Source organism: Kluyvera sp. CRP (assembly GCF_019930565.1).
Classification (GTDB): domain Bacteria; phylum Pseudomonadota; class Gammaproteobacteria; order Enterobacterales; family Enterobacteriaceae; genus Kluyvera; species Kluyvera georgiana_A.
The window spans coordinates 1,604,577-2,065,949 of sequence record NZ_CP082841.1 but is presented as its reverse complement, the minus strand read 5'-3'; the positions used below and the strand labels follow the sequence as shown (position 1 = coordinate 2,065,949).

At 55.1% G+C, this 461,373-nt stretch carries 423 protein-coding genes, 7 tRNA genes, 4 rRNA genes, 2 other RNA genes, 3 pseudogenes and 2 riboswitches (2 of these 441 running past the window's edge); of the genes and pseudogenes, 199 read left to right on the top strand and 240 right to left on the bottom strand.

Features of this window, described 5'->3' with window-relative positions; genetic code table 11:
* From ptrA to rppH, 10 genes are all read right to left on the bottom strand, one after another.
* Positions 1–779: the 5' portion of a pitrilysin gene (gene ptrA / locus K7B04_RS09720; protein ID WP_223803904.1), read on the bottom strand. Its footprint begins 2,107 nt before the window's first position; only the first 779 of its 2,886 coding nucleotides appear in the window; its start codon is at positions 777–779; its stop codon lies off the left edge, out of view.
* A gap of 156 nt (positions 780–935) precedes the next feature.
* Positions 936–4,304 carry an exodeoxyribonuclease V subunit gamma gene (gene recC, locus K7B04_RS09715; protein WP_223803903.1) on the bottom strand — a complete coding sequence of 1,123 codons (3,369 nt, stop codon included), beginning with the start codon at positions 4,302–4,304 and terminating at the stop codon, positions 936–938.
* Positions 4,305–4,316: 12 nt separating this feature from the next.
* A complete protein-coding gene (locus K7B04_RS09710; RefSeq protein WP_223803902.1) occupies positions 4,317–4,637 on the bottom strand; it encodes a prepilin-type N-terminal cleavage/methylation domain-containing protein in 321 nt (106 codons plus the stop codon).
* Positions 4,622–5,026: a DUF2509 family protein gene (locus tag K7B04_RS09705; protein ID WP_223803901.1), complete on the bottom strand. Its 405-nt coding sequence runs from the start codon at positions 5,024–5,026 to the stop codon at positions 4,622–4,624. Before K7B04_RS09705 ends, K7B04_RS09710 begins: the two co-directional genes overlap by 16 nt.
* Positions 5,023–5,577 carry a prepilin peptidase-dependent protein gene (locus K7B04_RS09700; protein WP_167575095.1) on the bottom strand — a complete coding sequence of 185 codons (555 nt, stop codon included), beginning with the start codon at positions 5,575–5,577 and terminating at the stop codon, positions 5,023–5,025. The genes K7B04_RS09705 and K7B04_RS09700 overlap by 4 nt, the downstream gene beginning before the upstream one ends.
* The gene (locus tag K7B04_RS09695) at positions 5,571–6,029 is read right to left on the bottom strand and encodes a prepilin peptidase-dependent protein (protein WP_167575094.1); all 459 of its coding nucleotides are present in this window, start codon (positions 6,027–6,029) and stop codon (positions 5,571–5,573) included. Before K7B04_RS09695 ends, K7B04_RS09700 begins: the two co-directional genes overlap by 7 nt.
* 168 nt (positions 6,030–6,197) lie before the next feature.
* On the bottom strand, positions 6,198–6,992 hold the full coding sequence (gene thyA, locus K7B04_RS09690; protein ID WP_064542985.1) for a thymidylate synthase: 795 nt from the start codon (positions 6,990–6,992) through the stop codon (positions 6,198–6,200).
* A gap of 6 nt (positions 6,993–6,998) precedes the next feature.
* Positions 6,999–7,871 (bottom strand): prolipoprotein diacylglyceryl transferase, encoded by an 873-nt coding sequence (gene lgt, locus K7B04_RS09685; RefSeq protein WP_064542984.1) that lies wholly within the window; start codon positions 7,869–7,871, stop codon positions 6,999–7,001.
* A gap of 225 nt (positions 7,872–8,096) precedes the next feature.
* The gene (gene ptsP, locus K7B04_RS09680; protein ID WP_163446350.1) at positions 8,097–10,343 is read right to left on the bottom strand and encodes a phosphoenolpyruvate--protein phosphotransferase; all 2,247 of its coding nucleotides are present in this window, start codon (positions 10,341–10,343) and stop codon (positions 8,097–8,099) included.
* Between the two features lie 12 nt (positions 10,344–10,355).
* Complete coding sequence (gene rppH, locus K7B04_RS09675) at positions 10,356–10,886, bottom strand: RNA pyrophosphohydrolase (RefSeq protein ID WP_035893962.1); 531 nt, start codon at positions 10,884–10,886, stop codon at positions 10,356–10,358.
* A gap of 683 nt (positions 10,887–11,569) precedes the next feature.
* On the opposite strand from rppH, the gene mutH reads away from it, so the two are divergent.
* From mutH to K7B04_RS09650, 4 genes are all read left to right on the top strand, one after another.
* Positions 11,570–12,265 (top strand): DNA mismatch repair endonuclease MutH, encoded by a 696-nt coding sequence (mutH, locus tag K7B04_RS09665; protein WP_167575093.1) that lies wholly within the window; start codon positions 11,570–11,572, stop codon positions 12,263–12,265.
* A 120-nt stretch (positions 12,266–12,385) separates the two neighbouring features.
* Positions 12,386–13,099 carry a TerC family protein gene (locus K7B04_RS09660; protein ID WP_065358153.1) on the top strand — a complete coding sequence of 238 codons (714 nt, stop codon included), beginning with the start codon at positions 12,386–12,388 and terminating at the stop codon, positions 13,097–13,099.
* 123 nt (positions 13,100–13,222) lie between these two features.
* Positions 13,223–13,441 carry a YgdI/YgdR family lipoprotein gene (locus K7B04_RS09655; protein ID WP_097162008.1) on the top strand — a complete coding sequence of 73 codons (219 nt, stop codon included), beginning with the start codon at positions 13,223–13,225 and terminating at the stop codon, positions 13,439–13,441.
* 128 nt (positions 13,442–13,569) lie between these two features.
* Complete coding sequence (locus K7B04_RS09650) at positions 13,570–14,610, top strand: NADP(H)-dependent aldo-keto reductase (RefSeq protein WP_163446352.1); 1,041 nt, start codon at positions 13,570–13,572, stop codon at positions 14,608–14,610.
* 39 nt (positions 14,611–14,649) lie between these two features.
* On the opposite strand, the gene lplT is transcribed toward K7B04_RS09650, so the two are convergent.
* Both lplT and aas read right to left on the bottom strand, forming a co-directional pair.
* Positions 14,650–15,843 carry a lysophospholipid transporter LplT gene (gene lplT / locus K7B04_RS09645; protein ID WP_223803900.1) on the bottom strand — a complete coding sequence of 398 codons (1,194 nt, stop codon included), beginning with the start codon at positions 15,841–15,843 and terminating at the stop codon, positions 14,650–14,652.
* Positions 15,836–17,995 (bottom strand): bifunctional acyl-ACP--phospholipid O-acyltransferase/long-chain-fatty-acid--ACP ligase, encoded by a 2,160-nt coding sequence (gene aas / locus K7B04_RS09640; protein ID WP_223803899.1) that lies wholly within the window; start codon positions 17,993–17,995, stop codon positions 15,836–15,838. Before aas ends, lplT begins: the two co-directional genes overlap by 8 nt.
* 617 nt (positions 17,996–18,612) lie before the next feature.
* Here aas and galR point away from each other — a divergent pair.
* Positions 18,613–19,629, top strand: a complete 1,017-nt coding sequence (gene galR, locus K7B04_RS09635; RefSeq protein ID WP_163449346.1) for an HTH-type transcriptional regulator GalR — start codon at positions 18,613–18,615, stop codon at positions 19,627–19,629.
* Here galR and K7B04_RS09630 read toward each other — a convergent pair.
* Genes K7B04_RS09630 through K7B04_RS09615 form a run of 4 tightly spaced genes read right to left on the bottom strand, consistent with a single transcriptional unit; the run spans position 19,590 to position 23,659 of the window.
* Positions 19,590–20,069, bottom strand: coding sequence for a GNAT family N-acetyltransferase (locus K7B04_RS09630; RefSeq protein ID WP_223803898.1), 480 nt, complete (start codon positions 20,067–20,069; stop codon positions 19,590–19,592). The genes galR and K7B04_RS09630 overlap by 40 nt on opposite strands.
* A complete protein-coding gene (locus K7B04_RS09625; protein ID WP_223803897.1) occupies positions 20,066–20,839 on the bottom strand; it encodes a GntR family transcriptional regulator in 774 nt (257 codons plus the stop codon). Before K7B04_RS09625 ends, K7B04_RS09630 begins: the two co-directional genes overlap by 4 nt.
* A gap of 47 nt (positions 20,840–20,886) precedes the next feature.
* Entirely contained in the window at positions 20,887–22,314 is a 1,428-nt protein-coding gene (locus K7B04_RS09620; protein WP_223803896.1) for a glycoside hydrolase family 1 protein, read from the bottom strand.
* Between the two features lie 7 nt (positions 22,315–22,321).
* Positions 22,322–23,659, bottom strand: a complete 1,338-nt coding sequence (locus K7B04_RS09615; RefSeq protein ID WP_064542950.1) for a PTS transporter subunit EIIC — start codon at positions 23,657–23,659, stop codon at positions 22,322–22,324.
* 301 nt (positions 23,660–23,960) lie between these two features.
* Here K7B04_RS09615 and K7B04_RS09610 point away from each other — a divergent pair, with 301 nt between their 5' ends.
* Positions 23,961–24,971 carry a LacI family DNA-binding transcriptional regulator gene (locus K7B04_RS09610; RefSeq protein WP_163449350.1) on the top strand — a complete coding sequence of 337 codons (1,011 nt, stop codon included), beginning with the start codon at positions 23,961–23,963 and terminating at the stop codon, positions 24,969–24,971.
* A gap of 80 nt (positions 24,972–25,051) precedes the next feature.
* On the opposite strand, the gene lysA is transcribed toward K7B04_RS09610, so the two are convergent.
* Positions 25,052–26,314, bottom strand: coding sequence for a diaminopimelate decarboxylase (lysA, locus tag K7B04_RS09605; RefSeq protein WP_223803895.1), 1,263 nt, complete (start codon positions 26,312–26,314; stop codon positions 25,052–25,054).
* A 120-nt stretch (positions 26,315–26,434) separates the two neighbouring features.
* Here lysA and K7B04_RS09600 point away from each other — a divergent pair, with 120 nt between their 5' ends.
* Positions 26,435–27,370 carry a LysR family transcriptional regulator gene (locus tag K7B04_RS09600; protein WP_064542938.1) on the top strand — a complete coding sequence of 312 codons (936 nt, stop codon included), beginning with the start codon at positions 26,435–26,437 and terminating at the stop codon, positions 27,368–27,370.
* On the opposite strand, the gene K7B04_RS09595 is transcribed toward K7B04_RS09600, so the two are convergent.
* The gene (locus K7B04_RS09595) at positions 27,357–28,049 is read right to left on the bottom strand and encodes an aspartate/glutamate racemase (protein WP_223803894.1); all 693 of its coding nucleotides are present in this window, start codon (positions 28,047–28,049) and stop codon (positions 27,357–27,359) included. The genes K7B04_RS09600 and K7B04_RS09595 overlap by 14 nt on opposite strands.
* 141 nt (positions 28,050–28,190) lie before the next feature.
* On the opposite strand from K7B04_RS09595, the gene K7B04_RS09590 reads away from it, so the two are divergent.
* The 7 genes from K7B04_RS09590 (at position 28,191) to K7B04_RS09560 (ending at position 35,601) form a co-directional block, all read left to right on the top strand.
* Positions 28,191–28,517, top strand: a complete 327-nt coding sequence (locus K7B04_RS09590; RefSeq protein WP_163449353.1) for a cupin domain-containing protein — start codon at positions 28,191–28,193, stop codon at positions 28,515–28,517.
* Between the two features lie 203 nt (positions 28,518–28,720).
* Complete coding sequence (locus K7B04_RS09585) at positions 28,721–29,641, top strand: hypothetical protein (protein WP_223803893.1); 921 nt, start codon at positions 28,721–28,723, stop codon at positions 29,639–29,641.
* Between the two features lie 536 nt (positions 29,642–30,177).
* Positions 30,178–31,068 carry a sugar ABC transporter permease gene (locus tag K7B04_RS09580; RefSeq protein ID WP_064542927.1) on the top strand — a complete coding sequence of 297 codons (891 nt, stop codon included), beginning with the start codon at positions 30,178–30,180 and terminating at the stop codon, positions 31,066–31,068.
* Positions 31,061–31,963 carry a carbohydrate ABC transporter permease gene (locus K7B04_RS09575; protein WP_064542924.1) on the top strand — a complete coding sequence of 301 codons (903 nt, stop codon included), beginning with the start codon at positions 31,061–31,063 and terminating at the stop codon, positions 31,961–31,963. Before K7B04_RS09580 ends, K7B04_RS09575 begins: the two co-directional genes overlap by 8 nt.
* A 12-nt stretch (positions 31,964–31,975) precedes the next feature.
* Entirely contained in the window at positions 31,976–33,103 is a 1,128-nt protein-coding gene (locus K7B04_RS09570) for an ABC transporter ATP-binding protein (protein ID WP_064542921.1), read from the top strand.
* Positions 33,104–33,117: 14 nt separating this feature from the next.
* Positions 33,118–34,404 (top strand): ABC transporter substrate-binding protein, encoded by a 1,287-nt coding sequence (locus K7B04_RS09565; protein WP_064542917.1) that lies wholly within the window; start codon positions 33,118–33,120, stop codon positions 34,402–34,404.
* 69 nt (positions 34,405–34,473) lie between these two features.
* Positions 34,474–35,601 carry an oligogalacturonate lyase family protein gene (locus K7B04_RS09560; RefSeq protein ID WP_163449355.1) on the top strand — a complete coding sequence of 376 codons (1,128 nt, stop codon included), beginning with the start codon at positions 34,474–34,476 and terminating at the stop codon, positions 35,599–35,601.
* An 87-nt stretch (positions 35,602–35,688) separates the two neighbouring features.
* Here K7B04_RS09560 and K7B04_RS09555 read toward each other — a convergent pair whose 3' ends face one another.
* From K7B04_RS09555 to kduI, 3 genes are all read right to left on the bottom strand, one after another.
* On the bottom strand, positions 35,689–37,107 hold the full coding sequence (locus K7B04_RS09555; RefSeq protein ID WP_163449356.1) for a sugar porter family MFS transporter: 1,419 nt from the start codon (positions 37,105–37,107) through the stop codon (positions 35,689–35,691).
* 318 nt (positions 37,108–37,425) lie between these two features.
* Positions 37,426–38,187, bottom strand: a complete 762-nt coding sequence (gene kduD / locus K7B04_RS09550) for a 2-dehydro-3-deoxy-D-gluconate 5-dehydrogenase KduD (protein WP_064542911.1) — start codon at positions 38,185–38,187, stop codon at positions 37,426–37,428.
* Between the two features lie 63 nt (positions 38,188–38,250).
* On the bottom strand, positions 38,251–39,087 hold the full coding sequence (gene kduI, locus K7B04_RS09545; protein ID WP_064542907.1) for a 5-dehydro-4-deoxy-D-glucuronate isomerase: 837 nt from the start codon (positions 39,085–39,087) through the stop codon (positions 38,251–38,253).
* A gap of 469 nt (positions 39,088–39,556) precedes the next feature.
* On the opposite strand from kduI, the gene K7B04_RS09540 reads away from it, so the two are divergent.
* Positions 39,557–40,732 (top strand): oligogalacturonate lyase family protein, encoded by a 1,176-nt coding sequence (locus K7B04_RS09540; RefSeq protein ID WP_064542904.1) that lies wholly within the window; start codon positions 39,557–39,559, stop codon positions 40,730–40,732.
* Positions 40,733–41,052: 320 nt separating this feature from the next.
* Here the strand turns inward: K7B04_RS09540 and K7B04_RS09535 are convergent, their stop codons facing one another.
* From K7B04_RS09535 to K7B04_RS09525, 3 genes are all read right to left on the bottom strand, one after another.
* Positions 41,053–41,769: an oligogalacturonate-specific porin KdgM family protein gene (locus tag K7B04_RS09535; protein ID WP_065358234.1), complete on the bottom strand. Its 717-nt coding sequence runs from the start codon at positions 41,767–41,769 to the stop codon at positions 41,053–41,055.
* A 479-nt stretch (positions 41,770–42,248) separates the two neighbouring features.
* Complete coding sequence (locus K7B04_RS09530) at positions 42,249–43,436, bottom strand: acetyl-CoA C-acetyltransferase (RefSeq protein WP_163446087.1); 1,188 nt, start codon at positions 43,434–43,436, stop codon at positions 42,249–42,251.
* A gap of 111 nt (positions 43,437–43,547) precedes the next feature.
* Positions 43,548–44,417, bottom strand: a complete 870-nt coding sequence (locus tag K7B04_RS09525) for a LysR family transcriptional regulator (protein WP_065358236.1) — start codon at positions 44,415–44,417, stop codon at positions 43,548–43,550.
* A 94-nt stretch (positions 44,418–44,511) separates the two neighbouring features.
* Between K7B04_RS09525 and K7B04_RS09520 the strand changes: the two genes are divergently transcribed.
* Both K7B04_RS09520 and K7B04_RS09515 read left to right on the top strand, forming a co-directional pair.
* Positions 44,512–44,973: a multidrug/biocide efflux PACE transporter gene (locus K7B04_RS09520; protein WP_065358237.1), complete on the top strand. Its 462-nt coding sequence runs from the start codon at positions 44,512–44,514 to the stop codon at positions 44,971–44,973.
* Positions 44,974–45,084: 111 nt separating this feature from the next.
* The gene (locus K7B04_RS09515; protein ID WP_167575085.1) at positions 45,085–46,314 is read left to right on the top strand and encodes an amino acid permease; all 1,230 of its coding nucleotides are present in this window, start codon (positions 45,085–45,087) and stop codon (positions 46,312–46,314) included.
* Between the two features lie 75 nt (positions 46,315–46,389).
* Here K7B04_RS09515 and mqo read toward each other — a convergent pair whose 3' ends face one another.
* The 7 genes from mqo to K7B04_RS09480 all read right to left on the bottom strand — a co-directional run bounded on the left by mqo (position 46,390) and on the right by K7B04_RS09480 (position 54,314).
* Complete coding sequence (gene mqo / locus K7B04_RS09510; RefSeq protein WP_223803892.1) at positions 46,390–48,048, bottom strand: malate dehydrogenase (quinone); 1,659 nt, start codon at positions 48,046–48,048, stop codon at positions 46,390–46,392.
* Positions 48,049–48,240: 192 nt separating this feature from the next.
* On the bottom strand, positions 48,241–49,011 hold the full coding sequence (locus K7B04_RS09505) for an ABC transporter ATP-binding protein (RefSeq protein WP_064542884.1): 771 nt from the start codon (positions 49,009–49,011) through the stop codon (positions 48,241–48,243).
* Positions 49,011–49,982 (bottom strand): ABC transporter substrate-binding protein, encoded by a 972-nt coding sequence (locus K7B04_RS09500; RefSeq protein WP_163446084.1) that lies wholly within the window; start codon positions 49,980–49,982, stop codon positions 49,011–49,013. Before K7B04_RS09500 ends, K7B04_RS09505 begins: the two co-directional genes overlap by 1 nt.
* A 51-nt stretch (positions 49,983–50,033) precedes the next feature.
* A complete protein-coding gene (locus K7B04_RS09495) occupies positions 50,034–50,864 on the bottom strand; it encodes an ABC transporter permease (RefSeq protein ID WP_223803891.1) in 831 nt (276 codons plus the stop codon).
* 9 nt (positions 50,865–50,873) lie between these two features.
* On the bottom strand, positions 50,874–52,220 hold the full coding sequence (locus K7B04_RS09490) for an LLM class flavin-dependent oxidoreductase (protein ID WP_163446082.1): 1,347 nt from the start codon (positions 52,218–52,220) through the stop codon (positions 50,874–50,876).
* A 143-nt stretch (positions 52,221–52,363) separates the two neighbouring features.
* Entirely contained in the window at positions 52,364–53,683 is a 1,320-nt protein-coding gene (locus K7B04_RS09485; protein WP_223803890.1) for a voltage-gated chloride channel family protein, read from the bottom strand.
* Positions 53,684–53,753: 70 nt separating this feature from the next.
* Positions 53,754–53,815: riboswitch (Fluoride riboswitch) on the bottom strand.
* A gap of 28 nt (positions 53,816–53,843) precedes the next feature.
* On the bottom strand, positions 53,844–54,314 hold the full coding sequence (locus tag K7B04_RS09480; RefSeq protein WP_065358244.1) for an Lrp/AsnC family transcriptional regulator: 471 nt from the start codon (positions 54,312–54,314) through the stop codon (positions 53,844–53,846).
* Positions 54,315–54,452: 138 nt separating this feature from the next.
* Here K7B04_RS09480 and K7B04_RS09475 point away from each other — a divergent pair, with 138 nt between their 5' ends.
* Positions 54,453–55,064, top strand: a complete 612-nt coding sequence (locus K7B04_RS09475; RefSeq protein ID WP_223803889.1) for a LysE family translocator — start codon at positions 54,453–54,455, stop codon at positions 55,062–55,064.
* Between the two features lie 40 nt (positions 55,065–55,104).
* Here the strand turns inward: K7B04_RS09475 and K7B04_RS09470 are convergent, their stop codons facing one another.
* The 4 genes from K7B04_RS09470 to K7B04_RS09455 form a co-directional block, all read right to left on the bottom strand.
* Complete coding sequence (locus tag K7B04_RS09470; protein WP_163446079.1) at positions 55,105–55,377, bottom strand: GNAT family N-acetyltransferase; 273 nt, start codon at positions 55,375–55,377, stop codon at positions 55,105–55,107.
* Positions 55,378–55,388: 11 nt separating this feature from the next.
* On the bottom strand, positions 55,389–55,622 hold the full coding sequence (gene yjdI / locus K7B04_RS09465) for a 4Fe-4S mono-cluster protein YjdI (protein ID WP_064542861.1): 234 nt from the start codon (positions 55,620–55,622) through the stop codon (positions 55,389–55,391).
* 67 nt (positions 55,623–55,689) lie between these two features.
* Entirely contained in the window at positions 55,690–56,223 is a 534-nt protein-coding gene (locus tag K7B04_RS09460; RefSeq protein ID WP_167575080.1) for a hypothetical protein, read from the bottom strand.
* Between the two features lie 176 nt (positions 56,224–56,399).
* The gene (locus K7B04_RS09455) at positions 56,400–57,095 is read right to left on the bottom strand and encodes a porin (protein ID WP_064542854.1); all 696 of its coding nucleotides are present in this window, start codon (positions 57,093–57,095) and stop codon (positions 56,400–56,402) included.
* Positions 57,096–57,702: 607 nt separating this feature from the next.
* On the opposite strand from K7B04_RS09455, the gene K7B04_RS09450 reads away from it, so the two are divergent.
* Both K7B04_RS09450 and K7B04_RS09445 read left to right on the top strand, forming a co-directional pair.
* Positions 57,703–58,560 carry an AraC family transcriptional regulator gene (locus K7B04_RS09450; RefSeq protein WP_167575079.1) on the top strand — a complete coding sequence of 286 codons (858 nt, stop codon included), beginning with the start codon at positions 57,703–57,705 and terminating at the stop codon, positions 58,558–58,560.
* 31 nt (positions 58,561–58,591) lie between these two features.
* The gene (locus tag K7B04_RS09445) at positions 58,592–58,954 is read left to right on the top strand and encodes a cupin domain-containing protein (protein ID WP_163446076.1); all 363 of its coding nucleotides are present in this window, start codon (positions 58,592–58,594) and stop codon (positions 58,952–58,954) included.
* A 21-nt stretch (positions 58,955–58,975) separates the two neighbouring features.
* On the opposite strand, the gene K7B04_RS09440 is transcribed toward K7B04_RS09445, so the two are convergent.
* A complete protein-coding gene (locus K7B04_RS09440) occupies positions 58,976–59,356 on the bottom strand; it encodes an NUDIX hydrolase (protein ID WP_167575078.1) in 381 nt (126 codons plus the stop codon).
* Positions 59,357–59,458: 102 nt separating this feature from the next.
* On the opposite strand from K7B04_RS09440, the gene K7B04_RS09435 reads away from it, so the two are divergent.
* Positions 59,459–60,211, top strand: coding sequence for a DeoR/GlpR family DNA-binding transcription regulator (locus K7B04_RS09435; RefSeq protein ID WP_167577244.1), 753 nt, complete (start codon positions 59,459–59,461; stop codon positions 60,209–60,211).
* A gap of 11 nt (positions 60,212–60,222) precedes the next feature.
* Positions 60,223–60,867, top strand: a complete 645-nt coding sequence (locus K7B04_RS09430; protein ID WP_223803888.1) for a LysE family translocator — start codon at positions 60,223–60,225, stop codon at positions 60,865–60,867.
* Between the two features lie 77 nt (positions 60,868–60,944).
* Here K7B04_RS09430 and K7B04_RS09425 read toward each other — a convergent pair whose 3' ends face one another.
* The 3 genes from K7B04_RS09425 to K7B04_RS09415 all read right to left on the bottom strand — a co-directional run bounded on the left by K7B04_RS09425 (position 60,945) and on the right by K7B04_RS09415 (position 65,907).
* Positions 60,945–62,333, bottom strand: a complete 1,389-nt coding sequence (locus K7B04_RS09425; protein ID WP_163446073.1) for a carbohydrate porin — start codon at positions 62,331–62,333, stop codon at positions 60,945–60,947.
* Between the two features lie 398 nt (positions 62,334–62,731).
* Positions 62,732–64,405, bottom strand: a complete 1,674-nt coding sequence (locus K7B04_RS09420) for a glycoside hydrolase family 43 protein (protein ID WP_223803887.1) — start codon at positions 64,403–64,405, stop codon at positions 62,732–62,734.
* Between the two features lie 62 nt (positions 64,406–64,467).
* Positions 64,468–65,907: an MFS transporter gene (locus K7B04_RS09415; RefSeq protein ID WP_223804141.1), complete on the bottom strand. Its 1,440-nt coding sequence runs from the start codon at positions 65,905–65,907 to the stop codon at positions 64,468–64,470.
* A 442-nt stretch (positions 65,908–66,349) separates the two neighbouring features.
* Between K7B04_RS09415 and xylA the strand changes: the two genes are divergently transcribed.
* Positions 66,350–67,669: a xylose isomerase gene (xylA, locus tag K7B04_RS09410; protein ID WP_163446071.1), complete on the top strand. Its 1,320-nt coding sequence runs from the start codon at positions 66,350–66,352 to the stop codon at positions 67,667–67,669.
* A 62-nt stretch (positions 67,670–67,731) separates the two neighbouring features.
* On the opposite strand, the gene K7B04_RS09405 is transcribed toward xylA, so the two are convergent.
* The 5 genes from K7B04_RS09405 to K7B04_RS09385 are packed head-to-tail and all read right to left on the bottom strand — an operon-like array spanning position 67,732 to position 72,044.
* Positions 67,732–68,508: an ABC transporter ATP-binding protein gene (locus K7B04_RS09405; RefSeq protein ID WP_163446070.1), complete on the bottom strand. Its 777-nt coding sequence runs from the start codon at positions 68,506–68,508 to the stop codon at positions 67,732–67,734.
* Positions 68,508–69,278, bottom strand: a complete 771-nt coding sequence (locus tag K7B04_RS09400; RefSeq protein ID WP_163446069.1) for an ABC transporter permease — start codon at positions 69,276–69,278, stop codon at positions 68,508–68,510. The genes K7B04_RS09405 and K7B04_RS09400 overlap by 1 nt, the downstream gene beginning before the upstream one ends.
* Positions 69,275–70,282, bottom strand: coding sequence for a glycine betaine ABC transporter substrate-binding protein (locus K7B04_RS09395; protein WP_163446068.1), 1,008 nt, complete (start codon positions 70,280–70,282; stop codon positions 69,275–69,277). Before K7B04_RS09395 ends, K7B04_RS09400 begins: the two co-directional genes overlap by 4 nt.
* 54 nt (positions 70,283–70,336) lie before the next feature.
* Positions 70,337–71,047: an amino acid racemase gene (locus K7B04_RS09390; protein ID WP_167575074.1), complete on the bottom strand. Its 711-nt coding sequence runs from the start codon at positions 71,045–71,047 to the stop codon at positions 70,337–70,339.
* Positions 71,040–72,044: a D-cysteine desulfhydrase gene (locus K7B04_RS09385; protein WP_223803886.1), complete on the bottom strand. Its 1,005-nt coding sequence runs from the start codon at positions 72,042–72,044 to the stop codon at positions 71,040–71,042. The genes K7B04_RS09390 and K7B04_RS09385 overlap by 8 nt, the downstream gene beginning before the upstream one ends.
* 449 nt (positions 72,045–72,493) lie before the next feature.
* Here K7B04_RS09385 and K7B04_RS09380 point away from each other — a divergent pair, with 449 nt between their 5' ends.
* The 5 genes and pseudogenes from K7B04_RS09380 to K7B04_RS09360 all read left to right on the top strand — a co-directional run bounded on the left by K7B04_RS09380 (position 72,494) and on the right by K7B04_RS09360 (position 77,254).
* Positions 72,494–73,201 (top strand): PadR family transcriptional regulator, encoded by a 708-nt coding sequence (locus K7B04_RS09380; RefSeq protein WP_223803885.1) that lies wholly within the window; start codon positions 72,494–72,496, stop codon positions 73,199–73,201.
* 387 nt (positions 73,202–73,588) lie between these two features.
* Positions 73,589–75,535 (top strand): annotated as a pseudogene (locus K7B04_RS09375) (VENN motif pre-toxin domain-containing protein); the annotation flags it as partial.
* Positions 75,536–75,558: 23 nt separating this feature from the next.
* Complete coding sequence (locus K7B04_RS09370; RefSeq protein ID WP_223803884.1) at positions 75,559–75,885, top strand: zinc ABC transporter substrate-binding protein; 327 nt, start codon at positions 75,559–75,561, stop codon at positions 75,883–75,885.
* 194 nt (positions 75,886–76,079) lie between these two features.
* Positions 76,080–76,706: a hemolysin/hemagglutinin-like protein HecA precursor gene (locus K7B04_RS09365; protein ID WP_223803883.1), complete on the top strand. Its 627-nt coding sequence runs from the start codon at positions 76,080–76,082 to the stop codon at positions 76,704–76,706.
* Between the two features lie 2 nt (positions 76,707–76,708).
* The gene (locus K7B04_RS09360; RefSeq protein ID WP_223803882.1) at positions 76,709–77,254 is read left to right on the top strand and encodes an immunity 42 family protein; all 546 of its coding nucleotides are present in this window, start codon (positions 76,709–76,711) and stop codon (positions 77,252–77,254) included.
* 48 nt (positions 77,255–77,302) lie between these two features.
* Here the strand turns inward: K7B04_RS09360 and K7B04_RS09355 are convergent, their stop codons facing one another.
* Positions 77,303–77,410, bottom strand: coding sequence for a SymE family type I addiction module toxin (locus tag K7B04_RS09355; protein ID WP_223803881.1), 108 nt, complete (start codon positions 77,408–77,410; stop codon positions 77,303–77,305).
* A 276-nt stretch (positions 77,411–77,686) separates the two neighbouring features.
* On the opposite strand from K7B04_RS09355, the gene K7B04_RS24520 reads away from it, so the two are divergent.
* Together K7B04_RS24520 and K7B04_RS09340 are read left to right on the top strand one after the other, a co-directional pair.
* Positions 77,687–78,877 carry a DNA/RNA non-specific endonuclease gene (locus tag K7B04_RS24520; protein WP_275957287.1) on the top strand — a complete coding sequence of 397 codons (1,191 nt, stop codon included), beginning with the start codon at positions 77,687–77,689 and terminating at the stop codon, positions 78,875–78,877.
* Positions 78,877–79,212, top strand: coding sequence for a hypothetical protein (locus K7B04_RS09340; protein WP_163446064.1), 336 nt, complete (start codon positions 78,877–78,879; stop codon positions 79,210–79,212). Before K7B04_RS24520 ends, K7B04_RS09340 begins: the two co-directional genes overlap by 1 nt.
* 684 nt (positions 79,213–79,896) lie before the next feature.
* On the opposite strand, the gene K7B04_RS09335 is transcribed toward K7B04_RS09340, so the two are convergent.
* Positions 79,897–79,970, bottom strand: a tRNA-Gly gene (locus K7B04_RS09335).
* Between the two features lie 80 nt (positions 79,971–80,050).
* Positions 80,051–80,746 carry an amidase activator ActS gene (gene actS / locus K7B04_RS09330; protein ID WP_223803880.1) on the bottom strand — a complete coding sequence of 232 codons (696 nt, stop codon included), beginning with the start codon at positions 80,744–80,746 and terminating at the stop codon, positions 80,051–80,053.
* A 288-nt stretch (positions 80,747–81,034) separates the two neighbouring features.
* Between actS and idi the strand changes: the two genes are divergently transcribed.
* Positions 81,035–81,580 carry an isopentenyl-diphosphate Delta-isomerase gene (gene idi, locus K7B04_RS09325; RefSeq protein WP_167575066.1) on the top strand — a complete coding sequence of 182 codons (546 nt, stop codon included), beginning with the start codon at positions 81,035–81,037 and terminating at the stop codon, positions 81,578–81,580.
* A 62-nt stretch (positions 81,581–81,642) separates the two neighbouring features.
* Here idi and lysS read toward each other — a convergent pair whose 3' ends face one another.
* The 5 genes from lysS to xerD all read right to left on the bottom strand — a co-directional run bounded on the left by lysS (position 81,643) and on the right by xerD (position 87,729).
* Positions 81,643–83,160: a lysine--tRNA ligase gene (gene lysS, locus K7B04_RS09320; protein ID WP_163446062.1), complete on the bottom strand. Its 1,518-nt coding sequence runs from the start codon at positions 83,158–83,160 to the stop codon at positions 81,643–81,645.
* A gap of 9 nt (positions 83,161–83,169) precedes the next feature.
* Positions 83,170–84,268 (bottom strand): peptide chain release factor 2 gene (gene prfB, locus K7B04_RS09315; RefSeq protein WP_100249904.1). Its coding sequence is split into 2 segments (ribosomal slippage): positions 83,170–84,192 and positions 84,194–84,268, totalling 1,098 coding nucleotides; the frame shifts between segments, so codons are not numbered across the junction.
* An 89-nt stretch (positions 84,269–84,357) separates the two neighbouring features.
* Positions 84,358–86,091, bottom strand: coding sequence for a single-stranded-DNA-specific exonuclease RecJ (gene recJ, locus K7B04_RS09310; RefSeq protein ID WP_223803879.1), 1,734 nt, complete (start codon positions 86,089–86,091; stop codon positions 84,358–84,360).
* 5 nt (positions 86,092–86,096) lie between these two features.
* Positions 86,097–86,810 carry a bifunctional protein-disulfide isomerase/oxidoreductase DsbC gene (dsbC, locus tag K7B04_RS09305; RefSeq protein ID WP_065355981.1) on the bottom strand — a complete coding sequence of 238 codons (714 nt, stop codon included), beginning with the start codon at positions 86,808–86,810 and terminating at the stop codon, positions 86,097–86,099.
* A 22-nt stretch (positions 86,811–86,832) separates the two neighbouring features.
* A complete protein-coding gene (xerD, locus tag K7B04_RS09300) occupies positions 86,833–87,729 on the bottom strand; it encodes a site-specific tyrosine recombinase XerD (RefSeq protein ID WP_064542785.1) in 897 nt (298 codons plus the stop codon).
* A gap of 102 nt (positions 87,730–87,831) precedes the next feature.
* Between xerD and fldB the strand changes: the two genes are divergently transcribed.
* Positions 87,832–88,353, top strand: a complete 522-nt coding sequence (gene fldB, locus K7B04_RS09295) for a flavodoxin FldB (RefSeq protein WP_064542782.1) — start codon at positions 87,832–87,834, stop codon at positions 88,351–88,353.
* On the opposite strand, the gene K7B04_RS09290 is transcribed toward fldB, so the two are convergent.
* Together K7B04_RS09290 and sdhE are read right to left on the bottom strand one after the other, a co-directional pair.
* The gene (locus tag K7B04_RS09290; protein ID WP_065355982.1) at positions 88,350–88,763 is read right to left on the bottom strand and encodes a protein YgfX; all 414 of its coding nucleotides are present in this window, start codon (positions 88,761–88,763) and stop codon (positions 88,350–88,352) included. The genes fldB and K7B04_RS09290 overlap by 4 nt on opposite strands.
* Positions 88,744–89,010 (bottom strand): FAD assembly factor SdhE, encoded by a 267-nt coding sequence (sdhE, locus tag K7B04_RS09285; protein WP_064542776.1) that lies wholly within the window; start codon positions 89,008–89,010, stop codon positions 88,744–88,746. The genes K7B04_RS09290 and sdhE overlap by 20 nt, the downstream gene beginning before the upstream one ends.
* 243 nt (positions 89,011–89,253) lie before the next feature.
* Between sdhE and ygfZ the strand changes: the two genes are divergently transcribed.
* Positions 89,254–90,237 carry a tRNA-modifying protein YgfZ gene (gene ygfZ / locus K7B04_RS09280; RefSeq protein ID WP_223803878.1) on the top strand — a complete coding sequence of 328 codons (984 nt, stop codon included), beginning with the start codon at positions 89,254–89,256 and terminating at the stop codon, positions 90,235–90,237.
* A gap of 57 nt (positions 90,238–90,294) precedes the next feature.
* On the opposite strand, the gene K7B04_RS09275 is transcribed toward ygfZ, so the two are convergent.
* The gene (locus tag K7B04_RS09275) at positions 90,295–90,957 is read right to left on the bottom strand and encodes a hemolysin III family protein (RefSeq protein ID WP_223803877.1); all 663 of its coding nucleotides are present in this window, start codon (positions 90,955–90,957) and stop codon (positions 90,295–90,297) included.
* A gap of 158 nt (positions 90,958–91,115) precedes the next feature.
* Positions 91,116–91,430 carry a N(4)-acetylcytidine aminohydrolase gene (yqfB, locus tag K7B04_RS09270; protein WP_065355986.1) on the bottom strand — a complete coding sequence of 105 codons (315 nt, stop codon included), beginning with the start codon at positions 91,428–91,430 and terminating at the stop codon, positions 91,116–91,118.
* Between the two features lie 51 nt (positions 91,431–91,481).
* Between yqfB and K7B04_RS09265 the strand changes: the two genes are divergently transcribed.
* Positions 91,482–92,210 (top strand): MurR/RpiR family transcriptional regulator, encoded by a 729-nt coding sequence (locus K7B04_RS09265; RefSeq protein ID WP_065355987.1) that lies wholly within the window; start codon positions 91,482–91,484, stop codon positions 92,208–92,210.
* Between the two features lie 121 nt (positions 92,211–92,331).
* Entirely contained in the window at positions 92,332–93,765 is a 1,434-nt protein-coding gene (gene bglA / locus K7B04_RS09260; protein ID WP_223803876.1) for a 6-phospho-beta-glucosidase BglA, read from the top strand.
* A gap of 67 nt (positions 93,766–93,832) precedes the next feature.
* On the opposite strand, the gene K7B04_RS09255 is transcribed toward bglA, so the two are convergent.
* From K7B04_RS09255 to K7B04_RS09220, 8 genes are all read right to left on the bottom strand, one after another.
* Positions 93,833–94,576 (bottom strand): SDR family oxidoreductase, encoded by a 744-nt coding sequence (locus K7B04_RS09255; protein WP_163446055.1) that lies wholly within the window; start codon positions 94,574–94,576, stop codon positions 93,833–93,835.
* A 60-nt stretch (positions 94,577–94,636) separates the two neighbouring features.
* A complete protein-coding gene (gene gcvP, locus K7B04_RS09250) occupies positions 94,637–97,510 on the bottom strand; it encodes an aminomethyl-transferring glycine dehydrogenase (RefSeq protein ID WP_163446054.1) in 2,874 nt (957 codons plus the stop codon).
* Between the two features lie 123 nt (positions 97,511–97,633).
* A complete protein-coding gene (gene gcvH / locus K7B04_RS09245) occupies positions 97,634–98,023 on the bottom strand; it encodes a glycine cleavage system protein GcvH (RefSeq protein ID WP_064542751.1) in 390 nt (129 codons plus the stop codon).
* A gap of 26 nt (positions 98,024–98,049) precedes the next feature.
* Positions 98,050–99,144: a glycine cleavage system aminomethyltransferase GcvT gene (gene gcvT, locus K7B04_RS09240; protein ID WP_223804139.1), complete on the bottom strand. Its 1,095-nt coding sequence runs from the start codon at positions 99,142–99,144 to the stop codon at positions 98,050–98,052.
* A 392-nt stretch (positions 99,145–99,536) separates the two neighbouring features.
* A complete protein-coding gene (gene ubiI / locus K7B04_RS09235) occupies positions 99,537–100,739 on the bottom strand; it encodes an FAD-dependent 2-octaprenylphenol hydroxylase (RefSeq protein ID WP_223803875.1) in 1,203 nt (400 codons plus the stop codon).
* 18 nt (positions 100,740–100,757) lie between these two features.
* Positions 100,758–101,936, bottom strand: a complete 1,179-nt coding sequence (ubiH, locus tag K7B04_RS09230; protein WP_167575056.1) for a 2-octaprenyl-6-methoxyphenyl hydroxylase — start codon at positions 101,934–101,936, stop codon at positions 100,758–100,760.
* Positions 101,933–103,249: a Xaa-Pro aminopeptidase gene (pepP, locus tag K7B04_RS09225; RefSeq protein ID WP_167575055.1), complete on the bottom strand. Its 1,317-nt coding sequence runs from the start codon at positions 103,247–103,249 to the stop codon at positions 101,933–101,935. Before pepP ends, ubiH begins: the two co-directional genes overlap by 4 nt.
* Positions 103,250–103,301: 52 nt before the next feature.
* Positions 103,302–103,880, bottom strand: coding sequence for a YecA family protein (locus tag K7B04_RS09220; protein WP_163446049.1), 579 nt, complete (start codon positions 103,878–103,880; stop codon positions 103,302–103,304).
* Positions 103,881–104,038: 158 nt separating this feature from the next.
* Here K7B04_RS09220 and zapA point away from each other — a divergent pair, with 158 nt between their 5' ends.
* The 3 genes from zapA (at position 104,039) to K7B04_RS09205 (ending at position 105,209) form a co-directional block, all read left to right on the top strand.
* On the top strand, positions 104,039–104,368 hold the full coding sequence (gene zapA / locus K7B04_RS09215; RefSeq protein WP_064542733.1) for a cell division protein ZapA: 330 nt from the start codon (positions 104,039–104,041) through the stop codon (positions 104,366–104,368).
* Between the two features lie 41 nt (positions 104,369–104,409).
* Positions 104,410–104,593: non-coding RNA, 6S RNA (gene ssrS / locus K7B04_RS09210), on the top strand.
* Positions 104,594–104,612: 19 nt separating this feature from the next.
* Positions 104,613–105,209 (top strand): 5-formyltetrahydrofolate cyclo-ligase, encoded by a 597-nt coding sequence (locus K7B04_RS09205; protein WP_223803874.1) that lies wholly within the window; start codon positions 104,613–104,615, stop codon positions 105,207–105,209.
* 368 nt (positions 105,210–105,577) lie between these two features.
* Here K7B04_RS09205 and serA read toward each other — a convergent pair whose 3' ends face one another.
* Together serA and rpiA are read right to left on the bottom strand one after the other, a co-directional pair.
* Positions 105,578–106,810, bottom strand: coding sequence for a phosphoglycerate dehydrogenase (serA, locus tag K7B04_RS09200; RefSeq protein WP_064542727.1), 1,233 nt, complete (start codon positions 106,808–106,810; stop codon positions 105,578–105,580).
* 264 nt (positions 106,811–107,074) lie between these two features.
* A complete protein-coding gene (rpiA, locus tag K7B04_RS09195) occupies positions 107,075–107,734 on the bottom strand; it encodes a ribose-5-phosphate isomerase RpiA (RefSeq protein ID WP_223803873.1) in 660 nt (219 codons plus the stop codon).
* 199 nt (positions 107,735–107,933) lie between these two features.
* Here rpiA and argP point away from each other — a divergent pair, with 199 nt between their 5' ends.
* Positions 107,934–108,827 carry a DNA-binding transcriptional regulator ArgP gene (argP, locus tag K7B04_RS09190; RefSeq protein WP_163446046.1) on the top strand — a complete coding sequence of 298 codons (894 nt, stop codon included), beginning with the start codon at positions 107,934–107,936 and terminating at the stop codon, positions 108,825–108,827.
* 40 nt (positions 108,828–108,867) lie between these two features.
* Here the strand turns inward: argP and K7B04_RS09185 are convergent, their stop codons facing one another.
* The 6 genes from K7B04_RS09185 to epd all read right to left on the bottom strand — a co-directional run bounded on the left by K7B04_RS09185 (position 108,868) and on the right by epd (position 114,942).
* Positions 108,868–109,611, bottom strand: coding sequence for an oxidative stress defense protein (locus K7B04_RS09185; protein WP_223803872.1), 744 nt, complete (start codon positions 109,609–109,611; stop codon positions 108,868–108,870).
* Between the two features lie 86 nt (positions 109,612–109,697).
* Entirely contained in the window at positions 109,698–110,333 is a 636-nt protein-coding gene (argO, locus tag K7B04_RS09180) for an arginine exporter ArgO (protein WP_163446044.1), read from the bottom strand.
* Positions 110,334–110,487: 154 nt separating this feature from the next.
* Positions 110,488–111,345, bottom strand: a complete 858-nt coding sequence (gene mscS / locus K7B04_RS09175; protein WP_163446043.1) for a small-conductance mechanosensitive channel MscS — start codon at positions 111,343–111,345, stop codon at positions 110,488–110,490.
* A gap of 188 nt (positions 111,346–111,533) precedes the next feature.
* The gene (fbaA, locus tag K7B04_RS09170) at positions 111,534–112,613 is read right to left on the bottom strand and encodes a class II fructose-bisphosphate aldolase (RefSeq protein WP_163446042.1); all 1,080 of its coding nucleotides are present in this window, start codon (positions 112,611–112,613) and stop codon (positions 111,534–111,536) included.
* 97 nt (positions 112,614–112,710) lie between these two features.
* Positions 112,711–113,874: a phosphoglycerate kinase gene (gene pgk / locus K7B04_RS09165; RefSeq protein WP_064542708.1), complete on the bottom strand. Its 1,164-nt coding sequence runs from the start codon at positions 113,872–113,874 to the stop codon at positions 112,711–112,713.
* Positions 113,875–113,913: 39 nt separating this feature from the next.
* On the bottom strand, positions 113,914–114,942 hold the full coding sequence (gene epd, locus K7B04_RS09160; RefSeq protein ID WP_163446041.1) for an erythrose-4-phosphate dehydrogenase: 1,029 nt from the start codon (positions 114,940–114,942) through the stop codon (positions 113,914–113,916).
* A 556-nt stretch (positions 114,943–115,498) separates the two neighbouring features.
* Between epd and K7B04_RS09155 the strand changes: the two genes are divergently transcribed.
* The 4 genes from K7B04_RS09155 to K7B04_RS09140 are packed head-to-tail and all read left to right on the top strand — an operon-like array spanning position 115,499 to position 122,929.
* Entirely contained in the window at positions 115,499–117,136 is a 1,638-nt protein-coding gene (locus K7B04_RS09155) for a PTS transporter subunit EIIC (protein WP_223803871.1), read from the top strand.
* Positions 117,136–118,350: a CehA/McbA family metallohydrolase gene (locus K7B04_RS09150; RefSeq protein ID WP_223803870.1), complete on the top strand. Its 1,215-nt coding sequence runs from the start codon at positions 117,136–117,138 to the stop codon at positions 118,348–118,350. The genes K7B04_RS09155 and K7B04_RS09150 overlap by 1 nt, the downstream gene beginning before the upstream one ends.
* 2 nt (positions 118,351–118,352) lie before the next feature.
* Positions 118,353–120,344, top strand: coding sequence for a DUF5054 domain-containing protein (locus K7B04_RS09145; RefSeq protein ID WP_223803869.1), 1,992 nt, complete (start codon positions 118,353–118,355; stop codon positions 120,342–120,344).
* A complete protein-coding gene (locus K7B04_RS09140) occupies positions 120,341–122,929 on the top strand; it encodes a hypothetical protein (protein WP_223803868.1) in 2,589 nt (862 codons plus the stop codon). Before K7B04_RS09145 ends, K7B04_RS09140 begins: the two co-directional genes overlap by 4 nt.
* A 55-nt stretch (positions 122,930–122,984) precedes the next feature.
* Here the strand turns inward: K7B04_RS09140 and tkt are convergent, their stop codons facing one another.
* Entirely contained in the window at positions 122,985–124,976 is a 1,992-nt protein-coding gene (tkt, locus tag K7B04_RS09135; protein ID WP_163446035.1) for a transketolase, read from the bottom strand.
* A 267-nt stretch (positions 124,977–125,243) separates the two neighbouring features.
* On the opposite strand from tkt, the gene K7B04_RS09130 reads away from it, so the two are divergent.
* Positions 125,244–126,002, top strand: a complete 759-nt coding sequence (locus K7B04_RS09130) for a M48 family metallopeptidase (protein WP_163446034.1) — start codon at positions 125,244–125,246, stop codon at positions 126,000–126,002.
* Positions 126,003–126,390: 388 nt separating this feature from the next.
* Positions 126,391–127,659: an OprD family porin gene (locus K7B04_RS09125; RefSeq protein WP_223803867.1), complete on the top strand. Its 1,269-nt coding sequence runs from the start codon at positions 126,391–126,393 to the stop codon at positions 127,657–127,659.
* Between the two features lie 58 nt (positions 127,660–127,717).
* Here K7B04_RS09125 and speB read toward each other — a convergent pair whose 3' ends face one another.
* The 4 genes from speB to K7B04_RS09105 form a co-directional block, all read right to left on the bottom strand.
* Positions 127,718–128,638, bottom strand: a complete 921-nt coding sequence (gene speB / locus K7B04_RS09120; protein ID WP_064542680.1) for an agmatinase — start codon at positions 128,636–128,638, stop codon at positions 127,718–127,720.
* A 170-nt stretch (positions 128,639–128,808) separates the two neighbouring features.
* Positions 128,809–129,624, bottom strand: a complete 816-nt coding sequence (locus tag K7B04_RS09115; RefSeq protein WP_223803866.1) for a sugar phosphate isomerase/epimerase family protein — start codon at positions 129,622–129,624, stop codon at positions 128,809–128,811.
* Positions 129,625–129,669: 45 nt separating this feature from the next.
* A complete protein-coding gene (locus K7B04_RS09110) occupies positions 129,670–130,953 on the bottom strand; it encodes an ABC transporter substrate-binding protein (protein WP_223803865.1) in 1,284 nt (427 codons plus the stop codon).
* Positions 130,954–130,967: 14 nt separating this feature from the next.
* A complete protein-coding gene (locus tag K7B04_RS09105) occupies positions 130,968–132,146 on the bottom strand; it encodes an oligogalacturonate lyase family protein (RefSeq protein ID WP_163446030.1) in 1,179 nt (392 codons plus the stop codon).
* A 150-nt stretch (positions 132,147–132,296) separates the two neighbouring features.
* Here K7B04_RS09105 and K7B04_RS09100 point away from each other — a divergent pair, with 150 nt between their 5' ends.
* Positions 132,297–133,871, top strand: a complete 1,575-nt coding sequence (locus K7B04_RS09100) for a hypothetical protein (protein WP_223803864.1) — start codon at positions 132,297–132,299, stop codon at positions 133,869–133,871.
* Positions 133,872–134,086: 215 nt separating this feature from the next.
* Here K7B04_RS09100 and speA read toward each other — a convergent pair whose 3' ends face one another.
* Together speA and yqgB are read right to left on the bottom strand one after the other, a co-directional pair.
* The gene (gene speA / locus K7B04_RS09095; protein ID WP_223803863.1) at positions 134,087–136,063 is read right to left on the bottom strand and encodes a biosynthetic arginine decarboxylase; all 1,977 of its coding nucleotides are present in this window, start codon (positions 136,061–136,063) and stop codon (positions 134,087–134,089) included.
* Between the two features lie 8 nt (positions 136,064–136,071).
* Positions 136,072–136,203, bottom strand: coding sequence for an acid stress response protein YqgB (gene yqgB, locus K7B04_RS09090; protein WP_163446027.1), 132 nt, complete (start codon positions 136,201–136,203; stop codon positions 136,072–136,074).
* Positions 136,204–136,376: 173 nt separating this feature from the next.
* Between yqgB and K7B04_RS24485 the strand changes: the two genes are divergently transcribed.
* The 9 genes from K7B04_RS24485 to ruvX all read left to right on the top strand — a co-directional run bounded on the left by K7B04_RS24485 (position 136,377) and on the right by ruvX (position 144,043).
* Positions 136,377–136,685 carry a hypothetical protein gene (locus K7B04_RS24485; protein ID WP_249221871.1) on the top strand — a complete coding sequence of 103 codons (309 nt, stop codon included), beginning with the start codon at positions 136,377–136,379 and terminating at the stop codon, positions 136,683–136,685.
* 166 nt (positions 136,686–136,851) lie between these two features.
* A complete protein-coding gene (gene metK / locus K7B04_RS09080) occupies positions 136,852–138,006 on the top strand; it encodes a methionine adenosyltransferase (RefSeq protein ID WP_064542672.1) in 1,155 nt (384 codons plus the stop codon).
* 378 nt (positions 138,007–138,384) lie between these two features.
* The gene (locus tag K7B04_RS09075) at positions 138,385–139,779 is read left to right on the top strand and encodes a sugar porter family MFS transporter (protein WP_064542669.1); all 1,395 of its coding nucleotides are present in this window, start codon (positions 138,385–138,387) and stop codon (positions 139,777–139,779) included.
* Between the two features lie 77 nt (positions 139,780–139,856).
* Positions 139,857–140,357 (top strand): SprT family zinc-dependent metalloprotease, encoded by a 501-nt coding sequence (locus K7B04_RS09070; protein ID WP_163446025.1) that lies wholly within the window; start codon positions 139,857–139,859, stop codon positions 140,355–140,357.
* Positions 140,358–140,451: 94 nt separating this feature from the next.
* Complete coding sequence (gene endA, locus K7B04_RS09065; RefSeq protein WP_167575044.1) at positions 140,452–141,159, top strand: deoxyribonuclease I; 708 nt, start codon at positions 140,452–140,454, stop codon at positions 141,157–141,159.
* A gap of 78 nt (positions 141,160–141,237) precedes the next feature.
* Positions 141,238–141,969: a 16S rRNA (uracil(1498)-N(3))-methyltransferase gene (gene rsmE / locus K7B04_RS09060; RefSeq protein WP_163446023.1), complete on the top strand. Its 732-nt coding sequence runs from the start codon at positions 141,238–141,240 to the stop codon at positions 141,967–141,969.
* A gap of 12 nt (positions 141,970–141,981) precedes the next feature.
* Positions 141,982–142,929 (top strand): glutathione synthase, encoded by a 948-nt coding sequence (gshB, locus tag K7B04_RS09055; RefSeq protein ID WP_035892023.1) that lies wholly within the window; start codon positions 141,982–141,984, stop codon positions 142,927–142,929.
* A 134-nt stretch (positions 142,930–143,063) separates the two neighbouring features.
* Positions 143,064–143,627, top strand: a complete 564-nt coding sequence (locus tag K7B04_RS09050; protein ID WP_163446022.1) for a YqgE/AlgH family protein — start codon at positions 143,064–143,066, stop codon at positions 143,625–143,627.
* On the top strand, positions 143,627–144,043 hold the full coding sequence (gene ruvX, locus K7B04_RS09045) for a Holliday junction resolvase RuvX (RefSeq protein WP_223803862.1): 417 nt from the start codon (positions 143,627–143,629) through the stop codon (positions 144,041–144,043). The genes K7B04_RS09050 and ruvX overlap by 1 nt, the downstream gene beginning before the upstream one ends.
* A 58-nt stretch (positions 144,044–144,101) precedes the next feature.
* Here the strand turns inward: ruvX and K7B04_RS09040 are convergent, their stop codons facing one another.
* Together K7B04_RS09040 and K7B04_RS09035 are read right to left on the bottom strand one after the other, a co-directional pair.
* Positions 144,102–144,755 carry a LuxR C-terminal-related transcriptional regulator gene (locus tag K7B04_RS09040; protein WP_163446020.1) on the bottom strand — a complete coding sequence of 218 codons (654 nt, stop codon included), beginning with the start codon at positions 144,753–144,755 and terminating at the stop codon, positions 144,102–144,104.
* Positions 144,756–145,276: 521 nt separating this feature from the next.
* Entirely contained in the window at positions 145,277–146,257 is a 981-nt protein-coding gene (locus tag K7B04_RS09035; protein ID WP_223803861.1) for a type IV pilus twitching motility protein PilT, read from the bottom strand.
* 16 nt (positions 146,258–146,273) lie between these two features.
* Here K7B04_RS09035 and K7B04_RS09030 point away from each other — a divergent pair, with 16 nt between their 5' ends.
* The 8 genes from K7B04_RS09030 to K7B04_RS08995 all read left to right on the top strand — a co-directional run bounded on the left by K7B04_RS09030 (position 146,274) and on the right by K7B04_RS08995 (position 152,725).
* The gene (locus tag K7B04_RS09030) at positions 146,274–146,978 is read left to right on the top strand and encodes a YggS family pyridoxal phosphate-dependent enzyme (protein ID WP_223803860.1); all 705 of its coding nucleotides are present in this window, start codon (positions 146,274–146,276) and stop codon (positions 146,976–146,978) included.
* Positions 146,979–146,996: 18 nt separating this feature from the next.
* Complete coding sequence (locus tag K7B04_RS09025; protein ID WP_163446017.1) at positions 146,997–147,563, top strand: YggT family protein; 567 nt, start codon at positions 146,997–146,999, stop codon at positions 147,561–147,563.
* Complete coding sequence (gene yggU / locus K7B04_RS09020) at positions 147,560–147,850, top strand: DUF167 family protein YggU (RefSeq protein WP_064542635.1); 291 nt, start codon at positions 147,560–147,562, stop codon at positions 147,848–147,850. Before K7B04_RS09025 ends, yggU begins: the two co-directional genes overlap by 4 nt.
* An 8-nt stretch (positions 147,851–147,858) precedes the next feature.
* Positions 147,859–148,452 (top strand): XTP/dITP diphosphatase, encoded by a 594-nt coding sequence (locus K7B04_RS09015; protein WP_167575042.1) that lies wholly within the window; start codon positions 147,859–147,861, stop codon positions 148,450–148,452.
* Positions 148,445–149,581, top strand: a complete 1,137-nt coding sequence (gene hemW, locus K7B04_RS09010) for a radical SAM family heme chaperone HemW (protein WP_223803859.1) — start codon at positions 148,445–148,447, stop codon at positions 149,579–149,581. Before K7B04_RS09015 ends, hemW begins: the two co-directional genes overlap by 8 nt.
* Before the next feature lie 304 nt (positions 149,582–149,885).
* On the top strand, positions 149,886–150,872 hold the full coding sequence (locus K7B04_RS09005; protein WP_167575040.1) for a TRAP transporter substrate-binding protein: 987 nt from the start codon (positions 149,886–149,888) through the stop codon (positions 150,870–150,872).
* 48 nt (positions 150,873–150,920) lie between these two features.
* On the top strand, positions 150,921–151,424 hold the full coding sequence (locus K7B04_RS09000) for a TRAP transporter small permease (RefSeq protein WP_163446013.1): 504 nt from the start codon (positions 150,921–150,923) through the stop codon (positions 151,422–151,424).
* The gene (locus K7B04_RS08995) at positions 151,424–152,725 is read left to right on the top strand and encodes a TRAP transporter large permease subunit (protein WP_163446012.1); all 1,302 of its coding nucleotides are present in this window, start codon (positions 151,424–151,426) and stop codon (positions 152,723–152,725) included. Before K7B04_RS09000 ends, K7B04_RS08995 begins: the two co-directional genes overlap by 1 nt.
* 68 nt (positions 152,726–152,793) lie before the next feature.
* Here K7B04_RS08995 and K7B04_RS08990 read toward each other — a convergent pair whose 3' ends face one another.
* From K7B04_RS08990 to trmB, 3 genes are read right to left on the bottom strand one after another with little or no spacing between them, the layout of a single operon-like run.
* Positions 152,794–153,513 (bottom strand): DUF2884 domain-containing protein, encoded by a 720-nt coding sequence (locus K7B04_RS08990; protein WP_163446011.1) that lies wholly within the window; start codon positions 153,511–153,513, stop codon positions 152,794–152,796.
* Between the two features lie 52 nt (positions 153,514–153,565).
* Positions 153,566–153,892, bottom strand: a complete 327-nt coding sequence (locus K7B04_RS08985) for a YggL family protein (RefSeq protein WP_064542613.1) — start codon at positions 153,890–153,892, stop codon at positions 153,566–153,568.
* Complete coding sequence (gene trmB / locus K7B04_RS08980) at positions 153,893–154,612, bottom strand: tRNA (guanosine(46)-N7)-methyltransferase TrmB (RefSeq protein ID WP_223803858.1); 720 nt, start codon at positions 154,610–154,612, stop codon at positions 153,893–153,895. It abuts the gene before it with no gap.
* 155 nt (positions 154,613–154,767) lie between these two features.
* On the opposite strand from trmB, the gene mutY reads away from it, so the two are divergent.
* The 4 genes from mutY to K7B04_RS08960 all read left to right on the top strand — a co-directional run bounded on the left by mutY (position 154,768) and on the right by K7B04_RS08960 (position 158,749).
* On the top strand, positions 154,768–155,820 hold the full coding sequence (mutY, locus tag K7B04_RS08975; protein WP_223803857.1) for an A/G-specific adenine glycosylase: 1,053 nt from the start codon (positions 154,768–154,770) through the stop codon (positions 155,818–155,820).
* A gap of 26 nt (positions 155,821–155,846) precedes the next feature.
* A complete protein-coding gene (locus K7B04_RS08970) occupies positions 155,847–156,122 on the top strand; it encodes an oxidative damage protection protein (protein WP_064542603.1) in 276 nt (91 codons plus the stop codon).
* A gap of 47 nt (positions 156,123–156,169) precedes the next feature.
* Positions 156,170–157,252 carry a membrane-bound lytic murein transglycosylase MltC gene (mltC, locus tag K7B04_RS08965; protein ID WP_163446088.1) on the top strand — a complete coding sequence of 361 codons (1,083 nt, stop codon included), beginning with the start codon at positions 156,170–156,172 and terminating at the stop codon, positions 157,250–157,252.
* A 240-nt stretch (positions 157,253–157,492) separates the two neighbouring features.
* On the top strand, positions 157,493–158,749 hold the full coding sequence (locus tag K7B04_RS08960; RefSeq protein ID WP_167575034.1) for a nucleoside permease: 1,257 nt from the start codon (positions 157,493–157,495) through the stop codon (positions 158,747–158,749).
* A 119-nt stretch (positions 158,750–158,868) separates the two neighbouring features.
* Here K7B04_RS08960 and K7B04_RS08955 read toward each other — a convergent pair whose 3' ends face one another.
* Positions 158,869–161,004 carry an ornithine decarboxylase gene (locus K7B04_RS08955; protein ID WP_223803856.1) on the bottom strand — a complete coding sequence of 712 codons (2,136 nt, stop codon included), beginning with the start codon at positions 161,002–161,004 and terminating at the stop codon, positions 158,869–158,871.
* 418 nt (positions 161,005–161,422) lie between these two features.
* On the opposite strand from K7B04_RS08955, the gene K7B04_RS08950 reads away from it, so the two are divergent.
* The gene (locus K7B04_RS08950; protein WP_223803855.1) at positions 161,423–162,130 is read left to right on the top strand and encodes a DUF554 domain-containing protein; all 708 of its coding nucleotides are present in this window, start codon (positions 161,423–161,425) and stop codon (positions 162,128–162,130) included.
* 105 nt (positions 162,131–162,235) lie between these two features.
* Positions 162,236–162,311: transfer RNA gene (locus K7B04_RS08945), tRNA-Phe, on the top strand.
* 75 nt (positions 162,312–162,386) lie between these two features.
* On the opposite strand, the gene K7B04_RS08940 is transcribed toward K7B04_RS08945, so the two are convergent.
* From K7B04_RS08940 to K7B04_RS08880, 13 genes are all read right to left on the bottom strand, one after another.
* Positions 162,387–163,358, bottom strand: coding sequence for a J domain-containing protein (locus tag K7B04_RS08940; protein WP_167575031.1), 972 nt, complete (start codon positions 163,356–163,358; stop codon positions 162,387–162,389).
* A gap of 163 nt (positions 163,359–163,521) precedes the next feature.
* Complete coding sequence (locus tag K7B04_RS08935) at positions 163,522–164,667, bottom strand: PLP-dependent aspartate aminotransferase family protein (RefSeq protein WP_163449229.1); 1,146 nt, start codon at positions 164,665–164,667, stop codon at positions 163,522–163,524.
* 10 nt (positions 164,668–164,677) lie between these two features.
* Complete coding sequence (locus K7B04_RS08930) at positions 164,678–166,048, bottom strand: cystathionine beta-synthase (protein ID WP_163449230.1); 1,371 nt, start codon at positions 166,046–166,048, stop codon at positions 164,678–164,680.
* Positions 166,049–166,377: 329 nt separating this feature from the next.
* Complete coding sequence (locus K7B04_RS08925) at positions 166,378–167,283, bottom strand: fimbrial protein (RefSeq protein WP_223803854.1); 906 nt, start codon at positions 167,281–167,283, stop codon at positions 166,378–166,380.
* A 16-nt stretch (positions 167,284–167,299) separates the two neighbouring features.
* Positions 167,300–167,803: a fimbrial protein gene (locus K7B04_RS08920; protein WP_223803853.1), complete on the bottom strand. Its 504-nt coding sequence runs from the start codon at positions 167,801–167,803 to the stop codon at positions 167,300–167,302.
* 12 nt (positions 167,804–167,815) lie between these two features.
* On the bottom strand, positions 167,816–168,346 hold the full coding sequence (locus K7B04_RS08915; protein ID WP_163449233.1) for a fimbrial protein: 531 nt from the start codon (positions 168,344–168,346) through the stop codon (positions 167,816–167,818).
* Between the two features lie 7 nt (positions 168,347–168,353).
* Positions 168,354–170,903: a fimbrial biogenesis usher protein gene (locus K7B04_RS08910; RefSeq protein ID WP_223804138.1), complete on the bottom strand. Its 2,550-nt coding sequence runs from the start codon at positions 170,901–170,903 to the stop codon at positions 168,354–168,356.
* Between the two features lie 116 nt (positions 170,904–171,019).
* Positions 171,020–171,745: a fimbria/pilus periplasmic chaperone gene (locus K7B04_RS08905; RefSeq protein ID WP_163449235.1), complete on the bottom strand. Its 726-nt coding sequence runs from the start codon at positions 171,743–171,745 to the stop codon at positions 171,020–171,022.
* 23 nt (positions 171,746–171,768) lie between these two features.
* Positions 171,769–172,308, bottom strand: a complete 540-nt coding sequence (locus K7B04_RS08900; RefSeq protein ID WP_167575028.1) for a fimbrial protein — start codon at positions 172,306–172,308, stop codon at positions 171,769–171,771.
* A gap of 67 nt (positions 172,309–172,375) precedes the next feature.
* Positions 172,376–172,924 (bottom strand): type 1 fimbrial major subunit FimA, encoded by a 549-nt coding sequence (gene fimA, locus K7B04_RS08895; RefSeq protein ID WP_163449236.1) that lies wholly within the window; start codon positions 172,922–172,924, stop codon positions 172,376–172,378.
* 156 nt (positions 172,925–173,080) lie between these two features.
* The gene (locus K7B04_RS08890) at positions 173,081–173,647 is read right to left on the bottom strand and encodes a hypothetical protein (RefSeq protein ID WP_163449237.1); all 567 of its coding nucleotides are present in this window, start codon (positions 173,645–173,647) and stop codon (positions 173,081–173,083) included.
* 563 nt (positions 173,648–174,210) lie between these two features.
* Complete coding sequence (locus K7B04_RS08885; protein ID WP_163448685.1) at positions 174,211–174,414, bottom strand: hypothetical protein; 204 nt, start codon at positions 174,412–174,414, stop codon at positions 174,211–174,213.
* Positions 174,415–174,471: 57 nt separating this feature from the next.
* A complete protein-coding gene (locus K7B04_RS08880; protein WP_163448686.1) occupies positions 174,472–174,813 on the bottom strand; it encodes a DUF1971 domain-containing protein in 342 nt (113 codons plus the stop codon).
* Between the two features lie 191 nt (positions 174,814–175,004).
* Between K7B04_RS08880 and murQ the strand changes: the two genes are divergently transcribed.
* From murQ to K7B04_RS08860, 4 genes are all read left to right on the top strand, one after another.
* On the top strand, positions 175,005–175,919 hold the full coding sequence (gene murQ / locus K7B04_RS08875; RefSeq protein WP_223803852.1) for an N-acetylmuramic acid 6-phosphate etherase: 915 nt from the start codon (positions 175,005–175,007) through the stop codon (positions 175,917–175,919).
* On the top strand, positions 175,909–177,267 hold the full coding sequence (locus K7B04_RS08870; RefSeq protein ID WP_223803851.1) for a PTS transporter subunit EIIC: 1,359 nt from the start codon (positions 175,909–175,911) through the stop codon (positions 177,265–177,267). Before murQ ends, K7B04_RS08870 begins: the two co-directional genes overlap by 11 nt.
* Before the next feature lie 58 nt (positions 177,268–177,325).
* Entirely contained in the window at positions 177,326–178,186 is an 861-nt protein-coding gene (locus K7B04_RS08865; RefSeq protein ID WP_163448689.1) for a MurR/RpiR family transcriptional regulator, read from the top strand.
* A gap of 139 nt (positions 178,187–178,325) precedes the next feature.
* Positions 178,326–178,700, top strand: a complete 375-nt coding sequence (locus K7B04_RS08860; RefSeq protein ID WP_223803850.1) for a DUF1090 domain-containing protein — start codon at positions 178,326–178,328, stop codon at positions 178,698–178,700.
* 65 nt (positions 178,701–178,765) lie between these two features.
* On the opposite strand, the gene K7B04_RS08855 is transcribed toward K7B04_RS08860, so the two are convergent.
* The 3 genes from K7B04_RS08855 to gss form a co-directional block, all read right to left on the bottom strand.
* A complete protein-coding gene (locus K7B04_RS08855; RefSeq protein ID WP_223803849.1) occupies positions 178,766–181,054 on the bottom strand; it encodes an FdhF/YdeP family oxidoreductase in 2,289 nt (762 codons plus the stop codon).
* Between the two features lie 445 nt (positions 181,055–181,499).
* The gene (locus tag K7B04_RS08850) at positions 181,500–182,681 is read right to left on the bottom strand and encodes a PLP-dependent aminotransferase family protein (RefSeq protein ID WP_167575020.1); all 1,182 of its coding nucleotides are present in this window, start codon (positions 182,679–182,681) and stop codon (positions 181,500–181,502) included.
* Positions 182,682–182,808: 127 nt separating this feature from the next.
* A complete protein-coding gene (gene gss / locus K7B04_RS08845; protein ID WP_167575019.1) occupies positions 182,809–184,674 on the bottom strand; it encodes a bifunctional glutathionylspermidine amidase/synthase in 1,866 nt (621 codons plus the stop codon).
* Between the two features lie 221 nt (positions 184,675–184,895).
* On the opposite strand from gss, the gene yghU reads away from it, so the two are divergent.
* Positions 184,896–185,762 (top strand): glutathione-dependent disulfide-bond oxidoreductase, encoded by an 867-nt coding sequence (yghU, locus tag K7B04_RS08840; protein WP_223803848.1) that lies wholly within the window; start codon positions 184,896–184,898, stop codon positions 185,760–185,762.
* Positions 185,763–185,795: 33 nt separating this feature from the next.
* On the opposite strand, the gene K7B04_RS08835 is transcribed toward yghU, so the two are convergent.
* The gene (locus tag K7B04_RS08835) at positions 185,796–186,086 is read right to left on the bottom strand and encodes a DUF2623 family protein (protein WP_163448695.1); all 291 of its coding nucleotides are present in this window, start codon (positions 186,084–186,086) and stop codon (positions 185,796–185,798) included.
* A 190-nt stretch (positions 186,087–186,276) separates the two neighbouring features.
* On the opposite strand from K7B04_RS08835, the gene K7B04_RS08830 reads away from it, so the two are divergent.
* The gene (locus K7B04_RS08830) at positions 186,277–187,317 is read left to right on the top strand and encodes an aldo/keto reductase (protein WP_223803847.1); all 1,041 of its coding nucleotides are present in this window, start codon (positions 186,277–186,279) and stop codon (positions 187,315–187,317) included.
* Positions 187,318–187,381: 64 nt separating this feature from the next.
* On the opposite strand, the gene K7B04_RS08825 is transcribed toward K7B04_RS08830, so the two are convergent.
* Together K7B04_RS08825 and K7B04_RS08820 are read right to left on the bottom strand one after the other, a co-directional pair.
* A complete protein-coding gene (locus K7B04_RS08825; RefSeq protein WP_064542423.1) occupies positions 187,382–187,876 on the bottom strand; it encodes a TIGR00645 family protein in 495 nt (164 codons plus the stop codon).
* 70 nt (positions 187,877–187,946) lie between these two features.
* Complete coding sequence (locus tag K7B04_RS08820) at positions 187,947–188,456, bottom strand: RNA helicase (RefSeq protein WP_223803846.1); 510 nt, start codon at positions 188,454–188,456, stop codon at positions 187,947–187,949.
* 103 nt (positions 188,457–188,559) lie between these two features.
* Between K7B04_RS08820 and K7B04_RS08815 the strand changes: the two genes are divergently transcribed.
* Entirely contained in the window at positions 188,560–188,955 is a 396-nt protein-coding gene (locus K7B04_RS08815; RefSeq protein ID WP_223803845.1) for a hypothetical protein, read from the top strand.
* Between the two features lie 2 nt (positions 188,956–188,957).
* Positions 188,958–189,401 (top strand): cytoplasmic protein, encoded by a 444-nt coding sequence (locus tag K7B04_RS08810; RefSeq protein ID WP_223803844.1) that lies wholly within the window; start codon positions 188,958–188,960, stop codon positions 189,399–189,401.
* Here K7B04_RS08810 and K7B04_RS08805 read toward each other — a convergent pair.
* From K7B04_RS08805 to exbB, 5 genes are all read right to left on the bottom strand, one after another.
* A complete protein-coding gene (locus tag K7B04_RS08805; RefSeq protein WP_223803843.1) occupies positions 189,374–190,906 on the bottom strand; it encodes a glycoside hydrolase 43 family protein in 1,533 nt (510 codons plus the stop codon). The two genes, K7B04_RS08810 and K7B04_RS08805, sit on opposite strands and share 28 nt — an antisense overlap.
* Before the next feature lie 10 nt (positions 190,907–190,916).
* Positions 190,917–192,335, bottom strand: a complete 1,419-nt coding sequence (locus tag K7B04_RS08800; RefSeq protein WP_167575013.1) for an MFS transporter — start codon at positions 192,333–192,335, stop codon at positions 190,917–190,919.
* A 154-nt stretch (positions 192,336–192,489) separates the two neighbouring features.
* Positions 192,490–193,941 carry a methyl-accepting chemotaxis protein gene (locus tag K7B04_RS08795; protein ID WP_223803842.1) on the bottom strand — a complete coding sequence of 484 codons (1,452 nt, stop codon included), beginning with the start codon at positions 193,939–193,941 and terminating at the stop codon, positions 192,490–192,492.
* Positions 193,942–194,173: 232 nt separating this feature from the next.
* Positions 194,174–194,599, bottom strand: coding sequence for a TonB system transport protein ExbD (exbD, locus tag K7B04_RS08790; protein ID WP_064542400.1), 426 nt, complete (start codon positions 194,597–194,599; stop codon positions 194,174–194,176).
* Positions 194,600–194,605: 6 nt separating this feature from the next.
* The gene (gene exbB, locus K7B04_RS08785; RefSeq protein ID WP_163448492.1) at positions 194,606–195,337 is read right to left on the bottom strand and encodes a tol-pal system-associated acyl-CoA thioesterase; all 732 of its coding nucleotides are present in this window, start codon (positions 195,335–195,337) and stop codon (positions 194,606–194,608) included.
* Between the two features lie 251 nt (positions 195,338–195,588).
* Between exbB and metC the strand changes: the two genes are divergently transcribed.
* Positions 195,589–196,776: a cystathionine beta-lyase gene (metC, locus tag K7B04_RS08780; RefSeq protein ID WP_223803841.1), complete on the top strand. Its 1,188-nt coding sequence runs from the start codon at positions 195,589–195,591 to the stop codon at positions 196,774–196,776.
* A 244-nt stretch (positions 196,777–197,020) separates the two neighbouring features.
* Complete coding sequence (yghB, locus tag K7B04_RS08775) at positions 197,021–197,680, top strand: DedA family general envelope maintenance protein YghB (RefSeq protein ID WP_163448488.1); 660 nt, start codon at positions 197,021–197,023, stop codon at positions 197,678–197,680.
* Positions 197,681–197,782: 102 nt separating this feature from the next.
* Here yghB and K7B04_RS08770 read toward each other — a convergent pair whose 3' ends face one another.
* Positions 197,783–198,673, bottom strand: coding sequence for an AraC family transcriptional regulator (locus K7B04_RS08770; RefSeq protein ID WP_163448486.1), 891 nt, complete (start codon positions 198,671–198,673; stop codon positions 197,783–197,785).
* Between the two features lie 196 nt (positions 198,674–198,869).
* On the opposite strand from K7B04_RS08770, the gene yqhD reads away from it, so the two are divergent.
* Both yqhD and dkgA read left to right on the top strand, forming a co-directional pair.
* Positions 198,870–200,033, top strand: coding sequence for an alcohol dehydrogenase (gene yqhD / locus K7B04_RS08765; protein WP_064542384.1), 1,164 nt, complete (start codon positions 198,870–198,872; stop codon positions 200,031–200,033).
* 204 nt (positions 200,034–200,237) lie between these two features.
* A complete protein-coding gene (gene dkgA, locus K7B04_RS08760; protein ID WP_163448484.1) occupies positions 200,238–201,065 on the top strand; it encodes a 2,5-didehydrogluconate reductase DkgA in 828 nt (275 codons plus the stop codon).
* Positions 201,066–201,130: 65 nt separating this feature from the next.
* Here dkgA and K7B04_RS08755 read toward each other — a convergent pair whose 3' ends face one another.
* The 6 genes from K7B04_RS08755 to K7B04_RS08730 all read right to left on the bottom strand — a co-directional run bounded on the left by K7B04_RS08755 (position 201,131) and on the right by K7B04_RS08730 (position 209,656).
* The gene (locus tag K7B04_RS08755; RefSeq protein ID WP_223803840.1) at positions 201,131–203,350 is read right to left on the bottom strand and encodes a YgiQ family radical SAM protein; all 2,220 of its coding nucleotides are present in this window, start codon (positions 203,348–203,350) and stop codon (positions 201,131–201,133) included.
* Positions 203,351–203,488: 138 nt separating this feature from the next.
* Positions 203,489–204,901 carry a cell division protein FtsP gene (gene ftsP, locus K7B04_RS08750; RefSeq protein WP_163448480.1) on the bottom strand — a complete coding sequence of 471 codons (1,413 nt, stop codon included), beginning with the start codon at positions 204,899–204,901 and terminating at the stop codon, positions 203,489–203,491.
* A gap of 100 nt (positions 204,902–205,001) precedes the next feature.
* The gene (locus tag K7B04_RS08745) at positions 205,002–205,739 is read right to left on the bottom strand and encodes a 1-acylglycerol-3-phosphate O-acyltransferase (protein WP_163448478.1); all 738 of its coding nucleotides are present in this window, start codon (positions 205,737–205,739) and stop codon (positions 205,002–205,004) included.
* A gap of 214 nt (positions 205,740–205,953) precedes the next feature.
* The gene (gene parC, locus K7B04_RS08740) at positions 205,954–208,212 is read right to left on the bottom strand and encodes a DNA topoisomerase IV subunit A (protein ID WP_167575008.1); all 2,259 of its coding nucleotides are present in this window, start codon (positions 208,210–208,212) and stop codon (positions 205,954–205,956) included.
* Between the two features lie 110 nt (positions 208,213–208,322).
* Complete coding sequence (locus K7B04_RS08735; RefSeq protein ID WP_223803839.1) at positions 208,323–209,189, bottom strand: AraC family transcriptional regulator; 867 nt, start codon at positions 209,187–209,189, stop codon at positions 208,323–208,325.
* Between the two features lie 71 nt (positions 209,190–209,260).
* Positions 209,261–209,656: a NirD/YgiW/YdeI family stress tolerance protein gene (locus K7B04_RS08730; RefSeq protein WP_064542358.1), complete on the bottom strand. Its 396-nt coding sequence runs from the start codon at positions 209,654–209,656 to the stop codon at positions 209,261–209,263.
* Positions 209,657–209,806: 150 nt separating this feature from the next.
* Between K7B04_RS08730 and qseB the strand changes: the two genes are divergently transcribed.
* The 4 genes from qseB (at position 209,807) to K7B04_RS08710 (ending at position 212,845) form a co-directional block, all read left to right on the top strand.
* Positions 209,807–210,466 carry a quorum sensing response regulator transcription factor QseB gene (gene qseB, locus K7B04_RS08725; RefSeq protein WP_223803838.1) on the top strand — a complete coding sequence of 220 codons (660 nt, stop codon included), beginning with the start codon at positions 209,807–209,809 and terminating at the stop codon, positions 210,464–210,466.
* Positions 210,463–211,812 carry a quorum sensing histidine kinase QseC gene (gene qseC, locus K7B04_RS08720; protein WP_223803837.1) on the top strand — a complete coding sequence of 450 codons (1,350 nt, stop codon included), beginning with the start codon at positions 210,463–210,465 and terminating at the stop codon, positions 211,810–211,812. The genes qseB and qseC overlap by 4 nt, the downstream gene beginning before the upstream one ends.
* A 106-nt stretch (positions 211,813–211,918) precedes the next feature.
* A complete protein-coding gene (locus tag K7B04_RS08715; RefSeq protein WP_223803836.1) occupies positions 211,919–212,500 on the top strand; it encodes an NAD(P)H-dependent oxidoreductase in 582 nt (193 codons plus the stop codon).
* 30 nt (positions 212,501–212,530) lie between these two features.
* Positions 212,531–212,845, top strand: a complete 315-nt coding sequence (locus K7B04_RS08710; RefSeq protein WP_065356059.1) for a putative quinol monooxygenase — start codon at positions 212,531–212,533, stop codon at positions 212,843–212,845.
* Between the two features lie 50 nt (positions 212,846–212,895).
* On the opposite strand, the gene K7B04_RS08705 is transcribed toward K7B04_RS08710, so the two are convergent.
* The 3 genes from K7B04_RS08705 to K7B04_RS08695 form a co-directional block, all read right to left on the bottom strand.
* Positions 212,896–214,086, bottom strand: coding sequence for a glycoside hydrolase family 88 protein (locus K7B04_RS08705; protein WP_223803835.1), 1,191 nt, complete (start codon positions 214,084–214,086; stop codon positions 212,896–212,898).
* 25 nt (positions 214,087–214,111) lie between these two features.
* Positions 214,112–215,380 carry an oligosaccharide MFS transporter gene (locus K7B04_RS08700; protein WP_163448465.1) on the bottom strand — a complete coding sequence of 423 codons (1,269 nt, stop codon included), beginning with the start codon at positions 215,378–215,380 and terminating at the stop codon, positions 214,112–214,114.
* A gap of 96 nt (positions 215,381–215,476) precedes the next feature.
* On the bottom strand, positions 215,477–217,237 hold the full coding sequence (locus K7B04_RS08695; RefSeq protein WP_249221875.1) for a DUF2264 domain-containing protein: 1,761 nt from the start codon (positions 217,235–217,237) through the stop codon (positions 215,477–215,479).
* Positions 217,238–217,467: 230 nt separating this feature from the next.
* Between K7B04_RS08695 and K7B04_RS08690 the strand changes: the two genes are divergently transcribed.
* Positions 217,468–218,376 (top strand): AraC family transcriptional regulator, encoded by a 909-nt coding sequence (locus K7B04_RS08690; RefSeq protein ID WP_167575001.1) that lies wholly within the window; start codon positions 217,468–217,470, stop codon positions 218,374–218,376.
* On the opposite strand, the gene K7B04_RS08685 is transcribed toward K7B04_RS08690, so the two are convergent.
* From K7B04_RS08685 to nudF, 8 genes are all read right to left on the bottom strand, one after another.
* The gene (locus K7B04_RS08685; RefSeq protein WP_167575000.1) at positions 218,327–219,616 is read right to left on the bottom strand and encodes a TRAP transporter large permease; all 1,290 of its coding nucleotides are present in this window, start codon (positions 219,614–219,616) and stop codon (positions 218,327–218,329) included. The genes K7B04_RS08690 and K7B04_RS08685 overlap by 50 nt on opposite strands.
* Before the next feature lie 12 nt (positions 219,617–219,628).
* Positions 219,629–220,177: a TRAP transporter small permease gene (locus tag K7B04_RS08680; protein ID WP_065356064.1), complete on the bottom strand. Its 549-nt coding sequence runs from the start codon at positions 220,175–220,177 to the stop codon at positions 219,629–219,631.
* A 57-nt stretch (positions 220,178–220,234) separates the two neighbouring features.
* Entirely contained in the window at positions 220,235–221,212 is a 978-nt protein-coding gene (locus K7B04_RS08675) for a TRAP transporter substrate-binding protein (protein WP_223803833.1), read from the bottom strand.
* A gap of 288 nt (positions 221,213–221,500) precedes the next feature.
* Positions 221,501–223,396, bottom strand: a complete 1,896-nt coding sequence (gene parE, locus K7B04_RS08670; protein ID WP_163447879.1) for a DNA topoisomerase IV subunit B — start codon at positions 223,394–223,396, stop codon at positions 221,501–221,503.
* A 27-nt stretch (positions 223,397–223,423) separates the two neighbouring features.
* Entirely contained in the window at positions 223,424–223,999 is a 576-nt protein-coding gene (gene yqiA, locus K7B04_RS08665) for an esterase YqiA (RefSeq protein ID WP_223803832.1), read from the bottom strand.
* Positions 223,999–224,826, bottom strand: a complete 828-nt coding sequence (cpdA, locus tag K7B04_RS08660) for a 3',5'-cyclic-AMP phosphodiesterase (protein ID WP_223803831.1) — start codon at positions 224,824–224,826, stop codon at positions 223,999–224,001. The genes yqiA and cpdA overlap by 1 nt, the downstream gene beginning before the upstream one ends.
* Positions 224,827–224,918: 92 nt before the next feature.
* Complete coding sequence (locus K7B04_RS08655; protein ID WP_064542314.1) at positions 224,919–225,344, bottom strand: DUF1249 family protein; 426 nt, start codon at positions 225,342–225,344, stop codon at positions 224,919–224,921.
* Positions 225,341–225,973, bottom strand: a complete 633-nt coding sequence (gene nudF, locus K7B04_RS08650; protein ID WP_065356069.1) for an ADP-ribose diphosphatase — start codon at positions 225,971–225,973, stop codon at positions 225,341–225,343. The genes K7B04_RS08655 and nudF overlap by 4 nt, the downstream gene beginning before the upstream one ends.
* Positions 225,974–226,183: 210 nt before the next feature.
* On the opposite strand from nudF, the gene tolC reads away from it, so the two are divergent.
* The 3 genes from tolC (at position 226,184) to K7B04_RS08635 (ending at position 229,624) form a co-directional block, all read left to right on the top strand.
* Positions 226,184–227,608 carry an outer membrane channel protein TolC gene (tolC, locus tag K7B04_RS08645; protein ID WP_163447877.1) on the top strand — a complete coding sequence of 475 codons (1,425 nt, stop codon included), beginning with the start codon at positions 226,184–226,186 and terminating at the stop codon, positions 227,606–227,608.
* Positions 227,609–227,780: 172 nt separating this feature from the next.
* Positions 227,781–228,458 carry a DUF1190 family protein gene (locus K7B04_RS08640; RefSeq protein ID WP_064542307.1) on the top strand — a complete coding sequence of 226 codons (678 nt, stop codon included), beginning with the start codon at positions 227,781–227,783 and terminating at the stop codon, positions 228,456–228,458.
* A gap of 5 nt (positions 228,459–228,463) precedes the next feature.
* Complete coding sequence (locus tag K7B04_RS08635; RefSeq protein WP_163447876.1) at positions 228,464–229,624, top strand: glutathionylspermidine synthase family protein; 1,161 nt, start codon at positions 228,464–228,466, stop codon at positions 229,622–229,624.
* A 3-nt stretch (positions 229,625–229,627) separates the two neighbouring features.
* Here K7B04_RS08635 and ygiD read toward each other — a convergent pair whose 3' ends face one another.
* Positions 229,628–230,416, bottom strand: a complete 789-nt coding sequence (gene ygiD, locus K7B04_RS08630; protein WP_223803830.1) for a 4,5-DOPA dioxygenase extradiol — start codon at positions 230,414–230,416, stop codon at positions 229,628–229,630.
* Between the two features lie 195 nt (positions 230,417–230,611).
* Between ygiD and zupT the strand changes: the two genes are divergently transcribed.
* The 5 genes from zupT to K7B04_RS08605 all read left to right on the top strand — a co-directional run bounded on the left by zupT (position 230,612) and on the right by K7B04_RS08605 (position 236,622).
* On the top strand, positions 230,612–231,385 hold the full coding sequence (gene zupT / locus K7B04_RS08625; RefSeq protein WP_163447874.1) for a zinc transporter ZupT: 774 nt from the start codon (positions 230,612–230,614) through the stop codon (positions 231,383–231,385).
* Positions 231,386–231,725: 340 nt separating this feature from the next.
* On the top strand, positions 231,726–232,304 hold the full coding sequence (locus K7B04_RS08620; RefSeq protein ID WP_163447873.1) for a fimbrial protein: 579 nt from the start codon (positions 231,726–231,728) through the stop codon (positions 232,302–232,304).
* 57 nt (positions 232,305–232,361) lie between these two features.
* Positions 232,362–234,806: a fimbria/pilus outer membrane usher protein gene (locus K7B04_RS08615; RefSeq protein WP_223803829.1), complete on the top strand. Its 2,445-nt coding sequence runs from the start codon at positions 232,362–232,364 to the stop codon at positions 234,804–234,806.
* A gap of 14 nt (positions 234,807–234,820) precedes the next feature.
* Complete coding sequence (locus tag K7B04_RS08610) at positions 234,821–235,552, top strand: molecular chaperone (protein WP_163447871.1); 732 nt, start codon at positions 234,821–234,823, stop codon at positions 235,550–235,552.
* Complete coding sequence (locus tag K7B04_RS08605) at positions 235,549–236,622, top strand: type 1 fimbrial protein (protein ID WP_223803828.1); 1,074 nt, start codon at positions 235,549–235,551, stop codon at positions 236,620–236,622. The genes K7B04_RS08610 and K7B04_RS08605 overlap by 4 nt, the downstream gene beginning before the upstream one ends.
* Positions 236,623–236,702: 80 nt before the next feature.
* On the opposite strand, the gene ribB is transcribed toward K7B04_RS08605, so the two are convergent.
* Complete coding sequence (gene ribB / locus K7B04_RS08600) at positions 236,703–237,356, bottom strand: 3,4-dihydroxy-2-butanone-4-phosphate synthase (RefSeq protein WP_163447869.1); 654 nt, start codon at positions 237,354–237,356, stop codon at positions 236,703–236,705.
* Between the two features lie 105 nt (positions 237,357–237,461).
* Positions 237,462–237,611, bottom strand: a riboswitch (FMN riboswitch).
* 121 nt (positions 237,612–237,732) lie between these two features.
* On the opposite strand from ribB, the gene K7B04_RS08595 reads away from it, so the two are divergent.
* Positions 237,733–238,002 carry an accessory factor UbiK family protein gene (locus tag K7B04_RS08595; RefSeq protein ID WP_064542293.1) on the top strand — a complete coding sequence of 90 codons (270 nt, stop codon included), beginning with the start codon at positions 237,733–237,735 and terminating at the stop codon, positions 238,000–238,002.
* Between the two features lie 110 nt (positions 238,003–238,112).
* Here the strand turns inward: K7B04_RS08595 and hldE are convergent, their stop codons facing one another.
* Genes hldE through K7B04_RS08580 form a run of 3 tightly spaced genes read right to left on the bottom strand, consistent with a single transcriptional unit; the run spans position 238,113 to position 243,757 of the window.
* Entirely contained in the window at positions 238,113–239,546 is a 1,434-nt protein-coding gene (gene hldE, locus K7B04_RS08590) for a bifunctional D-glycero-beta-D-manno-heptose-7-phosphate kinase/D-glycero-beta-D-manno-heptose 1-phosphate adenylyltransferase HldE (RefSeq protein ID WP_163447867.1), read from the bottom strand.
* A 47-nt stretch (positions 239,547–239,593) separates the two neighbouring features.
* Positions 239,594–242,434, bottom strand: coding sequence for a bifunctional [glutamate--ammonia ligase]-adenylyl-L-tyrosine phosphorylase/[glutamate--ammonia-ligase] adenylyltransferase (gene glnE / locus K7B04_RS08585; protein ID WP_223803827.1), 2,841 nt, complete (start codon positions 242,432–242,434; stop codon positions 239,594–239,596).
* 21 nt (positions 242,435–242,455) lie between these two features.
* The gene (locus K7B04_RS08580) at positions 242,456–243,757 is read right to left on the bottom strand and encodes an inorganic triphosphatase (RefSeq protein ID WP_223803826.1); all 1,302 of its coding nucleotides are present in this window, start codon (positions 243,755–243,757) and stop codon (positions 242,456–242,458) included.
* Between the two features lie 233 nt (positions 243,758–243,990).
* Between K7B04_RS08580 and K7B04_RS08575 the strand changes: the two genes are divergently transcribed.
* Positions 243,991–244,611 (top strand): TIGR04211 family SH3 domain-containing protein, encoded by a 621-nt coding sequence (locus K7B04_RS08575; protein WP_163447864.1) that lies wholly within the window; start codon positions 243,991–243,993, stop codon positions 244,609–244,611.
* 65 nt (positions 244,612–244,676) lie between these two features.
* Positions 244,677–245,918, top strand: a complete 1,242-nt coding sequence (locus K7B04_RS08570) for a multifunctional CCA addition/repair protein (RefSeq protein ID WP_223803825.1) — start codon at positions 244,677–244,679, stop codon at positions 245,916–245,918.
* Between the two features lie 10 nt (positions 245,919–245,928).
* Here the strand turns inward: K7B04_RS08570 and bacA are convergent, their stop codons facing one another.
* Both bacA and folB read right to left on the bottom strand, forming a co-directional pair.
* The gene (bacA, locus tag K7B04_RS08565; RefSeq protein WP_065356077.1) at positions 245,929–246,750 is read right to left on the bottom strand and encodes an undecaprenyl-diphosphate phosphatase; all 822 of its coding nucleotides are present in this window, start codon (positions 246,748–246,750) and stop codon (positions 245,929–245,931) included.
* A gap of 92 nt (positions 246,751–246,842) precedes the next feature.
* The gene (gene folB / locus K7B04_RS08560; protein ID WP_065356078.1) at positions 246,843–247,202 is read right to left on the bottom strand and encodes a bifunctional dihydroneopterin aldolase/7,8-dihydroneopterin epimerase; all 360 of its coding nucleotides are present in this window, start codon (positions 247,200–247,202) and stop codon (positions 246,843–246,845) included.
* A gap of 107 nt (positions 247,203–247,309) precedes the next feature.
* Here folB and plsY point away from each other — a divergent pair, with 107 nt between their 5' ends.
* Positions 247,310–247,927, top strand: coding sequence for a glycerol-3-phosphate 1-O-acyltransferase PlsY (plsY, locus tag K7B04_RS08555; RefSeq protein ID WP_223803824.1), 618 nt, complete (start codon positions 247,310–247,312; stop codon positions 247,925–247,927).
* Between the two features lie 57 nt (positions 247,928–247,984).
* On the opposite strand, the gene tsaD is transcribed toward plsY, so the two are convergent.
* The gene (tsaD, locus tag K7B04_RS08550; protein ID WP_223803823.1) at positions 247,985–248,998 is read right to left on the bottom strand and encodes a tRNA (adenosine(37)-N6)-threonylcarbamoyltransferase complex transferase subunit TsaD; all 1,014 of its coding nucleotides are present in this window, start codon (positions 248,996–248,998) and stop codon (positions 247,985–247,987) included.
* Between the two features lie 235 nt (positions 248,999–249,233).
* On the opposite strand from tsaD, the gene rpsU reads away from it, so the two are divergent.
* The 3 genes from rpsU to rpoD all read left to right on the top strand — a co-directional run bounded on the left by rpsU (position 249,234) and on the right by rpoD (position 253,305).
* Complete coding sequence (gene rpsU, locus K7B04_RS08545) at positions 249,234–249,449, top strand: 30S ribosomal protein S21 (RefSeq protein ID WP_001144069.1); 216 nt, start codon at positions 249,234–249,236, stop codon at positions 249,447–249,449.
* 115 nt (positions 249,450–249,564) lie between these two features.
* The gene (dnaG, locus tag K7B04_RS08540; protein ID WP_163447861.1) at positions 249,565–251,307 is read left to right on the top strand and encodes a DNA primase; all 1,743 of its coding nucleotides are present in this window, start codon (positions 249,565–249,567) and stop codon (positions 251,305–251,307) included.
* Between the two features lie 153 nt (positions 251,308–251,460).
* Positions 251,461–253,305 carry an RNA polymerase sigma factor RpoD gene (gene rpoD / locus K7B04_RS08535; protein WP_163447860.1) on the top strand — a complete coding sequence of 615 codons (1,845 nt, stop codon included), beginning with the start codon at positions 251,461–251,463 and terminating at the stop codon, positions 253,303–253,305.
* A 145-nt stretch (positions 253,306–253,450) separates the two neighbouring features.
* Here rpoD and mug read toward each other — a convergent pair whose 3' ends face one another.
* Entirely contained in the window at positions 253,451–253,957 is a 507-nt protein-coding gene (mug, locus tag K7B04_RS08530; protein ID WP_163447859.1) for a G/U mismatch-specific DNA glycosylase, read from the bottom strand.
* Positions 253,958–254,083: 126 nt separating this feature from the next.
* Here mug and K7B04_RS08525 point away from each other — a divergent pair.
* Positions 254,084–254,159: transfer RNA gene (locus K7B04_RS08525), tRNA-Ile, on the top strand.
* A gap of 71 nt (positions 254,160–254,230) precedes the next feature.
* On the opposite strand, the gene K7B04_RS08520 is transcribed toward K7B04_RS08525, so the two are convergent.
* The 4 genes from K7B04_RS08520 to K7B04_RS08505 form a co-directional block, all read right to left on the bottom strand.
* Complete coding sequence (locus K7B04_RS08520; protein WP_223803822.1) at positions 254,231–256,189, bottom strand: acyltransferase family protein; 1,959 nt, start codon at positions 256,187–256,189, stop codon at positions 254,231–254,233.
* 246 nt (positions 256,190–256,435) lie between these two features.
* On the bottom strand, positions 256,436–256,735 hold the full coding sequence (locus K7B04_RS08515) for a DUF1889 family protein (RefSeq protein ID WP_065356095.1): 300 nt from the start codon (positions 256,733–256,735) through the stop codon (positions 256,436–256,438).
* A 179-nt stretch (positions 256,736–256,914) separates the two neighbouring features.
* Positions 256,915–258,468, bottom strand: a complete 1,554-nt coding sequence (locus tag K7B04_RS08510; protein ID WP_163447857.1) for a peptide MFS transporter — start codon at positions 258,466–258,468, stop codon at positions 256,915–256,917.
* 480 nt (positions 258,469–258,948) lie between these two features.
* The gene (locus tag K7B04_RS08505) at positions 258,949–259,713 is read right to left on the bottom strand and encodes a siderophore-interacting protein (protein ID WP_223803821.1); all 765 of its coding nucleotides are present in this window, start codon (positions 259,711–259,713) and stop codon (positions 258,949–258,951) included.
* Positions 259,714–259,946: 233 nt separating this feature from the next.
* Here K7B04_RS08505 and K7B04_RS08500 point away from each other — a divergent pair, with 233 nt between their 5' ends.
* On the top strand, positions 259,947–260,465 hold the full coding sequence (locus K7B04_RS08500) for a PadR family transcriptional regulator (protein WP_223803820.1): 519 nt from the start codon (positions 259,947–259,949) through the stop codon (positions 260,463–260,465).
* Here K7B04_RS08500 and K7B04_RS08495 read toward each other — a convergent pair.
* On the bottom strand, positions 260,462–261,982 hold the full coding sequence (locus tag K7B04_RS08495) for a PAS domain-containing methyl-accepting chemotaxis protein (RefSeq protein WP_223803819.1): 1,521 nt from the start codon (positions 261,980–261,982) through the stop codon (positions 260,462–260,464). The two genes, K7B04_RS08500 and K7B04_RS08495, sit on opposite strands and share 4 nt — an antisense overlap.
* 345 nt (positions 261,983–262,327) lie before the next feature.
* On the opposite strand from K7B04_RS08495, the gene ygjG reads away from it, so the two are divergent.
* A complete protein-coding gene (gene ygjG, locus K7B04_RS08490; RefSeq protein ID WP_064542185.1) occupies positions 262,328–263,719 on the top strand; it encodes a putrescine aminotransferase in 1,392 nt (463 codons plus the stop codon).
* A 35-nt stretch (positions 263,720–263,754) separates the two neighbouring features.
* Here ygjG and K7B04_RS08485 read toward each other — a convergent pair whose 3' ends face one another.
* The 6 genes from K7B04_RS08485 to K7B04_RS08460 are packed head-to-tail and all read right to left on the bottom strand — an operon-like array spanning position 263,755 to position 270,299.
* On the bottom strand, positions 263,755–264,669 hold the full coding sequence (locus K7B04_RS08485; RefSeq protein WP_223803818.1) for a DUF1861 family protein: 915 nt from the start codon (positions 264,667–264,669) through the stop codon (positions 263,755–263,757).
* A complete protein-coding gene (locus K7B04_RS08480) occupies positions 264,669–265,727 on the bottom strand; it encodes a glycoside hydrolase family 130 protein (RefSeq protein ID WP_223803817.1) in 1,059 nt (352 codons plus the stop codon). Before K7B04_RS08480 ends, K7B04_RS08485 begins: the two co-directional genes overlap by 1 nt.
* On the bottom strand, positions 265,708–267,294 hold the full coding sequence (locus K7B04_RS08475; RefSeq protein ID WP_223803816.1) for an alpha-glucosidase: 1,587 nt from the start codon (positions 267,292–267,294) through the stop codon (positions 265,708–265,710). The genes K7B04_RS08480 and K7B04_RS08475 overlap by 20 nt, the downstream gene beginning before the upstream one ends.
* Positions 267,295–267,305: 11 nt before the next feature.
* On the bottom strand, positions 267,306–268,133 hold the full coding sequence (locus tag K7B04_RS08470) for a carbohydrate ABC transporter permease (protein ID WP_223803815.1): 828 nt from the start codon (positions 268,131–268,133) through the stop codon (positions 267,306–267,308).
* Positions 268,134–269,000: a sugar ABC transporter permease gene (locus tag K7B04_RS08465; protein WP_223803814.1), complete on the bottom strand. Its 867-nt coding sequence runs from the start codon at positions 268,998–269,000 to the stop codon at positions 268,134–268,136.
* Between the two features lie 9 nt (positions 269,001–269,009).
* Positions 269,010–270,299 (bottom strand): ABC transporter substrate-binding protein, encoded by a 1,290-nt coding sequence (locus K7B04_RS08460; protein ID WP_223803813.1) that lies wholly within the window; start codon positions 270,297–270,299, stop codon positions 269,010–269,012.
* A 264-nt stretch (positions 270,300–270,563) separates the two neighbouring features.
* Between K7B04_RS08460 and K7B04_RS08455 the strand changes: the two genes are divergently transcribed.
* From K7B04_RS08455 to K7B04_RS08440, 4 genes are all read left to right on the top strand, one after another.
* The gene (locus tag K7B04_RS08455) at positions 270,564–271,553 is read left to right on the top strand and encodes a LacI family DNA-binding transcriptional regulator (protein ID WP_249221870.1); all 990 of its coding nucleotides are present in this window, start codon (positions 270,564–270,566) and stop codon (positions 271,551–271,553) included.
* Between the two features lie 29 nt (positions 271,554–271,582).
* A complete protein-coding gene (locus K7B04_RS08450; RefSeq protein ID WP_223803811.1) occupies positions 271,583–272,971 on the top strand; it encodes a phosphomannomutase CpsG in 1,389 nt (462 codons plus the stop codon).
* Positions 272,968–274,038 (top strand): sn-glycerol-3-phosphate ABC transporter ATP-binding protein UgpC, encoded by a 1,071-nt coding sequence (gene ugpC / locus K7B04_RS08445; protein WP_223803810.1) that lies wholly within the window; start codon positions 272,968–272,970, stop codon positions 274,036–274,038. The genes K7B04_RS08450 and ugpC overlap by 4 nt, the downstream gene beginning before the upstream one ends.
* Positions 274,039–274,176: 138 nt before the next feature.
* The gene (locus K7B04_RS08440) at positions 274,177–276,195 is read left to right on the top strand and encodes an NADPH-dependent 2,4-dienoyl-CoA reductase (protein ID WP_163447852.1); all 2,019 of its coding nucleotides are present in this window, start codon (positions 274,177–274,179) and stop codon (positions 276,193–276,195) included.
* Positions 276,196–276,207: 12 nt separating this feature from the next.
* On the opposite strand, the gene K7B04_RS08435 is transcribed toward K7B04_RS08440, so the two are convergent.
* The 3 genes from K7B04_RS08435 to rlmG all read right to left on the bottom strand — a co-directional run bounded on the left by K7B04_RS08435 (position 276,208) and on the right by rlmG (position 278,298).
* Positions 276,208–276,624 (bottom strand): helix-turn-helix domain-containing protein, encoded by a 417-nt coding sequence (locus K7B04_RS08435; RefSeq protein WP_163447851.1) that lies wholly within the window; start codon positions 276,622–276,624, stop codon positions 276,208–276,210.
* A complete protein-coding gene (locus K7B04_RS08430; protein WP_163447850.1) occupies positions 276,621–276,935 on the bottom strand; it encodes a type II toxin-antitoxin system HigB family toxin in 315 nt (104 codons plus the stop codon). The genes K7B04_RS08435 and K7B04_RS08430 overlap by 4 nt, the downstream gene beginning before the upstream one ends.
* Positions 276,936–277,161: 226 nt before the next feature.
* The gene (gene rlmG / locus K7B04_RS08425) at positions 277,162–278,298 is read right to left on the bottom strand and encodes a 23S rRNA (guanine(1835)-N(2))-methyltransferase RlmG (protein WP_163447849.1); all 1,137 of its coding nucleotides are present in this window, start codon (positions 278,296–278,298) and stop codon (positions 277,162–277,164) included.
* Positions 278,299–278,381: 83 nt separating this feature from the next.
* Here rlmG and K7B04_RS08420 point away from each other — a divergent pair, with 83 nt between their 5' ends.
* The 4 genes from K7B04_RS08420 (at position 278,382) to sstT (ending at position 282,699) form a co-directional block, all read left to right on the top strand.
* Positions 278,382–278,882 carry a M48 family metallopeptidase gene (locus K7B04_RS08420; protein ID WP_064542149.1) on the top strand — a complete coding sequence of 167 codons (501 nt, stop codon included), beginning with the start codon at positions 278,382–278,384 and terminating at the stop codon, positions 278,880–278,882.
* Between the two features lie 72 nt (positions 278,883–278,954).
* Entirely contained in the window at positions 278,955–279,932 is a 978-nt protein-coding gene (locus K7B04_RS08415) for a Gfo/Idh/MocA family oxidoreductase (protein WP_163447848.1), read from the top strand.
* A 268-nt stretch (positions 279,933–280,200) separates the two neighbouring features.
* On the top strand, positions 280,201–281,169 hold the full coding sequence (locus tag K7B04_RS08410; protein WP_163447847.1) for a TerC family protein: 969 nt from the start codon (positions 280,201–280,203) through the stop codon (positions 281,167–281,169).
* Between the two features lie 279 nt (positions 281,170–281,448).
* On the top strand, positions 281,449–282,699 hold the full coding sequence (sstT, locus tag K7B04_RS08405; protein ID WP_163447846.1) for a serine/threonine transporter SstT: 1,251 nt from the start codon (positions 281,449–281,451) through the stop codon (positions 282,697–282,699).
* Positions 282,700–282,718: 19 nt separating this feature from the next.
* Here sstT and K7B04_RS08400 read toward each other — a convergent pair whose 3' ends face one another.
* From K7B04_RS08400 to uxaC, 3 genes are all read right to left on the bottom strand, one after another.
* Positions 282,719–283,270, bottom strand: coding sequence for a YgjV family protein (locus K7B04_RS08400; protein ID WP_163447845.1), 552 nt, complete (start codon positions 283,268–283,270; stop codon positions 282,719–282,721).
* 85 nt (positions 283,271–283,355) lie between these two features.
* Entirely contained in the window at positions 283,356–284,843 is a 1,488-nt protein-coding gene (locus K7B04_RS08395) for an altronate dehydratase family protein (RefSeq protein ID WP_064542134.1), read from the bottom strand.
* 15 nt (positions 284,844–284,858) lie between these two features.
* Positions 284,859–286,271: a glucuronate isomerase gene (uxaC, locus tag K7B04_RS08390; RefSeq protein WP_163447844.1), complete on the bottom strand. Its 1,413-nt coding sequence runs from the start codon at positions 286,269–286,271 to the stop codon at positions 284,859–284,861.
* Between the two features lie 475 nt (positions 286,272–286,746).
* On the opposite strand from uxaC, the gene K7B04_RS08385 reads away from it, so the two are divergent.
* The 11 genes from K7B04_RS08385 (at position 286,747) to K7B04_RS08335 (ending at position 294,101) form a co-directional block, all read left to right on the top strand.
* Positions 286,747–288,051, top strand: coding sequence for an MFS transporter (locus K7B04_RS08385; protein ID WP_064542128.1), 1,305 nt, complete (start codon positions 286,747–286,749; stop codon positions 288,049–288,051).
* Positions 288,052–288,180: 129 nt separating this feature from the next.
* Positions 288,181–288,957 carry a transcriptional regulator ExuR gene (gene exuR, locus K7B04_RS08380; RefSeq protein ID WP_163447842.1) on the top strand — a complete coding sequence of 259 codons (777 nt, stop codon included), beginning with the start codon at positions 288,181–288,183 and terminating at the stop codon, positions 288,955–288,957.
* Positions 288,958–289,260: 303 nt separating this feature from the next.
* A complete protein-coding gene (gene yqjA, locus K7B04_RS08375) occupies positions 289,261–289,923 on the top strand; it encodes a DedA family general envelope maintenance protein YqjA (RefSeq protein WP_064542121.1) in 663 nt (220 codons plus the stop codon).
* A gap of 2 nt (positions 289,924–289,925) precedes the next feature.
* On the top strand, positions 289,926–290,306 hold the full coding sequence (gene mzrA, locus K7B04_RS08370) for an EnvZ/OmpR regulon moderator MzrA (RefSeq protein WP_167574982.1): 381 nt from the start codon (positions 289,926–289,928) through the stop codon (positions 290,304–290,306).
* A gap of 145 nt (positions 290,307–290,451) precedes the next feature.
* Positions 290,452–290,820, top strand: coding sequence for a DUF1090 domain-containing protein (locus K7B04_RS08365; RefSeq protein ID WP_223803809.1), 369 nt, complete (start codon positions 290,452–290,454; stop codon positions 290,818–290,820).
* A 29-nt stretch (positions 290,821–290,849) separates the two neighbouring features.
* The gene (locus K7B04_RS08360; RefSeq protein WP_064542116.1) at positions 290,850–291,155 is read left to right on the top strand and encodes a YqjD family protein; all 306 of its coding nucleotides are present in this window, start codon (positions 290,850–290,852) and stop codon (positions 291,153–291,155) included.
* Between the two features lie 2 nt (positions 291,156–291,157).
* Entirely contained in the window at positions 291,158–291,556 is a 399-nt protein-coding gene (locus K7B04_RS08355; RefSeq protein ID WP_163447840.1) for a phage holin family protein, read from the top strand.
* The gene (locus K7B04_RS08350) at positions 291,556–291,846 is read left to right on the top strand and encodes a YqjK-like family protein (protein WP_064542524.1); all 291 of its coding nucleotides are present in this window, start codon (positions 291,556–291,558) and stop codon (positions 291,844–291,846) included. The genes K7B04_RS08355 and K7B04_RS08350 overlap by 1 nt, the downstream gene beginning before the upstream one ends.
* A gap of 311 nt (positions 291,847–292,157) precedes the next feature.
* Positions 292,158–292,550, top strand: coding sequence for a DoxX family protein (locus tag K7B04_RS08345; protein WP_064542109.1), 393 nt, complete (start codon positions 292,158–292,160; stop codon positions 292,548–292,550).
* A 69-nt stretch (positions 292,551–292,619) separates the two neighbouring features.
* Entirely contained in the window at positions 292,620–293,606 is a 987-nt protein-coding gene (locus K7B04_RS08340; protein WP_223804137.1) for a glutathione S-transferase family protein, read from the top strand.
* A 129-nt stretch (positions 293,607–293,735) separates the two neighbouring features.
* The gene (locus K7B04_RS08335; protein WP_064542103.1) at positions 293,736–294,101 is read left to right on the top strand and encodes a DUF805 domain-containing protein; all 366 of its coding nucleotides are present in this window, start codon (positions 293,736–293,738) and stop codon (positions 294,099–294,101) included.
* A 111-nt stretch (positions 294,102–294,212) separates the two neighbouring features.
* Here K7B04_RS08335 and K7B04_RS08330 read toward each other — a convergent pair whose 3' ends face one another.
* Positions 294,213–295,109, bottom strand: coding sequence for a LysR family transcriptional regulator (locus K7B04_RS08330; protein WP_065356113.1), 897 nt, complete (start codon positions 295,107–295,109; stop codon positions 294,213–294,215).
* A 104-nt stretch (positions 295,110–295,213) separates the two neighbouring features.
* Between K7B04_RS08330 and K7B04_RS08325 the strand changes: the two genes are divergently transcribed.
* Together K7B04_RS08325 and K7B04_RS08320 are read left to right on the top strand one after the other, a co-directional pair.
* The gene (locus K7B04_RS08325; protein WP_163447839.1) at positions 295,214–295,915 is read left to right on the top strand and encodes a pirin family protein; all 702 of its coding nucleotides are present in this window, start codon (positions 295,214–295,216) and stop codon (positions 295,913–295,915) included.
* A 24-nt stretch (positions 295,916–295,939) separates the two neighbouring features.
* On the top strand, positions 295,940–296,101 hold the full coding sequence (locus K7B04_RS08320) for a hypothetical protein (protein ID WP_163447838.1): 162 nt from the start codon (positions 295,940–295,942) through the stop codon (positions 296,099–296,101).
* A 32-nt stretch (positions 296,102–296,133) separates the two neighbouring features.
* Here the strand turns inward: K7B04_RS08320 and K7B04_RS08315 are convergent, their stop codons facing one another.
* The 7 genes from K7B04_RS08315 to K7B04_RS08285 form a co-directional block, all read right to left on the bottom strand.
* A complete protein-coding gene (locus tag K7B04_RS08315) occupies positions 296,134–297,441 on the bottom strand; it encodes a serine dehydratase subunit alpha family protein (protein ID WP_223803808.1) in 1,308 nt (435 codons plus the stop codon).
* A 15-nt stretch (positions 297,442–297,456) separates the two neighbouring features.
* Positions 297,457–298,782, bottom strand: coding sequence for an amino acid permease (locus tag K7B04_RS08310; protein ID WP_163447836.1), 1,326 nt, complete (start codon positions 298,780–298,782; stop codon positions 297,457–297,459).
* A gap of 554 nt (positions 298,783–299,336) precedes the next feature.
* Positions 299,337–299,717, bottom strand: an RNA gene (gene rnpB / locus K7B04_RS08305) — RNase P RNA component class A.
* Between the two features lie 32 nt (positions 299,718–299,749).
* Positions 299,750–300,895, bottom strand: a complete 1,146-nt coding sequence (gene garK / locus K7B04_RS08300) for a glycerate 2-kinase (protein WP_223803807.1) — start codon at positions 300,893–300,895, stop codon at positions 299,750–299,752.
* Between the two features lie 86 nt (positions 300,896–300,981).
* Entirely contained in the window at positions 300,982–301,872 is an 891-nt protein-coding gene (garR, locus tag K7B04_RS08295; protein ID WP_191091025.1) for a 2-hydroxy-3-oxopropionate reductase, read from the bottom strand.
* A 30-nt stretch (positions 301,873–301,902) separates the two neighbouring features.
* Positions 301,903–302,673: a 2-dehydro-3-deoxyglucarate aldolase gene (gene garL / locus K7B04_RS08290; RefSeq protein ID WP_163447833.1), complete on the bottom strand. Its 771-nt coding sequence runs from the start codon at positions 302,671–302,673 to the stop codon at positions 301,903–301,905.
* Between the two features lie 26 nt (positions 302,674–302,699).
* Positions 302,700–304,040 (bottom strand): MFS transporter, encoded by a 1,341-nt coding sequence (locus tag K7B04_RS08285; RefSeq protein ID WP_163447832.1) that lies wholly within the window; start codon positions 304,038–304,040, stop codon positions 302,700–302,702.
* A 413-nt stretch (positions 304,041–304,453) separates the two neighbouring features.
* On the opposite strand from K7B04_RS08285, the gene garD reads away from it, so the two are divergent.
* Positions 304,454–306,025, top strand: coding sequence for a galactarate dehydratase (garD, locus tag K7B04_RS08280; protein ID WP_167574978.1), 1,572 nt, complete (start codon positions 304,454–304,456; stop codon positions 306,023–306,025).
* Positions 306,026–306,075: 50 nt separating this feature from the next.
* Here garD and K7B04_RS08275 read toward each other — a convergent pair whose 3' ends face one another.
* On the bottom strand, positions 306,076–306,891 hold the full coding sequence (locus K7B04_RS08275) for a DeoR family transcriptional regulator (RefSeq protein WP_163447830.1): 816 nt from the start codon (positions 306,889–306,891) through the stop codon (positions 306,076–306,078).
* Between the two features lie 269 nt (positions 306,892–307,160).
* On the opposite strand from K7B04_RS08275, the gene kbaZ reads away from it, so the two are divergent.
* From kbaZ to K7B04_RS08220, 11 genes are all read left to right on the top strand, one after another.
* Positions 307,161–308,438, top strand: coding sequence for a tagatose-bisphosphate aldolase subunit KbaZ (gene kbaZ / locus K7B04_RS08270; protein WP_249023281.1), 1,278 nt, complete (start codon positions 307,161–307,163; stop codon positions 308,436–308,438).
* 19 nt (positions 308,439–308,457) lie between these two features.
* On the top strand, positions 308,458–308,931 hold the full coding sequence (agaV, locus tag K7B04_RS08265) for a PTS N-acetylgalactosamine transporter subunit IIB (protein ID WP_065356120.1): 474 nt from the start codon (positions 308,458–308,460) through the stop codon (positions 308,929–308,931).
* 10 nt (positions 308,932–308,941) lie between these two features.
* The gene (gene agaW, locus K7B04_RS08260; RefSeq protein ID WP_163447828.1) at positions 308,942–309,721 is read left to right on the top strand and encodes a PTS N-acetylgalactosamine transporter subunit IIC; all 780 of its coding nucleotides are present in this window, start codon (positions 308,942–308,944) and stop codon (positions 309,719–309,721) included.
* The gene (gene agaE, locus K7B04_RS08255) at positions 309,711–310,589 is read left to right on the top strand and encodes a PTS N-acetylgalactosamine transporter subunit IID (RefSeq protein ID WP_163447827.1); all 879 of its coding nucleotides are present in this window, start codon (positions 309,711–309,713) and stop codon (positions 310,587–310,589) included. The genes agaW and agaE overlap by 11 nt, the downstream gene beginning before the upstream one ends.
* Before the next feature lie 17 nt (positions 310,590–310,606).
* Positions 310,607–311,041 carry a PTS galactosamine/N-acetylgalactosamine transporter subunit IIA gene (gene agaF, locus K7B04_RS08250; protein WP_223803806.1) on the top strand — a complete coding sequence of 145 codons (435 nt, stop codon included), beginning with the start codon at positions 310,607–310,609 and terminating at the stop codon, positions 311,039–311,041.
* A complete protein-coding gene (gene nagA, locus K7B04_RS08245; RefSeq protein WP_223803805.1) occupies positions 311,038–312,171 on the top strand; it encodes an N-acetylglucosamine-6-phosphate deacetylase in 1,134 nt (377 codons plus the stop codon). Before agaF ends, nagA begins: the two co-directional genes overlap by 4 nt.
* A gap of 295 nt (positions 312,172–312,466) precedes the next feature.
* Positions 312,467–313,621: an AgaS family sugar isomerase gene (locus K7B04_RS08240; protein WP_163447824.1), complete on the top strand. Its 1,155-nt coding sequence runs from the start codon at positions 312,467–312,469 to the stop codon at positions 313,619–313,621.
* Positions 313,622–313,633: 12 nt separating this feature from the next.
* Positions 313,634–314,506, top strand: a complete 873-nt coding sequence (gene kbaY, locus K7B04_RS08235; RefSeq protein WP_106927162.1) for a tagatose-bisphosphate aldolase subunit KbaY — start codon at positions 313,634–313,636, stop codon at positions 314,504–314,506.
* A gap of 114 nt (positions 314,507–314,620) precedes the next feature.
* Entirely contained in the window at positions 314,621–316,192 is a 1,572-nt protein-coding gene (gene malX / locus K7B04_RS08230; protein WP_167574971.1) for a maltose/glucose-specific PTS transporter subunit IIBC, read from the top strand.
* Between the two features lie 11 nt (positions 316,193–316,203).
* On the top strand, positions 316,204–317,379 hold the full coding sequence (locus tag K7B04_RS08225; protein WP_167574970.1) for a PatB family C-S lyase: 1,176 nt from the start codon (positions 316,204–316,206) through the stop codon (positions 317,377–317,379).
* Between the two features lie 13 nt (positions 317,380–317,392).
* Positions 317,393–319,282 carry an enterotoxin gene (locus tag K7B04_RS08220; protein WP_223803804.1) on the top strand — a complete coding sequence of 630 codons (1,890 nt, stop codon included), beginning with the start codon at positions 317,393–317,395 and terminating at the stop codon, positions 319,280–319,282.
* Positions 319,283–319,347: 65 nt separating this feature from the next.
* Here the strand turns inward: K7B04_RS08220 and rsmI are convergent, their stop codons facing one another.
* Entirely contained in the window at positions 319,348–320,211 is an 864-nt protein-coding gene (gene rsmI, locus K7B04_RS08215; RefSeq protein ID WP_163447820.1) for a 16S rRNA (cytidine(1402)-2'-O)-methyltransferase, read from the bottom strand.
* 62 nt (positions 320,212–320,273) lie between these two features.
* Here rsmI and K7B04_RS08210 point away from each other — a divergent pair, with 62 nt between their 5' ends.
* From K7B04_RS08210 to dolP, 4 genes are read left to right on the top strand one after another with little or no spacing between them, the layout of a single operon-like run.
* A complete protein-coding gene (locus K7B04_RS08210) occupies positions 320,274–322,370 on the top strand; it encodes a penicillin-binding protein activator (RefSeq protein WP_223803803.1) in 2,097 nt (698 codons plus the stop codon).
* Positions 322,328–322,717 (top strand): YraN family protein, encoded by a 390-nt coding sequence (locus tag K7B04_RS08205; RefSeq protein ID WP_163447818.1) that lies wholly within the window; start codon positions 322,328–322,330, stop codon positions 322,715–322,717. The genes K7B04_RS08210 and K7B04_RS08205 overlap by 43 nt, the downstream gene beginning before the upstream one ends.
* A gap of 16 nt (positions 322,718–322,733) precedes the next feature.
* Positions 322,734–323,324 (top strand): DnaA initiator-associating protein DiaA, encoded by a 591-nt coding sequence (diaA, locus tag K7B04_RS08200; RefSeq protein ID WP_064542037.1) that lies wholly within the window; start codon positions 322,734–322,736, stop codon positions 323,322–323,324.
* Positions 323,325–323,333: 9 nt separating this feature from the next.
* Positions 323,334–323,909 carry a division/outer membrane stress-associated lipid-binding lipoprotein gene (gene dolP / locus K7B04_RS08195; protein WP_163447817.1) on the top strand — a complete coding sequence of 192 codons (576 nt, stop codon included), beginning with the start codon at positions 323,334–323,336 and terminating at the stop codon, positions 323,907–323,909.
* 22 nt (positions 323,910–323,931) lie between these two features.
* Here the strand turns inward: dolP and K7B04_RS08190 are convergent, their stop codons facing one another.
* The 5 genes from K7B04_RS08190 to K7B04_RS08170 form a co-directional block, all read right to left on the bottom strand.
* A complete protein-coding gene (locus K7B04_RS08190; protein ID WP_223803802.1) occupies positions 323,932–324,570 on the bottom strand; it encodes an NAD(P)H-binding protein in 639 nt (212 codons plus the stop codon).
* A gap of 140 nt (positions 324,571–324,710) precedes the next feature.
* Positions 324,711–327,854: a CusA/CzcA family heavy metal efflux RND transporter gene (locus tag K7B04_RS08185; protein ID WP_223803801.1), complete on the bottom strand. Its 3,144-nt coding sequence runs from the start codon at positions 327,852–327,854 to the stop codon at positions 324,711–324,713.
* Between the two features lie 10 nt (positions 327,855–327,864).
* The gene (locus K7B04_RS08180) at positions 327,865–329,106 is read right to left on the bottom strand and encodes an efflux RND transporter periplasmic adaptor subunit (RefSeq protein ID WP_223803800.1); all 1,242 of its coding nucleotides are present in this window, start codon (positions 329,104–329,106) and stop codon (positions 327,865–327,867) included.
* A 5-nt stretch (positions 329,107–329,111) separates the two neighbouring features.
* The gene (locus K7B04_RS08175; protein ID WP_163447813.1) at positions 329,112–329,456 is read right to left on the bottom strand and encodes a copper-binding protein; all 345 of its coding nucleotides are present in this window, start codon (positions 329,454–329,456) and stop codon (positions 329,112–329,114) included.
* A gap of 23 nt (positions 329,457–329,479) precedes the next feature.
* Positions 329,480–330,862, bottom strand: a complete 1,383-nt coding sequence (locus tag K7B04_RS08170; protein WP_223803799.1) for a Cu(I)/Ag(I) efflux RND transporter outer membrane protein — start codon at positions 330,860–330,862, stop codon at positions 329,480–329,482.
* A gap of 509 nt (positions 330,863–331,371) precedes the next feature.
* Between K7B04_RS08170 and K7B04_RS08165 the strand changes: the two genes are divergently transcribed.
* The 3 genes from K7B04_RS08165 (at position 331,372) to K7B04_RS08155 (ending at position 334,858) form a co-directional block, all read left to right on the top strand.
* On the top strand, positions 331,372–332,658 hold the full coding sequence (locus K7B04_RS08165) for a sugar ABC transporter substrate-binding protein (protein ID WP_223803798.1): 1,287 nt from the start codon (positions 331,372–331,374) through the stop codon (positions 332,656–332,658).
* 90 nt (positions 332,659–332,748) lie between these two features.
* Complete coding sequence (locus K7B04_RS08160; protein WP_163447810.1) at positions 332,749–333,432, top strand: copper/silver response regulator transcription factor; 684 nt, start codon at positions 332,749–332,751, stop codon at positions 333,430–333,432.
* A complete protein-coding gene (locus tag K7B04_RS08155) occupies positions 333,422–334,858 on the top strand; it encodes a Cu(+)/Ag(+) sensor histidine kinase (protein WP_223803797.1) in 1,437 nt (478 codons plus the stop codon). The genes K7B04_RS08160 and K7B04_RS08155 overlap by 11 nt, the downstream gene beginning before the upstream one ends.
* On the opposite strand, the gene K7B04_RS08150 is transcribed toward K7B04_RS08155, so the two are convergent.
* Entirely contained in the window at positions 334,855–335,280 is a 426-nt protein-coding gene (locus K7B04_RS08150) for a YhbP family protein (RefSeq protein WP_163447808.1), read from the bottom strand. The two genes, K7B04_RS08155 and K7B04_RS08150, sit on opposite strands and share 4 nt — an antisense overlap.
* Positions 335,281–335,334: 54 nt before the next feature.
* Between K7B04_RS08150 and K7B04_RS08145 the strand changes: the two genes are divergently transcribed.
* Positions 335,335–335,619 (top strand): GIY-YIG nuclease family protein, encoded by a 285-nt coding sequence (locus tag K7B04_RS08145; RefSeq protein ID WP_064542008.1) that lies wholly within the window; start codon positions 335,335–335,337, stop codon positions 335,617–335,619.
* Here the strand turns inward: K7B04_RS08145 and K7B04_RS08140 are convergent.
* Positions 335,606–336,109: an N-acetyltransferase gene (locus K7B04_RS08140; protein WP_065356140.1), complete on the bottom strand. Its 504-nt coding sequence runs from the start codon at positions 336,107–336,109 to the stop codon at positions 335,606–335,608. The genes K7B04_RS08145 and K7B04_RS08140 overlap by 14 nt on opposite strands.
* Positions 336,103–336,627, bottom strand: a complete 525-nt coding sequence (locus tag K7B04_RS08135; RefSeq protein WP_064542003.1) for an SCP2 domain-containing protein — start codon at positions 336,625–336,627, stop codon at positions 336,103–336,105. The genes K7B04_RS08140 and K7B04_RS08135 overlap by 7 nt, the downstream gene beginning before the upstream one ends.
* A gap of 219 nt (positions 336,628–336,846) precedes the next feature.
* Here K7B04_RS08135 and K7B04_RS08130 point away from each other — a divergent pair, with 219 nt between their 5' ends.
* The 3 genes from K7B04_RS08130 (at position 336,847) to K7B04_RS08120 (ending at position 339,871) form a co-directional block, all read left to right on the top strand.
* Entirely contained in the window at positions 336,847–337,842 is a 996-nt protein-coding gene (locus tag K7B04_RS08130; protein ID WP_065356142.1) for a peptidase U32 family protein, read from the top strand.
* 8 nt (positions 337,843–337,850) lie between these two features.
* Complete coding sequence (locus K7B04_RS08125; RefSeq protein ID WP_167574960.1) at positions 337,851–338,729, top strand: U32 family peptidase; 879 nt, start codon at positions 337,851–337,853, stop codon at positions 338,727–338,729.
* A 134-nt stretch (positions 338,730–338,863) separates the two neighbouring features.
* Positions 338,864–339,871, top strand: a complete 1,008-nt coding sequence (locus tag K7B04_RS08120) for a luciferase-like monooxygenase (RefSeq protein WP_163447799.1) — start codon at positions 338,864–338,866, stop codon at positions 339,869–339,871.
* Positions 339,872–339,983: 112 nt separating this feature from the next.
* Here the strand turns inward: K7B04_RS08120 and mtr are convergent, their stop codons facing one another.
* The 12 genes from mtr to K7B04_RS08060 form a co-directional block, all read right to left on the bottom strand.
* On the bottom strand, positions 339,984–341,228 hold the full coding sequence (gene mtr / locus K7B04_RS08115) for a tryptophan permease (RefSeq protein WP_223803796.1): 1,245 nt from the start codon (positions 341,226–341,228) through the stop codon (positions 339,984–339,986).
* A 145-nt stretch (positions 341,229–341,373) separates the two neighbouring features.
* Positions 341,374–343,320, bottom strand: coding sequence for a DEAD/DEAH family ATP-dependent RNA helicase (locus tag K7B04_RS08110; RefSeq protein WP_163447797.1), 1,947 nt, complete (start codon positions 343,318–343,320; stop codon positions 341,374–341,376).
* Positions 343,313–343,393 (bottom strand): protein YrbN, encoded by an 81-nt coding sequence (gene yrbN / locus K7B04_RS08105; RefSeq protein WP_100249910.1) that lies wholly within the window; start codon positions 343,391–343,393, stop codon positions 343,313–343,315. Before yrbN ends, K7B04_RS08110 begins: the two co-directional genes overlap by 8 nt.
* 105 nt (positions 343,394–343,498) lie before the next feature.
* Positions 343,499–344,383, bottom strand: coding sequence for a lipoprotein NlpI (gene nlpI / locus K7B04_RS08100; RefSeq protein WP_163447796.1), 885 nt, complete (start codon positions 344,381–344,383; stop codon positions 343,499–343,501).
* A gap of 111 nt (positions 344,384–344,494) precedes the next feature.
* Positions 344,495–346,630, bottom strand: a complete 2,136-nt coding sequence (gene pnp, locus K7B04_RS08095; protein ID WP_163447795.1) for a polyribonucleotide nucleotidyltransferase — start codon at positions 346,628–346,630, stop codon at positions 344,495–344,497.
* A gap of 357 nt (positions 346,631–346,987) precedes the next feature.
* The gene (gene rpsO / locus K7B04_RS08090; RefSeq protein WP_035891092.1) at positions 346,988–347,257 is read right to left on the bottom strand and encodes a 30S ribosomal protein S15; all 270 of its coding nucleotides are present in this window, start codon (positions 347,255–347,257) and stop codon (positions 346,988–346,990) included.
* Between the two features lie 151 nt (positions 347,258–347,408).
* Entirely contained in the window at positions 347,409–348,353 is a 945-nt protein-coding gene (gene truB / locus K7B04_RS08085) for a tRNA pseudouridine(55) synthase TruB (RefSeq protein ID WP_223803795.1), read from the bottom strand.
* Positions 348,353–348,754: a 30S ribosome-binding factor RbfA gene (gene rbfA, locus K7B04_RS08080; protein ID WP_049848849.1), complete on the bottom strand. Its 402-nt coding sequence runs from the start codon at positions 348,752–348,754 to the stop codon at positions 348,353–348,355. Before rbfA ends, truB begins: the two co-directional genes overlap by 1 nt.
* A 102-nt stretch (positions 348,755–348,856) precedes the next feature.
* Positions 348,857–351,547, bottom strand: coding sequence for a translation initiation factor IF-2 (infB, locus tag K7B04_RS08075; protein WP_163447793.1), 2,691 nt, complete (start codon positions 351,545–351,547; stop codon positions 348,857–348,859).
* A 24-nt stretch (positions 351,548–351,571) separates the two neighbouring features.
* Entirely contained in the window at positions 351,572–353,074 is a 1,503-nt protein-coding gene (nusA, locus tag K7B04_RS08070; RefSeq protein ID WP_106927222.1) for a transcription termination factor NusA, read from the bottom strand.
* 27 nt (positions 353,075–353,101) lie between these two features.
* On the bottom strand, positions 353,102–353,554 hold the full coding sequence (gene rimP / locus K7B04_RS08065; protein WP_064541967.1) for a ribosome maturation factor RimP: 453 nt from the start codon (positions 353,552–353,554) through the stop codon (positions 353,102–353,104).
* 208 nt (positions 353,555–353,762) lie between these two features.
* Positions 353,763–353,839 (bottom strand) — tRNA-Met (locus K7B04_RS08060).
* A gap of 335 nt (positions 353,840–354,174) precedes the next feature.
* Here K7B04_RS08060 and argG point away from each other — a divergent pair.
* Positions 354,175–355,518, top strand: a complete 1,344-nt coding sequence (argG, locus tag K7B04_RS08055; protein WP_000207646.1) for an argininosuccinate synthase — start codon at positions 354,175–354,177, stop codon at positions 355,516–355,518.
* Between the two features lie 63 nt (positions 355,519–355,581).
* Here argG and K7B04_RS08050 read toward each other — a convergent pair whose 3' ends face one another.
* Entirely contained in the window at positions 355,582–356,487 is a 906-nt protein-coding gene (locus K7B04_RS08050) for an AraC family transcriptional regulator (protein ID WP_223803794.1), read from the bottom strand.
* A 115-nt stretch (positions 356,488–356,602) separates the two neighbouring features.
* Between K7B04_RS08050 and K7B04_RS08045 the strand changes: the two genes are divergently transcribed.
* Positions 356,603–357,139 (top strand): peroxidase-related enzyme, encoded by a 537-nt coding sequence (locus K7B04_RS08045; protein WP_223803793.1) that lies wholly within the window; start codon positions 356,603–356,605, stop codon positions 357,137–357,139.
* Positions 357,140–357,196: 57 nt separating this feature from the next.
* Here the strand turns inward: K7B04_RS08045 and K7B04_RS08040 are convergent.
* The 6 genes from K7B04_RS08040 to rlmE form a co-directional block, all read right to left on the bottom strand.
* Positions 357,197–357,283, bottom strand: a tRNA-Leu gene (locus tag K7B04_RS08040).
* A 9-nt stretch (positions 357,284–357,292) separates the two neighbouring features.
* On the bottom strand, positions 357,293–357,625 hold the full coding sequence (gene secG, locus K7B04_RS08035) for a preprotein translocase subunit SecG (RefSeq protein WP_064541957.1): 333 nt from the start codon (positions 357,623–357,625) through the stop codon (positions 357,293–357,295).
* 226 nt (positions 357,626–357,851) lie between these two features.
* A complete protein-coding gene (gene glmM, locus K7B04_RS08030; RefSeq protein ID WP_163447790.1) occupies positions 357,852–359,189 on the bottom strand; it encodes a phosphoglucosamine mutase in 1,338 nt (445 codons plus the stop codon).
* Positions 359,182–360,030 (bottom strand): dihydropteroate synthase, encoded by an 849-nt coding sequence (gene folP, locus K7B04_RS08025; protein ID WP_163447789.1) that lies wholly within the window; start codon positions 360,028–360,030, stop codon positions 359,182–359,184. The genes glmM and folP overlap by 8 nt, the downstream gene beginning before the upstream one ends.
* A gap of 94 nt (positions 360,031–360,124) precedes the next feature.
* Positions 360,125–362,062 (bottom strand): ATP-dependent zinc metalloprotease FtsH, encoded by a 1,938-nt coding sequence (gene ftsH, locus K7B04_RS08020; RefSeq protein WP_163447788.1) that lies wholly within the window; start codon positions 362,060–362,062, stop codon positions 360,125–360,127.
* Between the two features lie 100 nt (positions 362,063–362,162).
* Positions 362,163–362,792: a 23S rRNA (uridine(2552)-2'-O)-methyltransferase RlmE gene (rlmE, locus tag K7B04_RS08015; protein ID WP_064541917.1), complete on the bottom strand. Its 630-nt coding sequence runs from the start codon at positions 362,790–362,792 to the stop codon at positions 362,163–362,165.
* Between the two features lie 126 nt (positions 362,793–362,918).
* Here rlmE and yhbY point away from each other — a divergent pair, with 126 nt between their 5' ends.
* Positions 362,919–363,212 (top strand): ribosome assembly RNA-binding protein YhbY, encoded by a 294-nt coding sequence (gene yhbY / locus K7B04_RS08010; protein WP_024133059.1) that lies wholly within the window; start codon positions 362,919–362,921, stop codon positions 363,210–363,212.
* A 154-nt stretch (positions 363,213–363,366) separates the two neighbouring features.
* Here the strand turns inward: yhbY and greA are convergent, their stop codons facing one another.
* Entirely contained in the window at positions 363,367–363,843 is a 477-nt protein-coding gene (gene greA / locus K7B04_RS08005) for a transcription elongation factor GreA (RefSeq protein WP_064541914.1), read from the bottom strand.
* A gap of 246 nt (positions 363,844–364,089) precedes the next feature.
* On the opposite strand from greA, the gene dacB reads away from it, so the two are divergent.
* A complete protein-coding gene (dacB, locus tag K7B04_RS08000) occupies positions 364,090–365,523 on the top strand; it encodes a serine-type D-Ala-D-Ala carboxypeptidase (RefSeq protein WP_223803792.1) in 1,434 nt (477 codons plus the stop codon).
* 131 nt (positions 365,524–365,654) lie between these two features.
* Here dacB and cgtA read toward each other — a convergent pair whose 3' ends face one another.
* The 4 genes from cgtA to rplU form a co-directional block, all read right to left on the bottom strand.
* Positions 365,655–366,830 carry an Obg family GTPase CgtA gene (cgtA, locus tag K7B04_RS07995; RefSeq protein ID WP_163447786.1) on the bottom strand — a complete coding sequence of 392 codons (1,176 nt, stop codon included), beginning with the start codon at positions 366,828–366,830 and terminating at the stop codon, positions 365,655–365,657.
* Positions 366,831–366,845: 15 nt separating this feature from the next.
* Positions 366,846–367,811: a DMT family transporter gene (locus K7B04_RS07990; protein WP_223803791.1), complete on the bottom strand. Its 966-nt coding sequence runs from the start codon at positions 367,809–367,811 to the stop codon at positions 366,846–366,848.
* A 113-nt stretch (positions 367,812–367,924) separates the two neighbouring features.
* On the bottom strand, positions 367,925–368,182 hold the full coding sequence (rpmA, locus tag K7B04_RS07985) for a 50S ribosomal protein L27 (RefSeq protein WP_064541895.1): 258 nt from the start codon (positions 368,180–368,182) through the stop codon (positions 367,925–367,927).
* 19 nt (positions 368,183–368,201) lie between these two features.
* Positions 368,202–368,513, bottom strand: a complete 312-nt coding sequence (gene rplU, locus K7B04_RS07980) for a 50S ribosomal protein L21 (RefSeq protein WP_003025032.1) — start codon at positions 368,511–368,513, stop codon at positions 368,202–368,204.
* Positions 368,514–368,769: 256 nt separating this feature from the next.
* Here rplU and ispB point away from each other — a divergent pair, with 256 nt between their 5' ends.
* Together ispB and sfsB are read left to right on the top strand one after the other, a co-directional pair.
* Positions 368,770–369,741 (top strand): octaprenyl diphosphate synthase, encoded by a 972-nt coding sequence (gene ispB, locus K7B04_RS07975; RefSeq protein ID WP_167574952.1) that lies wholly within the window; start codon positions 368,770–368,772, stop codon positions 369,739–369,741.
* 187 nt (positions 369,742–369,928) lie between these two features.
* On the top strand, positions 369,929–370,201 hold the full coding sequence (gene sfsB, locus K7B04_RS07970; protein ID WP_163447783.1) for a DNA-binding transcriptional regulator SfsB: 273 nt from the start codon (positions 369,929–369,931) through the stop codon (positions 370,199–370,201).
* 49 nt (positions 370,202–370,250) lie between these two features.
* On the opposite strand, the gene murA is transcribed toward sfsB, so the two are convergent.
* The 7 genes from murA to mlaF form a co-directional block, all read right to left on the bottom strand.
* Complete coding sequence (gene murA / locus K7B04_RS07965) at positions 370,251–371,510, bottom strand: UDP-N-acetylglucosamine 1-carboxyvinyltransferase (RefSeq protein WP_163447782.1); 1,260 nt, start codon at positions 371,508–371,510, stop codon at positions 370,251–370,253.
* A 65-nt stretch (positions 371,511–371,575) separates the two neighbouring features.
* Positions 371,576–371,830, bottom strand: coding sequence for a BolA family iron metabolism protein IbaG (gene ibaG, locus K7B04_RS07960; RefSeq protein ID WP_064541877.1), 255 nt, complete (start codon positions 371,828–371,830; stop codon positions 371,576–371,578).
* Between the two features lie 137 nt (positions 371,831–371,967).
* Positions 371,968–372,258, bottom strand: a complete 291-nt coding sequence (gene mlaB / locus K7B04_RS07955) for a lipid asymmetry maintenance protein MlaB (RefSeq protein WP_223803790.1) — start codon at positions 372,256–372,258, stop codon at positions 371,968–371,970.
* Positions 372,258–372,893: a phospholipid-binding protein MlaC gene (mlaC, locus tag K7B04_RS07950; RefSeq protein ID WP_223803789.1), complete on the bottom strand. Its 636-nt coding sequence runs from the start codon at positions 372,891–372,893 to the stop codon at positions 372,258–372,260. The genes mlaB and mlaC overlap by 1 nt, the downstream gene beginning before the upstream one ends.
* A gap of 18 nt (positions 372,894–372,911) precedes the next feature.
* Complete coding sequence (mlaD, locus tag K7B04_RS07945) at positions 372,912–373,466, bottom strand: outer membrane lipid asymmetry maintenance protein MlaD (protein ID WP_163447779.1); 555 nt, start codon at positions 373,464–373,466, stop codon at positions 372,912–372,914.
* 4 nt (positions 373,467–373,470) lie between these two features.
* The gene (mlaE, locus tag K7B04_RS07940; protein WP_163447778.1) at positions 373,471–374,253 is read right to left on the bottom strand and encodes a lipid asymmetry maintenance ABC transporter permease subunit MlaE; all 783 of its coding nucleotides are present in this window, start codon (positions 374,251–374,253) and stop codon (positions 373,471–373,473) included.
* A 7-nt stretch (positions 374,254–374,260) separates the two neighbouring features.
* Positions 374,261–375,073 (bottom strand): phospholipid ABC transporter ATP-binding protein MlaF, encoded by an 813-nt coding sequence (mlaF, locus tag K7B04_RS07935; protein WP_163447777.1) that lies wholly within the window; start codon positions 375,071–375,073, stop codon positions 374,261–374,263.
* 188 nt (positions 375,074–375,261) lie between these two features.
* Here mlaF and K7B04_RS07930 point away from each other — a divergent pair, with 188 nt between their 5' ends.
* From K7B04_RS07930 to npr, 11 genes are read left to right on the top strand one after another with little or no spacing between them, the layout of a single operon-like run.
* On the top strand, positions 375,262–376,236 hold the full coding sequence (locus K7B04_RS07930; RefSeq protein ID WP_167574951.1) for a calcium/sodium antiporter: 975 nt from the start codon (positions 375,262–375,264) through the stop codon (positions 376,234–376,236).
* Positions 376,237–376,250: 14 nt separating this feature from the next.
* Complete coding sequence (gene kdsD / locus K7B04_RS07925; RefSeq protein ID WP_163447775.1) at positions 376,251–377,237, top strand: arabinose-5-phosphate isomerase KdsD; 987 nt, start codon at positions 376,251–376,253, stop codon at positions 377,235–377,237.
* Between the two features lie 15 nt (positions 377,238–377,252).
* Positions 377,253–377,819 carry a 3-deoxy-manno-octulosonate-8-phosphatase KdsC gene (gene kdsC, locus K7B04_RS07920; RefSeq protein ID WP_167574950.1) on the top strand — a complete coding sequence of 189 codons (567 nt, stop codon included), beginning with the start codon at positions 377,253–377,255 and terminating at the stop codon, positions 377,817–377,819.
* Positions 377,816–378,391 (top strand): LPS export ABC transporter periplasmic protein LptC, encoded by a 576-nt coding sequence (gene lptC / locus K7B04_RS07915; RefSeq protein WP_163447773.1) that lies wholly within the window; start codon positions 377,816–377,818, stop codon positions 378,389–378,391. The genes kdsC and lptC overlap by 4 nt, the downstream gene beginning before the upstream one ends.
* Entirely contained in the window at positions 378,360–378,914 is a 555-nt protein-coding gene (lptA, locus tag K7B04_RS07910) for a lipopolysaccharide ABC transporter substrate-binding protein LptA (protein WP_064541847.1), read from the top strand. Before lptC ends, lptA begins: the two co-directional genes overlap by 32 nt.
* 6 nt (positions 378,915–378,920) lie before the next feature.
* A complete protein-coding gene (gene lptB / locus K7B04_RS07905; RefSeq protein ID WP_064541846.1) occupies positions 378,921–379,646 on the top strand; it encodes an LPS export ABC transporter ATP-binding protein in 726 nt (241 codons plus the stop codon).
* A gap of 45 nt (positions 379,647–379,691) precedes the next feature.
* Entirely contained in the window at positions 379,692–381,125 is a 1,434-nt protein-coding gene (gene rpoN / locus K7B04_RS07900; protein WP_223803788.1) for an RNA polymerase factor sigma-54, read from the top strand.
* Between the two features lie 22 nt (positions 381,126–381,147).
* Positions 381,148–381,435, top strand: coding sequence for a ribosome hibernation promoting factor (gene hpf, locus K7B04_RS07895; RefSeq protein ID WP_064541841.1), 288 nt, complete (start codon positions 381,148–381,150; stop codon positions 381,433–381,435).
* A gap of 55 nt (positions 381,436–381,490) precedes the next feature.
* Complete coding sequence (gene ptsN, locus K7B04_RS07890) at positions 381,491–381,979, top strand: PTS IIA-like nitrogen regulatory protein PtsN (protein WP_035891171.1); 489 nt, start codon at positions 381,491–381,493, stop codon at positions 381,977–381,979.
* A gap of 33 nt (positions 381,980–382,012) precedes the next feature.
* Positions 382,013–382,867: an RNase adapter RapZ gene (gene rapZ / locus K7B04_RS07885; protein ID WP_064541836.1), complete on the top strand. Its 855-nt coding sequence runs from the start codon at positions 382,013–382,015 to the stop codon at positions 382,865–382,867.
* Positions 382,864–383,136, top strand: a complete 273-nt coding sequence (gene npr / locus K7B04_RS07880; RefSeq protein ID WP_064541834.1) for a PTS phosphocarrier protein NPr — start codon at positions 382,864–382,866, stop codon at positions 383,134–383,136. The genes rapZ and npr overlap by 4 nt, the downstream gene beginning before the upstream one ends.
* 111 nt (positions 383,137–383,247) lie before the next feature.
* On the opposite strand, the gene mtgA is transcribed toward npr, so the two are convergent.
* The 3 genes from mtgA to K7B04_RS07865 all read right to left on the bottom strand — a co-directional run bounded on the left by mtgA (position 383,248) and on the right by K7B04_RS07865 (position 387,669).
* Entirely contained in the window at positions 383,248–383,967 is a 720-nt protein-coding gene (gene mtgA, locus K7B04_RS07875) for a monofunctional biosynthetic peptidoglycan transglycosylase (protein WP_223803787.1), read from the bottom strand.
* Between the two features lie 226 nt (positions 383,968–384,193).
* Entirely contained in the window at positions 384,194–386,533 is a 2,340-nt protein-coding gene (arcB, locus tag K7B04_RS07870) for an aerobic respiration two-component sensor histidine kinase ArcB (protein ID WP_167574947.1), read from the bottom strand.
* 212 nt (positions 386,534–386,745) lie between these two features.
* Positions 386,746–387,669 carry a TIGR01212 family radical SAM protein gene (locus tag K7B04_RS07865; protein WP_163447769.1) on the bottom strand — a complete coding sequence of 308 codons (924 nt, stop codon included), beginning with the start codon at positions 387,667–387,669 and terminating at the stop codon, positions 386,746–386,748.
* A gap of 683 nt (positions 387,670–388,352) precedes the next feature.
* On the opposite strand from K7B04_RS07865, the gene gltB reads away from it, so the two are divergent.
* The 5 genes from gltB (at position 388,353) to K7B04_RS07840 (ending at position 398,191) form a co-directional block, all read left to right on the top strand.
* Positions 388,353–392,813 (top strand): glutamate synthase large subunit, encoded by a 4,461-nt coding sequence (gene gltB / locus K7B04_RS07860; RefSeq protein WP_223803786.1) that lies wholly within the window; start codon positions 388,353–388,355, stop codon positions 392,811–392,813.
* A 9-nt stretch (positions 392,814–392,822) separates the two neighbouring features.
* Complete coding sequence (gene gltD, locus K7B04_RS07855) at positions 392,823–394,241, top strand: glutamate synthase subunit GltD (RefSeq protein ID WP_064541823.1); 1,419 nt, start codon at positions 392,823–392,825, stop codon at positions 394,239–394,241.
* Between the two features lie 209 nt (positions 394,242–394,450).
* The gene (locus K7B04_RS07850; protein ID WP_223803785.1) at positions 394,451–395,533 is read left to right on the top strand and encodes a PDDEXK nuclease domain-containing protein; all 1,083 of its coding nucleotides are present in this window, start codon (positions 394,451–394,453) and stop codon (positions 395,531–395,533) included.
* Between the two features lie 137 nt (positions 395,534–395,670).
* Positions 395,671–396,921, top strand: a complete 1,251-nt coding sequence (codB, locus tag K7B04_RS07845) for a cytosine permease (RefSeq protein WP_163447767.1) — start codon at positions 395,671–395,673, stop codon at positions 396,919–396,921.
* Complete coding sequence (locus tag K7B04_RS07840; protein WP_223803784.1) at positions 396,911–398,191, top strand: cytosine deaminase; 1,281 nt, start codon at positions 396,911–396,913, stop codon at positions 398,189–398,191. Before codB ends, K7B04_RS07840 begins: the two co-directional genes overlap by 11 nt.
* Before the next feature lie 33 nt (positions 398,192–398,224).
* Here K7B04_RS07840 and sspB read toward each other — a convergent pair whose 3' ends face one another.
* The 5 genes from sspB to zapE form a co-directional block, all read right to left on the bottom strand.
* Complete coding sequence (sspB, locus tag K7B04_RS07835) at positions 398,225–398,725, bottom strand: ClpXP protease specificity-enhancing factor (protein ID WP_163447765.1); 501 nt, start codon at positions 398,723–398,725, stop codon at positions 398,225–398,227.
* Between the two features lie 4 nt (positions 398,726–398,729).
* The gene (gene sspA, locus K7B04_RS07830; RefSeq protein WP_064541808.1) at positions 398,730–399,368 is read right to left on the bottom strand and encodes a stringent starvation protein SspA; all 639 of its coding nucleotides are present in this window, start codon (positions 399,366–399,368) and stop codon (positions 398,730–398,732) included.
* Positions 399,369–399,665: 297 nt separating this feature from the next.
* Complete coding sequence (gene rpsI, locus K7B04_RS07825; RefSeq protein WP_000829815.1) at positions 399,666–400,058, bottom strand: 30S ribosomal protein S9; 393 nt, start codon at positions 400,056–400,058, stop codon at positions 399,666–399,668.
* Positions 400,059–400,073: 15 nt separating this feature from the next.
* A complete protein-coding gene (rplM, locus tag K7B04_RS07820) occupies positions 400,074–400,502 on the bottom strand; it encodes a 50S ribosomal protein L13 (protein ID WP_064541805.1) in 429 nt (142 codons plus the stop codon).
* Positions 400,503–400,790: 288 nt separating this feature from the next.
* Positions 400,791–401,915 (bottom strand): cell division protein ZapE, encoded by a 1,125-nt coding sequence (gene zapE, locus K7B04_RS07815; protein WP_163447764.1) that lies wholly within the window; start codon positions 401,913–401,915, stop codon positions 400,791–400,793.
* A gap of 198 nt (positions 401,916–402,113) precedes the next feature.
* Here zapE and zapG point away from each other — a divergent pair, with 198 nt between their 5' ends.
* The 3 genes from zapG (at position 402,114) to degS (ending at position 405,185) form a co-directional block, all read left to right on the top strand.
* Positions 402,114–402,512 (top strand): Z-ring associated protein ZapG, encoded by a 399-nt coding sequence (gene zapG / locus K7B04_RS07810; protein WP_064541800.1) that lies wholly within the window; start codon positions 402,114–402,116, stop codon positions 402,510–402,512.
* Between the two features lie 138 nt (positions 402,513–402,650).
* Positions 402,651–404,027, top strand: a complete 1,377-nt coding sequence (gene degQ, locus K7B04_RS07805; protein ID WP_163447763.1) for a serine endoprotease DegQ — start codon at positions 402,651–402,653, stop codon at positions 404,025–404,027.
* Positions 404,028–404,117: 90 nt separating this feature from the next.
* Complete coding sequence (gene degS, locus K7B04_RS07800) at positions 404,118–405,185, top strand: outer membrane-stress sensor serine endopeptidase DegS (protein WP_223803783.1); 1,068 nt, start codon at positions 404,118–404,120, stop codon at positions 405,183–405,185.
* Between the two features lie 57 nt (positions 405,186–405,242).
* Here degS and mdh read toward each other — a convergent pair whose 3' ends face one another.
* On the bottom strand, positions 405,243–406,181 hold the full coding sequence (mdh, locus tag K7B04_RS07795; protein ID WP_163447761.1) for a malate dehydrogenase: 939 nt from the start codon (positions 406,179–406,181) through the stop codon (positions 405,243–405,245).
* A 444-nt stretch (positions 406,182–406,625) separates the two neighbouring features.
* Here mdh and argR point away from each other — a divergent pair, with 444 nt between their 5' ends.
* The 3 genes from argR (at position 406,626) to yhcN-B (ending at position 408,121) form a co-directional block, all read left to right on the top strand.
* Complete coding sequence (gene argR / locus K7B04_RS07790; RefSeq protein ID WP_035891195.1) at positions 406,626–407,096, top strand: transcriptional regulator ArgR; 471 nt, start codon at positions 406,626–406,628, stop codon at positions 407,094–407,096.
* 375 nt (positions 407,097–407,471) lie between these two features.
* The gene (gene yhcN, locus K7B04_RS07785; RefSeq protein WP_065356166.1) at positions 407,472–407,735 is read left to right on the top strand and encodes a peroxide/acid stress response protein YhcN; all 264 of its coding nucleotides are present in this window, start codon (positions 407,472–407,474) and stop codon (positions 407,733–407,735) included.
* A 119-nt stretch (positions 407,736–407,854) separates the two neighbouring features.
* Positions 407,855–408,121 (top strand): DUF1471 family stress response protein YhcN-B, encoded by a 267-nt coding sequence (gene yhcN-B / locus K7B04_RS07780; RefSeq protein ID WP_064541780.1) that lies wholly within the window; start codon positions 407,855–407,857, stop codon positions 408,119–408,121.
* Positions 408,122–408,173: 52 nt separating this feature from the next.
* On the opposite strand, the gene K7B04_RS07775 is transcribed toward yhcN-B, so the two are convergent.
* Together K7B04_RS07775 and K7B04_RS07770 are read right to left on the bottom strand one after the other, a co-directional pair.
* Complete coding sequence (locus K7B04_RS07775; protein WP_167574942.1) at positions 408,174–408,449, bottom strand: barstar family protein; 276 nt, start codon at positions 408,447–408,449, stop codon at positions 408,174–408,176.
* Positions 408,450–408,474: 25 nt separating this feature from the next.
* Entirely contained in the window at positions 408,475–409,929 is a 1,455-nt protein-coding gene (locus tag K7B04_RS07770; protein WP_223803782.1) for an NAD-dependent succinate-semialdehyde dehydrogenase, read from the bottom strand.
* A gap of 104 nt (positions 409,930–410,033) precedes the next feature.
* Here K7B04_RS07770 and K7B04_RS07765 point away from each other — a divergent pair, with 104 nt between their 5' ends.
* The gene (locus K7B04_RS07765) at positions 410,034–411,407 is read left to right on the top strand and encodes a CoA transferase (RefSeq protein ID WP_223803781.1); all 1,374 of its coding nucleotides are present in this window, start codon (positions 410,034–410,036) and stop codon (positions 411,405–411,407) included.
* 32 nt (positions 411,408–411,439) lie between these two features.
* On the opposite strand, the gene aaeB is transcribed toward K7B04_RS07765, so the two are convergent.
* From aaeB to aaeX, 3 genes are read right to left on the bottom strand one after another with little or no spacing between them, the layout of a single operon-like run.
* Positions 411,440–413,407: a p-hydroxybenzoic acid efflux pump subunit AaeB gene (aaeB, locus tag K7B04_RS07760; protein WP_163446525.1), complete on the bottom strand. Its 1,968-nt coding sequence runs from the start codon at positions 413,405–413,407 to the stop codon at positions 411,440–411,442.
* A gap of 5 nt (positions 413,408–413,412) precedes the next feature.
* Complete coding sequence (aaeA, locus tag K7B04_RS07755; RefSeq protein ID WP_163446526.1) at positions 413,413–414,345, bottom strand: p-hydroxybenzoic acid efflux pump subunit AaeA; 933 nt, start codon at positions 414,343–414,345, stop codon at positions 413,413–413,415.
* A 7-nt stretch (positions 414,346–414,352) separates the two neighbouring features.
* Positions 414,353–414,556, bottom strand: a complete 204-nt coding sequence (gene aaeX, locus K7B04_RS07750; protein ID WP_064541762.1) for a p-hydroxybenzoic acid efflux pump operon protein AaeX — start codon at positions 414,554–414,556, stop codon at positions 414,353–414,355.
* 129 nt (positions 414,557–414,685) lie between these two features.
* Here aaeX and aaeR point away from each other — a divergent pair, with 129 nt between their 5' ends.
* Positions 414,686–415,612 (top strand): HTH-type transcriptional activator AaeR, encoded by a 927-nt coding sequence (gene aaeR, locus K7B04_RS07745; RefSeq protein ID WP_167574939.1) that lies wholly within the window; start codon positions 414,686–414,688, stop codon positions 415,610–415,612.
* Positions 415,613–415,853: 241 nt separating this feature from the next.
* On the top strand, positions 415,854–416,468 hold the full coding sequence (locus tag K7B04_RS07740; protein WP_163446528.1) for a YagU family protein: 615 nt from the start codon (positions 415,854–415,856) through the stop codon (positions 416,466–416,468).
* 52 nt (positions 416,469–416,520) lie between these two features.
* Here the strand turns inward: K7B04_RS07740 and tldD are convergent, their stop codons facing one another.
* The 8 genes from tldD to csrD form a co-directional block, all read right to left on the bottom strand.
* A complete protein-coding gene (gene tldD / locus K7B04_RS07735) occupies positions 416,521–417,966 on the bottom strand; it encodes a metalloprotease TldD (protein WP_163446529.1) in 1,446 nt (481 codons plus the stop codon).
* Between the two features lie 106 nt (positions 417,967–418,072).
* Positions 418,073–421,870, bottom strand: a complete 3,798-nt coding sequence (gene yhdP / locus K7B04_RS07730; protein ID WP_223803780.1) for an AsmA2 domain-containing protein YhdP — start codon at positions 421,868–421,870, stop codon at positions 418,073–418,075.
* A 33-nt stretch (positions 421,871–421,903) separates the two neighbouring features.
* Positions 421,904–423,373 carry a ribonuclease G gene (rng, locus tag K7B04_RS07725; RefSeq protein WP_064541745.1) on the bottom strand — a complete coding sequence of 490 codons (1,470 nt, stop codon included), beginning with the start codon at positions 423,371–423,373 and terminating at the stop codon, positions 421,904–421,906.
* Positions 423,363–423,956, bottom strand: a complete 594-nt coding sequence (locus K7B04_RS07720; RefSeq protein WP_223803779.1) for a nucleoside triphosphate pyrophosphatase — start codon at positions 423,954–423,956, stop codon at positions 423,363–423,365. Before K7B04_RS07720 ends, rng begins: the two co-directional genes overlap by 11 nt.
* Positions 423,957–423,963: 7 nt before the next feature.
* Positions 423,964–424,452, bottom strand: a complete 489-nt coding sequence (gene mreD / locus K7B04_RS07715) for a rod shape-determining protein MreD (protein ID WP_064541739.1) — start codon at positions 424,450–424,452, stop codon at positions 423,964–423,966.
* On the bottom strand, positions 424,452–425,459 hold the full coding sequence (gene mreC / locus K7B04_RS07710; protein WP_163446532.1) for a rod shape-determining protein MreC: 1,008 nt from the start codon (positions 425,457–425,459) through the stop codon (positions 424,452–424,454). The genes mreD and mreC overlap by 1 nt, the downstream gene beginning before the upstream one ends.
* 68 nt (positions 425,460–425,527) lie before the next feature.
* Positions 425,528–426,571, bottom strand: a complete 1,044-nt coding sequence (gene mreB / locus K7B04_RS07705) for a rod shape-determining protein MreB (RefSeq protein WP_000913396.1) — start codon at positions 426,569–426,571, stop codon at positions 425,528–425,530.
* A gap of 304 nt (positions 426,572–426,875) precedes the next feature.
* Positions 426,876–428,816, bottom strand: a complete 1,941-nt coding sequence (gene csrD / locus K7B04_RS07700; RefSeq protein WP_163446533.1) for an RNase E specificity factor CsrD — start codon at positions 428,814–428,816, stop codon at positions 426,876–426,878.
* Between the two features lie 217 nt (positions 428,817–429,033).
* On the opposite strand from csrD, the gene K7B04_RS07695 reads away from it, so the two are divergent.
* From K7B04_RS07695 to fis, 11 genes and pseudogenes are all read left to right on the top strand, one after another.
* On the top strand, positions 429,034–430,008 hold the full coding sequence (locus tag K7B04_RS07695) for an MDR family oxidoreductase (RefSeq protein WP_223803778.1): 975 nt from the start codon (positions 429,034–429,036) through the stop codon (positions 430,006–430,008).
* Positions 430,009–430,085: 77 nt separating this feature from the next.
* A complete protein-coding gene (msrP, locus tag K7B04_RS07690; RefSeq protein ID WP_065356172.1) occupies positions 430,086–431,084 on the top strand; it encodes a protein-methionine-sulfoxide reductase catalytic subunit MsrP in 999 nt (332 codons plus the stop codon).
* Positions 431,084–431,683: a protein-methionine-sulfoxide reductase heme-binding subunit MsrQ gene (msrQ, locus tag K7B04_RS07685; RefSeq protein WP_223803777.1), complete on the top strand. Its 600-nt coding sequence runs from the start codon at positions 431,084–431,086 to the stop codon at positions 431,681–431,683. Before msrP ends, msrQ begins: the two co-directional genes overlap by 1 nt.
* Positions 431,684–431,917: 234 nt before the next feature.
* A complete protein-coding gene (gene aroQ / locus K7B04_RS07680; protein ID WP_064541720.1) occupies positions 431,918–432,370 on the top strand; it encodes a type II 3-dehydroquinate dehydratase in 453 nt (150 codons plus the stop codon).
* A gap of 22 nt (positions 432,371–432,392) precedes the next feature.
* Complete coding sequence (gene accB, locus K7B04_RS07675) at positions 432,393–432,854, top strand: acetyl-CoA carboxylase biotin carboxyl carrier protein (RefSeq protein WP_163446536.1); 462 nt, start codon at positions 432,393–432,395, stop codon at positions 432,852–432,854.
* A 10-nt stretch (positions 432,855–432,864) separates the two neighbouring features.
* Positions 432,865–434,214, top strand: coding sequence for an acetyl-CoA carboxylase biotin carboxylase subunit (gene accC / locus K7B04_RS07670; RefSeq protein ID WP_163446537.1), 1,350 nt, complete (start codon positions 432,865–432,867; stop codon positions 434,212–434,214).
* 110 nt (positions 434,215–434,324) lie between these two features.
* Positions 434,325–434,570, top strand: coding sequence for a YhdT family protein (locus K7B04_RS07665; RefSeq protein WP_223803776.1), 246 nt, complete (start codon positions 434,325–434,327; stop codon positions 434,568–434,570).
* Positions 434,560–436,011 carry a sodium/pantothenate symporter gene (gene panF / locus K7B04_RS07660; protein WP_163446539.1) on the top strand — a complete coding sequence of 484 codons (1,452 nt, stop codon included), beginning with the start codon at positions 434,560–434,562 and terminating at the stop codon, positions 436,009–436,011. Before K7B04_RS07665 ends, panF begins: the two co-directional genes overlap by 11 nt.
* 11 nt (positions 436,012–436,022) lie before the next feature.
* Entirely contained in the window at positions 436,023–436,904 is an 882-nt protein-coding gene (gene prmA, locus K7B04_RS07655; RefSeq protein ID WP_163446540.1) for a 50S ribosomal protein L11 methyltransferase, read from the top strand.
* A gap of 361 nt (positions 436,905–437,265) precedes the next feature.
* A pseudogene (gene dusB, locus K7B04_RS07650) lies at positions 437,266–438,274 on the top strand (tRNA dihydrouridine synthase DusB).
* The gene (gene fis / locus K7B04_RS07645; RefSeq protein ID WP_000462905.1) at positions 438,256–438,552 is read left to right on the top strand and encodes a DNA-binding transcriptional regulator Fis; all 297 of its coding nucleotides are present in this window, start codon (positions 438,256–438,258) and stop codon (positions 438,550–438,552) included. Before dusB ends, fis begins: the two are co-directional and overlap by 19 nt.
* Before the next feature lie 71 nt (positions 438,553–438,623).
* Here the strand turns inward: fis and K7B04_RS07640 are convergent, their stop codons facing one another.
* Entirely contained in the window at positions 438,624–439,457 is an 834-nt protein-coding gene (locus tag K7B04_RS07640) for an MBL fold metallo-hydrolase (RefSeq protein WP_223803775.1), read from the bottom strand.
* Positions 439,458–439,577: 120 nt separating this feature from the next.
* Positions 439,578–440,231: an acrEF/envCD operon transcriptional regulator gene (envR, locus tag K7B04_RS07635; RefSeq protein ID WP_167574933.1), complete on the bottom strand. Its 654-nt coding sequence runs from the start codon at positions 440,229–440,231 to the stop codon at positions 439,578–439,580.
* Positions 440,232–440,591: 360 nt separating this feature from the next.
* On the opposite strand from envR, the gene K7B04_RS07630 reads away from it, so the two are divergent.
* The 3 genes from K7B04_RS07630 (at position 440,592) to K7B04_RS07620 (ending at position 445,380) form a co-directional block, all read left to right on the top strand.
* Positions 440,592–441,731 (top strand): efflux RND transporter periplasmic adaptor subunit, encoded by a 1,140-nt coding sequence (locus K7B04_RS07630; protein WP_167574932.1) that lies wholly within the window; start codon positions 440,592–440,594, stop codon positions 441,729–441,731.
* Between the two features lie 12 nt (positions 441,732–441,743).
* Positions 441,744–444,854 carry an efflux RND transporter permease subunit gene (locus tag K7B04_RS07625; RefSeq protein WP_167574931.1) on the top strand — a complete coding sequence of 1,037 codons (3,111 nt, stop codon included), beginning with the start codon at positions 441,744–441,746 and terminating at the stop codon, positions 444,852–444,854.
* Positions 444,855–445,158: 304 nt separating this feature from the next.
* A complete protein-coding gene (locus K7B04_RS07620; RefSeq protein ID WP_035891258.1) occupies positions 445,159–445,380 on the top strand; it encodes a lipoprotein in 222 nt (73 codons plus the stop codon).
* A gap of 484 nt (positions 445,381–445,864) precedes the next feature.
* Here K7B04_RS07620 and rrf (K7B04_RS07615) read toward each other — a convergent pair.
* The 6 genes from rrf (K7B04_RS07615) to K7B04_RS07590 all read right to left on the bottom strand — a co-directional run bounded on the left by rrf (K7B04_RS07615) (position 445,865) and on the right by K7B04_RS07590 (position 451,136).
* Positions 445,865–445,980 (bottom strand): 5S ribosomal RNA (rrf, locus tag K7B04_RS07615).
* Between the two features lie 38 nt (positions 445,981–446,018).
* Positions 446,019–446,094: transfer RNA gene (locus K7B04_RS07610), tRNA-Thr, on the bottom strand.
* Positions 446,095–446,108: 14 nt separating this feature from the next.
* Positions 446,109–446,224 (bottom strand): 5S ribosomal RNA (rrf, locus tag K7B04_RS07605).
* 92 nt (positions 446,225–446,316) lie between these two features.
* Positions 446,317–449,224, bottom strand: a 23S ribosomal RNA gene (locus tag K7B04_RS07600).
* A 211-nt stretch (positions 449,225–449,435) separates the two neighbouring features.
* A tRNA-Glu gene (locus K7B04_RS07595) sits at positions 449,436–449,511 on the bottom strand.
* Positions 449,512–449,596: 85 nt separating this feature from the next.
* Positions 449,597–451,136, bottom strand: a 16S ribosomal RNA gene (locus tag K7B04_RS07590).
* The 16S, 23S and 5S rRNA genes sit together here with 2 tRNA genes alongside, the layout of an rRNA operon.
* 469 nt (positions 451,137–451,605) lie before the next feature.
* Here K7B04_RS07590 and K7B04_RS07585 point away from each other — a divergent pair.
* Positions 451,606–452,160 carry a gamma carbonic anhydrase family protein gene (locus K7B04_RS07585; protein WP_163446607.1) on the top strand — a complete coding sequence of 185 codons (555 nt, stop codon included), beginning with the start codon at positions 451,606–451,608 and terminating at the stop codon, positions 452,158–452,160.
* Here the strand turns inward: K7B04_RS07585 and K7B04_RS07580 are convergent.
* Genes K7B04_RS07580 through dprA form a run of 6 tightly spaced genes read right to left on the bottom strand, consistent with a single transcriptional unit; the run spans position 452,136 to position 455,927 of the window.
* On the bottom strand, positions 452,136–452,393 hold the full coding sequence (locus K7B04_RS07580; protein WP_163446609.1) for a DUF1488 domain-containing protein: 258 nt from the start codon (positions 452,391–452,393) through the stop codon (positions 452,136–452,138). The two genes, K7B04_RS07585 and K7B04_RS07580, sit on opposite strands and share 25 nt — an antisense overlap.
* Positions 452,390–453,208 (bottom strand): shikimate dehydrogenase, encoded by an 819-nt coding sequence (gene aroE / locus K7B04_RS07575; RefSeq protein WP_223803774.1) that lies wholly within the window; start codon positions 453,206–453,208, stop codon positions 452,390–452,392. The genes K7B04_RS07580 and aroE overlap by 4 nt, the downstream gene beginning before the upstream one ends.
* A 3-nt stretch (positions 453,209–453,211) precedes the next feature.
* Positions 453,212–453,784: an L-threonylcarbamoyladenylate synthase type 1 TsaC gene (gene tsaC / locus K7B04_RS07570; protein ID WP_163446613.1), complete on the bottom strand. Its 573-nt coding sequence runs from the start codon at positions 453,782–453,784 to the stop codon at positions 453,212–453,214.
* On the bottom strand, positions 453,777–454,331 hold the full coding sequence (locus K7B04_RS07565; RefSeq protein ID WP_163446615.1) for a type I DNA topoisomerase: 555 nt from the start codon (positions 454,329–454,331) through the stop codon (positions 453,777–453,779). The genes tsaC and K7B04_RS07565 overlap by 8 nt, the downstream gene beginning before the upstream one ends.
* Positions 454,332–454,357: 26 nt before the next feature.
* Positions 454,358–454,831 (bottom strand): DUF494 family protein Smg, encoded by a 474-nt coding sequence (gene smg, locus K7B04_RS07560; protein WP_223803773.1) that lies wholly within the window; start codon positions 454,829–454,831, stop codon positions 454,358–454,360.
* On the bottom strand, positions 454,803–455,927 hold the full coding sequence (gene dprA / locus K7B04_RS07555; protein WP_223803772.1) for a DNA-protecting protein DprA: 1,125 nt from the start codon (positions 455,925–455,927) through the stop codon (positions 454,803–454,805). The genes smg and dprA overlap by 29 nt, the downstream gene beginning before the upstream one ends.
* A gap of 129 nt (positions 455,928–456,056) precedes the next feature.
* On the opposite strand from dprA, the gene def reads away from it, so the two are divergent.
* The 5 genes from def to mscL all read left to right on the top strand — a co-directional run bounded on the left by def (position 456,057) and on the right by mscL (position 460,828).
* The gene (gene def / locus K7B04_RS07550; protein WP_064541669.1) at positions 456,057–456,566 is read left to right on the top strand and encodes a peptide deformylase; all 510 of its coding nucleotides are present in this window, start codon (positions 456,057–456,059) and stop codon (positions 456,564–456,566) included.
* Between the two features lie 14 nt (positions 456,567–456,580).
* Positions 456,581–457,528 (top strand): methionyl-tRNA formyltransferase, encoded by a 948-nt coding sequence (gene fmt, locus K7B04_RS07545; protein WP_223803771.1) that lies wholly within the window; start codon positions 456,581–456,583, stop codon positions 457,526–457,528.
* Between the two features lie 54 nt (positions 457,529–457,582).
* Complete coding sequence (gene rsmB / locus K7B04_RS07540) at positions 457,583–458,872, top strand: 16S rRNA (cytosine(967)-C(5))-methyltransferase RsmB (protein ID WP_163446623.1); 1,290 nt, start codon at positions 457,583–457,585, stop codon at positions 458,870–458,872.
* Positions 458,873–458,893: 21 nt separating this feature from the next.
* Positions 458,894–460,270 (top strand): Trk system potassium transporter TrkA, encoded by a 1,377-nt coding sequence (trkA, locus tag K7B04_RS07535; RefSeq protein ID WP_064541661.1) that lies wholly within the window; start codon positions 458,894–458,896, stop codon positions 460,268–460,270.
* 147 nt (positions 460,271–460,417) lie between these two features.
* The gene (mscL, locus tag K7B04_RS07530) at positions 460,418–460,828 is read left to right on the top strand and encodes a large-conductance mechanosensitive channel protein MscL (RefSeq protein ID WP_064541658.1); all 411 of its coding nucleotides are present in this window, start codon (positions 460,418–460,420) and stop codon (positions 460,826–460,828) included.
* Here mscL and K7B04_RS07525 read toward each other — a convergent pair.
* Together K7B04_RS07525 and zntR are read right to left on the bottom strand one after the other, a co-directional pair.
* Positions 460,722–461,044 (bottom strand): annotated as a pseudogene (locus tag K7B04_RS07525) (alternative ribosome-rescue factor A). The gene mscL and the pseudogene K7B04_RS07525 sit on opposite strands and share 107 nt — an antisense overlap.
* A gap of 71 nt (positions 461,045–461,115) precedes the next feature.
* Positions 461,116–461,373, bottom strand: partial view of a Zn(2+)-responsive transcriptional regulator gene (zntR, locus tag K7B04_RS07520; RefSeq protein ID WP_163446629.1) — the 3' portion only. It continues 156 nt past the right edge of the window; 258 of the gene's 414 nt are visible here — the last part of the coding sequence; its start codon lies beyond the right edge, outside the window — the gene reads right to left on this strand; the stop codon is at positions 461,116–461,118.

The window sequence follows — 461,373 nt, the reverse complement described above, 5'->3', positions numbered from 1 at the left end:
ATAGATTTATTCGGCACGCGGCCATAGGTTTGTGCCGCAATCTGCGCCAGCTCCGGCAGCGGTTTGTTACTGTAAATCACCGCCTTCATCAGGTTAGCGGAGTAGTATTTGTCGCGGAAGGCCAGCAGCGATTCATACACCGGGCTATTCGGCTTGTCGCTCAGCGTTTCCAGGTTGCCGCCAGAGAAGCGCGCGCCGGGGTGCGCCGGGTTGATGGTTTCAGCGCTAACCTGCGCCATACGCATACCGTCGCGGGAGCGCGCCATGGTCAGCTCAGCGTTTACCGCGTTACGTTCGCGGTCGGCGTATTTTTTATCCAGCAGCGGTTCAGCAATGGCATCCGCCAGACGGTCAACGGCCCCCTGCAAGGCATCGTTTTCCACTTCAAGGTAGAAGGCGGTGCGATACGGCGCGGTGCTGGCATTGTGACTACCGCCGTGCAGCTTGAGGAATTCCGAGAGGCTATCGGGCTGCGGGTAGTGCTTCGAGCCCATCAACGTCATATGTTCAAGGAAATGCGCAAGGCCCGGATGCGAATCAGGATCTTCCAGCGAACCAACCGGTACCACCAGCGCCGACAGTGATTTCACCGCCTGCGGATCGGATACCAACAGCACAACCATCTTGTTATCCAGCGTAATCGCCTGATACTGACGGGTATCTTTTTCGCTTTTACGGATGGTTTCCTGAATCGGTTGCCATCCGGTGTCTGCCTGACCTACGGTCGCCCAAAAGGCGGTGACAAAAACTACAATACTCAACCAGATACTGCGGGGCATTCACGGACCTCACCATTAACAAATACTGCTGAATCTTAATGCTTGTGCGGGCAGCTCTCGGCCAGACAAATGGATCTGGCAGCTGCCACTCATCGGTCCGTGACGCGTTGCGCATAGTAAATGAACAACTCAGATTGCGCAATTTTTATACAGCAACTATGACTGGTGAAAACGAAATAGCGGCAGCAGATACGGCGTCGTTTGCTCGATAATTGCCTCATACTGCGCGGGTTCCAGGGTACGCCACAGGCGCTGATACCAGACATCGTCCCCTTCGCCGCTCACCACCATATTGCCTTCATACACCTGCATAAACTTGCTGCGTGCTTTTTGCTGCGTTTCCTCGTCCCTTAAGATGGCATCATTTTGGGCATCGTAACAGGCTTTTATCCACGCACCTCCGCTTTCAGGTAAGAACAGCAGCGGTTGGCACATGCCCTCGCGGTACCCGGCGACCAGCTGCGACAGATACGCTTTCGCTTCATCCGCCGCCAGGGGTGGGAAGCACCACTCGCCCTCTTTGCGCAGCAACAGCCGGCTTTCGCCGCTGCCGCCGCTAGCACAGTAGACAAGGTGTTCCAGCCAAAGTTGCATTCCTTGTGCCACGCTAAGCAAAGATGGCCGCCAGCGCAACAGCCCATTCTCCTGAACCTGCGGTAACCATCCGGTTATGTTAACCCCGTCGCAATCAAGGTCTATTTCGAGACTCTTTCCTTCCCGGCGATATTCAATAACCCTGCTCGCCAGCGCGGCCATCTCCTGACGCTGCGCCTCCCAGGCAATTTCGCCAAACGGCCCGTAGGGGAGCTCTCCCGCCGCACGATAGCGGCGATACATCGCTTCCGGCGTCTGCTCTTCAATCAGGGTATTGAGCAACTGTTGGTTAAGCTGGTAGCGGGTCAGCCCCTCAAGGGTAAACGGCTCGGTGTCGGGAATGTCACTCTCTTCGCTACGGAAATTGACCTGTAAACGCATCTGGAAGAAGGCACGAACCGGATGACGCCAGAAGCGCTGTAGCTGCTCCAGCGGCAGCGTTGTCAGTTCAACAGGCTCCAGCGGCTGAATAAATTCGCCGTGCGCTTCCCCCTGACGGCTGGCGGCCGCCAGCCATTCCTGAGCATAGCTTTGGCGCTCATCGTGCTGGTAATTCTCCGCGTCGAACGGCATGCGGCTATGCAGGTGCATGATGTGACTCTTGACCCGTCGCTCGCTTTCATCGCAGTTCAGCGCCTCATCGCCTTCCAGGCAGTGGCTCTGGCCGATATAGTCCAGCAGTTCCTGCACCAGCACCGATGGGTAGCGCTCGCTGTTATCCTGAATAGAGCGACCGATGTAGCTGATATAAAGCGATTTTTCCGCCGACATCATGGCTTCGAGGAACAGGTAACGGTCATCGTCGCGACGGCTACGATCGCCGCGCAGCGGCTTCTGGCTCATCAGGTCAAAGCCCAGCGGCGCCAGCGCGCGCGGGTAGATACCATCGTTCATGCCCAGCAGGCACACCACTTTGAACGGAATAGAACGCATCGGCATCAGGGTACAAATATTGATAGGCCCCGCCAGGAAGCGCTGGCTGATACGCTCTTGGTCCAGACGCTGAGCCAGCTCATCGCGCAGCAGCGACAGCGGCACTTCACCGGCGTATTGCGACTGTACCCCCTGAGCGATAATCCCCTGCCACTGCTGCTCAATCAGCGTTAGCGCCGCTTCGGTATCCTGATCCGGCAGGAAGAAGTCGTTAAGCATTTCGCGGCACACCGGTAGCCACTCTTCGAGTGAACGCCCTTGCGTCAGCACCTGTCGCCAGCGGTTAAGCTGCATGAGCAGCGAAGCCAAATGCCCCACCAGCTCGGCGATAAGCCCGCTGGATTCATCATAGGGCAGCACGTCCTGCCACTCGCCCTGGCGGCTTTCCATGGCGTAACCCAGCAGCATGCGCGTTAGACCAAAGCGCCAGGTGTGCTGCCCGGTCGCCGGGAGATCGAGTTCGCGCACGTTGTCGTCGTCCATCCCCCAACGCACGCCAGATTCGCTGACCCATTGGCGCAGATGCTGCAAACCGGCTTCATCAATGTTGAAACGGGTGGCCAGCACCGGCACGTCGAGCAGCGCCAGCACGTCTTCGCTGGTGAAGCGGCTGTCCGGTAGGGAAAGCAGCGTAATAAATGCCTGCATCGCAGGATGCGCCTGACGGGCGCGGCGGTCGGAAATGGCATAAGGCAGATAGCGCTCGCCGGTGGCGCTGCCAAACACGGCCTGGATAAACGGGCTGTAGCTGTCGATGTCCGCCACCATCACGATGATATCGCGCGGCGTCAGCGTCGGGTCGGCCTCCAGCATCGCCAGCAGACGGTCGTGCAATACTTCCACCTCGCGCTGCGGGCTGTGGCAGACGTGGACGGTCAGGCTGCGGTCATCGTGGGCCAGGGTGCGTTTGTTGCCGCTCCAGGCAAACTCTTCAGCGGTGCGCCCGGCCACTGCGCTGTTTTTCAGCTCCAGCACGTCATATTGAAGATTGTGCAGCAGGTTATCCGGCTCGATATCGACGAACGCATCCAGCTCCTGATAGCGCTCCAGCCCTGCCAGGAGGTAGATATAGTCGCGCCCCAGTTTGCCCCAGGAGGCCAGCATCGGGTTACCAACGTCCTGTTCACCGTTATCGTTAAATAGCCCCGGCGCGCTGCTGGCGTCCTGGAATAACGGCAGTTCACGCTGCTCACGATAGTGTCGGCGCTGGCGCGCCATCAGCCGGGCGAGGAACGCCGGATCCTTAATGTCGCCCCAGTAATAGCGGCACGGGTTGGTGAACAGCACGTAGATATCCACATGCTTGCCCAGCGCCTGTAGCGCGTGCAGATACACCGGCGGCAGCGCTGAGATTCCGCAGATAAACACCCGCGACGGCAGCCCGTCAGGTTTCTCGCTGCTGTTTTCCAGCGTGTCGATAAAGCGTTGGTAGAGATTGGCGCGGTGCCACTGCGGCTGTCCCAGCGCTGCGGTGTGCTCCACCAGCGCTTTCCATAGCGGAGCCTGCCACTGCTGCGCCTCACCGACGTCATCCACTAACTCTCCGGCTTCCCACTTCGTGAGCCACTGCGGGCGATAGACCAGATACTGGTCGTACAGATCGGCCACCCGTGAGGCCAGCTGGAACAGCTTGCGTTTATCGGCATCGTCAGTCAGATAGTGGCGCAGCGGCGTAAAAGCCTCGTCGTCCAGCATGCCCGGCAGCAGCGTCATCAGCTTCCAGCTCATGCTTTGCTTATTAAAGGCGCTCTCGCCGGGAATCTCGGGCAAAACGCGGGTAAACATGTCCCAGATAAAGCTCGCGGGCAGCGGGAAATCGATGTTAGCGGCGATACCAAATCGCTGGGAGAGCGTCATCTGTAGCCATTGCGCCATCCCGGTACTCTGCACGAGGATCATTTCAGGCTCGAAGGGGTCAGCCAGCCGGTCCTGCTCCACGATAAATTCCATTAACGCTTCCAGCACGTCCAGACGGTTGGAGTGGTAGACCCTTAACATATTCGCTCCTGACTACTGACTGACCGGGCAATGCAGACGCGTTAAACGCCCTTGCCTGCCCATGGGGGTGGTAATAGTAGCATTGATGCTGACACAACGTTGTGACGATGTCTGTACTCGCTGGCTGTTCCAGCCTTCCGGCAGCGGCGCGGCCAGTTGCTGCGTTTGCGCCCATGCATAGCGCCACATCTGACGATACTGATTAAGCTGAGTGTTACCAGCGGCCAACGCGTGGTAGTATCCGCCCAGCGCCGTCACCACCATCACCATTAACAACATAGCCAGCATCACCTCCGGCAGGCTAAAACCGCGTGATTTCAGGGTATCTGGCATAGTAGCGCCTCCTTCAAGGGACAAAAATCACTCCAGCCATGGGCTGAAAACTGAAGGTTACCGGCGGCCCAACGCCCCGATTGCCATAGCGAGAAACCGTCGCTTTGTGCTATCAGCAACAACCTGCCGTCGATCAATAAGCGCAGGCAAATGCGGGTGTCTGCGGCATAGGTCATACACTGGGTTCCCGCTTCAGTTCCCCATGGTTGGAGCATCCCCCACTGCAACGCCGAATGCGCCTGCGCCGTGCGCTGTATCGCCAGGCTTTCGTCGTTCACCATCGCCAACCGCTGGCGCTGCGCCTGATTCAGCCCCTGTAGCATCAGGCTGCCGAGCACCAGCAGCATCAGCACCATGGCCAGCGACGAAACGCCGCGCTCGGCATTCACTGGTTGTATCCCGTCACGCCGTACTGCGCGGTGACCCTGCCGCCGCGCGTACCGGTTGCCGACAACGTAATAGCAAGCTCGGGCGGAAAACCGCTAAATGTGTGGCGCACCACCTGAAAGCTCGTCACCGTGAGCGCTGCGGGATCGGTCATTTTGTCCCAACCTTTTCCCTCGCAGGTGGTCGCGCCACGTAGCGTTTCCAGCACGCCGGACTGTAGCCGGAAGCCGATGCTGTCAGCCTCGTCGGCGGGCGATGTTTGCCAGAGACCATTGCTATCGCCATCCCAGCGGGCAATCACGCACTGCCCCTGCTGCGCAATCTGCAACGCTTCGCCGCCGCAGTCGTCATCCCCACAGTACCCAGCGCGCTGCAAATGCTTCGCGACCGTGAACACTCGCAGCCAGAGATCGTCTTCCAGCGTTTGCTGCTGAGTCTGCGCCAGTACGCCCCGCTGGAGCGCGGGGAGAAAGCGTGACGCGCCAAGCAGCAATACGCTGCTGATAGCCATGGCGATCAATACTTCCAGCAATGAGAAACCTCGCATCAGCATGTCGCCCCCTCACACAGGCGAATTCGCCCCCAACTGGAGATAACAATCGTCCAACTCCCCGCCTCGCTCGACACCATCAGGCTCCCCGCCCACGCGGTATTTCGCAGGCCAAAGAAAGTCAGGTTTGGCGTCATTTTGCTGAGTGAAACCTCGGTCCACGGCGGCTTGAAAATAGCCGGGTTTCCGGTAGGGCAGCCTTCCAGTACCGCATCGTCCGCGATGAGGCACCAGCCCTGCGCTTCGTGGTTAACCCGTAGCCGACGGTCTCGGTTATGCCAGTTGGCATCGTTACGCAGATAAAGCAGATAGTCCCGTAGCGCACTGGCGGTTTGCCACAAACGCTGTTCTTGCTGCCAGCTGCGCCAGCCATACAGGCCAGAAGCGCCAAGAATGAGCACCAGCGTCAAGGCGATTAAGGTTTCGATAAGGGTGTAGCCCTGTTCTCTGTTCATGGCGGCAGTTTCCTGCGATGAGCAACGAAGCGCGAGCGCGGATTACGCGTTTTACATGGGGCTTCGGAAAAAGGTGAACGAGTTGCAGCGGGTTACAAATAAACGGGAAGCGGCATTCAGAAAATAAAAAACGGCGCTGAGAGCTGCGCCGTTTTTCGGTCAGGAAGATTAAATCGCCACCGGCGCTTTGATACCCGGATGCGGGTCGTAGCCTTCGATTTCGAAGTCTTCAAAGCGGTAGTCGAAAATAGAATCAGGTTTGCGTTTAATCACCAGCTTCGGCAGCGCGCGCGGTTCGCGCGTCAGCTGCAGCGCGGTCTGTTCCATGTGGTTGCTGTAAAGGTGGGTATCCCCGCCAGTCCAGACGAAGTCGCCCACTTCCAGGTCGCACTGCTGCGCCATCATATGCACCAGCAGCGCATAGCTGGCAATGTTGAACGGCAGGCCGAGGAACACGTCGCAAGAGCGCTGGTAGAGCTGACAGGAGAGTTTGCCGTCTGCCACGTAGAACTGGAAGAAAGCGTGACACGGCGCCAGCGCCATCTTATCCAGCTCGCCGACGTTCCACGCCGAAACGATGATACGGCGCGAGTCCGGGTCGTTTTTCAGCTGGTTCATGACGGTGGTGATCTGGTCGATATGACGGCCATCCGGCGTCGGCCAGGCGCGCCACTGTTTGCCGTAGACCGGGCCAAGGTTGCCGTTCTCATCGGCCCACTCATCCCAGATGCTGACGTTATTTTCATGCAGGTAGGCAACATTGGTGTCGCCCTGCAGGAACCACAGCAGTTCGTGGATGATAGAGCGCAGATGGCAGCGTTTGGTGGTCACCAGCGGGAAACCTTCTTGCAGGTTAAAGCGCATCTGGTGGCCAAAAATGGAGAGCGTACCGGTGCCGGTGCGGTCATTTTTCTGGGTGCCCTCATCGAGCACCTTCTGCATCAGTTCGAGATACTGTTTCATGCTTCCTCAGGAGATCTGTTTCTGCGGACGGCGAAACGCCCAGACCATCATAATGATACCCGCAAGCACCATCGGAATCGAAAGAATCTGCCCCATGCTGATGTACTGTACCCATTCACCGGTGAACTGCGCGTCCGGCTGGCGGAAGAATTCAGAAATGATGCGGAACAGACCGTAGCCAATCAGGAACAGGCCGGAAACCGACCCCGCCGGACGCGGCTTACGGATAAACCAGTTCAGGATCAGGAACAGGACAACCCCTTCCAGCGCCAGTTCATACAGCTGCGACGCGTGGCGCGGCAGGGAACCGTAAGTATCAAACAGCGTTTGCCATTCCGGATGCGACGGCAACAGCGCCAGGTCTTCCGCACGGGAGCCCGGGAACAGCATAGTGTAGTGGAAGCTCGGATCAACGCGGCCCCACAGTTCGCCATTGATAAAGTTACCCAGACGACCACACCCCAGGCCGAACGGAATCAGCGGCGCAATGAAATCAGACACCTGGAAGAAGGTCCGCTTGGTGCGTTTGGCGAAGATAATCATCACCACGATCACGCCGATCAGGCCGCCGTGGAAGGACATCCCGCCGTCCCAGACGCGGAACAGATACAGCGGATCCTGCAGGAAAGAGTCGAAGTTGTAGAACATCACGTAGCCGATGCGCCCACCGAGGAAGACCCCGAGGAAGCCTGCATACAGCAGGTTTTCAACTTCGTTTTTCGTCCAGCCGCTGTTCGGGCGGTTCGCGCGACGCGTCGCCAGCCACATGGCAAAGATAAAGCCCACCAGGTACATCATGCCGTACCAATGCAGGGAGACCGGTCCGATGGAGAAAATTACCGGATCAAAGTCCGGGAAACGCAGATAACCACTATTCATCTGTCACCACAAATGCTTGTTATTCCGCCGAAAGTGGACAGCGGTAGAGATGCGCGCCGTAGGCTTCAGGCGCTCCAAAGGTGCGAATGATAGCATAAGGGGGCTGAGAGGTGATGCGGGGAAGATGTAAAAGATATGTATAAGCGAAGGTCGCCGGAGACTCCCGGCGACGCTGACATCCGGCAATGGGCATCGGGTTGCCTGATGACGCTGCGCTTATTCGGCCTACAGGCCGCCGCGAATCAGGCCGCCGAGACCGCGACGCTCCATAAAGGCCGCGACCTGATGGCGCACTTCGGTGGCCATCTGCGCCTCAAGGCTGCGCTGGGCGAGCGTTTGCGCGTCTTCAAGATCGATATTACGCAGCAGATACTTCACGCGCGGTACCGAACGACCGTTCATCGACAGATGTCGGAATCCCAGGCCAATCAGGATGGTGACGCACATCGGGTCGCCCGCCATTTCGCCACACAGACGTAAATCGATGCCATAGCGTTCCGCTTCCTGCACAATCATCGACAGCACGCGAATCATCCCCGGATGCAGGCTATCGTAGATGCTGGCAACGCGGGTATTGTTACGATCCACCGCCAGCACATATTGCGTGAGATCGTTGGTGCCCACGGAAATGAAGTCGATGCGGTTCGCCAGATGCGGCAGCATAAAGACCATCGACGGCACTTCCAGCATAATGCCAATGCGCGGTTTCGGAATGGCGTAGCCGATCATCTCTTCCACTTCGCGACCGGCGCGGTCGATGAGACGGCGCGCTTCGTCAACCTCTTCCAGACTGGTGACCATTGGCAGCAAAATGCTCAGATTGCCGGTCGCCGCGTTGGCGCGCAGCATCGCGCGCACCTGTATAAGGAAGATCTCCGGCTGATCGAGCGTGATGCGGATCCCGCGCCAGCCGAGGCAGGGGTTCTCTTCACTGATCGGCATATACGGCAGCTGTTTGTCTGCCCCGACGTCCAGCGTACGTAGAGTCACCGGCTTGTCGTTGAACATCTGTAGCATGCCCTGATACTGCGCCACCTGCTCCTCTTCGGAAGGGAAACCGCTTTGCAGCATAAACGGAATTTCAGTGCGATACAGGCCAATGCCGTCGATGCGCCGCCCCAGCTTCTGCTCATGCTCCGGACTAAGACCGGCATTGAGCATCACCTTCACGCGCTCGCCGCTTTTCAGCTCTGCCGGGCGCTCAACGTCTCCTTCCGCCAGGCGGCTGAGTTCGTTTTCTTCGCTGATAAGCCGTTGATATTCTTGTAGCAGGATCGGTTCAGGATCCACCAGCAGCTCGCCGCGGTAGCCATCCACCACCAGCGTACGCCCGTGGAGGATCGACGGCTGAATATCGGCGCCCATCACCGTAGGGATCCCCAACGCGCGTACCATGATCGCGGCATGAGAGTTGGCGGCACCGTCGCGTACCACCACGCCGGCTAAACGATCCTGCGGCACTTCCGCGAGCGTAGCGGCGGAGAGTTCATCCGCCACCAGCACAAAGCGCGGCGGCCAGGCATTGGCGCCTTGGGTGGTGTCATCAAGGTGGAACAGCAGACGTTGCCCCAACGCACGCAGATCGCCTGCGCGTTCTTTCAGGTAGCCATCGCTGAGCGCGGCAAACTGTTCGGCAAACTTCTCAATAACCGTTTTCACCGCCCATTCGGCCACCGAGCCATTATCCACCGCGGCAAACAGCGCGCGGCGCAGGCTGGCGTCAGAGAGCAAGTGCGAATAGAGGTCAAAAATCGCCGCCGTCTCTTTTTGCGCTCCGGCGGCATAGCGTTTGCTGTAACGACGAAATTCGTTCGCCGCCTCTTCCAGCGCGCCGGTTAAACGCTCGCGCTCCAGTTGCGTATCCAGCGATGATGCTTCATATACCTGCTCCATCAGCGGCAGGGTGGCGTCCATCCAGCCTTCGGCGATCGCCACGCCTGGCGAAGCCGGCAGCGCGCGGATACGCGTCTGACGATACTGCCCGAACAGCGCCGTCAACTGAGACTGCGAGAGGATAGCCGCCATCTGGGTGGCGAGCGTGACCAGGAATGACTCTTCGCTTTCGTCGTACTGTCTCAGCTCGCGCTGCTGCACCACCAGCACGCCCAGCAGTTGGCGGCGCTGAATGATCGGCACGCCAAGAAACGCGCGGAAGCGCTCTTCTTTCACTGAGGGAATGTATTTATAGCTGGGGTGTTTTTGCGCGTCGGCGAGGTTAATCGGTTCGGCCAGGCGGCCAACCAGCCCGACGATCCCTTCATCGAAGGCGAGCGTAATGGTACGACCGCGCGGTTTTTTCAGGCCGCGGGTCGCCATTAAATAGAAGCAGCGTCGATCGTTGTCGGCGAGATAGACGGAACAAACCTCGGTCTCCATAGCCAGGCAGACATCGGTGACCAGAATATCCAGCGCCTCGTTCAGACGAGGCGCACTCGCGACCTTCTCAACAATTTCGCGTAAGCGAGTGAGCATAATATGCGTGGCTTAACCTCTTTTACGTCGATAAGCAGGCGCGCTTTGCGGTTTTGGCGCGCTCTCCGCAAGCGCCATCACTACGCTGGCGAACTCTTTCATCACCCGGCGGTAGACGTCACGTTTAAACGACACGACCTGACGCACCGGATACCAGTAACTCACCCAGCGCCAGCCGTCGAACTCCGGCGTGCTGCTGGTTTGCATATTGATATCCGCGTCATTGCCGATCAACTGCAAGAGAAACCATTTTTGTTTCTGGCCGATACAAACCGGCTTTGTGTCCCAACGCACCAAACGTTTAGGCAATTTGTAACGCAACCAGTTTCGGGTCGAAGCGAGGATCCGTACGTCCTTACGGCTTAATCCAACTTCTTCGAACAGTTCCCGATACATCGCCTGTTCTGCTGTCTCACCGGGGTTTATGCCCCCTTGCGGGAATTGCCAGGAGTGCTGACCGTAGCGTCGGGCCCACATAACCTGGCCCTGACGATTGCAAATTACAATACCAACATTTGGGCGGTAGCCATCGTCATCAATCACCGGACTACCTCAAAATAAGCTTCAATGTGAATGATTGTTTCACACTCGCTGGAAACGGTAAACCACTCTATTACAGCACGACCATCGAATAACATTTGAATAACTCACAGTAATCATCAGAGTTATAAACAGAGAACCGCGTTCATCCGCGATTTTATTCACTTTTTCTGTGGATAGAGTTGTGAAGAAGTACGGAATTACCCAGGGAAAACCCAGAGTACTCTGAATAATCGCATGCAAGCCGTTCACAGTAAAATGATATTTTTCATTAAGTTATTATGGTTAATCCTCTTGCATTAGCGCATAACGTGATGATCATCACATAGGGGATCCTCCAACTGATGAAAGATCGAGCAATGCCGATTTTATCCACAGATTGTGCCAACATCTTAGACATCTTTTGTGCGAAAATTCGATTTTCGTCGCACGTCAAGGCTGTAAATTGAAACAGTAGTGGGGCTTTTCCCCAGTTATCCCATTTTTCTGTGGATAACATGGTGTAAGATCCTGTTCATTGTCAGTGACCAGATTTGGAAAACCTTTTTTCGCGGCGTTTTTACGCTGAAAAATAGCTTAAAAAATCCATTATAATCATCACGTTGATATATTTACTCAGAAAAAGTTAAACTCTATCCACACCCGGCAAAACAGTCGTTCATTTTTTCACCAAAAGGCGCTTTATCATGTCAATGCTCGCCCCGCTTCCCGAATCGCCCAAAACCCAGGCCGAGCTGCTTGCGCAGGCGCAGCGTCTGGCGGGCTATTCGCTGGGCGAACTGGCGGCGATGGCCGGTATCGTCCCGCCCAAAGATTTGAAGCGTGATAAAGGCTGGATTGGCGTGCTGCTGGAAATCTGGCTCGGCGCCAGCGCCGGCAGTAAGCCAGAGCAGGATTTCGCCGCGCTGGGGGTCGAGCTGAAAACGATTCCCATTGACCGCCAGGGACGCCCGCTGGAGACCACGTTCGTCTGCGTCGCCCCGCTGACCGGCAATTCCGGCGTCACCTGGGAAAACAGCCACGTTCGCCATAAGCTCAAGCGGGTATTGTGGATTCCGGTAGAGGGCGAAAGAACGATTCCGCTCGCCGAGCGCCGCGTCGGCGCGCCGCTGCTGTGGACGCCGAGCCCGGAAGAAGAGCATCAGCTGCAAATGGACTGGGAAGAGTTAATGGATCTGATTGTTCTGGGACAGGTCGAGCGCATTACCGCCCGACACGGCGAAGTGCTGCAGCTCCGCCCAAAGGCCGCCAACAGCAAAGCGCTCACCGAAGCCATCGGCGCGCACGGTGAACCGATTATGACGCTGCCGCGCGGTTTCTATCTCAAAAAGAACTTCACCGCCGCCTTGCTGGCGCGCCACTTTATGCTGCAAACGCATTAATTTTTTTGCCCTGCCGCCCGCCGGGATTATACTCCTCGTGCTGCTGGCGGCAGGATTGCCCTACAGCACCCACAAAGTACATCTATTGACGCTTTCGCTTTTTTTGGCAGGACTTATCTAATGTTATTTGCATGGATCACCGACCCCAACGCCTGGCTTGCGCTCGGTACGCTGACGCTGCTGGAGATCGTTCTGGGGATCGATAATATTATTTTTCTCTCTCTGGTCGTCGCTAAGCTTCCTACCGCGCAACGCGCCCATGCCCGTCGTTTAGGGCTGATGGGGGCGATGGTGATGCGTCTGGGGCTGCTGGCTTCTATCGCCTGGGTGGTGAAGCTCACCAACCCGCTGTTCACCGTGTTCGATCAGGCCATCTCGCTGCGCGATATTATCCTGCTGCTGGGCGGGCTGTTCCTTATCTGGAAGGCCAGTAAGGAAATTCACGAGTCGATTGAAGGTGATGAGGAAGGGCTGAAAACCAACGTGCATTCGTTCCTCGGCGCGATTGTGCAGATCATGCTGCTGGATATTATCTTCAGCCTCGACTCGGTCATTACTGCCGTTGGTCTCTCTGACCACCTGTTTATCATGATGGCGGCGGTGGTGATTGCGGTGGGCGTGATGATGTTTGCCGCACGTTCAATCGGCGAGTTTGTCGATCGCCACCCATCGGTGAAAATGCTGGCGCTGTCATTCCTGATTCTGGTCGGCTTTACGCTGATCCTCGAGAGTTTTGACGTCCACGTGCCGAAAGGTTACATCTACTTCGCCATGTTCTTCTCTATCGCGGTAGAAAGCCTCAATCTGCTGAGAAACAAAAAAAATCCTCTCTAATCTGTCGTTTTTGGCCCTCTTTTGAGGGCCATGTCTGATTTTTTTCAGATTTTACTGCTTTATGCTAACGCAAGAGTCGGTTATTACTAGACTATTAAGAGTGCGGCGATAAAGGGGATGACGATGACAAAATGGGCAGTATTGATTTCCGCAGTAGGTTTAGCCTTTGCAGTTTCCGGCTGTAGCAGCGATTACGTCATGGCGACCAAAGATGGCCGAATGATTCTTACCGACGGAAAACCAGAAGTCGACGACGACACCGGGCTTATCAGCTACGAAGATCAGCAGGGTAACAGAATGCAGATCAATCGCGACGACGTCTCACAGATTATCAAACGATAAAGACAGAGAGGTCAGCCGCTTGCTGGCCTTTTTTCATTTTCTGCTTTCCCTTTTTCTTCCCCTCTGCCATTTTTATATTCCTTTGTCGGGACTCTTTCCCGACGCTGTTGATAAAAGGAAGCCGGCTTATGCAGTACCACCGTATCCCCCACAGCTCTCTTGAGATAAGCACCCTCGGGCTTGGCACCATGACGTTTGGTGAACAGAACAGCGAAGCCGACGCCCATGCACAGCTTGATTACGCCGTGAGTCAGGGTATCAACCTGATCGACGTCGCGGAGATGTATCCTGTGCCGCCGCGCCCGGAAACCCAGGGTCTGACTGAAACCTACGTTGGCAACTGGCTGACGAAACGCGGCAACCGTGAAAAACTGGTGATTGCCTCTAAGGTTAGCGGCCCGTCACGCAATAACGACAGCGGCATCCGCCCCAATCAGGCGCTGGACCGCAAGAACATTCGCGACGCGCTGCACAACAGTCTGACGCGTCTGCAAACCGACTATCTCGACCTCTACCAGGTGCACTGGCCTCAGCGCCCAACCAACTGCTTCGGCAAGCTGGGCTACACCTGGGCTGATTCCGCACCGGTCGTATCCCTGCTGGAAACGCTGGAAGCGCTCACCGAGTATCAGCGCGCCGGGAAAATTCGCTATATCGGCGTCTCGAACGAAACCGCGTTTGGCGTAATGCGTTACCTGCATCTGGCCGATAAACACGATCTGCCGCGTATTGTGACCATTCAGAACCCGTATAGCCTGGTCAACCGCAGCTACGAAGTCGCGCTCTCAGAAGTGAGCCAGTTTGAAGGTGTTGAGCTGCTGGCCTATTCCTGCCTGGCGTTCGGCACCCTGACCGGTAAATACCTGAACGGTGCCAAACCGGCTGGCGCGCGCAATACGCTGTTTAGCCGCTTTACCCGCTACAGCGGTGAGCAGACGCAAAAAGCGGTCGCCGCCTACGTGGAGATTGCCAAACGCCATAACCTCGACCCGGCGCAGATGGCGCTGGCGTTCGTCCGCCGTCAGCCGTTCGTCGCCAGCACACTGCTGGGCGCGACGACGATGGAGCAGTTGAAAACTAACGTGGAAAGTCTGCACCTGGAATTGAGTGAAGAGGTATTAGCCGAAATTGAAGCGGTGCATCAGGTATATACTTACCCGGCACCTTAAGATTGTGCTCTTCCGGGGTCGCTTGCGACCCCGGGAAAATCAGCGCCGCTTACCCCACAGCCACAGCACGATAATCGCCAGCGCAAACAACACACCGAAGCCTACGCCCACGCCGACAACCGGAATATTCACCGCCACCGCCAGCGAGTACAGCCCCAGCATCAACAGCATCGCGCTATTTTCACCGAGATTTTGCACCGCAATCGCATTGCCCGAGCCAACGGTATGCTTGCTGCGATCCTGCAACAGCGCGTTCAGCGGCACGATAAAGAAGCCGCCACAGATGCCGATGATAAACAGCAGCACATAAGCCGGTAAAATCGCGTGCTGAAGGGCGAAAATCGCCACCACCACGCCAATCAGCACCCCCGCAGGCATGCAGCGTGCGACCGTTTCCAGCGTGACCAGCCTGGCGGCCGCCCCGGCCCCCACCACAATCCCCACCGCCACCATCGCATTCAGATAGGTTGGCGTGGCGTTATCGGTAATCCCTAACGCCACCGGAACCCACAACACCAACAGGAAGCGCAGCGTCACCCCCGCGCCCCAGAACAGGCTGGTGCCAAGCAGAGAAAAGCGCGTTTCACCGTTGTGCCACAGCACATTGCAGGCGTTAAAGAAATTGTGGGTCATGGGGCGAAAACGCCAGGACTGACCCGGACGCGCAGCTGGCAACCTGGGAATAAAAATGTTCGCCACCACCGCGCCGCCGTAGACGATCGCGCAAAGCGCCAGTGCGCCCACCACGCTCCAGTCAGCTACCACGCCGCCCGCCACCGAGCCGATCAGAATCGCCGCGATCGTCGAAGCTTCCATCAGACCGTTGGCTTTCACCAGTTTATCGCCGGTGGTCAGTTCCCCGAGAATGCCATACTTCGCCGGCGAGTAAGCCGCCGCGCCGATACCCACCAGCGTATAGCCGATAAACGGATTCAGCCCCACGCAAATCATCGCCGCGCCGAGCAGCTTCAGGCCGTTGGCGAACATCATCACCCGGCCCTTACCAAAGCTGTCCGCCACCTGGCCGACGAACGGCGCAAAGACGATGTAAGCGCCCACAAACACCATTTGCAGCACCGGCTGGCTCCAGTCCGGATAGTATTGCTGCTTCATCAGCGCCAGCGTGGCAAACAGCAGCGCGTTGTCGCCAAAAGCCGAGAGGAACTGGGCGGCGATAACCGCCATCATGCCTTTCGACCAGATAGAGGTGTTAGTGTGTACTGACTCACTCATGTGGGTGTTCCGTCTCTGCAACCATGCTCTTAAGGGTGACGAAATCCGGTTTACCGCTGCCCAGCAGCGGCAGCTGTTTCATCCAGCGAATGTCGCGAGGAACCGCCAGCTCCGGCACGCCGTGGGCCCGCGCATACTGCAACAGTTTGTCGCGGGTCAGTTCATTATCGGTGGTAAATAGCACCAGCGCCTCGCCTTTGCTGGCATCGGTTTTCACTGCCGTGGCGTGCATCTTCTCAGGCGATACGCCCAGCGCCAGCTGTTCGACCGTTTCCAGCGACACCATTTCGCCGGCAATTTTAGCAAACCGCTTTGCCCGTCCCTGAATCTGCACATAGCCCTGAGCGTCAAAAGCGACAATATCCCCGGTGTCGTACCAGCCGGTTTCCCGCTCACCGTGCTGATTCTCAGCCGTCGGCGCTTCCAGCACGCCAGGGTTCTCAACGCGCAGGTAGCCGCACATCACGTTCGGCCCTTTCACCTGCAGACGACCGCCCTGCTCAATGCCCGGTACTTCCAGCAATCTCGCGTCCATCCCCGGCAGAATGCGCCCTACCGTGCCCGGTTTCGCCGCCATTGGCACGTTAATCGAAACCACCGGCGCGCATTCGGTCACGCCATAGCCTTCCAGAATGCGCAGGCCGAACTTGTCCTGCCACAGCTCTTTGGTGCTCTGTTGCAGCTTTTCCGCCCCGGCCACGACATAGCGTAGACGATAGAAATCGTACGGGTTGGCGAATCGCGCGTAGTTGCCTAAAAACGTTGAGGTACCGAACAGGACGGTACAGTTACGGTCATACACCAGCTCCGGTACCATGCGGTAGTGCAACGGGCTGGGGTAGAGGAACACTTCCGCGCCGGTCAGAAGCGGCGTAAACAGCCCGACCGTCAGGCCAAACGAGTGGAACAGCGGCAACGCCGACATAAAGCGGTCATTGGCGGTAAAGTCGGCGATGGTTTTGATCTGCTCGACGTTCGCCAGAATGCTTTTGTGGCTGTGCACCACGCCTTTAGGGTGGCCTTCCGAACCGGAGGTAAAGAGGATGATTGCCGGATCTTCCGGCTGCTGCACCACCTGCGCCAGACGCGGCATCAGCACGCGTGAAAAGATCCACAGCTTATCGACGGTGGTCACATCGCCTTTTAAATCTTCGAGGAATACCCAGCGAACCTGGGTCAACTGCTCGGTCAGGTGCCAGAGTTTGCCTTTATCAAGAAACGTGCGCGAGGTAAAAATCGTGCCAATTTGCGCGGCGGTAATGGCGCTGGACAGCCCTTTGACCCCGGCAGTGTAGTTCATCATCGCCGGAATACGACCGCGGGCAATCGCACCGAAGATAACCGCGGCGCAGATACCGGCATTCGGGAGCATCAGGCCGATCTTTTCTCCCTTCTGGCTGTATTTTTCGAGGATACGCGCCACAAACAGCGTTTTGGTCAGCAGCTTGCGATAGCTGTCCGGCTGGAAATTGATATCTTCGACGCACGCTTTTTTCTCGCCGTATCGGTGCATCGCCGTCAGCAGCGATTCATACAGCGTTTCACGCGGACGCACCGCCATCCGGGCTTCCATCATAATCTGGTGCAGCATTTCGCCGGCAATGCGGCGACGGTCACGGGCACGCGGGGCTTCCGGCATTGGCAGCGTGGTTGGCGGCAACAGGTGCAGTTGAATACGCGGGAAAAGGCGGCGCTTCACCAGCCCTTTCAGGCGGCTAAAGTAGCTCAGTTCCGCGCCTTCAATACGCACCGGAATAATCGTCGCCCCGGACTTCGCCGCCACAAAGGCCGCGCCGTCGTAAATCTTCATCAGCGAACCGGAGACTGAAATGCGCCCTTCCGGGAAAATCACCACCGGGCGGCCCTGTTCGATCAGGCGCACCAGATGCTTGATTGACATCGGTTTTGTCGGGTCGAGCGGGACAAAATCGATGATCGGCGTCAGCCAGCGCATGAACCATTTTTGGGAAATCGAGGTGTAGACGGCAAAAACCGGGCGAACCGGGAGAAACAGCGCCAGCAAAATGCCGTCGATAAACGAGACGTGGTTGGGCGTAATCAGCACTTTAGGCTGGCTTAACGCCTCGGTGCTACCGGTCATCCGTACCCTGAATAACACCCTGAAAAGCTGTCGGAAGAAACAGAGAAGCATACCAACTCCTTTTGCCAAAGATTTATCTTTGCAAAGGGTACACGAGAACACTGAGGAAAAGCAGCAGACGGGAAGATGGAGGTAAAAAAAAACCTGCGCTTCTGCGCAGGTCGGTGTAAGTGATGCGTACGCAAAGCGTACTTTGAAACATTCACCAATCAATACCTCTGGGACCGCTATTGTCTCCCCCCTACCGCCTGGCAGCCAGTTTAAAACCGCAAGAGAATGAGCGGAAATGCAACGAGGTATTGCGATTATGGGGAACTGTAACAGCGTGAATTCAGGCAAAAAAAAACCTGCGCATCTGCGCAGGTTGGTGTAATTGAGTGGTCAACCTTGTGGGCGACTTCACCTATCAATACCTCTGGGACAATCAGATTAGCAACTCGCGTAACGCGTTCTCCAGCAGACATTCGCAACAGCATCTCGCAAAGTGTAAGCAAACGTTTGAATATTCCTGTTTAGTTGCAAAAGCGCGGTGTCACTCTTCCGCAAAGCATCGTGAACGCATCAATATTGTGCAATCCACCACAGACTCGGCCTTGAATAGCACCGGGATTTCCGTAAAACTGTTAGGGTGTAAACGTTTACCCATCGAATTTTGTTTAAGGCATATTATGGCGACAATTAAAGATGTGGCCCGGATGGCAGGCGTCTCCGTCGCCACCGTTTCCCGCGTCATCAACAACTCTCCAAAAGCCAGCGATGCCTCGCGTCAGGCGGTGAACTCCGCCATGGAGACCCTCAACTATCATCCCAACGCCAATGCCCGCGCGCTGGCGCAGCAGTCGACGGAAACCGTCGGCCTGGTGGTGGGCGACGTCTCCGACCCTTTTTTCGGCGCCATGGTTAAAGCCGTGGAGCAGGTCGCCTATCACACCGGCAATTTTTTGCTGATTGGCAACGGCTACCATAATGAGATGAAAGAACGTCAGGCCATTGAGCAACTCATCCGCCACCGCTGTGCGGCGCTGGTGGTGCATGCCAAGCTGATTCCCGACGCTGAACTGGCAGATTTAATGAAGCAAATGCCCGGCATGGTGTTGATCAACCGCATTCTGCCCGGTTTCGAAAAACGCTGCGTGGCGCTGGACGACCGTTACGGCGCCTGGCTGGCGACTCGCCATCTGATTCAACAAGGGCATACGCGCATTGGCTATATCTGTTCCAACCACGCGATTTCGGATGCGGAAGACCGACTGGCGGGCTACTACGACGCGCTAAAAGAGCACGGGCTACCGTGCAACGACCGGCTGGTGACCTTTGCCGAGCCGGATGAAAGCGGCGGCGAACAGGCCATGACCGAGCTGCTCGGTCGCGGCAAGCAGTTTACCGCCGTCGCCTGTTACAACGACTCGATGGCGGCGGGCGCGATGGGCGTACTGAATGATAACGGTATCGACGTACCGCAGGCGATTTCGCTGATTGGTTTCGATGACGTGCTGGTTTCCCGCTACGTGCGACCACGGCTGACCACCATCCGCTACCCGATTGTCACCATGGCCACCCAGGCCGCCGAGCTGGCGTTGGCGCTGGCAGAGAACAAGCCGCTACCGGATATCACCCACCTGTTCAGCCCGACGCTGGTTCGCCGTCACTCGGTGATAGCCCCGGCGGAAGAGGTTAAATCGTAGCGATAAAGATGGACGGTGGTGTCCGGGTAATCGAGGGCATCACCGAGGTACTGCCAGCCGAAGCGTTCGTAAAAATCCCGACATGCCGAATAGAGGTGCAGTTCCGTATATCCCAGCTGCGCGGCACAGGACATCACGTGCCGCTGTAGCTGGCCCGCCAGACCGCGGCCACGCGCCTCTGGCGCGACGTACAACGCCGCCATCCACGGCCACAGATCCTGACGGCTGATTAAATCGCAGCGCCACAGCCCCACCGTTCCTGACAGTTTATCGCCCTCAACGGCAATAAACGTCAGCGGCAGTGCGCCCGGACGCTGGCTGTGGTCAATGATGCTGGCAAAAAATGCCCGCGACAGACCTTCGCCGCCAAAGGCGTGCCATAGCCAGTCGGTCACCTGACCGGCGTACTGCGGACGGTCGTAGAGCGGCAGGATGGTCACATTAATTTTCCCTGGAAGATGGGAACCGATTCAAACAGATAGCCGTCGAAATCCGGCGCGTCTTCGTCAGACAGCTCCATCAGGCTATTTTTGACGTTCTCAAGATGCTGCCACATCGCCTGCCAGGCCCCCATGACGTCGCGGCGGCGTAGCGCGGCCAGAATAGTCTGCCGATCGCCGAGCCATTTCAGCCGGTAGGTGCGGCTGGCAATATGAGCGTTAAACTGCTGCCACAGCGGACTGCTGTCCATCTGGATCCAGACGCGCTCGATAGTCGCCAGCAGCATCTGGTTTTGCGTCGCCCCGGCCAGCACCAGGTGGAACAGGCGGCCGTTGTCCTGGCTGGTATCGTTGAGCGCAATCGCCCGCTGCTCTTGTTCGATAATCTGCTTGAGGTTGTCGATATCTGCGCGGGTGGCCATCTTCGCGGCGAAAGCGGCAATGTTACTCTCCAGCAGCTGGCGCGCCTGCAGGATTTCAAATGGCCCAACGTCGCTGCTCAGCATCTGCTCTTCCTCGCCGTCGCTTTCTTGCGGAATACGCATCACGTACACGCCGGAGCCCTGGCGAATATCAACCGAACCCTGTAGTTCCAGCATCAGCAGCGCCTCGCGCACGATGGTACGGCTGACGCCGTAAGTTTCAGCGATATTGCGTTCCGGCGGCAGGCGCGACCCGACGGGATAGCGGCCCTGCATAATCTGGGCGCGCAAATCATCGCCAATCTCCTGATAGGGTTTCTTTTCCGGCGGGACGGTAGCCTTCTCCACAATTTCACCTGTACGTTATGCCAATACCGGCGCTATCTTAGCAAAAATCAGCGCCATTCATCATCGATATCCACCGTCAGCTCGCGGCTGTCGCGCAGTTGACGGAACCAGCGGGCAGAGGCTTTTGGCCGCCGCGCGCGGTCGTTCTGGAGATCGATTTCAATCAGCCCGTAGCGGTTTTTAAAGGCGTTCATCGGCGAAACGTTGTCGGTAAAGGCCCATAGCATATAGCCGTGGCAGTTGGCGCCGTCTTCTTTCGCCCGCAGCGTTTGCCACAGATGCTCGCTGATAAAACGGATCCGATAGTCGTCGGCAATCACGCCATCGGCGTTGCGGAACTGGGCCTCATTTTCCACCCCCATACCGCTCTCGGCGACAAACCACGGAATATTGCGATAGTCATTTTTGATACGCATCGCCATGTCGTAGACAATCTGCGGGTAGATTTCCCAACCGCGCGAGTTGTTCATCTTTCTGCCCGGCAGCTCAAACGGTTCGTAGTACCAGGCCGGGTGGAACGGCGTCCCGGGATGCCAGGCGCGCAACGGCGCTTTTACCCGATGCGGGTAGTAGAGATTAATGCCCAGTTCATCGACCGTGTTGTCGCGGATGATCGCCAGTTCGTCGGCACTGTAGTCCCAGGCAACCGCATGCTTCTCCAGCAGCGTGAACAGCTCTGCCGGGTAAGCACCGTGTACCAGCGGGTCTAGGAATACGCGGTTGTAGAACAGATCGTACACCTCTGCCGCCCGCTGGTCGTGAGCGGCGGAGGAACGCGGATAGGTCACCTCCGGGTTGAGGATGCAGCCGACGGTCCCTTGATAGCCTTTCTCGCGGAATAGCTGCACCACCTTCGCCGTCGCCAGTACCTTGTGGTGATTCCACTGCATCCATTTGCCGGTGTTTTGCTCATACGGCCAGCGTAGCGCATCCAGATAGACGCGGGTCTGCACCACAATCGGCTCGTTAAAGGTAAACCAGCGCGTCACCTTGCGATGGTAGCGGGCAAACACCTGCTCCACGTAGCGCACATACAGCTCAACCACTTTTTTCGAGCCCCAACCGCCGTACTCTTCCAGCAGGTAGCCAGGCAGCTCGTAGTGCTCAAGGCAGATCATCGGCTCAATACCATTGGCCAGCAGCTCATCAAACAGCTGGTCATAATAAGCGGCATACTCTTCATCCACCGTAACCGCCTCATAATCGGTTAAAAAACGCGACCAGTTGATGGAGGTACGGTAATGAGTCAACCCCGCTAGCTTCATCAGTTGCACGTCTTCGCGAAAGCGGTTGATAAAATCGGTGGCAACTGCCGGGCCGTAGCCGTTATGCCAGACGTGACGGTCGTTCTTGTACCAGAGATCGGGCCAGGAATCCTGGCCTGGCTTTTTACCGCTCCAGCCTTCCGTTTGCCAGGCCGAAGCCGCGGCCCCGAGAATAAAATCATCGGGAATCGTTATCCGTTTTGTACTCATAGCGTCCTCAGAAGTTATCGGTAGCCGGGGATTTGGCCGCCAGGCGTTCGGAAATCTCGGCGCGGCGGGAGGCGATTTTGACGAACGGCAGGTAAATCAGCACCGCCACGACGATACAAATCAGCTGCGTCACTACCGCGCCCATCGAGCCTGCGGTCGACAGCCAGGCGTTGATCAGCGGCGGCGTGGTCCACGGCACCATCACCACGGCTTTACCGGCAAACCCGGTGACGGTGGCGAAATAGCCGATGCTGCCGGTCACCAGCGGGGTAATAATGAAGGGAATCGCCAGGATCGGGTTGAGCATGATCGGCATACCGAAGATTACCGGCTCGTTGATGTTGAAGATCCCCGGGCCAATCGACAGCTTGGCGATCTCTTTCATCTCTTTACGCTTGGTGGCAATCATCACCGCGATCAGCAGCCCGATGGTCAGTCCGGACCCGCCGATGCTCATATACACGTCCCAGAACGGCATCGTAATAATATTCGGCACCTCTTTACCCTGCTCGAAGGCGCTCATGTTGACGGTAATCGCCCCCAGCAGCAGCGGTTCGCGGATGGGTTTGATCATCTGGTTACCGTGAATGCCGATCACCCAGAAGATCTGCGCCACGAACATCAGCAGCAGGATCCCCGGCAGGCTCTGCATCACCCGTTCCAGCGGTTGCTGCACCACCTGATAAACCGCGTCGTAGAGGTACATGCCGGTCAGTTGATGGAAGATGAAGCCGAAGGTGGCGATCGCGGTGACGGTAATGATCGCCGGGATCAGCGCTGAAAACGACGCGGCGACGTTCGGCGGCACGGTGTCCGGCATTTTGATCTTCAGCCCGTTGCGCGTTTCCAGCCAGCAGTAGATCTCGACCGACAGAATGGCGATAAACATGCCGAGGAACAGGCTGCGGGTGTCAGAGAACTGACGCAGCAGCACATCTTTGACTTCATGCATCTGCCCGTCGACCATCATCTGTACGGTGGTCGGCGTGACGCAGATAAAGCAGATCACCGCCAGCAGGCCGGGGAACAGGGTCTTAATGCCGTTGATTCTTCCTAGCTCGATGCCGATCAGGAACACGGCGCCAATGTTGAGGAAGTTCAGCGTGGCGTAGTTGATGGCGCTGGTAATCGGTTTGAGAGACGCCAGAAACGACAGCGACTGGAAGCTGGCGAGACCGTTTTTCGGATCCAACACCATGTTGGAGATCAGTACGGAGAAGGCGCCAACGATGATCACCGGCATCAGCGTAATAAAGGCGTGTTTGATCGCCATGATATAGCGATAGCTATTGAATTTCGTGGCGAAACTCCCCAGCGAATCAATCAGTTTGTCCTGCAATGCCATAGAAAGTACCTCAAGTTTAAGGGCTTTATCGCGCATCCGGTGTACAGCCAAACACCTTTTGGCATACCAAAAATAGTCATCCTTAACGAAAAGTTCTGTGATTAAGCTCCCAACCTCTATTTTGGTATTCCAAACAGAAAGAAATACAATTATTGGTATACCACATGCTGAAGGAGCGGTTCTTAGCGCGATTAACTGCAAAAGCGTGATCGCGATAGGTTTTTTATCCGCTGTAGAGTTCGTATGAGTGGTGAATGTCTGTGATAAACTGCGGGTCATCACGGAGTTTCAGGGATTAACAATGGCAACAATGCTGGATGTCTCAATACGCGCTGGCGTGTCGAAAGCAACGGTCTCCCGTGTGCTGAATGGTACCGGTCAGGTCAAAGAGAGCACCCGTAAACAGGTGTTTAAAGCGATGGAGGAGTTAGGCTATCGGCCCAACTTTCTGGCGCGCTCGTTGGCCAATCGCACCAGCAACAGCATTGGCCTCGTTGTCTCAACCTTCGACGGCTTCTACTTTGGTCGTTTGTTACAGCAGGCCTCCCGTCAGACGGAAGCCTGGGGTAAACAGCTGATTGTGACCGATGGCCACGATACGCCCGAGCGTGAAGAGCAGGCGGTGCAGATGCTGGCCGATCGCCAGTGCGACGCCATCGTGCTCTACACCCGCCATATGAGCGAAAAAGCGATCATGTCGCTGGTGAACACGACTCCGATGCCGCTGGTCGTCATTAACCGCGACGTCAGCCAGGCGCGCGATCGCTGCGTGTTCTTCGAACAGCAGGATGCCGCATTCCAGGCGGTAGAGTATCTGATTTCTCAAGGGCATCGGGACATCGCCTGCATTACCGTTCCTATTCATACGCCAACCGGTAAAGCGCGTTTGCAGGGCTACCGTCGGGCGCTGGAACAGAACGGCATAAAATGGGATCCGGCAAAAGTGAAGCATGGCGATTCGACCATGAACTGCGGCTATGACATGTGCAACGCGCTGCTGGAAGAGAAAGTGAAGTTCAGCGCGCTGTTTGCCTGTAACGATGACATGGCGCTGGGCGCGTCGAAGGCGCTGCATCAGGCGGGGCTACATATTCCTCAGGATATTTCACTGTTTGGCTTTGATGATGCCCCGAGCGCCAAGTGGCTGGAGCCGGGGCTGTCGACGGTGTACCTGCCGATCGATAACATGATCGTCACCGCCATTGACCAGGCCATTAAGCTGGCCGCGGGCGAAGAGATTGAAACCATACCGCCGTTCACCGGCACGCTGGTATTGCGCGATTCGGTCACAACGGGACCGTATTACAAATAACGTGCCGGATGGCGGCGCAAGCGCCTTATCCGGCCTACATCCCCGTAGGCCCGATAAGCGCAGCGCCATCAGGCATTCCCTCAGATAAGTTCCAGCGCCAGCAGCTCTTCAATCGTCTGACGACGACGAATCAACCGCGCCACACCGTTATCAAACAGCACTTCCGGCAGCAGCGGTCGGCTGTTGTAGTTTGACGACATCGACGCCCCGTAAGCACCGGTATCGTGCAGCACCAGATAATCGCCCGGGACCACCGCAGGCAGCAGGCGAGTTTCCACTTTGCCCCCTTCCTGCTGGGTGAAGACATCGCCGGATTCACACAGCGGACCCGCCACCACGGTTTCAATCTGCGGGGCGTTTTCCAGCGCACGACCATCGCCCGCCATCGCGGAAATATGGTGATAGCTGCCGTACATCGCCGGACGCATCAGATCGTTGAAGCCCGCGTCAATCAGCACAAAGTGACGGCTGCCCATCGCTTTTACGCTGCGCACCTGCGCCACCAGCACGCCGGATTCCGCTACCAGGAAACGCCCCGGTTCGATCTCAAGCTTCACCGGGTGGCCCAGATGTTGCGCGATTTGCTGACGCGCGGCATTCCACAGACCAAAGTAGTGATCGGTGTTGATCGCCTCCTCGCCCTCGCGATACGGGATTGACAGCCCGCCGCCCGCGGAGATCGCCTCCAGATCCTGACCAAACTCCACCACCTGACGCACCATCGCGCCGCACACCTGCTCCAGATGGCCATAATCGACGCCGGATCCGATATGCATGTGAATGCCTACCAGCTTCAGCTGATAACGCTGGATCACCGCCAGCGCCGCCGGCAGATCGCTGTACCAGATGCCATGCTTGCTGTTTTCGCCGCCGGTGTTGGTTTTCTGACTGTGGCCGTGGCCGAACCCTGGGTTAACGCGCAGCCACACGCGATGCCCCGGAGAGATGCTGCCGAGCTGCTCCAGCATATCGACTGAGCCGGCGTTCACCGGAATGTGTAACTCACGCACGCGGGCCAGCGTCGCCTCATCAATCATATCAGCGGTAAAAACGATATCGTCACGCCCTTCGCCCGGCTCATAGCCTGCAGCCAGCGCGCGTTCAATCTCGCCGAGGGAGACGGAATCCACCTTCACGCCCTGCTCACGCATCAGACGCAGAATGTGAATATTCGAGCACGCCTTCTGGGCAAAACGCACCACGTCAAACTGATTCAGTTTGGCAATCTGCGCGCGAATAATCTGCGCATCGTACACCCACACCGGACAGCCAAATTCGGCAGGCAGGCGCAGCAGGTTGTCGGCGGTCAGGTCAGTGTCGGTATTGTTGAGCGGGCGTGGCATAGCGGACTCCGGTAATCATCTTTTTTATGATTACGCCACAGGCGAAAGAGAATAAAAAATATCGTTTTATCGCGAGTCTATGCAAAAATGATATGGTGTACAGACCTGTGAGGATCGCCGATGCCAGCCGTAAACCTGCGCCATATTGAAATCTTTCATGCCATTATGACGGCGGGAAACCTGACGGAAGCCGCGCGAATGCTGCACACCTCACAGCCAACCGTCAGCCGCGAGCTGGCGCGCTTCGAGCAGGTTCTCGGCTTAAAGCTGTTTGAACGCAGCCGAGGACGTTTGCACCCGACGGTGCAAGGACTGCGGCTGTTTGAAGAAGTGCAGCGATCCTGGTATGGGCTGGACCGCATCGTCAGCGCCGCCGAAAGCCTGCGTGAATTCCGTCAGGGCGAGCTGTCGATTGTCTGCCTGCCGGTGTTCTCGCAATCTTTTTTACCGCCGTTGCTCCAGCCGTTCCTCGCGCGCTACCCGCAGGTCAATATTCAAATCGTGCCGCAGGAGTCGCCGCTACTGGAAGAGTGGCTGTCGGCGCAGCGCCACGATCTGGGCCTGACGGAGACGCTGCACACGCCCGCAGGCACCGAGCGCACGCCGCTGCTCACGCTCAACGAAGTGTGCGTTCTGCCGCAGGCACACCCGCTGGCCGCGAAAGCAGTGCTGACGCCAGCCGATTTTCAGGGCGAGAACTACATCAGTCTGTCGCGCACTGACAGCTATCGCCAACTGCTGGATGCGCTGTTTAATGAACATCAGGTGAAGCGGCGCATGGTGGTCGAAACGCACAGCGCCGCCTCTATCTGCGCGATGGTCAAAGCCGGCGTCGGCCTTTCGGTGGTGAACCCGCTAACGGCGCTGGACTACGTCAACAGCGGCGTTGCCATTCGCCGCTTTAGCGTCGACGTGCCGTTCACCGTCAGTCTGATTCGCCCGCTACACCGCCCGGCCTCGGCGCTGCTGGAGACGTTTACGGCCCATCTTCAGGCGCACCTGTCACGCATTACCGACCCGCTGGAGGCGGTGCTTAGCGAGATCAAGAGAGCATAAACGCCACCGCGTCTTCGGCATGGATCGCCGCCGTATCAAACACCGGGAGCGGGCTCAGTTCAGCGGGCACCAACAGGCCAATTTCGGTGCAGCCAAAGATCACCCCTTGCGCGCCCTGCTTCGCCAGCGCCGCTATCACGCTCAGGTAATAGTCGCGGGAGGCGTCGCTGAATTCGCCGAGGCACAGCTCATCAAAGATGATCTGGTTAATCTTCTGTCGATCGTCCGCTTCGGGAATCAGCGTACTGATGCCAAATTCCGCCTGCAAACGTCCGCGGTAGAAATCCTGTTCCATGGTGTAACGCGTGCCGAGTAGCGCAACGTTGTTCATCCGTTGTTTTTGAATCGCACGGCCCGTGGCGTCGGCAATGTGCAGGAACGGCACCTCACAGGCGGTTTCAATCGCCTCAGCGACTTTGTGCATGGTGTTGGTGCACAACACGATACCTTCCGCCCCCGCCTGCTGAAGGCCCCGCGCGGCCTGAGCGAGGATCTCGCCCGCACGCTGCCAGTCGCCCTGTGACTGGCACAGTTCAATCTCGTGGAAATCCACGCTGTGCAGTAAGATCTGCGCCGAATGCAAACCGCCAAGTCGCTGCTTTACCCCTTCATTAATCAGGCGATAGTAGGGAATGGTCGACTCCCAGCTCATCCCGCCTAACAGACCAATCGTTTTCATCGTGGTTCCTTGTGCGTTGTCGTCCTGCCAGTGAAGCAAAGTTGTGATCAACTTTCCACATCTGCGGCTCGCGTTTTCTTTTTGATCGTTTCTGATATAAATTTAATGAAACACCGTTTCAACATAAAACAGGACAGCCGGATGTTTATTTTCCATAAAGAAACCACGCTTGAAGATCTGGGCAATGGCGTTACCCGCCGCATTCTCGCGCACGATGGCAAGATGATGGCGGTTGAAGTCAACTTCGAACAGGGCGCGATTGGCCCAATGCACAACCACCCGCACGAGCAGCTGACCTACGTGCTGTCCGGTGAGTTTGAATTCACCATTGGCGACGAAAAGCACGTAGTTTCCGCGGGCGATACGCTGTACAAACAGCCGAACATCATGCACGGCTGCGTGTGCCTGAAAGCCGGTACCCTGCTCGATACCTTCACCCCAGTGCGCCAGGATTTCCTGAAAGCATAAGCTTCGACGCTTCCGCCGCTTTTCATCGCGAAGGGCGGCGTTTCTCCGTTTATCCCGTTTGCCCTACCGTCTCAGATTCCCCGCAAATTTTCACGCATTCCGCTGAGATCTAACGTCGATTTCCATCACAGTCGCCGAAAAATAAGGCGCGTTATGCTAGCGCGTATCTGCCGTCACTGGTCAGGAAATGAAAAGGGAATTTTATGAAAGTACTCTCACTTAACGATCTTCACCCAGCGGATGTGCTGCTCTTCTCACCGGAAAAGAAAAGTTTTATTTCCTGGGCGATTACCTTTTTGACCGATGCCCCGGTCAGTCACGCCGCGATGTATTTTGAGACCTGCCCGCCCACCATCGTGGAAGAAATGCCGCCACAGGTAACCACCAACCCTGCTGAAAAGCGTTTTAAGGGCCGCACCATTCATGTTTATCGCCACACAACAGCATCGCCGCTCACGCCTGTCACTCAGGCGGCGCGCCAGCACCTGAATAATCAGGAACCCTATGACCATGCCGGGCTGTATATGGTTGGTTTGTTGTTGATGTATAAAAAATTCTCGATAACCAGCCCAAAACAGCAGGTGATTATTCGGATACTGAAAAAGCTGACCGCGACGATAACTCAGTTTATTCAGCAACAGCAGACGCCCGGTAAGCATCCGATGGTCTGTTCACAGTTCGTCGCCCAATGCTTTGACGATGCCGGAAGCGCCTTCCGCCTGCAGTTCCGTCATGCCACACAGTTGGATTCGGCCATTGGCGAAACGCTGCTCGATAAAGCCGCCGACTGGATGAAGCAGCGCCAGGTGACCTTTAATCAATATGATATGAACGCCGCGCCGGAAACCGCCAGCGATGAAGCGCTGTGCGAAGCTCTGCACCACGCCTTTATGGACAATAACACGCAACCGACACCCGCCATGACCGATGCGCTGGCGGAAGCCATTTTCTATTTTGCCCAGGCGCACGCGTCGCTGTTAGGCCTTGATACCACCGTCAGGCGCTTCGATGCGCTGGCTGCGCTGCGGACCAACCAAAATATGTTTGTCTCGCCGGGCGATTTGATGCGCCATTGCACAAATTTAACGCCAATCGGTATTGTGATGATTCCGACAAATAACTGACGGGTCATACAACGTATACATTCTGGATGTTTCCAGAATAAGCCTTTTATTGTGATCAAAGCCTCATCTTTTTCGCTGAGGCTTTATATTTTTCACCCTCAACAAAGATTAGCGCCTTAATCATTTTAACAATCAATTATATCACGCTTAATAGATATTTCGGCTGTCAACTTCCATACCAGAAGCCCCGAATGGTGCTGGCTGAGGGACAAAAACGCCATCGCCGTCACTATAATGAAACATCGTTTCGACTCCGATCACATTTTCACGATTAATCGAATGACGTAGAAACAAATCGCAATAAAATAAATTTAAAACGGTGTTTTATAAAATGATTGTCGCAAAGCATGAGATTTTGAAACGCAACAACACCGAACAATGGACGATGTTAATTTTTATTGTATTACATTCACTTACAGGGAAAGGCTGCATGACCGACACCAAGTTAACGCTTTAAACGCTCTGGCGCCAGCAGGCGCGAGGGATGTAACCAACACCCAATCCGTTTGACACACTTGTTCGCCAGGTAGGTATGTATGAATGAAAACAGAATGCTGGGTTTGGCGTGGATTTCACCCTATATAATCGGGTTGATAATCTTCACGGCCTTCCCGTTCGTTTCATCTTTCTTCCTCAGTTTTACTGAGTATGACTTGATGAGTCCGCCGGTGTTTAACGGCATCGAAAACTATCGCTACATGTTTACTGAAGATGCGCTCTTCTGGAAATCCATGGGCGTAACTTTTGCCTACGTATTTTTGACAATCCCATTAAAACTGGCATTTGCTTTAGGGATTGCGTTTGTTCTTAACTTTAAATTACGCGGAATTGGCTTCTTCCGTACCGCTTACTATATCCCGTCTATCCTCGGTAGCTCCGTGGCTATCGCGGTACTGTGGCGCGCGCTGTTCGCCATCGACGGCCTGCTGAATAGCTTTATCGGCGTATTCGGTTTCGATCCGGTCAACTGGCTGGGCGAACCGTCTCTGGCGCTGATGTCCGTAACTCTGCTGCGCGTATGGCAGTTCGGCTCCGCGATGGTTATCTTCCTGGCGGCCCTGCAAAACGTTCCGCAGTCTCAGTACGAAGCGGCGATGATCGATGGCGCCTCTAAATGGCAGATGTTTATGAAAGTGACCGTGCCGCTGATTACGCCGGTTATCTTCTTCAACTTCATCATGCAGACCACTCAGGCATTCCAGGAGTTTACCGGACCGTACGTCATCACCGGCGGTGGCCCAACCTACTCAACGTACCTGTTCTCGCTGTACATCTACGACACAGCGTTCAAGTACTTCGACATGGGTTACGGCGCGGCGCTGGCATGGGTTCTGTTCCTGGTTGTAGCAGTCTTCGCTGCCATTGCCTTTAAGTCTTCAAAATACTGGGTGTTCTACTCCGCCGATAAGGGAGGCAAAAATGGCTGATATTCAACAAATCTCCGACGCAAGAAGCATCGCTGAACGTGAGGTTGCCCGCACCCTTCGCCGTGAGAAGATCAACGCATGGGTTCGCTACACCATCCTGCTGATTGTCGGTCTGTTAATGCTCTACCCGCTGGCGTGGATGTTCTCGGCATCGTTCAAACCGAACCACGAGATCTTCACCACGCTGAGCCTGTGGCCGGCACACGCTACCTGGGACGGCTTTATTAACGGCTGGAAAACCGGTACCGAGTACACCTTCGGTCATTACATGCTGAACACCTTCAAGTATGTGATCCCGAAAGTGATTCTGACCATTATCTCCTCCACTATCGTGGCGTACGGCTTTGCCCGCTTCGAGATTCCATGGAAGAAATTCTGGTTCGCGACGCTCATCACCACCATGCTGCTGCCGAGCACCGTACTGCTGATTCCTCAGTACCTGATGTTCCGTGAAATGGGCATGCTGAACAGCTATATGCCGCTGTACCTGCCGCTGGCCTTCGCCACGCAAGGGTTCTTCGTCTTCATGCTGATTCAGTTCCTGCGCGGCGTACCGCGTGACATGGAAGAAGCAGCACAGATTGACGGCTGTAACTCCATCCAGGTGCTGTGGTATGTGGTGGTACCGATTCTGAAGCCGGCGATTATCTCCGTCGCCCTGTTCCAGTTCATGTGGTCCATGAACGACTTTATCGGCCCGCTGATCTACGTCTATAGCGTTGATAAGTACCCGATTGCACTGGCACTGAAAATGTCCATCGACGTCACCGAAGGGGCGCCGTGGAACGAAATTCTGGCAATGGCGAGCATCTCCATTCTGCCATCCATCATTGTGTTCTTCCTGGCGCAGCGCTACTTCGTACAGGGCGTTACCAGCAGCGGAATTAAAGGTTAAGAGGGATATATCATGGCTGAAGTTATTTTCAACAAACTGGAAAAAGTGTACTCCAACGGCTTCAAAGCGGTACATGGTATCGACCTGAAAATCGCAGAAGGTGAGTTTATGGTTATCGTCGGTCCGTCCGGCTGCGCCAAATCCACCACCCTGCGTATGCTGGCTGGCCTGGAAACCATCAGCGGCGGCGAAGTCCGCATCGGTGAGAAGATCGTCAACAACCTCGCGCCGAAAGAGCGCGGAATTGCGATGGTGTTCCAGAACTACGCGCTGTATCCGCACATGACCGTACGTGAGAACCTGGCGTTTGGCCTGAAGCTGAGCAAAATGCCGAAAGATCAGATCGACGCCCAGGTAAACGAAGCGGCGAAAATCCTCGAGCTGGAAGAGCTGCTGGATCGTCTGCCGCGTCAGCTCTCCGGTGGTCAGGCACAGCGTGTGGCCGTAGGCCGCGCGATTGTGAAAAAGCCGGACGTGTTCCTGTTCGATGAACCGCTGTCGAACCTCGACGCCAAGCTGCGTGCCTCCATGCGTATCCGTATTTCCGACCTGCACAAGCAGCTGAAGAAATCCGGCAAGCCGGCCACCACCGTTTACGTTACCCACGATCAGACCGAAGCGATGACCATGGGCGACCGTATCTGCGTGATGAAGCTTGGCCACATCATGCAGGTAGACACCCCGGACAACCTGTACCACAAACCGAAAAACATGTTCGTTGCGGGCTTTATCGGCGCGCCGGAAATGAACATTCGCGCCAGTAAACTGGTGAGCAAAGAGGGTCGACTGAACCTGAGCATCGGCGATGAGTTTATGCCGCTGAGCGAAGATCTGCACAACAAGCTGACGGCGCAAGAAAATCAGGAAGTGTTCTACGGTATTCGTCCGGAATTTGTCTCCCTGTCCGATGAGCCGTTCGCTGAAGGCGGCTGCAGCGGTGAGATGGTCCGCGTGGAAAACATGGGGCACGAGTTCTTCGTTTACCTGAAAGTCGCGAACTACGAGCTGACGGCACGCATCCCTTCAGATGAAGCTAAGCCAATGATTGATAAGGGGCTTCATCGCAAGGTGTACTTTAAGTTTGACATGAACAAATGTCATATTTTTGACGCTAAAACTGAACAGAACCTCTCCCTCTAATCTGGAGTATTAAAATGAAAAAAGTGCTTTTAAGCGCAGCAATCTCCGCCACTCTGGGCCTTACCGCCCTGCCGTCTATGGCTAAGGATGTTGACCTTCGTATGTCCTGGTGGGGCGGCAATGGCCGTCACCAGGTCACACTGAAGGCGCTGGAAGAGTTCCACAAGCAGAACCCGGACATTAACGTAAAAGCGGAATACACCGGCTGGGACGGCCACTTATCCCGTCTGACCACCCAGATCGCTGGCGGTACCGAGCCGGACGTGATGCAGACTAACTGGAACTGGCTGCCGATCTTCTCCAAAAACGGCGACGGCTTCTATGACCTGAACAAAATGAAGGACGTGATCGACTTAAGCCAGTTTGATGCCAAAGAGCTGCAGTCCACCACCGTCAACGGCAAGCTGAACGGGATCCCAATCTCCGTCACCGCGCGCGTGTTCTACTTCAACGACGAAACCTGGAAACAGGCTGGCGTTGAATACCCGAAAACCTGGGACGACCTGATGGCTGCGGGTAAAACCTTTGAAAGCAAGCTGGGTAAACAGTACTACCCGGTGGTACTGGAGCACCAGGATACCCTGGCGCTGCTGAACTCTTACATGATTCAGAAGTACAACATCCCGGCGATTGATGAAAAGGCGAAGAAATTCTCCTACACCAAAGAGCAGTGGGTTGAGTTCTTCCAGATGTATAAAAAGCTGGTCGATAGCCACGTGATGCCGGACACCAAATACTATGCGTCATTTGGTAAGAGCAACATGTATGAGATGAAGCCGTGGATTCAGGGTGAGTGGGGCGGTACCTACATGTGGAACTCCACCATTAACAAATACTCTGACAACCTGAAGCCGCCAGCGAAGCTGGAGCTGGGTAGCTACCCAATGCTGCCGGGCGCCACCGACGCGGGTCTGTTCTTCAAACCGGCGCAGATGCTGTCTATCGGTAAGTCGACTAAGAACCCGGAAGCGGCAGCGAAAGTGATCAACTTCCTGCTGAACAGCAAAGAAGGCGTGGATACGCTGGGCCTGGAGCGTGGCGTGCCGCTGAGCAAGGTTGCGGTGAAATACCTGACCGAAGACGGCATCCTGAAAGAGAGCGATCCGTCCGTTGCTGGCCTGCGTCTGGCACAGTCTCTGCCGGCGAAACTGAGCGTGTCTCCGTACTTCGACGATCCGCAGATCGTGGCCCAGTTCGGTACCACTCTGCAGTACATCGACTATGGTCAGAAATCAGTTGAAGACGCGGCAGCCGACTTCCAGCGCCAGGGTGAACGTATCCTGAAACGCGCAATGCGCTAATCGCGCCATCATGTGTTAATACCCTGCAACTTCGGTTGCGGGGTATTTTTTTATTCAAGGAGAAAGGACATGAAAGGCAAAATCATCCCGCTGAATTTCCGCCATCAGAAGGACAGCGAAACCGGTCACGAGGTGATCCGGATGACGCCACCACACATTATTTGCCACCGGAACTACTTCTACCAAAAATGCTTTACCCGCGATGGGAGCAAGCTGATTTTTGGCGGCGCGTTCGAGGGGCACTGGAACTATTACTTACTGGATATTGCCGCCCAACAGGCAACCCAGCTGACCGACGGTGCTGGCGATAACACCTTCGGCGGCTTTCTTTCCGATGACGACCAGTCATTATGGTACGTCAAAGATACCCGCCAACTGCGTCGCGTGGATCTCACGACGCTGGAAGAACATGTGGTGTACGAAGTGGATGACCAATGGGTGGCCTACGGCACCTGGGTCGCCAACTCCGACTGCACGCAGCTTGTCGGCATTGAGATTAAGAAAAGCGACTGGCAGCCACTCACCGACTGGTCGAAGTTCCGCGCCTTCTACTTTACCAACCCGGAATGCCGCCTGATTAACATTGACCTGAAAACCGGGGAACAGCGGACCATTTTGCAGGAAAAACGCTGGCTCGGTCATCCGATTTACCGCCCGTTCGACGACAATACCGTCGCGTTCTGCCATGAGGGGCCGCGCGATGCGATTGACGCTCGCATGTGGTTGATTAACAACGACGGCAGCAACGTTCGCTGCGTGCGCCAGCAGCAGCCAGGCGAGAGCTTTACGCATGAATTTTGGGTGCCGGACGGCTCGGCGCTCTATTACGTCGCCCATCAGGAAAACAGCCCGCACCGCTATCTGTACAGCGCGGATCCTGCAACGCTGGAAAACCGCCAGCTGATGGAGATTCCGCCCTGCTCTCACCTGATGAGTAACCACGACGGTTCACTGGTCGTCGGCGACGGCGCGCCGCATAAAACCGGGGATATCAACCTCAACGATCCGTTTATCTGGGTGTTTGATCTGAAAACTGGCGACAAAAAAGCGATCTGCCAGCACAACAGCAGCTGGAAGGTGCTGGACGGCGACCGCCAGGTGACGCATCCGCATCCGTCGTTCTCGCCGGACGGGAAGTGGGTGCTGTACACCTCGGACACAGAGGGGATGCCAGCGCTGTATTTAGCGAAGGTGTAAAAAAGCCGGGTGGCGGCTACGCCTTACCCGGCCTACGTTTGACGTACCTTGTAGGCCCGGTAAGGCGTAGCCGCCACCGGGCACTCATCACACGCCGATATCCCGCAATTTCTCGCCTTTCATCAGCTTGCGTTCAATATGCTCCAGCGTCACCCCTTTGGTCTCTGGAATCAGCCAGAAGGTCACACCGATAAAGGCCACGTTCAGCGCGGTATACAGCCAGAACGTGCCCGCCGCCCCAATGGCATCCAACAGCGTCAGGAAGGTCGCGCCGATAATCATATTCGACACCCAGTTGGTGGTGGTGGAACAGGTGATACCAAAATCGCGGCACTTCAGCGGCTGGATTTCCGAGCACAGGATCCACACCACCGGTGCGGCGCTCATGGCATAACCGGCGATGCACATCATTGTCATCCCCACCGACAGCCAGGAAAGCCCGTTTGATGCCGTGCCGTTATCAAACTGCATCAGACAGTAGCCCAGCACCAACGTCCCCACGGCCATCACGCTAAAGCCGATTTTCAGCGCCGGTTTGCGCCCAGCTTTATCCACGGTGAACACGGCGATAAAGGTGGCAAACATAAAGGTCAGGCCAACCACCAGCGTGGCGATCATCTGCTGTTCCGTGGTGGTGAATCCGGCCATTTTAAAGATGCGCGGCGCGTAGTACATGATGATATTCATACCGGTGAACTGCTGCATCGCTTGTAACAGCATGCCGAGGAACACCGCGCGGCGCACGTTGCGGTTGACCTTAAACAGCGCCCAGCCGCCCTGCTTCAGCTTCAGGCTTTCGCGGATTTCATTCAGTTCATCACGCGCCTTCTCCGAGGTATCGCGCAGCATGCGCAGCACCTCTTCGGCTTCAATATGACGGCCCTTTTCCGCCAGCCAGCGCGGGCTATTCGGCAGGAACACCACCAGCACAATCAGCACCACCGCTGGCAGCGCCAGCACGATAAGCATCGCGCGCCAGTTACCGCTGTAACTGAAGGCCGTATCGGACAAAAACGCCAGCACTATCCCCAACGTCACCATCAGCTGATACATGCTGATCATCTTGCCACGCACGTTTTCGCTGGCCATCTCGGAGAGATAAAGCGGTGCGGTATAAGAGGCAATACCGACGGCCACGCCGAGAATAACCCTGGCGATCAACAGCATTTCGACGTTCGTCGCCAGACCCGAGCCGAGCGACCCGGCAACAAACAGTACGGCCCCGACCATCAGGCTATATTTACGCCCCAGGCGGAATGACAGCCAGCCGTTGAACAGCGCGCCGATCGCCGCTCCCAGCATCATACTGCTCACCACCCACTCCTGGAGGCGGCTGGATAACACAAAGTGATCGGTGATAAACGGCAGCGCGCCGGCAATCACCCCGATATCGAGACCAAAAAGCAGCCCCGCGACCGCTGCGGCAACCGAGACAAACTGGTTCATACGTCGAGTGTCGCGCTGGGTGCGCGGCATGAGCGAAGGATCGTTACTGATTGAAGCCATATTTTCCTGCCAGACAGAGTAAGACATACAACGAAAGTAAGAGATTGATGAACAGGAGTGTCAGGCGGGAAAGGTTATTAACATGGACAATATTGCTGCGACACATCGTTTTGTGATGGACATTTGACTTTCAGATGGAAGCCAGCCGTGTTGCATAATGCCTGTAAGAGGCAATACACAATGGTGATAATTTCATTATCATCATTTAAGTATGGATTATTTGCACCTTCCTATATGGATAAATCTCATACAGCCCATGCTTTTCACAGGCATAAAAAAACCTGCCGCAGCAGGTTTTTTTATTGGGCAGGCTAAAAATTAGCGCGCCAGCCAGCCACCGTCTACGGCAACGGTATAGCCGTTGATGTAGTCAGATGCCGGGGAAGCCAGGAACACGATCGGCCCCATCAGGTCGCTCGGCAGACCCCAACGGCCAGCCGGGATACGGTCGAGGATAGCGGCGCTACGCTCTTCGTCAGCACGCAGCTGCTGGGTGTTGTTGGTCGCCATGTAGCCCGGAGCAATCGCGTTGACGTTGATACCGTGTTTCGCCCACTCGTTCGCCATCAGACGGGTTACGCCCATTACGCCGCTCTTGGAAGCGGTGTAAGACGGAACGCGGATGCCGCCCTGGAAGGAGAGCATGGAAGCGATGTTGATGATTTTGCCGCCTTTACCCTGCGCGATGAAGTGCTTAGCTGCCGCCTGAGACATAAAGAACACGCTCTTGATGTTCAGGTTCATGACATCGTCCCAGTCTTTTTCGCTGAAGTCGATCGCGTCTTCACGACGGATCAGGCCAGCGTTGTTGACCAGGATATCGATATGGCCGAATTCCGCCACCGCACGCTCCAGCAGCGCCGGGATGCCGTCGATCTGACGCAGGTCAGCGGTCAGGCTCAGGAAACGACGACCCATCGCGGTTACACGTTCGATGGTTTCAGTCGGTTCAACAATGTTGATACCCACAATGTCGCAGCCCGCTTCAGCCAGACCCAGCGCCATACCTTGACCCAGACCGGTATCACAACCAGTAACAACGGCAACTTTGCCCTGCAGAGAGAATGAATCCAAAATCATTTTATATTCCTTATCGTTAGCGCCTGTACCGGACAGGCATCATTGAACTAATGCTGTCCGCGACTAGCGCAGATCCTTCACTGCTACATGATCCATGTCATCAAAGACCTGGTTCTCACCCACCATCCCCCAGATGAAGGTATACGCTTTGGTACCTACGCCTGAATGGATCGACCAGCTCGGCGAAATCACCGCCTGTTCGTTGTGCATCACGATATGACGCGTTTCCTGCGGCTGCCCCATCATATGGAACACGCAGCTGTCTTCATCCATATTGAAATAGAAGTAGACTTCCATGCGGCGCTCGTGGGTATGGCACGGCATGGTATTCCACAGGTTGCCTGGCGCCAGTTCGGTCAGGCCCATGCTGAGCTGACAGGTTTCGAGTACGTCCGGCACAAAATATTTATTGATGGTACGGCGGTTACTGGTGAGGTTATCGCCCAGGGTCACCGGTGCTACATCGGCAGGGGTCACTTTTTTGGTCGGGTAAGTGGTGTGTGCCGGCGCGCAGTTGTAGTAGAACTTCGCCGGTTTCGCCGCGTCGACGCTGGCGAAAACCACTTCTTTAGCCCCTTTGCCCACGTATAACGCGTCGCGATGGCCAATTTCGTAGCACTGGCCATCAACGGTGATGGTACCCGCGCCGCCAATGTTGATGACGCCCAGCTCGCGGCGCTCCAGGAAGTAACTCACGCCAAGCTGCTTGCCCACTTCGCCGCCAACCGATACGGTTTTCGCCACCGGCATGATGCCACCAACGATAATGCGATCGATATGGCTGTACACCATGGTGTATTCGTCGGCGACAAATACCTGCTCAACTAAAAACTCTTCGCGAAGCCCCTGCGTATCCAGCGTTTTAGCATGAGCGCTATGAATGCTCTGTCTTACTTCCACCTGAACCTCCAGGAAAATGTGGTCTTATGTTCTATTACAGAACGAAACTTCGTTCCGTTTTGTTAATGCACGTATCTTATCCCTGATGAAATGGGTTTTCAATTGCAAATAAAACATCGTTTCATTTTTTCTGTGAATTAATATCAAAAATGCAAATGGGATCACGAATACGCCGTTACCCACCCTCAGCCAAAAATAAAAAACAATATTATTCATCTAGTTACATTTTCTTTGAAAAATACTCTGTATGAGGTAAATGATGTCGCAAAATCAAAGATACGCTTGACGGGAGGGGTAAAGGGTTATCAAAAAAGTCGCAGAAATGATGATTTTTCGTATAAAGTGCGTCTGCCATCACAAACATTGAAACGGTGTTTTGATAAATTAACACCTAATTTTTAAAATGACATCCACATCGGCCAGCGAAGTTGATAGCACCTCGCGACCGCATCAGTAAAAGGAGAGCACCATGGCTAAAGGCATGCGGGTAAAATTGAATTATGAGGTCAGCCGCGACCCGGACACCGGCGCGGAGGTCACCCGCTTAACACCACCAGAAGTCACCTGTCATCGTAACTACTTCTATCAGAAGTGCTTCTTTAACGATGGTAGCCATCTGCTGTTTGCTGGTGAGTTCGATGGCCATTGGAACTACTACTTACTGGATGTGGCGAACGCCGAAGCCGTACAGCTGACCGAAGGCGCTGGCGACAACACCTTTGGTGGTTTCCTGTCTCCGGACGACAAATCCCTTTACTACGTTAAGAACGACCGCACTCTGCTGGAAGTAAATCTTGAAACTCTGGCCGAGCGCGAAGTCTATCGCGTGCCGGACGACTGGGTTGGCTACGGTACCTGGGTGTCCAACAGCGACTGTACCAAGCTGGTCGGCATTGAAATCGCCAAAAGCGACTGGACGCCGCTGAACGACTGGAAACTGTTCCACGACTTCTTCCATAAAGGCCCGCACTGCCGCCTGCTGCGTGTCGATCTGCAAACCGGCGAAAGCGCGGTGATCCACGAAGAGAAAAACTGGCTCGGCCATCCGATCTACCGTCCGTTTGACGACAACACTGTCGCATTCTGCCACGAAGGCCCGCACGACCTGGTCGACGCGCGCATGTGGATGGTCAACGAAGACGGCAGCAACGTACGTAAAGTTAAAGAACATGCGGAAGGCGAAAGCTGCACCCACGAATTCTGGGTTCCGAATGGCTCCGCGCTGGTTTACGTTTCTTATCTGAAAGGCAAACAGGGTCGTACCATTTACCGTTTCAACCCGGACACCAACGTCAACGAAGCGTTGATGCAAATGCCGGCCTGTTCACACCTGATGAGTAATTTCGACGGCACCCTGCTGGTCGGCGACGGCTCCGGTACCCCGGTCGACGTGAAGGACACCAGCGGCTATACCATCGATAACGATCCGTATCTGTACGCGTTTGACGTAGCGAAGAAAGCCTACTTCCCGGTTGCCCGTCACGATACCTCGTGGGCAACGGTACAAAACAGCCGTCAGGTGACTCACCCGCATCCGTCCTTTACCCCGGACGACAGCGCGGTGCTGTTCAGCTCTGACAAAGACGGCAAGCCGGCGCTGTATATCGCCAAACTGCCAACCGAACGTAAGTTCATGCAAGCATAAGAATTTTAAGTTTAGTGTTTCTGTAACTGGCCTTGCCCTCCTCTGGAGGGCTTTTTTTTGCCTGCGGTTTGTGCGGACGTTGCTATTCCCTCGCCCCTTGGCACGGACGGCCCCCTCTCCCTTTTTAAGGGAGAGGGATGGGGTGAGGGTTTTACACCAAGCTCCCCCCCTCACCCTAACCCTCTCCCCAAAGGGGCGAGGGAATATCCGAGCCAGAGAAATAGATTGTGCGCGCTGTATATGCTTCTGCCCCCACAAAAACGAAAACCCCCGGCCAAATGCTCCGGGGGGAAAACGGATGAGGGTCCGGTTTTGTTTATTTAGAAGGAGTAAGCCACACCTACACGCAGACGGGTCTGACGTTCATCGGTAGATTTCACACCCACGTTGCCCACTTCAAAATACGGAGACCAGTTTTTGTCCCACTTGTAGGCCATCTTAGCGTTATATTCGGTGCTGTAAGGTTTATTATTGTTACGATACAAGCTCTTATGCTGATCGTCTGCCACGGTACTGCGTGCATAAACGTAGTTCAGTTCCACACGCCAGTCGCCCATCGCCCAGCCAACCCAGGTATCCACTTTATTGACCTTGTCATCTACGCCGCCGCCGTTGCTGGAAGTGGCCGGAACGCGGGTATATTCATAACGGTAACGCGCCGCCACATAAAAACCATTATCAAAGCTGTACTGCGCGTGCAGGTACGGTTTGTAGATGGAGTAGCTGTCTTTACTTTCAATATTAAAGCCTGGGTTCAGGGCAAAGTTATCTGTCGCCTTCCAGCGCCAGTTAATGGATTCTTCGTGACCATTACCCACCATTTCGTTAAACGGACGATCCTGTTTATCAGTATCACCACCCGTTTTCCATTTTGCTTCGACGCCAAAACCAAGACCGTTATCAAATCGATGAGAAACCGCAACACGGTCAGCGTTGGAACCGCTGTCAATATATTCATGACGCAGGTCAACGGTTACCGCAGATGCAGCGAAAGACATGCCAGATAATACGGCCAGGGCCAGAGTTTTCTTTAACATTTGCCATCCCTCAATTGAAATTATGTTTCTTTTTTATGAAATTGAATTTTATTTTTTCCAAATTTCTATTTTAGTGATCGAGATCGTAATTATTTGTTTCAGAAAATCTGGCACAAGGAGGACGTGATAAAGCTCAACAAAAAACAGACGCAACCCTTAAAAAATAAAACTTAGATCACAAAGATTTATTTTTCCTGAATTTAAAAATCAATAATTTACTTACTTTACATGAACTTACCGAAAAAGAAGTAACGTGAGTTATTCTTAGCAATAGTAATAATTTATGTTTAATCAATGATTCGGCTAAGCATTTACTCATTCATATCTCTTACAGATGACACAAATAAAAATAAATATATAAAGGAAGAAACTAGACACAATTCCTTTCCTGGTCTCTTAACCCAGCGTATATAAACAAAAAAAGACCTCGAATGAGGTCTTTCTGAAGAAAAAAATAGAATGGAGAAACTAAAGCAGATTTACTGAATGTCTCGCTCGACGGCAAGGGCAACCCCCTGACCACCACCGATGCACAGCGTCGCCAGGCCTTTGCGCGCATCGCGTTTAATCATCTCGTGAACCAGAGAAACCAGAATTCGGCAGCCCGATGCGCCTATCGGATGCCCCAGAGCGATCGCTCCGCCGTTGACGTTGACCTTCTGTTCGTTCCATTCCAGCATTTTACCCACCGAAATGGCCTGCGCGGCGAAAGCTTCGTTGGCCTCAATCAAATCCACCTCATTCAACTGCCAGCCTGCGCGCTCCAGGCACCGTCGCGTGGCATAAACCGGTGCAATCCCCATCAACGCCGGATCCACCCCCACGCTGGCAAACGCACGGATCCGCGCCAGGATAGGTAACCCCAGTTCAAGCGCTTTGCTTTCGCTCATCATCAACACTGCCGCCGCGCCGTCGTTAATGGATGAAGCGTTACCCGCCGTCACCGAGCCCGACAGATCGAACGACGGGCTCAGCCGCGCCAGTGCTTCCGCGCTGGCATCGGTTTGCGGCTGCTCATCGGTATCCACAATTTGCGGCTGACCGCCAGGCTGTGGGTTTATCACCGGAACGATTTCGTCGCGAAAGCGCCCCGAATCGATAGCCTTGCGGGCTTTATGCTGCGAGCTTAACGCCCAGGCATCCTGCTGCTCGCGGCTGATGCCATACTCACGCGCCAGATTCTCCGCCGTGACGCCCATGTGATAATCGTTGAAGGCGTCCCACAGGCCATCATGCACCAGGCTATCGATAAGTTGGCTATTGCCCAACTGCGCGCCGGTGCGGCTGTCGGTCAACACGTGCGGCGCGCGGCTCATATTTTCTTGCCCGCCGGCGATAACCACATCCGCTTCACCGCATTGAATCGCCTGGGTCGCCAGATGCAGCGCCTTCAGCCCCGACCCACAGACGTCGTTAATGGTGATGGCCGATACGGTATTTGGCAGACCGCCTTTTATCGCAGACTGCCGCGCCGGGTTTTGCCCGGTACCTGCGGTCAGAACCTGACCAATAATCACTTCGTCGATCGACGTCGCGGCAATGCCGCTGCGTTCGACCAACGCGTTGATCACCAGGCTACCCAGTTCGACGGCGGAATGACGCGCCAGCGCCCCCTGAAAACAGCCGATGGGCGTACGGACAGCACCTACGATAACGACATCTTTCATCTCAACCTCAGCGCAAAATAACCTGCGTATAGTAGATGATTGTTATCAACTTTTTTCGCAATTGTTTAAAAAAAGTGAGTCTTATCACAAAGGAATTGCTTATCGTCTGCGCTACGTCGACACCTGCTGGAGGTACTGACGTAGCCAGCTCCCCGCCGCCCCCAGGGGAGCCTCTTTATGCCAGAGCAAATCGATAGAAACCGACATGGGCCAGCCTGTAATATCCAGCATAGTCAGCTCCGCCGAACTGGCAAATTCATCCACCAGCGCACAGGGCAATACGCACCATCCCAGCCCCTGCGCCGCCATGCTCAGCAGCATCAGATAGTTGGGTGCCGACCATACTGGCCCGCGCGCGGGTGCGGTGCGATTCTCCAGATAGGTATTCAACCGAAGCTCGCGCCACGTGCGCAGTTGCTCCCACTCCACGCGTGTCTGCGCGGTCAGAGGATGATCGGGAGAGACATAGACCGCCATGCGCGTCTGCATCGGCAGACGGGTATGACCAATATCGGTAGGGTAGTCGTCGCGCGCCTCAATCAACCCCACCTGCGCGCGGCCTTTTTGCAACAGATCGACCACATCATCATCCTCCCCCACCAGACATTCAAACTCGGTATGCGGGAAACGACGATCGAACTGCGCCAGCAGATCTTCCAGCACGTCCGGATGCAGAGTATCCGACAGCACAAAGGTCAGCCGCGCTTCCGTTTCACCGCTCAATGAAACCGCCAGCTCATCAAGCCGTTCGCTGGCGGCGAGGATCGCCTGCACGTAGCTCAGCACCCGCTGACCTTCCGGGGTCAATACCGGCTGGCGCGCAGAGCGATCGAATAGCGTGACGCCGAGATCCACCTCCAGATGAGCGATGGCGGTGCTGATCGTCGACTGACTTTTGCGTAGACGGCGTGCCGCGGCGGAAAAGGATCCGCAGGAGACGGTTTCAACGAAGGCGGTCAGAGCTTCGGGGGAATAGCGCATGAAGTATCTACTTTATCGATGGATTCTATCTTTTACTTATCACATTTACCCATAAAATGCGCATAACAGTGTTCAATAAAACGAAGGTCATCAGATGCAACACGATTCATTACATCGCAGAAAGCTGCCGGAGCGTATTTTCCACGCCGTGTGCTTTGAAGGGATCGCCACCGCGATCCTCGCCCCTACCGCCGCCTGGCTGATGCAACGGTCCGTACTGGAAATGGGGGGACTCACGATTATTCTGGCCACCACCGCCATGGTGTGGAACATCATCTACAACGCCGTTTTTGACCGCCTGTGGCCGGTCACTCGCGTAAAGCGGACGGCAAAAGTGCGTGCCCTGCACGCCCTGGGATTTGAGTGTGGGTTTATCGTTATTGGCGTCAGCATCGTGTCGTTCGTGCTGGGCGTAACGCTGCTGCAGGCACTCACGCTGGAGATTGGTTTCTTCCTGTTTTTCCTGCCTTACACCATGCTCTACAACTGGGCGTACGATACGCTGCGCGATCGCATCATCAAACGCCGCCAACAGAATCTTTACGCACAAAATTAGTCTTCTTTTCAGGCCGATAACAAGCGGCCTGAAAATGTTCAGCCACACGAAAAGCTAATTATGGTAAATTGTCCGCCATTTTTTTGGTTTTATGGTTGATATATTCAGATAATGTCTAAAATTTGGTCTAAAGACGAAACTCTATGGAGCTTTGCCCTATATGGCACTGCCGTCGGAGCGGGAACCCTTTTCCTGCCCATCCAGCTAGGGGCCGCCGGTGCGGTAGTTCTGTTTATCACCGCACTGGTGGCATGGCCGTTAACCTACTGGCCACACCGCGCTTTATGTCAGTTCATCCTTTCCGCTAACACTCCGGCAAGCGTTGGCATTACTGGCGCCGTCACCCACTACTATGGCAAAAAGATCGGCAGTTTAATCACCGCGCTCTATTTCATTGCCTTCTTCGTGGTGGTGCTAATCTACGCCGTCGCTATCACCAATTCCCTGGCCGAGCAGATTGCCCGCTATACGCCCGTCGATTTACCTTTGCGTGCATTGATTAGCCTGGGCGTGGTGCTGTTGCTGAACCTGATCTTCCTGACCGGTCGCCAGACCACTATCCGCGTCATGGGCATGCTGGTGTTCCCGCTGATCGCCTACTTCCTGTTCTTATCGCTCTATTTGACCGGAAGCTGGCAGCCGTCGCTGCTGACCACGCAGATGGAGGTCAACACGCACACTTTGCATCAGGTGTGGTTATCCATTCCCGTGATGGTTTTCGCTTTTAGCCATACGCCGATTATTTCGACCTTCGCCATCGACCGTCGAGAGAAATACGGCGAGCAAGCCATGGGTAAATGCAAAAAAATCATGAAGGTAGCGTACTTGGTTATCTGCCTGAGTGTGCTGTTCTTTGTGTTCAGCTGCCTGCTTTCGATTCCGCCGTCGTACATCAATACGGCAAAAGAAGAAGGCGTCACCATCCTTTCTGCGCTATCGATGATGCCTGACTCACCAGGCTGGCTGTCGATTTCCGGCATTATTGTGGCGGTTGTGGCGATGTCAAAATCGTTCCTCGGCACCTATTTTGGCGTGATTGAAGGAGCGAGTGAGATGGTGAAAGCGTCGCTGAACCAGGTTGGCGTGCGTAAGAGCCGCTCGTTCAATCGCGGGCTGTCTATCATGCTGGTCTCCGCAGTAACGTTCATCGTCTGCTGCATCAACCCGAATGCCATTTCGATGATTTACGCTATCAGCGGCCCGCTGATCGCCATGATTCTGTTTATCATGCCGACGCTGTCGACTTACCTGATCCCGGCGCTGAAGCCCTACCGCTCTATCGGTAGCCTGATTACGCTGATTGTCGGGTTGATGTGCGTATCGGTGATGTTTTTAGGCTGAACAATATTTGATGCAAAAAAAAAGACCTGTCGGGTTCCCCCGTCAGGTCTTTTTTATCGCTGGAAAACGGTAAGTTTACAGCGCCATATCGTGCTGCGGCGACGCGCTGGCTGGCTGCTCTTCAGCCGGTTTAGCCTGCGCTACCGGGGCGGCTGGCATCTGGATCACCGGCGGTTTGGTCAGTTCCAGCGTCGCGGCGGTGTCGTTCCATACCTGTTGGGTCAGCGCGACGTTGCCGTTAAGGTTCTGGCCAAAGCTCGGGACGATACTGTGGATTTTGCTCTGCCACTCCGGTGAGTTGAACTGTTCCGGGAACAGTTTCTTAATCACGTTGAGGGTGATAGGCGCGGCGGTAGAGGCCCCCGGAGATGCGCCAAGCAGCGCCGAAATGGTACGCTGCTGATCCACCACCACTTCGGTACCCAGCTTCAACACGCCGCCTTTATCGGCATCTTTCTTGATGATCTGCACGCGCTGACCGGCCTGAATCAACTTCCAGTCTTCTTTACGCGCCTGCGGGTAATACTCTTTCAGCGCCGCAAAACGATCGTCATCGCTCAACATCACCTGGCTGATGAGGTATTTCACCAGGTCGAAATTATCCAGACCCACGTGGGTCATCGGCATGACGTTGCTGGTGGTGGTCGTGCTCAGCAGATCGAAGAACGAACCTTGTTTCAGGAACTTCGTGGAGAAGGTTGCGAACGGCCCGAACAGCACCACGCGTTTACCGTCGATAAAGCGCGCATCAATGTGCGGCACCGACATCGGCGGCGCGCCCACGGAAGCCTGACCGTAGACTTTCTCCATATGCTGACGGGTCACGTCCGGGTTTTCAGTCATCAGGAATGAACCGCCCACCGGGAAGCCCGCATAGTTATCCGCTTCCGGAATACCGGTTTTTTGCAGCAGCTTCAATGCGCCGCCGCCTGCACCGATGAAGACATACTTCGCGTCAATAGCATGCTGTTTGCCGCTGTTGACGTCTTCAATGGTCACGTGCCACGAGTTATCGCCGTTGCGCTTAAACTCGGTCACTTCAGAGGAGGTTTGCAGCGTAAAGTGTTCGTTCTTTTGCAGGCTACCAATCAGCTGGCGCGTAATTTCGCCATAGTTGACATCAGTACCCACCGGCGTCCAGGTGGCAGCCACTTTCTGCTGCGGATCGCGACCGGCCATGACCAGCGGCGCCCATTGAGCAATTTGCTGATGATCGGTAGAGAATTTCATGCCCTGGAACAGCGTGGTTTTTTGCAGCGCATCGTAGCGCTTGCCGAGATATTCCACATTTTTATCGCCCCACACAAAACTCATATGTGGAGTGGAATTAATAAAGGAGTGCGGATTATTCAATACGCCGCGCTTCACCTGCGCCGACCAGAACTGGCGGGAGATTATAAACTGTTCGTTAATTTCCAGCGCTTTAGTGACATCAATGCTGCCGTCCGGGCGCTGCGGCGTGTAGTTTAATTCCATGTTAGCCGAGTGGCCGGTGCCGGCGTTATTCCAGCCGTTAGATGATTCTAATGCGACTTTATCGAGTTTCTCGACCATCACCTGCTTCCAGTCCGGCTGCAGCTCCTGAAGCCAGGTGCCCAGAGAGGCGCTCATGATGCCGCCGCCGATGAGCAGAACATCGGTTTTTTGCGTGGTTTCAGTATTGGCGTAAGCAGCGGAATTGACCAGCAGGGCGATGGTGGCGAGAGAAAATAGTTTTTTATTAATAGCAGGCATAATGATGATATTCGCATAGCTAAATGTAATGAGTGCGACAATAGTAGCGCACTTTTACATTATTTTAAAATATCACCCATTATTTAACAAAAAACATTAACAAATAGACTTTGGCTGCTTTTTTTAATTAAAAAAAGCAGCCTTACAGTTTGCACGGAAATTAAATTAAGCCACGCATATTACAAACAATAATTAATGCAGACCAAACTCAGCCATTAATTGCTGACGCAGGACGACGAACTCTGTGCTGCTACGTTCGCGCGGGCGTGGCAGCGAAACTTCAATCGTGCGAATCGGGTCGCCCTTAATTTTCGGCAGAATCAGCACCCGGTCAGCGAGATAAATCGCCTCTTCCAGATCGTGCGTCACCAGCACCATCGTCATCTTTTCCGCATCACGAATACGGACCAGTTCTTCCTGCATGGTGATTTTAGTCATCGCATCCAGCGCGCCCAGCGGTTCATCCAGCAGCAGAATTTCTGGCTGAATGGTCAGGGCGCGGGCAATTCCCACACGCTGAGCCATGCCGCCGGAAAGCTGGTTCGGTAGCGCCTGCTCGCAGTGGCTGAGGCCCACCAGCTCAATCGCCTCTTTCGCCCGCGCTCTGGCCTGCTTGCGCGGCACGCCCTGTACGTCGAGGCTGAAGCTGACATTCTCCAGCACCGTCAGCCATGGCAGCAGGCGTGGCTCCTGGAAAATCACCGCGCGCTCGCGGCTCATGCCATGCACCGCCTGACCGTCAATCACCACGTCGCCCGCATCCGGCGTTTCCAGCCCCGCCAGAATACGCAGCAGCGTGGTTTTCCCGCAGCCGCTCGGCCCAACGATGGCAATGCTCTGCCCGCTCTCAATCTGTAAGTTCAGGTCGCGGAAAACGTCGAACGGTTTACCTTCCAGCGAGAACGTTTTGCGTAAGCTACGAATCGAAATATCGCCGCGTGGCGTCTGAAGTGTCGCAGTCATCACACACCTTCCGTTTTCAGCAAAATATTAGAGGCTTTGAGCTGACCTTTTTTCAGCACGCCATCACGCTCGAGGATATCCAGCCAGAACTGCACGTCGTGTGGTTCGGACTGGCCGCCTTTACGCACGCCGTAGCCGGTAAAGTATTTCGCGACCTCCGGGTTCTCACCGCGTTCCTTAAGGATTTTGGCCATAATTTCGCGCACTTTTTCCGGATTGTCGCGAGCGTAGTCCAGGGCACGCGCCGACTCCACCACGAAGATGCGCGCCGCATCAGGGTGCTGCTTAACGAAGTCAGCACGCAGCACCGTGAAGCCGCCGGCAATCGGCCCGAGTACGTCGGCATCGTTGAAGATTGGACGCAGGCCGCCGTGGCTGCGCGCCGACCCTTCAAAAGTGGTTTGCCAGTAGCCAAATGCCGCAACGTCGACCTGACCAGAGCGTAAAGTTTGTTCCAGCTGCGGGCCCGGCACGACCACCGGTTTCGCCGCGTTTTCCGGCAGATGGGCCTGACGCAGCGCCTCGCGCAACGTGTAATCCAGGTGCGCCCCCAGGGTATTCACCGCCACGCTTTTTCCGGCTAAATCTTTGATCGATTTAATCGGGCTATCTTCCTTCACGTAGAAGATAGATTTGGTGGTCTCGTTAATACCGTTGGTAGGGTAAGCAGCGACAAAATCGTTACCGTTAGCAATGGCGTTAATCACCGCCGGCGTGGCTGCCGATCCGATATCAATGCTGTTCGACGCCAGCGCAAATAAAGACTCCGGGCCACCGCTGGCATAACCAGCATTTTTGATCGACACCCCGGTATCCTTAAAATACCCCAGCGCGTCGGCTAATTCGTGGGCGGAAATACCGCCGTAGCTCGCCATATAGCGCATCGTGACCGCTTCCTGAGCCCGCACTGATGTGCTGATGCCAAAGAGGAAAAGTATCGCCACCCACACAAAAGAGATCTGTTTTTTCATTATTGAAATTCCCATCAGGCTTAATTTAAAAACGCAAAATAACGTGCAAAATTAATGGTTACGTGAGTTCCAGCGACACAGACGACGCTGCAACAGGACCAGAATGGCGTTCGCTAATAGCCCGGCAAACGCCAGCAGGAATATCGCCGCGAACATCATCGGTATTTGGAAGTTATATTGCGCATTCATCACCCGGAAACCGATCCCCTGATTCGCGCCAATCATTTCTGCGGCAATCAGCAGCAGCAGCGCGGTCGTCGCGGAAAGACGCAGCCCAACAAAGATGGACGGCACCGAGGCAGGAACAATCACCCGGTAAAACAGCGTCAGTCGTCCGGCGCCGAAGGTCCGCGCCATCTCCAGCAGCTTGCCATCCACCTCTTTCACACCGCTAATGGTCGACAGCAGAATCGGGAACAGCGCCGCCCAAAAGATAACGAACACTTTTGACGTTTCGCCCAGGCCCAGCAGCAGGATAAAGATGGGATACAGCGCCAGCGCCGAGGTCTGGCGGAAGAGCTGTAAGATAGGATCCAGCGCCTGCTCCAGCGGGCGTATTTGTCCCATAAACAGCCCCAGCGGAATCCCCACCACGATAGCGGCGGCAAAAGCTAACCCGGCGCGCTGTAAACTGATGGTGATGTCACCCAGCAGTGCGCCCTGAGAAATACCGTTCCACAGCGCGGCAAAGATTTTATCCAGCGGCGGGATCACCGCTGCGTTAAGCCAGCCTGCGGTGCTGGCGATTTGCCAGCCGGCAAAAAACAGCACCAGCAGGCCGTAGCGAGCAATCAGCGACAGGCTGCGCTGATACCATTGCCGATAGGCGGGCGCGGTTGTCTGGCGAGCCTTCAGGCGAATTCGGGTGGTGGAATAGAACATAGATCCTCCTCAAGCCACTTTGGCATTGCGCGCGGCGCTGTAGCGGTTATCGGCAAACGGCAGCCCCAGGTTTTCGCGCAGCGTTTTGCCTTCATACTGGGTACGGAACAGGCCGCGTTTTTGCAGAATAGGCACCACCAGCTCGATAAAGTCATCCAGCCCGCCCGGCAGCCACGGCGGCAGCACGTTGAAACCGTCTGCGGCCTCGTTCTCAAACCACGCCTGCAGCGTGTCGGCCACCTGCTCCGCGCTTCCCACCACGGTAAAGTGCCCGCGCGCGGTCGCAACCCACTGGTAGAGTTGGCGAATGGTGAAGTTGTTTTCATCGGCGATCTGGCGGATCAGTTCCGGACGCGATTTCATCCCTTCGGTTACCGGCAGCGGCGGCAGCGGGCCATCAGGATCGAATTTACCCAGGTCGATCCCCCCACCGGCCAGGCCGTTCAGCAGCGCAATGCCGTCGGCTTCGACGATAAGCGAAGTCAGCTTGTGGTATTTCTCTTTGGCCTCTTCTTCGGTACGGCCAATAAACGGCGCGACACCGGGCATGATCAGCACGTGATCCGGGTTGCGGCCTGCTGCTCTGGCGCGAGATTTAATATCGCGATAGAAGGCCTGCGCCGTCTCCAGATGCTGGTGTGAGGTGAAAATGACTTCGGCGGTGGCAGCTGCCAGCGCACGTCCGCTTTCAGATTGCCCGGCCTGCACGATCACCGGCTGGCCCTGAGGAGAACGCGGCACATTCAGTGGCCCGCGAACTTTAAAGAATTTGCCGACGTGATTCGTGTCGTGCACTTTATTGCGATCAAAGAACTGGCCGGAGGCTTTATCACGAAGGAACGCGTCATCCTCGAAGCTGTCCCACAGCTTTTTGACCACTTCAACGTGCTCTTTCGCCCGCTGATAGCGATATTCGTGCGGATGCTGAGTGTCGAGGTTGAAGTTATGCGCCGCAGCTTCCGTCGCCGTAGTCACAACGTTCCAGCCAGCACGGCCGCCGGAGATTAAATCCAGCGAGGCAAACTTGCGCGCCAGGTTGTACGGCTCTTCATAAGTGGTCGAGGCAGTCGCGATAAAGCCGATATTGTTGGTCAGCGGGGCCAGCGCGGAAAACAGCGTCACCGGTTCAAAACCGGCCACCTTGGCGGTGCCGCCATCGGTCACGCCAGAAGCAGGAATCGCCAGGCCATCGGCCAGGAAGTAAGCATCAAACAGCCCGCGTTCGGCGGTTTGCGCCAGCTGTTTGTGGAATTCAAAACTGGTTGCGCCGTCGGCAGGCTGATCCGGATGACGCCATGCCGCAATATGCTGGCCGCCGCCGGGAAGAAAAGCACCTAATTTGATTTGTCTGCTCATTCTGGTTTTCTCCTGATTCGATGCCGGATAGTTGGGCTGGAACCAAGATAGCCAGAATGCGCAGCCATTCTGAAATAACAAATATTGAGTTCGTTATTTACATTTTCGCAATAAGAATTCCACTCCGTTACAACAATACGTTATTAGCTATCCGCTTTCGCTTCATCCACTGGAGGCTGCGGGCGCGAATTTTTACGCTGCCAGGCCGGAAGTTCCGCCAGTGTGATCCCGACGGGCACCACCCGATGCTTCAGACAAGCAACCCGCTGAGAACGATAGATTCCGCTATAGCCGGAGACCAGCCAGGCGACCACGCAGGCCATCGCGGCATACACGCCAATCTCCGCGCCAAACAGCTCAATCGCCATCAACGTCGAGGCGATCGGCGTGTTGGCGGCCCCGGCAAAGACAGCAACAAAGCCCAGGCCGGCCAGGAAAGCGAACGGAAGATGTAGCAGCGGCGCCAACGCGTTACCCAGCGTGGCCCCGACATAGAATAAAGGCGTCACCTCACCGCCTTTAAAACCGCTGCCCAGCGACATGACGGTAAAAGCCAGCTTGCCGAGAAAGTCCCACGGTGCCAGAGGATGCTGAAAAGCATCAACAATCACCGGAATACCAAGACCAATATAACGATCCCCCAGCAACAGATAGACCGCCAATGCCACAATCACCCCGCCGATAAACGGACGTAGCGGCGCATACGCCACGTATTTTTTCATCACACCGCCAATCAGGTGCGTGGCATCAGCAAAGACGCGCGCCGCCAGGCCGAAACAGCAGCCAGCAGCCATCACCGCCCCCAGCGTCCACAAGGAGAGTGGCGGAATCAACGACATTGCGTAGTGGGTATGGTGTACACCCCACATCAGCCCCACCTGGTCAGCCACCACCGCCGCCAGCAGGCAGGGGAAAATGGCGGTGTAGTGCATGCGGCCAATCGCCATCACCTCAAGACCGAAAATAGCGCCGGCAAGCGGCGTGCCGAATACCGAGGAGAAGCCAGCGCTGACCCCCGCCATCAACACCATTCGGCGCGCGTCGTTATTGAGCTTGAGCAACGAGGTAAACTGGTCAGCGATAGAAGCGCCCATTTGCACCGCAGTGCCTTCACGCCCAACCGACGCGCCAAACAGATGCGAAACGACGGTACCGATATACACCAACGGCGCCATCCGCAGAGGAATGGTGTTCGCCGGGCGATGTACCTCTTCAAGGATCAGGTTATTCCCGCCCTCTACCGAGCGGCCAAAGCGCAGGTAGAGCCAGCCGACGGCAAAACCGGCAAACGGCAGTAGCCAGATCAGCCAATGCTGCGTGATGCGCGTCGCGGTTGCCCAATCGAGTGAAAAGAGGAAGAGCGCGGAGGCGGAACCGGCCAACACCGCAATCACTGTCGCCAGCAGCAGCCACTGCAAAAGAAAGAAAAGCGTATTTTTACGCGCGAAGTGTTCAGAAATCATGGACGCATCCTTAGATGAATTGATCATCCTGGACGCGGTAGAGGTGTGCCTGTTCATTCCCGGTCCAGGAATAAAAACAGGCATCATCAGCCACACGGCGGTTCAAGGGGGAATGCCATCCCCTGTCGCCCTACTTTAACACACGAAACGTTTCAGCCAACTATTTCTCTTTCAGCGTCTCCAGCGGGAAAGCGCGATCCTGCACGACGGTTTTCATCACCAGCGTCGAGCGCAGGTGCTGTACGCCCGGCATGGCCGAGAGCTTTTGGTCGTAGAGCTTCTGGAACGACGAGAGATCGCGCGTGACCACCTGCATTAAATAGTCGGGGTCGCCAAACAGCCGCTGGGCCAGTACGATCTGCGGGATCTCTTCCACCGCCTCCTCAAAAGCGCTAACCGCTTTGCGGTCACCCTCTTTAAGCGTCGCAAACACCAGCGCCACAAAATTGAAGCCCATCTTGCCTGGATCAAGGTTGGCGCGATAACCGGTAATCACCCCCTCCTGCTCCAGCGCCCGCAGGCGTCGATGGCACGGCGAGAGGCTCAGGTTTACCCGTTCAGCCAGCTCGGTGATAGATAAACGGCCATCCGCCTGTAGTTCAGCAAGAATTTTTCGATCAATGCTATCCATTTAGAAGATTCTCTCTCTGCGCGCGAAATTCCAGCATAACATTGAAAGCTCATTGCGCGGAAATAACGATATTCTTTCTCGATATCGGGTCAGGGTTTTCGGGGATAACGCAATGAAAAATAATGGAGAATGTGGGTCATGGAGATGAGCTTAGTGGCCGGTTTCTGGCTGGTGTCGTTTTTGCTGATCATGACGCCAGGGGCCGATTGGGCCTACACCATCAGCGCCGGAATCCACGGTCGGCGCATTGTTCCGGCGGTAGCCGGGCTGATGTCCGGGCATCTGCTGGCGACCATCGTGGTGGTCGCGGGCGTTGGCGTACTGATTGCCGGGCATCCGCTGGCGCTGTCGGCTATCACGCTACTGGGCGCGTTCTATTTATTGTGGTTAGGCATTTCCCTGCTGCGCCACCCGGCAACGGTCTCCAGCGCCAGCCTGCAGAGCGGCGGCTGGAATCGGTGGGTGCTGAAAGGGCTGTGCATCAGCGGCCTGAATCCCAAGGTTTTTCTGTTGTTTCTGGCGCTGCTGCCGCAATTTACCGATCCACACGGTCAGTGGCCGCTGGCACTGCAAATGTCGGCGCTGGGGCTGATGCATCTGCTGACCTGTACGCTCATCTATCTGCTGGTAGGTTACGGTTCACGTGCGCTACTCACCAGCCGTCCACAGGCCGCGCGGGTCGTCAGCCGGATATCCGGAGGATTGATGGTGGCAATCGCGGCGATGCTGATCATTGAACAGCTCCGCTAAAAGCGAGGAAATCGCGCCAGCCTGCGCTGGCGCAAAAAGGTCAGGCGCGAATATCGTCGTATTCGCGAGTCTTATCAAACTCATGCTTGGCAAACGGGCACAGAGGGATCACTTTTCGTTGTTCCTGGCGCATCTTTTCCACCACCTTCGCCACCAGCTGTTTCCCGACCCCCTGCCCTTTCAGGCTGGGGTCGACATCGGTGTGCTCAATAATGCTCAAATGCTCGCCGGTCGGCACAAAGACGATTTCCGCCACCTGGTTGCCGTTTGCATCATTCACATAAAACTTGTTATGCCCTTCCAGAATCTCCATCGCACCCTCGCTTAGTCATGATGACGGTATTTCAGCGCCCCGCTCGGGCAGGTATCGATCACCCGCACCACCGTGGCAACGTCCACTTCATCCGGGATAATCCACGGTTTCCGCTTCAGGTTAAACAGCTTGCTGCTGCCTCTGACGCAATTGCCGGAGTGCTGGCAGATGTCGGTGTTGAAATAGACATCAATCTTTTCCCCGGTATAGACGCGATAGCCCGCATCCTGTAGTTCCTTATCCATGACATTGCCTCTATTTTTTATATGGGTTCGAGGCTAAGCATAGACCTGGGGCGATGGAGACCGCCACTCATTTCACCGTGACCTCGTTACGGATTCGGTTCTGGAACTCGGTAGATTGGGCAGCGAACTTCTGCATTTTGTCGGACAGGTCGCGCAACACGCGAGTGCCGTCGTTTGAACGTCCGTACAGATAATCAAAATAGACCGTGCAATCGGCCAGCTTGCAAAGCTTGGCGTAATCATCCTGCAGATGCGGGAAGTAAATGAAGATCAGCGCCTTTATTTTCGAATGAAGCTGCGTGTTATCACCATTAATGCTGGGCTGCGTACTACGATATTCGGCATCCTGCTTTTTCTTTAATTTGGCAATAAAAAAACTGATGCTGGCCAGCCGCTGGGTGTGCCACTCAATTTCCATCGCCAGCAACTCCTCATATTTTTGTAGTATCTTTTGCTGTTTTTCCTCTTCTCTTTTTAACTCGAATTCAGTATGCATCTTTTTTTCTATTTTCATTTCTGTGCGCATGATGAGAAACCATCCGCCCCCCAGAATCAGGAAACAGACGATGAGAAGTAATACTACGACGATAGCGCTGTCCATACACGAACCTCTTCGATGATGTGAATACGAAAGACGTGGGGTAATAGCGACACAACTGCGCTTTAACATTAATTAAATTATTCAGGCGGAGTACAAATAAGGTGTGGCAAGGTTTGCAGGGAAAAGTAGAGAACCCCGGCCAGCTTCGCCGGGGGTTTCACTAAAGCAGGAGGCAATTAGAAGGAGTAAGCGACACCCACACGGAAACGGGTCTGGCGGTCATCACGATCGTTGACGCCTACGTTACCCACTTCGCCATACGGAGCCCAGTTTTTGTCGATTTTATATGCCACTTTCACGTTATATTCCTGAGAATATGGCTTGTTGTTGTTACGTGCATTGCCTTCTGAGCTACGTGCATAGACGTAGTTCAGCTCGGTACGCCAGTCACCGAACACGTAACCAGCCCATGCATCACCACGGTTAACTTTGTCATCGTCTTTATTGGCATTTGACGGATAACGGGTGTAGTCATAACGATAACGCGCGGCTACGTAGAAGCCGTTGTCGAAGCTATATTGAACGCGCAGGTTCGGCTTATAAATAGAACGGCTGTCGTTACTTTCAATATTAAAGCCAGGCTGAATGGAGAAGTTTTTATTAAATTTGTATTGGTAGCTAATAGATTCTTCATGACCGTTACCGACGAAGTCAGAGAACGGTTGATCGGTGTTGTTACCACCTGATTTCCATTTTGCTTCAACGGAGAAACCAAAGCCATTTGCAAAACGGTGAGAGACAGAAACGCGGTCAGCGTTCGTTTTATCAGTTTTACCGCCGTCAATAAATTCATGACGGAGATCGACAGTAACTGCGGATGCTGCGAAAGAGGCGCCACATAATGCCATCAGGACCAGAGATTTTTTAAACATGCAATAACCCTCAATTGGAATTGTGTTTCATTTTTATGGAATTGCATTTTATTTTTTTACGAAAGATATTTTAGTGATCGAGATCGTAAAGATTTATTTCATAAGCCTACGAAATGAAAGGACGTGACAGGGGTCAAGAAAACACCGCTTGACGAATGGGAAATACAGCTATGGATCACTCAAAAGAATAATTTACACTTAGCTGACATAACTTTATAAAACAAAATTATTTGTTAAATATCAATGCGATAAGAAAACATAATTACGCTTGTTACTTATTTTAAGGCAATAATTTACACCATCAACAATATAAAGACTAAGAATTAACCTAGTCAAAAATCGTATTTGATACATTTTCTTCACAATATTGGCGTGACTAACGGAACTTTTTTCGAGCGAATTTGCGCACAAAAATCCGCCTCCAGGAAATTCATTTTCACCGATCATTTGTATACATTCCGGACCAATGGGACTGTGTGACATGCAACAACGGGAGCACCATCATCAATGCTACGTTAGCCGCTGGACGGTGATATTCTGTCGATAAACAAGAGAGGCAGGTAAAACGAGAGCACTTCCGTCAGCCAGCCCAACTGCGGACTCCTGCATGAAAAACAACATCGCAACCCAGGACTGGCTTCGCCGGGCCACCGCGCCATCGCGCATTGAGATTATTGAAGCTTACTTCAGGGGGCATGGCTATCAGCCGCATCGACACGATACCTATGCCATTGGCCGCACGCTGTCTGGCGTGCAGAGCTTCCGTTATCGCGGCAGCATGCGACACGGCCTTCCCGGCTCAACCCTCGTGCTGCATCCTGATGAGCTTCACGACGGCGAAGCGGGAACCGAAGAGGGTTTCCGCTATCGCATGCTCTATGTTGAGCCGTCGCTGATACAGTCCATCCTGGGCGGCCAGTCATTACCCTATATCAAAGGGGGGATATCCGCCGATCCGCGACTGCTGGCCGCCGCCACGCCTTTACTCTGCGCCGTTGATGCTCCGCTACAGCCGTTGGAAGAAGATGAAGCGCTCTACGGTCTTGCGCACGCGCTGTCAGCGGTGGGGGGGCTGCGCTTTCATCGTCGCGCCTTCGATTATCCGGCCGCCGAACGGGCCAGAGACTATATCCACGAATTCTTTTACCGCAGCATCTCTTCTGAAGAACTCACCGCCGCCAGCGGTCGCGAGCGTTGGGCGCTGAGCCGTGACTTCCGCGCCCTGTACGGTACCAGCCCTCATCGCTACGTTATCCTGCGGCGCATCAGCTACTGCAAGCAGTTGCTCCTGGCCGGATTCAGCATGGCGGATAGCGCGATCCAGGCCGGTTTTACCGATCAAAGTCATATGATTCGCCACTTCAATGCGTGTATCGGGCTGTCTCCGGGGCGCTGGCTAAAGCTCCACGGCCTCTCGTCCCCTACCTGCACAAACGTACAATACGCGCCACCTGCCGCTTTATAAGCTGGGTTCTCTTGTTACAGGAGACTCACTCATGCAGAAGCCCGTTAATTTTGTGTCAAAACTTGCTCAGTTCAGCGAGCACTGGCAACCCAAAGTGGTCGCTGAAATGAACGACTATCAATTCAAGGTAGTAAAAATCCAGGGCGATTTTATCTGGCATGCGCACCCGGAAACCGACGAAACGATCGTCGTCCTCGCGGGCACGCTGGAAATAGCGTTCCGCGATCGTATTGTTGAAGTTCAGGCAGGCGAAATGTTCGTTGTTCCACGGGGTATTGAGCACAAAACGGCAGCCGTACACGAAGCGCATCTGCTGCTTATTGAGCCGCGCGGCGTACTCAATACCGGCCATGAGGGCGGCGCGCGCACCGCCGTCAACGACGTCTGGATCTAATCTTTTCGCCGTCAGGCGGAGTTACGCCTCCGCCTGCTTCGTCTTCACGGGGACCTCATCCAGTGAGTAATACACTGCCAGCCCAAGCTCATTCGCGACCCTGACATCATTATCCGCACCGTTAGACGCGCCTTCAATGCGCAGCACCGCATCACAACGCGTCAACAGTCGATGAGCCACAGGGTAAAGAAACGCTTCGCTGATGGCATCGCCAATTTTCTGCGACCCCGCCGCCGCCGAGAGCGGAAATGCCAGCCACTCGCCAATCACCGGGATATGCCCCCGCTGATACACCGCCAGCGCCGTCTGCTCCATGCGGGCCAGGTTTTCATGCATCAACCGTTCATCGCCGTTGGTGCCACTTCGCACTGGACCTGCAATCAATATGATCATACTTTGCATCTTATGCTCCACATAGGTTGTTGTTTTGGGTAACAGGTGACAGCGCACAACCTATCATGCATAATCGTGCACATTCAAGATCAAACACGCATAGAGAAAATGATGCTAGCCAGCCAGCGAAAACAGCACATCCTTGAGATTCTGGCTCGGGATAAACAGGTGCACTCTACCGAGTTAAGCCAGCACTTCAACGTCTCGGAAGACTCAATTCGCCGGGATTTACGCGAACTTGCGGCGGCGGGATTGCTCCAGCGCGTCCACGGCGGCGCGCTGCCGGTTTCAGCCGCTATCGCCCCGTTCGAAGCAAGAAAAAGCGTGCAAATTGACGCAAAGAAAACGATCGCGCAAAAAGCAGCGGCATTAATCTGCCCGGGCCAGGTGGTGATCGTTGACGGGGGGACAACCACCTCAGAGATGATCAAGCTGCTGCCAGTCGATATGCCGTTCACCGTGGTGACCCACAGCCCAAACATCGCCGTCGGTCTGGTCGACTATCCGTTAATTGATGTCATCCTGCTCGGCGGCACGCTGTTCAAGCACTCGGTGGTCACGACCGGGACGGCGATGACCGAAGCCGCCAGCCGAATCAACGCCGATCTGTACTTTATGGGCGTCACTGGAGTGCATCACAGCGCCGGGTTTACGACCGGAAATTTTGAAGAGGCAGGAGTAAAACGTCTGCTGAGCGAACGAGCCTCGGAAACCGTGGTCATGGCCTCTCATGAGAAAATTAACGCCGCCTCCGCTTTCGCCATCGGCGAGCTCAGCCTCGCCAGCACGCTGATCGTCGACGGTATACTGGATCAACCGCTCACCGATGCGCTTGCGCGCAGCGGCGTTACCCTTATCCACTAACCGAGGTCATCATGCTGGATATCACCCATTTTGGGCTGTTCATTCTCTCCGTGTTCCTGCTCTCCATCACGCCGGGGCCCGATATGGCCTATGTCGTCGGCCAGAGCGTGGCAAACGGTCGCCGCGCTGGGCTGATTTCCGCCGCAGGCGTTGCGCTCGGTAGCTGCACCCATGCGGTTGCCAGCGCCGTGGGTTTAACGGCGTTGATTATCGCCTCGCCGCTGCTGTTCACCGTGGTGAAGTACGTCGGCGCGGTATACCTGATGTATCTGGGTGGGAAAATGGTGCTGGGCACGTTTAGCCGGAAATCGGCACAGGGCGATGAACCGGTGGTGGAGCGAAACAGGGCCAATACCGGCGGCCTGCTGTCAAAAGGGTTTATTACCACCCTCACCAATCCGAAGGTGATTTTGTTCTTTATCTCCTTCTTCCCGCAGTTCGTGATGCCGAACGGCGAGCATCATGCCGTTTCGTTTCTGATCCTCGGTATGGCCTATGCGCTGGTTGGTTTTATGACCGACGCCACGTTTGCCATTCTGGCCGGTAGCGCCGCCGGCGCGGTCTCGCGTAACCAGACGCTGCAAAAGGTGTTGGATCGCGTGGTCGGCACGGCGTTTATTGGCCTGGGAATTCGGCTGGCGCTGACGCGACGCTAGTCGTGCCCGCGGCAACCCAATAAACAGAGCAGCCGGTTTCCCGGCTGCTCCAGGCAAAGCGATTTTTTCACGCTCGCTTAGAACCACGCCTCAAACATGCCGCCGAAGTTCAGTGAATCCAGCTGCTGGTCGTCGGTACCGTTCACCTTCGCCGTGCGCTTGTTGTCGACCTGACCGCCGGTCACGTAGAAGCGCAGCATCGGACGGAATTCCGGACCCATACCAATCGCGATGTTCTGCGACAGCGTCAGCTTCCAGCCGTGGTTATCTCCGCCCTGGTCGTAATCCACACGCTGGTAGCCCGCTTCCAGCCACGTCGAGTGCACGTCGTTCCAGAAGTACATCGGACGCACAATCGCGCCGTAGTTTTTACGGTTGTCGGTTTTGTCTTTGCTGTTGTCGTAGTCGTGGAACGCCAGCAGGTATTCCACCTGCGCCTGCTGGGTGAACTTGTAGTTACCCTCGAAGCTGGCGTAGATAGCCGTCAGACCGTCGGTTTTGTTGAACACGCTGTTATCCGAGTTATCGGAGTAGCGCAGGATAACCTTGTTCACGCCGCTGTCATCGCTGTTGGTGTGGCTTAACAGCAGGCCGCCCTGCCAGGCATCAAGCTGCTTGTCGTTATCCACCGCTTTGGAGTCGAAGCCGTAGTTGGCGTACACCTCAACATCGATTGGGCCCGCTTTGATGTTGTGGGTTTTGGTGGTCAGCGCGTAGTGGCCGTCATCACCGGTGTCGGAGTTACCGGTACAGGTGATGCGCGACGGGTTCGACTCATCGGCCATCACTTCCGGGCTACAGGATTTCACCTGAGCCACCGTGGCCACGTCGAACTGCACGCCGCCAATATCAAAGTTTTTCACCCCGGCGCCCTGGCCGTCGTGGTTCATCCAGAAGTAGTCGTTGATACCCTGTTGCGGACGCTGGTGGAAGTCACGACCGGCCCAGATATAGGCGTTCGGGTTGGATTCCAGCACGTTGGTCACGCCGACGTAGGCCTTTTTCAGGTTCACTTCGTCGCTCCAGTGGTCGAACATTACGTTGATATCCCATATCGCGCCTTTTTCGCTCTTAAAGGCCTTGGTGAGCTGGAATTCGCCGCCGTTGCCTTCGTTACCCAGACGACCGATCGCCGAGGCGCCGTTATAAGAGCCATCCACGCCGACGTATTTCTGATCGCCCGCCTGGAAATGCGCGCCGTAGCGGGCGTAGCCGCTGAACTTCAGGCCGAACGGTACCGCCATATCCGGCGTCGCTGCTGCGGTCTGTGGGTTGGTCTCCAGATCCACTTTCTTCGCGGCGGCGGCGTCCATTTTGGCCTGACGATCCGCCAGTGCTTTATCGACGGCTTTGGCCACAATGGCGTCGATTTGTTCCTGAGTAAATTCTTGTGCCATTACAGAGGAAAGAGGGCAAAGTGCGGCAATAACCGCCATAGCTAAAGGAAGTTTTTTTACAGTTTTCATGGTTATCTCAAATTAATTAATTATATTCTCAGACAATAACCATCCCGTTCTGGTGTAAATATAAAAAGACGCCACCAAAACAAGCTGATTTTATATTTTTGTTTATGCAGAGGTAAGTTTAAATAAATGACGTAATGAATCCTCCATATTCTGGATAATTAAAATTTAGTCATAGACAAACAATCTATTATGACACTACGCGTATTAACCAAATGACTGATGTCATTTCGATATTTCGACCATAAGGGAAAATACAACTTGCGGTATTTCATCGTCACGCCTGGCAATGTGCTGGCGCTATCTATCGCATCCTGATGCGAGGCGGTCGCTGTATCAGCTACCGCCTCTTACACAAGACTATCAGTGAACAATTTACATTCACTAATCTGCCGTTAAGCTCAGCGTCGTTCGCTAGCCTCCCAGCTATAAATCCCCGCGGAGGTTAACGTGTCACCCAGTTCCTGATAGGAGAAATCATAAAAATCGGCACTGACTTCATAACCAGAATAGTCGACGGCTGCCAGGCCAACGAAGGCTCCGGTAAAGAACCCGCCATAGCTTTGCAGGACGTAATCGTCTGACAGTATTGCAGCATCTAATGTGACAGGAATTTCAGTGAAATGAGTACCGTCAAAGCTATATTCATAGCTATAGGTTTGTTTCCGAACTTTCGTGCGGAACCAGACATACTCAGTACCTTCCGGAATTTTGATCGCATCATCTTTTAAATAAGATGTATATTTTCCACGGTTATTCTCACCAACTTCAATGACCGAACCATTAATTTCATTCCAGGTGATGAAAACAAAACTCCAATGACGATCGTTGTAGTAGTTTGTTAACCCGGCCATCTGTTGATAGCTAAATGGATTAAATTTAACCTTAACTTGCGCATCAAAATAGAAGGCTTGCCAGCGTCGGGCAATGAGCGACAGGTCATGGGTATTGGCTAACGAGCCCTGACCTATTAATGTCAATTTACCCTCGCCGGTCGTGCCCATCTTTTCGTTAAACGGAACGCGAAGCGTATTCCAGTTGTGATCGAGCGTCGATGAGGTAAAGGCATCATACTGGCTATGATCTTTGGCGCTTTCGGTGTAAATGGCATCCTTTGGCCCTTCAACGAAGGTTTTTCCACCGTGCCCCCCTTCGACACGCGGCCAGCCTTCTTCATCCCAGTACACTTTTTGAATCGATGTCTCTCTGCCCAGCGTTGACCAGCCGCGCGGGTCGTAAATCGACTCACCAGGGCGATTCCACGGACGGGCGCAGAGCGAGGCGTAGTACCATTCACCACCAGGCGTTGAAACCAAAGCGCCATGCCCTTGCTTTTGAATGTAACTGTCTGGTGTATCGACGTTAGTGATGAACACCTCGCCAGGCGCAGTTTCAAAACTGTGGGCATCCAGCGTTTTTGAACGGGCAACCACTTCCTGATGGGTAAACACCGTCCCACCCTGAGCGGCGAAAAGATAGTAATAGCCGTCTCGCTTATAGAGATGCGGTCCTTCAACCAGTGCCACAGCGGTACCGCGATAGAGCGTTCGCGCGGTTTCTGGTTTTAATTTTAAGGTCCTGGTGTCAAGCTCCGTTAACGTAATGCCATTGAATGGATGGTGATATTCACGGTGATCCCAGGTTTGTTGAACAATATATTTGCGCCCATCATCATCATGGAACAGTGAAGCATCAAAACCAACGCCATTCAGTTTAATGGGGTCTGACCATGGGCCACGAATATCTGTCGCGGTGGTCAGGTAGTTGGTCATGTCTTTAAAGGCGCCTTCTGTGATTTTCACATCCGTATACACTAGCCAGAATTTGCCGTCAGCATAAGAGAGCGCCGGAGCCCAAATCCCACCGGATGAAGGGTTGCCCTTCATATCCAAAAGCGTGGTTGTCGATAACGGACTGGGGAGCAGATTCCAGTTTTGCAGATCCTTTGACTCGTGTAAGCGAACGCCAGGGAACCACTCAAATGTAGAGTTGGCAATATAGTAGGTTTCACCAACGCGGATAATGCTGGGATCCGCATTGAATCCAGGTAATACAGGGTTTTGAATAATGGCCATATCATTCTACCTTTCTATAATTATTTATTTTAAATCTTTCACAAATCGAATAATTTTTTAGACTATACCCGTATCTCATCAAGCTGACGGTTGATCTCGGTGACATTTTTGTCTGAGATAGGGTAAAGCTGAATAATGATCATCGACACAATCGCCAAAATAATAGGGATCCACACGGCTGTCATAATAATGCCATCGATAGCACTGGCACTTTGTTGGGCACCGGTTTCGCTAAAGCCATATGCCGCCAGTATCCACAATGGAATCGCGCCGCCAATCGTAAAACCAATCTTGAAGAACAGGCCCATAATCGCATTAATAATTGCGGCGTTGCGCTTCCCTGATTTTAATTCGCCATACGCAATCACTTCAGGAACCAGTGCCCACATGAAACCCGTGGCCGAAGTTAAGCCCCATTGTTTGATAAATGTCGCGATGTAAGCCAGCCAAAGCGCATCATGCATTCCTTCACGTGACCAAACGTAGGTCAATAATTCACCGACGATAAACATGCCAAGGAAAAGATGGAAGAACCCTTTTTTACCAAAAATGCGCTTCAGTCTGGACCAGAAAATAGGGAAGATAATACCGGGAATTGAGGCGACAAGACCAATTGCGCCCATCCATTCTGAATGACCAACAACAAACTGATTAAAGAAACCATTGACCGTGTTCATAAAGAACATAAAGGTAAAGGCCAGCATGAAGAACAGACCGAGAATGACCAGAGGTCGGTTATTTTTCAGCTCAAGGAAGAGATCGGTTGTTTTCACGTTAGCGGTTTGTTCCGCCGTCGCGACAACACGCTCTTTAGTGAATTTGTAGCAGACGAAAAGTGCCACTGCGCCAATTATCATATAAATGGAGTATACGCCAAACCATGCATAATTCGCGGATGGATCGGTATAGTTACCCATATTAAGTTCAAGACCAAAAAAACCCGTGTCTTTGAGGTTTCTGTCTTTGGGTGACGCCATTTGTACAAACATCGGAAACAGCGTATAGACAAGCAGGTTAGCGCTGTTTGCCAGCATCATGCGGGTACTGGTGAGTTTATCAATAGACTCCGGATCTCGCGTCAACGAGGCGTTAAGAGAACCATAAGGAATATTAACCACTGAATACACCAGGTCCAGCGCTAAATAAATAATAAACGCAAAGGGAACAGAACCCCGAACCCCAGGGATAGGGGCGAACAGCAATGCGGAAAGAATAACAAGCGGAATACCGGCTCTTAAAAGCCATGGGCGATATTTACCCGCTGCTGAACTTCTTTTATCAACGTAGGTTCCGACCATCGGATCCCAAAAAACGTTAACGATACGAACAAAAAGAAATATAAATCCAGCCGTTGCCGTACTAATGGTATTTACCGTCAACATGTGTAGCGCGAGAAAACCGCCAATCGTACCGAATACAAGGTTCTGCGCAAAGTCACCCATCCCATAACCAATACGCTCACCCCGTGTTAATTTGTGATATTCGTCATGCCGATTTTGAATTATATTTTTACGCATTCCAATCAGGTCTCCGATTTCATTTGTGAATGTGAAACACTTTTTGGCACAGGTCACCGCCGACAATCTATTGCGTTTTTATATTAACTGGTTACGTTTTTTTACTTTTGTGATCATTAAAACACATATTTCTTACGTACACGTAGCAACAATATGGCCTTTTCAACCCCCGCAATGCCTGCGCAAGGCGCATAGAGCCTACAAAGTCATCGTTTTCTTCCAACGTTTGTCAGCGGAAGCTCTCCCCAAAATAGGCTTTCATATACACATCATCGCCATGAATATATAACAATACTTTTGTGATATTTATCACGTTTGGGCAATCTCCTAATCTGCGAATGAAATTCCGTAATTGATCAAGGCGCGATGGAAAATACAGGATAGCCACAGTGATTGACTTTTCGCTTTCTGAATTACGGAGTTCATTATGCAAAATTATTTCGATCAGCTCGATCGTGTACGTTTTGAAGGACCTAAAACAACCAATCCACTCGCTTTTCGTCATTACAATCCGGATGAAATCGTGCTGGGTAAACGAATGGAAGAACATCTGCGCTTTGCCGCCTGTTATTGGCATAACTTCTGCTGGAATGGCGCGGATATGTTTGGCAAGGGCTCTTTTGAACAACCCTGGCAGCAGGCTGGCGATGCGCTCGCGCTGGCAAAAATGAAAGCCGACGTTGCTTTTGAATTCTTCCACAAACTCAATGTGCCGTATTACTGCTTCCATGATGTCGACGTCTCGCCAGAAGGCGCATCGTTGAAGGAATATCTGAATAACTTTGCCGTAATGACCGATGTACTGGCGCAAAAACAGCAAGAAACCGGAATGAAATTACTGTGGGGAACCGCCAACTGCTTTACCCACCCCCGTTACGGCGCCGGTGCGGCAACCAACCCGGATCCTGAAGTGTTCTCCTGGGCAGCAACCCAGGTCGTTACCGCCATGAACGCAACCCAGAAACTGGGCGGTGAAAACTATGTTCTGTGGGGCGGCCGCGAAGGTTATGAATCGCTTCTGAATACGGATTTGCGCCAGGAGCGCGAGCAAATTGGCCGTTTCCTGCAGATGGTCGTTGAACACAAACATAAAATCGGTTTCCGTGGCGCGCTGCTGATCGAACCGAAACCGCAGGAGCCGACTAAGCATCAATACGACTATGATGTCGCCACGGTATATGGATTCCTGAAGCAGTTTGGTCTGGAAAAAGAGATTAAAGTCAACATCGAAGCCAACCACGCGACCCTTGCAGGGCATACCTTCCAGCATGAAATTGCCAGTGCGATTGCCCTGGATATCTTCGGTTCCGTGGATGCCAACCGCGGCGATGCGCAGCTCGGCTGGGATACCGACCAGTTCCCGAACAGCGTTGAAGAGAACACGCTGGTGATGTATGAGATCCTCAAAGCTGGCGGGTTTACGACTGGCGGTCTGAACTTTGATGCCAAAGTGCGTCGTCAAAGCACCGATAAATACGATATGTTCTATGGCCACATTGGCGCAATGGATGTGATGGCGCTGTCGCTGAAGAAAGCCGCTCGTATGCTTGAAGATGGCGCGCTCAATAAGCGCCTTGAAAAACGCTATGCAGGCTGGAATGGCGAACTGGGCCAACAAATTATGCAAGGACGACTGTCGCTAGCGCAGCTTGCCCACTATGCCGAGCAGCATAATCTTAACCCTCAGCATCAAAGTGGGCATCAGGAACAGCTCGAAAACCTCGTTAACGCTTACCTCTTTGACTAAATCTTGTTTTAAATGCCCCTGCGGGGGCATTTGCTCAAAAGGAGTTGATTCATTCCCGACGTTTAGCCCAAGTGCCGCTTTGCCTCGAGCCGTACCCGATGCAGAACATGGTGTTTGATCTCGCTGTAGGCAGGGTGTTCGGCTAACGTTTCAATATCCCGCTCCCGCCCAAAGGGCAGAACGATCTCATCGACGATCTTTCCTGGTTTTGCCGACATGATCAGAATGCGATCGGCAAGAAACAACGCCTCTTCCACATCGTGGGTGACGAAAAGCAGCGTGGTGCCGGTGGATAACCAGGCCTCACGCAGCAACTCTTGCATCATCAGCCGGGTTTGCGCGTCCAGCGCGCCAAACGGCTCATCAAGCAGCAGCACTTCCGGGCCGGGAAGCCAGGCGCGTGCCAGCGCCACGCGCTGTTTCATACCACCGGAAAGCTGCCAGGGCGCGTGATTCTCGAACCCTTTCAGCCCCACGCGTTCCAGCCACGCCTTCGCCTGAGCGTTGGTTTCATCCTTGCGATGTTTTCCCAGCCGCGGGCCAAAGGTGACGTTGTCCAGCACCGACAGCCAGGGAAACAGATTGGGCTGCTGGAAAATCATCCCGCGATCCGGCCCTGGCTGCCGCACCGTTTTGCCCCCTGCCGCCACCCGTCCGCTATCCGGTTTATTGAACCCGGCGACCAGGTTCAGAATGGTCGATTTTCCGCAGCCGGACGGCCCGAGTAGCACAACAAACTCGCCGCGCGTCAGGGTCAGACTGATATCTTCCAGCACCGTAAACGGCTGTGGTTTCGCCGCAAAAGCGAGCGACACATTTTCGAGAGTGATTGCACTCATTATTCTTTCCCCGCCCAGGGCACCGTCAGACGTTGTAGCCCCAGCAGTAAGAGATCCAGCAAATAACCGATGCCACCCAGCAGCAAAATACCGAGCATGACGATATCGGTGCGCAGATAAGAGCTGGCGTTAATAACCATCCAGCCCAGCCCCGAACTGGCCGCGACCATTTCCGCCGCAATCAACGACGTCCAGCCAATACCAATCGAAAGCCTGACGGTGGTGAAAAGATCCGGTAGCGCATCCGGCAGCACCACGCGCAGAAAAATCTGCCAGCGAGAGGCGCCGAGAGTCTGCGCCACACGAATACGCGAGCGGCCAATGCGCTCAACGGCCGCCGACGCGCCCACCACGACGCTCAAAAACGTGGCAATAAAAATCAGGAAAAATTTGGATGCTTCGCCAATGCCCAACCAGACCACCGCCAGCGGGATAAGCGCGATTTTGGGCAGCGGACGCAGAAACTGAACAAAAGGGTTAAGCACTGCCGATAAACCCTCCGACAAACCCATCAGGAGACCCAGCGGTATCCCGATAATAATGGCCACCGAAAACGCGCTGAGGGCGCGCGCCAGGCTCACCGCGATATGCTCCCACAGCGGCACCTGACGGTAGCCGTCTGCCAGCAGCTCTTCGGTGGTCAGCCCGATGTCGGTGAGCGACGGCAGCAGCAAGGGATCAACCCACTGTCGCGTCGCCGCCACCTGCCAGACGATAAAGAAAACCGCCACCGACAGCACGCTGATGGCGATATGCTGACTCAATCTCATTGTGCCGCCACCGCCGCATCACGAATGTAGCGAGACTGGATCGCGTTATCCCAGTTGGCGGGAATATCACGCTGGCGAATCTCGCCGATGCCCGCGAGAAAACTGGAGGTTTTACTCAACGCTTTGCCAATGCCGCTGTCGGAGGTGTGTGTACCGTTACCCAGCCAGTCGGCGGTGCCCTGCTGGGCAAGCGTCGGGTATTCCAGCCCGCCGAGCGTATTTGCTGCGGTAGTGACAGGCGCGCCAACCTCTTTAGCCACAATCGCCGCGGCGCGTTCCGGATCTTTCCTGAACTCATCGACTTTCTGCTGGTGCACGCGCAGGAAGGCGGTGACCGCTTCTGGATATTGTTCCGCAAAGGCTTTGCGTACGACGTAGTTGTTGTAGATCAGATAGCCGTCTTTCTGCAGATCTTTGGTCGCAAAGACCTGATGCCCGCCCGATGCCTCCAGCTCCTGGGCAAATGGCGCCCAGACGTAGCCAGCATCAATATCGCCACGTTTCCAGGCCGCCACCATCTCAGCCGGACGCAGCGGCAGCAGCGTAATTTTGCTGCGATCCAGCTTGTTCACGCTAATTGCGGCTTCAAGGGCGTACTGTGCCGTTGAGTTTGGCGGATAAGCCACACGCTTACCTTCGATATCATTGATTTTCACAATGCCATCTTTGCCAATCAGTCGCTCGTAGCTGGCAATCACGCCCGACACGCCAATAATCTCGACCGGTAATTTACGCACGATACCCGCCGTGGCAGGACTGGACCCGAAATTAGCAATATCAATGGCATTGCTGGCAAAATAATTCAACGCATCGGCGCCCGATGCAAATTGCACCCATTTAACTTTGCTGTTTAGCGCTTTATCCAGAGAGCCGTCGGCTTTTGCCAACATTAATACCTGCGAACCGCCGCTATAAGCGACACGGACCTCAGCCGGCGTCTCGGCAAAACTCATATTTGCCCATAAACCACCCGCTGCGATTAATAAGCAGAGACTTTTTTTCATTTTATTTTTCCTTTGATGAAACCGATTATTTCGCCCGAAACTGCGCCGGACGGTTTATCTCTTTATTTGCCATAACTGCGAACATCGCTCGGCAAGCGCTTGTGCCGGGTCGAAGGTAAGATGACGGAACGGGGCATTGACCGCCTCAAACGCAACGGGTACTTCAGTACAGGCCAGCACCAGTTTTTGTGCCCCGCGCGCAAACAGCGCGTTTGCCTGCAGTGACAGCCACTCCCCCCCTTCCTTTAGCGCACCGCGTTTAACCGCGTAGCAGCCAGGCACAAACCACTGCGTCAGTTCCTCTTCCGTTGGCACAACCACTTCGATGTCCTGCTGCGCCAGGCGGTTCTGATACCAGCCCGCTTCCAGCGTGCCTTTGGTGGCAATCACCCCTACCCGCCGTGGCTTTGGCGCTGACAGTGACAGCGCATCCAACGTGGCATCAACGATATGCAGAATCGGCGCCTCACTCGCTTCACTGAGCGCATCGTACCAGTGGTGCGCGGTGTTGCAGGGAATGGCGATATGGCTTGCGCCCGCCTGATTCAGCTTTTCAATACCGTAGAGTAACTGTGGCAGAGGCGACGGTCCGGTGCCCGCCAGCGCTTTCTGGCGATCGACAATTTGCGGTACGTTCCAGACCACCGATGGGATCTGCTGCTGATCGCTTTGCGCAGGAGTGGCATCCAGCAAGCGGCGCTGAAAATCCAGCGTCGCCAGCGGCCCCATGCCGCCCAGCACGCCAAGCAAAAAAGGCTTAGCCATGCTCTAACACCTGGCGATAACCAAACAAACCTGCCGCGCCGCCGGTGTGGATAAACACGACGTTTTCATCTGAGCGGAAATGGCCTTTACGAATAAGGTCGATTAGCCCGGCCATGCCTTTTGCGGAGTAGACCGGGTCAAGCAAGATGCCTTCATGACGGGCAAGCAGCGTTAACGCTTCGAGGGTCCCTTCCGTCGGCAAACCGTACCCGTCGCCGACATAGTCGCTATTCGCGACCACCGCATGCCGCGACAGTTCTCCCGGCACACCAAGCAGCTCCCGCGTCCGTGAGGCCAGATTCCAGACATTCTCTTCCTGCTGCGCTTTTGGCGCTCGCACGCTAATACCCAGTACCGGAATATGACTATTGGTGGCCGTAAAACCCGCCACCAGCCCGGCCTGCGTACCGGTACTGCCCGTGGCGTGAACCACATGATCGATATGCAGACGGCGTTCAGATGACTGATACAACAGTTCTTCCGCGCAGGCCACATAGCCCAGCGCACCAATCGGATTCGAGCCGCCGCCGGGAATGATATACGGCGTGTGCCCCTGCTCGCGCAGCGTCACGGCGTATTCTTCCATCGCCTGCTGCATATTTGTGCCAGCCGGCAGATGAGCGACGATGTCGCCACCCAGCAGAGTATCCAGCAGCACGTTACCTGAACGCTGATAATCCTCGCCAAAATCAGTCACGCGTTTTTCCAGCAGTGCCTTTGCTTTTAGCCCCAGACGCGCAGCACCTGCAATGGTCTGGCGCACATGGTTCGACTGTGTCGCCCCTTGGGTAATGACCACATCGGCTTTTTTCTCCAGCGCATCCGCCAGCAGGAATTCCAGTTTACGGGTTTTATTTCCCCCCATTGCCAGACCGGTGGCGTCGTCACGTTTAATCCATATTTTAGGTCCGCCTAATAATTGACTTAAATTATTTAGCGGCTCCAGTGGCGTGGGGAAATGACCAAGTGAAATTCGGGGGAACCGGGCCAGATGCATAAATGCTCCTTGCTAATAAAAATCGCTTTATAAAAGTGAAATTCACTATACACATCTGCAAGATGGGACCAATCAACAATAATAAATAACGATTACTGAAAAACGGATAAGCTGAGAAATAGCGAACAGCTTGCGCAGAGATATTCTTCTGTGGAATAGCTTACGCTGAAAAAGAATATTGTTTGCGGGATGAGCGCGCGACACAAGGGAAAAAACCATCCCGATTGTTAATGGCGAATACGATATCCGGCCCCGGATATCGTTTTGCCTGCCTGCAGATCCATCCCGTTAAGCTGAAATGTTGGCTACAGCCAGTCATCCTGCCACTCCGGACAATTTTTTACCACTGCGCTTGATCTTTTGTATCGTAAGATATAGCCTTTAACTATCTTAAGATACAGTCTTACGATACATATAGAGATTCACGTACGCTATAAAAGGAGTACCCTATGTTTTTTGATCGATTCCATCGCCACGCCTGTGGTCACCATGAACACGGCCTCCATGGCCATCATCATCACCACGATCCTCGTATGGCGATGTTCAACCCGTTCGATGACGAAGATGAGACATGCTTCCATATGGCTGGACGCCATCACGGCGGGCCCTTCGGCGCTGGACGCGGCGGCCGGGGTGACTTCTTTGGCAACGGTGGACGCCCGCCGTTCTTACGCGGGCGTAAGTTCAGCGCCGATGAACTGCAATTATTGCTGTTGGCCCTCCTGGAGGAGAATGCCAGCTATGGTTATGAGCTGATCAAACGGCTCGACGAAAAAAGCGCCGGGTTCTACAAACCGAGCCCGGGGGTCGTTTACCCGGCACTGACCTGGCTTGAGGATGTCGGCTATGTCACCGTCACTCAGGAAGGTACCCGCAAGCGCTATGCGCTGGCGGCAGAAGGCACGGCATGGCTGGCGGAAAACAGAGCTATGGCTGACGCTATAATGGCGCGGCTGGACCACTTCGCTCAGCAGATGAACACCATGACTGAGGCGATGCGCGAAGCCCCTACCGATTTTGATCCTGCGTTACGCGACGCCGTGGCTGAGCTGCGCCACCAGATTCACGCCCGCCATCAGAGCGACCCGGAGGTACAGCGCCAGATGGTGACTGTGCTACAAACCGCCATTGACGCACTCAAAAAACTCCCTCTTTAACCACTGACCGCTTCAGTGCCTGCGGTGCATTACCCTGCACCCAGGCGCTGGGGAAACGCGTCGTCATAGAGATAGCCTCACGTTGCTGATGAAGGCATGAGGAATATGGTGGTGTATTCAACAAGAAGACATCCCATACTATTCTTTCCGACAATAACGCTACCGTTCAGGCCGGCAAACAATATGGATATTGTGGCGGGCACCAACACAGACACCTACTGGCCTATAAAGAAACCCAAAAAAGTGGTCTGATGGGCACGGGGGTCTTGGTTTTACCATTGGCAGCAGCAAAAACACCCATGCCTTACGTGAAAAAGGGCACCCAAAGCCAGAGCTTCAGCACCGTGGGCTCGACGGGCGGTAGCGTGGCGATTTCTGCCGGGAACCAGCTTCACCTTCGGCAGCATGACAGGCTCCGGTTACATCGCCGCCTCCCGCGACAAGATGAAGAGCCGCTTTGACTCAGTCGCAGAACAAACCGGGATCTTTGCTGGTGATGGCGGCTTCGATATCACCGTCGGCAACCATACTCAGCTTGATGGTGCGGTTATTGCTTCCACTGCCACGGCAGATAAAAACAGTCTGGATACCGGGACCCTGGGCTTCAGCGATATCCACAATCAAGCGGATTTCAAAACCCAGCACTCGGGCATCAACCTGAGCGGTGGCGGTGAATTTGGCGGTGACCAGTTCAAGGGCAACATGCCGGGCGGGATGATTTCTGCAGCGGGCAAAAATGGGCATGCAGAAGGAACCACGCAGGTGGCGGTGGCTGACAGTACCATCACCATCCGGGACAAGAAAAATCAGCAGCAGGACGTGACGAACCTGAGCCGTGATACGGAACATGCCAATGACAGTATCAGCCCGATTTTTGACAAGGAGAAAGAACAGAACCGTCTGCAGGCTATCGGGCTTATCAGTGAAATTGGCGGCCAGGCGGCGGATATCGCGAGGACGCAAGGTGAGCTGAATGCGATTAAAAACGCCAAAGATCGCATGAGCACGGCTGAATCTACAGAATTCGATGCAGCGAGAGCGCAATGGCAAAAAGAAAATCCGGATAAAACAGCCACAGCAGAAGATATCAGTAATCAGCTTTACCAGAACTACTACAATGAAGCGTTTGCCGCGACGGGTATGGGAACCGGTGGCACGGTGCAGAGGGGTATCCAGGCAGCGACAGCGGCGCTGACAGCTCTGGCCGGTAGCGGCAACCTGACCGGTGCTCTGGCTGGCGCATCCGCCCCGGAACTGGCGCGTCTGGTGAAGGAAACGACGGAGAGTAATCCAGCAGTCAACGCCGTGGCGCACGCCGTTCTGGGCGGTGTGGTTGCTGCTTTGCAGGGTAACAGCGCGGCATCAGGCGCTGTGGGCGCTGCAACAGGCGAGCTGGTTGCACGCGCTATTGCGGATATTTATTACCCTGGCGTGAAAATGTCAGACCTGACGGAGTTGCAAAAGCAGACCATCAGCTCACTGGCGAGTGTATCGGCGGGAATTGCAGGTGGGATTGCCGGAGACAGTACATCGGCGGCGGCAACGGGGGCGAGTGCCGGGAAGAATGCGGTTGAGAATAACTATCTCAGTGCAAACCAAGCTCTGACCTTTGATAAAGAGCTGTCGGACTGCCGGAAATCAGGTGGTGATTGTCAGGCTGTGATCGATAAATGGAAACAGGTCAGCGATAAGCAAAGCGCGGAAAGCGATAAGAAGCTGAAAGACGATCCGGTTGGAGCACAGGTCTGGGATAAAGAAGTTGCTCAGGGTGGTTCTGATATGGCAAGTCGTCCAAGCTGGCTTGGTGGCATGGGCGCGGAAGTGATGACCAGTGACGAAGCCAAAGCCTATGTCCAGCAATGGAATAGTCAGGATCTTGCGAACATTGATGTAAACAGCCCGACCTGGACGAAGTTTGCGGTATTTGCCTCAGATCCGGAAAATCAGGCTATGTTAGTTTCGGGCGGGTTACTGGCAAAGGATTTAGTACAACTAGCACAAGCTACCATAACCAACTTATCCCAAGGCGGTGCTCCATTTGCAATAAAAAGTATGCAAGTTGGATTACGTAATCCACAACAGGTGGATCAACTCAAAAACGATATGTTGAGTGGCAATTATAAGTTTACAGCACCTGAGGGGCGTATTGCCGGATATGTTGATAGTAAGGGAAATTATTATATATCTGAAGGTAATCACCGGATGGTTGCAGCTCAGGAAATATATAAGAAAACAGGAGATGCTTCGTACATAGAAAAGCTTATACAAAATGGCTCATGGACTCAGACTAAAAATGCTCCGGCTGGAGCCTCTTCTATGCCGACAAGAAAGTGATAAATAATCATAAGGATGGTTACATGTATAAAAATGAAATATACGTGAAAATGTTAGGGCTTGCACTGCCTTATATAAGAAACCTACAGAGACCGGAAAATAAAGAAAAAAACTTGAATTTATCTTGCTATCTCGAAGCTGAACTTGTTCATAATTTGACTGTTACTATCTTGGATAAGAACTTTACAGAGCACGATATATGGTTTTTAAATAACCAAGCAAAATATTATGTTAAAAAATGCAATGAGAATATATCACCAAATTATAACCAACATCTTATTTATATAAAAGAGTTATTTAATATAGTTCCTGGCGATTTGAAGTCTCAATTAACGTGGGGTGGTCCGTAATATAAGAAATTCCAACTCCCTCGGTTGCGGTTGAGAATAATCACCTGAGCCAGCAACAACAAAAAAGTCGTAGCGAAGAACTTGCGGCCTGTGGTGCTGACAACGGCTGCAAAGCTGGCATTCGCGAAAACTATGCCAAAGAATATGACAATGTTCAGGAGCGGATAAATACCTGTTCAACGGCTGAGGAGTGTGTGGCTGTTGCGAAGGAAATGAAGCAATGGCAGGCTGAAAGCAGCGCCAGAAGTGATGAACTGGCAGCCAAAGCCCAAAATGAAGGCATGGACTCGCTGACTCCGGCAGAGAAACAGGAATGGGTTAATCTGCGTGGAGCACAATCAAACTTTGATGGTTCGATTAATACGCTGATTTATCGTGCGCAAATGTTTGGTGGTTCAGAAGAAACCACGACTGAGTTGGCGAATATTTTTGGTCATGCGGCAATAGCTAATGCCGCGGGTGCTGCTGCTGGAATTAGTAAGGCTGGGAAAGGTAGTGCATTACCTGTGCCAACGGCTACGAAAACCCAAAATGGGCTTAGTTATCAATCGAATCCAAAACATACGCCAGGACAGGCAGGATATAACCGTAATGCAGGCACTGAGCCAAGTAACTCTATGAACTTATTAGAAAGTTCGATAGTTTCTGGTAAGAAAAGGTACGCTACTGACAGCGAGGGAAATATTCACCAATTCACTAATACTAATGATGGTACATGGCATTGGTCAGGAAGTACTGGCGATGCTAGCGTCCCTATCAGAAAGAGTGATATACCTAATAGTGTACGTAAAGAGTTTGGCTTGCCTGGGAAATGGAGGTAATTATGATTTTTGGAGATCCATATCGTTTTGCCATTTGGGTTGATCCTGTACCTGAATGGAGTGAGTCATTTTTAAACGGCTTTGTATATATTTTTATAAAAGGAAAAATGTTCCCAGATGACATCAGGACGTCTACGTTATCGGTTGATGTTTTTGAGATTATTGATGAGTCTAGCCCGTTGGTATCATTTCCGGTCAATGAAGACATCTTCAATCTAAAAGCGGATGTGGCATTTTCCTCATTGATGTCTTTGGCATATCCAGAATCATCAAGTGAAGATGAATATCCAGATCAAAAATTTAATTTCTGCATTAACATACCAAATGTTAATGCATCTGGTATGCAGCTATTTGCAGTATCCAATGGCATTGATATAAAAATTCTAGGTGCAAAAACAGAGCAGCTTGTTGAAAATTTAGCGACTGGTAAAAATGAATGGGAAGAAATTGATGATGTCTTGGCTGAAAGTGTTGTTATTCCCAATGTTGAAATTGATAATATCTTGAGCTCATTAAAAGAGTACATCCTTCCAAAGCTAAAAAGATAGAATAGTAAAATGATCCCGGCCATTGCGCCGGGATCTTATTTTTAGCCGTCAGCCCTCAACCGGCTCGATCACCAGCCGTCCCTGTTCCACGCTGACAATAATCGGCGTGTCGGTGCTGAATCCCGCCTCTTCCTGCCAGTTGCCGTTCAGGCGCAAGCCAGGGCTGATGGGATAACAAGTGGTTATGCGGAGGCATGCTCTTTAATAGCACCGGGAAAATGGAAAACGGGGAGCAAAACCACGTATCGGTGCACTGGTGCCTTTCCATCAAAATACAGTGGGGAAAGTACTTCTAACTGCTGAGTGTGTTGGAAAAACTCTGCATAGGCTGCTGAATCCTCGTCGGAAAGAGTTGTTGTTGAGAATAACTCGCTCAGCTTGGACCTGACCGGAGCTCTGGCTGGCGCATCCGCCCCGGAACTGGCGCGTCTGGTGAAGGAAACGACGGAGAGTAATCCAGCAGTCAACGCCGTGGCGCACGCCGTTCTGGGCGGTGTGGTTGCTGCTTTGCAGGATAACAGCGCGGCATCAGGCGCTGTGGGCGCTGCAACAGGCGAGCTGGTTGCACGCGCTATTGCGGATATTTATTACCCTGGCGTGAAAATGTCAGACCTGACGGAGTTGCAAAAGCAGACCATCAGCTCACTGGCGAGTGTATCGGCGGGAATTGCGGGGGGGATTGCCGGAGACAGTACATCGGCGGCGGCAACGGGGGCGAGTGCCGGGAAGAATGCGGTTGAGAATAACTCGCTCAGTGAGGCCGCTGATTATCTGGCAACGGGTAAAAAGCCGGAAGACAGATACCGTGACGCTCAGCAACAACTGAAAGAAGCGGTTGATGAGTTTAAAGCGAAGAACTGCGCGGGACTCAGCAGTGAGGCGTGTGGTGCGAAGATGGATGCGCACCGGGATGAACTTCTTGCCGGGGCTATGGAATTTGGCAGCGATTTTATCCCTGTCTACAGTGACATCAAGAGTTTTGCTGAAGCGCAGTCAGCGTATGATTATCTGATTGCAGTAATCGGGGTTTTCCCGCCTGCGAAAGGGGCTAAGACATTACTCAACGGGGTTGAAGCAGCCCTGAAAAAAGGTGATGTAGCGGAAGCATCGAAGCTGCTCAATAAAGCCAGCGATGAAATTGCTGCTATTTCAGGCAGTAAAGGAAGCTGGAGTAAAGAGCTTAATAATCCAAAACCAAATACAATTTACAAAGTTGATGACAATAAAATATTTAAGACTGACTCTCAAGGACGGACAGCTAGTGTTGAGAGTACGTTATCTTGGCCTAAAAGTGATCGAAATACCTATCAACAATGTAAGGCAGGTAAATGTGGAATCGAAGGTGATGAGGGTGGTCATTTAATTGCCAGTATCTTTAATGGCCCGGGCGAAAAGCTCAATCTTGTTCCTATGGATGGCAACCTGAATAAAGGTACATGGAAACAGATGGAAAATACATGGGCCAGTGCTTTGAAAGACGGTAAACAGGTTAATGTGAAGATAGAACCTTCTTATAGTAGTAGTAGTAGTAGCAAAAGACCCGATAGTTTTACTGTCACTTACCAGATAAATGATGAACGTCCGATTAGAGAGATTTTTAATAATGCTCCAGGAGGCAAGTAATGTTTGCTCGTGATGATGAGTTATATTCAGACATAGGTCGAATATTGTATGAATCAGCACCTGAAGATGCTCGAAAAATTTTCTTGGATGCAGAGCTGTCATACGAAAACGATCACGCTAAATTTTTATACGATTATATTAATAAAGATGGACAAAAAAAGTGGTTTTTACCTGAAACTCCAGCAACAGATAGTCTGCTTCTTGAGAAGATAGTAGAACTAAAATATTATTATTTAGAACATGGGCTCACTAATGGACGTCCCGCATGGCATGGTTGCCTTGTTACAGTTGACCTTGAAGAAATGAAAGTTAACTTAGATTATCGGTATGATTAAAATAAATCCCGCCCAGCGTTGGCGGGATTTTTGCTTCGCAAATTTACTCACTAATTACTGAATCCTTCCCGGCAGGCTATTTCACAATGGCCTGCTTCTTACCTCAAAATCCCCACACCCGTTGCAAGATTTCATCTTGCATGATTCTCCTTTTATTTTAATAAGTTACCGTGAGTATGAAGTTGCATTTTTAACGCAGTGCGAAAATACAGAGTCGTAGACGACTCTAGCGTCTGCGGGGCCAAAAACGCTTAACAGCGAAAAAAGTTGCCGCGTCGGAAGTACAGCAGGGAAAAACTGCTTTAACTAACTGAAAGTACAGGAAAAACCCCTCTTCGTCGCCGGACTTCGCAACGGACAAAGTTGTTGTTGAGAATAACTGGCTGAGCAAGAAAGACAAAATTAACATCTTTGATATCAATCCAATGCTGAAAATCGGGATTGAGGATGTCGATGGAGAGTTACTGAAAGGCGGCGGTGGAATTGCTAAAAATGATAAAGCCAGCCTCACTGCGAAAGATAGTCCTATTTCATCAGCAAACAAATCAATTAACGGGCAAGGTATGTCTGCAGCAGCAAGAGTCTGGGAAAAGCATGCTGACAGAGAGGGTGAAACGTTTGAACCTTTAAAAGGAAATGTGGCTCAAAGAATGAATCTGCGATTTAGTGAACTTCAGAAGAGTTTGGAGCGGGCGAAGGGAATCGAACCCTCGTATAGAGCTTGGGAAGCTCTCGTTCTACCATTGAACTACGCCCGCAAAGGTGTGCGAGGAGCATTATAAACCTTACTCCTCGCCTGGCAAGCACTCTGGGTGCTAAGTGACGATAAAATAACCGGTTAGCACTTCGGCTTACTGCCCTGCGGCGGTAAATAGCGCAGTGGATCGATAGCCGTTGCCCGGTAACGAATCTGGAAATGCAGCCGCACCGAATCCGCATCCGAACTGCCCATGGTGGCTATCTGCTGGCCAATCTTCACGCTCTGCCCGTTGTTGACCAGCAGTTTATCGTTGTGAGCATAAGCGGTAATGTAATCTTCGTTATGTTTAATCATCACCAGATTACCGTAACCGCGCAGCTGGTTGCCGACGTAAACCACCTTACCTGCCCCGGCTGCGTACACCGGCTGTCCACGGCTGCCCGCGATATCGATCCCTTTGTTGCCGCCCTCTGAGGTTGAATACTTCATCACCACTTTACCGCTGGCGGGCCAGCGCCAGCAGCGTTGCCCTACCGGCGGCCATGATGACTGCGGTACCGCAGAAGACGGCACCACTTTTGCTGTTTTGCTGGTTGTCGATTTTTTCGCACTGGATGAGGACGCGCCGCTCACCTTCAGCTTTTGTCCAACTTCGATAGTATACGGCGGAGAAATCCCGTTCATCCGCGCCAAATCTCGCACGCTGGTGCCCGTCATACGCGAAATTCGCGACAACGTATCACCACGCTTAACGGTGTAAACCGAACCGCTATAGCTGCCTTCTGATGAGTTACCCGCACAGCCAGACAGCGCCAGACCAATCGTCAGGCACATTAACAGTCGTCGTAGGGAAGAGATTTGGCTTCCTGCTCGCAAAACGAATCCTCAGGTCAAAAGCGTTCGAAGAATCTATGATAGCAGGGTAGCACGAGATGCTAAACCATCAGGGCTGTGGATTGGCATGAGAATGCGGCGCACAGAGAACATGAGCCATCCCGGTGGCTAAAAGGAGGCAGGGCTTGTTTTGGTAATGCCTTTTTCCCACTTATGGGCTACGCTGGTTGCCTGAGTATATGGCCCGGTGGGTTTATGCCGGGTCATCTTTCATTTTCAGGAGTTGCCATGGCAGGGGAACACGTCATTTTGCTCGATGAGCACGATCAACCGTGCGGATTACTGGATAAGTATGCCGCGCACACTCTCTCTACCCCGCTGCATCTCGCCTTCTCTTGTTGGTTATTTAACGATCGCGGCCAGTTTCTGGTCACCCGCCGCTCTCTCAGTAAAGTGGCCTGGCCCGGCGTATGGACTAACTCAGTCTGCGGGCATCCACAGCAGGGCGAGACCTTCGAACAGGCGATTGCCCGCCGCTGTCGCTTTGAGCTAGGTGTCGAAATCAGCCACATTACCCCGGTCGCGCCCGACTTCCGCTATCGCGCCGTAGCGCCTAACGGTATCGTCGAAAACGAAGTATGTCCGGTGTATGCGGCTCGCATCACCAGCGCCGTACAGCCGAATGCCGACGAGGTCATTGAGTACCAGTGGTGCGAACTCGACGACGCGCTGCATGCGCTCGCGCTGACGCCGTGGGCGTTTAGCCCGTGGATGGTGATGGAGGCGGCAGACGCGAAGGCGCGTCAGGCGTTGATCGATTTCGCCCACATCTAGCCCCAATCGCAGACATAAAAAAACCCGGCCATGGCCGGGTTTTTTACCTTTCGCTTTCGCGATTATTTCACCGGACGCATCGCCGGGAACAGAATCACGTCGCGGATGGTGTGGCTGTTGGTGAACAGCATGACCATACGGTCGATACCAATACCCAGACCCGCAGTCGGCGGCAGACCGTGTTCCAGCGCGGTAACGTAGTCTTCGTCGTAGAACATCGCTTCGTCATCGCCCGCTTCTTTAGCGTTAACCTGATCCTGGAAGCGCTGCGCCTGATCTTCTGCGTCGTTCAGCTCGCTGAAACCGTTACCGATTTCGCGGCCGCCGATGAAGAATTCAAAGCGGTCAGTGATTTCCGGGTTCACGTCGTTGCGGCGCGCCAGCGGAGAAACCTCGGCCGGGTACTCGGTGATGAAGGTCGGCTGAATCAGGTGCGCTTCCGCCACTTCTTCGAAGATCTCGGTCACGATACGGCCCAGACCCCAGCTCTTCTCAACGTGAATACCGATGCTTTCAGCAATGGCCTTCGCGGAGTCGAAGTTATCCAGATCCGCCATGTCAGTTTCCGGACGGTATTTCTTGATAGCTTCACGCATGGTCAGTTTTTCGAACGGCTTGCCGAAGTCGAAAGTCTGGTCGCCGTAAGGCACCGCGGTGTGGCCCAGAATATCCTGCGCCAGGGTACGGAACAGGGATTCGGTCAGCTCGATCAGATCTTTGTAGTCTGCGTACGCCATGTAGAGTTCCATCATGGTGAACTCAGGGTTGTGGCGAACGGAGATACCTTCGTTACGGAAGTTACGGTTGATTTCGAACACACGCTCGAAGCCGCCAACCACCAGACGTTTCAGGTACAGTTCCGGCGCGATACGCAGGTACATGTCCAGATCCAGCGCGTTGTGATGGGTGATGAACGGACGAGCGGACGCGCCGCCTGGGATCACCTGCATCATCGGTGTTTCCACTTCCATAAAGCCGCGGCCCACCATGAACTGACGGATACCCGCCAGAATCTGAGAACGCACTTTGAAAGTCTTGCGGGATTCATCGTTAGAGATGAGATCCAGGTAACGCTGACGGTAGCGCGCTTCCTGATCCTGCAGGCCGTGGAATTTGTCCGGCAGCGGACGCAGTGCTTTGGTCAGCAGACGCAGTTCGGTGCAGTGGATAGACAGCTCACCGGTTTTGGTTTTGAACAGCTTACCTTTCGCGCCCAGAATATCGCCGAGGTCCCATTTCTTGAACTGCTCGTTGTAGATGCCTTCCGGCAGATCGTCACGCGCGACGTACAGCTGAATACGGCCGCCAACGTCCTGCAGCGTAACGAAGGACGCTTTACCCATAATACGGCGGGTCATCATACGGCCCGCAACGGAGACCTCGATATTCAGCGCTTCGAGTTCTTCGCCTTCCTTATCATCATATTTCGCATGCAGAAGGTCTGAGGTGCTGTCGCGACGGAAATCGTTCGGGAACGGGATGCCCTGCTCACGCAGTGCAGCCAGCTTCTCGCGGCGTGCCTTCATTTCATTGTTAAGATCGACTACCTCGTCAGCGCCTTGTGCGTTTTGTTCAGACATGTTGGTTCCTCATAGCCCTGCTTTCAAACTTGCTTCGATAAATTGATCCAGACTTCCGTCCAGTACCGCCTGCGTATTGCGGGTTTCCACCCCAGTGCGCAGGTCTTTAATACGGGAATCGTCCAGGACATACGAACGAATCTGACTACCCCAGCCGATATCAGACTTGTTGTCTTCCATCGCCTGTTTTTCCGCGTTCTTTTTCTGCATTTCCAGTTCATAAAGCTTCGCTTTCATCTGCTTCATGGCCTGGTCTTTGTTCTTGTGCTGGGAACGGTCGTTCTGGCACTGCGTCACAATCCCGGTCGGGATGTGGGTGATACGCACCGCCGATTCCGTACGGTTAACGTGCTGGCCGCCCGCGCCGGAGGCACGGTAAACGTCGATACGCAGATCTGCCGGGTTGATGTCGATATCGATATCGTCATCCACTTCCGGGTACACGAACGCGGAGCTAAAGGAGGTGTGGCGACGGCCGCCGGAGTCGAACGGGCTCTTACGCACCAGGCGGTGAACGCCGGTTTCGGTACGCAGCCAGCCGTAGGCGTAATCGCCGGAGATTTTAATGGTCACGGATTTAATCCCGGCCACTTCCCCTTCGGACTCTTCGATGATTTCAGTTTTAAAGCCGCGCGCTTCTGCCCAACGCAGATACATACGCTCGAGCATGCTTGCCCAGTCCTGCGCTTCAGTACCGCCGGAACCGGCCTGGATATCAAGGTAGCAATCGGCGTTGTCATACTCGCCGGAGAACATACGACGGAACTCGAGCTGCGCCAGCTTCTCTTCCAGCGTGTCCAGCTCGGCAACGGCTTCGTTGAAGGTGTCTTCGTCGTCGGCTTCTACAGCCAGTTCCAGCAGGCCGGAGACATCTTCCAGGCCCTGGGCCATTTGGTCGAGGGTATCGACGATCGCTTCAAGGGAAGAACGCTCTTTGCCCAGCGCCTGCGCGCGTTCGGGTTCGTTCCAGACATCCGGCTGTTCCAGCTCGGCGTTTACTTCTTCCAGACGCTCTTTCTTAGCATCATAGTCAAAGATACCCCCTAAGAACGTCGGAACGCTCCGTGAGGTCCTGAATGCGATTATTTACCGGGTTTATTTCAAACATGGTCTATTTTCTTTTAATGGACGAGAAAAATGCAGTTATAAGAGCGGAATCTTAGCGGATTCCCGCCCTTATTTACAGTGTAAGAGATGCTAAATCGGCCACAGATGCTCGATGATCAACTGTAAGCTCCGGTTGCCGCGAAACTCGTTAATGTCCAGCCGGTAGGCCAGAGTCACTTCGCGCACGCCGTTATCCGGCCAGGCGGTGGTGTCAACATTGAAAGCGATGCCGTCCAGCAGCGGGCCGCCGCCAACCGGTTCAACCATCACTTTCAGGTGACGTTCGCCCACCAGCCGCTGCTGCAACAGGCGAAAACGCCCGTCAAACAACGGTTCCGGGAACATCTGCCCCCATGGGCCTGCGTCACGCAGCATCTGCGCCATTTCCAGCGTCATCTCCTGCGGGCCTAGCTCACCGTCGGAAAGGATCTCCCCTTGCAGCAGCGCCGGGTCCAGCCATTCGGTCACCAGCTCGCCAAAGTGGCGCTGGAACTCTTCAAAGCGCTCTTCTTCCAGCGAAAGCCCCGCCGCCATCGCGTGGCCGCCAAACTTCAGCATTAACCCCGGATGCAGCGTGTCCAGACGCTCCAGCGCATCGCGCATATGCAGCCCCTGAATAGAACGCCCGGAACCTTTCAGTTGGCCGTTCCCCGCGGGGGCAAAAGCAATCACCGGGCGGTGGAAGCGCTCTTTGATGCGCGAAGCGAGAATACCCACCACGCCCTGATGCCACTCCGGATGATACATCGCCAGCCCGCCGGGCAGCTCCGCGCGGCTGCGCTCAAGCTGCTCGCACAGCGTCAGCGCTTCCGCCTGCATCCCCTGCTCGATTTCTTTACGGGTTTGGTTTAACGCGTCCAGTTCATTTGCCAGCACGCGCGCTTCACCGAGGTTGTCGCACAACAGCAGCGCCACGCCGACGGACATGTCGTCCAGCCGCCCGGCGGCGTTCAGACGCGGCCCGAGCGCAAAGCCCAGATCGCTGGCTACCAGCTTCGCGGCGTCACGGTTGGCAATCTCCAGCAACGCCTTGATGCCAGGACGGCAGACGCCCGCACGAATGCGGCTCAGCCCCTGGAAGGTCAAAATACGGTTGTTAACGTCCAGCGGCACCACGTCGGCCACGGTGCCCAGCGCCACCAGATCGAGGAATTCGACAATCTTCGGCGCCGCAATGCCGCGAGACTCAAACCAACCTTTCTCTTTCAGATGGTTACACAGCACCAGCATCAGATAGAATGCCACGCCGACGCCCGCCAGCGACTTCGACGGGAAGGGGCAATCCACGAGATTCGGGTTCACCATCGCATCGGCGTTGGGCAACGTTTCGCCCGGCAGGTGGTGATCGGTCACCAGCACGCGGATCCCGAGACTGTGCGCGTGATCGACACCGGCATGGGACGAGATCCCATTGTCCACCGTCATGATCAGTTGTGCGCCGCGCGCGTGAGCCTGATCGACCACTTCCGGACTTAAGCCGTAACCATCTTCAAAACGGTTCGGCACCAGATATTCCACGCTGCGACAGCCCATCGCCCGCAGCGACAGTACGCTCAGCGCGGTGCTGGTTGCACCATCGGCGTCGAAGTCGCCCACCACCATAATGCGCAGGTTATTCTCAAAGGCATCGTGCAGCATCTCGACGGCTTTCTCGACGCCGGTCAAGGTACGCCAGTGCAGCATACCTTTCAGGCCGCGTTCAAGATCGTCCGGCGACTTCACGCCACGGCTGGCGTACAGGCGACGCAGCAGCGGCGAAAGCTCTGCGGGCAAGGTGATGGATTCATCCACCTCTCGGCGGCGAAGTTGTGTCTGTTGTTTCACGCGAATTATTTACCGCTGGTCTGTTTCTGATGTTCGTCGAGGAACGCTTTCATCTCTTTCGGGCCCTGATAGCCCGGCACCATAAAGCCATCGCTCAGCACGATAGCCGGCGTGCCGGTGACGCCAAACTGCACGCCCAGCGCATAGTGGTTCGCGATGTCGATATCGCAGGTTGCCGCCTGCACGCCCTTGCCGTTCATCGCGTCGTCGAACGCTTTATTGCGGTCTTTCGCGCACCAGATAGATTTCATATCCTGCTCGGCCTGGCTTTGCACGCCCTGACGCGGGAAGGCCAGGTAGCGCACGGTGATGCCCAGTGCATTGTAGTCTTTCATCTCTTCATGCAGCTTGTGGCAGTAGCCGCAGGTGATGTCGGTAAAGACGGTAATAACGTGTTTTTCCTGCGGCGCTTTGTAAACGATCATCTCTTTTTCCAGCGCCTTCAGGTGGGTCATCAGCAGCGCGTTGGTCACGTTAACCGGCTGCGCGCCGCTAACATCGTACATCGGCCCCTGGATGATGTGCTTGCCGTCGTCGGTGACGTACAGCACACCGCTGTTGGTCAGCACGGTCTTCATACCGGCGACCGGGGCGGGCTGAATGTCAGTGCTCTGTACGCCAAGTTTAGCGAGCGACTGCTTGATCGCGGCATCGTCTGCGTGCGCCAGGCCGGAGAACGCGGCGGCCAGCAGAGTAAACATCATTAAACCTTTTTTCATAATCAGTCCTTTTAAATCAACATCATGCGCGTGGATGATGCTGTTGGTGAAGTTGTCGCAGCCGCTCGGTCGCAACGTGCGTATAAATTTGGGTCGTCGACAAATCGCTGTGCCCCAGCAGCATTTGCACCACGCGCAGGTCTGCGCCGTGGTTGAGCAGATGGGTGGCAAACGCGTGTCGTAATACGTGCGGCGACAGCTTTTCGCTGTCGATTCCCGCTAGCTGGGCATAATGTTTAATACGGTGCCAGAAGGTCTGTCGGGTCATCTGCTGCGCGCGCTGGCTGGGGAACAGCACATCAATCGCCACACCGTTCAGCAGCCACGGGCGGCCATGTTCCAGCCAGTTTTCCACCCAGTAGACCGCCTCTTCGCCCAGCGGCACCAGGCGTTCTTTATTACCCTTACCGATCACCCGCACCACGCCCTGACGCAGGCTGATGTCGCTCATCGTCAGGCCGACCAGTTCCGACACGCGCAGTCCGGTCGCGTAGAGTACCTCAAGCATAGCTTTATCGCGCAGCTCCAGCGGCTGATCCACCAGCGGCGCCTGCAACAGGCGTTCAACCTGTGCTTCGCTGAGATCTTTCGGCAGCCGCTGCGGCAGTTTCGGCGAAGCCAGCAGCGCGCTGGGATCGTCCTGACGTATTTTTTCGCGGTACAGATGCTGGAAAAAGCGCCGCATGGCGCTCAGCAGGCGTGCAGAACTGGTCGCCTTATAGCCGCCCTGCTGACGCTCGGCGAGTAAGTTTTGCAGATCGTCGCTCTGAACGCTTTCCAGCGTCAGGTTTCGATGCGCCAGCCATTCGACCACCATGGTCAGATCCCGACGATAGGCGCTGAGGGTATTTTCCGCCAGATTACGCTCCAGCCACAGCGCATCAAGAAACTGTTCAATTCGCGCAAGATCCTTTTCCACTTCGAGCCCTCTGCGTGTTAAATCAGCACCATTATGCCTGAATCAGGCCCCTTTCTGGTACACTAGCCGCATCGTCATCGCAAGAATCGAGAGCAGTACGTCATGAATATCGGCCTTTTTTACGGTTCCAGCACCTGCTACACCGAGATGGCAGCGGAGAAAATTCGCGACATTATCGGCCCGGAACTGATCACATTACATAACCTGAAAGATGATTCCCCGGCCTTAATGGAGCAATACGACGTGCTCATTCTGGGGATTCCAACCTGGGATTTCGGTGAGATTCAGGAAGATTGGGAAGCGGTCTGGGAACAACTGGATACGTTGAACCTCGAAGGTAAAATCGTCGCGCTGTACGGCATGGGCGACCAGCTCGGCTACGGCGAGTGGTTCCTCGATGCGCTCGGCATGTTGCACGACAAACTGGCGACCAAAGGCGTGAAATTTGTCGGCTACTGGCCGACTGAAGGCTATGAGTTCACCAGCCCGAAACCCGTCATCGCCGATGGACAGCTGTTTGTTGGCCTCGCGCTGGACGAAACCAATCAGTATGACCTCAGCGACGAACGCATTCAGAGCTGGTGCGAACAGATTCTCGGCGAAATGGCCGAACAGTTCTCTTAATGCTTAGTGGGCGCGGGCTGCTGCAGGAGAATCCGCCGCAGATCGCGCCACTCTTCCGGGTTCATGCTATCCGCTGCCAGCCAGAGATGTTGGCGACGACCGCCCGGACGGCGAATCCGCAGCATCATGCCCGAGTTCAGCATCCACGGTGCCCCCAGAATTTCCCACTCCTGATTACGCCAGCGCAACCGGGAATCCATCAGCAGCTTAATTTCCCCCTGGTGCGAGTGAATACGTCGTTGGCTGCGCACGCAGTCAAACACCACCAGCGACAATAAAATCAGCCAGAGCGGAGTGTAGCTCAGCGGCCACGGCATCAGCAGCACAAACGCTGCCACCAGCCCGTGGAGCAGGAGAGAAAGCCACTGTGAGCGCCAGGAGACGCGTAAATCAGATTGCCACAGGACCACGTTCCCGATTCCGTGTCTGAATAAGTTGCACCATGCGCTGAAGGCTAGCATCGGCCGGTTCGCCGTGATTCATCAACCAGTTGAAAAGGTCCGGATCGTCACACTCCAGCAGACGAATAAAGAGGGCCTTGTCTTCATCGCTCAGCGTGTCGTACTCATATTCAAAGAACGGCATGATGGAGATGTCGAGTTCGCGCATACCGCGGCGGCATGCCCAATGGATACGGGCTTTATTATTGATGTCCATAATTTCCTTCCAGCATTACGTTGCTACTAGTTTAACGTGTTTTTTGCAGTTACTTTACTGGAATATCACGTTGCACGCGTCATATTCCAAAAAAAGCCATACAAAATGAAGGGTATTCATCTGATTACGAGCCGCTTCGCAGAACGCGCGAACGGCACAAAACGGCCATCGAAAGCGCTTGCAATGGCGGGCATCTCTTTTACCATGAACAAATAAGCGCGTTACTCAATTCAGGATATCAATATGGCTTTTACTCCTTTTCCTCCGCGTCAGCCCTCCGCCTCCGCGCGTTTACCGCTGACGTTAATGACGCTTGATGATTGGGCGCTGGCGACCATTTCCGGTGCCGACAGTGAAAAGTACCTGCAGGGCCAGGTGACCGCAGATGTGGCGCAGCTTGATGAGCATCAACATCTTCTGGTCGCTCACTGCGATGCCAAGGGTAAAATGTGGAGCAACCTGCGTCTGTTCCGTCGCCAGGACGGTTTCGCGTGGATTGAGCGTCGCAGCGTGCGTGAAGCGCAGCTGACCCAGTTGAAGAAATACGCCGTATTCTCGAAGGTTACCATCGCCGCTGATGATTCACTGGTGTTGCTGGGCGTTGCCGGATTCCAGGCTCGCGCCGCGCTGGCGAATCTCTTTACCGAGCTGCCGGGGGCCGAGAAACCTTGCCTGCAGGAAGGTGAAACGTCTCTGCTGTGGTTTGCTCATCCGGAAGAACGTTTCCTGCTGGTAACCGACGAAGCAACCGCCGAACGCGTCACCGAGGCATTACGCGGCGAAGCGCAACTTAACAACAGCCAGCAGTGGCTGGCGCTGAACATCGAAGCGGGCCTGCCGGTGATTGATGAAGTCAACAGCGCGCAGTTTATCCCGCAGGCCACCAACCTACAGGCGCTGGACGGCATCAGCTTTAAGAAAGGCTGCTACACCGGTCAGGAGATGGTGGCACGCGCAAAATTCCGCGGCGCCAACAAGCGCGCGCTGTGGACGCTGGCAGGCAAAGCCAGCCGCGTACCACAAGCCGGTGAAGATTTAGAGCTGCAAATGGGCGACAACTGGCGTCGTACCGGCACCGTATTGGCCGCAGTACAGCTCGATGACGGTCAACTGCTGGTGCAGGTTGTGATGAACAACGATATGGAAGCCGACAGCGTATTCCGCGTGCGCGACGATGCCAACACCTTAAGCATCAAGCCGCTGCCGTATTCGTTAGACGAAGAGTAAGTTGTTTTGTGCAATCCCGGCGTTTACGCCGGGATTGGAGACTGGGCCACAGAATGGTTACGCCACCTGCCCCACGTACAGATAAATCGCCAGAAAATGACAAGCGCTGCCGCCCAGCACAAACGCGTGCCAGATAGCGTGGTTGTAAGGGATCCGCTTACAGACGTAGAAAATAACCCCCAGCGAATACACCACCCCGCCGACCGCCAGCAGCGTCACGCCGCCAATCGCCAGCTTCACCGCCAACTGATACACCACAATCAGCGATAGCCAGCCCATCGTCAGATAGGTCACCAGCGACAGCACCTTAAAGCGATGCGCGATGGTTAACTTAAACAGGATCCCCAGCAGCGCCAGGCTCCAGATAACAATCATCAACCCGCGGGCGAGCGGAGAGTCAAGACCCACCAGCAGAAACGGCGTGTAGGTACCGGCAATCAGCAGGTAGATGGCGCAGTGGTCGAATTTCTTCAGCCAGACTTTGGCCCGCTGCGAAGGAATGGCGTGGTACAGCGTCGAGGCGAGAAACAGCAGGATCATGCTGCCGCCATACAGGCTATAGCTGGTGATAGCAGTCGCGCTGGCGTTAGCGTCAACGGCCTGCACCAGCAACAAAACTAGCCCGACGATGCCGAGCACAAAACCGACACCGTGACTAATGCTATTGGCAACTTCCTCTGCCAGAGAGTATCCCTGATGAATGAGTGGTTTCTTATCCATTACGCGCTCCGGGCGAACGACAAATCAAGCAACGGCACTAGCGTAACTGAGAATGGTTCCAGTGAACACATGTAAGCTAAAATAAAAAGATGATTTTTTGTAAAATAAGAATAATCAATAAGTTAACAAGCTCATTCAACTAACAGGTGTACGCAATTTTATTTAATGCATTTAAATTCAATAACATAAAAGGTGCTCTCACCAGGGTAGATATCGGTAATCACCTGTTTAAGCTGCGGAAGCGTCATGTTTTCCTGTTCAGCGTGACGTTCGGTGAGGGTATCCAGGGTTACGGTTGAGGTGGCAAGGACTTCAATCGTGCAGAAGTACCCGTCATCTTCATAGCGCCCGACACGTAAAATATCGCCGGTTTTGAAATGGGATTCTGCCGCATCACGCAGCGTAATAGTCTTGCGACCGGCAACAATGTCATCCTGAAAGCGCTGAAAAAAAGTGATGTCGTTAGGCTGCATGGTATTATTCCCTTTAGGTTTTCAAATTAACGAGTATCCACCACCGTGAGCATGTTCTCCCACGCCGCTATCGCCAGCCTCAATAATCTTGAGATGATGGTCTATCACTATGTCATCAAAAATCGCGACACGGTAATGTACATGACCATTCGTGAACTGGCCGACGCGGCGGGCGTCTCCACCACCACGGTGATGCGCTTCTGCCGCAAGCTCAACTGCGATGGCTACTCGGAGTTTCGCGTTCGCTTCAAATTATATCTGGAGCAGGAAGAACCGCAGCAGACTAATTTCGGCGCCAGTGAAATTATCAGCTTTTTCAAAAGCGTCAATAATGATGAGTTTGATAAACTGCTCGACCGCGCAGTCGACGTTATTCTCGCCTCTGAGCGTATTATTTTTGTCGGTGCGGGAACTTCGGGGTCATTAGCAAAATATGGCGCCAGGTTCTTTTCTAATATTGGGAAATTCAGCAACCATATCGATGATCCTTATTTTCCGGTCACCAATGATATGGCCAAAAATGCGCTGGCGATCGTTCTCTCCGTCTCTGGCGAAACCGAAGAGATCCTGCGTTTCGCCAGCCAGTTTAGTCTGCACCACTGCAAAGTCATGTCGATCACCAGCCATGAACACTCGCGCCTGGCGAAGCTGGCGGATTTCAATCTCTCCTGGCACGTATCACAAACGCGTATTGCAGGCGTTTACGATATTACGACGCAGATTCCGGTTATCTATATTCTGGAATCCTTAGGCCGCAAACTGGCGAAGAAATTAGCATAAAAATACAGGGTGTTTTTTCGATGTAACATATGCCCTGTGGGGTAATTTGTTATATCGTGACATTTAATATTCCTTTGTTAGACTCAGATTTATTAAGCCTAATCGATGAGCCATAGCAAAGATGAAAAAACTGACCTTACCGAAAGATTTTTTATGGGGTGGCGCAGTTGCCGCGCACCAGGTTGAAGGCGGCTGGAATAAAGGCGGCAAAGGCCCCAGCATCTGTGACGTCCTCACCGGTGGCGCGCACGGCGTACCACGCGAAATTACTCAGGAAGTAGTGCCGGGTAAATACTATCCCAACCACGAAGCCATCGACTTCCACGGCCACTATAAAGAAGACATCAAACTGTTCGCCGAGATGGGCTTCAAATGCTTCCGCACGTCGATTGCGTGGACCCGTATCTTCCCGAACGGCGATGAAAGCCAGCCCAACGAAGAAGGGCTGAAATTCTACGACGATATGTTCGATGAGCTGCTCAAATACAACATTGAGCCGGTGATTACCCTCTCCCACTTTGAAATGCCGCTGCACCTGGTGCAGCAGTACGGCGGCTGGACTAACCGTAAAGTTGTTGATTTCTTTGTGCGTTTCTCGGAAGTGGTGTTTGAACGCTACAAGAGCAAGGTCAAATACTGGATGACCTTCAATGAAATTAACAACCAGCGCAACTGGCGCGCGCCGCTGTTCGGCTACTGCTGCTCCGGCGTGGTCTACACCGAACATGAAAACCCAGAAGAGACCATGTACCAGGTGCTGCACCATCAGTTCGTGGCCAGCGCCCTCGCCGTGAAAGTCGCGCGTCGCATCAACCCGGAGATGAAAGTCGGCTGCATGCTGGCGATGGTGGCGCTCTATCCATTCTCCTGCAAGCCGGAAGATGTGATGTTCGCCCAGGAATCGATGCGTGAACGCTATGTGTTTACCGACGTGCAGCTGCGCGGCTACTACCCGAGCTACGTGCTCAACGAATGGGAACGCCGTGGCTTCAACATCAAGATGGAAGCCGGCGATGAGGCCATTCTGCGTGAAGGCACCTGCGACTACCTCGGCTTTAGCTACTACATGACCAACGCCGTGAAGGCAGAAGGCGGCAGCGGCGATGCCATTTCCGGCTTTGAAGGCAGCGTGCCGAACCCGCACGTAAAAGCCTCCGACTGGGGCTGGCAGATTGACCCGGTCGGCTTGCGCTATTCACTGTGCGAGCTGTACGAGCGTTATCAGAAGCCGCTGTTTATCGTGGAAAACGGCTTCGGCGCCTATGATAAAGTGGAAGAAGACGGCAGTATCAATGATGACTACCGTATCGATTATCTGCGCGCGCACGTTGAAGAGATGATGAAAGCGGTAACCTATGACGGCGTCGACCTGATGGGCTACACGCCATGGGGCTGCATCGACTGCGTGTCGTTCACCACCGGGCAGTACAGCAAGCGCTATGGCTTCATCTATGTGAACAAGCACGACGATGGTACGGGCGATATGTCGCGTTCACGTAAGAAGAGTTTTGAGTGGTATAAAGCGGTGATTGCCAGCAACGGCGAGAATCTGTAAGCGGTTTTCCCCTCACCCTAACCCTCTCCCCATGGGGAGAGGGCCGGGGTGAAGGGAGCAAACCGCACTACTTCCCGCCCGCCAGCTCAATAAAACTTCCTGTCACGTAAGACGCCTTGTCGCTCAGCAACCAGACAATCGCCTGCGCCACCTCTTCCGGCTGCCCGCCGCGCTGCATCGGCAGAACGGATTTTACCCGGTCAACGCGCCCCGGCTCTCCGCCGTCGGCATGCATTTCGGTATAGATAAAGCCCGGCCTGACGCCGTTCACGCGGATCCCCTGCGCCGCCACTTCAATCGACAGCCCGGTGGTTAGCGTATCAATCGCTCCTTTCGACGCGGCATAGTCGACGTACTCGCCCGGCGATCCAAGCCGCGCGGCAGCCGAAGAGACGTTGACAATCGCTCCGCCCTTCCCGCCGTGCGGTATCGCCATGCGCTTTACCGCTTCCCGACAGCACAGGAAATAGCCGGTCACGTTGGTAGTTAACACTCGATTAATCCGCTCTGCGGTTAACGCCTCTACGCGGCTTTGGGTGAACAACACTCCGGCATTATTTACCAACGCCATCAACGGTTCCGGTTGCTTGTCGAGCAGGGCAAACATCGCTTCCACCTGTGCTTCATCGCCAATATCCGCCTGCACCGCAAAGGCGTTACCGCCTGCCGCTGTAATGGCATTGACGACCTCTCCCGCCGCCTGCGCGTTCTGGTGGTAATTCACCGCCACCGTATACCCTTCCTGTGCCAGCTGTAGCGCGGTAGCCCGGCCAATTCCCCGGCTGGCGCCGGTCACTAATGCAAGAGCCATGCATTTCTCCCAAAAAATAAAGGCGCCGTAGCGCCTTTAAAAGATAGTGCAATCAGTTGATTACTGGTATTCGCTCATCGGTACGCAGGAGCAGAACAGGTTACGGTCGCCGTACACGTCATCGAGACGTTTTACGGTCGGCCAGTATTTGTTCGCCATGCCCGCCGGGAAGACGGCCAGCTCGCGGCTATAGCCGTGATTCCACTCGGCCACCAGCTCATTCTGGGTGTGCGGAGAGTTCACCAGCGGGTTATCTTCCAGCGTCCACTCGCCCGCTTTCACGCGGTCGATTTCACTGCGAATCGCCAGCATCGCGTCGATAAAGCGGTCCAGTTCAGCTTTGCCTTCAGATTCCGTCGGCTCAACCATCAGGGTACCCGCCACCGGGAAGGACATGGTTGGCGCGTGGAAACCGTAATCAATCAGGCGCTTAGCAATATCCAGCTCACTGATGCCGGTCTCTTCTTTCAGCGGACGAATATCCAGAATACATTCATGCGCCACGTGCCCCTGGCTGCCGGTATACAGCACCGGATAAGCGTCTTTCAGGCGGGTCGCAATGTAGTTGGCGTTGAGGATCGCCACCTGGCTTGCCTGCTTCAGACCTTCCGCGCCCATCATGCGGATATACATCCAGCTGATTGGCAGAATCGACGCGCTACCGAACGGCGCCGCGGACACCGCGCCCTGACGGGTCAGCATGCCTTCAATGTGCACCACGCTGTGGCCCGGCACGAACGGTGCCAGATGCGATTTCACGCCGATAGGGCCCATGCCCGGGCCGCCGCCGCCGTGCGGAATGCAGAAGGTTTTGTGCAGGTTGAGGTGCGAAACGTCCGCGCCGATAAAGCCCGGAGAAGTAATCCCCACCTGAGCGTTCATATTCGCGCCATCGAGGTAAACCTGGCCGCCGAACTGGTGCACGATTTCGCACACTTCACGGATGGTCTCTTCGTACACGCCGTGGGTGGACGGATAGGTAACCATGATGCAGGAAAGATTGTCTGCGTGCTGCTCCGCTTTCGCGCGCAGATCCGCCAGATCGATGTTGCCGTTCTTATCGCAGGCTACCACTACCACCTGCATACCCGCCATCTGTGCAGAAGCCGGGTTAGTACCGTGGGCAGAACTTGGGATCAGGCAGATATCACGATGACCGTCGTTGCGGCTTTCATGATAGTGACGAATCGCCAGAAGACCGGCGTATTCGCCCTGTGCGCCCGAGTTCGGCTGCATGCACAGCGCGTCGTAGCCGGTCAGTTTCACCAGCCACTCGGAAAGCTGACCGATCATCTGATGATAGCCCTCGGCCTGCTCAACCGGGCAGAACGGGTGCAGTTCGGCAAATTCCGGCCAGGTGATGGGGATCATCTCCGCTGCGGCGTTCAGCTTCATGGTGCAGGAACCCAGCGGAATCATCGCCTGGTTCAGTGCCAGATCTTTACGCTCCAGCGAGTGCATATAGCGCATCATCTCGGTTTCGCTGTGGTAGCGATTAAAGACCGGATGCGCGAGGATCGCATCATCACGCAGCATGCTGCTCTGAATGGAACGGCTGTCGAGCGCCACGTCTTTATCGAGCGTGTCGATATCCAGGCCGTGGTTTTCGCCGAGGATCACGTTAAACAGCGCCAGCACGTCTTCACGGGTGGTGGTTTCGTTCAGAGTCACGCCGACGGCATTAATAATGTCGCTACGCAGGTTAATTTCGGCAGCCTGCGCGCGTGCCAGCACCGCCGCTTTATCCGCCACTTCCACGCACAGGGTATCGAAGAAGTGCGCATGGCGCAGTTTCAGCCCTTTCTGCTGCAGGCCGGTCGCCAGAATATCGGTCAGGCGATGAATGCGGTTCGCGATACGTTTCAGGCCAACCGGGCCGTGGAAGACCGCGTACAGGCTGGCAATGTTGGCCAGCAGCACCTGCGAAGTACAGATGTTGGAGTTGGCTTTCTCGCGGCGAATGTGCTGCTCGCGAGTCTGCATCGCCATGCGCAGCGCGGTATTGCCCGCCGCATCTTTCGATACGCCGATAATACGGCCCGGCATGGCGCGTTTGAATTCATCTTTAGCGGCAAAGAATGCCGCGTGCGGGCCACCGTAGCCCATCGGAACGCCGAAGCGTTGGGCAGAGCCGAAGACAATGTCCGCGCCCTGTTTGCCCGGTGCGGTTAACAGCACCAGTGCCATAAAGTCGGCGGCAACGCTCACCACCACTTTGCGGGATTTCAGTTCAGCAATCAGTTTGCTGTAATCATGCACTTCGCCGGTAGTGCCCACCTGCTGCAGCAGCACGCCAAAAACATCCTGGTGTTCCAGCGCTTTGTCGGCATCATCGACGATAACGTCAAAACCAAAGGTTTCCGCACGAGTACGAACGACGTCCAGCGTTTGCGGATGCACGTCAGCCGCCACAAAGAAGCGGTTCGCGTTTTTCAGCTTACTCACACGCTTGGCCATCGCCATCGCTTCCGCGGCGGCGGTCGCTTCATCCAGCAGGGAAGCGGAAGCCATATCAAGACCGGTCAGATCCAGCGTGACCTGCTGGAAGTTAAGCAGCGCTTCAAGGCGGCCCTGAGACACTTCCGGTTGATACGGAGTATAAGCGGTGTACCAGCCCGGGTTTTCCAGCATATTGCGCAGGATAACCGGCGGCAGCTGCACCGGGGTGTAACCCATGCCAATATACGACTTAAAGCGCTTGTTGCGACCCGCAATCGCCTTCAGCTCCGCCAGCGCGGCGAATTCTGTGGTGGCCTCGCCTACCTGAGGCGGCGTGGCAAGCTGGATATCTTTCGGCACGATCTGTTCAATCAGTGCGTTGAGTGAATCCGCGCCAACCGTTTTGAGCATCTCTTGCTGTTGCTGGGCATCCGGCCCGATGTGACGTTCAATAAACGCGCCACGGTTTTCAAGCTGGCTTAAAGTCTGTGTCATGAGCGATGGTTCCTGAAACGTGCGGTGATTTTAAGATTTCATCTTCCAGAGGAAGAGGTTTGGGGTGACAGTGCGAACATACCCTCACCCCGGCCCTCTCCCGGAGGGAGAGGGGGAAAACCGTTATTCGTCTTCTAACAGGGCTTCGTATGCGGTCGCGTCCAGCAGTGCGGCGACTTCCGCTTCATCGCTGGCCTTGATCTTGAAGATCCAGCCGCCGGCGTACGGTTCGCTGTTTACCAGCTCCGGTGAATCACCCAGCTCTTCGTTAACCGCAACGATTTCGCCGCTGATTGGCGCGTAGATATCGGAAGCTGCTTTCACAGACTCCGCCACCGCGCAGTCGTCACCCGCACTGACGGTCGCGCCGACTTCCGGCAGGTCAACAAACACCATGTCGCCCAGTAATTCCTGCGCGTGCTCGGTGATACCCACGGTGTAGCTGCCGTCGGCTTCTTTGCGCAGCCATTCGTGTTCTTTACTGTATTTCAGTTCTGCTGGTACGTTGCTCATCAAAAAATCTCCAGAATAATAATCGGTTACGCCACGGCCTTGCCGTTACGTACAAAAACAGGTTTGGTGACCTTCACCGGCATTTCACGGTTACGGATTTGCACAATCGCCGTCTCGCCAATGCCCTGAGGGACGCGAGCCAGCGCAATACTATGGCCTAAGGTCGGCGAGAAAGTCCCGCTGGTGATCACACCTTCACGCGCATTGCCGTTCGCATCGGTAAAACGTACCGGCAGTTCGCCACGCAGCACGCCTTTTTCGGTCATCACCAGGCCCACTAATTGGTCGGTGCCTTTTTCACGTTCCAGCTCCAGCACGTCGCGACCGATAAAGTTGCGGTCAGCCGGTTCCCAGGCGATGGTCCAGCCCATGTTGGCCGCCAGCGGAGAGACGCTTTCGTCCATCTCCTGTCCGTACAGGTTCATGCCGGCTTCTAAACGCAGCGTATCGCGCGCGCCCAGGCCGCAAGGCTTCACGCCCGCCTGGACCAGCTGCTGCCAGAAATCCGCCGCCTGCGCTTTCGGCAGGGCAATTTCATAGCCCGCTTCGCCGGTATAGCCGGTGGTGGCGATAAAGAAGTCACCCGCCTGCACGCCGAAGAACGGCTTCATGCCTTCTACCGCGTGGCGCTGTTCATCGCTAAACAGCGTGCCCGCTTTCGCCTGCGCGTTTGGCCCCTGCACCGCAATCAGCGACAGGTCGTCACGAACGGTGATATCAATGGCATAAGGTTCAGCGTGTTGGGTAATCCAGGAGAGGTCTTTTTCGCGGGTAGCGGAGTTAACGACGAGGCGGAAGAAATCTTCGGTGAGGTAGTAAACGATCAGGTCATCAATCACGCCGCCCGATGCATTCAACATCCCGCTATAAAGCGCTTTGCCGGGCTTGGTGAGCTTCGCCACGTCGTTGGCCAGCAGATAGCGCAGAAACTCACGGGTGCGCGGGCCATGCAAATCGACGATCGTCATGTGCGACACATCGAACATCCCGGCGTCGGTACGCACCGCATGGTGCTCATCAATCTGCGACCCATAGTGCAGCGGCATCATCCAGCCGTGGAAATCTACCATACGCGCGCCACATAACACGTGCTGGTCATACAAAGGCGTTTGTTGAGCCATCATGTCCTCGTTGAATATATCGCACCACAAAAACACGCGCCGACGCCCGTCCAGGCACCGACGCAAACGTTCTCTTTTCCCTGAACTTACCACCGAACACCGTGCTAAACCATCAGGAAAAAAGGGACATCACATTAGCTTATGACCAAAAGTCGCCAAAAAGCATACAGAGGAATCAACTGGAAAAAAGCGAATTACACCACATTTAATTAACAATAATGGTCAACAATTCAGCATAAGATAATATTTCCTGCGAAAAACAGGGCGACTTTCCCGTAACATAAAATTTGATGGATTAATAAAACTAATGCGAAAAAATGGGTGAAATTAGAATTTTTCAAATGAGGGGGAAGACTCCCGGTGGAACCACCGGGAGTAAAAGTGTGAGCGACTTAACGAAGCCACTCCGGCAGGTCATTGAGGCCCATTGCCTGACGGATCAACTGTGGTTTTACGCCGGGCAGCGTATCGGCGAGTTTAAGACCAATATCGCGCAGCAGTTTTTTCGCCGGGTTCTCACCGGCAAACAGTTCGCGGAAGCCCTGCATTCCCGCCAGCATCAGCGCGGCGCTGTGTTTGCGGCTGCGTTCGTAGCGACGCAGATAAAAATGCTGGCCGATATCTTTCCCCTGCGCGTGCAGACGTTTCAGCTCTTCAATCAACTCGGCGGCATCCATAAAGCCCAGGTTAACCCCCTGCCCCGCCAACGGATGAATGGTGTGCGCCGCGTCGCCAACCAGCGCCAGACGGTGCGCGGCAAACTGACGCGCGTAACGCCCGGTCAGCGGGTAAACCTGCCGCTCGCTCTCCACCCGACACAGGCCCAGGCGGTTATCAAAAGCAATGCTCAGCGCTTTGTTGAACTCGCTTTCCTCCGCCTGCTGCATCCGCTGCGCCTCTTCCGGCGACAGCGACCAGACGATAGAACACAAATGCGGATCGCTGAGCGGCAGGAAAGCCAGGATGCCTTCGCCGTGGAAACTCTGACGCGCTACCGCCTCGTGCGGCTCTTCCGTCCGCACGGTCGCCACCAGCGCGTGATGGCGATAGTCCCAGAACGTCAGCGGAATATCGGCTTTGTTACGCAGCCAGGAGTTGGCGCCATCGGCCCCTACCACCAGACGTGCGGTCAGCATGCCGCCGTCTTTCAGCGTCAGAAACGCTTCGTTTTCGCCCCAGGCGACCTGCTGCAATTCCGCAGGCGCCATCAGGGTGATATCCGCGCTACGCTCGGCTTTCTGCCACAGTGCATGATGAATAACCGCATTTTCAACGATATGCCCCAGATGGCTGTAACCCATGCTGCGATCGTCAAACGCAATGCGGCCAAAACTGTCTTTATCCCACACTTCCATGCCGTGGTAGCGGCTGGCGCGCTGGGCGACAATCGCCTGCCAGACATCCAGCTTTGACAGCAGCTTCTCGCTGCCAGCATTAATGGCGGATACGCGCAGCGCAGGCGGCGCATCGGCGGCCAACGCTTGCGGTAACGATTGTTCCAGCACGGCAACCCGCAGGCCGCTGCCCTGTAAACCGCAGGCCACCGCCAGCCCGACCATACCACCGCCTACGATGGCAACATCAACACTTTGCACATTCACTCCTTACAGCTCTTAACGGGCAACCCAGCCCAGCGTCCGCTGCGCCAGCACATCACGGGCAGGGGTAAATAATTCCATCGCCATCAGCCCCACGTTGCGCCCGACAACCAGCGGGGCCCAACGGTTAGCAAACAGATGCACCAGCCCATCGGTAACACCGATGGTGGCGGCTTTATCCTCCGCCCGCTGACGCTGGTACTGGCAGAGCAACGCATAGTCGCCGATATCCTGACGCGCGGCATGCGCTTGCGCCAGGTTTTCTGCCAGCGTCATCACATCGCGCAAGCCAAGGTTAAACCCCTGTCCGGCGATAGGATGCAGCGTTTGCGCGGCATTACCTACCAGCGCCAGACGGTGCGAAACCGTACGTGTCGCGGTGGTCAGGGAGAGAGGGTATACGTTTCGCGCACCGGCCTGAGTGATACGACCTAAACGCCAGCCGAACGCACGTTGTAATTCGTCACAGAAACGTGAATCGGACCAGCCGAGCACTTCATCATGGCGTTCCCGCGGATGGCACCACACCAGTGAACAGCGGTTCTGCGACATCGGCAGCATCGCCAGCGGGCCATGTTCGGTAAAGCGTTCAAACGCGCGCCCCTGATGCGGGATAGCGGTAGTGACGTTCGCAATCACCGCCAGCTGGTTATACGGCTCCTGCTGCCAGTGAATTCCGCACCGTTCACCTAGCGTTGATCGCGAGCCATCGGCCGCCACCAGCAGCTTGCCGTGCAGCGTTTCGCCGTTATCCAACGTGACGCTGACGCCGTCAGTCTGCCGCTCAACCTGCGCAACGCGCGATGGGCAGTGTAGCGTCACACCGGGAGCGCGGCGCAGCAGGCCGAACAATCGCTGACCAACGTCGTGGAGTTCAACCACGTTGCCCAGCGCCGCCAGACGATAGTCCTGCGCCTCCAGCGTAACAAACCCGGCGTGGCCGCGATCGCTCACGTGAACGGTGGTTATCGGCGTGGCGCAGTCGGCAATGGCCTGCCACAGGTTAATCTTCGTCAGCTGTTGGCAGGTGCCCGCAGCCAGCGCGATCGCCCTGGCATCAAAGCCCGGATGCTGTGCGGCGTCGATATCCGCTGCTTCAACCAGATGCACCGGCAGACGACCCGCCGTCAGCTGCGATACCGCCAGCGCCAGCGTGGCGCCGGTCATCCCGCCGCCGACAATAATCAGGCTCATAGCTGGCGTGCCGCCGCCATCAGCGCCTCAATGTCGTCCGCATTCTTCACGACGCTCGCCGTCAGGTTTTCATTACCGTCTTCGGTAATCAGGATGTCGTCTTCAATACGAACACCGATGCCGCGGTACTCCGCCGGTACGTCCGCGTCCGGCGCAATATACAAGCCCGGTTCAACGGTCAGCACCATGCCTGGCTCCAGTACGCGAGAGCGGTCAGCGCCGTATACGCCCACATCGTGAACGTCCAGCCCCAGCCAGTGGCTCAGGCCATGCATAAAGTACGGGCGGTGCGCGTTATCGGCGATCAACTGATCAATCTCGCCTTTGAGGATCCCCAGACCGTGCAGCCCGGTCACCATGATACGCACCACTTCGCCGGTAACTTCCTGAATGGAAGTGCCCGGACGGTACAGCTCGAGCGCCTTGTACAGCGACGCCAGCACGATGTCGTAAATAGCGCGCTGCGCCGGGGTGAATTTGCCATTTACCGGGAAGGTACGGGTGATGTCACCGGCGTAGCCTTTGTATTCGCAGCCCGCGTCAATCAGCACCAGCTCGCCATCGCGCAGTTCCGATTCATTTTCGGTGTAGTGCAGAATGCAGCCGTTTTCACCGCCGCCGACGATGGTGTTGTAAGACGGGTAGCGCGCGCCGTGGCGAGTAAATTCGTGCAGAATCTCGCCTTCCAGCTGATATTCAAACATCCCCGGACGGCATTTTTCCATGGCGCGAGTATGCGCCAGCGCGCTGATTTCACCGGCGCGGCGCAGGATATCAATCTCTTCGCTGTCCTTGAACAGGCGCATTTCGTGCACCATCGGACGCCAGTCGATCATCGCGTCCGGCGCGGTCAGATTCTGGCGCGAACCTTTGCGCAGTTTATCCAGCGCGGTGAAGACAATCTCATCAGCCCAGGCATATTCCCCCTGCGCGTGATAAATCACGTCGAGGCCGTTCAGCAACTGGAACAACTGCTGGTTGATTTCACTGAATGCCAGCGCGCGGTCAACGCCCAGTTTTTCCGGCGCCGCGTCCTGCCCTAAGCGGCGGCCAAACCAGATTTCCGCCGTCAGGTCGCGAACGCGGTTGAACAGCACGCTGTGATTGTGGGTGTCATCGCTTTTAATCAGCACCAGCAAGGCTTCCGGCTCGTTAAAGCCGGTGAAGTACCAGAAATCGCTGTTCTGGCGATAGGGATACTCAGAATCCGCGCTGCGCGTCACCTCTGGCGCGGCAAAAATCAGCGCCGCGCTGCCTGGCTTCATTTGCGCCAGCAGTGCCTGGCGGCGGCGGAGAAACGCTTGCTGTGTCATGACATCTCCTTTCAATCCCTTCGCGCTGCGACGAGCAGAGCAGGTATTATGTTTAGTGTAAGGTTGGTTTCCGGACTTCCGGTGCCGTCGGCTGCGGGTGGGTGAAAGTATCGTGGCACAGCAGCGCCGCTACGCGAACGTATTCGATAATTTCTTCCAGCGACATCTCCAGCTCTTCCTGATCTTCATCTTCTTCATAGCCAAGTTGCGCAATATTTCGAAGATCGTCAATGGCTTCGCCCGCTTCTCCCTTCACTTTATCCAGCTTCGGCTGAACCATACCCAAGCCAAGCAGGAAGTGATTCACCCAGCCGGAGAGCGCATCGGCGCGGTCAAACACGCTGACGTCGTCGCCTTCAGGCAGATAAAGCTGAAAAAGGAAGCCGTCATCTTCCAGCGCGTCGCTGGTGGCCGAATGCATGGAGCGCAGTGATTCAGCAAGCTCGTGGCCAAACGCCAGACCTTCGTTAGTCAGGTCGTGAACCAGCGGCTGCCATGAGCTGTCGTTGTTTCCGCCGCAAAGCAGACCGCTGAGCAGGCCGTGCATTTCCGCAGGCGTCAGGCCTACCCCTTGTTGGTTTAACAGCTGGTTCAGCAGGGTGTAACCAGGCATTTCGTTCTGTATAGACATGCGCATTCGTCATTGTTGGGTGGAATTCATGGTATGCTACCACTTTGGACCCTGGAGATACCAGAAAAGGGCTTGTAAGTTCATACCAGGGTAGCTATAGTGTCGCCCCTTCACATCCTGAGAGTGAAGGACGCGCAGTCAATCAGCAGGAAGGTGGCATGTCTGCACAACCCGTCGATATCCAAATTTTTGGCCGTTCACTGCGAGTGAATTGCCCGCCTGAACAAAGAGATGCTTTGAATCAGGCCGCGGACGATCTGAATCAGCGGTTGCAAGATCTGAAAGAACGCACTAGAGTCACAAATACTGAGCAGCTGGTTTTCATCGCCGCGTTGAACATCAGCTACGAGTTAACTCAGGAAAGGGCGAAAACGCGTGACTATGCTTCAAGCATGGAACAGCGCATTCGGATGCTACAACAGACCATTGAACAGGCATTGCTTGACCAGGGTCGCATATCCGATAAATCAGCACCAAACTTTGAATAACACTTTGCAGTTTACTATGGTAGAGTGACTGTGAAGAAAAAATTTCTCTGAGATGTTCGCAAGCGGGCCAGTCCCCTGAGCCGATATTTCATACCACAAGAATGTGGCGCTCCATGGTTGGTGAGCATGCTCGGTCCGTCCGAGAAGCCTTAAAACTGTGACGACGCATTCACCTTGAACCAAGGGTTCAAGGGTTACAGCCTGCGGCGGCATCTCGGAGATTCCCTTCTACCTACCCGGTCTTATGACGCACTCATCTGAGCAACAAAACTCCCGACAAAACATTCGCCAGATTATCCGGCAACGTCGTCGTGCGCTCACACTCCAGCAGCAAATTCTCTACGGCGAACAGGCCGCAGATCGCATGATGGCCTGGCCTCCGGTGGTGATGGCAAAAACCGTTGCGCTGTTTTTATCATTTGACGGCGAGCTCGACACCCAGCCCTTAATTGAACAGCTCTGGCGCGCGGGCAAACGCGTATACCTGCCTGTGCTTCACCCGTTCAGCCCCGGCAACCTGCTGTTTCTTCACTACCACCCGCACAGTGAGCTGGTCGTTAACCGCTTGAAAATCCACGAGCCGAGGCTTGATGTGCGTGACGTTCTGCCGCTCGCTAATCTCGACGTGCTGATAACGCCGCTGGTCGCCTTTGATGCACAAGGGCAGCGGTTAGGCATGGGCGGCGGTTTTTATGACCGTACACTGCAAAACTGGCAGCAGCACGGCATCCAGCCCGTCGGCTACGCCCACGATTGCCAGCAGGTTGACACGCTGCCGGTCGAGCAGTGGGATATCCCTCTTCCCGCGGTGATCACACCGTCAAAAGTCTGGCAGTGGTAGGCCATTTCAGGCAATTGACAGCGTCGTTTTTTTGACCTACATTCCTCGGTAAAGGGTGAGGGAGGCGAACCTCCCTCCTGCATTCATACTGTTAATATGCTGGCAGAGCGATGATTAACAGAATCAGCAGTATGATGAAGAGTCTCATCATTGTCCCTTTCCTTTCAGGGCCCCTGCTTCGGTAGGGGCTTTGCCGTTTCAGCCCCCTGCTGAGCCCCCATCGTAAATCCCTTTGGCTAAGACACAATGCGCGGCAATGCCTTTAATCACCGTTTGCGGCGAGGTGCGTAAAGTGAATGTACGCGTTGCAAAAAAGCGAAAAAAAACGGGCAGACCTATAGCCTGCCCGTTTCATCAGTACGGGAAAATCAGTACAGCAGGCGGGCGCGAACGGTGCCAGGAATCGCCTTCATGCTCTGCAGCGCTTTCTGCGCCACATCCTCTTCGGCTTCAATATCGATAACCACGTAGCCCATCTGCGGCGTAGTTTGCAGATACTGCGCGGCGATGTTAACGCCCTGCTCGGCGAAAATCTGGTTCAGCGCGGTCAGCACGCCAGGACGGTTTTCGTGGATATGCAGCAGACGACGACCGCCGTGCAGCGGCAGCGATACTTCCGGGAAGTTCACGGCAGACAGCGTAGAGCCGTTGTCAGAGTACTTAATCAGTTTACCCGCTACTTCCAGGCCGATATTCTCCTGCGCTTCCTGAGTTGAACCGCCGATGTGCGGCGTCAGGATCACGTTGTCGAATTCGCACAGCGGCGAGGTGAACGGGTCGCTGTTGGTCGCCGGCTCGGTTGGGAAGACGTCGATGGCAGCCCCCGCCAGATGCTTACGCGCCAGCGCGTCGCACAGCGCCGGAATGTCCACCACCGTACCACGCGCGGCGTTAATCAACAGCGAACCAGGCTTCATCAGCGCCAGCTCTTCCGCGCCCATCATGTTTTTGGTGGAGGCGTTCTCCGGTACGTGCAGACTCACCACATCGCTCATGTTCAACAGGTCGGATAGATGCTGCACCTGAGTCGCGTTACCTAGCGGCAATTTGCTTTCAATATCATAGAAGTAGACATGCATCCCCAGCGATTCCGCCAGAATGCCAAGCTGGGTACCGATGTGGCCGTAGCCGATAATGCCCAACTTTTTACCACGCGCTTCATAGGAGCCCGCGGCCAGTTTGTTCCACACACCGCGGTGTGCTTTGGCGTTGGCTTCCGGAATGCCGCGCAGCAGCAGCAGCAGTTCGCCAATCACCAGCTCAGCAACGGAACGCGTATTGGAGAACGGCGCGTTGAACACCGGTACGCCGCGTTTAGCCGCGGCTTTCAGATCCACCTGGTTGGTGCCGATGCAGAAGCAGCCTACGGCAACCAGTTTCTCAGCAACAGCGAAGATCTCTTCCGTCAGTTGAGTACGGGAACGCAGGCCGATGAAGTGGGCATCACGGGCAGACTCTTTCAGCTGTTCGCTATCCAGCGCACCCTTGTGAAATTCGATATTGGTGTAACCTGCTGCGCGAAGGCTATCCAGCGCCTTCTGGTGCACGCCTTCAACCAGCAGAAATTTAATTTTGTCTTTTTCCAGTGATACCTTAGCCATTTCCCCGTCCCGTCTTTGTTTTACTGATGTTGTGGTGAACGAAAGTTCACCTAAGCAACATATCAAAAAAAATTATTGCGGCAATATGAACGTTTGCGTCGGCAACATGAGGAAGCCTCACGCAGAGGGAAATGCCAGCATAAAATGCTAAACGGGAAGATAAATGTGGGATGTTAATCAGGCGGAAGATTGAAATGTGACACAAGTCACCAAATTCAGCCTCAATAAAAAAAACAGGGGAATTTGTCATTCCCCTGAGTCAGATCATTTAGTAATGGTTTTCACGCCGTCGGCGGTACCAATCAACGCGACGTCGGCGCCGCGGTTGGCGAACAGGCCCACGGTCACAACGCCAGGAATGCCGTTGATCGCATTTTCCAGCGCGATGGCATCGAGAATCTCCAGGCCATGCACGTCGAGGATCACGTTGCCGTTATCGGTCACCACGCCCTGACGATATTCTGGACGACCGCCAAGCTTCACCAGCTCGCGCGCCACGGCGCTGCGCGCCATCGGGATCACTTCTACCGGCAGCGGGAATTGGCCCAGGATATCCACCTGCTTGGAGGCATCGGCGATGCAGATAAACTTATCGGCCACCGAGGCGATGATTTTCTCACGCGTCAGCGCCGCGCCGCCGCCTTTAATCATCTGCATGTGACCGTTAATTTCATCCGCACCGTCCACGTAGATGCCCAGACGGTCAACTTCGTTCAGGTCGAAAACGGTGATGCCGAGGCTTTTCAGCTTCTCGGTTGAGGCATCAGAGCTTGAGACCGCTCCCTCGATTTGTCCTTTCATCGTGCCCAGCGCATCAATAAAGTGCGCCGCGGTAGAGCCCGTGCCTACGCCGACAATCGTACCCGGCTGTACGTATTGAAGGGCCGCCCAGCCTACTGCTTTTTTCAGTTCATCCTGCGTCATGATCGTTATCGCCTGTGGTGTCATCAACTGCCGCGCATTATAGAACAGAACCCCGGCATAATTCGACCCATGGACCAGGCGAATAAAAGATGTAACTCGTGAAGAACTTCACAGTAAATGGCAAATTAATTTCGTCTGTATCCAGGGTAAATTTATGTCATAGTGCTTGATAACACCTACAGGGGAGTATTTCAGAGCAATGAAACGTCCGGACTACAGAACACTACAGGCGCTGGATGCCGTTATCAGGGAACGTGGGTTTGAGCGCGCCGCGCAGAAACTGTGCATCACTCAGTCCGCCGTTTCTCAGCGCATTAAGCAGCTTGAGAATATGTTCGGGCAGCCGCTGCTGGTTCGCACCGTCCCACCGCGCCCAACGGAACAAGGACAAAAGCTGCTGGCGTTGTTGCGTCAGGTTGAGCTGCTGGAAGAAGAGTGGTTGGGCGACGAGCAAACCGGCTCCACGCCGCTGCTGCTGTCGCTGGCGGTCAACGCCGACAGTCTGGCAACCTGGCTGCTGCCTGCCCTCGCAGACGTGCTGGCAAACTCCCCTATTCGCCTGAACCTTCAGGTTGAGGACGAAACGCGTACCCAGGAACGTCTGCGTCGCGGTGAAGTGGTTGGCGCGGTGAGTATTCAGCCGCAGGCGCTGCCAAGCTGCCTGGTCGATCAGCTCGGTGCGCTGGACTATCTGTTTGTCGGCTCCAAAGCGTTCGCCGAGCGCTACTTCCCGAACGGCGTAACTCGCTCTGCGCTGCTGAAAGCGCCCGCCGTGGCCTTTGACCATCTGGACGATATGCATCAGGCGTTTTTACAGCAAAACTTTGACCTGCCGCCGGGCAGCGTGCCGTGCCATATCGTTAACTCATCGGAAGCCTTCGTACAGCTGGCGCGTCAAGGCACCACCTGCTGCATGATTCCACATCTGCAAATTGAGAAAGAGTTAGCCAACGGTGAGCTTATCGACCTTACGCCAGGACTGTTCCAGCGCCGGATGCTGTACTGGCACCGCTTTGCGCCGGAAAGCCGTATGATGCGCAAAGTCACCGACGCGCTGTTGGCTTATGGACATAAAGTGTTGCGTCAGGACTAAAACAAAGAAAAACCCCTCGCGTCGCGAGGGGTTGGCAGGATTACTTCGCAGCAGCTGGCGCTGCTGGTGCCGCAGCCTGTTCTGGCTGCAACTGGAAGACGACATCCACCTGGTCATCAAACTGAATAGTCGGCTGCTCGTAAGTTTCCTGTGCCGAAACCGGCGCCGCATCGGCCTTCATCATGCGAACCATCGGGCTTGGCTGGTAGTTAGAGACATGGTAACGCACGCTGTAAACCGGCCCCAGTTTGCTGTGGAAGCCTGCTGCCAGAGATTGCGCCTGATGAATAGCATCATCAATTGCCGCTTTACGCGCTTTGTCTTTGTAAGCATCCGGTTTCGCCACGCCCAGCGATACAGAACGAATCTCGTTTAACCCAGCTTTTAACGCGCCATCCAGCAGCGAGTTCAGCTTATCCAATTGGCGCAGCGTGACTTCGACCGTGCGCACCGCGCGGTACCCCTTCAGCACGCTTTTGCCATTCTGGTAATCATAGTCTGGCTGGGTACGCAGGTTGGCGGAGCTGATATCGTTTTTCGCCACGCCGTTTTGCTCAAGGAAAGAGAGATATTGCGCAACGCGCTGGTCGGCCTGTTTCTTGGCGCTCGCCGCATCTTTCGCGGCAATATTCACTTCGATGGCCAGCGTCGCGATATCCGGCACCGCCGCTACGCTCGCCGTCCCCGACGTCACAATATGCGGGCCATCAGGCAACTCGTTTGCCTGTACGGACATTGCGCTAAACCCGATTGCTGCGGCCAAAGCCATCACTTTAAACTTCACTGTTGTATCTCCTTGGTTATCACCCGACAACGGGGGTCTTGCCTGCAAGCTTAGCCGCTGCCAGGAGAAAGTCCATCAGATGAGGACTAGTTAAGGAGCGCGTGCAGATGCCCAACGCCTTCTTTCGCCAGTTGAAAAGCGATAAACCACATCACGATGCCTACCACGAGGTTAATAATGCGCTGCGCTTTCGCCGTGCGCAAACGCGGCGCCAGCCAGGCCGCCAGCAGCGCAAGCGCGAAGAACCACAAGAATGAGGCGCTGATGGTCCCCAGCGCAAACCAGCGTTTCGGCACCGCATCCAACTGGCCGCCTAAGCTGCCCAGCACCACAAAGGTGTCGAGATAAACGTGCGGGTTGAGCCACGTGACCGCCAGCATCGTGGCGATAATTTTCCAGCGCCCCTGCTTCATCACCTCGGCGGTCGCCAGTTCAATATTGCTCCCCATCGCGGTTTTCAGCGCCCCGAAGCCATACCACAGCAGAAACGCCACACCGCCCCAGGTGACCAGGGCCAGCAGCCACGGCGAAGACATCAACAGCGCGCTGCCGCCGAAGACACCTGCGCAGATAAGCAGCAGATCGCTCACCGCGCAGAGAAGCGCAATCATCAGATGGTACTGGCGACGAATGCCCTGATTCATCACGAACGCATTCTGTGGCCCGAGCGGAAGTATCATGGCCGCGCCAAGTACAAGACCTTGAAAATAATAAGATATCACGATAGTTTTCTTTATGTTGTTCAGGAATGGCGCTGACTATAACGCGATAAAATTATTAGAGGAAATTGATAATTTTAATAGGATATAAATATCTCTAATGTCGTTACGCATAAAAATGCCGAACATCAGTCCGGCATTTTTGAACAGCAAGACGTTACTCTGCGGAAGGGGTTCCCGGCTTCATATTCACATCGAGCTGCGGGTAAGGAAAACTGATGCCGTTGGCGTCAAACTCGCGTTTGATGCGCTCAAGCACGTCCCAGTAGACATTTTGCAGATCGCCGCTGAGGCTCCACGCGCGTACGACAAAGTTAACCGATGACGGCGCCAGCTCATTCAGACGCACGGTGATTTCGCGATCTTTCAGCACGCGCTTATCCGACTCCAGAATCGTCGTCAGAATCTGCTTAACCTTATCGATATCCGCATCGTAAGAGACGCCGATAATAAATTCATTACGGCGCGCAGGCTCACGCGAGAAGTTAATAATATTGCCGGCGATAATTTTGCCGTTCGGGATCACCACAATTTTACCGTCGACGGTACGCATGGTGGTGGAGAAAATCTGCACATTCAGCACGGTACCGGCCACGCCGCCCAGATCGACATACTCGCCCGCGCGGAACGGGCGGAACATCACCAGCAGCACGCCCGCCGCCAGGTTAGACAGCGAACCTTGCAGCGCCAGACCCACGGCCAAACCGGCGGCACCGAGTACGGCGATGACCGAAGCAGTCTGCACGCCCACGCGCCCCAGCGCGGCAATCAGCGTGAAGGCAATCACCGCATAGCGCACCAGCGCGGAGAGAAAATCGGCGACGGTGGCGTCAATTTTACGCGCCAGCATCAGGCGGTTGACGGTGTTGGAGATAACGCGCGCGGCGATCATCCCCACAATGATTATCGCGATTGCCGCAACGATATTGACCGCATAGCTCAGCAGTAATTCCTGGTTGCGCACCAGCCATGAACCGGCGTCGTTTATGCTATCGACAACGTTTAAATCTTCCATTCAATATTCCTTATGGATACCCGGATGGGAAACTAAAAACGGCCTGCAAAAGTGCAGGCAGGTATAAAGGGTAAACAAAAAATGAGATTTTTGCCAAGTTGATCACGTTTTAATGCCCATCCATCGTATTGAAAAGGCAATAAAAAAGCCCGCCATACGGCGGGCTTTCGGCAAAAATAAGGCTTTTCTTACAGAACGTCTTTCGCGTTCAGTTCAGTGAAAGCCTGCTCCAGACGAGCGATCATGGAAGTCTGGCCGGCACGCAGCCATACGCGCGGATCGTAGTATTTCTTGTTCGGCTGGTCTTCGCCTTTCGGGTTGCCCAGCTGGCCCTGCAGGTAAGCTTCGTTCTCTTTGTAGTAGTTCAGGATACCTTCCCAGGTTGCCCACTGGGTGTCGGTATCGATGTTCATTTTCACTACGCCGTAGCTTACGGAATCTTTGATTTCCTGGGCAGTAGAACCGGAACCGCCGTGGAAGACGAAGTTCAGGCTGTTGTGCGGCAGGTTGTGTTTCTTGGACACGTATTCCTGAGAATCACGCAGGATGGTCGGGGTCAGAACCACGTTACCCGGCTTGTAAACGCCGTGTACGTTACCGAAGGAAGCGGCGATGGTGAAACGCGGGCTGATTTTGCTCAGCTCGGTGTACGCGTAATCAACGTCTTCCGGCTGGGTGTACAGGGCAGAAGCGTCCATGTGGCTGTTGTCCACGCCGTCTTCTTCACCACCGGTGCAACCCAGTTCGATTTCCAGGGTCATGCCCATTTTGGACATACGCGCCAGGTATTTGGAGCAGATTTCGATGTTCTCGTGCAGAGACTCTTCGGACAGGTCGATCATGTGGGAAGAGAACAGCGGCTTACCGGTTGCAGCGAAGTGTTTTTCGCCAGCGTCCAGCAGACCGTCGATCCACGGCAGCAGTTTCTTCGCGCAGTGGTCAGTGTGCAGGATAACCGGAACACCGTAGTGCTCAGCCATCTGGTGAACGTGATGCGCACCGGAGATAGCGCCCAGGATTGCAGCACCCTGAGGAACGTCGGTTTTCACGCCTTTACCTGCGATGAACGCAGCGCCGCCGTTGGAGAACTGTACGATAACCGGCGCTTTAACTTTTGCAGCGGTTTCCAGTACGGCGTTGATGGAGTCGGTGCCCACGCAGTTAACTGCCGGCAGAGCAAAGTTGTTTTCTTTTGCTACCTGGAACACTTTCTGAACGTCGTCGCCAGTGATGACGCCCGGTTTTACGAAATCAAAAATTTTAGACATGTTACGTAGTCCTGTATCTGTATCTTCGGCCGTTGAAGAAGGTTCGCGAGCTGTTACGCGCGCTGAAAAACAGGCGGGTTTCCCCGCCTGAACTGAATTACTTCTTAGCGCGCTCTTCGAGCATCGCTACTGCCGGCAGTACTTTGCCTTCCACGAATTCGAGGAATGCGCCGCCGCCAGTGGAGATGTAGGAGATTTTGTCAGCAATACCGAACAGGTCGATTGCTGCCAGAGTGTCGCCGCCGCCTGCGATAGAGAATGCTTCGCTGTCTGCGATCGCGTTAGCAACGATTTCAGTGCCTTTACGGAAGTTCGGGAATTCGAACACGCCGACCGGGCCGTTCCACAGGATAGTTTTGGCGTTTTTCAGGATTTCAGCCAGTTTCTCTGCGGAAGCGTCGCCCAGATCCAGAATCTGCTCGTCATCTTTGATGTCGTTTACAGATTTCAGGGTCGCGGTTGCGGTTTCTGAGAACTCGGTCGCTACGCGAACGTCGGTCGGAACCGGGATATCACAGGTGGTCAGCAGACGCTTAGCTTCGTCAACCAGGTCAGCTTCGTACAAGGATTTACCCACGTTGTGGCCTTGAGCGGCAACGAAGGTGTTCGCGATACCACCGCCAACGATCAGCTGGTCAGCGATTTTAGACAGCGAGTCCAGAACGGTCAGTTTGGTAGAAACTTTAGAACCACCAACGATAGCAACCATCGGGCGAGCCGGCTCTTTCAGCGCTTTACCCAGTGCGTCCAGTTCAGCCGCCAGCAGCGGGCCTGCGCACGCAACGTCAGCAAACTTGCCGATACCGTGAGTAGAAGCCTGTGCACGGTGTGCAGTACCGAAGGCGTCCATCACGAATACGTCGCACAGTGCAGCGTATTTTTTGGACAGCGCTTCGTCGTCTTTCTTCTCGCCTTTGTTGAAGCGAACGTTTTCCAGAACAACCAGCTCACCGGCAGCAACTTCAACGCCGTCCAGGTAATCTTTAACCAGACGAACCGGAGCAGACAGTTTGTCTTTCAGGTAATTAACAACCGGCAGCAGAGAGAATTCTTCGTTGTACTCGCCTTCGGTCGGACGACCCAGGTGAGAAGTCACCATCACTTTCGCACCCTGTTTCAGCGCCAGCTCAATGGTCGGCAGAGAAGCACGGATACGCGCGTCGCTGGTTACTTTCCCTTCTTTAACCGGTACGTTCAGATCCGCACGGATGAAAACGCGTTTACCAGCCAGATCCAGATCGGTCATCTTAATTACAGACATGGTGAATCCTCTCGTTGATACTTAAAGTTTTGTCGACGCTCAAGCGTCGAGCCTGAAACCAATAGCGGCCATTGCTAACGTGGTGTCGAGCATTCGGTTAGCAAAGCCCCATTCGTTATCACACCAGACCAGCGTTTTGATCAGGTGAGCACCGCTGACCCGCGTCTGCGTGCCATCGACAATGGCACTGTGCGGATCGTGGTTAAAATCAGTTGAGACCAACGGTAATTCCGTATAGTCAACTATACCATGAAATGCACCCTGTGCTGCTTTTTGCAGCAACTGGTTGACTTCATTCGCTTTTACAGGTTTTTTCACCGTCACGCTCAGGTCAATTGCCGTCACGTTGATGGTCGGCACACGCACCGCAATCGCCTCAAAACGGTCACCAAACTGCGGGAAAATACGGGCAATCCCCGCAGCAAGTTTAGTATCAACCGGAATAATCGACTGGCTTGCCGCGCGCGTCCGGCGTAAATCCGGATGATAGGCGTCTATCACCTGCTGGTCATGCATCGCAGAGTGAATGGTTGTAACCGTACCGGACTCAATGCCATAAGCATCATCCAACAATTTAATGACGGGAATTATGCAATTCGTGGTACAGGAGGCGTTGGAAACGATACGGTGTTCCGCACGCAATTCGTGTTGATTGACCCCATAGACGACGGTGGCGTCGAGATCGTTGCTGCCAGGATGTGAAAAGAGCACCTTCTTCGCGCCAGCGGCGATATGCGCTTCGCCGTCTTCACGGTTGCCATATACGCCGGTACAGTCGAGCACCACATCCACCGACAGTTCACGCCAGGGCAGTGCTTCTATAGACCGTTCGTGCAGAAGACGGATGGCGTCGTCGCCGACAAACAGCTGCTCGCGCTCCTGGCGAACATCCCAGGCAAAACGCCCGTGGCTGGTGTCATATTTCAACAAATGGGCGATGCCGGCGGCATCAGCCAGTTCGTTAATGGCAACCACGGTGATCTCCGCACGACGTCCGGATTCATACAAAGCACGAACCACATTACGGCCAATGCGACCGAAGCCATTAATCGCTACGCGTACGCTCATAGGTCTCCTGCAAGGTTATCCCGAAGCAAAGTGGCAAACAGAGTAATGCAGCCGCTCGTTCAGGGAAACCTTACCCGCCACAAACCGTGACTGATTGGTTAAATGTCGAACAATCTATCGACTGAAACGCTTCAGCTAGAATAAGCGAAATGTGGAATAAAAGGAATGGTTGTCCAGACAAACGCGCCAGTAATCTGACGCGCATCACATTTTTACAGGAATAATCGCCGAAGAAATTCCATCGACTCCTCACCGCCTTAACTGGCGGTCCCCATTGCCGGGCAAAGCCAACAACGGGCCAGCATGGCGCTAATATTATTAGCTAAAGATTAGCTTATCGCTGCGCGAGTCACAGAATCCTCTTTTCGTAATGATAAACTCACCAGCCATTATAAAAATGCCTGAAAAAAGCACACGCTCTAATTAATCAATATCGAGCAGGAAATATAAATCTGCAAAATATATTCATTGAAACAAAATATTTTAACGCGAATCACGACGTGCATTAGAAAAAATTCACTGGCGTCACCCATTAAAATATTCACAAGGATGATTTATGAAGCAGCAAATGCAAATGATCGGGCAAGCGATGCTGGTCCCGATATCCATTATAACCATTGGTTCAATGTTTATGGGATTCGGCAGCGCATTTACAAATAAAGAAACGCTGGAGGCGTTACATCTTGGCGTGCTATTTGATAAAGAGTCGCTGTTCTTTATTACGTTCAGCGTAATGAAAGCAACGGGCGATGTGGTATTCAGAAACCTTCCGCTGTTCTTCTCCATCGGCGTGGCTTTCGGCCTGGCCAAAAAAGAGAAAGGCTGGGCGGCATTCTCAGGTGCCGTGTGCTTTATGTCGATGCATTTCATCCTCAGCACGCTACTGACGCTGCACGGGCTGAACGAACAAACCACTACGGCAAACTGGTTTATCAGCCAGCGCCACCTTGACCCCGTTGCTGCGGTACAGGAAGCCTCCATTTATACCACCGAATTAGGGATGTTCACCTATCGGATGAGCGTTTTCGGCGGCATGGCAGTCGGTCTCGCGACCTCCTGGCTGCACAACCGTCTGTATAACGTTAAGCTGCCGATGGTGCTGTCATTTTTCGCCGGCACTCGTACCGTGCCTATTGTGACGCTGGTCGTCGGCGCGCTGATGGGCTCTGCGCTTTATCTTATCTGGCCCCCCATAGGCTGGATGCTGGCGCAGTTCAGTAAGCTTATCGGCGATTCCGGATTATTTGGCACCTTTATCTGGGCGGTCGCCGACAAATCGCTGCTGCCGGTTGGTCTGCATCACCTGATCACGACGCCCATTCGTTTGACCGAACTCGGCGGTTCGATGGAAGTGTGCGGCAAGCTGGTCAGCGGAACCACCAACATTTATATGGCGCAATTGGGGTGCAACGAAACCCAGGAGCTGCTGGTCCGCGGTTTCCAGTCGGGGCGCGTCGTGACCCACTTCGGCGCGCTGCCCGGCGCGGCGCTGGCAATGTATCACTGCTCCCGTTCCCAGCATAAAAAGGTCGTCGCCGGTCTCTTGCTGCCCGTGGTGGCAACCATGATCCTTTTTGGCGTAACTGAGCCCATCGAATATACCTTTCTGTTCGTCGCCCCCTGGCTTTTTTATCTGGTTCACGTGCCACTCACCGGTTTACTCTTTGTTTTAACCGAAATGGCTAACGTTTCTATTTATGGCGGCTGCCTGAAAGATATTCTCCCTGTATTACTCCAACCGGGAAAATTAAATCTATGGGGATACCTATGGTTAATCCCGCTGTTTTTTATCATCTATTACGTTTTATTCCGCTATTTAATCATCCGCTTTAACGTGATGACGCCAGGCCGAGAGGAGGAAGACGCTGGAGAAGATGACGTTAAGCTTTTCAGTAAGCAAGATTTTAAAAATAAAACCACCCCGGTCTCAGAACAACCACAGGCCGATGCATTTGCGATGCAAATTATTGCGGCGTTCGGCGGCAAGGAAAATATCGCGCAGTTTGATAACTGTATTTCCCGCCTGCGCGTTGAAGTGCGCGATCCCGCTCGCGTCGCAGGCGATGACGTATGGAAGAAGACTCTGCGCGCAAAAGGCGTGGTGCGCGTCGGTGAAAAAGGCTGGCAAATCATCTACGGCGCCGAAGTGGTGATGATTGCTGGCGACTGCAAAGAATGGCTTGAGGAGGCGTAATGGATAGCATGACCACGGAGCGCATCGAATACCTGGCTCATCCCTACGAACAAAAACGACTCCTGACGCTGCCGTTCGAACTGACGCCTGATGTCGAACGCCTGGAAATCAGCTACCGCTTTGCCGATGGCAACGCGGTAGATTTGGGCCTGAAAGTAGGTGAAGAACTCCTCGGCTGGAGCGGCGGCGCGCGTCGGCAGATCGTCGTCAGCGAAACCTTCGCCACGCCCGGCTATCGGCGTGGCGCACTGCCGCATGGGAGAGGATACGTACTGCTGGGGCTGCATAAAATCACCACCGTATGCCATATTCACGTCGAGATCGTTCGCTATCACAAAACAGAGCGCTGGCTGCGCGGAGACACCCACCTGCACTCCGAGCACAGTGACGGCAAGCTGAGCATCAGCGAATTGATTGCCAGAGCCCGCACGCACAACCACGATTTCCTCTGTTTTACCGATCACAACACCGTGACGCAAAACCGGGAAATCGACGGTATCAACACAGCGCTGAGTCTGATTCCCGGCATGGAGTTGACCACCCAACTCGGGCACGTCAATTTTGTAGGCGTCGCCCAGCCGGTATTCAGCTTTCTGCCCTGCGCGACGGAAGTGGACATCACGCTGAAGATAGCGGAGGCGCGCAGCAACGGTGCCTGGATCGGTATTAATCATCCCTTCTGTCAACACTGTCCGTGGCTGCTGCCGTTTATCAACTACGACTGGCTGGAGCTATGGAACGGCCCGTGGGAGGCCACAACCCACAACGAAGCCACCTTTCAGTACTGGCTCCAGAAACTGCGCGAGGGGCAAAACATTGCGGTCACCTCCGGCAGCGACTTTCACAAAGAAAAGCAATTTACGCTCCCCACGCTCAACGTCCGCAGCCGTAGCCACGAACGCGACGATATTCTACGGGCGATAGCCAACGGCCAAAGCTATATGCAGAGCCACGATGGTATCCAACTGCGCCAGTTTACCGCCGGAGAGGCCGGGCCGGGCGAAACCAGCGCCAGCTTGACGCTGCATCTCGATCTCAATGTCCCCACTCATCACCAGGTTCTGCTCTATACCCAGCATCAGGTTTATGAATTGCCGCACCGCGGCGGCGTGGTGAAACAAGACATACGCTGGGCCGACAGCCGTTTTGCCTTCCTGCGGGTAAACGATGGCCACAGTGCCCAGTTGATTACCAACCCCATTTTCAGGGAGTGAACATGCAGCGGGTTCATATCATCTACAAAACCCATCTCGACATTGGCTTCACCGATTACGCCCAGTCGATTGAAGATAAATATTTGACGGAGTTTATTCCCGCCGTGGTGAATCTCGCCCGGGAGGTTAACACCGGAGGAGAGAAAAACTTTATCTGGACCTGCGGGGCATGGCTTATCCACCGCTATTTCCAGCGCGCAGAGCCCGAAGATAAGGCCCGACTGTGCAATGCTATCGAGGCCGGGGACATCGTCTGGCATGGTCTGCCGTTTACCGTCCATAGCGAGCTACTGACGCCAACGTTGATGCGCCACGCCCTCTCTTATCGCCAGGCGCTGGACGAACGCTTCCATCGCCAGACGATTGCCGCAAAGATGACAGACGTACCGGGCCATACTCAGGCCATCGTACCGTGGCTGGCCGATGCCGGGATGCGTTACCTGCATCTGGGCGTCAATGCCGCCTCCTGCCCGCCGGATGTTCCGCCGCTGTTTATCTGGAAATATGGTCAGCGCGATATCATCGTCAACTACTCTTTCGGCGGCTACGGCAACGAAACCTGGTGTGAAGCGCTGGACGAACTGCTGGTGTTCTGTCATGCCGAAGATAACTGTTCGCCGCCTACGGCCAGTGAAGTCATGCAGTTGATCGCACGCTACCGGCAGCGCTATCCCGAGGCACTGGTTAGCGCCTCGACGCTGGACGCCTTCGCCGCTCGTGTTGAAACCATCCGCCATACGCTGCCGGTCGTCGATGCCGAAATTGGCGACACGTGGAATCACGGTCTGGCAACCGACCCAGGAAAAGTCAGCCGCTATCGTCGGTTAAACTGCCGTCTACAGCAGGAAATAGCCTGCCCGCCCGAGGCGCTTGACGCGCTGCTGATGGTGCCGGAGCATACTTGGGGGATGGATCTTAAGCTGCATCTCCCTGACTACTGCCATTATCTGCCGGAGGCGTTCAGCGCCGCGCGAGAGGAGGACAGCGTTAACGCCCCCGTGCCAGAAAAATATCATGCGCTTGGGCAATTTATTACACACTCGCCCCACAAGGGCACCCGCAGCTATCATCACTTCAGCCAATCATGGGCAGAACAGCGACGCTATATTGATAGCGCCTGCGCCCATCTGTCGGCGCCGCTCTGTGAGATGACCGGCGCGGGTCCCGTCACCGTTAAGGGGATGGCGACAGGCCTACGTCAGTTCTCCTTTGGCGACTATGACTTTGCCCTCGCCAACGACGGCAGCCTGTCGACGCTCAACATCGACGGCAGGCCGATGCTGGATGCGCCTCTTGCCCGTCTGATCTATCGGCAGGTCGGGCCACAGGAATATGACCATTTTCGCGACCGCTATCTGCAGAACCTGGATATCACCGCGCCGTGGGCGCTCTCAGACTTTACCAAACCCGGCCTGGAACTCACCCCACGCCCCGTGAGTACGCAGCAGGTGGGTTTCTCGCTTAAACAGGTCCGCTTTCGCGGCGAGCTGGACGCCTGGTATGTACAGGCCATTATCCAACCCAACAAGGCCGCGGGCATTGAATTAAAGCTGCCCGATGAAATCATCCTGGAGTACGGTTTTAGCAAGATTCGCCACGCGATCTCGCTACGCCTGAGCATTCTCGGCAAACAGGCCAACCGGCTGCCAGAAGAAATCTGGCTCCAGTTGGGGTTGATCAACATCGGCCAGAGCACGTGCCAGAAACTCGGCTATCCCATCGACTGGTTTAACGTGGTCAGAAATGGTAACGCCAACCTGCACGCAGTAGAGCTTGCGCATACAGAACAGTGGACGCTGGAGCCGCTGGATGCGCCGCTGCTGGCGCTCTACCAGCCGCGAATTCTCTGCTTTGGCGAACCGTCTCCCCCGCGAGTCAGCCTCTATAGCCAACTCTATAACAACATCTGGGGCACCAACTTCCCGATGTGGTACGCAGAGGATATTCACGCAGAGTATCGCATCTATTTTAAAGAGAGAGGGAAGCCGCAATGAGCGACACCCGAACGATTCACGCCGTATCGCACACCCATTGGGATCGCGAATGGTATTTCTCCACGCTCGACACGCAGCTTTTTGCGCTGAAAGCCTTTAGCGAACTGATTATCGCACTGGAGAACAATCCCCGCTTTGTCTTTCATCTTGACGGCCAGAGCTCGATTTTTGACGATTTTATCCGTCTTAAACCGAACATGGCCGAACGGGCGCGCCGGCTCGTGCGGGATAAACGGCTGCTTATCGGCCCGTGGTACACCCAGCCGGACCTGTTTAACATCGCCACGGAATCACTGTTCCGTAACTTGCGCATCGGCATCCATCACGCGCAGCAGGCGGGCTACTGCATGTCGGTGCTTTATCTACCAGACACCTTTGGCAGCCACGCGCAGCTACCGCAGATTGCCCGTGCGTTTGGGCTACGGCACATACTGTTGCGCCGTGGCTACGATCCACAGATTATGGGGCCGACAGAGCTGTGCTGGGAGGCGTTGAACGGCGATAGCGCCATCACCGTGATTACGCCCTTTGGCTACTCGCTCGCCCATCCCGAGCGCGGCGGCCGCTGGCGCAACTTCCGGCCCGCGCATTTTGATGAAGAGACGTTCCCTCTCATTGCTCGCATGAAGGCGCTCTCGCCCGCATCGGACCTTCTCTGCCCCATCGGCGGCGATCAGGTTAGCTGCGATGCCGATTTCGATCGGCTGATCGCCGCGGTCAACGCCCTCAGCGACGATCGCTGGGAAATCAGCAGCTATGAACGCTACTTCGCCACGCTGGCCGATAAACCGCTGCCGCGCTGGCGCGGTGAGTTTCGCATTCCTCGTCTTGCTCGTGTGCACAAGAGCATTGGTTCTTCGCGCTACGATATCAAGAAAGCCAATAACGATGCGGAACTGTGTCTGACCCGGCTAGCGGAACCGATGCTGGCTCTGGCGCGACGCAACGGTTTTGAGGAAGGCGAAGAGATGCTGGAACAGGCGTGGCGCTGGCTGTTGGAATCACACGCTCATGACAGTATGGGCGGCTGCAACAGTGACGAAACCAACCGCGACGTGCTCCACCGCTGTCGCCAGGCACAACAAATCGGCGAGGCAATATTCAGTCTGCACGCCCGTCAGTTGCTGGCTAACCTTGCCGCGAAAACACCCTATCGATTTCTGGTGGTCAACGGCACCAGCAGCCCGAATGTGGACGTTCGCCGCCAGATGCTGATCACCCCAGCGGCCCATTTTGCGCTGATGGGCGAAAACGGTGAACCGCTCCGCGTGGTCGTACACCAGCAGCGACAAGTGCAGCTACCGCGTCACGTGCTGCTGACGCCGGACGGTGAAGTGGAGACGGAACAACAGTGCTGGTATTACGAAAACGTCGTCGATCTGCTCAACGTACCGGTGCCGCCGCTGGGTTTTGCGCTCTTTTACGTCACTCCCGGCCAGCAGCCGATAACGCTTCCTGCCGTCAGTCAGGAAATACAGACAATCGAAAACGCGTACTATCGCCTGAGCCTGCAGGACAATCAGCTGCACTGGCAGGAGAAAGCCAGCGGCCGCACGCTGTCGCCACTGCTACAGTTACGCGATATCAGCGACGACGGCGATCTCTACGACTTTTCGCCCTTGCCCGGCGATAGCGGCCTGACCTTCTCGCACTTCACCCTGGATAACGCTCAGCAGCATCCGTGGCAACAAAGCCTGCACCTGCATGCCGCGCTACTACTGCCGGAAGGCATTAACGACGATCGTCTGGCGCGCAGTGAACGCCAGCGCGTTGTAAACGTCAAGCTCACGCTGACCCTTGAAGACGATATGCTGCTTGGCGACCTGACGATTGAGAATACCGCGCGCGATCACCGTATGCAGCTGCTGTTCAATACCGGGAAGACCATCGATGCGGTGTGCGCCGACGTGCCATTTGGAACCCTGACGCGCGCTAATCAACACATTGCCGATAGCGCGGGCTATGCGGAAAAGCCGGTTGATACGGAGCCTTTTATGCACCGGCTCAGCCCTCACGCCGACTTTCACGTTTTCGCCCGTGGTATGAAAGAGTATGCCTATCAAGGGCAGCAGCTTCGCCTGACGCTGTTTCGCAGCGTCGGCCAGCTTGGCAAAGACGATCTGCTGTACCGTCCTGGACGCGCTTCCGGCCAGCGTCAGGCCACACCGGAAGGCAATCTGTCCGGCGAACTGAGTTTTCACTTTGCTCTGTGTGCTGGCGAATATTCTCCGGCGCAGTTAGCCATCCGTGAACAGCGCTACAGCGCACCGGTACGGCTATGGCAATGGCAGAACGATCGGTCGGGTCTTCAGCGCCTGGACAATTTTGATATGTTTATTGCAGAACGGAAAATCAACCATCGCCAGTTGTTGAGCCAACTGCCGCAAGGCTGGGTCGTCAGCGGCGTTGACGTGCTATACGGCAAAATGCTGGTGCGGCTGTATAACCCCTCCCCCAACGCGCTTGAGGTACCGGAAGCCTGGCGCGACTACACCTGCAACGCGCTGGGGGAAAAGATGGAAAAAACCGTCCTTCGGGGCCATGACCACCTGACGCTCAATCTCAGCATCCCCGCCGCAAGTTAACGCCACGCCATAAAAAAAGGCCGCATTCGCGGCCTTTTGACTTCCCAATAACGGATTACAGCAGGCCTTTCGCCTTCGCAACCACGTTTTCTACGGTAAAGCCGAACTCTTTGAACAGCAGATCCGCTGGCGCAGACTCACCGAAGGTGGTCATGCCAACGATCGCGCCGTTCAGGCCCACGTATTTGAACCAGTAGTCAGCAATGCCCGCTTCGATAGCGACGCGTGCAGAGACGGCTTTCGGCAGCACGGATTCACGGTAAGCCGCATCCTGCTTGTCGAATGCATCGGTAGACGGCATGGAAACCACGCGCGCCTTCACGCCTTCAGCGGTCAGTTTCTCGTAAGCGGCAACCGCCAGCTCAACTTCAGAACCGGTCGCAATCAGGATCACCTGCGGCTGGCCGTCGCTGTCTTTCAGCACGTAACCACCACGAGCCACGTTCGCCAGCTGCGCTTCGGTACGTTCCTGCTGCGCCAGGTTCTGACGGGAGAGGATCAGCGCGGTCGGGCCGTCCTGACGCTCTACGCCGTATTTCCACGCAATCGCGGATTCAACCTGGTCACACGGACGCCAGGTGCTCATGTTCGGCGTCACACGCAGGGAGGCAATCTGCTCTACCGGCTGGTGAGTCGGACCATCTTCGCCCAGACCGATGGAGTCGTGGGTGTAGACCATCACCTGACGTTTCTTCATCAGCGCTGCCATACGCACCGCGTTACGGGCATATTCAACGAACATCAGGAAGGTAGAGGTGTACGGCAGGAAACCACCGTGCAGCGAGATACCGTTAGCAATCGCGGTCATACCGAATTCACGCACGCCGTAATGGATGTAGTTACCTGCGGTGTCTTCGTTAATCGCTTTAGAGCCAGACCAGATGGTCAGGTTAGACGGCGCCAGGTCAGCGGAACCACCGAGGAATTCCGGCAGCAGAGGTCCAAAGGCTTCAATCGCGTTCTGGGAAGCTTTACGGCTGGCGATTTTCGCCGGGTTAGCCTGCAGTTTCGCGATGAATTCGTTCGCTTTCGCGTCGAAGTCAGACGGCATATCGCCTTTCATACGACGGGTAAATTCTGCGGCTTCCTGCGGGAAGGCTTTCGCGTAAGCGGCGAACTTGTCGTTCCACGCGGCTTCTTTCGCCTGGCCTGCGGCTTTCGCATCCCACTGAGCGTAGATGTCAGCCGGGATTTCAAATGGACCGTAGTTCCAGCCCAGTTGCTTGCGGGTCAGCGCAATTTCGTCTGCGCCCAGCGGTGCACCGTGAGAGTCGTGGGTACCGGCTTTGTTCGGGGAACCGAAACCAATGATGGTTTTGCACATCAGCAGAGACGGCTTGTCGGTGACCGCACGCGCTTCTTCAACAGCACGTTTAATCGCGTCTGCGTCGTGGCCGTCGATACCGCGGATCACGTGCCAGTTATAGGCTTCGAAACGCTTGGCGGTGTCATCGGTGAACCAGCCCTCAACGTGACCGTCAATGGAGATGCCGTTGTCATCATAGAAAGCAATCAGTTTGCCCAGTTTCAGGGTACCGGCCAGGGAGCACACTTCGTGAGAAATGCCTTCCATCATGCAGCCATCGCCCATGAACGCGTAAGTGAAGTGGTCAACAATGTCGTGACCCGGGCGGTTGAACTGCGCCGCCAGCGTTTTTTCAGCAATCGCCATACCTACGGCGTTCGCAATACCCTGACCCAGCGGACCGGTGGTGGTTTCAACGCCAGCGGTGTAACCCACTTCCGGGTGACCCGGCGTTTTAGAGTGCAGCTGACGGAAGTTTTTCAGTTCTTCCATCGGCAGATCGTAACCGGTGAGGTGCAGCAGGCTATAGATCAGCATGGAGCCGTGGCCGTTAGACAGCACAAAGCGGTCACGGTCAGCCCAGGACGGATTTTGTGGGTTATGGTTCAGAAAATCACGCCACAGGACTTCGGCAATGTCAGCCATACCCATCGGGGCACCCGGGTGACCGGAATTGGCTTTCTGTACTGCGTCCATGCTCAGCGCACGAATAGCATTAGCAAGCTCTTTACGTGAGGACATTTTGACTCCAGTTCGGACTGTTGAAGGCTACCCTAACGCCACGAAGCGCGCACGTTACGGGCTATGCCAGAAAAAAGTGTCAACAATGTAACCTATGCGACAAAGCATGTACATGGAGCATCCTTTTGCCTCTTCAGAAATCTCTGGAACAGGGGTTAACAAGTTGTAATCCTCTCGCCCGTAAGCCGCGATATTCTTTATACTTAGCTCAACTCTGGCGGCGCAGTTCCAGGGCATTTTCAGATAAACGACTTTGGAAGCAATCTCATGAAGAAACGGGCGATGGTTCTGGCTTTTGGCGCTACTTTGTTGCTCAGTGGCTGTCAGAATATGGATTCAAATGGCTTATTAAGTTCAGGCACCGGCGCTTTGCAGGCCTTCTCCCTGAGCGATCAGCAGGTACAAGCATTGAGCGATCAGGCCTGTAAGGATATGGACAGCAAGGCTACCATCGCGCCGTCCAACAGCGCCTATACGCAGCGATTGAACAAAATCGCCGCCGCGCTTGGCGACAACATCAACGGCCAGCCGGTTAACTACAAAGTCTACGAGGCGAAGGATGTGAACGCTTTCGCCATGGCCAACGGCTGCATTCGCGTGTATAGCGGCCTGATGGACCTGATGAACGACAACGAAGTGGAAGCGGTTATCGGCCACGAGATGGGCCACGTTGCGCTGGGCCACGTGAAGAAAGGCATGCAGGTAGCCATTGGGACCAACGCCCTGCGCGCAGCAGCAGCCTCCGCGGGCGGTATCGTCGGCAGCCTGTCGCAGTCGCAGCTTGGCGATTTGGGCGAGAAGCTGGTGAACTCGCAGTTCTCCCAACGCCAGGAGTCAGAGGCGGATGACTACTCCTATGACCTGCTGCGAAAACGCGGCATCAATCCAACCGGTCTCGCCACCAGCTTCGAGAAGCTATCGAAACTGGAAGATGGCCGTCAAAGCTCCATGTTTGACGATCACCCGGCGTCCCAGGAACGCGCACAGCATATCCGCGAGCGCCTACAGGCCGACGGAATTAAATAAAGATTCACCGGGGGGCAATATTGCCCCCTTGCGCGAATAAGAAAAAAATATTAAAACCAGTAAACGGCACTAATTGATAATTTAAGCGCACGAACCGTTAAATATACAACACCGACAGCTGCGAAGAATATATCTCCGTCAACCGCAAAAGCCGGACAATTACTCTAAAAAAGGAAATAAGATTATATTATTTACCTTTCATCAAGCTCATTATCCGTATTTTCAAATAGTCTATAGCCAATCCACAAATGCACGCATGGCGGGCCTTGCCGCGGGATTCCTGGCGAAACATCTCTTCATACAATGATTGCTTTTGATACTTATTCAGGCGACTATCCAAATTGTAACAACACAATTTGACAGTTTTATAAACAGAGAAGTTCCCTCCGTGAAAAAGAAATTAACGTTAGTTGCCTTAAGTATTATTGCCTCTGCGCCGGCTTTTGCGAGCCAGCAGTCTGATAGCCAGGGTTTTATTGATGACAGTCATCTGGATCTGTTCCTGCGTAACGCGTATATCAAACGCGACTATCGCGATGGGCTGCATGATAAAAGTGAATGGGGCCAGGGCATTATTGCCACTTTTGAATCCGGCTTTACTCAGGGCCCCATCGGCTTTGGTGTCGACGGTATCGCCCAGTACGGCGTGCGTCTGGACGGCGGCCGCGGAAACAGCGGCGCGGGCGGAATCGACTTCTTCGCGCAGGACAACGATGGCCGCGCCAAGTCTGACCTCGCCAAGTTTGGCGCAACCGCCAAAATGCGCTTCTCTAACACCGTGCTGAGCTACGGCACCCAGCGCCCGACGCTGCCTATTCTGTACGCCGACGACTCCCGTCTGCTGTATGAAACCTACACTGGGACAATGCTGACCTCGAAGGAGATCGCCGGTCTGGAAGTGAACGCCGGTTACTTCACCGACGAGCAGCGTAAGAGCGATGACAGCCACAACAGCGGCCTGAAAAGCATCACCTTCGGCGGCGCGAGCTACCAGTTTAACGATCAACTGAGCGGCGCGCTGTATGCCTCTCACGTGGAAGATGTATTGAACAAGCAGTACCTCGGCCTGAACTACGCTCAGCCGCTGGCCGAAAACCAGAAGCTGGTATTCGACTTCAACGGCTATAACTCCCGTCTGGAGCAGGAATATGCGGACTCGCTGGATACCGGGCGCAGCAACAGCATCTGGAGCCTGGCGACCAGCTATATCTGGGATATTCACACCTTCAAAATCGCCTACCAGCAGAGCAGCGGCAGCACCGGCTATAACTATGGCGGCTACCAGAATCAGGGCGGCGTGGGTGACGGCGGCAATACCATCTGGCTGGCGAACTCCTACTGGTCTGATTTTAACGGTGAAGACGAACGTTCATGGCAGGCGTCTTATGCGCTGGACTTTGGCGGACTGGGCTTACCGGGCCTGAGCTGGACCACTGCGTACGTTCGCGGCGATAACATCAAGACGGCGGAAACCAACAACGGTAAAGAGCACGAGTGGTTTAACCAGGTGCAATACCAGGTCCAGGACGGCCCGGCAAAAGATCTGAAATTCAAAGTTCGCTACTCGGTGCTGCGCGTTTCCAGCAACGCCAGCGACTATAACGTCAGCGGTAACGAAGTCCGCGTTTACGTGGAGTACCCGTTCAACGCGTTTTAATCGGTAAGATGACGGTTCCCGGCCTGGCTCGGCCGCGCCGGGAACCGCCAACAAACACTTATTCGCCTTTCTTCGCCGCCTGGATGTAGAGCATTTCCAGCGCCAGGGTCGCCGCGGCCAGCGCGGTGATTTCAGACTGGTCGTACGCCGGAGCCACTTCTACCACGTCCATCCCAACGATGTTCAGATCCTTCAGGCCACGCACCAGCTTAATGGCGCGATCGGAGGTCAGGCCGCCAATGACAGGCGTGCCGGTACCCGGCGCAAACGCTGGATCCAGGCAGTCGATGTCGAAGGTCAGGTAGACCGGCATATCACCGACGATCTGCTTAACCTGAGCAATGATGTCGTCCACGCTGCGGTCGTTCACCTGACCGGCGTCCAGCACGGTGAAACCGTTGTCTTTATCGAACTCGGTACGAATACCAATCTGCACAGAGTGATTCGGATCGATCAGCCCTTCATTCGGCGCGGTGTAGAACATGGTGCCGTGATCGAACTCGCAGCCGTTGGCATAGGTGTCGGTGTGGGCGTCAAAGTGGACCAGCGCCATCTTACCGAAGTGTTTGGCGTGCGCGCGCAGCAGCGGCAGCGTGACAAAGTGGTCGCCGCCGAAGGAGAGCATGCGTTTGCCCGCCGCCAGCAGTTTTTCCGCGTGCGCCTGCAGCTTCTCGCTCATTTCACGCGCGTCGCCGAAAGCATAAACCAGGTCGCCGCAGTCGACGACGTTCAGACGCTCACGCATGTCGAAGTTCCACGGGAAACGGTTGTGCTCCCAGGCCAGGTTGGTGGAAACCTGACGAATCGCCGCCGGGCCGTGGCGACCACCGGCACGACCAGAGGTCGCCATATCAAACGGTACGCCGGTAATGACCCAGTCTGCGTCGCTGTCGTACGGCATAAAGTTCATCGGCAGACGCAAGAAACCAAACGCGTTGGAAACCAGGGAGTTATCGTATTGATGACCTAAGGTGCTCATGGGCTGTGACCTCTTTTACGTCGATATAAAAAAACCCTTCCGCGTCGTTAGGCCCGACGAGGAAGGGTTTGAATGGGGGTACTGCTTGTATGGGGGCGATTATCGCCGTTAATCTGTACGGGTTCAAGTACGTTCAAAACAATCGGCCCCCTCCTTGCTCCTGATAAGAATTATAGCCGACGTAAACGGGCAATGAGCGGCCCGGCCTCCTCCAGCAGGGTGTCCACCGACGGCGCGCACAGGCACTCCAGCGAAACGGCATGATGATAGCCCGCCTGCTTCAGCGCCCGGTAAATGTCGTCAATCGGCAGGTGACCGTAGCCAGGAAAGGCGCGGTTGGAGTCGGCAAAATGGACGTGTTTGAGGCGATGCCCCAGCAACGCAATCGCCGCAGAAAAATCGCGATCCTCAATGTTGGCGTGGAAGATATCCCACAGCACGCCGACGTTATCGGGCGCATCGCTGAGGGTAAGAAATTCCAGCATATCCGCCGCGCTGTGCAGATGGCTGATTTCGTAGCGGTTGAGCGCTTCCAGCACCAGCGTTACGCCGCAGCGCTGAGCCAGCTCCACGCAGGGGCGCATCGCTTCCGCCAGTTCATGCATATACGCTGTTTTACTCATCTCTCTGTCCGGCGCGCGCAACGACCCAATAGTGACGTGACTTCCCAGGAGCGCAGCGACTTCAATATGTTCCGCCAACCGTGCGCGGGTGCGCGCTACCACTGCGTTATCGCCAGACAACAGCGACAGGCCATCTCGCCTGCGGGCCTGCCCGGTAGCGATCGTCGTACAGCCTAATCCATAGCTGTCCAGCCGCCGTTTCAGCCTGGCGACATCTATCCCCTGATAATCATTGATACAGAGCTCGGCCGCATCAAAACCGCTTTGCGCCAACCACGCCAGCCCCTGTTCAAGCTCTTCTGGCGGAAACGGCGAAAAAAGCGTGTCATAACGGCACGTTAACGTTGCGCTAAACTTGATCATTCGCTCACCTTTTGTGGGCCAGCGCCTCAACGCTGGCCCAGACTGTTATCGCATGGCTTTGGTTAAAATACGGCTGGCGCCACGGGAGAAGTGCTCCGCCGCCTCCTGAACGGTGAATTTGCCGTGGTCGATGTTCTCAATCGTGTTGCGCCACAGTTCCACCAGCTGCGGGTTATCGAAGTATGGCGAGGTCGGAATATCGTGCGGCAGCGCCAGCGAGGAGTTGATACCGGCGACGGTAATGTTGTCCTCCTGAATCAGACCGTCCGCTTTGAGTTGGTCCCAGGCGGCCTTGCTGAGCGGCGTGCCGCGCTCGAGCCCCATCGCTTTCACGCCTTGTGGATCGTTCATCAGGAAGTTAATCAGCTTCGCCGCCTCCTGCGGATGCCTGGTGGTTTTACCGATGCTGAACATCATGGTCGGCTTAAAGAACAAGCCGGCGTCTTTCGCCCCCGGCAGCATAAAGAACGGCCCCAGCTCCAGCTTGTTGTACGGCGCGGTAAGGTTGTTTTCGTACATCACCGCGTTGGTGTTCCACATATACACCCCGCCCCACTTGCCCTGAATCCAAGGCTTCATCTCCCAGGTATTGCTCTTGCCGTAGGAGGCCAGCACGCGCATTGACGGGAAAACGTGGTTATCCACCAGATCTTTGTAGATCTGGAAGAAGTCCTGCCACTGCTGCGGCGTGTAGGTAAATTTGCCTTTGCTCTCGTCGATAGCCGGAATGTTGTATTTCTGCACCATCCACGACTGCACCAGCGTCAGCGACTCCATATAGTCGAGCACCAGCGGATATTTCTCTTCATCCTTCGCTTTAAAGGCGCGCCCTGCCGCCATCAGCTCGTCCCAGCTTTGCGGATAGCTGACGCCCATCTCCTGCCACAGTTTGCTGTTGTAGTAGAAGCTGCGCGCGGTCACCGCCACCGGCAGCCCGTTCAGTTTGCCGTTGACGGTGGTGGTGCTCAACGACTGCGGATCGTACTGCTGAAGATCGAGCACCGCCTTTTGCTGATAGAGATCGTAAAAGCCCTTACCGTCGCGCGAGAACAGCGGCAGCCAGTTCCAGTTAGTCTGAATCACATCCGGCTCGTTGCCGCCCGCAATCTGTACCGTCAAACGGGAGAGATAGCCCTCCCAACCGGCGTATTCCGCTTTCACTTTGATATCCGGATATTTCTCCTCAAACAGCTTGATGGCATTGAGCGTCGCCTGATGGCGGCTGTTGCCGCCCCACCAGGAGATGCGAATTTCGGTCGCCTGCGCGGCGGACAGACAGGAACACGCAAGCATCAATGACCCCGCCACCGGGGCGATAAGCTTATGCATCGGGAACTCCTTGTTTAAGCGTGAATTTGCTGTAAAACGTCGTCGGGTATTTCGGCGAGATACAGCGCCGGTTTCCCGTCTTTGTCGCTACTGAACAGCACGGCTTTTTCATCAGGGGTAAAGGACGGGTGTGGATGGGTGACCTGACGGTCGCCGTCGAGCACCTGCCATGACGAGCTGTGGCAGGCGATTTTGTGCGCCTTCTTATGACGCAGATCGAACAGCCACAGCCACGGATCGCGGGTATCGCCATAGCCCGCGTTATCGGCGATATCAATAGGGATACCGGAGCCATCGCCCACCGCCAGCGAACCGTCGTCGTTGCTCATCACGTGCGAGCACGGCGGCATTGCCATCAGGCGTTCATCCTGGCCGGTTTCGCCGTCGATGCGGCACAAATAGCGCACCGGGCTGTTTTTAACATAGGTGACGTACATCAGCGCCGAGCCGTCCGGTACCCAGAACTCATGGGTATAGCTCTCTCCCGGCGCGGGTTCGCGGGCTTTGCGAATATTGCCGCCCTGCTCATCCATCAGCCACATGCGCGCGTCGACGCGATCCAGCGGCCCCTCATGGCAGAACGCCACGGTGTTATCGTCATTCGGGCGGTAAATCGGGTGGCCCAGCCACTGGTTCTCTTCCAGCAGCGTCTCCCGCTCGCCGGTGCGCAGATCGATGCGGATAACCCGGCAGCGCGGCTGCTCGTCGAAGAATTCCTGAAACACCTTCCAGTCGCTGATCGGTCGCCAGCTATCTCGATGGATTTCCACCCCCACCAGCTTGTCGCAAGCCGAGTTCGCCACCCAGGTACCGTAGCCCACCCACTCGTCCGGCACGCGATACACCACCGTCTCCTGAAGCGTGGCTAAATCAACGCGCATTAAATTCCGTTCGGCCTTCACATAATAAAGCCCGGTTTCATCTGGCGATAAAAAGCCGCCGAAGGTATTATCGCCGGGCCCTTCGGTTAATTGCGTCGCGAGGCCGCTGGCGATGTCCAGTAAATAGTAATTACGATGCCCATCAAATTCTCCGGCAAAAATTAATTTACGACCGCCGTCGATAAAGCACTTTTGATAAAAATAATTTCGATGACAAATAACGTCGACCGGCGTAAAACGAGTCACTTTTGCCCCGGTATCACTATCAATATAATGTTCAAAATCCAGTTGCAGCGTCGAACCTTTAGCCATAATAAATCCTCGAATTTAACGTGATAAGCGCAATCAGGGTGAGCGGGTCGAGCAGGCTCACATTTTAGTGTTTACAGTCGCCGCGGCGTTTGACCTTTCAGCGCGGCGGATTTAGCATCCCAGCTCCCATCGGGCACAGGAGCGTGAACCATGACAGCCACAACGCCTTTACTGTTCATGGAGATTAATTCTCCGGATATCTGGCGCTGGTCTTTTGTGGAATACACCGTCGGCCAGGCGCTACGCTATGAATTTCAGGGTATCGTTATTCATCAGCAATCTTTATTAGCCCGATTAGCGCCCCCCTCCAGGTGTTGTAAAGGCAGTGAATTAATTAATCTGACGCTAGCCCAGGAGCATGCCATTATTTATTTACGGCGGGTGGGCGATTATTGCCAGAAGCATCATTTACAGCTTTGGTTACAGGGCGAAGCCACGCCCGATAGCCAGGAATTAAAAGCTAAATTCCCTGAGTTCTTTCTTTCAGAAAATAATCACGACGCATTTATTCAGCATTTTTTCCAGCACACCATTCCACATATTCTCGCCGCGCTTCCGGCGGTGCGGGGCCTGCGTCTTTCGTTATCCACCCCGGACATCAGCAATGAACACTGGAAGACGTCGTTAAAAACTCTCTATCAAGGCATTCGTCAGCTTGGCCGCCTGCTGATCCTGCGCGATTATCAGGACAAAACCTGGCCCCGGCAGATGCTGCGTACGGCGCTGGAAACCCTTCCTGACGATGTGCGCGCCTCGATTAAGGCGACCGAACTCGATTACCGTCCGGGCTTTGCCAGCAACCCCAACCTGCTTAATATCCAGAGCAACCGCAAATGGCTCGAGCTGGACCTCTGGGGCCTGGAATACGGCTGGACGCTGCTCCCGTGCTATCTGCTTGAGGAGATTCAGCAGCGTCTCGCCTGGCTTAACCAGCATAGCGGCGGCGCACCCGAAGCGATCACCGTACGCATCGACTGGGAATGGATGCCCGACCTGACGCTCAACGGCAGCCAGAATGAACTTAACCTGTTCGGCCTTGCCCCACTCATCCACGAGCCGGAGGTCAATCCGCGGCATATCGTTCACCGCTGGTTACAGCAACAGGCACCCACTGCGCCACAGCACACGCTCAACGCACTCGGCGATATCGTCATCGCCAGCCATGAGTGGAGCTGCAAAACGCCGACGCTATTGGGCCGCGTGCTGCAATGCCACAGCCGCCCGCCAACTGATTTAGAACATACCCTGCACCTGCTGCATCTCGATACCCGCGGCGCAAACTGGACGCAGTCTTTTCAGCCGCTGATGCCCAGCGACGATCGCGAACTGGGCGCTCAGCAATGCCAGCTTATCGAGCTGGAAAACCAGCGCAGCCGCTTTCTCGCCGACTATCTCTACAGCCGTTCGCTGAAGCTGCTGCCCGACAGCGGCCTGGCCGAGCCCACCCGGCGCGCTATCGCCGACGGCGCGATTCGCGCCCTCAAATATACCCATATCTACAGCGCCTTTACCCAGGCGCTTAGCCTCAAACTGTGGCTGCGTAAGTACGGTGAACAGGCCGATATCCGTACGCAGCTTGCCGTCGCCTTACGCGACTTCCGGCAGCAAAATAACGAGCTGGAGGCCTGGTTTAGCCAGCATGGGGACGCGCATCCCAGCGCCTTTGCTACCCTGCTCAATCCGCAACGCATCGCCAAGTTGATTGCCAGCCTTGATAATGATTAAGCATGAAGTCGACGCGTCGGTAAGTAAATCCGCCAGGCCGGTGCAAATCGCGGCTGAACCTATTCGCGGGCGTAAAGAGTGAAAACCATCACGGTTGTGGAAAAAATCGAGTGATAGACATCACATTCTGACCGAACGATTTTGTGATCGTTATCGATGAAGGAAGAAACACAGGTGGGAAAACCCGGCGGACAGACGCCGCCGGGCGAGCGAGATTACTCGTCTTCGAGGTAGGTATAACCGTACAGACCGGCTTCAAACTCTTCCAGGAACTGCTGCTGCAGCTCGGGATCCAGATCGGTGTTTTTCACCTGATCGCGGAACTGGGTAAGCAGCTTATTGGGATCCAGTTGAACGTACTGCAACATATCCGCCACGGTATCACCTTCATCGGAAAGCTCAACCTCGACGCTGCCGTCAGGGAAAACGAACACATCAACCGCTTCAGTATCACCGAACAGGTTATGCATGTTGCCGAGGATCTCCTGATACGCGCCGACCATAAAGAAGCCGAGCATCGGCGGATTCTCCGGGTCGTATTCCGGCATTGGCATGGTGGTGGCAATACCGTCACCGTCAACGTAATGGTCAATCGCGCCATCAGAGTCACAGGTAATGTCCAGCAGCACCGCACGGCGCTCCGGCGCCTGGTTCAGCCCTTCGAGCGGCAGCACCGGGAACAGTTGGTCGATACCCCACGCATCCGGCATTGACTGGAACAGCGAGAAGTTGACGTAAATTTTATCCGCCATACGTTCCTGCAGCTCGTCGATAATCGGACGGTGCGCGCGGTTGCTTGGGTCGAGCTGTTTCTGCACTTCGTGGCACATGTTCAGATACAGCTGCTCTGCCCACGCGCGCTCCTGAAGACTAAAGGTGCCTGAAGAGTAGCCGACGTGAACATCGTGCAGGTCCATCTGGCTGTCATGCAGCCATTCGCGCAGCGAGCGGCGGTTATCCGGCTCGTGCATCTCCTGCCAGGTTTCCCACATGCTTTGCAGCGCGCGCGGCGCATCGTCAGCCGGCGGCGTCGCTTCGGTATGTTCGCTACGCTCAACGCCGATAATGTTCGACACCAGCACCGTGTGGTGCGCGGTCACCGCACGGCCGGACTCGGTAATCACCGTCGGGTGCGGCAGGCCATGCTCTTCGCAGGCGTCGCCAATCGCCCAAATGATATTGTTGGCGTATTCGTTCAGGCCATAGTTCACGGAGCAGTCGGACTGCGAACGGGTACCTTCATAGTCCACGCCCAGGCCGCCGCCGACGTCGAAGCACTGAATATTGACGCCCAGCTTGTGCAGTTCAACGTAGAAACGCGCCGATTCGCGCACGCCGGTGGCGATATCGCGAATGTTTGCCATCTGCGAACCGAGGTGGAAGTGCAGCAGTTGAATGCTGTCCAGACGGCCACGTTCGCGCAGGATTTCCACCAGTTGCAGAACCTGGTTGGCCGCCAGACCAAACTTAGATTTTTCACCGCCGGAGGACTGCCATTTACCGGAGCCCTGAGAAGCCAGACGCGCACGCACGCCAAGGCGCGGCACCACGTTCAGACGTTCCGCCTCCTCCAGCACGATAGCGATTTCAGACATCTTCTCGATGACCAGATAGACCTTGTGGCCCATCTTCTCGCCCACCAGCGCCAGACGAATGTATTCACGGTCTTTATAGCCGTTACAGACGATCACGCTACGAGTCATGCCCGCATGCGCCAGCACCGCCATCAGCTCAGCTTTAGAACCGGCTTCCAGACCCAGCGGCTCGCCGGAGTGGATCAGCGACTCAATGACGCGACGATGCTGGTTAACCTTGATCGGGTAAACCAGGAAGTAGTCGCCGTTGTAACCGTAGGATTCACGCGCGCGTTTGAACGCCGCGTTAATCGAGCGCAGACGATGCTGCAGAATCTGCGGGAAGCAGAACAGCGCAGGCAGGCGCTGACCCTGTGCTTCACGGGCTTTAACCAGCTCGGCGAGATCGACACGCGCTTGCGGAACGTCAGGATCCGGGCAGACGCTGATGTGGCCCAGTTCGTTGACGTCGTAGTAGTTATTGCCCCACCAGGCAATGTTGTATGTGCGTAGCATTTTGCTGGCTTCCTGGGAGCTCATCGCAACCTCCTGCATGGAACGTAGTACACCGCGTTCGCCTGCTGACGAAGGCGAATCCAATGAAATGTCGTCAGACATAGCGAACCTCAATTATTTATAACAAGTGTAAAACAGTTAACTACTATCGCAGCGTGACGTTGCGATAACAACCCATAAACAGCCCGATGAGGCAGCAGAACATGCTGACGCATCGACTGTGCGACCGGTTTCTTTTTCATATCATTGTAAAACACGCACCTGAACCGGGTATGACGGTTCAGCGAAACCACGAGAAAACCCTTGCCGTAACAAGAGCGCCCTTGTTCAGTGTTCCGTTACCTACCGGCTCGGGAGTCCTGAGAAGCGCCGAAATGGGTATAACATCGGCTGGTATGCAAAGCAGAATGGCGGGTTGCGGGGAACATATTCGCGCCAGAACGGCACGGTAGAATCAGCAGAATACAACGGTTCATTATCTCGTATCACCTCCACGGCCGCCCCGAAAGACGTACCTCAAGCCAAAGCAAAAGTCTTAGCCCGGCTGGAAGTGGCAACACGAAAAATGACGTGTGCTTTTTTGTATGAGCCGCGCGCGGCGTTTTATACCGATAACCCACCTAAAATGCAAAATATAAATGTGCAGCTTGCCGCCGGTGTCAGGAAAAATTTCCAATCTCAGTTGCAACAGAATGCGAGCTATCTCAAAAAAAACTGGCATTGAGGTGAAGATGTGACCTAAAATAGCCGTCCAGATGTTAATCCATCTATACCGATTAACACTCAGACTGCCAGTGACGGCAACCCTTAAGTCCGTGGTATAATCTTCCATCGTGATTATTCAATACAACAGTTTGAGCTAACCAAATTCTCATTGGGTGATATTAAATATGGCAAAACACCTTTTTACGTCCGAGTCTGTATCCGAAGGGCATCCTGACAAAATCGCAGACCAAATTTCCGACGCCGTGCTGGACGCCATCCTCGAGCAGGATCCGAAAGCCCGCGTAGCGTGTGAAACTTACGTCAAAACCGGTATGGTGCTGGTCGGCGGTGAAATCACCACCAGCGCATGGGTTGATATCGAAGAGATCACCCGTAACACCGTTCGCGAAATTGGCTATGTGCATTCTGATATGGGCTTTGATGCCAATTCTTGTGCCGTACTGAGCGCGATTGGTAAACAATCCCCGGACATCAACCAGGGCGTTGACCGTGCCGATCCGCTGGAACAGGGCGCGGGCGACCAGGGCCTGATGTTTGGCTATGCCACCAACGAAACCGACGTGCTGATGCCAGCGCCAATCACCTACGCCCACCGTCTGGTGCAGCGTCAGGCTGAAGTACGTAAAAACGGCACCCTGCCGTGGCTGCGTCCGGACGCGAAAAGCCAGGTCACCTTCCAGTACGACGATGGCAAAATTGTCGGTATTGATGCTGTCGTTCTGTCTACTCAGCATTCAGAAAGCATCGATCAAAAATCGCTGCAGGAAGCGGTGATGGAAGAGATCATCAAGCCGGTTCTGCCGACCGAATGGCTGAATGCCTCCACCAAATTCTTTATTAACCCAACCGGTCGTTTCGTTATCGGCGGCCCAATGGGCGACTGTGGCCTGACCGGTCGTAAGATCATCGTGGATACCTACGGCGGCATGGCTCGTCACGGCGGCGGTGCGTTCTCCGGTAAAGATCCATCAAAAGTTGACCGTTCTGCGGCGTATGCTGCGCGTTATGTAGCGAAAAACATCGTTGCCGCAGGCCTGGCTGATCGTTGCGAAATTCAGGTTTCCTACGCTATCGGCGTAGCTGAACCGACCTCCATCATGGTGGAAACTTTCGGGACTGAGAAAGTACCTGCTGAGCAGCTGATTGGTCTGGTTCGCGAGTTCTTCGACCTGCGTCCTTACGGCCTGATCCAGATGCTGGATCTGCTGCACCCGATCTACAAAGAGACGGCAGCTTACGGTCACTTCGGTCGCGAAACTTTCCCATGGGAAAAAACCGACAAAGCAGCTCAGCTGCGCGAAGCGGCTGGCCTGAAATAAGCGCCCCTCCCTTCGATAAAAGCCAGCCTCGCGCTGGCTTTTTTATGCCTGCTATTCAGCCTCTCTACGTATCAATTTACATTTCAAAACACTTTCATGAAAGCGATTACACATTGGTGTGTTCCATTCAACAAGCCTTTCATAGCGTGATTGAAACAGCATTTCACCTTACTGCGTTATGTTTCAGTAAAATCTCATTATCGTTTTTTTATCACCGACTAAAATAAACACATCTATATGATTTAATTGTTATTTAACTCATACATAACATGAATGTCAGTGTAACCGATTACACAGTCGTGATTGTTATCACATTTTTTTACTACGTAGTCTCCTACCCTAAGCATCGATAGAATCAATGACTCAATGGAGAGCATCATGCCTAACAATAAAAAACAGGGTCGCTCGAACAAGACAATGACCTTCTTTGTCTGTTTTCTGGCGGCACTGGCCGGACTGCTGTTCGGCCTTGATATCGGCGTTATTGCCGGTGCCCTACCGTTTATTACGACCGATTTCCAACTCAGTGCCCATACGCAGGAATGGGTGGTTAGCTCGATGATGTTCGGTGCCGCCGTCGGTGCCGTCGGCAGCGGCTGGCTCTCCTTCAAGCTGGGCCGTAAGAAAAGCCTGATGATCGGTGCGATCCTGTTTGTCGCCGGTTCCCTGTTCTCCGCCGCGGCGCCGAACGTTGAAGTACTGCTGATTTCCCGCGTACTGCTCGGTCTGGCAGTGGGTGTGGCCTCCTACACCGCCCCGCTGTATCTGTCTGAAATTGCGCCGGAAAAAATCCGCGGCAGCATGATTTCTATGTACCAGCTGATGATTACTATCGGTATTCTCGGCGCGTACCTGTCCGATACCGCCTTCAGCTACAGCGGCGCATGGCGCTGGATGCTGGGTGTCATCATCATCCCTGCAGTGCTGCTGCTGATTGGCGTTATCTTCCTGCCGGACAGCCCACGCTGGTTCGCGGCGAAACGTCGCTTTAACGATGCCGAACGCGTACTGATGCGTCTGCGTGATACCAGCGCCGAAGCCAAACGTGAGCTGGATGAAATCCGCGAAAGCCTGAAGGTGAAGCAGAGCGGCTGGGCGCTGTTTAAAGAGAACAGCAACTTCCGTCGCGCGGTGTTCCTCGGCGTACTGCTGCAGGTGATGCAACAGTTCACCGGTATGAACGTCATCATGTACTACGCGCCGAAAATCTTTGAACTGGCCGGCTACACCAACACCACCGAGCAGATGTGGGGTACCGTTATCGTTGGCCTGACCAACGTGCTGGCGACCTTTATCGCGATTGGACTGGTTGACCGCTGGGGTCGTAAACCTACCCTTATCCTCGGCTTTATCGTGATGGCCGTGGGCATGGGCGTGCTGGGCTCCATGATGCACATCGGTATCCACTCCGCCGTTGCCCAGTACTTCGCCGTGCTGATGCTGCTGATGTTTATCGTTGGTTTCGCCATGAGCGCCGGTCCGCTGATTTGGGTGCTGTGCTCTGAAATCCAGCCGCTGAAAGGCCGCGATTTCGGTATCACCTGCTCTACCGCCACCAACTGGATTGCGAACATGATCGTCGGCGCAACCTTCCTGACCATGCTGAACTCGCTGGGTAGCGCCAACACCTTCTGGGTTTACGGTGGTCTGAACGTACTGTTCATCTTCCTGACCCTGTGGCTGATTCCGGAAACCAAAAACGTCTCTCTGGAACATATTGAACGTAACCTGATGCAAGGCCGTCCACTGCGTGAAATTGGCGCTCGCGACTAACCTTCACCCGGCTTCCTCCCGCCAGGGAGGAAGCTTCTTCTTGCACCTCCCCGCGTCACGTTTTATTCTCAGCCGTTATGAAAACCCCTCGAATTCCTATCGCCATCCAGCAAAACGTCATGCGCAGCCTGCGGGAAAAACTCGCTCAGGCTAACCTGGCGCTGGGGCGTAACTACCCTGAACCGAAGCTGGTCTATCAGCAGCGCGGCACTTCTGCGGGAACCGCCTGGCTACAGCAGTATGAAATTCGGCTCAATCCCGTGTTGTTACAGGAAAACCAGCAGGCGTTTATTGATGAAGTGGTGCCGCACGAACTGGCGCATCTGCTGGTGTGGAAACACTTTGGCCGCGTCGCGCCGCACGGTAAAGAGTGGAAATGGATGATGGAAAGCGTGCTCGGCGTACCCGCGCGGCGCACCCATCAGTTCGAGCTGGAATCGGTACGTAAAAATACCTTCCCCTATCGCTGCCGCTGCCAGCAGCATCAGCTCACCGTCCGCCGCCATAATCGCGTGGTGCGTGGTGAAGCCACCTACCGCTGCGTCCACTGCGGTGAACCATTAGTTGCCGAAATGTAACTAACGGAAATATCTGGAAGTTTTCTGACCTGACTGATTGCATCTGACAACCACATTCGCTACGTTGCGGGCTCGTTTTGAGATGGAGTTCGTGATGTACCGTAATTTGTCTTTTGCCGTGGCGTTTGTGGCGGCAGCACTCTCCGGGCAGGCCTTAGCCGAGGGTATTAACAGCTTTTCCCAGGCGAAAAGCGCGGGCGTAAAAGTAAATAGCGACGTTCCCGGCGATTTCTACTGCGGCTGTAAAATTAACTGGCAGGGTAAGAAGGGCGTTATCGATCTGGAATCCTGCGGTTATAAAGTGCGTAAAAATGAAAACCGCGCCAGCCGCGTCGAGTGGGAACACGTCGTTCCGGCGTGGCAGTTCGGCCATCAGCGCCAGTGCTGGCAGGATGGTGGGCGGAAAAACTGCGCCAAAGATCCGGAATACCGCAAGATGGAGAGCGATATGCATAACCTGCAGCCCGCCGTCGGCGAGGTGAACGGCGATCGCGGCAACTTTATGTACGGGCAGTGGAACGGCGGTGAAGGTCAGTATGGCCAGTGCGCGATGAAGGTCGACTTTAAAGAGAAAGTCGCCGAGCCGCCAGAACGTTCACGCGGCGCCATCGCGCGCATCTACTTCTATATGCGCGACCGTTATCAGCTGACCCTTTCCCGCCAGCAAACTCAGCTGTTCAACGCCTGGAACAAAATGTATCCCGTTAGCCAATGGGAGTGCGAACGCGACCAGCGCATCGCCAAAATTCAGGGCAACCATAATCCATATGTGCTGCAGGCTTGCCAGGCGCAAAAGAGCTAACCTACACTAGCGGCAATTGTTATTTTGCCCTGCCCTCTCCCCGGCGGAGAGGGCTTAGCCACAGATGGAATTCAGACTATGCGCATCCCTCGCATCTATCACCCAGAATCACTCACCGTCGGCACGCAGGTTGCCCTATGCGAAGATGCGGCGAATCACGTCGGGCGCGTTTTGCGCATGGGTAAAGGCCAGGCCATCCAGCTATTTGATGGCAGCAACCACGTCTTTGATGCCGTGATCACCGACGCCGGTAAAAAGAACGTGACGGTTGAAATCCAGAGCAGCGCCCTCGACGACCGAGAATCCCCCATCCATATTCACCTCGGTCAGGTGATGTCGCGCGGCGATAAAATGGAATTCACCATCCAGAAATCGATAGAACTGGGTGTAAGCCTCATTACGCCACTTTTTTCCGAGCGCTGCGGGGTTAAACTGGATGCCGAGCGTCTGAATAAGAAGATTCAGCAGTGGCAAAAAATCGCGATTGCCGCCTGCGAGCAGTGCGGTCGCAATCAGGTTCCGGAGATTCGCCCGGCAATGGACGTAGAAGACTGGTGCGCCGAGCAGGACGATGCGCTAAAGCTCAACCTGCACCCGCGCGCCAGCGCCAGCATCAACACGCTGCCGCTGCCGGTGGAACGCGTGCGTCTGCTGATTGGCCCGGAAGGCGGCCTGTCAGCGGATGAAATTGCCATGACCGCACGCTACCAGTTTACTGATATTCTGTTGGGGCCTCGCGTTTTGCGCACAGAGACTACCGCACTCACCGCCATCACCGCACTGCAGGTGCGCTTTGGTGACTTGGGTTAAAGGAGAACAATAATGATCAAGCTCGGCATCGTGATGGATCCCATCGCAAGCATCAACATCAAGAAAGACACCAGCTTCGCTATGCTGCTGGAAGCACAGCGTCGCGGCTATGAACTCCACTATATGGAGATGAACGATCTTTACCTGATCAACGGTGAATCCCACGCCCGTACACGTCTGCTGAGCGTTGAGCAGAACTACGACAAATGGTATGAGTTCGGCAGCGAGCAGGATATTAAACTCGCCGACCTCGACGTTATCCTGATGCGTAAAGATCCGCCGTTCGACACCGAATTTATCTACGCCACCTACATTCTGGAACGCGCAGAAGAGAAAGGGACGCTTATCGTCAACAAACCGCAGAGCCTGCGTGACTGTAACGAGAAGCTGTTCACCGCGTGGTTCTCCGACCTGACCCCGGAAACGCTGGTCACCCGCAACAAAGCGCAGCTGAAAGCCTTCTGGGAAAAACACGGCGACATCATCATGAAGCCTCTGGACGGCATGGGCGGCGCGTCGATCTTCCGCGTGAAGGAAGGCGATCCGAACATCGGCGTTATCGCCGAGACCCTGACCGAACTGGGCAGCCGCTACTGCATGGCGCAGAACTACCTGCCGGCCATCAAAGATGGCGATAAGCGTGTGCTGGTCATCGACGGCGAGCCGGTGCCTTACTGCCTGGCCCGTATTCCGCAGGGTGGTGAAACGCGCGGCAACCTGGCCGCCGGTGGTCGTGGCGAACCGCGTCCGCTCAGCGAAAGCGACTGGGCCATCGCCCGTAAAGTCGGCCCGACGCTGAAAGCCAAAGGCCTTATCTTCGTTGGCCTGGACATCATTGGCGATCGCCTGACGGAAATTAACGTCACCAGCCCGACCTGCGTGCGGGAAATCGAAGCGGAATATCCGATTTCCATCACCGGCATGCTGATGGATGCGATCGAAAAACGTCTGCAAAAATAGTACGTTGCTTTAATACGGCGGGAGGGAACCCGCCGCCAACCTGGCGTTCAGCAAGGCAAGCCAGGTGACAGCCGTGCACTTTCCCCTCATACTGGGCATTGCTGCTTTTTGAAACAGGACAAGAACCTCTGATAATGAATTTACAGCATCATTTTCTTATTGCTATGCCAACCCTCCAGGATCCCATCTTCCGCCGTTCCGTGGTTTACATCTGCGAATACAACGACGACGGAGCAATGGGCATTATTATTAATAAACCTCTGGAAAATTTGCAGGTTGAAGGGATCCTCGAAAAACTGAAGATCGCCCCGGAACCTCGCGATCCGTCGATTCGCCTGGATAAGCCCGTCATGCTGGGCGGCCCACTGGCAGAAGATCGCGGGTTTATCCTGCACACGCCGCCGGCGTCGTTCTCTTCCAGCATCCGCATCTCCGACAATACGATCGTCACCACCTCACGTGATGTGCTGGAAACCCTCGGTACCGAGCGCCAACCGTCTGAAGTGCTGGTCGCGCTGGGCTATGCTTCCTGGGAAAAGGGGCAGCTGGAGCAGGAGATCCTCGATAACGCCTGGCTCACAGCGCCAGCCGATTTCAATATCCTGTTTAAAACCCCGATTGGTGAACGCTGGAAAGAAGCGGCAAAGCTGATTGGCATTAATATCCTGACCATGTCAGGCGCTGCGGGGCACGCATAATGAGTGGAACACTGCTGGCTTTCGATTTTGGCACGCGCAGCATCGGCGTGGCGATTGGCCAACGTATTACCGGCACTGCCCGGCCACTGGCCGCCATCAAGGCGCAGGGCGGTACCCCTGACTGGAACGTCATTGCCCGTCTGCTTAAAGAGTGGCAGCCTGAAACGGTCATCGTCGGTCTCCCGCTGAATATGGACGGTACCGAGCAACCGTTGACCGCACGCGCGCGTAATTTTGCCAATAAAATTCACGGCCGTTTTGGCGTGCCGATTACGCTGCATGATGAACGTCTGAGCACCGTTGAGGCTCGCGCCGGGCTGTTTGAACATGGGGGATTCAGAGCGTTGAACAAAGGCAGCGTCGACTCCGCCTCAGCCGTGGTGATTCTGGAAAGTTATTTCGAGCAGGGTTACTAGCCATAGGCAGCCCCGGGAATCATTTCCCGGGAACACGCCAGAAGAGATCGCTCGCCGATTAGTGGCGCAGATTCTCGTTCGCCCAGCTTACCGCCTGCGTTCTATTCTTCACGCTCAGTTTGCGGAATACGTTATACAGGTGCGTGCGAACGGTATTTTCACTGATGAACAACGCACGGGCAATATCCATATTGGTCGCGCCGTGACGTAATTCATTCAGAATTTCACATTCACGTTCCGTCAACGGCACGCTATCGTGATTTTCCGGAGTATGTTCAACGGCATACATTGCTGGGTGCATCACGCTCAATTCAGCCGTCTGCTCGCCGTTTAAGACCGCTTTGACGCCCTCAATTAAGCGCGATTCTTCGTCGTCATGACGGAACACGCCATACAGTGCTGGCCACTGCGCCATTTCGTATAATTCATACTTCTGCGCACTGTTAATAATTAACAAGCGAGGGGAATCAAACTGCGTGCGGATAATATCACGCCAGATGCCGTTCAGTTTTTTGTTGGAAACAGCAATATCGAACAATACCACAGTGCCCTTGCTAAGGCGCTGCATCAGCGGTTTGTTGATATTATGTACATCGACGGAAACTGAAAGTAATTCAGTAAGATAGTTTGCAAACGCGTTTGCTTGTACTGACGGGTGGGTGATTAAGATAATCTTCCGGGAATTAGATACACTCTCAGTTACTTCAAACATTTTGAAACTCTCCATAGTCTATATCCACCATCATGGTGATTTAATAAGTCAAAGCAAAGGCAAACCTAATACCATTAATAATAAGAACCAACCGACAAGTGAAACTTTATTTCATAAGATTAGTCCTAATTACATAAATAGGATAGAACGAAGACCTTGGAAGTGTCAAAAGAATATCAACCTTTTTTTGTAAGCCTACGCAACACAATGTAATTAACTAATTACAAAGCTCTCATACCTATGGCGTAATGACTCATACCATATTAGAATAAACGTCGTAGGAAGTTTTGTTTCCGCCCTTTGAAAATCACTCAGAAATTACAAATAAGTACATCCCCGCAACAGCGACAATAATTAAATTTACAAAACAAAAAGAGAAATTGATTATTATCCCAGCGATGAATATTAAAATAAAACGGCCATCACATTTTTGCCTTCAATTATGTGATAGCCGAATTCATTGTTTCTCAATGGCGCTCGCCAGACGATCATGCTGGCGAATAACTATACGTTTTTCCTTTTTATAGCATCCCGGCGTTCACTCGCTGCTGGTAGCTCTGGCTGAAGGTCTGCATTCCGCTTTGCAGCCCAGTCTGCATCACTCCGGCAATCTGATGCGTTTTACCCTCGCGAATCAGGTTACTGACGGCAGGCGTGTTGATCAGCATTTCAAACAGCGCCACTCGCCCACCCCGACTGTCAGGCTGTAGCTTCTGCGCCAGCACCGCGCAGAGACTGCTGGCAAGCTGGTTGCGAACCGGCTCTTTTTCCTGAGCAGGAAACACATCAACCAAACGTTCGATCGCCTGTGCGGCGCCGCGCGTATGCAGCGTCGCCAGTACCAGATGGCCGGTCTCTGCCGCCGTCAGCGCCAGGCGAATCGTCTCGCTATCGCGCAGCTCGCCAAGCAGAATGACATCCGGATCCTGACGTAACGCCACCCGCAGCGCCTCCGCGAAAGAGGCTGTATGCTGCCCGACTTCCCGTTGCTGAATCAGGCAGCCTTCGCTGGCATGCAGAAACTCAACCGGATCTTCCAGCGTCAGAATATGCCCCGCCAGATGATGATTGAGGTGGTCGACCATCGCCGCCAGCGTGGTCGATTTACCGCTACCCGTTGCCCCGGTCACCAGAATCAATCCGCTTTCTTCGTTTAACATCTCAGCCAGCGCAACCGGCGTATGCAGTTCAGCAAGCGTCGGACACTGTGTGGGCAGAATGCGTAGTACCAACGATGACCCCTGGCTGTGGGCAAACGCACTGGCACGTAATCGTGGACAGCCGGGAAGCGAGACGGAAAAATCAAGCTGCCGATGTCGTTGCCACGCCTGCTGCTGACTCTCACTCAGCCAACTGGCCATCAATACTTCGGGATCCGGGGCAGTAAACGGCGCAATTTCCAGCTTACCCTCCCTGCGCCAGCGCGCGTTTGCGCTGCTACACAGGTGTAGATCCGAGACATTATGCTTTACACTAAGCGCCACGATTTCTTGTATATCCATAGACCCACCAGCCCATATGAACGATATTGCGCATAACCTGGCACAGGTCAGGGAGAAAATCTCAGCGGCAGCAGCGCGTTGCGGCCGGGATTCAGAAGAAGTAACGCTGCTTGCAGTGAGTAAAACAAAACCTGCGAGCGCTGTCGAAGAAGCCGTTGCTGCGGGCCAGACCGCATTTGGTGAAAACTACGTTCAGGAAGGGGTAGAGAAAATTCTCCACTTTCGCGCGCAGGGAATCACCTCGTTGCAATGGCACTTTATTGGCCCACTGCAGTCCAATAAAAGTCGTCTGGTTGCCGAGCACTTCGACTGGTGCCACACCGTAGACCGGCTGAAAATTGCCGTTCGCTTAAGCGAGCAGCGTCCGGCCAACTTGCCGCCGCTCAACGTGCTGATTCAAATCAACATCAGCGATGAGCAGAGCAAATCAGGCATTCCGTTGGCGGAGCTTGACGCGCTGGCGGCCGACATTGCCGCCCTGCCGAATGTCTGCCTGCGCGGCCTGATGGCGATTCCCGCGCCGGAAAAAGAGTACGACCGGCAGTTTGCCGTTGCCCGCGAAATGGCTGTAGCATTCGCGCGACTGAAAGCAGACTACCCGACCGTAGACACGCTATCTCTGGGCATGTCTGACGACATGGAAGCCGCTGTTGCGGCAGGTAGTACAATGGTACGCATTGGCACCGCGATTTTTGGTGCGCGTGATTACACAAAAAAATAAGGAACCCCAAGGAACGCCATGAAGACGTTGACCTTCCTGCTCTCTACAGTGATTGAACTGTATACAATGGTGCTACTGCTGCGCGTCTGGATGCAGTGGGCGCGCTGCGATTTTTACAACCCGTTCTCACAGTTCGTGGTGAAGATCACGCAACCGATCGTCGGCCCGCTGCGTCGCGTCATTCCGCCGATGGGCCCGCTGGACAGCGCTTCGCTGCTGCTGGCCTTTATTCTGTGCGTGGTGAAAGCCATCGTGCTGTTTATGGTCATCACCTTCCAGCCGATTATCTGGATCTCTGCGGTGCTGATTCTGCTTAAGACCATCGGCCTGCTAATCTTCTGGGTACTGCTGCTGATGGCGATCATGAGCTGGGTCAGCCAGGGTCGTAGCCCGGTTGAGTTCGTGCTGATGCAGCTCGCCGAGCCGCTGCTGCGCCCTATCCGCCGGCTGCTGCCGTCCATGGGGGGAATCGATTTTTCTCCGATGGTGCTGGTGCTGCTGCTGTATGTCATCAATATGGGCATCGCCGAAGTGCTGCAAGCCACCGGTAACATGCTGCTGCCAGGACTGTGGATGGCGCTATGAGTGCCGTCACTCCCTGCGATGACGGGCTGGTACTGCGGCTGTATATTCAGCCAAAGGCCAGCCGGGATGCGATTGTTGGGGTACATGGCGACGAACTAAAAGTCGCCATCACCGCCCCGCCCGTTGATGGGCAGGCAAATGCCCATCTGGTGAAATATCTCGCCAAGCAGTTTAAGGTCGCCAAAAGCCAGGTCATCATCGAGAAAGGTGAACTGGGGCGGCATAAACAGGTTAAAATCATTCATCCGCAACAGATCCCATCGGGCGTCGACGCCCTGAAACTTTAGGATATCCCATGCAAAAAGTTGTCCTCGCGACCGGTAACGCCGGTAAAGTGCGCGAGCTTGCTTCGCTGCTCGGCGATTTTGGTCTTGATATCGTCGCCCAGACCGAGCTTGGCGTAGAGTCAGCCGAGGAGACCGGGCTGACCTTTATTGAAAACGCGATTCTCAAAGCGCGCCACGCCGCACAGGTGACCGGCTTACCGGCCATCGCCGATGATTCCGGTCTGGCGGTTGACGTTCTCGGCGGCGCGCCGGGGATCTACTCCGCGCGCTACTCCGGCCTCGACGCCAGCGACCAACAGAACCTGGAAAAGCTGCTGGAAACCTTAAAAGACGTGCCGGACGACCAGCGTCAGGCGCAGTTCCACTGCGTGCTGGTGTATATGCGCCACGCCGAAGATCCCACGCCGCTGGTGTGCCACGGCACCTGGCCGGGGGTGATTACCCGCGCGCCGGCAGGCCAGGGCGGCTTCGGCTACGATCCTATCTTCTTTGTGCCGTCGGAAGGCAAGACCGCCGCTGAGCTGAGCCGCGAAGAGAAGATTGCCATCTCCCACCGCGGTCAGGCGCTGAAGCTGTTACTGGAAGCCATGCGTCATGGTTAAGCTGCCCCCGCTGAGTCTCTACATTCATATCCCGTGGTGCGTGCAGAAGTGCCCGTACTGCGACTTCAACTCGCACGCGCTGAAAGGTGAAGTGCCGCACGACGACTATGTACAGCATCTGCTGAGCGACTTAGACGCCGACGTTGCTTACGCGCAGGGACGTGAAGTGAAGACTATTTTCATCGGTGGCGGTACACCGAGCCTGCTGTCAGGCCCGGCTATGCAGGCTCTGCTGGACGGCGTTCGCGCGCGTCTGACGCTGGCCTCTGATGCAGAAATCACCATGGAAGCCAACCCGGGGACAGTCGAAGCTGACCGTTTCGTCGAGTACCAGAGGGCGGGCGTTAATCGCATTTCTATCGGGGTACAGAGCTTTAGCGACAGCAAGCTCCAGCGTCTTGGGCGCATCCACGGGCCGGAAGAGGCCAAACGCGCCGCGCGCCTGGCGAGCGGTCTGGGGCTGCGCAGCTTCAACCTCGACCTGATGCACGGCCTGCCCGATCAGTCGCTGGAAGAGGCGCTGAGCGACCTGCGCCAGGCGATTGAACTGTCGCCGCCGCATCTCTCCTGGTATCAGCTAACTATCGAACCCAATACTCTGTTTGGTTCGCGCCCGCCGGTGCTGCCGGACGACGACTCGCTGTGGGATATCTTCGAGCAGGGTCATCAATTGCTGACCGCCGCAGGTTATCAGCAGTATGAAACCTCGGCCTATGCCAAACCGGGCTATCAGTGCCAGCACAACCTCAACTACTGGCGCTTTGGCGATTATCTGGGCATCGGCTGCGGTGCGCATGGCAAGGTGACGTTCCCGGACGGCCGCATTCTGCGTACGGCGAAAACGCGTCATCCGCGCGGCTATATGGAAGGGCGCTATCTGGAGCGCCAGCACGACGTTGAGAACGCCGACAAGCCGTTTGAATTCTTTATGAACCGCTTCCGTTTACTGGAAGCCGCGCCGCGCGCCGAATTCAGCGCCTATACCGGCCTGGACGAAAGTATCATCCGCCCACAGTTGGATGAAGCGCTGGCCCAGGGCTACCTGACCGAGTGCGAGCAATACTGGCAGATAACCGAGCACGGTAAACTGTTTTTGAACTCACTGCTTGAACTGTTTCTTAGCGAATAAATAATAAATATATTTCGCCATTATAAATAATGGCGAAATATATCATTCAGCTTTACCGAGTGGTTACCCCAATACTTACCGAATAATTTCACCATCAATATTTAAATAAGATATTAATAGCCAATAACGAATATGTAATAAATATAACCCAGCGCACAAAAACCGCATTTAATGCACAGATAACTGAAAATTGTGAGAGTGGTAGCTTAAAGCTGTCTGACAACCAGGATAATATGTCATACAGAAATTCAACGCTGTCCCTCTAGATATAGACCACAATAATGAATGTGCATGGAGCCTATTAATGAAATCTCTCTTTTTTCGCAAAACGCTAATCTGTGCGTCGCTTTTCGCGTTGTTTTCCGCTGGGGCCGCTGCGGCTGAAAAAGTGACGCTGAAACTGGCGCACAACCTTGAGCGTAGCCACGTGGTACACCAGGCTTTTGAAGAAATGGCCAAAGAGGTCAAGCAGCTGTCTGACGGCAAGATGACCATCCGTATTTACCCAAGCAGCCAGATGGGCAGCGCACGTGAAACCATGGAGCTATTACAGAACGGCGCGCTGGATATGACCAAAGGTTCCGCCAGCGATCTGGAATCTTTCGACAACGTTTATGCCATTTATAATTTGCCGTTCTTATTTAAAGACCAGGCGCATTTTAATAAAGTGGTATTCGGTGACGTCGGCAAAGAAATTATGGACTCAACGAAAGAAAAAGGATTCTTCGCCCTTTCCGCTTATGTTGCCGGTACCCGTAGTTTTTATGCCAAAAAACCGATTACTAAACCAGAAGATTTAAAAGGGCTGAAAATTCGCGTTCAGGCCAGCCCGACCACCATAAAAATGATTGAATTAATGGGTGGTTCACCCACACCTATTTCATTCGGTGAAGTTTATACCGCAATGCAGCAGGGCGTGGTGGACGGTGCGGAAAATAATGTCCCATCGTGGGTGCAAACACGTCATATTGAAATTGCCAAAGTCTTCTCTGAAGATGAGCACGCCTCTATTCCAGACTTCCTGGTGATCTCCACCAAAACCTGGGACAAGCTAACGCCGGAGCAGCAGCAAATTCTGGCGAAAGCGGCCACCGACTCGCAGGTTTACCAACAGAAGCTGTGGGACAAAATTGACGCTGATACGCGCGCTCAGGCGAAGGCCATGGGCGGCGAGATCGTCAAAGTCGACAAAGCGCCGTTCCGCGCTGCGGTGCAACCGCTGTTTGACGACTTCAACAAAGATCCGAAACAGGCCGCGCTGCTGGCCAAATTTGAAGCCGCCGCAGAGTAATTCCCTTGCGGGCCAGCATCTGGCCCGCCTTCACCAGGATAACAAACGATGATTTTTACCCGCACTAAACAGGCGGTGGACCGCGCGATCGCCGCGTTCTCCGTCGCGGTCATGGTGGCGCTGGTCGTCTGCGTCGTCTGGCAGGTATTCAGTCGCTATGTGTTAAACCAACCCAGCACGCTGACGGACGAGCTGGCGCGCTTTCTGATGATTTGGGTTGGCCTGCTCGGCGCAGCCTATACCGTTGGTGCACAGCGCCATCTGGCGATCGACCTGCTGGCCATGACGCTCAAACCACGTAAGCAAACGCTGCTGGGCGTGGTGATTAACCTGCTGATTTTTCTCTTCTCCGGCTCGGTGATCGTCACCGGTGGCCTGAAGCTGATAGCCAAAACGCTGGCCACCGCACAGGTCTCCGCCGCGATGCAGATCCCGATGGGCTACGTCTATCTGATCCTGCCGTTGTCCGGCCTCATCATGATGTTCTACGCGCTGTGGTTTATCGCCAACGGCCTGATTAGCCTGAAACAGTCTGCAGAAGGAGCGCGCTAATGGACGGGTATATTGCTTTAACACTGTTTGGCGCTTTCTTCGTGCTGGTATTTATCGGCGTGCCGATTTCGTTCTCTATCGGCATCGCGACCGTTGCCTCAATGCTGCTGATGTTCCCGTGGGATATCGCCGTCATTACCGTCTCTCAGCGTCTGGCCAACGGTCTGGACAACTTTGCCCTGCTGGCGATTCCGTTCTTTATCTTCGCCGGGACGCTGATGAACAGCGGCGGTATCGCCATCCGCTTGATTAACCTCGCGCAGGTGATGGTGGGTCGCGTTCCCGGCTCGCTGGGCCACGTCAACGTCCTCGCCAACATGATGTTCGGTTCCATCTCCGGTTCGGCGGTAGCCGCGGCGGCGGCGGTGGGCGGCACCCTGCACCCGATTCAGACCAAAAAGGGTTATGACCCCGCGTTTTCCACGGCGGTTAACGTCTCGTCGTGCATTACCGGGCTGCTGATTCCGCCGTCTAACGTGCTGATCGTCTTCTCGCTGACCGCGGGCGGCGTGTCGGTGGCCTCGCTGTTTATGGCGGGCTATCTGCCAGGGATTCTGATGGGCCTGGCGATAATGGTGGTCTGCGCGATTATCGCGAAGCGCCGCGGCTACCCGGTTTCCGAGCGCCCAACCTGCGCCCAGGCGGCGAAAGCCTTCTTCGACGCCCTGCCGAGCCTGCTGCTGGTGATTATCGTGATGGGCGGGATTCTGGGCGGTATTTTCACCGCCACCGAAGCGTCGGCCATCGCGGTGGTTTATACCTTTATCCTGTCGGTGATTATCTATCGCGAAGTGAAGTGGCGCGATCTGCCGAAACTGATCCTCGAGTCGGTGGTCACAACCTCCATCGTACTGCTGTTGATTGGCTTTTCCGTCGGTATGTCGTGGGCGATGACCAATGCGGATATTCCCTACATGATCAGCGACACGCTGATGGGGATCTCGGAGAATCCGCTGGTGATCCTGCTACTGATTAACATTGTGTTGTTGATCGTCGGCATCTTTATGGATATGACGCCTGCGGTACTGATCTTCACGCCGATCTTCCTGCCGATCGCCCAGGACCTGGGCATGGATCCGGTACACTTCGGCATCATGATGGTCGCCAACCTGTGCATCGGCCTGCTGACGCCGCCGGTGGGCAGCGCGCTGTTTGTCGGCTGCTCTATCTCCGGGGTGAAGATCCAGCAGTTAATCAAGCCGCTGCTGCCCTTCTACGCCGCGTTGCTGATCGCGCTGATGATGATCGCCTACATCCCGCAGATCTCGCTGTTTATTCCGCAGCTGCTGGGGCTGATGTAACACCCTATCTTGCGCAAAAAAAAGCCGCCAGTTCACTGACTGGCGGCTTTTTCAATGATGGTTTATGACTACTTCAACGTACCGACCAGCGCTTTGCGGCTGTCTTCCAGCGACACCACGCGGCTGCATACGTCTTTACCAAACGCCTGGAAATCCGCTTCCTGGTTTTTCCACTCGTTCTGAATCGCGGTTTGCAGGCCGCCAAGGCTGCCCAGCACGCCCTGTAGCGGGTTACCGCCGCCTTTCAGCACCGCTTTGGCGCCCATCTCGTTAATGCTGTCTTGCAGAATACCGCCCATCGCCTGATTGACCAGCTGCTGCCCGTCGGCGCGTACTTGATCGATGGCTTTATAGTGGAAGGTTAAGCCATCGCTACGATGCTCAATAATGCGGTTCATCTGTTCTTTGAGCTGCGCATCGAGCTTGGTCAGGCGACCACGCATATTGCTGCTCTCGCCCACTTCTTTGGCGATAATTTTATCCAGCGCCACGCGGCCTTTTTCTACCCGGCTGCGTGCGCCATCGTCGATCCACGGCAGCGCGCTGCGCAGCTCGGTCTGATAATCTTTGGCCTGTTCACGCTGGGCCGGCGTTAACGTATACGCCTTGCCGTTGTAGGTGACATCGCCGTTGGGGGTAATAATAAGATTGCCGTTTTCACCTTGCACCTGCACGGTTTGCGGCTTAAGCACCACGTCATCGCGTGGCGTAACGCTGCACTGGTAGTCAGCGTGGGCAGTCATCGCCGTGAACGAGAGTACTGCCGTCAGCAGCGTTTTGCGCATCATAACTTTCCCTCAGTACAAATCGGGCCAGCAAATGCTGGCCCCGTATGCTTATTTAGTCCCACCAAACGTCAAAAAGTTCGCTGGTGCGCACTTCTTCAAACTTGCGGTCTTCCAGCCACTTGCGGACCAGCGCCTGATGTTCTTCGGTGCACTTGCCCACTTCCTGGGTGCAAATCAGACCTTCCCAGGCCAGATAGCCGCTGCCGTCAAACGCCAGCTTGTTCGGCTCGATCACTTCATCGATAAACTGATCAACAACCTGATCGATCTGTTCTTCGCTGGTGCCTTCCGGGAAACGCCACGCTACAGAGAAGCCAATTTCCTGAAATTCATCGATGTGCATTTTTTTACGCAAACGACGGCTACGATTCTTTGCCATTTATTTCACCCTCTCGAACATTAAGTCCCATACGCCGTGGCCAAGACGATGACCACGCTGTTCAAATTTGGTTACCGGGCGCGAATCCGGGCGCGGTACGTAATCCTGAGTCTCAGACAGGTTCTGATACCCTTCAATGGAGGACATCACTTCCAGCATATGTTCCGCATAGGGTTCCCAGTCGGTTGCCATGTGGAAGACGCCGCCCAGCTTGAGCTTACTTTTCACGAACTGGGCAAACGGCACCTGAACGATACGGCGTTTATTATGACGCGCTTTATGCCACGGGTCAGGGAAAAAGAGCTGCACCATGTTCAGGGAGTTGTCCGGGATCATCTTGTGCAGGACTTCTACCGCATCGTGACACATCACGCGCAGGTTATCGACACCCTCTTCGTGCGCCGAGGCCAGGCACGCGCCCACACCCGGTGAGTGCACTTCAATCCCGAGGAAGTTCTGCTCCGGGCGCGCTTTGGCCATCGCCACCAGCGAAGCCCCCATACCAAAACCAATCTCCAGAGTGACCGGCGCATCGCGGCCAAACAGCGCGGCGAAATCGACAGGCTCTTCGCTGAACTCAACGCCCATCACCGGCCAGTAGTTTTCCAGCGCGTGTTCCTGCCCTTTGGTCAGTCGCCCCTGGCGACGAACAAAACTACGAATGCGGCGCAGCGGGCGGCCGTTTTCATCAAAATCCGGTGAAATGACGTCGTTCTTCATAAAAATAAGTCTGCTTGTGAGAGTGTTCGGGAAACGGGCATTATCCAAAGTTAGTTGCCGGATGCAAGCACCGGAAAGTTCCTGTTTACAGCATAGTACCGCTGTGCTGCAATCTGGCACCCTAATCGCACGATATCGGAAGCACGGTTTTGACTATGCAAGCGTCTCAATTTTCAGCCCAGGTGCTGGACTGGTACGACAAATACGGGCGTAAAACCCTGCCCTGGCAAATTGAAAAGACGCCCTACAAAGTATGGCTGTCTGAGGTGATGCTGCAACAGACTCAGGTTGCCACAGTTATCCCTTATTTTGAGCGGTTTATGTCACGCTTTCCCACCGTCACCGACCTCGCTAACGCGCCGCTGGACGACGTCCTGCATCTGTGGACCGGCCTGGGCTACTACGCCCGCGCGCGTAACCTGCACAAGGCCGCACAGCAGGTCGCCACGCTGCACCATGGCCGTTTTCCGGAAACGTTTGACGAAGTGGCGGCGCTGCCCGGCGTAGGCCGTTCTACCGCCGGGGCGATTTTATCGCTGTCGCTCGGTAAACACTTTCCCATTCTCGACGGCAACGTAAAGCGCGTGCTGGCGCGTTGTTATGCCGTGGAGGGCTGGCCGGGGAAAAAAGAGGTCGAAAAACGGCTGTGGGAGATCAGCGAACAGGTCACTCCTGCCAATGGCGTTTCGCGTTTTAATCAGGCGATGATGGATCTGGGCGCGATGGTGTGTACCCGCTCAAAACCAAAGTGCTCGCTCTGCCCGCTGGAAAAAGGCTGCATCGCCGCCGCCAACGGCAGTTGGGCGCAGTATCCAGGTAAAAAACCGAAGCAGACCATCCCCGAGCGTACCGGCTATTTTCTGATGATGCAGCACGACCGCGAGGTGTTTTTACAGCAGCGCCCGCCTAGCGGCCTGTGGGGCGGTCTATACTGTTTCCCGCAGTTTGCCGATGAAGCGGCGCTGCGCGACTGGCTGGCCGAGCGGCAGATTCCGGCAGACAAGCTGACCCAGCTTACCGCTTTCCGCCACACTTTCAGTCATTTCCATCTGGACATTGTGCCTATGTGGCTTAGTGTGTCCTCATTCGCCTCATGCATGGATGAAGGCAGCGCTCTCTGGTATAACTTAGCCCAGCCGCCCGTCGTTGGGTTGGCCGCACCGGTTGAGCGCCTGTTGCAGCAGTTACGCGCCGATTCACTCGTTTAACGAGCGGCGAAATAAGAGGATTGATTATGAGCAGAACCATTTTTTGTACTTTCCTGCAGCGCGACGCCGAAGGACAGGATTTCCAGCTCTACCCCGGCGAGCTGGGAAAGCGCATCTATAACGAGATTTCGAAAGAAGCCTGGAAGCAGTGGCAGCACAAGCAGACCATGCTCATCAATGAAAAGAAACTCAATATGATGAATGTGGAGCACCGTAAGCTTCTGGAAGAGGAAATGGTTAACTTCCTGTTTGAAGGCAAAGATGTGCACATTGAAGGCTACACGCCGCCAGAAAAACAGTAAGGGCCCGACGGCCCTTTAAGACAACAACAACACGCGCTCCCGGAATGATGAAAAAAAGAATATTTGCACTGGCATTGATAGCGCCGTTGCTGGTTTCCTGCTCGGGTTCAAAAAAGGGCGATGCCTACAATGAAGCCTGGGTAAAAGACACCAACGGTTTTGACATTCTGATGGGTCAGTTCGCCCATAATATTGAAAACATCTGGGGGTTTAACGAAGTTCTGATCGCCGGGCCGAAAGACTACGTTAAATACACCGATGGCTACCAGACGCGTAGCCATATCAACTTCGATGACGGTACCATTACCGTCGAGACCATCGCCGGTACCGACCCCGCTGCGCGCCTGCGCCAGGCCATCATTACCACGCTGCTGATGGGTGACGACCCCAGCTCGGTCGACCTTTACTCCGACGCCGACGACATTCAGATTTCCAAAGAGCCGTTCCTGTACGGCCAGGTGGTCGATAACACCGGCGAGGCTATTCGCTGGGAGTGGCGCGCCGCGCGCTTCGCCGACTATCTGCTGCAAACGCGGATGAAAAAACGCAGCAATGGCCTGCACATTATTTATAGCGTGACCATTAATCTGGTGCCGAACCACCTTGATAAACGTGCGCACAAATATCTGGGTATGGTGCGGCAGGCTTCACGCAAATACGGCATCGACGAATCGTTGATTCTGGCAATTATGCAGACTGAATCGTCCTTCAACCCGTATGCGGTCAGCCGTTCCGACGCGATGGGGCTGATGCAGGTGGTGCAGCATACCGCCGGGAAAGACGTCTTCCGCTCGCAGGGGAAATCCGGCACGCCAAGCCGTAGCTTCCTGTTCGATCCGGCCAGCAACATCGATACCGGCACCGCCTATCTGGCGATCCTCAACAATATCTACCTTGGCGGTATCGACAACCCAACGTCACGCCGCTATGCGGTGATTACCGCCTATAACGGCGGCGCGGGCAGCGTGCTGCGCGTCTTCTCTAACGATAAGGTGCAGGCGGCGAACATCATTAACAGCATGTCGCCAGGGGACGTCTATCAGACGCTGACCACCCGCCATCCGTCGGCGGAATCGCGTCGCTATCTCTACAAGGTGAATACGGCGCAGAAAAGCTATCGCCGTAAGTAACAATTCTCACAAACGCAGCCGCTTCCTCCCGATATTCCCAGGGTGAAGCGGCTTCCCCACCTGAACTTCCTACAGAAATGTTAGTTTTGTCACTATTTCGTTGTGCAAAGTAAAAATAATTGCAATTTTTTGCGGCGCTTAACAATGTCTCATCACAGCCATTGATAGAATCAGCACAAATAATGCCTTCGGATGTTATTACGCGAACGGCTGTCCGGTCCTATTTGTGAGGAAATTAACATGAATTTAAAGCTGCAGCTTAAGATACTGTCCTTCCTGCAGTTCTGCCTGTGGGGGAGCTGGCTAACCACGCTGGGCTCGTACATGTTTGTAACGCTGAAGTTCGATGGTGCATCCATCGGCGCGGTGTACAGCTCACTGGGTATCGCCGCCGTCTTTATGCCAACGCTGCTGGGCATCGTGGCGGATAAATGGATTAGCGCCAAGTGGGTCTATGCTTTTTGTCACCTGGTGGGGGCAGGAACGTTATTTATGGCCGCCGAGGTCACCACGCCGGGGGCGATGTTCTTCGTTATTCTGCTTAACTCGCTGGCCTATATGCCAACGCTGGGCCTGATTAACACCATCTCCTACTACCGCCTGAAATCGGCGGGCATGGACATCGTTACCGACTTCCCGCCAATCCGCATCTGGGGCACCATCGGCTTTATTCTGGCGATGTGGGCGGTGAGCTTCTCCGGCTTCGAGCTGAGCCATATGCAGCTGTACATTGGCGCTGCGCTGTCGGTCGTGCTGGTGCTGTTCACTCTGACACTGCCGCACATTCCCGTTTCTAACCAGCAGCAGAAACAAAGCTGGAGCAGCATGCTGGGGCTGGACGCCTTTGCGCTGTTTAAAAACAAACGCATGGCGATCTTCTTTATCTTTTCCATGATGCTGGGCGCGGAACTGCAGATCACCAACATGTTCGGCAACACCTTCCTGCACAGCTTTGATAAAGATCCGCTGTTTGCCACCAGCTTTATCGTGCAGCACGCCTCGGTGATGATGTCGATTTCACAAATCTCCGAGACGCTTTTCATCCTCACCATTCCGTTCTTCTTAAGCCGTTACGGTATCAAGAATGTGATGCTGATTAGTATCTTCGCGTGGATGCTGCGCTTCGGCCTGTTCGCCTACGGAGACCCGACGCCGTTCGGCACCGTACTGCTGGTACTGTCGATGATTGTTTACGGCTGCGCCTTCGACTTCTTCAACATCTCCGGTTCGGTATTCGTTGAGAAAGAAGTCCGCCCGGAAATTCGCGCCAGCGCGCAGGGTATGTTCCTGATGATGACCAACGGCTTCGGCTGCATTCTCGGCGGCATGGCGAGCGGGAAAGTGGTGGAGATGTACACCGTAGACGGTATTACCGACTGGCAAAGCGTATGGCTGATTTTCGCCGGCTACTCGCTGGTGCTGGCGGTGGCGTTTGTTGGGCTGTTTAAATACAAACACGAGCGTATTGCCCCGGGAGCACAGCCAGTTGTGCATTAAGGCTTCGTCCCTCTCTTCCCACGGAGGAGAGGGAACCCGGTTCTATTGTTAATCACCGCACCTGGCGGTCCCCTCTCCCCCACGGGGAGAGGGTTAGGGTGAGGGGACGTCCCCGCACCTTACTTCAAAACATACCCATACAGCCGACTAATCCCGTCAGCATCCTTCTCGCTGTAAACCCCCTGAAGCTCCGGCGAAAAGCCCGGCAGCAGGTTCACGCCCTCTTCCAGCGCCAGGAAATAACGCTGTACCGCACCGCCCCACACTTCCCCCGGCACCACGCACAGCACGCCCGGTGGATACGGCAGCGCGCCTTCAGCGGCAATGCGCCCTTCCGCTTCGCTGATGCGCACCAGCTCAACATTACCGCGAATAAACTCGCTGTTGGCGTCCTGCGGGTTCATCACCACTTGCGGCAAACTCTCTTTGCGGAACATCGCCTTTTGCAGGTCCTTGACGTCAAAGCTGACGTAAAGATTGTGCATCTCCTGACACAGCTCGCGTAGCGTATAGTCACGGTAACGTACAGGATACTTGTTGTAGATAGTCGGCAGCACGTCGGCCAGTGGCGTATCGTCCTCGATATGCTGTTCAAACTGGCCGAGCATTGCCACCAGCTGCGCCATTTTTTCCGGCGTTTCCGCAGGGGTTAGCAGGAACAGGATCGAATTCAGATCGCATTTCTCCGGCACGATACCGTTCTCACGCAGATAGTGGGCAAGAATCGTCGCCGGAATGCCAAACTCGGTATATTGCCCGGTTTCCGCATCGATCCCCGGCGTGGTCAGCAGCAATTTGCACGGGTCCACGAAGTACTGATCCTGCGCATAGCCCTCGAAACCGTGCCAACGCGCGCCAGGCGCAAAGCTAAAGAAGCGACGCTCGCTGGCAATCGCTTTGGTTGGGTGATCCTGCCACGGGCGACCATCAACCATGGGCGGGATAAACGGCTGGATCATCTTACAGTTCGCCACAATCGCCTTACGCGCTTCAATCCCCAGCTCGACGCACTCTGCCCACAGACGGCGCCCGCTCTCCCCTTCGTGGATTTTGGCGTTGATATCCAGCGCCGCAAACAGCGGATAAAACGGGCTGGTTGAGGCGTGCAGCATAAAGGCGTTGTTCAGCCGTTTGTGCGGGCAAAAGCGCGCCTGGCCGCGAATATGGTTATCTTTTTTGTGGATCTGCGAGGTCTGCGAGAAACCCGCCTGCTGTTTGTGCACCGATTGGGTAACGAAAATGCCCGGATCGTTTTCGTTGAGATCCAGCAGCAACGGCGAGGTATCGGACATCATATCGATAAACTGCTCGTAGCCGACCCATGCGGAGTCAAACAGAATGTAGTCGCAAAGGTGGCCGATTTTATCCACCACCTGACGCGCATTGTAGATAGTGCCGTCATAGGTGCCCAACTGAATGATCGCCAGGCGGAACGGACGCATATCATCGGCTTTCTCCGGCGCGGCTTCACGAATCTGCTCACGCAAATAGCGCTCGTCAAAGCAGTGTTCATCAATGCCACCGATAAAACCGAACGGATTACGTGCCGCTTCCAGATAAACCGGAGTCGCGCCAGCCTGAATCAACGCACCATGGTGATTCGATTTGTGGTTATTGCGGTCGAACAGCACCAGGTCGCCGCGGGCCAGCAGAGCATTGGTCACCACCTTATTGGCGGCGGAGGTGCCGTTCAGCACAAAGTAGGTTTTATCGGCGTGGAACACCTTCGCGGCAAACTTCTGCGCGTGCTTGGCAGAGCCTTCATGAATCAGCAGGTCGCCGAGCTTCACGTCGGCGTTGCACATGTCGGCACGAAAGACGTTCTCACCGAAGAAGTCATAAAACTGGCGGCCCGCCGGATGTTTTTTAAAGAACGCGCCGTGCTGATGCCCCGGACAGGCAAAGGTGCTGTTACCCATTTCAACGTACTGAGTCAGGGTATTAAAAAACGGCGGCAGCAGCTCTTCTTCATAGCGACAGGCGGCGGTTTCCAGCTCCAGCCACTCCTGATCTTTACCGCTAATGACCGCCTCTACGCCGTTTGGCACGCTGATATCATCGCTTGTCAGCACGAATACCGGCAGCTTAAATCCGGTGCGTTTGAGTAATGCAAGAATGCCGCTGTGGCTGTCGGCCACGGTAATGACGACTGCTGCCACATCGGTAAAGTCGGTACTATCCAGCGCCACCACGTCACGATGGGTGGAAAGGCGAGAGACCAGTTCACGACTGGCAGCAATGTTCATTGATTTCATAAGCGCAACGACCCACTCAGGGAGAGTAAAAGTCCTGGGCAGAGCATCTGGCTCTGCCCCACGAAGCGTCTGGGTGCAACTGGGTTACAGCTCCGACCGCCAGACATCAGTAAAAGCAGACATGGTCTAATCTTACTGTTGTCCTGCAGTGAGCGTGCGTTGGCGTCACCGCATGGTGAGCAAAGAGAATGGGGCAGACCTTCGCGAGTAGGCGAAGCGGCATTGGCGATGTAATGGCAAAGATGTCATTGCAGGCGGCCCCGATTCAGGAAAGGAGAAATTTCGCGCAATCATGGCACCATTCACCAGAGGGTGCAAGACGAAATTTTTATGCACTAATACCACGGAGAAACAAGCACTGAACCGATTAATCAGTCCATAATAATGCAGGACTTATCGATAAGTAACAGGAGTTAACGTGGTAATTGGCCCATTTATTAATGCCGGGGCAGTGCTCGTCGGCGGTTTGATCGGCGCGCTGTTAAGCCAGCGTCTTCCGGAGCGTATTCGCGTCTCCATGACCTCGATCTTCGGCCTCGCCTCGCTGGGTATTGGCCTGCTGCTGGTAATCAAGTGCGCCAATATGCCGGTGATGGTGCTGGCCACACTGATGGGGGCGCTGATCGGTGAGTTTTGCTATCTGGAAAAAGGGATCAACAACGGCGTTTCCTGGATGCAGAAGCGGCTACTCAAGTCGGGCAAAAGCCGGGAGCATGAAAACGTCATCCAGAGCTTCGTGGCGATTATCGTCTTGTTCTGCGCGAGCGGTACCGGGATTTTTGGCTCAATGCACGAGGGGATGACCGGCGACCCGACCATACTCATCGCCAAGTCGTTTCTCGATTTCTTTACCGCGATGATTTTCGCCTGCTCGCTCGGCTTTGCCGTCTGCGCCATCAGCGTGCCGATGCTAATCATCCAGCTAACGCTGGCCTTCTGCGCCTTTATGATTCTGCCGCTGACAACCCCGGCAATGATGGCCGATTTCACCGCCGTCGGCGGCCTGTTGCTTTTGGCCACCGGCCTGCGCATCTGCGGAATCAAGATGTTCGCCGTGGTGAATATGCTGCCAGCGCTGCTGCTGGCAATGCCCATTTCTGCCGCCTGGACCGCCTTTTTTGCCTGACGTCGCGTGCAAAATACGCAAGGTGATGATAGATTGTGCAACTCGCCGCAAAATTTATAATTTTCGTTGACGAGGCGAGGCGATTACGGTTTAATGCGCCCCGTTGCCCGGATAGCTCAGTCGGTAGAGCAGGGGATTGAAAATCCCCGTGTCCTTGGTTCGATTCCGAGTCCGGGCACCACTTATTCAGAAAACCCAGCCTATGGCTGGGTTTTTGCTTTCTGGCGTTCCGATAAATTTCCGCTTCCAGAAATAGCTACGCCACCTCATCCAACCCTGACTCAAAGATGCGCTTGCGCAGAGTGGCGATCGTGTTCGACAGCGCTTTTTCCTGCTGGCGAAAATAGGCCTGTGGGTCGGCAAGCGTTGACACCAGCAGCCAGGATTTCTCTTTCTCAAGCGCGAGCATTTCGTCCTGCAGGCTGGCAATTTGCTGCTGCGTGGCGCTGATTTTACGCAGCAGTAGCGTGAGATCGTTCAGCCTTTCGCTCGCCATCATTGGCTCATGCTCGCGCATGAGTCGGGCTAGCAGATTACGAATAGTCGGCAGATCGCCACGTTGTCGGGCCTGATTGAGCTGGGCCATCATCTCGTTAGCTTCCGCCTTCAGCGCATCGTCGACCAGATCCGGGTGACAAAGCTTACTCGCCTGGCGCCACAATCGTTTGAGTTCCTGACGATCCTCCTGCGCCATATTTTCATGATGCTCGCGGCGTTTTTGCGCTTTTTGCTGCTGATCGCGCCAGGTGTCATACTGTTCGCGCGCTTCGTCACGCGCACGTTGTTCGCGGGAATCGTCGTCATGACACATTTCGGCTCGCTTGCGCAGCGAGGCTTCCGCCAGGATCTTTCGCAGCCTCAGCACCTCGGCCATCAGCGGCCCCAGATGCTGCATATAAAGATCGTTAAACTCATCAAGCTGGGTCAGCCTTGCGTTCCTGGCATCAAGCAGCGCCTGTAGCTGGGTTTCCAGCGCTTTTAGCTCCAGTTTGCTGGCCGCAATGCGCGGATCCTGCCAGTGAGTCATCGAGCGCTGGCTTTGCAGCCAGCTGACGATGGCGTTCATCGCCTCGCCATAGCGCCGGGACTCCAGCGCCTGAATGATGGCGTCAATCGCCGGATCGTCAATGTCGCCTTTCAGGTGCGAAATCTGACTGGCAATGATCTCATCATCTTCCAGTTCAATGGCATTTTTGATGATTTCCAGCCGCTTGATGGGTTTACTCATGGGGCGTTTGCTCGGCGTCCTGACCTTGGGAATGGATCGCAGAGTAGCACTCGTTCCGGTGCGCCGTCAGCCGCTATGTCATATTATAAGTGACGTTATTTCAGTCGCTTAGATTTTCGATATGAAGTATAGACTTAAGTCGAACTGACGGCGGTTAATATCGTTACTCTGCCAGAGCCTGCCGCAAATCGTCGCGCAAATCATCAACCCCTTCAATGCCCACTGAGAGGCGAATCAGCTGTGGCGTAATGCCGTTGGCGAGTCGCTGCTCCAGAGGGATAGACGCATGGGTCATGCTGAACGGCTGGCTGACCAGGCTTTCCACGCCGCCCAGGCTCTCAGCGAGCGTAAACAGGCGCAACTTTTTGATCGCCGCTTCTGCCCGTTCGGCATCGCCTTTTACCACGATCGAGATCATCCCTCCCGGCTGCGCCATCTGGCGGCGGGCGAGCGCATAGTCGGGGTGCGATTCCAGCCATGGGAACCAGACCTTTTCCACCTGCGGCTGCTGCTCAAGCCACTGAGCAAGCGCCAGCGCATTGCTGCTGTGGCGTTCCATGCGCAGCGACAGCGTGCGGATCCCGCGCAGGGTCAGGAAGCTACTGAACGGATCGAGCACCCCGCCAACGGCGTTTTGCAGATAGCCAAGCTGCTCCGCCAGCGTCGGGTTATCGCCCACCACCGCAAGACCGGCGACAACGTCCGAGTGGCCGTTGAGGTATTTGGTGGCGGAATGCACCACAATATCAAAGCCGAAAGCCAGCGGGCGCTGAATAACCGGCGAGGCAAAGGTGTTATCTGCCACGCTGATGAGCTTATGGCGGCGGGCGATGCTGGCGATTGCCTCCAGATCGGCCAGTTTCAGCAAGGGGTTGGTCGGCGTCTCGACCCAAATCATGCGCGTTTCCGGGCGGATAGCCGCTTCCAGCGCCGGGAGCGAACCGGGTTTGACCCAGCTCACCTGCAGCCCTGCGCTGCGCCGACGCACGTTTTCAATCAGCCGGTAGGTTCCCCCATAAACATCATCGACGGCGACGATATGGCTGTCTTTATCCAGCAGTTCCAGTACCGTTGAGATGGCCGCCAGGCCAGAAGCAAAGGCGTAGCCGCGGCTACCGCCTTCCAGCTCAGCAATCGCGGTCTCCAGCGCAGCGCGCGTCGGGTTGCCACTTCGCGAATATTCATAGCCGCTGTGCTGGCCCGGTGCCGGTTGGGCATAGGTTGATGTTGCGTAAATCGGCGGCATCACCGCGCCGTGGCTATCGGTAAAAGTGCCGCTGTGTACGCTTAGAGTGTCGAAAGTTTTCATTATTCATTCCTTATTGTTCAAGACGATTGCGCCAGCTCGTGAGGAGATCGCTGCGGGTAATAAGGCCGAGAAAGCGCTCGTTATCCACCACCACGGCCACCTGGCCACGATCAAAAATCGGTTTCAGCGCGCTCTCAGGCGCGGTGATGTCGAGGGTTTCAACCTCCTGCGTCATGGCTTCGCGCACCGGCAAACCAAAGCGTTGGCTGTCGCCCTGCACGTGGCTCAGCAAATCCCACTCATCGACGATTCCCACCACCCTTCCCTCTTCCAGCACCGGGAGCTGTGAGATGTCATACAGGCGCATACGAGCCAGCACGGCGGCCAGGGTATCGTCGGGAGCGGCGGTGACGGTGGCGCCTTCATCATGGCGTAAGGCAATAAAATCACTCAGATCACCACGCTGTGTGCGGGCCAGCAGGCCCTGCTGGCGCATCCAGTCGTCGTTGAACATTTTCGACAGGTACTTATTGCCGCTGTCGCAGGCAAAGGTCACCACCCGTTTAGGCGTGGTTTGCGCGCGACAGTAGCGCAGCGCCGCCGCCAGCAGCGTGCCGCTTGAAGAGCCCGCCAGAATCCCTTCCACCTGCAGGAGTTCGCGGGCGGTAGTGAAGGCTTCACGATCGCTGATGCGTAATGCCTTACGTACGTTATTGATGTGCGCTAATGGCGGGATAAAATCTTCGCCAATTCCTTCAACCAGCCAGGATCCCGCTTCCTGATAACGGCCGCTTTCGACCTGATCGGCAAGGATCGAACCGGCCGGATCGGCCAGCACAAACTCGGTGTGCGGCGAGTGTTCGGCGAACCATGCCTGCAGGCCACCCAGCGTACCGCCCGATCCCACGCCAACGACGATGGCATCAATCTGCCCGTCGAGTTGCTGATACAGCTCCGGCGCGGTGGTTGTGGTGTGAGCCAACGGATTGGCGGCGTTATTAAACTGGTCAATGTAAAAAGCACCGGGGAGCGTTTTCGCCAGCCGCTGCGCGTAGTCCTGATAGTACGCCGGATGCCCCTTGCCAACGTCAGAGCGGGTCAACACCACCTGAGCGCCAAGGGCGCGGAGGTGGAAAATCTTCTCGCGGCTCATTTTGTCCGGTACGACAAGGATAAGTTTGTACCCGCGCTGGGCGGCAATCAGCGCCAGCCCAAGCCCGGTATTGCCTGCGGTCGCTTCAACAATGGTACCGCCAGGCTGCAGCAGCCCCTGCTTTTGCGCCTCGTCGATCATCGACAGCGCCACCCGGTCCTTGATTGAACCGCCGGGATTCTGGTTTTCCAGTTTCAGAAACAGGCTGCACGGTCCGGTATCCAGCTTATGCAGCTGCAGTACCGGCGTCTGGCCGATAAGTTCGGTGACGGAATGGTAAACGGTCATACGCTTTAATCCTGATATATGAGCAACGACCAGAGTGTAGGACTGTAAAAAATGGATGATAAAGAACCTTTATCTGCTCGTTAGCGCAAATTGGAATATGACCTGCTATTTAGACATGTGGATAGAGAGACGTTTAGTCGTACAGAGGGATTGATGGCTAAAAATGGGGGAATTTGCCGTATTTTCAGCCACCAAAGCGGCTTCAGAATGCGCCTTTTGCCGCATCACAGCTTTCTATTGTTGAACTTTATCTAAGGAGTTCTCGCCGCCGGTTTGGGGATGCTAGCGAGATGACGCGTTGAGGAACCCGCCGCAAAGGCGGGTTCCTGTCACTGATAAACAAACGTCACGCCAATAATCGACTGTACGTTGCCCGCCGTTACCTGGCCGTGGGTTCGCGCATAGTTGGCGGTCAAGCCAAGGCTCACGGCCGAGGTGCTTACCGTGCCAAGCGATACCGTGCTGTTGGCAGGCACAATGCTACCGTTGCGGGTAAGCTGAACGCCAACCCCACTCGCGGGCGAAGCCGATGCGGTGTTGGTGAAAATGGAGTTCGCCGAATCCTCCGTCGTCCCCGACAGGTAGTAACTGAGCTTTTGACTCTGTGCACAGTAAACCGTCAGCGGAATGGATGTTGAACCGGGGTAATCCGGCAGCGTCACCGTGACGTCTCGCGCAGAGACGTCACAGCCTCCAGTGGGCACCACCACATTGTTGTTGGCGTAGATATTCCAGACAAACTGGAAATCGTCGTTATTTTTATTGTTGGTCTGGCGAAGGATCAGAACGGCAATAAGCGTTCCGGCGCTAATTGCCACGCCGCCGGCGGAGCTAATCGGCGTCAGATAGAGCATCGTGGGCCAGGGTTTATCGGTTTTCGAGTTGTAAATTAGCCGCGCGGTCTCCGTGGTGGTGGGAAACGGATAGCTGGAACCATTGTATTTGACGGTACCGGAGAAACTGGACAACACGCCACCGTATGCCGAACCCCGTTGCAGCGTAACGTAGTCAGTCATGGTCTCCGGGTAATCGTTATGACAAAAAATCTGCGTCGAAAGATCGACAACCAGGTTTTGCCCCACATTCACCTCAGGCGCCAGATCCACATACACGTTCGCGCTGCCGCCACCGATAGGGATCGTCGTTCCGCTGGCGGTCCGGCAGGCAAATGACCAGGCATTAAACGACCAACCGGCCATCAGCAGCACCGTCAACAGGGTTATCACTCTCTTCATCACGATCGTCTCCTGGTCAGGCGTAGGTATAGGTGACGTTGATCACCGCCTGAATGGTTCCCTGGGTAGCGCCGCCGTTAACCGACAGCGCCCTCACCTGCAGCGGAAAGCGTGCGGACTGCGATGCCTCATCCACCGTCACCGTTGTCTTCGCGCCGGTATTGAGCGTGTTGCCCGCCGCGTCCTGCAGCTCAAGCTGAATATTTCTGGCCGTTCCCTGATTCTGGTAATAGCCAGTGGCATCTGCCGTGCCGCTAAAGCTGGCGGTGACGCGCGATGTGCCAACCGGACAGTTGCTGAGATCCAGCGCGACGTCATGCCAGGGCGAGGTTGAGCCAGCGGAAAGTAGGTTGAAGGTGTAGAGATCGCCAAGATCAACGTCGGCATTGCGGGTTGATACCGTACACGGCTTCGCCACCACTTTACCGTTGACCGTAATCGTCACATCGGCGGCCCATAGCGCCGAAGAGAAGGCGATCAGCGCGATTGCCGATAGCACACCGCAATAAGCCCATTTCATTGATGCCTCCACTTACTGAAATTCAAGAGTGAACGTCGCCGTGGCGTTAACGTGGCCCGGCGTGACCGGAACCTGCGTGGCCATCAGGCGAGCATAAAAGTTCAGCGTATTGCTCTGACCGGGCTTCAGCGTCGTCCACGGAATAGCGGATGACGTGGCATTCAGCGGCAGCATTGTCTGCTGATCGTTAAGGATCTGCACCCCCATGCCAGCGGCGGCAGCGCTGCCGCCGTCAAGCTTCAACAGGCGGGTATTGTCATTATCCGCCACGCCAGTAAACCCAACCTTCACGGCGCTAACCGCACTGCCGCAAGGCGAGAGAACAATACGAAACGGTATCGCGGGGGTCGTTGCGCCAACGGTACTGAACTGCTTAGCCGCGTTATCCATCAGGTCGACGATAAAGTCCTTCGACTCGCCCGCCACCGCGCAGCCGTTATCTCGTACGTAACCGCTGATGGTGATGGTGCTATCTGCGGCCAGGGCGCTGGCGGCGGATAGCGACAGTAACGCGCTGAGCAGGTAAAAAGGTTTTGTCATCATCATGTCCTTAGCGGCAGGTCGCCGACAGCTGAATCAGCGACTGCTGCTGGCTCTCATCAGGTAACCGATATTCCGCTTCACAGCGCGCATTGGCGCCTTGCCCCCATGCCACCTGCACCTTTCCGGCCAGCGGCATGCCGCTGAGATAAACGAGGCCATTATCAGCCACGATGCTGCCGTTCTGGTTACCGTCCGAGGTGACCATCGCGCCAAACGGCACAGGTTTACCGTTGTGGATTAACGTCATCAGCAACTTCATGCCGACGTGCGCCTTAAACTCCGCGCGGACAATCGCGCCGTGAGTCGGTACGACGTTCACTACCGCATCGTCCAGGTCGACGTTATCCGCCAGCGAGTTGGTGTCCAGCGCCACACGGTTTTCCCGGTATTCAGTGGCGTAGGGCAGCACGGCATAGCCGCGCCAGTCGGTACGTATCCCGGTCTGATTTTCCACTTTTGTCCCTTTCGCCCCCGGCGCGCTGACCAGCACCACCGTGTCATTGAGAGGCTGGCTCAGCGTGACGCCGTTGGCGTGAGCCAGCACGCCGCCGCTCATGCCGTAGTAAAGCTGCTTAATCCCGTCGCTACGGCTGTAGCCAACGTTGGCATTGCCGTAGCCACCGCGATAGTTCAGCGCGGCATAGCCGGTGCTCCCGCTGCTGCCCTCGCCGCCGCTGGCATAGCCGGTCTGCACGTTGTAACTCAGGTTGTTATCCTCCAGCAGCGTGCCGTACAGCCCTGCGAGGTTGCTCATCCGACCGTTGAGATCGTTGGACATGCTGTAGCTGGCGCTGGCGTGCCGCCAGACGGATTTGCTGTCCGAGCGCAGCCAGTGGCTGAACGGAATGTTGACGTTCACCGCCAGCATCTGGTCACGGGCATCCTGCCAGGCGTTTTTGGTCAGGCTATAGCTCAACGTCCAGTTAATATCGTCCACGGCCATATTCAGCCCGGCCTGGAATTGCTCATCCGCGTTATGAGTGCCCCAGTAGGTTTGCTGGCTGCCGCTCACATAAAGCGTGGCGGTACGCCCCAACTGCTGGGTTACGCTGACCTGCACTTTGCCCCGTTTGCTGTAGGCGAGGTTGTAGTAGTCGGTGAATTTCGGCTTCACGTAGACTGGCCCATCTTCCGTCACCACGGAGTACCCGCTCATACGCTGATAGGTGGTATCGGCAAAGCTGAAATATCCGCGCGTAGAGTAGCGGTAGCCCACCAGCTGAATATTGGTACCTAATTCATTAAGCGATTTGTTATAGAGGAAGCGCACCGACTGCCCCTGCTGCCGACTGTCGTCGGGTAGCGTGGCGTTGGCCTGGGTAATGTCCACCGACATCGCGCCCAGGTTGCCCATGTTCTTGCCGACCCCGAAGTTAAACGCGCGATAGCGATCCGCCAGTTGGCTTCCACCATACAGCGTCCATCCCGCCGCCAGCCCGTGCATAAGGGTGCCCTGAAAGAACGTCGGGTCGTCCTGCTGCTCGTTGCCGCTACGGTATTTTCCGGCAGTGAGCGCATAGCGAGTGTGCCCTTCCCTCTGCAGCACCGGGACGGAAGAATACGGTACGGTAAAGGTTTGATTGCTGCCGTCCGCCTCCTTGATCGTGACCTGCAGGTCGCCGCCGTTGCCCGCGGCATAGAGGTCGTTAATGGTGAAGGGGCCAGGCGGCACCGTGCTGTGGTAAATCTCATAGCCGTTTTGCTTGATAGAGACCTGCGCGGTACCGCGCGCTATACCGTGAATAACCGGCGCGAAGCCTTTCTGGCTGTCCGGCAGCATGTTGTCATCGGAAGCCAATTGCGCGCCGCGGAAGTTAATCCCGTCAAAGATATCGCCGTTGGTATAGCTATCACCCAGCGTCAGCCGCGAGCGTAACGCCGTGATATCGCGCTCCAGCCAGGTATTGATATGCTGCCATTTGTTCTCGTTTTGCGAGCCGCTGCTGTGGCTCCAGGTACTGTTGTCACGCAACCGCCATGGGCCGACGTTCAGCCCGCTTTGCAGGTTTAAATAGGCATACTGGCTGCTACCGCCAACCGTGTTCTGCACGCGATTACCGGTGAAGTTGTAGTTCAGCAATCCGGCAGTGATACCGTTATCCCACAGCTCCGGCGGAATATAGCCGCGCGCCTGGTTCCCCATAAAGGCCTGAGGAATGGTCAGGTACAGTCGCTGCTGACCGACATCCAGACGGATGGTCGCCTCTTTAATCATCTCGGTTAAGGGTACGCAGGTGTCAGCGGCAAGCGCATGCAGCCCGTCGACGGCGGCGACATTCAGCCCCATGCTGGCCAGCTGCCCGCGCGTCAGGCACGGCATCAGCCCATGGCCATCCTCAGGAGCGTTGAAGGTGACATCGCGAGTGGTCATATACCCGTCGTTAAGGTAGATATCTACGCGATAGGTCCCCGGCGGCAGCTCCTGCCCCTTCTCAAAACCGGAAAGATCCGCCACAGCGGCAGGATCGTCGGCCAGAAAGCGCGGGTTAAAGTAGAGTTCCGCCTGAACGAAAAAGGTCGGTGACGCGAGCAAAATGGCAACCGGAAGCTGCCGCATACGCCAGACCCGCAAACAGGCGAGGTCAAATTTCAGATATGGCATAGTCCCTCCGGTTTCACATCACCCGGCGATCATTTCTTATTCTGTTCAAGGGATAGGGGCAGCCCTGTGGCTTAACGCATCGCGCCTATCATGCGCGGCGTCAGCGCGCCATAGTCATTAATGGTTCTGAAGGTAATTTCACCGCCCGCATCATCCGGTATTTTCACCCGGGCCTCGCCCATCGGCGGCACCAGCGCGTTTTCCAGCACGCGGGTACCGGCGTTAAGCTCGGTAACCGTCAGGTAGTACGGCGTGGGATTGATCAGCGTAAGCGTGCCGGCACTGCGACGGAACGTCAGTTTTTCGACGGCCTGCTCCGGCGGCATCGCCAGTTTTGCCGGGCGATAGTAAAGCTTGATACGGCTGATAATCGCCAGTTGCAGGGTATTGTCGTTGAGCTTAGATTTATCCATCGCCGGAATCGCCTTCACGTTCATCCAGAACAAGCTTTCCCGATCCTGCGGCAGCTGGTTATTGGACGCGTCAAGAATACGCAGCGTGTTCTCTTTTTTCCCCTGCATCGCGAACAGCGGCGGCGTCACCACAAAACGACCATCTTTAACGCCGTCGGCGTTTTCCACCCAAGACTGAATCAGATAAGTGCCGCTCTCGTCGGTATTGGTGACCGCCAGAGGGACCTGCTTTTGCCCTGCCGGATAAATGACCCGGGTCGCCCCCAGCGCCACACCCGCGTGCGCATAATGGCTTACCCCGCTCGCCGCTATCAGCAGCAGCATCGCCAGCGCACCGCGCATCATCATCAACGTTCTTTTCATGTTTACCCTTGTTGTACTCACCGTCATTTCCTGCGTCCGGTTAATTACTGGTAGGTCAAGGCGAACCAGGCCTGCGCATTGGCCGTACCGCCGGTGACCTGACGTGCGGTCGAACGGTATTTCGCCACAAAATGCAGCGTGGTTGGCCCATCGTAGAGTCGCGCCCAGCGCACGGGCGCCTGGTTGAGTGGAATTAATCCGCCCTGGTCATCAAACAGCGCAATGCCAATACCGGTAGCGATGCCCGCCCCCTCTCCCACCGAGAGAACGTTAGGATCTTTACCGTCAGCGACGCCCTGAAACGACACGCCAACGTGCTGGCTGACTGCCGTACTGCAATCTTCAAGATGAATAGCAAAAGCGATCGGATTAGATTCTTCGCCCACCGCATGGAAACGATGGCTGGCGACCTGGCCCATTTTTACCGTCATCAGGCGGTCTTCCGCCGCCACGCTGCAGGCTTCGGCGATAACAACGCCCTGAAAACGTAAACCACCACCGGGTAACGTGACGTTCCAGTGGTTGCCAGCATGCGCGACGATCGGCAGCAAAAACATCAGCAGTAACCCTGTCATCCAACGCATGACTATCACCTCCATTCCCTCGTGATGACGGGCCTTCCTGGCCCTCGTGGCGTCCCTGCCGGTTGGATTACTCGTACTGAACTTTGAAGGTCGCGTCGGCGTTCGCGGTACCCGCCGTGGCCGCGCCGGTCGCGTAGTAACGCGCCTGGAACGGAAGCACGTTAGGACCATCGTTCAGAGTGGTCGCGGAGCTAAAGGTCGCGCCATCGAGTGCCAGCGGTTTGCCTTTGTTATCAAGGATCTGGATACCCACGTTGGTGGCGCCGCCCGATGCTGACCCTTGCAGCGCCAGAACGGTGTTGTTGGTGGTATCAACCGCCGTGCCGGAGAAGGCCACAGATGCCTTCGTCGAAACGCTGGTATCGCAGTCGTTCAGTTGGATGTTAAAGCCGACGGCGGAACTGGTGCTGCCCGCAGTCGCCAGTTTTGCCGAACGAACCTGACCCATCTGTACCGTCTGGTCGATAGAACCGGCATCCACGGCGCAGGCCGCGTTAACCACATCGCCTTTAAAATGCACGGTGCCGCCGTTTACCGTCGTCGTGTCCGCCAGCGCTGCCGCAGAGGTGAAGGAAAGCGCAGAGATAATTACCAGCGCAACTTTATTAATGCCCATAAATGTACTCCTGATTAATGGAGAATATTATTCTCACTTTGTTAAAAACAGCGCTAAAGGCAGGCAATGAAGGTTCTGCCTGACACGCATCGATTATTTATGTGAAGACAACCACATCCCAACAACAGCACCGTTATCTGGATATCAGAAATAACGTCACCAGCGTCGATTCAGCTTAGAGATATCCAGATAAAACGACATTGTCGCGGCATTATTCCCACGCAACCCAAACATTCGTTTAGTTTTCTGCCGCAAATAATAAATATGTTTTTCGCTGAGTCCTGCTAATTTATTAATTTGTGAAACGGAGTAGCCTTCGCATAGATAGCGAAAGACAATCAACTCTTGTTCAGAGAAATCCCGCCGGTCAAACATAGATTTACCGGCTTCATACAGACACAAGTAAAGCTCGGAAAAACCTATCTTTTCAGAGATGAGCCAAGGGAATGGCCCCTGAAAGGCGCATCCGGGAGCCCCCTCCATCTTGTATAACAGTACAATTCGGCAATGAGAGCATAATGAAGCAATTAAACTCAGTATCCGGTGTCGCTCGGCAATATCAGAAATATATACCACGAAGATATCACTGACCGATGGACGTAAGTAACAGTTAGATTTTAATTGTCTGGAGTGGATTGCTGCGACATTCCCTCTCCGAATGACTTCATCATCTTGCAATGCCAAAAGGAAAAAACTGTTATCCGAGATAATACATTTCCTCATATATTACCCCAACATCCAGATCCGATTTATTCTATTTAATGTCCATAATTCCTGTTTCCAGAAAGTCGTAAGCCAAACTTCGATTTAATTATATACACAGCGAATATACATCGTCAAAAACGATCAATTAATTATTATTGATAGATATGAACAATTGATTTTATGGATATAGATCGCCCTGATCGATCAATGAATAAAGAAAAATAAGAAGATCAAGCAAATAGATAATTTAATTTTAGGATTTTTCTATTAATAAGAAATTGTTCGTATTGATATGTATCTCGAACCAATTGTAATTTTATGTAAAGAGCATATCTGAATGCGCAATTTAACTTATTTTTCACAATCATATAAATTGATCTAAATCAATTTACACCATTTAAACAAAAATAAATTTATTGATCTCACCCCATTACACACCGCTAAACCTAACTCATCAGAGGGAATAAATGCGCTAAATCGCTACCCGATAGTGAGTATAGAATCAATTTGACGTTTTAATGGGGTTGAGGCGGGAGATTTAAGACGGGAACATAACAAACAACGCCAGGCGCAGACCGTGCTCAGGAACGCTGCGCCTTACCATGATACAACCCCGTTGAATAGGTGGAGTCAGCCCTCTTTTCCTGGCTCAGATCCGGGCACAAAGAAGCGCTGGATGAAAGATAATGCTGGTATTCCGCAACGTGCAACAGGGCCTGCTCGCCGCAAAGCTCCTGCTCACCATAATCGACATACATCAACGATTGTCGGAAGAATTTGAACATAACGTTTTCCAGCCATTGGACCTGGCACCTCCACTCATTGATGGAGGTGCATCATGATTATGATTTTTTCGCGCTGTAGACTTCTTCACCGGAGAATGTCGGCTCGGCCCAGAAATTAATATTGAACTGCGCGTCGTCGGTCATTTCGATACGATGCCAGTACTGCGGCGGGCTGGTCGCGAAGCTACCGGCATTGATAACCACCTTCACTTCCGGTTCCGTGGCCTGCTCATCAGCGAAACCGTAGTAGGTCACCGTACCTTCCATCACACACAGCTGGCCAAAGATGCCGGCGGCGGTATTGTGATGGCTCAGCAGCGCGGCCGGGACATTGTCTTTTGTGAAGAATGGGGTTGAACGTTTGATAGTCCAGTTTTTAGGGATTCTGTGATGGCTCATATTAACCTCCGGCTCTAAAACATGCATTTAAAATACAACTTCAAAATCGAGCTGTAAAGTATTTTTGATAATGAATCTCATTATCGTGTATGCACCGTTCTTCGCCCGGCATCACATTTCTGCATGTTGCTCATTGTCGAATTTCGACATTTATTTATATTAAAAATGTCGAATATCAACAGAGGTAATGCATGAACCCGCTCGCTTTCACCATTGCGCAAGAACAGAATGTCGATACCCGCTACCTGGCAGACCTGCCGCTTCCGGACATACTGGCGTTGCTCAACGAGCACGACGCCCGCGTTCCGCTCGCCATTCGCGGCGTTCTTCCGCAGGTGGAAGAGGCCGTGCGTCTGATTGTCGGGCAGATGAAAAGCGGTGGTCGGCTGTTTTATGTTGGCGCAGGCACCAGCGGACGGCTTGGCGTGCTGGACTCCGCCGAGTGCCCACCGACCTTTGGCACCGACCCAAACCTGGTTCAATCAGTCATTGCCGGTGGGCTGGACGCCATGCTGCGCGCCGTAGAGAACGTAGAAGATGACGGTGCCGCCGCGGTTGCCGAACTCCGCGCTCGTGGTCTGAGTCAACGGGATGTGGTGCTGGGTATCGCCGCCAGCGGACGCACGCCGTTCGTGATGTCGGCGCTCGACTTTGCGCGCCAGACTGGCGCAAAGACCATCGCGCTCACCACCCGCGGCCCTGGCCTTATCTCAGAAAAAGCGGACGTGGCGGTAGCGCCGGACGTCGGTGCCGAAGCGCTGGCCGGTTCCACGCGGATGAAAAGCGGCTCCGCGCAGAAGATGCTGCTGGGGATGATCAGTACCGCCACCATGATTCAACTGGGGCGCGTGCACGGCAACCTGATGATTGACGTAAAGGCCTCGAACGAAAAGCTGTTGCGCCGCGCCGAGCACATGGTGGCGCAGATCTGCGAAGTGGATAACGCCACGGCGCAAATGCAGCTCCAACAGGTGAACTACAACGTGCGCGCGGCGGTGCTGAGCAACCTGCTGGGCCTCTCTCCCGATGCGGCGCTTGCGATGGCCGCGCAACCCTTTGTCGCCCTAAAAGATCAGCTATTATCAGGAGCCACTCATGGCCAATAAAATAGAACATCTGGAGCTTATCGCTGACGCCATCGAACACCATATTGGCGGCTTCGGCAACGTCGCCACGCTGACCAACTGCATGACCCGCGTACGCGTGGTCCTGCGCGATCGCAGCCTGTTTAACGCCGAAGCGCTGCGTAAAGTGGACGGAGTCAAAGGCACCGTCGACGCCGGAGAGCAGTTTCAAATTATCGTCGGCGCGGGTACGGCATCAAAGGTGACGGGGATTCTGACTAAACGCATGAATCGCGCGGGAATCGCCCCAGCCGACGCCGCCGATGCAGAACGTAAACCTTTCTCCATCCGCCGCTGCCTGAATATTCTGGCGGCCATTTTTGTCCCTACCATCCCGGCGCTGATCGGCTGCGGTTTGATTCTTGGATTAGTCAACGTCTGCCGCCTGATCGGCCCCGAGTTTGTCGCCAGCCATCAGGATCTCTTCGCCCTGCTGACGGTCATGGGGAAGGCGGTCTTTACGGTGCTGGCGGTGATGATCGGCATGAATACCGCCAAAGAGCTGCAAGCGTCTCCCGCCATCGGCGCGGTGATGGCGGCCGTGCTGGCCGCGCCGGATCTCGCCAACATCAAGCTATTTGGCAGCGCATTAACGCCGGGCGGCGGCGGGATTTTCGCCGTGCTGCTGGTCTGCGTCTTTGCCGCGAAATTTGAGCTGTGGTTCCGCCGCTACTGCAAAGAGAGCCTGGATCTGATTTTAACGCCCATGGTGACGATTCTGGTCTCCTCGCTGGCCGCGCTGCTGATTCTGCAACCGCTGGCGCATGCGGTTAATCAGTGGCTGGGCGACCTGGTGGCGCTCTCCCTGCTCAACAATTCTGCAGGTTCTGTTGTGGTTGGCGCGCTGCTTGGCGGCGGCTTCCTGTTCCTGCTGCTGACCGGTTTACATCAGGGGCTTATTCCCATTCACGCGCAGATCCTCGATACTTTTGGCCTGAACTATCTGTTCCCGATCCTCGCGATGGGCGGGATGGGTCAGGTGGGCGCGGCGGCCTATGTCTACCTGAAGACGAAGAATTCGCGCCTGAAGAAAACCATTTCCGGCGCGCTGCCGGTGGGTATCATCGGCGTCGGTGAACCGCTGCTGTTCGGCGTCTCCTTGCCGCTGGGTAAACCGTTTATCGCAGGCTGCATCGGCGGTGCGGCAGGCGGTGCGGTGATTGCCGCCTGTAAGGTAGGCATTATCATTCCGTTTGGCACTGCTGGACTATCGCTGTTGCCGTTAGTCGGCGCCGGGCAGATTCTGCCGTTCCTGCTGGCGGTCGTCAGCGCATGGGTGGTTGGATTTGTCGCCGCCATGATCCTGGGCTTTACCGATCCGCAGGAATAGTCATAATCAGGCACAGGGCGCAACGCGCCCTTCCCCATGACGAGAAAAAAGGTACGTAATGGAATCCATCATCAGCAAAATTCAGGCTCTGGCGCACGCCAAAAACGGCGGCGATCGACGTATCTCGACGTATCTGATTGAGCGGAATTTTGATATCTCCGATTTAAGCGCCACCCGCATGGGGCAGGAACTGGGTATCAGCGATTCCTCCGTCATCCGCTATGCCAAAGCGCTTGGCTGTAGCGGTTTTCCGGAGCTGAAGCTGTGGCTCGCCGCGGCCAGCCATCCGCAAAAAGCGCGCGCACGCGAGGAGATCTACGAAGGTATTGAAGCCAGCGACTCTACTGAGCAGATGGTGGAGAAATCCCGCGTCCTGTTTGCCAGCAAAATTGACCAGTCGCTGGATCTGCTCGACCCGCAAACTATCGACATCTGCGCGCGGTTACTGATCGACAGCCGCAAAATCGTCCTCGTCGGCATCGGGACCTCGGCGCTGATCGCGCTGGATATCAACCACAAGCTGATTCGCTGTGGGTTAAACGTGCAGTTCAACTACGATTACCACACGCAAATTGTGCAGGCATCTTTACTACAGCCCGGCGACGTACTGCTCGCGGTCTCCGCGCGCGGTGAAACGGCGGAGGTGGTAGAAGCGCTGGAGCTGGCCCGTGAACGCGGGGCACACACGATAGCCATCACCCGCTATGGCAAAAACAAAGTCAGCCAAATTGCCAAACACGTCATCCCCTATAGCTATACCGAAGCGCACGAGAAGCTTGGCATGGTGACGCCACAAATCCTACAGATGATCGCCTTTGATATTCTTTTCTTCCGCATTAACAGCCTTGTGTCGCCGGACAGCATGTCCACCGCGCTGCACACCATCAATAAACGCCAGCACAACGGAAACACGCCATAAATATCAATTAGCTGAATATCCACACGAATAACATTGCCTTTTAACATTCATTAACAGATAGTGTATAAGATTTAACTTAAAGCTCTGTTTTTATTACCGTCAGGATATCTGTTAAATGTTATTAATTAAAAAGACAATAATGAGCACTCTGGTTATTGCACCGGCCCTTTTCAGCTTCAGCACTGGCGTCAGTGCCTCGGAATTAACCGGCTGCGCCGCTAAAAAACAAGAGATCACCCGCCAGATTGAATATGCCCGCGCGCACAACAATCAGCATCGGGTCAACGGGCTGACCACCGCGCTGCAAGAGGTTGAGGCCAACTGTACCGATGCCTCTTTGCAAAAGGAACGTCAGCAGAAGGTCGCCGAAAAACAAGAGAAGGTGAACGAACGCCAGGCGGAATTAAAAGAGGCTCAGGCCTCAGGGCGCTCGGATAAAGTCGCTAAAAAACAGCAGAAACTGGATGAAGCCCAGGAAGAGCTGGCGGCGGCTCAGGCGGAATTACAGCGCTGATAGCCCAATCGTTCCAGGCCACAACCCGGCCGCTAAACCGGGTTGTGGATGCGTTATCCCTCTCGCTACGCTTTGCGAATGATGACCGGCACGCTCTTATAGGCAGGCGTCAGGCTCTGGGTATCCACCGCATCAAGTGACAGCAGCACGTTCGCCTCCGGCAAATAGGCGCCAATCGAACCGCCAGCCATGCTGTAAACCACCACCGTCAAGCCATACATCGCACGATCGATGCTCGGCTCGCCGTTGTCCTCCAGCGCTTGAATGTTAATGACGTCGCCTGCCGCCAGCCCCCGCGCCTCGGCTTCCGTCTGGCTTAAAAATGCCACATCGCGACGGCCGGTAATCCCGCGGTAGCGATCGTTCATGCCGTATATCGTGGTGTTGTACTGGTCATGGCTACGTAACGTCGCCAGCACCAGCGCATCATCCGGCTGATTCTGACGATCCACCGCTCGCTGGCGGCTAACCACAAAGTTCGCTTTACCGCTCTCCGTGTGCCATTCGCGTCGCGACGCGGGCGTATCCATACGGAAGCCGCCCGGTTCGGCGATGCGCGCGTTATAGTTGGCGAACGCCGGAATCACGCTGCCGATGGCCTCACGAATCAACGCATAGTTATCGGTCATCGCTTCCCAGTTCACCGGCGAGTCAGGTAACGTCGCGCGCGCCAGCCCGGCGACAATCGCCGGCTCCGACTTCAGCCAACGCGATGCCGGTTTCAGCGCGCCGCAGGAGGCGTGCACCATCGACATGGAATCTTCGACGGTGACCGACTGGATGCCGCTCGCCTGTATATCACGCTCGGTGCGACCCAGCGCCGGGAACAGGTAGTTATGTTTCGCCATCAACAGATGCGAGCGATTGAGTTTGGTCGCCACGTGGACCTGCAAATCCAGCTTTTTCATCGCTTCAAAGGTGCGCTGTGGTTGTGGCATCGCCACCGCCAGATTGCCGCCCATGCAGATCAAAGCCTGTGCGTCACCGCTCTCGATGGCGCGAATGCTCTCAACGCTGGAGCGACCATGCTTGCGAGGTACGCGAATGCCAAAGTGCCCTTCCAGGCGCGACAAAAAGGCTTCCGGCGCCGCCTCGTTAATGCCGACCGAACGGTCGCCCTGCACGTTGGAATGGCCGCGCAGTGGGCAGATACCGGCGCCCGGTTTGCCGATATTGCCCTTCAACAGCAGCAGGTTCACCAGTTGCTGGACGTTTTCGGTGCCGTTTTTATGCTGGGTAATCCCCAGACCATAGCAGATGATGGTGGCTTTTGAGCGGTCGTAACGGTAGGCCAAGTCTTCCATCTGGCTACGACTCAAACCAGAGTCCTGTTCCAGATCCGCCCAGTGACAGCGATGCAGATCGTCATATAGCGCCTGATAGCCGTGGGTATGCTCAGCCAGGAACGCGCGGTCGAGGCACGGTTCCTGGCCAAGCAATGTTCTGGCTTCGTCCATCTCAATCAGCGCCTTCATGACACCTTTCAGCAGCGAGGCGTCGCCGCCCATTTTGACCTGGTAGTAGTCGTTACTGAGCGTCGTGGCATGGCCTTTCAGCATGTCCGTCGGGCTTTGCGGGAAGCTAAAACGTTCAAGACCGCGCTCCGCCAACGGATTGATAGAGATAATACGCCCGCCGCGCTGCGCCACTTCACGCAGAGTGGTCAGCATCCGTGGGTGGTTAGTACCCGGATTGTGGCCGATGCAGATAACCAAATCACAGTGCTCGAAATCATCCAGTTCGACGGTGCCCTTCCCCAGCCCGATAGCGCTGGTCAGCCCGGCGCTGGTTGGCCCGTGGCACATGTTGGAGCAGTCCGGGAAGTTGTTGCTGCCGTATTCGCGGGCAAATAGCTGGTAAAGAAACGCGGCTTCGTTGGAGGTACGCCCGGAGGTATAGAACTCAACACGTTCCGGGGAGTCGTAGCTGCGCAGGCGTTCGCCGATTTCGGCAAATGCCACCTGCCATTCGACGGCCTGCCAGGTATCGGTGACGGCGTCGTACTTCATCGGATGCGTCAGACGGCCAACGTTCTCCAGCTCGTAATCGCTGTATTTCCACAGCTCGGCCACGGTATGCTGGCGGAAGAATTCCGGGGAGGCTTTCTTGCTGGTGGTTTCCCAGGAAACGGCTTTCACGCCATTTTCACACAGCTCCATCGGCGAACGATGGCTGGGGTCCGGCCACGCGCAGCCAGGACAGTCGAAGCCCTTTATCTGATTCATACGGAACATCGCAATGACATCGCGCGCCACTGCCTTTTGCGAAAATACCGATGCGGTAACCGCTTTTACCGCTCCCCATCCACCTGCGGGCCCTTGATAGTCGCTTACACCTGGAACGCCATTACTCATTTTTACCGCTTATTCTGTACGCAATTTCAATGGCGAATACGGTAGCAATTTCTCTTCAGCAAAGATTTCCTCTTCACGAGGTACAGCGGCTCTACGCTGTACGGATTAGTCTGCGGCTCCCTCAGGGAGCATAGCGATTCCCTCTCATGCGTCACCGCCACACGAAAAATAGGGTTGATCTGATACGAACAACCTCTTATTTTTCACCTTTGTTTTTTTAATCGGACCCTGCGATGTCAGCTATGAATCAAGCGAAAGCGGTAGTGAACAGCAGAATAATAAGAACAATAAGCTGAGGTAGTTCTGATGTGGTTATTTATTGGCACCGTCACCGTCGCCTTTTTAGCATCGCTGATGCTGATTTGGCTTGACGACAGAATTGCGGAAACGGAATAAATCCGTGGAGGACGTTCCGCGCCAGCAGGCGGCGCGGAACGAAAAAGCATTACAGCGACTTCGCCAGACGCTCAACGGCGGTTTGCAGACCTTCCAGCGACACCGTCGAGTAGGATAAACGCAGCGTGCGGGTATCCGGATTGTCGTTATAGAACGCTTCACCCGGCACGTACACCACGCCATTTTCCAGCGTTTTCTCCAGCCACTTCATGGTATCGAACGGATAACGGAAACGCGCCCACAGGAACATCCCCCCTTTCGGACGGCTGAACTCAAGATGCTCGCCCAGACGGCTTTCCAGCGCGTCGGCCAGCGCCTCGCACTTCTTACGGTAGTCTTCGCGGATGAGCGCAATCTGGTTTTCCAGACGGCCCAGACTCAGGTATTCAGCGGTAATCACCTGCGACAGCATATTGGTGTGCAGATCGGCGGCCTGCTTGACGATCACCGTCTGTTGCGCCAGCCAGTCCGGCATCACGATCCAGCCAATACGCATGCCCGGCGCCAGAATTTTGGAGAAGGTCGAGGTATAGACCACCTGATCTTCACAGCCTAATTCCACCGCATGCTGATACAGCGGACGCTGCACTTCATCGGTAAAGCTGATTTCACCGTAAGGATCGTCTTCAATAATCACCACGTCATGCTGCTTCGCCAGCTCCACCAGACGGCGGCGACGATCGTCGCTCAACGTTTTACCGCCAGGATTACCGAAGGTTGGCACCAGATAAACGGCTTTAACACGCGTGGTGGTCAGCAGCTCGGCGAGCTGTTCTACCAGCATGCCATTGTCGTCGGTATCGACGCTCAGGATGTTGGCCTGCGCCAGTTGAAACACCTGCAACGCCGCGAGGTAGGTTGGGCGCTCAACGACAATGGTATCACCCGGATCGAGCAGCGTGCGGGCAACGATATCCAGCGACTGCTGCGAGCCTGAGGTGATATACACATGGCTTGCCTGACAGGCCACGCCGCGCGCCTGACACAGTTCGCTCACGGCCTGGCGCAGCGGCGGGTAGCCTTCAGTCAGCCCGTACTGGAACGCATCGTTAAAGCGTTCGCTCATCACCTTCTGCACCGCCAGCTCCAGCCCTTCGGTATCAAAAAGCTCCGGCGCCGGAATGCCGCCGCCGAGAGAAATCACGCCGGGCAGTTTACTGTGCTTGAGGAGTTCGCGGACGGCGGAGGGCTTGAGTTCCCCCGCGCGCGCGGCGAGTCGCCGATCGTGCATATTCTTTTCCTTTTCTGTCTTGTTGTTGTGTTTGTTGCAGACTTTCTTTACATAGGCCTGATTAGCGAAGCACCATCAGGCAACCCGACACAGATTGCCGGACGGCGGCTCCGTCTTATCCGGCCTACTATTTTTTATCTTTAATCACCACCAGCGGTTCGATATCGCTCTCTTTTTTAATCACCAGAGAAGCATCGCCGCGCAGGCAGGTGCCGCCGTAGTTACCACCGACGGTAAAGGTACATACCTGAATATATTTTCCCGCCACGTTTGGCAAGCACCAAAGCTGCTGGTAAATATTTTTCCGGTCATTAAATTTACCGCTGGTTTGATCCAGTAGCTGATCGTGGCCGCTGACCAGATCGATATTGCTACCGCAACGCCCGGAAATCGGCTTGATGGCATAGCCGGTTTTGGCCAGATGCTCGCTCACCTCAAAGTCGGTATCCAGCAGATACGGATGGTTCGGGAACAGCGACCACAGCACCGGGAGAATGGCTTTGTTGCCGGGAATCACCGTCCACAGCGGCTCGAAGACCATCACTTCCGGGCGCAGCAGCACGTCAATCAGGCGCACTTCGTTATCCGGGTGACCGGTACGAATCGGCACGGCGGCGTATTCGTCTTCGTCCACCTCGCGCACCTGCTCAATCGCCGTTTCCCACGCCCAGGTTTTCCACACGCAATTCACCAGACGACCGTCGCCATCAATCAGCTGACCGGCAGCATCCCAGCGTAGCTCGTCGAGGCCGTAGAGAATTTTGCTCTCGAAGCCCGCCTGCTCAAGGGCGCGCTGCATAAACTGGGCGTGGTAATTTTCTTCCAGATCGTTGTCCTGCATGATGTGCACGAACGGCCTTGCCTGGCTGTGTTTCCACGCGCCCACCAGCTCGCCCAGCAGGTCTTCCGCCGGGTTGTGGCCGTTGCCGCGATAGCCGGTTTTCAGCCACTGTTCAAGAATCAGGCCGCCTTCGGTGTGGCAGGAAGCGGAGTCAGCGTTGTACTCGTAGACCTTCAGGCCGCGCTCATCCATACAAAAATCCATGCGCCCGGTGATCATATCGTGGCGACGACGCTGCCAGGAGAGGCGCAGACGCGGCCAGAGGATTTTAGGAATATCAAACAGCGCCAGCAGGTTGTCATCACGCATCACTTTGTCGGTGGCGTGGAGATACATCAGGTGCATCTCGTTGGTCGCTTTAATCAGCTCCTGCTCTGCGCTCTCGGTCATGGTGAAATACTGATACGGATCGCCGTTAATCACATGGCCGTTGGCGGCGATATACGCCTGCTGGAGTGAATCTTTTTCGTCGAGCCATTTGCCCTCAAACTGACCGTTATTCTCCAGACGCGCTCCGCCCAGCTTCAGCGCTTCACCGGCAATCGCCGGCTGCGGCAGGCTGTAACGCGCATCGTCAGTCTGGATCATCCAGCCAAGAATGGTGGTGTCATCGAAGGTATCATGTAGCGTGTAGTGGCCGTCTTTCACCTCTAACGTAAGCTCGCGGGTCCACTGCTGGCCCGCCGGCAACGCCGAGTGCAGCACGTTCTGCTCGGCGATACGCACCTTGTTGCCCAGCAGTTGGGTAATCACCGCCACGTGGCCGGTTTCATTAAACTCGCCGCCCTTCTGCCAGATAAGCAAAGAGCCGACAAGCGGCGCGCGACGGGAACCATTAGCAAAAGCCTGCAGCGGGAGAATGGCGTCGTTCACCACCTGACGCAGATAGCGCAGAGAGAAGATCTCGTAGGCCATACTCACATCGGTGAAGACAAATCCGTAGTTGATGAACAGAAAGCGGCGGGCAAACTCGACGCACTGCCACTTGTGGCCCATATATTCGTTATCGATGTAGCTACGAAACGAAGCGTCGTCAGGCATATCACCTGGTTTTAAGCTGCTGTAATTTGAAGAGTAAATCGCTACGCCGCCCGGCGCATACCCCAACAACGTGCCAAATGGGGCGTCACTATTGGTACTTCCCTTGCTCATGAACCGTCCTCAAACATACCGTGCGGTTTTGTCACCCGTACGTTGAAATTAATCCAACAAAAGTGGATTAATCATACACCCGTGTATACGAGGATGACCCATTATCAGGAAAAATATTCATCTGAAAAATGGGCAACATGTGCGCGAGAGAGGCCCGGGTTTTTGCCTGAAGCTGCTAAACTTCACTACCTCAACACATCATCAAAATAAGGCGAGCGATTATGTCAGAGAACACCTATCAGCCCCCCAAAGTCTGGGAATGGAAGCAAAACAACGGCGGCGCATTTGCCAATATCAACCGCCCGATTTCCGGTGCCACTCATGAACAAGCGCTGCCGGTAGGCCAGCATCCCCTCCAGCTTTACTCTCTTGGCACGCCAAACGGCCAGAAAGTCACGATTATGCTCGAAGAACTGCTGGCGGCAGGCGTCACGGAAGCGGAGTACGACGCGTGGCTTATTCGCATTGGCGAAGGCGATCAGTTCTCCAGCGGCTTTGTGGAAGTGAACCCAAACTCGAAGATTCCGGCATTGAGCGACCACGCCACCACGCCGCCAACCCGCGTGTTTGAGTCTGGCAACATCCTGCTCTATCTGGCGGAAAAATTTGGCCATTTCCTGCCCAAAGATCCGGCCGGGCGCACCGAAACGCTGAACTGGCTATTCTGGCTACAGGGCTCAGCCCCGTTCCTCGGCGGCGGTTTTGGTCACTTTTATAACTACGCGCCGGTGAAGATTGAGTACGCGATTGACCGCTTCACCATGGAAGCCAAACGTCAACTGGACGTGCTGGACAAACAGCTGGCGCGCGGGCGCTACGTGGCTGGGGAAGAGTACACCATCGCCGATATCGCCATCTGGCCATGGTATGGCAACGTGGTGCTCGGCAACGTCTACGGCGCGGCGGAATTCCTTGATGCGGGAAGCTACAAGAACGTGCTGCGCTGGGCGCAGGATATCGCCAGCCGCCCGGGCGTGAAGCGCGGCCGTATTGTCAACCGTACCAATGGACCGTTGAATGAGCAGCTGCACGAACGTCATGCCGCCAGCGATTTTGACACCAATACGGAAGATAAGCGTCAGCAGTAATGGCTTGATTGACCGGGTGCCTGGCGCCCGGTTTTATTGCCCTTCCAGCCGGTATCCCGCCATAAAGTAGCGAACGGTCGTGCTGGAGTCATGCTCTTTAAAGAAGTCCATCACCATTTCTTTATCCAGCCCGTAGCGCCGCGTCAGAATCCCCGCTTCCCAGGCGCTGAGCTGCCGGTCGCCGGTCCTCTCAAACATTCGGTGCGAAAAGCCCAGCACAAAGCCGCGTTTATAGTCGGCGCAAAAACCAATCACCTTTTGCGCGCTATCGGCATAAGACGCCTGCAGCCCCGCCATCAGCCCTTTGCCAAAATGGTTATCCATTTGTGTTCCCTCAATCGTTATATATAAAATTATATATCGATTATTTGAGCGCTGGCTAGCGCTATTTAAACGCGAATCCTGAAGAGGAAGCCTTCAGCCAATTCCCGGCACTGTGATCGCGCCGACGGGCATTCATACGCAAAGCAAGTATTCTGGAAACAGCGTTTCAAAAATAAGAGAAGGAGATGTTATGGCCTGGCAAGCAAACCCAGCCCGTTATGAACAGATGCAGTATCGCTACTGCGGCCGCAGCGGTTTACAGCTTCCTGCGCTGTCCCTCGGCCTATGGCACAGCTTTGGTCATATTCACGCGCTAGACGACCAGCGCGCCCTGCTGCGCAAAGCCTTTGACTGCGGCATTACCCACTTCGATCTGGCGAATAACTACGGCCCGCCGCCGGGCAGCGCCGAGGAGAACTTTGGCCGCCTGTTACGGGAAGATTTTGCCGGTTATCGCGATGAGCTCATCATCTCAACCAAAGCGGGTTATGACATGTGGCCAGGGCCATACGGGTCCGGCGGCTCGCGTAAATATCTGCTGGCCAGTCTCGACCAAAGCCTACAGCGTATGGGGCTGGAATACGTCGATATCTTTTATTCGCACCGCGTCGATGAGCGCACTCCGATGGAAGAGACCGCCAGCGCGTTAGCTCAGGCGGTGCAAAGCGGTAAAGCGCTGTACGTTGGTATCTCGTCCTACTCTTCCGAACGCACTCAAGCGATGGTAGAACTGCTGCGCGAGTGGAAAATTCCGCTGCTGATTCATCAACCTTCTTATAATCTGCTCAACCGCTGGGTCGACAAGAGCGGTCTGCTGGATACGCTTGAGCGCAACGGCGTGGGCTGTATTGCCTTTACCCCGCTGGCGCAAGGGCTGCTAACCGGAAAATACCTGAACGGCATTCCGGAAGGTTCGCGGATGCAGGTGGAAGGCAAAAAGGCGCGCGGTCTGACGGAAAATATGCTGAGTGAGAGCAACCTGAGCAGTCTGCGCTTACTCAACGATATGGCGCAACAGCGCGGGCAATCAATGGCGCAAATGGCCTTGAGCTGGCTGTTGAAAGACAGCCGCGTGACGTCGGTGCTGATTGGCGCCAGTCGACCAGAGCAAATTGAAGAGAACGTGAAGGCGCTGGAAAACCTGCACTTCTCCCACGAGGAGCTGACGCAAATTGATAAGCATGTGGCGGATGGTCAGCTAAATCTGTGGCAGGCGTCGTCGGATAAGTAGGACCGTACCGAAAACGTGAATGGGTAGGCCAGACAAGCGTAGCGCCACCGTCCGGCCTACATCGCTATTTTTTCGCGCGGGTCAGACTATCGAGGTAACCCATCACAAACGCTGAAAGTACAAAAGTCAGGTGAATAATCACGTACCACATCAGCTTGTTATCCGGGACGTTTTTGGCATCCATAAACACCCGTAACAGGTGAATAGACGAGATAGCCACAATCGAAGCCGCCACTTTGTTTTTCAGCGAGGTGGCGTCCATTTTGCCCAGCCAGTTCAGTTTCTCTTTGTGTTCACTGATATCGAGCTGCGAGACAAAATTTTCATAGCCGGAGAACATCACCATCACCAGCAGGCCGCCGACCAGCGTCATATCCACCAGCGACAACAGGGTCAGGATTAAATCGGCTTCCGCCATGCTGAAGATATTCGGCAGCACATGCAGGATCTCCTGAAAGAACTTCAGGGTTAAGGCCAGCAGCGCCAGTGAGAGGCCAAAATAAACCGGGGCGAGGATCCAGCGCGATGCATACATCGCATTTTCCAGAAAGCGTTCCATAGTGTCCTGTTTTCGAGTCAAATTCGCCCTAGTATATCGCAATCACATAACATCATATCAACACTTCGGCTTACACATCGTGGGGACGAATAAAGGGACGCTGGAAGTCCGGCCAAACCAACGCCACCAGTTCGGGATAGGCTTCCTGAGCAAATTCCTCGTAGCACCGCTGCAGGCTGAGCACCACCGGGTCGACGTCGGTCACCCGCTCGCCTTTCAGGCAGCGGCGTTTAATCTCATCGTAATACTCATAGACGGCGCCATTGAGATTCCGGCAACGTTCCTGCGCTTCAAACAGGCCCGCTTTTTCTTTTAGCTGCTCTGTCGACATACGCTTAATTGTCGATTGAACAAAATCGATATACTCGTGGTTAATACGCCAGTACCAGGAAGGGGTAATCCGGCTCATGAGCCCGGCAAAATGATTTTCGCCTTCGTCTTTGTTCAGCGGCGCGGGGGCCGGAGCGGGAACGGTTTCATTATTGGTATCAGACGGTGCGTTATTTTGACCATACATAAAAAATAAAATAATGACGGTAAGTAACAGCAACACCATCACAAAATAAATAATACCGCTCATGGTTTTCTCCACTTTTTTTGATTTTAAAAGTGCGTCATGTTAATGTCAACGAACCTCACTATAATAAAAAACATTCTCCAGCCATTCGACAGACGACGCCTATATGATAGCTGAAACCCTTATCCCAGCCCGTTTCTGCATCGCCGCTATAGATGCGGAAAACAAGGATACGCCGCCAGGCCAGCAGGCTGAGCAGGAGAAAGCCTCGCTCGCCACATGGCAGGACGAGATATTGATTGGCGGCGGTCAATCGCGTACCCCATTGGTTGAGGAACGCGATCGTCATATTAAAGACAGATTATATCGCATCGCTAAAATTGAAGCTTTTGCACTTATGCTAAATAACCTGGTGGTTCAGGGGGAGATCTCCGCGCTGGAGTTAAGTCAAATTATGGAGTTAAAAACTCAGGAGATAAATGAGGACGGTAATAAAATCTGGCTTAATTTAATGACCCAGGAAAGAACCGCGCCAATGTTTTATAATCTAACGGATAAGTGAGCATGAAACTTGTCGATGTTAGCGCGACTAATATAGCGTTAAGCCCACAACTCAGTGATGAGACCATTCTTCAGCGTAATTTGCAGACGCTGCGTGAGGAAAAAAACGCCGAGGGGCGTCGCATTTCCGGCCTTTCCGAACCCATTCCCGCAGCGCTGGTGAAAATGAAGTGGCAGCATCGCCGCGAAATCTATGGTTATCAAATTAAAGAAGAGATCTTCGGCGCCGCGCTATGTGAAGTGATGGCGCGTTACCCCCATCTGCGCGACAAAATTCTGGCGCATACGGAATCCTGCTATCAGCACGTCCTGAATCGGGAGGCCGCAACGCTTGAGATTAGCCGCGGCCTCGCCGATGGTCATTACCGCACGTCTAACGTCATCCTGAAAATTGAAAAGAACGACGAAAAACGCCCGGATCAGCCGATAATGTCGATGGCAAAGTGATCAAACGAGCAGCTTCCGCGCTGCGCCTGGCTTTCTAACGACACTGCTACCAGTCCCACTTTTGCCCCAACCCACTTCCCTTTGCCTGCGGCGAAAGGCTGAGTCACCCGCTGCCAGTTCACCTCACCGCTACGCCAGGCAAAGCGGCAGATGCCGCCGTGAGAGACCTCGACCTGCATTGCGCAGGTGGCGCTATCCAGCGTCGCAATGACCTCGCGGCGTTCGCGTACCACGCCCGCATCGCTCATCCAGCCGGTCAGCCACAGCAGTCGATGCTGCCCGTCACGTTTTTCCAGCAGCAGCGCGGCATAACGTTCACCGTAAATAACCAGACCACCCGCATCGCCGTTAGCTTCAGCGTTCAGCGTCAGCGTGGTTTCGGCGCTAAACTGCCAGGCCGGAAATTTCTGCAGCAGCAGGTTGGGCAGCCAATAGAAATATTGTTTCTCTTCACCGCAAGGGAGTTCGCAGCAGCGGAGATTCAACTGGCCATCGCCCGGCAGCAGCCACTGGGGATCCGGATTAGCCTGCCACTGCCACTGTAGACCCGGCACGCCTGAGGCAAAATCATCGCTGGTTTGCGGCTGTGATGGCACCGCCGGCGCTAAGCTCGCCGGACGCGGCCAGTGCATCACCGGTTGCCCGGCGCCGTCATCCCCCAGCGGCTCGCCGATACGCGGCCAACCGTCCTGCTCCCAGCGCATTGGCTGGAGGTGAACGATGCGTCCATACAGATGCGCATCCTGGAAATGGACAAACCAGCATTCGCCGTCGTCCAGCTCAACCCAGCCACCCTGATGTGGACCATTAACCGGGGTTTCCCCCTGAAACAGAACGTTTTTCGCCTCCCAGGGGCCACTCATGCTGCGGGCGCGCAGCACCGTTTCCCAGCCGGTTTCGACACTGCCCGCAGGGGCAAAAATGTAGTACCAGCCGCCGCGCTTGTAGACTTTTGGCCCTTCGAGCGTCGGCTGGTCGCAGCTACCATCATAAATAATCTGCCCTTCCCCGCGCAGCGAAGTGCCGTCCGGCGACATGGCGAACAGTTGAAGCTGGTGTTTAATTCCGCTACGACTATGGGCAAAGGCGTGGACCAGCCAGGCGTCACCATTGTCATCCCAGAACGGGCAGGGGTCGATCCAGCCTTTCGCGGGCTGAACGCAGTGTGGCGGGCTCCATTCGCCCCACGGATCGTCGGTCCGACACATGAAAATACCTTCATCCGGAGTGCTGAAAAAGACCCACAGGTGATTGTCGTGCCAACGAATCGACGGCGCCCATACGCCTTTTCCCGGCTGGTACTGGTCGTAACCCGCCAGGGGTAACGACTGAAAAACATGGTTGATGATCTGCCAGTTCACCAGATCGGTCGAATGCAGGATCGGCAGCGCGGGCATATGGTTGAAGCTCGACGAAACCATAAAGAAGTCGCCGCCGACGCGAACAATATCGGGATCCGAATAGTCGGCGCAGAGGATCGGGTTATGATAATCATGTGATGTCATCGTCGTTTCCTCAGGCTTTATGTAATACGCCGCTGACGGCTTGCGGCTCAGCTTGCACCGCCGCCTGTTGCCGTGCGGAAAGGTCGCGTTGAATGGTCGCCATGGCGCGGTCATCCAGCTTATAGAAGCGCGACAGCCACCATAACACCAGATACGAAAGCGATGGCCCCAGCGTCAGCAGGCCAACGATGCCCATCGTCGCCATCGGTGTTTGTTCGGTAACGCCTGCCTGATAGCCAAACAGCCCCAGCGAGAAACCGACTACCGCTCCAGCGACCGCCATCCCCATTTTCAGCGCAAACAGGTTGCCGGAGTAGGACAGGCCAGTAATACGGCGGCCAAACTTCCACTCACCATAGTCGGCGGCGTTCGCCATCATGTTCCATTTAAACGGTTGATACATCTGATGGAAGAATCCCACAAGGAAGTACAAAGGGAACACGACCGGTAGCCAGGTTGGAGGCACGAAGAACATCACCACACCTACTGCGACCAGCAGCAGGTTAATGTTTTTAAACAGCGAAACCGCACGGTAACGCTTCGCCAGCCAGCCCGCCGCGATGCTGCCGATAATGGTACCGACCACGCTAGTCGAGACAAATGCCGACTTCATCGCCGTCCCGGCCGCAGACTCAACGCCGCCCATCATCAAATAAGTGGCGTAATACAGCGTTGCCGCGCTGCGCATCACCCCAGCCATGCTGGAGAAGAAGGTAATGATCGCCACAATGCGCCACTGATCGTTTGCCAGCAGCGAGCGCAGATCTTCGCGAATGCTGCCCTGCTGCTCCACCGCGGGCGCCACGCGCTCTTTGGTGGAGAAGAAGCAGAAGGCCAGCATCACAATGGCGATGGCCCCCATAATGCCCATGGTGGCCTGGAAGCCGAACTGCTTATCTTCTTTACCCAGGTAGTCGACCAGAAACAGTGTGGCGACGGAGACCATCAAACCGGCCACGGAAGAGATCGTAAAACGATAAGATTGTGCCGACAGGCGATCTTTCTCATCGCGGGTGATCACACCACCCAACGCACAGTAGGGAATATTGATAAAGGTGTAACACAACATCAGCAAGGTGTATGTCAGGTAGGCATAAACCAGCTTACCGGAAGCGCCAAAATCGGGCGTGGTGAAGGTCATCACCGCCAGCACGGCGTAGGGAATCGCAAACCAGATCAGCCATGGTCGGAAGTGGCCCCAGCGGGTTTTTACCCGGTCGGCCACGATACCGGTGAGCGGGTCGGTTATCGCATCCAGCACGCGCGTCACCAGGAACATCACCCCTACCGCCGCCGCGGAAAGACCGTAAATATCGGTGTAAAACCAAGTCAAAAACATCGTGACCGAAGAGTAGACAATACCGCAGGCGGCATCGCCCATGCCGTATCCCAGCTTTTCGGTAATAGACAACTTCGTATCGTTTGCCACACGTATATCCTCCTGAATTGAAGTGGTTTCACTGTAGGAGGATGGGGTGGGCAATTATATTGTCATTTTTCGTACCGGTATTATGTTTTCTGGCAACTGCGAAAGTTGTCACATAACTGGATTATTTGTCATACACCTTTCATTTTTTGTGACCTTACACCAACCGGAACACCGAAATAGCCGACTTCAGTTCACCGGTATGCTGCTGTTGCTGATGCGCGACCTGTATAGTTTGCGCCACGTGTTGCACGTTCTCCTGCACGCTGGCATCGATATGCGCAATACTGCCTTTCATCTGTAATACGCTGGCGCGCTGCTGGTCGCTCATCGATGACAACACATCAACACAGGCCTGTAGACTGTCGATGTTATTGATGATTGCCGCCATGGTTTTCCCCGCTCTTTCAACCTGCTCTGTGCCCTGATGGGTGCTCTCGACGGAAGCGGCCACCAGCTGGCGAATGTCCCGCGCCGCACCTTCACAGCGCAGCGCCAGGGTACGGACTTCAGCTGCCACCACCGCAAACCCTTTCCCATGAGCACCGGCCCGCGCAGCTTCGACGGAAGCATTGAGCGACAGAATATTGGTCTGGAAGGCAATGCCGTCGATAAGTTCAAGGATGCCGCCGATCTTCAGCGACTCATCACGAATGTGCGACATGGACGCCATGGCTGAACGGATATTCTCCCCCCCTTCCCGCGCCACTGCGCTGGCCTGCCCGGCGAGTTCGCGCGCTTCGCTGGCCTTCTCACTGGTTAACGATGCCGCACTGGCAAGCTGCTCCATGGCGCTGGCAGTGACCGCCAACGACCGCGCCTGGCTGTCGGTGCGTTCGGAGAGCGCGGTGTTACGTTGCAGCAGCGTCTGCGAGGCATCCAGCAGTTGCGATACATTACCGCTGACCTGCTCAAGCGTATTGCGCATGGCGTCCAGCGTCAGGCTAAAGGTTTTCGCAAAAGGTGAGCGGCTGGTTTTGGTGTCACGCTCCAGCGTCAGGTAGCCCGACTCACGGTTAATGACCGCCGCCAGCTTCGCGACCTCGCTGGCCGACCGTGCGTCCTGCTCCATCCGCACCGCCAGGAAGACCAGGAATACCGTCTGCGCCACCACATACACCGCGTGCATAATCACCATGTGTAAACCAGCGTGCATAAACACGGTGATATTAAACAACCCATATTCCTGTAAATAATTAAATACCAGGTGGTGAGCGGCAATCACCCCTGCGCCCATAATCAATGGCCGCCAGTCGCGCCAGGCGAGCAGCGCTGACAGCAAAACAAATACCGAGAAATGATATTCGGTCTCGCCGCCGCCAAGCTGAATCAGCAGTGCGGAATAGGCCATTAGAATAAACGCATAAACTAAGCGTGTGATGAGTTTGCCCGCAAAAAGCAGCGTCATCAGGGTGGCAAGCCCCGCCAGAATCGTCGCCACCAGCAGCGCCAGACTGGTGTTATCATTCATCCAGCCCACGCCCAGCGAAACGGCCCACATCACCCAGGCCAGCACCAATAATAGCCGGTCTGCTCTTTGACGAATCGAGGATAACGAGATCAAGTCGCGATGCGAGCTATCAGCTTGTCGCAAAGTTATTATGCCCATGATATTTTCCGTCCGCTGTAGATATATATTATTGTTAGCGTTCAGAATTAAGCGTAGGAAGGTTATTTAAGACTAGCCACTCTGATATTTAAAATATATTGCAACACTTAAGCACTGCTAAATATTATTTAAATAATTTCAGATATGACTCGCTGAAATTAGACTTAAGATAAATATTATATTACTAAGAGAAGAATAACGGATGGCGCTGAATGCGCCATCCGGGATGAGATTATTTTTTCGCGACGGTCTCTTCGCCAACCAGTCCAATCTTCAGATAGCCGGCCTGATGCAGGGTATCCATGACCTTCATCATCGTTTCATAGTCTACCGTTTTATCGGCGCGGAAGAAGATCGTGGTGTCTTTCTTGCCTTCCGTCAGCGCATCCAGCGCCGGCACCATGCTGTCATCGGTAATGGGGTCGTTACCGAGGAACATCGATTTATCCGCTTTCACCGACAGGTAGACCGGTTTTTCCGGGCGCGGCTGCGGCTGGCTGGAGGAGGCCGGCAGATTGACTTTGACATCAACCGTCGCCAACGGCGCGGCGACCATAAAGATAATCAACAGAACCAACATGACGTCGATAAACGGCGTCACGTTGATTTCATGCATTTCGCCGGTATCGTCCAGATTTTCATTAAGACGCATTGCCATAGGGCATTAACCTACTCGTAATTTCTGGGCGGTACGAACCGGATGCACGCCGCTGGCGCTCAGATCCAGATCGCGACTCTGCAGCAGCAGAACCTGCGCAGCCACATCGCTCAGGTTAGCTTTGAAGCCACCGATGAGGCGCGCGAAGACGTTATAGATAACCACCGCCGGAATCGCGGCGAACAGGCCAATAGCCGTTGCCAGCAGCGCTTCTGCGATACCTGGCGCCACAACGGCCAGATTCGTGGTTTGCGTCTGGGCGATACCGATAAAGCTGTTCATGATGCCCCACACGGTACCGAACAGGCCGACGAACGGAGAGATAGCGCCGATAGTCGCCAGGAAACCGTTACCGCGTCCCATATGACGGCCTACCGCCGCCACACGACGCTCCAGGCGGAAACCGGTACGTTCTTTAATCCCTTCGTTATCTTCCGAACCCGCAGAGAGCTCCAGCTCGTTCTGCGCTTCGTTGATTAACTGGCTACTCAGGCTCTGCGCGTCAAACGCGGCGGCCGTTTCGTGCGCCTGATTGAGGGAACGCACATCCGCTAACAGTTTCTGCTCGCGCTTGAGGCGGCGCTTGTGAGAAAGGAGCTCTGCACCTTTACTGAAGAAAATTGCCCAGGTGACGACGGATGCCAGTATCAAGCCAATCATGACCACTTTAACCACGATGTCGGCATGATGATACATACCCCAAACGGAGAGATCCGCCTGCATCAAATTATTACCCACTGTGTATCTCCAGGACGTAAATCACAAAATCTGAGCACAATAATATCAAAACAACGCCGAATTGATAGTAGTTCTCATTAGTATTTACATATTGACTCAAATCACACTTACTTTCCTTGCGCTTACGCAGTAAAAAAGTTTTCTGCACGGTTTTTGGCAAAATTTTCTGCTGTATGCACGAGGAACGCTACATCGCCGAGGCAATCGTGATAATTTAGACGTCCAGACGTATAAAAACAGGTATACCCAACATGGCAGACAAGCACCTCGATACCGCGCTGGTTAACGCCGGACGCAGCAAAAAGTACACCCAGGGATCGGTGAACAGCGTGATTCAACGCGCCTCGTCGCTGGTTTTTGACACGGTCGCCGCCAAGAAGCATGCGACCCACAACCGCGCTAACGGCGAGCTGTTTTATGGCCGTCGCGGCACGCTCACCCATTTCTCGCTACAGGAAGCCATGTGTGAGCTTGAAGGCGGCGCCGGCTGCGCCCTCTTCCCCTGCGGCGCGGCGGCGGTGGCGAATACTATCCTGGCCTTCGTTGAACAGGGCGACCACGTGCTGATGACCAACACCGCCTATGAACCGAGCCAGGATTTTTGCACCAAAATTCTCCGTAAGCTCGGCGTCACCACCAGTTGGTTCGACCCCATGATTGGCGCAGAGATTGCAAATCTGATTCAGCCGAACACCAGAATCGTGTTCCTCGAATCTCCGGGTTCCATCACCATGGAAGTTCACGACATCCCGGCGATCGTTTCCGCCGTTCGCAGCGTCGCCCCTGAAGCCATCATCATGATCGACAACACCTGGGCGGCAGGCGTGCTGTTTAAGGCGCTCGATTTTGGCATCGATATTTCGATTCAGGCGGGCACCAAGTATCTGATTGGTCACTCAGATGCCATGGTCGGCACGGCGGTATCGAACGAGCGCTGCTGGGCACAACTGCGTGAGAATGCCTATTTGATGGGGCAGATGCTCGACGCCGACACGGCCTATATGACCAGCCGCGGCCTGCGCACGCTCGGCGTGCGTCTGCGTCAGCACCATGAAAGCAGCCTGAAAGTCGCCGAATGGCTGGCGCAACAGCCGCAGGTGGCGCGCGTCAATCATCCGGCGTTACCGGGCAGCAAAGGGCATGAATTCTGGAAACGCGACTTCACCGGCAGCAGCGGCCTGTTCTCCTTCGTACTGAACAAGCGCCTGAATAATGAAGAGTTGGCAAACTATCTCGACCACTTCTCGCTGTTCAGCATGGCCTATTCCTGGGGCGGCTTCGAATCGCTGATTCTGGCTAATCAGCCGGAAGAGCTGGCCAGCATTCGTCCGGACGGGGTGATTGATTTTGAAGGTACGCTCATTCGCCTGCACATTGGTTTGGAAAACGTTGACGATCTGATTGCGGATTTAGCGGCAGGATTCGCCCGCATCGTGTAACATAGCCTGAGCCCGGTACGGTCAGTGCCGGGTGGGTTAGCAATATTTTTGGCGCGTCCAGCGGAGGCGCCACCGATGTTGAGAACAGTCGGTTCCCGAGTTCACATCACCGCCAGGCGTAAACCTATGTACCCGGTTGTCAGCCAGACTGAACAATGCGGCTTCATTTGTTGCGTCCGGGATCAAGGTGTTCTTCAGAATTCGGGCGTACAATAGGCGAAAACGCTGTTCCACAGGAATGTCCATGGTCGTTATTCAAGATATTGTCGCCGCGCTTTGGCAGCACGATTTTGCTGCACTGGCGAATCCGCACGTCGTGGGAGTCGTTTATCTGGTCATGTTTGCCACGTTGTTTCTGGAAAACGGCCTGCTCCCCGCATCATTTTTACCCGGTGATAGCCTGTTGCTATTGGCGGGAGCGCTCATTGCCAAGGGCGTCATGGGCTACGTCCCTACCCTCGTCATTCTGACGACGGCCGCCAGCCTTGGCTGCTGGTTGAGTTACATCCAGGGGCGCTGGTTGGGCAACACTAACGTCGTGAAAGGTTGGCTGGCGCAACTGCCGGACAAATACCACCAGCGCGCGACCTGCATGTTTGACCGTCACGGTCTGCTGGCGCTGCTCGCGGGTCGCTTCCTGGCGTTCGTGCGCACACTGCTGCCAACGATGGCGGGAATTTCCGGTCTGCCTAACCGCCGCTTCCAGTTGTTTAACTGGCTGAGCGCGCTGCTGTGGGTTGGCGTGGTCACAGGCTTTGGCTATGCCATCAGTATGATTCCGTTTGTGAAGCGTCATGAAGATCAGGTGATGACGTTCCTGATGGTGCTGCCGATCTTCCTGCTGGTTGCCGGGCTGCTCGGCACGGTGATCGTGGTTATCAAGAAAAAATACTGCGACGCCTGATCGCGGCGCCGTACAATCTGTAGGCCGGATAAGGCGTTTACGCCGCATCCGGCAATGTGCAGCAGCGTAGCCTGATGGTGCTACGCTTATCAGGCCTAACCGTTACATTCCGCGCAGTCTTGCCGCATCCTCGCCCGGCGTCAGGCCGAAAAACCGTTTAAACTCTCGACTGAACTGCGACGCGCTCTCGTAGCCCACCTGCATCGCCGCCGCGCTGGCCTTCAGGCCGTCGTGCGCCATCATCATCCGAGCTTTATGCAGCCGATAGGCTTTCAGATATTGCAGCGGCGAAGTACTGGTTACCGACTTAAAATTATGGTGAAACGCCGACAGGCTCATATTGGCCTCGGCGGCCAGCTGATCGACGCTCAGCGTTTCGGTGTACTGGCTCTCAATCCGCTTAAGCACGCGGCTGATCTGGCTGAAGTGAGTCTGGCGGCTCACCAGCGCCATCAGCGCGCCGCCGCGCGGCCCGGTGAGCACGTGGTAGAGCATTTCGCGGATAATTTGCTTGCCGAGAATACGGGCGTCCAACGGACGTTCCATCACGTCCAGCAGGCGCTCGGCTGCGCAAAGAATCTCTTCGGACAACGTCGCCGAGTTAATCCCGCTCTCTGCCATCGCCGGGCGGAACAGCGGGTCTTCACCGATATCCATGAGCAATTCCTGGAGCTGGAAAATATCGACATCGAGGCGTAACCCGGCCAACGGCGCTTCAGCGGTGGCAAAAGTTTCACATTCGAAGGGTAAAGGTACGGTGAGCAGCAGATATTCATTGGCGTCGTAGCGAAAGGTACGATCGTTGATATAGCCAATTTTATAGCCGGAAAAGAGAAACACGATGCCCGGCCGGTACATAACCGGCGTGCGTCCACTGGGCTGACTGCCGTAGATCAGCTGAATGTCAGGCAGCAGGGTACGCAGGTTTTGTTCGTTATTTTTCAGCTGCTTAATTTTTTCTGTCAGCAGTGCACAGATCGCTTCACGGTTCATCAACGAAGGCTCCAGATACCTTTTTTCACGCTCTCATTGTGGCCGTGATTGACGTGATTCTCCAGCCTTATGGAGAAATGGGCAAGACAAACGCAGAAATGTGCATTGAGAGGTACGGCAACGAGGACCACAATGATGTCATTCGGCGACGACCTTCGCCGCCTTGTTTTTCCATCCACCAAGAAGGGAACGAGCAATGTTTAATTTTGATCTTCACACCCCGACCCGCATTCTGTTCGGTAAAGGCGCTATCGAAAATCTGCGCGCTCAGATCCCCGCTGACGCTCGCGTGCTGATCACCTACGGCGGCGGCAGCGTGAAAAAAACCGGCGTGCTGGACCAGGTACTGACCGCACTGAAGGGACTGGACGTGCTGGAATTTGGCGGTATTGAGCCAAACCCGTCCTATGAAACGCTGATGAACGCGGTGAAAATTGCCCGCGAACAGAAAGTGACCTTCCTGCTGGCGGTCGGCGGCGGTTCCGTTCTGGACGGCACCAAATTTATCGCCGCGGCAGCGCACTATGATGCAAGCATCGACCCGTGGGAAATCCTCGAAACCTACGGCAGCAACGTTAACAGCGCCATCCCGATGGGTTCCGTTCTGACCCTGCCAGCGACCGGCTCCGAGTCGAACAAAGGCGCGGTTATCTCCCGTAAAACTACCGGCGACAAGCGTGCCTTTATGTCTTCGCACGTCCAGCCGCAGTTTGCCATTCTTGACCCGGTTTACACCTACACTCTGCCGCCGCGTCAGGTCGCGAACGGCGTGGTTGATGCCTTCGTGCACACCGTTGAGCAGTACGTCACCTATCCGGTTGACGGCAAAATTCAGGACCGTTTCGCCGAAGGCATTCTGCTGACGCTGGTTGAAGAAGGCCCGAAAGCGCTGAAAGATCCGGAAAACTACGACGTGCGCGCCAACATTATGTGGGCAGCGACTCAGGCGCTGAATGGCCTGATTGGCGCAGGCGTACCGCAGGATTGGGCAACCCATATGCTGGGCCACGAACTGACCGCCATGCACGGGCTGGATCACGCCCAAACGCTGGCTATCGTTCTGCCTGCGCTGTGGAATGAAAAACGTGAAACCAAGCGCGCCAAACTGCTGCAATATGCTGAACGCGTCTGGAACATTACCGAAGGTTCTGACGATGCGCGTATTGACGCCGCTATCGCCGCAACCCGCAGCTTCTTCGAACAAATGGGCGTGCCGACTCGCCTGTCCGACTACGGTCTGGACGGCAGTTCCATTCCGGCGCTGCTGAAAAAACTCGAAGAGCACGGTATGACCAAACTGGGTGAAAATCAGGATATTACCCTTGAAGTGAGCCGCCGTATTTACGAAGCAGCCCGTTAAGCCCTTCCTCACTTTTTGCTCTAAGCATGTCGAGCTCACTCCAGAAGCTTACACCCGTAAGTGACTGGGGTGAGCAGACTCAGACAACGCATCTGCTGCTTGAAAGGCGACGAACAAGCTTTCGTTTTTGCATATTTCGACCAGACTTAATCATACAAATCTTATCGGGGCATGCCCCGATAAGCTGATGAAAAGGAGAAATGCATGACACATCCAACCGTGATTAAACTGCACGATGGCAATGTAATGCCGCAGCTGGGCCTCGGCGTATGGCAGGCCAGTAATGAAGAAGTGGTTACCGCAATCCACAAAGCGATTGAGGTCGGCTACCGTTCTATTGATACTGCCGCCGCCTACAAGAACGAGTCGGGCGTGGGCAAAGCCATTCACAGCGCGGGCGTGGCGCGTGAGGATCTGTTCATCACCAGCAAACTGTGGAATGACTCCCATCTGCGCGCCGCCGACGCGCTGCAGGAGAGCCTGGAACATTTACAGCTGGACTACCTCGATCTGTATCTGATCCACTGGCCGGTCCCCGCATCTGACCACTATATCCAGGCCTGGAAAGCGCTGATTGACCTGCAAAAGCAGGGGCTGGTGAAGAGCATCGGCGTGTGTAACTTCCAGGTTCCACATCTGCAACGGCTGATTGATGAGACCGGCGTCGCACCGGTGATTAACCAGATTGAACTGCATCCGCTAATGCAACAACGTCAGTTGAACGCGTGGAACGCTACCCACAAGATTCAGACCGAATCCTGGAGCCCGCTGGCGCAGGGCGGCGAAGGCGTTTTCGATCAGAAAGTCATCCGTCATCTTGCCGACAAATACGGCAAAAGCCCGGCGCAGATTGTCATTCGCTGGCACCTCGACAGTGGTCTGGTGGTCATTCCGAAATCGGTCACGCCATCACGCATCGCCGAGAACTTCGACGTCTGGGATTTCCGCCTGGATAAAGACGAACTAGGCGACATCGCAACCCTGGATAAAGGCAAGCGGTTAGGCCCGGATCCAGACCAGTTCGGCGGTTAACCGCAAAAGCCCGGCAATCGCCGGGCTTTTTTAAGGCATCATCTCACTGCCGGGATGACCTGTTCTTAACGGCCAGCCGCCGTTTTACTGTGCTTCTTCGCACCGGCTTTGACTGGACGAGATGGCGCTGATGGCGCTTTCTTTGCTCCCGCAGGCGTCTGGCGTTGATGCGCCACCGGCGTGTGCTTGGTCAGCGCCGGACGGGTATTGCGGTTCTGGCGACGCGCTTCGCGCATTTCATCGATTGTCGGCGCAGGCACCAGACAATCGCGACGGCTGCCGATCAGGTGCTTTTTGCCCATCGCTTCCAGCGCGGTGCGAATCAGCGGCCAGTTAGCCGGATCGTGGTAGCGCAGCAGCGCTTTGTGCAGACGGCGCTGCTTATCGCCCTTCGGAATCACCACGTCCTCACTCTTATAACCAATCTTACCCAGCGGGTTCTTGCCGGTGTAATACATGGTGGTTGAGTTCGCCAGCGGCGACGGATAGAAGTTCTGCACCTGATCCAGGCGGAAGCGGTGCTGCTTGAGCCACAGCGCCAGGTTCACCATATCTTCGTCGCGCGTCCCCGGGTGGGCGGAGATAAAATACGGAATCAGATACTGCTCTTTCCCGGCCTGTTTCGAATAGGTGTCGAACAGCTCTTTGAAGCGGTGATAGCTGCCCATCCCCGGCTTCATCATTTTCGACAGCGGCCCTTCTTCGGTGTGCTCCGGCGCAATCTTCAGGTAGCCGCCGACGTGGTGCGTCGCCAGCTCTTTGATATAGCGCGGATCTTCCACCGCCAGATCGTAACGCACGCCGGAGGCAATCAGGATCTTCTTCACCCCTTTCAGCTCGCGGGCGCGACGGTACAGGTTGATGGTCGGCGTGTGGTCGGTATCCATATGCGGACAGATTTCCGGATACACGCAGGAGAGACGACGGCAGGTTTGCTCGGCGCGCGGCGATTTACAGCGCAGCATGTACATGTTAGCGGTTGGTCCGCCCAGATCCGAAATAATGCCGGTAAAGCCGGGAACAGTGTCGCGAATGGCTTCGATCTCATTGATGATCGAATCTTCCGAACGACTCTGAATAATGCGCCCTTCGTGCTCGGTAATCGAGCAGAAGGAACAGCCGCCAAAGCAGCCGCGCATGATGTTGATCGAGAAGCGGATCATCTCATACGCCGGAATGCGCGCTTTGCCGTATGACGGATGCGGCACGCGCTGGTATGGCAGGGCAAACACGCTGTCCATCTCTTCGGTAGAGAGCGGAATGGCGGGTGGGTTGATCCAGATATAGCGATCGCCCTGCTTCTGCATCAGCGCGCGGGCGCTGCCCGGGTTGGTTTCATGATGCAGAATACGCGACGCGTGAGCGTACAGCACTTTGTCGCCCTTCACTTTCTCGAAGGACGGCAGCAGCACATAGGTTTTTTCCCACGGCTTCGGGCGCGGCGGCTGTACGGTGATGGCCTTGGCTTCCTGCTTTTTCGGCGCGACGGGTTTGTTGTCGGCGCACGGCAGGTCGTCGCCATACGGGTGCGGAATCGGGTCGATTTTCCCCGGGGTGTCGATGCGGGTGGAGTCGACGCCAGACCAGCCCGGCAGCGCCTCTTTGACGATAATCGCCGTATTACGCACGTCGTGGATTTCAGTAATCTTTTCACCCTGCGCCAGACGGTGCGCCACTTCCACCAGCGGACGTTCGCCGTTGCCGAACATCAACATGTCTGCTTTGGCGTCAATCAGCACTGAACGACGGACGGTATCCGACCAGTAGTCATAGTGCGCGGTACGACGCAGGCTGGCTTCGATGCCGCCGAGAATCACCGGCACATCTTTCCACGCTTCTTTACAGCGCTGGGTATAGACCAGCGTCGCGCGATCCGGGCGCTTGCCCGCGACGTTGTCCGGGGTGTAGGCGTCGTCATGGCGCAGCTTACGGTCGGCGGTGTAGCGGTTGATCATCGAGTCCATATTGCCGGCGGTCACGCCGAAGAACAGGTTCGGTTTACCCAGACGCATAAAGTCGTCTTTGCTGTTCCAGTCAGGCTGGGCGATGATCCCCACGCGGAAGCCCTGCGCTTCCAGCATACGGCCACAAATTGCCATGCCGAAGCTCGGATGGTCGACATAGGCGTCGCCGGTTACCAGAATGATGTCGCAGCTATCCCAGCCAAGTTGATCCATCTCTTCACGTGACATCGGCAAAAACGGAGCCGGCCCAAAGCAGGCGGCCCAGTACTGCGGCCAGGAGAAAAGGTCGCGATCCGGTTGGATCAGGGAGATAGCGCTCATAATGCTTCCAAAAAATTGGCAAAAAAATAATCAAAGGTCGGGGATTATAAGCCCGATTGTCCTATGAATGAAGCGGGAATTTTTAGGTTCGTGTAAGTCCCGGCGTCGCTGCGCTCGGCCGGGCTACGGAGGGGGAACTTACGGCGCCGGGTTCACCAGAATCTGTCCAATAGAACCGCGGTCTGCCAGCTCCAGCGTTTGGCTGGCGTACTGGAACGGGAAGTGGGGCCACGACGGCTGGCCATAATAGACCAGCAGCTCGACCTGACCATCAACCCAGACGGTGTCTTTCCAGCCCCGGTCCTCCGGCAACGCCATCGCGCCGTTAACGTTGCGGATCTGGAACATCACCCCTTCAATATGGAACGACTGCGGCGCGTCGGCGCGAACCGTCCAGCGCTCCCACGTCCCCTGCTGCGCGGTAATATCGATTCGCTGCGGGTCCCACAGCTGACCGTTGATGCCAGGATCGTCGCTCAACTGGATATCGCGGCTGCGAATCGGCGTACCGCTGAGGATTTCCGTCGGCAGGATGCGCATCGGTAAGTTATCGGTCACTAACGGCAGCAGCCCCGTCGGACGAAGGGTCAGTACCAGCGTAGAAACCAGAATGCTCGATGGCTCGAAGAAGCCGCGGATACGATCCATGATGCTGGCGGATTCACCGCAGGTGATAGACACTTCATCACCGTTGGTCATGTCCACCAACACTTCCCGACGTTCACCCGGGGCAAGCGACAGCTGAGTGGTGGAGACCGGCGCGGGTAAGAAACCCTGATCGCTGGAGATGACGTGCAACGCGCGGCCATCGCTCATGCGCAGCATATAGCGGCGCGAGTTAGAGGCATTGAGCAGGCGCAGGCGTACCCAGCCGCGGGAAACCTCCACATAGGGCCCCTGCACGCCGTTCACCAGCAGCGTGTCGCCGACGAAACCACCGCTGCCCGGCTCTTCGTAGACTGGCGTACCAAAATTATCCAGACGCTTGTCCTGAATAATGATCGGGAAGTCGTCCACACCGTAATGGTTGGGGAAAGGTAAGGACTTACTAACTTCATCTTCGATCAGCCACATCCCCGCGAGGCCGTTATAGACCTGCTGAGCCATGTGATTCGGCGTATTGGCCTGATACCACAGCGTGGCGGCACTCTGACGAATTGGCAACACTGGCGCCCAGTCGGCATTCGGCGTCATCATTCGCGCCGCGCCGCCGATCAGCGGCCCCGGCACCTGCAGACCGCGTACGGTCATCGCGACGTTTTCGGTGAGCCGGTTACTGTAGATAAGCTTAACGTCATCGCCGCTCCAGACACGGATCGTCGGCCCCAGATAGCGACCGTTGACGCCCCACACCGGCGCCCGGGTGCCCTGAGTGAACGACCAGTGCGCGCGCTGTAGCGTTAAGAACAGCGGCTGTCCGCGACGCGACTCCAGCAGCGGAGGCACCGGCAGCACGGGTTGTTTCCCCGCGGCCTGCGCCCTCAGCGGCACCGCGCCTGCACAAAGCGCAACGCCCGAAGCCTGAATAAACTGACGCCGACTGAGTGACATATAAGCTCCATCAAAACTGACAAATCAAAAGTGGGAAATCACTTTCCCGACAGCAAAACAATCTACGGCGCGAGCGTTTGCTCACGCCGTCAACAGGGCATTACTTTTTCGCGGCGGCTTCGCGCTGGGCCACTTCCTGGTCCAGCTCATCGATTTTAGCCTTCATCACTTCGCGGCAGTGCTTCGCCAGATCGCGCACCTGATCTTTGCCCCACGCGCTGGTGTCGATAGGATCCAGCATTTCCACAATCACCTGGCCGTTGTTCCAACGGTTGAGTTTGATTTTGTTGGAGGTATTCGATACGCACACCGGAATGATCGGCACGCCTGAAGCGATAGCGGCGTGGAACGCGCCGGTTTTGAACGGCAGCAGGCCGCGACCGCGGCTGCGGGTCCCTTCCGGAAACATCCAGAAGGAGATTTTGCGTTTCTGGAAAGTATTAACCACTTCGGCAATGGTGCCGTGCGCTTTCGCACGGTTGTTGCGGTCGATCAGCAGGTTACCCGTTAGCCAGTACAGCTGGCCGAAGAACGGGATCCACACCAGACTCTTTTTCCCTACCGTGACGGTGGGCGGCAGCACGATGTTCGCTGCGGTAACCATGTCATAGTTATTCTGATGGTTAGCAATATAGATGGCGTTGCCGAAGTTTTCCGCGCCGGCAGGCAGGCGGGTTTCAACCTTGAGACCAAAAACGGGCGCCAGGCGGCCAAACATATGGCCGAAGGTGGCGACGTGTTTTGGGTTACGCGGGCTGAACAGACAATAGATGCAGCCAAAAATGCATACCAGGATGCAGTAAATGACAACAATAATGACACGTAAAATAAATAGCATAGCGTCCTCTGAACCCTGAACCGCTTAGAATTATACCGTCGGTGCACGGCTGGCATGTACGTCAGGCGCACATTTCCAGCCAGGCATTACGGGCACGTATACCGGACAGGGCTTTGTTACTTGCAGACCCCTGCAAAAGGGTATTGTTAATCGCAACGGCTGAATTAACAACGGTTTTACAGCAAATTTTCCCCGCCCATCGGCGGGGAAAAACTTACTCTTCGCTATCGTCAACCTGCGCGCGTTGTGGCGAATCAATTTCCACGCGGTCGATTTTTTGCAGGCCGCGCATCAGCGTCCCACGGCGACCACGTTCGCCGGTCACTTTTTGCAGCTCTTCCGGACGCAGTTTGATCTTACGTTTGCCCACGTGGAAGGTCAGCGTGCTCTGCGGCGGCAGGATATACAGGTGCGCAAGGCTATCGGTGCCGTTGGCCGCTTCCGCCGACGGGATATTGATAATCTTGTTGCCCTTACCTTTCGACAGCTGCGGCAGGTCGCTCAATGGGAACATGAGCATACGGCCCGCGGCGGTGATCGCCAGCAGCATATCCGACTCGTCCTCAACAACCAGCGGCGGCATCACATGCGCATTTTCTGGCAGAGAGATCAGCGCCTTACCAGCACGGTTTCGCGCCACCAGATCGTTAAAGGTACACAGGAAACCATAACCCGCATCAGAGGCCATCAGCAGCTTGGTTTCATCGCCTTCCATCAGCATATGCTCGACGGTCGCGCCTGGCGGCAGCGTCAGTTTACCGGTGAGCGGCTCGCCCTGCCCGCGCGCGGACGGCAGCGTAATGGGGTCGATGGCGTAGCTGCGACCGGTGGTATCGACAAACACCACCGGCTGGTTGCTCTTGCCTTTCACCGACGCTTTCCAGCTGTCGCCCGATTTATAGCTCAGCCCCTGCGCATCGATGTCGTGGCCTTTGGCGCTACGCACCCAGCCCATCTGCGACAGCACAATGGTCACCGGCTCAGACGGCAGCATGTCGTGCTCGCTCATCGCTTTCGCTTCTTCACGCTCGTGCAGCGGCGAACGGCGGTCGTCACCGAAAGTATCAGCATCGGCCTGCAGTTCTTTCTTCAGCAGGTTGCTCATCTTGCGCTCAGAGGCAAGAATCGCCTGCAGCTGATCGCGTTCTTTCGCTAAATCATCCTGCTCGCCGCGAATCTTCATCTCTTCAAGTTTGGCGAGATGGCGCAGTTTCAGCTCAAGGATCGCTTCCGCCTGGGTTTCGCTGATGCCAAAGCGCGACATCAGTGCGGGTTTCGGCTCATCCTCGTTACGGATGATCTCAATCACTTCATCGATGTTGAGAAACGCCACCAGCAAACCTTCGAGGATATGCAGGCGCTTAAGCACTTTCTCCAGACGATAGTTCAGACGACGGCGCACCGTGTCGCGGCGGAACGCCAGCCACTCGGTGAGGATCTCCAGCAGATTTTTCACCGCCGGACGGCCGTCGAGGCCAATCATGTTCAGGTTGATGCGGTAGCTTTTTTCCAGATCGGTGGTCGCGAACAGGTGATGCATCACCGGCTCCATATCCACGCGGTTGGAACGCGGCACAATCACCAGGCGGGTCGGGTTCTCGTGGTCAGATTCATCACGCAGGTCGTCGACCATCGGCAGCTTTTTGTTGCGCATCTGGGCGGCAATCTGTTCCAGCACCTTGGCGCCGGAAACCTGATGCGGCAGCGCGGTAATCACCACCGCGCCGTCTTCTTTGGTCCACACCGCGCGCATGCGTACGGAGCCGCGACCGTTCTGGTAAATTTTGCGAATTTCCGCACGGGAAGTGATGATTTCCGCTTCGGTCGGGTAGTCCGGCCCCTGGACAATATCCAGCACTTCGTCGAGGGTGGTCTGCGGTTTTTCAATCAGCGTAATCGCCGCTTTCGCCACTTCGCGCAGGTTGTGCGGCGGGATATCCGTCGCCATGCCCACGGCAATACCGGTGGTGCCGTTCAGCAGGATGTTCGGCACGCGCGCAGGCAGCATTTTCGGCTCCTGCATCGTGCCGTCGAAGTTTGGCACCCAGTCAGCCGTCCCCTGCCCCAGCTCGCTTAACAGCAGCTCGGAGTATTTGGACAGGCGGGATTCGGTATAACGCATCGCCGCAAATGACTTGGGATCATCCGGCGCCCCCCAGTTCCCCTGGCCATCGACCAGCGGGTAACGGTAAGAGAACGGCTGCGCCATCAGCACCATAGCTTCATAGCAGGCGCTGTCGCCGTGCGGGTGATACTTACCCAGTACGTCACCAACGGTACGGGCGGATTTTTTAAATTTAGCGGTGGCGTTCAGCCCCAGCTCTGACATCGCGTAGACGATGCGGCGCTGTACCGGCTTCAGGCCGTCGCCAATAAACGGCAACGCACGATCCATGATCACGTACATGGAGTAGTTTAAGTAGGCGTTTTCCGTAAATTCATGTAGCGCAAGGCGCTCTGCCATATCGCTCATTAACAGGGGATCCTCAATCTGCATGCTGACCGTTCGGACGGCAATATTGCCGCAGATAATACCCTATCTCACGGTCTGAGTCACAAACCGTGAGACAGGTTGCGAGGAAGTTAACGAAGCGGCAGATAGATATCCGTCAGCAGCTCATGCTCCGCCACCTCATTGACGAAATTCAGGTACTGGAAGAAGACCGGAAAATCGCGCGGCGTCTCGCCGCTGACGGGTAGCCATTCACGGAATAAATACCACACGCTCTCCGGGAGGCTGTCGAGCGATCCCTGATGGCGCACTACCGCGCAGCGCCCGCCAGGAATCTCGCTATTCACCACGCCAACGTCATTTTCGGCTATCGGCTGGCGGACGCTGCCGCAGATATCAAAGCGGAATTGATCCGGCGGCGTCGTCTGCGGGTCGTGCCAGGCAATACCAAAGGTTTGACTGCTGGCAATCGGCGACTGGCCCGTTTCGCGCCGCCATGCGATAAATTTCGCCGCGCTGGCGTTGACCTTATCCGGATGCCCCAGATGCGTCAGCATCGCGACGCGGGTAGGTGGAAATTCAACGATTTTTACGTCCATTACATGCTGCTCCTGTAACGCAAGTTTAGGAACGCGTTGGTGCCAGGCCAGCCAGTCCGGCGATTGCCGAAACCGGCGCGGGCTTTGACCAAACGCGGTTTTGAAAGCACGTGTGAACGACTCCGGATTCTGGAACCCGGCATCCAGCGCGATATCGATAACTTTATCCTGCGGGTTAAACGCCAGCCGCCATGACGCACGGCGCAAACGCAACCACTGGATATAGCGATAGAGCGGAAGCCCGCTCCAGGCGGTAAACTGCCGGTGAAAATGAAACGGCGAGCTGTGCGCCATCCGGCTTAACGCCTCAATCGACAGAGGCTCATCCAGATGACGCTCAATGTGGTCGCAAACGCGCCGCAGGCGTTCGGAATAAGCCGCGCTTATCAGGTCATTCATCACTGCCTCCTTGTGGCCTATTCTGCCCACCGGGCGACGGTGAATCCTGACCGATCTTGCGCTGTGTGGGATTACGGATTCACTTTACGAATCTGCTTCACGTCGACTTCGACAGAGTTCCAGTCTTTATCCACTTCACCCTGAATTTCCACCAGATCTTGTGGGGAGATGGTCTGGCCGTTCCAGCGTTTGTGGTCAATATCGACATTGATGGTGCCGCTGGAATCTTTAAAGATATACAGATCGTCGGAAACACGCTCGGTGATATTACCGCGCAGCGTCACCCAGGTATCGTCACGCATTGATTTCGCGTTTGCCGCGGTGGTTACCGTTCCGCTAGGGCCGGTAAAGCCGCCGGTTTGCGTCGTCGTGGTGCTGGAAGGGCCGGAAAAACCGCCCTGGTTAGCGGCGAAGGCCGGTGCGGATGCCAGTGCCAGAATAGCGGCGAAAGCAGCAAGTTTCTTCATGATAATGTCTCCTTGTTATTGGCTATGCCACCTATTACACAGACCAATTCTTAACAACTTCTTAAGCGGAAAAAAGATTTTTTTTCGCTGTACAGCGGCGGTAAAGGCGCGGTTTACTTGGCATGTCAGAGGGTCGGCAAGGAGCAAAAGATGCGTATTTTATTGGTGGAAGATGACAAGCTTATCGGCGATGGCATCAAAACCGGGTTGGGGAAAATGGGCTTCACCATTGATTGGTTCACTCGCGGAGAAGAAGGGAAAACCGCGCTCTATACGGCGCCTTACGATGCCGTGATCCTCGATCTGACGCTGCCGGGTATTGATGGGCTGGATATTTTGCGCGAATGGCGTGAAAAATCACGCCGCGAACCGGTACTGATCCTCACCGCTCGCGATGCGCTTAGCCAGCGCGTGGAAGGGTTGCGCCTCGGCGCCGACGATTATCTCTGTAAGCCCTTTGCCCTGATTGAAGTCGCCGCCAGGCTGGAGGCGCTGATTCGTCGCGCCCATGGGCAGCCCAGCAGCGCATTACGTCACGGCGACGTCGAGTTGGATCCCGGCAGCCTGACCGCCACCTTAAAGGGCGAAGCGCTGGTGCTCAAACCCAAAGAGTTCGCGCTGCTGGAACTGCTGCTGCGTAACGCCGGGCGTGTGCTGCCGCGCAAGTTGATTGAGGAGAAGCTCTACAGCTGGGATGAAGAGGTCACCAGCAACGCCGTTGAGGTTCATGTTCACCATCTGCGACGCAAACTCGGCAGCCACTTTATCCGCACCGTTCACGGTATCGGCTACACCCTGGGTGACCAATGAATCTGATCCGCCACCTTAGCCTGCGCGTCCGTCTGACGCTGCTGTTTATGCTGCTTGCCGCCATCACCTGGTGTTTCGCCAGCGCCATCGCCTGGAAGCAAACCACCAAAAAGCTGGATGAGCTTTTCGACACCCAGCAGATGTTATTTGCCAAACGCATCAGCGCCATGGATTTTACCGACCTGTCGACTTCACGTCAGTGGATCCGCACGCCGAAAAAGGTGAAACACGGTCACCTGGATGACGATGTGCTGGCCTTCGCCATCTACACCGCTGACGGCAAAATGGTGCTGCACGACGGCGAAAATGGCCCGGACATTCCCTATCACTATCGGCGGGATGGTTTCGATGACGGGCAACTCAACAATGACGATGACCCCTGGCGCTTTCTTTGGCTGACCACCGCCGATAAAAAATATCGCATCGTTGTCGGCCAGGAGTGGGATTACCGCCGCGAGATGGCGCTGGATATCATTACCAGCCAGTTGACGCCGTGGCTAATCGCGCTGCCGGTGATGTTTTTACTGCTGATTGTGCTGCTGAGCCGCGAGCTGGCGCCGTTGAAAAAGCTGACCCGCACGCTGCGCCAGCGTGACCCGGATGCCAGTGAGCCGTTGAACACCGATAGCGTACCGACGGAAGTGCGCCCGCTGCTGGACGCCCTCAACCAGTTGTTCCGTCGAACCCACGATATGGTGACCCGCGAGCGGCGCTTTACCTCTGACGCCGCCCACGAGCTGCGCAGCCCCTTAACGGCGCTGCGGGTGCAGGCCGAAGTGGCGCAAATGTCGCAAGACGACCCCGAAAGCCAGCGCAAAGCGCTGTTGCAGCTGCACGAGGGTATTGACCGCGCCACCCGCCTGGTGGAACAGCTGCTTACCCTCTCGCGCCTGGATTCGCTTGAACAGCTGGCGGACGTGCAGAGCGTCGCGTTGGACGAGCTGCTGCAATCTTCAGTCATGGACATCTACCACACGGCGCAAAAAGCAGGAATCGAAGTGCGGCTGCATCTCAATGCCCAGCCGGTCACCCGGACGGCGCAACCGCTGCTGCTGGGGCTGCTGGTGCGTAACCTGCTGGATAATGCCGTGCGCTACAGCCCGGCAGGCAGCGTGGTCGACGTGACGCTGACTCATGACGGGTTTAGCGTGCGCGACAACGGGCCGGGGATCAGCCCGGAGGCGCTGGCGCGCATCGGTGAACGTTTCTATCGCCCACCGGGCCAGGATGCCACCGGCAGCGGCCTGGGGCTGTCTATCGTGCAGCGCATCGCGGCGTTACATCATATGTCGGTTACTTTCAGCAATGTGTCCGATGGCGGTTTCCAGGTCGATATTCGCGGGTGAAGCAATTATTGCTATTTCAGCAAAAGACTTTGCACATTTTGCACATTTAACCGCAGCAAGTTGCCGGGTATCATGACTGACAAAGGCATTTTATTGAGGACATATAATGAGCAACATCCTGATTGTTAACGGCGCGAAAAAATTCGGCCACTCTAACGGCCAACTGAATGACACCCTGACCGAAGTCGCGGAAACCTTCCTGCGCGACCTCGGGCATGATGTTAAAGTGGTTCGCGCCGACGGCGACTACGATGTGAAAGCTGAAGTGCAGAACTTCCTGTGGGCGGACTCCGTCATCTGGCAGATGCCGGGCTGGTGGATGGGCGCACCGTGGACCGTGAAAAAATACATCGATGACGTCTTCACCGAAGGTCACGGCTCCCTGTACGCCAGCGATGGCCGCACCCGCTCCGACGCGAGCAAAAAATACGGCTCTGGCGGCCTGATTCAGGGCAAAACCTACATGCTGTCCCTGACCTGGAACGCACCGATGGAAGCCTTTACCGATAAAGATCAGTTCTTCCACGGCGTGGGCGTTGACGGCGTGTATCTGCCGTTCCACAAAGCCAACCAGTTCCTGGGAATGGAAGCACTGCCAACCTTTATCGCCAACGACGTGATTAAAATGCCGGACATTCCGCGCTACGTTGCAGAATATCGCGAGCATCTTGGGAAAATTTTTGGTTAACTGTTAGTCAGGAATTAGAAGGAGTTAATCATGTTGACAGTTATTGCTGAAATCCGTACCCGTCCCGGCCAACACCACCGTCAGGCGGTACTGGATCAGTTCGCGAAAATTATCCCGACCGTCCTGAAAGAAGACGGCTGCCACGGCTATGCGCCAATGGTAGACCACGCGGCAGGCGTCAGCTTCCAGACGACCGCGCCGGACTCGATCGTGATGGTCGAAATGTGGGAAAGCGTGGCGCACCTTGAAGCACACCTGCAAACCCCGCACATGAAAGCCTGGGGTGAAGCGGTGAAAGGCGACGTGCTGGATACCAGCATTCGTATTCTGCAGGCGGGCGTTTAAGCCTGTATTTCCCTGGAGTCGGCGTACTTACGCCGACTCCAGGGGATATATTACCAGTACAACTTCCAGCTCTGCGTCATACGCACCAGCGCTTCCACATAGAAGTAATCCCCCCAGCTACAGCACTCATCCACGCCTTTATCGCTGGCGAAGTGATACACCGAATGCTTCAACACGCCGGTACCCGGCTCATCCAGCCCCATCAGATAGTTTTTTGACAGCGACGACATGATGCCCATCGCCCACTGCTGATAGCGCTCACGATCCGGATCGGTGGTCGGCAGATGCTTCACCAGCTCCAGCAGGCCACATACCGCAATCGCCGCCGACGATGAATCACGCAGCGCATCGGTGCCGACAAGCGCCAGATCCCAGTGACAGATCGCATCTTCCGGTAAACGGTTAAGGAAGTAGTTCGCCAGCTTTTTCGACAAGCTAATCAGTTCCTTATCGCCAGTGTAGAGGAAACTCAGCATAAAGCCGTAGATACCCCACGCCTGACCGCGCGACCAGCAGGAGTCGTCGGCGTAACCCTGCTGCGTTTTGCCAAAGCGCGGTTCGCCAGTCTGCACGTTCATGTAGTAAGTGTGGTAGGTCGAAGCATCTTCACGCACCAGATACTTCGCCGACTGACGCACATGCGCGCGGGCCGCATCGGCAAAGCGCGGGTCTCCGGTCTGCTCCGTCGCCCAGTACAGCAGCGGCAGGTTCATGGTGCAGTCGATGATCATGCGCCCGGCCTGCTCCGGATCGGTCAACACGCCCCAGGCCTGAATGATTTCCGCTTTGCGGTGGAAACGTTCAAGCAGCGCTTCCGCCGCCAGCAGAGAAAAACCGCGCGCGTCGCGATTGCCGGTCAGACGCCATGCCGATACGCAGGAGAGCGTGTACAGAAAGCCCAGATCGTGGGTATTGGTGTCATGACGCCCGGCAATGCGCAGGCCGAATGAACGCACGTGTTTTTCCGCCAGCGCCCGATACTTCTCATCACCGGTCATTTCCCACGCCAGCCAGAGCTGGCCAGTCCAGAAGCTGGTGGTCCATTCAACGTTTTCGGTTAACGGGTAATAACCTTTAACGCAGGCCTCGCCAGGGAATTTATCACCGAAATCCGTTAAATGACGGCTAATCAGCTTAAGGACATGGCTACGCGCCGAGCACAGCTCATCGTTAAACGTTTGCAGATTAACGGGAGCACCCGGGAATTCGCGTAATTTTTCCTCAACGATTTGGTTTAACATATTCGGTTCCTTCAATCAGTAAGGCTTATTTAGAAATACCATTTTCAGCCACATCAAGGGCTGGCTGGCGATGATTCTGACGTTTACAGGCGGATAAGGTGAATGCGGAGATAAGCGTAAATAACAGCGCAATGCCACCCATGATCATATAGGTCTTTTCAAAACCAATACGGTCGTACAATAATCCTGCCGGGGAAGAGACCACGACGTTACCGATATACAGCATCGCCTGATAGCCTAATAAATACATGGTGGCATTAACGCGTTTATCGAAATGCTCAGCAATATATTTAAAGACCGATACCAGCAGCAGACAAATTTCCAGACCGTACAGCGGCTTAATAACGGAAATCAGCAGATGAGAATCACACAGGCCTGAAATCACCAGTCGTGCGCCAACTAATGCGCCAACAATCAACAGACCGCGTTTCGCACCGATATAGTTAACGAACATCGGCATAAAGATATACATGACGAATTCGGTGCCGGACTGTACCGTCCCGAGCAGGCCAAAAATTGTATTTCCTTCATGGACATCGCTAAAGAAGGTCACGAAATAGCGCGAGAATTGCTGCTCAGCAACAAACATCATCCACGCCACGCCGGCGACATACAGGCAGAATGCCCAGAATTTGCTGCTTTTCAGCAGGTCATAAACGTCTTTCAGGACAATCTTATCCTTCGAAATTACCGCGCTGGCGTTACTGCTTTCGGTATCCACTTTCAGGCTAATCAGCACCGCCAGCATGACCAGCGACGCCACGCTGCCAAGAATAAAGTTGTAGGCCGGAGAGATATTAAACAGCAACCCGGAGAACGAGGATGCCACCGCCCAACCGAGCGAGCCCCACATACGAATTTGACCGAATTCCATGCTGTTCAGACGGCTGTAACGATCGGCATAGGATTCACAAGCCGCCACACCGGCATACCATGCGAAGCTCAGATAAATCGCCCCAACAATAATCCCGAGGGTGGTGTAAGACAGCAGCAGTGGCTGATAAACATAAATAAAAAACGGCGCCATCAGGGCGGACATCACCACCACAAAATAGAGCAGATATTTACTCATACCGATCTTATCGAGAATATAGCCGTAGATCGGTTTAAGAATTACCGAGAATATTCCGTTAACGGCAAAAACGGTGCCAATGACTGCGCCGCTGAGCTCGGCTTTTTGCCCAAGCCAAATGGCAAAGAGGCCAATGCTGGCAGACCAGGTAAAGAAATATAAAAAGATAAACGAACTTATTTTGTAATATTCAAGCCTGTTTGGAGACGCTATTTTTTCCATACGGTCCTCGACAAAACTTTGTAGGGTGCCAGCTCTGAATCATGACAATTCAAAGCTGGCGAGGGGATATTCCGGTTTATTGTGTTTTCCGGAGGGTTATAAACTTAAATTTGTTATTTTTCCGCTCACGTTATCCCTGACGCTTAGCGCATTGTTTTCAATATGCAGCATCGGCAGTGCCGGCAACGGCGCATGGGTGTCACCGCTAGCGACGACGGCACAGCACAACCAGTGTTCGCCGGGGGCGATATCGCCAGAGAGCATTGGGATAGCCGCGCATTCCGGGAACATCACGCTGCTGTTTGGCGGCGTAATCACGCAGTCGGCCTGGCGCACCGCGTGCGGGGAGAGATCGACCACCACGCTGGTACCATTAGCGGCACGAACGCGGCTTTGGCCCCCAGTGATTTCCGCATCGGCCTTCATCACCGCGAAACCGCCCTCCACCGTCTGCAGACGGCGCGCGGTATTAACACGGTGAACACGCACATGCCATTCGCCGCAAGGAATCAGCCAGGTATCGACCTGCACGTCATGCCACGGTAGCCAGCGGGAGTAGATGGCGCCGTCCAGCATCTCCACGCTGGCGCACTCTCGACGCCCACGCCAGTAGTTGTCGTTATCCGACAGCAGCAGCATGGAGTCGCAGGCCGCGTGCTTGATACCGTAGCGCCCGCGCTCAATGGTGAAACCAAAACGGGTGGAGTAGGCAAATTTGGTGTATTTCGCTTCGGTATTAACGTAGTTGTTCAGCTCCAGTTGCCCGGAGGTCAGCATCACCACGTGCTGCGAACCTTCATCGTGTTGCAAAATCTGCTGTGCGGGGACAATGGCGTGAACCGGGTCTAACGTCGGCAGCGGCAGCTCTTGAGCCTGCCAGAACGCGTGATTAGCGGGCAGCGCCAGAATCAGGAACACTTTCAGCGCCCAGTACGGCGAGCCCGGTGAGTTGTAGTCTTCGCACATCGCCAGATTCGGGTACGCGAAGCCAAGCGTTAAAATACCGTCGCGATCGAAAATCGGCTGCGCCAACCACCAGCGCAGGTGACGCAGGATAATGCCTTTCACGACGCCCGGCGAGAACACATCAAGTTCAGCAAACGCCACGCCGCTCCAGAAAGCCACCATGGCAAAACGGTAGGTCAGGCTGCGGCCAAACGGCACCGATGCGCCGTCGGCGGCGGACATGTAGATAAAATCCTTCGCAAACAGGCTGGCGCGCTCACGCAAGGTAGCCGCGCGGGTAGGGTCATCGCTGGCGTTAAGAGTGGCGTAAATCAGGCCATAGAAATGGAACGCCATCGAAATATAGTAGTCCTTCGGGCGGCCGGGACCATCAGAGTACCAGCCGTCGCCAAGATAGTAGGCTTCCATCATATTGAAGCGACGGTCAATCGCCGCCTGATCGTAAGGCAGCCCGGCGCGCTTAAAGCCCAACTGAACAATCACCGCGAAGTAGTTCCAGTTGCTGTCCGGCATCTGGGCATCGGTGATTTGATTCAACCAGCGATGCAGATTCGCCAGTTCTGCGTCGCTGAAATGCGCGGTCAGCTTGTCCTGCAACAGCGCCAGCCCCAGGCCGTAGGCGGCCATTTCGACCAGTCGCTGATCGTAGGGCCCGGTTTCCCCCCAGTAAGACAGGCTTTGCGGGTCGGTGCCTAACTTAATGGCAGTGATGTACTTGTCGCTGAACGGCACGTCCGCCCCGCCCGCCAGCAGCGGGAACAGGCCCCAAAGCGCTCTCGATAAGCCCTCCATCTCCGCGATATCCGTGCTGTAGTGCGCACAGGTGTTACCCAGCGAGAACTGCGCGACGTCAGCGGGAAATTGTTTATCGAGAGCGCTCAGCATCGTCATCAACGTTGCTGTAACGTCTTCACGTGATGACAATATTTTTGATATTTCAGCCACTGTCCTGACTCCTGATTTAACCATCCTCGAAAGTGGCTAAAGCATAGAGAATCCAGGCAGCGAAGAAATGTTAACCCGGTCACAACTGATAGTATTGTGTGAACCGGTGCTTGATAAAATTTAAAACAGTGGTTTAGTAGTAAGATTAAACCGGTAAAAGTTTAAATATATTGCACATGACTTCGTCCTGGAATGCCGAACATCTGGAGCTGATCACGCTGAATGACGCCGTCGCGTCATTCAGCCGTCTTTTTGCCAACACCGTGCGCTACCATCACTGGCACCAGTGTCTGGAAATTCTCTACGTTGAAGAGGGTTTTGGCGTGGTGATCGTCGACAATCGCCAGTACACCATGCGTCCCGGGCGACTGTTTTTCTTCCCGCCATTTACGTTGCATAAAATCATGGTGGATGAGAAAGCGCAGGACAGCTATCGCCGTACCATTATTCACGTCGATCAGCACGCGATTGCCAAACTTCTCCGTCATTTTCCCGATAATCACCGCCGTTTGCAGATGCTTTCCACACGGGGCCGCCCGGCATTTGTCGCCGATTTAGCCGAGATGCATCCCCATATCGATCATCTGTTCGGGCTTTACGCGCGCGCCGCCAGCCTCTCCGCGCTGAGCACTGAACAGATAGCCTGTATGTTAATGACATTATTCAATATGCTGCCGCCGGTGCAGGAAAAAATGATCGACACCTCAAGCGGTATTGCCAGCCCGGTCATGTTCTGGATTGAAGAGAACTATCAGAAGAAATTCAGCCTTGATGCCCTGGCAGCAGAGCTGGGCAAATCGCGCAGCTATCTGTCACGCCGCTTTCACGCCGAGACCGGGGAGCATATTCACGATTACCTCAATACGTTACGCCTGCGCCGCGCCTGCGAGCTGCTGCTGCACAGCGCGCTGCCGGTGAGCGAGATTGCCGGGCAGGTGGGGTTTGCCGAAGTGACCTACTTTATTAGCTCATTTAAAAAGGGGATCGGTGAGACCCCCTTGCAGTACCGAAAAAATCACGTATCGCGCCAGCGGGTTAGTGGAAGCGCCCCGGGAGCCACAGTGACAGAATCGGGATATAGGTAATGGCAATCAGCACCAGGAACAGCACGCAGTAGAACGGAATCATCGCTTTCACGACGGTTTCAATCTTCTGCCCGCTGACGGCGCTGGCCACGAACAGTACCGACCCTACCGGCGGCGTGATCAGCCCAATGCCTAAGTTCATCATCATAATAATGCCAAAGTGCACCGGATCGATCCCCAGCTCTACCACCACCGGCAGCAGGATCGGCGTCAGAATCAGAATCAGCGGCGCCATGTCCATCAAACAGCCCAACAGCAGCAGCATGATGTTGATGATTAACAGGATGACGTACTTGTTATCTGACAGCGACAACAATGCGGCGGAGATCTCCTGCGGCAGCCCTACCAGCGTCATAACCGAGCCAAAAGCGGCGGCAAAAGCGATCAGCACCATCACCATGGTGACGGTTTTGATCGTGCGGTGGATAAGCTTCGGGAAATCCTTCAGCTTATATTCGCGGTAGACAAAGAAGGTGACAAACATCGCCCAGATACAGGCAATTGCCCCTGATTCCGTTGGCGTAAAGAAGCCGGATAGGATGCCGCCGGAGATGATCACAATGGTCACGAGTCCCCAGATGGCGTCGGAGGCAATCTTGATCTTGCGCTTCAGCTCAACGCGCGCTTCTTTCGGATAGTTGTTTTTACGTGCCGCAATTAAACACATAACGATAAGCGTCACGCACAGCACCAAGGTCGGAATGATCCCGGCGAGGAACATCGCCGGAATGGTCACCGCCGCGGTGTTCGCCACGATAGCAAACAGCACCGAGTTATGGCTCGGCGGCACCAGGATCGCCTGCACCGAGGCGCTGGCGGTCAGCACCGCGCCAAAAGAACGCGGGTAGCCTTTACGCTCCATTTCCGGGATCAGCACCGATCCGATCGAGGCGGTATCCGCCACCGACGATCCCGAAATCGCGCCAAACAGCGTGGAGGCCAGAATGTTAACCAGCGACAGCCCTCCGCGGATCCAGCCGACGAACAGCCCGGCAAAATCCACCAGCCGTCGCGCCATCCCCCCTTCTGCCATGATCGCCCCCGCGAACACAAAGAAGGGAATGGTCAACAGGTTGACGTTATCGGTACTGTGGAAAATGGTGATTACCAGCCCATCGAGCGAGAAGTCCGCGAAGGCGGTCACCACCACGGCGGTCAACCCCACGGCGTAGGCCACCGGCATCCCCACGGCCATCAACACCACGAAGGTCACGACAAATATAATCAGCGTTAAGTCCATTGCTTGTGCCCCTTAGTGACCGACTTTCGGCGAGCCAAACTGCACCAGTTCGCGGTGCGTTTGCGGGCCGCACAGCAGTTTTTCAACCACAAACAGCAGCGTGAAGAACGAACCCAGCGGAATTGGCAAATGGGTGATCCCCGAGGTCAGGAACGGCAGCGATGGCACCACGTCCTCCCAGGCATCCATACAACCGATAATCCCCCAGTGAATGATAAACAGGCAGGTGGCCAGCATCGCCAGATCGACGAACACCGCCAGCGCTTTTTTCATCGCCGGGTTAATGTGATCCACCAGCATGGTAATCGCGATGTGGCTGCCGGCCCGATAGGCCGCGGCCGCCCCTACGAAGGAGAAGGTGATCATGCAAATCTGCGATAACGGTTCCGGCCAGCTGGTTGAGGCATGCGGGAGAAAATCGAGCCATGCCGGAAAATCAGGACGAAAACGGGCGTAAATCCCCACCAGATAAATAAACGTCATAAATAACAGGCTGATCCCTGACAGCCAGATACAGATCCGATACACGCCATCCATGACCAGGACATAGATATTTTTCATTGTTATCTCCAGATCAAAACGGGCAGGACAGCACGCGCCGTCCTGCCGCCACGGGGATTATTTGGTGTCCTGAATTTCTTGCATTAAGTCGCTGAACTGCTTGCCATATTTTTCGCGAACCGGCGCAGTGGCATCGACAAAGGGTTTTTTATCCACCGGCAGGAATTTCACGCCCTGGCTTTGCAGACGCTGTTTGGATTTCTCGACGTATTCAGCCCATAGCACGCGTTCTTCCGCCTGCGCTTCTTTTGCCAGCTTCATGATCAGCGCCTGATCTTCCGCCGATAGTTTGCTCCATTTACGCTTCGAGAAGGCGAGCACTTCCGGGATCATAAAGTGTTCGGTGAGGTCAAAATATTTGGTGCCGGCCACCACATAGTTTTCGGTATCAAAGGTCGGCTCGTTGTTTTCTGCTGCGTCAATCACCCCGGTTTGCAGGCTAGCGAAGACATCGCCAACCGGCAGAACGATCGGGTTAGCGCCCAGTGCTTTAAAGGTATCGAGACCAATCGGGTTGTTTTGCAGACGGATCTTCACGCCTTTCAGATCGTCGAGGGTGGTGATCGGTTTTTTGGTGATCAAGCTGCGCGAGCCCGCGTCCATCCAGCCAAGGAAAACCAGCCCAAGGTTGCTGTCGGAGATCTCTTTCGCCAGTTTGCTGCCCACGTCGCCATCCAGCACTTTGTGCTGATGATTGGTATCGCGGAACACAAACGGCATGTTGAAGACGCTCACCTGCGGCAGGATGCCGCCAACCGGCGCCATAGAAACGCGCAGAATATCAATCGCCCCGGCGCGGGTCTTTTCCAGCGTGGTGCTTTCATCTCCCATCTGCCCGCTTGGGAACATCCTGATGGAGAGACGCCCGTCGGTTTGTTGACTGAGCTTCTCCCCCATATGAATCACCGCAGCAGTCGTCGGATAATCAGCGGGATGCACATCTGAGGCGATAAAAACCGTTTTCGCCATCGCCGCCGCAGACCCCATCAGTAACGAGAAAGATAAAACGCTTAAAACCAGTTTTCTTCTTAACATAGACGATTCTCTTGTAAGGAAAGATAAAATTCACTATGCGAATCACTTGGCTGCATAGATTGACGTCCATGTTCAAAAGTATGTTTTATGTCCAGCGGAAGAATATGGTAGAAGTCATACAACTAAAGTGTGACCTGTCATACCAAATTTTAAAATGGCATTTCATAAAGCGCAGAAATTAGAAATGAATCGATTCATTAGCCTCGGAGGTTGGCGATTGAGCCGGCACTCGGGCAATAAAAAAGGAGACGCATGCGTCTCCTTTTAGGCTCAATTTGAGATTGGAAATCAGGCTTCGATATCGGCCATATCGCCTTTTTCCTGCAGCCAGTTGCGGCGATCTTCCGAGCGCTTTTTGGCGAGGAGCATGTCCATGGTGGCATCGGTCTGCTGTTCATCTTCATCGTTGATGACAAGCTGCACCAGGCGGCGAGTGTTCGGATCAAGCGTGGTTTCGCGCAGCTGCATCGGGTTCATTTCACCCAGACCTTTAAAACGCTGCACGTTCGGTTTTCCTTTCTTACGCTTGAGCTGTTCCAGCACGCCCGCTTTTTCTTCTTCGGTCAGAGCGTAGTAAACCTCTTTGCCCAGATCGATACGATACAGAGGCGGCAGCGCCACGTAGACGTGACCTTCTTTCACCAGCGCGCGGAAGTGCTTCACAAACAGCGCGCACAGCAGCGTGGCGATGTGCAGACCATCGGAGTCGGCATCCGCAAGGATACAGATTTTGCCGTAGCGCAACTGGCTGAGATCCGAACTGTCCGGATCGATGCCGATCGCCACGGAAATATCGTGCACTTCCTGTGAGGCCAGCACTTCGTCAGACGAGACTTCCCAGGTGTTAAGGATCTTACCTTTGAGCGGCATGATCGCCTGATATTCACGATCGCGCGCCTGTTTGGCGGAGCCGCCCGCCGAGTCGCCTTCCACAAGGAACAGCTCGGTGCGAGCGAGATCTTGCGCGGTGCAGTCGGCCAGTTTGCCCGGCAGCGCCGGTCCGCTGGTGAGTTTTTTACGCACCACTTTTTTCGCCGCGCGCAGACGACGCTGAGCGCTGGAAATCGCCATTTCGGCCAGCAGCTCGGCCGCCTGCACGTTCTGGTTCAGCCACAGGCTAAAGGCGTCTTTCACCACGCCGGAGACAAAGGCCGCGCACTGACGGGAAGAGAGACGCTCTTTAGTCTGCCCGGCAAACTGCGGATCCTGCATCTTCACCGACAGCACGTAGGCGCAGCGATCCCAGATATCTTCCGCCGACAGCTTCACGCCGCGCGGCAGGATGTTGCGGTATTCGCAGAACTCGCGCATCGCGTCGAGCAGGCCCTGACGCAGACCGTTAACGTGCGTACCACCCTGCATGGTCGGGATCAGGTTGACGTAGCTTTCGGTCAGCAGTTCGCCGCCTTCCGGCAGCCACAATAGCGCCCAGTCCACCGCTTCGGTGTCGCCGGAGAAGTTGCCGACAAACGGCTTTTCCGGCAGCAGCGGCAGGCCGTTCACCGCTTCACTGAGATAGTCGTTCAGACCGTCAGCGTAGCACCAGGTCTGTTCGGTATCGTTGACTTTGTCTTTAAAGACGATTTCAACGCCCGGGCAAAGCACCGCTTTCGCTTTCAGCAGGTGGCTTAAGCGGGATACGGAAAAACGCGGGCTGTCGAAGAAGCTTTCGTCCGGCCAGAAGTGCACGCTGGTGCCGGTATTGCGCTTCCCGCAGGTACCGGAAACGTGTAAATCTTCGACTTTTTCGCCGTTCTCAAACGCGATGCTGTAGATTTGGCCGTCGCGACGAACGTTGACTTCAACGCGTTTGGATAAGGCGTTCACCACCGAAATCCCCACGCCGTGCAGGCCGCCGGAGAACTGGTAGTTTTTGTTGGAGAACTTACCGCCCGCGTGCAGACGGCACAGGATCAGCTCAACCGCCGGTACGCCCTCTTCCGGATGGATGTCGACGGGCATGCCACGGCCGTCATCGATAACTTCCAGCGACTGATCGGCATGGAGGATGACTTCGACACGCTTCGCGTGCCCGGCCAGCGCTTCATCCACGCTGTTATCAATCACTTCCTGACCAAGGTGGTTAGGGCGAGTGGTATCTGTGTACATTCCCGGACGGCGGCGAACCGGCTCAAGCCCGGTGAGTACCTCAATGGCATCAGCGTTATAAGAAGATTGCGTCATGATCTATTCGTAGGTAGTTGGCGCTGCTTAATGCAACCCCAGGAAATCGATAATCTGTGTGAAGTGATCTTCAAAGCCGGTAAATGCGTGATTGCCGCCCTCCTCTACCGTTTGTCGGCAGGAGGCGAAATAGTCCACGGCCTGGCGGTAATCAAGCACTTCATCGCCGGTCTGTTGAAGCAACCAGATGAGATCCGGTGCCTCAAGCGGGTCAATTTGCATCACTTTGAGATCGTAAATATGGCGTGACTCTAGCACATATTGCTGCCCGGTGTAGGGATTCTCGTTCGGTCCGAGGAAATTCACCAGCAGCTCAAACGGCCGTATCGCCGGGTTTACCACCACCGCAGGCAGCATAAAACACTGCGACAGCCAGGTGGCGTAATAGCCGCCCAGCGACGATCCGACGATCCCGAACGGCTCACCGCCGTGCTTGAGCACTAACGCTTCAAGCATTTCCGCCGCTTCCGCCGGATAGACGGGCAACTGCGGGATCAGCATTTTCACATCAGGATAGTGCTCCGCCAGCCACTGCTTAAGCGCCGTGGCCTTGGCCGAACACGGAGAGCTGTTAAAGCCATGCAGATAAAGAAGCGTCGACATTAATAGCCTTCAGATGCGGTATCAGGATGGAATTTTGACCCGGCAAGGCGGCAGACTTCGGTGGTTAACGAACCATCGGCATGCAGCTCCAGCCAACGCCAGCCAGGCGAAACGGTATCCAGCGTAAAGTTGGCGCAGTGCGGCTTAAACTGCACGCAGGTTGACGGCGTCGCCATGATACGGCGCCCGTTCCACTCGACGTCCAACTCCTGGTGAATATGGCCGCACAGTAAATGCTTCACGCGCGGATAGTGCACCAGCACGTTATCCAGGGCACCAGCGTTGCGCAGACTGTGCTGATCGAGCCAGCTACAGCCTGAAGGCAGAGGATGATGGTGCAGCAGCAGCAAGGTATGTCGTTCCGGCATTTCCGCCAGCCGTTTCTCTAACCACTCAAGCTGGAAGTCGCTCAGTTCGCCGTGCGGCACGCCGAAAACCTGACTGTCGAGCAGCAGGATCTGCCAGTGTTCGCCAACCAGCACGCGCTTGGCCGGAGAGATGCCTGCATCCTGTAATGTGCTGTACATGGACGGCTGAAAATCGTGATTTCCCGGAAGCCAAACGCAAGGCGCAGTAAAGCTCGCGATGCCTTCAGCAAAGTGCTGATAGGCCGCGGATGAGTGATCCTGCGCTAAATCGCCTGTCGCTACCACCAGGTCAACTTCACGCGCCGAGGCATGTATCGCCTGCAAGACGGCGTGGTAGCTTTCCCAGGTATTCACCCCTAACAGCGTTTCATCTTTTTCAGCAAACAGGTGAGTATCAGTAATTTGCAGTACCCTGACACTGGCCCCACCAGCCAGAGGAAGGTTTAAAAGGCTTTCCAAATGGTGTCCTTAGGTTTCACGATGCAAACATACACATCATCCTTTCAGGCAGCGTCGTCGCTGGCAGCGCCCCAGAGGCAGCCCGAACGGTTCTATGTACAAACCGGAATCGCCATCGCTCCATGTGCTAAACAGAATCGAAGCCAGTCGGCCAGAAACTGATTAATTTGATGCTTTTCGTCGCGTTGATGCAACTTTTTATTTGGATAATCATACCGCGCTTTGAAGCGAAAGATCTGCTGACTTGAACACACTTCAGCCACCATCGCGTCATGATACAACCGCACGGTCATCGACGGCAGGCTCCAGTAGCTCACCGCCGGGTGCGTTTGTTCAATCGTCACAAGCGTAGTGTAACGAGTTGATTCGACTATCGTTAAGCGATATTGCGCATTAGCCACCTGATAGCTCACCGTTTCGCCGGCTTCATCAATGCGCGGCAGTAAGCGGCGTAATTGCGCGAAGTTGGTTTCGCACAAACGCATCATTTCAGGGAAGTCAGGTGTATAGCGCTTCATTTTGCCCACTCTTTTCGTAAGTCCTGATAATGCAGCTGCAGCCATTGCAAAGCGATGACAGACGCTGCGTTGTCAATTTTTCCCTCTTCCACACATTGATAAGCATACTCCCGGCTTACCACATGAACGCGAATGTCTTCGTGTTCTTCCGCCAGGCCATGGATGCCCTTGGCCGTTGTCGCATCCACTTCCCCCACCAGAATGCTCAGACGCTCGCTGGTGCCGCCGGGGCTGGCCAGATAGCTGAGGCACGGTTTCATACGACCAACGGTTAACCCCGCTTCCTCCAGCGATTCGCGCCGGGCGACGTCTTCAACGGTTTCGCCCTCTTCAATCATGCCCGCGACCATCTCCAGCAGATAAGGGGTTTCACTGGTGTCATAAGCGGCAATACGCACCTGCTCAATCAGCACCACTTCGTCACGCACTGGGTCAAAGGGTAGCAAGACTGCGGCGTGACCGCGCTCAAAAATTTCGCGACGAACTTCTCCGCTCATCTCCCCATTGAACAAACGGTGGCGAAAACGGTACACATCAAGCGAAAAAAAACCGCGATAAACAGTTTCTCGTGCAATAATTTCTACATCGTTTTTCGCGAGGGTGACCACCGGGTTACGTGATTTAGTCATGGACTGGCCTATGCAGTAATTGTGTTGAAATTGTGGATTTAAACTCTGTTTGTCTTAGGATCCACTCACTCTATGGTAGATTGGTGCAAATTAACGCCAGATGGCACGTTACGCCAACTTTTTAACACGGCGGACTCTGGTACAATCGGCAAATATTTTTTCTGTGAATTAGATCAGCGCTAAGCTTCACAACAAGGAATGCAAATGCAAATGAAGAAATTGCTCCCTATCTTAATTGGCCTGAGCCTGACGGGCTTCAGTACAATGAGCCAGGCAGAGAACCTGTTACAGGTCTATCAGCAGGCACGTACCAGTAACCCGGATCTCCGTAAATCTGCAGCAGATCGTGATGCGGCATTCGAAAAGATCAACGAAGCGCGTAGCCCACTGTTACCGCAGTTAGGTCTGGGTGCCGATTATACCTACACCAACGGCTTCCGCGACAGCAACGGCGTGAACTCCAACGTCACCAGCGGCTCGCTGCAGTTGACGCAGACGCTGTTTGATATGTCCAAATGGCGTGCGCTGAGCCTGCAAGAAAAAGCGGCGGGCATCCAGGATGTGACCTATCAGACCGATCAACAGACGCTGATCCTCAATACCGCAACCGCGTACTTCAACGTGCTGAGCGCCATTGACTCGCTCTCCTACACCGAAGCGCAGAAACAGGCGATTTACCGTCAGTTAGACCAAACCACCCAGCGCTTCAATGTGGGCCTGGTCGCCATCACCGACGTGCAGAACGCCCGTTCACAGTACGATACCGTGCTGGCGAACGAAGTCACCGCGCGTAACAACCTCGACAACGCGGTAGAAGCGCTGCGTCAGGTCACCGGTAACTACTATCCGGAGCTGGCGTCACTGAACGTCGACAGCTTCAAAACCGATAAGCCGCAGGCCGTGAACTCTCTGCTGAAAGAAGCGGAAAACCGCAACCTCTCCCTGTTGCAGGCTCGTCTGAGCCAGGACCTGGCGCGTGAGCAGATTCGCCAGGCGCAGGACGGCCATCTGCCGACGCTGGATTTAACCGCCTCTACCGGGGTGTCTAACACCTCTTACAGCGGTTCCAAAACCAATAACGGTCAATACAACGATAACGACGCCGGTCAGAATAAAGTGGGTCTGAGCTTCTCCCTGCCGCTGTATCAGGGCGGGATGGTCAACTCGCAGGTGAAACAGGCGCAGTACAACTTCGTCGGCGCCAGCGAGCAGCTTGAAAGCGCGCACCGCTCCGTGGTGCAAACCGTGCGTTCTTCCTTCAATAACGTCAACGCCTCTATCAGCAGCATCAACGCCTACAAACAGGCGGTGGTTTCTGCGCAGAGCTCTTTAGACGCCATGGAAGCGGGCTACTCCGTCGGTACCCGTACCATCGTTGACGTGCTGGATGCGACCACCACGCTGTACAACGCGAAGCAACAGCTCTCCAGCGCGCGTTACAACTATCTGATCAACCAGTTGAATATCAAAAATGCACTGGGCACGCTGAACGAGCAGGATCTGCTGGCGCTGAACAACACCCTGGGCAAACCGGTTTCGACCGCCAATGCCACCATTGCGCCTGAGAATGCGCAGCAGGATGCCACCGCCGACGGCTACACCTCTCCGGCCACCAGCAAAGCGCGTCTCCGCTAAGGCAGACGTTTGCAGGCAACAAGGTCCGCCCCGTGCGGACCTTTTTTTTGCGCCAACGTAAGGCAACGTAAAGATCCCCCGCTTTCGCCGCTTCTTCGCTTCATTTTCGACCACTCATCCACTATCCTGAGCGCTATTGCAATACCATTCCACTGGGTCCAGGAAGAATAAAATGAAACGGACAAACAACATTCAGCACGCCGCTTTCCGTAAAAGCTGGGGCGCGCGCCATCTCACACCGGTTGCACTGGCCGTTACCGCCGTCTTTATGCTCGCAGGCTGTGAGAAAACCGACGAAACCGTCACGCTATATCAGAATGCGGACGACTGCTCCGCGGCCAACCCGGGCAAAAGCGCGGAGTGTACAACAACGTTCAACAACGCGCTGAAAGAAGCCGAACGCACCGCGCCGAAATACGCCAGCCGTGAAGACTGCGTAGCGGAATTCGGCGAAGGCCAGTGTCAGCAGGCGCCTGCACAGGCGGGCATGGCCCCAACCGGTGAAAACCAGGCGCAGGCGCAAAGCAGCGGCAGCTTCTGGATGCCGCTGATGGCAGGTTACATGATGGGCCGCATGATGAGCGGCGGCATGGGTGGCTACCAGCAGCAGCCGGTCTTCACCTCGAAGAACCCGTCCAGCCCGGCCTACGGTAAATACACCGACGCCAGCGGTAAAAACTACGGCGCAGCCCAACCGGGCCGTTCGATGAACGTGCCGAAAACCGCGATGGCGCCGAAACCGGCAACCACCAGCACCGTTACCCGCGGCGGCTTTGGTGAGTCGGTGGCGAAACAGTCCACCATGCAGCGTAGCGCCACCGGCACCACCTCCCGCTCAATGGGTGGCTGATCGCCATGGAAAGAATCAGTATTGTTGAACGCCCGGACTGGCGTGAAAAAGCGACCGAATACGGTTTTAACTTCCACACCATGTACGGTGAGCCGTACTGGAGCGAGGAAGCGTACTACAAGCTCACCCTCGCGCAGGTGGAAAAACTGGAAGACGTCACCGCAGAGATTCACCAGATGTGCCTGAAGGTGGTCGAGCGCGTCATCGCCAGCGATGAGCTGATGACCAAATTCCGTATTCCAAAGCACACCTGGGGCTTTGTCCGCCAGTCCTGGCAGACCAACCAGCCGTCTCTCTATTCACGCCTGGACCTGGCGTGGGATGGCAAAGGTGAGCCGAAGCTGCTGGAGAATAACGCCGACACGCCAACCTCGCTGTATGAAGCGGCATTTTTCCAATGGATCTGGCTGGAAGATCAGCTGAACGCCGGCAATCTGCCAGCCGGCAGCGACCAGTTCAACAGCCTGCAGGAAAAGCTGATCGATCGCTTCAACGAACTGCGCGAACAGCACGGATTCCAGCTGCTGCACATGACCTGCTGCCGCGATACCGTAGAAGATCGCGGCACCGTTCAGTATCTACAGGACTGCGCGGCGGAAGCGGGTGTCGCAACCGAATTCCTCTACATAGAAGATATCGGCCTGGGTGAGAAAGGCCAGTTTACCGATCTGCAGGATCAGGTGATCGGCAATCTGTTCAAGCTCTATCCGTGGGAATATATGCTGCGCGAGATGTTCTCCACCAAGCTGGAAGACGCTGGCGTGCGCTGGCTGGAGCCGGCGTGGAAGAGCATCATCTCTAACAAAGCGCTGCTGCCGCTACTGTGGGAGATGTTCCCGGATCACCCGAACCTGCTCCCGGCCTACTTCGCCGAAGACGATCATCCGCAGATGGACAAATTTGTGGTGAAACCGATCTTCTCTCGCGAAGGCGCGAACATTTCGATCGTTGAGAACGGCAAAACCATCGAGCAGGTCGAAGGCCCGTACGGCGAAGAAGGGATGATCGTCCAGCAGTTCCATCCGCTGCCGAAGTTTGGCGACAGCTATATGCTGATCGGCAGCTGGCTGATTAACGATCAGCCAGCCGGAATCGGTATTCGTGAGGACAGAGCGCTGATCACTCAGGATCTTTCACGCTTCTATCCGCACATCTTCGTCGAGTAATCGTCAGCCAATCACCACCGACAGCATACTCAGCGAGCCCATTTCGATACCGTCTACCGGGATCGTGATGGGCTCTTCGCCATCCCATGCGCCCAGCACGTACAGCAGCGGCAAGAAGTGATCTGCCGTCGGGTTAGAGAGCGACCCACCTTCATGCGACAGGTAGTTCACCAACGGATGCTGCTCCACCGGTCCTTTCCAGTCCAGATTCGCCTTCACATAATCGTTAAAGGAGCTGGCCCACGGGTATGGCGTAGAGTCACCGTGCCATTTCGCAGTGCGCAGGTTGTGCACTACGTTACCGCTCGCCACCAGCATAATGCCTTCGTCGCGCAGGCTGGCCAGCTTACGGCCCATCTCAAAATGCCACGCCGCTGGTTTGGTGCTGTCGATGCTCAGCTGCACCATCGGGATATCCGCATTCGGGTACATTTTGATCAGCACGCCCCAGGAACCGTGGTCAAAGCCCCAGGCTTCTTTATCCAGCGCCACCGGGACCGGAGCCAGCAACTCAACCAACCGCTGCGCGAGTTCAGGGGAACCTGGCGCCGGGTAATGGGTATCGTACAGCGCCTGCGGGAAGCCGCCAAAGTCATGAATCGTCTTCGGTGTTTCCATCGCCGTCACCCCTGTGCCGCGGGTAAACCAGTGCGCGGAGACCACGACAATCGCTTTCGGACGCGGCAGCGTCTCGCCCAGGTGCTGCCAGGTACGGGTATAGAGGTTATCTTCCAGTACGTTCATGGGGCTACCGTGACCTAAAAACAGTGCTGGCATTCGGCTATGAGACATGGTGTTATCCTTCCAGAGGCATTGATTTGATAACACCACATTAACCTGTTTTCAGTGAGGATAAACTCAGATAAGCGTGATGATGATCTTCAGAAAATTTGAATGTAAGGATGACGTAAAGAGTGCGTTCAGCTCTCGCAAGGGAAAACGATTTTCAATATTATGAATGATAATCATTATCATAAGGAGTAAACCATGTCGGTTCCGCTGATTCTGACATTATTGGCCGGGGCGGCGACGTTCATCGGCGCTTTTCTTGGGGTGATTGGTCAGAAACCTTCTAACCGCGTGCTGGCGTTTTCCCTCGGCTTCGCCGCCGGGATTATGCTGCTCATCTCCCTGATGGAGATGCTGCCGGCTGCGCTTGATGCCCCAGGCATGTCGCCGGTGCTCGGTTACGGCATGTTTGTCGTTGGCCTGCTTGGCTACTTCGCCCTCGACAGGATGCTGCCGCATGCCCATCCGCAGGATCTGATGCAAAAGAACACGCAGCCGCTGCCGCGCAATATTCGTCGCACCGCCGTGCTGCTCACGTTGGGTATCAGCCTGCATAACTTCCCGGAAGGGATCGCCACTTTCGTCACCGCCAGCAATAATCTTGAGCTGGGCTTTGGCATTGCGCTGGCCGTGGCGCTGCACAATATCCCGGAAGGGCTGGCGGTCGCCGGGCCGGTGTACGCCGCCACGGGTTCAAAGCGTAAAGCGGTATTCTGGGCGGGCATTTCCGGTATGGCCGAAATTCTCGGCGGCGTGCTGGCCTGGGCCATTCTGGGCAGTATGGTGTCGCCGGTAGTTATGGCGGCAATTATGGCGGCGGTCGCCGGCATCATGGTCGCCCTTTCCGTCGATGAGTTGATGCCGCTGGCGAAAGAGATAGATCCTAACAATAATCCCAGCTACGGCGTGCTGTGCGGCATGTCGGTGATGGGAATGAGCCTGGTGGTGCTGCAATCGGTAGGGATTGGATAAAACACGGCCAGATAACTAAAAATACCTTCAAGGGAGCGCAAATCGCGCTCCCATTTATTATAGAAATATAATCCACGACACACACTTTAAACCGCCTTGAAATAAATATCTGGAATATAAATTTATTCTTATTTCTCATCTCTCCCATCAAAAAAAAGTGCCGAGTGTCTTATTATCCCATATAAGATTAAATAACTTACTTTGTGTTAGTGGTTATATTAAAAAGAACAGCCCATAAATGATAAAAATTCATTATCAATGATAATGTTTTTATTTATCAGCAACGAAATATGAGAAGTAAATATAATTAACCAGCAATGCTACAATCAAGGACCTTGATATGAAAATGGGAAAAACTGTGCTGTTCGCGATGGTTGCGGCAGCGTTAACCTCTTCTTCCGCTTTCGCCGCAGTCGACGGTGGCTCGGGCAAAATTACCTTTACCGGTGATGTCATCAGCGCGCCTTGCGCTATCAAAGCGGAAGACGTTGACAAGCAGGTCGATCTCGGTGAAGTGCCGGCCAGCTACATCAATTCAAAGGGCCACTCTGATGCCGTTGATGCCAGTATTCATCTGGTCGATTGCGATCTACCGAACTCCGACAATGGCGAAGGCACCGAAACGAAAGTCACCAAAGTGGATGTGACCTTTACCAGTACTGCGGTGACTACTGAAGGTGAGAACCTGCTCTCCAACACCATGACCGGTGGCGCGACGGGCGTCGGCGTCCGCCTGCTGGATGGCGAGGGTCAGAATATTACTCTCGGCACCGCGAAAACAGTGACGCTGGTGCAGGCATCCTCCGAACAAACCCTGCCATTCCAGGCCTATATGGAACTGGTCGATAGCACAAAAGCCACGCCAGCTACACCGGGCGCAGTGGCTTCAAATGCCACTTACGTACTGTCATATAAGTAATCTATCCAGGGTGGCGGCGACCGCCACCCTTTATTAGATAAATCAGGTAGGGATGCCGTGAATACCGCTAAAATTGCTGTATCTTGCTGCGGCTTATTATTTATATTTTCCGCAAGCGCCACTGAATTCAACCTTAACGTACTGGATAAATCCATGCGTGACAGCGTTGATATATCCCTGCTTAAAGATAAACCGACCACGCTGCCAGGAAATTATTTTGTGGCCGTGACCGTCAATAAAAATCAAATTTCCTCCGGCCGTTTACTCCGCTGGAGAAAACAGGACGCAGACGTTTTGCCCTGTATTCCTGTCGATCTGGCAGAAGGCATGGGGTTGAAAGAAGATTTTTATCATTCATTGCCCGTCGAAAACGGTTGTGTGGATTTTCGCGCCCACCCGGAGATCACCTTCACGCTGGATATGGCGCAACAACAGTTGAATATCGCCATTCCCCAGGCATGGATCGCGTGGAAAACCAATGGCTGGATGCCTCCCGCCACCTGGAATGATGGCGTGGCTGGTTTTCTGCTGGACTACAATCTTTTCGCCAGCACCTATCGTCCCCATGACGGCGAGCATAGTGAAAACCTGAACGCCTACGGCACGGGCGGTGTGAACCTCGGCGCATGGCGTTTACGCAGTGACTATCAGCTGAGCCAAACCCGCGACGACGAAGACACCACTACGTCGCGCACGATTTCCCGTACCTATTTGTTTCGCCCGCTGAGCACGCTCGGTGCAAAGCTGACGCTCGGTGAAACGGATTTTAGTTCGGATATTTTCGACGGTTTTTCCTATACCGGCGCATCGCTGATTAGCGATGACCGTATGCTGCCCTGGGAATTACGCGGCTATGCGCCACAAATCAGCGGTGTGGCGCAAACTAACGCCACCGTCACAGTGAGGCACCAGGGCAGGATCCTTTACCAGACCAAAGTCGCACCGGGCCCCTTTATGATTAGCGACCTGAATCAATCGGTGCAGGGAACGCTTGACGTCGAGGTAACCGAAGAAGATGGCCGGGTTAACACCTTTCAGGTGTCAGCGGCCTCCACCCCATTCTTAACCCGCAAGGGGCAGATTCGCTATAAAGTTACCTCAGGCCGCATGCGTCCGGACCTGTCGCACAGCGTCATCAACGATACGTTTATCAGCAGCGAAGCCTCGTGGGGCGTATTGTCAAACACTTCGCTGTACGGCGGCATCCTCACCGCGGGCAACGACTACCGCTCCGCCGCGCTCGGTATCGGGCAAAACATGCTGTGGCTGGGAGCCATCTCGTTTGATGTCACCCACGCCGTCAGCCATTTTGATAACGGGGAAGAAGATAAGGGTTCCAGCTACCGGTTGAACTACAGCAAACGCTTTGACGCTACCGACAGCCAGGTATCGCTTGCAGCCTATCGTTTTTCCGAACGCACGTTCCATAGCTACGCCAATTTTATCGACCACCAGCTCAACGACGGCGATACCCAGGACGAAAAACAGACCATCAGCATTTCCGCCAGTCAGCCCATTGAGCCGTTGAATATGAATCTGTACGTCACCGCGCTGCGCCAGCTGTGGTGGGATGGCGATTCATCGACCTCGGCGAGCATCACCGCCGGGTTTAACTTCGACGTCGGGAGCTGGAAAAACATTTCGCTGGCGACCTCCTTCAGCACGACGCACTACGAAGAGAGTGATAACGACAACCAGATTTACGTCTCCGTCTCCGTTCCTTTCGGCTTCGCCCAGCGCTTAAGCTATGACATGCGTAACAGCGACAACACCACGCACACCGTCTCCTGGTACGACTCCTCAGATGCGCGTAACACCTGGGGCGTATCGGCCGGCGCGGCCAGCGATAAACCGGATAATGGCGCTCAGTTCCGCGGCAACTATCAGCACCTCTCCAGTATCGGCGATCTCCAACTCGCCGGTAGCTACGCCGCCAGCGATTACACCTCGGCGAGCGCCAGCTGGAGCGGCTCCTTTACGGCGACCCGCTACGGGGCGGCGCTGCACAGACGCAGTATGGGCAACGAACCGCGGCTGATGGTCAGCACCGATGGCATTGCCGATATCCCGGTTCAGGGGAACTTTAACACCACCAATCGCTTTGGTTACGCGGTGGTGCCAATGATCTCCAGCTATCAGCCCACCACTGTCGCCGTTAACCTCGAGGCCCTGCCTGATGGCGTAACGGTCGCGGAAAATACGCTGCGGGAAACCTGGACGGAAGGCGCAATTGGCTATAAACCGCTGGCTTCGCGCGCGGGTCTGGATATCAACGCCATCATTCGCACCGCCGAGGGCAAATATCCGCCGCTGGGCGCGGTGGTGTACGACGATGATGGCAAAACCGATGTTGGCATGGTCAGCGAAGAAGGACACGTTTGGCTGAGCGGCGTTAATGAAGGAAAAACTTTCCGTGTGCAATGGGGCAGTATCACCTGTCACATCACCTTACCCGATTCTCTCTCTCAACTTCCCCGGCAGTTAATCCTGCCTTGTCATTGATTAAGGATGAAGAAATGACACCTATGAAAGGACTTCTCTGGCTGTTACTCACGCTATCTTTCACCAGTCAGGCCGCCGTTTCACCGGATCGCACCCGGGTGATTTTCAACGGCGACAACAAAGCGGCAAGCCTGAAATTAACCAATGCCAGTAAAGATCTCCCCTATCTGGCCTACTCGTGGATCGAAGATGAAAAGGGCAATAAGAGCGATGCCTTTTTTGCCGCCCTGCCGCCAATGCAGCGCCTGGAGCCCGGCGCGATGACTCAGGTTCGTATCATCAAACAGAGCGGCGTATCAACGCTCCCCACAGATCGGGAGTCATTGTTTTATTACAATGTTCGGGAAATTCCGCCTGCGCCGGATACCGCTGAAAATCACGCGGTGGTGCAGGTAGCCATGCAGTCAAAAATCAAAATGTTCTGGCGCCCCGCCTCTCTGAAGAAAAAGCCGGGAGACCAAAAAGAACACGCTATGACCTTTCGCCTGAACGGTAAAACGTTAGAGGTACAGAACCCCACGCCCTACTACATTACACTGGCCTATTTCGGCAAAGATTTGCGCGGCGTGACGGCCGGTTTTAAAACCACCATGCTGCCGCCATTTGGATCCGCCAGTTTGAATACCGGCCCGAACGACGGCCCGAGTTTCTACATTGGCTATATGGATGATTACGGTGCGCTCCGGATGCTGCAGCTAAGCTGCCGCAGCAGCTGCACAGCCACCGCATCGGAGGAGAAAAAATGATCCGCCGTCTGTCATCACTGCTCCTGCTGGCGCTGTTACTCAGCCCATTTCAGGCCGCATGGGCGGTGCATTGCTATCTTGGCGCATCGGGCGGCCCAACGGATAAGTATCAAACGATAGGAGAATTTGCGGTTCCTGATAACGCCCAGGTCGGCGATAAAATCTGGGAAAGCGGTGATATTAAAGTCCCGGTATACTGCGACAACGGCGATAAAATGGATGGCAACGGGCGAGTCGGCGAAAACGTTTATGCGTGGGTAAACCCCTACTCTTCAACGGACGATCCTTACTATCAGCTCGGAGTGACCTATGCGGGCGTCGATTACGACACGACACAGGGTGCGGTAGGGATTGATACCAACACCTGTATTGATAATGCCTATTACGAAAAATTTACGGCGGCGCAAATTCGGGCTTCCGGCTGGGAAGAGCGATTATGCAGTAAAAATGCCGATGACGTTCACTACTCGCGAACATTTATCGCGCGTATGCGGCTGTACGTGAAAATCAAAGCAATGCCGGCACACGACTACCAGAGTACGCTCGGCAGCTTTACCCTCGTGCAGTTTGACGGCGCCGATGGCTGGAACCAGAGTCCGGATGCCGCCAACCTGAAATACCACGTCAGCGGACTGGAAAACATTCGCGTCCTTGACTGTAACGTGACGTTCAATATTGAACCTGCCAACCAGATCATTGATTTTGGGTCATTTAATCCCTACGAGATCGCCAGTGGTGCGATAACTCGCACCTTCTCCGTCACCACGAATAAAAGTCAGGACGGAACCTGTGCCGATGGTTTTAAGGTCAACTCATCGTTTTACACCACAGAGACCCTGTCAGCAGACGATACCTCGTTGCTGATTGGCAACGGCCTGCAGCTAAAAATCCTTAACAGCGATAACCACAGGCCCTACACATTTAACCAGTATGAAGAATACGCCGACTTTACCGGATCGCTATTAACGATGACGCAGAACTACACGGCTGAGCTGTCTAAAATGGCGGAAGAAGAAGTCAAGGTGGGGCACTTCGAATCGGTCGTACTGTTTAAGATCAACTACAACTAGCGACAAAAAGGCCGGGATAACCCGGCCTTTAAGATTGGCAAGCGCTGCGACGCCGGGCTTTCCGGCATCAGCAGTGGAGCTTAGCTCGCTTTACGTTCGTGCTCACGACGGTAAGCCACGAGATCTTCAATGGTCACCAGCGCCATGTTATGTTTCTTCGCAAACTCGATGCACTCTGGCGCACGCGCCATGGTACCGTCGTCGTTGGTCAGTTCACACAGAACACCCGCCGGTTTGAAGCCAGCCAGGCTCACCAGATCGATAGTCGCTTCGGTGTGGCCACCACGGGTCAGAACGCCGCCAGGCTGCGCGCGCAGCGGGAATACGTGGCCCGGACGGTTGAGGTCGGACGGTTTCGCGTTATCGGCAATCGCCGCGCGAACGGTAGTCAGGCGGTCAGCGGCGGAAACGCCGGTGGTGACGCCGTGTGCCGCTTCGATAGTGACGGTAAAACCGGTGCCGTAGGCGCTGGTGTTATTTTCCACCATCATCGGCAGCTCCAGCTGTTTACGACGTTCGTCGGTCAGACACAGACAAACGATGCCGCTACCGTGACGGATAGTCAGCGCCATTTGTTCAACGGTCATGTTTTCGGCGGCAAAAACCATGTCGCCTTCGTTCTCGCGATCTTCATCGTCCAGCACCATCGCGCCGCGGCCTTCGCGCAGGGCAATCAGTGCGTTTTCAACGCGTTCGAACGGAGTACCAAAAGAGGAAAGTAGCGTCTGATTCATGGTAAAAAAAACCTCATTAAAATTATGGTTACCAGAATCAGGGCAGTCTTAGGAGTGCCGACAAGCGGCAAATAGATAACGCGAGCGGGTTAAACCCAACTGAATCGTTACTCTCTCCCATCCGGACTTTAACCGTCGGCCCCGGAATTACACCGGATCTGCTGACCTTCCTGAATTCACAAGAAGCGCTCGCGGGCTTTCAGCCGTAGCTGATTTACCGCCGGTGGGGAATTTCGCCCCGCCCTGAGAATAAGCGTACTCACTATAACGCTAATGACTATCTTCGGCAATGCATAAGCTTCGAACAATTCTGGTTTATCGTATGGGGAGAAGACACTACAATAGCAGTAATGCCGACAGAATCAGGGAAACAGAGATGATCGACCCGAAGAAAATTGAACAAATCGCCCGCCAGGTCCACGAATCCATGCCGAAAGGTCTGCGAGAGTTCGGGGATGACATTGAGAAGAAAGTTCGCCAGGTGATCCAGTCTCAGCTGACGCGCCTTGACGTCGTGAGTCGTGAAGAGTTTGACGTACAAACGCAGGTATTGCTGCGCACGCGTGAAAAGCTGGCGCTGCTGGAACAGCGGATTAGCGAGCTGGAAAACCGCGACGCGGCGCCAGTTGCTGAAGAAAAAGAGTAATCAGAACTGCCCCCTCACCCTAACCCTCTCCCCAAAAGGGAGAGGGGAACGTTCGGTTTTCTCCCTCGCCCCTTTGGGGAGAGGGGCGGGGTGAGGGGAAGCGCGAAGCGTTACTTCCCGCTATCCTTCTGAATCTTCTTAATAATATTGGTCGTTGAGCAACCATCTTCAAAGTTCAGCACCAGCACTTCACCACCGTTCGCCCACACTTCTTCGCTACCGGCAATTTGTTCTGGCTTATAGTCGCCGCCCTTCACCAGGCGATCCGGCAGGATCCCGGCAATCAGGCGCTGCGGCGTATCTTCTTCAAACGAGACCACCCAGTCTACCGACTCCAGCGCACCCAGCACGATCATCCGCTGATCCAGCGGGTTTACCGGGCGAGACTCGCCCTTCAGACGCTTGGTTGACGCATCGCTGTTGACCGCCACGATCAGACGATCGCCCAGCTTGCGCGCGTTCGCCAGATAAGAAACATGGCCCGCGTGCAGAATATCGAACACGCCATTGGTCATCACCACTTTCTCACCGCGACGACGCGCGGCGGCCACCGCGTGCTTAAGCTCTTCTTCACTCATCACGCCAAAACCGGTATCCGCACGACCGCGCACGGCGTTTTCCAGCTCGATAGGCGAAACGGTTGACGTCCCGAGTTTACCCACCACGACACCCGCGGCGGCGTTAGCGAAGAAACAGGCCTCTTCCAGTGTCTTACCGGAGGCCAGCGTCGCCGCCAGCACGCCAATCACCGTATCACCCGCGCCGGTCACGTCGTACACTTCCTGCGCCTGAGTTGGCTGATGCAGCGGCGCTTTGCCTGGCTGCAACAGCGTCATGCCCTGTTCGGAGCGAGTCACTAATAACGCGGCAAGATCGAAATCGGCAATCAGCTTCATGCCGCGCTCAACCAGCTCTTCTTCGCTTTTACATTTCCCCACTACCGCTTCGAACTCGGACAGGTTCGGCGTCAGCAGCGTCGCGCCGCGATAGCGTTCAAAATCAGTCCCTTTCGGGTCGATCAATACCGGTACTTTCGCCTGACGCGCCAGCTTAATCATCTGCTGCACGCTTTCCAGCGCGCCTTTGGCGTAGTCGGAAAGCACCAGCGCACCGACATTAGGCAGGCTGCTCTGAATACGGTCATGCAGCGGCTGCGGATCCACGCCGGCAAACCCTTCTTCAAAATCCAGACGAATGAGCTGCTGGTTACGTGACAGCACGCGCAGCTTGGTGATCGTCGGGTGCGTCGGCACCGAGACGAAATCACATTTGACGTTCACGTCGGCCAGCGCTTTGTTCAGCGCGCGCGCCGCGTCGTCAATGCCGGTCAGGCCCACGAGACGAGAATTTGCGCCCAGGGAAGCAATGTTCATTGCCACGTTCGCCGCGCCGCCAGGGCGTTCTTCGATAGTCTCCACCTTGACCACCGGCACCGGGGCTTCCGGGGAAATACGGCTGGTTGGGCCATACCAGTAGCGATCCAGCATCACATCGCCAACCACCATTACTCCTGCACGTTCAAATTCCGGCAGCGTCACTTTCATTCGTGTCTCCTGAGAGAATCAAAATTTTCGCGCGATAATAGCATATTTCACGGTTGAACCAGCCACTTCTGCCAGCTGGCGCTCACCAGTTCGCGCTCTTTTACGAAGCTCGCCAGGTCCACATTGCCCGGCAGCTCCTGAAGCGCCAGATGATGCAATGCATCGCGAAGCGTAGTGTAAGCGCGGGTCAGCGCCTGCGCTTCGTGCTCGTCCATAATGTCGTTTTGCGCCAGCAGCTCGAGGATGCGCACATTATCCGACCAACGGGTCAGCTTCGGTTTCTCGTGAGCGTAGCGCAGCACCAGATACTGGGTGATAAACTCAATATCGGTGATACCGCCAGCATCGGTTTTAATGTCGAAACGGTCGCGCTGCTTGCCGCCGAGATGAGCGCGCATTTTTTCCCGCATCTCGCGGACTTCGGTTTGCAGCGCCGCGCCGTCGCGCGTATTGGTCAGGATCTGACGACGGATCGCGTCAAACTGCTGCTGAAGCTGCGGATCGCCATACACCACGCGGGCGCGCACCAGGGCCTGGTGCTCCCAGGTCCACGCTTCGTTCTGCTGATAATCGGCAAAAGATTCGGCGGTGGTCACCAGCATCCCGGCCGCCCCGGATGGGCGCAGACGGGCATCCACTTCATACAGAATACCGGACGAGGTGCGAGTGCTGAACAGGTGCATAATGCGCTGCGCCAGACGTAGGTAGAACTGACGACCGTCAATTTCACGTTCACCGTCGGTCATCGCATCCATCGGGCAATCGTGCAGGAACACCAGATCGAGATCCGAACTGTACCCCAGTTCCCAGCCGCCCAGCTTGCCATAGCCAATCACCGCAAAACCGCGACCGGAGCGTTCACGCAGGTGGGTCGGCTGGCCGTAGCGCGCCACCATTTGCACCCACGCCTGTTGAACCACAGCGTCAATCATCGCCTCAGCCAGCCAGGTTAAGTGGTCACTGACCTTCATGACCGGCAGCGTGCCAGCGATATCGGCCGCCGCAATGTGCAGCAGCTGCGCCTGTTTAAACTGACGCAGCGCTTCCAGCTGTTGCTCTTCGTCTTCTTCCGGCACGCGCAGCAGATACTGGCGCAGTTCGTCGCGATAGGCGTCGGTAGCCGTCGGCTGGTACAGCGTGTTCGGGTCGAGCAGTTCGTCCAGCAGCAGCGGATAGCGCGCCAGCTGGCTGGCCACCATCGGCGAAGCCGCACACAGGCGAATCAGATGCTTCAGCGTACCGGGGTACTCGCTCAGCAGCTCCAGATAGGTCGTTCGGGTGACGATGCCGCTCAGCAGCGGCGTAATGCGCGACAGCAGCACCAGCGCGTCCTCTCGGGCGCACACTTCGCTGAGCAGATGCGGCATCAGTGAATCCAGCACCTGACGCCCACGCGGGCCGATGGTGCGCTTATCCAGCTCTTTGCGGAAATCGGCAATCTGCGACAACACGCGATGACGATCGTCGTCGCTAAGGTGAATCAGCACAGCCGGTGAATCATCCTCCTGCAGCGTGTCCTGCCACAGTTCACGCCAGGACTCCGACAACTGCTCTTCCTGCGAACTTTCTTCATCATCGCCGATAAGCTCGTTAAACACCCGTCGCACCTGCGCCATCAGCGCATCCAGCCGTTCCGTGAGTGTCTCCCAGTCGGCAAAATGCATGCCCCACGCCAGACGCGCACGGTTAAGATCGTCGCCGGGCAGCGTTTGCGTCTGCTCGTCGTTAATACTTTGCAGCAGGTTTTCCAGGCGACGCAGGAACAGATACGCTTCACGCAGCACCTGCGCATCGTTTTCTGACAGCAGATTGAGCGCCTCAATGGCGGTCAACGTCGGTAGCAGCGAACGGCTTTGCAGCGTCGGCTCGCGGCCACCGCGAATCAACTGGAAGACCTGAACGATAAACTCGATTTCGCGAATGCCGCCCGCGCCCAGCTTGATGTTGTCCTTCAAGCCACGACGACGCACTTCGCGGGTGATCATCCCTTTCATGTTGCGCAGAGACTGAATCACGCTGAAGTCGATATAGCGACGGAAGACAAAGGGCCGCAGCATCGCGCGCAGCTCGCTGGTGTAAACCCCGTCGTCATCGCCCATGATCCGCGCTTTGACCATCGCATAGCGCTCCCAATCGCGCCCCTGCTCCTGGTAATAATCTTCCAGCGCCGCAAAGCTCAGCACCAGCGGGCCGCTGTCGCCGAACGGACGCAGCCGCATATCGACGCGGTAGACAAAACCGTCCTGGGTGGGCTGGTCGAGCACTTTGATCAGGCGCTGCCCCAGGCGGGTAAAGAACTGGGCGTTATCCAGTTCACGACGCCCCCCCTGGGTGCTGCCGTGCTCCGGCCAGGCAAAAATGAGATCGATATCAGAGGAGAAATTCAGCTCGCCGCCGCCCAGCTTACCCATACCCAGGATCAGCAGCGGCTGCGGAACGCCATCAGCGCTGCACGGCGTGCCCCACTCGCGACAGCAGGCGTCATACAGCCAGTTACGGGCGCTGACGATCAGCGTTTCCGCCAGGTGGCTAAGCTGTTGAAGCGTATCTTCTTCGGAAACCTGCGACAGCGCCTGTGACCAGGCGATGCGCACCATTATCCGCCGACGGAACAGACGCAGCGCGCGCATTAGCGCCGCTTCATCGTAAACCTCCGCCAGTTCGGCCTGTAGCCAGCCCGCGTATTGCCGCCATTCGTCCGCCTGCGGCGGCTCGCTTTCCAGCGACGCCAGCCACTCGGGGTGCGCCGTTAAACTTTGCTGAACAAAATCACTAAAGGTGAAAACAGCCTGCGCTTCGGTACTCAGCGCCCCAAGGGGAAAATCTTCCGGGGCGCGGTCCAGGAGCGTTTGCCAGTGCTGCTGTAACTGCGAAGAAAGCGGCGTCATACACGGGTTCCCTGAAGTTAATTAACGTTTGCCGCTGTGTAACCAGAACGGCTCAACCGACAGTGCCTCATTGCGGTAATGTTCAATTTCAATGTGCTGGCGCGTCTCGATGGCGTGACGCAGGCCCTGCCAGTTGGACAACCACTGCGCCGCCCGTTCGTAGTCGTAGTAACCCGACAGCAGTTGAACGGTATTGATGTCGCGCGTCAGACGCGGCAACTGGTCGCTATAGCTATCCCCCAACGGATAGGCGAACGTCTTACGCAGCTCGGCGGCCTGACGGGAGAGGTGAATATCGGCAAAGCGTTTAAACGAATCGGCCAGTTTGGCTTCGGCTTTAGCATCGAGGAACGCCTGCCAGCCGCGCGTTACCAGCCACTCGGTGTAGGCCAGTTTGGTCAGCGCGGTTTCGCGGCTGAAGACCGCATCATGCGCAGAGGCATCGCTTGCCATCAGCGCATCAACCTGGGTTAGCCCATCGCGCAGGCTGGCGCTGGCTTTACGCGGCACAATGCCGCCGAACAGCGTCAGAATATGACGTACCAGGCCCAGCGCGTTAACCACTTCGGTTTTCGCCTTTTTATTACCGCGCAGCCACAGTTCTTCGTGGTACTGCCAGTGCGCCAGCGCTTTTTCCAGCGCCGCCTCCATCGCCTGCCCTACCGTTGCCTTTGGCGGCAGCGTTAAAATCGTCAGCGGCTGCAGCTCTCGCGCTGGGTTACCCTGCGCCAGATGGTAGCCGCGCGCGGCTTTACTCAGGCTGCCCTGACGCAGCAGGCCGGTCTCGGCCAGCTGCTTCGCCAGCGCCAGCACGTCAGCGGTTTCACCGCTCAGCAACTCCAGTTCCAGTTCGCAAATGGCTTCCTGATACTCGCCCGCTTTGACCTCGCCCTGATCCAGCGCGATTTCAATCTGGCTTTTGCCGTGCTTCACCACCCATTTTTCGCGGTAGAAATCGGTGCTAAACAGCGGTTTGACCTGCTCCGCCAGCCCTTGGGGCATTTCACCGTTCGGCCACACTTCGGCAGGCAGTTTGTCGAGCGCCAGTTCGGGCGTACTGATGTCGATATTGTATTCCGGGCGCTGATGCAGGCCGCCCACGGTGCGACCGGCGATTTTCATGGTCATCTCGTAACGACCGTTATCGCCGCGAATGCGCAGCCCCATATCGTGGCGGCGCAGCCAATTATCGGCGGTTTCGTAATAGATATTCAGCAACTGCCCCGGCGGGGTGTGCTCTGCGTTCAGTGTGTGAAGGTGGTTGCGCAGCGTCTCAACGCCAGCGCCATCGACGATAAATTTGAGTTCGATTTCTTGAGCCATGACTGAATTCTTATGGTTTCGTTGCCGGGAAATACCTTTACGGCGAACTTACAGGTATTCTTTTTGTCAGTAGATAGTATTTTGCGACAAATTGCCATGCAATGCGCAATTTGTCAGGCCAACAGCTGATGCAATTTTTCCTCCTGGAGGATTCCGATTGCCGCAGAATGCTTTGCGTCGTCAGACTGTTGCCACTACTATCGTTCCACTTTTATGACAAAAACGATGATCTGATGCCAAAATTACGCTTAATTGCCATTACTTTACTTGCACTTACTGCTTCTACCGTCGCTCACGCCGATGAAAAGCGGTATGTCTCCGATGAACTGAACACCTGGGTACGCAGCGGCCCGGGCGATAACTATCGCCTGGCAGGCACCGTCAACGCGGGTGAAGAAGTCACCCTGCTGCAGACCAACGAAAATACCCAATACGGCCAGGTGCGTGACAGCAACGGCCGTACCGCGTGGATCCCGCTCAAAGAGCTGACCGCGACGCCAAGCCTGCGCACCCGCGTGCCGGATCTCGAAAATCAGGTCAAAACCCTGACCGACAAACTGAACAACATCGACACCACCTGGAACCAGCGCACCGCAGAAATGCAGAAAAAGGTTGCTGAGAGCGATACGGTGATCAACGGTTTGAAAAACGAGAACCAGAAGCTGAAAAACGAGCTTATCGTGGCGCAGAAAAAGGTGAACGCCGCGAATCTGCAGCTCGATGATAAACAGCGCACCATCATCATGCAGTGGTTTATGTACGGCGGCGGCGTGCTCGGTATTGGCCTGATCCTCGGTCTGGTGCTGCCGCACATCATTCCAAGCCGCAAACGCAAAGATCGCTGGATGAACTAAGCCAACTCGCCTTAAGTCGACTTCTTTCGTATTATCAGAAAGAAAATGATGAGGAGAAGCGTGGCGTGAAGAGTTATCTGGTCGGCGGAGCAGTTCGGGACAGGCTATTGGGCCTACCGTTCAAAGATAAAGATTGGGTCGTGGTCGGCGCCACGCCGCAGCAGATGCTTGATGCGGGCTACCAGCAGGTAGGCCGCGATTTTCCGGTATTTTTACATCCGGACAGCCACGAAGAGTACGCGCTGGCGCGCACCGAGCGAAAATCGGGTTCCGGGTATACCGGCTTTACCTGCTACGCCGCGCCGGACGTCACGCTGGAGCAAGATCTGTTGCGCCGCGACCTCACCGTTAACGCGCTTGCCGAGGACAGCGACGGGACGATTATCGACCCGTACGGCGGCCAGCGCGATCTCCAGCAGCGCATTCTGCGCCATGTCTCCCCCGCTTTCGCGGAAGACCCGCTGCGCGTGCTACGCGTCGCGCGTTTTGCCGCGCGTTACGCCCATCTCAGCTTCCGTATTGCCGACGAAACCCTGGCCTTGATGCGCGAAATGGCCGACGCTGGCGAGCTGGCGCATCTGACGCCTGAGCGTGTCTGGAAAGAGACGGAAAGCGCACTCGGCACCCGTAACCCGCAAGTCTTCTTCCAGACGTTACGCGACTGCGGCGCGCTAAAGGTGCTGTTCCCGGAAATCGACGCGCTGTTTGGCGTGCCGGCCCCGGAGAAATGGCACCCGGAAATTGATACCGGCGTGCATACGCTGATGACCGTATCGATGGCCGCGATGCTCAGCCCGGATATTGACGTCCGTTTCGCTACGCTGTGCCACGACTTAGGCAAGGGGCTGACGCCAAAAGAGTTCTGGCCTCGTCACCACGGCCACGGCCCGGCGGGGGTTAAGCTGGTCGAGCAGCTGTGCCAGCGTCTGAAAGTGCCGAACGACATGCGCGAGCTGGCAAAACTGGTCGCCGAATTCCATGACCTGATTCATACCCTGCCCATTCTGCAGCCGAAAACGCTGGTGAAACTGTTCGACTCCATCGACGCCTGGCGCAAGCCGCAGCGTGTAGAACAGATTGCGCTTACCAGCGAAGCCGACGTGCGCGGGCGTACTCGCTTCGAAGCCTGTGATTACCCACAGGGACGCCTGCTACGGGAAGCGTGGGCCGTTGCCAGAAGCGTGGGCAACAAAGAGGTGATTGAGGCCGGATTTAAAGGGCCGGAAATTCGCGAAGAACTGACACGACGCCGAATTCAGGCGGTGGCCAACTGGAAGGAAAAACGTTGCCCCCAGCCAAAAGACTGAGGGCACGGCATCAGAAGAAGACCACGTAGACCGCGGCCGCGACGATGAAGCGGTAGATAGCGAACGGAATAAACGAAATACGTTTAATCAGCTGCAGGAAGGTTTTGATGGCCACCAGCGCCACCAGGAAGGCCATCACAAACCCGACGGCAAACATCGGGATATCACCGGCAGTCAGGAAGTGCCAGCTCTTGTAGAGATCCAGCACCGTCGCGCCCATCATCATCGGCACCGCCAGCAGGAAAGAGAACTCCGACGCCGCATAGCGGCTCACGCCGACCAGCATACCGCCGGAAATAGTGGCTCCTGAGCGGGAGAAACCCGGCCACAGCGCCAGACACTGGAAGCAGCCAATCATAAACGCCTGACGATACGTCATATCATCCACGCCGACCGCGCGCGGCACCTTCGGCTTCAGGCATTCCGCGGCAATCAGCAGGACACCGCCCACCACCAGCGCGTACATCACGTTAATCGGGTTAAATAACGATTTGATGGCGTCGTGGAACACCAGCCCCAGCACCACCGCCGGAATCATCCCGAGCAGAATATGAATGAGCGACAAACGGCCTGAGCCTTCACCTTCGTGCACCGGAGGACGGCCAAAGTGGATGCCAATCAGGCCAAAAAGCCGACGCCAGAACATCACCACCACCGCGAGGATCGAACCCAGTTGGATCACCACCTCAAACGTCTTCGCCGTATCTCCTTCAAAGCCCAGCAGGTGGCCGACGATAATCATATGGCCAGTGCTGGAGACGGGCAGAAACTCAGTCAATCCTTCGACCACACCCAGAATAGCCGCCACCAGCAGCGAGTGCATATCGCTCATTAAATAAACCCTTAAAAGTAAACAATAAAATAAACCCGGCACTAAGACCGGTATAAATCATTTTGGTTTAAGTTATATGACGAATAATGAGATTAATTAGGATTATGGCCACGCTGAATGATCACGCCCACGTTGGCGGCTCGCGCCACGGCGCCCGGTTTACTGACCTTAATGCGCACCCACGGGGTGTTAAAGCGCGACATCAGCAGGTCGGCAACCTCTTCCGCAACACGCTCCACCAGCGCGAAACGGCTGCCTTCCACGTGTTTTACTACCGCTTCGCTGATATCCGCATAGCTCAGGCAGTCTTCCACGTTGTCGCTGGCGGCGGCTTTGCGGTTGTCCCAGGCTAATTCGATATCGAACACCAGCTTCTGTTCAATGGTTTGTTCCCAGTCATAAACACCGATAGTGGTGATTACCGAAAGTTGCTCTATAAATACAATATCCATCACGACCTGCTTGGTTTTAGGCTAAACCGGATACCACTTCCGGCGAATTATGCGTATTATCCACAGATGCAGAGAATACTTCGACATTTTCAAAATGGAACAGCGTTATGAGTGCAATCGAGCCTGGAATGATCCTCCTTGCCTACCTTTGCGGCTCAATTTCCAGCGCCATTCTGGTCTGCCGCCTCGCGGGGTTACCTGACCCTCGCACCAGTGGTTCCGGTAATCCCGGCGCCACCAATGTCTTACGCATCGGCGGCAAGGGTGCTGCCGTAGCCGTCCTGGTTTTCGACATCCTGAAAGGGATGCTGCCCGTCTGGGGTGCCTATGCCCTTGGCTTTACTCCATTCTGGCTTGGGCTGGTCGCGATCGCCGCCTGCCTGGGCCATATCTGGCCGATTTTCTTCCATTTTCAGGGCGGAAAAGGCGTGGCGACCGCGTTTGGCGCGATTGCCCCTATCGGCTGGGATCTAACCGGAGTAATGGCCGGAACCTGGCTGCTGACAATTCTGCTGAGCGGATATTCGTCACTGGGCGCCATCGTCAGCGCGCTGGTCGCGCCGTTCTACGTCTGGTGGTTCAAGCCCCAGTACACCTTCCCGGTATCGATGCTGTCGTGCCTCATTCTGCTGCGTCATCATGACAACATTCAGCGTTTGTGGCGACGGCAGGAGACAAAAATTTGGGCGCGCCTGAAAAAGCGCAAGCCCAAAGACGCCGAATAACACGCACAAAAAAGCCCTCCTGAAGAGGGCTTTTTATCACGAGTCTCGGCCAGAACGTCAGGCGGCTGGCAGCTCCGCCAGCGGCCAACGTGGACGTACGGCCACGCCCAGCGATTCATTGACGCCCGTTTTCAGACGCACCATGCCCGCATAGGCAATCATCGCGCCGTTATCGGTACAGAACTCCGGACGCGCGTAGAATACTTCACCGCCGCGTTTTTGCATCATCGTCGCCAGCTTCGCGCGCAGCGTACGGTTAGCGCTTACGCCGCCCGCCATCACCAGGCGCTTAAAGCCGGTTTGATCCAGCGCGCGTTTGCACTTGATCATCAGCGTATCCACCACCGCATCTTCAAAGGCGCGGGCGATATCAGCACGCGTTTGATCGTCATCGCCGTTATTGCGGATAGTGTTCGCGGCAAAGGTTTTCAGGCCGGAGAAGCTAAAATCCAGCCCCGGACGATCGGTCATCGGACGCGGGAACACAAAGCGCCCTTCCGTCCCCTGCGAAGCCAGCTTCGACAGCATTGGGCCGCCGGGATAATCCAGACCGAGCAGCTTGGCGGTTTTATCAAAAGCTTCCCCCGCCGCATCGTCAATGGACTCGCCCAACAGGGTGTACTCACCGATACCGGTGACGCTAATCAGCTGCGTATGGCCGCCGGATACCAGCAGCGCCACAAACGGATATTCCGGCGGATTATCTTCCAGCATCGGCGCCAGCAGATGGCCTTCCATATGGTGGACCGGAATAGCCGGCACATTCCAGGCAAACGCCAGCGAGCGTCCTACGGTTGCGCCGACCAGCAGAGCGCCAACCAGACCTGGACCGGCGGTGTAGGCCACCGCGTCGATATCTTTGGCCGTCAGGTTCGCTTCTTGTAAGGCCGCCTGAATCAGGGGAACCGTTTTACGCACGTGGTCACGCGACGCCAGCTCAGGCACCACACCGCCGTAGTCAGCGTGTAATTTCACCTGACTATACAACTGGTTGGCTAACAGACCTTTTTCGTCGTCATAAATTGCGATGCCGGTTTCATCGCAGGATGTTTCAATACCCAGTACACGCATGGCTAGATTTACCTCGTTTTAATACCGCGCAGTGTAGGTTTTCTGTCCCGGCTTGTAAAACATTGTTCGCCCCAGCAGGCAGCCTCGTGTATACTCCTCACCCTTAAAAAGTCCCGTTCAAAAACGCGTCGGTGCTTTACAAAGCAACAGCAATTGCAGTAAAATTCCGCACCATTTTGAAATAAGCTGGCGTTGATGCCAGCGGCAAACCGAATTTATTAAAGGTGAGAGTTACATGCCGGTAATTAAAGTACGTGAAAACGAGCCGTTCGACGTAGCACTGCGTCGCTTCAAGCGTTCCTGTGAAAAAGCGGGTGTTCTGGCGGAAGTTCGTCGTCGTGAGTTCTATGAAAAACCGACTACCGAACGTAAGCGCGCTAAAGCTTCTGCAGTGAAACGTCACGCGAAGAAACTGGCTCGCGAAAACGCACGCCGTACTCGTCTGTACTAATCTCTTGAGAGCATCGGCTCTCAGGTTACAGACCGAGTTGTAGTTGCAAGGCCGTGCTTCCGAAAGGAATGCGCGGCTTGTTTTCGTTTATAAGTCTTCAAAATAAACGGGGCCTATGGCTGGACGAATCCCACGCGTATTTATTAATGATCTGCTGGCGCGCACCGACATCATCGATCTGATCGATGCACGGGTGAAGCTGAAAAAGCAGGGCAAAAATTACCATGCGTGCTGTCCGTTCCATAACGAGAAAACCCCCTCTTTCACCGTGAACGGTGATAAGCAGTTTTACCACTGCTTCGGCTGCGGCGCGCACGGCAATGCCATCGACTTTTTAATGAACTACGACAAGCTCGAGTTCGTTGAAACCGTTGAAGAACTGGCGGCTATGCACAACCTTGAAGTGCCGTACGAAGCCGGAACAGGTCTTAGCCAGATAGAGCGTCACCAGCGTCAGAATCTCTATCAGCTAATGGAAGGGTTAAATGATTTTTATCAGCAATCCTTCGCCCAACCCATCGCCGAGCCAGCACGCCAGTATCTGGAGCAACGCGGTCTGAGTGCCGAGATTGTCCAGCAGTTTGCTATTGGTTTTGCGCCGCCGGGCTGGGATAACGCCTTAAAACGTTTCGGTGGAAATGTCGACAACAGGAAGCTGCTGCTCGATGCCGGAATGCTGGTCAATAACGACCAGGGAAGAACATACGACCGTTTCCGCAATCGCGTGATGTTCCCGATTCGCGATAAACGAGGCCGGGTGATTGGTTTTGGTGGCCGCGTACTCGGTAACGATACGCCAAAATACCTCAACTCCCCGGAAACCGATATTTTCCATAAAGGCCGTCAGCTGTATGGCCTTTATGAAGCCCAGCAGCACAACGCTGAACCACCGCGTCTGCTGGTTGTCGAAGGGTATATGGATGTTGTCGCGCTGGCGCAATACGGTATCAACTACGCCGTCGCCTCGCTGGGTACGTCGACCACGGCGGACCACATTCATATGTTATTCCGTGCGACAAACAACGTGATTTGCTGTTACGACGGTGACCGCGCCGGCCGCGACGCCGCATGGCGTGCGCTGGAAACCGCGATGCCGTACATGACCGACGGTCGTCAGCTACGCTTTATGTTCCTGCCCGAGGGTGAAGACCCGGATACGCTGGTGCGTAAAGAGGGTAAAGAGGCCTTTGAAGCACGGATGGAGCACGCACAACCGCTCTCCGTCTTCTTATTTAACAGTCTCTTACCACAGGTTGATCTCAGTTCACCGGACGGCAGCACGCAGCTCGCCGCGCTGGCCCTGCCGCTGATAAGCCAGGTGCCGGGTGACGCGCACCGGATTCAGCTGCGCCAGACGCTGGGGCTGAAGCTGGGTATCTTTGACGATGCGGCGCTTGATCGTTTAATGCCAAAACAGGCAGAAAGTGGCGTGGTACGCCCGCCTCAGCAGATAAAACAGACGCCTATGCGTATACTGATAGGACTACTGGTGCAAAACCCAAATCTGGCACCACTTGTACCTCCTATGCATGGGCTGGCTCAGGCAAAGCTACCGGGGCTCAACCTGTTCAGCGAACTGGTCAACCTGTGTGTGGCGCAACCCGGCCTGACAACGGGCCAACTGTTAGAGAATTATCGCGGAGCAAGTGAATACGCAACACTTGAAAAACTCTCAACCTGGAACGATATAAAGGATGAGAATGTTGAAAAAATGTTCACCGACACGCTAAACCGAATTTTTGATTCAATGCTTGAACAGCGACAGGAAGAGTTGATAGCTCGCGATCGCACGCACGGTTTGAGCAGTGAAGAGCGCAGGGAGTTCTGGGAAATCAGACAGGCCCTGGAAAAAAAATGAATTTAACGGCTTAACTGCCGAATACCTATCGGGAAGCCCCCGACAGCCGCCCGAGGCGCAGCGGCACTAATATAAGTACGCCCTCGCTTTAAATGTCGGCGGTTCGTTCGCCGACCGACACCAATCAAATGAATTAAGTGTGGATACCGTCTTATGGAGCAAAACCCGCAGTCACAGCTCAAGCTTCTTGTCCAACGTGGTAAGGAGCAAGGCTATCTGACCTATGCCGAGGTCAATGACCATCTGCCGGAAGATATCGTCGATTCAGATCAAATCGAAGACATCATCCAAATGATCAACGACATGGGTATTCAGGTGATGGAAGAAGCACCGGATGCCGATGATCTGTTGCTGGCTGAAACCTCCAACAACACTGATGAAGACGCAGAAGAAGCGGCTGCACAGGTTCTGTCCAGCGTGGAATCTGAAATCGGGCGTACAACCGACCCGGTGCGCATGTACATGCGCGAAATGGGTACCGTAGAACTGCTGACCCGCGAAGGCGAAATCGACATCGCCAAACGTATTGAAGACGGGATCAACCAGGTACAGTGCTCCGTTGCCGAATACCCGGAAGCCATCACCTATCTGCTGGAACAATACGATCGCGTTGAAGCGGAAGAAGCCCGTCTGTCCGACCTGATCACCGGTTTCGTCGACCCGAACGCCGAAGAAGATATGGCGCCAACCGCCACTCACGTCGGTTCCGAACTGTCTCAGGAAGAGATGGATGACGACGATGAAGATGAAGACGACGATAGCGACGACAGCAGCGACGATGACAACAGCATCGACCCTGAACTGGCGCGTGAGAAATTCGCCGAACTGCGTACGCAGTACGAAGTGACTCGCGACACCATCAAAGCCAAAGGCCGTAGCCACGCTGCCGCTCAGGAAGAGATTCTGAAGCTGTCTGAAGTGTTCAAACAGTTCCGTCTGGTGCCGAAACAGTTCGACTACCTGGTGAACAGCATGCGTGTCATGATGGATCGCGTGCGTACCCAGGAACGTATCATCATGAAGATGTGCGTTGAACAGTGCAAAATGCCGAAGAAGAACTTCATCACCCTCTTCACCGGCAACGAAACCAGCGAAACCTGGTTCAACGCGGCTATCGCGATGAACAAGCCGTGGTCTGAAAAGCTGCACGACGTGAAAGAAGACGTTCTTCGCAGCCTGCAGAAACTGCAGCAGATTGAAGAAGAAACCGGCCTGACCATCGAGCAGGTAAAAGACATCAACCGTCGCATGTCCATCGGTGAAGCGAAAGCCCGCCGTGCGAAAAAAGAGATGGTTGAAGCGAACTTACGTCTGGTTATCTCTATCGCTAAAAAATACACCAACCGTGGTCTGCAGTTCCTCGATCTGATTCAGGAAGGCAACATCGGTCTGATGAAAGCGGTTGATAAGTTTGAATACCGTCGTGGTTACAAGTTCTCCACCTACGCTACCTGGTGGATTCGTCAGGCAATCACCCGTTCCATCGCCGACCAGGCGCGTACCATCCGTATCCCGGTACATATGATTGAGACCATCAACAAGCTCAACCGTATCTCCCGTCAGATGCTGCAAGAGATGGGCCGCGAGCCGACGCCGGAAGAGCTGGCTGAGCGCATGCTGATGCCGGAAGACAAGATCCGTAAAGTGCTGAAGATCGCTAAAGAGCCTATCTCCATGGAAACGCCGATCGGCGACGATGAAGATTCGCATCTGGGTGATTTCATCGAGGATACCACCCTCGAGCTGCCGCTGGACTCTGCGACCACCGAGAGCCTGCGTGCCGCCACCCACGACGTTCTGGCTGGCCTGACCGCCCGTGAAGCGAAAGTGCTGCGTATGCGTTTCGGTATCGATATGAACACCGACCACACGCTGGAAGAAGTGGGTAAACAGTTCGATGTTACCCGCGAACGTATCCGTCAGATCGAAGCGAAGGCGCTGCGTAAACTGCGCCACCCGAGCCGCTCTGAAGTGCTGCGTAGCTTCCTGGACGATTAATCGCCCTGCCCAATGTGAAAAAGCTCCCTTTTGGGAGCTTTTTTTTGCCTGTTATCCGCGCGGGAGCGGTAGGCCGGATAAGGCGTTTACGCCGCCATCCGGCAATCTGCGCGGGTTCTGCCGGATGGCGCTTCGCTTACCCTGCCTACAGGCCACGTGCCTTCAACGCCGAGTCCAGCGCCTGATACGCTTCCACCAGCTTATCCAGCGTTATTCGGCTCAATCCGCTCGGATTCGGTAACACCCACACTTCGGTGTCGCCAATTCTGTAGGTCTGCTTCCCCCACGTCGCGCCGCGCTGCCCTAAGCCGCGTTCAAAGGCTTGCTTGCCCAGCACCGCCAGCGCAGCAGGTTTATAGTGCTCAACCTTCTCAATCAGCGCCTGGCCGCCGCTGCGCAGCTCCTGCAAGGTCACCTCCGTGGCCTGCACCGTCGGGCGCTCAACCAGCTTGGTCACGCCGCAGCGAAATTTCAGCATCTGCGCCGCCTCTTCCGGCTTCAGCTGGCGATCGGTAAACCCCGCCAGATGCAGCACCTTCCAGAAGCGGTTTGCTGGATGGGCAAAAGGATAGCCCAGTGAAGACGATGACAGTCCCGGGTTGATACCACAAAACAGTACCCGCAACTCTGAATCGATAATGTCCTTAACCATAATATCCTCGACCTATACATCGTGAGACGAGTATAACGAATTGAAAATGCATTGTTTATAAAAACAGCATGTGCACGCTTAGCGCTGGATTGGCGGCCATTGTTACATTATAATCGTCGGCTAATTGGCCCCTTAGCTCAGTGGTTAGAGCAGGCGACTCATAATCGCTTGGTCGTTGGTTCAAACCCAACAGGGGCCACCAAATTTAAGCAGAAAATACATACAGTTAGGCCACTCTCACGAGTGGCCTTTTTTATTGCATGACCCCGCGCCTTAGCGCGCAATCAGCGGCATCACCACGCTTTTCAGCACCTTATCCGCACCGTATCGCGTCAGATGCTGTGGGTCTTTGTAGTAAATATGCGCGCTTTCCGCAAAACGGCAGGTCGCCGTGTCACACAACGCATCTTTCAGGCTGGCGAATTCAGCGTTCAGCTTCGTCGATACCTTGCCAATCAGCGCCGCGCTGGCATCAGGCTCAACGCTATCGTGACCCACCACCTCGCACATTCCGGCGCTTTGTGGGTTCGCATAGGCAAACGCCCGGCTAAAGCAGCGCATTACGCGTTTGGGCGGGGAAAAATTCATCATCGGCACATCGCCCAGCACAATGACCCGCTTACCCATTTTCTGCAAACGCGTGATGGTCTCTGCCAGCCCCTGCTGCAGCGCCTGAGCAGGGCCTAATGACGGCGTCGTTTCCGACTGCCAGGGGGCTTTTCCTGCCATCAAACCGGACTGCCAGAAGCCCGTAAGAATCACCGTCGAGATCTGCTTATCCTGAGCCAGATAGTTGTCGACATCGAGCTTGAATGCCCGACACTGCGCGTCATGCAGCGGCCAGCCGTCGGCAAGGCGATACACGCCGAACAGCGGCGGACAGGACGATTTCGCAAAAATCACCGGCGTCAGATGACGGTCGTGCGCCAGTTGACGAAACGCCGCGGCCAGCGCCCCGGCATGGCTATCGCCAATCAGGGCAATTTTCTCCTGCGCCTCGCCACCGGTGCAGCGCGGGGTTCCGGTCAGCAGAATATTGCCGTATGAGGTCATGCAACTATCTTCCGCCTCTTCTATCTCCGACTGCATCCGGGCAAAGTCCTCAGGCCAACGGGCGGGAAAACCTTTTTGCAGCCAGGTGGTGGCGAAGACCAGCGTCAGCAGCCCCATCGCCATCCCGTAGCGCCAGAATACGCGAGATGCCGGCAACTGCGCCGCCCGAAAAGGTTTCTCGATGAGGTAATAGCTGATCGTCGCCAGCAAAAACGAGAGCGCAATCAGCAATACGCGCATCCCGTTCCCCGGCTCCGCTTCGCAAAGATAGTGGTAAAGGCTGATAACCGGCCAATGCCACAGGTAGAGTGAATAGGAGATGAGCCCAATAAAGCGCAGCGGTTTCCAGGTTAGCAAACGGCGGTTGATAAGCGCCGTTTGCCCGTCCAGCAGCAACACGGCGCCCATCACCACCGGCAGCGCCCCCAGCCCAGGGAAAGAGGTCTGCGCGTCGTAAAAAAGCGCACACCAGGCAATGAGTAAAACACCCACGACAGATTTCAGGTTATCAACCTTTGTCGAGAATGCCGCGGGAAAGTGGGTATGGGCCATTCCCAGTAGCGCCCCGGCAAACAGCTCCCAGGCGCGAAACGGCGTCAAAAACCATGCGCTATGCGGAATCTGCAGGGTTCCGGCGGCGGCAATGGCAAAACAGAGCAGCGTGACGCTCCCCATCAGTAAAAAAGAGAGTTTTTTATCAAAACGCGTCAGCACCAGAATCAGCAGTGGCGCGAGAAAATAGAACTGTTCTTCCACGCCCAATGACCAGGTCATCAATAAAGGATTATGCTCGGCGCTGGGGCTGAAATAGTCGATGGAATTCCAGAGCGTTACGTTAGAGACCGACAACAGCGTCGCCGCGGCATCACGGCCTAATTTCCTGAAATCGGCTGGCGTAGAGATAAAGAACATCACCAGCCAGACGGCAATCACAACGGCAATCAGCGCGGGAAGAATTCGCTTTATTCGGCGAACATAAAACTGCCCCCACGAAAAATGGCCCGCAAGCTTACTTTGATAAATATGGCCGCCAATCAGATATCCCGAAATGACAAAGAAAACATCAACGCCCACAAATCCACCGGGGAATCCCAGCCCAAAGTGAAAGAGCACCACAAGGAGTACGGCGAGCGCGCGCAGCCCATCGATATCGGCACGATATTTAACGGTTGAGTTCATATTTATCTCTGGATGCAGGGGAGTAAAATCTAAAAGCATCATTATATGATGATGTTTTTAATTATATTTTTATTGAATTCGGTCTTTCTTAGCGAAATTATAAAAGCGGGAAGATGATGGCTCAAGGCAGGCCAACGGTTTTCAGATTAATTGCAACCAGGCCGAAATCGCTTATTGAGAGAAAATATGCAGATAAACATCGGACTTTGCGCTCTCACCGTCAAAGCGAGAGCGCCGACTTAGGGTTTATACCAGCGCACGGAGCTCTTCGCGCATATAATCGGAGAAGTATTCCGGGTTTTTAATCAGCATGTGTTCACCAGAGTCAACCTTGTCGGCCCAGCCAGCAACCTTCTGAGTGAATCCAGCATTCCAGCCTTCGCGATCGCCACGCGCCGTAATGTCGGCCGCACTCGCGGGCACGCCCAGCTCTTTCAAATATTTCAGAATTCCCTTCGCTGTACTTTCGTCCATAGACTGTGGCACCGGCTCAGACGTATTCATACCACCAATAAAATCCAACGCTTTATCAATGACTGCTGGCATATTCTTGTCCTTAAATTAACCACGTAGTAAACAAGTCTATACTATGGACTGGAATCGAGCGGGATTTCAAAGAAACCGCTCACGTTCTTGCATTTTTTCGTGAGCTGTCACCCTTTTGGCCGCCGTTTGCGCAAAAAAAAGCCGGCGCATCGGCGCCGGCAGGTGATGTTGAATGGCAATCAGACGTTAGTCGCCGGGTTCTGCTCCGCGCTGGATTTGCTGTTTTCCAGCATCCGGCGTACCGGAACAATCAGCACGCACAATACGGCAGCACAGATCAGCAGCGCGATAGAACAGCGGGCGAACAGATCCGGCAGCATATCCAGTTGGTCGGCCTTCACGTGGCCGCCAATCAGGCCAGCGGCCAGGTTACCCAACGCGCTGGCGCAGAACCACAGCCCCATCATCTGGCCGCGCATTCTTTCCGGTGCCAGCAGCGTCATGGTCGCCAGCCCAATCGGGCTCAGACACAGCTCGCCGAGCGTCAGCATCAGAATGCTCCCCACCAGCCACATTGGGGAAACGCCCGCGCCGCCGTTGCTCAGCACGTTCTGCGCCGCCATCATCATCAGGCCAAAGCCTGCTGCCGCGCACAGAATACCGATCACGAACTTGGTGATACTGCCCGGGCGCACGTTCTTACGCGCCAGCGCAGGCCACGCCCAGCTGAAGACCGGAGCGAGCAGGATGATAAACAGGGCGTTAATTGACTGGAACCATACCGCCGGGATCTCAAAATCACCGATCATGCGGTTGGTATAGTCGTTGGCGAACAGGTTGAAGGAAGTGGGTTTCTGCTCAAAGGCGGACCAGAAGAACGCGGCGGAAACCAGCAGAATAAAGCACACCAGCAGACGCGCGCGTTCTTTACGGCTCAGGCCCGCAAAGGCAAACAGGTAAATAAAGTACAGTGCTACCGATGCCGCGATCACGTACACCAACACGCTCGCCACGGCCACCGGGTTAATCACGATCACGCCCTGAGCAATCAGGGTGATAACCACCGCGACGCCCACCGCCAGCGCCAGCAGCCATGCGCCTACGCCGTTCTTTTTCACCACCGGGCTGTTCCAGGTGGAGTCCAGCCCCACTTCGCTGTCGTAGCGCTTCATCGCCGGTACGGCGAACACACGGAAGATAACCAGCGCGACCAGCATCCCGATACCACCGATACCAAAGCCCCAGTGCCACCCGTGGGATTTAATCAGCCAGCCGGAAATCAGCGGCGCGATAAACGACCCCATGTTGATACCCATATAAAACAGGGAGAAGCCGCCATCGCGACGGGCATCGCCTTTTTTATACAGAGTGCCGACCATCACCGAGATACAGGTTTTAAACAGACCCGACCCCAGTACGATAAACATCAGGCCGATAAAGAACAGGTTGTCGCCCATAAACGCCGACAGCGCGATAGACAGATGTCCCAGCGCAATCAGGATGGAACCGTACCACACCGCTTTTTGCTGGCCGAGCCAGTTATCCGCCAGCCAACCGCCCGGCAGCGCCGCCAGGTACATGGTGCCCGCGAAGATACCAACAATCGCCGACGCGTTTTCACGCGCTAATCCCATACCGCCGTCATACACGGTAGCGGCCATAAACAGGATCAGTAACGGGCGAATGCCGTAAAACGAGAAGCGCTCCCACATTTCGGTAAAGAACAGCGACCCCAGCGGATAAGGGTGACCGAAAAAGGTTCGGCTTTCGTTTTTATTAACAGTGGAATGCATAGTTTCTCCAGAGAAGGTGCGTTGTCACGCAGGTAAGTCGTGTAAGCAGGCTAACCATTTTCTAATTTTGTCGATTTTTTACATTCGACTCTGAGTTTTTAACCATTTGATAACCATAAGATGGTCGTGTCTAGTCCCTTCACCGCTATTTTTAGATGAAAACTCGACAAACATCTAGTTTTATAGATTTTGTATTGGCAAAAGGCATAAGGTGATTGACATCACAATATCATACAGATATTGATTAAATAACCATATAAAACAATTAATTATAAAAACAAAACAACAAATAACTCACGTCGGAAAGGCGCAAAATAAAAGTATAAAAATTAGGGAAAAGACGTCCTTCAGACGATTGTTTACGGCAAGCGGCAATAAATATGGCCGAGGTGTAGCGGCGGGGAGCGAAAAGAGAGAATGGCGCTGACAAGCGCCACAGGAAGTCATCCTGGCCGCAGGAGAAACTGCGGCAGAATCACGTTATTTGGCGTGCCAGTAGGCGCTGGAGCGGACCAGCTGCGGGTCAATGGCATCGGTCACAAATCCATCGGTCAGGTTTTTAACCACCTTCCCTTCACCGGTCAGCCAGATAAAGTAATCGGACGGCGGCACCGTGAGCTGCGCCAGACGCGCGGCAACGGCGGCGGCGTCATACTCGCTAATCCATTCAATATTGAACTCATCAAAACCGGCCAGATAGGCTTTATCCGCCACGTCACGCACCATCACCAGCGCGGTAACCTGCGGACGCTGCGCCAGCGTGCGTAACGCCTCCAGGCGGCGACGTAGCGCCGGCATACCGGTTTCATCGCAGACATAAAGCTGCCAGGCATAATCTTCCGGTACCACCAGCGAACCGCGCGGACCACCGATCGTCAGCGTATCACCCGCTTTAGCCTCCATCGCCCATTGACTTGCGACGCCGCCATCATGAATGAAGAAGTCATAGGCCAGCTCATGGCGTTCAGCATTATACAGCGGGGTATAGTCACGCGATTGTGGACGGACGCCCTCAGCCCAGACGATACCGTCATCGGTTACCGTTGGCGGCGTGATTTTGCTCCCTGCTTGTGGGAAGAATAATTTGGTGTGATCGTCAAATCCACGCGAACTAAAGCCTTCCAGCGCCTCGCCGCCCAGCACTACGCGCTGAAAAGCCTCGCCGATGCGCTCAACACGCAGTACGGTCAGTTCACGAAAACGAAGTTCATTGCGCACGCGCTGTGGGTACTTTTTCTCTTTCATTGAGCGTCTCTCTGGCAAATAGATATATCTAAACATTTTGCAAATGATAATGATTGCCAATTAAGAAGAAAGCAAGCAATTTTTATGATATAGACGAAAACAGCAATAAAAATGCCCCCACAAAATTAAACTAATTAAAATCAATGGCATATAGAAATATTCATTTCCATATTGATAAAGATATAAATTTAGATATAAATTAGATATATCTAAATATTAGTAAGGCGTGAACAATGAGCTCTCTTTCTGATACCGAACATCGCGGACGTGGTCATCATGGCGGACGCCGTCAGCGTTTCTTTGGCCACGGCGAATTGCGTCTGGTGCTCCTCAACATTCTGAAAGACAACGCCAGCCACGGTTATGAATTGATTAAAGCCATTGAAGCTCTGACGCTGGGGAACTACACCCCAAGCCCCGGAGTGATCTACCCGTCGCTTGATCTGCTCCAGGACCAGGGCCTGATTACGGTTCAGGAAGAGGACGGTGGGCGCAAAAAAATCGCTATCACCATCGACGGCGCACGTACGCTGGAAGAGAACCGGGAGCAGTTGGAACAGATCCAGGCGCGGATAAAGGCCAGAATGGTAGGGCATGAGCTGCGCAAAAATCCGCAGATGAAACGGGCGATCGATAACTTTAAGGCCGTGCTGGACCTGAAGGTGAATCACGGAGAAATCAGCGACGCGCAGCTAAAACAGATTATCGGCGTTATTGACCGCGCGGCGCTGGAGATCTCACAGCTCGATTAATGCAGGACGGTCACCGCATCCTGTAAACGGCTGGCGCGGTGTTTCACCATCGCCGACACGTTGGCGCTTTCCGCCACCAGCCCGGCATTTTTCTGGGTGATCTCATCCAGCTTTGCCACGGCACGAGTTAAATCAGACAGCCCCGTGGCCTGTTCGGACGTCGATTGGCTAATCTGCGCAATCAATTGGGTGACATTCTGCACCTGCGAGACAATATCATCCATTGTGCGTCCCGCGGTGTGCACCTGCTCTGAGCCGGACTGCACTTTACTGGCGCTGGCCTCAATCAACTGGCGAATTTCATTGGCCGCCGTCGCGCTTCGACTGGCTAAATGGCGCACCTCTCCCGCCACCACCGCAAACCCTTTCCCCTGTTCGCCCGCCCTCGCCGCTTCAACCGCCGCATTCAGCGCCAGGATATTAGTCTGGAAGGCAATATCGTTAATCAACGTGGTAATCGAGCCAATGCGCTGTGTGCTGTCGGCAATCTCTTCCATCGTCTGCACGACCCGGTGCATCGCCTGCCCCCCCTGAGAGGCCGCGCCGCTGGCGGCCAGCGACAGCTTGTCGGCCTCGGCGGCGGTTTGGGAATTATTCTGTACGGAAACCGCCATCTGACTCATGGTAGCGACGGTTTGTTGGACGTTGACCACCGTTTCCTGGGTGCGCTGGTTCAGCTCTTCGTTACCGCGCGCCAGCACATCGCTGCCGTCGCTCACGCTGTTCACCTGACTTGAGACATCGTTAATCAGCCAACGGCACATCAGGCCCAGCTGGCCGACGGAACGCAGCATCAATCCCAGCTCATCACCGCGTTTTAAATGCTCTACGCTGTTGCGCTCGCCGGTGGCCACGCTCAACGCCTGACGGGCGACGTTCTCAATAGGGCGAATAATCTGCCACTCCAGCACTGCGGTGGCCAGCAACACGATCAGCGCTGATGTCAGTACTGCCGATATGGGCGCCCCCAGCGTCAGCAGACTTGCGGCCAGCAGCAGGTAACATCCCAGCGTGACGCTACGCATACGCCAGCGCAGCGGTATGGTCGCCAGTTTGCCCCACCAGCGTTTGCTGACGACAAGACCTTTATGCAGGCGCTTGTTGCTGCGATTTTCCCGTAGCGCCTGATATAGCGGCTCGACGGCGGCAATCTCTTCAGCCGAAGCCATCGTGCGGATGGACATATAGCCTATCGTTTTACCATTACGCACCTGCGGGATGGCGTTTGCGCGCACCCAGTAATGGCCGCCGCTTTTAGGCTGGTTTTTGACGATCCCGCTCCACGGTTCTCCCTGCTTGAGCGTACGCCACATATCGGCAAACGCCGCTTTTGGCATATCGGGATGACGCACCAGATTGTGCGGTTTGCCAAGCATCTCTTCGCGGCCGTAGCCGCTCACTTTCACAAAGGCATCATTAACATGGGTGATGTAGCTATCGAGGTCGGTGGTGGACATCAGCGTAGTACGCTCGTCCAGCGGTGATGTGGACAAGTTTGGGTCGGACAGGGTAGACATACAGACATCCTTTTCAGGTGCAGAAAGAAAATGTATTACAATTGTTATATCGGAGGGATTTTAATTAACCTTAATTGTTAATTTTGCGTTAGATCGCAAAATGGACAAAAGCCCTACTTTTTTTATGCTGCGCGATGGCGGCGCAAAACCTGCCCCATCCTGGCGCAACCTGCCCTCTTGCGCTTCTCCCCTCAACCCCATCCTTGAGCCGCTGGACGATTAAATATTGTACACAACCGGTTTCTCCTGGCATTTATCCCGATTTTCACCGTTGCCGCTGAAGTGGCGTAATCCCTGCAATACTTAATTCAGTATCGTGTGATACGTGACCCCCAGGAGCACATTTTGAACAGGTTACCTTCCAGCGCCTCGGCTTTGGCCTGCAGCGCGCACGCACTGAATCTCATTGAAAAGCGAACGCTTGACCATGAGGAGATGAAAGCACTGAACCAGGAGGTCAGGGAATACTTTAAAGAGCATGTGAATCCAGGGTTTTTAGAGTATCGAAAATCTGTAACTGCCGGTGGGGATTACGGAGCCGTAGAGTGGCAGGCGGGAGGGTTAAATACGCTTGTCGACACCCAGGGCCAGGAGTTTCTGGATTGCCTGGGCGGTTTTGGTATTTTCAACGTGGGGCACCGTAATCCAGTGGTGGTTTCCGCCGTACAGAATCAGCTCGCCAAACAACCCCTTCACAGCCAGGAATTGCTTGATCCTCTGCGCGCTATGCTGGCCAAAACGCTGGCCGCGCTGGCGCCGGGCAAGCTGAAATACAGCTTCTTTAGCAACAGCGGGACCGAGTCCGTCGAAGCAGCGCTGAAGCTGGCGAAAGCTTATCAATCATCGCGCGGCAAATTTACCTTTATCGCTACCAGCGGCGCCTTCCACGGTAAATCGCTTGGTGCGCTGTCCGCGACCGCGAAATCGACGTTCCGCAAGCCGTTTATGCCGCTGCTGCCGGGCTTCCGCCACGTGCCGTTCGGTAATATCGATGCCATGCGCACAATGCTGAGCGAGTGCCAGAAAACCGGCGACGATGTGGCGGCGGTGATCCTCGAACCGATTCAGGGTGAAGGTGGCGTGATTCTGCCACCACAGGGCTACCTGCCCGCGGTGCGTAAGCTGTGTGATGAATTCGGCGCGCTGCTGATCTTTGATGAAGTGCAAACCGGCATGGGCCGTACCGGCAAAATGTTCGCCTGCGAGCATGAGAACGTGCAGCCAGACATTCTGTGTCTGGCGAAAGCGCTCGGCGGCGGCGTGATGCCTATTGGCGCGACGATTGCCACCGAAGAGGTGTTTTCGGTGCTGTTCGACAACCCGTTCCTGCACACCACCACTTTTGGTGGCAACCCGCTGGCCTGTGCGGCAGCGTTGGCTACCATCAACGTCTTGCTGACCGAGAACCTACCCGCTCAGGCGGAACAGAAAGGCGATATGCTGCTGGACGGCTTCCGCTGTATGGCGCGCGAATATCCGGATCTGGTCCGCGAAGCGCGCGGCAGAGGGATGCTGATGGCTATCGAGTTTGTCGATAACGAAATCGGCTATAGCTTTGCCAGCGAAATGTTCCGCCAGCACGTGCTGGTGGCCGGCACGCTGAACAACGCAAAGACCATCCGCATCGAACCGCCGTTAACGCTGACGATGGAACAGTGCGATCAGGTGCTGAAAGCCGCACGTAAAGCGCTGGCGGCCCTGCGCGTTAGCCAGAATCAGGTGGCAACCGAGCAGTAAACTCACGCCCCCTACGGTTTCGTGGGGGGGCGTTCTTACGCTTCTTCGGTAAACGGATCCGCGATATCCAGCCACTGCACTTCGCAATCACTGGTGCCGCAAAACAACCGCCTACCGCTTTTACCTGCCAGAAGCCCGGCGGGAAAAACGACATCCTGTAAATCGCTACGTTTGCTCTCTCCGGCGAGAAAATCCTCCCGGCAGGCGATGATCGCCATCGGGCTGCTGATACCGCGCTGATAGTCGAAAAGAAAACGAGCAGCGTGATAGTGCCGGTTTCCAAACTCATCAAACCGCGCGACGTGCGCCAGCACTCCTACCAGCCCCGAAGAGAGCACGCACGCTTCGTTCACGCCACACCAGTACTGCTCCTCCACATGGGAGAGCAGCGTGGCGCTGGCGATCGACTCCTCGTTGAGATCGGCAAGCCGGGAAACGATCGTCCAGCCGATGGTGCCGTGTCCGCCGGGTTCCCCCTGTGGACGGGTAAACACGAGGATACGCTTATCGGGTAGCTCGACCAGACGAATATCCTTCATTCCCCATGGCCCGGTCGTCAGGGGACGCAGCGCGGAAACCGACGGCCCGGCAAAAAATTGCGTACGCCAGCGAACCGCTCCCCTTTTCGTTGAGAAGTCGACTTCAACGCCGCCAAACAACAGCTGCCCGCTAACCCGGCTGACGAACGGATCCTGTAGCGCGAAATCCGGCATTCCGTCCAACAGTTCAGCGTGGCAGTCGCCATCCCAAAGGAAAAAACGCACCCGGGAATCTTCGCTATCGCGCCTCTCAACGCGGGCGGCAATACACCACCGTCCTTCATCCATAAAGGGTGCGGTTGGGTTGTAAACGTCCAGCCCGTCGACGCCGCGGAAGATGATTTTTCCACGGCTGCCATTTTGCGGCCGCGAGCGATAACGCTGATAAAGCGCCTCAACGTCGTCGCGCATTACACCAGCCCCAGATGCTGCCAGAGCTGATCCATCGGCAGCGTCGCCAGAGCGGTACACTCATCCGCCGCGCCGTACCAGACGTGCAGCACGTCATCACGCACCAGCGCGCCGCAGGTAAAGACCACGTTGCCAAAGAAGCCTTCGCGTTCGTACTGCGCGGTCGGCTCCAGCAGCGGTACCGGCGATTTGGCGAGAATTTTCAGCGGATCGTGGAGATCGAGCAGCAGCGCGCCCAGGCAGTAGCGCTGATCGGCATCGACGCCGTGGTAGATCTCCAGCCAGCCGCGATCGGTTTTGATCAATGGCGCGCCGCCGCCGGATTTACGCGAATCCCATTCATAGCCCGATCGGCCCAGCAGATGGCGATGGTTACCCCAGTGCAGCATATCAGGAGACTCGCAGATCCAGATCTCCGGGTGGCCAAAGTGGCAAGGCGCGGGGCGGGTTAGCGCCATATAGCGACCGCCGACCTTTTCCGGGAAGAAGCAGACATCGCGATTATCCGGACACAGGATCAGCCCCTGTTTTTCTACCGTGACAAAGTCGCGAGTGGTCGCCAGCGCGGTGGTGATCCCCAACGACGAAACGGCGGAGTAGTTGATATAAAAGAGATCGTCGATCCGGGTGATACGCGCATCTTCGCAACCGAACTCTTCATAGCGGCTATCGGCGATGATAAAGGGCTGTGAATCGATGGTGTAATGCACGCCGTCCTTGCTGCGCGCCAGGCGCAGATGGGACATCGAGGTCAGCCAGACCTGCGCGGGATCGCTTTTTAGCACGATGGTACGCGGATCGCTAAAATCAAAACGCTCATCGTCACGGTCGAAGGTTTTCGTGGCTTGTTGCCAGCCGCTTTCCTGCTGTTGCAGCAGCGGCACGACGATCTGTCGCGGGTTATCGTTAATCACGCTTTCCGCCACGCGCAGCAGCAGCACGATCTCGCCGTTGCACTCGGTCACGCCGGTATTGAACACGCACTCTACTTTGCGCCCCGGCAATGAGGGCGACACGTCTTTTGGGGTGATTAGCGGGTTACTGCGGTGTCTGTTCATGAACGCTCCTTTTCATCAGAATTTGATTTTTGCCCAGCCATTGGGCGTCTTCGCCATACAGAACGTCGGCGGAAATATCCCGCCAGGGGTTCAGCACCGGCGAGCCAAAGTTAATCGCGATCCAGACGCGCTCGGTGACCGTCTCGCGTATAAACCACACGCATTCATTTGTCAGCGATAACGAGCTACCGTCGCCCTCGCGCAGCGCGGACGTCGAGGAACGAAGCGCGATAAGGGTTTGGTACTGTCGCCAAAGGGACCCTGGCGTGCTCTGTTGATATTGCGCATTAAGCTGACGGTAGTCCGCGCAAACGGGCATCCAGGGCGAGACGGGCGAAAAGCCTGCGTTCGCCGCATCGGTCCACAGCAGCGGCGCCCGCGAAGCATCACGGGAATGCGCAATCGCCAACGCCAGCGCCTCGCTTTCATCGGCGCCCTGCCGTAACGCCGTTTGATAATGGGTCTTGCCCTGAATGTCGAAGATCTGCGCCACGGTCTGCGGGCAATAGCTCGGCATCCCCAACTCTTCGCCCTGATAAATAAACGGCACGCCGCGAACAGTCAGTTGCAGAGCCAGCACCGCCAGCGCGCGCTCGGTATCGCGCGGGCTCTCGCCGAAACGGCTAATCATGCGTGGCATATCGTGACTGGAGAAAAACAGCGTTGGCAGGCCTGACTGCCGCGCCTGGGTGGCGTTAATCGCCTGGCTCAGACGCGCAATATCGAAGCGTTTCTGGCTGCCGATATTGAAATTAAACACCACATCCATCAAATCAGGGCTCTGATAACGCGCCAGAATATCCAGCTCTTCGCTGCCGATTTCGCCAATCAGAAACGCCTCACCCTGCTGGCGCACGTAGCGACACAGCCGGTTTAGCGTGGCGATAATGCCCGGCTGGTTGATATCAAACTCATGGCGCTGCTCGCCGTTCTCTTGCGGGTTGTCCGGGCCAATACCGTTGGTGGTCAGAAAGTTGATCACGTCAAAGCGGAAGCCATCGACGCCCTGCGCCTTCCAGAAATCAACCACCCGGTAGATCTCCTGCTCCACCTCGGGGTTAGCCCAGTTGAGATCGACCTGCTCGGGGGCAAATTTGTGATAGTAGTACTCGCCGGTATCCGGCTCTGCGCTCCAGGCGCTGCCGGAGAAAAAAGATTGCCAGTTGTTCGGCTGACGGCTAAACAGGAAATAGTCCCGGTAGCGGCTGGCGGGATTATTCCAGGCGTCGCGAAACCAGGGGTGCGCCGAGGAGACGTGGTTCACCACCAGGTCAATAATCACCCGGATGCCGCACGCATGACAGCGCTCGACCACCTCGCGAAAGTCTTCCAGCGTGCCAAAACGCGCGTCAACGGCGCAGTAGTCACTGATGTCATAGCCGTTATCCACCAGCGGCGACGGGTAAAACGGCGTTATCCAGATAGCGCCGACGCCCAGTTCATGCAGATAGTCCACCTTCGATAGCAGACCGGGAAAATCGCCCAGCCCATCGCCGTTGCCATCGCAAAACGAAGGCAGATAAATTTGGTAGCAGGTGCATGCCTGCCACCAGGGTTGGTTGCTCACCGCGCAATTCCTTATTTCAGTGATAACGACATGCCCTGCAGGAAATATTTGCGGAAGAGGATAAACAGCACCACTACCGGCAACATCTGCACCACCGCGCCCGCCATCACCGGGCCAAGATAGACGCCGTAAGATTTACTGAACGTCGCCAGCAGTACCGAGAACGGCATTTTGTCGACGTCACGCATGACAATCAGGGGCCAGAGGAAGTTGTCCCACGAGCTGGAGAAGGTAAATAACGCGACGATGGCCAGAATCGATTTGTTCAGCGGCATCATCACATGACGCAGAATCCCCCACAGACTGGCGTGATCGAGGCGCGCGGCATACAGATAGTCGTTCGGCGTTCCCTTGAAGCTCTGCGATACCATAAAGATCCCCCATGCGCTCATGGCGTAGGGCAGGATCATCGCACTATAACCGTTCACCAGCCCCAGCTCGCGCATCAGCACAAACTGCGGAATGATGAACATAAATACCGGAAAAACCATCTGTACAATCAGTAAGTTGCGGAAGGCATTTTTACCACGAAACTCGGTTTTCGCCAGCGCGTACCCCACCAGCATCGACGTCACGGTGACGCACAATGTTATGGTTATCGAGACAAACAGTGAGTTAAATAGCGTGCGCAGAAAAGGTTTGTCCGCACGATTGCTGTTATCAAACAGGAACGTGTAGTTTTCCAGCGTCAGATGGCCGGAAAACAGGCTCGTGGTATAGATCTCCGCCGTCGGCTTCAACGAAGAGATCGTCATCCAGATAAAGGGATACAGCCAGCTCAGCGCCAGTAAAAACATCACGGCATGAACTAACAGGCTCAGGGGAGTGAGTTTTTTCATTCACACAATCTCGATATTTTTTTCAAACAGTTTGCGGAAGACCCAGATAGCCAGGAAACTGCAGCCCGCCACAATAATCGACATCGTTGCCGCCCAGGTCGGTTTCATATTCTGGAACGCCGCTTCATACATCACCACCATCGGACTCGTGGTGCTATTCAGGGGACCACCGCCCGTAATTAAATAAGGCTCAGTGAAAATACTGAACGCGACAGTTATCGCCAGCACCATCACCATGACGATTTGCGGATTCATCATCGGCAGCGTAATAGCCCACCCCTGTTTAAACCGCCCGGTTTTATCCAGCATGGCCGCGCTGTAAATATCATTGGGAATAGCCTGCATCCCGGAAAAAAGAATAAGCCCGTAATAGCCGACAAATTTCCAGGTCACAATCAGTGCAATAGATAACATCGCACAGTCCGGATTCGTAAACCAGGGAACCGATACGCCGATACTTTCCCGTAAAAACTGATTTACCGGGCCATATTCGCTAAACAACTTAGAAAAAACGATGGAATAGGCCACTCCGGAAGAGATATTGGCTAATAAGAAACTCAGCGCAATAAAGCTTTTACCGTATTTAATTCGCCGCAGCCCGGCGGCAAACAGCAGCGAGGCGATAAAAACAATCGGAATATACCACATCAAAAAGCGACAGATATTCCACATTGAGGTCCAGAATAGAGCATCGTTAACGACGCCAAGCAGATTTTGTAGCCCCGAAAACCGGGGCGTACCAATAAACTGCCACTGCGTCACGCTAAGTACAATCAACCAGGCCAGCGGATAAAACCAAAACAACAAGGAATAACCGATCCAGGTGGAGGCCAACAGGCCTCCGGTGCGGGAATCATATCCAGCCATTATTCCCCCTTATTTCGCCAGCAAGGTGTTGATTTCCTGCTGAGACTGTTCAAGCGCTTTTGTCGGGGCCTCATTGTTGAAAATGACCCGCTCCAGCATCTGCGTCATGCTGCGCTGAATTTCTGTCGTTTGCGTCGTAGCGACCGGCGGCAGCGCGACGTCGACGTAAGAGGCAATGTCTTTCTCTAAAGGATTGTTAGCGAAATAGTCGGTAAACAGAGGGTTAGTCATCAGATCCGCGCGCGCTGGCGGCATTCCGGTCAGTTCAAGCCAGGCACGGTCATGCTCGGCGCTGCTGAACACCCACTGCATAAAGGCCCAGGCCTGCGTTTTGTGTTTGCTGGAGCTGAACATCACCATCCCTTTACTGTCGCCAAAGGTGTGCGGATGAGCGTCACCGTTTTCAGTCAGCATCGGGCCGATCTGGATAGTTTTCAACACATCAGGATACTGCTTACGATAGCGGGCAAGGTCCCACGGGCCGCGCGCGGAAGCCAGCACCTGGCCAGTTGCTAACGGATCGTCTGCGGAGGTGAAGTCGTAGCTGCTCCACTTGCTGTTAAACACTTTCCCCATAAACGTCAGCACCGCCTGACCCGCTGGATTGCCGAAGTCGGCTTTTTTATCCGCGATGTAGGATTTACCGCCGCTCTGCGCATAGTACAGCGGGATGAAGTCGAACCAACGCTCCCACCAGTTTTTCCCCGCCGTTAGCTGCATTACGTAACCGTGATTGTCCGCCGCACGACGCTCCGCCAGTTGATACAGTTCGTTATAGGTTGTCGGTACATGGTCAAATCCGTATTTCTTTAGCAGGTCGCCGCGCCACCACCAGACGATCGGATTCACATAGATAGGCAGTACGTTTTGCTGGCGGTTTAGTTTCCAGGCCGGAAGAATCGTCGACATCTGGCGCGTTTTAACCAGTTCATTAAAGCCGGGCATTTTCGACAAATCTTCAATTTGCCCTACGTCGACCAACTGACTGGCAAAGCCAATAAATATATTACTGGAAATATCAGGTTCCGTTCCGGAGGCGAGGGCATTCATGATTGCTTCTTCGGAACTATTCGCCGCAGGAATCGAGGTAAACTCGACGGGAGTATGGGCAGGGTCTTTATTCCACTCCGTAACCATTTTATTCCAGAAGGCTTCTTCATTTTCATTCGGCGCCACCCACATTTTAATGGGGGTTTTGGCATCGGCTTGCTCGTCCTTTTTATCATCAGGACCACAACCGGAAATACATAAGCTAAGTAATATTGACGCCGTTAATTTAGCAACCGCTGCAACTTTCACGATATTTCTCCCTAACTCTCAATAAGTGTTATTGGTTTACCGCTACCCTGCTTTGAATGGTGCGTAAGCTAACACCCCTTATTTATGTTTAACGTTAAACAAATCACAAAACTATTTTTGTTTAACGATAAACTCTGCCATCAACATTCAGCGGTAAAAAACAAATACATACATAATATGAATACAAAAAATAAAAAACCGGCAACAGACAAATATAAAAAAGAAAAAACAGCGGCAATAACAATAAAATCATTGGCCAAAGAAATGGGTATATCCCATACCACCATCTCAAATGCATGGAATAATCCCGAAAAACTGTCTATTGAATTGCGTGAGCGCATTTTACGTTATGCGCAGAAAGTCGGATTTCAGGGGCCGGATAAGCTGGCGCGAGCGTTGAGGACAGGAAAATCAGACACCATCGGCGTAATTTTCAATGATTCGATGAGCTATGTGTTTATCGACCCACATGATATTAAGCTGATGCGCGGAATCGCCGTACGCTGTGAAGCGCAAAATATCAATCTGGTACTCATCCCTCTGCGTAAAGGCGCTTCCCACAAAACGCCGTCGCTGACCACGCTGGTTGACGGCTATATTCTCAACGCCACGCATAATAGCGCCGCGGTGATTCAGCAAACGCTCACACGTCGCCTTCCGGTTGTCACACTCGACTTCCAGCTTCCGCAGTACAGCAGCGTATCGATCGATAACGCCAGCGCGATGCGCGATATCGCCGCCTATTTACTCAACAAAGGGCATCAGCGCTTCGGCATCATCGCCTTCTCTTCACACCCCGGCGCACAGGGAATGCGGCATCTTGAACACGCCATTTCAGGCGATAACACGCTGATGCTGACACGCGTTAACGCCTGCCGCGAGGTCTTTCGCCAGCATGCCATTCCGCTCTCCGACTGCTGGCTGTACGAAACGCAGCACGATGAGCAACACGGCGAGCTGGCTGCAGAAGCGCTGCTCACCGCACACCCGGAAATTAGCGCGCTAATTTGCCTCTCAGACCGCTTTGCGCTCGGCGCGGTGAACTACTGCCAGCGCCACCGCCTTGCTATCCCACAGCGGGTGGCGATTACCGGCTTCGACAATATCATCCCCGAAGTGAACGGTATTGGCCTTACCACCATTGCGCAGGATGCGGAACGCAAAGGCGAAATTGCCGTGGAATTACTCCTCACTAACGGGCCTGTTACCCACCATGCGCTGGAATACCAGCTCATCGCGCGGGAGAGCGCCTGAATGCACATTGCTTAACAGAAGAGTGGATTATGGATGAACTAACCTGTTTTAAAGCCTACGACATTCGCGGTGAAGTCGGCGTCTCTCTCACGCCGGACATCGCCTTTCGCATTGGTCGCGCTTACGCCGCATGGCTGCACCCCAGGCGCGTAGTTGTCGGTGCCGACGTTCGCCTGAGTTCAGAAGCGCTGAAAACAGCGCTGTCCGAAGGGCTTATCGCCAGCGGCGTTGACGTCATTGATATCGGTCTGTGCGGCACCGAAGAGATCTATTTCGCCACCCGTGAGCTGCGGGCAGACGGCGGTATCCAGGTCACCGCCAGCCATAATCCCGCCCAGTACAACGGTATGAAACTGGTGCGCGAAGAGGCTCGCCCCATCAGTAATGACAATGGCCTGCTGGAGATAAAATCGCTGGCCGAAAAAAACAACTTTGCTCCCGTCGTTCATCGCGGTCACCTTCTGCCGTTTGATAACCGACCGGCCTGGGTAAACTGCCTGCTGCGTTTCCTTAAGCACCCGCTCACGCGCCCCCTACGCATTGTGACCAATGCCGGGCATGGTAACGCGGGGCCTGCGCTTGACGCGCTCGCCGACGGGCTGGCGCGTACGGGCGTACAGATTGAACTTATTCGCCTGTACCATGAGCCAGACGGCCGTTTTCCCGCGGGAGTCCCCAACCCGATGCTGACGGAAAACCGCCTCGTCACCCAGCAGGCGGTTATCGATAATAAGGCCGATTTCGGCATCGCCTGGGACGGCGATTTCGACCGCTGCTTTTTCTTCGATGAATGTGGCTGCTTTATTGAGAGCTACTACCTGGTTGGCCTGTTTGCCGAACACTTCCTGCGGCGATCCGCTGGCAGTCGCATCATTCTGGACCCGCGTCTGACATGGAATACGCTGGACGTTGTGGCTCGCGGCGGAGGAATCCCGGTCATCAGTAAAACCGGCCATGCATTTATCAAAGCACGCATGCGTAAAGAGGATGCCATTTACGGCGGTGAAATGAGTGGCCATCACTATTTTCGCGATTTTGGCTACTGCGATAGCGGGATGATTCCACTGGTCTTGATGCTGCAAATTATTAGCAACGGTAGTCTGCCGCTTTCACAGCGTATTGCCCATGCCCAGGCTCGTTATCCGGTCTCCGGCGAAATCAATTTATCCGTCGAGGATCCTGCAGCCATCTTAGAGCGCATGGCTGAACACTATCAATCAGCATCGCCGCTGCGTGATGATTGCGATGGCATAAGCCTGGCTTTCGCCGACTGGCGCTTTAATCTTCGCGCCTCCAACACCGAACCGCTGTTGCGGCTGAACGTAGAAACCCGTGGCGATGCCACTCTGCTCGCCGAAAAAACCGATGAACTATTAACGCTTATTGCCGCCCAACGCAGCGCGAAGGAGACGCTATGACAGCCCTTTCACTCAGCAATATTCATAAGCAATATGACAAATCCACCATCATTGAGAACCTCTCGCTGGAAATCGCCTCTGGTGAATTTATCGTGCTGGTTGGGCCCTCCGGTTGTGGTAAATCCACGCTGTTGCGCATGATTGCCGGGTTGGAAATGCCCGATGGCGGCAAACTGATGATGGGTGAGAAAGAGGTCACCCATCTGCCCGCCGGGAAGCGCAGCCTATCGATGGTGTTCCAGTCCTATGCGCTCTATCCGCATATGACGGTGCGGGAGAACCTCTCTTTTGGCCTGCGCAATATTCATACCCCGCCTGCGGAAATCGCGCGGCGTATTGCTCACGCCGCATCGATGCTAAAGCTGGATGAGATGCTTGACCGACTGCCGCAAAACCTCTCTGGCGGCCAGCGCCAGCGCGTAGCGATTGGCCGCTCTATCGTTCAGCAGCCGGACCTGTTTCTGTTCGACGAACCGCTGTCAAACCTTGACGCCGCCCTGCGCGTGGAGATGCGCCAGGAAATTCAACAGCTGCATAATACGCTGAAAAACACCATGATTTATGTCACTCACGATCAGGTGGAAGCGATGACGCTCGCCGATCGTATCGTGGTGCTGTATAAGGGCAAAATTGAGCAGGTTGGCACGCCTCTCGAACTGTACAACACGCCGGCAAACCTGTTTGTCGCCGAATTTATCGGCACGCCAAAGATTAACGTTCTGCCTGCCGTCTGGCATCAGGGTGCTCTGCACATAGCCGATGACATCATCTTTCCGCTCTCCCGTCAGCCGCTCGGCGTTCGTGAAAACGACAAGATGTTCGTCGCCATTCGTCCGGAGCATATGCAGTACCAGCAGCCAGGCGATTTCAGCCTGAGTGGGCGAACCCGGTTGTGCGAACTGCAGGGCGACTCCACGCTGGTATGGCTCGATGTCGGCGGACATTCAATGTGTCTGAAATCGTTCCAGCAATTGAGTTTCCCGGTACAAAGCCCGCTAACCCTAACGGTACAGGAATCAAATCTTCACCTGTTTGATTCCATTGGAAAACGCGTCACTTTTGCCTGAATGGCGCCCTCGCGCTGCGGGGGCGTTCTTTGAATCCCATCACAATCATTGCATTCCCCTTTTCCCTTTTCGGCGCCGACGGCTAAATTAGTAACTCATCCGACCACATAACAATAATTTCACATACTGGACATCCTTATGAGCTATCCGTCGCTGTTCGCCCCGCTCGATCTGGGTTTTACCCAGCTGAAAAACCGTGTGCTGATGGGTTCGATGCATACCGGGCTGGAGGAGTACCCTGACGGCGCTGAGCGCCTGGCGGCCTTCTACGCCGAACGCGCACGTCACGGCGTGGCGCTGATCGTCAGCGGCGGGATAGCGCCGGATCCCACCGGTGTGGGGATGGCGGGCGGCGCAATGCTGAATGACGTCAGCCAACTGCCGCACCACCGCACGATTACCGATGCCGTACATCAGGAAGGTGGCAAAATTGCGCTGCAAATTCTGCACACTGGCCGCTACAGCTATCAACCAAACCTCGTCGCCCCTTCGGCGCTTCAGGCGCCGATCAATCGCTTTACGCCGCGCGAACTGACGCATGAGGGTATTCTGGGGCTGATCGACGACTTCGCACGCTGCGCCCAGCTGGCGCGGGAGGCGGGCTATGACGGTGTGGAAGTGATGGGCTCAGAAGGCTATCTGATTAACGAATTTCTCGCCGCACGCACCAACCTGCGCGACGATCAATGGGGCGGCGACTACGACAACCGCATGCGCTTTGCCGTCGAAGTGGTGCGAGCCGTACGTCAGCGCGTCGGGAAAGATTTTATTATTATCTACCGTCTGTCGATGCTGGATCTCGTGGACAATGGCGGCACCTTTGATGAAACCGTCCGCCTCGCCCAGGCGATCGAAGCTGCGGGCGCGACAATCATCAATACCGGGATCGGCTGGCACGAAGCGCGGATCCCGACCATTGCCACGCCGGTACCGCGCGGCGCCTTTAGCTGGGTCACGCGCAAATTAAAAGGACGGGTGACTATTCCACTGGTTACCACCAACCGTATTAACGATCCGCAGGTTGCCGACGATATTCTGGCGCGCGGCGATGCCGATATGGTGTCGATGGCCCGTCCGTTCCTCGCCGATGCCGAGCTGCTCTCCAAAGCGCAGTCGGGACGCGCCGATGAGATCAACACCTGTATTGGCTGCAACCAGGCCTGCCTCGATCAGATCTTTGTCGGCAAGGTGACGTCTTGCCTGGTTAACCCTCGCGCTTGTCACGAAACCAAAATGCCGATCCTTCCGGCGACTACGCGTAAAAATCTGGCGGTTGTCGGCGCTGGCCCTGCGGGGCTGGCGTTTGCCATCAACGCCGCCGCGCGCGGTCATCAGGTAACGCTGTTCGACGGTAGCGCAGAGATCGGCGGGCAATTTAATGTCGCCAAACAGATCCCCGGCAAAGAAGAGTTTTACGAAACGCTGCGCTATTACCGCCGGATGATCGACGTCACCGGTGTGACGTTGAGGTTGAATCATCGCGTCACCGCAGACGATCTGCTCAACTTTGATGAAACGATCCTTGCCACCGGGATCACCCCACGCACACCGCCTATTGAAGGCATTGATCATCCAAAAGTTCTGACCTATCTGGACGTGCTGCGCGATAAAGCGCCGGTAGGCCAGCGGGTGGCGATTATCGGCTGCGGCGGTATTGGTTTTGATACAGCGATGTATCTCAGCCAGCCGGGTGACCCAACCAGCCAGAATATTGCCGAGTTCTGCGTGGAATGGGGTATTGATACCAGCCTGCAGCAGGCAGGCGGCCTGCGTCCTGAGGGGCCGCATCTGGCCCGCAGCCCGCGGCAGATTGTGATGCTGCAGCGTAAGGCCAGCAAGCCGGGCGAAGGGTTAGGTAAAACCACCGGCTGGATCCATCGCACTACCCTACTTTCTCGCGGCGTGAAGATGATCCCGGCGGTCAGCTATCAGAAGATCGATGATGCGGGGCTGCATGTTGAGATCGGCGGCGAGCCGCAGCTGCTGGCGGTCGATAACGTGATTATCTGCGCCGGTCAGGAGCCAAACCGCACGCTGCAAGCACCCCTGCTGGCGGCGGGCAAGACGGTGCACTTAATTGGCGGCAGTGACGTAGCGGGCGAACTGGATGCCCGACGGGCGATTGCGCAGGGGACGAAGCTGGCGCTGAAAATTTAATGCCTTTCATTATTAATCAATAAATAACGCTGGTGAAATACCAAATCGGGCAGCCAACTTTTTGGCATGATCCAGCGTGAGTTTGCGTTGCCCATTTAACACGCGCGACACCATCGACTTGCTGCCAATCTCTGGCAAATCAGACAGTGTAAGACCGTATTGATCCATAAGAGTACGGATCACAGAGAGCCCTGCCGGCATGACATCACGTTGCGCATTAAACTCCGCAAACTCTGGTGACGCGTTCTCCCAAGCGCTGATTTTGGCACAAACCAAATCCAGTAAGGGATTATCAGGATCGTTTAACAGCAGATGATCGACAAACGCCAGCGCCTCTGCGTACTGCTCATCATTCTGAATACCCGCCAAAAAAGGCGCAACTGCCGTTAACTTTTCACCCGCTTTCAGGATATCTGCAATCACCATCATTTTTTCCCCTTAGTTCGATGCGCCGCCGTGAAGATGTCATATTCCTTATGGGTAAACACATGGCGTATGTAGCATTTTTGCGTTTCAAAAAAGAGCATTGCGACCACACGCAGTTCGTTTCGCCCAATGTTAATGACATAGTGTTTATCCAGATATTTAAAATTATCCAGAGAGGGAAACACCGCTTTTAGTGCTGTGGGCGTTCTGAAATACCCTTTTGCTAACACATTTCCCAGAGCCACGAGTTCCGTTTTATGTTGCGGAAATTTATCCCCCGCATCTTTCAGTGCTTTCAGTGTTATGAGGTGCATTCTTCATCAGGTCCGTTGACAAATTGGCAATATCATAGCAGGGGTTGCCATTTTGGCAACATTATCTGCCCTAGTGAGTGGCAACGACATTACGTCAAAAACCACCAGGCACAATGGGGGAAGCCTATTTAGAGAGGGGGAAATGTATGATTTGCGAGCACGATTCCAACAGAATGCCGGATAAAGCGGCTACGCCACTATCCGGCATTTTACGCCGTTAACCGTATTAACGACGACGACCTAACTTCACCGCTTTCAGAATCACAAACTTATTATTCGTCGCGATAGTCTCGCAGTTGCCAAAAATCTTCTTCAGCTTGTGGAAGTAGTCGAGGTGACGGTTGGCCACGATATACAGTTCGCCGTTGATCTTCAGGCAGCGGCGGGCGTGGTGGAACATCTCCCAGGCGATATTATCGGTCAGCGCGTGCTTCTGGTGGAACGGCGGGTTGCAGAACACTGCGTTGAAGCGGAACGGCTCGACGCCGGAGAGCGCGTTGTTAATCATAAACTCACTGCGATCCAGCGCATCCGGCAGGTTCGTCTCCACGTTCAGGCGGCTGGAGGCCACCGCCATCGGCGACTCATCAACAAACACCACCTGCGCCTGCGGGTTTTTCGCCAGCAGGGTCATGCCCAGTACGCCGTTGCCGCAGCCGAGATCCACAATCTCCCCTTCCAGGTTTTCCGGCAGGTACTGCATAAAGAAGCGCGCGCCGATATCCAGCCCGGTACGGGAGAAGACGTTCGCGTGGTTGTGGATGGTCCAGTCGGTGCCTTCCAGCTTCCAGCTCAGGGTTTGTGCGGCGTCGGCCAGCGCCGGTTTGGTAAAGGTGCCGTTAATCAGACGCGCCTTTTTCCATGCCAGCGTGGTGGTGGTTGGGCCCAGAACCTTCTCGAACAGTTCCAGCGTCGAGGTGTGGATGTCGCGCGCTTTCGCCCCGGCGATAATGCGCGTTTCTGGCGTTACCACTTCGCGCAACGCGCGCAGCTGCTGCTCCAGCAGCGCCATGGTTTTGGGGATTTTAATCAGCACGACGCCGGGCGCCTGCGGGTATTCCGCGGTGCTGTCGAGGAACTTCACGCTCGACTCGGCAATGTCGTTGTGGCGCAGGTTTTCACGGGTCGCCAGCTCGCTTAAATAGGAGTCGCCAATGCTGTACGGCGTATGCTCAGCCAGCGCACAGGCCAGCGCGCCAAAGGTATCATTCAGGATCAGCACCGGGCCGCTAATCTCGGTATCGTCCAGCTGTTGCAGCAGATATTCATCCGCCGCTTCCCACGCCAGCAGCGGGTTAACGTCGTCCGTCTCCGGGAAACGTTTAAGTGTCAGTGAACGGAAACCGTTGTCTGTGTGGCTCATCGGCCCTCCTGAATGGTAAAATTTCGGCTTATCCCTGAAAAGGGTGCGTGAGTATACACTTTTTATGATTGGCATGGGTGAAGATGAACCAACTAACTTACCTCCAGGGCTACCCGGAACACCTGCTTTCTCAGGTGCGCACGCTGATTGCTGAACAGCGTCTGGGGGCTGTGCTGGAAAAACGCTATCCGGGCGCGCACGATTTCGCCACCGATAAAGCGCTCTGGCAGTACACCCAGGATCTGAAAAGCCAGTATCTGCGCAACGCGCCGCCGATCAATAAAGTCATGTACGACAACAAGATCCACGTATTGAAAAACGCGCTGGGGCTACACACCGCCGTGTCGCGCGTTCAGGGCGGCAAGCTGAAAGCGAAAGCCGAGATCCGCGTCGCGACCGTTTTCCGTACTGCGCCGGAACCCTTTCTGAAGATGATCGTGGTGCATGAGCTGGCGCATCTGAAAGAAAAAGATCACAACAAAGCGTTCTACCAGCTGTGCTGCCATATGGAGCCGCAGTACCACCAACTGGAGTTTGATACCCGCCTTTGGCTGACGCACCTTTCGTTAAAGGAAACTGCGTAGTCGGGCACTGGCAATGTCATAAAGGCGTGTTACATTGACGACAGAATCCCTTTATGGAGCCTGAAGGCGTTTATGATACGTTTCGCTGTGATTGGAACAAACTGGATCACCCGCCAGTTTGTCGATGCCGCCCATGAGACCGGCAAGTACAAGTTGACCGCCGTCTATTCCCGCAGCCTTGAACAGGCGCAAAGCTTCGCCAATGACTATCCCGTTGAGCACCTCTTCACCTCGTTAGAGGCGATGGCGCAAAGCGACGTTATTGATGCGGTATATATTGCCAGCCCAAACTCGCTGCACGCGCCGCAAACCGAGCTGTTCCTGCGCCATAAAAAGCACGTCATCTGCGAGAAGCCGCTGGCTTCTAATATTGACGAAGCCGAGCGGGTGATCGCCGCGGCCCGCGAAAATCAGGTGGTGCTGTTCGAAGCGTTCAAAACCGCCAGCCTGCCGAACTTCCAGCAGCTCCAGCAGGCGCTGCCGAAACTCGGGCAGATTCGTAAGGCGTTTATCAACTACTGCCAGTACTCCTCGCGCTACCAGCGCTATCTCGATGGCGAAAACCCAAATACCTTTAACCCGGCCTTCTCCAATGGCTCGATTATGGATATCGGTTTTTACTGCCTGGCCTCCGCCATCGCGCTGTGGGGAGAGCCGCAGCAGATTCAGGCTTCAGCCAGCCTGCTGGAGAGCGGCGTGGATGCCCACGGCGTTGTGATGCTGGACTACGGTGACTTCAGCGTAACGCTGCAACACTCGAAAGTCAGCGACTCTACCCTGCCAAGCGAAATTCAGGGAGAAGCGGGCGCGCTGGTGATTGAAAAAATCTCCGAATGCCAGAAAGTCTCCTTCGTGCCGCGCGGCAGTAAAGCGCAGGATCTCAGTCAGCCGCAGCATATTAATACTATGCTGTATGAAGCCGAGGAGTTTGCACGCCTGGTCGAAAACAACGAAGTTGACCACCCGGGGCTGGAAGTCAGCCGCATCACCGCCAAAGTTCAGACCGAGATTCGTCGCCAGACTGGCGTCGTCTTCCCGGCGGATGCGTAAAGCAACGTAAACGGATATTGTCGGCCATTGACGAAATCAATGGCCTGTCATATTTTGTTACCTGCAAAGGGGAGTAACTTCCTTGTCGGTGGATCGTCATTACGATACGTGAAAACGTATCCGGTCGCCGGGCAACGAAAAAGGAATGCGTCAGCGCATTCTTTTTTTGTTGTAAGTGAGACCTTGCCGGAAGGCGAGGTCTATGCATAAAAAGCAACGGCTATCGTCTTCTGACGTTAGCCGTTTTTTTATGCGTAAGGAAATTTCTATGAATACTGTCGGCACACCGTTGCTCTGGGGCGGATTCGCTGTCGTCGTGGTTATCATGCTGGCCATCGACCTGTTTTTACAGGGACGTCGCGGCGCTCACACCATGTCCATGAAGCAGGCAGCAAGCTGGTCGCTGGTCTGGGTCACCCTCTCATTACTGTTTAACGCCGCATTCTGGTGGTATCTGGTGCAGACTCAAGGCCGCGCGGTGGCCGACCCTCAGGCGCTGGCGTTCCTCACTGGCTACCTGATCGAGAAATCGCTGGCGGTAGATAACGTCTTCGTCTGGCTGATGCTTTTCAGCTACTTCTCGGTGCCTGCCGCGTTGCAGCGTCGAGTGCTGGTGTACGGCGTTCTGGGCGCGATCGTACTGCGTACCATCATGATCTTCGCCGGTAGCTGGCTGATCTCCCAGTTTGAATGGCTGCTGTACGTTTTCGGCGCGTTTCTGCTGTTTACCGGCATCAAGATGGCGCTGGCGAAAGAAGATGAAGGCGGGATCGGCGATAAACCGCTGGTACGCTGGCTGCGCAGCCACCTACGCATGACCGACAAGATCGAGAACGAGCACTTCTTCACGCGTAAAAATGGCGTACTGTTCGCCACGCCGCTGCTGCTGGTGCTGATTCTGGTAGAACTGAGCGATGTGATCTTCGCGGTCGACAGTATCCCGGCTATCTTTGCGGTCACTACCGACCCGTTTATCGTACTGACATCTAACCTGTTCGCCATCCTCGGCCTGCGCGCGATGTACTTCCTGCTGGCAGGCGTGGCGGAGCGCTTCTCGATGCTGAAATACGGCCTGTCGGTGATTCTGGTGTTTATCGGCATTAAGATGTTGATCGTCGATTTCTACCATATCCCTATCTCGGTCTCGCTGGGCGTCGTCGGTGGGATTCTGACATTGACGCTGCTCATCAACGCCTGGGTAAATCACCGTCACGATCTAAAAGAAAAGAAAATGTAAATTCTTTCCCGGCCGAGGAAGCAACGCCGGGACTCGCCCCTTACCGCCCGGGGCTGGCGTAAACGCCTTACCCGGGCCGCTCCATCTTTTGATTGTCGTCACACGTTGTAAATTATTAGTTAAATAATATGACGCGTGGCGTAAATTTCAGCATTTTATGCTTCCCCAAACGAAGACTTTCCTTATACTCGATCGAGCAAACATATTTTTACATCCAGACATAAACGTAACAAATAATACGTCACTGGAAAGACACAACTCATCACTTTAAGGAATGCAATGATGACGAAACCTTCCGCATCATCCGGTTTTCTCCGTATTCTGACTCAGGGAAGTCTGGTGAAACAGATCCTGGTTGGGCTGATCCTGGGCATTATCCTGGCCCTCGTCTCTAAACCGGCCGCCATTGCCGCTGGCCTGCTTGGCACGCTATTCGTTGGCGCGCTGAAGGCCGTCGCGCCGGTACTGGTCTTGATGCTGGTGATGGCCTCCATCGCCAACCATCAACAGGGCCAAAAAACCAATATTCGCCCCATCCTGTTCCTCTATCTGCTGGGCACATTTGCCGCGGCATTAACCGCCGTGCTGTTTAGCTTCCTGTTCCCGTCCACGCTGCATTTAAGCGCGGCAGCAGAAGATATTGCGCCACCTTCCGGTATCGTCGAGGTGCTACGCGGCCTTCTGATGAGCATGGTTTCCAACCCGGTGAATGCGCTGCTGAACGCCAACTATATCGGTATTCTGGTGTGGGCGGTTGGCCTGGGCTTTGCGCTGCGCCACGGCAATGAGACCACTAAGAATCTGATCAACGACATCTCTAATGCCGTTACCTTTATGGTGAAACTGGTGATCCGCTTCGCGCCGCTGGGTATCTTCGGCCTGGTCTCTTCCACGCTGGCGACCACCGGCTTTAGCACCCTGTGGGGCTATGCGCAGCTGCTGCTGGTGTTGATTGGCTGTATGCTGCTGGTGGCGCTGGTGATCAACCCGCTGCTGGTGTACTGGAAAATTCGCCGTAACCCGTACCCGCTGGTGATGGCCTGCCTGCGCGAAAGCGGCGTCTACGCTTTCTTCACCCGCAGTTCAGCGGCCAACATTCCGGTGAACATGGCGCTGTGTGAAAAGCTGAATCTGGACAAAGATACCTACTCGGTCTCTATTCCGCTGGGGGCGACCATCAACATGGCCGGTGCGGCGATCACCATCACCGTGCTGACGCTGGCGGCGGTCAACACGCTGGGTATTCCGGTCGATTTACCAACCGCACTGTTGTTAAGCGTGGTGGCTTCTCTGTGTGCCTGCGGGGCTTCCGGCGTGGCGGGCGGCTCACTGCTGCTGATCCCACTGGCCTGCAACATGTTCGGTATCCCTAACGATGTCGCCATGCAGGTCGTGGCCGTGGGCTTTATTATCGGCGTATTGCAGGATTCATGCGAAACCGCGCTGAACTCGTCGACCGACGTTCTGTTCACCGCGGCAGCCTGCCAGGCAGAAGATGCTCGCCTGGAGAAAAACGCGCTCCGTAGCTAATCCCATCTCCCCTCCGCCGTCAGGTGGAGGGGTTTTCTTCCTGTACTTTCTTTTCCACCTTGAACGGGTCGATACCTTTACGCTGCATGCGCCAGAAACGAATGATATTCAGGCCGTTCATCACCAGAAAACTCCCCTCAATCAACGTGCCGCCAATCGAGCCAAGCCAGAAGTTGTGAATCACCCAGCAGGCGGTTGAACACCACATCACGCAGCGTACCGTCAGCCCTTTACAGCGAAACAGCGCCCAGGTACTGGCGACGGTCCCGGCAATCGGCAGCAGCTCCATCGCATGCTGCAATTTGCTGAGGCCGAGGATAAGGGTCAGCGCGATAAACACAAACATCACCCAAATACGGCGCGTATAGACCGAAATGAGGGTACGGATGACGTTGAGTTCAGCGCTCATCCCCGCGGGAAACGCGCCCATCAGAAAGAAGTGCACGCCGATAGTGGCGCTGTAGAGTGAAAGCTGAAACTTGAAGCGTCGTTCGTCGCGGTTGATAAAGGTGGTGATACCGATTAAAAACGCCAGAACGCCCACGCCCTGGGCAAGCCAATACGCAGTCATGGAAGGGGATCCCTGTTAAGCATGCATAAAAAAACGGCGCTTCAGAAGATGAAACGCCGTTTTATCGTATCAGATCACATTTTTATTACAACGTGACGCCGCTCTTAAAGATAGCCAGTTCGCGGAAGTCATTACGCTCGTTGCAGGTCTGCTTGCCGTTAGCGAAGTCGACGATGACGTCAACAAACTCTTCCAGCAGTTGCGGCATCGCTTTACCGTGAATCAGTTGGCCCGCGTTGAAGTCGATCCAGTGTTTCTTCTTCTCCGCCAGTTCGCTGTTAGTGGCAATTTTCACCGTCGGCACAAAACCGCCGTAAGGCGTACCGCGACCGGTACTGAACAGCACCATATGACAGCCCGCGCCCGCTAAGGCACTGGTCGCCACCGCGTCGTTACCCGGCGCGCTCAGCAGGTTCAGACCCGGCGTTTTCAGGCGTTCGCCGTAACGCAGAACATCAACCACCTTGCTGGAACCCGCTTTCTGAGTACAGCCGAGCGATTTGTCTTCCAGCGTGGTAATACCGCCCGCTTTGTTGCCTGGCGATGGGTTCTCGTAGATCGGCTGGTCGTGGGCAATGAAGTACTGCTTGAAGTCATTGACCATGGTCACCAGCTTGCCGAACGTTTCTTCATCGCGGCAGTGATCCATCAGCAATTGCTCTGCGCCAAACATTTCCGGCACTTCGGTCAGTACCGTGGTACCGCCATTGGCAATCACGTAGTCGGAGAAACGTCCCAGCATCGGGTTGGCGGTAATGCCGGACAGGCCGTCGGACCCGCCGCACTCCAGACCAAACTTCAGCTCGCTCAGTTTGCCCGGCTCGCGTTTGTCGTTACGCATCACGTTGTACAGCTGATGGAGATGTTCGATCCCCGCTTCCACTTCGTCTTCCTGGTGTTGGCAGACCATAAAGTGAACGCGTTCAGGATCGAACTCGCCAAGGGTTTCACGGAACGCATCAACCTGGTTGTTTTCGCAGCCCAGGCCCACCACCAGCACGGCACCCGCATTAGGATGGCGCACCATGTTTTGCAGCATGGTGCGGGTGTTGATGTGGTCATCACCCAGCTGTGAGCAGCCGTAGGTGTGGCTGAAGAGATGCACGCCGTCGATACCTTCGGCGTCATTCGTCTCTTTCAGAAAACGATTCTGCATCTGGCGTGCCATCGCGTTGACGCAGCCAACGGTCGGCAGGATCCACAGTTCGTTACGCACCCCTACATCACCGTTCGCGCGGCGGTAAATCTGCACGTCGCGATCGGCCGCTTGGGCAACTTCCGCCTGGAAATCAGGGTGGTAGCTATACGTGTCCAGGTCGCTCAGATTCGTGCGCGTGTTGTGAGCGTGAATATGCTCACCCGCCGCCACGTCCACCAGCGTATGACCGATTGGCAAACCGTATTTAATGACGTTTTCACCTTTCGCGATATCGCGTAAAGCGAATTTATGGCCACGAGAGACCGCCTGGCGCAGGGTTACTGTCTGCCCATCAACGGTGACTTCGGTTCCTTCAGCCAAATCAGCGAGCGCTACCGCGACGTTATCCAGCGCATGGATCTTGATGTATTGCATACCTTCACCCAGACCTTAGTTCAGTTCAATGCCGAAGTAGTCACGCGCATTGTTAAAGCAAATGTTTTTCACCATCTCACCCAGCAGCTGGATGTCAGCAGGCGCTTCGCCCGCGGCAACCCAACGGCCAATCATCTGGCACAGAATACGGCGGAAGTATTCGTGACGGGTGTAAGACAGGAAGCTACGGCTGTCGGTCAGCATACCGACGAAGCGGCTCAGCAGGCCCAGCTGTGCCAGCTGAGTCATCTGACGTTCCATGCCGTCTTTCTGATCGTTGAACCACCAGCCGGAACCGAACTGCATCTTGCCCGGCATACCTTCGCCCTGGAAGTTACCGATCATGGTGCCCAACACTTCGTTATCGCGCGGGTTCAGGCAGTACAGGATGGTTTTCGGCAGCAGATTCTGTTCGTTCTGTTTGCTCAGCAGTTTGGACAGCTCTTCCGCCATCGGACGGTCGTTGATGGAGTCGAAGCCGACATCCGCGCCCAGCAGTTTGAACTGACGCAGGTTGTTATTACGCAGCGCGCCGATGTGGTACTGCTGTACCCATTCGCGACGTGCGTATTCAGCGCCGAGGAACACCAGCACGGCGGTTTTGAACTGCGCAACTTCGTGCTCGCTCAGGGTTTCACCCGCCAGGCGACGCGCCAGGATGCTGTCCAGCTCCGCTTCGTTGGATTCCGCAAACAGGACAACGTCCAGCGCGTGGTCGGACACTTTACAGCCGTGCGCGGCGAAGTGATCCAGACGCTTGGTCAGCGCGGTTTGCAGGTCGGCGAAACGACGGATTTCAGTGTCAGACACTTCGCCCAGTTTAGCCATATAGTCAGCGAAAGTGGCCTGCTCAATGTTGAAGGCTTTATCCGGGCGCCAGCTCGGCAGTACCTTCACGTCGAAAGAACCGTCTTTCGCAATGGTGGCGTGATGTTCGAGAGAATCGATCGGATCATCGGTGGTGCCGGCCATTTTCACGTTCATCTGCTTCATGATGCCGCGCGCGGAGAATTTGTCCTGCGCCAACAGCTCATTGCACTGATCCCAGATTTCATCTGCGGTAGTCGGAGACAGCAGTTTCCCTGTGATACCGAACGGGCGACGCAGTTCCAGGTGGGTCCAGTGGTATAACGGGTTCCCGATAGTGTGCGGTACGGTCGCCGCCCACGCGTCAAACTTCTCGCGATCGGACGCGTCGCCGGTACACAGGCGTTCCGCGACACCGTTGGTACGCATCGCGCGCCACTTGTAGTGGTCGCCTTTCAGCCAGATGTCATACAGGTTTTTAAAACGGTAATCTTCCGCAACCTGCTGCGGCGGCAGGTGGCAGTGATAGTCGAAAATCGGCTGGTCTTTTGCGTAGTCGTGGTACAAACGGCGAGCAAATTCGGTGTCTAACAGGAAATCTTCAGTCATAAACGGGGTCATTATCGTCTTCCTCTCAACGAGTGGGTCAGATGTTTATCTGTAATGCCGACAAAGTTATCACACCAATTTCGCCGAACCGAAGATTTTTTCGTGAGTTAGATCAATAAACCTTGACAAAAAATGACAGAAAAATCGCGAAAACGCCCCTGCAAGCCGCGCCACGCCTGGCCTGGCCTATCTACCCCTTAAACTCTATGGAAAATACCTCTTTTGTGACGGTATTCACCTTTTAAAGTTGTATGACAAGTTATCTTGCCCCCCGTCGAAACACATTGAACGACGGAATGTATTTGCGATGGTCGATACTGACACCTGATTGAGCGGTACGGATACCGAATTCAGCACACGTACTTACTGGCAAGTTCGGGCCGTACCGGGGAGCACTTCCACGGTAAGCCCTTCGAGAATGACATCCCCCGGCATAACGGGAAGATGGCTGCAGGACTCGCATTTATAACAACACGATGAGGTTTACATGCGTAAAATTAAAGGATTACGTTGGTACATGATTGCACTGGTGACGATGGGCACCGTGCTGGGTTACCTGACACGTAATACCGTGGCGGCAGCCGCGCCAACGCTGATGGCTGAGCTGCACATTTCCACACAACAATATTCATACATCATCGCTGCTTACTCCGCAGCTTACACCGTGATGCAGCCGGTTGCCGGCTATGTTCTGGATATCCTGGGTACCAAAATCGGTTACGCCTTCTTCGCCGTCGCATGGGCTATCTTCTGTGGCGCAACCGCGCTGGCAGGTAGCTGGGGCGGTCTGGCCGTGGCGCGTGGTGCGGTCGGTGCCGCAGAAGCTGCCATGATTCCTGCGGGCCTGAAGGCCAGCTCTGAGTGGTTCCCGGCGAAAGAGCGCTCTATCGCAGTAGGCTATTTCAACGTCGGTTCTTCTATCGGCGGCATGATTGCTCCGCCGCTGGTGGTATGGGCTATCGTGATGCACAGCTGGCAGATGGCGTTCATCATCTCCGGTGCGCTGAGCTTCATCTGGGCCATGTGCTGGCTGGTGTTCTACAAACACCCGCGCGATCAGAAAAAATTAACTGATGAAGAGCGCGAGTACATCATTGGCGGTCAGGAAGCGGCACACCAGACCAACAACGCGAAGAAAATGTCTCCGTGGCAGATCATTCAGACCCGTCGTTTCTGGGGTATCGCCCTGCCGCGTTTCCTGGCTGAACCAGCATGGGGTACCTTCAACGCCTGGATCCCGCTGTTCATGTTTAAAGTGTACGGCTTCGACCTGAAAGAAATCGCCATGTTTGCGTGGATGCCGATGCTGTTTGCTGACCTCGGCTGCGTTATCGGTGGTTACCTGCCGCCGCTGTTCCAGCGCTGGTTCGGCGTGAACCTGATTGTGTCCCGTAAAATGGTGGTTACCATGGGCGCACTGCTGATGATTGGCCCTGGCATGATCGGCCTGTTCACCAGCCCATATATTGCGATTGCTCTGCTGTGCCTCGGCGGCTTCGCTCACCAGTCTCTGTCCGGCGCGCTGATTACGCTCTCTTCTGACGTCTTCGGTCGTAACGAAGTGGCGACCGCGAACGGTCTGACCGGTATGGCGGCGTGGATGGCAAGCACCATGTTTGCCCTGGTGGTGGGTGCGCTGGCTGATACCATCGGCTTCAGCCCGCTGTTCGCCGTACTGGCAATCTTTGACCTGTTAGGCGCGCTGGTTATCTGGACCGTCCTGCAGAACAAGCAGGCTGACGATGGCCAATCCGGCCAGAATCGTCCGGCCCAGCAGGCCACGCAAAACTAATCTGCGACCGAAGTTTGTTTTCGCTCAAGCCGCCTTGATCCAGGCGGCTTTTTTCATGCCAAATTGTGGTGAGTGGCTCGCAAAAGTGGTATAACAAATTCAATCTGCCGTACCCTGCCTGGAGAGTATATGGAAATCGCCGACGCACGTCGCTTATATCAGCAACTTGCCGCTGAGCTGAAAGAACGCATTGAGCAAGGCGTTTATCTTGTGGGCGATAAACTGCCTGCTGAGCGCTTTATTGCCGATGAAAAAAGCGTCAGCCGCACCGTGGTGCGCGAAGCCATCATTATGCTCGAAGTTGAAGGGTACGTTGAAGTTCGCAAAGGTTCCGGCATCCACGTTATCTCCAATCAGCCGAAGCATCATCAGGCGCCGGACGAAAACCTGGAGTTCGCCAACTACGGGCCGTTCGAGCTGCTGCAAGCGCGCCAGCTCATTGAGAGCAACATCGCTGAATTTGCCGCCACCCAGGTCACCAAGCAGGACATCATGAAGCTGATGGAGATCCAGGAAAAAGCGCGCAAAGAGAAATGCTTCCGCGACTCCGAGTGGGATCTCCAGTTCCACGTGCAGGTCGCCCTGGCGACGCAGAACACCGCGCTGGCCGCGATCGTTGAAAAAATGTGGACCCAGCGTGTGCATAACCCGTACTGGAAGAAACTCCACGACCATATCGACGCCCGAACCGTCGATAACTGGTGCGACGATCACGACCAAATCCTCAAGGCGCTCATCCGCAAAGATCCGCACGCGGCGAAGATCGCCATGTGGCAGCATCTGGAAAACACCAAGCTGATGCTGTTCAACGAAACCAGCGATGATTTCGAGTTCAACGCCGACCGTTACCTGTTCGCCGAAAACCCGGTCGTTCACCTCGATACCGTCGCCATCGGCGGTAAATAAATCGTTCTTTTTTTCGACAAGGCTTGCCTGACTTTCTGTGTGGGTAAGCCTTTGTAAATCCCCTAGCCTCTCTCCGCACGAAACCGCAAAATCAATCTGCAACAAATTGCAATTTCTATGACGTGAAACCACGCCGTTTGTTACAATTGCGTGCATTTTGTCGTTTCGACATTGAGTAAAAGATTATTTCGCCAAAACAGGGACTGTTCAGCGCGTATTTACCGCGATGCTATTAAAATAGAAACAGAGAAGACGTCGCAGCGCGTTCAGGCATTACGTTAATCGATGTACCAGGAATCATGAATGGAACTACTAACCCAACTGTTAAATGCCTTATGGAGCCAGGATTTCGAGACGCTCGCAAATCCCTCGATGATCGGCATGCTCTATTTTGTCTTGTTTATGATCCTGTTTCTGGAAAACGGGCTTCTGCCTGCCGCCTTCCTGCCGGGCGATAGCCTGCTGGTGCTGGTTGGCGTACTCATTGCCAAAGGCGCGATGGGCTTCCCGCAAACGATATTTCTCCTGACGGTCGCCGCCAGCCTCGGCAGCTGGATTGGCTATATCCAGGGCAACTGGCTAGGCAATACGCGTATCGTCCAGAACTGGCTATCGCATCTTCCCGCCCATTATCACCAGCGTGCGCACCACCTGTTCCATAAGCATGGTCTGTCTGCCCTGCTGGTTGGCCGCTTTATCGCTTTTGTCCGCACCCTGCTGCCGACCATCGCCGGGCTGTCCGGGCTCAACAACGCGCGCTTCCAGTTCTTTAACTGGATGAGCGGCCTGCTGTGGGTTTTGATTCTGGTCTCGCTGGGTTTCCTGCTCGGTAAAACGCCGGTCTTCCAGAAATATGAAGACGCGCTGATGTCCTGTCTGATGCTGCTACCGGTAGTACTGCTGGTCTTTGGACTGTGCGGTTCGTTAATCGTGATGTGGAAGAAAAAATACGGTAATCGAGGATAATCATGGCGTCGAACCGCATTCAGCTTCGTCGGTTTGCATTGAGCCTGAGTATCATGCTGATGTTGTGCATGCTGCTCTGGATGTGGGCCGCGCTGCAGCGTGAAGAGTCCACGCTCGCGATTCGTCCTATTAGCCAGGCCAGCATGCCTGATGGTTTCTCCATCTCGCACCACCTGGATGCCAACGGCATTCGTTTTAAAAGCATTACCCCGCAGAATGACTCGCTGTTGATTACCTTTGAATCCAGCGAGCAAAGCGCGGCGGCGAAGCGCGTGCTGGATAGCACCCTACCGCACGTCTACGTTGTCGCTCTACAGGATGAAGACAACGATCCGCAAAGCTGGCTGTCACGACTGCGTGACACCTCACATCGATTTGGCTAAAAACTTCCAGGAATCTGAATAATTTCACTTACTTTGGTGATTTAGTCTTTTACTTACTATGCTTAGTATTGTGGGTGCCGTCTCGGTACTCACCTACTGGGAAAAGTACATTCCAGATGTACTGTGCAAAATGGAAGATGAATACATGAAATACCGCATCGTACTTGCGCTTACTCTCGCTTGTCTTAGCGCGAGCGCAGCAGCAACATCACTCTGCCAGGAAAAAGAGCAGGACATTCAGCGTGAGATTGGTTATGCCGAGAAGCATAACAATCAGAACCGTATCAACGGCCTTAAAAAGGCGCTGAGCGAGGTGAAAGCCAACTGTACTGATAGCAAGCTTCGCGCCGATCATCAGGAAAAGATCGCTGAGCAGAAGGACGAAATTCGCGAGCGCGAGCAGGATCTGCGAGACGCGAAGCAGAGCGGCGATGCGGAAAAAGTGGCTAAACGCGAGCATAAGCTGCAGGAAGCCCAAAAAGAACTTAACGCGCTGGAATCACGCGCATATTGAGTGTGTGGAACCCCAACAGGAGAGAGACGATGGCTAAAGATTCAACCTCAGATCAGTTACGTGCAGAGCTGAAAGCCCTGTCAGATACTCTGGAAGAAGTCCTGAACGCTTCCACCGATAAATCCAAAGAAGAGTTGAGCAAACTGCGCAGCAAAGCGGAAAGCGCGCTGAAAGAGAGCCGCGACCGTCTGGGCGAAACGGGCGATGCCATTGCGAAGCAGACCCGCGAAGCGGCGGCGAAAGCCGACGGCTACGTCCGCGAAAACCCGTGGACCGGTGTTGGCATTGGCGCCGCCGTCGGCCTGGTGCTGGGCGTACTGCTGACGCGCCGTTAAGCATGAGTGATTCTCAGCACGCGCAGGGCCCCGGGAAAAACGTCCTCGGCATTGGTCAGCGCATTCTCACCTTGCTGGTTCAGATGGTTGAAACGCGACTCCGCCTGGTGGTCGTCGAGCTGGAAGAGGAGAAAGCCAACCTCATCCAGCTGCTGTTAATGGCAGGGTTAACCCTGCTGTTTACCGCTTTCGGCCTGATGAGCCTGCTGGTGTTGATTATGTGGGCGGTCGACCCGCAGTATCGTTTACACGTGATGATTGCCACCACCGGCACGCTGCTACTGTTGGCGCTGATTGGCGGCATCTGGACCCTTCGCAAGGCCCGACGTACCACGTTACTGCGACATACGCGCCACGAGCTGGCCAACGACCGCGCCCTTCTTGAGGATGAAGAGCCATGATGAGCCCACGTCAGGAACGGGAACAGCGCAAAGCGTTTCTGCTGCGCCAGATTCAGCAGCAGCGGCTGGATCTCAGCGCAGGTCGCCGCGACTGGCTGGATGTCACACAGGTTTACGATCGCGGCTGGAGCCGTCTCGTCAGTCTGCGCTCGTGGGTGATGGTCGCCAGCAGCGCCATGGCCGTGGTGTCGCTGCGCCACCCTCGCTTCCTGGTGCGCTGGGCGCGACGCGGTATTGGCGTCTGGAGCACCTGGCGAATGGCAAAGAGCCTGCTGCGCAAAGCAGGCTAATTCGGCAGCTTTCTCACAACATAAAGCCCCGTAGACAGCACGCAGATACGGGCTTTTTCTGCTGTTCATACTTTCCATCCTGTCAGCGTTTGCTGTCACAGGACAGGCATTCCTGCTCCCCTCTGTCCGTCACCGCCTCCACCGCCAGACCTCATTGCTCAGATTCTTTGAAGAAGTTCAACAGTTTTCCTTGCTAACAATTGCCATACGTCGCAGTTATATTTCTCTCCATCGACAGCAGCAACGCGCTATCGACGTGTAAATGCTGAATAAATTGGTTTAACTACCCGCAAGGTTCTCTGGAGAGAAAGATGAAAAAATTAGAAGATATCGGTTTCCTGGTTGCTCGTATTCTGATGCCAATTCTGTTTATCACAGCTGGCTGGGGCAAAATCACCGGGTATGCGGGTACACAGCAGTACATGGAAGCGATGGGCGTCCCAGGGTTCCTGCTGCCGCTGACCATCCTGCTTGAGTTTGGCGGCGGTCTGGCAATCCTGTTCGGTTTCCTGACCCGTACCACCGCGCTGTTCACCGCAGGCTTCACCCTGCTGACCGCGTTCATCTTCCACAGCAACTTTGCTGAAGGCATGAACTCGCTGATGTTTATGAAAAACCTGACCATCGCTGGCGGCTACCTGCTGCTGGGTATCACCGGTCCGGGCGCATTCAGCATCGACCGTGTACTGAATAAAAAGTGGTAAGCGCACTATACTGAATGAACAAAAAGCGAGGAGATATCTCCTCGCTTTTGCTATCTGAAGGAGAACATGATGGGACAATTAATCGACGGCGTCTGGCAGGATACCTGGTATGACACCAAATCCACCGGCGGGCGTTTCCAGCGTTCAGTCTCCGCCTTTCGCAACTGGCTAACCGCCGATGGCGAACCGGGCCCGACCGGCAGCGGCGGCTTTGCAGCCGAAAAAGATCGCTATCATCTGTACGTTTCTCTCGCCTGCCCATGGGCGCACCGCACGCTGATTCTGCGTAAACTGAAAGGGCTGGAGCCGTTTATCTCCGTTTCGGTCGTTCACCCGCTGATGCTGGAAAACGGCTGGACTTTCGACGCTGATTTTCCGGCTGCAACCGGCGATACGCTCTATCAGCATCAGTTTCTGTACCAGCTCTATCAGCATGCCGATCCGACCTATTCCGGCCGCGTGACCGTTCCCGTACTGTGGGACAAGAAAAACCAGACCATCGTCAGCAATGAATCCGCTGAAATCATCCGCATGTTTAATACCGCGTTCGATGCGCTCGGCGCGAAAGCGGGCGACTATTATCCTCCCGCGCTGCGTGAGCAAATCGACGAGTTGAACGGCTGGATCTACGACACCGTGAATAACGGCGTCTACAAAGCGGGCTTTGCCACCAGCCAGGCAGCCTATGACGAAGCCGTAGAAAACGTATTTGTCTCGCTCGACCGTCTGGAGAAAATCCTCGGCCAGCAGCGCTACCTGACAGGCAACCAGCTCACTGAAGCTGATATCCGCCTGTGGACCACGCTTATCCGCTTCGATCCGGTGTACGTCACCCACTTCAAGTGCGACAAGCATCGCATCAGCGATTATCTGAACCTGCACGGCTTCCTGCGCGATATCTATCAGATGCCGGGCATCGCGGAAACCGTGGATTTTAGCCATATTCGCAACCACTATTTCCGTAGCCACAAAACCATCAACCCGACCGGTATTATTTCGGTAGGCCCGTGGCAGGATCTGGATGAACCGCACGGCCGCGACGAGCGTTTCCGTTAAGCACACCGGGCATCGGTCCTCGATGCCCAATTAATTCACGCCATCAATATTTACCATGTTTTCATTCACGTCTATCCTTAGCTTGATCGCTTTAAAAACAAGTGATTAATGGTCAACTGAGGCAAAAAAATGGATTGGTATCTCAAGGTTCTACGTAATTACATTGGGTTTGGCGGCCGCGCCCGTCGCAAAGAGTATTGGATGTTCGTGCTGGTGAACGTCATTTTCACGCTGGTGTTGGGCGTGGTGGATAAGATGCTTGGCTGGCAGCGTGCTGGCGGTGAAGGGATCCTCACCACCATTTATGGTGTTCTGGTCTTCCTGCCCTGGTGGGCAGTACAGTTCCGCCGTCTGCATGACACCGATCGGTCGGCGTGGTGGCTGTTACTGCTGATCATTCCGGTGATCGGCTGGATCGTCATTCTGATCTTCAACTGTCAGAACGGGACGCCTGGCGACAACCGTTTTGGACCGGATCCGAAACGCTTCTCCTGATCCCGGCCAGGCATAATTCGGGGTTTTGTAGGCCTGATAAGCGCAGCGCCATCAGGCTATTCGGCGTCGATCGCCGGATGGCGGCGTAAACGTCTTATCCGGCCTACAACTCTATTTCGCGGTTAGCAGCTTTTGGATCTCACGCAGGCACCAGGACTTCGCTTCGCCCATGCTGTCGCGCCGCCAGGCCATAATGATGTCAATCTCGCTGGTGTACTCCGGGCTAACCACCCGCAAACGCCCTTCGGCAATATCCTGTTCAACCAGTGGATATGGCATGGTCGCCACGCCCAATCCGGCAAGCAACGCCTGACGTTTTTCTTCCATCGAGGTCACCGTCAGACGTGGCTGCTTATCCAGCAGCTGTACCGTCAGCACCGGGCGCTCGCGCGCGGTATCGGCAATCGCGACGCCGCGATACTTCACGCGCGTTACCTCAGACAGCGGCTCGGCCTCCTGGTGAATCGGATGGTCCGGCGCCGCAACGTAAACGTTCATCACCGAATAGAGCTTGCGCGAGTTGATCTCCGTCGAAGAGCGGAAGTGCATATCCGGCGCGATGACAATATCCGCCCTTCCCTGCTCCAGACGCTCCCAGGCGCCCGCCAGCACTTCGGTAATTATCGACAGCTGAGTGTTCGACTTGGTCGCCAGTTTCTCCACCAGCGGGAACAGCGTTGGCGTAGGGATCAACGCTTCCGCCACAATGGTGAGGTGCGTTTCCCAGCCGCGCGCCAGCGCTTCGGCATCGGTGGTCAACTTATCCGCCGCTTCCAGCAGCACGCGACCGCGTTCCAGCAACATGCGCCCAACGTTGGTGAATTTTGTTCGATGACCTGAGCGGTCAAATAACACCACGTCCAGCTCTTCTTCCAGCTTTTGCATGGTGTAGCTTAATGCCGAAGGCACGCGGCCCAGCTCGTCTGCCGCGGCAGCAAAGCTGCCACGCCGGTCGATGGCGTCCATTACTCGTAGTGCTTCCAGCGTCAGTGCTCTTTCTTTAGCCATGGCGTGCTCATTCAGGAAATTTGAACATACCGGGCAGAATATCTGGCTAACAATGCAGCGTCCATACCTTTACCATTGATTTAGTGTAAAGGAGGGTCAAGAAGATGATTACCACAAGAACAGCGAAACAGTGCGGACAAGCAGACTTCGGTTGGCTACAGGCCCGCTATACCTTCTCTTTTGGGCACTACTTCGATCCGAAACTGCTGGGCTATGCCTCTTTGCGCGTGCTGAATCAGGAAGTGCTCGCCCCCGGCGCGGCTTTCCAGCCACGCACCTATCCGAAAGTCGATATTCTGAACCTGATTCTGGAAGGCGAAGCCGAATACCGCGACAACGAAGGCCACCATATTCAGGCCAAAGCCGGTGAGGCGCTGCTGATCGCCACCCAGCCCGGCGTGAGCTATAGCGAACATAATCTGAGTAAAGATAAGTCGTTAACCCGGATGCAAATCTGGCTGGACGCCTGCCCGGAACGGGAAAACGCGCGGGTGCAGAAACTGAAGTTAAAAGAGGCGACGCACCAGCTGTTAGCCTCTCCTGACGGCAGCCAGCACAGCTTACAGCTGCGTCAGCAGGTGTGGCTACACCATATCGAACTAGCAAAAGGCGAGCAGGTGAATCTACAACTGCACGGGCCGCGCGCCTATCTGCAGTCGATTCACGGTACGGTTCACGCACTGGCGCATGACGCGGAGAAACAGGCGTTAACCTGTGGCGATGGCGCCTTTATTCGGGATGAAGCGAATATCACACTTGTTGCCGATACCCCTCTGCGCGCTTTGCTGATAGATTTACCGGTGTAGTTTTTTCAGGATAGCGGAAGTCAAATGAGTAAGCGAAACCATAAAAAGCAGCAAACGGTGAAAGCCGTCGTCATGTCTCAACCGGTTAGCGCGCCAAAAGAGTTTGGCGTTGAAGAGATGCTGAGCGAGTTAGAAGCCATCGTCGCCGAGGCGGAAAACCGCCAGGCAGAAGAACGAGCGGCCTGAGAAAACGCCCCGGCCTGAACCGGGGCAAACGGCTAGTTCAGCTTGCTGGCCATAATTTGAATCACCTGCCGATCGGTTTGCTGCATCGACTGACAGGCCAGCGCGCAGAGGTTGGAAATCGACTGCTCGACGTCGTGCGCCACAATCCCCTCATTGCCGGTGACCGCGGTTTCATCCAGCGCCATCAGCACCGCTTTCCACGCCGACGATACGCTGGTCGATACCTTCATCGCACAGCTGTTTGACGCGCCATCGCAGATAATCCCGCTGACATCGCCAATCATGCTGCTGATCGCCATTGAAATAGTGCGATAGCTCCCGTCGATCAACCAGCAAATCCCCGCGGCCGCGCCCATCGATGCCGTCGTGGCGGCGCAGAGCGCGGACAACATCGGCAGCTGATGGTGGATGTAGATGGCCGTCAGGTGCGAGAGAATCAACCCGCGCGCCATTTTTTCCTGCGAACTGCCCAAATGTTCAGCGACCACCACCACCGGCATGGTGGCGGCGATGCCCTGGTTACCGGAGCCTGAATTACTCATAGCCGGCAGGCAGGCTCCGCCCATACGCGCGTCAGATGCGGCCGAGGTGCGGATCATAATGTCGGACAGCAGATCCTTAGCCAGCAGTCCGCGTTCGCGCTGGCGCTGGAGCGTCGCGCCAATATGCAGGCCATACTGCGCACGCAGCCCTTCATGGGAGAGCGCGCTATTGAGCAGCGCCGCGTCGAGAATAAAACTGATATTTTCAAACGGGACCTGCTCAGCAAACTCAACCACCTGCGCCAACGTGACCTCCGCCAGCGACGAGGTGGATTCCTCTTCCCCGGCGCTGGCGCAGCCGCGGGCATCCAGCAGCGTGACGCCGTTTTTCACGATCCGTACCACTCGGGTATGACCGCCTGCAATCGTCACCGTGGCCGACTCCGCGTCGGTATACACCGTGGCGCTGGCATACAGCACATCCTCGCACGGTTCCTGAATCGAGACCGACACCCTACCGCTCGCCAGCAGCGTCTTCCCGGCCGCGATGGCCTCAACGGAGGCGCTTTTTAATACCTCCAGTCCCGCCTGCGGATCGCCGCCTAACGCGCCTACCGCCGCGGCAATCGGTAGCCCCACCATGCCGGTTCCCGGCACGGTAACGCCCATGCCGTTTTTCATCAGGTTGGGAGAGACTTTGGCGTCAATATGAGTCACCCTTCCCGCCAGATGCGAGGCGGCAATCGCGCTGGCCAGAGCCAGCGACACCGGCTCGGTACAGCCCATCGCAGGCTTCACATTTTGTTTAACCGCTTGAATCAGGGTATCCCACAGCGGATTCATCGTTACTTCAACCATCTTAACCATCCAAAATCAGGAGAATGCCAGGAACGGAGAGACGCAGAGCAGCAGGCCAGTGATGATAATGATCACCAGCGAGGCCCCTTTGTATTTATGCAGCGCCGGAACTTTGTAAACCAGCCAGGCAGGAATCAGACAACCCACCATGCCGAAGATAGGGCTGCAAATGGAAGTGAAGCTCAGCACTGGCGCATTCAGCACGATCGCGCTCCAGGCCAGCAGGATGGCGAAGATCATGATCCCACGCTGTACCAGCTTCTCATTGATCTTTTCCATCGGCATTTTACGACGCAGCAGGTTAATCACGATCCCTTGCGTCGCCTCGCGAAAGCCGAGGTAGACGCCAAAGAACGCGGTCATCACCGCAAAAATGTTGAGAATCACGCTCACCACGGTGACCCAGGCACCGGTGCTACCGTTGATGAACTGCGCGGCAATCGCCAGCGCGGAGATATTTTGCTCGTAGGCTTTAACCGCTTCGTCGTGTCCCATTGCCAGCGTGAAGGACACGGCATAGAAAAAGACCACAACAAACAGAATGCCGAAGGCAATGTTCATCGCCCGCAGCGCTTTATGACGCGCCACTTCGCGGGATTTTTCCTTTGAGCGGTAAGAGATAACCATCGGGCTGAGCGTCTGAATAAACAGGATAGATGTCAGCGTAAACGGCAGCGTGATGATCGCGTTTTTCACCAGCAGGCCCATCGGCGGTAAAGTACCGGCGTTGTACAGGTGCCACATCCCCACCATCGATACGCCCAGCGCCGCCACCACTAACAGCTTGGTTAGCACCATAAAGCTGGAAACTTTAAACAGCAGCTTCTCACCACGCGAAGAGATCGCCACCAGCACGCAGATCAGCACCAGGCCATAGAACGGGTTTTCCGACAGCAGACCATCGGTGACGCCGAAGGTATGCAGATAAGAGGCGCTGTCGTTGGTGATGGCCGTGGAGTAAACAAACATCCAGATCACCAACATAATGAAGTAGAGCGCGCCGAGTAAAATCCCCCAGTTTTTTCCCAAGTAACCGCTGATCACGCTCGGGTAGTCTTTACACTCCGGCGACTCGGCCAGGGTGTTGATAAACAGTCGCTGAAACAGGTACATAGCCGGATAGCCGACGATAGAGGAGAGCAGGAAGACCCACAGCCCCATCAGCCCTACCTGCACGGGCAAAAAGACAATACCCGCGCCGATAGCCATCCCAATGCTCATGATGACCCAACCCACGTCGGTACTGTCGAACTTTATTGCTGCCTGCCATTCACTTTCTGACATGCCCGCTCGTGCGGCCGCCGCCGAGGTGTGCGTCGGTGAAACTGAGATTGTTTCCATAACAAATTCTCACTCTTGGTGTGTAGGGTTTATTGTTCTGATACAGATTGATATTTCAAAAAAACAAATCATCACAGGCTTATTCACTGCTTTTTCCTAGAGTGTGAAGATCATAGCGCGGGTTAAGGAGAAAAAACTTGCAACTCTTTGCCCGGAAAAAAGCGATAAGGAGAAATTCATGCCATGAATAGCGAGAAATCAGCCAGCTTATTTCTCTTTTTACGAACAATGGAGGAGAAAACATATTTTTCCATGCCGCAGAATTTTATAACAGACTGTTTTTTAATGATATTTTTAGAATTCTCTATTCCCTTAACCCAACAACGTAAAGGGATTTTGTGAACCCGGACAACAAAGAATGTTAATGAAATGTGATGCCGGGTTAAGACAAAAAATGAGGCCTATCACAACATCAGGCCATTTCAGTTAATAACTCTATTTTTTGTATGGATATAGTAAACAATCAGAAGATTTCGCTAACAAAATGGGGAAGTTACTGGAGCGATCGCTGAGGGATAAAAAAGCAAAACCCCGCCGAAGCGGGGTTTTTTAAGAGGTGAAACTGACCGATAAGCCGGGTTCTGTCGTGGACAGTCATTCATCTAGGCCAGCAATCGCTCACTGGCTCAAGCAGCCTACCCGGGTTCAGTACGGGCCGTACCTTATGAACCCCTATTTGGCCTTGCTCCGGGTGGAGTTTACCGTGCCACGGACTGTTACCAGCCGCGCGGTGCGCTCTTACCGCACCCTTTCACCCTTACCTGATCCCGCTTGCGCGGGCCATCGGCGGTTTGCTCTCTGTTGCACTGGTCGTGGGCTGTTACACCCCCCAGGCGTTACCTGGCACCTTGCCCTATGGAGCCCGGACTTTCCTCCCCTCCGCCCGTCTCCCCCGAAGAGGACGACGACGAAGCGGCGACTGTCTGGTCAGCTTCGGCGCGCAGTATAGAGGGTTTGCGCGCCGATGTCACCTTTCCGTCAGCATTCCCACCCGCAGGGTGGCGGCAATGTTACGGGAGGTGAGATAAATATTGTCCGCCGCATCGCGGAACGCCTCTTCCAGCGAGCCAATGCGGTTCAGTACGCTGAAGACCGAATCAATGCCGTACTGATGTACCACGCCAACGTCGCGAGTCAGGCTACCGGCAATGCCGATCACCGGCTTATGGTATTTTTTTGCCACGCTGGCCACGCCCACCGGCACTTTGCCGTGAATGCTCTGACTATCGAGTCGCCCTTCGCCGGTCACCACCAGCGTGCAGTCATGAATATGTTCTTCCAGATTCAGCGCCTGGGTGACGATCTCAATTCCGCTGCGCAACTCCGCGCCAAGAAATGCCATCAGCGCCGCGCCCATGCCGCCTGCGGCCCCGGAGCCAGGCACGTCTTTCACATCAACGCGTAGCGATTTTTGAATCACCTCGGCGAAGTGCGCCAGGTTACGGTCCAGTTCGGCAATCATCTCTGCCGTCGCCCCTTTCTGCGGCCCAAAAATGCAGGACGCGCCAAACGGCCCGGTCAGCGGGTTAGTCACATCGCAGGCCACGCGGATTGTGCAGGTCTGTAGACGCGCATCCAGCCCGGCAATATCAATATGATTGAGGCTCATCAGACTGCCGCCGCCAAAGCCTATCGCCTTCCCGTTGGCATCGCACAGCTTTGCTCCCAGCGCCTGAACCATGCCGGCGCCGCCGTCGTTGGTCGCGCTGCCGCCAATGCCGATAATGATGTTCTTCACCCCGCTTTCCAACGCCTGGAGAATCAGCTCCCCGGTACCGTAAGAGGTGGTAATCAAAGGGTTGCGTCGTTCCGCGGGCACCAGCGCGAGGCCGCTGGCAGCAGCCATTTCGATAAACGCCGTACCGCCGTCGCCCGAAATTCCCCACTGTGCCGTAACGACATCGCCAAGGGGGCCGGTGACGGTCGATGTCATCGCGCGCCCCTGCGTCGCCGCAATCATCGCCTCAACCGTTCCTTCTCCACCGTCGGCGACCGGGACGGACACAAACTGCGCTTCCGGAAAGATTTCCCGAAATCCTTTTTCTATCGCCAGTGCTACCTCGGTGGCAGAAAGGCTTTCTTTATAAGAGTCTGGGGCGATTACGATTTTCATATCTGAGCCTATTAGCGCGCGACGCCGGATGACGCATCACCGTTCCGGCCTACCTTGTGAGCCCGACGCCGTCGGGCCCAACGTCCTTAGCGAGTCACTTCCACTTTCGCCAGTTTTTCGTAGTAGCAGGCCAGCGCGCTATGGTCGGCAGTCCCCAGACCATCGGCACGCAGCGCCTGCATCATTTCCATCACCGCCGCCGTCAACGGGAGCTGCGCGCCCACGCCGTGGGAGGTGTCCAGCGCGTTGGCCAGATCTTTAATGTGCAGGTCGATACGAAAACCCGGCTTGAAGTTTCTGTCCATGACCATCGGCGCTTTGGCATCCAGCACGGTGCTGCCCGCCAGGCCGCCGCGAATCGCCTGATAGACCAGATCCGGGTTCACGCCCGCTTTGGTCGCCAGCGTCAGCGCTTCCGACATCGCCGCGATATTCAGCGCGACAATCACCTGGTTTGCCAGCTTGGTGACGTTGCCCGCACCGATTTCACCGGTGTGAACCACTGAACCCGCCATCGCTTTCATCAGGTCGTAGTACTTGTCGAAAATCGCTTTATCACCGCCCACCATCACCGACAGCGTGCCATCAATCGCCTTCGGCTCGCCGCCGCTGACCGGCGCATCCAACATATCAATCCCCTTCGCCTTCAGCGCATCGCTGATTTCACGGCTTGCCAGCGGCGCAATAGAACTCATATCAATCAATACGGTGCCCGGCTTCGCGCCTTCGATAATGCCGTTTTCACCCAGCGCCACTTCTTTGACGTGCGGCGAGTTTGGCAGCATGGTGATGATCACGTCGCACTGCTCGGCAATCGCTTTTGGCGTGGTCGCGGTTTCCGCGCCCGCCGCAATCACTTCGGCAATCGTTTCAGAATTACGGTCAGCAACCACCAGTGAGTAGCCCGCTTTCAGCAGGTTTTTGCTCATCGGTTTGCCCATGATACCCAGACCAATAAAACCAACTTTCATCGTTATTTCCTCAATTTTGCGTTAATTCGGTAGGGGTTACTTTTTGAAGGCATCCGCCAGTTTCTGCGTCCCGGCGCGGAACACGCCCAGATCGCTGCCCACGGCCACAAAGGTGGCGCCCCACTCCAGATAGCGGCGCGCATCGGCTTCCACCGGCGCCAGAATGCCGCTGGGTTTACCGTGCGCTTTCGCACGGGCAAAAATATGCTGGATAGCCTGCTGCACTTCCGGATGCGAGGCGTTGCCGAGATGCCCCAGCGCGGCAGCAAGGTCACTTGGGCCAACGAAGATCCCATCCACACCGTCGGTTGCGGCAATCGCATCGACGTTATCGACACCCAGTTGGCTTTCAATCTGCACCAGGATGGTGATGTTCTTGTTGGACTGCGCGAAGTAGTCCGCTACGGTGCCGAACATATTGCCGCGATGCGAAACGGATACGCCGCGAATCCCTTCCGGCGGGTAACGCGTGGAGGAAACCGCCTGCGCCGCCTGCTCCTGCGTTTCAACGAATGGAATCAGGAAGTTGTAGAAACCGATGTCCAGCATACGTTTGATAATCACCGGCTCGTTGGTCGGCACGCGCACCACCGGTGCGCTCTGGCTGCCCTTAAGCGCCATCAGCTGCGGGATTAATGTCGTCACATCGTTCGGCGCATGTTCACCGTCCAGTACCAGCCAGTCGAACCCGGCCAGGCCTAACACTTCGGTGCTGATTGGGCTGGAAAGTGCGGACCAGCAGCCAATCTGAACCTGTTTTGCAGCCAGCGCCGCTTTGAATTTGTTAGGGAAAATCGCGTTATCCATGTTCATTACCTTAAGTTAGTCGCAGCTTACTTCCGCAGCTCGAGACGTTTGATGTCGCCCACCACGAACAGGTAGCAAACCATCATCATCAGTGCGGAACAGCCTACAAAAATCAGTGCGCCATTGAAGGAGTGCAGTTCACTCACGATATAACCAATCACCAGCGGGGTGACGATGGAGGCCACGTTGCCAAACACGTTAAACAGACCGCCGCACAGGCCGACAATTTCTTTCGGCGCGACGTCGGAGATGACCGGCCAGCCGAGTGCGCCAAAGCCTTTTCCGAAGAACGCCAATGCCATCAGCGTGACGACCAGCGCAGTGTTGTCGGTGTAGTTGCACAGAATAATCGTCGAGGCCAACAGCATGCCCAGTACGATAGGCAGCTTACGCGCAAAAGTCAGCGTACAGCCACGGCGAATCAGGTAGTCAGAGAACAATCCACCCAACACGCCGCCGGCAAAGCCGCACAGTGCAGGGATGGACGCCACCAGACCCACTTTCAGAATCGACATGCCTTTATCCTGCACCAGATAAATCGGGAACCAGGTGAGGAAGAACCAGGTGATGGTGTTTAAGAAATACTGGCCGAAGAAGATACCTAACATCATACGGCTACTGAGCAACTGTTTGATGTAATCCAGCTTCGGACCTTTCACTGCGTCGCTACCCGGCTTTTTGTGGTCCATATCGACCACCGCGCCATTGTCGGCAATGAATTTCAGCTCTTCTTTAGACATCCGCGGATGGTCGGTCGGGTTATGCACAAACTTCACCCACATCCCGGTCAACAGGAAGCCAATCACGCCCATCACGGTAAAGACGTGCTCCCAGCCCCACGCAAAGGTCAACCAGCCCAGCAACGGGGAGAACAGCGCCAGCGAGAAATATTGCGCGGAGTTAAAAATAGCCGACGCGGTGCCACGCTCTTTGGTGGGGAACCAGGCCGCCACAATACGCGCGTTCGCCGGGAAAGACGGCGCTTCAGAGAAGCCGAGCATAAAGCGCATGAAGAACATGGAGACGCCAGCCCACGCCAGCGGGAAGAAACCGACAAAGCCCTGTAAGAAGGTAAACAGCGACCAGAAGAACAGGCTGTAGGTATACACCTTTTTGGAGCCAAATTTATCCAGTAGCCACCCTCCCGGAATCTGCATCAGCAGATAGGCCCAGCCGAATGCCGAGAAGATATACCCCATGGACACCGCGCTCAGCTCCAACTCTTTCGCCACGGAGGTACCGGCGATGGAGAGCGTTGCGCGGTCAGCGTAGTTAACGGCCGTAACAATAAAAATAATTAACAGAATTAAATAGCGGGTATGCATTCCCTTTTTTGCTTCAACAGCGTCAGCAGTATCGTGTATCATTTTATTATCCTCGGGTACAGGATGCTTTAATCTTCTTATTTTTATTAAAGCGAATTTCGCTGATTATTTAATTGATGACGGGTAATCTCAATAAATAATCAGACGCCATGAAATCGAGAATCAGTATAATCAGGATACCTTCGCCACGCATTATGCAAATCACCAGGTTAATCGCTTCATAAACTAATTTTATTGTTCATGTGCACACGGCACTGGGCGCTGATGCACAATTTCACGTATTGATACCCTTGCCCCATGAGGGATGAGGAGGATGAGTGATCTGTATCACATTTTTATATTCAAACTCCTGACATTCTTTATTCCATTACTCAGGTGTTTTTATTTTTCATTATCTGAAAAGAAACACTTATACACTTAATTCATTTTACCCCCTGGCTGGAGAATGCTGGACAATGGCTAACATTGAAATCAGACAAGAATCGCCGACTGCCTTTTATATAAAAGTTCACGCTACCGATAATGTCGCGATCATTGTCAATGATAATGGATTAAAAGCAGGAACGCGTTTTCCTGACGGTCTGGAATTAATTGAACATATCCCCCAGGGGCATAAAGTTGCGCTGGTGGATATTCCTCAGAATGGTGAAATCATTCGCTACGGTGAAGTTATCGGTTACGCGGTACGCGATGTCGCCAAAGGCAGCTGGATCGACGAATCCACGGTCACGCTGCCGAAAGCGCCGCCGCTTAACACCCTGCCGCTGGCGACCAAAGTGCCAGAACCGCTGCCGCCGCTGGAAGGTTACACCTTTGAAGGTTACCGTAACGCCGACGGCAGCGTGGGCACCAAAAACCTGTTGGGCATTACCACCAGCGTGCACTGCGTGGCAGGCGTTGTGGACTACGTGGTTAAAATCATCGAACGCGACCTGCTGCCGAAATACCCGAACGTTGACGGCGTGGTCGGTCTGAACCACCTTTACGGCTGCGGCGTGGCGATTAACGCGCCGGCTGCCGTGGTGCCGATTCGCACCATTCATAATATCGCGCTGAACCCAAACTTCGGTGGCGAAGTGATGGTGGTGGGCCTCGGTTGCGAAAAGCTACAGCCAGAGCGTCTGCTGGAAGGCACGGAAGATGTGCAGAGCATCCCGGTCGACAGCGCCAGCATCGTACGCCTACAGGACGAGCAGCACGTGGGCTTTAAATCGATGGTCGACGATATCCTGCAGGTTGCCGTGCGCCATCTGGAAAAACTCAACCAGCGCCAGCGCGTCACCTGCCCGGCCTCCGAGCTGGTGGTGGGTATGCAGTGCGGTGGCAGCGACGCTTTCTCCGGTGTGACCGCTAACCCCGCTGTCGGCTACGCCTCCGACCTGCTGGTGCGCTGCGGCGCAACCGTGATGTTCTCGGAAGTCACGGAAGTACGCGACGCCATTCATCTGTTAACCCCGCGCGCCATCAATGAAGAAGTGGGCAAGCGTCTGCTCGAAGAGATGGCCTGGTACGATAACTATCTCGATATGGGCAAAACCGACCGTAGCGCCAACCCCTCTCCGGGCAACAAAAAAGGCGGCCTCGCCAACGTGGTGGAAAAAGCGCTGGGTTCGATCGCTAAATCAGGTAAAAGCGCCATCGTGGAAGTCTTGTCGCCCGGCCAGCGCCCGACCAAACGCGGACTGATTTACGCCGCCACCCCGGCCAGCGACTTCGTCTGCGGCACTCAGCAGGTGGCCTCCGGCATTACCGTGCAGGTATTTACCACTGGCCGCGGTACGCCGTATGGTCTGATGGCGGTACCGGTCATCAAGATGGCCACCCGCACCGAACTGGCTAACCGTTGGTATGACTTAATGGATATCAATGCCGGCACCATCGCCACAGGCGAAGAGACCATTGAAGACGTGGGCACCAAGCTGTTCCACTTCATTCTTGATGTGGCGAGCGGGCGTAAGAAAACCTTCTCGGATCAATGGGGATTGCACAACCAGCTGGCAGTATTTAACCCGGCCCCGGTGACCTAATCACCCTCGCCAGCTTATACGGGGGTATGCCTTTGCATACCCCCTTTTTTTTATTCCGACAGCGGCACCAGAATCACGTCGACGCCGATTTTCCGCAGCCCTTCCAGACTCTCCTGCGGGATCCCTTCATCAACGATAATCATATCGACACGTTGCATATCAATAATTTTATGCAGGCTTGAACGGTTGAACTTGGTGGAGTCCGTGACCACGATGATCTTCTCCGCCACTTCGCTCATCCGCCGGTTCAACCGCGCTTCGTCCTCATTATGAGTACTGATACCGCGCTCCAGATCGATAGCATCAACACCCAGAAACAGCATGTCGAAATGGTAGTTTTGCAGCGAATGCTCCGCCTGATCGCCATAGAATGACTGGGACTGACGGCGCAGGTGTCCGCCGGTCATCAGCAGTTCCACGCCTTCCGCTTCCAGCAGCGCGTTGGCGACGTTCATCCCGTTGGTCATCGCAATCACGTCACTATGCTGGCGCATCAGACGGGCGATTTCATAGGTTGTGGTACCGGAATCGAGGATCACGCGGTGACCCGGCTTGATAAACTCGACGGCAGCCCGCGCAATACGCCGCTTGACCGCCGTGTTCAGCGAGCTTTTATCTTCAACAGAGGGTTCCACGCCCGGCGTGTTGCCGTCGCAAATCAATGCGCCGCCATAGGCGCGCACGGCAATGCCTTGTTTTTCCAGAAACGCCAGATCGTTACGAATGGTCACTGTGGAAACGCCGAACAATCCGGAAAGATCGTTCACCTGCACGCTGCCCTGCTGTCGCAACCGCTGGATGATCTGCTCGCGCCTTTCGCTGGTCCCTGAAACCCGCTTATCTGCAGAAGACTCGCTGTTACTCATAAGAAATCCTTTGGTCAAATTCTTTCGTTTCATTTCGTTTTGTCTATTAACGCCTTTCTTTTTCCGAAAAGCAAGTCTTATAAAGTCCCTCTTCAGGCCGAAATCCAGCTTCACGGCCTTTCATTACGTTTCTTTTGTGAAACAGATCGGAAAACTATTATCTTTCGTTTTATTTTTATAACACCATGATGCAGTATCAAATGAAACAAAACGAAAGATTGATTCCGAAGTCATCCTATCTGGAGAGGAAAGTGAAACATCTTACTGAAATCGTGGAGCAGCATAAACGGGGGAAGGCAAACGGGATTTATGCCGTTTGTTCCGCGCATCCACTGGTACTGGAATCCGCAATACGCTACGCGCACGCCAACCAGACGCCGCTGCTGATCGAAGCCACATCTAACCAGGTTGATCAGTTCGGCGGCTATACGGGCATGACCCCGGCCGATTTTCGCCGTTTCGTCTGTCAACTCGCCGATTCACTCCATTTTCCGCAGTCGCAGCTGATTCTCGGCGGCGATCATCTGGGGCCAAATCGCTGGCAGGATCAACCCGCAGCCGTCGCCATGGGGCATGCCGACGATCTGATCAAAAGCTACGTTGCCGCAGGCTTTAAAAAGATCCATCTGGATTGCAGCATGTCCTGCCAGGACGATCCGGTTCCTTTAACTGATGAGATTGTCGCCGCGCGCGCCGCACGTCTGGCGAAGGTCGCCGAAGAGACCTGCATTGCCCAGTTTGGCGAAGCGGATCTGGTTTATGTTATTGGCACTGAAGTCCCGGTGCCGGGCGGCGCGCATGAAACATTAACCGAACTGGCAGTGACAACACCCGAGGCCGCACGCGCCACGCTGGAGGCTCACCACCACGCCTTTGAACAACAGGGGCTGAGCGACATCTGGCCGCGAATTATCGCGCTGGTGGTGCAACCTGGCGTCGAATTCGACCACACCCACATCATTGATTACCAACCGCAAAAAGCCATTGCGTTGAGCAAGATGGTAGAGGCCTATGACACGCTGGTGTTCGAAGCACACTCTACCGACTACCAGACGCCGCAGTCGCTGCGCCAGCTGGTGGTCGATCACTTCGCCATTCTGAAAGTCGGCCCAGCGCTCACCTTCGCCCTACGCGAAGCGCTATTTTCGCTGGCCGCCATTGAGGAAGAATTGCTGCCCGCCAAAGCCTGTTCCGGCCTGCGCCACGTGTTGGAAACCGTCATGCTCGATCGCCCGGAATACTGGCAGAGTCATTACCACGGCGACGGCAACGCGCGTCGTCTGGCACGAGGCTACAGCTATTCCGATCGCGTTCGTTACTACTGGCCGGACGAGCAGATTGATGACGCTTTCGAACGTCTGGTGCGCAACCTGGCGGACGAACCGATCCCGCTGCCGCTCATCAGCCAGTATTTACCGTTGCAGTACGTCAAGGTTCGCGAGGGGGATCTCATCGCCACGCCGCGAGAACTTATCATCAGCCACATTCAGGACATACTGCAGCAGTACCACGCTGCCTGTCAGGGCATGACATCCCATAACGGATAACAACAAAGAGGAAAACGCGATGCCAAATATTGTTTTAAGCCGTATTGATGAACGCTTGATTCACGGTCAGGTTGGCGTGCAGTGGGTCGGATTTGCGGGGGCAAATCTGGTGCTGGTCGCCAACGATGAAGTGGCGGAAGACACCGTACAGCAGAATTTAATGGAAATGGTGTTGGCTGAAGGGATTGCCGTGCGCTTCTGGACGCTGCAAAAAGTCATCGACAACATCCACCGCGCCGCCGACCGACAGAAAATTTTGCTGGTGTGCAGAACACCGGCCGATTTCCTCAAACTGGTTGAAGGCGGCGTTCCCGTCACGCGTATCAACGTAGGAAACATGCACTACGCCGAAGGTAAACAACAAATTGCCAAAACGGTTTCTGTCGACGCCAACGACATCAACGCTTTTAACGGCCTGAAGGCCGCTGGCGTGGAATGTTTCGTTCAGGGGGTTCCGACAGAACCGGCTTTGGATCTCTTTAAACTGCTTTGAGGGATTCACAATGGAAATCAGTCTGTTGCAGGCTTTTGCCTTAGGTATCCTCGCCTTTATCGCCGGCCTGGATATGTTCAACGGTTTAACGCACATGCACCGCCCGGTTGTCCTTGGGCCGCTGGTCGGCCTGATCCTTGGCGATCTGCATACCGGTATTTTAACCGGCGGTACGCTGGAATTGGTATGGATGGGTCTGGCGCCGCTGGCAGGCGCCCAGCCGCCCAACGTCATTATCGGTACGATCGTGGGGACCACGTTTGCTATCACCACCGGCGTCAAACCTGATGTGGCGGTCGGCGTCGCTGTACCGTTCGCCGTGGCGGTACAAATGGGTATTACCTTCCTGTTCTCCGTGATGTCCGGCGTGATGTCTCGCTGTGACCGTATGGCGGCAAATGCCGACACCGACGGCATTGAACGGGTTAACTATCTGGCGCTGCTGGCGTTAGGCATTTTCTACTTCCTGTGCGCGTTTCTGCCCATTTATTTCGGCGCGGAGCACGCGAAAACCGCCATTGATGTCCTGCCAGCGCGTCTGATTGACGGCCTGGGCGTTGCGGGCGGCATCATGCCAGCCATCGGCTTTGCCGTACTGCTGAAAATTATGATGAAGAACGTCTACATCCCGTACTTCATTATTGGTTTTGTTGCCGCGGCCTGGCTCAAGCTTCCGGTGCTGGCTATCGCCGCCGCCGCACTGGCCATGGCGCTGATTGATCTCTTACGTAAATCCCCGGAACCGACCCAACCTGCGGCACAGAAAGAGGAATTCGAAGATGGCATCTAACCAACACACCCTGCCGACTGTTTCCGATAATGAAGAGACGCTGCTGACCGGCGTGAACGAAAACGTCTATGAAGATCAGAGCATTGGCGCTGAACTGAGCAAAAAAGACATTAACCGCGTGGCCTGGCGCTCTATGCTGTTGCAGGCATCATTTAACTACGAACGTATGCAGGCTTCCGGCTGGCTGTACGGACTGCTGCCCGCGCTGAAAAAGATTCACACCAACAAACGCGACCTGGCACGCGCCATGAAAGGCCATATGGGCTTCTTCAACACCCACCCTTTCCTGGTGACGTTTGTTATCGGCATCATTCTGGCGATGGAGCGCTCGAAGCAGGACGTTAACAGTATTCAGAGTACCAAAATTGCCGTTGGCGCACCGCTGGGCGGGATTGGCGATGCCATGTTCTGGCTAACGCTGCTGCCTATCTGCGGCGGGATTGGCGCGAGCCTGGCGCTGCAGGGATCAATCCTAGGCGCCGTGGTGTTTATCGTGCTGTTTAACGTGGTGCATCTCGGCCTGCGTTTCGGCCTGGCGCACTATGCGTATCGCATGGGGGTTGCCGCCATTCCGCTTATCAAGGCAAACACCAAAAAAGTGGGTCACGCGGCCTCAATTGTGGGGATGACGGTGATTGGCGCGCTGGTCGCCACCTACGTTCGTCTCAACACGACGCTGGAAATCAAAGCCGGTGACGCGGTCGTCAAACTGCAGGCCGATGTTATTGATAAGCTGATGCCTGCCTTCTTACCGCTGGTGTATACCCTGATCATGTACTGGCTGGTGCGTCGCGGCTGGAGCCCACTGCGTCTTATCGCCATTACCGTCGTGCTCGGCGTGGTCGGCAAATTCTGTCACTTCCTGTAAAGCAAAAGAGGTTTGAGATGCTAGGTATTATTTTGACGGGGCATGGCGGTTTTGCCAGCGGAATGGAAAAAGCGATGAAGCAAATTCTGGGCGAGCAGCCGCAGTTTATCGCCATCGATTTTCCTGAAACCTCAACCACCGCGCTGCTCACTTCACAGCTTGAGCAGGCGGTGGCAGAGCTGGATGCCCAGGGCGATATCGTTTTTCTGACCGACCTGCTCGGCGGTACGCCGTTCCGCGTGGCCTCGACGCTCGCCATGCAAAAAGCGGGAAGAGAAGTGATTACCGGCACCAACTTGCAGCTGTTGCTGGAGATGGCGCTGGAACGCGATGGGTTGAGCAGCGAGACGTTCCGTCTGCAGGCCCTTGAGTGCGGACACCGCGGTTTGACCAGCCTGGTCGATGAGCTGGACCGCTGCCGCGAGGAGAGTCCCGTCGAGGAAGGGATATGACGCACATTCTCCGCGCCCGACGCGTGCTGACGGAGCAAGGCTGGCTCGACGACCATCAGCTGCGCGTTGAAGAAGGCGTCATTACCGCAATCGAACCGATACCGGCAGGCATCGCCAGCCGCAACGCCGAGCTGCTCTGTCCGGCGTATATCGATATCCACGTCCACGGCGGTGCGGGCGTTGATGTCATGGACGACGCACCGGACGCCCTCGATAAACTGGCCCGGCATAAGGCACGCGAAGGGGTAGCCAGCTGGCTACCCACCACCGTCACCGCGCCGCTGGAGATGATTCACCAGGCGCTGGCGCGTATCGCCCAACGCTGTTACTCCGGTGGGCCAGGGGCGCAGGTACTGGGGAGCTACCTCGAAGGCCCGTATTTTACGCCGCAGAATAAAGGGGCACATCCTCCGGAGCTGTTTCGGGAACTGAACCCGGCGGAGCTGGATGAGCTGATTGCCATTTCCCGGCAAACCCTGCGCGTCGTGGCGCTGGCACCGGAAAAGCCCGGCGCGCTACAGGCGATTATCCATCTGAAAAAACGGGGCATTCGGGTGATGTTAGGGCATAGCGCCGCCAGCTATGCACAAACCCGCGCCGCTTTCGACGCGGGCGCCGACGGGCTGGTTCACTGCTATAACGGTATGACCGGTTTACATCACCGCGAACCCGGGATGGTCGGCGCCGGGTTAACCGACCCACGAGCCTGGCTGGAGCTTATCGCCGATGGACACCACGTTCACCCCGCCGCCATGAAGCTTTGCGGCTGCTGCGCCAGGGAGAGAGTGGTGCTGATTACCGACGCCATGCAGGCCGCCGGTATGCCCGATGGCCGATACACGCTGTGCGGCGAGCAGGTGGAGATGCGTGCCGGAATCGTAAGGACCGCCTCCGGGGGGCTGGCGGGCAGCACGTTATCGATCGATGCGGCGGTACGCAATATGGTCGAACTAACCGGCCTACTCCCCGAAGAGGCGATTCATATGGCATCGCTGCATCCCGCCCGTTTGCTGGGCATCGATGGCCAGCTGGGATCGCTCAAGGTCGGCAAACGCGCCAGCATCATTGCGCTCGATGGTGGGCTGCACCTGCAGCACATCTGGATTCAGGGTCAATCTTTCTCTTTGTAGCACGTTCGTTTTCCTCAGGCCTTCGGTTTGTTACCGCAAGGCCTTTCTTTTCCTTTCTACAAAAAAGTATCCTCCTAACCGACAAATCCTTTAATCATTTAAATATCAACGTCATAAATAAAACACACCTCTTAAGATCATAATTTTCGTTTTATTTCTCATTCGATCATTGAACTTTCGATTTCTTTTCTATAGATTTTAATCAACCGATAAAGTGAACAAGTGAAACGAAACGAAAGATAGCGACCTATTGCCAGCGTCTGATGTGGAATTTACAAGACTAAGGACTTACGTTATGCCAGAAACCTATATCTCCGCCGCCTCGACAACCGGTACCTGGACAGAGGAAGAGATCCGCCAGCAGCCCGCGAGTTGGATCCGTTCACTGAAAAATATTGATGCGATCCGATCGACCATTGATGCTTTTCTGACACCGCTGTTACGCAAAACCGATCTGCGAATCGTACTGACCGGGGCCGGAACGTCGGCATTTATTGGCGAAACCATCGCCCCATGGCTTTCCCGCCACACGGGGAAAAATATCAGCGCCGTACCCACCACCGATCTCGTCACCAATCCAATGGACTATCTGAACCCGGCGCATCCGCTGCTGCTGGTTTCATTTGCCCGCTCGGGCAACAGCCCGGAGAGCGTGGCTGCCGTTGAGCTGGCCAACCAGTTCGTTCCTGAGTGCTACCACCTGTCAATAACCTGTAACGAAGCGGGCAGCCTGTACCAAAATCTGGTCGACAGCGATAACGCTTTCGCCCTGCTGATGCCGGCCGAAACGCACGATCGCGGCTTTGCCATGACCAGCAGCATTACCACCATGATGGCAAGCTGCCTGGCGGTATTCGCGCCGGAGATCATCAACAGCCAGACCTTCCGGGACGTGGCCGATCGCAGCCAGGCGATCCTCGACTCACTCGGCGATTTTAGCCAGGGTGTCTTTGGCGATGGCGCCTGGAAACGCGTCGTCTATCTGGGCAGCGGCGGATTACAAGGTATCGCGCGTGAGTCTGCGCTGAAGGTGCTGGAGCTAACCGCCGGCAAACTGGCGGCCTTCTACGACTCGCCAACCGGTTTCCGCCACGGACCAAAATCGCTGGTCGATAACGAAACGCTTATCGTGGTGTTCATCTCCAGCCACCCTTACACGCGCCAGTACGACCTGGATCTGCTGGCGGAACTGCGCCGCGATCGTCAGGCAATGCGCGTGGTCGCCATTGCGGCAGAAACGGATCCCATCATCGAAGCAGGCCCGCATATCCTGCTGCCTCCTTCCCGTTCGTTTATCGACATGGAGCAGGCGTTCTGCTTCCTGATGTACGCCCAGGTCTTTGCGCTGACTCAGTCGATTCGTGTTGGCAATACCCCAGATACCCCCTCTGCCAGCGGCACGGTCAATCGTGTTGTGCAAGGCGTGATTATTCATCCGTGGCAGGCTTAAGAGGATCTTCTTATGAGCATTATCTCAACGAAATACCTTCTGCAGGATGCGCAGGCCAACGGCTACGCCGTACCGGCGTTTAACATCCACAACGCCGAAACGATCCAGGCGATCCTCGAGGTGTGCAGCGAAATGCGCTCGCCGGTGATCCTCGCGGGGACTCCCGGCACGTTTAAACACATTGCCCTGGAAGAGATCTACGCCCTGTGCAGCGCGTATTCGCTCACTTACGACATGCCGCTGGCGCTGCATCTCGATCATCACGAATCGTTGGATGACATTCGCCGTAAGGTTCACGCCGGCGTACGCAGCGCGATGATCGATGGCAGCCACTATCCGTTTGAACAAAACGTGAAGCTGGTGAAATCGGTGGTCGATTTCTGCCACCTCAACGATTGCAGCGTTGAGGCGGAACTGGGCCGTCTGGGCGGGGTAGAAGACGACATGAGCGTCGACGCGGAAAGCGCCTTTCTCACCGACCCGCAGGAGGCGAAACGCTTTGTTGAGTTGACCGGTGTTGACAGCCTTGCCGTGGCTATCGGCACGGCACATGGTCTCTATACCAAACGGCCAAAAATCGACTTCCAGCGGCTGGCGGAAATCCGGGAAGTGGTGACGGTGCCGCTGGTGCTGCATGGCGCAAGCGATGTGCCGGATGAATATGTTCGCCGCACCATCGAGCTGGGCATCTGCAAAGTCAACGTCGCAACCGAGTTGAAGATCGCCTTCTCTGACGCCGTCAAAGCCTGGTTTGCTGAAAATCCGCAGGGCAATGACCCGCGCTTTTACATGCGGGTTGGCATGGACGCCATGAAAGAAGTGGTCAGAAGCAAAATCGCCGTCTGCGGCTCAGCGAATCGGTTACGGCTACCGGCGGAGGCCTGATCCGACAGCGTATTACAACAATATCTCAAAATAACTATAAGCCTCGCAAATATGAAGGCGCGTCCTTAAACCGGGTAGCGCCTTCCATTATCCTAAAAATCCGAGGGTCCCTACATGACACAAAAAAAATCTTTTAAGTCAAAATCATGGGAGTTTTTCCAAAGTCTGGGAAAAACCTTTATGTTCCCGGTTTCACTTCTTGCCTTTATGGGATTGCTGCTGGGTATCGGTAGTTCAGTGACCAGCCCTTCCACCATTACGAGTTTTCCCTTTCTGGGCGGCGAATTTACGCAGTTGACCTTTGGCTTTATCGCCATGGTCGGTGGCTTTGCATTTACCTATCTGCCGCTGATGTTTGCCATGGCGATCCCCATGGGGCTTGCCAAACGCAACAAGGCGGTCGCCGCCTTTGCCGGGTTCGTTGGCTACATGCTGATGAATATGAGCATTAACTATTACCTGACGGCCACCCACCAGCTTGCCGACCCCGCCACCATGAAACAGGTGGGACAATCGATCGTGCTAGGCATTCAGACCCTGGAGATGGGGGTACTGGGCGGCATTGTGGTTGGGGTTATCACCTATTTTCTGCACGAGCGTTTTCAGGACACGGTTCTGCATGACGCCTTCGCGTTCTTTAGCGGCATTCGTTTTGTGCCGATTATAACCGCTCTTACCCTGTCGCTGGTGGGTCTGTTCATTCCTCTTCTGTGGGAATACGTCGCGCTGGGCATCGCGGGTATTGGTCATATCATCCAGAGCACCAGCGTTTTCGGCCCCTTCCTCTACGGCGTGGGTGTGCTGCTGCTGAAACCTTTTGGTCTGCACCACATCCTGCTGGCGATGGTGCGTTTTACCCCAGCAGGCGGTATTGAAATGGTGAATGGCCATGAGGTCGCCGGGGCGCTGAATATCTTCTACGCAGAGCTTAAAGCCGGCCTGCCGTTTAGCCCGCACGTTACCGCGTTTCTGTCACAAGGGTTTATGCCGACCTTTATCTTCGGTTTACCCGCCGTGGCTTACGCCATCTACCGCACCGCGCGTCCGGAAAATCGGCCGGTCATTAAGGGGTTGCTGCTTTCCGGCGTGCTGGTTTCCGTCGTCACCGGTATTTCAGAGCCGATTGAGTTCCTGTTCCTGTTTATCGCCCCCGCGCTTTACGCCTTCCATATCGTCATGTCTGGCCTGGCGCTGATGGTTATGGCTCTGTTGGGGGTGACCATTGGCAATACCGATGGCGGCATTCTGGATCTGCTGATCTTCGGCGTGATGCAGGGAATGTCGACCAAATGGTATCTGCTGTTCCCGGTCGGTATTGCCTGGTTTGCCATCTACTTCTTTGTCTTCCGCTGGTACATCCTCAAACACGACATCAAAACGCCGGGCCGCGAGGTGGATGCTCAAGGGGCGCAGCAAGCCGTCGAGGCTAACACCCGCGCGCGTGGAAAATCAAAATACGATCATGGGCTTATCCTGCGTGCACTCGGCGGTAAAGAGAACATTGAGTCGCTTGATAACTGTATTACCCGCTTGCGTCTGGTGGTGAAAGATATGGGCCTTATCGATCAACAGGCGCTGAAAGCGGCCGGCGCGTTGTCGGTGGTGGTGCTTGATGCTCACAGCGTACAGGTGATCATCGGCCCGCAGGTACAGAGCGTCAAAACCGGCATTGAAGCCTTAATCTAACAGGGGGAGTGATGTTTGATTTCGACAAAATCATCGAGCGCCAAAGTGATAAGTGCCGTAAATGGGACCATGCCTTTGTGTGCTCGCGTTTCGGTGACGTCCCGCAGTCCTTTATCCCCCTGTGGATAGCCGATATGGATTTCACCTCGCCGCCTGCGGTGATTGACGGCTTCCGGCGCATCGTGGAGCACGGCACCTTTGGCTATACCTGGTGCTTTGACGAATTCTACGACGCGGTTATCGGCTTCCAGCGTAAACGTCATCAGGTTGAGGTAGAAAAGTCGTGGATCACGCTAACCTACGGCACCGTCTCCACGCTGCACTACACGGTTCAGGCGTTCTGCAAACCGGGTGACAGCGTGATGATGAACACGCCGGTCTACGATCCTTTTGCGATGGCGGCACAGCGCCAGGGCGTGCAAGTACTTGCTAACCCGCTACGCGTGGAGGACAACCGCTATCAGCTTGATTTTAATCTGATAGAAGAACAGCTCAAAACCCACCGTCCAACGCTGTGGTTCTTCTGCTCGCCGCATAACCCGTCCGGCAGGATCTGGCGCGCGGAAGAGATACGTCAGGTGTCCGATCTCTGTCAACGCTACGGCACAATTCTGGTGGTCGATGAGGTTCACGCCGAGCACATTCTGGATGGCAAATTCGTCAGTTGCCTCACTTCTGGCTGTGCCGCACAGGACAACCTGATCGTGCTCACGTCCCCCAACAAGGCGTTCAATCTGGGCGGGCTGAAAACCTCCTACTCCATGATTCCGAACGACTCGCTGCGCCAGCGCTTCCGCCAGCAGCTTGAGAAGAACTCGATTACCTCGCCCAATATGTTCGGGGTATGGGGGATCATTCTGGCCTATCAACACGGTCTGCCATGGCTCGACGCGCTGAACGGTTATCTGCAAGGCAACGCCCGCTATCTGGCGGATGCCATCCAGACCCACTTCCCGGCGTGGAAGATGATGAATCCGGAATCGTCGTATCTGGCGTGGATAGACGTGAGCGCGGATGACCGTAGCGCAACGCAGCTAACCCAACATTTCGCACAACAGGCGGGCGTGGTCATAGAAGACGGCAGCCACTATGTACAAAACGGCGAAAACTACCTGCGGATTAATTTTGGCACCCAGCGCTACTGGCTGGAGCAGTCCATTAACCGAATGCTGAAAAATAACAAATAAGGACCTTACCCCAATGAAGAAAGCGCTCACTCTCTCACTGCTGGCTCTCTGTGTTTCTCATGGCGCAGTGGCGGCAAACTACGCCCTCAATAACGACAATATTGCTCTCTCATTCGATGATACCAACTCAACGGTCGTGGTGAAGGACAACAGGGCTAACCATCCGCTCACGCCGCAGGAGTTGTTCTTTCTGACGCTACCGGATGAGAGCAAAATCCACACCGCCGATTTCAAAATCAAGCACGTTGAAAAGCAGGACAACGCGATTGTCATCGACTTTACGCGCCCGGATTTTAACGTCACGGTGAAGCTGAACCTGGTGAAGGGAAAATACGCCAACATCGGCTACACCATTGCCGCCGTTGGGCAGCCGCGCGAGGTGGCTAAAATCACCTTCTTCCCAACCAAAAAGCAGTCCCAGGCTCCTTACGTAGATGGCGCAATCAATAGCTCACCGATCGTTGCCGACTCGTTCTTTATCCTGCCGGATAAACCGATCGTCAATACCTACGCCTATGAAGCTACAACCAATCTCAACGTAGAACTGAAAACGCCGATTCAACCAGAGGCCCCGGTCAGCTTTACCACCTGGTTCGGCACGTTCCCGGAGACCAGCCAGCTGCGCCGCAGCGTGAACCAGTTTATTAATGACGTACGTCCACGGCCCTACAAGCCTTATCTGCACTACAACAGCTGGATGGATATCGGCTTTTTCACTCCGTACACCGAACAGGATGTGCTGGGGCGTATGGGCGAGTGGAACAAGGAGTTCATTACGGGCCGCGGCGTGACCTTAGACGCTTTCCTGCTGGACGATGGCTGGGACGATCTGACCGGACGCTGGCTATTTGGCCCGGCATTCAGCAACGGTTTTAGCAAAGTCCGCGAGAAAGCCGACAGCCTGCACAGCTCCGTTGGGCTATGGCTTTCTCCGTGGGGCGGCTACAACAAACCGCGCGACGTTCGCGTTTCGCATGCAAAAGAGTATGGGTTCGAAACCGTGGACGGCAAGCTGGCGCTGTCGGGAGCGAACTACTTTAAAAACTTCAATGAGCAGATCATCAAGCTTATCAAAAACGAGCACATTACCTCGTTTAAGCTCGACGGAATGGGTAACGCCAGTTCGCATATCAAGGGCAGCCCGTTTGCCTCGGATTTTGATGCGTCAATCGCCCTGCTGCACAATATGCGCAGCGCAAACCCAAATCTGTTTATCAACCTGACCACCGGCACCGACGCCAGCCCGTCCTGGCTGTTCTACGCCGATTCAATCTGGCGTCAGGGAGATGACATCAACCTGTATGGTCCTGGCACGCCGGTACAGCAGTGGATGACCTACCGCGATGCCGAGACGTACCGTTCCATTGTCCGTAAAGGCCCGCTATTCCCGCTGAACTCGCTGATGTACCACGGGATAGTCAGCGCCGCGAATGCCTATTACGGGCTAGAGAAGGTGCAAACGGACAGCGATTTTGCCGATCAGGTCTGGAGCTACTTCGCGACCGGCACCCAGCTGCAAGAGCTGTATATTACCCCGTCGATGCTGAACAAGGTGAAGTGGGACACGCTGGCGAAGGCAGCAAAATGGTCTAAGGAAAACGCCAGCGTGCTGGTTGATACCCACTGGATTGGCGGCGACCCGACGGCGCTTGCGGTGTACGGCTGGGCCTCCTGGAGCAAAGACAAAGCCATTCTCGGTTTGCGCAACCCGTCGGATAAGCCACAAACCTACTATCTGGATTTGGCGAAGGATTTCGAAATACCGGCAGGAGACGCGGCGCAGTTTAGTCTGAAAGCGGTATACGGCAGTAACAAAACCGTGCCCGTTGAGTATAAAAACGCGACGGTGATTACCTTGCAACCGCTGGAAACACTGGTGTTTGAGGCGATGCCCGTTAACTAAAGGCCTGTACCAATGAGTCGCCGGGTAAAGCGCAAGCTCCACCCGGCAAAACCGGCAGCAGGGGCTTACTCCCCCTGCTGCTCCAGCGCATACTTATACAGCGCATTCTTCTTCACGCCGTGGATCTCCGCCGCCAGCGCCGCCGCTTTCTTCAACGGCAGCTCCGCCTGCAACAGCGCCAGCGTACGCAGCGCATCGGCGGGCAGTTCGTCGTCCTGAGCTTTATGGCCTTCAACAATCAGCACCATCTCGCCTTTGCGACGGTTTTCATCTTCTTTGACCCACGCCAGCAGTTCGCCGACCGGCGCGCCGTGGATGGTTTCCCAGGTTTTGGTCAGCTCGCGCGCCAGCACCACGTAGCGGGCTTCCCCCCATACGGCCACCATATCTTCAAGGCTGTCGAGCAGACGGTGGGTGGATTCGTAGAAAATTAGCGTGCGCGGCTCGGCTTCAATCGCCTTCAGCGCGTCACGACGGCCTTTGGATTTCGCCGGTAAGAAACCTTCATAGCAAAAACGATCGGACGGCAGACCGGCGGCGCTAAGCGCGGCAATCGCAGCGCATGGGCCAGGCAGCGGCACGACGCGAATCCCTGCTTCACGGCAGGTACGCACCAGGTGATAGCCAGGATCGTTGATCAGCGGCGTACCCGCGTCAGAAACCAGCGCGATGTTCTGGCCCTCTTTGAGCTTCGCCACCAGCGTCTCGGCTTTTTGTTGCTCATTGTGATCGTGTAAAGCAAACAAACGGGCGTTAATCGCGAAGTGTTGCAGCAATAAACCGGTGTGCCGCGTGTCTTCAGCCGCAATTAAATCAACAGCTTGCAATACTTCGAGCGCTCGTTGGGTAATATCAGCCAAATTTCCGATAGGAGTAGGTACAATAAAGAGTTGGCCTTGAGAATTATCCGCCGATTCGTGTTGTTTCATTGTTTCGTCCGTATTGCCGATTTAATATTGAGCATTGCGTAAAAAATATCACTGGATACAGAATGGTACCCTCAACATTTTCTCGTATGAAAGCCGCGCGTTGTCTGCCGGTTATCCTGGCCGCGCTGATTTTCGCAGGCTGCGGAATCCAGCAACCTGCCGACCAGAGTGCCGCCCAGCTTCAGGGCGCGACGCAGGCTGATTCCGGCTTTTACCTGCAGCAGATGCAGCAAAGCTCGAATGATAGCAAGACCAACTGGCAATTACTCGCCATTCGTGCACTGCTGAAAGAAGGTAAAAGCCAGCAGGCGCTGGAACTGTATAACCAACTGCCGAAAGAACTGAATGCCGTTCAGCGCCAGGAACAGTCTCTGCTGGCCGTTGAAATCAAGCTTGCGCAGAAAGATTACGCCGGCGCTCAGGCGCTGCTGCAGCCGCTGAAGGCCGATGATTTCGACAGCGTTCGCCAGGCCCGCTTCTGGCAGGATACCATCACCGCCGAGCAGGGTAAGCCCTCTCTGACGCTGCTGCGCGCCCTGATTGCCCAGGCGCCGCTGTTAACTACCCAGCAGGAAAAGCAACAGAACAGCGACGCCACCTGGCAAGCGCTCTCCGCCATGACCCAGCAGCAAGCCAACGCGCTGGTGATCAACGCCGATGAAAACGATCTGCAAGGCTGGCTGGATCTGCAACGCATGTGGTTTGATAACCGTAACGATCCGGACATGCTGAAGGCTGGCATCAAAGACTGGCAGACGCGCTATCCGCAGAACCCGGGGGCGAAGGTCCTGCCGTCGCAACTGGCCAACGTGCAAAACTTTAAACCCGCGTCGGTCAATAAAATCGCCCTGCTGCTGCCGTTAAGCGGCCAGGCATCGGTCTTTGGCCGCACCATTCAGCAAGGGTTTGAAGCCGCGAAAAACGGTGCCACGCCGGTTAACGGCAGCGCCGTCCCCGAGCAGGTAGCCCAGGCGGCCTCCACGCCCGTCGTTAGCCCGTCACAGGCTGAAATCAGCGATCTGACCAGCCCGCAAACCCAGGCACCGGTACAGGCACCGGCCACCGCTGCGCCGGTGCAGGCCGCAGCACAGCCGGAAACGACCGCTGTACAGGCCACTGCTGCACCAACGGCAGCGCCAGCGCCTGCTGCACAGCCGCAGGCCGTTGCCAGCGTGGCGGCGAATCCCTCAGCAGAGCTGAAAATCTACGATACCTCTTCTCAGCCGTTAAACCAGATTCTGGCGCAGGCGCAGCAGGATGGCGTCAGCCTGGTGGTCGGCCCGCTGCTGAAAAACAACGTCGACGAGATGCTGAAAAGCAACACGACACTCAACGTGCTGGCGCTGAATCAGCCGGAGTCGGTGACGAGCCGCGCCAACATCTGCTACTTCGCCCTGTCGCCGGAAGATGAAGCCCGCGACGCCGCGCGCCACATTCACGACCAGGGGAAACAGTCGCCGCTGCTGCTGATGCCACGTAACGCGCTCGGTGAACGCGTCACTCAGGCCTTTGCCGATGAATGGCGTAAACTGGGCGGCGGTACCGTACTGCAACAGAAATTTGGTTCGCTCTCTGAACTGCGCGGCGGCGTCAACGGCGGCTCCGGCATCTCGCTGTCGGGTACACCAGTGGCCTCCACTCAGCCGCAGCCGCAGAGCGTCACCATCGGCGGGCTGACTATTCCGGCCGCGCCAACCGATGCGCAAATCACCGGCAGCAGCAAAGTCGATGCCGCCTATATCCTGGCGACACCGGAAGAGATTGCGTTTATCAAGCCGATGATCGCAATGCGTAACGGTAGCCAGAGCGGTGCGATGCTGTACGCCAGTTCGCGCAGCGCGCAGGGCACCGCTGGCCCGGATTTCCGTCTGGAGATGGAAGGTTTACAGTACAGCGAGATCCCGATGCTGGCTGGCAGCAACCCGGCGCTGATGCAGCAGGCGCTGCGTGCGGTCAACAACGACTACTCGCTGGCTCGCCTGTACGCAATGGGCGTTGATGCCTGGGCGCTGGCCAATCATTTCTCTCAGATGCGCGGCGTGCCGGGCTTTGAGCTGAACGGCAACACTGGCGATCTGAGCGCCAACCAGGACTGCGTGATTAACAGGAAGTTATCATGGCTCAAATACCAGCAGGGGCAAATCGTCCCGGCAAGCTAACCACGAAACAGACCGGTGACGCCGCGGAACTGCGCGCCCGTCGCTGGCTGGAGCGTCAGGGACTAAGCTTTATCGCCGCCAACGTGCATGAGCGCGGCGGCGAGATCGATCTGATTATGCATGATGGCGCGGTAACGGTATTTGTTGAAGTGCGTTACCGCGCATCCAGCGCGTTTGGCGGCGCGGCCGCCAGCGTGACCCGAAGCAAACAGAACAAACTGTTGCAGACTGCCCGTTTGTGGCTCGCCCGCCACAATGGGAGTTTTGACACTGTGGATTGCCGTTTCGATGTGATAGCCTTCACGGGCAATGAGATCGAATGGCTTCAAAACGCTTTTAGCTTATAGAATGTAAAGGGATATCGTGCTCGAAAGAATCAAAGTGTGCTTCACCGAAAGCATCCAGACCCAAATTGCCGCGGCGGAAGCGCTCCCGGACGCTATCTCCCGAGCCGCGATGACCCTGGTACAGTCGCTGCTGAACGGCAACAAAATTCTCTGTTGTGGTAACGGTTCATCCGCGGCCAACGCACAGCATTTTGCGGCCTGCATGATTAACCGTTATGAAACTGAGCGTCCCGGTTTACCTGCGATTGCACTTAATACTGATAACGTGGTCTTAACGGCAATCGCCAACGATCGCCTGCATGATGAAATCTATGCCAAGCAGGTGCGCGCGTTGGGTCATGCTGGCGATGTGCTGCTGGCCATCTCCACGCGCGGCAACAGCCGCGATATCGTGAAAGCGGTTGAAGCCGCCGTGACCCGCGACATGACCATCGTGGCCCTGACGGGCTACGACGGCGGCGAGCTGGCCGGTTTGCTGGGCCAGCAGGATGTGGAAATTCGCATCCCGTCGCACCGCAGCGCGCGCATTCAGGAAATGCACATGCTTACGGTGAACTGTCTGTGCGATTTAATTGATAACACCCTTTTCCCACACCAGGACGACTAAGGAGAACACATGAAGGTAATTTCGACCCTCGCGGTCCTTATTTCCGCACTGCTGCTCCAGGGATGCATTGCCGCCGCCGTTGTTGGCACCGCGGCAGTGGGGACCAAAGCCGCAACTGACCCGCGCACGGTGGGAACTCAGGTGGACGACAGCACGCTGGAAGTTCGCGTGAACAGCGCACTGTCAAAAGATGCACAAATTAAGAAAGAAGCGCGTATCAACGTGACCGCATATCAGGGCAAAGTGCTGCTGACCGGTCAGGCGCCGGACCTCAGCCTCGCGACCCGTGCGAAGCAGATTGCCGTTGGCGTTGATGGGGCTACCGAAGTGTTTAATGAAGTGCGTCAGGGCCAGCCGATTAGCCTGGGCACCTCTTCGTCAGACACCTGGATAACCACCAAAGTACGCTCGCAGCTGTTGACCAGCGATCAGGTGAAATCCTCGAACGTGAAGGCCACTACCGAGAACGGTGAAGTGTTCCTGATGGGCCTGGTGACCGACCGTGAAGGCAAAGCCGCGGCCGATATCGCCAGCCGCGTGAGCGGCGTGAAGCGCGTCACCACCGCGTTTACCTACATTCAGTAATCCGCACGACGGCCCGGCTAATTCACTGCCGGGCCATTTCTCTTAGCTGACGCGACGATAAAATCGTCACCGGGGACGCCCCCGGATTCTTCGCCATTCTCAGCATGGCTTTCGCCACATCCTGCGCAGCAATCGACTTCCAGTTTCCCGGCAGCAAACTAAACAGCGGCGCCAGCAGACGCTCGTTTAAGCGCGGCGTTCTGCGTTCACCCAGCAGCATCGAGGGGCGAGCCAGAGTGAGACGCGGCCAATCTTGTTCAATCAGCGCCGATTCCATCTGACCTTTCACGCGGTTGTAGAAAAACGGCGAATTCGCGTTTGCCCCCATCGCGCTCACCACCAGCAGCTGCTGCGCGCCAAGGCGTAAACCAGTCTGTGCCGTTTCCAGCACCAGGTCGTAGTCAACATGGGTGAACGCGGCCTTTGAGCCCGCATCGCGTATCGTGGTGCCAAGGCAGCAAAATACGGTATCGATGGGTGAGGTGACCTGCGCGAGCGCGGCGCTGAGATCCGGGTCATGCGGGTTCTCTATGCCGAAGGCGTGCTCCAGCGGATGGCGCGTAGGCGCAATAATCGATTCCACCTGCGCCTCGCGGCGCAGCAGATTAAGTAAGTGCCCACCAACAAGGCCAGTGGCACCGGTAATGAGGACGTGATGCATAAGGGTCTCCCTATTCCCTGGTATCGAATGGTTTACCGCTCGTAGGCCGGATAAGGCGTTTACGCCGCCATCCGGCAATGTACTCCGTGACTGCCGGATAGCGATGCGCTTATCGGGCCTACGCGCGTCAATCGCACACTTTATTGGCTACGTTTGTGGCGATATAACCATATCAATTTATAGGCAGCCGGAATGATAAACAACGACAGCAGCGGCGCGGTAATCATCCCGCCAATCATCGGCGCGGCAATACGGCTCATCACTTCTGAACCTGCGCCCGTCCCCCACAGTATGGGCAATAACCCGGCAATAATCACGGCGACGGTCATTGCTTTTGGCCGCACGCGCAGCACCGCGCCGTGGTAAAGCGCGTCGTCCAGGCCTTGCTCGGTGAAGGTTTCCGCGCGCCGGAGCTTAGGATCGGCTTCCACCGCGTGGCGCAAATACATCAGCATTACCACGCCAAACTCCGCCGCGACCCCGGCCAGAGCGATAAACCCGGTGCCGGTCGCCACCGACATATGGAATGCCTGCCAGTAGAGGAACCAGATCCCGCCCACCAGCGCAAACGGCAGACTCATCAGAATCAACACCGCTTCTTCCACCCGACGGAAAGCCAGATAGAGCAGAATGAAAATAATCATGACTGTCATTGGCACCATCAACTTGAGCTTCTTATTGGCGTGCTCCAGCAGTTCAAACTGCCCGGAGAACGCCACGCTGGTGCCCGGCTTCAGGGTCACATTCTGGCTAATGGCCGTTTGCAGGTCATGCACCACCGAAACCATATCGCGGTCGCGCGCGTCGATGTAAATCCAGCTCGCCGGGCGGGCGTTTTCCGTTTTCAGCATCGTCGGCCCGGATACCACCTGTACTTTCGCCACGTCGCCCAGCGTAATCTGTTGCTTTGTGGGCGTCAGAATCGGCAACTGGCGTAAGGCCGTCGGGCTGTCGCGGAAACCTTGCGGATAGCGAATGTTGATCGGGTAACGCGCGACTCCCTCAACGGTTTCCCCCACCATCGCTCCGCCGATCGCCGACGAAACGAACAGCTGCACATCGCCAACGGTCATGCCGTAACGTGCGGCTTTCTGCCGGTCAATATCGACATCGATATAGCGCCCGCCTTCCAGCCGCTCCGCCAGCGCGGAGACGACGCCAGGCACCGTTTTCGCCACGGTTTCAATGCGCTGCGCCGCGTCGTCGATATCCGCCAGCGAAGTGCCCGAAACTTTAATACCAATCGGGCTTTTGATACCGGTCGAGAGCATATCAATGCGGTTACGAATCGGCGGCACCCACAGGTTCGCCAGCCCCGGCAGACGCACGGTGGCATCCAGCTCATCGATGATTTTGTCGAGCGTCATCCCTGGCCGCCACTGGTCCTGCGGCTTGAGCTGGATGGTGGTTTCAATCATCTCCAGTGGCGCGGAGTCGGTCGCGGTTTCCGCTTTCCCGGCTTTGCCAAACACCGACGCCACCTCCGGCACCGTTTTAATCAACTTGTCGGTTTGCTGTAGCAACACCGCCGCCTGCCCCGGCGAGATACCCGGCAGCGTCGAGGGCATATACAGCAGATCGCCTTCGTTGATCTTCGGCAGAAACTCGCCGCCCACCTTGCTCAGCGGCCAGATAACGGTAAACATCGACAGCACGGCGACCAGCAGCGTCAGCTTCGGCCACTTCAGCACCTTCAGCAGCAGCGGGTGATAAAGGGCAATCAGAAAACGGTTTAACGGGTTGCGCGATTCTGCCGGAATTTTCCCCTTAATCCAGAACCCCATCAGGATCGGAATCACCACAATCGCCAGCGCCGCCGCCCCGGCCATGGCGTAGGTTTTGGTAAACGCCAGCGGGCCAAACAGTCGCCCTTCCTGGCCTTCCAGCGTAAAGATGGGAATAAACGACAGGGTGATAATCAGCAGGCTGATAAACAGCGCTGGCCCCACCTCTACCGCCGCATCGGTAATTTCTTTCCAGCGCGTGGCGTTGTCCATTGGTTCATCGGGATTCGCTTCCTGCCAGTGCTCCAGCCGCTTGTGGGCGTTTTCAATCATGACGATTGCCGCGTCCACCATCGCCCCGACTGCGATAGCGATGCCGCCAAGGGACATGATGTTGGCGTTCAGCCCCTGGAAGTGCATGACGATAAAAGCAATGCACAGCCCCAGCGGCAGCGAGACGATCGCCACCAGCGCCGAGCGCACGTGCCAGAGAAACAGCGCGCAAACCACCGCCACCACGATAAATTCTTCAATCAGCTTTGAACGCAGGTTATCGATCGCGCGGTCAATCAGCTGGCTGCGGTCGTAGGTCGTGACGACCTCAACGCCTTCCGGCAGGCTTTTTTGCAGCGTGGTGAGCTTCTCTTTCACCGCCGTAATCACTTCACGAGCGTTCTTACCAGAACGCAGCAGCACCACGCCGCCCGCCACTTCCCCCTCGCCGTTCAGTTCGGCGATGCCACGGCGCATTTCCGGGCCAATCTGCACCCGCGCCACATCCTTCAGGTAGACCGGTACGCCATTCTCACCCGCTTTCAGGACGATATGATTAAAGTCATCCAGGCTTTTGAGATAGCCGGTGGCGCGCACCATATATTCCGCTTCGGCGATTTCAACCGATGAACCGCCCGCTTCCTGATTCGAGGTGCTGAGCGCCTGCTTAACCTCTCCAAGACTGATGCCGTATTGGGCGAGCTTCATCGGGTCGACCTGCACCTGATACTGCTTCACCACGCCGCCCACCGACGCCACTTCGGCAACGTTAGGGATGGTTTTCAGCTCGTACTTCAGGAACCAGTCCTGCAACGAACGCAGCTCGGCGAGATCGTGCTTGCCGCTTTTGTCCACCAGCGCGTACTCAAAGATCCAGCCGACGCCGGTGGCATCCGGGCCAATCTCCGAACTGACGCCCTGCGGCAGTTTGCCCTGTACCTGATTGAGGTACTCCAGCACGCGCGAGCGCGCCCAGTACAGATCGGTGCCGTCTTCAAAAATGACGTAAACGTAGGAGTCGCCGAACTGCGAGAAGCCGCGCACGGTCTTCGCCCCCGGCACGGACAGCATGGTGGTGGTGAGCGGATAGGTGACCTGATTTTCTACAATCTGCGGCGCCTGCCCCGGATAGCTGGTTTTGACAATCACCTGCACGTCAGAGAGATCCGGCAGCGCATCCACCGGCGTATTGACGATCGTCCAGCCGCCCCAGGCGCTGAGAAACAGTACCCCCATCATCACCAGAAAACGGTTGGCGACCGAACGCCGGATAATCCATTCAATCATCACCGTCTCCTTAATGCCCGGCATGAGGGTCAGCGGTATGGCGCATACGATCCAACGCGCCGCTGATATTGGCTTCGGAGTCAATCAGGAACAGGCCGTTCAGCACCACCGACTCTCCTTCCGCCAGCCCGCTGGCCACGCCCGTCTGCTGCTGCGACGCATGCAGCACCTGAATTTTCTTCGGTACAAATTCACCGTTGCTGGCCATGGTAATCACCCGCTGTTCATCGCCGGTATCAATCACCGCCTGCGACGGAATCAGCAGCATTTCGTCACTTTGCGTGTTGAGCTTCAGGTAAGCGTTCATCCCCGGTTTCAGCAGTTCGTCCCGGTTGTTAACCTGCAAACGCACCTGCACGGTACGGGTGGTTGGATCGACGCTGGGCAAAATGGACCATTTCTGGATCGGGAAGGTTTTATCGGGATAGGCCGGGATCGCCACCCTGAACTGCGTCGAATCCTTCAGCAGCCAGGCCGTGGATTCCGGTACTGCGGCGCTGATCCACACCGGATCCATACCCTGTATCTGCGCCACGACGTTATCTTTGGCGATGTTCATGCCGCTTTTCAGACTAAAGGCGGTAAGCACACCGTCAATCGGCGCGTTGAGAGTAAAGCGCGTCTGTACCCGACGGGTCGTGCGCATCCGCTGGATGTCCGTCTCCGGCATCCCCGCCAGACGCAGCCGTTCCAGCACGCCCTCCAGCTGCGTTGCCGTGCCGCCGGAGCTGGCCAGCAGCAGATATTCGCTCTGCGCCTCTACCCACGACGGAATCGTCACTTCCACCAGCGGTGCGCCTTTGCGTACCTTGTCACCGACCGTAAGCGGATACACCTTCTCGATAAAGCCTTCGGCGCGCGCTTGTACAATCACGAACTGGTATTCGTTATAGCTGACGTTCGCCGGCAGCGTCTGGCTGTAGGTCAGCCGCCCTTTCGTCACCGTCGCGGTACGCATGCCCAGATTGTGCACCTGAGTGGGATCGATTCGTACGCCATTCGTGGAGGTCTCGCCTCCTTCATCGGCGTACTTGGCCACCAGGTCCATATCCATAAACGGCGATTTGCCCGGTTTATCAAAGCGCACATCTGGCTTCATCGGATCGTACCAGTAGAGCACTTTACGCTCGGCTGGCTCGGCTTTAACCTGTGCGTCAGGGGCCGTCAGGCGGCTTATCGCCGCCGTTGCCAGCCCACCAATCACCAGGCTACAGACGATCGCCGCGGTATATTTTAATTGAGCTTTTGTCATGGCCATCAGCGCGTTTTAATGTCCTGAAGAAGGGAGATATTCCCCTGCTGGATGAAGCTGAAATCCACGCGGCTGCCCTCTTTGAGCTGCTCAATCGCTGGCGTCGGTTCGCTGTAGGTAAAACGCATGGTCATCGCAGGCCAGTTAACTTCCGCGATCGCCTCATGTTCAATGGTGATTTTCTTCGCCTGGGTATCAATCAACTTCACGATGCCGGTGCCTTTAATCACCGCCGGTTTCGCGCTCATGTCCATCATTTGTCCATGCCCGTCATGCTGCATTTCCGCCGCCTGAACGTTCATCGCCATGACCATAAAAATACCGCCGAGCAGAGTAGTGAATTGACGCATAATTGAAGACTCCTGAATAAGGGTTAAGCTTTCCAGCCGCCACCAAGGGCGGTGAATAAATTGATTTCGTTGACCTGTTGGGAATAAATCAAATCGAGAATGGCCTGCTGCGTGGCGAATATTGAACGCTCGGCATCGAGCACTTCGATATAACTCACCGCACCGCTGGCATATAACGCACGTGCGCGTTGTAAGGTAATTTGCAGCGAAGCTAAATAACGCTGCTGGGCCACAAATTGCCCCTGAAGGCTGTCGCGCAGCGAGAGCGCATCCGCCACCTCTTTAAAGGCCGCCTGAATTTTCTGCTCGTAGGTCACCACCGCCTGGCGCTGCTTCACGTTTGCCAGCGCCAGATTGGCTTCATTACGCCCGGCGTTGAAAATCGGCAGGTCAACCTTCGGCACAAAGCTCCACATGCCGCTCGCCGCGTTAAACAGGCTGGAGAGCGCCGAGCTGCTGGTCGAGACGCCGCTGGTCAGGGTGATGGAGGGGAAGAATGCCGCGCGGGCGACGCCGATATTGGCGTCGGCGGCGCGCAGCTGGTGCTCGGCCTCCATAATATCCGGGCGCTGTAGCAGAATGGTCGACGGTAGATTGGCCGGCAGCGGTAGCGGGCTCAGCGCGTCACTCTGCACGCTGTCGCTCAGCGGCGTGCTGTAGGTACCCAGCAGCTGCTGTAATAAATGGTTAGCCTGCGCCAGTTCGCCTTCCCGTTTAGCGATATCGGCGCGGGTGCTTTCAATCACGCCGCGCGCCTGCTCCAGAGCCAGCACGTTGGTGCTGCCGGTCACCAGCTGTTGCTCGACGAAGCCGTAGGACTGCTGATAATTACGCAGCGTCTCTTTGGCAATGGCCAACTGCGCGGCCAGGCGGCGCTGATTAAAATAGGCCTGCGAAACGTTGGTCACCACCACAATCTGCGCGGCGCGCTGGGCCGCCTGGCTGGCGAATACGTTCTGCCTGTCGGCTTCGCTCATGTTTTTCAGCTTGCCGAAAAAGTCCAGCTCGTAGCTCAGATTCAGCCCAACCTCATAGCTTTTGTCCGTAGCGTCGCGGCCCTGCAGGTCGCCTTTATAGCTCGCGGTGGAGGCGCTATCCAACTGAGGGTAGCGCCCGGCATCGGTCACGTTGTACTGCGCGCGCGCGGCTTCAACGTTGAGCATCGCCATCCGCAGATCGCGGTTGTTACGGAGCGCTACGTCGATTAATCGCTTTGCCTGCGGATCGACAAAAAAGGTTTGCCAGCCGGTCTCCTGCCAGCTGCCGCCGGTCGCCACCAGCGTGCCCGCAGACAGCGAAAATTGTTGGGGAACGATATTTTCAGGCTGGTGGTAATCCGGCGCCAGCGAGGTACATCCGGCCAGCATAAACGCCATCAGCAGCGTTAAAGGTTTTGCTTTCAACATGTCACGTCCTGTTTGGCCGAATCAGAAGGGCTGGCCTGGTGACTACCTTACGGGAGTGACTCTGTTGGTAACCTGACAGGATAATGACAAAGTTGTCATTTAAGGCAGGGAATAACGTGATCCGCCCGGCGAAAATCCGCGCGGAAAAGCTGCATCGGTTTTTACGAACGTTAAAAAAGCGAATATCGGCGGGGAGAAATTAACCGCGATCACATTTAATCCATAATATGCCAGAACGCTCACAAATTAATGGCCGGGTTAAGGCTAAGCGCTATTTGCCGAAAAACAGCAATATCAACATTTTCACCGGGTTATATTTTCCCGCGAATATTTTCGTTTATTTTCCCTGTGAGATGCCCCGCATAACCACGCGATATTGACCGGTTAGCCATAATAGAACGTTGTTTCATACAAATAGCACTCCTATCATCGTTTCGTTTTCCTTTTCACCAATCCTTACCTCTGTTCAGGGATGAAAATAATACCTATCGCAAAACCGGAGTCTCTCTATGAAATTCAGAACAAAAGCGCTTGGTTTAGCCTTGTTATGTGCCCTTTCACAAAATGCCTTCAGCGAACAGCTCGACGTCTGGATACGTGCCAGCAATGATTCAAAAGTGATTTATCAAAAGCTCGCCGACCAGTTCCAGAAAGAGACCGGGATTTCCATCAAGTACTTCAACGCCGTGACCGACTTTGACCAGCGTCTGGCGCGCGCGGCAACCGGCAACGCGCTGCCGGACGTAGTCTTCAACGACGCGATTATCGTGGGTCAGATGGTGCAGTTGGGGATTGTCGATGAAATTAAACCGAGCGAGCTGAAAGGCGGTGGCGATATTTACGACGCGGCCTGGAAATCGGCTCAGCAACCGGACGGTAAATACTACGGCGTCCCCACTTCAGCGCACACTTACGCGCTGTTTATTCGCCAGGACTGGCTCAACAAGCTTAACCTGAAAGCGCCAGGCAACTGGGATGAACTGAAAAAAGTGGCCCAGGCCTTTACTCATGACGACCCGGACGGCAACGGTAAAAACGATACCTACGGTTTCACCATGCCGCTGGCCACCACCCGCGGCTATGCCAGCTCGTTCTCTTCTTCTTATCTCTGGCAGGCGGGCGCGAACTATTTAGTCGCCACTCAACCGGGGAAATTTAAAGCCGCGCTCGATAGCAAAGAGATGGTCACCGCCATGGAATTTATGCGCGGCATGGTGTGCGAGGGGCTGGCGCAGCCGGGCGCGATCAACCACACCACCGCCGATGCCAACACCGCCTTCCGTTCCGGGCAAACCGGTATGTACTCCTCCGGCCCGTACCATATTGCGCTGTTTGATAAAGATCCGGGTAAAGAGACCTATACCGTGGTGCCGCCACCGGCAGGCCCTGGCGGCGCGATCTCCATGGCGGAAGGGACCACCGCGTTCCTGATGAAAACCAGCCAGCACAAAGCGGCGGCGAAGAAATTCCTTGAGTTTCTGATCTCGCCGGAAGGCCAGAAGATCGGTATGGCAACCGACAGCACCTCAATGCCGATCGTCCGCCTGCCGGTAAACAAAACGCTGAATATCAAAGATTATCATGACGATCCGCGTTGGGAAGTGTTCGCCGACACTTACGCGAAGAACGGTCGTTACATGCCGCAGATCCCCAACTGGATCCCGGTACGGCAAATTACCGCCGATGGCTTTAACAAAATTTACGCCAGCTGCGACGGTGATATTCCAGCGATGCTCAAAGAGATCAACGGCAAGGTTAACGCGGAGCTGAAGCGGCAAAACGCGTGGGCGGAGTAACCCGGACAAGGCGTATTTCGCTCGTGGTTCTTCCGTCATCCCCCACTCCTCATTAGAATGGCCCCATCACACAGCGGCGACGGAGGGCGCGTGAAAATTCTGGTGGTGGAAGACGAGGTCAAAACCGGGGAGTACCTGTGTAAGGGGCTGACGGAGGCGGGCTTTGTGGTGGATCGCGCCGACAACGGCCTCAACGGTTATCACCTGGCGATGACCGGCGATTACGATCTGCTGGTGCTGGATATCATGCTGCCGGACGTCAACGGCTGGGACATCGTGCGCATGCTGCGCTCCGCTGGCAAAGGTATGCCGATCCTGCTGCTGACCGCGCTGGGCACCATTGAGCACCGGGTGAAAGGGCTGGAGCTGGGCGCCGACGATTATCTGGTGAAACCGTTCGCTTTCGCCGAGCTGCTGGCGCGCGTGCGTACCCTGCTGCGTCGTGGAGCGGCAACGATTGTCGAGAGCCAGTTTCAGATGGCCGATCTCACGCTCGATCTGGTTTCGCGTAAAGTCACCCGCGGCAATACGCGCATCACTTTGACCAGTAAGGAATTTACTCTGCTGGAATTTTTCCTGCGCCACCCGGGAGAAGTGCTGCCGCGCTCGCTGATCGCTTCGCAGGTGTGGGACATGAATTTCGACAGCGACACCAACGTGATCGACGTCGCCGTCAAACGCCTGCGCGCCAGAATCGATAACGACTTTACGCCTAAGCTGATTCATACCGTGCGCGGCGTCGGCTACGTGCTTGAGGTTCGCGATGAAGGCTAGCCTGCGCCGCCCGTTCTCGCTGGCGACCCGTCTGACCTTTTTTATCAGCCTGGCGACGATCGTCGCTTTTGCCGCCTTTACCGGCATTATGCTGCACTCGGTGGAAAAACATTTCGCCGAGCAGGACGTCAGCGACCTGAAGCAGGTCAACGCTACGCTCAACGCGCTGCTGACCGAGCCGGAAACCTCCGATGCGGAAAAAATGGCCAATATCGGCAGCGTGCTGGCGGGCTACCGTAATACCGCCGTGCTGGTGAGCACGCGCGATAACCCACAGCTTTACCGCTCCCCTGGAGGGCCGGATCTGTCGCCGATCCTCTCCAGCGCACATTTCGCCGACGAGCTTAAGAGCGAACAGATGTTCCGCTGGACCGGCAGCGGTATGCGTCAAATGGCAGAGCACGGCGGTGACACCAGCCATGCCACCACTTATCGGGTGATTGCGTCCACGGTCCGCGCGCACGACCAGACCTACACGCTGCTGACCGCGCTGTCGATCGACTTTCACCTTCACTATCTCGATCAACTCAAGCGCAATCTGATGATGATCGCGACCGTCATCAGCCTGCTGATTATTGTGATCGTGCTGATCGCCGTGCGTAAAGGCCACCAGCCGCTGCGCGACGTCAGCATGGCGATCAAAAATATTACGTCGGAAAATCTCGACGTGCGGCTGGATCCTAATCGCGTACCGATCGAGCTGGAACAGCTGGTGATCTCGTTTAACCAGATGATCGGCCGGATCGAGGACGTGTTCCGCCGCCAGGCCAATTTCTCCGCCGATATCGCCCATGAGATGCGCACACCGATCACCAACCTGGTCACCCAGACCGAGATCGCGCTGAGCCAGCCGCGTACGGTGAAGGAGCTGGAAGACGTGCTCTACTCCAGCCTGGAAGAGTACAACCGGATGGCGAAAATGGTCAGCGATATGCTGTTTCTGGCGCAGGCGGATGAAAACCTGCTGATCCCCGAGCGCGTGCCGCTGGATCTGCAAAGCGAAACGCTCAAAGTGTTTGAGTTCTTTGAAGCGTGGGCCGAAGAACGCGAAGTGAAGCTCTGTTTCGTCGGGCAGTCGTCGCTGATATCAGGCGATCCGCTGATGATTCGTCGGGCGATCAACAACCTGTTGTCTAACGCGATCCGCTATACCCCGCGAGGGATGTCGGTCACCGTGCAGGTTGGCGAGATTGACGAACGCGTGGAGTATCGCGTTGAGAATCCGGGTACGCCGATCGCGGCGGAGCATCTGCCGCGCCTGTTCGATCGTTTCTATCGGGTCGATCCGTCACGGCAGCGTAAAGGTGAAAACAGCGGGATCGGGCTGGCGATCGTGAAGTCGATCGTGCGGGCGCATGGCGGGAAAATCAGCGTGACATCTGACTCCGTTGCCACGCGCTTTATCATTGAGCTACCGCGGCTTTAGTCGCGGAGCCAGTGTAGCTTCTTGCCGAAACCCAGGGTGTTGTCGGTAAACTTCAGCTCGTCGAGACGAATCTCCCACACCGGAGCGGGAAGCATGCGGGCCACCGGGAAACGGCGGACATACAGCGCGCGCTTTTCATCGGCCTCTTCACCTTCCAGCAGACGGATTTCGCCTTTGAACTGCACGCCGCGGATCAGCGCCACCGTTTTGGGCTGGCCGTTTACCGTTCCCGCCACCGGGGCCTGCTTGCCGGTCATCTGCCCGTGGCGCGTGGTCTCTTCGCTCAACAGGTAGAACGCCACGCGCTGCGGGTCATAGACGTAGAACGCGTTGGCGCACCACAGCTCGCCTTCACTCGCCACGCACCAGCCAACAACGTGTTGTTTCGCCAGCCAGCGGCTAATGGTTGCCAGGGTTTCCATCTGTTCTCTCCGTTATGCTATGGTGCGTGCACCTACACAGACAGGTTGGCACACGTGCGTTGGTTTCTTTATCTCGTCCGCACTGAGGACGACAAATTGTACACCGGTATCACCACCGATGTTGAACGGCGATTTCACCAGCATCAGAGCGGCAAAGGGGCGAAAGCGCTGCGCGGCAAAGGCGCGCTGCAGCTAGCGTTTTCCGGTGAAGTGGGCGAGCACTCGCTGGCGCTACGCCTGGAGTACCGCATCAAGCAGCTAACGAAGCGCCAGAAAGAGCGCCTCGTCGCAGGTGACGGTTCATTTGAAACGTTACGGGACAGCCTTAAACACGATTAAAGTGGTCGGAATACTCCACCAGACCGTGTACGCCGTTTAACGCATCGTCAGCCAGACGATGGACCATAAACGCCTCTTCGGTGCCCGGCCAGCGACAGCGCAGATCGTATTGTGCCGCACGTTCAAAGCCGAAACGGCCATACAGCGCCGGTTCGCCCAGCGTCACAACCGCCGCATAGCCAAACTCGTTCAGCGAATCCAGACCTTCGTAGACCATCTGACGCGCCAATCCCTGACCGCGGTAGGCTTCGTCAACCGCCAGCGGCGCCAGCCCCACCCACTGTAGCTCTTCGCCTTCGATGCTCACCGGGCTAAATGCCACATAGCCCACAACGTGGCCTTCATCGTCAGTGGCCACCAACCCGAGCGTAATCAGGCCGTCTTCACGCAGCTCGCGCACCAGATTGGCTTCGCTATCACGGTTGAAGGTCCGACGCAGCAGCGCGTCAATGCCCGGGGCATCAATTCCAATTTCTACTCGAATCAGCATGGCTCACCTACCGATGTATGTTTGGTTTCTGATGGTGATTTTAGGCCAGCCTCAACGAAATCAGCCAGCTGCATCAGCATCACGCGCAGCGCTTTTGGCATCTGCTCAAGCTCGATGGCATCCATCAGATTTTTGACATAGAGACCCAGCTCCGTATCCCCTTCAATCACCAGTCGACGCTGGAAGAAGAGGGTATCCGGGTCCTGTTTGCGCGCAGCGATCATCAGCAGGTCGCTGGCATCCGCGCTGAAGCTCACGTCGGCCTGGGCCGCGTCGCTCACAATAAGCCGTTCATTCTCAACGGAAGTGAACCACTTCAGGCCAATGTCGCGCACTTCAATACTCAACCAACGGCCTTCCAGAAAATCCAGTTCGCCGTCATTCAGCGCCTGACGGAACTGCCAGCTTAATACCTGCTGCAACACCTGGCGTTTAAGGGCGAACGGCGTCAATTTTACCGGAACGCTCATTAAACTCGGAGCAACATGAACCAGACGTGAACGCAGTTTATCCAACACAAGCTTTACTCCCTGAATGCAATAGTTCCGTTATTTTGCCATATCAGATAAACGACATAGCGGCGTAAATCAACAATTATGTCGTGAGGCCGAGGGATTATTGGCGCAATCAATACGCTTTTGTCTGCCTCAAATCAAAAATGATTAGCGTTAGGTTAACTAAAATTCCCATTCATTAACAATAATGCGCCCTGCTGGGCCGCTAACTCAGGAAGAATTATGGAGTTGCTCTGCCCTGCCGGAAACCTCCCGGCGCTTAAGGCGGCTATCGAAAACGGTGCCGATGCGGTGTATATCGGGCTGAAGGACGATACCAACGCCCGCCACTTCGCTGGCCTGAACTTTACCGAAAAGAAACTGCAGGAAGCCGTGAGCTTCGTGCATCAGCATGGCCGTAAATTGCATATCGCGATTAACACCTTCGCTCACCCGGATGGCTACGTACGCTGGCAGCGCGCCGTAGACATGGCCGCGCAACTGGGCGCCGACGCGCTGATTCTCGCCGACCTCGCTATGCTTGAGTATGCCGCAGAACGTTATCCGCATATTGAGCGCCATGTCTCCGTTCAGGCATCCGCAACCAACGAAGAAGCGATTAATTTTTATCATCGCAACTTTGACGTCGCCCGCGTGGTGTTGCCGCGCGTGCTTTCTATTCATCAGGTGAAGCAGCTAGCCCGCGTCACCCCGGTGCCGCTGGAAGTGTTCGCCTTTGGTAGCCTGTGCATTATGGCTGAAGGTCGCTGCTATCTCTCTTCTTACCTGACCGGCGAGTCGCCGAATACCGTGGGTGCCTGCTCACCGGCGCGCTACGTGCGCTGGCAGCAAACGCCACAGGGGCTGGAATCTCGCCTTAACGAAGTGCTGATCGACCGCTATCAGGACGGTGAAAACGCGGGCTACCCGACGCTGTGCAAAGGCCGCTATATGGTCGACGGCGAGCGCTATCACGCGCTGGAAGAACCCACCAGCCTCAATACGCTGGAGCTGCTGCCGGAACTGCTGGCGGCAAACATCGCCTCCGTGAAAATCGAAGGCCGTCAGCGCAGCCCGGCATACGTCAGCCAGGTCGCGAAAGTCTGGCGTCAGGCTATCGACCGCTGCATGGCTGACCCGCAAAACTTCGTCCCGCAGGCCGCGTGGATGGACACTCTCGGTTCGATGTCCGAAGGCACCCAAACCACCCTCGGCGCGTATCACCGTAAATGGCAGTAGGAATTCCCATGAAATATTCATTAGGGCCAGTGCTTTACTACTGGTCAAAAGAGACGCTGGAAGATTTCTACCAGCAGGCCGCCACCAGCAGCGCCGACACCATTTATCTGGGCGAAGCGGTGTGCAGCAAGCGCCGCGCCACCAAAGTCGGCGACTGGCTGGATATGGCGAAAACGCTGGCCGCTAGCGGCAAGCAGGTGGTGCTCTCCACCCTCGCGCTGGTGCAGGCGTCGTCCGAGCTAGGTGAACTCAAGCGCTACGTTGAGAACGGTGATTTTCTGGTGGAAGCCAGCGATCTTGGGGTCGTGAATCTGTGTGCCGAACGTAAGCTGCCGTTCGTGGCGGGCCATGCGCTGAACTGCTATAACGCCGTGACGCTGCGCCTGCTGCAAAAGCAGGGCATGATGCGCTGGTGTATGCCGGTGGAACTGTCCCGCGACTGGCTGGTCAATCTGCTCAACCAGTGTGAAGAGCTGGGTATCCGCGATAAGTTTGAAGTTGAGGTGCTAAGCTACGGCCATCTGCCGCTCGCCTACTCCGCCCGCTGCTTTACCGCGCGCTCGGAAGACAAACCCAAAGACGAGTGCGAAACCTGCTGCATCAAGTACCCGAACGGGCGCAGCATGCTGTCGCAGGAGAATCAGCAGGTGTTCGTGCTTAACGGCATTCAGACCATGAGCGGCTACGTTTACAACCTTGGCAACGAGCTAACGTCCATGCACGGACTGGTGGATATGGTGCGCTTGTCGCCGATGGGTAACGAGACGTTTGCCATGCTCGAGGCCTTCCGCGCCAACGAGAACGGCGGCGCACCGCTGCCGTTAACCGCCAACAGCGACTGTAACGGCTACTGGAAGCGTCTGGCCGGGCTGGAATTGCAGGCCTGATAAAACCGCTCACTTTGTTAACAACAGTGGTCAGATTTTAATGCATTATTAAAGATGCAGCTTTTCTGGCCGGGTGCGCCCGGTTGGAACAAGACCTTCAATCTGATGACTATGCTGTAGCAAAGTGAGCCTTTATGACTGACAAAACCGTTGCTTTCTCGGTGCTCGATCTGGCGCCGATCCCCCAGGGTTCCTCAGCGCGAGAAGCCTTCTCCCATTCGCTCGACCTCGCCCAGCTCGCTGAAAAGCGCGGCTACCACCGCTATTGGCTGGCCGAACACCACAACATGGTGGGCATCGCCAGCGCGGCGACTTCGGTGCTGATTGGCTATCTGGCCGCCAACACTACCACCCTGCACCTCGGTTCCGGCGGCGTCATGCTGCCCAACCACTCGCCGCTGGTGATCGCTGAGCAGTTCGGCACGCTCAATACGCTGTATCCCGGACGTATCGATCTCGGCCTTGGCCGCGCGCCGGGCAGCGATCAGCCCACTATGCGAGCGCTGCGCCGTCATATGAGTGGCGATATCGATAACTTCCCGCGCGATGTGGCGGAACTGGTGGACTGGTTCGACGCGGTCGACCCTAACCCGCAGGTGCGCCCGGTTCCTGGCTACGGCGAGAAAATTCCGGTGTGGCTGCTTGGCTCCAGCCTGTATGGCGCGCAGCTCGCCGCACAGCTCGGCCTGCCGTTTGCCTTCGCCTCGCACTTCGCGCCGGATATGCTGTTCCAGGCGCTGCATCTCTACCGCACGAACTTCAAGCCATCGGCGCGGCTGGAAAAACCGTACGCAATGGTGTGCATCAACATTATTGCCGCCGACAGTAACCGCGACGCGGAATTCCTCTTCACCTCCATGCAGCAGGCATTCACCAGGCTGCGTCGCGGGGAGACCGGACAGTTGCCAGCACCGATTCAGCAGATGGAACATTTCTGGTCACCGTCGGAGAAATACGGCGTCGACCAGGCGTTACGGATGTCACTGGTGGGCGATAAGGCGAAGGTGCGCCACGGGCTGGAGTCCATTCTGCGCGAAACGCAGGCGGATGAGATTATGGTCAACGGGCAGATTTTCGATCATCAGGCGCGGCTGCATTCGTTTGACCTGGCGATGGATGTGAAGCAGGAATTGTTGGGGTAGTGCGGTTTATTCCCCTCACCCCGCCCTCTCCCCAAAGGGGATAGGGGGGAAACCGCACCGAGCAGTCCCCTCTCCCCCATGGGGAGAGGGTTAGGGTGAGGGGACAAACGCCTTACTGATAAACCGGCAGCAGGTTAAAGCTCGACAGCACATGCACCAGCGCGTTACCCACGCCAAACACCAGAATCAGCGCAATCATCGGCTTGCCGCCCCAGACGCGGAATTTCGGGCTACCGAAGCGTTTACGGGATTTACGTGCCAGCAACGCCGGTACAATCGCCGCCCAAATCGTTGCCGCCAGACCCGCATAACCGATGGCATACAGGAAACCGTTCGGCCACAGCAGGCCACCGATAATCGGCGGCAGGAAGGTCAGTAGCGCGGTCTTGAAACGCCCCAGCGCGGAATCGTCGAAGCCGAACAGGTCTGCCAGGTAATCAAACAGGCCGAGCGTTACGCCGAGGAAGGAGCTGGCCACCGCAAAGTTAGAGAACACCACCAGCAACAGCTCCAGACCACGGCTGTTCAGTACGCCGCTTAACGCCTGCACCAGCACATCAATGTTACCGCCCTTCTGGGCAATGCCGATAAATTCCGGACGCGGGATGTTACCCATCGTGCCCAGTAACCAAACGGTATAGAGCACCAGCGCCAGCAACGTTCCGTACACCAGACACTTCACGATGGTGCGCGGATCTTTACCGTAATACTTCATCAGGCTCGGTACGTTACCGTGATAACCGAACGACGCCAGGCAGAATGGCAACGTCATCAGCAGGTAAGGCGTATAGCTGGCGTGGCTTTCGGCAACGTTTAACAGCGTGGCGGGCGTTACGTGGCCCATCAGGCTACCGAAGGTCAAGAAGAAGGTAATCACCTTCGCACCCAGTACGATGGCCGTCATACGGCTCACCGCTTTAGTACTCAACCATACAACAAACGCCACCAGCAGCGCGAAGCCAAAGCCTGCTGCTCGTGCCGGCACGTTCAGCGACATCTCGGCAAAGGTGTGGTGCAGAATCGAGCCGCTCGCCGAAATATAGGCGTAGGTCAGGATGTAGAGCACAAAGGCAATAGAGATGCCGTTTACCACGTTCCAGCCTTTGCCCAGCAGGTCTTTGGTGATGGTGTCAAAACTGGAACCAATACGGTAGTTCAGGTTCGCTTCAAGGATCATCAGCCCGGAGTGCAGCATGCAGAACCAGGTAAACACCAGCGCCGCCATCGACCAGAAGAACCACGCACCGGACATAACCACCGGCAGGGAGAACATGCCCGCGCCAATGATGGTGCCGCCGATGATCACCACACCGCCAAGCAGCGAGGGTGACGTTTGGGTGGTGGTTAGTGTCGCCATACAGCCTTTTCTCCAGTGAATAATTTTGCTACTGCATTTTAATGTGTTGCACTGTACCAGTACACGAGTACAAAAGAAATAAAAAAAGCCCCAATCATGACGATCGGGGCTGTATATTTTACTTTACGCTTTTAAGCCGTCTGGCTTATGCGTCACCGCCGAAACGGCGACGACCTGCGGAGTCGTCACGACGCGGCGCAGCATCATCACGGCGCGGGCCACGGCTGCCTTCACGACGTTCGCCGCTGAAACGACGACCATCGCCACGGCCACCTTCGCGACGCTCGCCACCGAAGCTACGGCCGCCTTCACGACGCTCACCGCCGAAGCTACGACCACCTTCACGACGTTCGCCGCCGAAGCTGCGACCGCTACGCTCTGGGCGCGGCTGAGCATCACCGATCAGCTGCATGTTCATCGGCTTGTTCAGGATGCGAGTACGAGTAAAGTGCTGCAGTACTTCGCCCGGCATGCCTTTCGGCAGTTCGATGGTGGAGTGGGTACCGAACAGTTTGATGTTACCGATGTAACGGCTGCTGATATCGCCTTCGTTAGCAATCGCGCCCACGATATGACGAACTTCAACGCCGTCATCACGGCCCACTTCAATGCGGTACAGCTCCATATCGCCAACGTCACGACGTTCGCGCTTCGGACGATCTTCACGGTCGCCACGGTCACGCGGACCACGATCGTTGCGATCGCCACGACGCTCAAAGCGATCGTCACGGTCACGGAACTCACGTTTCGGACGCATCGGCGCATCTGGCGGAACGATCAGAGAACGTTCGCCCTGTGCCATTTTCAGCAGCGCAGCGGCCAGCGTTTCCATATCCAGCTCTTCGCCTTCTGCGGTCGGCTGAATTTTAGCCAGCAGGCCACGGTACAGATCCAGATCGCTGCTTTCCAGCTGCTGCTGTACTTTCGCCGCGAATTTTTCCAGACGGCGTTTGCCCAGCAGTTCTGCGTTCGGCAGTTCCACTTCCGGAATGGTCAGCTTCATGGTGCGTTCGATGTTACGCAGCAGACGACGCTCGCGGTTCTCAACGAACAGCAGCGCACGACCCGCACGGCCCGCACGACCGGTACGGCCGATACGGTGAACGTAAGACTCGGAGTCCATCGGGATGTCATAGTTCACAACCAGGCTGATACGTTCTACGTCCAGACCACGTGCTGCCACGTCGGTTGCAATCAGGATATCCAGACGACCATCTTTCAGACGCTCCAGAGTCTGCTCACGCAGGGCCTGGTTCATATCACCGTTCAGCGCAGCGCTGTTGTAGCCATTGCGCTCCAGCGCTTCTGCTACTTCCAGGGTCGCGTTTTTGGTACGTACGAAGATAATCGCCGCATCAAAGTCTTCCGCTTCCAGGAAACGCACCAGCGCTTCATTCTTACGCATGCCGTACACAGACCAGTAGCTCTGGCTGATGTCCGGGCGAGTGGTGACGCTGGACTGAATGCGTACTTCCTGCGGCTCTTTCATAAAGCGACGGGTAATACGACGAATCGCTTCCGGCATGGTGGCGGAGAACAGCGCGGTCTGATGACCTTCCGGGATCTGCGCCATGATAGTTTCAACGTCTTCGATAAAGCCCATGCGCAGCATTTCATCTGCTTCATCCAGCACCAGGCCGCTCAGCTTAGAGAGGTCCAGGGTGCCGCGCTTCAGGTGGTCCAGTAGACGACCCGGGGTACCGACAACGATTTGCGGCCCTTGACGCAGGGCGCGCAGCTGCACGTCATAACGCTGGCCGCCGTACAGGGCAACCACGTTTACGCCGCGCATATGTTTAGAGAAATCCGTCATTGCTTCAGCCACCTGAACCGCCAGTTCGCGGGTCGGTGCCAGCACCAGAATCTGTGGCGCTTTCAGCTCAGGATCAAGATTGTTCAGCAGCGGCAGAGAGAACGCCGCCGTTTTACCGCTACCAGTCTGGGCCATGCCCAGCACGTCACGACCAGAAAGCAGGTGTGGGATACACTCAGCCTGGATCGGAGATGGTTTTTCGTAACCCAGATCGTTAAGGGCTTCAAGGATAGGAGCCTTCAGGCCCAGATCTGCAAAAGTGGTTTCGAATTCAGCCATGTAGTACAAGTGCCTCGATATTAATGGCGGCCAGTCTACATAACTCATCATGAAATTGATCTGCAATTTTCATTGAAAAGTGTGAACCGGCTCAAAGTAGGTGTATTAACGAACAACAACGCCCTCACCCGCGAAGGTGATGGCAATCAAAAAGATTACGGGCTGATGTAGTCGTCAGCTATTGCTGGTCCGATTCTGCCAGGTCATCTTGGTCCTGGCCCAGGAGCGATAATTCCAACAATGCGTATCGGTGCTCAACGTAGTTATGTACGTTGTTCGCAACCGCCAGTTTGAACAGTGCCGTAGCGCTGTCCTTGTCCCCAAGACTTAGGTAATACTTACCTAAATAGAAGTTGGTTTCACTGAGATGCTCAGCGAGCGAGGTGTTATCCGTTGCGTCCGCCTTCAGGCGCTCCATTAACGTTTTTTCGTCAATGTTGCCTAAGTAGAACTCGACAATGTTCCATCCCCATTGTTCTTTATCCGATTTCTCGAAGCGTTGCTTCAACGCATCTTTTGCCTGCTTCTCGTCGAGCTTCTGCTCGGCAAGATAAAGCCACAGGCTGCGGAAAGGATCATTGGGATCGTCTTGATAAAACGCCAGCAGATCATCTTGCGCTAACTTCGCACGGCCACCGTAATAAAGCGCGATGCCGCGGTTCAAGTGCGCATAATTGTAAGTTGGATCAAGCTCAAGTACAGAATCAAACGCTTCATAGGCAGCATCAAAATTGCCTGCCTGCGTTAAATAAATGCCTAAGTAATTGAATACTTCAGGCATATCAGGTCGGATAGCCAGCGCTTGTGAAAAATCATTTCGCGCTAATGCCCTCAGACCGAGACTATCATACAACACTCCGCGCTCATATAAAAGCTGTGCGCGTTCGTCATCGGTTAAAGCCCGACTGGCAAGAATTTGTTCCATGCGTGCCAGGATTACTTCCTGCTGTAACGTCGGTTGCAATGGCACCGCGAGGACTTCACTTTTACGCCAGGCAGAGTTGCTACATCCTGCCAGCGTGAGTGCTGTCGCCACGAAACACCAGCGCAAAAAAGGCTTCATTTCCCACTCCCGAAGACAACAATTGGATGAACGTCCTGTCCCCCGCATGCAAACAAGGCATCCAGCCAGCGAAATGTGCCCTCCGCAAACGCGGAGGGCAAAAGGCAAACCTTACTCGCCTTGTTCCGCTGCCGGAGCTTCCGGTGCGGCGGCAGGCTGAGACTGCTCGGTTGCTTCTTTAATGCTCAGACGGATACGGCCCTGACGGTCAACTTCCAGAACCTTAACCGGTACTTCCTGGTTCATCTGCAGGTAGTCGGTCACTTTCTCAACGCGCTTGTCAGCGATCTGAGAGATGTGTACCAGACCTTCTTTACCGCCGCCGATAGCCACGAAGGCACCGAAATCAACGATACGGGTCACTTTACCATTGTAGATACGACCCACTTCGATTTCTGCGGTGATCTCTTCGATACGACGGATAGCGTGTTTCGCTTTCTCGCCGTCAGTCGCTGCGATCTTCACAGTACCGTCATCTTCGATTTCAATGGTGGTGCCGGTTTCTTCGGTCAGGGCACGGATAACAGAACCGCCTTTACCGATAACGTCTTTGATCTTGTCCGGATTGATCTTGATGGTGTGGATACGCGGAGCGAACTGAGAAATATCACCGCGCGGCGCGTTAATCGCCTGTTCCATCACGCCCAGGATGTGCAGACGGGCACCTTTAGCCTGGTTCAGCGCAACCTGCATGATCTCTTTGGTGATACCTTCAATTTTGATATCCATCTGCAGTGCAGAGATACCGTCGCGGGAACCCGCCACTTTGAAGTCCATATCGCCCAGGTGGTCTTCGTCGCCCAGGATGTCAGACAGAACAACAAAGTTGTCGCCTTCTTTCACCAGACCCATCGCGATGCCCGCAACGGCTGCTTTGATCGGCACGCCTGCGTCCATCAGCGCCAGAGAAGCGCCACATACGGAAGCCATAGAGGAAGAACCGTTAGATTCGGTGATTTCAGAAACCACACGAACGGTGTACGGGAACTTGTCGCCTTCCGGCATCACTGCCAGCACGCCGCGCTTCGCCAGACGACCGTGACCAATTTCACGACGCTTCGGAGAACCGACCATGCCGGTTTCGCCTACGGAGTACGGAGGGAAGTTGTAGTGGAACAGGAAGTTGTCAGTACGCTCGCCCATCAGTTCATCAAGAACCTGCGCGTCACGTGCGGTACCCAGGGTCGCGGTAACCAGCGCCTGCGTTTCACCACGGGTGAACAACGCAGAACCGTGAGTACGCGGCAGAACGCCGGTGCGTACGTCCAGACCACGGATCATGTCTTTTTCACGGCCATCGATACGCGGCTCGCCTGCCAGTACGCGGCTACGAACAACGTTTTTCTCGATAGCGTGCAGGATTTCGCCCAGCTCGTTAGCGTCCAGGGTTTCGTCTTCCGCCACCAGAGTCGCGATGGTTTCAGATTTGATCACGTCAACCTGAGCATAACGCTCTTGTTTGTCGGTGATGCGGTAAGCGTCGCTCAGGCGAGATTCTGCCAGCGCAGCCACGCGCGCGTTCAGCGCTTCGTTAACGGCTTCCGGCTGCCAATCCCAACGCGGTTTACCCGCTTGTTTAACCAGCTCGTTGATCTCTTTGATAACGATCTGCTGCTGTTCGTGACCGAATACGACAGCGCCCAGCATGGTGTCTTCGCTCAGCAGTTCTGCTTCAGATTCAACCATCAGTACGGCAGCTTCGGTACCGGCAACCACCAGATCCAGCTTGCTTTCTTTCAGCTCGTCTTGAGTCGGGTTCAGCACGTACTGGTCATTGATGTAACCTACGCGCGCAGCACCGATTGGGCCGTTGAACGGAATACCGGACAGGGACAGCGCAGCAGATGCGCCAATCATGGCAACGATGTCTGGGTTAACCTGCGGGTTAACGGAAACAACGGTCGCGATAACCTGAACTTCGTTAACGAAGCCTTCCGGGAACAGCGGACGAACCGGGCGGTCAATCAGACGCGCGATCAGGGTTTCGCCTTCGCTTGGACGGCCTTCACGACGGAAGAAGCTACCCGGGATGCGGCCAGCAGCGTAGGTACGCTCCTGATAGTTAACGGTCAGCGGGAAGAAGTCCTGGCCTGGTTTCGCTTTTTTCTGACCCACAACGGTAACGAATACCGCGGTGTCATCCATGCTAACCATCACGGCGGCAGTTGCCTGGCGCGCCATCATGCCGGTTTCCAGCGTTACGGTGTGTTGGCCGTACTGGAACTTACGAACGATCGGATTAAGCAAAATTCTATCCTTTCTTAATGAGTGGCGGCACACCCTTTGGCGTGCCGACCGATGAAACCGATCTTCTTTGCATCCTCGCGACTAATGACAACCCTAACCCGACGCCGGGTAAAGCCTCTCATTAGCCGCGCGAACCTCTGCAACGAAGAATATGTACAACAACAATACATTATACCCGTTATCTTTCAAAATACTGCTGTGTTGGTAATTTCAGCTCAATTTTGTCTCAACAAGATGCAGACAAGCAGGATTACCAGAACGCCAGACAGCGTCTTACGGGCAAACTTTCTTATAAATGACGGTTGTCCGGTGGAAAAAAGGGGCCATAAAGGCCCCTCTTTCTGAAACTCGCTAGAATTAGCGACGCAGACCCAGACGCTCGATCAGCGCGGTGTAGCGTGCAACATCTTTACGTTTCAGGTAGTCGAGCAGTTTACGACGCTGAGAAACCATGCGCAGCAGACCACGACGGCTGTGGTGATCTTTTTTGTGCTCTGCAAAGTGACCCTGCAGGTGGTTGATCTGTGCAGTCAGCAGTGCAACCTGAACTTCGGTAGAACCGCTGTCGTTCGCGCCACGACCGAACTCAGAAACGATTTGTGCTTTAGCTTCAACGCTTAGAGACATTTTGAACTCCAAATTTAAAAGAAAGAAAGGGTGCCGATCTCTAATTCAGCAGCCCTGAGATAACGCTTGCCAATTGTTAAACAATTAAGCAGACGTTAAGCCGCGATATTCTACTCGCAGCGCTCGGTTATCGCAAGCCACAGAACCTGGCTTACTCAGTGTACTCGACCACCAGACGGCGTGGAGCCACGCGGCCTTCGTCATCGATTTCACCCATACCGAGGAATTTACCTTCGTCACCTTCCGTCACGCGCACCAGGCCTTCCAGCGGCGCGCCTGACGTCCGTACCGGATTACCATTTTTAAAGTAAACCGCTGACGTTACAGGGATATTCACCACCGGATAGTCCGAAGCGGGACTGTCCATCGGCATCAATAACGGATCGAGTAATTCCGCCGCCGGAATGCCCTGCTGTTCGGCCTGTTCAACCAGTTCGCGCAGATGCTCCAGCGTGACCATACGCTCGACCGGGTATTTGCTGACCGCCAGGCGACGCAGGAAAATCACGTGCGCACCACAGCCGAGCTTCTCGCCCAGATCGTCAATGATGGTACGAATATAGGTGCCTTTGGAGCAGTGAATTTCCAGCTCCAGCTCGTTCCCTTCATGACGAATAAACAGCAGTTCGTAGACGGTAATCGGGCGCGCTTCACGCGGCACTTCAATGCCCTGACGAGCATATTCGTAGAGCTTTTTGCCCTGGTACTTCAGCGCGGAATACATGGACGGCACCTGCTGGGTGTCGCCACGGAAGCTCTCAAGCGCCTCTGCCAGCTGCGCATCGCTGAAAGTCACCGGACGCTCTTCGACGATCTGCCCGTCGGCATCCGACGTATCGGTACGCTGACCTAAGCGCGCAATCACGCGATAGCGTTTGTCGGAGTCCAGCAGATACTGGGAAAACTTGGTCGCTTCACCGAGGCAAATCGGCAGCATACCGGTCGCCAGCGGATCCAACGCGCCGGTATGTCCGGCGCGATTGGCATTGTAGATGCGCTTCACTTTCTGCAGTACATCATTGCTGGATGCGCCCTGCGGCTTATCCAGCAACAGCACGCCGTGAATATCACGGCCGCGACGACGAGGACGACTCATCAGTCCTCCTTGCTGTCGTCCGGGTTCACACGACGTTCTTCGTCATGCTTCACCACGTTAGTCACCAGGTTGGACATGCGCATCCCTTCGACCAGCGAGTTATCGTAGAAGAAGGTCAGTTCCGGCACGATACGCAGGCGCATGGCTTTACCCAGCAGCGAGCGGATGAAACCAGAGGCTTCCTGCAGCGCTTTGATGCCGGCTTTGACGGCCGCTTCATCTTTGTCGTTCAGGAAGGTCACAAACACTTTGGCATAGGCCAGATCGCGGGACATTTCAACACCGGAAACGGTGGTCATCATGCCCAGACGCGGATCTTTAATTTCACGCTGCAGGATGATTGCGATCTCTTTTTGCATCTCCTGGGCCACGCGCTGCGGGCGACCAAATTCTTTCGCCATAATAAATTCTCCAGACAAAAAAGGGGCTTATCAGCCCCTTTTGAAATAGTTGCCGGGTGGCGCTTCGCTTCCCCGGCCTACAATCGGCAATCTAAACGAAGATTAAGCGATGGTACGTTGGATCTCGATGATTTCGAACACTTCGATCATATCGCCAACGCGAACGTCGTTGTAGTTCTTCACGCCGATACCACATTCCATGCCGTTACGGACTTCGTTAACGTCATCTTTGAAGCGACGCAGGGATTCCAGCTCGCCTTCGTAGATAACCACGTTGTCACGCAGAACGCGGATCGGGTTGTGGCGCTTGATGGTACCTTCGGTAACCATACAGCCCGCGACCGCACCGAATTTCGGTGATTTGAACACGTCACGTACTTCAGCCAGACCAATGATCTGCTGTTTCAGTTCCGGAGACAGCATGCCGCTCATTGCCGCTTTCACTTCGTCGATCAGGTTATAGATGACGGAGTAGTAGCGCAGATCCAGGCTTTCTGCTTCGATAACTTTACGCGCAGAAGCGTCAGCACGAACGTTGAAGCCAACCAGAATCGCGTTGGATGCCGCAGCCAGGGTCGCGTCGGTTTCGGTGATACCACCTACGCCAGAACCGATGATCTTCACTTTCACTTCGTCGGTAGACAGTTTCAGCAAGGAGTCGGAAATCGCTTCCACAGAACCCTGTACGTCGGCCTTCAGTACGATGTTCACTTCGTGAACTTCGCCTTCGGTCATGTTGGCGAACATGTTCTCAAGTTTAGATTTCTGCTGACGAGCCAGTTTAACTTCACGGAATTTACCCTGACGATACAGAGCAACTTCACGCGCCTTCTTCTCGTCACGAACGACGGTCACTTCGTCACCGGCAGCCGGAACACCGGACAGACCGAGGATTTCCACCGGAATGGACGGACCGGCTTCCAGCACTTCCTGACCCAGTTCGTTACGCATCGCACGAACGCGACCGTATTCGAAGCCACACAGAACGATGTCGCCCTTGTGCAGAGTACCTTCACGAACCAGAACGGTTGCAACCGGACCACGACCTTTATCCAGGAAGGATTCGATTACCGCGCCGCTTGCCATACCATTACGTACCGCTTTCAGCTCAAGAACTTCAGCCTGCAGCAGGATAGCGTCCAGCAGTTCGTCAATACCGGTACCCGCTTTGGCGGATACGTGAACGAACTGGCTCTCGCCGCCCCACTCTTCCGGCAGGATGCCGTACTGGGACAGTTCGTTTTTAACGCGATCCGGATCCGCTTCTGGCTTATCGATTTTGTTCACTGCAACCACAACCGGCACACCCGCCGCTTTCGCGTGCTGGATTGCTTCGATAGTCTGCGGCATCACGCCATCGTCTGCTGCGACAACCAGAACAACGATATCCGTTGCCTGCGCACCACGAGCACGCATTGAGGTAAACGCGGCGTGACCCGGGGTGTCGAGGAAGGTGATCATACCGTTGTCGGTTTCAACGTGGTATGCACCGATGTGCTGGGTAATGCCGCCCGCTTCGCCAGAGGCCACTTTCGTGGAACGAATGTAATCCAGCAGAGAGGTTTTACCGTGGTCAACGTGACCCATGATGGTCACAACCGGTGCGCGCGGTTCAGCCGCAGCGCCGGTGTCACGGTCGCTCATTACCGCTTCTTCCAGCTCGTTTTCACGACGCAGGATAACTTTGTGGCCCATCTCTTCGGCAACCAGCTGTGCGGTTTCCTGGTCGATGACCTGGTTGATGGTGGCCATGGCGCCCAGCTTCATCATCGCTTTGATGACCTGAGAACCTTTCACCGCCATCTTGTTAGCCAGTTCGCCAACGGTGATGGTTTCGCCAATCACAACGTCACGGTTAACGGCCTGAGCCGGCTTCTGGAAGCCCTGCTGCAGTGCGGAACCTTTACGCTGCTTGCCGCCTTTACCCCCGCGAACAGCGGCGCGCGCTTCTTCACGATCGGCTTTAGATTCCGCGTGCTTGTTGCCTTTTTTCGCCGGACGCGCAGCTTTCGCATTGCGGCCACGGCCACGGCCGCCTTCTACTTCACGGTCGTTTTCGTCTTCTGCCTGACGGGCATGCTGAGAAGTGGTGACGTGATAGTCGCTGGTGTCCTCAGTAGGCTCAGCGGCATCCACACCGTTCTTCTCGTTTTCTTCTGCCATGCGGCGCGCTTCTTCCGCAACGCGACGGGCTTCTTCTTCAAGCTTGCGACGCGCTTCTTCTTCCGCTTTGCGCTTCAGCTCGGCAGCTTCATTTTCACGGCGGGCTTTTTCAGCCTGGGCGGTTTTGGTCATATCGTCGGTCTGTTGATTGCTCACTTTGTCTTTTTCCGCAGCTTCACGTTTCGCTTTATCAGCGGCTTCACGATTAGCTTTTTCTGCGGCCTCACGTTCAGCTTTTTGTTGCGCCTCGCGTTTAGCTGCTTCTTCAGCTTCACGACGGGCTTGCTCTTCCGCTTCACGCTGCGCCTGCTCTTCCGCGGCCAGGCGTTCAGCCTCTTGCGGATCGCGTTTCACAAAGGTGCGTGTCTTGCGGACTTCGATTTGTACCGATTTGCTTTTCCCACCGGTACCTGGAATGTTGAGAGTACTGCGCGTTTTGCGCTGCAAAGTCAACTTATCCGGCGCAGAACCATTTTCACGGTTCAGGTGCGCCAGTAAGGTTTGTTTCTCTTGTGCGGACACAGAGTCGTCAGCAGACTTCGGGATGCCAGCGTCAGCAAATTGCTGTACCAGGCGATCTACCGAGGTCTCAATCTCTGCGGCCAGCTTTTTTACGGTTACATCTGTCATGCTGTTCCTTCCTGCTACAGTTTATTACGCTTCGTCGCCGAACCAGCAAATGTTACGCGCAGCCATAATCAGCTCACCCGCTTTCTCGTCGGTTAACCCTTCGATATCAGACAGGTCGTCAACGCCTTGTTCAGCGAGGTCTTCCAGCGTACAAACACCACGAGCGGCCAGTTTGAAAGCCAGTGCGCGATCTAACCCTTCCAGGTTCAGCAGATCGTCAGCCGGTTTGTTGTCACCGAGGCTTTCTTCCTGGGCAAGTGCCAGAGTGGTCAGGGCGTTTTTCGCGCGTTCACGCAGCGCCTCAACGGTCGCTTCGTCCAGACCATCAATTTCCAGCAGTTCTTTCATCGGCACATAGGCCAGTTCTTCAAGCGTGGAGAAGCCTTCTTCTACCAGCACAGTGGCGAACTCTTCATCAATATCAAGATATTTGGTGAAGGTATCGATAGCCGCGTGCGCTTCAGCCTGGTGCTTCGCCTGCAGGTCATCAACGGTCATCACGTTGAGTTCCCAACCGCTCAGCTGAGAAGCCAGACGGACGTTCTGACCGTTACGGCCAATCGCCTGCGCCAGGTTACCCGCTTCTACCGCGATATCCATGGTGTGCTTGTCTTCGTCAACCACAATGGATGCCACGTCAGCCGGAGCCATCGCGTTAATCACGAACTGCGCCGGGTTGTCGTCCCACAGCACGATATCGATACGCTCGCCGCCCAGTTCGGTCGAAACCGCCTGCACGCGCGCGCCACGCATACCGACGCAAGCACCGACCGGGTCGATACGCTTGTCGTTGGTTTTCACCGCGATTTTGGCACGAGATCCAGGATCGCGAGCGGCGGCTTTAATTTCGATAACTTCTTCACCGATTTCCGGCACTTCGATGCGGAACAGTTCGATCAGCATTTCCGGCTTGGAACGGGTGACGAACAGCTGCGCACCGCGCGCTTCTGGACGTACAGCGTACAGAACGCCGCGGATACGGTCGCCCGGACGGAAATTTTCACGCGGCAGCATGTCTTCACGCAGGATCACAGCTTCAGCGTTACCGGCCATCCCTTCGGATTTCACTTCCAGAGAGATGTTGTCGCGGTTCACTTTCTTCACCACGCCAGTGACGATTTCGCCTTCCTGGTCGCGGAACTGATCGACAACCATCGCGCGTTCAGCTTCACGCACTTTCTGCACGATAACCTGTTTCGCGGTCTGCGTGGTGATACGGTCGAAGGTCACAGATTCGATCTGGTCTTCAACGTAGTCGCCGACGTTCAGGCTTTCATCTTCGAAGCGTGCCGCTTCAAGGGTAATTTCTTTGGTTGGCTGGGTCACTTCTTCAACAATGACCCAGCGACGGAAAGTATCGAAGTCGCCGCTGCGACGATCGATTTCAACGCGTACGTCGATTTCCTGTTCGTATTTTTTCTTTGTCGCCGTTGCCAGCGCACTTTCCAGCGCTTCGAAAATCTTCTCACGCGGCAGCGCTTTCTCGTTGGAGACGGCTTCAACAACAGCCAAAATTTCTTTGTTCATCGGGGCCTTTCACCTCAATCCAGACTGTTAAAAGTGGGGAACCAGGTTCGCCTTCTGGATGTTACTCAGCGCGAACACTTCATCTTTGCCTTCGACTGTCACAGTGATCATCTCACCGTCTACCGCTTTGATAATGCCCTGCCACTTACGACGGTTCTGTACCGCCATGCGCAGGACCAGCGTCACCTCTTCACCCAGGAAACGCACATAGTGTTCAGCGGTGAACATAGGACGGTCGAGGCCCGGAGAGGAAACTTCCAGGTTGTAAGCCACAGTAATAGGATCTTCGACGTCCATCACCGCGCTTACCTGGTGGCTCACATCAGCACAATCATCAACATTGATGCCATCTTCACTATCAATATAGATGCGCAGTGTGGATGTGCGACCGCGAATAAATTCGATGCCGACCAGTTCGTAGCCCAGGGCTTCAACCGGCGCTGTAATCATCTCTGTTAATTTTTGCTCTAATGTGGACAAACCCACCCCCAAGACATAAAAAAAGGGCCTAAAGCCCAGTTATTCTGTAGTCAGATAACAAAAAACCCCGATAAATCGGGGCTTTAGATAACTGAACCCTATAGCCGCAACTGCGGCCTGGAGAACCTTCCGAAAGAATTTTTTTTCAAATCCAGCTACGAAGGCCTAAGTCTTCACAGTATATTTGAAAATGAACTCTAAGGGAAAGTGGTTGCGGGGGCCGGATTTGAACCGACGACCTTCGGGTTATGAGCCCGACGAGCTACCAGGCTGCTCCACCCCGCGCCTGAAACGTGGCAAATTTTACGCGTTTTGAGTAAAAAATGCAAATAATGCTGGGATTTGGTACCGAGGACGGGACGTAAAATCGACCTGTAGTATAGTGATGTGGCTCACAGCTTGTCAACCTCACATTCTATGCAGAAGAAATGCGCTGCAGATCGCGGTAGGGTAATGCTGGTAACCTTCGCTGCCGACGCGGATTTTTTGAATAAAAATGCATGAATCCCTTCCGGTCCATGACAAAACATGATTAAATGAAAACTCATTTATTTTGCATAAAAATTCACTGACAGCGAAACGCGATTTCTCCTTCAGTCAATCACGCAGGGTTTTACTTTATGACGACGATTCTCAAGCATCTTCCGGCAGGTCAACGTATTGGTATCGCCTTCTCTGGCGGTCTCGACACCAGCGCAGCGCTGCTGTGGATGCGACAAAAAGGCGCTGTCCCTTATGCATATACTGCAAACCTGGGCCAGCCAGACGAAGATGATTATGATGCGATTCCTCGTCGTGCAATGGAATATGGCGCAGAGAACGCTCGTTTGATCGACTGCCGTAAACAGCTGGTTGCCGAAGGCATCGCGGCTATTCAGTGTGGCGCCTTCCACAACACCACCGGCGGCCTGACCTATTTTAATACCACCCCGTTGGGCCGCGCTGTGACTGGCACCATGCTGGTTGCCGCCATGAAAGAAGACGGCGTGAACATCTGGGGCGACGGCAGCACCTATAAAGGCAACGATATTGAACGTTTCTATCGTTATGGCCTGCTGACCAACGCCGAGCTGCAGATTTACAAACCATGGCTCGATACCGACTTTATCGATGAGCTGGGCGGCCGTCATGAGATGTCTGAATTTATGATCGCCTGCGGCTTCGACTACAAAATGTCCGTCGAAAAAGCCTACTCCACCGACTCCAACATGTTGGGCGCGACGCACGAAGCGAAAGACCTCGAGTTCCTGAACTCCAGCGTCAAGATCGTCAACCCGATTATGGGCGTGAAGTTCTGGGACGAGAGCGTGAAGATCCCGGCGGAAGAAGTGACCGTCCGCTTCGAGCAGGGCCACCCTGTAGCCCTGAACGGTAAAACCTTCAGCGATGATGTTGAGATGATGCTGGAAGCGAACCGCATCGGCGGCCGTCACGGTCTGGGCATGAGCGACCAGATCGAAAACCGTATCATTGAAGCGAAAAGCCGCGGCATCTATGAAGCCCCGGGGATGGCGCTGCTGCACATCGCTTACGAGCGTCTGCTGACCGGTATTCACAACGAAGACACCATCGAACAGTATCATTCTCATGGTCGTCAGCTGGGTAAACTGCTGTATCAGGGCCGCTGGTTCGACTCGCAGGCGCTGATGCTGCGTGACGGCCTGCAACGTTGGGTCGCCAGCCAGATCACCGGTGAAGTGACGCTGGAACTGCGTCGCGGCAACGACTACTCCATCCTGAACACCGTGTCTGACAACCTGACCTATAAGGCTGAGCGTCTGACTATGGAGAAAGGCGAGTCCGTGTTCTCACCGGACGATCGTATTGGCCAATTGACCATGCGTAATCTGGACATTACCGATACCCGTGAGAAGCTGTTCGGCTACGCGAAAGCGGGTCTACTGACCGCCTCTTCTGCGACCGGTCTGCCGCAGGTTGAGAATCTGGAAAACAAAGGCAAATAAGCCCGCATCGTTGATGCAAAAGGCCGCGTAAGCGGCCTTTTTTGTGCCTTGAGTTGGCGACCATTAACGGCGCCGCCATTCGCCCGGCGTCAGGCCGTAGTGCTTTTTAAAACTTTTCGAGAATGAGGCCAGCGACTGGAAACCACAGCGCTCAGCAATCACCTCCAGGCGAGCCTGGCGGTCCTGATGCAGTAATCGAGCTGCCAACGCCATACGTAGCTGCGTTAGCCAGGCCTGCGGCGTCAAATGATAGGCGCGGGCAAAATGACGGGCGAAAGTCGCGCGGGATAAAAACGCTCTGGCCGCCATACTCTCCAGCGTCCACGGCTGCTCCGGCGTCGCCAGCACGGCGAGCACCGCGGGCATCAGCCGCTCATCGCTCATCAGACGCAGTAAACCGGCTGGCGGTTCTTCCGCCCCCAGCAGCGTGCGCAGCATCAGCACCAACAGCGTATCCCCAAGGCTACGGACAATAGCGCTGCCACCGGGATGTTCTGCCAGGCTTTCACGAACTAACACGTTCAACAGCGTTTCCAGTTCCGGGCAATCCTCGCGTTCATCGGTATGCAGATGAACCAGTTCGGTTTCCTCCGTAAACAGCCAGCTCACGTGGGGGCCGAAATAGAATTCACCGCACAGCATTTCCAGCGCATCGCCATCAGAGCCGGTACGCATCTCGGTCAGCGTGCCGTTAAAGCGATGAGCGACCGGCAATACCTGCCCCCACTCCACCAGACTTTCCATCAGATGCGGCGAGCCGTGCGGCAGCATAATCACATCGCCCGCACGCATTTGTCGCGTCTCTTTGCCGACGGTTAACCGCCCTTCGCCGCTGAGCACAAAGTGCCAGGGAACCACGCCCGCCCGCATCTGATTGTGTCCCGCCTGCCAGCGGCCGCCAAAGCGGCAGTGCAAGTTCACTTCACAGCGCGGCGCCAGCAACATTAAGAGATGGCTAAGACTGTCCATACGACTCCTGAGACGATAAGACAAAAAGATGAGACGAAGAGGGCCAGTCTACCACGCCGTCGTGACCTAAGATGTCCCCATGCCACAACAAACCCTCGAACAACAGGAGTAGACCATGAGCCGTTTAGCAGAGATTCGTGAACAAGACGCCACCGGAAAAGCCGCTGAGATTTTTAGTGGGATCAAAAAAGCGATGGGCAAAGTGCCAAATGCCTACCTGACCATCGGCGGACACTCCCCGGCAGCGTTACAGCAGGCACTGGCACACAATGCGATGCTGCATAAAGGCAGCCTGAGCGCCCGGGAACTGGAGGCGATTAATCTCTCGGTCAGTGAAGCCACCGGCTGTGATTACTGCCTGGCAGCCCACACGCTGATGGCGAAAAAAGCGGGCTTCAGCGGCGAGCAGATCCACGCGCTGCGCCGAGGAGATTATAAGGAAGACGCGCAACTTGATGCGCTGGTGAAATTCGCGCAAACGCTGGTGAGCACCACCGGCACGCTGCCGGAAGCGGACGTCACCGCGCTGAAGCAGGCCGGTTTTAACGACCAGCAGGTGATTGAGATTATCAGCGCCGTCAGCGCGATTCTGTTCACCAATATGGTGAACCGGGTAAATGATACGGTCGTTGATTTCCCGAAAGCCGACTAGGCCCGTTTTCTACAGACGAAAAAAAAGACGCTTTTCAGCGTCTTTTTTTCGGAATATTGGTACCGAGGATGGGACTCGAACCCACAAGCCCGTTAGGGCACTACCACCTCAAGGTAGCGTGTCTACCAATTCCACCACCTCGGTACAGAATACTTAGTGTGGGATATCGCTGGTCGGCTGAGCCGGAGCCGCTGGCTGAGTGGTTTGCTCAGTCTTCGGTGCAGTCAGGTTATCCCACTCGCTTCCTTTATTGGTCTTGTTGCTGTTGATGTTGCCCAGAACCAGACTGATGATGAAGAACAGCGTCGCGAACACAGCAGTCATACGGGTCATGAAGTTACCAGAACCGTTAGAACCAAACAGTGTAGCGGAAGCGCCTGCTCCAAAGGAGGCTCCCATATCAGCGCCTTTACCTTGCTGCAGCATAACGAGGACCACAAGGCCAATCGCTACAATAAGGAAAACAACTAAAAGAGCTTCGTACATAATCAACCTGTTCCTTGCGGGGACACCGCGTACCAAGTGCTTCGACCAATTAAGCGGGACATTTAAGTTTCCCACTGAAGCGGGTGTGAATACTAACCAAAGCGAATGACCTTCGCAAGGGCAATTTCCACACATTGTATCAACTGCGGAAAAAAACAGCAAAACAACGCATTGTCTGCAATAAAAAGGCGGCAAGCGCCGCCTTTTTAGTCACTTAGGTCACGGCTTAAGCCGCTTTTACCGCATCAGCAATACGATGGGCAAGCTCGGTGACCTGCGCTTCGTCTTCGCCTTCCACCATCACACGAATCAGCGGCTCGGTGCCGGATTTACGCAGCAGCACGCGGCCTCGGTTACCCATCGCGGCTTCCGCTTCAAGGGCCGCCGTCTTCACCGCATCGCTTTCCAGCGGGTTAGATTTACCATCGGTGTAGCGCACGTTGACCAGCACCTGCGGGAACATTTTCATGCCGCTGCACAGATCGTGCAGGCTCATGTGGTTACGCACCATGGCGGCGACCACCTGCAGGCCGGCAACAATGCCGTCACCGGTGGTGGTTTTGTCCAGCAGAATCACGTGGCCAGAGTTTTCCGCGCCAATGCGCCAGCCTTTCTCCTGCATTTTTTCCAGCACGTAGCGATCGCCCACTTTCGCCCGGGCAAACGGAATACCCAGCTGCTTAAGCGCCACTTCCAGCCCCATGTTGCTCATCAGAGTGCCGACCACGCCGCCGCGCAGTTGGCCCTGGCGCAGGGCTTCACGGGCGATGATATACATGATCTGGTCGCCATCGACCTTGTGACCCTGGTGGTCAACCATGATGACACGGTCACCGTCGCCGTCGAGCGCGATGCCAACATCGGCTTTTTCTGCCAGTACGCGAGCCTGTAACGCACGTACGTCAGTGGCGCCCACTTCTTCGTTAATGTTCACGCCGTTCGGCTCGCAGCCAATGGCAATAACGGTCGCGCCCAGCTCACGCAGCACGTTCGGCGCGATATGGTAGGTCGCGCCGTTGGCGCAGTCGACCACCACTTTCAGGCCATTCAGGCTCAGTTCGTTCGGGAAGGTGCCTTTGCAGAACTCAATGTAGCGACCCGCTGCGTCGACGATACGGCTGGCTTTGCCCAGCTCGGCGGAGTCCACGCAGGTGATTTCTTTTTCCATTTCGGCTTCAATCGCTTCTTCAACTTCGTCCGGCAGCTTGGTGCCGTCGATAGAGAAGAACTTGATGCCGTTGTCATAAAACGGGTTATGCGATGCTGAGATAACGATGCCAGCTTCGGCGCGGAAGGTGCGAGTCAGATAAGCGACCGCAGGCGTAGGCATTGGGCCGGTGAACGAGGCCGACAACCCCGCCGCCGCCAGACCCGCTTCCAGCGCGGATTCCAACATATAGCCAGAGATACGGGTGTCTTTACCGATGATGATTTTGCGTGAGCCGTGGCTTGCCAGCACCTTGCCTGCCGCCCAACCCAGCTTCAGGACGAAATCAGGGGTGATCGGCGCATCGCCTACGCGACCACGGATCCCATCGGTACCAAAATATTTGCGATTACTCATAACGTTTATTTCCCTTCGCAGACAGGGTGGCCTCAACCACACGCATCGCTTCAACAGTTTCTTTGACGTCGTGGACGCGAACAATATGCGCGCCCTGCATGGCAGCAATCACCGCGCACGCCAGGCTGCCGCTAAGGCGCTCCGACGGCCCCACGTTTAGCAGCTGACCAATCATCGATTTGCGCGACATTCCCACGAACAGCGGCAGGCCGAAATGATGGAATTCTGACAAACGCGCCAGTAATGCATAGTTATGAGAGAGATTTTTACCGAAACCGAACCCCGGGTCGAGCAACAATTTATCTTTTGAGATTCCCGCCCGCTCGCAGCGAGCAATTTGTTCGACGAAATAACGGTTCACTTCAGCAAAGACATCGTCGTATTTCGGCGCGTCCTGCATGGTTTTCGGATTGCCCTGCATGTGCATCAGCGAAACGGGAAGTCCGGTTTCGGCCGCCGCCTCCAGCGCGCCCGGTTCACTCAGTGAACGGATATCATTGATGATATGCGCGCCGGCGCGGGCGGACTCTCGGATCACTTCCGGTTTGGAGGTATCGACGGAGATCCACACTTCAAAACGCTGAGCGATGGCTTCCACTACCGGGATCACACGGTCGAGTTCTTCTTCAACGCTGACGTCCAGTGCGCCCGGACGGGTAGACTCCCCCCCCACGTCGACGATCGTCGCCCCGGCGTTAATCATCAGATTTGCATGTTTCACCGCCTCAACCAGCGTGTTGTGCGTGCCGCCGTCGGAAAAGGAGTCCGGCGTGACGTTGAGGATCCCCATCACGTGCGGATGAGAGAGATCCAGGATAGAGCCCTGGGCGGTGAGTTTCATAGCGAATCCTTTTGTTATCTATTTCTTCAATATAAAAAACCCCGGGGCAAGCCCCAGGGTTTCAGATGATGCACAGTCTTCCACGAGGGAGAGCTTATTTGTCACCCAGCTGCTCTGACATGGTGCCAGAGTCCGGCGCGCGCGGTTCATCAACCGGACGCGGTGCACTCGGCTTGCCGGTGCTGCCAGAGTTGTTGCTGTTGGACGAACCCGGTTCTTCCCAACCCGCTGGCGGACGCACGTCGCGGCGAGCCATCAGGTCGTCAATCTGCGGCGCATCGATGGTCTCATATTTCATGAGCGCATCTTTCATTGCGTGCAGAATGTCCATGTTGTCGTTCAGCAACTGACGCGCACGACCGTAGTTACGTTCGATCAGCGCCTTCACTTCCTGGTCGATGATACGCGCGGTTTCATCGGACATATGCTTCGCTTTGGCTACAGAGCGGCCCAGGAATACTTCGCCCTCTTCTTCCGCATACAGCAGCGGACCGAGTTTGTCGGAGAAGCCCCACTGAGTCACCATGTTACGCGCCAGGTTAGTCGCGACTTTAATATCGTTCGACGCCCCGGTAGAAACATGTTCGGCACCGTAGATGATCTCTTCCGCCAGACGACCGCCGTACAGGGTGGAGATCTGGCTTTCCAGTTTCTGACGGCTGGCGCTGATTGCGTCGCCTTCAGGCAGGAAGAAGGTCACACCCAGCGCACGACCGCGCGGAATGATGGTCACTTTATGTACCGGATCGTGTTCCGGCACCAGGCGACCGATAATCGCGTGGCCCGCTTCGTGGTACGCGGTGGATTCTTTCTGCGCTTCCGTCATCACCATGGAGCGACGTTCCGCACCCATCATGATTTTGTCTTTCGCTTTTTCGAACTCAACCATCGACACAACGCGTTTGTTACCACGAGCAGCAAACAGCGCCGCTTCGTTCACCAGGTTCGCCAGGTCTGCACCGGAGAAGCCAGGGGTACCACGAGCAATGATTGCCGCGTCGATATCCGGCGCCAGCGGTACGCGACGCATGTGTACTTTCAGGATCTGTTCACGACCGCGAACGTCCGGCAGACCAACCACAACCTGACGGTCGAAACGGCCAGGACGCAGCAGCGCCGGGTCAAGTACGTCCGGACGGTTAGTTGCCGCAATAACGATGATACCTTCGTTACCTTCGAAGCCGTCCATCTCAACCAGCATCTGGTTCAGGGTCTGCTCACGTTCATCGTGACCACCGCCCAGACCAGCGCCACGCTGGCGGCCGACGGCGTCGATTTCATCGATGAAGATGATGCACGGTGCCGCTTTCTTAGCTTGTTCGAACATGTCACGCACACGAGATGCGCCGACACCGACGAACATTTCCACGAAGTCAGAACCGGAAATCGTAAAGAACGGCACCTTCGCTTCGCCAGCGATCGCTTTCGCCAGCAGCGTTTTACCGGTACCCGGAGGGCCGACCATCAGGACGCCTTTCGGGATTTTACCGCCCAGCTTCTGGAAGCGGCTCGGTTCGCGCAGATACTCAACCAGCTCACCCACCTCTTCTTTCGCTTCGTCGCAGCCTGCAACGTCGGCAAAGGTGGTTTTAATCTGGTCTTCCGTCAGCATGCGCGCTTTGCTCTTGCCGAACGACATGGCGCCTTTGCCACCGCCGCCCTGCATCTGACGCATGAAGAAGATCCAGACGCCGATCAGCAGCAGCATCGGGAACCAGGAAATGAAGATCGAAGCCAGCAGGCTCGGCTCTTCTGGCGGCTCGCCAACCACTTTGACGTTTTTCGTCAGCAGGTTGTCAAGCAGCTTCGGATCGTTAACCGGGATGTAAGTCGTGTAACGGTTACTATCTTTCTTGGTAACGTTGATCTCACGTCCGTTGATACGCGCTTCGCGAACCTGGTCGTTATTGACCTCTTGCAGGAAGGTAGAATAATCCACCTTATGGCTGTTCGATTCGCTGGGCCCAAAGCTCTGGAATACTGACATCAGCACAACGGCAATGACCAGCCAGAGTATTAGGTTTTTCGCCATGTCACTCAAGGGATTAACCTCTTATTACAACTGTGTTAAAAACAGCGTCAGGATACTCTATATCCAGTTTCTTTCAAACTTTCGTTTGAAAAACCACCGTCTATGATTTTCGCCCGGTCGCTACAATGTACACTTCACGTGAACGCGCACGCGAAGAGTCCGGCTTACGAACTTTAACCTTCGTAAACAGGGAGCGAATTTCCCTTAGATACTCATCGAAGCCTTCGCCCTGGAACACCTTCACTACAAAACTTCCGCCTGGCGCTAGCACATCACGAGCCATTTCAAGCGCCAGTTCCACCAGATACATGGCCCGGGGGATATCAACCGCCGGCGTTCCGCTCATGTTTGGTGCCATATCTGACATGACAACCTGTACTTTACTGTCACCTACGCGTTCCAGTAATGCCTGCATGACGAGTTCATCACGAAAATCGCCCTGAAGGAAGTCCACACCAACGATTGGATCCATAGGTAAAAGATCGCAAGCAATAATGCGGCCTTTACCACCAATCTGCGTGACCACGTACTGTGACCAGCCACCCGGTGCAGCACCGAGGTCGACAACCGTCATCCCCGGCTTAAAAAGTTTGTCACTTTGCTGTATTTCATCAAGTTTAAACCAGGCACGGGAACGTAACCCCTTTTTCTGTGCCTCTTGAACATATTTATCGCTAAAGTGTTCCTGAAGCCAGCGGCTTGAGCTGGCAGAACGCTTTTTACCTGTCATTTAACATTCCCATCGGGACAGTTCATCGTAGCCTTTTGGCGTAAATTTCTACGCGCCATTTGGCGATATATGGGAGATGGCGGTAGAATGACCCGTTTTCAATCCCAACGTAAGCAAAAATATACGATGAATCTGAGTACTAAACAAAAACAGCACCTGAAAGGTCTGGCACATCCGCTCAAGCCGGTAGTTATGCTTGGCAACAATGGTTTGACCGAAGGGGTACTGGCCGAGATTGAACAAGCGTTAGAGCACCATGAACTTATCAAGGTGAAAATCGCCTCGGAAGATCGCGAGACCAAAACCTTGATCGTGGACGCTATCGTGCGCGAAACCGGCGCCTGTAACGTACAGGTCATCGGTAAAATGCTGGTGCTTTATCGCCCTGGTAAAGAACGCAAAATCTCGCTGCCACGTTAAGAATATCCTAATTTCTGACACAACATTGTGTTAAATGAGGGTTTTTCTTTACGAGGGCTAGCAACATGCCACGCTCTTATGCTTGATAAAAGGCCGCTATGCGGCCTTTTTCTTATCTTTACACTCAGTCAACATTTTCAGTGTTGAACAAAATTTACAGATAATCCACTGCGATGATTTCGAACTCAACTTCACCGCCCGGTGTACGGATGGTGACTACGTCGTCCTGCTCCTTACCGATAAGGCCACGGGCGATCGGCGAGTTCACAGAAATCAGGTTCTGTTTGAAGTCCGCTTCATCATCGCCCACGATGCGGTAGGTCTGTTCTTCATCGTTATCCAGATTCAACACCTTCACAGTCGCACCAAAGATAACGCGGCCATTATTCGGGATCTTGGTGATGTCGATAACCTGCGCATTAGACAGTTTCGCTTCGATATCTTTGATACGGCCTTCGCAGAATCCCTGCTGTTCGCGAGCAGCATGGTACTCCGCGTTCTCTTTCAGGTCGCCGTGCTCGCGTGCTTCGGCGATGGCCGCAATGATTTCTGGGCGACGTACAGACTTGAGAAAGTCCAGTTCTTCACGCAGTTTTTCTGCACCACGAAGGGTCATCGGAATAGCTTGCATTGTTATACCTCTTAAACATTCCTGTAGGGAGCGGTTCGCCCCGCTCCGGCCGCTAAGCCCGCCTGGGTCGCTATCAACACCAGGCCAGAAGCAAAAGAAAACCGACCCGGGTGCGAAGCCCCAGGTCAGCAGTAATTTTTAATTTGATACGCATTTTACCCCGAAGTTCACTACGGGTCATCGTTTACTTTACAGGGCGTTGGGCCGTAGTATGACGGCTTGTTTCCAGGTTGTTAGCGCGAGATTATGCGATTTTCCAGATTTATCATCGGATTGACCACCAGTATAGCGTTTAGCGTTCAGGCCGCGAATGTTGATGAGTATATCAATCAGCTTCCCGCCGGGGCCAACCTCGCGCTTTTGGTGCAGAAAGTGGGCGCACCCGCGCCGTTGATTGATTACCACGGCCAGCAGATGGCGCTACCGGCCAGTACCCAGAAGGTGCTCACCGCGCTGGCGGCCCTGCTGCAACTTGGCCCTGATTTCCGTTTTACCACCACGCTTGAGACCAAAGGCAGCGTCGATAACGGTACGCTAAAAGGCGACCTGATTGCGCGATTTGGCGGCGATCCGACGCTAAGACGCCAGGATATTCGTAATATGGTGGCGACGCTGAAAAAATCCGGCGTACAAACTATCGACGGCAACGTCCTGATCGATACCTCGATCTTTGCCAGCCACGATAAAGCGCCGGGCTGGCCATGGAACGACATGACCCAGTGCTTTAGCGCACCGCCGGCGGCAGCGATCGTCGACCGTAACTGCTTCTCCATTTCGCTCTACAGCGCGCAGAAGGCAAACGATCTGGCGTTTATTCGTATCGCCTCCTACTACCCAGTAGTTATGTTCAGCCAGGTGCGGACGCTGGCGAAAGGCTCGCCGGATGCACAGTACTGTGAGCTGGACGTCGTCCCCGGCGATCTCAACCGCTACACGCTCACCGGCTGTCTGCCGCAGCGTGCTGACCCGCTACCGCTGGCATTTGCCATTCAGGACGGCGCCAGCTATGCCGGGGCGATCATCAAAGACGAGCTGAAGCAGGCAGGCATAACCTACACCGGTACGCTGCTACGCCAGACGCTGGTCAACGAGCCGGGTACGGTAATCGCCAGTAAGCAGTCGGCACCTTTGCACGACCTGCTGAAGATCATGCTGAAAAAATCGGACAACATGATTGCCGATACCGTGTTCCGCATGATTGGCCATGCGCGCTTTGGCGTCCCGGGCACCTGGCGCGCGGGATCCGATGCGGTGCGGCAGATCCTGCGCCAGCAGGCAGGCGTCGATCTTGGCAACACGATTATCGCCGACGGCTCCGGCCTGTCGCGCCACAATCTGATCTCGCCAGCCACGATGATGCAAGCGCTACAGTACATCGCCCAGCATGATAACGAGCTGAACTTTATCTCGATGCTGCCGCTTGCCGGCCATGATGGTTCGCTCCAGTACCGTGCGGGCCTGCATCAGGCGGGCGTCGATGGCAAAGTCTCGGCAAAAACCGGCTCACTGCAGGGTGTGTATAACCTGGCAGGCTTCATCACCACCGCCAGCGGGCAGCGTATGGCCTTTGTGCAGTATCTGTCGGGCTACGCGGTGCCGCCAGCCGATCAGCGTAACCGCCGTATTCCGCTGGTGCGATTTGAGAGTCGGTTGTACAAAGACATCTATCAGAACAACTGATAGTGATGCTGCCGGATGACGCTTGCGCTTATCCGGCCTACGTCACATATAAACAAAACGGGCCGCATTTGCGGCCCGTTGAATATTCCTGTCCGGATGAGACGCGTCAGCGTCGCCATCCGGCACGAGGATTAACGCTTGTAGATGAACTCAACGCCTTCTTCGTCGTCTTCATCCCAATCGTCGTCCCACTCTTCGTCTTCAGCTTCTGCGGCGACTTCGTCAAGCTGCTGACGGTGGTAATCGTCCCACATGAACTCAACTTTCTCTGGCTGTTTCGCTTCTTCCTCCTGAGCAATTGGGTTCTCAATGATGAAGTTCATCACGTCCCAGCACAGGTCTTTGACACCCACCTGGCTTGCCGCGGAAATCAGATAGTACTTGTCTTCCCAGCCCATCGCTTCCGCAATCGCTTTAGCTTTAGCTTCGGCTTCCGCTTTGTCCATGGTGTCAATCTTGTTGAACAGCAGCCAGCGTGGCTTATTCGCCAGTTTCTCGCTGTATTTCTCCAGCTCACCAATGATGATTTTCGCGTTCTCAGCCGGATCGGAGCCGTCGATCGGATCGATATCGATGATGTGCAGCAGCACGCGGCAGCGCTCAAGGTGCTTCAGGAAGCGAATACCGAGGCCCGCGCCTTCGGATGCGCCTTCAATCAGCCCCGGGATATCGGCAATGACGAAGCTCTTCTCGTTATCGACGCGGACCACGCCAAGGCTCGGCACCAGCGTGGTAAACGGATAGTCCGCCACTTTCGGCTTCGCTGCGGAGACGGCGCGGATAAAGGTCGATTTACCGGCGTTCGGCATCCCCAGCATCCCCACGTCCGCCAGAAGCATCAGCTCCAGCTGCAGATCGCGCTTGTCGCCCGGGGTACCCATGGTTTTCTGACGCGGGGTACGGTTTACGGACGATTTAAAACGGGTGTTGCCCAGACCATGCCAACCGCCCTTAGCCACCATCAGACGCTGACCGTGTTTGGTCATGTCGCCCATGGTTTCACCGGTGCCCTGATCGATAACACGCGTACCGACCGGTACCTTGATGGTCACGTCTTTACCGCGTTTACCGGTGCAGTCGCGGCTTGCGCCGTTCTGACCACGCTCAGCGCGGAAGGATTTTTCAAAACGGTAGTCGATCAGGGTGTTCAGGTTCTCGTCGGCTTCCATCCATACGTCGCCGCCGTCACCGCCGTCACCGCCGTCCGGGCCGCCTTTCGGAATATATTTTTCACGGCGGAAGCTCACGCAACCATTACCGCCATCACCTGCTACGACCAGGATCGTTGCTTCATCAACAAACTTCATTTTACTCTCCGTAAATCATTCGCCTGCGCGGGGTAACGGAACAACCGCTTCACGCTTACGCCACCGCCCCCAAAGACGATGACCAATGGCGGAATACATCGCGCCCGCAACCACGACAAACGCACCGAGGTAACCTAAAAGGTTCAACATCGGTCTGGCGAAGAAATCGGGCCAGGCCATTGATAATAAATCTGAAAATAACAGAGTGAACAGCGGAGTCAGTGTGACTAACGCGCTCACCTGTGCCGCCTGCCAGCGCGCCATGGCTTCCGCCAGCGCCCCATAGCCGACCAGTGTGTTCAGACCACAAAAGATCAGACAGGCTAACTGCCAGTCGCTCAGTTGCCCGATAACCTCAGGCTTCGCTAACGGCAGTAGTGCAATCGTACATAAAGTGTACAATAAAAAGAGGATCTGCTGTGACGCCATCCGCCGCAATAACACCTTTTGCGCGACGCCGTAACTCACCCAGACCATCGCCGCACCGACACCAAAGATAACGCCCCAGGTGTAATCGGTCAGGCGGGTAAAAATTTCGATCAGGCTGGTGTTAAAGAACATCACCAGCCCGCAAATCAGCATGGTCGCGCCAATAATCTGCGTACCGCGCATCTTCTCTTTGAGGATAAAGACGCTTGCTACCATCATACCAACGGGAGAAAGCTGGCCAATCACCTGTGACGCCGTTGGGCTAACATACTGAAGCGATGAGCTAAACAGCACGAAGTTGCCAAACAGCCCGCCGGTGGCGATCAGCAGCAGTACCAGCCAACGCGGGTCACGGAAGAGCCGCAGGGACGGCAGCTTGCGCTTCCAGGTCAGGATGAGCCCCAGACCACAGCTCGCCATCAGAAAGCGGTAGAAAACGACGGTAGGCGGTTCCATGACTTCCAGAACCTGCTTCATCGCAATTGGCAATGCTCCCCAACAAACCGCCGTGGTGAGCGCCAACACAATACCTATGCCCGCCTGTTGCTTCATACCGGATTTCCTACCCTGAAACAGCGCTACAGACCATCATTTACCTGGCGTCGAATGTAAAAAGCCCCGCAACGTGTTGCGGGGCTTTTATCCGTTACCGGGACGCGAATAACTTATTCAGCAACGATGCTGATATATTTACGGTTATTCGGACCTTTAACTTCAAATTTCACTTTACCGTCTGCTTTAGCAAACAGAGTGTGGTCTTTGCCGCAACCAACGTTGGAGCCAGCGTGGAATTTGGTACCACGTTGACGAACGATGATGCTACCAGCCAGAACTGTTTCACCGCCGAAGCGTTTTACGCCCAGACGTTTAGCTTCTGAATCGCGACCGTTACGAGTCGAGCCGCCAGCCTTTTTATGTGCCATTTAATCTGCTCCCCTTAACTTAAGCGCTGATGCCAGTGATTTTCACATCAGTGAACCACTGACGATGGCCCTGCTGCTTACGGTAGTGTTTACGACGACGAAACTTAACGATTTTAACTTTCTCGCCACGACCATGAGCAACAACTTCAGCTTTGATAACGCCGCCATCAACGAAAGGAACGCCGATTTTGACTTCTTCACCGTTTGCGATCATCAGAACTTCAGCGAATTCAACAGATTCGCCAGTTGCGATGTCCAGCTTTTCCAGGCGAACGGTCTGACCTTCGCTTACTCGGTGTTGTTTACCACCACTTTGGAAAACCGCGTACATATAAACTCCGCTTCCGCGCACATCTTCGTGTGATTCAGAGTGCGCTATAAATATTCACAATAGGGCGCGAATATTACGCAAAACGCGAGCCTTTGACAAGTGCTACCATCAATAGATGCAGAAAAAAAACACAACGCGCACGGCAACGTTTATCTGTCGCGTTTTTTCAGTACAATCGTAGCTACAACTCTAACGTAAAACCTTCGTTATCCCGTATGGATAAGTGGTAAACAGGACATTAAGCCCGGCTTTTGCGATGAATTTACAAAAAATCAATGAGTTAACCGCGCAGGATATGGCGGGAGTCAATGCGACGATTCTTGAGCAGCTCAACTCGGACGTCCAGTTGATCAACCAGCTAGGCTATTACATCGTTAGCGGTGGCGGAAAACGGATTCGTCCTATGATCGCCGTGCTGGCCGCCCGTGCCGTTGGCTATCAGGGGAACGCCCACGTCAAGATTGCCGCGTTAATCGAATTTATTCATACCGCGACGCTCCTGCATGACGACGTCGTTGATGAGTCCGACATGCGCCGCGGCAAGGCCACAGCCAACGCCGCCTTTGGCAACGCGGCCAGCGTGCTGGTTGGCGACTTTATCTATACCCGCGCCTTCCAGATGATGACCAGCCTCGGTTCGCTGAAGGTGCTGGAAGTCATGTCTGAAGCGGTCAACGTCATTGCAGAAGGTGAAGTCCTTCAGCTCATGAACGTCAACGATCCGGACATCACCGAAGAGAACTACATGCGTGTGATCTACAGCAAGACCGCGCGTCTGTTCGAAGCCGCCGCCCAATGTTCCGGTCTGCTGGCTGGCTGTACGCCGGAGCAGGAAAAAGGTTTACAGGATTATGGCCGCTACCTGGGTACCGCCTTCCAACTGATCGACGACCTGCTCGACTACAGCGCCGATGGCGAAACGCTGGGGAAAAACGTTGGCGATGACCTCAACGAAGGCAAACCAACGCTGCCGCTGCTGCATGCCATGCGCAACGGCACGCCGGAACAAGCGCAGCTGATTCGTGGCGCTATCGAACAAGGTAATGGCCGACATCTGCTGGAACCGGTGCTGGAAGCGATGGCCGCCTGCGGCTCGCTGGAATGGACACGCCAGCGTGCCGAAGAAGAAGCCGATAAAGCGATTGCCGCCCTGGCGCCGCTGCCTGATACCCAATGGCGCGATGCGCTTATTGGTCTCGCTCATATGGCTGTCCAACGCGATCGCTAATCCCTCTCCCGCGCAATGCGCGGGAAAGCTCCCAAAAACTCCAGATAACGTTATTAAGCGCCTGTAAATTGACGTTTTCCTAATTTATCATAACTTATACGAACTTTTTAGAATCTTCCTGGAAAGAACGTTACAGTACATTCCTCATCCAACATGACGATTTAAACTGCGCTCTCAGGGAGGAAGTATGGATAAATTAATCGACTGGCACCCGGCGGATATCATTGCCGGGCTGCGCAAAAAAGGCACTTCAATGGCCGCAGAATCACGCAAAAACGGCCTGAGTTCATCAACACTCGCCAATGTACTCTCACGCCCCTGGCCTAAGGGTGAAGTGATTATTGCGAAAGTGCTGGAGACGGAGCCATGGGTAATTTGGCCGTCACGATATCACGATCCGGTCACCCATGAGTTTATCGATAGAACGCAGGCGATGCGCCAGCCAAAGAAAGATGAATAGCGAGGGAGAACGCCCCCCTGGCCCGGAGGGCGTTTAACAACGGCGGCGATTACTCGCCTTTTACGCGTTCGATATTGGCGCCGAGCGCGCGCAGCTTATCTTCAATGCGTTCGTAGCCGCGGTCAATGTGATAGATGCGGTCAACGATAGTGGTGCCCTGAGCAATACAGCCCGCCAACACGAGGCTTGCGGATGCGCGCAGGTCGGTTGCCATCACCTGCGCGCCAGAGAGCTGCTCAACGCCGTGACAAATCGCGGTGTTGCTTTCGATTTCCGCACGCGCGCCCATACGGATCAGTTCCGGAATGTGCATGAAACGGTTTTCGAAGACCGTTTCCGTGATCACGCCGGTTCCTTCCGCTACCATGTTCAGCAGGGTGAACTGCGCCTGCATGTCGGTCGGGAACGCCGGATGCGGCGCAGTACGCACGTTCACCGCTTTCGGACGTTTGCCGTGCATATCAAGGCTAATCCAGTCTTCGCCGACTTCGATATCCGCACCGGCTTCGCGCAGCTTGGCCAGCACCGCATCCAGCGTATCCGGCTGGGCGTTGCGGCAGACAATTTTGCCGCCGGAGATCGCCGCCGCCACCAGGAAGGTGCCGGTTTCAATACGGTCAGGCAGGACGCGATACACGCCGCCGCCCAGGCGTTTCACGCCTTCGATGGTGATGCGATCGGTACCCTGCCCGGTCACTTTCGCGCCCATCGCGTTCAGGAAGTTCGCCGTATCGACGATTTCCGGCTCGCGCGCGGCGTTTTCAATGACAGTGGTCCCTTCCGCCAGCGTTGCCGCTGTCATAATGGTGACGGTCGCGCCGACGCTGACCATATCCATAACGATATGCGCGCCTTTCAGACGACCATTGACGGACGCCTTGACGTAACCTTCTTCCAGCTTAATTTCCGCGCCTAACTGCTCAAGACCAGAGATGTGCAGGTCGACCGGACGCGCACCGATAGTGCAACCACCCGGCAGAGAAACCTGACCCTGGCCAAAACGCGCCACCAGCGGCCCCAGCGCCCAGATAGAGGCGCGCATGGTTTTCACCAGGTCGTAAGGTGCACAGAATACGTTGACCGAGCCGGCATCAATCCATACAGAACCGTTACGCTCAACCTTCGCACCCAGCTGCGTCAGAAGCTTCATGGAGGTGTCGACATCTTTCAGCTTCGGTACGTTCTGGATCTCTACCGGGTCTTCTGCCAGCAAAGCGGCAAAAAGAATCGGCAGGGCAGCATTTTTGGCGCCGCTAATGGTGACCTCGCCCTGAAGGCGGGTTGGCCCCTGCACACGAAATTTATCCATCAAATCTAATCTCTGTTAAGTATTCACGTTCGCCACCGGGAAAGCGTTACCGCTTTCCCCATGGCTCAAAAACCGTTGAGTTTGCGATCGCGCGCCCACTCTTGCGGGGTATACGCTTTGATCGACAGGGCATGAATGCGGTTGTCCGCAAGATACTCCATCAGCGGGCCATAGATAGTCTGCTGCTTCTTAACCCGGCTCATGCCCTCAAACATCTCACCCACGGCAATCACCTGGAAGTGGCTACCGTCGCCAGAAACGAGAACTTCCTGAAGGGAGAGTGCATTCATCAGCACGGTCTGAATTTCATTATTTTCCATAGGTTCACATTTCATTTGAGAGTGAAAACAGCCCCACATCTTAGAGGAAAGTGGCGCAGTCTTAAACAAGCAAAAAGCCCCATCGTTAAGATTGATGGGGCTTTAGGAACATTAGCAGCAATAACGTGCTGAAATTTTTAAGGGATCATACCTTCAGGCAGATTATACAACCGTTTCAGCGTCGCCACTTTTTCACTCACGCCTTCCAGGCGTACCTTGCGGCCCTTGGCATGAATCAGGTCAACCAGGTGCACTAACAGCGCCAGGCCTGCCGTATCGACGCGGCTAAGGCCATTGAGGTCGATTACCGAAACGCCCTGCGTGGCTTCATTTCTGGCGTCCCACAGGGGCACCAGAAAGTCCTGATCCAGTTCGCCAAGCAGCGTCAGGCGTTCGCCATCGCGCGTCCAGCTAAGCTCTTCAGCCATTATTTTTTCTGTTCCAGGGTGATCGGCTGCGCAGAGATGGATTTCAGCTGTGCGGTCAGGCCATCAATACCTTTGGTACGCAGCAGGTCGCTCCACTCGTTCTGTTTGGTGGTGATCATGCTCACCCCTTCAGCGATCATATCGTACGCCTGCCAGTTACCCGTCTGGGTGTTTTTACGCCACTGGAAGTCCAGGCGCACCGGCGGACGACCGTTCGGGTCGAGGATGGTCACGCGAATAGGCACGATAGTCGCGTCGCCCAGCGGCTGTTCCGGGGCAATCTGGTAGGTCTGGCCGTGGTACATCGCCAGCGCCTGGCCGTATGCCTGCTTCAGGTATTCACGGAAAGCGGCGAAGTAAGCTTCACGCTGTGCCGGAGTCGCATCTTTGTAGTAACGGCCCAGCACCAGCGCGCCGGCGTATTTCACCTGCACGTACGGCAGCAGTTCCTGGTCGACCACGTCGCGCAGGTAGTTCGGGTTAGAACGAATCTTAGGTTGTTCATTCTTCAGACGATCGAACGTTTTCTGCGCCGCTTCGTTCATCAGCTTGTAAGGGTTAGATTGGTCTGCTGCCGTTGCGGCCGTTAGCGGGGCAATCACCAGCATGGCGACCATCAGTAAGCGTTTAAACATGTCGAGTATCTCCTGAGATTAATTCGTCGTGCCAGTTGCAGGCGTCGCCGTATCAGTATGTCCATCTGTGGATTCCTGCGCATCGCCTGAAGTCTTATTGTCGCTGCCTTTGCTGTTATAAAGGAATTGGCCAATAAGATCTTCCAGCACCATCGCCGATTTGGTGTCCTGAATGGTGCCGCCGTCTTTAAGAATAGACGTTCCCAGCTCAGGGTCTTCAAAACCGACGTTCAGCGCCAGATACTGTTCCCCCAGCAGACCGGAAGTGCGAATCGCCAGCGAGCTGGTATCCGGAATGTGGTTGTAGCGATCTTCAATGTCGAGGGCCACGCGAGGTAAATAGGTTTTTGGATCGAGGGTAATGTCCGCCACGCGGCCAATCACCACGCCGCCAATGCGCACCGGCGAGCGCGCCTTCAGGCCGCCGATGTTATCGAAGGTGGCGTAAATGCGGTAGGTTGGCTCTGATTTCATCGACGAAACGTCCGCCGCCTTCAGGCAGACAAACAGTGCCGCCAGCAGGGCCACCAGCAGGAAAATACCGACCCAGATTTCACTCTTTTTCGTTTGCATTCACTCAATTCCCAAACATCAGTGCCGTCAGCACAAAGTCCAGCCCAAGAACCGCCAGCGACGAGTGCACCACGGTACGGGTGGTCGCCCGGCTGATTCCGGCAGAAGTGGGGATTGCATCGTAACCGTTAAATAACGCAATCCATGTCACCGTAATGGCGAAAACCAGGCTCTTAATCAGGCAGTTCACCAGATCGAGACGCCAGTCCACCGCATTTTGCATTGCCGACCAGAAGAACCCGGCATCAATGCCTTTCCAGCTTACGCCAACCAGCGAACCGCCCCAGATGCCCACCGCCACGAAGATAATCGTCAGCAGCGGCAACGAGATGACGCCGGCCCAGAAGCGCGGAGAAATGACCCGGCGCAGCGGATCCACCGCCATCATCTCCAGACTGGAGAGCTGCTCAGTCGCGCGCATCAGGCCAATTTCCGCCGTCAGCGCCGAACCGGCGCGCCCGGCAAACAGCAGCGCGGCCACCACCGGCCCCAGTTCGCGCAGCAGCGACAGCGCCACCAGCATACCGAGACTGGTCTCAGCGCTATAGGTGGTCAGTACCAGGTAACCTTGCAGGCCCAGCACCATACCGATAAACACGCCTGAGACAATGATGATAACCATCGAGAGCACGCCGACGTTGTAGAGCTGACGCACCAGTAAAGGCGCATGCTTACGAAATTCCGGCTTGCCGACAACGGCATTGAATAACATTAACCCAGCTCGCCCAAACGTCGCGATGGTCTTAATCCCGCGATGTCCAAGCGCTGCCAGTGCATTTAACAACATGAGTCGATTATCTCCCTGTGCCGATGAGGTCGCGGCGATAATCGCCCGCAGGGTAACGGAACGGCACCGGGCCGTCGGCAATACCGTCGAGGAACTGACGCACTCGCGGATCGTCGTTTTCCTGCAACGACGTTGCGCTACCGTGAGCGATGATTTTGCGGTCCGCCATAATATAGGCGAAATCGGCAATGCTCAGCACTTCCGGTACGTCGTGGGAAACCACAATACAGGTGACACCCAATGCGCTGTTGAGTTCGGAAATCAGCTTCACCAGCACGCCCATGGTGATCGGATCCTGGCCGACGAAGGGTTCGTCGAACATGATCAGATCCGGTTCAAGGGCAATCGCCCTCGCCAGCGCGGCGCGTCTTGCCATCCCACCAGAAAGCTCGGACGGCATCAATTTAGCGGCGCCGCGTAAGCCAACGGCTTCCAGCTTCATCATTACCGTGCTTTTCAGCAACGGCGCGGGAAGCCGGGTATGCTCGCGAATCGGGTACGCCACATTGTCAAACACGTTCATGTCGGTAAACAGCGCACCAGACTGGAACAGCATGCTCATCCGCTTACGCACGGTATACAGACGAGAGCGCGACATTTGCGGCACGTTCTCGCCATCAAAGAGGATCTCTCCGCTATCCGGGGGGATTTGCCCGCCAATCAGGCGTAGCAGCGTGGTCTTGCCAATCCCCGACGGTCCCATAATCGCGGTAATTTTCCCGCGCGGCACCGACAGCGAGATCTTGTCGAAGATGACCCGACTGCCACGGGTAAACGTGACGTCGTGCATATCGACCAAATTCTCGAGTTTTTGGCTCATAGGCTTACCTTTCCAGGTCCTTAAGAGGAATCATTTCCTGCTTAATTGCGCATTCTTACAGAATCCTAACCGCACGAGTTAACGAAATCTGGCATTTGTTTTACTTTTCCTGCGCATAAAGTCAAAATTAGGAATTCGTTACGTCCAGACGTGCGGACCGACGATTATACCCGAATAAAGGACTTTAGATGCTCTTAGCCACGGCTCTGTTAATTATTGGTTTACTTCTGGTGGTCTACAGCGCCGATCGCCTCGTGTACTCCGCCTCTATTTTATGCCGTGCCCTGGGAGTTCCACCGCTGATTATTGGCATGACCGTGGTCAGCATCGGCACCTCGCTGCCGGAAATTATCGTCTCCGCCGCCGCCTCCCTTCATGGTCAGGTAGACGTTGCCGTCGGGACCGCCATCGGGTCTAACATCGTCAATATATTGCTGATCCTCGGCCTGACCGCACTGTTCCACCCATTTACCGTGCATTCTGATATCCTGCGCCGCGAAATACCGCTAATGTTGGTCGTTAGCCTGCTGGCCGGGTATGTATTGTATGATGGCGAGCTCTCGTTCATGGACGGCGTCTTCCTGATTATCCTGGCAGCCTTGTGGCTGCTGTTTATCATTAAGATAGCGCGTCTGGCCGAACGCCAGGGCAACGACAAATTCACCCAGGAGCAGTTGGCCGAACTGCCGCGCGACGGCTCGTTGCCCGTTGCCTGTTTATGGCTGGGCGTGGCGCTGATTATTATGCCGATGGCGACCCGCATGGTGATTGATAACGCCACGGTGCTGGCGAACTATTTCGCCATGAGCGAGCTGACCATCGGCCTGACGATTATCGCGCTCGGCACCAGTCTGCCGGAGCTGGCGACCGCTATTGCCGGCGTGCGTAAAGGCGAAAATGATATTGCAGTCGGCAATATCATCGGCTCGAATTTCTTTAATATCGCTATCGTTCTGGGTATTCCCGCCCTTCTCGCGCCGGGTACATTTAACCCGCTCGCGTTTACCCGGGACTATGGCGTAATGGTATTGGTGAGCGTGGTCTTCGCCCTCCTGTGCTGGCGTCGTCGCCAGATAGGCCGCGGTGCTGGCTTACTGTTAATCGGCGGGTTTGTTGCGTGGCTGGCGCTGCTCTATTGGGCAACGCCGCTCTTCATCGAATGAATCGGGATAACACTATGTCGCAAATAGATTTGCAGCCAAATTTCGACTTCCAGCAGGCGGGAAGAGAAGTTCTGGAGATTGAACGGGAAGGGCTGGAGCAGCTCGATCAATACATTAATCAGGATTTCAGCAACGCCTGCGAGAAGATCTTCTACTGCGGCGGCAAAGTCGTCGTGATGGGGATGGGCAAATCCGGGCATATCGGGCGTAAAATGGCGGCCACCTTTGCCAGCACCGGCACCTCTTCCTTCTTCGTCCATCCCGGCGAAGCGGCGCACGGCGATTTAGGCATGGTGACACCGCAGGATGTAGTCATCGCGCTCTCTAACTCCGGCGAGTCTAACGAAATTCTGGCGCTGATCCCGGTACTCAAGCGCCTGCGCGTGCCGCTGATCTGCATGACCAGCCGCCCGGACAGCAGCATGGGCCGCGCGGCGGATATTCATCTGTGCGTGAAAGTCCCGCGCGAAGCCTGCCCGCTTGGGCTGGCGCCGACCTCCAGCACCACCGCGGCGCTGGTTATGGGCGATGCGCTGGCCGTCGCGCTGCTGAAAGCCCGCGGCTTTACCGCCGAAGACTTTGCCCTGTCGCACCCCGGTGGCGCACTGGGTCGCAAGCTTCTGCTGCGCGTTAACGATATTATGCATACCGGCGATGAAATTCCGCACGTGAGCGAAGATGCCTCACTACGCGACGCGCTGCTGGAAATTACCCGTAAAAATCTCGGGATGACGGCCATCTGCGATGACAATATGCAGATTAAAGGGATCTTCACCGACGGTGACCTACGACGCATCTTCGACAACGGCGCCGATCTGCGTAGCCTCGGCATCGCCGACGTGATGACGCCGGGCGGGATTCGCATTCGTCCAGGCACGCTGGCGGTCGACGCGCTGAACCTGATGCAATCACGCCATATCACCTGTGTGCTGGTTGCTGATGGCGACCATCTGCTAGGTGTGATACATATGCACGACCTACTGCGCGCAGGCGTAGTGTAATCAAGGATATAAAGAATGAGTAACGCTGTCGCATCGGTCGCCACCTGTTACGGGCCGGTGAGTCCACAATTTATCGCCAGGGCGGAGAAAATCCGCCTGTTGATCCTCGACGTCGACGGGGTGCTGTCCGACGGCCTGATTTATATGGGCAACAACGGTGAAGAGCTAAAGGCCTTTAACGTGCGCGACGGCTACGGCGTGCGCTGCGCCCTCACCTCTGGTATTGAAGTAGCGATTATTACCGGGCGAAAAGCTAAACTGTTAGAAGATCGCTGCGCTACGCTGGGTATCACGCATCTCTACCAGGGGCAGTCGGATAAACTTATCGCCTACCGTGAACTGCTGGCGAAGCTGAGCCTACAACCGGAAGAAGTCGCCTACGTGGGCGATGACCTGATCGACTGGCCGGTGATGGCAGAGATCGGCCTGAGCGTCGCGGTGGCGGATGCGCACCCGCTGCTGCTGCCGCGCGCCGATTACGTCACGCGCATTGCGGGCGGACGCGGTGCGGTACGCGAAGTCTGCGACCTGCTGCTGCTGGCGCAAGGGAAGCTCGACGAAGCCAAAGGGCAATCCATATGAGTAAAACCAGACGTTGGGTTATCATTCTGCTATCGCTGGTCGCACTTGTCCTCATCGGCCTGAATCTCGCCGACAAAGACGACAGCGGCCCGATCGCGGTAAACACTGGCGATCCAACCTATAAAAGCGAACATACCGATACGGTGGTGTACAGCCCGGAAGGCGCGCTCAGCTATCGGTTAATCGCCGAACACGTGGAGTATTTTTCCGATCAGGGTCTGTCGTGGTTTACTCACCCCGTATTGACGACTTTTGATGCCGCGAAGGTGCCAACCTGGTCGATTAAAGCCGATAAAGCCAAGCTGACCAGCGACCGCATGCTGTATCTCTATGGGCACGTTGAAATCAACGCGCTGACAGAAGACGCACAACTGCGTAAGATTACGACGGATAATGCCCAGGTGAACCTGATAACTCAGGACGTTTCCTCTGACGATCTGGTGACGTTATACGGAACAACATTTAATTCCAGCGGCCTGAAAATGCGCGGCAATTTACGCAGCAAGAACGCCGAGCTGATTGAAAAGGTTAGAACTTCTTATGAAATCCAGAACAAACAAACTCAGCCTTAAGCTGGCGCTCGTCGCTTCTCTGCTGGCCGCCAGCCTGCCGGCAATGGCCTTAACCGGCGATACCAATCAGCCGATTCATATTGAATCCGATCAGCAGTCGTTGGATATGCAGGGCAACGTCGTGACCTTCACCGGTAACGTCGTCGTGACTCAGGGCAGCATCAAAATCAACGCCGACAAAGTGGTCGTCACCCGCCCGGCAAACCAGCAGGGTAAAGAAGTGATCGACGGCTACGGCAACCCGGCCACGTTCTACCAGATGCAGGACAACGGTAAGCCGGTGAAAGGTCGCGCGTCGAAGATGCACTATGAGCTGGCAAATGATTTCGTGGTGCTGACCGGCAATGCTTACCTTGAACAGCTGGACAGCAACATCAAGGGCGACAAAATCACCTACCTGGTGAAAGAGCAGAAAATGCAGGCGTTTAGCGACAAAGGCAAACGCGTCACCACCGTTCTGGTTCCGTCCCAGCTACAGGACAAATCCAAGGACCAGGCTCCGGCACAGAAGAAGAGTAACTAATTCGTTATGGCGACATTAACTGCAAAAAATCTGGCGAAGGCCTACAAAGGCCGCCGCGTCGTGGAAGATGTCAGTCTGACCGTCAACTCCGGTGAGATTGTGGGCCTGCTTGGGCCGAACGGCGCGGGTAAAACCACCACCTTCTACATGGTGGTCGGCATCGTGCCGCGCGATGCGGGCAATATCATCATTGATGACGAAGACATCAGCCTGCTGCCACTGCACGCTCGTGCCCGCCGCGGTATCGGCTATCTGCCGCAGGAAGCGTCGATTTTCCGTCGTCTGAGCGTCTACGATAACCTGATGGCGGTGCTGCAGATCCGCGACGATCTCAGTAATGAGCAGCGAGAAGACCGCGCCAAAGAGCTGATGGAAGAGTTCCACATCGAACATCTGCGCGACAGTCTGGGCCAGGCGCTTTCCGGTGGTGAACGCCGCCGCGTTGAAATCGCCCGCGCGCTGGCGGCAAACCCGAAGTTTATCCTGCTGGATGAACCGTTTGCCGGCGTTGACCCGATCTCCGTTATCGACATCAAACGCATCATCGAACACCTGCGCGACAGCGGCCTTGGGGTACTGATTACCGACCATAACGTCCGTGAAACGCTGGCAGTGTGCGAACGCGCTTACATCGTCAGCCAGGGGCATCTGATCGCCCACGGGACACCGCAGGAGATCCTGGAAGACGAACATGTTAAACGCGTGTATCTTGGGGAAGACTTCAGACTCTGATAGGGTAGTGGTTATCGACGTTAGCGGGAGATATTCGTTCTGAACATGAAGCAAGGTTTGCAATTAAGGCTCAGCCAACAGCTTGCCATGACGCCCCAGTTACAGCAGGCCATTCGTCTGTTGCAATTGTCTACGCTGGAACTTCAGCAGGAACTCCAGCAGGCGCTGGAGAGCAATCCCCTGCTCGAGCAAACCGATCTTCACGATGAAGTAGAGACTCAGGAAACCGTCGATAACGAAACGCTGGACAGCGTAGACGCGCTGGAAAAGCCGGACATGCCCGAAGAGCTGCCACTTGACGCCAGCTGGGACGAAATCTACACCGCCGGAACTCCTTCCGGTACCGGGGCGGACTATCAGGACGACGAACTGCCGGTTTATCAGGGTGAAACCACCCAGTCACTTCAGGATTACCTGATGTGGCAGGTAGAGTTAACGCCGTTTACCGATACCGACCGGGCGATCGCCACGTCGATCGTCGACGCGGTGGATGACACCGGCTACCTCACCGTCACCGTCGAAGATATCCGCGAAAGCATCGGCGACGACGAAATTGGCCTGGACGAAGTGGAGGCGGTACTTAAACGCATCCAGCGTTTCGATCCGGTCGGCGTAGCCGCCAAAGATCTCCGCGATTGTCTGCTGATCCAGCTGTCACAATTTTCAGCAGACACGCCGCGTCTGGATGAAGCGCGCCTGATTATCAGCGATCATCTCGATCTGCTCGCTAACCACGATTTCCGCTCGCTGATGCGGGTCACCCGCCTGAAAGAAGACGTACTGAAAGAAGCGGTCGATCTGATCCAGTCGCTGGATCCGCGCCCGGGCCAATCGATCCAGACCGGTGAACCGGAGTATGTGATTCCGGACGTACTGGTGCGCAAGGTCAACGATCGCTGGGTGGTCGAGCTGAACGCCGACAGCATTCCGCGTCTGCAGATTAACCAGCATTACGCGGGCATGTGCAACAACGCCCGCAACGACGCCGACAGCCAGTTTATCCGCAGCAACCTGCAGGAAGCCAAATGGCTGATCAAGAGTCTTGAGAGCCGCAACGATACGCTGCTGCGCGTCAGCCGCTGCATCGTCGAGCAACAGCAGGCCTTTTTCGACCTTGGCGAAGAGTACATGAAACCGATGGTGCTGGCTGACATCGCCCAGACCGTCGAGATGCACGAGTCCACCATTTCGCGTGTTACCACGCAGAAGTATTTGCATAGCCCACGGGGCATTTTCGAGCTTAAATATTTCTTCTCCAGCCACGTCAGCACCGAGGGCGGCGGCGAAGCCTCGTCCACGGCCATTCGGGCGCTGGTTAAGAAATTGATTGCCGCGGAGAATCCCGCGAAACCACTGAGCGACAGTAAGCTGACCACCATGCTCTCTGAACAGGGTATCATGGTGGCAAGGCGCACCGTTGCAAAGTACCGAGAGTCTTTATCCATTCCGCCGTCTAACCAGCGTAAACAGCTGGTCTGACACAACTGATAAGGAAGACACTATGCAGCTCAACATCACTGGACACAACGTCGAGATCACCGAGCCGATGCGCGAATTCGTGACCACGAAATTCAGCAAGCTGGAGCAGTATTTCGAGAGGATCAATCAGGTCCATATTGTGTTAAAGGTGGAGAAACTGACGCACATCTCGGATGCGACATTGCACGTGAACGGCGGCGAACTTCATGCCAGCGCGGAAGGGCAGGATATGTATGCCGCCATCGACGGTTTGATCGATAAACTGGCGAGACAGTTAACCAAGCACAAAGATAAACTAAAACAACATTGATTGTCCGAGCGATCGCCCGATATGCCTGCATATCGGGCGATGCTTAGGTGAAATTATGACAAATAACGATTCGGCTCTACAACTGAGCAATGTCCTTAACCAGGAATGTACCCGCAGTGCTGTGCACTGTCAGAGTAAAAAACGTGCGCTGGAAATCATCAGCGAGCTGGCGGCGAAACAGCTTAGCCTGCCGCCGCAGGTGGTGTTCGAAGCCATTCTGACCCGTGAAAAAATGGGCAGTACCGGCATCGGCAACGGCATCGCCATTCCTCACGGCAAGCTCGAAGAAGATACGCTGCGTGCGGTCGGTGTGTTCGTGCAACTCGAAACGCCAATCGCCTTCGACGCTATCGACAACCAGCCAGTCGATTTACTCTTTGCGTTGCTGGTGCCGGCCGACCAGACTAAAACCCATCTGCATACGCTTTCCCTGGTGGCAAAACGTCTGGCAGATAAAACCATTTGCCGCCGCTTGCGCGCCGCGCAGAGCGACGAAGAGCTGTATCAAATCATCACCGATACGGAAACCCACGATGATGCGTAATGGACATCACATCGTACTGAGGAGAAACGGTACATGGTACTGATGATCGTCAGCGGCCGCTCTGGCTCGGGAAAATCAGTGGCCCTGAGGGCGCTGGAAGATATGGGCTTCTACTGCGTTGATAACCTGCCGGTAGTGTTGCTGCCAGAGCTGGCAAAGACGCTGGCCGACCGCGAAATCTCGGCGGCCGTGAGCATCGACGTGCGTAACATGCCTGAAACCCCGGAAATCTTCGAACGGGCAATGGAAAACCTGCCGGAGAACTTTTCCCCGCAGCTGCTGTTCCTCGACGCCGACCGCAACACGCTGATTCGTCGCTACAGCGACACTCGCCGTCTGCACCCGCTCTCCAGCAAGAATCTGTCGCTGGAAAGCGCGATTGATGAAGAGAGCAACCTGCTGGAGCCGCTGCGCTCTCGCGCCGACCTGATTGTCGACACCTCCGAGATGTCTGTTCACGAGCTGGCAGAAATGCTGCGCACCCGTCTGCTGGGCAAACGCGAGCGCGAGCTAACGATGGTGTTCGAATCTTTCGGCTTCAAGCACGGCATTCCTATCGACGCCGACTACGTCTTTGACGTGCGCTTCCTGCCAAACCCGCACTGGGATCCGAAACTGCGCCCAATGACCGGCCTCGACAAACCGGTTGCCGCGTTCCTCGACAGGCACACAGAAGTTCACAACTTTATTTACCAGACCCGCAGCTATCTTGAGCTATGGTTACCTATGCTGGAAACCAACAACCGTAGCTATCTGACGGTTGCGATTGGCTGTACCGGCGGTAAGCACCGTTCGGTCTATGTTGCCGAACAGCTGGCTGACTACTTCCGCTCGCGCGGTAAGAACGTGCAATCTCGTCATCGGACGCTGGAAAAACGCAAATCATGACCGTAAAGCAGACCGTGGAAATCACCAACAAACTGGGCATGCATGCGCGCCCGGCGATGAAGCTGTTTGAACTGATGCAGCATTACGATGCGGAAGTGCTGCTGCGCAATGATGAAGGCACCGAAGCCGAAGCTAATAGCGTAATCGCACTGCTGATGCTGGACTCTGCCAAGGGCCGTCAGATTGAAGTGGAAGCCACCGGTCCGCAGGAAGAAGAGGCGCTGGCGGCGGTGATTGCGCTGTTTAACGCCGGGTTTGACGAAGACTAGTCAGCGCCCGGCGACAAACGCAAAGTCTGTAGGCCGGATAAGATGTTTACGCCGCCATCCGGCAATACCACGGTGCTGTGCCTGATGGCGCGATGCTTATCAGGCCAACGGTTAATACAGCTTATTGTCCCGCATAAATCCCTCCCCGCCGAGCTGGCGCATCTGACGTAAAATCCACGCCTGACGGCTACGCACATACCCGGATGGGGCATTGGCTTTAAAGCGGATCGGGTTAGGCAGCACCGCGGCCAGCAGCGCGGCTTCCGCCATGGTCAGCTTGCTGGCCGGCTTGTGGAAATAGCGCTGAGACGCGGCTTCCACGCCGAAAATACCGTCGCCAAATTCAGCGATATTCAGGTAGACGGTCAAAATACGTTTCTTACTCCACACCGTCTCCATACCCAGAGTCAGACCCGCTTCCAGCCCCTTACGCACCCAGCTACGCCCATCCCACAGGAACAGATTTTTCGCCGTCTGCTGCGACAGCGTCGAGGCACCGCGAATGCGGTTTTCGTTACGTTCGTTGTGCGCCAGCGCCTTTTCAATTGCCGACACATCAAAACCCCAGTGGTCAGGGAATTTTTGATCTTCGGCGGCAATGACCGCCAGCCCCATCCACGGTGAAATCTCATCCATGTTGACCCAGTCAGAATGGGCTACGTAGCCGAAATCCCCCGTTAACCAGGCACCCACCTGGCGCTCAATCATCACTGCGGAGAATGGCACCGGCAAAATACTGAACATCGCAATACCGCCGCCCCAGAATAGCGCCAGCATCAGCAACAGCCGCCAGGCCAGACGTTTAAGCCTGGCTATACTCCTCAAAGCCATCTTGTTCTCGCTAACTCTCTGACGCTGATTAATATTTCTGATTAAGTCGTTACGCTTCACACATTTTACTGATTCACGTAACAAACATTTTAAGTTTTGCTATCTTATTGAGCGTGCAATCGTATTTCAGGTTGTGTCAAAAAAATCAAAATCATGTCAATCATCTGACGCAACCACCAGTTCCCTGGTGTTGGCGCAGTATTCGCGCACCCCGGTCAAGCCGGGGTCATTTTTTTCCTGCACTGGCAACCCACGCTTTCAGCACCGCGACGTCGTGCTGCCATTCAGATTTCATTTCTTCGACCCATTCACCTACGTTATCCCACCACGCCGGCAGATCCGGGGATTGAATCTGCTGCCCCAGCTGTTGGAGATGACGTAGCCCGACGGAACCAGCAGCGCCTTTGATTTTATGGCCTTCTTCGACAATGCCCTTTTGGTCGCGAGCGGTCAGGTTCGATTCCAGTACCGCCAGATAGCCCGGCATCATCTTCTCGAATACGGCCAGACCATCGGTGATCAGCTTCGGCCCAACCAGTTCGATGTACTGCTCCAGCATCGCAATATCGAGCAACTGCTGCGACTTGTCGTTATCACTCTGGCTCACGGTACTCTCCTCTTCGTCTGCAGTGGTATCCCAGAACTTCTTGATCATCGCCGTCAACGCCGGAACCGAGAGCGGTTTACTCAGTACGTCGTCCATACCGGCGTCCAGATACTCTTTTTTGTCCTTCAGAACGTTCGCCGTCAGCGCCACCAGCGGCGGCAGATCATCGGCGTGATATTTGCGCGTCAGCTCGCGGGCGATGTCCAGACCGGTCATATCCGGCAGCTGAATATCCAACAGCACCAGGTCATACTCGCCGGGGGTGAACATCTCCAGCGCGGCCTTACCGGTCATCGCGACATCAACGCTGTTGCCCAGTTTTTCCAGCACCGAGCGCGCGACGATCACGTTCAACTCGATATCTTCCACCAGCAGCACGTGCAGCGCCGGCAACGGCATATCATCTTCGTCAAACGCGTCTTCCACTTCCTCAGCCACCGCTGGCGCGTGTGCCGTCAGGATAAAGGTCGAACCGTGTCCAGGTTGACTGGAAACCTCAATATCGCCACCCATGCTTTTCGCCAGACGTTTCGACACGGCAAGGCCAATGCCAGTGCCGGTGGCGGGCTTGCCGCCCTCACTGTCTTTCACCTGATAATACATGGCGAAGATTTTATCCTGCTCTTCCTGAGGGATACCGATACCGGAGTCTTCCACTTCAAAGTGCAGCATATCGCCAGCATCGTAGCGCACGCGCACGACCACGCTCCCCTCCTGAGTGAATTTAACGGCGTTGCTGATCAGGTTCCACAGAATCTGTCGCAGACGGGTACCGTCGGTAATCACTTTATGCGGCAAAGGCAGCGTCGGCTCCATCACAAAACGCAGCCCTTTTTGCTGCGCCTGCAAACCGGACAGGTTTTCGAGATCGGCAAGGAAGCCGGTAAAATCGACTTCCTGGTTATCCAGCTGAACTTTACGGCGCTCCATCTTATCCATGTCGATAATATCATTGAAGATATTGCCCAGCGTTACCGCCGAAACGTGGATCGTTTTCAGGTATTTTTCCTGCTCCGACGTCAGGTTGGTGTCGAGCAGAATGCGGCTCAGGCCAACAATGCCGTTGAGCGGGGTACGCAGTTCGTGGCTGATAGTCGAGATAAAGGTGGTTTTGTCGCGGCTGGCGCGCTCCAGCGCATCCTGATAGCGCTTGCGTTCGGTAATATCGCGACCAAAGCCCATCAGGCCATGGCGTTTACCCACGCGATCGTAGTAAGGCACTTTACGGATTTCGAAGCACGCTTTGCGCCCGTCCGGATAATCGAGCCACTGCTCGTAGGTCAGCGAGACGTTGTGACGGAAAACTTTCTCATCGGTTTCAATGACTTTCGCCGCGGCTTCAGGGGTGTAGACATCTTCCGGATGCAGGTGAATCAGCTGCTTTTCACTCTTGCCAGTCAGCAGCTCCATCGCCCGGTTACAGCCGGAAAACTCTTTATCTTCATTGCGATAGAAAACCAGATCCGGCGAGGCATCGAGGAAAGAACGCAGGAAGGAGGACTGCTGTTCAAGGCGAATCTGCGTTTCCTCACGCTCCTGCACCTCAACGCGCAACTGCTCCAGCGTCGCCAGGCGCTCGGCCTCGGCTTTTTCGCGATCGCTAATTTCCTGATTAAGTTGTGAAATGTTGTCTTTAAGCTGAACGTTGAGCTTGAGGTCACGCTCACGCATTTCTTCTAACTTTTCTACCAGCCGGGACAGGCGCTGTCGCGACTCCTCAAGCTGTTCGACCACCACTGACAGAAAATAGACCGCCCAGGGGGTGATCAGCAGGCCGAAGAAGATCGAGCGAATCACGTCGATACTTTCCACCTGGCCGTGCAGCACCATGGTGACCGCCATCTGTACCACAATCGCCAACACCACCAGCGCGAGTGCCAGCAGCAGGGAGAAACGTACCAGACCCAGCTTCATCATCAGGTCGACGTAATACTGCGCCAGCATACGGATTTGCTTCATGAGGAGTTCCTTAACGACATCATCGCTCAATAATACCCAATTCTGAGCGCGGCGCGGTAGGTTGTGCGAAAAATGCGGGGATTATCTGCTAATTGGGTCACGGAGCCATTCCCGGCGGCGCTTCGCCTGGCTGGGCTACATTGCGGTTGTAGGCCGGATAAGGCGATGCCGCCATCCGGCAATGTATACAGAGGACCAGGTGGCGCTATGCGCTATGGCTGCACCCACGGTGCGCCCAACGCCGAGCCCTGTACACCGTGTTCGTTGAGGTATTTATCCAGTTCAACCATCCCGGTCCAGCGATTTTCACACCACAACGGCGCCAGCAGCGTCGGGCGACGGGCGCTGGCGGAGATACGATGGTAAATCACCTCCGGCGGCGTATGGCGGATCATCTCACCGGCGGTCACCGTGTACTCATCCAGCTCGATACCGTTCAGACGACCGGCTTCCCAGGCTTTTGCCATAATGCTGCCCGTCACGATATGCAGCGGGTGTAACTTGATGCCGTCGACGCCAGTCTCCACAACCCGCTCGAGCGTCTCCAGACACTCGCTTTGCCCTTCCCCCGGCAGGCCGACAATCAGGTGACTGCACACCTTCAACCCGCGCTCGCGTGCCAGCCGCGTGGTATTTTGATAACAGGCAAAGTCGTGGCCGCGGTTAATTCGGTGCAGCGTTTTATCGTGCGCGGTTTGCAGCCCCAGTTCCAGCCACACTTCATAGCCCTGATCTTTATACTCGCTCAGCAAATCCAGCACCGCCTCCGGCACGCAGTCCGGGCGCGTGCCGACGCACAGACCGACGATATTGGCCTGACTCACCGCCTGCTGGTACATCGAGCGCAGCACCTGCACTTCGGCAAAAGTGCTGGTATAGGCCTGAAAATAGGCCAGATAGCGTTTGGCGCGATTCACCAGATTTGCCTGGTGCGCCAGCTGGTCGGCAATCGACTTATGCTGTTGCGCTTCATCGGCAAACGAGGCGACATTACAGAACGTGCAGCCGCCGCGGCCAATAGTGCCGTCGCGGTTTGGGCAGCTGAATCCACCATGCAGCGTCAGTTTATGGACCTTTTCGCCGTAGCGACGCGTAAGATCCCCACCAAACATATTGACTAATTTTTGTAACTGCATAATCTGATAGACCGGCCTGAAGAAAGGGGCCAAGCCTGCCACTTTTAGTCTCGATCGGCGATGACCTGGATCAATCGCCATGTAGACCTATTATTTCATTGCATAATCAATCAAAATTACTGCAATTTCATTCACCACCTGAGTGATTATTTTTGCTTATGTCAGCGCCGCTACTTGCAATAATCCAGCGTCTGTTGAAAAACAGAGGGATCCTATACCCACAGCCTTAACACCAGAATTAAATGCTGGTTTTCATCATTAAAACAGCTTATGTAGATTAAAACAGCGCTTTCATATAGTGAGACAGATCACACTCACAATGCCCTTCCCCGTTGTTCAGCAGCCCGAAAAATAGTTGTATTTTTCTTATATTTCATAAAGTTAATTGTCACATAGCACATTTTTGGATAAATAAGATTGCCATTTGACCTATGTACGGATTCCCGATAAGTTGGGAATCCGCTGGAAGCTTTCTGGATGAGCAGCCTGCTCATCATATTTATGCAGTAATTGAGATTCCCTCTTAAGCAAGTCCTCAAACTTGTGTGACCTACGCGAAAAGGATAAAAGAGGGCGAATGCGAGGTAGGCAAAGAATGCCATACCCCGTCGCCATGCTCTTGCTGTGCCTTGCGCGCAATCGATTAAGGGGGCGTCCCGTAGAGCCTGGGGAGGTTCACTGATATGTTGTACGATAAATCCCTTGAGAGGGATAACTGTGGTTTCGGCCTGATCGCCCACATAGAAGGCGAACCTAGCCACAAGGTAGTGCGTACCGCGATACACGCACTGGCCCGTATGCAGCACCGCGGTGCGATCCTCGCCGACGGTAAAACCGGCGACGGTTGTGGCTTGCTGCTGCAAAAACCTGACCGTTTCTTCCGCATCGTTGCTGAAGAACGTGGCTGGCGCTTAGCCAAAAACTATGCCGTTGGGATGCTGTTCCTGAATAAGGATCCTGAACTGGCCGCTGCCGCCCGCCATGTTGTAGAAGAAGAACTGCAGCGTGAAACCCTGTCTATTGTTGGCTGGCGCGATGTGCCCACCAACGAAGGTGTACTCGGTGAAATCGCCCTCTCCTCTCTGCCTCGTATAGAGCAAATTTTCGTTAACGCCCCTGCGGGCTGGCGCCCACGCGATATGGAACGCCGCCTGTTTATCGCCCGCCGCCGCATCGAAAAGCGCCTCCTGCAAGATAAAGACTTCTACGTTTGTAGCCTGTCCAATCTGGTGAACATTTATAAAGGTCTGTGTATGCCGGCGGATCTGCCGCGCTTCTACCTGGACCTCGCGGACCTGCGTCTGGAATCGGCCATCTGCCTGTTCCACCAGCGCTTCTCCACCAACACCGTGCCGCGCTGGCCGCTGGCACAGCCGTTCCGCTACCTGGCGCACAACGGCGAAATCAACACCATCACCGGTAACCGTCAATGGGCGCGCGCGCGTACCTATAAGTTCCAGACGCCGCTGATCCCTGACCTGCACGACGCCGCGCCGTTCGTCAACGAAACCGGCTCCGACTCCAGCTCCATGGATAACATGCTTGAGCTGCTGCTGGCGGGCGGGATGGACATCATCCGCGCCATGCGTCTGCTGGTACCACCGGCCTGGCAGAACAACCCGGATATGGATCCGGACCTGCGTTCGTTCTTCGACTTTAACTCCATGCACATGGAGCCGTGGGACGGCCCGGCAGGGATCGTCATGTCTGATGGCCGCTACGCCGCCTGTAACCTCGACCGTAACGGCCTGCGCCCGGCGCGCTACGTCATTACCAAAGACAAACTCATCACCTGCGCCTCTGAAGTCGGGATCTGGGACTACCAGCCTGACGAAGTGGTGGAAAAAGGCCGCGTCGGCCCAGGCGAGCTGATGGTTATCGACACCCGCAGCGGCCGCATTCTGCACTCTGCCGAAACCGACAACGATCTGAAAAGCCGCCATCCGTACAAAGAGTGGATGGAGAAAAACGTTCGCCGTCTGGTGCCGTTTGAAGATCTGGCCGACGATCAGGTGGGCAGCCGTGAGCTGGACGACGATACCCTTGCCAGCTACCAGAAACAGTTTAACTACAGCGCTGAAGAGCTGGATTCCGTGATTCGCGTACTCGGCGAAAACGGTCAGGAAGCCGTCGGCTCGATGGGTGACGATACCCCGTTCGCCGTGCTCTCCAGCCAGCCGCGTATTATTTACGACTACTTCCGCCAGCAGTTTGCGCAGGTGACCAACCCGCCAATCGACCCGCTGCGTGAAGCGCACGTGATGTCGCTGGCAACCAGCATTGGTCGTGAGATGAACGTCTTCTGCGAAGCGGAAGGCCAGGCGCACCGCCTGAGCTTCAAATCGCCCATTCTGCTGTACTCCGATTTCAATCAGCTCACCACGATGAAAGAGGAACATTACCGCGCCGACACGCTGGACATCACCTTCGATGTGGCGGAAACCAGCCTCGAAGCCACGGTCAAAGCCCTGTGCGACAAGGCCGAAGAGATGGTGCGCAACGGTACCGTCCTGCTGGTGCTGTCCGACCGTAACATCGCCAAAAATCGTCTGCCGGTACCGGCGCCAATGGCGGTGGGCGCAATCCAGGCTCGCCTGGTGGATAAGAGCCTGCGCTGCGACGCGAACATCATCGTGGAAACCGCCAGCGCCCGCGACCCGCACCACTTTGCGGTACTGCTCGGCTTTGGCGCGACGGCAATCTATCCGTACCTGGCCTATGAAACTCTGGGCCGTCTTATCGATACCCATGCTATCGAGAAAGACTACCGCACGGTGATGCTGAACTACCGTAACGGCATCAACAAAGGTCTGTATAAGATCATGTCCAAAATGGGCATCTCGACCGTTGCTTCCTATCGTTGCTCTAAGCTGTTTGAAGCGGTCGGTCTGCACGATGACGTGGTCGAAAATTGCTTCCAGGGCGTGGTTAGCCGCATCGGCGGCGCGTCGTTCGACGACTTCCAGCAGGATCTGCTGAACCTGTCGAAGCGTGCCTGGCTGGCGCGTAAACCGCTGGAACAGGGCGGCCTGCTGAAATACGTTCACGGCGGCGAATACCATGCCTACAACCCGGACGTGGTACGCACCCTGCAACAGGCGGTACAGAGCGGCGAATACAGCGATTACAAAGCCTATGCAGAGCTGGTCAACAACCGCCCTGCCGCGACGCTGCGCGACCTGCTGGCCATCACGCCAAACGGCGAGACCGTCAACCTGGCCGACGTAGAGCCCGCGAGCGACCTGTTCAAACGTTTCGATACCGCAGCGATGTCGATTGGCGCACTGAGCCCGGAAGCACACGAAGCGCTGGCCGAAGCGATGAACAGCATCGGCGGCAACTCGAACTCCGGCGAAGGCGGCGAAGACCCGGCGCGTTACGGCACCAACAAAGTGTCGCGCATCAAGCAGGTAGCCTCCGGTCGCTTTGGCGTCACCCCGGCGTACCTGGTCAATGCCGACGTCATTCAGATTAAAGTCGCTCAGGGCGCGAAACCGGGCGAAGGTGGTCAATTGCCGGGTGATAAAGTCACCCCATACATTGCCAAACTGCGTTATTCCGTACCGGGCGTGACGCTGATTTCTCCGCCGCCGCACCACGATATTTACTCTATCGAGGACTTAGCGCAGCTGATTTTCGACCTCAAACAGGTCAACCCGAAAGCGATGATCTCCGTGAAGCTGGTTTCCGAACCGGGCGTCGGCACCATCGCTACCGGCGTGGCAAAAGCCTATGCAGACCTCATCACCATCGCCGGCTACGACGGCGGCACAGGCGCAAGCCCGCTGTCTTCGGTGAAATACGCCGGCTGTCCGTGGGAGCTGGGTCTGGTCGAAACGCAGCAGGCGCTGGTCGCTAACGGCCTGCGTCACAAGATTCGTCTGCAGGTGGACGGCGGCCTGAAAACGGGCGTCGACATCATTAAAGCGGCGATCCTCGGCGCGGAAAGCTTCGGCTTCGGTACCGGGCCAATGGTCGCGCTGGGCTGTAAATACCTGCGTATTTGCCACCTGAACAACTGCGCAACCGGTGTTGCGACTCAGGATGAGAAACTGCGTAAGAACCACTATCACGGCCTGCCGTTCAAAGTGACCAACTACTTTGAATTTATCGCCCGTGAAGTCCGCGAGCTAATGGCTGAACTGGGCGTCACCCGCCTCGTTGACCTGATTGGCCGCACTGACCTGCTCAAAGAGCTGGATGGCTTCACCGCCAAGCAGCAGAAGCTGGAGCTGTCTCGTCTGCTGGAAACCGCGGAGCCACATCCTGGCAAAGCGCTGTACTGCACCGAGAACAACCCACCGTTTGATAACGGCGTGTTGAACGCGCAGCTGTTGCAGCAGGCAAAACCGTTTGTTGATGAGCGCCAGAGCAAAACCTTCTGGTTTGATATCCGCAACACCGACCGTTCCGTTGGCGCATCTCTGTCTGGCTACATTGCCCAGACGCACGGCGACCAGGGGCTGGCGGCGGATCCGATCAAAGCGCACTTCAACGGTACCGCGGGCCAGAGCTTCGGCGTGTGGAACGCCGGCGGCGTTGAGCTGTACCTGACCGGCGATGCCAACGACTACGTCGGTAAAGGCATGGCGGGCGGTCTGCTGGCGATTCGTCCGCCGGTGGGTTCATCCTTCCGCAGCCATGAAGCCAGCATCATCGGCAACACCTGCCTGTACGGCGCGACCGGTGGTCGTCTGTACGCCGCGGGCCGCGCGGGTGAACGTTTCGGCGTGCGTAACTCCGGGGCGATTACCGTGGTGGAAGGCATCGGCGACAACGGCTGTGAATATATGACCGGCGGTATCGTCTGCGTGCTGGGCAAAACGGGCGTGAACTTCGGCGCCGGTATGACGGGCGGTTTCGCCTATGTGCTGGATGAAGACGGTGATTTCCGTAAACGCGTGAACCCGGAACTGGTAGAAGTGCTGGACGTCGACTCGCTGGCGATTCACGAAGAACATCTGCGTGGATTGATCACCGAACACGTACAGCTGACCGGCTCCTCCCGCGGTGAAGAGATTCTGGCGCACTGGCCGTCTTATTCCGCGAAGTTTGCTCTGGTTAAGCCGAAATCCAGCGATGTGAAAGCGCTGTTGGGTCACCGTAGTCGTAGCGCAGCCGAGCTGCGCGTGCAGGCGCAGTAAGAGGTCATCATGAGTCAGAACGTTTATCAATTTATCGACCTGCAGCGCGTTGATCCGCCGAAGAAACCGCTGAAGATCCGCAAGATCGAGTTTATCGAGATCTACGAGCCGTTTTCCGAAGGCCAGGCCAAAGCGCAGGCAGATCGCTGCCTGTCCTGCGGCAACCCGTACTGCGAGTGGAAATGTCCGGTACATAACTACATCCCGAACTGGCTGAAGCTGGCGAACGAGGGGCGTATTTTTGAAGCGGCGGAACTTTCACACCAGACCAACACTCTGCCGGAAGTCTGTGGCCGTGTGTGCCCGCAGGATCGCCTGTGTGAAGGCTCCTGTACGCTGAACGATGAGTTTGGCGCCGTGACCATCGGCAACATTGAACGCTATATCAACGATAAAGCATTCGAGATGGGCTGGCGTCCGGACCTCACCGGCGTGAAGCAAACCGGCAAGAAAGTCGCCATCATCGGTGCGGGCCCGGCGGGCCTGGCGTGCGCGGATGTGCTGACCCGCAACGGCGTGAAGGCGGTGGTCTTCGACCGTCACCCGGAAATCGGCGGTCTGCTGACCTTCGGTATCCCGGCCTTCAAGTTGGAGAAAGAAGTCATGACCCGCCGCCGTGAGATCTTCACCGGCATGGGCATTGAATTCAAACTCAACGTCGAAGTGGGCCGTGACGTACAGCTCGACGACCTGCTGAAAGATTACGATGCCGTGTTCCTCGGTGTCGGTACCTATCAGTCAATGCGCGGCGGGCTGGAGAACGAAGACGCTTCCGGCGTATTCGACGCCCTACCGTTCCTGATTGCCAACACCAAGCAGATCATGGGCTTCGGCGAAACGACTGAAGAACCGTACGTCAGCATGGAAGGCAAACGCGTGGTGGTACTGGGCGGCGGCGACACCGCGATGGACTGCGTACGCACCTCCATTCGTCAGGGCGCAACGCATGTTACCTGTGCCTACCGTCGTGATGAAGAGAACATGCCGGGTTCCAAACGCGAAGTGAAAAACGCGCGCGAAGAAGGCGTGGAATTCCAGTTCAACGTGCAGCCGCTGGGCGTAGAAGTGAATGCCAACGGCAAAGTCTGCGGCGTGAAAATGGCGCGTACCGAGATGGGCCAGCCGGATGCCAAAGGCCGCCGTCGCGCGGAAATCGTCGCCGGTTCCGAGCACGTGGTTCCTGCCGACGCTGTGGTGATGGCGTTCGGTTTCCGTCCGCACAGCATGGAATGGCTGGCGAAGCACAGCGTCGAGCTGGACTCTCAGGGCCGCATCATTGCCCCGGAAGGTAGCGACAACGCCTTCCAGACCAGCAACCCGAAAATCTTTGCCGGTGGCGACATCGTGCGCGGTTCGGATCTGGTGGTCACCGCGATCGCCGAAGGCCGTAAAGCGGCTGACGGGATCATGAACTACCTGGAAGTGTAATTCCTGCTGGCTCCCCTACCACGGCTTCATGCTGATGGATGGGGAGCCAATATTTTTCTGCTAAATACATGCAGATTTATTCTTCGTAAGCCGCTCGCAAATTCAGCTGCAACGCAATGTAATACACCTCTCCTGGATTGACCGGGCTATGCCTGAAGCGTATTGGTAGCGATATCTTTTTATTTCGCAACTCTCGCGCCAGGGATGACATGACTACGCCTACACCACCACAACACGCTGACGATTATCAGCAAATCCATGACGGTATTATTCGCTTAGTAGATACAGCCCACACTGAGACTGTCCGCAGTATTAACGCTTTAATGACGGCAACCTACTGGGAAATCGGCAGGAGAATTGTCGAGTTTGAACAGGGCGGCGAAGCACGTGCGGCTTATGGTATTCAGCTTATTGAGCGGTTATCCGCAGATTTAAGCCTGCGCTATAAGCGTGGTTTTTCCACCCGGAATTTGTGGCAAATGAGAACATTTTATCTATGTTTTCAGAGTATTGAAATTCCGCAGACAGTGTCTGCAGAATCTTCACGTCTGGTACAACTTGCAAAAATTTTTCCACTTCCCTGGTCAGCTTACGTGCGTTTACTTTCGGTAAAAAATCCCGATGCCCGCACTTTTTACGAGAAAGAGACGCTACGTAACGGCTGGTCCGTACGGCAGCTCGATCGGCAAATCGCCACTCAATTTTACGAACGAACGCTGTTGTCACACGACAAATCCGCCATGTTGCAGCAGCCAGCACCCGCCGAACCCAACGTTTTTCCGGAGCAAGCCATACGCGACCCGTTCATTCTGGAGTTTCTTAACCTGAAGGACGCGTATTCAGAGTCGGATCTCGAAGATGCCCTGCTCAGCCACCTGATGGACTTTATGCTGGAGCTCGGTGACGATTTTGCTTTTGTTGGCCGCCAACGCCGATTACGCATAGACGATAGCTGGTTCCGCGTCGATCTGCTGTTCTTCCATCGCCGCTTGCGCTGCCTGTTGCTCGTTAACCTGAAGGTAGGCAAATTCGGTTATGCGGATGCCGGGCAGATGAATATGTACCTGAACTATGCCAAAGAGCACTGGACAATGCCGGGAGAAAACCCGCCCGTTGGGTTGATTCTGTGCGCGGGAAAAGGCGCGGGGGAAGCGCATTACGCGCTGACTGGCCTGCCGAATACCATCATGGCGAGCGAGTACAAAGTGCAGTTGCCTGACGAACGACTACTTGCTGACGAACTCATTCGTTCACAAGCCATGTTGGCACCTCAACCCACAGGAGTGGATTGACTGTAAACCGAGGGAAAGCGGCGAAATCATCACCCCCATGAATAATAACCAACAAAAAATCACGCGGAAACGTTTGCTTTATTCTGAGAACTGTATATTATGCGGCGGATTTTTTGGGCAAAATTCATGGAGGCATTGTGTCGCAGGACAACAATTATAGCCAGGGGCCCGTCCCTCTGGCGGCGCGGAAAGGCGTAGTTCCACTCACGTTTGTGATGTTGGGGTTAACGTTTTTTTCCGCCAGTATGTGGACCGGAGGAACACTCGGTACCGGTCTTTCCTATCATGATTTCTTCCTTGCAGTTTTCTTCGGTAACCTCCTCCTCGGTATCTACACCGCATTTCTTGGTTTCATCGGCGCAAAAACCGGACTCTCTACCCACCTTCTTGCTCGTTACTCCTTTGGCGTAAAAGGTTCATGGCTTCCTTCCATGCTGCTCGGCGGCACGCAGGTAGGCTGGTTTGGCGTCGGCGTGGCTATGTTTGCTATCCCGGTGGGCAAAGCAACGGGCATTGACGTCAATATCCTGATTGCGGTTTCCGGGCTGTTGATGACCCTGACCATCTTCTTCGGTATCTCGGCACTGACGATTCTCTCTATTATCGCTGTGCCTGCGATTGTCATTCTGGGCAGCTACTCGGTCTGGCTGGCGGTGAGCGACGTTGGCGGTTTAGACCATTTAAAAACGATTGTGCCGCAGACGCCGCTCAATTTTTCCACCGCACTCGCGCTGGTTGTCGGCTCGTTTGTCAGCGCCGGTACCTTAACCGCCGACTTCGTTCGCTTTGGCCGCAACGCCAAAGGGGCGGTGCTGATTGCGATGGTGGCGTTCTTCCTCGGCAACTCATTGATGTTTATCTTCGGGGCTGCGGGCGCTGCCGCTGTCGGGCAAGCGGATATTTCTGACGTGATGATAGCCCAGGGCCTGCTGCTGCCGGCGATTGTGGTACTCGGCCTGAATATCTGGACCACCAATGACAATGCGCTGTACGCATCTGGTCTGGGCTTTGCCAACATTACCGGTCTTTCCAGCCGCACGCTGTCGGTGGCGAACGGTATTATTGGGACGCTGTGCGCACTGTGGCTATACAATAACTTTGTCGGCTGGCTGACCTTTCTGTCGGCGGCGATTCCCCCCATTGGGGGCGTGATCATCGCCGACTATCTGTTGAACCACCGCAAATATGCCGACTTCAACAAAGCGCAATTTATTACCGTGAACTGGGTGGCCATTCTGTCCGTTGCACTGGGTATCGCTGCGGGTCACTATATTCCCGGAATTGTCCCGGTCAACGCCGTCCTCGGCGGCGTATTCAGCTATATCCTGCTGAACCCACTCTTTAATCGTAGCTTTGCTAAATCCTCGGAGGTTAGCCATGCAGAATAATAATATTACCCTTCGTCAGGCCCGCTTGCAGGGGCGTGAAGGATTGTGGCAAATCACCATTGAAAATGGGCGCTTTAGCCGTTTTGAGCCTCAGGAAACGGCGTCAGCGCCACAGGGCAATGTGCTGGATGTTGAAGGCGGTCTGGCAATCCCTCCGTTTGTTGAACCGCACATCCATCTGGACACCACGCAAACCGCTGGCGAACCGAACTGGAACCAGTCTGGCACGCTGTTTGAAGGTATTGAACGCTGGGCCGAACGTAAGGCGATGCTCACTCACGAAGATGTAAAAGCGCGGGCCATGCAAACCCTGAAGTGGCAGATGGCCAACGGTATCCAGTACGTTCGTACTCACGTTGACGTCTCCGACCCCACGTTGACGGCGCTGAAAGCCATGCTGGAAGTGAAGCAAGAAGTCGCGCCGTGGGTAGAGCTGCAAATCGTCGCGTTCCCACAAGAAGGCATTCTTTCTTATCCCAACGGTGAGGCGCTGTTAGAAGAAGCGGTACGTTTGGGCGCCGACGTCATTGGCGCCATTCCCCACTTTGAATTTACCCGTGAATATGGCGTTGAATCGCTGCATAAAATTTTCGCCCTGGCGCAAAAATACGACAGACTCATCGACGTACACTGCGATGAAATTGACGATGAGCAATCACGCTTCGTTGAAACCGTCGCGGCGCTGGCACACCGTGATGAGATGGGGGCTCGCGTGACTGCCAGCCACACGACGGCAATGCACTCCTATAACGGCGCGTACGCTTCCCGCCTTTTCCGCCTGTTAAAGATGTCCGGCATTAACTTTGTCGCCAATCCGCTGGTGAACATTCACCTGCAAGGACGTTTTGACACCTATCCGAAACGCCGCGGCGTCACGCGCGTCAAAGAGATGCTGGAGGCGGATATCAACGTCTGCTTCGGTCATGACGACGTCTTCGATCCGTGGTATCCACTGGGTACCGCGAATATGCTGCAGGTGTTGCATATGGGATTACACGTGTGTCAGCTGATGGGATACGGGCAGATTAATGATGGGCTGAACCTGATAACGACCCACAGCGCGAAAACGCTGCATCTGCAGGATTATGGTCTTGAGGTCGGTAACAGTGCTAACCTGGTGGTTCTCCCTGCGGAAAATGGTTTTGATGCTGTACGTCGCCAGACGCCAGCCCGTTACTCTATCCGCCATGGTCGGGTGATTGCCGAAACGGTGCCAAGCCAGACGACGCTTCACCTCGACATGCCAGAAAAAGTCACGTTTAAACGATAGCCATAACAAAACAGGCCCGTATGGGCCTGTTTTCTATTTCACAACGCGAAGCGCCGGACGCCCGCCGCGAGGCGGTGGTGGCGTATCGTCGGGATCGTCTCCGTCGTCGCTATCCGGCTTATTGCCATCAATCACCGACATCACGGTCTCGCTTGCGCCGTTATCCACGTCTTCGCCGTCGTTGAAGCCTTCAACATTTTCATCGTATGCGGCTTCTGGCTCAAACATGGTTCCGGCACCGTTCTCACGGGCGTAGATCGCCAGCACGGCAGCCAGCGGAACGGAAACCTGACGCGGCACGCCGCCAAAGCGCGCATTGAAGCGCACTTCATCGTTAGCCAGCTCAAGATTCCCCACCGCTCGCGGCGCGATGTTCAACACGATCTGCCCGTCACGCGCGTATTCCATCGGCACATTCACGCCTGGCAGCATAACATCTACCACCAGGTGCGGCGTCAGCTGGTTGTCCAGCAGCCACTCATAGAATGCACGCAGCAGGTACGGGCGGCGCGGAGAAAGTTGCGAAACTTCCATTCAATTAACCCCGGCCAAGGCGCATTTCGCGCTCGGCTTCCGTTAAGGAGGCGAGGAAAGAGTCACGTTCGAAGACGCGCGTCATATAGCCTTTCAGCTCTTTCGCGCCAGCACCGCTCAGCTCAATGCCCATTACCGGCAGACGCCACAGCAGCGGCGCCAGGTAGCAGTCGACAATGCTGAATTCATCGCTCAGGAAGAACGGCTTCTGGGTGAAGACCGGCGCGATCGCCAGCAGCTCTTCACGCAGCTGTTTACGCGCGGCGTCAGCCTGCGCGGCGGAACCGGTCATCACGGTGTTCATCAGTGAGTACCAGTCTTTCTCGATACGGTGCATGTACAGGCGGCTTTCACCACGTGCAACCGGGTAAACCGGCATCAGCGGCGGATGCGGGAAACGCTCATCAAGGTATTCCATAATGATGCGTGATTCCCACAGCGTCAGCTCACGATCTACGAGTGTCGGAACGCTTTGATTCGGGTTGAGGTCAATCAGATCCTGCGGTGGATTGTCCTTTTCCACGTGCTCTATCTCAAAGCTGACACCCTTCTCAGCCAGCACAATGCGGACCTGATGGCTATAGATGTCAGTAGGACCAGAAAACAGCGTCATTACCGAACGTTTGTTGGCAGCGACAGCCATGAAAACCTCCAGGTATAATCAGAATTTTTACTGCTACCAGCCACAACGGCGGCTAGCCAGATGACAAGCCTCAGCTACACGCTAAACGACATTCTCGTTCACAAACCAAACAAAAAATGAACAATCGCGCGCATTTGGGCAGAAAATTGGAAGATAGTCTACCAGATTTTGAACGACTTGTGGTGAGGGGATTCCTGAAAAGCGGAAAAAGAGCGCGGCAGCCCCATCTTGCAGGCATAAAAAAACCCGCCGAAGCGGGTTTTTTCGCAAATTGTTGTCTGCCGAAGCAGAAAGCAATTAACGTTTGGAGAACTGCGGACGACGACGTGCTTTACGCAGGCCGACTTTCTTACGTTCAACCTGACGAGCATCACGAGTAACGAAGCCAGCTTTACGCAGTTCGCCACGCAGGGATTCGTCGTACTCCATCAGAGCGCGGGTGATACCGTGACGGATCGCACCAGCCTGACCAGAGATACCACCACCTTTAACAGTGATGTACAGATCCAGTTTCTCAACCATGTCGACCAGTTCCAGCGGCTGACGAACTACCATGCGGGCAGTTTCACGACCGAAGTACTGTTCCAGAGAACGTTGGTTGATAACGATTTTGCCGTTGCCCGGTTTGATGAAAACGCGAGCTGCGGAACTTTTGCGGCGACCAGTGCCGTAGTATTGATTTTCAGCCATTGCCTATAATCCCGATTAGATGTCAAGAACTTGCGGTTGCTGTGCCGCGTGGTTGTGCTCGTTGCCAGCGTAAACTTTCAGTTTACGGAACATAGCACGACCCAGCGGGCCTTTTGGCAGCATGCCTTTAACCGCGATTTCAATCACACGCTCAGGACGGCGGGCAATCATCTCTTCAAAGGTCGCTTCTTTGATACCACCGATGTGGCCGGTGTGGTGATAGTACACTTTGTCAGTACGCTTGTTGCCGGTTACAGCAACTTTGTCAGCGTTCAGAACGATGATGTAATCACCGGTATCTACGTGCGGAGTGTATTCCGCTTTGTGCTTACCGCGCAGGCGCAGAGCCAGTTCGGAAGCCAGACGGCCCAGAGTTTTACCGGTCGCGTCAACAACATACCAGTCGCGTTTTACGGTTTCTGGTTTAGCTGTAAAAGTTTTCATTAAAAGCTTACCCAAATAAATAAGTTACACGTTGGTGAACACCCAAACGTTTAGTCAGTTGAGGTTCACACGACATTGTCCAGCAAACCTACCCCTTCGAATAGCCTATGCCGGCGCAGAGAAAGTTTTGGGAAAAAACTCTCTTGTAACGTGGGGTCGCAAGATTATAGAGAAGTCGGGGTCAAAGGTCGACCCCTTTATGTGATTTGCTGCGGGTTTTTCGGGGTTTGGGGATGTGCGGCCTGACGCCCTCACCCCCAGCCCCTCTCCCACGGGGAGAGGGTAGCGTTAAGGCATATGCGCACGCTTCAGATACTCTTCGCTCTGCATCTCCTGCAAACGCGACAGGCAGCGCTGGAACTCAAATTTCAGTCGCTCCCCCTGATAGATGTTGTACAACTCGACTTCGGCGCTCACCACCAGCTTCACATGGCGTTCGTAGAATTCGTCCACCAGCGCGATAAAACGGCGCGCTTCGCTCTCAAGCAATGGCGTCATCACAGACACGTCAAACAACATCACGGTGTGGAACAGACGCGACAGCGCAATGTAGTCGTGCTGGCTGCGTGCGTCGACGCACAGGGTATTAAAGGAGACTGCCAGCGTCTGGTTTTCTACGCCAAGAGTCGGCAGCGGACGATGATTAATCTCCAGCGTGGTCTGGTTCATCTGCGGCGTCCCCGCCAGTGCCAGCCACAGTTTGTTCATCTGCTGGCGGGTCTCTGCGTTGAGCGGCGAAAGCCACAGGTGCGCCTGCGTCAGCGTGCGTAGACGATAGTCGATGCCCGCGTCGACATTCATGATATCGCAGTGCTCTTTAATCGCCTCGATCGCCGGCAGGAAGCGCGCGCGCTGCAGCCCATTGCGATACAGTTCATCCGGCGGAATGTTGGAGGTCGCGACCAGCGTAATACCGCGCGCGAACAGCGCCTTCATCAGGCCGCCAAGGAGCATGGCATCGGTAATATCGGAAACAAAAAATTCATCAAAACACAGCACGTCGGTCTCGGCTTTAAAGCGTTCGGCCACAATTTCCAGCGGGTCAGTGTGCCCCTGGAGCGCGGCCAGTTCTTCATGCACGCGTAACATAAAGCGGTGGAAGTGCAGGCGCTGCTTCCGCTCGCCCGGTAGGCTTTGATAGAACATATCCATCAGCCAGGTTTTCCCTCGCCCCACGCCGCCCCACATATACAGGCCGCGTACGGCGCTCGGCGCGTCAGGCTCTTTCTTGCCGAGCAGTTTGCCAAAACGCGCGCGCAGGCCACCGACAGGGGCGGAGACGGGCGTTTTATGCTGGAGTTCCTGGTAAATGGTATCGAGACGGTTTACCGCCTCGCGCTGAACATCGTCAGGTTGATGGCTGCCCTCCTCGAGGGCCTGAAGGTAGCGCGATGTGGGGGACTGGCTTTGCATGATCTAATTGTTATTCCTTTGAAAACCGGTATGTCTTACTTCACGATTGACTAAAAAAAGTCCGTTCTACACTACGCGATGATGCGTCAGGATTCCACTTCTACAGGATTAGCGGTTATAGTGGCACTATCGGGCGCTGGTATGGAGTTGCCGAAGCCGCCAATACCCTACGGAACAACAAAACAATGGGAGATGTTCATGACCTGGGAATACGCGCTAATTGGGTTAGTTGTCGGTATCATCATCGGTGCCGTAGCCATGCGTTTTGGTAATCGTAAATTACGCCAGCAGCAGGCGTTGCAGTACGAGCTGGAGAAAAACAAAGCCGAGCTGGAAGAGTACCGCGAAGAGCTGGTTAGCCATTTCGCCCGCAGCGCCGAGCTGCTCGATAACATGGCCGATGACTATCGCCAGATCTACCAGCATATGGCGAAAAGCTCCAGCAATCTGCTGCCGGGCATGTCTGCGGAAGCCAACCCGTTCCGCAACCGTCTGGCCGAGTCCGAAGCCGGAAACGATCAGGCGCCGGTACAGATGCCGCGCGACTACTCCGACGGCGCATCCGGTCTGCTGCGTAGCGGTGCAAAACGCGATTAATCTGCATTCCACAAATATTTTACGGGCGCATGGCATGCGCCCGTCCTCTTCTGCCTACGCCGTCTATATTTACTTCAATAACATCAGTCTTTTCGGGAAGTCGTGTTCTTGCATCCAGGGTCATGAGGGCCAGCATCAATGAATAAATCAACTTTACTGTTAAGTGCGTTGGCGTTAAGCGTTGGGTTATCCCTCGCCGCTCCAGCGCCGGTGTTCGCGTCGCTGCCGACACAGGTTCCAGGCCAGGGCGCGCTGCCTAGCCTCGCGCCGATGCTGGAGAAAGTGCTGCCTGCGGTGGTGAGCGTTCAGGTAGAAGGAACGGCTCCCGTGAATCAACAGGTGCCAGACGAGCTCAAAAAGTTCTTTGGCGACGATGGCGGCAACACGGCCAATGAGCCCACCCAGCAGTTTGAAGGTCTGGGCTCCGGCGTCATTATTGATGCCATTAAAGGCTACGTGCTAACCAACAATCACGTCATCAGCGACGCGCAGAAAATCAGCGTTCAGTTGAACGATGGCCGTGAGTTTGAAGCGAAGCTTATCGGTAGCGACGACCAGAGCGACATTGCGCTGCTGCAAATCCAGAAAGCCAGCCATTTGACGCAAATCGCCATCGCCGATTCCGACAAACTGCGCGTGGGCGACTTCGCCGTGGCCGTCGGGAACCCGTTCGGCCTGGGGCAGACCGTCACATCCGGTATCGTCTCGGCGCTGGGCCGTAGCGGCCTCAATCTGGAAGGGCTGGAGAACTTCATTCAGACCGATGCGGCTATCAACCGCGGCAACTCCGGCGGCGCGCTGCTGAACCTGAACGGCGAGCTGATCGGTATCAACACCGCCATTCTGGCGCCCGGTGGCGGCAGCGTCGGTATCGGCTTTGCTATCCCGAGCAACATGGCACAGACCCTGGCTCAACAGCTGATTCAGTTCGGTGAAATCAAACGCGGCCTGCTCGGCATCCGCGGTATGGAGATGACCGCCGACATCGCCAAAGCGTTTAATCTCGATGTGCAGCGCGGGGCATTCGTTAGCGAAGTGCTGCCTGGCTCCGGTTCAGCAAAAGCGGGAATTAAATCCGGCGACGTGATTACCAGCCTGAACGGCAAGCCGCTGAATAGTTTCGCCGAGTTGCGTTCCCGCATCGCCACCACGGAACCGGGTTCGAAGGTCAAATTGGGCCTGCTCCGGGACGGTAAACCGCTGGAAGTAGAGGTGACGCTGGATAAGAGCGCCTCATCAACCGCCAGCGCACAGCTGATTATCCCGGCGCTGGAAGGGGCATCGCTCAGCGATGGCCAGGCGAAAAGCGGCACTAAAGGGGTTGTCATTTCTGGCGTGGAAAAAGGTAGCCCTGCCGCGCAAATCGGCCTGCATAAAGATGACGTCATCATCGGTATCAACCGCCAGCCGACACAGTCGATTGCCGAACTGCGCAAGGTGCTGGAAGCGAAACCGGCGGTTATCGCGCTGAATGTCATACGCGGTAATGAAAGTATTTACCTGCTTCTGCGCTAATCCACGAAAAACCGGGCATAGCCTGGAATGTATGTCCGGTTTTTCTCGTGGTATGCTTCGTCCAGTTTCCTCATCAACGATGCCTGTATCATGCTTGTAAAGCTCTTACGTTCGGTTGCACTTGGTTTACTGGTTGGCGGCATACTCATTGTCACCGTCCCTTCGTTGCGTCAGTGGAATCCATTATCCACCGAGCGCTTTAGCAGTACAGATGAAGCCCCCTCCAGCTATAACACGGCGGTGCGCCGCGCTGCCCCTGCGGTGGTGAACGTCTATAACCGCAGTCTGAACAGCAACACCAATAATCAGCTGGAAATCAAAACGCTCGGATCCGGGGTGATCATGGACGAGCGCGGCTACATTATTACCAACAAACATGTGATCAACGATGCCGATCAGATCATCGTCGCCCTCCAGGATGGTCGCGTGTTTGAAGCCCTGCTGGTCGGCTCCGATAGCCTGACCGATCTGGCGGTGCTGAAGATCAACGCCACCGGCGGCCTGCCGGTTATCCCCATTAACCCGAAGCGCACACCGCACATCGGTGACGTAGTGCTGGCCATCGGCAACCCGTACAACCTCGGGCAGACCATTACTCAGGGGATTATCAGCGCGACCGGTCGTATCGGCCTCAACCCAAGTGGTCGACAGAACTTTCTGCAGACCGATGCCTCTATCAACCACGGTAACTCCGGCGGCGCGCTGGTCAACTCGCTGGGTGAGCTGATGGGCATTAACACCCTCTCTTTCGATAAGAGTAACGACGGTGAAACCCCGGAGGGGCTGAGTTTCGCCATTCCGTTCCAGCTGGCAACCAAAATTATGGATAAGCTGATTCGTGACGGACGCGTGATTCGCGGCTTTATCGGCATCAGCGGACGAGAAATTGCCCCGCTGCATTCACAAGGCGGCGGTATCGATCAAATTCAGGGGATTGTCGTCAATGAGATAGCCCCGGACGGCCCGGCGGCACAGGCGGGCATTCAGAACAACGACGTGATTATTTCGGTCAACGGCAAACCGGCGATTTCCGCGCTGGAAACCATGGACCAGGTCGCCGAGATTCGTCCGGGATCGGTCATTCCGGTGGTCGTGATGCGTGATGATAAGAAACTGACCATGCAGGTCACCATTCAGGAATATCCTGCGTCGGGCTAAGCAGCAGAAAAAGCAAAGGGGCCATTGGCCCCTTTGTCACGTCTAAGGCGTCACGCCTTATTTATTGATGAAATCTTCACCCAGCTGAATATCTTTTCTCAGCGTCTCAAGCATACCTTCCAGCGCCTGCTGTTCGTAAGCGCTCAGTTTGCCAATCGACTGGCGTTCTTCAATCCCGTTTTTACCTAACAGCAGCGGCTGCGAGAAGAAGCGCGCGTACTGGCCGTCTCCTTCGACATAGGCGCATTCAACCACGCCCTTCTCGCCCTGCAGGGCGCGAACCAGAGACAGGCCGAAACGCGCCGCCGCCTGGCCCATGGAGAGCGTAGCCGAGCCGCCACCCGCCTTCGCTTCCACCACTTCGGTGCCCGCGTTCTGGATGCGTTTGGTCAGGTCGTTCACTTCCTGATCGGAGAAGCTCACGCCGGAGATTTGCGATAATAAAGGCAGAATGGTCACGCCAGAGTGGCCGCCTATCACCGGCACTTCAACTTCGCTGGCGCTTTTACCTTTTAGCTCCGCCACGAAAGTGTTGGAGCGGATGATATCCAGCGTGGTCACGCCGAACAGTTTGTTCTTGTCATATACGCCCGCCTTTTTCAGCACTTCAGCGGCAATGGCCACTGTGGTATTCACCGGGTTGGTGATAATACCAATACAGGCTTTCGGGGCAGTTTTGGCGATTTGTTGCACCAGGTTTTTAACAATACCGGCGTTAACGTTAAACAGATCGGAGCGATCCATACCGGGCTTACGCGCCACACCGGCAGAAATCAGGACCACATCAGCCCCTTCCAGCGCAGGCGTAGCATCTTCACCGGAGAAGCCTTTGATTTTAACATCCGTCGGAATATGGCTGAGATCGACCGCCACACCTGGCGTGACGGGGGCAATATCATAGAGAGAGAGTTCTGAACCTGAAGGCAGTTGGGTCTTTAGTAGTAGGGCAAGCGCCTGGCCAATACCGCCGGCGGCACCAAGGACTGCGACTTTCATCCTAAACTCCTTATTATGGTTAATGACTTTCAGGTAACAACCTGTCGTGGACCGCATAAACCAACGCAGGAGATACCAGTTGTTACTCCGTTGCGGCGACCTTAATTCACAAGGTAAATAATTACAATATAATTGCTTACAGAATGCGGGCCATTCAACAGCATCCGCATTACTCCCAGAAAAAGGCCTTTCTACGAAACCAAATTTTCATCAACTATCGATTACAATATACTCAGCATGTTGCGTAAAACAACAGCAATTTAATAACATTTCATTTACTTTTAACTTATTTGGATCCCGTGATATAGGCATGTTTCTTAGGTCTAATTTTTGATAAAATCCGCCCTTTCTCTATTTGGCTTAGCCTCTGGAGCAAATTATTTTGCATAAAAATTCACCTATATGCATAATAATGTTAATTTCACCACCATACTCGGGTGACTTATGCGAAGTTCAACTAAACAAGAAGAATTAGTTAAAGCCTTTAAAGCATTACTGAAGGAAGAAAAATTTAGCTCTCAGGGCGAAATTGTTCAGGCCTTGCAGGAAGAAGGTTTCGATAATATTAACCAGTCCAAAGTTTCTCGTATGCTGACCAAGTTTGGCGCCGTGCGTACCCGCAACGCTAAAATGGAAATGGTTTACTGCCTGCCGGCCGAGCTGGGCGTGCCGACAACCACCAGCCCGCTGAAGAATCTGGTGCTGGATATTGATTACAACGATGCGGTCGTGGTTATCCATACCAGCCCCGGCGCTGCACAGCTGATCGCTCGCCTGCTTGACTCTCTGGGCAAAGCGGAAGGCATTCTCGGCAGTATTGCCGGTGACGACACGATTTTCACCACGCCGGCACGCGGGTTCACCGTTAAAGATCTCTACGAGGCCATCCAGGTTCTGTTCGAGCAGGAGCTGTAATCCCTCTTCCTTTCTCCTCTGGTCCACCAGAGGAGCTGCTTTAACTGCAAATTCCCCTACGTTTCACTCCCGTCTCGTTAACATTAAGTGCGATTTTCTGCCCACAATCATAGAACCAGTGAATATATCCGTTCATAAGCGCACAAAAAATCAAATTCTAATATCTATTTAATTTCACTCATTATTTACACTTAACTTTACCGAAATGTCTCTTTTTTTATACGTATCTGTTCTAAAAATGACGATTTTTGACATCTAATTACACGCGAAACCATTAGCTAGGTATTAATATTTTATGTGATTAGTGTATACTTAATTTCGTGATGAGGGTCACAAAACAAAGACCTTCCAAAAAAATTCGACGAGGTGAGTATCATGAAAATCAAAACAACTGTTGCCGCTCTGAGCATCCTTTCCGTTATCTCTTTCGGTGCGTTTGCCGCTGACTCTATCAGCAGCGATCAAGCCCAAAGCCGTCAGTCAATCGGCACCGTTTCCATCGGTTCCGTCGGTTCATCTCCGATGGATATGCACGAAATGCTGAACAAAAAAGCGGAAGAACAAGGTGCATCATCCTATCGCATCATTGAAGCGCGTACCGGCGCTCATTGGCACGCAACGGCTGAACTGTACAAATAAGTTCGCGTCAGGCAGCACGTCGGCAGTGTAGAAAAGTTTAATACCCAGCGGTCCCAGGAATCAGAAACAACATCCTCTCACCGCTGAAGAATGAAGAATATGGTGAGGAGTAAAACATTATGAAAAGCGCAATGATCATCGCATCCCTTGGTCTGGCATCCGTTCTGTCCTTCGGCGCAAGCGCCGCAGTGCAACAGGTTAACGCGGAGCAGGCACAGAATCTGCAATCCGTCGGCACCGTTTCTGTTTCTCAGATCGGTAGCGACCCGATGGATATGCGCAGCGCATTAGCCGCTAAAGCCGAAAAACAAGGCGCCAGCAGCTACCGCATTATTGAAGCCCGTACCGGCGACCATTGGCACGCTACGGCTGAGCTGTACAAATAAACCCTCGTCGTCTTGTCCGACGACTTGCCCTCGCCCTTATGCGAGGGCTTTTTTATGCTCGTTGCACGTTGAACCGCAGCATCCCTTCCAGCTCTTCTTCCGCTTCATCAAACAGCAGAATCAGCGCGCCGTAGCGACGGCGCTGCTTGTCGTCGAGATGGATAAACTCGATCTCCAGCGGTAACGGCATTTGTGGGCCGGTGACCGCATCCCAAAGTGCGTCCAAATCGCGAATCGACTCACGATCGAGGGCAAAGAGTTGAGCGAACTCCCGATAAAAATCGCCCTGATCCTCTATCTCGTCAAAATCAAAAGTATAGATTTTCATCTCACGCCCTCTCCCATCCTGCAAACTAAAGTCCCCCAATGTGCAGCGTTTTTACCTCAAGGTACTCTTCCAGTCCCAGCACCGAGCCTTCACGCCCCAGCCCGGACTCCTTAACGCCGCCGAATGGCCCCAGCTCAGTTGACACTGCACATTCGTTAATACCGATCATCCCGCTTTCTAACGCCTGCGAGACGCGGAACACGCGAGACAGGTTTTGCGTATAGAAATAGGCGGCCAGGCCGTAGGGCGTATCATTCGCCCGGTGAATAACGTCATCCTCATCGCGGAAGCGGAAGCACGCCGCCAGCGGGCCAAACGTCTCTTCCTTCGCCAGCAGCATCTGTTCCTGACAGTCGCCCAGCACCGTCGGCTGCCAGAAGTTGCCGCCCAGCTCATGAGGCTGACCGCCAGCCAGCACCTTCGCCCCCTTCGAGACGGCGTCTTCTACGTGCTCACGCACTTTTTTCACTGCCGCCGCTTCAATCAGCGGGCCAACGACCACGCCATCATCCAGACCGTTGCCGACTTTCAGCGCTTTCACGGCGGCGGCAAGCTGGCTGGTGAAACGGTCATAGACGCTATCGTGAATATAGAAACGGTTCACGCTGACGCACACCTGCCCGGCGTTGCGGAATTTATTGGCTACCGCCCCCTGTACCGCCGCGTCGATATCCGCATCCTCAAAGACGATATAGGGCGCATTGCCCCCCAGCTCCATCGAGACTTTCTTCATGGTTTCCGCAGCGTTACGCACCAACGTTTTCCCCACCGCCGTCGAGCCGGTGAAGGAGATCTTACGCACGTCGTGGCTCGCCATTATGGCGTCGCTGATTTCCGCCGTGTTCCCCGCCACCGCGTTCAGCACCCCGTCAGGGATCCCGGCTTTTTTCGCCAGCGCCAGCAGCGCGAACGCGCAAAGCGGTGTGTTGTTGGCAGGTTTAATCACCCCGGTACAGCCCGCGGCCAGCGCCGGACCGAGCTTACGGGTCAGCATCGCCATCGGGAAGTTCCACGGCGTAATCGCCGCCACCACGCCAATCGGTTCACGCGTCGCCAGAATGCGCGAGCCGGGTTTCGCCGGGGGAATGATCTCCCCATTTGCCCGCTTGCCCTGTTCGGCAAACCACTGGATAAAGCTCGCCGCGTAATCCACTTCCCCTTCCGCCTCTTTCAGCGGTTTGCCTTGTTCAATGGTCATCAGACGCGCCAGCCAGCTTTTGTTTTCAATCATCAGCTGATACCAGCGATAAAGCAGCTCCGAGCGTGCTTTTGCCGTTTTTGCCCGCCACTGTGGGAACGCTTTTGCCGCGGCGGCAATCGCCTGTTCGGTCTCATGCTTTCCGGCCTTCGCTACCTTTGCTACCACCTCGCCCGTTGCTGGGTTCAGCACGTCAAAGGTGGCGTCGAGATGGCGCCATTCGCCATTGACCAGATAGCCTGTTTGAAAAAGGTCATTGTCCTGTAGCGCTTGCGTGGTCATTACACCCTCCTGAAAAGTGTTTCCAGTTAAGTATAGCTATCGCTTTTACGGCAATAGTTGCCAGAATAACGAAAGTCGCATTAATGACGGGGAAGCGTGCTGTGATGAGTGAATATCCTGTTTTCAATAAGCTGCGCCAGGAACTCGGTTTGGCGCATTTCGCTACGAATAAGGTGACGTTAAGCGGTTGTGGGCCAATTTATCCCACGCCGTTTGCCATCGGTGACGCCGCCGCATCAATACTGGCGCTGCAGGGGATTATGCTGGATGCGCTGAGAGGTACTCAGCAGGACATTCACGTTAACGCCCACTGTGCCGCTGCATCGACCCACGCGGTGACCTTTCAGCAACAGAACGGGTATAACTGGCAGTACAACGATCCCGACTATCCCACTACCGATTTCTATCTGACCCAGGACAACCGCTGGATTTTCCTGCACGGCGGCTACCCGCGGCTGCGTGACGGCATTCTCGATATCCTTGATGTGCCGAATAACCGCGCCAGAGTGGCGCAGGCGGTCGCAAAATGGAACGCCGAGGCGCTCGAAGAGACGATAGCCCGCGCCGGGCTGTGCGCGGCAATCGCCCGCAGTCATGATGAATGGCTGGCGCATCCTCAGGGGCAGGCGGTCAGCCAGGAGCCGCTAATCCGCTTCACGCGTCTGACCGACAGCCCCCCTAAACCTCGCCAGTACGGCAATGAGCGGGTTCTTCAGTCGCTGCGGGTGCTGGACTTCACGCATGTGATTGCCGGGCCAACTGCCACCCGCGGGCTGGCGCAAATGGGCGCTGACGTGCTGCATATCTCATCTCCCTATCGCCCACGTATTCTGCCGTTTGACGTCGATACCAATCACGGTAAACGCAACGCCTACCTCGAACTGTCCAGCGCCGATGGGGCAAGGCGAGCGGCGCAGCTGGTGCGCGATGGCGACGTGTTTGTGCAGAGCTATCGCCCAGGCGCGCTCGCCCGCTATGGGCTCAGCAATGAGGAACTGGCGCGCAACAATCCGCACATTATCACCGTGAACCTCAACTGCTACGGACATCGGGGGCCATGGAAAGACCGTCCAGGGTTTGAACAACTGGCTCAAACGGTGACGGGAATGGCGGTGGCGCAGGGCGAAGGAGGCCAGCCGCAGCTCGGGCCAACCTATCCCAACGACTATTTGAGCGGCTACCTGGCGACACTCGGTGTGTTGATAGCGCTGGAGCGTCAACGTCACGAAGGCGGCGCATGGCAGGTGGATGTATCGCTGTGTCGAACGGCAACATGGTTACAGGAGTTGGGAAGCCTGGCTGAGTGGCGTCACGTACCGCCACCGGATGCTCAAGCCATCGCGAGCGCGATGGCAGTGGAACAGGGGCCGTTTGGCGAACTGCGTTACTTCAATAGCGCGCTGTCGTTGGCGCACACGCCGATGCACTTCTCGCAGCCAGCGATGCCGCTGGGGGCACACGAGGCCGCGTGGTGGTAAATTTCCCGGGTCTATTCGGCCCGGGAAGTTGACTAATTGATGGTTAAAGCGCTCTGATACTTATGCAGCATCGCCACCAGCCGTTCAACCGGCTGCGTCACCTGCTCGGGCGCTTCCCAGACGCGAAGCTTATTCTGGTAAACACTCAATTCATCCAGCAACCGCGAGAAGTAGTAATGGCGTTTATCGTCGCTGCTGGCCGAAATCACCTTATCGGCGGTGCGGCGCAACTGGCGGTGGAAAGCCGACAGATCGTCATTGACTGGAATCGGCGCGTCGCGCAGGCGCTGGTGCGCAATGATAAGCGTCAGCGCCAGGCGGAACTTAGCGACATCGCCGGGAAACTTGTTCAGCAGTAAAAAGAGCTGCTGATACAACGCCGGCAGATGGTTCTCTTTGCGCCGCGCCATATTGGTGGTCATCGCCGAAACGGCGGCAAACACAAACTGGTTCAGCAACACACGGCCAGTGCGCAAGCGCGAGTTATCGCGAATCAGCAGAATGACGATCAGCGCCATAAAGCAGCCGACAATCTGCCCCAGCGCGCTGTCGAGAAACTGGCTGAAGTGGAAAGTCATCGGGTTATCCAGCACCAAAATGTTGATGGTACTGGCCAGCGCACCAAGCGAGCCCAGCCGCCGTTTCTGCACCTCAATGCCGATAAAGAAGCACATCACCGCCAGGCTCAGGCACAGCAGGAACATACTTTGCTGGGTGGCGGGCATGATCACCAGGAAATAGAGCGCGCCGATCGGCAAAGCGGCAATCGTCCCGTAAAGGAAGTCGATCGCAACCATGCGCGGATTGGGAAGACGCATCGCCAGCGAGGTCACCACGGCGATCATCACCATCGCCCCGCTACCTGAGGTCCAGCCGGTCCATAGCCAGAATAAAATACCCAGCGCGCAGGAAACCGTGGTACGCCAGAAGTTGACCATCGCATGATGACGTTCGGCGGATTCCGGCCTCACCACCACTTCGCTTTGCAGAATTTCTTCTTCGCGGGCGCTGATCTTGGCGTTGCCAACCACACCACGTCTGAGCAGCAGGTAGCGCGTGGCCGCACCGACCCAACTGTAGATGGTGACCGGCGTATCGTGTTCGCCGGTCCACGCCAGCACGCGACGCATGCGCTTAAGCTGACGATGTACATCCTGCACCGTCTCGACCGGCTCCTCAAACAGCTCGCGGTAAGCGTCTGTCACCAGCTCCGGGCGCGAATTCTGCATGATAAACGTTTCAACGGCCTGGGTGATCATCGTCAGTGAGACGGTATTTAGCGCTTTCAGGCGACGGTTAGCGCGTGTCCAGCGTGATGACTCCATATTCAGGTTGCTACGCATACCTTCCAGCGCGGTAGCGCGGCGCACCAGCGCAAGCCAGGCGCGATCCATCTCATCGCTGTCACCGTGCTTAATGCACAGTTGCATCAGGCGGTATTGATCGATGAGCATCGAATCCAATTCGTTATCGATCTCTTTTTTGATCGAACGCGGAGAGAACAGCAGATCGGCGACGATCGCGCAGACGATACCGATCACGATCTCGCTACAGCGCTCTACTGCGAACTGCGGCGTTAACAGCGGTTCGGCCTGAATGGTAATAACGATAATCAGCGCCGTATAGCCGGAAAGCCCCCAGGCGTAGGAGTTCTCGACGCGCACCAGCGACGAGATCCAGGTGCAGAAACCGGCCCAAATGCTGCACACCAGCAGCATCAGCAACGGCGCGCGGATCATGGTGATAATAATCACCAGCGCGGCGATACAGCCGATAAAGGTGCCTACAATACGCAGCATCCCGCGGTAACGAATCGCCCCCGCGTAAGGTTCGCCCCCCGCAGCAAAAGCCGGACCGGCGGCCACCAGCGCGGCGGTCAGCACCGCCCAGCGCGGAGTTTCAAGCTGAAAGTGAAAGCCGACAAACAGCGCCAGCACCACCGCGCAGGCCAGTTTGATGGCAAAGCGGATGTGCTGGTTGGCAATACTGAAGATGCCCATGGCGATTAACCGAATTCACGCAGGCGCAGCGCCAGTTTCTGGAAGAACGTCATCTGGCTGGCATCGCGATCTTTTTCACCGGTGATCACCACCGTAGCGGTCGTGCCCGCTGGCCACAGGTTACCCGGTTCGTCATCAAGATGAATACGGACCGGCACGCGCTGGGCCAGGCGTACCCATTCCAGGTTGGAATCAACGGTCGCCATCCCTTTACTGTCGACGCTGCTGCTGGCGTTGGTGACGCCCGCCGCCATGCTGTCAACGGTTCCTTTTAATACGCGGTTACTGCCCAGCGGCGTAATTTCCGCACGGTAGCCAGGACGCACGCGCTCCAGCTTGGTCTCTTCCAGATAGGCCATCACGTAGAAGGAGTGCTGTTTCACCAGCGCCACCGCCGTGGAACCTCGGGTAATAAACTCACCGGCATAGACGTTCAGGTTGGTTATCCAGCCGTCTGCTGGCGCGCGAATTACGGTACGCTCAAGATCAAGACGCGCGAGATCGCGGGTTGCCTGCGCCTTCGCTAACTGATGCAAAACGGTTTGCAGCACGTTGTTAGACTGATCGATCTCTTCACGCGACATCGCATTGATGCCTAGCTTGTTACGACGCCCGGCTTCACGGCTTTTCTCTTCAGCCAGCGCCTGGTAGTAGGAGACATCGGCTTCTGCTTCGGCCAGCGCCTTCTGGTAGCGCGGCTGATCAATCACAAACAGAACCTGATTTTTGGTAACCAGTTGGTTATCCTTGACCTGTACACCAGTAATGAGGCCCGACACGTCGGGAGCGATAGCCACGACGTCCGCGCTAAAGCGCGCATCGCGAGTCCAGGGGGATTCGGTGTAATAGACCCAGGCGCGGAAAATAGCGATGAACGCCAGGATAACCAGTATCACCGTAATCGCGGTACGGGAGATATTTCTTGTTAGTGTTTTCACATCTACCTCAAACGAACAAACGTGATATCAGATAAAACAGGCAGCAATACAGTGCCGTGTTGAACAACGCGGGATGCCAGACAAAATCGTAGATCCCGGTTGGCACCAGCACTCGATGCACCACCCAAAAAATGGCGAGCGACAACAGCAGCTCAAAGAAGATCGGTGGAAAAGAGAGACCGAAAATCACGATGACAGGAAACAGGCTCATGTTGACCTTACTAGACTAGCGTGCAGGTGAGATTGAAACTTTAGTTATGCAACTAACAGTATATTAACGTAACTGTTATAGCCTTATCTACATAGTGTGATGCAAATCACTTTTAAGCCAGAGTGAACAATGGAACGATTAAAACGGATGTCGGTGTTTGCCAAGGTTGTCGAGCATGGCTCCTTTACCGCCGCGGCACGACAGCTACAAATGAGCGTCTCTTCCATCAGCCAGACTGTCTCTAAACTGGAAGATGAGCTCCAGGTCAAACTGCTTAATCGCAGTACGCGGAGCATTGGTTTAACCGAAGCCGGTAAAATTTACTACCAGGGCTGCCGCCGCATGCTGCACGAAGTCCAGGATGTTCACGAACAGCTTTACGCGTTTAATAACACGCCGATTGGAACGCTGCGTATCGGCTGCTCTTCAACTATGGCACAAAATGTTCTCGCACGGATCACCGCCGATATGTTGAAAAAGTATCCCGAGTTAACGGTCAATCTGGTCACCGGCATTCCCGCGCCAGACCTGATTGCCGACGGGCTGGACGTGGTCATTCGCGTCGGATCCTTACAAGATTCCAGCCTCTTTTCACGTCGGTTAGGCGCGATGCCGATGGTGGTGTGCGCCGCGAAAAGCTACCTGCAACAGGCGGGAGTGCCGGAGAAACCCGCCGACCTCGCCAATCACTCGTGGCTGGAGTACAGCGTACGCCCGGATAACGAATTCGAGTTGATCGCCCCGGAAGGCATTTCCACGCGCCTCATTCCCGAAGGACGTTTTGTCACCAACGATCCCATGACGCTCACCCGCTGGCTTTCGGCAGGCGCCGGGCTGGCCTACGTGCCCCTGATGTGGGTGATCGAGGAGATCAACCGCGGGGACGTGGAAATTCTCTTCCCACGCTATCAGTCCGATCCCCGTCCGGTGTATGCCCTGTATACCGAGAAAGACAAACTGCCGCTAAAAGTGCAAGTCTGCATCAACTACCTGACCGAGTATTTTGTTGAAGTGGCGGAATTATTTCAGGGAATGCGCGGAAGAAGGAAAGAGTAGTGCAGGGATATGTCTTTAAACCTTAAAAAAGACTATAGATATACTTTATCTGAATATCTTCACCACATCGTTATCGCTAATCTAAAATATCCACCTTTGGACTATCAAGATTAGCGAATTGACACTACCGCCGAGCGTCACCTATCTTATTATTTATATCTGAAATTGAGACCATTATATTAGTTGCAGATATAAATAATAAGCATGCAATATTCAGGATTACTTTAGACAAGGGCCATCTATGAATCTATTTGAAATGACGCCGCCTTCACGCCGGCGCTATGGACTCGCCGCGTTCATTGGTTTAATCGCTGGGATTGTCTCGGCCTTCGTCAAATGGGGTGCAGAAGTTCCGCTGCCTCCACGTAGCCCTACTGATTTATTTAGCAGCGCATGCGGGCCGGAACAATTGATCAGAGCGGCCGGTCAAATTGACTGTTCGCGCAATTTCCTGAACCCACCCTATGTATTTCTACGCGATTGGTTAGGTGTTGCCGACCCTAACGCGGTGGTATATACATTTGCCGGTCATATATTTAACTGGGTTGGCGTCACACATATTATTTTCTCTATCGTCTTCGCTGTTGGCTATTGCGTAGTCGCGGAAGTCTTCCCGAAAATTAAACTCTGGCAGGGTCTGCTTGCAGGGGCCTTAGCCCAACTTTTCGTCCATATGATCTCATTCCCATTGATGGGATTAACACCGCCGCTTTTTGAACTTCCCTGGTATGAGCACGTCTCCGAAATCGTCGGGCACCTGATCTGGTTCTGGTCTATTGAAATCATTCGTCGTGATTTACGTAACCGTATTACTCACGAGCCGGACCCCGAGATTCCGCTGGATCATATTCGCTAAAAAAATGGCGCGACTCCAGGAGTCGCGCCATTCACGCATATCACTTTTCAGGTCAGGCGGTGCCGCCAACGGTCAGGTTATCCACCTTCAGCGTCGGCTGGCCAACGCCAACCGGCAGGCTCTGGCCTTCTTTACCACAAACGCCTACGCCGTTATCCAGCTTAAGATCGTTACCGACCATCGACACCTGCTGCATGGTTTCGATACCGGAACCAATCAGCGTGGCCCCTTTCACCGGCTTAGTCACCTTACCGTTTTCAATCAGGTAGGCTTCCGACGTTGAGAAGACGAATTTCCCGGAGGTGATATCCACCTGGCCACCGCCGAAGTTAGGCGCATACAGGCCGTATTCCACGGATTCAATAATTTCCTGCGGCGTGGATTTGCCCGCCAGCATGTAGGTGTTGGTCATACGCGGCATCGGCAGATGCGCATAAGATTCACGACGCCCGTTACCGGTTGGCGCCACGCCCATCAGGCGCGCGTTGAGTTTGTCCTGCATGTAACCTTTCAGAATGCCGTTCTCTATCAGGACGTTGTACTGACCCGGCACGCCTTCATCGTCAATCGCCACGGAACCGCGACGATCGCCGATCGTACCGTCATCCACAATCGTACACAGCTCAGACGCCACCAGTTGGCCCATCTGCCCGCTAAAGACCGAAGTGCCGCGACGGTTGAAGTCGCCTTCCAGACCATGGCCCACCGCTTCGTGCAGCAGCACGCCCGGCCAGCCCGCGCCAAGCACAACCGGCAGCGTCCCCGCCGGCGCAGCGACTGCCGACAGATTGACCAGCGCCATGCGCACGGCTTCTTTCGCCCACGCGTCGGCGCGGACTTCACCGTCGAGGTCAGCCAGGAAATAGTCATAGCCAAAACGACCGCCGCCGCCGCTGGCGCCGCGTTCGCGTTTACCGTCTTGTTCCACCTGTACGCTGACCGACAGACGCACCAGCGGGCGCACATCAGCCGCCAGCGTACCGTCGGTTGCCGCCACCAGAATCAGCTCATACACGCCGGTCAGGCTGGCGGTAACTTCCTGCACCCGCGAGTCTGCGGCACGCGCGACGCTGTCGACGCGGCGCAGAATATCCAGTTTCTCTTCGCGCGTCATGCTTTGTAGCGGATCCAGCGAGGTGTACAGCGCCGGGTGTTCAACCGCTCCCAGGGTTTGTACTTTACCGTCACCCGCATCGCGCACGATAGTACGTGCCGCCTGCGCGCTCTGCTCCAGCGCCAGCAGGCTAATCTGGTCGGCGTAGGCAAAGCCGGTTTTCTCACCGCTGACCGCACGCACGCCGACGCCCTGGTCGATGTTGTAAGAACCGTCTTTAATGATACGGTCTTCTAAAACCCAGGATTCGTGATAGCTGGACTGAAAATAGAGATCGCCATAGTCCAGACGGCGCTCCGTGAGTTGACCAAGAATGGCAAACAGGTCCTGATGATTCAGGCCGTTCGCCGCCAGCAATTGTTCACTTACCAGGTTTAGACTCATTATTTCGTTACTCACTAATGCCCGCGTGCCTTAAGCATAGCGGGCCTGTATTCCGGGTGTTTGTCGTATGAGATTGAGGCAATTCAGGGCTTGCGTCAAATCACGGCTATTTATTGCTACGCGCCTGGCGCAGCACTTCGTTAATTTGCGGCTTGTCGATCGGGCCGGTGATGCGATAACGCAGGATCGAGACCTTGTTCCACAATGGCCCCAGTACCTTGGTCGCGGCAAACACCGCCGCGCCGATAATCGGGTTCACCGCGAAAGCCGTCGCCACGCCGACCGTCGCCGAGATTTCCGGCGCGACAATCGCTTCCATATTCAACTCGCGGCGCACCAGGTCAACCGAGCCTTTCATGGCGATATCCGCCTCCAGGCCATCCACCAGCGTATCATCAGTATTCAGCACCCCGTCCTTAATCCACGCGGTGCTGCCGATGGAGTCAAAGTAGAATCCATCGCTGAAGGTGTCACTAAAGTCAAAGCGCAGCTTACGCAGCAACGCATCGACGCTCAGCAGGCGCAGCAACCGCCCGGCGTGGCCGGTAGAAATATCGGTAAACTGCCCTTTGCTGACGCGCGATTTGAGAATACCGTTCAGCGAAGCGACATCCGGCTGCCATGGTTTATCACGCCAATGTAAATCGTAGTCTACATCAACGGACGCGTCGCGAATTGGCGTGGAAACGCCGAAGAAGGCCACCGCATCATCAACGTTGTTACCGTGAATTTTGCCCTTCAGCGAGGTTCGCTGGCCAGAGGCCGCATTCACCCACACGCCCTCGGCGGTCAAGCGGCCAAAGCCGGTATCCACCAGGCCATTTGCCAGCGAGAGCGTATCGCCTTTGACGCTGAAATCACCGTCGATTCGCCCGTATTTCTGCCCCCATAGCCAGCACTCAGCGCAGCGCAGCTGGAGATCGGGCCAACCATGGAAGTCGATGGCGCTGCTGCTGGCGGTGGCGTTCGCGCTTCCGCTGGCTGTCTGCGCCAGCGGGTTCGCCGACGGGTTGTAGTAGAGATAACGCACCGTGGCCTGCCACGGCGAGTTGTTCTTCATCGTCAGGCTGGCGTTAATTTCGCGGCCCTGCGCTTCCACGCGCGTTCCGTCAGCCGTCGGTTTTGAGACCAGACTCAGGTTGTTCCACTGCTGGCCAGCAAAGGCCAGCGACGGCGTGCGCAGCGTGACGCTTTCCGGGAACGAGGCAGCGGAGCTCACGCTATCCGCCGCGCCGTGCTGGAACAGGGCCAGCCACTGCGCGCCATCCATCGGCGGTAAATTCAGTTCAACTCCCGGCGCCTGCGGCAGCGGCGGTATCGTGCGGCTGTCCGAGGTCCAGATGGCGCTCTGGAGCGCCAGCTTATTGCCCAGCAGCCAGCGGCTGTTAATGTGGTTACTCTGACCGACGTTGCCAGTCAGGTCGAAACTGCGCAGATTGCCGTCGACGTCAATTTTAAGCGGCAGCGCCTGACCCGCCGTTTTGTTGGCTGGCGAAGGTAAGTTACTACTCACATTCTGCAGATCGCCTGTGATACCGACTTTATAGGTGGCGCTACCGTGATACGGCAGCTCAATCGCGACATTGCCTTTCCACGGCACGCTGCCTTTCAACGCATCGTTGAGTTGTTTCGGCAGCACGCCCATTTTAACGGGCTGCCAGTCGGCCTGCATATTCACGCCAACCTGATACGCTTTCGCCCCTTCGGTGGTGGTGAAATCGATATTCAGCGGCTGATTAAACCAGGTTGCCGTCAGCGGTTCACTGGTCAGGTTGCCGTTTTCAAAGCTGAATTTGCCTTTCAGGTTATGCAGCGTGCTGTCCAACGGCTTGATAAACAGGCTGTTGTTATTCAGTGCTACGTTGCCTTTCGCGGTGACCTGTTCGCCGTCGAGCGGGATATCGAGATGTAAGCGTGCACTCACATCGCCGTCAATCTGCAACTCTTCAAGGGCCGCCGCCAGCGAGTCGTGCAGAGGCGTTTCCTGGAAATACGGACCAACCGCCTTGCCCGGGCCGTTGATATCGGCGTCAATCAGCAGCTTCTCTTTTTCGTAATCCGGAATGGCCGCCTCAAGATTACTGGCGGTCACGCCGCCGAGCGTCGCTTTGTCCGCCTTCATCCACAGGCCTTCGTTAATAAAGTTCAGCTCAATATCAAGATTGGTCAGCGCTGGCCAGTCCGGCTGGAAGGCAAAGGTCGCATCGTGCAGTGGAACGTAGACCTGGAACTGGCCTTCGTTGTGCTTATAAGGGAACAGGTGCGGGTTCCCGCCATACACCAGCGTGGCATTTTCCGCCTTGCCGGCTTTGATTGCGCCGCTCAGGTAATCAACCAGCTTCTTACCCATCAGGTTTTCCGGGAAGTAGCGCCACGCCTGGCCGCCATCATCGGTGCTGATCCCGGCGAGAATGCCCAGCCAGGGCTGATCGTCTTTTGGCTGAAGATAGCGGAAACCACCGGCGGCACGAACGCCTGTCGCCTGCACGTCGATATTGCGCCCGTCCAGCATCAAGCCTTTGTCGTTGTTCACCCAGTTCAGCGTAGCCGTGCCGTTGGCAATCTCCAGCGGCGCGCGGAACACATGCTCGTAAGGCATCAGCGCTTTTTGCATGGCGACGTGCAGCGCGCCGTTCTCGACGCTGCCCGATATGCTGCCGGAAACATGTTCAGCCCCCGGCAGCAGCTTCCACTGCTTCCAGGCCAGATTGTCCCAGCTCGCGTTAAAGCGCATTTTTCTGGTTTCCTGGAGAGGAATATCCATCGCCAGGGCATCAACCATGCCGCTCGGCTGAGCCGTACGCCAGATATCAGCCACTTCCGGCGAGAGCTTCTCGGCGATTGGCAGCAGGCCGTTTAACCCGGCGAGCGACAGGTGGCTGGCACGAATACGCAGTTCATCGCTGCGCTTAGCGTCTGGCCCGCCGACTTCCTGAGCCGGGATCCATGCCAGCGCCAGCGCGCCGCGCGGCCATGGCGTATCATCAATGGTGATGCGGGTATCCGGAATGCGGAATTCCCAGCCCTCTTTTTCCCGCGAAAGATGCGCGGTGAGGTTGTCCACCGAGAGCTGATGCATTTGCTGGTCGCCCTGCCAGCTGGCGCCGCCCTTTTTCAGCCACACGTCGCCGTTAGCCACTTCTCCTTTATCCAGCGACACCCAGCCTTCAAGACTAAAGCGCGCGCTGGTCAGCGCGATGTTGTCCTGCATCCACCGTCCAAGCCACGGCTTCACATCGATATCATCGGCCTGCAACCAGAGCCGCCCTTTATTGAGCAGGCCGTTTTCATCGCGCAGGTCCATGCGCACTTTCATCACCCCGTGCTGTCCGGTGAGGCTGGAAAGGCTCAGCTCACCTTCGGCACGGTGACGGTTTTTGTCATTCACCCATGTGAGCTGCGGCACCGCCAGTTCGGCACGCTGGCCGGAGAGGGTCAGGAAACTGAGGTGACTGTCGCGTAAGGTGAAGTGGTCGAACTGGCGTAGGAAGAGATCGCCGATGCGATCGCCCTTCAGGCCATCGTTGCTGTCGTTTTTCTGCAACGGCGTGTTGGTGTGAATTTGCAGCTGCCAGAAGGTCAGCTCGCGGAACTGCCAACGCATGTGCAGCAGGCTTTGCCAGACGTCCAGCGCCATGGAGGCGCGTTTGATGGAGAGTTCGCCGCCGTCATTCAGCCCGGCTTTGATATCACGAACATCGAGGGTCGGGCCAAAATTCTGCCAGCTGGCCTGGATTTGTGAGGCGGAGACCGGCAGCCCGGTCGCCGTTTCAATTTTACCCAGCAGCGCCGGACGCCATTTATCCAGATGCGGCAGTGCCAGACGCAGGCCGCTCACCAGCAGCGCGACAACGACAACCAGTGTGGCAACGGTGAGCAGTAAAATCCCCGGCAATCGCCTCACGCATCTCTCCTTGGGTCGCAGCAGGCTGCGTTATTACATCATGACCACATCAAACTGCTCCGGGTTATAGAGCGGTTCGATTTGAACTTTGACCTGCTTACCCACAAAGATCTCCACTTCCGCCAGCGCGTGGGATTCTTCACCCTTCAGCGTTTCCGCCACCGAAGGAGAAGCATAGACCAGGAAGCGATCGGAGTCGTAGGCGTGATGAACGCGCACAATTTCACGCATGATTTCATAGCATACCGTTTCAACGGTTTTCACCGTGCCGCGACCATGGCAGGTTGGGCATTCGGTGCACAGCACGTGCTCGACACTTTCACGGGTGCGCTTACGAGTCATTTCCACCAGCCCCAGCGGCGAGAACCCGTTCACGCTGGTTTTGACCCTGTCTTTACTCAGCGCCTGTTCCAACGAGTGCAGCACCCGGCGACGGTGATCTTCATTATTCATATCGATAAAGTCGATGATGATAATGCCGCCAAGATTACGCAGACGCAGCTGACGCGCAATCGCCTGAGTGGCTTCAATATTGGTGTTGAAAATGGTGTCATCGAGATTACGGTGGCCGACAAAGGCCCCGGTATTGATGTCCACGGTGGTCATCGCTTCGGTCTGGTCGATAACCAGATAGCCGCCTGACTTAAGTTCCACTTTACGCTCCAGCGCACGCTGGATTTCATTCTCAACATCGAAGAGATCGAAGATAGGCTGGCGACCGCTGTAGTGCTCAAGCTTACTGGTCATTTCAGGCATATATTCAGCCGTGAATTCCATTAACGCTTCGTAGGTCAAACGGGAATCAACGCGAATTTTATCCAGCTGAGCGTCAGCAAAGTCACGGAGCACACGCTGCGCCAGCGCAAGCTCGCCGTACATCTGGTAGCGGGTCTGTGGGCGTTTTTTACGCTCCATCACTTTCGTCCACACGCGCTTAAGGTAGGCGGCATCGGAGGCTAAATCCTCCTCGCACACCCCTTCCGCGGCGGTACGAATGATAAATCCGCCCTGTTCATCGCAGTAATCGGCCACCACTTTCTTTAAGCGGTCGCGTTCGGCTTCACTTTCAATACGCTGCGACACGCCGACGTGAGAAGCGCCAGGCATAAAGACCAGGTAGCGAGAAGGTAAGGTGATGTCGGTGGTCAGACGCGCGCCTTTGGTTCCCAGCGGATCTTTCACCACCTGCACCATCAGATCCTGTCCCTGACGCACCAGTTCAGAAATATCGCGGACGGTGAACTGCTTTTGCTCTTCACCCGCCACGCATTCGGTATGCGGCATGATATCGGAGGCGTGAAGGAACGCCGCCTTATCGAGACCAATATCTACAAAAGCCGCCTGCATACCCGGTAAGACACGACTAACACGACCTTTGTAGATATTGCCTACTATTCCGCGTCGCGCTTCACGCTCAATATGAATTTCCTGCAAAATGCCGCCATCGATGTACGCCACCCGCGTCTCCGATGGCGTCACGTTCACTAATAGTTCAGCCGTCATGTGTATCCCTTTTTTCACGTAGCGAGTTAAAGTTACTCAGCAACTCATACGTTTCCACCAGCGGTAAGCCGACTACGGCGTGATAGCTGCCATTTATCTTCCTGACGAAACAGCCACCCAGCCCTTGAATACCGTATGCACCTGCTTTATCTAAAGGTTCTCCGCTCGCAACATATGCTGCGATATCGTCATCAGAGAGCGTCCGGAAGGTCACATCAGTGATCACCAGACAGTCGAGCGTTTGCTGGCTATCGGCCAGCGCAACAGCGGTCATCACCTGATGGGTATTCCCCGAAAGCTTACGCAGCATCGCTGCCGCATGTGCTTCATCGCGCGGTTTCTCCAGTACTTCACCGTTGAGGATAACAATGGTATCTGCTCCCAGAACCGGGAGATCTTCGCTCGCTAAGGCGACACCAGCCTGCGCTTTCTCGCGCGCCAGTCGCGCCACGTAGTGCTGTGCATCCTCATGAGGACGGCGCACTTCTTCAATACCCGGAACCACTTTCTCAAAGGTCACCCCTAACTGAGTGAGCAGTTCCTGACGACGTGGAGAACCTGAAGCAAGATAGAGAGATACCATAACGACCTTATTGAACGGCAAATTGCTGACGAACTTTACGCATCAAAAGAAATATCCACGGCCAGAGCACGCCGTTTACTACACTACTCCAGAACACTTCAGGGCGGAAAGAGACGTTGATCACTAAAAACTCTGCCCAGAAAACAATAATATCCGTGGCAAGCGAGAGCAACATAACCACCAGCGCCTGCTGCCAGAGCGCGAGGTTACGGAACAGCTGATATTTCAGCGCCACCAGATACGCCACAATGCTCAACGACAGCGCGCGCACGCCAAGCGTTGAACCACTGATCAGATCCAGTATGGCACCCATCACGAACCCCGTGCCAACATTCACCCGATGCGGCAGCGCCAGTGACCAGTACAACAGAATGAGCAGCACCCAGTTTGGCCGGAAAACCGTGAGGTCGTCCGGCCAGGGCATAACTTGTAGCAACAGTGCGATAAGAAACGAGAGCCAGATTACCCAGCGTCCCTGGCTACGGTAACTTGCCACTATTGCCCCCCTGCGGAGGGTTGCGGTGGCGGCGTACCCGCAGGCGGCGTGGTTAACCCCGTTGCCGGAGCGGGAAGCTGCGGCCCCATGGTTTCTGGCGACGGCAGCACCTGAGGCATCATCTGCATCAGGCGTTCATTCGCCACGCGATGCACCTCTTCCGGGGTCATCGGGTTAGTGCCGTTACGATCGGCGCCCCACAGCAGCAACAGATAACGTAGACGCTGCAGGCCTGCGGTTGGACGCGCCTGAATCACCGTGTACGCACGCTGCGTATCCAGCTTAACCGACGAAACGACGCCAACCGGGTAGCCTTCCGGGAAACGCCCGCCCAGGCCTGATGTCACCAGCACGTCGCCCACACGAATATCGGTGTTGGCAGGCAGATGTTCCAGCTGGAGATCGTCGGTACAACCGTTACCGGCGGCAATCACACGGATATCGTTACGCAGCACCTGAATGGGCAGCGCATGGGTGGCATCGCAAATCAGCAGCACGCGGCTGGTGAGTTTGGCGACGGCCACAACCTGACCCACAACGCCTTTATCGCTGATCACCGGCTGGCCTTCGTAAACGCCGTTCACGCTGCCTTTGTCGATAACCACCTGGTCGCTGTAGGGATCGTTTACCGTTGAGATCACCTGCGTCACCATTTTCTGTTCGTCCTGGCGTAGCGGTGAACCTAACAGCTCACGTAAACGGGCATTTTCTTGCTTGTACTGACCCAGCATCAGCAGGTCGCTGTTTTTCAGCAGCAGTTCCTGACGCAGTGCACGGTTTTCGAGTTCGAGCTGATCGCGTGAAGCCAGCGTTTGCGAGACGCTATCGAGCAGTTCACGAGGACCATTAGAAACAAAGTAGAAAGGACTGACGGCAGTATCCATGTACGTTCGGATTTGACTGAACATACCCAGGCGGCTGTCGGCGATAATGACACCCAGCGCCACCAGCACCGCCAGAATAAGGCGAATCTGCAGCGACGGGCCACGGCTAAAAATGGGCTTCATAGGCTATGCGTATTCTCGTGTCAGTGAAATTGAGGGTAGCCTTCTGGCTACCCTGAACCTCATGCTGACTACTCTTCGCTAAACAAGTCGCCGCCGTGCATGTCGATCATTTCCAGCGCCTTGCCGCCGCCACGCGCTACGCAGGTCAGCGGATCTTCAGCAACGACAACTGGAATACCGGTTTCTTCCATTAACAGGCGGTCGAGGTTGCGCAGCAGCGCGCCACCACCGGTCAGAACCATACCGCGCTCGGAGATGTCGGAAGCCAGTTCTGGCGGGCACTGTTCCAGTGCAACCATCACTGCGCTCACGATGCCGGTTAGCGGCTCCTGCAGCGCTTCGAGAATTTCGTTGGAATTCAGCGTGAAGCCACGCGGAACGCCTTCTGCCAGGTTACGGCCACGCACTTCGATTTCACGCACTTCGTCACCCGGGTAAGCGGAGCCGATTTCGTGCTTGATACGTTCTGCGGTGGCTTCACCGATCAGAGAGCCGTAGTTACGGCGAACGTAGTTGATGATCGCTTCGTCGAAGCGGTCGCCACCGATACGTACGGAAGAGGAGTAAACCACGCCGTTCAGGGAGATAACGGCCACTTCAGTGGTACCGCCACCGATATCGACCACCATGGAACCGGTGGCTTCAGAAACCGGCAGGCCGGCACCAATTGCGGCAGCCATCGGTTCTTCAATCAGGAACACTTCACGGGCACCAGCGCCCTGAGCGGATTCACGGATCGCACGACGTTCAACCTGAGTGGCGCCAACCGGTACACAGACCAGTACGCGCGGGCTTGGGCGCATAAAGCTGTTGCTGTGAACCTGTTTGATGAAGTGCTGGAGCATTTTTTCGGTCACGAAGAAGTCAGCGATAACGCCGTCTTTCATCGGACGAATAGCCGCGATGTTACCTGGCGTACGGCCCAGCATCTGTTTTGCGTCATGACCTACGGCGGCCACGCTTTTCGGTGAACCGGCACGATCCTGACGAATGGCGACCACGGAAGGCTCATTCAATACGATGCCTTGTCCTTTTACGTAAATCAGGGTATTCGCGGTACCCAGGTCAATGGACAGGTCATTGGAAAACATGCCACGAAATTTTTTCAACATACTAAGGGATAATCCTGAAAGCTGGGGCGGAAAACAAAATCCGCTTACTTTACCAACCACACGCAGCAGCGACAAGGCGCAAAAATCATCTGCAACGGTGAAAATTAGTGCAGTTCGTTACCTTTGTTACAAATCCAACCTGACTCCTTCAGTGCAGGGAGACTCACTGCCGCTCCATCCTGGATTTGTACCTGTCAAAGGTCGTCACATGCGTGATGCGTCGTTTTCCCTGGCGAGCAGACATGCACACTCCCGGAAAAAACCGCGCGCGTTATTCTACGTGATAAACACGTTAAACAGCAGGTCAAACCGAATATCTTTGCGAATATTTTTTCACATTTGCGTCAAGTGGCTGGGAAGAGGCAAAAAAATCTCCCTGGCCGCCGAAAACTCCGCATTCTGTCAGCACCTGCCATTCACCGCGGCTGCGTACACCGGCGGCAAATACCTGTATTGATGTTCCTTTACAGGCCTCTACCAGGCTTTGTACCAGCAGCTGGTTCTGGCTGCGCTTTTCTATATCACGTACCAGCACCGGATCGATCTTAATCAGTTCAATCTCAAGCTGCTTAATCCAACTGGTGCTGACAAGGGCTAAACCTGCCTGCGTCACCGCGACCCGAACGCCTAACGCATGAATTAAACGAACGACGGGCTGGAGACGCGTCATATGTTGACAGACATCTACCTCTGCAAGTTCAAAAATAATCCGTCGACGATGCGATTTTTCGCACTGCATTAATACATCACGTAACCAGCGTTGAAAACGCGGGCGGATCAATGACTCTACGGTAACCTGAATCGCCAGGTTTTCTTGCGGCCAGAAGCTGAGGAAAGGAAGCAGACGGGTAATCTGTAAACGGTCGTACTCTTCGCCCAGTCCGAACTCCAGCACCATCGGCAGATACTCAGCGGCAATGACCTCTTCTTTACCGTCGAAGATCCGGCACATCAGCTCTCGATGATGCACGGTGCCGTCAAGACTCACGGCCGGCTTTTGATACAAACGCGGGCCGCCGCGACTGAGCATTTGCTCAATCAGGGTGCGCCAGCGCACGTTGCCGCGCCCTTTCTCCGGTAGTGAATCATCATAAATGGCCCAGCTGTTACTGCCCTGCAATACAGCATTACGCACCGCCGCTTCGGCGTGTTCCATCACCTGCTCGGTGGTTTGCCCGCTGCGCCAGGCGCAAATGCCGATATGCATCATGTCATCGCGATCGAGAATTTTTGCCAGCGGCAGACCGTCGATGGCTTTTAAGAGCTGCCCGGCAATACTGTCGGCCTCTTTTAGCGTGCGGTGCGGCAACAGAACGGTAAAGTCGCTGCGGCGGTAGCGCGCCAGTAACGCGCCGGGGTAGCGCATAATAAAGGTGGAGAGCAGGTTAATCAGGGTAAAAACGTGTTCTTCCGCCGCCGCGCGGCCCCAGTTGTCGCGCAAAAAGTCGAAATCCGGCAGGCGGATCATCATGACGATGCCGTGCGCCCCCACGTTTTCCTGGTCGTCGAGCAGCGTCGCCAACTGGCTATCGAAAAACAGACGGTTGCTCAGGCCGGTTTTTGAATCCTGCGCGGCATAAGAGCGAATCAGCGTATCCAGACGACTGCGCTGCTCGCCGGCAAACTGAATCTCCGACAGCAGCGTATCCAGCGCCGAGCTGGTACGTGCCGGCCATTCGTGAATATTCCCCTTCGCCTTCGCGCCGCGCTCGCCGTTAAGGATCCGCGTGGCGCGCATCTCCAGCAGCTCTTCACCCGCCAGCTGGCGTCGCAGCCAGCGCACGGCAATAAAGACCACCAGCACCATAAAGGCAATCGTGATGGTCAACGGCGCGGTAGTCATCAGCGAGCGGAAATAGTTGGCCATCGGGTCCAGATACACCAGATGAATCTTCATGCCGGGATGTTTGAGCGACGCCACCGTGATTTCGCGATACTGATAGTGGCTGCCCATCGGCAGATAACTACTGCTGCGGGTATGGTGGAACAGTGATTTGTCGTTCAGGGTAAAGTCGATACGCACGATGTCGAGCGGCACCATGATTTCATCGAGCTGGTTGTCGAGCGTCTCAAACGAGCTGTTGACCAGTCGATTATCCAGCACGGTCGCGACGGCCTGCACGCGCGTGGCTATCTTATACTGTATGCCGTTATAGAAACTCAGTGAGGAGCCAATTAACGTCACAAAGATGGTAAGCCCGGTTAAGAGCGTAAAAAAGGCTGAGAACTTCGTCGTTAATCGCATCCCTGAGTTAACTCCGTGGGTTAATCATCCCCCGACAGAGGCCGGGTGCCAGCGTCCGTGTCTTACAAGAAGTAAGCACTAACATATCAAACCAGGCTGGCATACTACCAAACCTGGCGGATCTGGCAATTTATTGCGCCAAATCGATATCAAATGATGATAAGCGAGTATAGTCCCCGGTAAATTTTTTCACTATCAGACCATGTAAGGAAAGGTTATGCAGGCACTCATCTTAGAACAGCAGGATGGCAAAACCCTCGCCGCAGTGAAGGCCGTTGACGACAGTCTGCTGCCGCAGGGCAACGTCACCGTCGACATCCAGTGGTCCAGTTTGAATTATAAAGATGCGCTCGCCATCACCGGCAAAGGGAAAATTATCCGTAACTTCCCGATGGTGCCGGGTATCGACTTTGCCGGTACGGTTCATCACAGTGACGACGCACGCTTCACACCGGGCCAGCAGGTGCTGCTGACCGGTTGGGGCGTTGGCGAAAACCATTGGGGCGGGCTGTCCGAGCGCGCGCGCGTCAACGGTGACTGGCTGGTACCGCTGCCGGCAGGCCTGGACGGACGTAAAGCCATGATTATCGGCACCGCGGGCTTTACCGCGATGCTGTGCGTGATGGCGCTGGAAGACGCGGGCGTGCGCCCGGAAGATGGCGAAATCGTGGTGACCGGCGCCAGCGGCGGCGTAGGCAGCACCGCGATAGCTCTGCTGCATAAGCTGGGTTATCAGGTGGCCGCCGTTTCCGGACGCGAAAGCACTCATGATTACCTGCGCGCGCTGGGCGCGAGCCGTATTCTGGGCCGTGACGAATTTGCCGAAACCCGTCCGCTGGAGAAACAGCTCTGGGCCGGAGCGGTAGACACCGTGGGTGATAAAGTGCTGGCTAAAGTACTGGCGCAGATGAACTACGGCGGTTGCGTCGCAGCCTGCGGCCTGGCTGGCGGTTTTGCGCTCCCCACCACCGTCATGCCGTTTATCCTGCGTAACGTGCGTCTGCAGGGCGTTGACTCGGTCATGACGCCAGCGGCCCGTCGCGCCGAAGCGTGGAAACGTCTGGTGGCGGATCTGCCCGAAACGTTCTATCACCAAAGCGCAACGGAAATTAGCCTCGACCAGGCGCCCGCATTTGCCGACAAGATCATTAACAACCAGATTCAGGGCCGTACGCTGGTCAAAATCGCCTAAAATGCAATTTTTCGTGACATATTCGCATTAATGTCTGGCCTCCGTCATGCTTAGAAAAAAGCATGACGGAGAGCATTATGAATCGCAAAAAACTGACTGAAGCAGACGTCACGGCCGAGTCCGTGTTTATGCTCAAACGCCGCCAGGTGTTGAAAATGCTGGGCATTGGCACCGCTGCCGCCTCGCTTCCCCTGCACGCCTCCAGTCTGACCGACTGGTTTAAGGGCAATGATCGCCCTGCCGCCCCCTCAGGCGCGCCACTTACCTTCGATAAACCCGCCCAATGGCAAAGCAAACTGACGCTGACGCCAGAAAATAAAGTCACCGGCTACAACAACTTTTATGAATTTGGGTTGGATAAGGCCGATCCGGCAGCAAACGCCGGAAGTTTACAGACCAACCCGTGGAAACTGACGATCGGTGGCGAAGTGGCGAAACCGTTGACGCTCGATCATGATGACCTGACCAAACGTTTTCCACTGGAAGAACGAATTTATCGAATGCGCTGCGTGGAGGCGTGGTCGATGGTGGTGCCGTGGATTGGCTTCCCGCTGCATAAGCTGCTGGCTGCCGTCGAACCCACCAGCAACGCGAAGTACGTGGCTTTTAAAACCCTCTACTCGCCAGAAACCATGCCCGGACAGAAGGATCGCTTTATCGGCGGCGGCCTGGCATATCCTTATATAGAAGGGCTACGTCTGGACGAAGCGATGAATCCGCTGACGCTGCTCACCGTGGGCGTTTACGGCAAAGCATTACCGCCGCAAAACGGCGCGCCGATCCGCCTGACGGTGCCATGGAAGTACGGCTTTAAAGGCATTAAGTCGATTGTCAGTATTACGCTCACCCGCGATCGCCCCGATACCACCTGGAACCTGGCGGCGCCTGATGAATACGGTTTTTACGCCAACGTGAACCCGCATGTCGATCACCCTCGCTGGTCTCAGGCAACGGAACGGTTTATCGGTTCTGGCGGCATTCTCGACGTACAGCGCCAACCGACGCTGCTGTTTAACGGCTACGCCGATGAGGTGGCCTCGCTGTATCGCGGGATGAATCTGCGGGAGAATTTTTAATGCGTTTCACGGCTAAACAGATAACCTGGCTGAAAGTTTGCCTGCATCTTGCCGCATTTTTGCCGTTTGCGTGGCTGTTCTGGGCGATCTCTCAAGGGCAGCTCAGCGCCGATCCGGTCAAGGATATCCAGCACTTTACCGGTAGGATGGCTCTGAAATTGCTGCTGGCGACCTTGTTGGTCGCCCCGCTGGCGCGTTACGCTAAACAGCCGTTGCTGATTCGCACGCGCCGCTTGTTGGGTCTGTGGTGTTTCACCTGGGCGACGATTCACCTCACCAGCTACAGCCTGCTGGAACTGGGGATCCAGAATCTGTCGCTATTAGGGCAAGAAATTGTGACTCGGCCCTATCTGCTGCTGGGATTAGCCTGCTGGCTTATCCTGTTGGCGCTGGCGGTCACCTCAACGCAGGCGATGCAACGAAAACTCGGGCGACGCTGGCAGCTTTTGCATAACTTCGTCTATCTTGTCGCGATCCTCGCGCCGATACATTATCTGTGGTCGGTGAAGATTATCTCACCGCAACCGCTCATCTATGCCGGCTGCGCCATCGTGCTATTAGCCTGTCGCTATAAGAAGTTTCGCCAGTGGTGGCGATGATGTCGCGATATGTGCGGTTTACCACAATTCACTTATAGTCAGACGTTCTTTACACGATAGCAGTTGATAATCTTCCCTGATAAGACCAGTATTTAGCTGCCAAATGCTACGAAATAGTTATAATGTGCGACCTTGGTTTTCCTGACGAGGGTTTTAAGCCTCTGAAAAGGTGACAATCGCGCATCGAAGGTATATTTTGTTTTTTACCCGAGAATTGCAGGAGATAGCAGCACAATGACTGACAAGTTTCGCATTTTGCTTTTGAACGGCCCGAACCTGAATATGTTAGGCACCCGTGAGCCAGAGAAGTATGGCACGCTGACGCTTTCCCAGATCGTAAGCCGCTTAACCGCGGAAGCCGAAGCCTTGAACGTCACGCTCGACAGCCTGCAATCCAACGCCGAGTACGTCCTCATCGACCGTATTCATCAGGCTAAAGACAATATTGACTATATCCTGATCAATCCGGCCGCGTTCACGCACACGAGCGTTGCCCTTCGCGATGCGTTGCTGTCGGTGAGCATCCCGTTTATCGAGATTCACCTCAGCAACGTCCATGCGCGCGAACCATTCCGTCATCATTCGTATCTGTCTGATATCGCTTCCGGCGTTATCTGCGGGCTCGGGGCTGACGGCTATTCATACGCTTTACAGACGGCGGTAAAACGCCTGTCACAATCAAACTAAACAAAGAGTACGGAACCCACTCATGGATATTCGTAAGATTAAAAAACTGATCGAGCTGGTCGAAGAGTCTGGCATCAACGAACTGGAAATTTCTGAAGGCGAAGAGTCTGTGCGCATCAGCCGCACGGCGCCGAACACCGGTATTCCAGTGATGCAGCAGGCTTATGCAGCGCCTGTTATGCAACAGCAGGCACCTGTCGCGGCAGCAGCACCAGCCGCAGCTGAAGCCCCGGCTAAAGCTGAAATCAGTGGTCACATCGTACGTTCCCCGATGGTTGGTACTTTCTATCGCACTCCAGGCCCGGATGCTAAAGCATTCGTGGAAGTTGGTCAGAAAGTTAACGTGGGCGACACCCTGTGCATCGTTGAAGCGATGAAAATGATGAACCAGATTGAAGCTGACAAAGCAGGGACTGTGAAAGCAATCCTGGTAGAAAGCGGTCAGCCGGTTGAATTTGACGAGCCGCTGGTCGTCATCGAGTAACGAGGCGAAGATGCTGGATAAAATTGTCATCGCTAACCGCGGCGAGATCGCACTGCGTATTCTTCGTGCCTGTAAAGAACTGGGCATCAAGACCGTCGCTGTGCACTCGACTGCGGACCGCGATTTAAAACACGTACTGCTGGCGGATGAGACGGTTTGTATCGGCCCGGCGCCATCCGTAAAAAGCTATCTGAACATCCCGGCTATCATCAGCGCAGCTGAGATCACCGGCGCAGTGGCGATTCACCCAGGCTATGGCTTCCTCTCTGAGAACGCCAACTTTGCCGAGCAGGTTGAACGTTCCGGCTTTATCTTCATCGGCCCGAAAGCCGACACCATTCGCCTGATGGGCGACAAAGTGTCTGCGATCACCGCGATGAAGAAAGCAGGCGTACCGACCGTTCCGGGCTCTGACGGCCCGCTGGGCGACGACATGGACGCTAACCGCGCACATGCGAAACGCATCGGCTACCCGGTCATCATCAAAGCCTCCGGCGGCGGCGGCGGTCGCGGTATGCGCGTAGTGCGCAGCGACTCCGACCTGGCGCAGTCCATTGCCATGACCAAAGCGGAAGCGAAGTCTGCTTTCAACAATGACATGGTGTACATGGAAAAATACCTGGAAAATCCTCGCCACGTCGAGATCCAGGTACTGGCTGATGGTCAGGGTAACGCTATCTATCTGGCTGAACGTGACTGCTCCATGCAGCGTCGTCACCAGAAAGTCGTCGAAGAAGCGCCGGCACCGGGCATTACCCCGGAACTGCGTCGCTACATCGGCGAACGCTGCGCGAAAGCGTGTGTGGATATCGGCTACCGCGGCGCGGGTACTTTCGAGTTCCTGTTTGAAAACGGCGAGTTCTACTTCATTGAAATGAACACCCGTATCCAGGTAGAGCACCCGGTTACCGAGATGATCACCGGCGTTGACCTGATCAAAGAGCAGCTGCGTATTGCTGCCGGTCAGCCGCTGTCCATCAAGCAAGAAGAAGTGCAGGTTCGCGGCCATGCGGTAGAATGCCGTATCAACGCCGAAGACCCGGACACCTTCCTGCCAAGCCCGGGTAAAATCACCCGCTTCCACGCGCCGGGCGGCTTTGGCGTTCGTTGGGAATCTCATATCTACGCCGGCTACACCGTACCGCCGTACTATGACTCAATGATCGGCAAACTCATCTGCTACGGTGAGACCCGTGACGTGGCGATTGCTCGCATGAAGAATGCGCTGCAGGAGCTGATCATCGACGGTATCAAAACCAACGTTGATCTGCAGATGCGCATTATGAGCGACGAGAACTTCCAGCATGGTGGTACCAACATCCACTATCTGGAGAAAAAACTCGGATTGCAGGAAAAATAATCCTGTTCTCGCAACAAAAGGCCGGATTTTCCGGCCTTTTTTCTTTTTCTCTCCCCTCATCTTTTCCTTGCGGTACAATCCCCGCTTTCTTCATCCACAAGGGACAAAAAATGGACAAGCGTTTTGTTCAGGCCCATAAAGAGGCGCGCTGGGCGCTGTGGCTAACCCTTCTCTATCTTGTAGCGTGGTTAGCAAGCGCTTACATACCAAACTCGATGCAGGGCTTCACTGGCCTGCCGCACTGGTTTGAGATGGCCTGCCTGCTGATTCCGCTGGTATTTATTTTGTTGTGTTGGGCGATGGTGAAATTTATCTATCGCGATATTCCGCTGGAGGATGACGACCATGCAGCTTGAAGTCATTCTGCCGCTTATCGCCTATCTGCTCGTCGTTTTTGGTCTGTCGATTTACGCCATGCGTAAACGAGCGACCGGAAACTTCCTCAATGAGTATTTTCTCGGTAGCCGCTCAATGGGAGGCATCGTCCTTGCCATGACGCTCACGGCCACCTATATCAGCGCCAGTTCGTTTATCGGCGGGCCGGGCGCGGCTTATAAGTACGGGCTTGGGTGGGTGCTGCTGGCGATGATTCAGCTACCCGCCGTCTGGCTCTCGCTGGGAGTATTGGGCAAAAAGTTCGCTATTCTTGCTCGTCGCTATAACGCCGTGACGCTCAACGATATGCTGTTTGCCCGCTACCAGAGTCGCCTGCTGGTCTGGCTGGCAAGCCTGAGCCTGCTGGTTGCTTTTGTCGGCGCGATGACCGTCCAGTTTATCGGCGGCGCGCGCCTGCTGGAAACCGCCGCGGGCATTCCCTATGAAACCGGCCTGCTCATTTTTGGTATCAGCATTGCACTGTATACCGCGTTCGGCGGCTTTCGCGCCAGCGTGCTGAACGACACCATGCAGGGCCTGGTGATGCTTGTCGGCACCATCGTACTGCTGGTTGGCATTGTGCATGCAGCGGGCGGGTTGAGCCACGCGGTGCAAACGCTGGAAGCGATTGACCCGAAACTCGTTTCGCCACAAGGGGCGGATGATATTCTGTCGCCGACCTTTATGACCTCGTTCTGGGTGCTGGTCTGCTTTGGGGTAATTGGTTTACCGCACACGGCAGTGCGCTGCATCTCTTATAAAGACAGTAAGGCGGTGCACCGGGGTATTATTATCGGGACGATCGTCGTCGCGATCCTGATGTTCGGTATGCACCTTGCCGGCGCGCTGGGACGCGCGGTTATTCCGGACCTCACGGTGCCGGATCTGGTCATCCCTACGTTGATGGTGAAAGTGCTTCCCCCCTTCGCGGCAGGGATTTTCCTGGCGGCGCCGATGGCGGCAATTATGTCGACAATTAATGCCCAACTGCTGCAAAGTTCCGCTACGATCATCAAAGATCTCTATTTGAATCTGCACCCGGAACAGATGCAGAATGAGCGTCGTTTGAAGCGCATGTCGGCGGCAATCACGCTGATTCTGGGCGCATTGCTGCTGCTGGCCGCCTGGCGCCCGCCTGAGATGATTATCTGGTTAAACCTGCTGGCCTTTGGCGGGCTTGAAGCCGTATTCCTGTGGCCGTTGGTGTTAGGCCTGTATTGGGAGCGCGCCAATGCAGCCGGAGCGCTGAGCGGGATGATCGTGGGTGGCGTGCTGTACGCCGTACTGGCGACGTTTAATATTCAGTACCTGGGCTTCCATCCGATTGTGCCTTCGTTACTGCTAAGTTTGCTGGCGTTTGTGGTCGGGAACCGTTTTGGTCAACCTGCCCCACAAGCAGCCGTAATTTCTACTGATAAATAAAGAGTTTTGCCATGCCGTGGATCCAACTGAAACTGAACACAACCGGCGCCCATGCCGAAGATCTTAGCGATGCGCTGATGGAAGCCGGTTCGGTCTCCATCACCTTCCAGGATACGCATGACACGCCGGTCTTCGAGCCGTTGCCGGGTGAAACTCGCCTGTGGGGCGATACCGACGTTATCGGCCTGTTTGATGCAGAAACCGACATGAAAGAGGTCGTTTCCCTGCTTGAGCAACATCCTCTGCTGGGCGCGGGCTTTGCGCATAAAATCGAACAGCTGGAAGATAAAGACTGGGAGCGTGAGTGGATGGACAACTTCCACCCGATGCGCTTTGGCGAGCGTTTGTGGATCTGCCCAAGCTGGCGCGACGTGCCGGATGAGAACGCGGTCAACGTGATGCTCGACCCGGGTCTGGCCTTCGGCACCGGTACCCACCCAACCACTTCGCTGTGCCTGCAGTGGCTGGATGGACTGGATCTGACCGGCAAGACGGTGATCGACTTCGGCTGCGGTTCCGGGATCCTCGCGATCGCCGCGCTGAAGCTGGGCGCGGCGAAAGCCATCGGGATCGATATCGATCCGCAGGCCATTCAGGCCAGCCGCGACAATGCCCAGCGTAACGGCGTTTCCGAACGCCTGGAGCTGTATCTGCCGCAGGACCAACCAGAAGCCATGAAAGCCGACGTGGTGGTCGCCAACATCCTGGCCGGCCCATTACGTGAACTCGCGCCGTTAATCAGCGTGCTGCCGGTTACAGGCGGCCTGCTGGGCCTGTCAGGCATCCTGGCCAGCCAGGCGGAAAGCGTATGTGAAGCATATGCCGACCTCTTCGACCTCGACGCCGTCGTCGAAAAAGAAGAGTGGTGCCGCATTACTGGCCGCAAAAAATAATCGTCTCTGAATGCGGCCTGCTGGCCGCATTTTCCCCTTCCCGAACGTTTTATCCCCCTCATAAATGCGAGACAGATCGCATTTACCGAACCAATATTGTTCATTAAATCATCACTTTATCGCTCAAGCGCTCGCCGTTACGCAAGAATACGAGAGAAGTTTGATGATTTTCTGAATGCGCACAAAACATTCACTTTTGTATAATTTGATGATTAATATGGAAATTTATCGTCGATTCGCTTTCAGTACTGAGATTCATTGATCTACAACATCGGATTGCTCAAAGTTTGGCCTTTCATCTCGTGCAAAAAATGCGTAATATACGCCGCCTTGCAGTCACAGTATGGTCATTTCTTAACTCATGCGTATCGGACAACACCAGCTCAGAAATCGCCTGATCGCAGCGCCCATGGCTGGCATCACTGACAGACCATTCCGGACGTTGTGCTACGAGATGGGAGCAGGCTTAACCGTATCAGAGATGATGTCCTCCAACCCGCAGGTGTGGGAGAGCGATAAATCTCGGTTACGTATGGTGCACGTGGATGAACCAGGTATTCGTACCGTGCAAATCGCCGGTAGCGATCCTGAAGAGATGGCCGGAGCCGCCCGCATTAATGTGGAAAGCGGCGCCCAGATTATTGATATTAATATGGGCTGTCCGGCAAAAAAGGTGAATCGCAAGCTAGCAGGCTCAGCCCTACTGCAATATCCGGATCAGGTGAAGGCTATCCTGAACGCGGTTGTTAAGGCGGTGGACGTTCCTGTCACACTCAAGATTCGCACTGGCTGGGCTCCTGAGCACCGTAACTGTGTAGAAATTGCCCAACTGGCTGAAGACTGTGGCATTCAGGCTCTGACTATTCACGGACGCACCCGCGCCTGCTTGTTTAACGGAGACGCTGAGTACGACAGCATTCGGACAGTTAAGCAGAACGTTTCCATTCCGATTATCGCGAATGGCGACATTACTGACCCGCTTAAAGCCAGAGCTGTACTCGACTATACGGGGGCTGATGCCCTGATGATAGGACGTGCGGCTCAGGGAAGACCCTGGATCTTTCGGGAAATCCAGCATTATCTGGACACTGGGGAGCTGCTGCCTCCACTGCCTCTGGCAGAGGTGAAGCGCTTGCTTTGTGCGCACGTTCGGGAACTGCATGACTTTTACGGTCAGGCAAAAGGGTACCGAATCGCGCGGAAACACGTCTCCTGGTATCTCCAGGAGCACGCTCCAAATGACCAGTTTCGGCGCACATTCAACGCCATTGAGGATGCCAGCGAACAGCTGGAGGCGTTGGAGGCATACTTCGAAAATTTTGCGTAATAGAAATAAAGAGCTGACAGAACTATGTTCGAACAACGCGTAAATTCTGACGTACTGACCGTTTCTACCGTTAACTCTCAGGATCAGGTAACCCAAAAACCCCTGCGTGACTCGGTTAAACAGGCACTGAAGAACTATTTTGCTCAACTGAACGGTCAGGACGTTAATGACCTGTATGAGCTGGTACTGGCTGAAGTAGAACAGCCCCTGTTGGACATGGTGATGCAATACACCCGTGGTAACCAGACCCGCGCAGCCCTGATGATGGGCATCAACCGCGGTACTCTGCGTAAGAAACTGAAAAAATACGGCATGAACTGATACTAATCAGTTAATTGCTTGATTTTGAAGGCGCTACTCGGCATGGGGAAGCGCCTTTTTTATTGCCTGTTTTACGCCTTCATATAGACGATACGGTATCCTGGCCCCTCAGGGATGACCTGCGCAAAACCACTCCCCCCAAAGTGCATTCCCGCCACCAGCAGTTTTTCCTGCGCCGCCTGCGCCAGGATGCGTTTACGTGAAGCCTTTGCTTGCTCGGGGTCGATATCAAACGCAATGGACACATCGGGATGTGCCGTCTGAATATAGGGGAAGTGGACGATATCTCCCCAGATAAGCAGGCTGGCCTGCGGCGTATCGATTCTGAAGCCCGTATGCCCTGGCGTATGACCAGGCAGATGAACCGGCTGAATCCCCTCGATAATCGGCTTGTCGTCGAGTAAAGAAACGCGTTCGCCGTATACCGCCAACGTCTGGCGCGCCCGGATAAAGTTACGCTGCGCACGTTCGTTAGCCTGCGCCAGACGCTCATCATTCTGCCAGAACGCGATTTCGAGCGGATGAATGTAGAGCCGGGCATTCGGATAAACAGCCGCTCCGGCTTCATCCAGCAAGCCGCCGATATGATCGGGATGCGCATGGGTTAACAGCAACGTATCAACCGCCTCCGGCTCAACGCCAAACGCCTGTAGATTATCCCTGAACAGCCCACCCACGTTGTTTGCGCCCCCCGTGCCAGAATCCACCAGAATCGTGCGCCCGCGTCCGCGAATCAGATAGCCATAAATATGCAGGTTGCCGGGTTCAGCCACGCCGGCGCTGCGCTGAATCTCTCCCGCGTCGGTCGTCGTGATACCCGAGAGCAGATCCAGGCTGGCGGACATATTCCCGTCGCTCAGCGCGGTTACCTGAAAATCCCCAATCTGGCGGGAAATAAAGTCCATAAACACCTCATTATGATCACGGTAAGTAACAAATAAGATGACAGATACTGCGTATGGAAAACAGTGGGAGAATCGTGAGATGAAATTTTTTCAGCCATCCCTGACCGAAAGCGTGCAGAATTACTGATTAACCACCAGAGCAGGTCGGCTCGCCCAGAAACTTTGGGCGCAGACCGTGGACATAATATTGTCGACCAGCAGTGGCGCTTGTTGATAGAGATCGAACTGCTGCGGGTCCATTAACCAGTTTTTAATCAAACCGCTAAACGCGCTATATAAAACGATTAATATAATCTCAATATTTGTATCTTTAGGTAAGATCTGGTTACGTACACAGCCCTGCAGTATATTACGCACGGAATCATAGCCAAATCCTATTTTCTTTCTGATTTCGCACTCCGACATCATGTCGCTATTAAATTCGCACTTATGATACAGAATCTGCATCAAAGCACGCTGACGCGGCGTTTCCGCAATATATTGCAAACCTAATACAAATTTATTCCTTAAGTCCAATAATGGATTTCCAGTCTCTATTTGTTTCAATTTATGATGAACTAAATCACGCAGAGGGAGTTGCTCCTGCCACATTGCGTTAAATAACTCACTCTTACTTGAAAAATGCCAGTAAACCGCCCCCCGCGTGACGCCAGCAGCATCGGCAATATCAGTCAGCGTGGTGTTGCTGACGCCGCGCCGCGCAAACTGTTCGATTGCCGCGTCGAGCAGCATCTGACGCGTCTTGAGCGCCTCTTCTTTCGTTTTTCTTGCCATGAAATGTATCGCTTACCATTGGATGAGCGGTGAATAATTTATATTACTCTATTCAATCTACCATTCAGATTAACCGCTGTGTTTACCAAAAAGTTTGATAGCCTCCGAAAAATAGATAAATACAGTGAATCCATGTTTTATTAAATCATCATTCACCATATGAATATAATCATCCGCATTATGCCTCGGCTTATTCTCCAATCCTGCTATTTTTGTGTTTCCGTGCCTTGCCACTCCATCAAAAATAACTATCTCTTACATCCAACGGTGTTTATTTGTAGGATAACGAACTGTTTTTTATTCACCCTTTCTTTCACAGATTTGTAGTCAAATCTGGCTATCAATCTATAAGGAACCGCAATGACGAGCCACGCCAGAGTTACACTCTTATCCAGCTTAATTATCTCTGCGGCATTATTAAGCGGCTGCGATAATTCAGGCGATCAGCAAGCGCATGCCCCCATGCCTCAGGTTACTGTTCATGTTGTGAACAATGCGCCACTCTCCATCATCACTGAATTGCCGGGGCGCACCTCTGCGTTCCGCGTCGCAGAGGTTCGCCCACAGGTCAGCGGTATTATCCTGAAGCGTAACTTTGTGGAAGGTAGTGACGTTGAAGCCGGGCAATCGCTTTACCAAATCGACCCTGCAACCTATCAGGCAGCTTATGACAGCGCCAAAGGCGACGAGTCAAAAGCAGAGGCCGCCGCCGCCATTGCCCATCTGACGGTAAAACGCTATGTCCCGCTGTTGGGGACGAAATACATCAGTCAGCAGGATTATGACCAGGCGGTGGCGACTGCGCGTCAGGCCGATGCCGACGTCATGGCGGCAAAAGCCGCTGTCGAGAGTGCCCGTATCAATCTTGCTTATACCAAAGTGACCTCTCCTATCACCGGTCGCATTGGCAAGTCCAGCGTGACGGAAGGCGCACTGGTGACCAACGGGCAGTCCAACGCGATGGCCACGGTGCAGCAGCTCGATCCAATTTACGTCGATGTGACCCAGTCCAGCAGCGATTTTATGCGTCTGAAGCAGGAGAGCCTGCAACAGGGTAGCGATGCGAAGAGCGTCCAGTTAGTAATGGAGAATGGTCAGCCCTACGCGCTGAAAGGATCTCTGCAATTCTCTGACGTCACTGTCGATGAAAGTACCGGCTCGATCACCCTACGCGCCATCTTCCCTAACCCGCAGCATACGCTGCTGCCGGGCATGTTTGTGCGAGCACGCATCGATGAAGGGGTAAATCCGAGCGCAATGCTGGTTCCACAGCAGGGTGTCACCCGTACGCCGCGAGGCGATGCCACCGTGCTGCTGGTCAATGACAAAAATCAGGTGGAAACCCGTAACGTTGTGGCCGCGCAGGCAGTTGGCGACCAGTGGCTGATCACCAGCGGCCTGAAGGCTGGCGATAAAGTTATCGTCAGTGGGCTACAGAAAGTACGCCCTGGCGTGACCGTGAAGGCAGAAGAGGATACCGCGGCTCCGGCTGCGCAATAAGGTACCAAACCCATGTCTAAGTTTTTTATCCATCGTCCAGTTTTTGCCTGGGTTCTGGCCATCATTTTGATGATCGCCGGCGGGCTGGCTATTTTGCAGTTGCCTATCGCGCAATATCCTACGATTGCACCGCCAGCCGTGGCGATCTCCGCCACTTATCCGGGTGCTGACGCCCAGACCGTGCAGGACACCGTTACTCAGGTTATCGAACAGAATATGAACGGTATCGATAATCTGATGTATATGTCCTCTACCAGCGATTCAGCCGGTTCGGTGACTATCACTCTGACCTTTAATTCAGGGACCGATCCGGATATCGCCCAGGTTCAGGTGCAGAACAAACTGCAGCTGGCCACGCCGTTGCTGCCGCAGGAAGTGCAGCAGCAAGGGATCAGCGTAGAGAAATCAAGCAGCAGCTTCCTGTTAGTCGCCGGGTTTATCTCCGATAACCCGAATACCGTGCAGGACGACATTTCTGACTACATCGCCTCTAACGTTAAAGATCCGATCAGCCGTCTGAACGGCGTCGGCGACGTCCAGCTTTTTGGCGCACAATACGCGATGCGTATCTGGCTCGACGGGAATCAGCTCAACAAATACAACCTGACGCCGGTCGACGTGATCAATCAGTTGAAGGTACAGAACGACCAAATTGCTGCCGGCCAATTGGGTGGCACACCTTCAGTGAAAGGTCAGCAGCTTAACGCCTCTATCATTGCGCAGACACGTCTGAAAGATCCGGTCGAGTTCGGTAAAGTCACCCTACGGGTTAACGCCGATGGTTCTGTCGTTCATCTGAGCGATGTCGCGCGCATTGAGCTAGGTGGCGAAAACTACAACGTCGTTGCCCGTATTAACGGTAAACCGGCTTCAGGGCTGGGGATTAAGCTTGCCACGGGCGCGAATGCGCTGGATACGGCGAACGCAATTAAGGCCAAGCTGGCAGAGCTACAGCCTTTCTTCCCGCAGGGAATGAAAGTGGTCTATCCGTACGACACCACGCCATTCGTCACTATCTCGATTCACGAAGTGGTCAAAACGCTGTTTGAAGCGATTATCCTCGTCTTCCTCGTTATGTATCTGTTCTTACAGAACATCCGCGCTACGCTCATTCCCACAATCGCCGTGCCGGTGGTATTGCTGGGGACCTTTGCCGTACTGGAGATGTTTGGCTACTCGATAAACACCCTGACGATGTTCGGGATGGTGCTCGCGATAGGCCTATTGGTCGATGATGCCATCGTGGTGGTTGAAAACGTTGAGCGTGTGATGGTCGAAGAACAGCTTTCGCCAGTTGAAGCGACGGAGAAATCCATGTCGCAGATCCAGGGCGCGCTGGTCGGTATCGCTATGGTGCTATCGGCGGTGTTCGTGCCGATGGCCTTCTTTGGCGGCTCTACCGGCGCTATCTACCGCCAGTTCTCAATTACCATCGTTTCGGCCATGGCACTATCGGTTCTGGTTGCCTTGATTCTGACCCCCGCTCTGTGCGCCACGCTGTTGAAACCAGGGTCAGCCGATCACCATGAGAAGAAAGGGTTCTTCGGCTGGTTCAACAATAAGTTTGATCAGAGCGTTAACCACTATACCAACAGCGTGAGCGGCATTCTGCGCTGCACCGGTCGTTATCTGGTTATCTATGTTCTTATTGTCGTTGGGATGGCGGTGCTGTTTGTCCGTCTCCCTACGTCCTTCCTGCCGGATGAAGATCAGGGTGTATTCATGACCATGGTTCAGCTCCCGGCTGGCGCTACGCAGGAACGCACGCAGAAGGTACTGGATACCGTTACCCACTACTATCTGAATAACGAGAAGGCCAACGTGGCAAGCGTCTTTACCGTTAACGGTTTCAGCTTCAGCGGTCAGGGACAAAACTCCGGTATGGCGTTTGTTAGTCTCAAGCCATGGGATGAACGTAGCGGTGATAAGAACAGCGCAGAGTCCATCATCAAACGTGCGACCATGGCCTTCAGCCAGATTAAAGACGCCATGGTCTTCCCGTTCAATATGCCAGCCATTATCGAACTCGGTACGGCTACCGGCTTTGACTTCGAGTTGATTGATCAGGGTAACCTTGGCCATACCGCGCTGACTCAGGCACGTAATCAGCTACTGGGCATGGTGCAACAGCATCCAGACCAGTTGGTTCGCGTACGTCCAAACGGACTGGAAGACACCGCGCAGTTCAAGCTGGATGTCGACCAGGAAAAAGCGCAGGCACTGGGCATCTCTCTGTCGGATATCAATGAAACCATTTCAGCGGCGCTGGGGGGTTACTACGTTAACGACTTTATCGATCATGGCCGCGTGAAGAAGGTATATGTTCAGGCGGATGCTAAATTCCGTATGCTGCCAGGTGATGTCAACAATATGTACGTGCGAAGTGCTAACGGCGAGATGGTGCCGTTCTCTGCCTTCGTCACTTCACATTGGGTTTACGGTTCACCGCGTCTTGAACGTTATAATGGTTTGCCTTCCATGGAGATTTTGGGTGAAGCCGCACCGGGTAAAAGTACCGGTGAGGCCATGACGCTGATGGAACAAATGGCCAGCAAGCTGCCGTCTGGTATTGGCTTTGACTGGACGGGGATGTCCTATCAGGAACGTTTATCCGGCAACCAGGCACCTGCGCTATATGCGATCTCGCTGATCGTCGTCTTCCTGTGTCTGGCGGCACTCTATGAGAGCTGGTCTATCCCATTCTCCGTTATGCTGGTCGTGCCTTTGGGGGTTGTCGGTGCGCTGCTGGCAGCATCGCTACGTGGTTTGAATAACGACGTTTACTTCCAGGTAGGGCTGTTAACCACGATCGGTTTATCAGCGAAGAACGCGATTTTGATCGTTGAGTTTGCCAAGGATCTTATGGAAAAAGAGGGCAAGGGGATCATTGAGGCAACGCTTGAGGCATCACGCATGCGTCTACGTCCAATCTTAATGACTTCGCTGGCCTTCATTCTTGGCGTTATGCCGTTGGTTATCAGCCATGGTGCCGGTAGCGGCGCGCAGAATGCGGTAGGTACCGGGGTTATGGGGGGAATGTTAACAGCAACACTGCTGGCCATTTTCTTCGTACCGGTATTCTTCGTGGTCGTCAGACGTCGCTTTACCAAACATACGGACTAACCTCAGCAACTATCCTGTGAAAGGCGTCTTCGGACGCCTTTTTTAGCGCCAGATAAAGACAGGAGACTCAATACGTTATCGCTGATTTCGCTTATTACTCTGACTATCAGATTATTTCATTATTTTCATCTGCATCATTTCTACACAATCCCACCCATTTATCACTTCTTCTCCACGATATTTACCTAACTCATAAATTGAGATTATTTCCCCTATCAGACCATGGCTATGCAGGTGATAAAATAAGCCATTCCGTAATACGTCCATGATGGCGTAATGAAACGGACTATTTAGAGGCTATATCATGAAAAAATTTATTCTGGTGACGCTGCTGGCAACTCTGCTTGCGGGCTGTGCACATGATTCACCTTGCGTTCCGGTCTATGATGACCAGGGCCGTCTGGTTCATACCAACACCTGTATGAAAGGGACAACGCAAGACAACTGGGAAACCGCAGGAGCCATCGCCGGTGGTGCTGCGGCTCTGGCAGGGCTGACGCTGGGTATCGTCGCGCTGACCAAGTAACAGAACGGCCGTAAAGGCTCGTACCTACGTTTTTTTGCCCCGCGTTAGTTGTTATTTTATTAATAACGCTGACGCGGGTTTATTTTATTCCTTCCGCGTATTCTCCTCTTATTCAGCATCGCATAAAAATCACCAGATATAATAAAGAGATAGCACTACATTTTATTTCAAAGGCGCTATGACGCCCTGTTAAATATAAGGTGATGACACTCTTTACGCGATGTAGATGCCCTGTATTAGCAATCGCTATGTATCAAATCAGCAAGGAAGGCAAAGCCGACAAGAGGCACTTAATCAATCCTGTGTTGGCATCCGGACAGGATATTTGTCGACATACAAGCGCAGCGATCCAATTGGCTGGCGACAGACGTAAAAAAGCCCATCCGTCAGGATGGGCTTTTTCGCTACCGGAGAGTGCTCTCCGACAAACAACAGATAAAACAAAAGGCCCAGTCTTTCGACTGAGCCTTTTGTTTTATTTGATGTCTGGCAGTTCCCTACTCTCGCATGGGGAGACCCCACACTACCATCGGCGCTACGGCGTTTCACTTCTGAGTTCGGCATGGGGTCAGGTGGGACCACCGCGCTACAGCCGCCAGACAAATTCTTTACTAAGCGCCGAACTTTAACCTAAAAAGTGGTGCTGATACCCAGAGTCGAACTGGGGACCTCACCCTTACCAAGGGTGCGCTCTACCAACTGAGCCATATCAGCACGCTAAATTTGATGCCTGGCAGTTCCCTACTCTCGCATGGGGAGACCCCACACTACCATCGGCGCTACGGCGTTTCACTTCTGAGTTCGGCATGGGGTCAGGTGGGACCACCGCGCTACAGCCGCCAGGCAAATTCTGTTTTCAGACCGCTTTATGCGTTCTGATTTAATCTGTAATCAAGCTGAATATCAGTCTCTTCGCCAAAACATCTTCGGCGTTGTAAGGTTAAGCCTCACGGTTCATTAGTACTGGTTAGCTCAACGTATCGCTACGCTTACACACCCAGCCTATCAACGTCGTCGTCTTCAACGTTCCTTCAGGACTCTCAAGGAGTCAGGGAGAACTCATCTCGGGGCAAGTTTCGTGCTTAGATGCTTTCAGCACTTATCTTTTCCGCATTTAGCTACCGGGCAATGCCATTGGCATGACAACCCGAACACCAGTGATGCGTCCACTCCGGTCCTCTCGTACTAGGAGCAGCCCCCCTCAATTCTCCAGCGCCCACGGCAGATAGGGACCGAACTGTCTCACGACGTTCTAAACCCAGCTCGCGTACCACTTTAAATGGCGAACAGCCATACCCTTGGGACCTACTTCAGCCCCAGGATGTGATGAGCCGACATCGAGGTGCCAAACACCGCCGTCGATATGAACTCTTGGGCGGTATCAGCCTGTTATCCCCGGAGTACCTTTTATCCGTTGAGCGATGGCCCTTCCATTCAGAACCACCGGATCACTAAGACCTGCTTTCGCACCTGCTCGAGCCGTCACTCTCGCAGTCAAGCTAGCTTATGCCTTTGCACTAACCTCCTGATGTCCGACCAGGATTAGCTAACCTTCGTGCTCCTCCGTTACTCTTTAGGAGGAGACCGCCCCAGTCAAACTACCCACCAGACACTGTCCGCAACCCGGATCACGGGTCTACGTTAGAACACCAGCCATTAAAGGGTGGTATTTCAAGGATGGCTCCACACGAACTGGCGTCCGCGCTTCAAAGCCTCCCACCTATCCTACACATCAAGGACCAGTGTTCAGTGTCAAGCTATAGTAAAGGTTCACGGGGTCTTTCCGTCTTGCCGCGGGTACACTGCATCTTCACAGCGAGTTCAATTTCACTGAGTCTCGGGTGGAGACAGCCTGGCCATCATTACGCCATTCGTGCAGGTCGGAACTTACCCGACAAGGAATTTCGCTACCTTAGGACCGTTATAGTTACGGCCGCCGTTTACCGGGGCTTCGATCAAGAGCTTCGCGTTGCCGCTAACCCCATCAATTAACCTTCCGGCACCGGGCAGGCGTCACACCGTATACGTCCACTTTCGTGTTTGCACAGTGCTGTGTTTTTAATAAACAGTTGCAGCCAGCTGGTATCTTCGACTGATTTCAGCTCCATGGGTAAACCACTTCACCTACATATCAGCGTGCCTTCTCCCGAAGTTACGGCACCATTTTGCCTAGTTCCTTCACCCGAGTTCTCTCAAGCGCCTTGGTATTCTCTACCTGACCACCTGTGTCGGTTTGGGGTACGATTTGATGTTACCTGATGCTTAGAGGCTTTTCCTGGAAGCAGGGCATTTGTTACTTCAGCACCGTAGTGCCTCGTCATCACACCTCAGCGTTAGTAAGCGTCCGGATTTACCTAAACGCTCCGCCTACATGCTTAAACCGGGACAACCGTCGCCCGGCTAACATAGCCTTCTCCGTCCCCCCTTCGCAGTAACACCAAGTACAGGAATATTAACCTGTTTCCCATCGACTACGCCTTTCGGCCTCGCCTTAGGGGTCGACTCACCCTGCCCCGATTAACGTTGGACAGGAACCCTTGGTCTTCCGGCGTGCGGGTTTTTCACCCGCATTATCGTTACTTATGTCAGCATTCGCACTTCTGATACCTCCAGCATCCCTCACGAGACACCTTCGCAGGCTTACAGAACGCTCCCCTACCCAACAACACATAGTGTCGCTGCCGCAGCTTCGGTGCACAGTTTAGCCCCGTTACATCTTCCGCGCAGGCCGACTCGACCAGTGAGCTATTACGCTTTCTTTAAATGATGGCTGCTTCTAAGCCAACATCCTGGCTGTCTGAGCCTTCCCACATCGTTTCCCACTTAACTGTGACTTTGGGACCTTAGCTGGCGGTCTGGGTTGTTTCCCTCTTCACGACGGACGTTAGCACCCGCCGTGTGTCTCCCGTGATAACATTCTTCGGTATTCGCAGTTTGCATCGGGTTGGTAAGTCGGGATGACCCCCTAGCCGAAACAGTGCTCTACCCCCGAAGATGAGTTCACGAGGCGCTACCTAAATAGCTTTCGGGGAGAACCAGCTATCTCCCGGTTTGATTGGCCTTTCACCCCCAGCCACAAGTCATCCGCTAATTTTTCAACATTAGTCGGTTCGGTCCTCCAGTTAGTGTTACCCAACCTTCAACCTGCCCATGGCTAGATCACCGGGTTTCGGGTCTATACCCTGCAACTTAACGCCCAGTTAAGACTCGGTTTCCCTTCGGCTCCCCTATACGGTTAACCTTGCTACAGAATATAAGTCGCTGACCCATTATACAAAAGGTACGCAGTCACACCCCAAAGGGTGCTCCCACTGCTTGTACGTACACGGTTTCAGGTTCTTTTTCACTCCCCTCGCCGGGGTTCTTTTCGCCTTTCCCTCACGGTACTGGTTCACTATCGGTCAGTCAGGAGTATTTAGCCTTGGAGGATGGTCCCCCCATATTCAGACAGGATACCACGTGTCCCGCCCTACTCTTCGAGTTCACAACCTGTGCATTTTGGTGTACGGGACTATCACCCTGTACCGTCGGACTTTCCAGACCGTTCCACTAACACACAAGCTGATTCAGACTCTGGGCTGCTCCCCGTTCGCTCGCCGCTACTGGGGGAATCTCGGTTGATTTCTTTTCCTCGGGGTACTTAGATGTTTCAGTTCCCCCGGTTCGCTTCATTACGCTATGTATTCACGTAATGATAGTGTGACGAATCACACTGGGTTTCCCCATTCGGAAATCGCCGGTTATAACGGTTCATATCACCTTACCGACGCTTATCGCAGATTAGCACGTCCTTCATCGCCTCTGACTGCCAGGGCATCCACCGTGTACGCTTAGTCGCTTAACCTCACAACCCGAAGATGTTTCACTTCTGATTGCGAAAATTTGAGAGACTCGAACACACCATTTATCTGTTCTTATTACGGAGAACAGACACAGTGTGTCGTTTCAATTTTCAGCTTGATCCAGATTTTTAAAGAGCAAATATCTCAAACGTCACCCGAAGATGAGTTTTGAGATATTGAGGTCGGCGACTTTCACTCACACAAACCAGCAAGTGGCGTCCCCTAGGGGATTCGAACCCCTGTTACCGCCGTGAAAGGGCGGTGTCCTGGGCCTCTAGACGAAGGGGACACTGAAGTCTCAATCGCAAGACGCCTTGCTATTTACTTTTCATCAGACAATCTGTGTGAGCACTTCAAAGAACGTTTCTTTAAGGTAAGGAGGTGATCCAACCGCAGGTTCCCCTACGGTTACCTTGTTACGACTTCACCCCAGTCATGAATCACAAAGTGGTAAGCGCCCTCCCGAAGGTTAAGCTACCTACTTCTTTTGCAACCCACTCCCATGGTGTGACGGGCGGTGTGTACAAGGCCCGGGAACGTATTCACCGTAGCATTCTGATCTACGATTACTAGCGATTCCGACTTCATGGAGTCGAGTTGCAGACTCCAATCCGGACTACGACATACTTTATGAGGTCCGCTTGCTCTCGCGAGGTCGCTTCTCTTTGTATATGCCATTGTAGCACGTGTGTAGCCCTACTCGTAAGGGCCATGATGACTTGACGTCATCCCCACCTTCCTCCAGTTTATCACTGGCAGTCTCCTTTGAGTTCCCGGCCGAACCGCTGGCAACAAAGGATAAGGGTTGCGCTCGTTGCGGGACTTAACCCAACATTTCACAACACGAGCTGACGACAGCCATGCAGCACCTGTCTCAGAGTTCCCGAAGGCACCAAAGCATCTCTGCTAAGTTCTCTGGATGTCAAGAGTAGGTAAGGTTCTTCGCGTTGCATCGAATTAAACCACATGCTCCACCGCTTGTGCGGGCCCCCGTCAATTCATTTGAGTTTTAACCTTGCGGCCGTACTCCCCAGGCGGTCTATTTAACGCGTTAGCTCCGGAAGCCACGCCTCAAGGGCACAACCTCCAAATAGACATCGTTTACGGCGTGGACTACCAGGGTATCTAATCCTGTTTGCTCCCCACGCTTTCGCACCTGAGCGTCAGTCTTCGTCCAGGGGGCCGCCTTCGCCACCGGTATTCCTCCAGATCTCTACGCATTTCACCGCTACACCTGGAATTCTACCCCCCTCTACGAGACTCAAGCTTGCCAGTTTCAAATGCAGTTCCCAGGTTGAGCCCGGGGATTTCACATCTGACTTAACAAACCGCCTGCGTGCGCTTTACGCCCAGTAATTCCGATTAACGCTTGCACCCTCCGTATTACCGCGGCTGCTGGCACGGAGTTAGCCGGTGCTTCTTCTGCGAGTAACGTCAATCGCTGCGGTTATTAACCACAACGCCTTCCTCCTCGCTGAAAGTACTTTACAACCCGAAGGCCTTCTTCATACACGCGGCATGGCTGCATCAGGCTTGCGCCCATTGTGCAATATTCCCCACTGCTGCCTCCCGTAGGAGTCTGGACCGTGTCTCAGTTCCAGTGTGGCTGGTCATCCTCTCAGACCAGCTAGGGATCGTCGCCTAGGTGAGCCGTTACCCCACCTACTAGCTAATCCCATCTGGGCACATCCGATGGTGTGAGGCCCGAAGGTCCCCCACTTTGGTCTTGCGACGTTATGCGGTATTAGCTACCGTTTCCAGTAGTTATCCCCCTCCATCGGGCAGTTTCCCAGACATTACTCACCCGTCCGCCACTCGTCACCCAAGAGCAAGCTCTCTGTGCTACCGTTCGACTTGCATGTGTTAGGCCTGCCGCCAGCGTTCAATCTGAGCCATGATCAAACTCTTCAATTTAAGTTTGATGCTCATGAACTAAACTTCGTAATGAATTACGTGTTCACTCAGAGACTTGGTATTCATTTTTCGTCTTGCGACGTTAAGAATCCGTATCTTCGAGTGCCCACACAGATTGTCTGATAAATTGTTAAAGAGCAGTTGCGACGCGGCTTACAGCTCACCGTCGCGAGGTGGCGTATATTACGCTTTCCTCTTTCAGAGTCAACCCTCATTTTCAGGTTTTTCTCTTCAACCAACCCGGCTACTTAGTGTGAAGTGATTCACGTTTGCCGTCTCAGTGGGTGCGCATTATAGGGAACTTTGTTTTTTGCACAACCCCTTTTCTCAACTTTTTTTCTAAGTGCCGTTTTTTCACACTTTTCGCTCTGTAAGTATGCAATTTGCTTAATTTTTGAGATGAGAAACCCCAGAATTGGGCCGATAATGAGAAAGAATCCCACCATGACACCGTTTTAATGAGGTAAACATGTCAGCCGTTTTACGCCGCTATAAAGATTTATTCCCCGTCATCGGCCAGCGCGTGATGATTGACCCTACCTGCGCAATCATCGGCGACGTTCGTCTGGCGGATGATGTCAGCATCTGGCCCCTGGTTGCCGCGCGCGGCGACGTTAACTATATCCAGATTGGCGCACGCAGTAATATCCAGGATGGTAGCGTCCTCCATGTGACACATAAGTCAGCCAGGAACCCGGAAGGTAATCCGCTCATCGTTGGCGAAGACGTTACCGTCGGTCATAAAGTGATGCTGCACGGCTGCACCATCGGTAATCGGGTATTGGTCGGTATGGGGTCGATTCTGCTGGATGGTGTGGTCGTTGAAGACGATGTCATGATCGGCGCGGGTAGCCTGGTACCACAACATAAGCGTCTGGAAAGTGGATATCTTTATCTGGGTAGTCCGGTCAAACAGATTCGACCATTAAAAGAGGCCGAAATCGAGGGATTACGCTATTCGGCCAATAACTATGTGAAATGGAAAGATGACTATCTGGATCAGGACAACCAGACCCAACCCTGAGCGTCTTCCTGCTGATCGCGAATCAGATCGCTGGCTTCTTCTTCAAGATCCCAGCGATTCTCGCTAAACAACGCGAGCCATTGCTGCGGGTTATCGCCGCCAAAGCGACGAGTCATCGTTTCTGCACTTAATGCACACGTTAGCTGCATACCGTTCACCAGCACAGGAAAACAAATGCTTTCGAGATCGGCACGCCACTCTTCGCGGTCGGGAAACTGGATCGCCTGATTCATACGCCCAGCTCACGTTTGAGGGACGCGATCACCGGTTCAACGTCCGGCAAAACCCCGTGCCACAGTAAAACGGCGTGCGCCGCCTGCCCCACCAGCATCCCCAATCCATCAGCATAGCGTTTTACACCATGCTGAATGCACCAGGACAGAAAGGCCGTATTGCCCTGCTGATAAAACATGTCATAGCAACACACCTGCGGGCCCAGTAGCGATATCGGGATTGGCGGAGTCTCGCCAGAGATGCCGCTGGATGTGGCATTAATGATAAGGTCGAACTCATACCCGTCCAGCTCAGACATTGGCCGCGCGCTAACGCTGCCGGTATGGCGGAACAGTTCGGCGAGCGTTTGCGCCCTCACGTGGGTACGGTTAGTGATGGTGACGTTACAATCCAGCGAAAGCAACGGCAGCAGCACCCCGCGCGCCGCGCCGCCAGCGCCAATCAGCAGAACACGATAGCCGGGCTTAATCAGCCCAAGTCGTTCCAGGTCGCTCAACAGGCCAATACCATCGGTGTTATCACCGAGGATTCGCCCATCCTCCAGGCGCTTCAGCGTATTCACCGCACCCGCCAGGGCCGCGCGCTCGGTGAGCTCATCAGCACGGGCAAACGCCTCCTCTTTAAAAGGCACCGTGACGTTCGCCCCTTTACCGCCCTGCTGGAAAAAAGCTTCCAGCGCAGTAACGAAACCATCCAGCGGCGCCAACATGCGACCATACGGATGCACGATGTTCAGCTGCTCGGCAAACTGTTGATGGATGAACGGCGATTTACTGTGGGCAATCGGGTTACCAAAAACGACGTAGCTTTCCATTCTTTACCCCTGGCGAAAACGTTCACCCGTCAGGGCATCGAGGATTTCTGACGGATTCATCCGCCCACCGGTCGGCGCATCCACCACCGGGAAATCATCACCGAACTGGGCAAGCACTTCTGCCGTGGTGCGACAAGGAGGCAAACCGGTCAGATTCGCGCTGGTCGACACCAAAGGTTTGCCATAGGCCTGGCAGAGTTCAATGACCACCGGGTGATCGGTAACGCGAACGGCCAGCGAGTTAAAGCGGCCGGTCAGCCAGGCGGGAGTCGTTGGCTTCGCGGGGAAGACAAACGTCACCGGCCCAGGCCAACGGGCAAAGACCGTGGCACGCTGCTCGTCGGTCAACTGACTGTCGTCAATATACGGTTGAAGTTGTTCGAAACTTGCGGCGATCAGAATCAGCCCCTTTTCTACCGGACGCTGTTTTAACGCCAGCAGGCGCATTACCGCTTCTTCACTATCAGGATCGCAACCTACGCCAAACACGGCTTCGGTTGGATAGGCGATGACTTCTTTATTATTCAGAGCAACAACCGCACGCTGTACGGCCTCTGATGGCAGGTTTTTATTCACTGATTTGTTTCGCCGGAACCGGCTTTCCACATTGTTTACTGGCACAAAAACGCTTTACGCCCTGCGCCGTTTTCTTTTCGATAAGCAGCGGGTAGTGGCACTCGGGGCACTCCCCCGCAACCGGTGTGAAGTTAATGACGAACTGACATTCCGGGTAACGATCGCAGGAATGAAAGGTTTTGCCGTAACGAGAGCGGCGCTGCACCAGATGCCCTTGCTGGCAGGCAGGGCAGGAAATCGCCGTTTCATCAGGTTTATCAATAACCTCAGTGTGTTCACATTCCGGATACTGACTGCATCCGATGAACATGCCAAAGCGCCCCTGACGCAGCACCATAACGGCGCCACACTCGGGACACAGTTGCCCCTCCAGAATTTTAACGATATGACCATCCGCCTGACTTTTCAGGGGACGAACGTAATCGCATTCCGGATAATGGGAACAGCCAAGAAACGGCCCGTGTTTACCGGACCGTATGACCAGTTCGGCCCCGCACTGTGGACAGGGCTCGTGTTTAGGCACCGAAAACAGTGCTGATTTGACCATAACAACTCTTGATGCCACAAAATGATTTAATGCAGCATACCTTCATTCGTCTCGAAGAGTAATTCTTCCATTTGTTGATACGCATTTTCACAGCCCGGAAGATTGAACAGAACCATCAAAATGACCCATTTCAGCTCTTCCAGCTCAAACTCTGCGGTATCCAGAGCCAGCACGCGCTCAATAACCATTTCCCGCGTTTCGAGGTTCAGCACCTGAATCTGCTCCAGGAATAACAGGAATCCTCGGCAGCTTGCATCCAGACGCTGGCTCTCTTCCTGTGTGAAAATACGCACGGAGAGAGGATCTGATGCCAGTTGCATCGGTTCTACGAGGCCTTCCTGATAGTCGGCGAGCTTTTCCAGCCACATTAGCGCGTTGAAGATGTCTTCACGTTCGAACCCCGCATCGGTAAGATCCCGAGTCAGTTTGTCCTGATCTACGCGCATGTCTGTTTCGTTATGGATGTAGGTCTCAAACAAATACATTAGTACGTCGAACATGGCCTGCCCTCCTTAATCGGACATAGCCGCCGGGTACAGCTGCGATCCATCCTGCTAACTCCAGTTCAAGTAGCTGGGCCACGGTGACTGGCACAGGTTGGCCGGCACGTTCAGCGACGACGTCAACAGGTGTTACCTCATCTCCTACGTTAGCCAGGAGCTCAGGAAATGGCAATGCTACGGATTCCTTATCTGCACAATAATTTGCCATTTTTGCTCGTTCGGACAAATGTCTGTTTAATCCCGGAAAAAGCGCCAGAATATCCTCAGGCTCTGTGACGGTAATCGCTCCCTGTTTGATAAGCCAATGCGGCCCCTCCATGCCCGGATGACCAAGCGGCCCGGGGATAGCGAACACCTCTCTCCCCTGTTCAAGCGCGCAGCGCGCCGTCACCAACGAACCGCTTCGCAACGCGGCTTCCACAACCAATACGCCGCGACTTAACCCGCTGATAATACGGTTACGCCGCGGGAAATGATAAGGCGCAGGCGTCGCCATAAGCGGGAATTCTGACACCAGCGCCCCGCCGTGTTCCACAATGCTCTGCGCCAGTGACCGATGCCGATGGGGATAGATATGGTTCAGCCCGCTGCCGAGGACCGCAATCGTGCTGCCGCCAGCCTGCAACGCCCCCCGATGGGCAACCCCATCGATGCCTAACGCCAGGCCGCTGGTAATCGTGATTCCCATCTTCGCCAGCGATTCACACAAATAGCGCCCCCAGCGCTCACCGTACAGAGAGTGTTGCCGGCTCCCCACAACGGCGAGCTGTGGGGAATGCAGCAATGCCAGATTCCCGCGTACGCACAATACTGCCGGGTAATCGCTAATGGCGCGAAGCGGTTCCGGATACAAGGGAGAATCCGCAAATAAAAGATGGTTGTCTGATTCCGCCAGCCAACGGTTGGCGGCCTCCATCTCTGCGGGTGAAAACGCAAAAAAACGTTCGGCCTGCTTAATGCTGAAGCCCAAAACGTAGAGCATTTGATGGGTAATGCGCGTTTCCTGACGCAACGCACACAGCGCGTTCAGCATGCCATCGCCATACAAATCATTCACCTTTAACAAACGAAAGGCGAGTTCCTCGGGTGACATCCGTTCCCCCTTGCCACATGCGGCATTAGCAATCTTTGCGATTGGTCAGTGACTCTGTCAATTAGAGGGGGTTTTGTCTAGAATAGAGGTAATAATCTTTCCTACTCCTGAACAGAACTCTGGATATTTATGGCAGTTTTGCAAGTATTACATATCCCGGACGAGCGTCTTCGCAAAGTCGCTGCGCCGGTAAAAGAAGTGAATGACGAAATCCAGCGTATCGTGGACGATATGTTCGAAACCATGTACGCCGAAGAAGGGATTGGTCTGGCGGCGACCCAGGTCGATATCCATCAGCGTATTATCGTTATCGATGTCTCTGAGAATCGTGACGAACAGCTGGTGCTGATCAACCCTGAACTACTGGAAAAAGACGGCGATACCGGCATTGAAGAAGGCTGCCTGTCCATTCCGGAACAGCGGGCGCTGGTTCCTCGTGCCGAACGCGTGAAAATTCGCGCCATTGGCCGTGATGGTAACCCCTTTGAGCTGGAAGCTGACGGCCTGCTGGCTATTTGCATTCAGCATGAAATGGACCACTTAGTCGGTAAGCTGTTTATCGATTATCTGTCACCATTAAAGCAGCAACGTATTCGTCAGAAAGTTGAAAAACTGGATCGCCTGAACGCGCGTGCCTAAGGATAAGGATTAACGTGTCAGATTCCCTACGTATTATTTTTGCGGGTACTCCTGATTTTGCAGCGCGTCATCTTGACGCGCTGTTGTCGTCTGAGCACCAGGTCATTGGCGTATTTACCCAACCAGACCGCCCTGCCGGCCGTGGTAAGAAGTTAATGCCAAGCCCGGTAAAAGTGTTGGCGGAAGAGAAAGGCATTCCAGTCTTTCAGCCAGCCTCGCTGCGTCCTGAAGAAAATCAGAAGCTGGTTGCGGATCTACAGGCTGACGTCATGGTCGTCGTCGCTTATGGGCTTCTCCTGCCGAAAGCCGTGCTGACTATGCCGCGCCTCGGGTGCATCAACGTTCACGGTTCTCTGCTGCCGCGCTGGCGTGGCGCTGCGCCAATTCAGCGTTCGCTGTGGGCCGGCGACAGCGAAACCGGTGTGACCATCATGCAGATGGACGTGGGCCTGGATACCGGCGATATGCTGCATAAGCTTTCCTGCCCGATTACCCCTGAAGACACCAGCGCCAGCCTTTACGATAAGCTGGCTGAGCTTGGCCCTCAGGGACTGCTGCACACGCTGCATTTGCTGGCAACCGGCACGGCGACACCGGAAGTGCAGGATGAAACTCTGGTTACCTATGCTGAGAAACTGAGCAAAGAAGAAGCCCGTGTTGACTGGACGCTCAGCGCCGCTCAGTTGGAACGCTGCATCCGCGCCTTTAATCCGTGGCCGATGAGCTACATCGTTATCGACGAGCAGCCGGTCAAAATCTGGCAGGCTTCGGTGATTGACAAACACGCTGGCGCCGAGCCGGGGACCATCCTCGAAGCCACCCGCCAGGGTATTCAGGTCGCGACCGGCGACGGCATCCTCAATCTTCTCTCGCTGCAACCAGCGGGTAAGAAGGCCATGAGCGCTCAGGATCTGCTTAACTCGCGCCGGGAGTGGTTCGAGCCCGGAAACCGTCTACTCTGACGGTTGGTACCTTTTTAAAGCCCGGAGTCTCCGGGCATTTTTATTTTTACGGTTATGAAAAAACATCTTAATTTACGCAGTATGGCGGCCCAGGCCGTTGAACAGGTCGTCGAGAAGGGACAGTCGCTAAGCAATGTGCTGCCCGCCATGCAGCAAAAAGTGGCTGATAAAGACAAAGCGCTGCTTCAGGAGCTGTGCTTCGGCGTGTTGCGCACACTTTCCCAGCTTGAGTGGATGATCCAACAGCTGATGGAACGCCCGATGACGGGCAAACAGCGCACCGTCCATTACCTGATCATGGTGGGCTTCTACCAGCTGCTGCATACCCGTATTCCGCCGCATGCCGCGCTGGCGGAAACCGTTGAAGGTGCAGTCGTCATAAAGCGTCCGCAGTTGAAAGGGCTGATCAACGGCGTACTGCGTCAGTTCCAGCGCCGTCAGGAAGAGCTGCTAACTGAATTCTCACAAACCGATTTGCGCTTCCTTCATCCTTCCTGGCTGGTAAAACGCATTAAAGCGGCCTATCCGCAGCAGTGGGAAAGCATCCTTGAGGCCAATAACCAGCGCCCGCCGATGTGGCTGCGTGTTAACCGCACTCACCACTCGCGCGACGCCTGGCTTAATCTGCTAACGGAAGCCGGTATGACGGGATTCCCGCATCCCGACTACCCGGACGCAGTGCGTCTGGAAACACCAGCGCCCGTACACGCCCTCCCAGGTTTTGACGAAGGTTGGGTGACCGTGCAGGATGCTTCCGCTCAAGGGTGCGTAAACTACCTGCTGCCGGAAGACGGCGAGCAAATCCTTGACCTGTGTTGTGCGCCGGGCGGCAAAACCACTCACATTCTGGAAGTCGCGCCGCAGGCCAATGTATTGGCCGTCGACGTCGACGAGAAACGCCTGTCACGCGTGTATGACAACCTGAAACGGCTGGGCATGAAGGCGACGGTGAAACAAGGTGATGGACGCTATCCTGAACAATGGTGCGGCGATCAACAGTTCGATCGCATCCTGCTGGACGCACCGTGTTCCGCTACCGGGGTAATCCGTCGCCACCCGGATATCAAATGGCTGCGCCGCGACCGTGATATTGCCGAACTGGCACAGCTGCAGGCCGAGATCCTTAACGCAACCTGGGCACACCTGAAGCCGGGTGGTACGCTGGTATACGCGACTTGTTCCATTCTGCCGGAAGAAAACCAGCAGCAAATCGCCGCGTTTCTCTCCCGCACACCGGATGCTGAACTGCGTGAAACCGGTACGCCTGAGCAGCCAGGGCAACAGAATTTACCGGGTGCCGAAGAAGGTGATGGCTTCTTCTACGCTAAGCTAATCAAAAAGTGATGAAATAACGGGTCGCAACTGATGAAAATTATCATTCTGGGCGCCGGACAAGTCGGCGGAACGCTGGCGGAAAACCTGGTCGGGGAAAACAACGACATCACGATCGTTGACACTAACGGCGAGCGCTTGCGCAGCCTGCAGGATAAATTCGACCTTCGCGTGGTACAAGGCCATGCTTCTCACCCCCGCGTTTTGCGTGAAGCCGGTGCCGACGATGCCGATATGCTGGTCGCGGTAACCAGTTCGGATGAAACCAATATGGTCGCCTGCCAGGTGGCCTACTCGTTATTCAATACGCCAAACCGTATTGCACGAATCCGCTCACCGGACTACGTACGCGACGCCGATAAGCTCTTTCACAGCGATGCCGTACCGATCGATCATCTGATCGCTCCCGAGCAATTGGTTATCGACAATATCTACCGTCTGATCGAGTACCCCGGCGCACTGCAGGTGGTGAACTTCGCGGAAGGAAAAGTTAGCCTGGCGGTGGTGAAGGCTTACTACGGCGGCCCGCTAGTGGGTAATGCGCTCTCAACAATGCGTGAGCATATGCCGCACATTGATACCCGCGTTGCGGCGATTTTCCGCCATGACCGCCCGATTCGCCCGCAGGGTTCCACTATTGTCGAAGCCGGTGATGAAGTCTTCTTTATCGCCGCATCACAACATATTCGCGCGGTAATGAGTGAGCTCCAACGTCTGGAGAAACCTTACAAGCGCATCATGCTGGTTGGCGGTGGTAATATCGGTGCGGGGTTAGCACGCAGGCTGGAAAAAGATTACAGCGTGAAGCTGATTGAACGTAATCAACAGCGAGCGGCCGAACTGGCAGAGAAACTGCAAAATACCATCGTCTTTTTTGGCGATGCCTCGGATCAAGAGCTGTTGGCGGAAGAGCACATTGATCAGGTCGATCTGTTTATTGCCGTCACCAACGATGACGAAGCCAATATCATGTCGGCGATGCTGGCTAAACGAATGGGTGCCAAGAAAGTGATGGTGTTGATCCAGCGTCGCGCTTATGTCGATCTGGTTCAGGGCAGCGTGATCGATATTGCGATCTCACCACAGCAGGCCACCATCTCTGCACTACTTAGCCACGTACGTAAAGCCGATATCGTAGGCGTTTCGTCGCTACGCCGCGGTGTTGCTGAAGCCATCGAAGCCGTCGCACACGGCGATGAAAGTACTTCGCGAGTAGTTGGGCGAGTGATTGACGAAATTAAACTGCCTCCAGGCACCATTATTGGCGCGGTGGTGCGTGGAAATGACGTCATGATTGCGAATGACAATTTGCGTATTGAACAAGGCGATCACGTCATTATGTTCCTGACCGATAAAAAATATATTTCCGACGTCGAACGCCTGTTCCAGCCCAGTCCTTTCTTCCTTTAATTTCCCAAAGGCGCTCAATAGAGCGCTTTTTTATTAACCTTCTATTATTTAAGGGTTAATTAATACCTTCATATTTATTATCACTAATGGAAATTAAATAAACATTTGTTAAACTTATAAACGTCAGCTAGCACAAGGGAGAATAAAATGAGCATTATTAAAGAGTTTCGCGAATTCGCGATGCGAGGAAATGTTGTCGATTTGGCAGTGGGTGTCATTATTGGTGCGGCGTTTGGTAAGATCGTGTCGTCTTTAGTGGCGGACATTATCATGCCACCGTTGGGGCTATTAATTGGTGGGATTGATTTCAAACAGTTTGCCGTTACGCTACGTGATGCGCAAGGTGATATCCCTGCGGTCGTGATGCATTACGGCGTCTTCATTCAGAATGTGTTTGATTTTATCATTGTTGCCTTCGCTATCTTTATGGCGATTAAGCTGATGAATAAACTCAATCGTAAGAAAGAAGAACCCGCGGCCGCGCCGGCGCCAACAAAAGAAGAAGTGCTGCTATCCGAAATTCGTGATCTGCTGAAAGAACAAAACAACCGTTCTTAATCAGGCTACAGAAAGCAGAAAGCCAGTGGTAAAAAAGCGCATCGCTTGTTTGCCACTGGCCTCCCGACCATATTGTTTACCGTGTTTTTCCTTCCGCAAATAGCTTCCTTTCCCTTTCTTATTTTTCTCAACACGCTGGCGAAACAGCGGGTCATGCAACAGCGCCTCAATGGCATTATCTTTGATCTGCCCCTTCGTATGCTGATAGCGGCTCATAACAATCTCCTGATTGGGTTAATTAAACGCGGCGAGTGTAGATCTCATTGTGTAAAATTTCAACGGCGATTTTACGATGCACCGGCCCCCTGCTCGAGGATCCCAAGTATCGAACAAAACTCACTGCTATGCGCCGTACCGCAGCAGGCATCATTGAGCTGCTTTAATGCGCGCTGCATCGACTGAAGTTCTTCGATGCGCGACTCGACTTCACTGAGTCTTGCCTGGACGATGCTTTTTGATTCCTGACAGGTATGGTGCTCCGGATCGACACGGATCGAAAGCAGTTCGCGGATCGACTCAAGGGTAAAACCAAGCTGACGTGCGTA

Bases quoted from the DNA above. Each gene is read 5' to 3' on its own strand.
- recC (WP_223803903.1), bottom strand. From the start codon at position 4,304: ATGTTAAGGGTCTACCACTCCAACCGTCTGGACGTGCTGGAAGCGTTA.
- K7B04_RS09710 (WP_223803902.1), bottom strand. From the start codon at position 4,637: ATGCCAGATACCCTGAAATCACGCGGTTTTAGCCTGCCGGAGGTGATG.
- K7B04_RS09700 (WP_167575095.1), bottom strand. From the start codon at position 5,577: ATGCTGATGCGAGGTTTCTCATTGCTGGAAGTATTGATCGCCATGGCT.
- K7B04_RS09695 (WP_167575094.1), bottom strand. From the start codon at position 6,029: ATGAACAGAGAACAGGGCTACACCCTTATCGAAACCTTAATCGCCTTG.
- thyA (WP_064542985.1), bottom strand. From the start codon at position 6,992: ATGAAACAGTATCTCGAACTGATGCAGAAGGTGCTCGATGAGGGCACC.
- lgt (WP_064542984.1), bottom strand. From the start codon at position 7,871: ATGAATAGTGGTTATCTGCGTTTCCCGGACTTTGATCCGGTAATTTTC.
- ptsP (WP_163446350.1), bottom strand. From the start codon at position 10,343: ATGCTCACTCGCTTACGCGAAATTGTTGAGAAGGTCGCGAGTGCGCCT.
- mutH (WP_167575093.1), top strand. From the start codon at position 11,570: ATGTCAATGCTCGCCCCGCTTCCCGAATCGCCCAAAACCCAGGCCGAG.
- K7B04_RS09660 (WP_065358153.1), top strand. From the start codon at position 12,386: ATGTTATTTGCATGGATCACCGACCCCAACGCCTGGCTTGCGCTCGGT.
- K7B04_RS09655 (WP_097162008.1), top strand. From the start codon at position 13,223: ATGACAAAATGGGCAGTATTGATTTCCGCAGTAGGTTTAGCCTTTGCA.
- K7B04_RS09650 (WP_163446352.1), top strand. From the start codon at position 13,570: ATGCAGTACCACCGTATCCCCCACAGCTCTCTTGAGATAAGCACCCTC.
- lplT (WP_223803900.1), bottom strand. From the start codon at position 15,843: ATGAGTGAGTCAGTACACACTAACACCTCTATCTGGTCGAAAGGCATG.
- aas (WP_223803899.1), bottom strand. From the start codon at position 17,995: ATGCTTCTCTGTTTCTTCCGACAGCTTTTCAGGGTGTTATTCAGGGTA.
- galR (WP_163449346.1), top strand. From the start codon at position 18,613: ATGGCGACAATTAAAGATGTGGCCCGGATGGCAGGCGTCTCCGTCGCC.
- K7B04_RS09620 (WP_223803896.1), bottom strand. From the start codon at position 22,314: ATGAGTACAAAACGGATAACGATTCCCGATGATTTTATTCTCGGGGCC.
- K7B04_RS09615 (WP_064542950.1), bottom strand. From the start codon at position 23,659: ATGGCATTGCAGGACAAACTGATTGATTCGCTGGGGAGTTTCGCCACG.
- K7B04_RS09610 (WP_163449350.1), top strand. From the start codon at position 23,961: ATGGCAACAATGCTGGATGTCTCAATACGCGCTGGCGTGTCGAAAGCA.
- lysA (WP_223803895.1), bottom strand. From the start codon at position 26,314: ATGCCACGCCCGCTCAACAATACCGACACTGACCTGACCGCCGACAAC.
- K7B04_RS09600 (WP_064542938.1), top strand. From the start codon at position 26,435: ATGCCAGCCGTAAACCTGCGCCATATTGAAATCTTTCATGCCATTATG.
- K7B04_RS09595 (WP_223803894.1), bottom strand. From the start codon at position 28,049: ATGAAAACGATTGGTCTGTTAGGCGGGATGAGCTGGGAGTCGACCATT.
- K7B04_RS09590 (WP_163449353.1), top strand. From the start codon at position 28,191: ATGTTTATTTTCCATAAAGAAACCACGCTTGAAGATCTGGGCAATGGC.
- K7B04_RS09585 (WP_223803893.1), top strand. From the start codon at position 28,721: ATGAAAGTACTCTCACTTAACGATCTTCACCCAGCGGATGTGCTGCTC.
- K7B04_RS09580 (WP_064542927.1), top strand. From the start codon at position 30,178: ATGAATGAAAACAGAATGCTGGGTTTGGCGTGGATTTCACCCTATATA.
- K7B04_RS09575 (WP_064542924.1), top strand. From the start codon at position 31,061: ATGGCTGATATTCAACAAATCTCCGACGCAAGAAGCATCGCTGAACGT.
- K7B04_RS09570 (WP_064542921.1), top strand. From the start codon at position 31,976: ATGGCTGAAGTTATTTTCAACAAACTGGAAAAAGTGTACTCCAACGGC.
- K7B04_RS09565 (WP_064542917.1), top strand. From the start codon at position 33,118: ATGAAAAAAGTGCTTTTAAGCGCAGCAATCTCCGCCACTCTGGGCCTT.
- K7B04_RS09560 (WP_163449355.1), top strand. From the start codon at position 34,474: ATGAAAGGCAAAATCATCCCGCTGAATTTCCGCCATCAGAAGGACAGC.
- K7B04_RS09555 (WP_163449356.1), bottom strand. From the start codon at position 37,107: ATGGCTTCAATCAGTAACGATCCTTCGCTCATGCCGCGCACCCAGCGC.
- kduD (WP_064542911.1), bottom strand. From the start codon at position 38,187: ATGATTTTGGATTCATTCTCTCTGCAGGGCAAAGTTGCCGTTGTTACT.
- K7B04_RS09540 (WP_064542904.1), top strand. From the start codon at position 39,557: ATGGCTAAAGGCATGCGGGTAAAATTGAATTATGAGGTCAGCCGCGAC.
- K7B04_RS09535 (WP_065358234.1), bottom strand. From the start codon at position 41,769: ATGTTAAAGAAAACTCTGGCCCTGGCCGTATTATCTGGCATGTCTTTC.
- K7B04_RS09530 (WP_163446087.1), bottom strand. From the start codon at position 43,436: ATGAAAGATGTCGTTATCGTAGGTGCTGTCCGTACGCCCATCGGCTGT.
- K7B04_RS09525 (WP_065358236.1), bottom strand. From the start codon at position 44,417: ATGCGCTATTCCCCCGAAGCTCTGACCGCCTTCGTTGAAACCGTCTCC.
- K7B04_RS09520 (WP_065358237.1), top strand. From the start codon at position 44,512: ATGCAACACGATTCATTACATCGCAGAAAGCTGCCGGAGCGTATTTTC.
- K7B04_RS09515 (WP_167575085.1), top strand. From the start codon at position 45,085: ATGTCTAAAATTTGGTCTAAAGACGAAACTCTATGGAGCTTTGCCCTA.
- mqo (WP_223803892.1), bottom strand. From the start codon at position 48,048: ATGCCTGCTATTAATAAAAAACTATTTTCTCTCGCCACCATCGCCCTG.
- K7B04_RS09505 (WP_064542884.1), bottom strand. From the start codon at position 49,011: ATGACTGCGACACTTCAGACGCCACGCGGCGATATTTCGATTCGTAGC.
- K7B04_RS09500 (WP_163446084.1), bottom strand. From the start codon at position 49,982: ATGAAAAAACAGATCTCTTTTGTGTGGGTGGCGATACTTTTCCTCTTT.
- K7B04_RS09495 (WP_223803891.1), bottom strand. From the start codon at position 50,864: ATGTTCTATTCCACCACCCGAATTCGCCTGAAGGCTCGCCAGACAACC.
- K7B04_RS09490 (WP_163446082.1), bottom strand. From the start codon at position 52,220: ATGAGCAGACAAATCAAATTAGGTGCTTTTCTTCCCGGCGGCGGCCAG.
- K7B04_RS09485 (WP_223803890.1), bottom strand. From the start codon at position 53,683: ATGATTTCTGAACACTTCGCGCGTAAAAATACGCTTTTCTTTCTTTTG.
- K7B04_RS09480 (WP_065358244.1), bottom strand. From the start codon at position 54,314: ATGGATAGCATTGATCGAAAAATTCTTGCTGAACTACAGGCGGATGGC.
- K7B04_RS09475 (WP_223803889.1), top strand. From the start codon at position 54,453: ATGGAGATGAGCTTAGTGGCCGGTTTCTGGCTGGTGTCGTTTTTGCTG.
- K7B04_RS09470 (WP_163446079.1), bottom strand. From the start codon at position 55,377: ATGGAGATTCTGGAAGGGCATAACAAGTTTTATGTGAATGATGCAAAC.
- yjdI (WP_064542861.1), bottom strand. From the start codon at position 55,622: ATGGATAAGGAACTACAGGATGCGGGCTATCGCGTCTATACCGGGGAA.
- K7B04_RS09460 (WP_167575080.1), bottom strand. From the start codon at position 56,223: ATGGACAGCGCTATCGTCGTAGTATTACTTCTCATCGTCTGTTTCCTG.
- K7B04_RS09455 (WP_064542854.1), bottom strand. From the start codon at position 57,095: ATGTTTAAAAAATCTCTGGTCCTGATGGCATTATGTGGCGCCTCTTTC.
- K7B04_RS09450 (WP_167575079.1), top strand. From the start codon at position 57,703: ATGAAAAACAACATCGCAACCCAGGACTGGCTTCGCCGGGCCACCGCG.
- K7B04_RS09445 (WP_163446076.1), top strand. From the start codon at position 58,592: ATGCAGAAGCCCGTTAATTTTGTGTCAAAACTTGCTCAGTTCAGCGAG.
- K7B04_RS09440 (WP_167575078.1), bottom strand. From the start codon at position 59,356: ATGCAAAGTATGATCATATTGATTGCAGGTCCAGTGCGAAGTGGCACC.
- K7B04_RS09435 (WP_167577244.1), top strand. From the start codon at position 59,459: ATGCTAGCCAGCCAGCGAAAACAGCACATCCTTGAGATTCTGGCTCGG.
- K7B04_RS09430 (WP_223803888.1), top strand. From the start codon at position 60,223: ATGCTGGATATCACCCATTTTGGGCTGTTCATTCTCTCCGTGTTCCTG.
- K7B04_RS09425 (WP_163446073.1), bottom strand. From the start codon at position 62,333: ATGAAAACTGTAAAAAAACTTCCTTTAGCTATGGCGGTTATTGCCGCA.
- K7B04_RS09420 (WP_223803887.1), bottom strand. From the start codon at position 64,405: ATGGCCATTATTCAAAACCCTGTATTACCTGGATTCAATGCGGATCCC.
- xylA (WP_163446071.1), top strand. From the start codon at position 66,350: ATGCAAAATTATTTCGATCAGCTCGATCGTGTACGTTTTGAAGGACCT.
- K7B04_RS09405 (WP_163446070.1), bottom strand. From the start codon at position 68,508: ATGAGTGCAATCACTCTCGAAAATGTGTCGCTCGCTTTTGCGGCGAAA.
- K7B04_RS09400 (WP_163446069.1), bottom strand. From the start codon at position 69,278: ATGAGATTGAGTCAGCATATCGCCATCAGCGTGCTGTCGGTGGCGGTT.
- K7B04_RS09395 (WP_163446068.1), bottom strand. From the start codon at position 70,282: ATGAAAAAAAGTCTCTGCTTATTAATCGCAGCGGGTGGTTTATGGGCA.
- K7B04_RS09390 (WP_167575074.1), bottom strand. From the start codon at position 71,047: ATGGCTAAGCCTTTTTTGCTTGGCGTGCTGGGCGGCATGGGGCCGCTG.
- K7B04_RS09385 (WP_223803886.1), bottom strand. From the start codon at position 72,044: ATGCATCTGGCCCGGTTCCCCCGAATTTCACTTGGTCATTTCCCCACG.
- K7B04_RS09380 (WP_223803885.1), top strand. From the start codon at position 72,494: ATGTTTTTTGATCGATTCCATCGCCACGCCTGTGGTCACCATGAACAC.
- K7B04_RS09370 (WP_223803884.1), top strand. From the start codon at position 75,559: ATGTATAAAAATGAAATATACGTGAAAATGTTAGGGCTTGCACTGCCT.
- K7B04_RS09360 (WP_223803882.1), top strand. From the start codon at position 76,709: ATGATTTTTGGAGATCCATATCGTTTTGCCATTTGGGTTGATCCTGTA.
- K7B04_RS09340 (WP_163446064.1), top strand. From the start codon at position 78,877: ATGTTTGCTCGTGATGATGAGTTATATTCAGACATAGGTCGAATATTG.
- actS (WP_223803880.1), bottom strand. From the start codon at position 80,746: ATGTGCCTGACGATTGGTCTGGCGCTGTCTGGCTGTGCGGGTAACTCA.
- idi (WP_167575066.1), top strand. From the start codon at position 81,035: ATGGCAGGGGAACACGTCATTTTGCTCGATGAGCACGATCAACCGTGC.
- lysS (WP_163446062.1), bottom strand. From the start codon at position 83,160: ATGTCTGAACAAAACGCACAAGGCGCTGACGAGGTAGTCGATCTTAAC.
- dsbC (WP_065355981.1), bottom strand. From the start codon at position 86,810: ATGAAAAAAGGTTTAATGATGTTTACTCTGCTGGCCGCCGCGTTCTCC.
- fldB (WP_064542782.1), top strand. From the start codon at position 87,832: ATGAATATCGGCCTTTTTTACGGTTCCAGCACCTGCTACACCGAGATG.
- sdhE (WP_064542776.1), bottom strand. From the start codon at position 89,010: ATGGACATCAATAATAAAGCCCGTATCCATTGGGCATGCCGCCGCGGT.
- ygfZ (WP_223803878.1), top strand. From the start codon at position 89,254: ATGGCTTTTACTCCTTTTCCTCCGCGTCAGCCCTCCGCCTCCGCGCGT.
- K7B04_RS09275 (WP_223803877.1), bottom strand. From the start codon at position 90,957: ATGGATAAGAAACCACTCATTCATCAGGGATACTCTCTGGCAGAGGAA.
- yqfB (WP_065355986.1), bottom strand. From the start codon at position 91,430: ATGCAGCCTAACGACATCACTTTTTTTCAGCGCTTTCAGGATGACATT.
- K7B04_RS09265 (WP_065355987.1), top strand. From the start codon at position 91,482: ATGTTCTCCCACGCCGCTATCGCCAGCCTCAATAATCTTGAGATGATG.
- bglA (WP_223803876.1), top strand. From the start codon at position 92,332: ATGAAAAAACTGACCTTACCGAAAGATTTTTTATGGGGTGGCGCAGTT.
- K7B04_RS09255 (WP_163446055.1), bottom strand. From the start codon at position 94,576: ATGGCTCTTGCATTAGTGACCGGCGCCAGCCGGGGAATTGGCCGGGCT.
- gcvP (WP_163446054.1), bottom strand. From the start codon at position 97,510: ATGACACAGACTTTAAGCCAGCTTGAAAACCGTGGCGCGTTTATTGAA.
- gcvH (WP_064542751.1), bottom strand. From the start codon at position 98,023: ATGAGCAACGTACCAGCAGAACTGAAATACAGTAAAGAACACGAATGG.
- gcvT (WP_223804139.1), bottom strand. From the start codon at position 99,144: ATGGCTCAACAAACGCCTTTGTATGACCAGCACGTGTTATGTGGCGCG.
- ubiH (WP_167575056.1), bottom strand. From the start codon at position 101,936: ATGAGCCTGATTATTGTCGGCGGCGGGATGACCGGCGCCACGCTGGCG.
- pepP (WP_167575055.1), bottom strand. From the start codon at position 103,249: ATGACACAGCAAGCGTTTCTCCGCCGCCGCCAGGCACTGCTGGCGCAA.
- K7B04_RS09220 (WP_163446049.1), bottom strand. From the start codon at position 103,880: ATGTCTATACAGAACGAAATGCCTGGTTACACCCTGCTGAACCAGCTG.
- zapA (WP_064542733.1), top strand. From the start codon at position 104,039: ATGTCTGCACAACCCGTCGATATCCAAATTTTTGGCCGTTCACTGCGA.
- K7B04_RS09205 (WP_223803874.1), top strand. From the start codon at position 104,613: ATGACGCACTCATCTGAGCAACAAAACTCCCGACAAAACATTCGCCAG.
- serA (WP_064542727.1), bottom strand. From the start codon at position 106,810: ATGGCTAAGGTATCACTGGAAAAAGACAAAATTAAATTTCTGCTGGTT.
- rpiA (WP_223803873.1), bottom strand. From the start codon at position 107,734: ATGACGCAGGATGAACTGAAAAAAGCAGTAGGCTGGGCGGCCCTTCAA.
- argP (WP_163446046.1), top strand. From the start codon at position 107,934: ATGAAACGTCCGGACTACAGAACACTACAGGCGCTGGATGCCGTTATC.
- mscS (WP_163446043.1), bottom strand. From the start codon at position 111,345: ATGGAAGATTTAAACGTTGTCGATAGCATAAACGACGCCGGTTCATGG.
- fbaA (WP_163446042.1), bottom strand. From the start codon at position 112,613: ATGTCTAAAATTTTTGATTTCGTAAAACCGGGCGTCATCACTGGCGAC.
- pgk (WP_064542708.1), bottom strand. From the start codon at position 113,874: ATGTCTGTAATTAAGATGACCGATCTGGATCTGGCTGGTAAACGCGTT.
- epd (WP_163446041.1), bottom strand. From the start codon at position 114,942: ATGAGCGTACGCGTAGCGATTAATGGCTTCGGTCGCATTGGCCGTAAT.
- K7B04_RS09155 (WP_223803871.1), top strand. From the start codon at position 115,499: ATGAAGCAGCAAATGCAAATGATCGGGCAAGCGATGCTGGTCCCGATA.
- K7B04_RS09150 (WP_223803870.1), top strand. From the start codon at position 117,136: ATGGATAGCATGACCACGGAGCGCATCGAATACCTGGCTCATCCCTAC.
- K7B04_RS09145 (WP_223803869.1), top strand. From the start codon at position 118,353: ATGCAGCGGGTTCATATCATCTACAAAACCCATCTCGACATTGGCTTC.
- K7B04_RS09140 (WP_223803868.1), top strand. From the start codon at position 120,341: ATGAGCGACACCCGAACGATTCACGCCGTATCGCACACCCATTGGGAT.
- tkt (WP_163446035.1), bottom strand. From the start codon at position 124,976: ATGTCCTCACGTAAAGAGCTTGCTAATGCTATTCGTGCGCTGAGCATG.
- K7B04_RS09130 (WP_163446034.1), top strand. From the start codon at position 125,244: ATGAAGAAACGGGCGATGGTTCTGGCTTTTGGCGCTACTTTGTTGCTC.
- speB (WP_064542680.1), bottom strand. From the start codon at position 128,638: ATGAGCACCTTAGGTCATCAATACGATAACTCCCTGGTTTCCAACGCG.
- K7B04_RS09115 (WP_223803866.1), bottom strand. From the start codon at position 129,624: ATGATCAAGTTTAGCGCAACGTTAACGTGCCGTTATGACACGCTTTTT.
- K7B04_RS09110 (WP_223803865.1), bottom strand. From the start codon at position 130,953: ATGCATAAGCTTATCGCCCCGGTGGCGGGGTCATTGATGCTTGCGTGT.
- K7B04_RS09105 (WP_163446030.1), bottom strand. From the start codon at position 132,146: ATGGCTAAAGGTTCGACGCTGCAACTGGATTTTGAACATTATATTGAT.
- K7B04_RS09100 (WP_223803864.1), top strand. From the start codon at position 132,297: ATGACAGCCACAACGCCTTTACTGTTCATGGAGATTAATTCTCCGGAT.
- speA (WP_223803863.1), bottom strand. From the start codon at position 136,063: ATGTCTGACGACATTTCATTGGATTCGCCTTCGTCAGCAGGCGAACGC.
- yqgB (WP_163446027.1), bottom strand. From the start codon at position 136,203: ATGAAAAAGAAACCGGTCGCACAGTCGATGCGTCAGCATGTTCTGCTG.
- metK (WP_064542672.1), top strand. From the start codon at position 136,852: ATGGCAAAACACCTTTTTACGTCCGAGTCTGTATCCGAAGGGCATCCT.
- K7B04_RS09075 (WP_064542669.1), top strand. From the start codon at position 138,385: ATGCCTAACAATAAAAAACAGGGTCGCTCGAACAAGACAATGACCTTC.
- K7B04_RS09070 (WP_163446025.1), top strand. From the start codon at position 139,857: ATGAAAACCCCTCGAATTCCTATCGCCATCCAGCAAAACGTCATGCGC.
- endA (WP_167575044.1), top strand. From the start codon at position 140,452: ATGTACCGTAATTTGTCTTTTGCCGTGGCGTTTGTGGCGGCAGCACTC.
- rsmE (WP_163446023.1), top strand. From the start codon at position 141,238: ATGCGCATCCCTCGCATCTATCACCCAGAATCACTCACCGTCGGCACG.
- gshB (WP_035892023.1), top strand. From the start codon at position 141,982: ATGATCAAGCTCGGCATCGTGATGGATCCCATCGCAAGCATCAACATC.
- K7B04_RS09050 (WP_163446022.1), top strand. From the start codon at position 143,064: ATGAATTTACAGCATCATTTTCTTATTGCTATGCCAACCCTCCAGGAT.
- ruvX (WP_223803862.1), top strand. From the start codon at position 143,627: ATGAGTGGAACACTGCTGGCTTTCGATTTTGGCACGCGCAGCATCGGC.
- K7B04_RS09040 (WP_163446020.1), bottom strand. From the start codon at position 144,755: ATGTTTGAAGTAACTGAGAGTGTATCTAATTCCCGGAAGATTATCTTA.
- K7B04_RS09035 (WP_223803861.1), bottom strand. From the start codon at position 146,257: ATGGATATACAAGAAATCGTGGCGCTTAGTGTAAAGCATAATGTCTCG.
- K7B04_RS09030 (WP_223803860.1), top strand. From the start codon at position 146,274: ATGAACGATATTGCGCATAACCTGGCACAGGTCAGGGAGAAAATCTCA.
- K7B04_RS09025 (WP_163446017.1), top strand. From the start codon at position 146,997: ATGAAGACGTTGACCTTCCTGCTCTCTACAGTGATTGAACTGTATACA.
- yggU (WP_064542635.1), top strand. From the start codon at position 147,560: ATGAGTGCCGTCACTCCCTGCGATGACGGGCTGGTACTGCGGCTGTAT.
- K7B04_RS09015 (WP_167575042.1), top strand. From the start codon at position 147,859: ATGCAAAAAGTTGTCCTCGCGACCGGTAACGCCGGTAAAGTGCGCGAG.
- hemW (WP_223803859.1), top strand. From the start codon at position 148,445: ATGGTTAAGCTGCCCCCGCTGAGTCTCTACATTCATATCCCGTGGTGC.
- K7B04_RS09005 (WP_167575040.1), top strand. From the start codon at position 149,886: ATGAAATCTCTCTTTTTTCGCAAAACGCTAATCTGTGCGTCGCTTTTC.
- K7B04_RS09000 (WP_163446013.1), top strand. From the start codon at position 150,921: ATGATTTTTACCCGCACTAAACAGGCGGTGGACCGCGCGATCGCCGCG.
- K7B04_RS08995 (WP_163446012.1), top strand. From the start codon at position 151,424: ATGGACGGGTATATTGCTTTAACACTGTTTGGCGCTTTCTTCGTGCTG.
- K7B04_RS08990 (WP_163446011.1), bottom strand. From the start codon at position 153,513: ATGATGCGCAAAACGCTGCTGACGGCAGTACTCTCGTTCACGGCGATG.
- K7B04_RS08985 (WP_064542613.1), bottom strand. From the start codon at position 153,892: ATGGCAAAGAATCGTAGCCGTCGTTTGCGTAAAAAAATGCACATCGAT.
- trmB (WP_223803858.1), bottom strand. From the start codon at position 154,612: ATGAAGAACGACGTCATTTCACCGGATTTTGATGAAAACGGCCGCCCG.
- mutY (WP_223803857.1), top strand. From the start codon at position 154,768: ATGCAAGCGTCTCAATTTTCAGCCCAGGTGCTGGACTGGTACGACAAA.
- K7B04_RS08970 (WP_064542603.1), top strand. From the start codon at position 155,847: ATGAGCAGAACCATTTTTTGTACTTTCCTGCAGCGCGACGCCGAAGGA.
- mltC (WP_163446088.1), top strand. From the start codon at position 156,170: ATGAAAAAAAGAATATTTGCACTGGCATTGATAGCGCCGTTGCTGGTT.
- K7B04_RS08960 (WP_167575034.1), top strand. From the start codon at position 157,493: ATGAATTTAAAGCTGCAGCTTAAGATACTGTCCTTCCTGCAGTTCTGC.
- K7B04_RS08955 (WP_223803856.1), bottom strand. From the start codon at position 161,004: ATGAAATCAATGAACATTGCTGCCAGTCGTGAACTGGTCTCTCGCCTT.
- K7B04_RS08940 (WP_167575031.1), bottom strand. From the start codon at position 163,358: ATGAGTAAACCCATCAAGCGGCTGGAAATCATCAAAAATGCCATTGAA.
- K7B04_RS08935 (WP_163449229.1), bottom strand. From the start codon at position 164,667: ATGAAAACTTTCGACACTCTAAGCGTACACAGCGGCACTTTTACCGAT.
- K7B04_RS08930 (WP_163449230.1), bottom strand. From the start codon at position 166,048: ATGACCGTTTACCATTCCGTCACCGAACTTATCGGCCAGACGCCGGTA.
- K7B04_RS08925 (WP_223803854.1), bottom strand. From the start codon at position 167,283: ATGAAGAGAGTGATAACCCTGTTGACGGTGCTGCTGATGGCCGGTTGG.
- K7B04_RS08920 (WP_223803853.1), bottom strand. From the start codon at position 167,803: ATGAAATGGGCTTATTGCGGTGTGCTATCGGCAATCGCGCTGATCGCC.
- K7B04_RS08915 (WP_163449233.1), bottom strand. From the start codon at position 168,346: ATGATGACAAAACCTTTTTACCTGCTCAGCGCGTTACTGTCGCTATCC.
- K7B04_RS08910 (WP_223804138.1), bottom strand. From the start codon at position 170,903: ATGCGGCAGCTTCCGGTTGCCATTTTGCTCGCGTCACCGACCTTTTTC.
- K7B04_RS08900 (WP_167575028.1), bottom strand. From the start codon at position 172,308: ATGCGTTGGATGACAGGGTTACTGCTGATGTTTTTGCTGCCGATCGTC.
- fimA (WP_163449236.1), bottom strand. From the start codon at position 172,924: ATGGGCATTAATAAAGTTGCGCTGGTAATTATCTCTGCGCTTTCCTTC.
- K7B04_RS08890 (WP_163449237.1), bottom strand. From the start codon at position 173,647: ATGAGGAAATGTATTATCTCGGATAACAGTTTTTTCCTTTTGGCATTG.
- K7B04_RS08885 (WP_163448685.1), bottom strand. From the start codon at position 174,414: ATGTTCAAATTCTTCCGACAATCGTTGATGTATGTCGATTATGGTGAG.
- K7B04_RS08880 (WP_163448686.1), bottom strand. From the start codon at position 174,813: ATGAGCCATCACAGAATCCCTAAAAACTGGACTATCAAACGTTCAACC.
- murQ (WP_223803852.1), top strand. From the start codon at position 175,005: ATGAACCCGCTCGCTTTCACCATTGCGCAAGAACAGAATGTCGATACC.
- K7B04_RS08870 (WP_223803851.1), top strand. From the start codon at position 175,909: ATGGCCAATAAAATAGAACATCTGGAGCTTATCGCTGACGCCATCGAA.
- K7B04_RS08865 (WP_163448689.1), top strand. From the start codon at position 177,326: ATGGAATCCATCATCAGCAAAATTCAGGCTCTGGCGCACGCCAAAAAC.
- K7B04_RS08860 (WP_223803850.1), top strand. From the start codon at position 178,326: ATGAGCACTCTGGTTATTGCACCGGCCCTTTTCAGCTTCAGCACTGGC.
- K7B04_RS08855 (WP_223803849.1), bottom strand. From the start codon at position 181,054: ATGAGTAATGGCGTTCCAGGTGTAAGCGACTATCAAGGGCCCGCAGGT.
- K7B04_RS08850 (WP_167575020.1), bottom strand. From the start codon at position 182,681: ATGCACGATCGGCGACTCGCCGCGCGCGCGGGGGAACTCAAGCCCTCC.
- gss (WP_167575019.1), bottom strand. From the start codon at position 184,674: ATGAGCAAGGGAAGTACCAATAGTGACGCCCCATTTGGCACGTTGTTG.
- yghU (WP_223803848.1), top strand. From the start codon at position 184,896: ATGTCAGAGAACACCTATCAGCCCCCCAAAGTCTGGGAATGGAAGCAA.
- K7B04_RS08835 (WP_163448695.1), bottom strand. From the start codon at position 186,086: ATGGATAACCATTTTGGCAAAGGGCTGATGGCGGGGCTGCAGGCGTCT.
- K7B04_RS08830 (WP_223803847.1), top strand. From the start codon at position 186,277: ATGGCCTGGCAAGCAAACCCAGCCCGTTATGAACAGATGCAGTATCGC.
- K7B04_RS08825 (WP_064542423.1), bottom strand. From the start codon at position 187,876: ATGGAACGCTTTCTGGAAAATGCGATGTATGCATCGCGCTGGATCCTC.
- K7B04_RS08820 (WP_223803846.1), bottom strand. From the start codon at position 188,456: ATGAGCGGTATTATTTATTTTGTGATGGTGTTGCTGTTACTTACCGTC.
- K7B04_RS08815 (WP_223803845.1), top strand. From the start codon at position 188,560: ATGATAGCTGAAACCCTTATCCCAGCCCGTTTCTGCATCGCCGCTATA.
- K7B04_RS08810 (WP_223803844.1), top strand. From the start codon at position 188,958: ATGAAACTTGTCGATGTTAGCGCGACTAATATAGCGTTAAGCCCACAA.
- K7B04_RS08805 (WP_223803843.1), bottom strand. From the start codon at position 190,906: ATGACATCACATGATTATCATAACCCGATCCTCTGCGCCGACTATTCG.
- K7B04_RS08795 (WP_223803842.1), bottom strand. From the start codon at position 193,941: ATGGGCATAATAACTTTGCGACAAGCTGATAGCTCGCATCGCGACTTG.
- exbD (WP_064542400.1), bottom strand. From the start codon at position 194,599: ATGGCAATGCGTCTTAATGAAAATCTGGACGATACCGGCGAAATGCAT.
- metC (WP_223803841.1), top strand. From the start codon at position 195,589: ATGGCAGACAAGCACCTCGATACCGCGCTGGTTAACGCCGGACGCAGC.
- yghB (WP_163448488.1), top strand. From the start codon at position 197,021: ATGGTCGTTATTCAAGATATTGTCGCCGCGCTTTGGCAGCACGATTTT.
- K7B04_RS08770 (WP_163448486.1), bottom strand. From the start codon at position 198,673: ATGAACCGTGAAGCGATCTGTGCACTGCTGACAGAAAAAATTAAGCAG.
- yqhD (WP_064542384.1), top strand. From the start codon at position 198,870: ATGTTTAATTTTGATCTTCACACCCCGACCCGCATTCTGTTCGGTAAA.
- dkgA (WP_163448484.1), top strand. From the start codon at position 200,238: ATGACACATCCAACCGTGATTAAACTGCACGATGGCAATGTAATGCCG.
- K7B04_RS08755 (WP_223803840.1), bottom strand. From the start codon at position 203,350: ATGAGCGCTATCTCCCTGATCCAACCGGATCGCGACCTTTTCTCCTGG.
- ftsP (WP_163448480.1), bottom strand. From the start codon at position 204,901: ATGTCACTCAGTCGGCGTCAGTTTATTCAGGCTTCGGGCGTTGCGCTT.
- K7B04_RS08745 (WP_163448478.1), bottom strand. From the start codon at position 205,739: ATGCTATTTATTTTACGTGTCATTATTGTTGTCATTTACTGCATCCTG.
- parC (WP_167575008.1), bottom strand. From the start codon at position 208,212: ATGAGCGATATGGCAGAGCGCCTTGCGCTACATGAATTTACGGAAAAC.
- K7B04_RS08735 (WP_223803839.1), bottom strand. From the start codon at position 209,189: ATGAATGACCTGATAAGCGCGGCTTATTCCGAACGCCTGCGGCGCGTT.
- K7B04_RS08730 (WP_064542358.1), bottom strand. From the start codon at position 209,656: ATGAAGAAACTTGCTGCTTTCGCCGCTATTCTGGCACTGGCATCCGCA.
- qseB (WP_223803838.1), top strand. From the start codon at position 209,807: ATGCGTATTTTATTGGTGGAAGATGACAAGCTTATCGGCGATGGCATC.
- qseC (WP_223803837.1), top strand. From the start codon at position 210,463: ATGAATCTGATCCGCCACCTTAGCCTGCGCGTCCGTCTGACGCTGCTG.
- K7B04_RS08715 (WP_223803836.1), top strand. From the start codon at position 211,919: ATGAGCAACATCCTGATTGTTAACGGCGCGAAAAAATTCGGCCACTCT.
- K7B04_RS08710 (WP_065356059.1), top strand. From the start codon at position 212,531: ATGTTGACAGTTATTGCTGAAATCCGTACCCGTCCCGGCCAACACCAC.
- K7B04_RS08705 (WP_223803835.1), bottom strand. From the start codon at position 214,086: ATGTTAAACCAAATCGTTGAGGAAAAATTACGCGAATTCCCGGGTGCT.
- K7B04_RS08700 (WP_163448465.1), bottom strand. From the start codon at position 215,380: ATGGAAAAAATAGCGTCTCCAAACAGGCTTGAATATTACAAAATAAGT.
- K7B04_RS08695 (WP_249221875.1), bottom strand. From the start codon at position 217,237: ATGACGATGCTGAGCGCTCTCGATAAACAATTTCCCGCTGACGTCGCG.
- K7B04_RS08690 (WP_167575001.1), top strand. From the start codon at position 217,468: ATGACTTCGTCCTGGAATGCCGAACATCTGGAGCTGATCACGCTGAAT.
- K7B04_RS08685 (WP_167575000.1), bottom strand. From the start codon at position 219,616: ATGGACTTAACGCTGATTATATTTGTCGTGACCTTCGTGGTGTTGATG.
- K7B04_RS08680 (WP_065356064.1), bottom strand. From the start codon at position 220,177: ATGAAAAATATCTATGTCCTGGTCATGGATGGCGTGTATCGGATCTGT.
- K7B04_RS08675 (WP_223803833.1), bottom strand. From the start codon at position 221,212: ATGTTAAGAAGAAAACTGGTTTTAAGCGTTTTATCTTTCTCGTTACTG.
- parE (WP_163447879.1), bottom strand. From the start codon at position 223,396: ATGACGCAATCTTCTTATAACGCTGATGCCATTGAGGTACTCACCGGG.
- yqiA (WP_223803832.1), bottom strand. From the start codon at position 223,999: ATGTCGACGCTTCTTTATCTGCATGGCTTTAACAGCTCTCCGTGTTCG.
- K7B04_RS08655 (WP_064542314.1), bottom strand. From the start codon at position 225,344: ATGAAGCGCTATACACCTGACTTCCCTGAAATGATGCGTTTGTGCGAA.
- nudF (WP_065356069.1), bottom strand. From the start codon at position 225,973: ATGACTAAATCACGTAACCCGGTGGTCACCCTCGCGAAAAACGATGTA.
- tolC (WP_163447877.1), top strand. From the start codon at position 226,184: ATGAAGAAATTGCTCCCTATCTTAATTGGCCTGAGCCTGACGGGCTTC.
- K7B04_RS08640 (WP_064542307.1), top strand. From the start codon at position 227,781: ATGAAACGGACAAACAACATTCAGCACGCCGCTTTCCGTAAAAGCTGG.
- K7B04_RS08635 (WP_163447876.1), top strand. From the start codon at position 228,464: ATGGAAAGAATCAGTATTGTTGAACGCCCGGACTGGCGTGAAAAAGCG.
- ygiD (WP_223803830.1), bottom strand. From the start codon at position 230,416: ATGTCTCATAGCCGAATGCCAGCACTGTTTTTAGGTCACGGTAGCCCC.
- zupT (WP_163447874.1), top strand. From the start codon at position 230,612: ATGTCGGTTCCGCTGATTCTGACATTATTGGCCGGGGCGGCGACGTTC.
- K7B04_RS08620 (WP_163447873.1), top strand. From the start codon at position 231,726: ATGAAAATGGGAAAAACTGTGCTGTTCGCGATGGTTGCGGCAGCGTTA.
- K7B04_RS08610 (WP_163447871.1), top strand. From the start codon at position 234,821: ATGACACCTATGAAAGGACTTCTCTGGCTGTTACTCACGCTATCTTTC.
- K7B04_RS08605 (WP_223803828.1), top strand. From the start codon at position 235,549: ATGATCCGCCGTCTGTCATCACTGCTCCTGCTGGCGCTGTTACTCAGC.
- ribB (WP_163447869.1), bottom strand. From the start codon at position 237,356: ATGAATCAGACGCTACTTTCCTCTTTTGGTACTCCGTTCGAACGCGTT.
- K7B04_RS08595 (WP_064542293.1), top strand. From the start codon at position 237,733: ATGATCGACCCGAAGAAAATTGAACAAATCGCCCGCCAGGTCCACGAA.
- hldE (WP_163447867.1), bottom strand. From the start codon at position 239,546: ATGAAAGTGACGCTGCCGGAATTTGAACGTGCAGGAGTAATGGTGGTT.
- glnE (WP_223803827.1), bottom strand. From the start codon at position 242,434: ATGACGCCGCTTTCTTCGCAGTTACAGCAGCACTGGCAAACGCTCCTG.
- K7B04_RS08580 (WP_223803826.1), bottom strand. From the start codon at position 243,757: ATGGCTCAAGAAATCGAACTCAAATTTATCGTCGATGGCGCTGGCGTT.
- K7B04_RS08575 (WP_163447864.1), top strand. From the start codon at position 243,991: ATGCCAAAATTACGCTTAATTGCCATTACTTTACTTGCACTTACTGCT.
- bacA (WP_065356077.1), bottom strand. From the start codon at position 246,750: ATGAGCGATATGCACTCGCTGCTGGTGGCGGCTATTCTGGGTGTGGTC.
- folB (WP_065356078.1), bottom strand. From the start codon at position 247,202: ATGGATATTGTATTTATAGAGCAACTTTCGGTAATCACCACTATCGGT.
- plsY (WP_223803824.1), top strand. From the start codon at position 247,310: ATGAGTGCAATCGAGCCTGGAATGATCCTCCTTGCCTACCTTTGCGGC.
- tsaD (WP_223803823.1), bottom strand. From the start codon at position 248,998: ATGCGTGTACTGGGTATTGAAACATCCTGCGATGAAACCGGCATCGCA.
- rpsU (WP_001144069.1), top strand. From the start codon at position 249,234: ATGCCGGTAATTAAAGTACGTGAAAACGAGCCGTTCGACGTAGCACTG.
- dnaG (WP_163447861.1), top strand. From the start codon at position 249,565: ATGGCTGGACGAATCCCACGCGTATTTATTAATGATCTGCTGGCGCGC.
- rpoD (WP_163447860.1), top strand. From the start codon at position 251,461: ATGGAGCAAAACCCGCAGTCACAGCTCAAGCTTCTTGTCCAACGTGGT.
- mug (WP_163447859.1), bottom strand. From the start codon at position 253,957: ATGGTTAAGGACATTATCGATTCAGAGTTGCGGGTACTGTTTTGTGGT.
- K7B04_RS08520 (WP_223803822.1), bottom strand. From the start codon at position 256,189: ATGAACTCAACCGTTAAATATCGTGCCGATATCGATGGGCTGCGCGCG.
- K7B04_RS08515 (WP_065356095.1), bottom strand. From the start codon at position 256,735: ATGCCAGCAGTCATTGATAAAGCGTTGGATTTTATTGGTGGTATGAAT.
- K7B04_RS08510 (WP_163447857.1), bottom strand. From the start codon at position 258,468: ATGCATTCCACTGTTAATAAAAACGAAAGCCGAACCTTTTTCGGTCAC.
- K7B04_RS08505 (WP_223803821.1), bottom strand. From the start codon at position 259,713: ATGAAAGAGAAAAAGTACCCACAGCGCGTGCGCAATGAACTTCGTTTT.
- K7B04_RS08500 (WP_223803820.1), top strand. From the start codon at position 259,947: ATGAGCTCTCTTTCTGATACCGAACATCGCGGACGTGGTCATCATGGC.
- K7B04_RS08495 (WP_223803819.1), bottom strand. From the start codon at position 261,982: ATGTCTACCCTGTCCGACCCAAACTTGTCCACATCACCGCTGGACGAG.
- K7B04_RS08485 (WP_223803818.1), bottom strand. From the start codon at position 264,669: ATGCGCGACGACGTTGAGGCGCTTTATCAGCGTTATCGCTCGCGGCCG.
- K7B04_RS08480 (WP_223803817.1), bottom strand. From the start codon at position 265,727: ATGAACAGACACCGCAGTAACCCGCTAATCACCCCAAAAGACGTGTCG.
- K7B04_RS08470 (WP_223803815.1), bottom strand. From the start codon at position 268,133: ATGAAAAAACTCACTCCCCTGAGCCTGTTAGTTCATGCCGTGATGTTT.
- K7B04_RS08465 (WP_223803814.1), bottom strand. From the start codon at position 269,000: ATGGCTGGATATGATTCCCGCACCGGAGGCCTGTTGGCCTCCACCTGG.
- K7B04_RS08455 (WP_249221870.1), top strand. From the start codon at position 270,564: ATGGGTATATCCCATACCACCATCTCAAATGCATGGAATAATCCCGAA.
- K7B04_RS08450 (WP_223803811.1), top strand. From the start codon at position 271,583: ATGGATGAACTAACCTGTTTTAAAGCCTACGACATTCGCGGTGAAGTC.
- ugpC (WP_223803810.1), top strand. From the start codon at position 272,968: ATGACAGCCCTTTCACTCAGCAATATTCATAAGCAATATGACAAATCC.
- K7B04_RS08440 (WP_163447852.1), top strand. From the start codon at position 274,177: ATGAGCTATCCGTCGCTGTTCGCCCCGCTCGATCTGGGTTTTACCCAG.
- K7B04_RS08435 (WP_163447851.1), bottom strand. From the start codon at position 276,624: ATGATGGTGATTGCAGATATCCTGAAAGCGGGTGAAAAGTTAACGGCA.
- K7B04_RS08430 (WP_163447850.1), bottom strand. From the start codon at position 276,935: ATGCACCTCATAACACTGAAAGCACTGAAAGATGCGGGGGATAAATTT.
- rlmG (WP_163447849.1), bottom strand. From the start codon at position 278,298: ATGAGCCACACAGACAACGGTTTCCGTTCACTGACACTTAAACGTTTC.
- K7B04_RS08420 (WP_064542149.1), top strand. From the start codon at position 278,382: ATGAACCAACTAACTTACCTCCAGGGCTACCCGGAACACCTGCTTTCT.
- K7B04_RS08415 (WP_163447848.1), top strand. From the start codon at position 278,955: ATGATACGTTTCGCTGTGATTGGAACAAACTGGATCACCCGCCAGTTT.
- K7B04_RS08410 (WP_163447847.1), top strand. From the start codon at position 280,201: ATGAATACTGTCGGCACACCGTTGCTCTGGGGCGGATTCGCTGTCGTC.
- sstT (WP_163447846.1), top strand. From the start codon at position 281,449: ATGATGACGAAACCTTCCGCATCATCCGGTTTTCTCCGTATTCTGACT.
- K7B04_RS08400 (WP_163447845.1), bottom strand. From the start codon at position 283,270: ATGACTGCGTATTGGCTTGCCCAGGGCGTGGGCGTTCTGGCGTTTTTA.
- K7B04_RS08395 (WP_064542134.1), bottom strand. From the start codon at position 284,843: ATGCAATACATCAAGATCCATGCGCTGGATAACGTCGCGGTAGCGCTC.
- uxaC (WP_163447844.1), bottom strand. From the start codon at position 286,271: ATGACCCCGTTTATGACTGAAGATTTCCTGTTAGACACCGAATTTGCT.
- K7B04_RS08385 (WP_064542128.1), top strand. From the start codon at position 286,747: ATGCGTAAAATTAAAGGATTACGTTGGTACATGATTGCACTGGTGACG.
- exuR (WP_163447842.1), top strand. From the start codon at position 288,181: ATGGAAATCGCCGACGCACGTCGCTTATATCAGCAACTTGCCGCTGAG.
- yqjA (WP_064542121.1), top strand. From the start codon at position 289,261: ATGGAACTACTAACCCAACTGTTAAATGCCTTATGGAGCCAGGATTTC.
- mzrA (WP_167574982.1), top strand. From the start codon at position 289,926: ATGGCGTCGAACCGCATTCAGCTTCGTCGGTTTGCATTGAGCCTGAGT.
- K7B04_RS08365 (WP_223803809.1), top strand. From the start codon at position 290,452: ATGAAATACCGCATCGTACTTGCGCTTACTCTCGCTTGTCTTAGCGCG.
- K7B04_RS08360 (WP_064542116.1), top strand. From the start codon at position 290,850: ATGGCTAAAGATTCAACCTCAGATCAGTTACGTGCAGAGCTGAAAGCC.
- K7B04_RS08355 (WP_163447840.1), top strand. From the start codon at position 291,158: ATGAGTGATTCTCAGCACGCGCAGGGCCCCGGGAAAAACGTCCTCGGC.
- K7B04_RS08350 (WP_064542524.1), top strand. From the start codon at position 291,556: ATGAGCCCACGTCAGGAACGGGAACAGCGCAAAGCGTTTCTGCTGCGC.
- K7B04_RS08345 (WP_064542109.1), top strand. From the start codon at position 292,158: ATGAAAAAATTAGAAGATATCGGTTTCCTGGTTGCTCGTATTCTGATG.
- K7B04_RS08340 (WP_223804137.1), top strand. From the start codon at position 292,620: ATGGGACAATTAATCGACGGCGTCTGGCAGGATACCTGGTATGACACC.
- K7B04_RS08335 (WP_064542103.1), top strand. From the start codon at position 293,736: ATGGATTGGTATCTCAAGGTTCTACGTAATTACATTGGGTTTGGCGGC.
- K7B04_RS08330 (WP_065356113.1), bottom strand. From the start codon at position 295,109: ATGGCTAAAGAAAGAGCACTGACGCTGGAAGCACTACGAGTAATGGAC.
- K7B04_RS08325 (WP_163447839.1), top strand. From the start codon at position 295,214: ATGATTACCACAAGAACAGCGAAACAGTGCGGACAAGCAGACTTCGGT.
- K7B04_RS08320 (WP_163447838.1), top strand. From the start codon at position 295,940: ATGAGTAAGCGAAACCATAAAAAGCAGCAAACGGTGAAAGCCGTCGTC.
- K7B04_RS08315 (WP_223803808.1), bottom strand. From the start codon at position 297,441: ATGGTTGAAGTAACGATGAATCCGCTGTGGGATACCCTGATTCAAGCG.
- K7B04_RS08310 (WP_163447836.1), bottom strand. From the start codon at position 298,782: ATGGAAACAATCTCAGTTTCACCGACGCACACCTCGGCGGCGGCCGCA.
- garK (WP_223803807.1), bottom strand. From the start codon at position 300,895: ATGAAAATCGTAATCGCCCCAGACTCTTATAAAGAAAGCCTTTCTGCC.
- garL (WP_163447833.1), bottom strand. From the start codon at position 302,673: ATGGATAACGCGATTTTCCCTAACAAATTCAAAGCGGCGCTGGCTGCA.
- K7B04_RS08285 (WP_163447832.1), bottom strand. From the start codon at position 304,040: ATGATACACGATACTGCTGACGCTGTTGAAGCAAAAAAGGGAATGCAT.
- garD (WP_167574978.1), top strand. From the start codon at position 304,454: ATGGCTAACATTGAAATCAGACAAGAATCGCCGACTGCCTTTTATATA.
- K7B04_RS08275 (WP_163447830.1), bottom strand. From the start codon at position 306,891: ATGAGTAACAGCGAGTCTTCTGCAGATAAGCGGGTTTCAGGGACCAGC.
- agaV (WP_065356120.1), top strand. From the start codon at position 308,458: ATGCCAAATATTGTTTTAAGCCGTATTGATGAACGCTTGATTCACGGT.
- agaW (WP_163447828.1), top strand. From the start codon at position 308,942: ATGGAAATCAGTCTGTTGCAGGCTTTTGCCTTAGGTATCCTCGCCTTT.
- agaE (WP_163447827.1), top strand. From the start codon at position 309,711: ATGGCATCTAACCAACACACCCTGCCGACTGTTTCCGATAATGAAGAG.
- agaF (WP_223803806.1), top strand. From the start codon at position 310,607: ATGCTAGGTATTATTTTGACGGGGCATGGCGGTTTTGCCAGCGGAATG.
- nagA (WP_223803805.1), top strand. From the start codon at position 311,038: ATGACGCACATTCTCCGCGCCCGACGCGTGCTGACGGAGCAAGGCTGG.
- K7B04_RS08240 (WP_163447824.1), top strand. From the start codon at position 312,467: ATGCCAGAAACCTATATCTCCGCCGCCTCGACAACCGGTACCTGGACA.
- kbaY (WP_106927162.1), top strand. From the start codon at position 313,634: ATGAGCATTATCTCAACGAAATACCTTCTGCAGGATGCGCAGGCCAAC.
- malX (WP_167574971.1), top strand. From the start codon at position 314,621: ATGACACAAAAAAAATCTTTTAAGTCAAAATCATGGGAGTTTTTCCAA.
- K7B04_RS08225 (WP_167574970.1), top strand. From the start codon at position 316,204: ATGTTTGATTTCGACAAAATCATCGAGCGCCAAAGTGATAAGTGCCGT.
- K7B04_RS08220 (WP_223803804.1), top strand. From the start codon at position 317,393: ATGAAGAAAGCGCTCACTCTCTCACTGCTGGCTCTCTGTGTTTCTCAT.
- rsmI (WP_163447820.1), bottom strand. From the start codon at position 320,211: ATGAAACAACACGAATCGGCGGATAATTCTCAAGGCCAACTCTTTATT.
- K7B04_RS08210 (WP_223803803.1), top strand. From the start codon at position 320,274: ATGGTACCCTCAACATTTTCTCGTATGAAAGCCGCGCGTTGTCTGCCG.
- K7B04_RS08205 (WP_163447818.1), top strand. From the start codon at position 322,328: ATGGCTCAAATACCAGCAGGGGCAAATCGTCCCGGCAAGCTAACCACG.
- dolP (WP_163447817.1), top strand. From the start codon at position 323,334: ATGAAGGTAATTTCGACCCTCGCGGTCCTTATTTCCGCACTGCTGCTC.
- K7B04_RS08190 (WP_223803802.1), bottom strand. From the start codon at position 324,570: ATGCATCACGTCCTCATTACCGGTGCCACTGGCCTTGTTGGTGGGCAC.
- K7B04_RS08185 (WP_223803801.1), bottom strand. From the start codon at position 327,854: ATGATTGAATGGATTATCCGGCGTTCGGTCGCCAACCGTTTTCTGGTG.
- K7B04_RS08180 (WP_223803800.1), bottom strand. From the start codon at position 329,106: ATGACAAAAGCTCAATTAAAATATACCGCGGCGATCGTCTGTAGCCTG.
- K7B04_RS08175 (WP_163447813.1), bottom strand. From the start codon at position 329,456: ATGCGTCAATTCACTACTCTGCTCGGCGGTATTTTTATGGTCATGGCG.
- K7B04_RS08170 (WP_223803799.1), bottom strand. From the start codon at position 330,862: ATGTTGAAAGCAAAACCTTTAACGCTGCTGATGGCGTTTATGCTGGCC.
- K7B04_RS08165 (WP_223803798.1), top strand. From the start codon at position 331,372: ATGAAATTCAGAACAAAAGCGCTTGGTTTAGCCTTGTTATGTGCCCTT.
- K7B04_RS08155 (WP_223803797.1), top strand. From the start codon at position 333,422: ATGAAGGCTAGCCTGCGCCGCCCGTTCTCGCTGGCGACCCGTCTGACC.
- K7B04_RS08150 (WP_163447808.1), bottom strand. From the start codon at position 335,280: ATGGAAACCCTGGCAACCATTAGCCGCTGGCTGGCGAAACAACACGTT.
- K7B04_RS08140 (WP_065356140.1), bottom strand. From the start codon at position 336,109: ATGCTGATTCGAGTAGAAATTGGAATTGATGCCCCGGGCATTGACGCG.
- K7B04_RS08130 (WP_065356142.1), top strand. From the start codon at position 336,847: ATGGAGTTGCTCTGCCCTGCCGGAAACCTCCCGGCGCTTAAGGCGGCT.
- K7B04_RS08125 (WP_167574960.1), top strand. From the start codon at position 337,851: ATGAAATATTCATTAGGGCCAGTGCTTTACTACTGGTCAAAAGAGACG.
- K7B04_RS08120 (WP_163447799.1), top strand. From the start codon at position 338,864: ATGACTGACAAAACCGTTGCTTTCTCGGTGCTCGATCTGGCGCCGATC.
- mtr (WP_223803796.1), bottom strand. From the start codon at position 341,228: ATGGCGACACTAACCACCACCCAAACGTCACCCTCGCTGCTTGGCGGT.
- K7B04_RS08110 (WP_163447797.1), bottom strand. From the start codon at position 343,320: ATGGCTGAATTCGAAACCACTTTTGCAGATCTGGGCCTGAAGGCTCCT.
- yrbN (WP_100249910.1), bottom strand. From the start codon at position 343,393: ATGAAAATTGCAGATCAATTTCATGATGAGTTATGTAGACTGGCCGCC.
- nlpI (WP_163447796.1), bottom strand. From the start codon at position 344,383: ATGAAGCCTTTTTTGCGCTGGTGTTTCGTGGCGACAGCACTCACGCTG.
- rpsO (WP_035891092.1), bottom strand. From the start codon at position 347,257: ATGTCTCTAAGCGTTGAAGCTAAAGCACAAATCGTTTCTGAGTTCGGT.
- truB (WP_223803795.1), bottom strand. From the start codon at position 348,353: ATGAGTCGTCCTCGTCGTCGCGGCCGTGATATTCACGGCGTGCTGTTG.
- rbfA (WP_049848849.1), bottom strand. From the start codon at position 348,754: ATGGCGAAAGAATTTGGTCGCCCGCAGCGCGTGGCCCAGGAGATGCAA.
- infB (WP_163447793.1), bottom strand. From the start codon at position 351,547: ATGACAGATGTAACCGTAAAAAAGCTGGCCGCAGAGATTGAGACCTCG.
- nusA (WP_106927222.1), bottom strand. From the start codon at position 353,074: ATGAACAAAGAAATTTTGGCTGTTGTTGAAGCCGTCTCCAACGAGAAA.
- argG (WP_000207646.1), top strand. From the start codon at position 354,175: ATGACGACGATTCTCAAGCATCTTCCGGCAGGTCAACGTATTGGTATC.
- K7B04_RS08050 (WP_223803794.1), bottom strand. From the start codon at position 356,487: ATGGACAGTCTTAGCCATCTCTTAATGTTGCTGGCGCCGCGCTGTGAA.
- K7B04_RS08045 (WP_223803793.1), top strand. From the start codon at position 356,603: ATGAGCCGTTTAGCAGAGATTCGTGAACAAGACGCCACCGGAAAAGCC.
- secG (WP_064541957.1), bottom strand. From the start codon at position 357,625: ATGTACGAAGCTCTTTTAGTTGTTTTCCTTATTGTAGCGATTGGCCTT.
- glmM (WP_163447790.1), bottom strand. From the start codon at position 359,189: ATGAGTAATCGCAAATATTTTGGTACCGATGGGATCCGTGGTCGCGTA.
- folP (WP_163447789.1), bottom strand. From the start codon at position 360,030: ATGAAACTCACCGCCCAGGGCTCTATCCTGGATCTCTCTCATCCGCAC.
- ftsH (WP_163447788.1), bottom strand. From the start codon at position 362,062: ATGGCGAAAAACCTAATACTCTGGCTGGTCATTGCCGTTGTGCTGATG.
- rlmE (WP_064541917.1), bottom strand. From the start codon at position 362,792: ATGACAGGTAAAAAGCGTTCTGCCAGCTCAAGCCGCTGGCTTCAGGAA.
- yhbY (WP_024133059.1), top strand. From the start codon at position 362,919: ATGAATCTGAGTACTAAACAAAAACAGCACCTGAAAGGTCTGGCACAT.
- greA (WP_064541914.1), bottom strand. From the start codon at position 363,843: ATGCAAGCTATTCCGATGACCCTTCGTGGTGCAGAAAAACTGCGTGAA.
- dacB (WP_223803792.1), top strand. From the start codon at position 364,090: ATGCGATTTTCCAGATTTATCATCGGATTGACCACCAGTATAGCGTTT.
- cgtA (WP_163447786.1), bottom strand. From the start codon at position 366,830: ATGAAGTTTGTTGATGAAGCAACGATCCTGGTCGTAGCAGGTGATGGC.
- K7B04_RS07990 (WP_223803791.1), bottom strand. From the start codon at position 367,811: ATGAAGCAACAGGCGGGCATAGGTATTGTGTTGGCGCTCACCACGGCG.
- rpmA (WP_064541895.1), bottom strand. From the start codon at position 368,182: ATGGCACATAAAAAGGCTGGCGGCTCGACTCGTAACGGTCGCGATTCA.
- rplU (WP_003025032.1), bottom strand. From the start codon at position 368,513: ATGTACGCGGTTTTCCAAAGTGGTGGTAAACAACACCGAGTAAGCGAA.
- ispB (WP_167574952.1), top strand. From the start codon at position 368,770: ATGAATTTACAAAAAATCAATGAGTTAACCGCGCAGGATATGGCGGGA.
- sfsB (WP_163447783.1), top strand. From the start codon at position 369,929: ATGGATAAATTAATCGACTGGCACCCGGCGGATATCATTGCCGGGCTG.
- murA (WP_163447782.1), bottom strand. From the start codon at position 371,510: ATGGATAAATTTCGTGTGCAGGGGCCAACCCGCCTTCAGGGCGAGGTC.
- ibaG (WP_064541877.1), bottom strand. From the start codon at position 371,830: ATGGAAAATAATGAAATTCAGACCGTGCTGATGAATGCACTCTCCCTT.
- mlaB (WP_223803790.1), bottom strand. From the start codon at position 372,258: ATGGCTGAAGAGCTTAGCTGGACGCGCGATGGCGAACGCCTGACGCTG.
- mlaC (WP_223803789.1), bottom strand. From the start codon at position 372,893: ATGTTTAAACGCTTACTGATGGTCGCCATGCTGGTGATTGCCCCGCTA.
- mlaD (WP_163447779.1), bottom strand. From the start codon at position 373,466: ATGCAAACGAAAAAGAGTGAAATCTGGGTCGGTATTTTCCTGCTGGTG.
- mlaE (WP_163447778.1), bottom strand. From the start codon at position 374,253: ATGTTGTTAAATGCACTGGCAGCGCTTGGACATCGCGGGATTAAGACC.
- mlaF (WP_163447777.1), bottom strand. From the start codon at position 375,073: ATGAGCCAAAAACTCGAGAATTTGGTCGATATGCACGACGTCACGTTT.
- K7B04_RS07930 (WP_167574951.1), top strand. From the start codon at position 375,262: ATGCTCTTAGCCACGGCTCTGTTAATTATTGGTTTACTTCTGGTGGTC.
- kdsD (WP_163447775.1), top strand. From the start codon at position 376,251: ATGTCGCAAATAGATTTGCAGCCAAATTTCGACTTCCAGCAGGCGGGA.
- kdsC (WP_167574950.1), top strand. From the start codon at position 377,253: ATGAGTAACGCTGTCGCATCGGTCGCCACCTGTTACGGGCCGGTGAGT.
- lptC (WP_163447773.1), top strand. From the start codon at position 377,816: ATGAGTAAAACCAGACGTTGGGTTATCATTCTGCTATCGCTGGTCGCA.
- lptA (WP_064541847.1), top strand. From the start codon at position 378,360: ATGAAATCCAGAACAAACAAACTCAGCCTTAAGCTGGCGCTCGTCGCT.
- lptB (WP_064541846.1), top strand. From the start codon at position 378,921: ATGGCGACATTAACTGCAAAAAATCTGGCGAAGGCCTACAAAGGCCGC.
- rpoN (WP_223803788.1), top strand. From the start codon at position 379,692: ATGAAGCAAGGTTTGCAATTAAGGCTCAGCCAACAGCTTGCCATGACG.
- hpf (WP_064541841.1), top strand. From the start codon at position 381,148: ATGCAGCTCAACATCACTGGACACAACGTCGAGATCACCGAGCCGATG.
- ptsN (WP_035891171.1), top strand. From the start codon at position 381,491: ATGACAAATAACGATTCGGCTCTACAACTGAGCAATGTCCTTAACCAG.
- rapZ (WP_064541836.1), top strand. From the start codon at position 382,013: ATGGTACTGATGATCGTCAGCGGCCGCTCTGGCTCGGGAAAATCAGTG.
- npr (WP_064541834.1), top strand. From the start codon at position 382,864: ATGACCGTAAAGCAGACCGTGGAAATCACCAACAAACTGGGCATGCAT.
- mtgA (WP_223803787.1), bottom strand. From the start codon at position 383,967: ATGGCTTTGAGGAGTATAGCCAGGCTTAAACGTCTGGCCTGGCGGCTG.
- arcB (WP_167574947.1), bottom strand. From the start codon at position 386,533: ATGAAGCAAATCCGTATGCTGGCGCAGTATTACGTCGACCTGATGATG.
- K7B04_RS07865 (WP_163447769.1), bottom strand. From the start codon at position 387,669: ATGCAGTTACAAAAATTAGTCAATATGTTTGGTGGGGATCTTACGCGT.
- gltB (WP_223803786.1), top strand. From the start codon at position 388,353: ATGTTGTACGATAAATCCCTTGAGAGGGATAACTGTGGTTTCGGCCTG.
- gltD (WP_064541823.1), top strand. From the start codon at position 392,823: ATGAGTCAGAACGTTTATCAATTTATCGACCTGCAGCGCGTTGATCCG.
- K7B04_RS07850 (WP_223803785.1), top strand. From the start codon at position 394,451: ATGACTACGCCTACACCACCACAACACGCTGACGATTATCAGCAAATC.
- K7B04_RS07840 (WP_223803784.1), top strand. From the start codon at position 396,911: ATGCAGAATAATAATATTACCCTTCGTCAGGCCCGCTTGCAGGGGCGT.
- sspB (WP_163447765.1), bottom strand. From the start codon at position 398,725: ATGGAAGTTTCGCAACTTTCTCCGCGCCGCCCGTACCTGCTGCGTGCA.
- sspA (WP_064541808.1), bottom strand. From the start codon at position 399,368: ATGGCTGTCGCTGCCAACAAACGTTCGGTAATGACGCTGTTTTCTGGT.
- rpsI (WP_000829815.1), bottom strand. From the start codon at position 400,058: ATGGCTGAAAATCAATACTACGGCACTGGTCGCCGCAAAAGTTCCGCA.
- rplM (WP_064541805.1), bottom strand. From the start codon at position 400,502: ATGAAAACTTTTACAGCTAAACCAGAAACCGTAAAACGCGACTGGTAT.
- zapE (WP_163447764.1), bottom strand. From the start codon at position 401,915: ATGCAAAGCCAGTCCCCCACATCGCGCTACCTTCAGGCCCTCGAGGAG.
- zapG (WP_064541800.1), top strand. From the start codon at position 402,114: ATGACCTGGGAATACGCGCTAATTGGGTTAGTTGTCGGTATCATCATC.
- degQ (WP_163447763.1), top strand. From the start codon at position 402,651: ATGAATAAATCAACTTTACTGTTAAGTGCGTTGGCGTTAAGCGTTGGG.
- degS (WP_223803783.1), top strand. From the start codon at position 404,118: ATGCTTGTAAAGCTCTTACGTTCGGTTGCACTTGGTTTACTGGTTGGC.
- mdh (WP_163447761.1), bottom strand. From the start codon at position 406,181: ATGAAAGTCGCAGTCCTTGGTGCCGCCGGCGGTATTGGCCAGGCGCTT.
- argR (WP_035891195.1), top strand. From the start codon at position 406,626: ATGCGAAGTTCAACTAAACAAGAAGAATTAGTTAAAGCCTTTAAAGCA.
- yhcN (WP_065356166.1), top strand. From the start codon at position 407,472: ATGAAAATCAAAACAACTGTTGCCGCTCTGAGCATCCTTTCCGTTATC.
- yhcN-B (WP_064541780.1), top strand. From the start codon at position 407,855: ATGAAAAGCGCAATGATCATCGCATCCCTTGGTCTGGCATCCGTTCTG.
- K7B04_RS07775 (WP_167574942.1), bottom strand. From the start codon at position 408,449: ATGAAAATCTATACTTTTGATTTTGACGAGATAGAGGATCAGGGCGAT.
- K7B04_RS07770 (WP_223803782.1), bottom strand. From the start codon at position 409,929: ATGACCACGCAAGCGCTACAGGACAATGACCTTTTTCAAACAGGCTAT.
- K7B04_RS07765 (WP_223803781.1), top strand. From the start codon at position 410,034: ATGAGTGAATATCCTGTTTTCAATAAGCTGCGCCAGGAACTCGGTTTG.
- aaeB (WP_163446525.1), bottom strand. From the start codon at position 413,407: ATGGGCATCTTCAGTATTGCCAACCAGCACATCCGCTTTGCCATCAAA.
- aaeX (WP_064541762.1), bottom strand. From the start codon at position 414,556: ATGAGCCTGTTTCCTGTCATCGTGATTTTCGGTCTCTCTTTTCCACCG.
- aaeR (WP_167574939.1), top strand. From the start codon at position 414,686: ATGGAACGATTAAAACGGATGTCGGTGTTTGCCAAGGTTGTCGAGCAT.
- K7B04_RS07740 (WP_163446528.1), top strand. From the start codon at position 415,854: ATGAATCTATTTGAAATGACGCCGCCTTCACGCCGGCGCTATGGACTC.
- tldD (WP_163446529.1), bottom strand. From the start codon at position 417,966: ATGAGTCTAAACCTGGTAAGTGAACAATTGCTGGCGGCGAACGGCCTG.
- rng (WP_064541745.1), bottom strand. From the start codon at position 423,373: ATGACGGCTGAACTATTAGTGAACGTGACGCCATCGGAGACGCGGGTG.
- K7B04_RS07720 (WP_223803779.1), bottom strand. From the start codon at position 423,956: ATGGTATCTCTCTATCTTGCTTCAGGTTCTCCACGTCGTCAGGAACTG.
- mreC (WP_163446532.1), bottom strand. From the start codon at position 425,459: ATGAAGCCCATTTTTAGCCGTGGCCCGTCGCTGCAGATTCGCCTTATT.
- mreB (WP_000913396.1), bottom strand. From the start codon at position 426,571: ATGTTGAAAAAATTTCGTGGCATGTTTTCCAATGACCTGTCCATTGAC.
- csrD (WP_163446533.1), bottom strand. From the start codon at position 428,816: ATGCGATTAACGACGAAGTTCTCAGCCTTTTTTACGCTCTTAACCGGG.
- K7B04_RS07695 (WP_223803778.1), top strand. From the start codon at position 429,034: ATGCAGGCACTCATCTTAGAACAGCAGGATGGCAAAACCCTCGCCGCA.
- msrP (WP_065356172.1), top strand. From the start codon at position 430,086: ATGAATCGCAAAAAACTGACTGAAGCAGACGTCACGGCCGAGTCCGTG.
- msrQ (WP_223803777.1), top strand. From the start codon at position 431,084: ATGCGTTTCACGGCTAAACAGATAACCTGGCTGAAAGTTTGCCTGCAT.
- aroQ (WP_064541720.1), top strand. From the start codon at position 431,918: ATGACTGACAAGTTTCGCATTTTGCTTTTGAACGGCCCGAACCTGAAT.
- accB (WP_163446536.1), top strand. From the start codon at position 432,393: ATGGATATTCGTAAGATTAAAAAACTGATCGAGCTGGTCGAAGAGTCT.
- accC (WP_163446537.1), top strand. From the start codon at position 432,865: ATGCTGGATAAAATTGTCATCGCTAACCGCGGCGAGATCGCACTGCGT.
- K7B04_RS07665 (WP_223803776.1), top strand. From the start codon at position 434,325: ATGGACAAGCGTTTTGTTCAGGCCCATAAAGAGGCGCGCTGGGCGCTG.
- panF (WP_163446539.1), top strand. From the start codon at position 434,560: ATGCAGCTTGAAGTCATTCTGCCGCTTATCGCCTATCTGCTCGTCGTT.
- prmA (WP_163446540.1), top strand. From the start codon at position 436,023: ATGCCGTGGATCCAACTGAAACTGAACACAACCGGCGCCCATGCCGAA.
- fis (WP_000462905.1), top strand. From the start codon at position 438,256: ATGTTCGAACAACGCGTAAATTCTGACGTACTGACCGTTTCTACCGTT.
- K7B04_RS07640 (WP_223803775.1), bottom strand. From the start codon at position 439,457: ATGGACTTTATTTCCCGCCAGATTGGGGATTTTCAGGTAACCGCGCTG.
- envR (WP_167574933.1), bottom strand. From the start codon at position 440,231: ATGGCAAGAAAAACGAAAGAAGAGGCGCTCAAGACGCGTCAGATGCTG.
- K7B04_RS07630 (WP_167574932.1), top strand. From the start codon at position 440,592: ATGACGAGCCACGCCAGAGTTACACTCTTATCCAGCTTAATTATCTCT.
- K7B04_RS07625 (WP_167574931.1), top strand. From the start codon at position 441,744: ATGTCTAAGTTTTTTATCCATCGTCCAGTTTTTGCCTGGGTTCTGGCC.
- K7B04_RS07620 (WP_035891258.1), top strand. From the start codon at position 445,159: ATGAAAAAATTTATTCTGGTGACGCTGCTGGCAACTCTGCTTGCGGGC.
- K7B04_RS07585 (WP_163446607.1), top strand. From the start codon at position 451,606: ATGTCAGCCGTTTTACGCCGCTATAAAGATTTATTCCCCGTCATCGGC.
- K7B04_RS07580 (WP_163446609.1), bottom strand. From the start codon at position 452,393: ATGAATCAGGCGATCCAGTTTCCCGACCGCGAAGAGTGGCGTGCCGAT.
- aroE (WP_223803774.1), bottom strand. From the start codon at position 453,208: ATGGAAAGCTACGTCGTTTTTGGTAACCCGATTGCCCACAGTAAATCG.
- K7B04_RS07565 (WP_163446615.1), bottom strand. From the start codon at position 454,331: ATGGTCAAATCAGCACTGTTTTCGGTGCCTAAACACGAGCCCTGTCCA.
- smg (WP_223803773.1), bottom strand. From the start codon at position 454,831: ATGTTCGACGTACTAATGTATTTGTTTGAGACCTACATCCATAACGAA.
- dprA (WP_223803772.1), bottom strand. From the start codon at position 455,927: ATGTCACCCGAGGAACTCGCCTTTCGTTTGTTAAAGGTGAATGATTTG.
- def (WP_064541669.1), top strand. From the start codon at position 456,057: ATGGCAGTTTTGCAAGTATTACATATCCCGGACGAGCGTCTTCGCAAA.
- rsmB (WP_163446623.1), top strand. From the start codon at position 457,583: ATGAAAAAACATCTTAATTTACGCAGTATGGCGGCCCAGGCCGTTGAA.
- trkA (WP_064541661.1), top strand. From the start codon at position 458,894: ATGAAAATTATCATTCTGGGCGCCGGACAAGTCGGCGGAACGCTGGCG.
- mscL (WP_064541658.1), top strand. From the start codon at position 460,418: ATGAGCATTATTAAAGAGTTTCGCGAATTCGCGATGCGAGGAAATGTT.